Below are 456998 nucleotides of genomic sequence, written 5' to 3' on the forward strand. Positions count from 1 at the left end.
CCGCCGCTCAGGACATCGTCACCATTCCCGCCGTCGAGAATGTCGTTGCCGCGGCCACCGATCAGCACGTCGTCGCCGTTGCCGCCGGACAGGTAATCGTCGCCGTCCCCGCCATCCAGCGTGTCGTTGCCGTTGCCGCCATCGAGGACGTCGGCCCCGCTGCCGCCGCTCAGCAGATCGTCGCCGTTACCGCCGAACAGGGCGTCGCGGCCGTCGCCACCCAGGATGGTGTCGTGGCCGTTGCCACCCATCAGGATGTCGTCGCCCTTACCGCCGTCGATGAAGTCGTTGCCGTTGGTGCCGGTGATGACGTCGTCATAGTTGCCGCCAGGAAGGGTGGCCATGAATCATACTCCTTAACGATGGGATTCGGTGGGGTGGGGGATTTCCTACCCCGAAATGGCGAGGTACCACTAAGCCTTTACCCAAATACCGTTCGGCGTGGCTGTGACAAACATAAGGTCAAACCCAGGCAAATCTTGAGTTCATAGAGTCAAAACACAATAATCATCAACGTTCATTACGTCATTCCTGTCACCTTGGCTTCAAAGAACTTCGAAAATCTAAACATCTAATTTTGGACGCCGCGCCAGAGCGGTGGTTTTACGGGCTCCATCCAAGACGATGACTCATGGTTAATGGAAGATTTTGAATTGTTCGCCCATAATACTTTCAAAGTTTCCGGGAAGAGATTTTGTCGAATTTCGACGAAATGTCCTGAAATGGCCCGCGAGTCCTATGCGTTTGGCTTAGGATTATGCCGTTGATCATTGCCCATTGGTGGCGCCGCCCAATGCTGCAGCGCATTCAAAATCACGGCCTTTTCAAAATTTCGAGGGGTGGGCCAGGGATTTTAAAAGCTGGAATTTGAAAGCGGCGGCTGCGCCGTGGGGGCCGGCCAGGGCGGCGGGCATCCGGAAAACACGCCTGTGGACCGGCCCGCCGGGTGCTCCGGCGGGTCCGGAGCGCTCCGGCGGCCCGCCGCTGTCGGGCCAAAGGCCGCCGGATGGTCGTTACCGATGCCCTTGGGAGGGGCGAAAATTTTTGTCTTGCGTTGCTGCCCGGCGTCCGGGCCGGGTCAGATTTTTGGGCTGGTTCAGACTTTGCCCTCTTCCGCGGCGTCCAACGCGACCCGCGCCAACTGCATCAGCTTGTCGTCGACCGCCGCTTGGTCATAGCCGGGGCTGTCGGCCAGCGAATCGCGCAGACGCATGGCGATGAACTCGCCGGTGTGGTGTTTGTCGTAGAGGTGGACGTCGCCGATGGCGTCGGCGACGCGCTTCAGGGTGTTCCGGTCCCATTGGGTGGTCATGCTCGCACGCTCCCTTCCTGGCCTGTCGGCCCTCTGTCTTGCCTGCTGGGCAACGGGGGAGCGTGCGAAATGATCCGGTGCGGGGCCGCCGCGGTCAGTTCTCCCGGAAGGCGCGGTTCATGCCGTCGGTCAGCGGCGTCAGGAAATACTCGATGGCCTTGCGGGTGTGCCCGTGGATCATCACCTCGGTCGGCATGCCGGGGTGCAGGTCCACGTTGGGCAGGGCCTTCAGCGCCGCGGCGTCGAGGCTGATCCGGGCGAGGAAATAGGCCTGCCCGGTGCGCTCGTCCTCGAGCTGGTCGGCGGAGAGGGTCAGCACCTTCCCCTGGACCGGCGGCACCAGCCGCTGGCGGTAGCCGACCAGCCGCACCATGGAGCTGCCGCCCACGTCGATGTTCTGCACGTCCGCGGGGGCAACTCGGGCCTCGACGATCAGCCCGTCGTCCTGCGGAACGATGTCGAGGATGCCCTGGCCCGCCGGGATGACGCCGCCCGGCGTGTAGAAGCGCAGGTTGGTAACCCGGCCCGCCTGGGGGGCGACGAGTTCCTGGCGCTTCAGCACGTCGCCGGCGCTGCGCAGCCGCTCCGACAGGTCCGACACGGTGGCTTGGATGGTCTGAAGCTCGTTCCCGACCTCCGAGCGGCGGTTGTTGCCGAGGTTGATGATCTCCAGCTCCGCCGCGGCAATGCCCTGCTCGGCCTTCGACTTGTCGGCCTGGATCTCGCCCAGCCGGCCCTTGGTGTCGGCGACGTTGCGCTGAAGCTCCAGCATGCGCGGCTTGCGCTCGTAGCCCTTGGCGAGCAGCGTCTCGACGATCCGCAATTCGTCCTGGGTGTAGCGCAGCCGGTCGTTGGCGGCGACGCGCTGCGAATCGAGCGCCACCAGCTCGTCGCGGAGCTGGCCGATGCGCTTGCGCTGGATGGAGATCTGTCCCTCATAGGCGTCGCGCCGCGATTCGAACAGGCGCTGTTCGGCGGCGAGCGCCTCGGCGGCGACGGAGCTGGTCTTGGCGGCGGCCACCAGTTCATCGGCATAGACCGGAGCTTTCGCGTCGGTCTGCTCGGCACGCAGTCGGGCGAGACGGGCCAGCGAGGTCCAGTACTGCCCGTGAAGCTGGGCGACCACCGCGCCGCTCTGCGTGGTGTCGAGCCGCAGCAGGACCTGCCCGGCCGTGACCATGTCGCCGTCCTTGACCAGCAGTTCGCTGAGGATGCCGCCCTCCAGGTGGGAGACGGTCTTGCGGTGGCTTTCCACCATGATGGTGCCGGGCGCGATGGCCGCGCTGTCCAGGCTGGCGGTGAAGGCCCAGCCGAAGAAGCCGCCGAAGCCGATGGCGACGGCCAGCGCACCCGCCAGCGCGGTGCCGCGCAGCGTCGGTTCGTGCGGCGTCACGTCGATGACCGGCGACCAGGCGGCGGTGTGGGGGGATGGCGCGTTCGCGGGCTGGGAAAGCGTCGTGTCGGTCATGCGGATTCTCCCGTCCGGACCAGCCGGGCCACCTTCACGGCGCCGCCGGGCTGGACCATCTTCAGCACGTCGGTGCGTTCGCCGAAATGCTCGACCATGCCGTCCTTGAGGACGAGCAGCTTGTCGGCGACCGACACGATGGAGGGGCGGTGCGCGACCATCACAATGGTGGCGCCGTCGCGTCGCGCGTGGTTGATCGCGGTCAGCAGCGCCTGCTCGCCCTCGTGGTCGAGGTTGGAGTTCGGCTCGTCCAGCACGATCAGGCGCGGCTTGCCGAACAGCGCGCGGGCCAGCGCGATGCGCTGCCGCTGCCCGCCGGACAGGGCGAAGGCATTCTCGCCGACCGGCGTGTCGTAGCCGAAGGGCAGGCGGCCGATCATGTCGTGGACGCCGGCCAGCCGGGCGGCGCGCACGATCTCCGCCGGGTCGGCCTGGGCCATGCGGGCGATGTTCTCGCCGATGGTGCCGTCGAGCAGGGCGACCGACTGCGGCACATAGCCGACATACTGACCGAAGCTCTCGCGCTCCCACAGGAAGGTGCTGGTGCCGTCGAGGTAGATGCCGCCGGCGGTGGGCTCCCAGATGCCGACGAGCAGGCGGGCGAGGGTCGACTTGCCGGCCCCCGACGGGCCGATGATCCCCAGCACCTCCCCTGGCTCCAGCGCGAAGGAAACGCCGCGCAGCACGGGGCGCTGCAGGCCCTTCGGCACATGGCTGACGCGGTCGACGGTCAGGCGTCCGTCGGGGCGGGGCAGCGGCATGGTGCTGCGCCGCGCGCCCTCGCCGTTCAGAAGCTCGCGGATGCGCTTGTGGGCGGTCTGGGCGACGATCCACTGCCGCCAGTTCTCCACCAGATGCTCGAAGGGCTGGAGCAGGCGGGCCATGATGATGCCGGTGGCGATCATGCTGCCCGGCGAGGCCTCGTTCCGGATGACCAGCGCCGCGCCCGCGGAGATGGTGGCGATCTGCAGGATCAGCCGGAGCGAGCGGGAGGCCGAGGCCATGCCGCGCGACAGCACAACGCCGCGGTCGATCAGCGAGGCGGAGCCGATCTGCGCCATCTGCCAGCGCCGGGCCAGCGGCGGCAGCATGCCCATGGCCTCGATGGCCTCGGCGTGGCGGACGGTGCTGGCCACGTCGGCGAAGACCTTGGCCGACGCCTCGTTCGCCTCGGCGATGGGGCGGCGGGTCAGCGCGTCGGTGAGCGCGTTCATGGTCAGCAGCAGCAGCGCCGACCCCACCGCGATCCAGCCGTAGATCGGGTGCAGGATGAACAGGATGACCAGGAAGATCGGCGTCCACAGCAGGTCCAGCGGCACCACCACGGCGTTGCTGGTCATGAAGTTCCGCAGGTCGTTCAGGTCGCGCATCGTCTGGCCGGCGTTGCGCGTCCCGCCACCCAGCGCGTCCACGATGGATGCCTGCAGCGCCGGCACGTTGAAGCGGTGAGCGATCACCGCCCCGCAGACCAGGAAGGCGCGCGCCCGGATGAAGTCCAGCACGCCATACAGCACCAGCCCGCCCACGGAGATCACCGCGAGCATGGTCAACGTCTCCAGGCTGCGGCTGCTCATCACGCGGTCGTAAACCTGCATCGTGTAGAGCGGCACCACCAGCATCAGGATGTTGACGAAGAAGGTGAGGGCGCCGGCCAGCAGCAGGCCGCGCCCGATCTTCCGGTAGGCTTGGGTCAGCAGGGTCCGATCCATACCGCTCATGCCGATTCCTTTTCTTGCGTCCTGCGTTCCGGCCGCGTTCCGGAGTCCCGCGTTCTCAGGTTTTGGGGCGGGCCATGAAGCCGGTCATGCAAAGGGTTTCATGGTTAACGAAATGTTGAGATGCGGCCGCGTCGCATGAACTCCTTTTGAGACGAAGTCCGGACAAAGGCCGCCCATTGCGGGAAGACTGGTCCCGCGCCATTTCCGCTTACGTCCGACGCTGCGTTGCGGCGTGTGACAACTTTGAGCCCTTACCCCGTCCGACACTGATCGAAAGAGGTATTTGCAGCGCTGTAAAATGTTGTTCCAAAACATTTTTCCGATGACGCCCCGCGCCTTTCCCGGCGCCCATGTCTCTTTTTCGTCAACTGGCCTTCCGTCTGAATTGGCGGCATGGTGCATCGCGGAACTCTTGCACTTGCCACCGGGGGATGTACGATCCTTTGATGCCGGCGGGTGCCTGGACTGACGAATATTTCTCAAATCCAAGGAATATTTAGGATGAACACGCCCCAGACCGTACTCGTGACCGGCGGTGCCGGCTATGTCGGCAGTCACTGTGTGGCCGAACTGCTCGACCGCGGCTTCCGGGTCGTCGTGCTCGACAACCTGCGCCAGGGCCACCGCGCCGCCGTGCCGTCCGACGCCGCCTTCGTGGAGGCCGACCTTGCCGACATGGACGCGCTGACCCGCGTCTTCGCCGAATGGCGCTTCGACGCGGTGTTCCATTTCGCCGCCCTGTCGCTGGTCGGTGAATCGATGCGCGACCCGCACCTCTATCTGCACGGCAACACCGTCAACTCGCTGAACCTGATCCGCGCGGCGACCACGGCGGGCGTGCGCAAGATGGTCTTCTCCTCGACCGCCAACCTGTTCGGCACGCCGGAGCGCCAGCCGATCGATGAGGAGACCACCATCGACCCCGGCAGCCCCTACGGCGAATCCAAGTTCTTCATCGAGCGCGCCTTGCACTGGGCGGACCGCTGCCACGGCCTGCGCTCCGCCTGCCTGCGCTACTTCAACGCCGCCGGGGCGCACCCGAACGGGATCATCGGCGAGGATCATGACCCGGAAACCCACCTCATCCCGCTGGTGCTCGACGCGGCCAGCGGCCGGCGCTCGCACATCGAGATTTTCGGCGACGACTACCCGACCGCGGACGGCACTTGCGTGCGCGACTACATCCACGTCTGCGACCTCGCCGACGCGCATCTGCGGGTGCTGCCGGCACTGGAGACGCGCAGCGTCCGCTTCAACCTGGGCAACGGCAAGGGCTACAGCGTCCGCGAGGTGATCGAGGCGACGGAGCGCGTCACCGGCCTGACGGTCCCGGTGAAGGTCGGGCCGCGCCGCGCCGGCGATCCGGCGGTGCTGATCGCCTCGTCGGAGCGCATCCGGGGCGAGTTGGGCTGGTCGCCGCGCTTCCCCGATCTGGACAGCATCATCGGCAGCGCGTGGGAATGGCGCCGCCGCCATCCGGGCGGCTACCGCGGCCCGGCCGTGGCACAGGCCGCCGAGTGACGGAGAGACGAGGGATGAACACGCAGCGCCGGGCGGGTGCCGAATCCAAGCCGGCCGAAGCCAAACCGGCCCAAGACAAGCCCGATGCCATCGACGCGGCGGAACTGGCCGAGTATCACGGGCTCGCCCGGCTGATCGAGCGGATGCACCGCCGGTTCCTGGACGTGGTGCGGGCCGGCCTGTTGCGGCAGGGGATCGACGACATCGGGCCGGTTCAGGCGCTGATGGTCATGCTGATCGGCGACGACGAGCCGTCGGTCCGCGACCTGATGGAGCGTGGCTATTATCTGGGATCCAACGCCTCCTACAGCCTGAAGATCCTGGTCGAGGCCGGCTACATCGACCGCGGCGCCAGCCAGCGCGACCGCCGCACGGCCCGCCTGCGCCTGACCGACAAGGGCCGGACGCTGCGCGACGAGCTGTTCACGCTGGAGCAGGTGCAGGCCACGGCGCTGGTGCGCAACGAGGCGGAGGCGGCCGACCTGAAGGCCGCCTACCGCACGCTGCGCCGGCTCGACCGCATCTGGGGCGACATGGTCCGCTACGCCGGCCAGGGACTGGATTGAACCGCCTTATGCACCTCTCATCCGCAGGCATCCGCACATGACCAATTCATCCCTGTCCATCCGCGATGTCGAGCGCCTGCTCGAATCCTCGTCGGCGGAGGCCCGCATCGACACGATGCAGAAGCTGGCCGGCGATCTGGAGAAAGGCGGGCTGACCGACGCCGAACGGTCGCTGGCGCTGGAGGTCATGCACTGCTTCGCCGCCGACGCCCAAGTGGCGGTGCGCGAGGCCGTGGCCTGGCAGATCCGCAACAACGCCATGCTGACCGCGGAGTTGGCCGAGCGGCTGGTGAAGGATGTGGCCCGCGTGGCCTTCCCGATCCTGCGCGACGCCGGAAGCCTCAGCGACGAGCTGCTGCTCGACGTGCTGGCCGACCCCGACGCCGGCAAGCACATGGCCGTCGCCAACCGCCACACCGTGTCGGCGCGGGTGGCCGGGGCCGTCGTCGAGACCGGCAACGTCGCGGTGGTGACGGCGCTGCTGCGCAACCCCGGCGCGGAGCTGGCGGAGCCGGCGCTGCATCGGGCCTTGGACCGCTTCGGCCGCGTGCGCATGGTCAGCGAGGCTGCGGCGACCCGCCCCGGCCTGCCGCTGGCCGTGGTGGAGCGGCTGATCGCCTTCGTGTCCGACGCGATGCGCGCCACGTTGGCCCACAGCCATGGCCTGTCCAAGGATCTGGTGGACCGGCTGGCCAACCGCGGGCGCGAGTCGGCGACGATGCGGCTGCTGCGCCCGGCGCTCCGCGGCGACGAGGATGTGGAGGCGGTGGCCCGCTGGCTGCACGCCAACGGGCGCTTCACCGCGGCGCTGCTGTTCCGCGTGCTGTGCGCGGGCGACGTCGCGCTGTTCGCGGCGGGACTGGGGGCGAAGGCCGGCATCCCGGCGGACAACGCCCGCAAGCTGGCCTGGGACGACGGTGCGCTGGGGCTGCGGGCGGTGCTGAAGAAGGCGTCGGTCGCGCCGGTGCTGGTGCCGCCTTTCCAGGTGGCGATCGCCACCGCCAAGCGCATGGGCTACGAGGGCAGCGACAACCGCCGCGACGATTTCCAGGCGGAGGTCATGGCCGACCTGTTCGCCGCCCTGACCCCGACGAACGAGTGGGTGGTGGACGAGCTGCTGTTGCAGCTGTTCGACGGCGCGTCGGACGAGGTGATCGACCGTGCGCTGGATCAGGCGGGTTTGCCCTTCGCGCCAGTGCGCGGAACGGGGACGTGAGGGTGAGGTTGTTGCGACGCTTGCCCCCTCCCTGACCCTCCCCCGCTGGGCGGGGGAGGGGACCAAACCTCCCTCTCCTGCGAAGCTCTCGCGCAAACCTTCGGTTTGCGCTGACGCAGCAGGCGGACCTTTGGTCCGCCGAGAGCGGGGGAGGGAAGGAGCCCGCGGCGAAGCCGTGGGAAGGGTGGGGGCAACGCGCCTACACTCCCTCCGGAACCAGCACCTTCCCGCAAATATCCCGCGCCTTCTCGAAGCGGTCCGGCGCGGCGGAGCGGGCCAGCAGCCCCTCCCCAAAGATGAACGAGTAGAACAGATACGCCCGCGCGAAGGCGTCGTCGGGGTCCAGCCCCAGGCCGGCGAACAGGTCCGACACGCAGCGCAGGCGTTCGCGGTCGACCTCCGCCACGATCTCGGACGCACGAGGATCGCGGCGCGCCCAGTCGCGCATCGCCAGTTCGATGGCGATGCCGCGCGGGTTGCTGCTGCCGCCATACAGCGACAGCACGTAGCGCAGCCCCTCGGCCGGCGTGCGGCCGTCCAGCCGGGTCTGCGCCTTGATCGCCTCGATGCGGCCGGTCTTCCAGCCCTCCAGCATCGCTTCCACCAGTTCCATCCGGTCGCGGAAGTGCCAGTAGAAGCTGCCCTTGGTCACCTTCAGCCGCTTGGCCAGAAGCTCGACCCGCACCTGCTCGACGCCGCCCTCCGCCAGGGCGGAGAAGGCGGCGGACAGCCAGGATTCGCGGTTCAGCGTCTTCGCTTCCATCGGCAACACTCCGGAGACCATACGGCAGCGTATCGATTCGCCGTTGGCCTGTCCACAACCCGCCGGGCGGAACGAGCGCCGAACCTTATACGGATTTGACCGGAGAGGGAAAGCCGGGCGCGCCTCAGCGCGCCTTTGCCGCGGTGAACAGGTCCTTGTGGGCGTCGCGCAGCAGGTTCTTCTGCACCTTGCCCATGGCGTTGCGCGGCAGCTCGTCCATGAAGAAGACGCGCTTGGGCACCTTGAAGTTGGCGAGCTGCTCCTTGCAAACGGCGATCACCGCGGCCTCGTCCGGGGTGGCGCTGCCGGGCTTGCGCAGCACGACGGCGGTCACCGCCTCGCCGAAGTCGGGGTGCGGCACGCCGACCACCGCTGATTCGACCACGCCGTCGATGCCGTCGATGACCGTCTCGACCTCCTTCGGGTAGACGTTGAAGCCACCGGAGATGATGAGGTCCTTGGCGCGTCCGACGATGTGGACGTACCCGCGCCCGTCCACCTTACCGACGTCGCCGGTGATGAAGAAGCCGTCCGGCTTGATCTCCTGCTTCGTCTTCTCGGGCATCCGCCAGTAGCCGGAGAAGACGTTCGGCCCGGCCACCTCGATGATGCCGATCTCGTCGGTGCCGAGGCTCGCGCCGGTCTCCGGGTCGACGACGCGCACGGAGACCTTGGGTAGCGGGAAGCCGACCGTGCCGGGGATGCGGTCGCCGTCCAGCGGGTTGGAGGTCAGCATGCCGGTCTCGGTCATGCCGTAGCGCTCCAGGATCGCGTGGCCGGTGCGGGCGGAGAACTCCTTGTGCGTGTCGGCGAGCAGCGGCGCCGAGCCGGAGACGAACAACCGCATGTGCGCCGTCGCCTCGCGCGTCAGGCCGGGGTGGGCGAGCAGGCGGGTGTAGAAGGTCGGCACGCCCATCATCACCGTGGCGCGCGGCAGCAGCCCCATCACCTGCTCGGCGTCGAACTTCGGCAGGAACAGCATGGAGGAGCCGTTCAGCAGCACGCAGTTGGTCGCCACGAACAGGCCGTGCGTGTGGAAGATCGGCAGGGCGTGCAGCAGCACGTCGTCCGGCTGGAAGCCCCAGTATTTGTGCAGGGTCAGCGCGTTGGAGCCGAGGTTGCGGTGGCTCATCATCGCGCCCTTCGACCGCCCGGTGGTGCCGGAGGTGTAGAGGATCGCGGCGAGATCGTCGGCCTCGGCCGGGACGGTCGCGAAGTCCGTGCCCTTGCCGGCGGCCTGCTCCGGCAGGGTGCCCTCGCCGTGTGTGCCGAGAGTCAGCAGATGGGCGACCTTGGCCTTGTCGGCGACCTCGCGCAGCGCGTCCGCGGATTCGGGGCGCGCGACGAAGACGTGCGGTTCCGCGTCGGTCAGGAAATACTCAACTTCCGCCTTCGTGTAGGCCGGGTTCAGCGGCAGGAAGACGCCGCCCGCCCGTACGGTGGCGAGGTAGAGGATGATGTTCTCGACCGACTTCTCCACCTGCACGGCGACCCGGTCGCCCTTCTTCAGGCCGAGGTCGGCGAGCAGGTTGGCGTAACGGCCGGTCAGGGCTTCGAGGTCACCGTAGGTGACGGTGCGTGCGTTGTCCGTGCCGGGCTCGGTCTCGGCGAAGGGGCGGCTGCGGTCCGCCGGAAAGCGGGAACGGAACAGCTCGAACAGATTGCCACCCACGTCGGACATCGTGATCCCCTCCATGCACACCGGTAATCCGGTGTGCATGGTTTAGCACAGGCGCATGCCGTCAGCCACAGCTTTGTATACGGAAGTCCGGTCTATTGTATTTCGTTTCCGCCCATGATGGACACGAACTCGGTGAAGATATCGATCTGGATAGTCACATGCCGCCGCATGGCGGCGTAGGCAGCCTCCGGGTCGCCGGCCAGGATCGCCTCCACCACGTCGTCATGCTCCGTGAAGCTGTCCTTGACGCGGTTGGGATGGTTGAGCTGATAGCGGCGATAGGGGGCCAGTCGGGCAAACAGCCCGCGCGCGATCTCCTGCAGCGGCTCGTTGTGGCTGCCCGCCTGGACCGCCTCGTGGAAGGAACGGTTGACCGCATAGTAAGCGTCCAGTTCCCGCGCCTCCATATGCGCTTTCGAGGTGTCGTGCAGGTGTTTCAGGGCCTGCTTCTCCTCCTCCGACATGCGGCGGGCGGCGAAGCGGGCGCACAGCCCCTCGATTTCCGACATTACCTCGAACATCTGCACCATGCGGTGCAGCTTCAGAGGGGCGACCACCGCGCCCTGGCGCGGCTGCTTCTCCACCAGCCCGGCGTGGACGAGCTGGAGAATCGCCTCGCGGATCGGTGTGCGGGAGATGTTGAAGCGCTGGGCGAGGCTTTCCTCGTCCAGCCGCGTTCCGGGGCGCAGCCGGCCGAGGAAAATATCCTCCTCGATGGCGAGCCTCACCTCGTCGGCGCGGGTGGCACCCTTGTCCATGGTCTTGCTGGCGGCAATCCGGTCGCTCATCCCGAGCGTGTCCCCTTCCTCGTCCGCGGCCTTCCGCCGCTCCTGTCTGTGTATACAAGAGATGGACAGCGCGTATCCAGCATGATAGTCCTTCCACCCAACAATGAGAACCGGAGATCCGTCCTGGGCTCCGGGCCACTGCGGTTCTGGGGAGGATGCGCATGGATTTTGCGCTTTCGGAGGAGCAGCAGGCGTTCCGCGACACGGCGCGCGACTTCGCGCAGCAGGAAATGGCGCCGAACGCCGCGCACTGGGATGAGAACAGCGTCTTTCCCGTCAACACCCTGCGACAGGCCGCGGCACTCGGCTTCGCCGGTATCTATGTGGGGGAGGAGTTCGGCGGCTCCGGCCTCGGGCGGCTCGACGCGGCGGTGATCTTCGAGGAACTGTCGGCGGCCTGCCCGTCCACGGCGGCCTACATCTCCATCCACAACATGGCCTCCTGGATGATCGACCGCTTCGGCAACGCGGAGCAGCGTGAGCGCTTCCTGCCCAAGCTGACGACCATGGAGCATTTCGCCAGCTATTGCCTGACCGAGCCGGGGGCGGGGTCCGACGCGGCCTCGCTGCGCACGCGGGCGGAGCGGGACGGCGACCATTACGTTCTGAACGGCTCGAAGGCCTTCATCTCCGGCGGCGGCACGTCGGACGTCTATGTCTGCATGGTCCGCACCGGCGAGCCCGGCCCCAAGGGCATCTCCTGCGTCGTCGTGGAGAAGGGCACGCCCGGCCTGTCCTTCGGCAAGCAGGAGCACAAGCTGGGCTGGAAGAGCCAGCCGACGTCGGCGGTCATTTTCGAGAACTGCCGCGTCCCCGTCGCCAACCGCATCGGCGAGGAGGGGGAGGGCTTCCGCATCGCCATGAAGGGGTTGGACGGCGGGCGCCTGAACATCGCCGCCTGCTCGGTCGGCGGGGCGCGCTTCTGCCTGGAGCAGGCCGTCGCCTACACCACGGAGCGCAAGCAGTTCGGCAAGCCGCTGAACGCCTTCCAGGCCCTGCAGTTCAAGTTGGCCGACATGGCGACGGAACTGGACGCCGCCCGACTGATGCTGCACCGCGCCGCCGCCAGCCTCGACGCCGGATCGCCGGAGGCGACCGCCCATTGCGCCATGGCCAAGCGCTTCGCCACCGACGCCGGATTCCAGGTGGTGAACGAGGCGCTGCAGCTTCATGGCGGGTATGGCTACATCAAGGAGTACCCGATCGAGCGGATTTTCCGTGACCTGCGGGTTCACCAAATTCTCGAAGGCACAAACGAAATCATGCGCGTCATCATCGCCCGCCATTTGACCGGCGGCTGATAGCGTCATTATAAAGCGAGGGGGAAACGCTATGGCGACGATCGCCTTTATCGGTCTGGGCAACATGGGTGCGCCGATGATGCGCAACCTGCTGAAGGCCGGCCACACCGTCCTGGCCTTCGACCTGTCGGAGGCCGCATGCACCGCCGCGCGCGACGCCGGCGCCACCGTCGCCACCGGCCCCGGCGCCGCGGCGGGGGAGGCCGAGGTGGTCGTGACCATGCTGCCCGCCGGCAAGCATGTGCGCGAGGTCTACACGGCACCCGACGGCATCATCGCCAAGGCCAAGCCGGGCAGCCTGTTCATCGACAGCTCCACCGTGGACGTGGACAGCGCCCGCTTCGTCGCTGCGGCGGCGGAGGCGGCGGGCCACGCCATGGTCGACGCGCCGGTGTCCGGCGGCGTCGGCGGGGCCGAAGCGGCGACGCTGACCTTCATGGTCGGCGGCAGCGACACCGCCTTCCGCCGCGCGGAACCGATCCTGTCGGCGATGGGCAAGGCCATCGTGCACACCGGCGGGCCGGGCAACGGTCAGGCGGCGAAGATCTGCAACAACATGATCCTCGGCATCTCGATGCTCGGCGTGTCGGAGGCCTTCGCGCTCGCCGAGAAGCTGGGTCTGGAGTCGCAGAAGCTGTTCGACGTGGCGTCGAAGTCGTCGGGCCAGTGCTGGTCGCTGACCAGCTATTGCCCGGTGCCGGGTCCGGTCCCGACCTCGCCGGCCAACCGCGACTACCAGCCGGGCTTCGCCGCGGCGCTGATGCTGAAGGACCTGAAGCTGGCGGTCGAGGCCGGGCAGAGCACCGGCAGCCCGCTGCCGCTGGGCGGCGAGGCGGCGCAGATGTACGCGCTGTTCTGCAACGCCGGCTTCGGCGGCAAGGACTTCTCCGGCATCGTCAATCTGCTGCGCGGGAAGCCGTAAGCAGGCGCATGGTCACCGTCTGACGGCCCAAACGGATCACAATGTTGCGGTTTGACGAGTAAGAACCGCTTTCTGCTGAGTTCCGAGAAGGCCGTCAGACAGAACCTGCACGGGTATCGACAAGACGCTGCGGGACAGAGGCTCCGCCAAGCGTTACGGAGCAACCGAAACCACGAACAACACATCCTGTCCTGAGCACTATTCGGCCAAAGCTCTCCTTGGCATGATTCCTGATCACAGACACCATTTTCCCGTGTATTTAGGCTAGCGATTCCACCGTCCCTCCCATACACTTCTGATGCCGGCTCAGGAGTGACACGGAATGCTTATACTTAGATTTGTACTGGCCCTTGCCACGGCCTTATCTCTTAACGCCTGCCAAACCATCGACGATCAAAATTCCGATCTGTTTTCCATGACTGAAGATATATTGAAGAACGGTGGAAGAGAAAGCGTTGCTTATAGAACCCTCAATATTTTCGCTTACGACGAAACAGAAAACGGGAGAAGGGCTCGCAACATAATCAACAAATATCCATCGTTTAAGAAAAATTATCCATCTTATTTGCGGGCCGATGTGTTTAACGCGGATACTTCCGCCAGGATGGTGGATTTGCACCGCATTGTCAGAGAGGCATCTCTGAAAGATCTGATAAGCCAAAAAGATGAGCAGAACATACTAGAAGAAATCGATCGATTGGCCGCCGAGGCAAATATAAATAATAAAATAGATTTTTATTACTCAGATGACATTCGTCTTTTTCCCTCACTGAACGCACCCGAAGCACAATCGATCATTTTCAGGCGGTCTGTGGGGAAGCTGGCCACGAGCAACTCTCCAGATAATGCCCTCATCAAGGGCGTATTTGAGAAGGCGCGCGCCAGCGGCGCCAAATCGCAGGATGCGGCTATGGTCTTGGCGGTTCTCCCGTCAATGAAGCTCACTGCAGAGGATCTTCGAAAGTATGTGGCTCCCGTTTTTCCTGAACAGGCAAAGAGATTACTGGAAGAACGCGCTGTAGAGGTCCGCTTGATTATTGAACCGGAAGACCGTCTGCTCTATGAAGATGTGGCGACAAAATTGCGGACAATCTCGCCAAATCTAATCCTCATCACCTCAGGTGGCGCGGCAGTGACGGTCACTGTCAAGAAACTTCAATGGGAGGAACGGCGTGAGCCCGAGAGGAATCAATCCATTGTTTACTCGCAAGGAGATGTGAGCCTGTTGGCGGCCTCACTGCTGATGCCCCGCAACGCCAGTTACCAGTACGACCTGACAACAGGTGGCATCGAACTGGCCTATGCCTTTGAAATCAAGGCAAACGGAAAGGGCATGCCGCCTTACGACCATCTTTTACGCAATAAAATTATACGCTCTTGGCGTTCCTGCTCGAACGCTCGCATTCAGAACGTTTTCGGTGGCATACAGCGTGCGGACTTCGTTGCCAACGATCATATGCGACGGACCTGCAATGGCGATCTTCCGGTCAGTGTCGACCGCCTGCGCGATAATGTATTGGACGAAGTCGCACGCTCCATTGAGACGATTCCAGCGATCGCGCGTATCGCGCCCTTGCATTAGGCGAACGTCGACTGCTGTCCGACGTCCGTCATGAAACTCGATAAATAATGGCTCTCCACCCGCCCAACCGCGGCATGATGTGATTGACCGTCAGACAGGAGCTGACCCCACTTCCCGCCGGGGCGAGGAAAGTAGGAAAGGCACATTTGGTCTCTCAATCCGCCTGCTGCATGACGATGGCGTCGGACGCCCGGCCGCGGAAGTGGATGTTGCCGTCACCGTCCAGGAACGCCCAGTCGCCGGTGAGGTAGTAGCGGCGGCCGTGGCGGAAACGGGCGGCGGTGCGTCCCGGGTCGTTGGCGTAGGCGTCGAACCAGAAGAGCGGCGAGGACTCCACGTCGATGGCGATCTCGCCCGCACCGCCGACCGGCGCCTCGCGGCCCTGCGGGTCGAGGATGACCACGCGGAAACCCGGCAGGGGCCGCCCCAGCGAGGAATCGGCAGTGCGGTCGGCGTGGCCGGGGTCGTAGCGGTTCATCATGAAAATGCCGGTCTCGCGCTGCCCGTACTGGTCGAGCAGGGGGACGCTGACCACCCGGTTCGCCCAGCCGATCAGCTCCGGCGGCAGCGGCTCGCCGACCACCGACAGGATGCGCAGCGCCAGCTTGTGCGGGCCGCCCTCCGGGTCGGCGCTGTGCCAGGCGCGGATCTGGGACGGCGCGCAGGTCAGGTTGGTGACGCCGAACTTCGTCAGCATGCGGTAGCCCTGCCGCACGTCGTAGGGGCCGTCGCAGAAGATCGTGGTGCGCCCGAGCAGCAGCGGCCCGACCAGCCCGTAATAGGCGCCGTAGGCCCAGCCGGGGTCGGCCATGTTCCAATAGATGTCGTCGTCGCGCAGGTCGAGGCCGATGCGCATGTACTGCTCGATCCCGGCCAGAGCCATGACGGGCAGCGAGACGCCGAGCGGCTTTGGCTCCGCTTCGGAGGTGTACATCAGCGCGAAGGCGTCGCGGTCGGCGTAGCGCGCAATGTCGGGCAAGGGGGCTGATTCGTGAAGGGCCGACCAGAAGGGCACCGCGTCGGCGCCGGGACCGAAGGCCTCGTCCCCCTCCACCATCACCACCGGGCGGCTGTTGTCGCGCGGAATCTTGCGGCGCAGGAAGCCGGTGGTGACGATCGCCCGCGCCTCGCTGTCGGCCAGCCGGTAGGCGACCGCGGCGGCGGAGTAGGTGGTAAAGAGCGGCATGTAGACCCCGCCGAGCCGCCAGATCGCCAGCGCGGCGATCAGCAGCTCCGCCCCCTTGGGCAGCAGCACCGCCACCCGGTCGCCGCGCCCAACGCCGAGGCCGCGCAGCACCGCGGCGAAGCGCGCCGAATCGCGTGCCAGCCGGGCGAAGCTCAGCTCCGTCGTCTGGCCGGCCACGCTCTCGTGCAGCAGGGCGGCGCGGGCGCCGTCGGCGCGGGCGTGGCGGTCGCACAGCAGATCGGCGAGCGGAATCGCGTCACCTTGATAGTCCGGCCGCAGGAAGGCGGTCGGCTGAACGGTGGCCGGACCGGGCGCTGCCGCGTCGCCTCCAGGGCGGTGGCGGGCGGCGGCGATGCGACCCAGCGAATCCAGTTCCGGCCCCAGATGGTAGCGACGGCTGCGCGGGTCCTGGTCGATGAAGCGCTCCCGCGCCAGCGCGGTCAGCAGCCGGTGCGCGGTCGCCTTGGACAGGGCGGTGTCGCTCATCAGGTCGGCCAGACGCGCGCCGTCGGCCCCATGGGAGGCGACGGCGCGCAGCAGGGCCAGCGCGCGCTCCAGGCTTTGCGTGCCGCCGGACGCTCCGGTGGGGGCGGTTTCGGTGTCGGAATCGGGCCGGGTCATGATGGGGTCCATATTATGGACCTTCGGGCCGGATGTCGCTCCAAAAAACATGCATACACGGAATGTCCGTGTTGAAAACGGTGCGCATCACAGGCTATAGTTCGGACGTTGCACAAAGGACGGTCCACAATATGGACCAGTTCGCCACTCAAACAGTCAGGCGAACGATAAAAAAGGCAGTTCCACAGCAACGGAGGAGGAAATGTCAGGCGCGCCCGTCGCATCGCCACGCGGTTACGCCCATCCGGCCGACGCCACCCGCGCGGCCTCCCCATCGGACACCATCTTCGAAGCCCGGGGCGTGTCCTTGCGCTTTGGCGGCGTGCAGGCGCTGACCGACGTCGGTTTCAGCATCCGCAAGGGGGAGCTGTTCTCCATCATCGGCCCGAACGGTGCGGGCAAGACCTCCATGGTCAACTGCATCTCCGGCCGCTACCGGCCCACCGACGGAAAGGTCTATTTCAAGGGCAAGGACATCACGGGCATGACGCCCAACCACCGCGCCTCGCTCGGCATCGGGCGCACCTTCCAGAATCTGGCGCTGTTCGGCCACATGACGGTGCTCGACAACATCATGGTCGGGCGCCACCACCTGCTGAAGAACAACTTCTTCACCGGATCGCTCTACTGGCTGACCGGCGCCCGCAAGGAGGAGCTGGCCCACCGCCGCGAGGTCGAGGAGATCATCGACTTCCTGGAAATCCAGCATGTCCGCAAGGCCACCGCCGGCACGCTCTCCTACGGCCTGCGCAAGCGGGTGGAGCTGGCCCGCGCCATCGCGCTGAAGCCTGACCTGATCCTCCTGGACGAGCCCATGGCGGGCATGAACCTGGAAGAGAAGGAGGACATGGCCCGCTACATCGTCGACCTGAACGAGGAGTTCGGCATGACGGTGGTGATGATCGAGCACGACATGGGCGTCGTGATGGACATCTCCCACCGCGTGATCGTCCTGGAGTTCGGCAAGAAGATCGCCGAGGGCACGCCCGAGGAGGTGCTGAACGACCCGCGCGTCAAGCGCGCCTATCTCGGCGAGGACGACGAGGAGGACGAGGCCGTGGCCCCGCCGCCCAAGCAGGAGGTCGCGTGATGTCCCTTCCTGATATCAAAACCCACGACACGCTGCCGAAGCTGCTGACCCTGCACGCCCGCGAGCATGGCGGCGACGTCGCCATGCGCGAAAAGGATTTCGGCATCTGGCGGGAGTTCACCTGGGCGGACATGCACGCCCGCGTGCGCGCCTTCACGCTCGGCCTCATCAAGCTCGGCGTGGAGCGCGGCCATGTGGTGGCGCTGCTGGGCGACAACCGGCCCGACTGGGTGATGGGGGAAATCTCCGCCCACGCCATGGGCGCCATGAGCCTGGGCATCTACCGCGACGCCATGGACGAGGAGGTTGCCTACCTCATCACCTACGCCGACGTCCACGTCATCTTCGCGGAGGACGAGGAGCAGGTCGACAAGCTGCTGAACCTCGGCGAGCGCCTGCCGACGCTGAAGCACATCATCTATTCCGACCCCCGCGGCATGCGCAAATACAGCGATCCGCGCCTGATGGAAGCGTCGGAGCTGGTCAAGCTGGGCAACGCGCTGCACGCCGAGAAACCGAACCTCTACGAGGAGCTGGTCGGCGCGACGCGCGGCGACGACGTGGCGGTGCTCTGCACCACCTCGGGCACCACCTCGAACCCGAAGCTGGCGATGCTGCCGGCCGGGCGGCTGATCCGCCACGTCGCCAGCTACCTGTCGGTGGACCCCAAGGGGCCGACCGACGAGTATGTCTCGGTGCTGCCGCTGTCTTGGATCATGGAGCAGATCTACGCCGTCGGCATGGGCATGGTGTCGCGGATGCGCGTGAACTTCGTCGAGGAAGCCGAGACGATGATGAACGACTTCCGCGAGATCGGGCCGAGCTTCGTGCTGTTCGCCCCCCGCCTGTGGGAGCAGATCGCCGCCGACGTGCGCGCCCGCATGATGGACGCCTCTCCCTTCAAGCAGAAGATGTACGACTACGGCATGAAGCTGGGGCTGGAGGCGCTCGCCAACGGCACGCGGTCCGCCGTCGCCGACCGTATTCTCTTCGCAGCGCTGCGAGACCGCCTGGGCTTCACCAACCTGAAGTCGGCGGCGACCGGCGGCGCGGCGCTCGGCCCCGACACCTTCAAGTTCTTCCAGGCGCTGGGCGTGCCTCTGCGCCAGATCTACGGCCAGACGGAGACGATGGGCGCCTACACGGTGCACCGCTCGGACGACGTGGACTTCGACACGGTGGGCGTGCCCTTCGACGACGGCGTCAAGGTCAAGGTGATCGAGCCCGACCAGAACGGCATCGGCGAGATCGTCGTCAGCCATCCCAACATGTTTGCCGGCTACTACCGCAACGAGGCCTCGACCACGGCGGACCTCCGCGACGGCTGGATGCACACGGGCGACGCCGGCTTCTTCGACAAGAAGGGCCATCTGGTCATCATCGACCGCATCAAGGACATCGCCACCACCAGCAACAACGACCGCTTCAGCCCGCAATACATCGAGAACAAACTGAAATTCAGCCCCTACGTCGCCGAGGCGGTGATCCTGGGCAACAAGCGGCCCTACCTGTCGGCGATCATCTGCATCCGCTTCCCCATCGTGTCGAAGTGGGCGGAGAAAAACCGCATCGCCTTCACCACCTATTCCGATCTGGCGTCCAAGCCGGAGATCTACGAGCTGCTGCGCCAGGAGGTGGAGCGGGTGAACGCGACGCTGCCGGAGTTCCAGCGGATCACCAAGTTCCTGCTGCTCTACAAGGAACTGGACGCCGACGACGGCGAGCTGACCCGCACCCGCAAGGTGCGGCGCGGCGTGATCGCCGAGAAGTACGGCGAGATCATCGACTCCATCTACGCGGGCCAGCCGGCCATCGACGTGGACACCACCATCACCTTCCAGGACGGCACCAAGCAGCGCATCCGCACCGTGCTGAAGGTGGTCGATCTGCTGCCCACGCCGGCCAAGAAGCCGGCGCAGGCCGCGGCGTGAGGGGGGCGGTGATGACGCGCGTTAAACTCCCTCTCCCCTCCGGGGAGAGGGTTGGGGTGAGGGGGTTCGGCATTTGCCGAACTTTCCGGTCCCTCCTGAACCCCCTCACCCTACCCCTCTCCCCAGAGGGGAGAGGGAACAAAGACGAGGCCACGCCATGACCTTGCTCTTCCAGCTTCTCGTCAACGGACTGATCGTCGGCGCGCTGTACGGCGTCGTGGCGATGTCCTTCGTGCTGATCTACAAGGCCAGCCGCATCGTGAACTTCGCCCAGGGCGAATTCCTGCTGATCGGCGCCTGGACCTGCTGGTGGCTGCTGACCTCCTGGCAGCTGCCCTTCTGGATCGGCTTCCCGATCACGCTGGCCTTCATGCTGGTCTTCGGCATCGTGCTTCAGGTCGTCGTGCTGCGGCCGATGATCGGGGAACCGATCATCTCCGTCATCATGGTCACCATCGGCCTGTCGATCTTCTTCCAGGCGCTGATGAAGTGGATGTTCGGCGTCTTCGCCAAGCCGTTCCCGACCATCTTCGCCAGCCCGACCGTGAACATCCTCGGGCTCGACGTGCAGACCGTCTACGTGATGAGCCTGGTCATCTCGCTGCTGATCATGGCGGGCTTCGGCTGGTTCTTCAAATACTCGCGGATGGGTCTGGCGATGCGTGCGACCGCCTTCGACCAGCAGGTGGCACAATCGCTGGGCATCTCCGTCCGCCACATGTTTGCGATGAGCTGGGCCATCTCCGCCATGGTGTCGGCGGTGGCCGGCGTCACGGTCGGCGTCGTCAACGGCGTGTCCTCGGCGCTCTCCTTCTTCGGCATCAAGGTCTTCCCGGCAGTCATCCTCGGCGGGCTGGACAGCGTGGCCGGAGCGGTGCTGGGCGGGCTGATCGTCGGCGTGTTGGAGAATCTCGCGCACTACCTGGACAGCCAGTGGCTGAACTGGGGCAACATGTACGAGATCGCCCCCTTCTACGTCCTGATCGTCATCCTGATGATCAAGCCCTACGGCCTCTTCGGCACCAAGGACATCGAGCGCGTGTAAGGAGCGGCCGCAACCATGGCGAACATCAGTCTCATCCCCAGCGGCGACTTCAAGACCCGGTACGCCGCCGACACGACCATCTTCCCGACCAAGACCAGCCGCAACTTCGCGATCCTGGGCGTGGCGCTGCTTCTGCTCTGCCCGGCCTTCATGGACCGCTACTGGCTGAACCTGTGCATCCAGATCGGCTATCTCGGCATCGCGGCGCTGGGGCTGAACATCCTGGTCGGCTTCACCGGCCAGATCTCCATCGGGCACGCCGCCTTCTTCGGCTTCGGCGCCTTCTCCTCGGCGTGGCTGTCGAACAGCTTCGGCATCCCGGTGGCGCTCGCCATCCCGCTGGCCGGCGTGATGACCACCGCGGTCGGCATGCTGTTCGGCATCCCGGCGGCGCGGCTGAAGGGCCTGTACCTCGCCATCGCCACCCTGGCGGCGCAGTACATCCTCCAGGACTTCTTCTCGCGCGCCGATTGGTTCACCGGCGGCACCGCCGGCACGATCGCGGAGCCGTTCAGCCTGTTCGGATACGCCTTCGACACCGACGAGAGCTTCTTCTACGTCGTGCTGGTCTATGTGGTCGTCATGTACATCCTGGCGACCAACCTGATGCGGTCGCGCGACGGGCGGGCGCTGGTGGCGGTGCGTGACCATTATCTCTCCGCCGAGATCATGGGCATCAACCTAACCAAGTACCGCACGATGTCCTTCGGCATCTCGTCCTTCTACGCCGGCATCGGCGGCGCGCTCTACGCCCACTATCTGCAGTTCGTGTCGGTGGAGGGCTTCACGATCCTCTTCTCGATCCAGTTCCTCGGCATGATCATCATCGGGGGCCTGGGCTCGATCATGGGGTCGCTGATGGGCACCGCCTTCATGGTGCTGCTGCCGGAGGTGATGCAGGCCATCACCACGGCGCTGTCCGGCACCGCCATTGACGCCGCGCTGAACCTGAGGGAGGCCATCGCCTTCCTGCGCGAAATGGCCATCGGTCTGGTCATCATCCTGTTCCTGGTCTTCGAACCGGACGGGCTGGCCCACCGCTGGAAGCAGATCAAAGCCTACTGGAAGCTCTACCCGTTCTCGCACTAGGGCCTTTCTCGCCCTGGCATGCCTCTCGCACATCGGCTTCTGAAAAACATAACGACTGGGAGAAAACGCACCATGACCATGAAGACCGTCCTGCTGGCGTCCGCCGCCGTCGTCCTGCTCGGCACCGGGGCCGCCAACGCCCAGAAGATCCCGGTCGGCCATCTCGCCGACCAGTCCGGCGCCACGTCGGACGTGGGCGTGCCCTTCGGCCAGGGCGTCGCCGACGCGCTCGCCTACATCAACAAGAACGGCGGCATCGCCGGCACGACGATGGACGTCGAGACGGTGGACTACGGCTATCAGGCGCCGCGCGCCATCAGCCAGTACAAGAAGTGGTCGTCGGGCAGCGGCAAGGTCGCGGCGATCCAGGGCTGGGGCACCGCCGACACCGAGGCGCTGACCGGCTTCGTCGGCAAGGACGAGATCCCCTATTATTCCGGTTCCTACTCGGGCCACCTGACCGACCCGACCGGCAACGGCCCGCACGGCTCCAAGCCGGCCCCCTACAACTTCTTCTACGGCCCGTCCTACTCCGACGGCCTGCGCGCCATGCTGATGTGGGCGGCCGAGGACTGGAAGAAGAAGGGCGGCTCGGGCAAGCCCAAGTACGTCCACATGGGCGCCAACCACCCCTACCCGAACGCCCCGAAGGAAGCCGGTGAGCAGCTCGCCAAGGAGCTGGGCTTCGACGTCCTGCCGGCGGTGCAGTTCGCCCTGACGCCGGGCGACTACACCGCCCAGTGCCTGACGCTGAAGCAGGCCGGCGCCAACTACGCCTATCTCGGCAACACGGCGGGCTCCAACATCTCCGTCCTGAAGGCCTGCCAGACGGTCGGCGCGCAGGTGCAGTTCATGGGCAACGTCTGGGGCATGGACGAGAACGCGGCCAAGGCCGCCGGCTCGGCCGCCAACGGCGTGATCTTCCCGGTGCGCACCGCGGCGATCTGGGGCGGCGACGCGCCGGGCATGAAGATCGTCAAGGAGATCTCCAAGGTCTCCGACGCCGCCGGCACCGCCTACCGTCCGGTGCACTACGTGTCGGGCATCTGCTCCGCCTTCTACATGAAGGAGGCGATGGACTGGGCGAAGCAGAACGGCGGCGTGACCGGCCCGAACATCCGCAAGGGCATGTACCAGAAGAAGGATTGGGTGCCGGCGGGCCTGGAGGGGGTCTGCGTGCCGTCGACCTGGACCGAGACCGACCACCGCGGCATGGACAAGGTCAACCTGTACCGCGCCAACGTGTCCGGCGACACCGGCGGCTCGGTGGACGATCTGGTGAAGGCCGGCACGATCAAGCTGGAGAAGATCGCCACCGTCGACGTCCCGCGCAAGCCGGAGTGGCTGGGCTGGTAAGCCGGACCGCCTCCGTCGTCGCCGTGAAAGGGCGGCGACGGGGGCACCCGTCCCGTCTCACTGCATCAGGTGCCGCATCATGAACGCCGCCACCGCGACCGCCGCGGTCAATCCCGCCAGCGCTCCGGCGCCGGTTCCCGGCACGGCCAAGGCGCCGCTGCTGTCCGTCAACAACATCGAGGTCGTCTACAACGACGTCATCCTGGTGCTCCGCGGCCTCAGCCTGGAGGTGCCGGAGGGAGAGATCGTCGCCCTGCTGGGCGCCAACGGCGCCGGCAAATCGACGACGCTCAAGGCCATCTCCGGGCTGCTGAAGACCGAGGACGGCGAGGTCACGCGCGGCGACATCTCCTTCGGGGGTGAGCGCATCAACGGCATCGACCCCGACCAGATCGTCCGGCGCGGCATCTTCCAGGTGATGGAGGGCCGCCGCATCATCGGCGACATGACCTGCCAGGAGAATCTGCGCCTCGGCGCCTTCACCCGCCGCGACGGCGGCGTGAAGGACGACATCGAGATGGTCTATCACTACTTTCCCCGCCTGAAGGAGCGCACCGGCCTTGCCGGGTACCTGTCGGGCGGTGAGCAGCAGATGCTGGCCATCGGGCGCGCGATGATGGCCCGGCCGAAGCTGATCCTGATGGACGAGCCGTCCATGGGCCTGTCGCCGCTGATGGTGAAGGAGGTCTTCAGCATCATCCGGCAGATCAACAAGGACCTGGGCGTCACCATCCTGCTGGTCGAGCAGAACGCCCGCATGGCGCTCCAGGCCGCGACGCGCGGCTACATCATGGAGAACGGCAAGGTCGTTCTCGACGGCACCGCCGAAGAGCTGCGCAACAACGAGGACGTGAAGGAATTCTACCTCGGCGGCGGCAACGAAGAGCGCAAGAGCTTCAAGAATCTCAAGAGCTTCAAGCGCCGGAAGCGCTGGATTTGAGTTATGCCCTCTCCCGTCCCGGGAGAGGGAAGGGGCCCACGAAGTGGGAAGGGCGAGGGTCTAGCAGGAAGAAAGGCGCCGACCGTTGGCGGCACCCTCACCCGGCCCTTCGGGCCACCCTCTCCCGGGGCGGGAGAGGGGAGAAGAAGAAAAACAGCCGGGAGGCATCGGTGTCCGACACTTACGATCAACTCGAAACCCGCTCCCCCGACCGGCGCGAGGCGGAGCTGTTCGCGGCGCTGCCGGCGCAGATCGCCCACGCCAAGGCGAACGCACCCTACTTTACCCGCCTGCTGGGCGATGTGGACCCCGCCGCCGTCGGTGACCGCGCGTCGCTCGCCACCTTGCCGGTCACCCGCAAGTCGGACCTGATCGCGCTGCAGAAGGACGCGCCGCCCTTCGGCGGGATGACCACCGTCGCCATCGGGCGGCTGGCCCGCGTCTTCGCCTCGCCCGGCCCGATCCACGATCCGGAGGCGCACGGCACGGACCCCTGGCGCACCGCACGGGCGCTTTACGCCTCGGGCATCCGCGGCGGCGACCTCGTGCAGAACTGCTTCGCCTACCACCTGACGCCCGCCGGCTCGATGTTCGAGACGGGCGCGCACGCGCTGGGCTGCGCCGTCATCCCCGCCGGCGTCGGCAACACGGAGATGCAGGCCCAGGTGGCCGCCCATCTCAAGCCGCGGGCCTACATTGGCACGCCCGATTTCCTGAAGATCATCCTGGAGAAGGGCGATGAGCTGGGGCTGGACCTGTCCTCCATCGCGATCGGCCATCTGACCGGCGGTCCCTTCCTGCCAGACGCCCGCGCCTATTACGAGGGGCGCGGCATCGCCGCCTACCAGAGCTACGGCACCGCCGACCTCGGCCTCGTTGCCTATGAGAACTCCGGCCCGTGCCGGGCTGGTGGTGGAGGAAGGCGTGATCGTGGAGATCGTCCGCCCCGGCACCGGCGATCCCGTGCCGGCGGGCGAGGTGGGGGAGGTCGTCGTCACCACCTTCAACCAAGCCTATCCGCTGGTCCGCTTCGCCACCGGCGACCTGTCGGCCGTCCTGCCCGGCGAAAGCCCCTGCGGGCGCACCAACATGCGGCTGAAGGGCTGGATGGGCCGCGCCGACCAGACCACCAAGGTCAAGGGCATGTTCGTCCACCCGCAGCAGATCGCCGAGGTGCTGCGCCGCCACCCGCAGATCGGCAAGGCCCGCCTCGTCGTCGGGCGGCAGGACGCCAACGACACCATGACCCTGCGCTGCGAGTCGCCCGAGTCCGGCGAGGCTTTGGCGGCGTCGGTGCGTGAAACTCTGGCCGCCGTCACCAAATTGAAGGGTGTCGTGGAGTTCGCGGCCCCCGGCAGCCTGCCCAACGACGGCAAGGTCATCGAAGACGCCCGCGCCTGAGAACCAGTGATAGCCGACAACAACGATAACCGACCCGATACACACGAGGACCTTTTCGACATGAGCGTCAGCACCGACCTCCAGCTCGACCCCTTCGCGCTCGCCAGGGAGCTGTCGGGCAAGCATTTCTTCGGCGGCGAATTCCGCCCGGCCTCCTCCGGTAAGGGCTTCCCCGTCGTGAACCCGGCGACCGGCGAGACGGTGGCCGAGGCCGCCTTCGGCGAGGCAGCGGACGTGGACGCCGCGGTAGCCGCCGCGGTGGCCGCGCAGAAGGAATGGGCCAAGCGCCCGGTGCGCGAGCGCGGCAAGCTGGTCGCCGAATGCGGGCGCGTGCTCGATGCCCACAAGGAGGAAATCGCCAAGCTGATCGCGCTGGAGACCGGCAAGGCCCTGCGCACGGAATCGCGCGTCGAGGCCGGCGTCCTGTCCGACGCCTTCGTCTTCTTCGGCGGTCTGGCGCCGGAGCTGAAGGGCGAAACCATCCCCTTCAACCCGTCCATGCTGACCATGACCGTGCGCGAGCCGGTGGGCGTGGTCGGCGCGATCATCCCGTGGAACGTGCCGCTGCTGCTGATGGCGCTGAAGATCGCCCCGGCAATGGTTGCGGGCAACGCCGTGGTGGTGAAGTCGGCGGAGGAGGCGCCACTCGCCGTTCTGCGCGTCGTGCAGCTCATCAACACGGTGATTCCGGCGGGGGTGGTGAACATCCTCTCGGGCTACGGCCCGGAATGCGGCGCCCCGCTGGTGGCGCACAAGGATGTGAAGAAGGTGACCTTCACCGGCTCCGTCGAGACCGGCAAGATCGTCTACAAGACCGCCGCCGAAAAGCTGATCCCGGTGACGCTGGAGCTGGGCGGCAAGAGCCCGATGATCGTCTGCGGCGACGCCGACCTGGATCAGGCGATCGCGGGCGCCATCGCCGGCATGCGCTTCACCCGCCAGGGCCAGAGCTGCACCGCGTCGTCGCGCATCTTCGTCCATGACAGCATCCACGACGCCTTCGTCGAGAAGCTGAAGGAGAAGGTGAACGCGATGAAGATGGGCGACCCGCTGGACGAGTCGACCGACATCGGCACCATCGTCTCGCCGCAGCAGCTCGACCGGGTGCAGAGCTACATCGCCATCGGCAAGGAGGGCGGGGCGACGCCGCATGTCTGCTCCGCCATGCCGTCCGATCCGAAGCTGACCAAGGGCCTTTACGTGCAGCCGCACATCTTCACCGGCGTGAAGAACAGCGACCGCATCGCGCAGGAGGAAATCTTCGGCCCGGTCTGCTGCGTCATCCGCTGGACCGACTATGAAGAGGTCATCGCCCAGGCCAACGACACCGAATACGGTCTTGCCGCGACCATCTGGACGCGCGACCTGAAGGTGGCGATGGACGCGGTGCACCGGCTGGAGGCCGGATTCGTGCAAGTGAACCAGAATCTGGTCGTGCAGCCGAACCTGTCCTACGGCGGCGTGAAATCGTCCGGCCTCGGCAAGGAAGCCTCGCTGGAAGCGATGCTGGAACACTTCACCCACAAGAAGACGATCATCATCAACATGAAGTGATGACTTTCTGTCCCCTCTCCCCTCTGGGGAGAGGGTTAGGGTGAGGGGGTTGCGCTTTTGCCGGACGTACCGCCAAGCACATCCCCCTCACCGGCCCTTCGGGCCACCCTCTCCCCGGAGGGGAGAGGGCTAGAAGGCCTTGTCACGCCCGTTTCCATACGCTACCGTACGGCTCCATACGTCGCCGTATGGCGAGAGCGAAGAACAGACCTCCGGGGGGAGCGCCAACACCATGCTGTCGAACCAGTATCCGACCCTGAACTTCGACCTCGGCGAATCCGCGGACATGCTACGCGACACCGTGCGCAGCTTCGCCGCCGACGAGATCGCGCCCCGCGCCGCCGAGATCGACCGGACCAACGAGTTCCCGAACGAGCTGTGGCGGAAGTTCGGCGACCTCGGCGTGCTCGGCATCACGGCGGAGGAGGAATACGGCGGCGCCGGCATGGGCTATCTGGAGCATGTCGTGGCGATGGAGGAGATCTCCCGCGCCTCGGCCTCGGTCGGCCTCAGCTACGGCGCGCATTCCAACCTTTGCGTCAACCAGATCCGCAAGAACGGCACGGCGGAGCAGAAGAGCCGCTACCTGCCCAAGCTGATCTCCGGCGAGCACATCGGCGCGCTCGCCATGTCGGAGCCGAACGCCGGGTCCGACGTCGTGTCGATGAAGCTGCGCGCCGAGAAGAAGGGCGACCGCTACGTGCTGAACGGCACGAAGATGTGGATCACCAACGGGCCGGACGCCGACACGCTGGTGGTCTACGCCAAGACCGACGTCAACGCCGGCCCGCGCGGCATCACCGCCTTCCTGATCGAAAAGTCCTTCAAGGGCTTCTCCGTCGCGCAGAAGCTCGACAAGCTGGGCATGCGCGGCTCCAACACCGGCGAGCTGGTGTTCGAGGACTGCGAGGTGCCGGAGGAGAACATCCTGGGCGGCGTCGGGCGCGGCGTGAATGTGCTGATGTCCGGCCTCGACTACGAGCGCGCGGTGCTGGCTGGCGGGCCGCTCGGCATCATGCAGGCCTGCATGGACGTGGTGGTTCCCTACCTGCACGACCGCAAGCAGTTCGGCCAGCCGATCGGCGAGTTCCAGCTCATGCAGGGCAAGCTGGCCGACATGTACACGATCATGAACGCCGCCAAGGCCTACGTGTACGCCGTCGCCAAGGCGTGCGACCGCGGCGAGACGGCCCGCAAGGACGCCGCCGGGGCGATCCTCTTCGCCGCCGAAAAGGCGACCTGGATGGCGCTGGAGGCCATTCAGACTCTGGGCGGCAATGGCTACATCAACGAATACCCGACGGGCCGCCTGCTGCGCGACGCCAAGCTCTACGAAATCGGCGCCGGCACCAGCGAGATCCGCCGCATGCTGATCGGGCGCGAGCTGTTCAAGGAAACGGCCTAAGGAAAACGGCGCAAGGCCGGAGGGAAGGGAAAGAGCATGACCGATACCGTTGTGATCGCGGGCGCCGCCCGCACGCCGATGGGCGGCTTCCAGGGTGACTTGCAGGGGCTGACCGCGCCGCAGCTCGGTTCCGCCGCCATCAAGGCGGCGCTGGAGCGCGCCGGCGTGAAGCCGGACGCCGTGGACGAGGTGTTCATGGGCAACGTCCTGCCCGCCGGTCTGGGGCAGGCGCCGGCCCGTCAGGCGTCGATCAGCGCCGGCATTCCGGAAGCCGCGGGCTGCACCACCATCTCCAAGGTCTGCGGGTCGGGCATGAAGGCGGTGATGCTCGCCACCGACCTCATCAAGGCCGGCTCGGCCGAGATCATGGTGGCCGGCGGCATGGAGAGCATGTCCAACGCCCCCTACCTGCTGGACCGCGCGCGCGGCGGCTACCGCATGGGCCATGGCCGCGTGCTCGACCACATGTTCCTCGACGGGCTGGAGGACGCCTACGACCGCGGGCGCCTGATGGGCACCTTCGCGGAGGAATGCGCCACCCACTACCAGTTCACCCGCGAGGCGCAGGACAACTACGCCATCGAGAGCCTGAACCGCGCCCGCCGCGCCACCGAGGACGGCAGTTTCGTCAAGGAGATCACCGCGGTCACGGTGAAGGGCCGCAAGGGCGACACGGTGGTGGAGAAGGACGAGCAGCCGCTGAAGGCCGACCCGGCCAAAATCCCGACGCTGAAGCCCGCCTTCGCCAAGGACGGCACGGTGACGGCGGCCAACGCCTCTTCCATCTCCGACGGTGCGGCGGCGCTGGTGCTGACCACGCGGTCGAACGCGGAGAAGCTGGGCCTGCCGATTCTGGCCGAGATCAAGGCCCACGCCAACCACGCTCAGGCCCCGGCCTGGTTCACCACCGCTCCCGTCGGTGCGATCAACAAGGTGCTGGAGCGCGCCGGCTGGTCGGCCAAGGACGTGGACCTCTACGAGCTGAACGAGGCCTTCGCCGTGGTCGCCATGGCGGCGATGCGCGAACTCGACATCCCGCACGACAGGATCAACGTGCATGGCGGCGCCTGCGCGCTCGGCCATCCCATCGGCGCGTCGGGGGCGCGCATCCTCGTCACGCTGCTGGCGGCGCTGGAGAAGAACGGGCTGAAGCGCGGCGTCGCCTCGCTGTGCATCGGCGGCGGCGAGGCCACGGCTGTGGCGGTGGAGCTGGTGTAAGGCAAACCGTGCCCCCTCCCTAACCCTCCCCCGCTTCGCGGGAGAGGGGATCAAGCTCCCTCCACCGCGCAGCGGGGGAGGGGTGGGGAGGGGGCAGAAAGCGTGCGGGAGGGAAAGCAATGCGGCTGACGGAAGAGCAGCGGATGGTGCGCGACATGGCGCGGGATTTCGCGGCGGAGCGGCTGACGCCCACCGCCGCCGAGCGCGACCGCACCGGCGCCTTCCCCAAGGAGGAGCTGGCCGAGATGGGCCGGCTCGGCCTGATGGGCATGCTGGTGCCGGAGGAGTTCGACGGCGCCGGCACCGACCACATCGCCTACGCGCTCGCCATCGAGGAGATCGCGGCGGGCGACGGCGCCATCTCCACCATCATGAGCGTGCACAACTCCGTCGGCTGCATGCCGATCCTGAAGTTCGGCAGCGCCGAGCAGAAGGAGCGCTTCCTGAAGCCGATGGCCCGCGGCGAGCAGCTCGGCTGCTTCTGCTTGACGGAGCCGCAGGCAGGGTCCGACGCCGCCGCCATCAAGGCGCGCGCCCGCCGCGACGGCAACCACTGGGTTCTCAACGGCACCAAGCAGTTCATCACCTCAGGGAAAAACGCCGACGTCGCCATCGTCTTCGCGGTCAGCGACCCCGACGCCGGCAAGAAGGGCATCACCGCCTTCGTCGTGCCGACCGATACCCCCGGCTTCCAGGTCGCGCGGGTCGAGGAAAAGCTCGGCCAGAGCTGTTCCGACACCTGCCAGATCGTCCTGGAGGACTGCCGCATCCCCGCCGACCTGATGCTGGGCGCGGAGGGCGGCGGCTACCGGGTGGCGCTCGCCAACCTGGAGGGCGGGCGCATCGGCATCGCGTCGCAGTCGGTGGGCATGGCGCGTTCCGCGCTCGACCACGCCACCCGCTACGCCCAGGAGCGCCAGAGCATGGGCGTGCCGATCATCCAGCATCAGGCGGTGGCCTTCCGGCTGGCCGACATGGCGACGAAGGTGGAGGCCGCACGCCAGCTCGTCCTGCACGCCGCTTCCCTGCGCGACGCCGGCGAGCCCTGCCTGAAGGAAGCGGCCATGGCGAAGCTGTTCGCCTCGGAGATCGCCGAGCGCGTCTGCTCCGACGCCATCCAGATCCATGGCGGCTACGGCTACCTGAACGATTTCCCGGTGGAGCGCATTTATAGAGACGTGCGCGTCTGCCAGATTTACGAGGGCACGAGCGACATCCAGCGGCTGGTCATCAGCCGTGCCCTGATGCAGTAGAACAAGAAGAGACGGGAGGACGACGGCCATGACCGTCCTGAAGAGCGCCCTGAACCCGCGCTCCGCCGAGTTCCAGACGAACGCCGACGCCATGTCCGCCCTGGTCGCCGATCTGCGCGAGAAGGTGGGCGCGATCAAGCAGGGCGGCGGCGCCAAGGCCCGCGATAAGCACCTGTCCCGCGGCAAGCTGCTGCCGCGCGAGCGCATCCGCCAGCTCCTCGACGTGGGATCGCCCTTCCTGGAGCTGTCGCAGATGGCCGCCCACAAGGTCTATGACGACGACATCCCGGCGGCGGGCATCATCACCGGCATCGGCAGCGTGGCCGGGCAGGAATGCATGGTGGTCGTCAACGACGCCACGGTGAAGGGCGGCACCTACTTCCCCCTGACCGTCAAGAAGCACCTGCGCGCCCAGGAAGTGGCGCAACAGAACAACCTGCCCTGCATCTATCTGGTGGATTCGGGCGGCGCCAACCTGCCCAACCAGGACGAGGTGTTCCCCGACCGCGACCATTTCGGCCGCATCTTCTTCAATCAGGCCAACATGTCCGCGCAGGGCATCCCGCAGATCGCCGTGGTGATGGGAAGCTGCACGGCGGGCGGCGCCTATGTGCCCGCCATGTCGGACGAGGCGATCATCGTGCGCAACCAGGGCACCATCTTCCTCGGCGGCCCGCCGCTGGTGAAGGCGGCGACCGGCGAGGTGGTGTCGGCGGAGGACCTCGGCGGGGCGGACGTGCACTCCCGCACCTCCGGCGTGACCGACCATTACGCGATGAACGATGCCCACGCGCTCGCCATGGCGCGCAAGGTCGTGTCGAACCTGAATCGCAGCAAGCGCATCGACATGGACCTGCGCGAGCCGCAGGAGCCGGCCTACGACCCGCGCGAACTCTACGGCGTGATCCCCAGCGACCCGCGCAAGCCCTTCGACGTGCGCGAGGTCATCGCCCGCGTGGTCGATGGTTCCGTGCTGGACGAGTTCAAGCCGCTCTACGGCACGACGCTGGTCTGCGGCTTCGCCCACATCTTCGGCTATCCGGTGGGCATCATCGCCAACAACGGCATCCTGTTCAGCGAATCCGCCCTGAAGGGCGCGCATTTCGTCGAGCTGTGCTGTCAGCGCGGCATTCCGCTGGTCTTCCTCCAGAACATCACCGGCTTCATGGTCGGGCGGAAGTACGAGGCGGGCGGCATCGCCAAGGACGGCGCGAAGCTGGTCACCGCCGTCGCCTGCGCCAAGGTGCCGAAATTCACCGTCATCATCGGCGGCAGCTATGGCGCCGGCAACTACGGCATGTGCGGGCGCGCCTATTCCCCGCGCTTCCTGTGGATGTGGCCGAACTCGCGCATCTCCGTCATGGGCGGGGAGCAGGCGGCGGGCGTGCTCGCCCAGGTGCGGCGCGACGCCATGGAGTCCCAGGGCAAGAGCTGGGCGCCGGAGGAGGAGGAGGCCTTCAAGGCGCCGATCCGCCAGCAGTACGAACACCAGGGCCATCCCTACTACGCCTCCGCCCGGCTGTGGGACGACGGAATCATCGACCCGGCGGACACCCGCATGGTGCTCGGCCTCGGCCTGTCGGCGTCGCTGAACGCCCCGGTCGAGAAGACCACCTTCGGCGTGTTCCGGATGTGAGCGGGGGAACGACGAGCATGAGCGACATTCTGATCGACATCGCCGCCAGCGGCGTCGCCGCCGTCACGATGAACCGGGCGGAGGTGCACAACGCCTTCAACGAGCGGGTCATCGCCGATCTGACCGACGCCTTCCTCAGCCTGGGATCGAACCCGGACGTCCGCGCCATCCTGCTGCGCGGCGCGGGCAAGAGCTTCTCCGCCGGAGCCGACCTTGGCTGGATGAAAAAGATGGCGGGCTACAGCCATGGCGAGAACGTCGAGGACGCCATGGGCCTCGCCACCATGCTGCGCACGCTGGACGAATGCCCGAAGCCGACCATCGCCGTAGTGCAGGGTCCGGCCTTCGGCGGCGGGGTGGGGCTGGTCGCCTCCTGCGACATCGCCATAGCCGCCGAGACCGCCAGCTTCGCCCTGACCGAGGTGCGGCTGGGCCTGATCCCCGCGGTCATCAGCCCCTACGTCGTCGCCGCGATGGGCGAGCGCGCCTGCCGCCGCTACTTCCTGACGGCGGAGCGATTCTCCGCCGCCGAGGCCCTGCGGCTCGGCCTGCTGCACCAGACCGTGCAAGCGACGGAGCTGGACGCGGCGGTCGAGGTGATGGTGCGCAATCTCCTGCAATGCGGCCCGGCCTCCCAGACCGCGGCGAAGGAGCTGATCCGCGCCGTGGCGCGCCGTCCGCTGGACGACGCGCTGGTCCGCGACACGGCGGAGCGCATCGCCCGCCAGCGCGCGAGCGACGAGGGAAGGGAGGGCGTCGGCGCCTTCCTGGAGAAACGCGAACCGGCGTGGCGGAGCTGAGTCCCATGGTTGAGACAGGCATGTTCGACAAGATTCTGATCGCGAACCGTGGCGAGATCGCCTGCCGCGTCATCCGCACCGCCCGCCGCATGGGCATCCGCACCGTCGCCGTGTACTCGGAAGCCGACGCCCGCGCCATGCATGTGGAAATCGCCGACGAGGCCGTCTGCATCGGCCCGGCGCCGGTCGGCGAGAGTTACCTGCGCGGCGACGCGATCCTTGAGGTCGCCAAGCGCACCGGCGCCCAGGCCATCCATCCCGGCTACGGCTTCCTGTCGGAGAACGCCGGCTTCGCGGCGGCCTGCGCCGAGGCCGGCGTGGTCTTCATCGGCCCGCCGATCGAGGCCATCCGCGTCATGGGCTCCAAGGCGGAATCCAAGCGCGTGATGTCGCAGGCCGACGTGCCGCTGGTCCCCGGCTTCCACGGCGAGGCCCAGGACCTGGAGACGCTGGCCGCGGAGGCCGAGCGCATCGGTTATCCCGTGCTGGTCAAGGCGTCGGCGGGCGGCGGCGGCAAGGGCATGCGCGTGGTCCGCACTCCTGGCGAGTTCGCCGACGCGGTGGCCGGCGCCAAACGCGAGGCGAAGGCCGCCTTCGGCGACGACAGCGTGCTTCTGGAGAAGTATCTGGGCCGCCCGCGCCATGTGGAGATCCAGGTCTTCTGCGACACCCACGGCAACGGCGTCTATCTGTTCGAGCGCGACTGCTCGATCCAGCGCCGCCACCAGAAGGTGATCGAGGAGGCTCCGGCCCCGGCGCTGCCCGACGACCTGCGCCGCCGCATGGGCGAGGCCGCGGTGGCCGCCGCCAAGGCGGTGAACTACGTCGGCGCCGGCACGGTGGAATTCCTCTACGAGGACGGCGGCTTCTACTTCATCGAGATGAACACCCGCCTCCAGGTCGAGCATCCGGTGACCGAGAAGATCACCGGCCAGGACCTCGTCGAGTGGCAGCTGCGCGTCGCCGCCGGCGGCACGCTGCCGCTGATGCAGGACCAGCTCACCCGCCGCGGCCACGCCTTCGAGGCGCGCCTCTACGCGGAGGATCCGCAGCGCGAGTTCCTGCCGGCCATCGGCAAGCTGGTCCGCCTGCGCCCGCCCGCCGAGAACGACCATGTCCGGGTGGACACCGGCGTCCGCGAGGGCGACGAGGTCACCATGTTCTACGACCCGATGATCGCCAAGCTGATCGTCTGGGACGAGGACCGCGACGCAGCACTCCGCCGCCTGCGCGTGGCGCTCGCCGCCTACGAGGTGGTTGGCGTCACGACAAACGTGGCCTTCCTCGGCGCCATCGCCGGGCATCCGGCCTTCCGCGCGGTGGAGATCGACACCGGCTTCATCGAGCGGCACCGCGCCGACCTGCTGCCTCCGCCGGCCCCGGTGCCGGACCGCGGGCTGGCCATCGCGGCGCTCAGTGTCCTGCTCCGCCGCAACGCGGAGGCCCGCAAGGCCCGCCGCGCCGCGTCGGACCCCTGGTCGCCCTGGCTGTCGGCCAGTGGCTGGCGCCTCAACGACGACAACCACCACGACCTGCGCCTGCTCGACGGCGATACGCCGCGCGGCCTGACCCTTCATTTCCGCCCCGACGGCTACGAGATCGAGGTGGAGGGCCGCCCGGCCATCCGGGCGGAGCGGGTGACGCTCGACGGCGAGACGCTGACCGCCACCATCGACGCGGTGCGCACCCGCGCCACGGTGGTCTGCCAGGGTCTGGACCTGACCATCCTGTCGGACGGAGTGGTGTGGCGCCTGCATCTCGACGACCCGACCGCCCGCGCCGCGGAGCAGGAGGGCGGGTCCGGCCGCCTGACCGCGCCGATGCCGGGCACCGTCGTCCGCGTCCTGGTCGAGCCGGGCCAGACGGTGGAGGCGGGCGCGCCGCTGATGCTGCTGGAAGCGATGAAGATGGAGCACACCATCAAGGCCCCCGCCGCCGGCACGGTCAGCGCCGTCAACTTCGCGGCGGGCGATCAGGTGTCCGAAGGCGTGGACCTGCTGGTCCTCGACGTGGCGGAGGGATGAGCATGCGCCTGCCGAAAAGCGTCCGCATGGTGGAGGTCGGCCCGCGCGACGGCCTCCAGAACGAGAAGCAGATCGTCCCGACGGCGGTGAAGATCGGTCTGGTCGACCGGCTGACCGACGCCGGGCTGACCGCCATCGAGGCCGGCAGCTTCGTGTCGCCCAAATGGGTTCCGCAGATGGCCGACACGCCGGACGTCTTCGCCGGCATCCGGCGCAAGGAGGGGGTGCGCTACGTCGCGCTCACCCCGAACGCCAAGGGGCTGGAGGGTGCGCTCGCCGCCCGCGCCGACGAGGTGGCGGTCTTCGCCGCCGCGTCGGAGAGCTTCAGCCGGAAGAACATCAACTGCTCCATCGCCGAAAGCCTCGACCGCTTCGTTCCGGTGCTGGAGCAGGCGAAGGCGCAGGGGGTGCCGGTGCGCGGCTACGTCTCCTGCGTGCTCGGCTGCCCCTACGAGGGGGAGATCGCCCCGGCGGCGGTGGCCGAGGTGGCCGGCCGGCTGCTCGCCATGGGCTGTTACGAGGTTTCCCTCGGCGACACCATCGGCACCGGCACGCCGGCCAAGGCCCAGGCGATGATATCCGCGGTGGCGGAGCGCGTGCCGATGGACCGCATCGCCGTGCATTTCCACGACACCTACGGCCAAGCGCTCGCCAACATCCTGGCGACGCTGGAGATGGGCGTGGCGGTGGTGGACAGCTCGGTCGCCGGGCTCGGCGGCTGCCCCTACGCCAAGGGGGCGTCGGGCAACGTGGCGAGCGAGGACGTGCTCTACATGCTGAACGGGCTGGGCGTCGGGACGGGGGTGGACCTCGACCGGCTGGTGGTGGCTGGCGCTTATATCAGCGATGCCATCGCCCGCCCGACCGCCTCGAAGGTCGCCCGCGCGCGGGGATGTGCGTAAAACACGGGGAAAGAGGGAAGGGAAGGGCGCCATGAGCTTCACGAACCTGCTGGTGCATGTGGACGACAGCGACCGCTGCGGGGAGCGGCTGACCGTCGCCCTGACCCTGGCGCAGAAGCATGGCGCCACGCTGACCGGCCTGTTCGCGCAGAGCGACAGCTCCGGCGCCGGCATCGTCACGCGCAAGGCCGGCCCGGCGCTGACCCAGGCGGCGCAGCGGGCGCGGGAGCTGTTCGAGGAGAAGGCCCGCGAGGCCGGGGTGACCACCCGCTGGTGGCAGCTCAGCCACGGCGAGTACGGCCATGTCATCGCCGAGACGGTGATCTGCTCGCGCTACGTCGACCTCGCCGTCTTCGGCCAGCACGACCCGGAGGACAGCCGCGTTCCGGCGGACCTGCTCGAAGAGGTGGTGCTGAACGCCGGGCGCCCGATCCTGGTCGTGCCGCACAGCGGCAGCTACCCGCAGCTCGCCGACCGCCCGGTGATCGCCTGGAACGGCAGCCGCGAGGCCACCCGCGCCGTCAATGACGCGCTGCCGCTGCTGAAGCAGGCGAGTTCCGTGCTCCTGCTCGCCTTCCACACCCAGCCGCGGGCGGAGGGGGGCGGCAACGTCCCGCAAGTCGATATCCTGGAGCATCTGGCGAGCCACGGCGTGACGGCCATACAGGAACGCATGACCATCGCCAGCATGACCCCCATGGACGCCGTGCTGTCGCGCGCGTCCGACCATGGCGCCGATCTTCTGGTGATGGGCGGCTTCGGCGGCTATGGCGGCTCGCTGTTCCCGCTGTTCGGGCGGGGCAGCAACACCCGCCAAATCCTGCGCCAGATGACCCTTCCCGTTCTGTTGTCGCACTGAGTGTGTTCGCCCGAAACGTTGTTCGCACGAAACAAGGAAAGAAGAAGAAATGGCTGACGAGATGGCTCGCGACCCGCGCGAGGTGATGGAGTACGACGTCCTTGTCGTCGGAGCCGGCCCGTCGGGCCTGAGCGCGGCCATCCGCCTGAAACAGCTCGCCAACGAGGCGGGGCAGGTACTGTCGGTCTGCGTCGTCGAGAAGGGCTCGGAGGTCGGTGCCCACCTGCTCTCCGGCGCGGTGTTCGAGCCGCACGCCCTCGACGAGCTGATCCCGGACTGGAAGGAGAAGGGCGCGCCCCTGACCACCCCGGCCCGCGAGGACCGCTTCCTCTTCCTCACCGAGACCAAGGCGCTGAAGTCGCCCTTCGCCCCGCCGCAGATGCACAATCACGGCAACTACATCATCAGCCTCGGCAACCTCGCCCGCTGGATGGCCGGGCAGGCCGAGGAGTTGGGTGTGGAGATCTACCCCGGCTTCGCCGCGGCGGAGGTGCTCTACGACGACACGGGCGCCGTCAAGGGCGTGGCCACCGGCGACATGGGCATCGGCAAGGACGGCGAGAAGACCGCCAACTACACGCCGGGCATGGAGCTGCACGCCAAGCAGACCATCTTCGCCGAGGGCTGCCGCGGCTCGCTGACCAAGACGCTGTTCGAGCGCTTCGACCTGCGCCGCGACGCCGATCCCCAGACCTACGGCATCGGCATCAAGGAGCTGTGGGAGGTCGATCCCGCCAAGTCGCAGCCCGGCCTGATCGTCCACACCATCGGCTGGCCGATGGACCCCAAGACCTACGGCGGCTCCTGGCTCTACCACATGGAGGGCAACCTGGTGTCGGTCGGCTTCGTGGTCGGGCTGGACTACGAAAACCCGCACCTGTCGCCGTTCGAGGAGTTCCAGCGCTACAAGACCCACCCGGCGATCCGTCCGACCTTCGAGGGCGGGCGGCGCATCGCCTACGGCGCGCGGGCGCTCAGCGAGGGCGGCTTCCAGTCGATCCCCAAGCTGACCTTCCCCGGCGGTGTGATCGTCGGCGACGCGGCGGGCTTCCTCAACGTGCCCAAGATCAAGGGCAACCACACCGCGATGAAGTCGGGCATGCTGGCGGCCGAAGCGGTGCATGAGCTGCTCTCCGCCGAGGCTCCGGCGCGCGAGGCGGTGGCCTATCCGGAGAAGCTGAAGGCGTCCTGGGTGTGGTCGGAGTTGCACGCGGTGCGCAACATCCGCCCCGGCTTCCAGAAGGGTCTGTGGGCAGGTCTGGCCAACGCCGCCTACGAGACGGCGACCAAGGGCAAGTCGCCGTGGACGCTGCACCACCGGCACGGCGACCACGAGACGCTGAAGAAGGCGTCGGAGATGCCGAAGATCGCCTATCCCAAGCCGGACGGCGTGGTGTCGTTCGACCGTCTGTCCTCGGTGTACCTGTCGAACACCAACCACGAGGAGGACCAGCCGGCGCATCTGACGCTGAAGGACGCGTCGGTGCCGATCGCGGTCAATCTGGCGCTCTACGACGCGCCGGAGACGCGCTACTGCCCGGCGGGCGTGTACGAGATCGTGCGGGCGGAGGACGGCCGCGACCCGCGCCTGCAGATCAACGCGCAGAACTGCGTGCACTGCAAGACCTGCGACATCAAGGACCCCACCCAGAACATCAACTGGGTCGTCCCCGAGGGCGGCGGCGGCCCGAACTATCCGGGCGGGATGTGACGCCTCAACCCTCTCCCCTCTGGGGAGAGGGTGGCCCGGAGGGCCGGTGAGGGGGATGAGCGATTTGAAGCGTCCGGCATAAGCGCACCCCCCTCACCCTAACCCTCTCCCCAGAGGGGAGAGGGGACTTCAATAACGACATCAGGGAGAAAGCGCGATGCAGATCAACGGTCAGGCCGCCATCGTCACCGGTGGCGCCTCCGGCATGGGGGCGGAAACCGCGCGCCATCTGGCGAAGCTGGGCGCCAAGGTCACCGTGCTCGACATGAACGAGGCGGCGGTCAAGCAGGTGGCCGAGGAGATCGGCGGCCTGGGGCTGCTCTGCGACGTGTCGAGCGCGGAGTCTGCGGAGAAGGCCGTGGCCGAGGCCCGCGCGGCCCATGGCCCGGCCCGCATCGCGGTGAACTGCGCGGGCGTCGCCCCGGCCAAGCGGATCGTCGGGCGCGACGGTCCGATGGCGCTGGACGACTTCCGCAAGGTGATCGAGGTCAACCTGATCGGCACCTTCAACATGCTGCGCCTTGCCGCCGCGGACATGGGCACGCTCGACCCGCTGGAATTGGGGGAGCGCGGGGTGATCGTCAACACCGCTTCCGTCGCCGCCTATGAGGGCCAGATCGGGCAGGCCGCCTACGCCTCGTCGAAGGGCGGCATCGTCGCCCTGACGATCTGCGCCGCCCGTGATCTGGCGCGCAGCGGCGTGCGCGTCATGACCATCGCGCCCGGCCTGATCGGCACGCCGATGCTGCTGAACATGCCGCAGGAGGTGCAGGACAGCCTCGCCGCCACGGTGCCCTTCCCGAAGCGCTTCGGCCAGCCCTCCGAATACGCCCGCCTCGTGCAGCATATTCTTGAGAACGAAATGTTGAACGGCGAGGTGATCCGGCTGGACGGCGCCATCCGCATGGCGCCACAGTAAGGCCCTTACCGGCTCTTCTCCGCGCTGCGGAACAGCGTGGAGAAGAGCCGGGCGAGGCGGTCCTCCGGCTGCAGCCGGTCGCCGTTGGCGGTGAGGATGGCGCAGACCACCCGGCCATCGGCGGTGATGCCGGCGGCCGACAGGTTGAGCACGCCGACCTCCGAACCACCCTTGTAGCCGGTCCACCGCCAGCCCTCGACCGCCACCAGCGGCTCGGGAGAGCCGTTCAGCGCCGGATCGTCTCGCAGTTCCAGCAGCAGGCCGCACAGCTCCCGCGCGGTCAGATACCATTCGGCGTCCCACCACGTCGCCCTGGGCAGCAGGTCGGACGGGGAGGGCAGGGGAACTCCCGCCAATTCGTCGAGGATGGCGCGCCGCTCCTCCGGCGTGCCGGCGCCATAGGCGGTGCGCTTGGTCTCCGCCCCTTTGCGGCCAGCCGGAACAGGGCGCCGGTGGTCAGGAAGGGGCATGGCCTGACGCCGTCCCACCGCGTCCTTCGGTGCGATCGTCTGTGCCTGGGCGGGCAGAACGAGGAGGCCGGCACCGATCAGGATCGCCAGACAGGCGGGGAGGGCGCGCCATGAAAATCGACACCGGGACAGCGAAACCACCATCGCCCTTTCCCCTTTTCTCCGCACCGCGTCTGCAGATGCAGCGAAAAGGGGGAAAGGACAACCAATGGGCGATCAGCGCCGCTGTCCGTCCGGACCAGTTCCGCCTCAATCGTCCCAAATCGGCAGGGTGCCGAGCTGCGCGTTCGTCAGCGCGGTCGTCAGGGTCCGCCCGTCGTCGCGAAGCTGGTCCAGCCCGACGATCACCTCCTTGTCGCCGATCCCCACGCCATGCTCCACATCCACCACGACGGCGACCGGCTGCCCGGAGGCGTCCATCAGCACCTCCTCCACCTCGCCGATCTTCGTGCCGTCCGGTCCCAGCACATCCATGTCGTCCAGCTGCCCGACCGTCCGCTTGAGGGACGGCACCATGACGTTGTCGTCCTTCACCTCCCGATAGGCGTTGGCCGGGTTGGCGATGGCGGCGCTCTGCTGGGCGAGCGAGGGTCCGGCCGCGACCATGACGAGGGCGACCGCCGTTGCGGAAAGGAGCTTTCTCATCGCGTTTGCTCTCCTGCTGCTGACCGTGCAACAACATGGGGTCGCCGGCACGGTTCCATCCGACCCGCCGGTGCACATCGTCCGATTGCACAGGAACCGCCAATGCTCCGCTTTGCCACGACCATGCTGCTGGTGGCCTTGTCCGGCTTCGGCGTCCAACCCGCGCAGGCGCAAAGCGTGACGGCCGAAACCGTGAAGGAGGCCCGCAAGGTGGAGTCTTTTGACCTGCGCGCCGACCGGATGGGCCAGGATTACCGGGTCTTTCTCGTCCGCCCCGCGGAAGCGCCACCACCGGGCGGCTATCCGGTCATCTACCTCCTGGACGGCAACGCGACCGTGCCGATGATGGAAAAGGTCATCGGTCCGAATCCGCCGGAGCCCTACGGTTCTGCGGTGATCGTCGGAATCGGCTATCCGATCGACGGGCCGTTCGACATCCTCCGCCGCTACCGCGACCTGACCCCACCGACCCCGCCGGAGTTCATTCCACCGTCGCGGGACGGAACCTCCGTCATCGAAACCGGCGGGCGCGACGATTTCCTGACCTTCGTCGAGACGCAGGTGATTCCGGCGGTCGAAACGCGCCTGCCCATCGACCCGCAGCGCCGGACCCTGTTCGGCCATTCGCTGGGCGGGCTGTTCTCCCTCTACGTTCTCTACACCAAGGGGGACCTGTTCCAGACCTACGTCGCGGCCGACCCGGCGATCTGGTGGAGCGGGCAGGCCATCCTGAGAGAGCAGGCGGCGTTCCTTGAGCGGTCGAAGGGCAAGGGCGTGCCGCCCGGCACGGCGCTGCTGATCGAGACGTCCGGGAAGCTGGTGGAACGTCCGTTGCCGCCGGCGGACGCCGAGCGGCTGAAGCGCCTGCGCTCCGGGCAGACGGGGAGGGAGGTCGCGGCCACCCTGGCGACGGTTCCGGGTTTGCGACTCGCCTTCCATGACTTCGCCGAGGAAAGCCATGGCTCCATGCTGCCGCTGGCCGTGGCCGACACCCTGCGCTTCGCATTCGGGCGAAGCCCGGACTGATTTGGGAAGCGGCGCAGTCGCGCAGCCACCGGGCGATCTTCCGAATTGCCCTGCGCTCCCCACATGTGAACCCCACATGTGAACCGGCGTCCGCATGACGCGGGCAGTCAGACGAGGGGAGCGGATTCCTTGACCGTGCAGTCGATCTTCATGCCCGAGCCCATCTACCGGTACATGCTTGACGCTTCCCTGCGCGAGACCGCCATCCAGGCGAAGCTGCGCGCCGAGACGGCCACAATGACCGAGGCCCATTACCAGATCGCACCGGAGGAAGGGCAACTTCTGGCGTTCCTGGTGGAAATGATCGGCGCGCGCCGAACCTTGGACATCGGGACCTTCACCGGATACAGCGCGCTGGCGGTGGCGCTGGCCCTGCCGGAGGATTGCCGGGTCGTCAGCCTCGACATCAACGAGCAGTGGACGGCCCAGGCCCGCGCGATCTGGTCCGAGGCCAAGGTCGCGGGCAAGATCGACCTGCGCATCGGACCGGCGTTGGGCAGTCTCGACAAACTCATCGCGGAAGGCGCGGGCGATTCGTTCGACTTCGCCTTCATCGACGCCGACAAGGAAAACTACGACGCCTATTACGAGCGGAGCCTGCGCCTCGTGAGGCGCGGCGGCCTGATCGTGGTGGACAACACCTTGTGGCGCGGGCGAGTCGCCGACCCCGATGATCGCAAGCACAAGACCGAGGCCATTCGCGCCTTCAACGCGGCCCGTCTGAACGACGGGAGGGTTGCCCTGTGCATGCTGCCGGTGGGGGACGGCGTGACCCTCCTGCGGCGGCGCTGAGCGGTCGGCGGCCCAGCCGGGGCGGAAAGCGGATGCACGATGCCAAAGTCGGCGCGTCGCAACACGCCCTGCTCCCGCATGAGCGCATAAATTCCATAAGGTATGTTATGGAAAATAAGCCGAAGAAAGCCGTGACAACATCACTTCGACGACGATCCTTATGGAGACATCCTAAATTTTGCTCTATTCCATAAGAGGTATCGCCCACACCCGATCTCACCGCGGCGATGTTGATGGTCGATCGCACATGATGTCAGGTTCGGGCCTCTCTTCCGTCCATAGCTTCGCCCTCATACCGATGCGGAGGCGAAAGAGCTTCGGTTTTCTGACCGCCGGCCTGCTGGCGGCGATGGTCTGCGGCCCGTTCGCCGATCCGTCCCAGGCCGCGGACCAACCGCATCTCTCCACCGTCACCACGCTGCGCAAGGACGCGGACGGGCAAGCGGTCAAGATGCTGCAATTCGGCGTCTACCGGACGGAAGCCGACGCCTGGGTTGCCTGGAAAGCGATCGTCCGGCGCCAGCCGGACATGGTCGCCGATCTCGTTCCCCGAGTCTCCCAGCAACGGCCCGACCTTCCCGATTCCGGTTTCGTCCTGCGGGCCGCGCCCCTGCCTGACCTCGACCCCAACTTCGTCTGCCGCCGGATCGTCGGCGGCGGCGGCAGTTGCCTCGTGGTGGACGCCGCCGAACAACCGGCCGCCGCCCCCACCGCCGCACCGGAGGACAACGACCACAACGGCGTCGTCACCTACAGCCCGGACCAGAGCCGGGAAATGCAGGAGATCGAGCGGCAGGCGTCCCGTCTGTCGCGAATCGCCGCCATCGTCCCCGGCAACGAAGCGCGGGTCGACATTGGGGCGCTGAAGGCCAGCCGCTGGAACCTCTGCTCCCTGACCTTCGACGACGGGCCGCACCCGGCCGTGACCCCGCGCATCCTCGACATCCTGCGCGGCGAGGGAGTCCGGGCGACCTTCTTCCCGATCGGCAACGTCGCGGTCCGCCACCCACGGATCATCCAGCGAATCGTCCAGGAGGGACACGAGGTCGGCAACCACAGCCTGACCCACCCGAACATGCGCACCCTGAGCACCGAGGCCCAACGCGCGCAGATCGCGGAAACGAATCGCATCCTGGCCCAGGCCGGCGCCGACCCGGTGCTGTTCCGTCCGCCCGCCGGGCGCTGGAACAGCGACACGCTGACCGCCGTCGACCAGGAAAAGATGAGCCCCGCGCTGTGGAACGTCGACACGCGCGACTGGTTCACCCGCGACGCCGGCAAGATCATGGCGCAGCTTGAAGCCACCGGCACCATCGGCAGCGTCGTCCTGATGCACACCACCTACAACGCGACGGCGGAAGCCCTCCCCCGCGCCATCGGCCTGCTGCGCACGCGCGGCTGCCGCTTCGTCACCCTGTCGGAATGGATCACCAGCCTGAACAGCCTCGCCACGCCGCGCATCGCGCAGCGCTGAGGCCGGGGTAAACAGGGTGAAATGCACCCGCTGCCCCCCTCCCGGATGTCGGGAAAGGGGCGGTTCGGAACGGATGCGCGATCAGGCGACGTTCTTGGCGCGGCCGCGGCGGGCCGGCTTGGCCGGAGCGGCGGCCTTCTTGCCGAGACCGATCGACTTGGCGAAGGCGGAACGCTGCTCCGCATAGTTCGGGGCGGTCATCGGATAATCCGCGGGCAGGCCCCACTTGCGACGGTATTCGTCCGGAGTCATGCCATAGGCCGTGCGCAGATAGCGCTTCAGCATCTTCAGCTTCTTGCCGTCCTCAAGGCAAACGATGTAGTCCGGCATCACCGACTTCTTCACCGGTACGGCAGGACGCAGTTCCACCGCCTCCGGCTCCACCGGACGGCCCGTGCCCGACAGACTTTGATGGACGATCCGGATGAGGTTCGGAAGATCATTCACCGCGATCTGGTTCGAGCGGACATAAGACGCAACGATCTTACCCGTCATGGCGACCAGATCGGTGGCCGAATTCTCAGAACCGTCGGTGTCGCTGCTTTGCATGTCAGTTTCCTTCGAGAACGAATGATCCAGAACGGAGGATGGGCAAAGTGATGCGCAAAGCGCAAGCCTGTGCATCAGGTTTAACATGCAAATGTGTAATGTGTTTCATGCAGGACACGCGGACAGGCCGTCCAGTCGAACGGAAATAGTAGGCTCCGGTGATGAAATCGCTGCCCGTTCAGGCGGCGGAACGCGCGCGCTTTATCAGGTCGGCGTACCAGCGGGCGGAGGCTTTCGGCGTGCGTTTCTGCGATTCGAAGTCGACATGGACGATGCCGAAACGGTTGCCGTAACCGCTTCCCCACTCGAAATTATCGAGAAGCGACCAGACGAAGTAACCGCGCACATCCGCTCCGCCGCGAATCGCCTCGTGCATTGAGGCGTTATAGAGCCGCAGATAGTTGATTCGGTGCTGGTCGTCGATGACTCCCGATTCGTCCGGCGAATCGCTGCCGCCGCAGCCGTTTTCCGTAATGACGATGGGCATGCGGTAGCGGCGGGTGATCTCCATCAGTTCGTCACGAAACGCGTCGGGGAAAACCGCCCATCCGACGCCGTATGTCGGCGAATCGGGCGGTGCGTCTCCCCAGCCATAGCCCCAGGTGGTGTCGGGGTTTACGCGGGCGAAGATCGGGCCGTAATGGTTCAGCCCGAACCAGTCCATGGGCCGGCAGATCCGCGCCATATCGCCCGCCTGGAGATAAGGCTCGATGGCGCGGGCGACCCGCGGCGGGTAGTGGCCTAGGAACTGCGGGTCGCAGAAGGTCAGATTCCAATGCTCGTCCAGCAGGGCGGCGGCTTCCGCGTTCTCCGGCCGTCCGCCCTCCGGCAGCACCCGCTGGCGGTTGTGCACCGCCCCGATGGATGCGCCGGGAACCAGGGCGCGAATCGCGTCCACTCCGGCCCCATGGGCAAGATTGACATGGTGGATGGCACGCAGATGCTGGTCGCGGTCGGTGATGCCGGGGGCCGCCCAAGGAATGGCGTAACCGAACAGGGTGAAGACGGAGAACTCGTTGAAGGTGATCCAGCGTTTCACCCGGTCGCCGTAGCGCCGCGCCAGCAGCGTCGTGTAATCGGCGTACCAGCCGGCGCTGTCCCGGTCCGCCCAGCCGCCGCGGTCCTGCAGGGCTTGTGGCAGGTCCCAGTGATAGACGCACAGCCAGGGCTCGATTCCGGCCTCCAGCACCGTGTCGATCAGGCGGTCGTAGAAATCCAGACCCGGCTGGTTGACCGCTCCCCGTCCCCGCGGCAGCACCCTGGGCCACGCCACGGAGAACCGGTAGGCGCCGACTCCGATGTCCCGCATCAGCGCGACGTCCTCGGCGTAGCGGTGGTAATGGTCGCAGGCGACGTCGCCGCTGTCGCCGTTCACCACCCCGCCCGCCGTGCGGCAGCGCGTGTCCCAGATGCTGGGGCCTCGCCCGTCCACCGCCGCAGCGCCCTCGATCTGATAGGCGGAGGTGGAGACGCCCCAAACAAAATCCTTCGGCAGGCTCGTCATCGCCGTCTCCGTCCGCACCAATCACCCGTACCCATACTACCTTTGGCGGAATGGTCAAGAAACAGGCATAATGTCGAACGAACGGCTCGACGGAGCGGTCGCTTCTTGAAACCCAAAGCTGTGGAACGGCAAGCGATGCCTCCTCTCACCTCCGACTTTCCCAACGGCTTCCTGTGGGGAACCTCGACGTCGGCGTTCCAGGTCGAGGGAGCCGCGGCCGAGGACGGACGTGCGCCCAGCATCTGGGACAGCTTCTGCCGTCTGAAGGGCCGGGTGGACAACGGCGACACCGGCGACGTCGCCTGCGACCACTACCACCGCTACGCCGAGGACGTCGCGCTGATGCGGGACATCGGGGTCGGCGCCTACCGGTTCTCGATCTCCTGGCCGCGCGTCCTGCCGCGCGGGCGCGGGGTGCTGAACGAGGCCGGGCTGGACTTCTACGACCGCCTGATCGACCGGCTTCTGGAGGCCGGGATCGAGCCCTGGGCCTGCCTGTACCATTGGGACCTGCCGCAGGCCTTGCAGGACCGCGGCGGCTGGGCAAACCGGGACAGCGCCGGCTGGTACGCCGACTACGCCGTGCTCTGCGCCCGCCGCTTCGGCGACCGGGTGACGCGCTGGGCGACCTTCAACGAGTTCTCCGTCTTCACCCTGTTCGGCTACGCGCTGGGCTGGGGCGCGCCCAGCGTGTCCGACCGCGGGGAGCATCTGAAGGTCATCCATCACACGAACCTCGCCCACGGGGCCGGCGTGGACGTGCTGCGCGATCTGGTGCCGGACGCCTCCATCGGGGCGGTGCACAGCTTTCAGCCCTGCCGACCCGCCAACCCGTCGCCCGAGAACGTCGAGGCGGCGGCCCTGTTCGACGAGTTGTGGAACCTGTGCTTCCCCGATGCGCAGATCTTGGGTCGCTACCCGCCACGCATCGCCCGCGCCATCGAACCTTACGTCCAGGCGGGCGACATGGCGCGGATCTGCCGGCCGGTGGACTGGTTCGGCATGAACCACTACGCTCCCCTCTTCGCCCAGGCCGAGCCGGGCGCCGTTTGGGGTTGCGGCTTCGGCGCCCCGCCGGAGGGCATGCCGCGCACCGACATCGGCTGGCCGCTCCAGCCCAGCGCCTTCCACGAAGCCCTGATGCAGGCCACCGCGCGCTACCGCCTGCCGATCTACGTGACGGAGAACGGCTACGGCACCAAGGCGCCGGAGGCCCCGGACGCGCAGGGGATCGTGATGGACCGGGAGCGGCTGAACTATTTGCAGGCCTGCGTCGGCGAGATGGCCCGCGCGCTGAAGGACGGGGCCGACGTGCGCGGCTATTTCGTGTGGTCGCTGCTCGACAACTTCGAATGGGGTGGCGGCTACGGCACGCGGTTCGGCATCGTCCATGTGGACTTCGAAACGCAGACGCGCACGCCGAAGGAATCCGCCAAATGGTACGCGGCGCTGATCGGCGGGGCGCGGGCCGGTCAAACCGCCGCCGCGCCGGGGACGGGCAGGTTCGCCGGCCGCTCCTGAATCTCCTCGCCCGTGTAAACCGGACAATTCCGGCACACGCCGGGCAGGGCCGCCTCGTCGCCGGCCATCATGGCAAGCCTCACCGCCCGGTAGCGCTCACCGTTCCAGATGTCTTCGAGGGAGCCCTGCCTCAGGTTTCCCATGACCTCGATGCCGGAGATGTCGTAGCAGCAGAGCGTCACATCGCCGTTGGGACGGATCACCGATTCCGTGAAAGGCGCACCGCAGAATCCGCGGCGCCGTCCGGGATTGACGTCGACCGTCAGCGCCTCCTCCTCTCCCGTCTGCGTCCAGCCCGGCCATTTGTAGGCGTAGTTCGTGGCGATCGGCAGACCGGGAAAATCCTCGATCAGAAAGGCCGGAGTCGCAGCGGTCGGCGGATCCCCCGGGCGGCGCAGGACGTTGTTGGAGATGATCAACTGCACGCCGGCGGGTTCCAGGTATCGGCGCATCAGGGTCAGGTTCCGGCGCACCGTCGGATAGTGGGAACCCCGGCGGATGGCGTCGTTCTCCTCCGGCGAGCGGCCGTCGATCGACACGTAGATCTTTTCCACCCCGCAATCCGCCAGGGCGCGGCATCGCTCTTCGGTCGCCAGCATGGCGTTGGTGACGAAATGGATCTGATTGATCGACGTCTCGTCCCTCAGACGCCGGATCATGGATTCCAGTTGGGGATTCATCAGCGGCTCCCCTCCCAGATACATGACGCAACTGACCAGCGCCTCTATTCCCTTGAGATCCCGCAGGATGTGCTCGAACAGGTCCGCCTTCAGCAAACGGCGTTCGGTGCTGTGGTAGGCCACGCCGGTGGTGCAGTGACGGCAACGCAGGTTGCATGCGCTGGAGGACTCGAGGCGGACCCTCATCGGCAGCATGGCCGTTCCGTCGCTCCCCTGCCCGCTCCAGCCATTGAGGGCGACGGCGGCGGCTCGCCGGTAGTCATCGACATCGATGCAGCGCAGCACCAGCCGGTGCAGAGCCATTTTGGCTCCCAGCCTCACAGTCGCGTCCGCGGAATTGACCAGGGTGTGCAGGAGGGTGGTGGCCTCCTCGATGCGGCCGACCTCGGACAAGGCGAGGCCATGTTCGTAGACGAGGGGCTCCTGCCGGGGGTCCAGCCGGAGAGCGCGGCCATGGGTCCGTTCGGCGGCGACGGTTTCCCCCTGCCCCGCCTCGGCACGGCCGAGCGCCGTCAGCATGGCAGGGCGATGGGGTTCGAGAGCGACCGCGGCCCGCGCCTGGAGCGCGGCCCCCGAGGCGTCTCCGATGCGGTTGAGCACCCCCGCCAGATTGAGACGGCTGTTTGCCGCAAGCGGCTGCTGAACGACCGCCATCCGATAGGCCACCGCGGCCTCCAGCGACCGCTCCGCCTGGACCAGGGCGTTGCCGTGGTTGAAGTGGCACTCGGGAAAGACCGGCCGCAGCACCGTCGCGCGGCGATAGGAGTCGAGCGCCTTCTCAAGATCGCCCGCTTGCCGCAACGCACCGCCGAGGACATGCAGCGCCTCCGCCGATCCGGGATTGGCCGCGACCGCGCAGGACAGGCGCGCGCAGGCCGCCTCGGCGGCCCCCGACTGCAAAGCGACCAGCCCCCACAGCCGCAGCGTGTCCGCATGGTCCGGCACCGCGTGCAGCACGGTGCGGTAAGCCGTATCCGCTTCCGGCAGGCGTCCCTGCTGATGCAGCGCCACCGCCTGCCGGAAGCTCACGGAAAAATCCTGCATGACCCCAGCCCCCTGCACCTGCGTCCCCATCGAGTCGTCGCGGCTCAAGGAAGCGCTCCCACGACGGGAAATGCAATCCCATGGATCACGCTTCGGGGAGATGGTTGAGCACGATGGATTCCCTGGGATAGAAACATCCATCACCCCGACGAACCAGGGACGTTCTCCATGAGTGCGCCAGTTCCTTCCGATACGCTCCTGGCGAACGCGATGGCTCTGCACCGGACCGGCAACCTTGCCGGCGCCGAACCGCTGTACCGCACCCTCCTGGAACGGCATCCCGACCATCCCGATGCGCTGCATCTCCTCGGGGTGCTGCGGAGCCAGGCCGGCGATCCGGCGGAGGGAGCTTCCCTGATCGCCGGGGCCATCGCCCGCCGCGGCAACGTCGCCGCCTACCACGCCAACCTCGCGCTTGCACTGAAGGCGCTCGGGCGCTTCGACGAGGCGGAGGCGGCGCTGCGGAGCGCCATCGCCCTGGCTCCGGGAGTGGGGCCGCTCGTCGCGCTGGGGGGCGTGCGGCGGGCCGGCGGTCGTCATGCCGAGGCGCTGGCCGTCTATTGCGCCGCCCAGACCATTGATCCGGGTGACGGTGCCGCACAGGAGGGGATCGCCCATGCCGTCTCTGAGCTCGCCAGGATGGACTCCGGCAAGCCGGCCTCGGCCCTGACGGCCTACCGCCGGGCCTTCCGGCTCCGCCCCGCCGCGCCCTTCGCGGCTTACAATCTCGCCCTGACGCTTCAGAAGGCCGGGGAAACCGGGGCCGCCATTCCGGTTTTCCAGGCGGCGGCGGCCCTCGACCCGGCCGAGCCGGCGGTGCTGTCCGGGCTCGGGCTGGCCCTGCTCTCGGTGAGGTGCGGCGACCGGGCCGCCGCGATTCGCGCGCAGGCAATCCTCGCGCGGGTGGTCCGGCTGCGCCCCCGCGACGCGCAAGACCGCTTCCATCTGGCCGAGGCCGCCCAGGCGGCGGGGGATGCCGACCGCGCCGCGACGGCCTATAAGGACACGGCGGCCCTGCGCCCGACGGACTACACGGCGTGGGAGAACGCCGCCCTTCTCGACGCGCGCGGCGACCGTCTGGCCGCTCTCGCCGTCCATGCCGGCGGGCTGATGGCCGCGGCGCGGGCGAAGCATCTGTTCTGGAAGGCGCCCGTCTACATCGCCATGCATGTGGCGAACAACCGGATCGCGGCGGAACGCCCGGACGCCGCGAAGCAGGCGCTCGACCACTTCCGTCAGGCCGCGGCGGACGAGAACCGGGACCTGCTGCCCTGGATCGATTTCCTGCGCGGCTCGCTGCTCCTGCGCATGCCGGGGGACGAGGCGGCGGGGGACGAGGCGGCAGAGAACAAGGCGGCAGGCCGGGCCGTGCTGAAGACGCTGGTCCCCGCCCTGCCCTTTCTGCGCCACGTCACGTTCGGCGACGATTTCGACGCCCTCTGCCGGTCGGTTTCGCCAGAGGAACGCGCGGACCACCGGGCCGGCTTCCAGTCGGAACCAGCCGCCGAAGGTGCGGGACCGTTGCTGTTCGCAGCCTGTGACGACCGTTATCTGCGGCTGTTCGCGGCCCCTCTTCTGCTGACGGTGGACGCCTTCTGCGGCGAGGGGCAGCGGGTCCACCTCCACATCGCCGACCCCGGCCTGGACATCGCGGAAGTCGTCGCCGGCCTGCGGGCGCCGCTGCGGCGCTGCCGCCTCACCGTCAGCACCGAGCGGACGCCGCCGGATCTCGATCCGGCAAGCCGGTGCACCCTCTACACCTGCCTGCGCCTGATGAGGGCGCCGGACGTGCTGGCCCTCCACGGGCATCCGCCGCTGGTCATGATCGACATCGACGCCCTGCTGCCGATTGACCCGCGACGCCTCGTCGACGCCATGGCGCCGGAAGAGGAGGCGATGCTCATCCATCGCCCGGACAGTTTGGACTATCTCTACAACACCATCAGCAACGGCCTGATCGTGCTGCGCCCGAGCGATGCCATGCTGGAAGTCCTGGAGCGCACGGCCACCGTCCTCCTGCATTGGCAGCGGCAGCGCAGCATGGCCTATTTCCTCGACCAGATGGCGCTGATCCAGGGGTTCGCGGATGTCGAACGCCGGCGCGGCGCGGTCGGCATCCTGCCGATCGAGGAACTGGGCCGCCGCCTTGGCGTGTCCAACGTCTTCCTGCCCTTTTTCGACGAGAAGCACCGCGCCGGTTTCACCGAACAGATGTCCGCGCTGACGGCCCGCATCCATGAGGAAACGCGGACCGCGGGCCGCTCCGAGGAGGAGCGTCGCGCCGCCTTGACCGACTTGGTGCGCCGGCTTCAGGCCGCGACGCCCACGCCGCGGTAGAAGGTCCCCTACTCCGCCACCGCCGCAACTCTCCGGTCCCCGCAGGTCTCCTCGCGCATGCGGACGGTGTCGCCCACCCGTTCAAGCACCAGCTTGCGGCGGTGATGCGCCTCCAAGCCGGGGTGGCTGCCGATGGTGATCAGGGTGGCGTCGGGGAACTCGCTGTCGACCAGACGCAACATCGCCTCCTCGGTTCGCGGGTCCAGGCTGCCGGTGGCGTCTTCCAGGAAGATCCAGTCGGGGCGGCGGATCAGCAGGCGGGCGAAGCCCAGCAACTGCTGCTCCGGCACCGCCAGAACCTCGTCCCAGCTGTCCGGCTCGTCCAGCCGCGTCCGCAGATGGCCGAGGCCGACCCGCTCCAGCGCCTCCGCCGCCGTGGCATCGCCCACCGTCTCCGCCCCCAGGGGGTAGCTGAGAGCGGCGCGCAGCGTGTCGTGCGGCAGGTAGGGGCGTTCGGCCATGAAGAACACGCGGGTGAGCGACGGCAGGACGATGCGTCCCCCGCCCCAGGGCCAGACCCGCGCCACCGCCCGGAACAGCCGCACCGCCGCCGCCGGATCGCCGACGATCAGCAGCCGCTCGCCGGGGCGGATCTCCAGGTCGAACGGCTCCACCACCCGGCGCCCATCCGGTTCGGCGATGGACAGCCCGTGGAAGCTCAGGCAATGCTCGCCGTCGCTGCGCTCCACCGCAATGCGCTCGGTCCCTTCCCCGTCGATCTCGCGGTCCAGACGCTGGAGCGCCTCGTGCAGGCCCAGCACGCGCTCCACCGACGCCTTCCATTCCGCCGCGCGGGCGAGGTTGTCGATCGGCCAGGACAGGGCGCCCACCGTCTGCTGGAAGGCCTGCGCCGTCTGCATCAGCACGCCGAGCGAGATGGCCCCGGCGATGTAACTGGGCGAGGCGACGAGGATCGGAAAGACGGCGGACAGCACCGAATAGGCGGCGCTGAAGACCATCATGTTGGAGAGCGCGTGCGTCTGGCCGTTCCAGCCGCGCTGCACCCCGCCGAACAGCACGCCCAGGCGTTGACGCTCCCCCGACTCCCCGTGAAGAAGCGCCACGTCCTGCGCGTTCTCGCGCACGCGGGCAAGCCCGAAGCGGAAGGACGCCTCGTGCCCCTGCCGCCGGTTCACCGCCCTCACCAGCGGCTTTCCCATCAGCAGGGCGATGCTCGTGCCGACGGCCGCGTAGACCAGCGCGATGTAGAGCAGATAGCCCGGCACATGGACGGTGCTTCCGGCCAGCGTCACCTCCGGCGCGCCGGACAGCCGCCACAGAATGTTGGTGAAGCTGATCAGCAGCAGCGCGCAGTAGGACAGCGACAGGACGAGGTCGATCGCCGCCTCGGTCGCGATGCGGATGTCCTCGGCGATGCGGCCGTCCGGGTTATCGTGGTCGCCGGACAGGTAGGTCACCTGATGCTGCCGCCCGCGCGTCAGCCAGTCGCCCAGCAGTTTCTGCGTCAGCCATGTCCGCCAGCCCAGCTGCAAGCGGCGCTTCACCCGCAGATGCAGGATGGTGTTGACGATGTTGAACAGGATGATGCCGCCCGCCGCCGCGATCATCAGCACGAAGCGGTCCATGGAGCGCTGCTCCAGCGCGTCGAACAGATGCTGGCTCCACAGGTTCAGCAGGATGGGAACCACCACCTGCCCGACCGTCAGGAGCCCCAGCGCCCCGGCGAGAAGCCACACCGTCCAGGTCCGCCCGCCCGAGCGGGAAGCCCCTGACCAGAAGCCACCGGCAAGATGAAGGAAACGGCGGGTGAAGCCGGACCGGTCCGGCGTCCTGGACGCGATCGACATGGCCCTTCCACCCCCTGGGCTTGAAGCAAGACCTCCTTTACCCTAACGAACAGTTTATTACCAACAGCTTGCCCCGCAGCGCACCAAAGGATTGGTGCGCCGCCACAAAGTCATTGCCGGTCACGGCGTGGCGGCGACCCCGTCCATCACCGGCAGGGCGGGCGGGTTGGCCCAAGCGGTGCGGGAATCGATCTCCACTTCGAAATCGGAAAAGATGGTGCGTCCGTACAGGCCATGGCCGCGGTCCGGAATGTCGGTGAAAAGATGGAGCGCCATCGGACCCGACCAGGGCGCCGCCAGGGCCGCCAACAGGTCGAGCGGACGGCGCGGCTCCTCCAGCACCATCCAGCCGCTGGAGGCGAGGATGCCCTGCTCCCGTTCCGCCTCGTCCACCGTTAGCGACGACGGTGCCACTACCAGCTTGCAGGCGATGGCGGTGCGGCAGCGCGGGTCGTCGATCACCGCCCGTGCCCGCACCGCCACGGCACCCGGAACCTCGTCCAGCGGGATGTGGGCCGCCGTGACGACGCCATGGAGCGGGTGGAGCAGGACGCGCCCACCACGCAGCAGGCCGAACCAGGGGAAGGTCGCCTCGAACTCGCGGCCCTTGCGCAGTTGCGCCAGCACCGGCTGGGTGAGCGGCCAGACCATATGCTCCGGCGCGGGATGCAGCGCCAGATGCGCCGCCGCGCCATACTCCAGCCCCGGCAGCCCGCCCCACAGCCGCAGTGCCAGCATGGCTGGCTGCCCGACGGCACGGGCCGGCGGCGCGACGGCGTATTCGTCGAGCAGACCGGCCTGGGCCAGCGACAGGCGCGGCGCCTCCGTCACCACCCCGATGGCGCTGATCCGCAGGTCGAGAAGCCGATCCATCCGGGTGGAGGCGGCGGACAGGCGCAGCGACAGCCAGCCGGACCGCAGATCACCAAAGGACAACCTCCATTCCGCAAGGGACTCGCCGGATTCCACCCCGGTCAGGGCAACGGCGAGCACCCCGCTTCCCTTCGGCGCCTGGTCGAGATGCAGGTCGAGCCCCGCCAGCCCCCGCGCGCCCGACGGCAGGCGCTGGACGATTTCAGCCGCCCCCGCGGTGTTCCGGCCATGGCGCAGCGGCACTGGCAGCGCTCCGACCGGGCGCGGCGAGGCGAAGACCAGCCGCGGCGGGCTGAGGCGCAGGGCATCCAGAAGCTCCACCGCCTCCGGCGGCAGGCGGGCGGAGCGGCCCCACTCCTCTCGCAAGGTGGACAAGGTCTGCTGAAGCCCGGCGTTGCGGCGGTGCAGTCCGTCGATTTCCCCGAAAGCCTGCGCCAGCAGGCCACGCAGAAGCGTGGACGCATCGCCTGTCATCTGCGGTGGCGCGCTGTCCGGCCCGCCGGCCTCCTCCCACCAGCCGAGCAGCCGCTCAGCGTCCCGCCGCGCCGCCTCGTCGCCCGACCACAGCGCCCGGACGGCGGCGGGCGGGATCGCCAGCGCGCGCAACGCCTCGCCCTCCTCCGGCTCGGTGTCCCCGGACAGCAGCAGATAGCCGCCGTCGTGACGGACCAGCCGCAGCAGGCGAAGGGGAACGGTGCCCGCTTCCAAACTCGTGTCGGTGCCGACGGCGATGATTTTCGGCGTGCCGTCGTAGAGGGAGGCGAACTGGGCCGCAGGGGCGGAGAGCTTCATGACGATGACACCCTTCTCAGGCGGCCGCGGAGGTTTCGGGAAGACACGAGGACAGAGACGCGCAGGCGGTCCAATCGGGATCGGTATCCGGCTCCGCCGCATCCTCCCAGCGCCGCAGCTTGTCCGGTGGGAATCCCAGCGCTTGGCAGAGGCGGAAGGTCCGGGCGTCGAGGGGCACGACGGTCTGGTAGGCGTGCTCGAAGGCGGCGCAGCCGTTGACCGCGTCAGCCAGGAACGGCGCGTCCGGGACGGTGGACGCCCCCAGCAGCGCCCAGCCCGTCACGCCGAGCGCGCGCAGCCGGCCCATCAGCGGATGCGCGCCGCTGTGCCGCACGGTCACGACCAGATCGAAGACGGCCAACGTGCCGACCGCCAGATCCTCCTCCACCGCATCCCAGGGACGCAGCGGCGTGCCCAGATAGGCGTCGCGGTGGGCCAGCGGGCGTTCCGGCAGCACCAGCGGCGACGGGTGAGGGATGACGGACGCGAACGCCTCAACCAACGCTGCGGCCAGGGTCAGGTCCCTGTCCCCCAACGCCACCAGATGCGCGTCATAACCCTTCCCGGCCAGCCAGCGAGCCATACGGGCGGCGGTTTCCAGCGCCCCCACGTCGGCGGGATCGGCCACCAGCGCGGCCAAGCGCCGGTGTCCCGCGGGGGGAAGCAGCGGCAGCACCGAGGGCAGCCGATGCACCGTCTGGTAGACATCCTCCGGCGTGGCGACCCCGGCGCGGTAGCGGTCGATGGGCGCCGCCGCCCAGCCGCCGTTGGACGGCCGCGACCACGCCGCGGCCATCGCCTCGCGCAGCGTGGACAGGGCGGCATCGGCGCCGGCCGGCGGTTGCACCGCGCCGGGCAGCGCCAGGGTGAGGCTCAGCCGAGCCTCGGCGCAGGGCTTCCGGGGGTCCCGCTCCAGCAAAGGGGTGCCCGCCGGCTGGCGCCGAACGAGGTCGAGCAGGGCCGCGGTGGGCAGCATCGCCACCGCCGCCCCGCCGTCCGGCAAGGGGAACGGCGCGTCCGCCTGCAATCCTACGGGCGCGCCGGACCAGGACAGCGCGCAACCACTCTCCGCCGCCCGCGCCGTCACTTCGGCGCGCACCAGGGTCGCCTGGGCCGCCGCTCGTTCCAGAACCCACAGGGCGCCGCGCAGCAGGCGGGAACGCTTCAGCAATTCGTAAAGGCCCGAGTCCATCACCGCCAGCAGGCCGGGACACTCCCCATAACCGGGCCGCTCCGGCGCGCGCAGGACGCGGCGCACGAAATCGGCGAGCGGCACGTCCTCTTCGCCCAGCGCGGGGTCGGTGACGCAGCGGACGACGGCGCGGTCGGGCAGGTAAACGGCGTAGCGCCGGCCGACGGCGGCCTCCGCCCGCAGCACGGCCCGGACCGCGAACAGCGCGGGGTGGCGCTTCTGGATGTGGGTCAGGATGGGGCGGTAATCGCGCTCGGATTCGGTCAGCATGCTCTCGCCGCGGCGGCGGTAGCCGAAGCCGGTGCCCGGCACATGGACGCCGTGGAAGCCGCGCTCCAGCCCTTGCAGCCAGAACTCCCAGTCCTCGCTGCCCTGGCGCATCGCCTCGTCAAAGCGGGCGCCGCTGTCCAGCAGGCGGCGCGACGCCATGCTGCCCGCCTCGCTGACGTTGCGGAACAGATGCTCCAGCGGCGAATAGGCGCCGGACATGTCGCAGAACTCGAAGAAGCCGAACTTGTCGACGTCCGGATAGGCCCAGCCGACCTCCGGGCCCGCGGCCCGCAGCGCGTCCAGCATGCGTTGCAGCAGATGGGGCCGGATGCGGTTGTCGGAATCGAGGAAGTAGACCGCCTCCAGCGCCGGAAAGGCGTCCAACGCGAAGGCGATCCCACTGTTGCGCGCCGCGCTCAGCCCGGCGTTGCGCTTGTGCAGGTGATAGAGCCGCCCCGGATGGGCCGCCGCGAACTCCCGGCACACCCGCCCGGTCTCCGGGAAGGGGCAGCCGTCGTTGACCACGACCACGGCGTAGGCGAAGTCCGTGTCCTGGGCGAGCGCGGTGGACAGCGCCTCGACCAGCAGGCCCGAATGCTTGTAGGTCGGCACGACGATCGCCGCGCGGACGTCTTCGGCGTCACCGGACCCTGAAGCTGAAGCGGTGTGAGTTCCAACGGAATGCATGGGCGAACGCAGTGGTGACACGACACCGTCGATAGCACCGCTTCCGCTTGACTCCGATGTGACAATTCGGGGACAGGAATGTTTGGGCCGGCAGCCACCCTATGCTTGAACTCGGATGATATGAAAAAGCCAAATCTCAGTACATCGCAGGCTACTTGTTCGCGTTCCCCAAAGCCATTTGGGACGTCCCTTCCTCGGACAGATACTTCTGCGCAAAATCCTTGGACTGGCCCAAAAGCACCTTGTCAAAGGTCCCGGAGTGGAAACCCAGATCCTTTAATTTCTGTCCGGCCGCTTGCTCTTTCGACGTTGCGAAGAAACGTTCATCGCCCCCTTTGAGGGTGTAGGCTTTCATGGGCATGCCGATACCAGCCAGTTGATCCCAGGAATCCTGCATGTCCTTCAGGTCTGCACTCAGCTTACTCAGCGCAGCCAAGCGGTCTTGAGGGCTCATTCCAGGCCGATCCATGGCAGCGCGCCGGCTTTCCAACTCCGACTCCATGCGATCCGAGATGGCCTTCATGCTCTGCTGGCGCGCCGCTCCGTCAGGGGTGCGCCCGGCCTCGGCGTCCTCCCTCGCGGACTGCCAGAACGCCTTCTTGCGCTCCGATTTCAATGCGGACGACAGCGCGTCGTTAAGTTCGTCCGCCGACAGCGCCCCGCTGGAGACGAGCTTGCCCAGCGACGTCCGATCATCCGCCGACAAGTTCTTGAACAGGTCGAGTGCGTCGCCCTTGAGCGCCGACGCCAGATCGCTGAGATCGACCTTGTCGGTCTTGGAGGAGGCCGGTCCGGTCCCGTCCGTGGCGCCGGCCTTCGCAGCGGCGGGTTTCGCCTGCACGGAGGCCGCGGCGGTGGCCTGGAACAAGGATGCCGAAACGTCGGAAATTCCCATGGCTTCCTCCGGTGATCCTGAACGCAGGGCGTGCGATACCGGACCATCTGCAGCCAATATTGTGAAGAATAAATTAATACGAAATTCTTACTTTTCTAATGATTAGCTCTCGAACCATCAATGATCCGAAATCTTCGTTCCCCGTAAGAAGAACAGACTGACGGAGCATCGCTCCGCACAGCCCGCTCTCCTGTTCTTCACGCGAGATCAAGCCGCCCGCTCTTTGCCACCTCGCTCAGGAAGCGGTAGCTGTCCTTGGGCGTGCGGACCAGCGTGTCATAGTCGACGCGAACGATGCCGAACCGCTTCGACAGGCCGAAGGCCCATTCGAAATTGTCCAGCAAGCTCCAGCACAGATAGCCCTTCACGTTGCAGCCATCGGCCAGGGCGCGGCCGACCGACGCCACATGGTCGCGCAGGAAGGCCACGCGCTCCGCATCGTGCACCTGCCCGTCCGGCGTCACCACGTCGTCGTAGGCCGCACCATTCTCGGCGACGAAGACGGCGGGATTGCCGTAGTCGCGCCTGAACTCCATCAGCAGGTCGTAGAGCCCGTCGGGCTGGACCGGCCAAGCCATGGCGGTCCAGCGGTCGCAATGGGCGTCGCCCCACCACACGTCGAACGGATGCCCCGTCTCGTGCTTCATGGTCATGCGCGAGTAGTAGTTGATGCCCAGCAGGTCGATGGGGAAGCGGATCGCCTCCTCGTCACCGGGCAGCACGAAATCCTTCATCCGCTCGGCCATCAGGTCGGGGATCTTGCCGCGCATCACGCCGTCCAGGGCCACCCGGTTCCACACCGCGTCCCAGCGGGCCGCCGCCGCGACGTCCTCCGGCCGGTCGCTCTCGGCCCGGCAGGGCTGGAGGTTGATGACGGTGCCGAGCGTCAGGCCGGAATGCTCCGCCGACAGGGCGCGGAGCGCCGCCCCTTGCGCCAGATTCTGGTGGTGCAGCGCGCGAAGGATGCCCGTCTCGCCCAGTTTATGGCCGGGCGCGTGCTCGCCCGTGCCGTAGCCGTGGGTGGCGACCACGTTCGGCTCGTTCAGCATCATCCAATCCTTCACCCGGTCGGCGAGCCGGGCGGCGACGATGCGGGCGTAGTCGGCGAAGGGGCCGACGATCTCCCGGCCCTGCCAGCCCCCGCGGTCTTCCAGCGGCTGCGGCAGGTCCCAATGGTACAGACAGGCCATCGGCCGGATGCCGGCGGCCAACAACCCGTCCACCAGCCGGTCGTAGAAGTCGAGCCCCGCCGCGTTCACCGCCCCCGTCCCGCTCGGCAGGATGCGCGGCCAAGCGATGGAGAAGCGGTAGGCGTTGAAGCCCGCGTCCTTCAGCAGGGCGATGTCCTCCGCCCAGCGGTGGTAATGGTCGCAGGCGACGGCGGCGCTGCTGCCGTCCTGGATGCGCCCGGCCTCGGTGAAGGTGTCCCACACGCAGGGACCGCGCCCACCCTCGTGAATTGCCCCCTCGATCTGATACGCCGCCGTGGACGCCCCCCACAGGAAGTCCTTGGGAAAAGTGAAGAGTGCCATGACGGGGCCTCCCTTGAAGTGATTATGCTGCGGGCGCACTGTTGCGAGCGCGAAGGGCATGTTGCGCGAGCGAAGAGGCGACCACACTTATTCCGACCATCAGGTATAGTCTCTTCGTCTTAACAAGTGTATGCTTCGCCCAAGGCGGCTGCCCTGACAAATCAGCACAGCAGCATTCCCGCCGGCGGGAGGCGTCCCATGGTCATTACCACTCCCAAAACCACCAAGATCGTCTTTCTGGGCGCCGGCAGCGCGGCCTTCGGGCTGAGCATGTACCGCGACCTCTTCACCACGACGGAACTGGCGGGCAGCACGCTGACTCTGGTCGACACGAATCCGGCGGCGCTCGACCGCATGACGGCGCTCGCCCGTCTGCTGAACGCCAAGGGCGACGCCGGCCTGATCATCGAACAGACCACCGACCGCCGCGCCGCCCTGCAAGGGGCGGAATTCGTCGTCAACTCCGTCGCCATTGACCGCAACCGCTTGTGGAAGCTCGATTTCGAGGTGCCGAAAAAGCACGGCATCCGCCACACGCTGGGCGAGAACGGCGGACCCGGCGGCCTGTTCTTCACGCTGCGCACCCTGCCCCTGATCTTCGACTTCGCCCGCGACATCGAGGAGCTGTGCCCGGACGCCCGGTTCATCAACCTGTCAAATCCGGAAAGCCGCGTCGTCCTCGGCCTCGGCAAATACACCAAGGTCAAGACGCTGGGGCTGTGCCACGGCATCTTCCTGGCGCGCTGGTTCATCTGCCAGATCCTCGGCATGGCCGAAAAGGACGTGGAGGTCTGGGGGGCCGGGCTAAACCACTTCCAGTGGCTGATGCACATCCGCGACAAGGCGAGCGGGCGCGACCTCTACCCGCTGCTGCGCGAGCGGGAGAAGACCCACGACCCGGCCTTCACACCGCTGACCCGCCGCCTGTTCACCAGCTTCGGCCTGTGGCCGACCTGCAGCGACGATCATATGGGCGAATACCTTCCCTACGGCTGGGAAGGCGGGGAGCACGGATTCGACTTTGCGGAGGACGAGCGCGGGCGCGGCATCCTCAACGCGCTGATGGACGGAACGATCGCCGGAACGACGCCGGTGCCCGACGACTGGACGCAGCCATCCTGGGGCGAGCGGGCCGTGCAGGTCATCGCCGGGGTTCTGCACAACCAGAAGCGCTTCATTGAATCGGGGATCGTCTACAATCAGGGCGCCATCCCCAACCTGCCGCCCGATCTGGCGGTGGAGGTGCCGCTGCTGGCCGACGCGGCGGGCGTTCACCCGGTCTCGCTCGGCCCCCTGCCCGACCCGATCGCCAAACTGCTGCACGTCCAGGCAAGCGTGCAGCAACTGTCCGTCGAAGCGGCGGTCCACGCCTCGAAGGACTTGGCGCTCCAGGCTCTGCTGATCGACCCGGTGGTGAATTCCACCGACGCCGCCGTGAAGATCCTGGACGAGCTGTGGGAGGCGAACCGGCCCTACATCCGTCCCTGTGTGTAGGAACGCGCAGGGCCGGTGCGGGTCAATGGGCCGGTTCGGTGTCCGACGCGGCCGGCTTGCGGCGGCCGCGCGGAGCGACCGGTTTCACCGCTTCCGCCTTCACGGCTTCCGCTTTCACGGCCTTGGCGCGGGGCGGCTTCGCCACCTTCGGGGCCGCCGGAACCGGAACCGCGACCGGGGTTTCGGCTGAGGACTCGTTTGCTGCGGCCGGCTCGGCCTTGGTCTTGCGGGCGCGCGGCTTCTTGGGCGCGACGGCCTCCTCGACCACATCGACCACGGCGTTCAGGCCGACGCCCAGCAGTTCGGTCGCCGCCGTCTTGGTCCGGCGGACCGCCTTCTTCACGACGCCCGCGGCGGCGTCCTTGACGGCCGCGACCATGGCGACCGGTTCCGCCGTGGCGGCCGTCCGGTCCTCGGCTTCGATCTCGGCGCAGGCCTGCGCCCAATGCTCTTCCCCCCGTCCCTCCGGTCGTCCGGCGCGCTCCCAGATCTCATAGGCGCGGTGGCGGATGCGGTCCTCACGATCGCCTTGCATTCTTCCGTCTCCAAGTGGGCTTTGGTCCAAGTGGGCTTGGCCGCAGAAACATCGACGCTCGAGGAAAACGGCGTCCTGCGCCCGTGGGTTCCCGTTTTAGTGCCCGGTTTATGTGACGATAAACGTACACAAAGAAAGCGTGCCTTAGTTCATAGGAAATTCATAGGCCCATTGCTTGTCCGGCCTCGACACACAGCGGACGGTGATAGACCATGCGTTGGTCGCGCCCCACCCGCACCGGCGCCGGCCCGGCTTGCGGTCCGCATAGAACCCTTCGCCGGGTTGAAGCGGGCCGGCCGGCCCAATTAACTTTGGGTGAAACGTCTTGGCAGGGGGCCGTTTGCGGCCCAGAGCCGTCACGGAAGGCAACGAGTTCAGCGCATGTCCCTTGATCCCTTGCTTCAAGCCAACCGTATCCTGACCGAAGCCATCAGCAACTACCTCCAATCCTCGAACGAGCTTGCCGCAGCGGCGGAGCGGGCGACGGCGGCCAGCGCCGGACGCGACGCGACCACCCGGCGGCTGGCCTTCCAGGAATTGTCGGAGCGCGGGAATCAGGCGCGCTTCGCCAAGAAGCACCTGACCGACACGGTGCGCCGCCTGCGGTCCACCCTGCCCCCGGCCCAGATCGAGGCGGTTGCGGCGAAGCTCGACGGGCGCGAGAGCGCCGAGAGCGCGCTGACGCTGGTGCGCACGATCCTGACCGAGAAGGTCTGGTCGGCGGCCTGACAGCCCCGTCGCTTTTTGCCCTGCCCCTTTCGCCCTGCGGCGCTCCGGCCCGGGCGATTCCGCTTTACGACCGGTTGGACGGCCCCCGAATGCGGGAAGACCGTTCAACCGGTGTTGGTCGTTGGCCGCTATGCCCACCTAATCCGGACAACTCATTTGACATCGTAGGGTGCAGGGGCCAGTGTCTGACTGCTAAAGATTATCACAAGCGCGGGATCGGCGCCGCCGTTCCGCAGATTGGATCGCAAGGGTGCAGGACGTCTCCAAGGCGATGATCGCCCGCCTGGTCGGCTTCGACACGGTTTCGCGCCGTTCCAACATGGCGCTGATCGACTGGGTTCGGGACCATCTCGCCGGATACGGCGTGGAAAGCCGGCTGGTGCCCAGCCCGGACGGCGCCAAGGCGAACCTGTTCGCGACCATCGGCCCGATGACCGAAGGCGGCGTGGTGCTGTCGGCCCACACCGACGTCGTCCCGGTGGACGGACAACCCTGGGACACCGGTCCCTTCACCCTGGTCGAACGCGACGGGCGCCTCTATGGGCGCGGCACCGCCGACATGAAGAGCTTCCCCGCGGTGGCGCTGGCCCTGCTGCCGGACATTCTGGAGGCCGGGCTGAAACGGCCGCTGCATCTGGCGCTGTCGTACGACGAGGAGGTCGGCTGCATCGGCGCGCCGGCCATGATCGCCCGCATCGCCGATGAGTTGCCGCGCCCCAGCGCCGTCATCGTCGGCGAGCCGACCTCGATGGGGGTCGTTCTGGCCCACAAGGGCTGCTACGTGCTGCGCACCACGGTCACCGGGCACGAGGTCCATTCGTCCCAGATCGACCGCGGGGTCAGCGCCGTGATGACCGCGGCGCGGCTCGTCAATCTCGTGGGTGACATGGCGGCGGAGAACGCCGCCGCCGCGGAGCCCGCCTGCGGCTTCGACCCGCCCTTCACCACGCTGCAGGTCGGCACCATCGAAGGCGGCACGGCGGCCAACATCACCGCACGCCACTGTTCCTTCGTCTGGGACATCCGTCCGCTGCCCGGCGACGACTGGACGCGCTACCGCGACCGGTTCGAAGCGGAATGCGAGCGGCTGCGCGCCGTCATGCGGCGGATCAGCCTGGACTGCGACATCCGCACCGAGCAGCTTGCCGGCGTGCCGGGGCTGGCGCCGGAGCCGGACGGGCCGGCGGCCCAGCTCTGCCACGCCCTGACCGGACGCAACGACACCGGAATGGTCTCCTTCGCGGCGGAGGCCGGGCAGTTCCAGGAGGCCGGCTTGTCCACCGTGCTCTGCGGGCCGGGCTCCATCGATCAGGCGCACCAGCCCAACGAGTACATCGACGTCGCCCAGGTGACGGCCTGCGAAGGCTTCCTCCGGGATCTCGTCCGCCGGCTGGCGGCCTGACCTGCAAAGGGGTGCGGCGGAGCGTCGCGCCGGACCACAATACAGACGGCCTCTTTATTCGGACCGCGATCAATGGAAGGAACCAATTGTTGGATCGTCGGCGCCTTGTTGCTGAATTGCCTAGAGCACTCCCAATTTGGCCTATGCCGTTGTCGGGGGAGACTTTGACGGCATTCCTGTCGCACTGTGCCCGGGGGCGCCGGTGCACCGGCGTGTCCATGAAAACGGGAGCGTCGGTGCATGGTTGATCTGAGCGACCTCGAGCGCGACGCGCTGACCGAGCTGGTGAACATGGGCGTCGGCCGTGCCGCGACCAACCTCAGCCGCATGGTCGCCGATCAGGTCCTGCTGTCGGTTCCCTCGATCGAGATCGTCAGCCGCAACGACGCCGCCGGCCTTCTGGCCGCGCGCGAGAAAATGAGCCTCGTCGCGGTCGAGCAGCGTTTCGACGGGTCCTTTTCCGGCCGCGCCCTGTTGATCTTCCCCGAGACCAACAGCCTGGAGCTGGCCCGCGCCGTCCTTGGCAGCGAGCTGAGCCTGGAGGAAATCGTCGATCTGGAGCAGGACGCGCTTGCGGAGATCGGCAACATCATCCTCAATGGTTGCTTGGTCGTGATGGCCAACACGTTGAAGGACAATCTGGACATCTCGCTGCCCAGCGTGTTGCGCGGTGACAGCGACCGCATCTTCCAAAGCAACGGGCCCAACCCCGACGAGCTGGTGATGTTCCTCTACATCGACTTCCTGATCCGCAGCCGGAGCATTCGCGGCTACATCGCGTTGCTCATGGGACTGTCGTCTCTGGAGTCGCTGAAGGGACTGATCCATGGATTCATCGACCGCATCGCCTCCGGAACGCCCGATGGAACCGACCGAGTTTAAACGCATGCCCTGGCTGGACGGCCTTCTCGACGCGATGGACGCCGGCATCGTCGTGCTGGACCGCCATGGCCGCGTGCAGTTCTGGAACCGCTGGATGGAAAGGGCGTCGGGCACCCCCGAGCCCGACATCCACGGGCGAGAACTGGTGGAGGCCCTGCCGTCCCTGCGCGACACGCGGCTGCACAACGCGGTGCGCGACGTGCTGGAAACCGGGGCGCCCAGTGTCCTGTCCCACACGCTGAACCCGGTGCTGTTCCCGCTGCGCTGCGCCGACGGGCGGCGGATGGTCCACAACGTGCTGATCCGTCCCTTCACCGTCGCCAACGCCTCCTACTGCCTGATCCAGGTGACCGACGTCACCGCCGTGGTCAACCGGGAGCGGGTCCTGCGCGAGCAGCGCGACGCGCGCTACCGCGCCATCGTGGACACCGCCCCCGACGCCATCGTCACCACCGACACGCGCGGCGTCGTGCAATGGGCCAACGGCGCCGCGGCCCTGCAGTTCGGCTTCCAGTCCAACGAGCTGATGGGCCAACATGTCAGCCTGTTCCTCGCCGAAGGCTCCCCCGACTGGTCCGGCCTGCTGGAACGCGACCCGGCCGGGCGGCCGGCTCCCGTGGAACTGATCGGGCGCAAGCGCGACGGCACCCGCATCGACCTGGAGGTTTCGCTGGCCCGCTGGGAGTCGGAGGGGCGGAGCTTCATCACCGGCGTCCTGCGCGACATCACCGAGCGCCGCCGCACCCGCGAGGAGCTGAAGGCCAACGCGCTCGCCATGCGCCAACTCGCCGAGCAGACCAAGGCCACGCTCGACGCGCTGCCGGCGCACATCGCCGTTCTCGACCATGGCGGGCACATCATCTCGGTCAACAAGGCCTGGTCGGAAAGCGGGCCGCAGGCCGGCTTCCTCGGCGACGGCTCGGCGATCGGCGACGACTATCTGGAGGCCTGCGCCGCCACCCGCAGCGGGGCGGAGCATGCCGACGCGCTGATCGAGGGGCTGCGCGGCCTGCTGCGCGGCGGGTCGCCGGTGTCCATCGAATATCCGGGCCTGTCCGACGCCGGTCCGCGCTGGTACCGCTGCCTCTCCGCGCCGATGGCCGCCGGCCCCTTCGGCGGGGCGGTGCTGATGCACATCGACGTCACCGAGATCAAGTCGATGGAAGCGGCGCTGCGCAAGCTAGTGGGCCAGAAGTCCACCCTGCTGCGCGAAGTGAACCACCGGGTGAAGAACAGCCTCCAGCTCGTGTCCAGCCTGCTCACGCTCCAGACCATGAGCCTGCCGGGCGCCGCCGAGCGGGTCCATTTCCAGGACGCCCGCAGCCGCATCGACGCCATCGCGCGGGTGCACAGCCGGCTCTACCAGACCGAACAGTTCCAGACCATCGAGTTCGGCAGTTACCTGAACGAGCTGTGCGCCGACCTGTCCCGCGCGTCGGGCGGCGACACGCTGGGCTCCATCGAGGTGCGGGCCGAGCGCGTCGACCTGCCCATCGATCAGGCGGCACCGCTGGGGCTGATCGCCAACGAGCTGATCACCAACGCCATCAAGCACCGCGGGTCCACGCCCGCCAACGTCCTGGTGTCGCTCGACCGGGCCGGCGACTTGCTGGCTCTGACCGTGACCGATCAGGGACCCGGCCTTCCCGCCGGGTTCGACATGCGCCGGTCGCGCAGCCTCGGCATGCGCTTGATCACCAGCCTGACCGGTCAGGTCGGGGCGACGGTCGCGCTGATGCCGGTGGAACGGGGCACCTCCTTCCGCATCGCGCTGACCATGCCGGAAGTACGCGGCCCCATCCTGGAAGACAGCGCGGCGGAGTGGAACGGATGAAGATCCTACTCGTCGAGGACGAGGTCCTCATCGCCATGGAGCAGAGCTTCTATCTGGAATCCGCCGGGCACGAGGTGCACGGGCCGGCCTCCACCAGCGAAAAGGCGCTGATCCTGGCGCAGGAGGTCAAGCCGGACTTGGCCCTGGTGGACATTCATCTCGCCCAGGGCTCCAGCGGCATCGACGCGGCCCGCCGGATGACCGCGCTGGGCATCCCCTGCCTGTTCGTCACCTCCTACCGCGAGGAGGTGGAGCCGACGCGCGAATACGGGGTTGGCTGCCTGCCCAAGCCCTTCTCGCAGACCTCGCTGGTCTCCGCGGTCGAGGTGGTCAGCGCCATCCTGGCCGGGCGGACGCCCACCAAGGTCCCCGACACGATGGAGCTGTTCTCCTAAAGCGAACTTCCGTTCGCTTTAGACTCATATCGCCTCATTCGCCGGCGGGCTCCGGTCGCATGTGCGACCGGGACCGCCGCCGCGGTCCAAAGCGGATTGCAATCCGCTTTAAGCGCCGTCCGCCACCGGCGCGGGAGGCGAAAACGGTTCACGCGCTACCGCTTGCCCAGCACCGGCATCACCCAGCCCTTCAGGAAGGCGTCCTCCGGCGGCACCGCGACCGGCTTGCCTGCCGCTAGCAGCACCTGAAGCAAGGCGGTGTGCAGGGCGGTGCAGCCGCCGAGGTCCAGCCGGGGCTGTGACACGGCACACAGCCATTCGGCCAGCGGGATTGCCTCTTCCACCGTGCAGGCGCCCTCGAAACGGGCGGTGCGGTCTTCGAAACGAATGGGCATCACACCAGTTCCCGCAGGTTGAGGGCGAGCAGAAGGCGCCCGTCGCCGAGCACCGCAGTGCCGGCGTAGCCGCGCAACCGGGCGAGCAGCCCGGTCATCGGCTTCAGAACCACCTCGGCGCGCTCCCGGAAGGCATCCACGACCAGCGCCATCGGCTGCCCGCCGAGGTCCAGCAGAAGCACCGCCTCCCCGCTGCGTTCCCGCTCGTCCTCCGGCAGGTTGAGCAGGCGGCGCAGCCGCAGAAGCGGCACCACCGCGTCCTGGACGACGACGCTCTCCGCGTGCTTCATGCGGCGGATCGCGCCGTGGGGAACGCGCTGCATGCCGGTGACCAGCGTGACCGGAAAACCATAGAGCGCGCCGGCCGTCTCCACCGTCACCAGCCGGGTGACCATCATCGTCAGCGGCAGGATGAGGCGGAAGCGCGTCCCGACGCCGGGGGTCGAGGCGACGTCTACCCGTCCTCCCGCCTGTTCCACCGCGCTGCGCACGGCGTCCATCCCCACCCCGCGGCCCGACAGATCCGACACGGTGTCCGAGGTGCTGAGTCCCGGCAGGAGGATCAGGCGCAGCGCCTCGGCCTCGGTCAGGGCCGCCGCCTGCTCCGCGGTCAGGGTGCCCTGGGCCACCGCCTTGCGGCGCACCGCCGCGGCGTCGATGCCCGCCCCGTCGTCGGAGACCTCCACCACCACGCCGCCGCTGTCCTGAAAGGCCTGGACGCGGAGCGCCGCCACCTCCGGCTTGCCGGCGGCGCGGCGGCGATCCGGCGGCTCGACGCCATGGTCCAGGGCGTTGCGGACGAGGTGCAGCAACGGTTCGCCCAGGATGTCGAGAATGTCCTTGTCGGCCTCCGTCTCGCCGCCGGAGAGGTGCAGCTCGACCGGCTTGCCGAGCCGCCGCGCGGTGTCGCGGACCAGCCGGGGCAGCGGGTCGAAGACGCGCGACAGCGGCAGCAGCCGCAGCCGCAGCACCGCGTCCTGCAGGTCGCCGACGATGGAATCGATGCGGCCATGGGCTTCCTTGATGCCCTGGGCCAGCGCGTCGGCGCTCCGCCCCTCCTGCGCCTCGCGCGCGAGATAGGGCAGGCTTCCCTTGGCGACGACCAGTTCGCCGACCAGTGCCATCAGCCGGTCCATGCGCTCCGCGTCCACCCGCAGCGCCCGCCGCGCCGAGGCGGCCGGAGCGGCGGGCTCCGCCGGCGCCGCAGCCGGGCCGTCCGCCAAGGACGCGAGGCATCGGATGAGCGCGTCCGTCGGGCCTTCGGCGGCCCGCTCCAGCACCGCTCCTTCGGCATCCCGTCCCTCGGCGGTGAGGATGTTGCGCACCGCCCGCAGCACCGCCGCCCGGCGGGCCGCAGATTCCTCGTCGCTGCCGGGCAGGCCGAGGATGCGCGACTGCTCCCGCAGCATGGCCGTGGCGAGACTTACCGGAGCGGCGGGGACTGCCGGCTCGGCCGGCGCGGGTATCACGACCGTAGCAAGGGACACCTGATCGGGAACGCCACGGAACAGGCGCGTCACCTCGTCCTTCGGCGCCCCGCTCAGCGCGCGGAAGCGCAGGGTGCAGCGGTAGGGGTCGAGGTCCGTCAGCGGCGGCCACGCCCCGGCGGACTCGATGCGCAGCAGCAGCAGATCGGGAATGCGGCGGCACAGGTCGAGCGGGTCGTCCCCAGCGAAGAAACAGTCCTCCGCAGGGTCGTAGGCAATGGCGGTGACGGTGCGCCCGCTGGCCTTGGCCCGGTCGGACTCCGTCAGCTCGTCCACCCAGGCGAAGCCGGCGGGCGTACCGCCGCCCGCGGCGGCCGCCGGCCCGCCGAGGGCGGCGCGGAGCCCCGCCTCCTGCTCCTGCGCGCGGGCGTCGGCGCCGTCGGGAAGGGACTGGCTGAACTCCAGCCCATCGACCCACGCCGCGCCGATGTCCAGCAGTTCCAGAAGCCGGTCGGCCAGTTCGCCGCTCATGCTGGCGCGTCCGTCGCGCACGGCCATCAGCGCGTCCTCGCCGGCATGGACCATGCGGGTGAAGGGCGCCATGTCGAACAGCGCGGTGGCGCCCTTCAGCGTGTGCAGCGCGCGGAACAGGTCGTTGATCGCGGCCTTGTCGGTCGGGTCGCGCTCCAGCCGCAGCAGGGCGGCGCCCGCCGCCTCCAGCAACTCCCGCGATTCCAGGACGAACTGCTCGAACAACGCGCTCATGACCGCCCCTCTTCACCGGCTTGGCGCCGCCCGGTGAGCAGGCGGGCGGCGGCCGTCAGGTCGGCGGGACGCACCGGCTTCACGAAATACCAGTTGGCCCCGGCGAGCAGCGCCTTCTCGCGGTCGCTGTCCTTGGATTCGGTGCTGATCATGATCGCCGGCACGTCGCGCAGGGTCTGCTCCTGCCGCAGGCGGCGCAGCATGGTGTAGCCGTCCATCTTCTGCATGTTGATGTCGACGATCAATAGGTCCGGCGTGGACGCCAGCGCATGCTCCAGCCCGTCGATGCCGTTCACCGCCTCGTCGACCCGAAAGCCGTCGGTTTCCAGAACCTGCCGGGTGTAGGCCCGGACGGTCACGGCGTCGTCCACCACGAGGACTCGGGGTTGGGGGACGCCGGGTTGGGGATTGGGTCGGTCGGTCACCGCACGGCCTCCTTAACTCTGGGGCTTCTGATAGAGGATGGCGTCGGGGAACCGGCGCGGCACGAAGAGCGAGGACATCCGGCTCATGCTTTCCGAATGGCCGAGGCAGATGAACCCGTTGGGCGACAGCGCGTCGTAGAACATCGACGCCGCCTCGCGCCGCCCCAGATCGTCGAAATAGATCAGCAGATTGCGGCAGAAGATGACATCCATGCCACGGAAATTCGCCATTTGCCGCGGATCGGCGATGTTCACCAGCGAGAAGTCGATGGAATCCCGCAACTCCTCCATGATCTGCCAGCTCCGGTCGTCCAGCCGGGTGAAGTATTTGGCGATGAGATCGCGCGGCATCGCCTGAAGCGACCGCTCCTCGTAGATGCCCTCCCGCGCGCGGGCGAGCACCTGGCTGTCGATGTCGGAGGCGTAGAGTTCGATCTCGAACTCATCCACCCGGCTCCAACGCTCCAGCAGCGTGATGGCGATGGAATAGGGCTCCTCCCCGGTGGCGCAGCCGGCCGACCAGATGCGCACCCGGCTGCCCGGCGCGCGCCCGCGCACCACCTCGTCCAGCGCCTCGTTCACCAGGCAGTCGAGCTGGTAAAGTTCGCGGAAGAAATAGGTCTCGTTCACCGTCATCCGGTTGACGAGAAGCTGCAACTCCTCCCCCGACGCCTGGTACCGCAGCAGATTCAGGTACTGGCGGAAATGCTCCACGCCGACCGCCGCCATCCGCTCCGACACCCGGCGGTCGACGAAATAGCGTTTGGCCTCGGTGAAGGACAGGCCGGTGCGTTCCCGCAAGAACCGGCAGAAGGCGTCGTAATCCGCGGCGTTCAGGCCGGCGGTGTCCCCCTTGTCCGAAGGCCCCTTATCCGAAGGCCCCTTGTCCGAAGGCAGGCTCATTCAGGCTCCGGAAAACAGGCGGCGCGCCGCATCGACGGAAAAAGCGACGAAGGGATCGTCCGGAAAGCGCACGGACAGCCGCTCCACGACTGGCAGAGCCGCGGGATCGCCACTTTCCATCAACGCCTCCACCGCGGACAGGCAGACGTTGACATGCGGGTCGCGGTCGATCACCCCGGCCAGCAGGTCCAGCCGGTCCGGATGGGGCAGCTTGCCCACGAGCTGGGCCGCGAAGATGCGCAGGTCCGAATCCGCGGCGGTCAGCAGCGGCGCGACCTCCGGCATCACCACGGCGGCGGGCATCTGCTGGAGGCTCTCGATCACACCGTTGCGCAGCCCGACGTCCTCGCTCGCCAGATGGGGAAGCAGCGCCGCCGCCGCGGCCGCGGTGCCGGTGCGGACCAGGGCGGTGAGGAGGGTTTCGCGGACGCTCGGGTCCTCCTCGCGCGCCAGCCTCGCGGACAGGGCGGGAACGGCGTCGGGGCGCTCGCCGAGCGCGTGGGCGGCCTGACGCCGCCGGGCCGGGTCGGCGTCCTCCAGCCACGCCAGCGGATCGCCGCCCTCCGCGGCGCCCGCCGGCTTCGCTCCGTCGATCTTCCGGGCCTTCACCAGGGCCATGCCGCCTCCACCACGCCTGTCGCGTTCATTTCATCACCCACCAGCCATCATTGCTGGCCATCATTCGGCGGCCATCACCCACCGCGTCACCTGCTGGGCCACCCGGTCGGACGGCAGCACCATGTCGGCGCCGCCGCGGCGGATCAGCTCCTGCGGCATGCCGAACACGACGGCGCTGGACTCGGCCTCCGCGATGGTGCGCCCACCCTGGCGGCGCAGTTCCGCCATCGAGACCGCCCCGTCCGACCCCATGCCCGTCAAAAGAACGCCGATCAGCCGTGACGGTGCCACGGCGCGCAGGGCGCTCTCGACCAGCCGATCCACGTTGGGATGCCAGCTCCGCCGCTCGTCCGCCGGGACGGGCTGGGCGTAGAGCCGCCCGCCGCGCCGGACGATCTGCAGGTCGGCGCCGCCGCGCGCGATGCACGCCATCCCCGGCTGGAGCGCGGTGGCCGTCGCGGCCTCCACCACCGTCACGGCGGAGATGGTGTCGAGGCGGCGGGCCAGCGGCCCGGTGAAGCTGGCGGGCATGTGCTGGACCACCACCACCGGCCAGGGAAAATCCGCCGGCAAAAGCGGCAGGATGTCCTCCAGCGTGCGCGGCCCGCCGGTGGACACGCCGATCAGCACCAGCCCCTCACCCGGCCTGCCGCCGTCCTCGTCACCGTCGGCCACGGTCCGCGGCTTGGACAGGGGAGCGTCCGCCAGGAAGTCCTCCCCGACGATGCGCTCGCGCGCCCGGCGCAACCGCTCCCGCAGCCCCAGCACCCGACGCGGGCGCGATCCGGCGGCAGCCCGCACGGTGGCGACCAACTCCTCGGCGATGCCGGCGATGGCGCCGACCCCCGACGGCTTGCGCACAGCCTCCACCGCCCCCAGCCGCAGGGCCTCCAGCGTCACCTCCGCCCCGTCCGCGGTCAGGGCCGAGACCATCACCACCGGCTTGGGATGCTCGATCATGATGCGCTTCAGGCAGGCGAGGCCGTCCATGCCGGGCATCGTGACGTCCAGGGTCACCACATCCGGATCGAAGCCGGGCAGCCGTTCCAGCGCCTCCGCCCCGTCGGCGGCGGTCTCCACCACGAAGCCGGCGGACGAGAGGATGTCGCCGATGCGCCGCCGCATCAGCGCCGAATCATCGACGACCAGGACCTTCAGCATGACGGGACCACCTTCCGATCAGACGGTGGCCAGCAGGTCGGCGAGCTGGTCCATATCCAGCAATTCCGCCGGGTCCATCAGCAGGATCATCCGCCGTTCCGCGGCGCTCTCCAGCGCGCCGATTCGGCGGATCAGCCGGTGCTGGGCCTGCGACACGACGGGGGCCGGCCCGATGGCGCCGTCCGGGATTCGGACGATTCCGGCCATGCCGTCCACCAGCAGCCCGGCGCGGGCCGCCCCCGCGGCGATCACCACCACGCGGCCCCGATCGCCGCCGGCCTCCCGCTCCTCCGGCAGGCGCAGCAGGCGGCGCAGCGCGACCAGCGGTAGGACGCCCCCGCGCAGGGTCGTCACGCCGCTGACGAAGTCCGGCGCGTTGGGCAGCGGGGTCACGGCGTCGGGCTGACGCAGCACCTCCTGCACCGCCGCGACCGGCAGGCCGTATTCCGCCCCGGCCAGCCGGAACACCACGAAGGCCTCCGCCCGCTCCGCCTCCGCTTCCGTCGCCACAGCCGCCTCTCCTTCGCGCCCTTGGGCATGGATGCCCACCCCGGCGCCGTTGCCCGCGCCATGACGGAACAGCCGTTCCGCCGACAGGACCGGGATCAGCCGCGCGCCGCCGTCCAGCCGCGCGATGCCGTCCATATCCTCGAACTCCGCCTCCCGCGCCATCAGCGGCGGCACCGGGTCGATCCGTTCGCGGGGAACGCGCAGGATTTCCCGCACATCCTCCACCGCCACACCGACCAGCCCCTCCGCGGTGCGCAGGACGGCCACCTTGCCACGACCCCGATCAGCCGTGGCATCGAGCGCGGCGTCGAGCCCGAACAGCTCCCGCAGCCCGACCAGGGGAAGCAGCCCGTCGCGCAGCGTCATCATGCCCAGAAGATGAGGGCGGGCGCGGGGGACGCGGATCACCGTCTCGGGAACCGGAACGACCTCCCGCACCGCCGCCACGGGCAACGCGAACTCCTGTTCCGCAACGGTGAGGACGACGAGTTGTTCCTCGTCCTGGCTCACCGCGGCAACGGTCTTCGGCTGGGGCGCCGCGCTGAAATCGGCGCTTCCCGCCGGCCCCCGCCCAAGGTCGGCGAACTGGCGCTCGATCAGCGGGCCGGGGTTGAGGATCAGGGCACCGTCCCTCACGGCCCCGTCTCCGGCCAGGATGGCACCGGCCAAAAGATCGGCGTCGATGGACGGATCGGGCGCCGTCGCGGAGTTGGCGATGCGGTCCTCGTCCACGGCGGACAGGCCCGACACGCGGTCCACCAGCAGGCCGACCGGCTGGCCGTTGTGGCGGAGGATCAGCAGCCGCGCCGCCTTCGCCTCCCCGTCATCGGGTCCACCCTCCCCGGCCTTGGCAAGGCCCAGGACCCGGCGCAGCCCGATGACCGGCAGCACGGCGCCGCGCCGCCGGGCCAGTCCTTCCAGGCTGGGCGGCCCCAGCGGGATCGGCACCAGGGCGGGCGGGCGCAGGATTTCCAGCACGTTGTCCAGCGGCAGGGCCAACCCCATGCCGCCGACCGTGAAGAGGACGAAGGAACGCACGCCGTCGCGGCGGATGATCGCGGCCATGGGTCGTCTCCCCGCCGGCCGGTCAGCCGGCCCCTTGCAGTTCTTCGGCCATGGCCGCGATCTCCTCGATGGCGGCGGCCAGTTCCTCGGCTCCCTTGGCCTGCTCCCGCGCGGCCTTGGCCGCTTCGTTGGCCGAGCGGTTGGCCTGGTTGGCCGCGGCGGCGACCTGCTCCACGCCCTTCTGCGCCTCCGCCACGGCGCGCTGCACCTCACCGGCGTTCTCGACGATCTCGCGGCTGCCGGAGGTCACGGTGCGCAGGTCGGCGATGGAGGCGGCGAGGCTGCCGGCGAACTCCTGGTGGCGCAGGGACTGGCGCGCCGTCTCGCTCCCGATGTCCTCGATGTCGCGGCGGACTCGCCCGATCTGGTCCTGGATGGCGTGGACGATGTCCTTCACCCGCTCAACATTCTCCGAGCTGTCGCGGGCGAGGTTGCGGATGTCGTTGCTGACGACGGTGAAGCCGCGCCCGAACTCCCCGGCCCGCGCCGCTTCGATGGAACCGCTGACCGCCAGCATGCCGGTCTGGATAGCGATGATCGAGATGGCGTCGACCACCTTGTCGATGCGTCGACCGATCTGCTCCATGGCGCCGATGCGCTCCACAGTGCGGCGGCTGGCGGCCACCGCCTCGCCCACCCCGGCGGTCAGGGCGCCCACCATGTCCTGCGTCTCGGACAGCAGCGCCTCCAGGCCGACGCAGCGTTGCAGCGCCTCCTCGGCGCGGCTGTGGCCGAGCCGGGCGCTGGCCTCGATCTCCGCGATGGCGCTGCTCGACTGGTGGGTCGCCGCCCCCTGGGCCTGGGCGCCGCGGGAGATCTGGGTGATCGCCGCCATGATCTGGGCGGCGGCGCGGTTGATCTCCTCAATGGCGGCGGAGAGCTGCTCGGCGGCGGAGGCGAGATCACCGGCGGCGCGGTGGACGTCGGTGGTGCCGGTCAGCTCGTCGGCCAGATCGGACAACTGACCGGCGGCCTGCTCGCTCTGGGCCAGCGCCTTGGCCTGCTCGCCGACCGTCTTCAGCGCCTCCTCGCTCGCCGCCGCCTGCTCCTCCGCGGCGGAGGCCACGCTCTCGGCGCCGCGCTGCGCCTCCCGCCCGGCGGAATCGGCTTCCAGCGCGGCCTTGATGGTCTCCTGGGCGCCGCGGGCGATGTCCCCCATGCCGTCGCGCACCCGGTCGAGCTGGCCGGCGATCTGGCGGCCCCGCTCCACCTCCGCCTTGGACGCGTCCGCGCCGGCCACGATGCTCTCGGCGATGGCGCCCACCGCCTTCTGGATCTCCGCGACCATGCGGTTGATCTCGTTGGCGGAGCGTTCGGAGCGCTCGGCGAGGGCCTGCACCTCGTCGGCCACCACGGCGAAGCCGCGCCCGGCGTCGCCTGCGCGCGCGGCCTCGATGGCGGCGTTCAGGGCCAGGAGGTTGGTCTGGTCGGCCATGACCGCCACCCCCTCGACGATGGTGCCGATCTCCGCCGCCTGCCGCTCCAGATCGCGGACCAGGGCGACGGCGGCCTCCTGCCGCGTGGCGGCGCGGACCAGCCCATCGACGGAGGTGAGGATCTGCCCGCTGACCTCCTTCATCAGCGCCTGCAGCGCCTCGATCCGCGACAGCGAGGATTCGGCGTTGCCGCGCGCCCGCCCGATCAGGCTGGCGCTGCGGTCGATCATCCGCTGCGACTGCTGGGTGGCGCTGGCCGCCTCCTCCGCACCGGCGGCCACCTGCTCCATCGCCTTGCGCAGTTCCTCGGCGGCGGCGGCGGCCTGGGTCACGCCGCTGGCAAGCTCGTTCGCCGCCGCGGCGATTCCTTCCGCGGCCTTGCGCCGCCGGTTCCCGGCGCGGGCGCGCCGCCGCACCTCCGCCGCTCGACGGGTCGACAGGGCGTTGTCGGGCTGGCCGGGGAGTGCGGCGTCATCGGGAAGCGCCACCGTGTCCTCGCCGATGTCCGCGTTGCGGGAGGCGTTCGCCGTGTCGATCCGCTTCTTCTTGACCAAAGCCATGATTCAAAACCCCTTGCCCCGCGAGCCCGTGTTTCTCTGGCGGTGGCTCTTGTTGATTGGCTTGCGTTCGTTGCCGGCGGTTGCCCGCCCTCAGGCCAGCACCCGGCCGATGTAGCGCCCGATGGCCGCCTTCAGCTCCATCGCCGATCCGGCGTCGAGCGCCAGAACGACGGTTCCCTCGACGTCGTGGGGCGGCGTCCGGAAGGTGACGTGGAACAGGATGGCCTGCGCCTCCGCCGTCAGGGCGACGCCGCAGCGTTCCAGGAGATCATCCCCCACGCCGCGCAAGACCTGCGGCAGGGTGGTGCCGACCGCGACGCCCAGGAGATTCCCCATGGAGGACAGGCAGCTGTTCAGCACGATGTTGCCAACCTCGGCCAGCACCTCCTCCACCAGCTCCACCGCGTCTTCCTTGGGGACGCCGGGCGGCAGCGCGGCGGCGGCCAGAGGCAGGCCGCTGCGTTCCGGCATCAGCAGAATCGCCGAGCCGAGGAAGGTGCCGGACAGGCACTCCGTCACCGCGATCAGCGCCCCCGGCAGCGCCGACCGAAGCAGGCCGGAGACCCGGTCCCCGGGAACGAGGCTGACCATCGGCACGGAGAGTTCCACCGGCCCGCCGATCATCCGGCTGAGCGCCGTGGACGCCCGGCCGACGCCGATGTTTCCCAGCTCCGTCAGCGCATCATGTTCCAGATCGTCCAGCTCAAACCTCATGGGGATCGGGTCCATCGGCGCGCGCCGGCCGGACCGTTCCGGTCAACCGGCGCCTCCACCGGCGCCATCAGCGGGCGACGGCCGGCGCGGCAGGCTGGCGGCGGTGAGGAACCGGGCCATCTGCTCCTCCTCCAGCGGCTTGGGCATGAAGGCGGCACCCAGCGCGCGGATGCCGGACACCACCGAATCCTGGGCGTTGGCCGTGATGATGGCGACGCGGATGTCCGGCTTCGCCTGCAGCAGGCGGGCGGCGGCCTCCAGGCCGTTGTCGCCCGGCATGTTGAAGTCGATTATGGCGATATGGATATCACTTTCGTCGAGTTTTCCATAAAGTTCAGCGCTGTTCGCCGCTTCGATGACCGTCCAATCCGGCTTGTTCCGAAGTATTATGCCGCGGACATGCATGCGGGACAGCTTGCTGTCGTCCACGACGATTACGGTCTTGCTCAACGCCTGTGCTCCGGGAGGAGAGAAAATTTGAATTGTGAAGCGATTATAACCGTCGCCACGCTGCGCGCCAGCATGGATTGAGGTCCGCAATCAGCGTTTTTCGGCGCGCCTCCCCTTGGCCGCCCGTGGTGGCTTTGCTAACAGAAGGTGGGCCAACAGGGTCATGCCGTCCGGGGTTCCGTCCGTGGAAGATTTCATCAGCGCGCTCGTGGTGTTTCTCGTCGTGGTCGATCCGATCGGGCTGGTTCCGATCTATCTCGGCCTCACCCGCGGCTTCGACAGCCGGCGCAAGCGGACCATCGCCCTGCGCGGCCCGCTGATCAGCTTCGCCATCATCGTCTTCTTCGCCTATCTGGGCGAGTTGGTGCTGAGCGCCCTGTCCATCGGCATGCCGGCCTTCCGCATCGCCGGCGGCGCGCTGCTGTTCTGGATCGCCTTCGAAATGCTGTTCCAGCGCCGGGCCGAGCGCAAGGAGCGCACCGCCGACGACGCCCGGACGGAGGAGGAGGCTCACGACCTCGCCGTCTTCCCGCTGGCGATCCCGTTGATCGCCGGGCCGGGCGCCATCACCTCGACACTGCTGCTGATGGACCGCTACGGCGCGACGCTGGGCGGTCAGGGCATGGTTCTGGGAGCCGCCGCGGTCGCCGTGGGCAGCGTCATGGCGCTGCTGGTCGTCGCCGATCTGGTGAACAAGCTGCTTGGACGCACGGTGATCCACACGGTCAGCCGCGTTCTGGGCATCGTCCTGGCGGCGCTGGCCGCCCAGACGATCATCGAAGGCATCACCGCCGTTTATCCGCCCCACTGATCTCCGCAAAGGACGCAGCCCCATGGACCGGCACACGCTCAGCAACGGACGCCTCGGCGCCGCGATCAAGGCCGACGGGGCGGAGCTGTGCTCGCTGTCCCTCGACGGGCGGGAGCTGCTCTGGCAGGCCGGTCCGGAATGGCCGCGCCACGCGCCGGTGCTGTTCCCCATCGTCGGCCGGCTGAAGGACGACACGTTGCGCCACCAGGGACGGACCTACCGCATGACGCAGCACGGCTTCGCCCGCGACCGCCGCTTCGCCTGGGAGGAGCACGCGCCTACCCGCTGCCGCCTGTCGCTGTCCGACGATGCGCAGACCCGCGCGTTTTATCCCTTCGCCTTCCGTTTGGAGCTGATTTTCGAGCTGGACGCGGACGGGCTGACCATCCGCCACCGCATCACCAATCCAGGCGATGAGACGCTGCCCGCCTCGCTCGGCGTGCATCCGGCCTTCCTCTGGCCGTTGCAGGACGGCGTTCCGAAGGAGGCGCATGAGCTTCTGTTCGAAACCGACGAGCCCGCGGCGATCCGCCGCGTCGAGGGCGGCCTGCTGGCGCCGCGGCCCGAGCCGACGCCCATCGAGGGCCGCCGCTTGGCGCTGAACGAGGGGCTGTTCACGCGGGACGCGGTGATCCTCGACCGGCCGGCCAGCCGTTCCGTCCGCTACGGCGCGCCCGGCACCCCGGTCCTCACCGTCTCCTGGGACGGCTTCCGGGAACTGGGCATCTGGTCCAAGCCGACCGGCGCGCCCTTCCTGTGCATCGAGCCCTGGCACGGCCACGCCTCCCCGGCGGAGTTCGACGGGGAGTTCGCGGACAAGCCGGGGCTGCTGCACATCGCCCCCGGAGCGACGCGGGAGCTGAGCTACCGCATCGCCGTGGGGTAAGGGACCGGCGTTCCGTCAGCCGCGTTTGTTCAGCGGAACGAAGGGGCGGCCCGGATTGCCGGTGTAGAGCTGGCGGGGACGCCCGATCTTCTGCTGCGGGTCCTCGATCATCTCCTGCCACTGGGAAATCCAGCCGACGGTGCGGGCCAGCGCGAACAGCACGGTGAACATGCTGGTCGGGAAGCCCATCGCCTTCAGGATGATGCCGGAATAGAAGTCGACGTTCGGATACAGCTTCTTCTCGACGAAGTAGGGGTCCTCCAGTGCGATCTTCTCCAGCTCCATGGCGATGGCGAGGTGCGGCTCGTCCTTGATGCCCAGCACGTCCAGCACCTCGTAGCAGGTCTGGCGCATGATCTTGGCGCGCGGGTCGTAGTTCTTGTAGACCCGGTGGCCGAAGCCCATCAGGCGGAAGGGATCGTTCTTGTCCTTGGCGCGCTTGATGAATTCGGGGATGCGCTCAACCGAACCGATCTCCTCCAGCATCAGCAGCACGGCCTCGTTGGCGCCGCCGTGGGCCGGCCCCCACAGCGCCGCGATGCCCGAGGCGATGCAGGCGAAGGGGTTGGCGTGCGACGAGCCGGCCAGCCGCACCGTGGAGGTCGAGGCGTTCTGCTCGTGGTCGGCGTGCAGGATGAAGATCTTGTCCATGGCGCGGGCCAGGACCGGATCGACCTTCCAGGTCTCGCACGGCGTCCCGAAGGTCATGTAGAGGAAGTTTTCCGCGTAGCTGAGGTCGTTGCGCGGATACATGAAGGGCTGGCCGACCGAGTATTTGTAGGCCATGGCGGCCATCGTCGGCATCTTGGCGATCAGCCGGTGCGCGGCGATCATCCGCTGGCGCGGGTCGAGGATGTCCGTCGAGTCGTGGTAGAAGGCCGACAGGGCGCCGGTCACCCCGCACATCACCGCCATGGGGTGCGCGTCGCGGCGGAACCCGCTGTAGAAGCGGCTCAACTGCTCGTGCACCATGGTGTGGTAGGTGATGGTGCGCTCGAACTCCTCCTTCTGCTGCGGATTCGGCAGCTCGCCGCGCAGCAGCAGGTGGCAGACCTCCAGGTAATCGCAGTTCTCCGCCAGATCCTGGATGGCATAGCCGCGGTGCAGGAGGATGCCTTCGTCGCCGTCGATGTAGGTGATCGCCGACTCGCAGCTCGCCGTGGAGGTGAAGCCGGGGTCGAAGGTGAAATAGCCGGTTTCGGCGTAGAGCTTGCGCACGTCGATGGCGCGCGGGCCGGTTTCGCCTTCCAGCAGCGGCAGCTTGACAGTTTTTCCGGTCGTGTCGTCGGTGACCGTGATGGTCCCGACCTGCTTGACCTCGCCGCGCCAGACCGGCCGGCCCTTGCTGCTCTCCATCGGCCCCTCCTTATGCACGCGTCATCGGGCGTGACGCTGTTTCGTTGCACGTAGGAGACTGTATGAATGGGGGGTGCCGTCAATAGCACTCCCGATAGATGCCACCCCGCCGGGCATAGGCCGTCAGAAAATCCCCGCCTCCAGCCCGGCGGCCATCAGCAACCCAAGCTCTTCGCAAGAGGCGGCGAAATCGTCGCGGTACGGGCCGCGGCAGACCAGCGGTTCCTGCACCGGGCGCCAGCGCAGCCCCGTCGCGATGGAGGCGACGGCGCGGCAGGTCCCCGTCCCGTCATGGCCCGCCCGGACGAACAGCGCGTAGGGCATCCCCTGCGTGCGCTCCAGGCAGGGGTAATAGCTGCGGTCGAAGAAATCCTTGAGCGCCCCGCTCATATAGCCCAGATTCTCGGTCGTTCCGAGGATCACGCCCTGCGACTCCAGCACATCCTCCGGCCCGGCCTCCAGCGGCGGTTTCGCCACCACCTCCACCCCCTGCACCTCCGGCGAGCGCGCCCCGCGCAGCACGGCCTCCAGCAGCGCCCGCGTGTTGGGCGACGGGCAGTGGGCGACGACGAGGAGGCGTTTGTGCGGCATGATTCGTCCTTTCCACGGCGACTGTACCAACAACACAGGATGACGTCCCATGAGCGAAGACGCGCGCCGCATCGTCGTCGTCACGGGTGGCCCCGGCTCCGGGAAAAGCACCCTGATCGACGCGCTGGCCCGCGAAGGCCACGTCCACAGCGTGGAGGCGGGCCGCGCCATCATCCAGGACCAGACGGCCATCGGCGGTTCGGCGCTGCCCTGGATCGACCCGTCGGCCTTCGCGGAGCTGATGCTGTGCTGGGAACTGCGCTCCCTCCGCCTCGCGCGGGAGCAGGCGGGAACGGTCTTCTTCGACCGCGGCATCCCGGACATCCTCGGCTATCTGCGCCTGATGAAGCGCCCGGTTCCCGCGCATATGGAGACGGCGGCTCGCCGCTTCCGCTATCACCGGACCGTCTTCATCGCACCGCCTTGGCCGGAGATTTTCGCGCCGGACGCCGAGCGCCGGCAGACCCTGGTTGAGGCCGCGGCAACCCACGACGCCATGGTCGAGAGCTACGGCGGCCTGGGTTACGAGCTGGTCGAACTGCCCAAGGCTCCGGTGGCGGAGCGGCTGCGCTTCGTCCTGGATCGGCTTGCCGGGTCGGGGCCGCTCAGGCCATGAGTTGGCCGCCGTTCACCTCGATCACCTGCCCGGTGATGTAGCCGCTGAGCACCTCGGACGCCAGGAACAGATAGGCGCCGACGCAGTCCTCCGCCGTGCCCAGCCGGCCCAGCGGGATGCGCGCCGCAGTCGCCGCCAGCTTCTCCGGCGAGGAGTAGCGCTGGTGGAAATCGGTGTCGATGGTGCCGGGCGAGACGGCGTTGACGCGGATGCGGTCCGGCGCCAGCTCCGCCGCCAGGGAGCGGGTGAAGGTCGATACGAAGGCCTTCGACGCGCTGTAGATCGACGAGCCGGGGCTGCCCCCGGTGCGGGCGGAGATGGAGACGGTGTTGACGATGGTCCCGCCCCCAGCGGCCCGCAATGCCGGCAGGGCGCGCCGGCAGGCCACGACGACCGAGCGCAGGTTGAGGTCGATCACCTCGTCCAGGAAATCGTCGCCGACCCGCTCCAGCGGCACCCGCCCGACCATAGTGCCGGCGTTGTTGACGAGGATGTCCAGCCCCCCCAGCGCCTGCACCGCGGCGTCCACCGCCGACTCCACGGCGCGCGGGTCGCGGAAGTCGCCGGTGACAGCGTAGACCTCCGTCCCGCCCGCCGTCAGGGCGAGCGCCAGCCTCGCCGCGGCATCGTTGCCACCAGAACCGTGGAGCGCCACCCGCGCGCCCAGGCTGGCGAAAGCGGTGCCCACCGCCGCCCCGATGCCCCGGCTGCTGCCGGTCACCAGCACGCGCTTGCCGCGCAGGTCCTCGCCCAACAGAGTCATGGCTCGTGCCCCTCAGCGTTCGCGGCGCACGCGGCGCACCGCGTCCAGCCAGCCGTCGTACAGGCGACCCCGCTTGGCCGCATCCATTCGCGGCTCGAACCGGCGGTCGCAGCGCCAGGCGCCGGCCAACGCCGCCTGATCGCGGTAGACCCCGGCCTTCAACCCAGCGAGCCCGGCGGCACCCAGCGCGGTCGTCTCGATCACCGCCGGGCGTTCCACCGGCAGGTCCAGCACATCGGCCAGGAACTGGCACAGCCAGTCGTTCGCCGCCATGCCGCCGTCCACCCGCAGCGCGTCGGAGGTCGCCGTGTGCGCGGCCGACCAGTCGGAAACCATGGCGTCGCGCAGGTCGCGCGTCTGGAAGGCCACAGCCTCCAGCGCGGCGCGGGCGATGTGGGCCGGGCCGGCGTCCAGCGTCAGGCCGAAAATGGCGGCACGGGCCTCGGGGTCCCAGTGGGGGGCGCCCAGTCCAACGAAGGCCGGCACCAGATAGACGCCGTGGCTGTCCGGAACGCGGGTCGCCATGTCGTCGGTCTGCGAGGCGTGGGTGATGATCCCCAGCCCGTCGCGCAGCCACTTGATGGCCGCCCCGGCGATGAAGATGGAGCCCTCCAGCGCGTAGGTCGTCCGCCCGTCCAGCCGGTAAGCGACGGTGGTTAGCATGTTGGAGCGCGATTCCACCGGTTCGTTGCCAGTGTTCAGCAGGGCGAAGCAGCCGGTGCCGTAGGTGGACTTGACCATGCCCGGCTCGAAGCAGGCCTGCCCGAAGGTCGCCGCCTGCTGGTCGCCGGCGATGCCGGTGATGGGGATGGCGCGGCCCAGCAGGTCCGGCTCCGTCGCGCCGAACTCGGCGCTGCTGTCCAGCACCTCCGGCATCATGGTGCGGGGGATGCGGAACAGGGCGAGCAACTCGTCATCCCAGTCCTGGCGGTGGATGTCGAAGACCATGCTGCGCGAGGCGTTGGTCGCGTCGGTGGCGTGCACCCGCCCGCCGGTCAGCCGGTGCAGCAGGAAGCTGTCGATGGTGCCGAAGCACAGTTCGCCCCGCTCCGCCCGCTCCCGCGCGCCGGGAACATGGTCGAGAATCCAGGCGATCTTGGTGGCGGAGAAGTAGGAATCGATCAGCAGCCCGGTCTTGCGCCGGACCAGCGGCCCGCAGCCCTCCTCGACCAGCTTGCGGCAGAGGTCGGAGGTGCGGCGGTCCTGCCAGACGATGGCGCGGTGCACCGGCTCGCCGGTGCGGCGGTCCCAGACGACGGTGGTTTCGCGCTGGTTGGTGATGCCGATGGCGGCGATGTCCGCCGCGCCCAGCCCGGCCTCGTCCACGGCGCCCCGCATCACCGCCACGGTGTCGCGCCAGATGTCCTCCGGATCGTGCTCCACCCAGCCGTCGTTCGGATAATGCTGCGCGAACTCGCGCCGGGCCACCCCGGCGGGAACGCCCTGCCGGTCGAAGACGATGGCGCGGGTGGAGGTGGTGCCCTGATCGATGGCGAGAACGTGGCCGGCTTCAGACATGGTCTTTCCTATGGTCTTGGTCGTTCCCTCTCCCCTTTGGGGAGAGGGTTTAGGGTGAGGGGGTTGCGCTTTTGCCGGACGTGCCGCCATGCACATCCTCCTCACCCCCCTCTCCCCCACAGGGGAGAGGGTTATCTTAAGTTGTTTACAACATCACTGAACCATCGCGGCCTTCTTCGGCGGCGAGGCCGGCCAGGACTTGATGAGCTGGTCGTAGTCCACCGTCTCGCCCTTGGGCTTCTCGTTGGACAGCTTGCGCTGCGGCGCGGTGGTGCCGTCCTTCTCGGCCTTGGCGAACCAGAACTCCGCCGACTCCTTCTTGTTCAGCTTCGGCCCGCACTCGCCCTGCACGCCCGACCGCTCCAGACGCTCCATCACCGAGTCCTGGGCCGCGGCCAGCGCGTCCATCGCCGCCTGCGGCGTCTTGGCGCCCGACGAGGCATCGCCGATGTTCTGCCACCAGAGCTGCGCCAGCTTCGGGTAATCCGGCACGTTCACGCCGGTCGGCGTCCACTGCACGCGCGCGGGGGAGCGGTAGAACTCGACCAGCCCGCCCAGCTTCGGCGCGCGCTCGGTGAAGCTCTTGTCCCAGATGTCGCTTTCCCGGATGAAGGTCAGGCCGACATGGCTCTTCTTCAGGCTGACCGACTTGGACATGGTGAACTGGGCGTAGAGCCACGCCGCCTTGCGGCGGTCCACCGGGGTGGATTTCAGCAGCGTCCACGACCCGGCGTCCTGGTAGCCCAGCTTCATGCCGTCCTTCCAATAGGCGCCCTTGGGCGACGGGGCCATGCGCCATTTCGGCGTGCCGTCGGCGTTCACCACCGGCAGGCCGTCCTTCACCATGTCGGCGGTGAAGGCGGTGTACCAGAACATCTGCTGCGCGACGTTGCCCTGGGCCGGCACCGGGCCGGATTCGGAGAAGGTCATGCCCGCGGCCTGCGGCGGCGCGTATTTCTTCAGCCACTCCACGTATTTGGTGACGGAGTAGACGGCGGCCGGGCCGTTGGTGTCGCCGCCCCGCTCGACGGAGGAGCCGACCGGGCTACAGCCCTCCATGCGGATGCCCCACTCGTCCACCGGCTTGCCGTTGGGCAGACCCTTGTCGCCGTTGCCGGCCATCGACAGCCACGCGTCGGTGAAGCGCCAGCCCAGCGACGGGTCCTTCTTGCCGTAGTCCATGTGGCCGTAGACCTTGACGCCGTCGATCTCCTTCACGTCGTTGGTGAAGAACTCGGCGATGTCCTCATAGGCCGACCAATTGACCGGGACGCCCAGCTCGTAGCCGTACTTGGCCTTGAACTTGGCCTTGATGTCCGGGTTGGTGAACCAGTCGTAGCGGAACCAGTAAAGGTTGGCGAACTGCTGGTCGGGAAGCTGGTAGAGCTTGCCGTCCGGCGCGGTGGTGAAGGACGTGCCAATGAAGTCCTTCACGTCCAGCGTCGGCAGGGTCACGTCCTTGCCCTCCCCGTCCATCCAGTCGGTGAGGGGAACCACCTGCTTGTAGCGGAAATGGGTGCCGATCAGGTCGCTGTCGTTGATCCAGGCGTCGTAAATGTTCTTGCCGGACTGCATCTGCGTCTGGATCTTCTCGACCACGTCGCCTTCCTGGATCAGGTCGTGGCGCAGCTTGATGCCGGTGATCTCGCTGAAGGCCTTGGCGAGCGTCCGGGCCTCGTACTCATGGGTGGTGATGGTTTCCGAGACGACGTTGATCTCCATGCCGGCGAAGGGCTTGGCGGCGTCGATGAACCACTGCATTTCCTTCAGCTGCTCCTCCTTCGACAGGGTCGAAGGCTGGAACTCGCTGTCGATCCAGCGCTTGGCCGCCTCGATGTCGGCGAAGGCCGGGGCCGATGACAGAAGAAGCGCCGCCGCGGATGCGGAGGCGAGATACAGGGTACGCATCGTTTATTCCTCCCGTTTCCATTGTTATAGGCCCGTTCCGGCCGGCAACGGCCGGCCGTCACACCCAGCGGAAGACCGCCGCGGCGTAGAGAAGCGAAAGTGCTGTCGCGTACTGCACCTCCCCGCCCACCAGCCCCAGCCAGGCGAGGTGGATGAAGGCGCTGCCGAGCAGCGTGATGAACAGCCGGTCGCCGCGCGTCGTGGTGATGCCCAGCACGCCGGGGCGCGCAACCTCCGGCCGGTTGAGCGCGAGGACGGTCAGCAGGGTCAGCAGCCCGGCGATGACGGCGAAGAAGGCGCCGGTCTGCCAGGTCCAGGCCATCCAGGCGAGGTGTTCGGTGACATTGTCCATGGCGGCGTCCTCCCTCCCGTCAGACGCGGCCCAGGGCGAAGCCCTTGGCGATGTAGTTGCGCACGAACCAGATCACCAGCGCGCCGGGCAGGATGGTCAGCACCCCCGCCGCCGCCAGCAGCCCCCAGTCCATGCCGGAGGCCGAGACGGTGCGCGTCATCGTCGCAGCGATCGGCTTGGCGTCCACCGAGGTCAGGGTGCGCGCCAGCAGCAGCTCGACCCAGCTGAACATGAAGCAGAAGAAGGCGGTGACGCCGATCCCGCTGGCCACCAGCGGCATGAAGATCTTCACGAAGAAACGCGGAAAGCTGTAGCCGTCGAGATAGGCGGTCTCGTCGATCTCCCGCGGTACCCCTGACATGAAGCCTTCCAGAATCCACACCGCCAGCGGCACGTTGAACAGGCAGTGGGCCAGCGCCACGGCCAGCGGCGTGTCGAACAGCCCGATGGCCGAGTAGAGGTTGAAGAAGGGCAGCGCGAAGACCGCCGCCGGGGCCATGCGGTTGGACAGCAGCCAGAAGAACAGATGCTTGTCGCCGACGAAGCGGTAGCGCGAGAAGGCGTAGGCCGCGGGCAGGGCCAGCGCGATCGACAGCACCGTGTTCAGCGCCACATACTGCAGCGAGTTCAGGTAGCCCGAATACCAGGACGAATCGGTGAAGATGCGTCGGTAATTCTCGAAGGTCAGGGTGTGGGGCCACAGCGTCAGGCCGCTGACGATCTCGGTGTTCGTCTTCAGGCTCATGTTCACGAGCCAGTAGATCGGCAGCATCAGGAACAGGATGTAGAGCGTGAGGACGATCCGTGCGCGCAGCATGGCCCGTTTCCTTTGCTAGTTCCGTTGCACGTCCATGCGGGTCATGACGGTGTAGAAGACCCAGCAGACCGCCAGGATGATCAGATTGTAGACGATGGACAGCGCCGCCGCCTTGCCGAGGTCGAACTGCCCCAGCGCCAGCTTGACGAGGTCGATCGACACGAAGGTGGTCGAGTTGCCGGGACCGCCGCCGGTCACCACGAAGGGCTCGGTGTAGATCATGAAGCTGTCCATGAAGCGCAGCAGCACGGCGATCAGCAGCACCCGGTGCATCTTCGGCAATTGGATGTTGCGGAACACCGCCCAACGTGACGCTCCATCGATTCTTGCGGCTTGATAGAAGGCGTCGGGAATGGAACGCAGGCCGGCGTAGCAGAGCAGCGCCACCAGCGAGGTCCAATGCCAGACGTCCATCGTCACGATGGTCACCCAGGCCGACAGCGGGTCCGCCGTGTAGTTGTAGGGGACGCCAAGCCGGTTGACCGCCCAGCCCAGCAGGCCGATGTCCTCGCGGGCGAAGATCTGCCAGATGGTGCCGACGACGTTCCACGGAATCAGCAGCGGCAGCGCCAGCACCACCAGCGTCGCCGCCACCCGCCAGCCGTGGCGCGGCATGCTCAGAGCCACGGCGATGCCCAGCGGCACCTCGATCAGAAGGATCAGCAGCGAGAACAGCAGGTTGCGCCACAGCGCGTCGAAGAACCGCCCGCCGAGGTCGGTGGAGGGGTCGAGAAGCTCCTGGTACCAGCCGATGCCATTCCAGAAGAACTGGTTGTTCCCGAAGGTGTCCTGCACCGAGTAGTTGACCACCGTCATCAGCGGCAGGATGGCCGAGAAGGCGACGATCAGCAGAACCGGCAGGACCAGCAGCCAAGCTCCCTGATTGACGGGCTTATCCATCACGCCGCCTCCCCTTCCACGAGCGTTCCGTCCGCGTAGACATGCACCATGGCGGGGTCAAGCAGCAGCGACGCCTCGTCCCCCGCCAGCGTCAGATCCTCCGGGACCGTCGCGGCCATCGGCAGGCCCGACAGCTCCACCCGCGCGATGCGCGTGCGCCCCAGATCGTCCAGACGCCGCACCCGCACCGGCACGCCGCCGGCCCCGGCGGGCGCCAGCGTGGCGAACTCCGGCCGCACGCCGATCTCGATCTTCGCTCCGCCATTGAGGGCTGGATAGCCGCGGTGCAGCGCGATGACGTGACCACCGACCCGCGCGGCGCGGCCCGACACCTCGGCCGGCAGGACGTTCATGCCCGGCGACCCGATGAAATGGCCGACGAAGACGTGGGCCGGGCGCTCGAACAGCTCCTGCGGGCGCCCCACCTGCACGACGCGCCCGTCATGCATCACCACCACCTTGTCGGCGAAGGTCAGCGCCTCCGTCTGGTCGTGGGTCACGTAGATCATCGTCAGGTCGAGCGCGCGGTGCAGCGCCTTCAGCTTCGACCGCAGCTCCCATTTCAAATGGGGGTCGATGACGGTCAGCGGCTCGTCGAACAGGATGGCCGCCACGTCCGGGCGGACCAGCCCACGCCCCAGCGAAATCTTCTGCTTGGCGTCGGCGGTCAGGTTCCGCCCGCGCCGGTTCAGGTCCGCCGTCAGGTCGAGCAGCCCGGCGATCTCGCGCACCCGCGCGTCGAGCGGCGCCCCGCGCAGGCCGCGATTGCGCAGCGGAAAGGCGAGGTTCTCGTACACCGTCATGGTGTCGTAGACGACGGGGAACTGGAAGACCTGGGCGATGTTGCGCGCCTCGGTCGGCAGCGCCGTCACGTCCTTGCCGTCGAACAGCACCCGCCCCTCGCTGGGGGTCAGCAGGCCGGAGATGATGTTGAGAAGCGTTGTCTTGCCGCAGCCCGACGGCCCGAGCAGCGCGTAAGCCCCGCCCTGCTCCCACACATGGGTCATCGGCTTCAGCGCGTAGTCGTCGTCGCCTTTGGGATTGGATGTGTAGCTGTGGCCGAGGGATTGAAGGTCGATGCGCGCCATGCCGTCCGCCCTCCCGTCACGCCGCCATGACCAGCGGCGGCGCCGCGGCCAGCCGCCCGTCATGGCCGAACACGAACAGCCGCCGCGGGTCGATGAAGCACTCGATCCGCTCGCCCGGTTCGACCTCCAGCACGCCGCGCGTAACGGCGACCCAACGGTCGGTTCCGCCATCGGTGCGCGGCAGGTCGATATGGACGAAGCTCTCCGACCCGGTGATCTCGCTGACCGCCACCGCACCGCTCAGGGACATCGCGTCGGCGTGGGGCCGCGTCAGGTGCAGGTGGTCGGCACGGAAGCCGATGGTGTAGTCGTCGTCCGGCAGCTCCGCCAGGACGCCCCGCGCCGGCCCGTGCTCGCCCGTCGCCAGAACGATCTGCAGACCGCGCTTGTGCACCCGCATGGTGTTGAGCGGCGGGTCGGAGAAGACGCGCGCGCTGGTCAGGTTGGCCGGGCGGCGGTAGACGTCCGGGGTGCGCCCGAACTGCGCCAGACGCCCTTCCCACAGCGTCGCCGTGTTGCCGCGGAGCAGCAGCGCCTCCGCCGGCTCCGTCGTCGCGTAGACGAAGACGGCGCCGGTCGCGGCGAAGATCTTCGGCAACTCCTCCCGCAGTTCCTCGCGCAGCTTGTAGTCCAGGTTGGCCAACGGCTCGTCGAGCAGGACGAGCTGCGCCTCCTTCACCAGGGCGCGGGCGATGGCGGTGCGTTGCTGCTGGCCGCCGGAGAGCTGCTGCGGCGTGCGCTGCAGGTAGGGCTCCAGCTTCAGCAGGCGGGCGGCCTCCCGCACCTTGCGGTCGATCTCGTCCTTGGGCCGGCGGGCGACCCTCAGGGGAGAGGCGATGTTCTCGTAGACGGTCAGGGACGGGTAGTTGATGAACTGCTGGTAGACCATGGCGACGGAACGTTCGCGGACGTGCCGCCCCGTCACGTCCGCCCCGTCCACCAGCACGCGCCCGGCGCTGGGCACGTCCAGCCCGGCCATCAGCCGCATCAGCGACGTCTTGCCCGACAGGGTCGGCCCCAGCAGAACGTTCAGCGACCCGCGCTCCAGGCTCAGCGACACGTTCTCCAGGTGAACGTGGCCGCCGACATGCCTGCTGACCTTGTCCAGAACCAAGCCCACCGGCCTTCCTCCCCAATATTCATTTTTTCTTTATTGAGATGGTTTTTGTCGCCGTGTTTCCAGCCCACTATTCGGCAGCGTCGGATGCCCTCTCCCTTCGGCTGCGCTCCTCGGTCATGAAGGCGTCGAGCGCCTGCGCCTGGGCGGCGTCCAGCCGCAGCCCCAGCTTGGTCCGGCGCCACAGCACGTCCTCGGCGGTCTCCGCCCATTCCTCCGTCATCAGATAGCGGACCTCGGCCTCGGTCAGGGTGCCGCCGAAATCGCGGCCCAGATCCTCCGGCCGCGCGGCGCTGTCGAGAATCCGGCGGGCGCGGGTGCCGTAAGTGCGCGCCAGCCGCTCCAGATGCGGCTGCGTCAGGAAGGGCGCCCGCCCGCGCAGTTCGGCGACCAGCGCCGCAACGCCGTCCACCGGAAAATCGCCGCCCGGCAGAGTCCCGGCGCTGCTCCAGTCCGACGCTCCCGGAGCCAGCTTCGGCAGGAAGGGCGCCAGCTTGGCGATGGCTGCGTCGGCCAGACGGCGGTAGGTGGTGATCTTGCCGCCGAAGATGTTGAGCAGCGCCGCCTTCCCATCGCCCGGCGCGTCGAGCGCCAGCACATAGTCGCGGGTCGCCGCCTGCGCCGTCGAGGCGCCGTCGTCGTAGAGCGGGCGGACGCCGGAATAGGTCCACACCACGTCGGCCGGGGTCACCGGCTTGGCGAAATAATCCCCGGCGGCGGCGCAGAGATAGGCGATCTCCGCCTCCGACGCGCGGACGTTCGCGGGATCGCCCTGGTAGTCGTTGTCGGTGGTGCCGATCAGGGTGAAGTCGCGCTCGTAGGGGATGGCGAAGACGATGCGCTTGTCGGCGTTCTGGAAGATGTAGCAACGGTCGTGGTCGAACAGCTTCGGCACCACAATGTGCGAGCCCTGGACCAGACGGATGCGCGCGTCCACCGTGGAGCGCGCGCCCTGCCGCATCACCTCCGACACCCAGGGGCCGGCGGCGTTGACCAGCGCGCGGGCGCGGATGCTGCTGCGCTGGCCGCTGCGCGCATCCTCGACCGTCACCGTCCACAGCCCGTCCTCGCGGACGGCGCCCAGGAAGCGGGTGCGGGTGCGGATCGTCGCGCCCATGCGCGCGGCGTCCTGCGCGTTCAGGACCACCAGACGCGCGTCGTCGACCCAGCAATCCGAATATTCGAAAGCGCGACCGAAACCGGGCTTCAGCGGCTTTCCCGCCGGATCGCTGCGCAGATCGAGCCCGCGCGTGCCCGGCAGCTTCTCCCGCCCGCCGAGATGGTCGTAGAGGAACAGGCCCAGCCGCAGGAACCAGGAAGGCCGCAGGCCGGGCAGATGGGGCAGGACGAAGCGCAGCGGCCAGATGATGTGCGGCGCCATGCGCCACAGCACCTCGCGCTCGCGCAGCGCCTCGCGGACCAGCCGGAACTCGTAATATTCCAGGTAGCGCAGGCCGCCGTGGATCAGCTTGGTCGAGGCCGAGGACGTGCCCGACGCCAGATCCTTCTGTTCGCACAGATAGACGGAGCAGCCCCGCCCCGCGGCATCGCGTGCGATGCCACAGCCGTTGATGCCGCCGCCGACGATGGCAAGGTCGTAGACCCCGGCCATCCATCCCTCCTCTCCGCTGTGCGCCCGCCCTTTGCGGTCTGCGCCTTTGCTTTCGTTTCAAACGGTAGCCGAGGGTTCAGCGGGCCGCAATACGAAAAAAGTGAAAGTGATACGAAAGGACATGGCGCCATCCCCCCTCCCTCGTTGGGGGAGCCGGTGTCCGTTGCCACATAAGTTGGCGGATTGCCAAGTTAGTGGTCGGCGTTTGCCACGATTAGCGACATTTCCGACCGGCAGAACTGCCCTATAACAATGACTTAACGGACACGGCGCCCCGCCTTGGCTGCGGCTCCGCTCTGACGGCACATTTTTAAGGGTGCTGAGAGCTCCTTCGATCGCAACGCGGACAGGGTTGCGTTGAGCCACCGTCCTCGGTAGCTCAAGGATCGGCGCACCCCGAAACGGGTAAGCGCGACGGCCTATCGCTTGCCCGTACCTGATTGCCCTGGTATCGCTATACCGACAAGCCTTCCATGGAACCGATCAAGGATCTCCTACTTTCGTTTCTGGTCGCCTACGGGCGCGCCACATTTCGGTTCGATGCTCCTTGCACCGCCGCCCAGAAGATTGCGCACTGACCCAAACTCAATGGCCTCACGGCAAACTAATCCGAAAGTGAGATAAATTGGGAAATTCTCAAATTCATTTGTTGCGCAATGGCGTCCATGCCGTTCGTATTTGGTCTGGCAAAAAAGAGCTTTGGCTGGCCTTTTGCCCAAAGACGAAGCGGCGTCCGCGGTTTTACCCATCGCTCTCCCACATCCACAAGGCGATTCAATCTCTGGAAAATGACAATAAAAGGAAAGTCATAGAACTTTCCTGGGAAAGCAATATTATCATAGAAGTTGCAAACATATTAGAAAATAACATTGACATTATATCTGTTGAGTACCTTGGTATCAAAGTATTTTTTGTTAGACGCCGAGGGAGGATTATAACGCCAGCGATTAACTCTTTGGATGAAGCATATGCTAAAGCAGTCGACATCGCATCAAAATCAGGCATTGATCCTAGCGGCAGCCTCATCCGCGGGGTTGGATTATGACCGCATCTATGCCATAATGGTTTCATTTTCGAGTTGAGATTCTGACATCTGGCGATTGAACGGATGGTCCGGAACCAACATGGATTCTGGACCATGAATGGCCTCGTAAGCTTTTGCTTTTCTCAACCAACATTTTGCTGTGTTGATTATGGCGTGGTGTTCAGGCAACACGGTAGGACCGGCTTCCAGGTGGCGTAGCAGATAGGACGTGACCCTGACCGACCCACGTTGAATCGCGTGATCAAGGGTCCTAAGGTTTAAAGCAAGAGCTTCTTCTCTGCTAAGAAGATTTGTATTATATTTCATCACCACGCCCAATGTTGATGTTGGATATTTCAGGAATGAATTGCCAACGCTAGCAATGCTAATCACCGACGCCCCAGACCCCCTTCGGCGTCTCGCTCAGCTTCTCAAGTTCACCGCGAGCATCAAGGCTGTCCTCGGGCTGCATCTTCAGCAGCGCCTTGAAGCAGAGCGTTGCCTGGTCGGGCTGTCCGTGATCGGCCAGGGCTTGGCCGTAGGCCAGGATGGCCCGTATGAACGGCCGCGTGCCGGGTTCATCCCACCACTCGACACGCTGGTTGCCCTTCAGGGCCGGTGCCCAGACGCGGTTCCCGATGCGAACTGCCTCACGCAGCAGGGCGATGGACTCCGCCATGGATCCAGCATGCTCGGCCAGCACGAGATGAGCGTCGATGTTCTCGCGGTCGTAGGCGAGCACCATCCGAGCCGCCTTCACCTGTGCCGTCTTGCCTTCCGCATCGAACATGTCATCGACCAAGTCGGCTACGTGGTCCGTAAGATCGTTGGCGACGTGGGGGCCGCAGGCGCTGCCTGTGAGTCTGGCCTTCGCCAGGGGCGGATCGATCGGCAGCATCTCTTTCTCCTCGTGCCAGTGACGAAAACCAAGATGACCGATGTGATTGCAAGAGACGCCAGGGGAGACATTGGGCACTGGTTCACGGTCGGCTGCGCAGCGTAAACACCGCTTACCCCCACGTCCGAGTTACCTATAGCGCCCAATAGCGCGGTGGGTTCCCCGTCAGTATGTTCCTGTTATGTTCGGTAAAGAAATGCAGCATCTAGCCGAGGGCAGCACATGATGGTGGCGCATCTCATACGCAGCGGCATGGAAAACAGGATGTCCGCCATGTCCACCACGCTGCCGAGATCGTTCCATGCCGTCCAACCCACATCGGCGTGCTCCCCCCCGCTGCTTCTCCGCCAACGTTGAGTTCAACGGCCTGACGAAGCAGGCACGAATCCTTCCTGCCGAGCCGGTTTTCACACCCACGCCGATGACGATGTCCGCCTTGCGCGGAGTTGGACGTCAGAAGGGTGCCGCGAAGGAAAATCAGGAAACACAAGCCTCTGGCGTCGAACCTGAGCTCGTTGGTGGCGATCCGACCTCCGGGTTGGCCTCGCAGGACTTTGATGATGATGTTCAAGAGCCGCCAGCCCGGACAATGCCACGCGATGCGGGCGACGTCGCCGTAAAGCTCCTGCTTGATGAAGCCCGCTCCCAGCATCCTGGCGTGCTGGACGCTGTGTCGATGGAGCCCCTGGCGATCATCATCCAGGTGCCGGACGCATCTTACGTGGTGCCGCTGAAGCGCCAGCTTGATAGCGGGCGAGACTCGTCCTGGAACCAAACCGCTGGCACGAGGGCCAAGGGCGACATTCAGACCACTTCGGACCGCTATGTCCTCATTGCGCACGACGGGATCGGCAAGCCCCCTACGCAGGGTGAGGGCAATCATAAGGTCGCTGAGATCCTTGCTTCGGGGCGATCTGTCGTCGGCATCTCGCCCAATCCCGAACGCTACCTTCCGTCGGCACTCATCGAGGCCGCCGATCATCGCTTTACGCTGCCGCGGCTCACAGCCAAAGTCGTCAAGCAAATCATTACCACCATCACCGCACAGAACATCAGGTGCCAACTACCCGATGACACCTGCGCCCTGCTGGGTATTAACGATCTGCGGCTGAGTATCAGGCAACGCTCGACCGCGCGCGCCTGCGTCCTTCGTCTGGAGAAGGCAGCGGCCCGCCGCTCTGCTCATGCTCGGAAACCCGGACCGCGCCTTGAGGACTTTCATGGTGTGGCTGAAGCCAAAATCTGGGGGCTTGCCGTTGCCGAAGACTTGCGGCTTTACAGGTCTGGGCAAATCTCCTGGTCCGATGTGGATCGCGGCGCCCTCCTGGCAGGTCCACCTGGGACCGGCAAGACGACCTTTGCCCGGGCTTTGGCCACCACCTGCGAATGCCCGCTTGTCTCCGGCAGCCTTGCCGCTTGGCAGGCGACAGGTCACCTCGGCGATCTCCTGGGCGCGATGCGACGCACCTTTGACGAAGCGCGCAAGGCCGCGCCCTGCATCCTGCTGATCGACGAAGTGGATTCCTTTGGAGACCGCGCGACTTTCAAGCACGACAACCGCGACTACAGCACTCAGGTCGTGAACGGCTTCCTCGAGGAACTGGACGGTGTGCATGGGCGAGAGGGTGTGGTGGTGATCGGTGCTTGCAATGACCCTGGACGTCTTGACCCCGCCATCCGCCGTTCCGGCCGTCTCGATCGGATACTCTATATCGGCCTTCCCGATGTCGATGCACTGGAAAGGATTTTTCGACATCATATTGGCTGCGACATGCCGCTCGATGCCAACCTCAGCGTGGCCGCACTGGCTGCCCAGGGCGGAACCGGTGCGGATGTCGAACGCTGGGTTCGAGGTGCCCGCCGCCGTGCTCGGACGACCAGACGATCGATGACTGTTGATGATTTGTTGGATGAGATCCGTGATGGAGTGGCCCCGTTGCTTGGTGAGGACCTATGGCGCGCAGCGGTTCACGAGGCGGGCCATGCGGTGGCTGTGCTCCTTTTGGGTGGCATTGTTGAGCGTGTTTCCGTGTGTGGGAATGCTGTTGCTGGTGGGAAGACCGCGAGCATGCTGAGTGGTACACAGATGCCGACGCCGGATCTTGTTCGGCAGCGTCTTCTTGTTCTGCTTGCAGGCCGAGCGGCTGAGGAGATTATCCTGGGTACTCCTTCAACGGCGGCTGGCGGTGAGGCTTGCAGTGATCTCGCGAAGGCCACCATGTTGGCCGTACGGATCGAGGCGGCCCACGGATTGGGTGGTGCCCTGCTGTGGACCCCACCCCCGGCGGACGGCGATGTCACGGAGCTCTTTTCCAAGTACCCTGAGCTTCGAGGCCGTGTCACCAACCTGCTCGACCGCGCGCTCGCGGAGGCGCGCGCCTTGCTGTCCCTCAACCTGAGCGCACTCCGGCGCGTTGCCTTGGTGCTGATGGAGCGAAAATACCTTGATGCAGACGATCTTGGAGACATCCTCGCCGCCGATCGAACGGAGGATAGTCGACATGGAGCGCCACGGTGAAGGCCACGATGCCATTCCGCGATGGAGATGCTCCGTCAAATCTTTATACGGATGGATGTTTTCCTTCTCCGAATGCCGAGCAAGGATTCTGTGGGTTCGGGATTGGTCGACGTACAGCGTGGCACCGTGGTACTTGTTGGAATGGTCAAACGTCACTGTGGGCCTGAGATGACGCGCGCGCTGAGCTGCGGCGATAGGGTCAACATTGCTTTGGAGGCACACCTTCATGGACGTTGACTCTCCCTCATGGGAGATCGGGCTTCTGGGCGACATTGCAACCGACATGGTGGATGCTTGCCGCCATCGGGGTGCCCAAGTGCTCAGCAAGAGAGGGGAGCGGGTAGCCGTCGTAGTCTCCGTGGAGGACTGGGACGCAATCAGATCGCTTCTGAAAGATCGCTTGGCGGATGGATCACAAGTTGATGATCCTGCTCAGATCGCCCAACTCGGGCGGGTTCGTGTCCGAATGCCGGGGAGCAGCGAAGGAGAGTAAGGTGGCGTATCTTCTTGACACCTGCGTCGTCAGCGACATCGAGCGAGGCGACCGCCACCCGACCCTTCGCGCATGGTGGACAGCAACCGCAGTCGACGACATAGCGGTCCCGGTCATAGCCCTTGCCGAAATCCGAATCGGTGCCAACAAACAGCGCGCTCAGGGTCTCGTCGCCGATGCTGAGCGCATTGATCGCTGGCTCCGAGGTGTCTCGCTTGCGTTCCCTATAATCCCCTTCGATACCCGGGCGGCCCTGGTCTGGAGCGACATGACCGGCGTGCTGCCGCACGACGGCACACGCAGCTTCGAACGCGACATAATGATTGCGGCCACCGCAATAGCTAACGGACTTACCCTCGCGACGCGGAACATACGTCACTTCGGCCCCGTGGCCGACCGCTTCCCGGACTTGGTGGTCTTCGACCCATATCAAGAACGGTTTGCGGATGTGGTCACCGGCGCTGGGATGCCTTCGGCCGCCTGAGCGGTCAGCGCATCCAGTTTCCCGCGGCAGGTTCCAGGGGAGCTTCGTGATGCTGGTGAACGGTGAACGAGTGGGTACCTTTATCGTGCTGCGCGACATCACCGGGCGCAGACACGCCCTTCGTAGCAACGCAATCGTCGGGATTTCGGATTCAGACGACCTTCAAGACGAAACGGTGCTGACGATCCAAGGTGGCCGGACCCTGCTGGTGCGAGCCTCCATGGATGAGGTGCTGGCATGGTTCACCTGATCCCGTTCTCAGCGGAGGGAATATCCTTTGGCTGAGGATGTGGGGCATGCTGCAAAGACGTTGCCACACAGGATTGTCATACGTCCTGCCGCTGAACAGGTACCGACACCTGTTCGGCGAGGTTCCAACGTGCCGTTGGAAAGGAGGGCGCCGCGATGTCGTTGGGGGATGACATCGCCTCAACAAGCCTCTTATGCGACCGCTTCGTGGAGCCAGATGCATACTAGAGTATGTATCTGGCTAATTTTCTCATAGGTTGAGCTTGCTCTTTCGTTAGGGTAATTTCCAGGGAGACTGACGACTATCAGGTGCACTCGATGACCGAGGTTCTGCACACAATCCAAACGGTGCCTCCCCGGGAAGTCACGGGCGGCTGGACCTCAGAGCGTTACGAGTATCAGCGAAATTTCAGCATTCTCCTGCTCGTCGATCTCCACGAAGGGAAAACAGACTACAGGGTCCTGCTCGACTACTTCGATGATGTGGTCGTGCTCAACCACTCGGCAGCACCCACCGGAGCAAGATTTTACCAAGTCAAAACACGGGAAGACCGTCCCTGGCGGATAACGGACTTAGCAGCCTTGAAAGGTAGTCAAAAGCCACGATCGATTATCGGGAAGATGTATGAGAACTTGATGACGTTTGCGCCCAACGTCGATGCCATCGTGTTCGCCACCAACGCCGCTTTCAACTTTGGCCTTGCCGTTGGCGGGGAGTCTGGCACCCAGATCCTGCGTATTGCAGCCATCGAACTCGGTGGCATGGAGCACGGACGTATCACCGATGCCTTGGACCGCGACTTCCCGGTTAACCGGCCGGACCACAGGCCTCTGCTCGAGTTTCAGCGTTGCGATCTCAACGTGCTGGGCCAGCGCGATCAGGTCACTGGCAAGCTCACCGAGTTCTTCCACAACCGCGGTGGCGCGGAGTACGTCCCAATCCGCCAAGTCTACGATGCCTTGCTGTCGGAAGTGATCCGCAAAAGCGGCCCGTTTAGTGGGTTCGGCACCGACGGTATGGACGACTTCTACCGGGCGAAAACTATTGCTCGCACTCAGATCGCTGACCTGTTCTCGAAGGCCTCGACGGCCCGACGTCTGGAGAAGAACTGGAACGATATCGCCGATGAGCTCAAAGAGGCTGGGCATCACACGGTCGACCGCATCGACATCAAGGGGTTCGCCTACAGCTACGTTGGCGACCGCGCGGCCGGGAAACCTCTAGCCTCAAAGTTTGCCTCAATTGCCGCATGGGTAATTGCGGCAGCACAGCAGGACCTCCAGGCGGTGCGATCCATCTTGGGTCGCGTGCAGATGCTCGAATCGCAATGCATCGCCTATGAAGATTGTCCTTACACCGGCCTGCCTCTCCGGGCGGCGCTACTCGTCCATGTTCTGGAGGATGCGTGTGATCACGTCGAACACTCTGGGGCTGAGGCGGCTGCTTAACAGCCTCAAGGCGGACAACCATGCCCATCGTCAGGTTCTCGGATCTCTACCTCTTGTCCCAGCGCGAAAGGCGCGCATTGCGGGTGCCCTTCCGCCGTCCGGCGACGGTGATCCGCGCCGAGAACGGGATGGGAAAGTCCGCCGTCGTAAAGAGCCTCTATGAGACGTTTGGGGCGGTTCCGCATCAAGTGGACCAGCCCTGGCGAGGTGCTGGTGTGTCCGCCGCCATACGGTTCTCGGTGGATGACCGTCACTTCTCAATGGTCCGGGGTGTAGCCAGCTACGGCCTCTTCGACGCTGAAGGGCGACCGCTGCTGCGTACCGAGCGGGTCGAAGAGATCCTTGCCCCCCAGCTGGCAGACCTCTTCGACTTCCGCTTAATCATGGCCCGCGAGAACGGGGAGGCGGTCGTGCCGCCACCCGCGTACATGTTCGCGCCGTTCTACATCGATCAGGATGGGGGATGGTCGAGGGCTTGGAGATCCTTTGAGGGCATGTCTCTTCCCAAGACGGTTCGCACGCTCGCTGAATACCATTCGGGGCTGAAACCTAACGATTACTATATTGCGCTGGCCGAGCGAGACCGTTTGAGAAGCCAGTTTCAGGACGTCGTCAAGGAGCGGCAGTCTCTCGATCGCACCTACAAAACCTTCCGAGACGCTTTGGGACCCGCCGTGATTCACTACCGCCTAGACGATTTCCTTGAAGAAACTGAGGCTCTGGTTGCGGAGAGCGAGCAGCTGAGAGTAGACCAGGAAGCGTACCGCGTCGCCTTTTCGGCACTGTCCGAAGAGCGGGCAGCGTGGAAGAACCATCAGGCGGTGCTCAGCGCAGCCATGAAGGAGATGCGTAGCTCGTTTGAGTTGGCCGTTGAGACGCCGGACAGTGTGGAGTGTCCCATGTGCGGCGCTCACTACGATAATTCGCTCGTCGAACGGTTCGGCCTTATTGAACACGAGGATGGAATTGTGCATGCGATGCTGCACGCAAACACAAAGCTTCGACAGATTGAAGACGAGGTTGTGGCCCTCTCGACGAAGATTGACATGGTCGGCGCACAAATCAATAAAATTGAAAAAATACTTGCTCGCAGGAAGTCAGGCCTCACATTTCGCGACGTTGTCGTCGCCGAGAGCCGAAATGAGACGTCTCGTGTTTTCAAACAACGGCTCGACAGTTTAGCCGACGATGCCGACCGGATTAGTCGCCAAATTGACGTCCAGTCCGACGTTATGAACAGGGCAGCCAGTCCGCAACGCGCTCAGTCCATCCGGAACTTCTTTACAGACCGGCTTGCTGAGTTCGGCGCCGAACTGGACGTTCGGCCCAGCGAGATTGCGGCATTGAAAATGACCGGAAGCATCATCGGCCGCGGAAGCGCACATCCCCGAGCGTTTCTCACGTTCTTCTATGCGTTTCTCCACACGGCCCACCAGTTCTCGGCGACGGCCTTCTGCCCTATCGTAATCGACGCGCCGAACCAGCAAGGCCAGGATGACCAGCACATGGAGAAGATCATGCGGTTCATCGTCCATCGCCGCCCGCCGGGAACTCAGGTCATCGTCGCGACGGAGAAACTGCACGGCCTTACCCAGGATGACGCAGAGATCGTCGACATCGAAAACATGAAACATGGCGTTTTGCGCGACGAGATGTACGAAGAGGTCTCGGGCTTCATGCGCCCATTCCTCGGCAATCTTGTTTGAGTAAACAGCTGAGAGACGACCTGTTGTCTCCTACAACTTCAGCCAGCGCAGCCGAAGCGCGTTGCTAATGACGGACACCGAACTCAAGACGCATCGCTGCGACCACGATGATCAGGTGCAACGTCGAACCGAATAGCGGGCAGAAGATGCCCGGCGTGACCGGCAGCACGCCGAAACCTTGGGTTGATAATATCTTTAGTATTTTCGCTCTTGTGGCTGACTAGGTCGTCGAGAATGATAACTTCGCCCGTCCAGCGTGGACCATAGATCACTGAAAAGACGAAAAAAAGTGATGCGGCTTCACTCACTGAACGCACTCATGGATACCTTTTGACGGCAATGCGCGTCCGCCAACGGACTGTGCGGTTCCAAGTAGTGCGAGGTTCTTAACCGAGCGTTCGGTGCCCGAGTGACACCACAGTTCACGTCAGCCAAACCGAAAGCGGCACTATCAGGGGTATTCCAGGCCGCCATAACAAAATCCCGCAGTGGAAAGCCTACGAGAAATTCAGACCATTCCGGGCCGTGCATATCGCCTACGGCATGGCCAAACATGTGAAAAAATCGGGGCACTGCGCCATTTCCTGTGCGCCGTCACAAGAAACTTCAATTTATGGTCTGTTAAAATCGGAAGATTTCTACTAAATTTACTCACTGTCTACGTTACGTGACGTTGGAGGATGGTATGCCAGCGGGCGCCAGCGGGAGGATTGTTGTTGATATCGATCCCGTAACAAAGAGGCATATCTATTCCGCCCTGAAGAGCCGCGGTTTGACGATGCGGGAGTGGCTGCTCGCCATGAGCCGGGGCGATCTTGGTGTCCCGCTGGACAGCGCGGCTGGCAATGAAGCGCCGACGGCTTCCTTCGCGACGGTTTCTCATCCACAAGGAAAAGCCCGGTAATGGACGCCGTCTCCGAAGTGCTGGCACAGTTCGATCTTGGCCATCTGGTTATCGAGGCCGTCCTGCCTCTTTTTCAAGTTTTCCGAAACGAGACCGTCGCTCCGACCATCGCGACGGCAATGGTCTGCTCCGCTATACTCCTACTTGCCGTTTTCGCGGGCCAAATCGTGTGGACGACCATGCGACTGGAAAAGTGCATTTCGTTCCTAAAAAGGTGTGAGACGAAGGCGGATTTCGCCTCTCGCTTCGATGAATTCGACGGACTGATGCAGCGCTATGGCCTGCTGAAGCATGCTTGGCTTGAGTACACAGAAACCCTGCTTCCACGGCATCAAGATACTACGATTGTCGAAAGCACCGTCCGGCCGGGTGACTTCATCAATCTTGCGGAAGCCGAACACGCAGGCCTCCGGTTGAAATGGTTTCATGGCCTGTCGAACATTTTTGTGGGCTTGGGGCTTCTGTTCACCTTCATCGGGCTTGTCGCGGCCCTGTATTTCGCGGCGCAGGCCATCAACGCGGCGGGCGGAACGGGTAAGGTCGACCCTGCCGCCCAGACCCAGGTGATGCAGTCCGCGCTGGCGCAGCTGCTGAGCACCGCCACCTTCAAGTTCTGGACGTCGATCGCGGGCCTCGGAAGCTCGATCGTCCTTGCCAGCACCTACCGCGTGGCCTCCCGGTGGCTCGAAGCCCGGTTCGACAGGCTTTGCCGTCAGATCGAGCGCTGCACGTTGACGGTCACCCCCGAACTGCTCTCGCACCGTCAGTATGAGGAACTCCGTGAACAGTCGGCGCAGCTGAAGGAGTTCACGGGCCAGTTGGCCTTTAATCTCGGCAAGGCTCTCGAGGATGCCCTTCACGCCGCCATGCCCCCGATTATGACCAGTGCCATGCAGCCGGTGGCCGAGCAGATCGGCACCATGGCGAACAACATCTCGGGCATGAACGAGAACGCGCTCAAGACGATGACCGAGGAGTTCGGCTCGGTGGTCTCGGCGAACGCGGGAAGCGAAATGCGGGCTGTGACGGAAACGCTCAAGCAGATCCAGGCATCGCTCACCCGAACCTCCGAGACGGTGTCGGGCAGCGGCAGCGGCCTGTCGAGCCAGATCGCCGATGCGGCCGCCGAGCTGCGCGCCGCCGCCAGCGCCGTGACGGACGGCATCCGGGGTATGACCGAAGCCGCTCAAGGCGATGTCAGCCGCACGCGCCAGATGCTTGAGGATCAGCTGTTGGCGGCCTCGCAGGGCCTTACACGAGCCGCCGACGTCATCAAGGAAACCCTGGGCGATGTCGGCGCCAAGATGACGTCTACCACGCACGACGCCGGGACAGCGTTCGCCAACCAGATCGCCGACGCAGTCTCGCGGATCGAGGCCTCGTCGGCCCGCAACGCGGAAGCGATCGAACGGGTGGTCGGCCAGCTGAAAGCCGTGGCGACCGAAGCCGCGGGAACGTTGTCTTCGGAAACCGCAGCGGCGGTGCAGGCGATGCGCGACGCGGCTGAGCAGATGGCCAGCGCGGTGGCGACCGTCACCGACCAGCTGCGCAGGGGCTCCCAGGAGGGCGTCGCCGACCTGACCGGCCGATTCCTCTCGGCGGCCGACGCCATGCAGCAGGCGTCAAAGGAGAACGCCGACCGCATCTCGCAAGCCGTGGAGCGCATCGTTGCCGCCGGTGGCCAGGCTCAGCGGGGCGTGAACGAGGCCATGGAGCAGGTCGGCCAGACGCTGGACCAGCAAGGCAAGGCCGCCGCCGCGCGGGTGGTGTCCAGTGCCGAGAAGGTGCTCGGCGACTTTGGCGAGGGCGTCGACGGCCTCCTGGATGGTGTGGAGCAGCTGACCAAGGCCCTCGATGGCGTCGAGACCCGGATCAACGCCCACATCCAGGCGCTCGAGAGCGTGAACCGGTCGACCCGCGACACCGAAGGCGCCATCTCGGGGACCGCCCGGGCGCTCCGCGAGGCCGCGCAGCCGTTGACCCAGGCAGGCCAGGCGATGTCCCAGGCGATGGCGAGCGTCGCCCAGGCCGTCGACGGCAGCACCAGGGGCTTGGCCGAAACGCAGCGCCAGGGCACGCAGGTGTCCGCCGAGCTCCGGTCGACGTTCGAGGAGTTGCAGCGGGTCTGGAGCCGCCACGAGAGCCGCTTCGATCAGGCCGACGAGAAGCTCGCGGCGATCCTCGAGCAGGTCATCAACCTCATCAACGCCAACGCGGCCAGCCTCCAGGAAAACGTCGGCAAGATCGACGGCGCCCTGGCCGACACCGTCAGCATGCTGGCTGGCAACATCGAGGAACTCAGCGACGTGGCGAACGAGTTCGCGCGCATCACGAAGTCGCTCGAGCGGGTTCGGTGAAGGGGGGCTGAACCATCATGGCCATTCGGCGACGGGCGGTCCACGCGAGTGTCGAGGAGGAGAGCGTCTTCGTGTCGATGACCGACATGATGGTGGGGATGCTCTTCCTCTTCATCCTCATGCTCATGTTCTTCGCGCTCAAATTCAACGAAGCGGCCGTCCGCACCCAGACCACGGTCAAGCAGCTGCTCAGCGCCGAGGACACCCGCCGCATCATCCTGAGTGACGTCAAGAAAGCCATGCAGGACCAGGGCATCACGGTGGAGATCGACGTCGAGAACGGCATTCTCCGGCTGCCGGAAAACGTGCTGTTCGACCGCGGCCGTGCCGACCTGAGCGGGCGAGGCCGCGATGCCGTCGGGGCCCTGGCCCGGTCCCTCGGCGTCGTGATGCCCTGCTACACGACGGTGCTCGGCTTGCCGCGCCCGGCGACGTGTCCCGACACGCCCCACACCATCGAAGCCGTTTTCGTTGAAGGCCACACGGACAGCGACGGCAGCGACACGCTGAACTGGGACTTGAGCGTCAAACGGAGCCTGAGCACCTACCAAGCGATGACCGAGGCTCAGCCGGAACTCGCCACGCTCAAGAACACGCGCGACCAGACCGTGCTCAGCGTGTCCGGCTACGGGAAGTTCCGCCCGGTGCGTCCGAACGACGGCGACGACAACAAGCGCCAGAACCGACGGATTGACCTGCGTTTCATCATGACCTCGCCGAAAGCCAGCCAGATCGAGGACGTCGAACGGCGGGTCGAGGAACACTACCAATGAACCTCGACGGCCTCGTCGGCAAGCTGTCCCGGTCCTGGGCGCCCAAGAAGATCGTCTTCAAGCCGACGCCCAAAATGGCCCTCGCCAAGCTCGACGTCGAGAGACGGCTGCGGGCCGTTACGGCGCAGGCGACCCTCATCGACCTCAAGGCCCTGAGGGAACGCCTCGTGGCGGCCAACGCCTCCAACCAGTGGGACGGGATCGCCCCACGGGATTGGCGATACGCCTCCGAGTGTCTGGCAATGGGGCCGGACCCGCTCATTGCCGACGTCCGGTTCGTCGAGCGCTACATCAAGGAACTGCGGGAGCGACTGTCGCGGTCGGCCGCGTACCGGCTCGTCCGGTTCTATCTGCGCCACCACGACCCCTCGCTGGCCGGGCTGCGGCGCATCGCGGCGTTCCTCGAAGAGATCGTGCCGCAGTGGCGCTGGCTGTGGGCGGAGCAGCACCGGACGCTGGCTCTGTTCGACGTCGACGCGGCGCCGAAGAACTTGGCGGCCCACGTCTCCGCCCAGGCCGAGAAGCCGCCCCGGGAGGTGCTCGAGGCCGCTGGCTTTGAGGGCACGCTGGTGACCGCGCAGTTGGCGGCGCGGGCATTTCTCGAGGGCACGCAGGCGGCCAGGCGCACGCTCGAGCAAACGCCGAGCTTGCCGCTGCTGAAGCGGTTGGCCGCTTGGGCGGCCAAGGACGAAACCTTCGTCTACGGCTCCCTGCCTGGGGCGCGGGCCCGGATGGCGGAGGCCATGCTGCTGCCGTGGACGGACCGTCCGCCACCCGACGACATCCGGGAATTCACCGAGGGCTTTCTGCTTTCCCTGCTGCACGATCCGCGCATCGACATGGCGCGCTGGACGGACATCCACGAGGACGCCCGTCGCGTCATGCGGCGCTGGCTGACCAAGGCCAGCCTGGAGCAGTTCCTTGAGGTCGTCGACCGCACCGCGCAGACGCACATGTGGGCCGCACGGCGGACGTTCTGGGGCGCCTACTACGAAAACCGTTTCATGCTGGAAGCCTGGGTGGCCTTCGCCCGCGACGGCGCCGCGGTGGCAAAGCAACTGGCGGCCGACCGGGACAACGCCGCGATCGGCAACTTCGGGCATCTTCAGCATGGCGCCAATGTCCAGCGCGACCACGCGGTGCTGATCATGCAAATCGGTGAACTCACCGTCGCCGACTGGAGCCACAACGGCCGGTGCCACATCTGGCTTCCGGGCAACGGCAAGGCTCCGAAACTCTACGGGCAGACCTATACAAAATATGGGCTGGCCGACGGTTCGGACTTCTCGAAGGTCCACAATGGCCAGTGGCAATATGATGTGCATGAATACATAAGGCAGCAAACGGGCATTCGCATGCAGACCCGTGACTATATGTGACGGGACGAGGGGTTGGGTTTTTCTTGGTGAAAGCGGCAGGACAGTCCAAATGGCGCGTCTTCGGTTTTCGTGGGACAACGTTGGAGACGGCTTGCTTTTCAAGCTGATCGAGCGACGCCTCCTGGGGACGCGCAGCATCCCGGCGGAGGATTGGGTCAACGCCGTTGAACCCGACCGCCTGTTCGTGGTGGCTCACCTGCTCGGGCTGGCCGAGCAGGCGGATGAGCAGCCTCCGGTGCGGGTCGACGGCGAGCGGCTGTGGGTCGCCAACGAGGCGATCGCGGCGCTGCCCAGCAGCCACGCCCTGGCCTTGGACCTCCCGCCACCCACCCCCTTGATGCTGGGGCTCCAATCACGCGGCAACATCGCCCAGCCCACGTTCGAGGTGAGCGCCAGGTGGTTGGAGACCGGTGCTGTGCCCGCCAGCGGCGCATCCGTGGAAGGTTGCCTTTTGCGGTACCGGGGGCGGACTTACCGGATTCCCGAGCCGCTGTATTCGATCTGGTGGGGGGTGGCGCGCTTCCGGGAGAGCGACACGACCGCCGACGGGGAGCGTTTCCGCCATCTTGCCGCGCTCAAGGACGTGATCTCCGACAGCCCCGGCGGGTCGGTCGAAACCGACCCGTACATCCGGAACACCAAGATCGTCCACACGGCGGCCTTCTCTCTGCGGCTTCAGACCGGGGCACGCGGCTTCCAGGTGGAGCCCGTGCTGTTCGGCCGTCGCACGAAGGAGGTTTGGGCCGACAGCGACGGGGACGCGGCGGTCAGTGAGGCGGAAAGCCTGCTGCCCGCCGCGTTGCAGGAGGTCTTCGCCAAACAGCGCTTTCCGGAATGGGACGAGTGCCGCGACCGCTACGGCCTCGGGAACCACTATTACGTCTACGTCGAGCCCGAACTGCGGAAGGCCCTCAGCGTGGTCCGGAGGGTGCAGAAAGCTGACGTTGAAACGCGGCGGAAATTTGCGCGCAACCCTCAGGCTTACCTCAAGGAGGCGCTCGGCGACGATACTGTAGCCGAGGTTATCGACCACCTGTTCATCGCGACCGAGCAGTATTCGCAGCGTGTTCTGGACCTCGGGATCTGGCAGCCGACGGTGCTGCCATGGCTCAAGCGAGAGCCAAACACCTGGCTGCCGGAGAAGTTCGGCGTCCTGATCGGCGACACGCGGGTGGAGCTCTCGCCGACCGAGATCACGCTCGCACACGCGGCCGTGCAGGCAGCAATGGCCAACCAAGAGGAAACAGTTTCCATTGGAGGCCACAGTGTTCCCGCGACAGAGCAGACCTTGCAGGCACTGGCTCAATTGTTCGGGTTCGCTGCCCCCATGACCCAATCGAACGACGACGAACACGGTGACGAGGCCGAAGGAGAAGCCATCGGGTCGGAGCCGGAGCTCTCCGGCAAGGTATTCCTGGTCGTCGATGAGAACTACGAGCAGGTCTCGTACCACCGCGACCTGAAGCGCCGCGCCGCCGACAACGTCGGCGGCGTTCCCCAAGCCCTGCTTACCGGCCTGAAGGCGCACCAGGAAGAAGGGCTGGCGTGGCTCCAGTCGACGTGGCGCGTCGGATTCCCCGGGGTGCTCCTCGCCGACGACATGGGGCTGGGGAAGACGCTGTCGGCTCTTGCGTTCATGGCATGGCTGGCTGAAACCCGCGCCCGATTGGGAATGGAGCGGCAGCCGATGCTGGTCATCGCCCCCACGGGCCTGTTGGCGAACTGGGTTGCCGAGCACGAGCGCCACCTGGCGCCGCCAGGACTGGGGGAGCCTCTCCTCGCCTTCGGCCCCCATCTGAAGACGCTGCGGGACGGGCGCCGGGGTAAGGATGTCGATCTCGGCCAGCCGCTGCTCGACAGCACAAGGCTCCAGGAGGCGGTCTGGATTTTGACCACGTACGAAACGTTGCGTGATTACCATTTAAGCTTCGCCAAGGTGCGGTTGGCCGCCGCCGTCTACGACGAGGTGCAAAAGCTCAAGAACCCGACCTCGCAGCTGTCCCGCGCCGCCAAGACGGTGAACACCGACTACACGCTGGCGATGACGGGGACCCCGGTCGAGAACCGGCTGGAGGACCTGTGGGCGATCATGGACATCGCTTACCCAGGCTATCTCGGGGACTTGAAGAGCTTCTCGCAGAGCCACCCGCCCGAGGATATGGAGGCCCTGCGGCGTCTCCGCGCGCGGATGCTGGAAGAGTCCGTGCCGACCGGTGCACAGGGTGGCGGGGGCGAGAGACTTTCCGCCGTCATGCTGCGGCGCATGAAGGCCGACAGGCTTCTCGGTCTGCCTGAAAAGCGGGTCGTGCCGATCGAACGACGGATGCCCGGCAGGCAGGCTGAAGCCTACGCCGAAGCCATCACCAGGGGGCGTCAGGCCAGCGGTCGCCCGGGCGGCATGCTGGAAACTCTGCATGCCCTCCGAGGCATCTCGCTCCACCCTATAGATCCACAGCAGGCTCACGGCATCCGGCACGAGGACTACATCGTATGGTCCGCGCGCTTGGCTCCGACGTTCGAAATCCTCAGGAAGATCGCGGCCGACCGGGAAAAGGCCCTCATCTTCGTCGAGAGCTTGGACATGCAGGACGTCCTGGCCGCCATGTTGAAGCGGGAGTTCCGATTGCCGCGCCTGCCCATGCTCATCAACGGCGGCGTGGCGGGCGAAAAGCGTCAGCGGGCGGTGGACGACTTCCAGAGGTGCCGTAATGAGTTCGATGTCATGATCCTTTCGCCCAAGGCGGGCGGCGTCGGTTTGACGCTGACGGCGGCCAACCACGTCATTCACCTGTCGCGCTGGTGGAACCCCGCTGTGGAGGACCAATGCACCGACCGAATCTACCGCATTGGTCAGGGACGGACGGTGCATGTCTATTATCCGCTCGCCGTTCACCCGGAAATCGGCGAAAGCAGCTTCGACCTCAAGCTTAATGCTCTCCTTGAACGGAAGCGGGCGTTGAGTCGAGATCTTCTGGTTCCTCCGATCCTCCCTGGTGTCGATGAGGCCGCACTATTCCGAGAAACTGTCGGCTTGACATCAGATGCCTCGGAACATAGTGGTGCAGCAAAGGATACGCTTCTCGAAGAGCTCGACCTAATGACCCCAATTCAATTCGAGAATTGGGCCCTTCGCCGTCTTCAGGAGCAGGGGTTCCAGCCACAGCGGACACCGGCGTCGAAGGACGGGGGAGCCGATGGCGTCGCGGTCAACTCGTTGACTGGGCAGATGGTCATTATCCAGTGCAAGCATCGCCAGAGTCGGTATTGCGACGCTTCGCCCGTAGACGATCTACTCCGTGCGCGCAGCGCCTATGAGGCGCCGATGGCCCAGTTGATTGCTATCACAACCGCGGAAAGCTTCACGGCCGAAGCTCGCGAGCGTGCGAGCAGGCATGGAGTGATGTTGATCGCTCGAAACCGGCTCCCAGCTTGGCCAACCGGATTGCAAGATTTATGACTCAGGAAGCGTGGCACCAATTGCTGTTCAATTCCGACCACCATTGTTCTTGACCCTCAGTTATGGAACACTGACCGCAGCTCCTAAATCTGCCTGACGTACTTGGCCGATCCACTCTGCATGGACCGAATCCCAGCCCTCAATGTTCTGATGAAGCGGTATCCTGACACCATACCGGCGCCAAGGATTCTCATAATTTCCAAGGCTGTCCAGATCGCAATGCTCTGCGCGCGTAACCACGCAGCCCACAGCATATCTTCGCAGCAAACCTTTCACTGTGGTTCTTGCAGTCTCGAGCGGAAGGTCACGGAGTTCATCTTGTCGGCCAATCAACTGTCGCACTAGCTCAACTCGCGGGAATACATGCTCATGCTGTAATTGGCATCTCCCCCGAACCCGTTTTCCAAGCAAACGGGAGAACGCGAAGATAGATGGCCGAAGTCTATTGTGGCGCAATAGAAGTAAATTTTCCCATTCTTTAAAGAAAATATTCTTTGCAGCTGCGCTCCAATAAGGGCAACCAACGAGCTTTCCGTATCGTTCACTTGATTTCCAGGCGACTTCATCAATGAAGCCTTCAAGTGTTCCACAACGTTGACGCCAGATTCTTCCATGCGCAAGTTCGTTGGGAACATCACGCAAAAAAGCGGTGAGATTAAAACCTGCTTCTTCTGCATTGGGAACTCTTAGGCGGGCTGCGAGAAGCGTCGCCAGCGTTTGCAGGTCGGCTTCGGGGGAGCAGCGTCGCGAGCGTTCGTATATGAGCATTTAGATCGCTCCTCCCATCTACCCAGCAATCCCCAACTTCGCCAGCGTCGCGTTATCCATCACCCCCGTGACCGCCACCCCTTCGGCCCGCTGGAATGCCCGCAATGCCTCCTTAGTCGCCGGTCCCATTTTCCCGTCGATCTTCCCCTTATAGTAACCCAGCCTCATGAGCTCGACCTGTACCCGCATCGCCATGGCGATGGCGTCTTGCTGGCCTGCCCGAGGCGCCGTTGTCGTTGCAGACGAGTTTGAACCGGCCGCCGGTGCGGATGGCTGGGAAGGTGTCGTTGTCGACGACGGACTGGACCAGGACGGTGTCGTTGACGTCGAGGGCGCTCTGTAGACCGGCGCCGGGGGCGGAGGTGAGTAGACCGGAGGAGAGTAAGTCGGTGCGCTGTACCCGCCCGAGCTCGAGTAATGGGAGGTATGGCTCCGATGACTGCTGTGGCTGCGGTGGCTGGAATGGCTGCGGTGACCGATGTAGATCTCCGGGCCTTCCATCCGGTTGGGCATTACGAAGGTCATCGGCTGAAGCCGGGTGTTCGACGGGTGCACCTCGGGCAGCAGGACCGGCAGCGGCCCCGCCTGCGCAGGCGACCAGATGCTCGACAGGGTGGCAGCCGTCGGGGCCGTCCAGCCCAGCACCTTCTTCAGGTAGTCAGTCCAGCTCTTCTTCATTCCGCTGCCTCATCGAACCCGAATGCCTTGATGCCCCTGCTCCGCCATGCCGGGCCGTGGGACGCGAAGAACCCGCAGCAGCGCGGCCGCATCGAACAGCCGTCGCAGGCGGGGTCGTAAACGTTTTTCCAATCGGAAATGCTCTGGCGGGCCAGAGGCCAAGCGACCTCGGGCAGGACGCAGAGCGGGACGTTGTAGATCGACGTCGTGATGCCGCGGTCTTGGAGATGCCAAGCCGAATCGGCCAGCGCCGGGCCATAGTCCACCGGGTCAACCCAGAGCAGGTCCCGGTTCACCTTGGCTAAGCCCATCGGCTCCAGACCCATGAAGGCGACGTGATCGACGAAGGGCATGTTGCGCCAGATGAACTCGGCGAACCGTTGCATGCGCAGCAGGGTCTGCGCGTGCACGACGAAGCGGATCTCGATCGCGTGCCCGCGTTCGGCAAGGTTGTAGATGCCGTTGACTGTTGCCTCGAAGGCCCCCGCCACCTGGACGACATGGTCATGGCGAGACGGCACATCGGCGTAAAGCGGAATGGCCCAGGTTGCGTGCCCGGTCGCCTCATGGACTCCATCGGCCACCGTCGGGTCAGCAAAGTTGCGACCGTTCGTCAGGATGTGCAGGCCGGTCTGCGGCAGCGCCGCCTTACAGGCGCGGATGAGCTCTGGCAGCCCTGGGCCGAGCAGCGTCGGCTCGCCGCCGGTAAAGCCCAGCTGCGGCAAATTCCGATCGATGAGCGGGATAAGCTCCAGGACTTCTCCGACGCGCCAGAGGTCATCGTCGTCGCGCGGGGGTTGGCTGCACATCAGGCAGCGGCTGTTGCACTGCTCGGTCAAGAACAAGGAATTCGCGTTCGCCCCGCGCCGGTAGAGCACGCTCAGCTGTCCGCTGTCCGGCCGCACCCGGACCACGTCGCCGGGCTTCACGACCTCGGTATTGCTCAGCCCGCAGATAACCGGTAGGGCATCGTCTGGCAGCCTGTCGGTGGCACCCGGCCGCATTACGGCAGCGAAGCCCAGATCGCGCAGCGCGCCGGTGTCGACGTCGATGCCGTCATCCAGGTGAACGGCAACCCGCTCATGAGGCACATCGCCTCGTAGCGCCTCGCTGAGATCAAGGATTTTCATTAGCGGCCGGGACAGGTCGCCCGAGATCACCGCCCGTGTGTGCAGGGGCAGCATCAGGCAGCCTCCGCATTCGGCAGGCACTGAACCGGCCTCTGAGTCACCCAGGACGTGAAGGTCCTCATGACGTGCGGGTCCGCCTCTGCCAAGTAGCGGAACAGGATCTGGAACAGGCCGGTGTGCTTGGCGCAGTGTGCGTTCGTGGGCCGATGGCCGACGGGGTCCCCCTCGCGCGTCAGGTTAAACACCGGATCGGCGCCGCAGTACGGCAAAAACGCGCAGTCCGAGCAGCCAGGCAGCGCCTCGGCTATGCCGGTGGCGAGAAGTACCTGCATCGCTTCGGATGCCATCAGGTCAGCGTACCGGTCGTGGACGCAACCGAGCCGGAACGTCTGATCGCCCATCTCGGCGAGCATGCGGCTCTCGTCCGAGGCGTAGACCTGGCCATCATAATTGTAGACCAAGGCGCCCAGCCCGGAGCCGGTCGGCGACCGCAGGTCCGCGTAGCCCGTCGGGAACGGTGTCAGGATGTGCGTGAGGAGGATTGCCGTGTAGGCCTCCTGAAGACGGATCCCCTCACGGTTGAGTTCGAGGATGTAGGCCAGCGCCCGTTCATAGAAAGGCAGGAACTCCTCCATCCCATAGCCGATCCGTTGCGCAGCCTTGGCAGCGAAGCCGAACGGACTGAGGGGCCGCAGGAACACGGACGGGAATCCGAGGCGGACATATTCATCCACGATCGCCTCGGGGTGCTTCAGGCTCTCACGGGTGAGCGTCGTCAGGGCCGAGAGGCTGCGCTCGCCCAGGACTGCTCGGACGCGGCCAATTCCATCCAGCGTCCTCTGGTGGGAGTCACGACCGGGAAGAGGCCTGTTGACATCGTGCAGGGCCCCAGGACCGTCCAGCGAGGTGGAAAGCTGGAAATCGTGGTGCCGGAGGAACTCCAGCACCTCGCCGTCGGCCTGGTGCAGCGTCGACGTCATCGAGTAGGTGATGGAGCGCCCCTCGATCCGATTCCGCTCCTCAATCGCTTCCACGATCTGCCGGATGCGCGGAAACGCAAGAAGGGGTTCGCCACCCTGAAACTCGACCGTCAGGGATGGCGACGGTGTCTGGAACATCTGTTCAATGGCCGCAGCAGCCGTCTCGGCCGACATGTCGAAGCGTGCCTTGTCGGCCGTCTGCCGCGAAACCTGACAATAGCGGCAGCTGTGGTCGCACCGGAGCGTCACTACGAACACATGAAGGGCCGGTCCACCCTTCAGGAAGGACTTCCGGGTTCGGTACTTCGCGGTGACCATCCTGAGGGTGGTCGAGGGATCGCCCTCGACAAGGAAATGCTTCCCTTGGAGGTCCGCGTAGGCATCGGTGGCCGGACTCAGTGCCCCGGCTGCGAAGGTTCTGAAGTCAGCCTCGTCCAGGAACTCGAACTCGCCGACCTCGGACGTAACCAGCACCTTTCCATCGACGCCCGGAATGCGCACGAACCGGAAGGGCATCGGTTGGTAGCCCGGTTCCTTCGGATGAAAGTCAGTCAGCGGTGCAAAGGGGAGACGCCCTGCCAACCCGGCCCCCTACCGCTTCGCCGGTGCGGGTGCGCTGGCCTCGGTCAGGGCCGCGGAGACGATGGCTTCGCGGACGGCTCGTGTCTTCTCCTCAATGCTGGCACGCAGGCCGAAGTCGATCAGCGCCTTCCCGAACTCGCCCCTGATGGCATCCGGGTCAGCCGATGGGACCTTGAGCCTGAAGCCGACCAAGATGCGCGCGCCCTGCTCTGAACTCGAGCCAGCAGTGGCACTGGTCGGTGAAGGCGTAGCAGGTGCGGAGGACGACTTCTCTGGGGAAGATCGCCATGTCGACCGAGACCGTGAAATCGAACGGGAACACCACGCCCTGCGAGACATCCGATGGTTGGGTGACGACGGAGGCTGGCATGGCTGGGGACCGTAGCTGGTGCACTATCCATTAGAGGCAGCCCAGCCTGTCAAAGCACAGACCCAGTTTCAACCTATTTTGAGAGATTGTTCGCCTTCATATAACCTGAGCGTGCATACTTTGGTATGCGAGGAACCGGGCCGTCAGCTGGCTGGAGGGGCGCTTACCCCTGCCAGAAGCTCGTCGAAGAACTCGGCGTGCGGCTCCGGCAAGGAGCCCGCGACCCAGTAGGCGAAGGCATCGCAATACCACTCCTCGGCGATGGCATTGTGGTTGGACAGGAGCTTGCGCGATACCGGATCGGCGAGCCACCCGAGGTGGTTCATTCGGCGTAGAGAATCAGCATGCTTGGCTTTGATACGTTGGCGCGTAGTACTGGACCTAGCAGGCTGCGGAAAAAGGCCAAATTGGCATCCGAGCGCCCCATATATTGGGGCGCTCGGGGCGCATCAGCAACAACATGCGGAACCGGTTCCGCCAAATTCAGAGTTTTTCCGCAGCCTGCTAGCGGCGCGCGCTGATCAATGGATTATGTTCAATGTGACCGTGAACGGCCTCGATGCCTGGAACCTAGAAAGATTGCTCATCCCGTTGAGCATCGGTATTGTCACTCAACTATCCTGACATGGCTGGGGAGGGACTGGGTGTCGGTCTTTGAGCAGATTCCATTCTTTGGCCGCCACGTGCGTCGCGGTCGGAATCGTCGGTTTCGGACCGGTGCAGACGGTCGCCGAGTCCGCCACGGCCGACTTTTTGACCTCCCAACCTGTCGGTGACCAGAGACGCACCCATGGGCACAGCTTAACGCAGGGCATCGAGATGGTCCGCCAGTGCAAGGAGACCCACAAGGCGAACGGTCTTTCCTATCACCGGCCTTGGATCTCCCGTATCACCTTTGATGGCACGATCTAAGTAAAGAACCAATTAGAAACATCAAAATGGAAAGGTCATAAAGTGCAGTGTGCATTTAGCAACTTTGATGATACAAACGGAAGAGTTTCAATCGGCTCCAGCTCGAATCATCTTGCGGGGTGGAATCAATTTATAAAGCTCGCGCCTGAGACTTTTTACTTGAGCATCTGCCGAGATATTCCAGGCACCCCACAGCTACGTGTTCAAGTTGGAACAGGAGGGGGAGGCACGCTGCATTACACTGTGAATGCTGGAGGATCAACAATTATAGAAAGTGAAAGGTATTTTGATTTCCATAAACTCGAAGTCGATCACAACAAAATGAAGGTTGAAGATGGATGGCAAGGGAAAAGAATTGGTCGCATTTTGACCAGGAATTTTTTTGAGATTTACCGTTTGCTCGGATTAAGAACCGTCCACTTGATTGCTGGAGGAGAAGGAGGGGGCTACGCTTGGGCTCTTATGGGGTTCTACACCGATCAGCAGGGGTGGGACGACGTTCGAAGGGAGGCGTCCAACAGGCTGACGGCGGCTCAACAAAAGATTCGCCCAGACACGTTCGCAGCGGTTCGTCTCTACCTCCAAGATCCAGATCCAATGACATTGTGGGAGGTTGCCGACTTGGATTATGATGTTGATGGAACGTCCATGGGAGCCTACCTGTTGAGAGGTGTTGGCTGGGAGGGCTGGTTCGATCTCGAAGGCGCCAAAGCTGAGGAGTGCTGGGAGCGGATTTACGATTACTCTAGGAGGCAGAGATGAGAAGGCTTCTGATGGTCAACGATGTCTTGGATAGCGATGCAGCTGAAGAGCGCAATCGCAGCAAAGACTATCGCCGTGATTCCAAAGCAAAATCTGCCATCAAGGGCATTCGCAGAGGCCTAACTGTTGAGGAGGCGCAGCGCGCCTTTGGGGTCGAGCTATCAGAACAAGAAATTTCCGCCGCCCGCCCAGAGCCTTCACAATGGTTGGCGCTTCTAAAATAGATGAATGCAAGTTGAAGTACGCCGCCACAAAGATGGCTTTGGTTGAATGCCATGCCATTCTGATGGCTGTTGTGTCACTCTGAGCATCAGGCGTTTAGCTGAGGGGTATCCAGAACTTCCTGGATGCCGACATGCTGCCCCGTCACCGTCTCCACCGGCAGGGATGCCGTGGCCTCGCGTCCGAACCGGCTCGCCAAGATCTCCGTCCGCCGCAGATAAGCGCGCTCCCACCACGTGGCGATTCGGTCCCCAACCGCTTCGAGCAGGATGGCGGAGATCAGGCGATCGGCCTTCTCGTGCCGTTTCACCCGCGGATGCGATGGCATCGGGTTCCACAGGTCGGCGTTTGAACGGAAGGCAATGGTCGATGTCCAGGCCGTCCTGTCGGAGCCTGCGGCCGCTCCAAACGCAGTGGATCGGCTCTCCGTCATTGAGCATGGCCGCCGTCAGCCGCCTTGCCTCCAGACGGCGGCCAGCAGAATGAAGTCGAACGCCATGCCGCACCGATGGACGCGATCGAGCCCGGGCAAGCGGTCGTCCATCCACCGGATGCTGGCGGCCCCGCGCCGCCGCCTCCCGCATTCCGGCGGCCGGTTCGACCGCAACCACCTCATGACCACGCGCGCTCAACCAAGCCGCGTCGCGCCCGGAACCGGCGCCGACGTCCACGTCCAGTACGGCCGAGGGGGCCGAGGGCAGCACGTCCAAAACATCGGCGTAGAGGCCCTCGAAGGCGATCGACTCGTACTGGCCCGCGAGCTCCACAGCACGCCGGTGATAGGACTAGACGGCATCTTCTCGCAGTCCGGAGGCGAGCGGGCTGGTCTCTGAAAGATCCGGCGGCATGGTGCCGGGCGGGCGCTGCGATGGTTGGAGGTGGATGGGGTCAGGCGACCTTCTTGAAGCGTTCGAACCGGAGGGCGAGCCGATCGCGGTCAGGATACATCTGCTTCTCTCGTGGCAAGCGGATGACCTGCCCCTTCAGCCCCTTGATGCCGAGCTCGAGCATGGGGCCATCGTGCATATCGAGCAGGCGCTCGGAGATGTGGATGCGGTGATCGGGGTCGATGCCGATCAGGTCGGCGTCGTAGGCCGCGTGGTGCAATTTCGACATGCAGATGCCGTTGCGGATGTCGGGCTGGCCAAACTCTTCGTCGCGGTCCGGGATGATGTGGGCAGCGTCGACCAGCCGCACTTCCGGCAGGCCGCTCAAAGCGCAACGGCCACCGTACGCGGCAACGACGCGCTCGCGGAACGAGGATTGATGCAAGCGCTGCTTCACCTGGCGCAGGGCGTAGCGGCGCTCATCCGTGTTGGGCGGCATCCAGAGCGTCCCGATGTCGGCGATCGGCTTGGGCGCGAGGCTGACCGACAGGGACGCCGCATCCCAGTCCACCACGTAGATGGGGAAGATCGGCTCGTAAAAACCCGGGGCGACGCCGTAGAAGTAGATCAGCGGCAGCTGCCGCTCCATCGCGTCACGGAGCAACCGGTTCTGGGTATCGTCGGGGTTGCTCCCCTTGAAGGCATAAGCGAGGGTGTCGGTCGCCGTCCTCAGCTTCGCATCCGACTCCAACTGGTCATGGTACCAGACGCGACCACCAGGTTTCGGGACCACGGTCTTGACGCTCAAGACGCCCTTCATCTGAACAGGCTTGAAGATGCCCTGTGCCGCGCTGGCGAAGAGCACGCGCTCTCCGGCGCAGGCAAAGCCTTCCTGGATCGCACTCCAGGACAACGCGCTTCCATGCAGCCCCGCCAAGAGGCGTAAGCACTCGAAGGCCGCGAGCCGAAAGGAGGCATCAGGGTCGTTCATGAGGTCCCAAGCGTCCCGTTACCCTCGCCAGCCTACCATTTTCGAGCCAACGCGGACGGTATCCGACACCATGCCCCTGCGGCACGGCGCCGCAGGCGTTTTACCGGTGACGTGGTGTGGTGCATGTCCCGGCACAGACCAGCGCCATAACCATAAGAAGCATAAGTATTCTTGGCGTCATGAAAGAGGCGGATCATCGACACGGTATACCGCCATATGAGCGTGTTGTAAATGTGATATTCCCTCCTTACTGGTGCGTTTGCGGTGGAGTTTGTGGCATCATCAGGCCGCAAGATTCCCCGATTTCCATTCGAACGAAGCCGTCGACACCAACAACATGCAGGAAACATTCAGCAGGTTCATCGCCGGTTTGCAGACCAGCCGGGACATTGATTCCCTTCGCGCAGTGCTGGTCGACGCCGGGCGTGACCTGGGGCTGACCGCATTGGCCTATGTGGGATTCGACGAGCCAGGCCGGTCCGAACCGCTCTACATCTCCAACTATCCGGACCGATGGACCGACCGCTACATCGGGCGCCAGTACAGCCGTATCGACCCAGTGATCGAGCGCGCAGGTCAGGACTTTATGCCCTTCTACTGGACCTGTCCCGATGACATCGGCTCGGTCCCGCGCCCCCAGCGACAGCTCTTCGAGGAAGCCCGCGAGCACGACATCGCCTGCGGCTTCACCGTCCCGATTCACGACAGCGCCGGTCGGACCGCGTCGTTCAACGTCGCCGCGGCCACAACTCCCGCCGACTTCCAGGCCATCGTCGAAGCGAACCGGCCCATTCTTCACCTCATGGGCATCTACTTCCATGCCCATGCCAAGGAGAAGAGCTCGCCTGCCAACGATGTCCGGCGCGTAAAGCTGTCGCCGCGGGAGGTCGACTGCCTGGACTGGTCGGCCAAGGGCAAGTCCCACGCCGACATCGCAATCATCCTCGGTCTGGCGCGGCGTACGGTAAAATTCCACATTGAGAACGCCATGAGGAAGTTCGGCGTCACCACGACGCGGCAGGCGATCGTCCGCGCCACCATGCTGGGCCTCATCGCGCCCCCCTGACCTTCCCCTGTCCAGGTGGACAGCTTATCCAGAATACAAAGGTATTGTCTTCTGCCAGCAACACACCGGCAGGAGATTGCCATGATTACGGTCGTCAACCTCAGCGGCGTCGCTCAGCACGCCCAGTCCATTTTTGAAATGCACCAGCTTCGTCACCGGGTTTTCTTTGAGCGACTGGGTTGGGAGGTGACCACATCTGGCGGTCTGGAGGTGGACGAGTACGATGCCACGTCGCCAACCTACCTCCTCTATCAGGAACACGAGGGTGGTCCCGTCGAAGGCTGTGTTCGCCTGCTGCCGACGATCGGCCGCTACATGCTCGCCGACACGTTCCCGGTCCTCCTGGGCGACCGTCAGGCCCCCCGCAGCCCCTGGTCATGGGAAGCCAGCCGCTTCGCCCTCGAAGGCCGAGCTGGCCACCTCCAGGGGCGCCGGGTGGCGCGCGGAACAGCCGAGCTGGTCGCCGGGGTGCATGAGTTCGCGTTGGCGAACGGCTTGACCGAGATCGTGGCGGTGGTCGACGTCCGCATGGAGCGCATCCTGCGGCTGGCGGGATGGCCCCTCGAGCGGTACGGCGCCCCGGTCCAGGTCGGCGTCACCATGGCGTTGGCGGGACGCTTGCTGGTGTCCGAGGCGGGGCTGGCCCGGATCCACGGCATGAACGAAATCGAAGGTCCCCTTCTCGGCATCACCCCGGATTTCGGAATGGCGGCGTGAAGCCAGACCCATCGCGAAATGCCCAGGCGCCGTCCAGGCACCGCTTCGACGGCGCGTTTGCTCCCGGAGGCACGACATGCCGGTGACCGCCAATCCGCGTTCCGGCGGACACACCTCGTCGCGGTCAGCGCCGCGCGCCTACCCGGACATGATCGGCGTTCTGGGTGGCCGGGCCATGGAGGCCGTGCCGGACAACGTGCTGCTATCGGCCGTTCTGACCATGGCCGAGCCCGGGGTGGACGGCGATGCCCTTGCTGCCCGGCTCCTCTCCGGGCAGCGCACGCTCGAGGAGGCGGCGGTCGCGGTCGTCCAGAAGACCATCCGAGTCGACGAACTCGACGCTCAGGCGTCGGTCCGGTTGCAGGCGCTGGTCGAGTTGGCTGCCCGCTTGGTGCGGCCATCGCTGGCCAAGCACCCGGTGTTCCTCGAACACGCTGCGCTGGTCACCTACTGCCGCTTGCGTGCGGCGTGCGTCCCGGTGCAGCAAGTACGCACCATCTTCCTCGATGCCCGCAAGCACTTGATCGCCGACGAGGTGCACCAGACCGGGACGGTGAATGAGGTCAAGACCTACGTCAGGGAGATCATACGCCGGGCGCTGGAACTGGGGGCATGCGGGCTCGTCGTCGCCCAGAGCGCTCCCAGCGACGAGCCGCCAAAGCCGTGGGGCGCGGAATCCGTCTGCGCCGATCTCCAGCGCGCGGGGGCGGCGCTCGGCGTTGAGTTGCACGATTACCTGGTGATCGGCCGCCGGTCCTATCGGAGCCTTTCCCGACGCGACGCCGATGAGCGCGTTCGAAAGACCCGAGGCAACGGCCAAGGAGAACCACATTCCATGTCGCAGCCCGAAGTCCCCCATGGCCGGTGATTTGGCTGCCCTTCTCAACGCACCCGCGATCCGCCGGTGGCGCGCGGAATCCACGATGGACAAGTGGAGATCACCCACGGAACACGTTCCGCCGATGCCAGTCGATGCTCTTTTCGCTTGGACGAAGGGCTTGATCGACCGGCAGGGCGATGGGGGTATCGTCGAGTTCGAGTATCGCTCTGGCCGATGGTCCGCTCACGGACCGGCTGACCTGGATGGTCCACTTCGGCGTCAACGTCAGGACCCCGAGATCGAGCAACCGGTGGTGCAGGACGCAGAGCGCGATCCCGTTGAAGACGTCGCACGAGCCGCCGAAAGCGTGCCAGCGCAGGTGTGCCGCCTCCAGGCCGACCAGGCCATCGCCGCAGCGAAGCTGGAACCGGCAGACCGCGCATTCGCACAGGTAGGCCCGGAGCACCGCGTCGCGGAAGTGGGGATCTCGAACACCGCGTTCACCGCTCTCCAGATCGAGGCCGATTGCAGCCGCGATGTCGTCGTGGAGGCCGGGCGGGAAGTTTGCGTCCAGAAGCCGTCGCGCGGCCCTATCCACAAGGTCTGGTTCGCGCCGGAGCAGTTCGAGGACCGCGGGGGTAAACCCAGCTGCCGAATTGGCGGCAGCCATGGCCGCGGGCTTGCCTTGGCCGCTGGCGTCGAACAGGTCGGGTGTGGTGTCCAAGCGCCAGATGCCGTCCGTGCGCAAGCGGACGAACGGGTCGGCGACGCGCGCCTTGGTGCCCTGGGGTCCGTAGGTCCGAATCAGCGTCGGCAGGACGGCATCGGCTTGGCGGTAACCAATTTCGTCCTGACCCGCTTTGAACCGAGCCAGGGCGAACAGCAACACCAGCGGCTTATGCGGTGCCCGCACGCCGTTGGCGGAATGGCGCCGTAACCCGGCCAGCTTGTCGAGGAACTCCGTCGCGTCCACTGGTGATCCATGGCGTCGTGGTCGTGCCAACACCATACCCCGCCTGCACGCGCTTGGCAGCAGATCGGTCGGGACTTGCCGCATACCACTGACTGGTTCGCGGTCGAGATCCGGCGTCCGGTGCCTTCACCCCCGCTGAGCGGCACGCCCCGTTGTCAAACGCGCCGTCCCTGCGGGCATCATGCCAGACACCCGTTCCAACAACCGGGACAGCCGCTCGCAGAGCGGTCGGTTCAAGTGGGGAGCCCGCTGTCGGTCCCCTCTGCCATGCGATCCAAGTCCTCATCGTCCAGTGGCATCTGGACCTCGGCGGGGACGAACAGGAAGCGGCGCTTGGCGGCGGCTGGGTCGGTCAGCTTGGGAAAGAAAGCGATCATGCTGACCGGCGCCAGACCAAAGGGCGACTTGGCCTCGTACACCGCATGCAGCGCCGTGTAGCCGCGGCGCTCAATGTCGCGCACCTTGGCGAGTAGGTCGGTGTAGATCTCACGCTTGCGCACCGGACGGTCTGGGTTCGTTAGACCGCTGAGCAGGAAGGACCAGAGTTCCAGCCACTCGCGCAACGTGGCGACGTACGCCGCAGTCTCGGGATCGAACTGGCCCTCGGGAACCGTCATGAAGGCACAGTCCAGGATGGCTGCGGCCTCCGGCTGGGTCCGCAGTGGCCTGCACGGCACCATCATCATGCCCTCGAACATCTCCTCGACCTTCTCGGCAGCCTCCTCGGGCGGCAAGATGCGCCGCGGATCCGTGAAGGCGCCCTTCTGAAAGCCGAGAGCTTGCGCGACCCGGTCGAGGTTCTCCTCGGACACCCGCTCGGCGCGCTCGATTCGCTCGATCGTCGACAGCGAGACCTGCGCGAAGTCGGCCAGCGTCGCCTTCTTCCAGTTCCGGATCTGACGCCAGGTCCGAACATGGATGGCGATCATCTCGGGCGTCGGCACCATGGGTTCATCGGGATCCATGCGGTCGTGGGAATTTCCAGAGGTCTGATCGTAGGTGGCCACCATCTGCTCCATCGTGGTGCGTTGCCAGCGATGATGCCGCTGTCGACCGTTCCAAAGGAGACGGCAAAAACCTTCAGAGCGACACGAGATTGGCCCCGAAGGACGGCAAGCCGTCGGGTTCCCTGGCCCCCGTCCGGGGGGCCCGGCTCTGGTCGCCGATAGGTGCCCGGTCAAGCCAGTGCACGCACCACCGTCAGTACAAAAGCCGCAGCACCTGACGGACGTAGACAAGCATAACCATGAGTTCCACGAGGGCCTGCGTCACCACTGCCATGGGTACCAGCGCCCCGGCATTGGGAATGGCGAACGCCAGCGGCAGCGCGACCAGCGAGTTTTGGATGCTGCCGCTGAACACGACGGCCCTAGCCGCCTCCGTCTCCAGACCGAACAAGCGCGCAATGGCTCGTTTGGCGTAGACATCGCCAAGGCGAAGGCGATGTAGATCGGCACCACGAGGGCCACGGCGCGAGTCTCGGTGGTCACGTCCGCCACAACGGCGGCCACCAGAAACAGGACCATCGCCACGCCCCAGTCACAATGACGATCTCTTCGCACACACACTGTCAACTTACACGCGCCCAAACATCAAACCACAAACGCGGACGCTGAGATCTATACCACACCTTTGTCAATTTATTGTTCATGATGCAATTACGGCACCAAAAGGTTGACTACGTATCATTGCCTGCTCTACCGTTTCCTTGCGTGAGCAAAGGTGGTGCAAGGGATCGCTATCTTACGGAGCAGTGTAATGACCGTGCATTGAAGGTCAGTGAGCGGACAAGTCATGGATGTGTCTAGCGCTTGGCGAAGCAGGTGGGCAGAGAATGTGGGCTGACGTAGAAACTAATCTGGATTTTCTGAACTACTCGGAAGTTGCTGAACTCGTGGTGGACGTCGTGCGCGATCCATCCATGAGGCCGGTTTCAGTCGGAGTGTTCGGGACCTGGGGCACCGGGAAGTCCACCTTACTGAATCTCATCGAGGGCGGACTCAATCCTGCGGGAGCCGAACCTGAGTTCATTGTCGTCCGATTTGATGCGTGGCTCTACCAAGGATTCGACGATTCGCGTGCGGCGCTGATGGAAGTCATCGCCTCGACGTTGATCCAAGCGGCTGAGGGCAAGCCTGGCGTCATGGCGCAGGCCAAGAAGCTGCTCGGCCGCGTGAACAAGATGCGTGCCCTGGGGCTGCTCGTCGAGGGCGGCGCCTTGGCCATGGGCGTACCGACGTTCGGGTTCGCGAGCAAGGGGGTCCAAGCTCTCGGCGACTTCTTCTCCGGCAACGGAGACGAGGAGGATCTGGATGCGTTGAAGGAGGCCGGGGAGAAAGCATCCGAACGAGGAAAGGGACTGCTGGAACCTGAGAAGCAAAGGACCCCGCCCAAGGAAATTGCCGCGTTTCGGGCCGAATTCGAGGAGGTGCTCAACGGCCTGGGGAAGACCCTGGTCGTCTTCGTGGACAACCTCGACCGCTGCCTGCCCAAGCAGACCATCCACACGCTCGAGGCGCTCCGGTTGTTCTTGTTCATGGGGCACACCGCGTTCGTGGTGGCCGCCGACGAGGAAATGGTCAGGCACTCGGTCTCGGAGTTCTTCAAGGACCCTGGCGGTCGGCACGTGACCGACTACCTGGACAAGCTCATCCAGGTGCCGGTGCGTGTCCCCCGGTTGGGCGTCCAAGAAGTCCGGGCTTACCTGTTCCTCCTCTTCGCGTCGGCCGGTGGTGTCGTGCCTGCCGATAAGGTCGAGGCTTTGCGCGTCGGCCTGGAGGATAACCTACGCAAGGCGTGGAAAGAGGAGCCCATTACCACCGAAGCAGCGCTCGCGCTGCTCGGCCCGAACCCGCCCCCTGAGGTTGCCCTGGGCTTCGGCATCGCAGATCGGATGGCGCCGACATTGGCGAATTCCAAGGAGGTTCAGGGCAACCCCCGCATCGTGAAGCGCATGCTGAACGTCGTCCGGATGCGCGCCCGCATTGCCAAGCGCCGCGAGATGCCGGTCGATGAGGCGCTCGTCGCCAAGCTGGCTCTTTTCGAGCGCTGCACCGACGCCACCGCGGTCGCACACATGTACACGGAGATCAACGCGGCGGCGGGCGGCACCCCTGAAGTGCTGCGGACGCTGGAAGGGTTGCTGGAGGATCCGGCAAAGTTCAAGGATGCCTGCCCGGAGTCGTGGACTTCGAGAGCCGATTTTCTGCGGGAATGGCTTTCGCTGGAGCCGCCGCTGGCGGGCTTGGATCTGCGGCCGTTGGTCTATCTGAGCCGCGAGACCATGCCGTTGCGTGTTCTCAAAGGTGGGCTGTCGGCGCCCGCGGCGGAGGCTCTGGGCATTCTGCTCCGAACGACATCCAGTTCTTCCCCTTCCGGCCGCACCGCCCTCGCCGCGATCCCCCAGGGCGAGCACGCGGCCGTCATGTCGGCGATGATCACAACGTTCCGGCGCCACGCCGACTGGAGCGAAAAGCCCGATGGCTTTCATGGCGCGCTGATGCTCGCCGATCATGCAGGCGAGGCTGGCAAATTGCTGGCCGCCTTCATTCGGGCCGCCATGCCGAGCAAGCTGCGCCCATGGCTCAACGTGCTGGTCAAGGATAAACCCTGGTTTAAGGCAGGGGAGAGCCGTTGATGGGAACCTCGACGTCAAGCCGGGGGCCTGGCAACACCTCCCCGCTCGTGCCGCCATGGGCGGACACGGATGGCAAGGGCCCGGGGCCAGCGCCTGCACCGAAACGGTTTCAGGGCTTCCGGACGAGCCTGGGAAAGTTTGTTTCTGGGAACGACCAAGCCGATCTCCGTGCGGCTCTCGGTCGGTACGCGAAAACCGCCACCGGCGGCAAGGCCGTTGGCCCACGCCGGTTTGGGTCCATGGCTCGTGCCGGTGGGGCACTGTTCGACACCATGTCGGCGTTCCGCGACGGGCAGGGCGCGGCGGGCCTCGATCTCGCAACCCTGAACGGGCAAGACACCGACGTGGTCATCGAAGCGATCGTGCGGGCCCTGGTGCCCGCCGACGGAGATGCCGATCGCGTGCGGGTGGCGATGAACGAAGCGCTTTCCGAATGTCTGCAAGGGTATGACGAATTCGATTTCGCCCACATCAGCGACGAGATGATCGTCGACATGATGCTGGCCTATGTTGGCCACTGCATCTTCGAGCAGATAGTGCTCGATTCCCGCGACGCCTTTGCCAAGGCAGAGACACCCGACCAAGTCGAGCAGGCCGAGAAGGAATTGCGGCTGCTGATCGGCGCAGCCACCGACAAGCACATGGGCCCGCTGCTTTCCGGGAACGTCCGGACGCTCAGCGGGTCCCAGGTCGAGGCAGCTCAGTTGCAAGCCATCCGCGAGGTCTGGGGGGAATGGGAGGCGTACGAGCCATGACCGAAATTGTCTGTCATCACGACGTGTCGCGCCTCCCCAACGGCGGTCCGGGCGTGGTCCCGGTTCTGATGTACGGCCGCCGACCGCCCCGCGAAGGAACGGGGTCGGTGGGAGGGCCGGTGGCGGGTGCGGTCCGGCGGCTTGGCACGCCCGTCGATCCTCTCGCTTTCGATTTCCTGACCATCGCCTTGGCGGTCACGGTGGCGGATACGTTCGCCGTCCGTCACGACGCAGCCGATGGCTGGGCTCGAGACCTCCAGGTCAGAGTGCATCTTCAAGATCCTGGGCGCTGGACCGCTGTGGCTCCCCACCTGGAGCGATCCCTGAACTTCCTAAGCGGCGACCTTTGGTCCTTCGACTTTCGACCGGACGGGATGGAACCGCCGACGCCCCAATCCCGGGGCAGGCTCACACCCCTTCCAGGGCATGACTGCGTTAGCCTGTACTCCGGCGGCCTCGACAGCGCCATCGGCGTCCTGGACCTCCTCGCGGATGGCCGAAAGCCCGTGCTGGTCAGCCACGCCTACCCTGGAGACAAGAGGCGCCAGGAGGACATCCAGCGCCAGCTTCCCACGACGCTGTCGCGGTTCGCCGCGGTCGCGAATCCGCGCTCACTGCTGGACACCGACAACGATGTCCAAATGCGGACGCGCAGCTTCAATTTTCTGGCCTACGGGGCCTTGGTCGCGGCCACCATGTCCGCGCGTGGCATGGCGCCGGGTCCGGTTAACCTGTTTGTTCCGGAGAATGGCCTGATCGCTCTCAATCCTCCGCTCACTGCTCGGCGCATCGGCGCGCTGAGCACCCGTACCACACACCCGCATTTCCTCGACTCGGTGCAGCACGTCTTGAACGCGGTCGGCATGGCCGTCCTGATTTCCAACCCTTACGCCACGAAGACCAAAGGCGAGATGCTCTCTGGCTGCTCGGACACAGTGACGTTGGGCAAGGTGGCGCACCACACGGTGTCCTGCGGCAAGTGGAAAAGGAAGTGGGTTCAATGTGGCAAGTGTGTCCCTTGTCTCATCCGGCGGTCGTCCTTCCATGCCGCGGGGATCGTGGACAACACCCCCTACGCCCCGGAGGGTCAGAACCTGGTTGCCGTCATGGGACAGGAGAATGGAAAGGACGATCTGCTGGCGATGGTTCTGGCCGCCCGGCGGCTGCCGTCAATCGACATTGCCCGGTGGATCCCCCAGACAGGACCACTCCCACCCGACAGGGCCGAGCGCGACGCCTTGCTGGACGTCGCCCATAAGGGCATGGCAGAGGTAAGGTCGTATTTGGATCACCTCGGCTTGCTCAATTGACCGTTCCGCCCGTCGATCTTCATTGCCATCTCGACCTCTACCCAGACCCCGCCGCTGCCGCCCGGCAGTGCGGGGAAGCGGGCGCCTATGTCCTCTCGGTGACCACGACACCAAAGGCGTGGCGTGGGACAGTGCAGCTAAGCAAGAGTTATGACCGCATCCGGACTGCGCTAGGCCTGCACCCGCAGATCGCTCATGAGCGCATCGGGGAGTTGCCCTTGTTTGAAGCCCTGCTGCCCGAGACCCGTTACGTGGGGGAGGTCGGGCTGGACGGTAGCCCGGAGTGCAGGCCGTACTGGCGCGAGCAGGCCCACGTCTTCGACCATGTGCTGGTGTCCGCGGCTAGAGCGGGAGGACGCATCATGACCATTCACAGCCGCCGGGCTGTCACCGACGTCCTGGATGCGCTGACCCGGCATCCTGATGCCGGTGTTCCCATCCTGCACTGGTTCTCTGGGACCAAGACCGAGCTCTTCCGTGCGGTCGACATGGGCTGCTGGTTCTCGGTCGGCCCCGCCATGATGCTCGGCAAGCGCGGGCGCGATCTCGTCTCAGCCATGCCGCCAGAGCGCTTGCTGACCGAAACGGATGGCCCGTTCGCATCTGTCGGGGGGCGGCCGCTGGGTCCGGCTGAGGTCAGCCAGGCGCAGGATTTGTTGGCAGCTTGCTGGAATGTGGATGCCCTCGAGGCGTCCTACAGGGTTTTGGCGTCTTTTCGCAGCTTGGCGGCTTCCGCCGTTGGTGGACCGATCGCCAACGCATAACCCGGATGGTTCCAGGGCAACAAAACCAGAACCCGACGGCGATCATGTCAATCGCAGTCGGACGCCTACAATTTAGCCACCGTGACCGTGACTTCGGCGCGGGCGGTAGTCAGAGTGGTCACCGCCTCCGGGACGAGCTTGGCTGACTGCTGCGACAGGCGGGCGCCCTCAGCAATCAGGGACGCGACGCTATGCGTTAAACGGTGACTGCATGGACATGCACTGCCGTCGCACACAATGCCACTTGAATGCATCTTTTTCGCGATTGAGTTCTTCTGAATCTATCCCAACAGGCGGGCCGCGGCGGAAGCTGTTGGTTCGAGCGAGAAAATCAACATTGAGAGTCAAGGTTTTGGTGGATTAGGTCGGCATTTACCGGCATTCTTGCCGGTCATTTTCACTTTTTACAACCAAACCCGATGGCTCAAACAGCATTCCGTGACAACAATCTTCTCATTGCCGCCGACATCACCGGAGCCCGAGAATGGGAGCGTGTTCGCAAATGGAGCGCAGATGGCGAACTGGTAACAGTCTGCTGTCGATCTCGAGCGGTGGCTGTCGAGAACGAAAACGGATTTCGCTTCTTCCGTCATTACAGAGACCCAAAAAATTGTGAAGGAGGAAAGGAAAGCGTCGAGCACGATCGGCTAAAGGCAACCGCCTACATGGTTGCAAAGAGATGCGGCTACCTAGCTGAGATGGAAGCATCAGGGCCGGGATGGCGCGCCGACGTCCTTGTCACGCACCCAACAACGGGGAAGCAATCCGCAATAGAGATCCAAAAATCTGACCAGAAGAACCATGAGACACGAGATCGCGTTGGGAAGCATCATGCATCCGGCGTAAGGAGCATCTGGTTCTTTCTCAAGAAGAAGGACTACCATGAAGTTCCACCTGATTTGATGGCTAATGGGCTTCCAGCTTTTGTTCTCCGAAAAACGGATATTGAAGGTAAAATTGACGAACTTAGCGGCCTCCTAACGGCTCTTTTGAAGGGCACTATGATTTTTGACCGCGGTGTAGGATTGGATCAAGTTCCTTTTGGACTTGTCGGCTATAGCTATCCGTGCGGCAAATGCCAGCAGATTTGGTATCGAACCACTTTCTCCGTGGCGTATCCGAACCGTATTCGTGGCGGACTAGATCCAGTAGCGATTTACATGTCTACGTTGACTATGCCTGAGACACTCATGGCCGAGGTCGCACAACGCATCGGGACGCCTCTTGGACGACTGCGACGGCCGTCCGATGGTGGCACTGCCATATTGGTTTGTCCGCATTGTGGAACCATGCCGGATGCCGAGTTCTTAACGGAAGCTATCGTAGTCCAGTGCCCGCATTCCGAACTCGTGGGATCTCTTGATTTCCGTGCGCGGTCCAAGTTTAAGCCGGGCTGGCGGAAGCCCCCTGCCGCTCAGCCGGAGAGGGTTATGGATGCGCAAACCTGGGCCAGGATCATACAAGAAGGCATCGCAGATATCCAGGCGTATCGAGTACAAAGGGAACAAGAACGAGAAGCTCAACGACGCTTCCATGAAGACCAAGAACGTCTGCGCCAAGAAAGAATTAGGTCGAAACTTCGCAAACGTGAAACCGATACCATTCTTGCCAAGCTAAGTCCTTTGATGGCAGAGAAGCAGCTTCATGCTTGGTTTTATGAACCCAATCCCAGCCTGGGAGGCTCAAGTCCCTATGCAGTGATAGAAGCCCATGTAGAACGGCATTGGAACGACGCGGCCCCTGTCCAGAGCGAACCCGCTCGACAGCTTTCGGCCATAGAAGAGGGGGGGCGCCAAAACATCGACAACATGCTCGGGCTGACAGAGGTCCAACAGCTTTGCCTGCGGCGCAACTACCGGCACGAGCAACGTATTAGCCGCATTGAGGCCGCTGAAGGCATAGGCGGCAAGACGGTAGCCGTCCTTGCACTTCATTTAGGCGATATGATCGACAAAGTCCTATTGCGCCCGAAAGCAAAATAGTACCCATTACGGCCAATGGCAGGGTGAAGGCAACCGGCTTCCTACTGTGGTGCGAACAGCTGCTGTCTGCTTCGCCTTATATGTGGTGTTCTGAGCCATGAAGAAGCTCAGCCTCATCGCAATCGCTGTCACACCGCTTCCGACAGCCACAACGGAGGCGGTGTCCGTGGACATTCTCTTTAGAGTCAATGATTCTCCCGGAATTCGTCGGCTAAGCATTTGAATGGGATCGATACTCCTTGCGTCGACCATCCTGAGCCCCCTGCGCCTCACATCATTCCCGTTCGGATGCGATCGCCCCCGGGCCACGGGCTGGCGCTGGCCCGCCCGGTTTGCACCTACCGGCGCCGGAGGAATCCGCGCCGGGCTTCGTCGCGAATGCGTACCTGGTGCACCGTCTCGGCCAGCACGACCCCGCCCCGATGGATTTGGCACACCATGCTATGGTCGCCGCGGTACGCCGTGCTGGTCCAACGCTCGACACCGCCGTTGTCCTGCTGCCATACCATCTGACCGGCAGCCCGCGCCTCGTCGCCCTCGTTCTGGACGATCCAGCGAATGCTGTACGGCGGCGGCACGTTGATGTTGGCCACGGTGAACCGCAGGGCGACGCCTTTGGGCAGCACGCCGACGCCGCTGCGGTGCGTGCCGTACACCGGAGCGCCCTCTCGCTTGGCCAGCCCGCAAGTGATGTCCACCGTGAACGCCCGTGCCACCGCCCGGCTGGCCTCGGTCTTGGCGGACACCTGCTCCTGACCGGCGGCCCAGAAGTCGTGGTTGAAGAACCAACGCCACGCCGAGCGGGCCTGGGCTTCGGTGCAGTCCGCCCGCTGGAGCACCGCCAGCTTCTCGACCGCTTTCCCGAGCTTCTCCAGTAAGTTCTCGACCTGGAGGCGGCACTCGTCCTTGGCCGTGAGCTCACGGTCCGGGTAGATCGGGTTCATCGCCGTCGTGCTGAGCGTCAGCCGGTCGCGCAACGCCACGATGGTGTCGTACAGCGCTACGTCGTCGCGGAACCAGTTCGCCCGGTAGGTCTCGGCGACCAGGGCGCTCAAGATCATGCCGCCCGGCAGGCTCCAAGAGGAGCGCGACTTGGCGAACCACTTCATGTGGCGCACGATCCGCCGCAGCTGCTGCTCCTTGACGGTGACCAGGAAGCCCGACGGGCTCTTGACGGTCACCTGCTCCTTGAACCAAGACGTCACCTTGTCCGGGTCGCGCTCGACCCAGCCCTCGGCCCCGGCGTGCTCGTAGCGGGTGATGCCGAGCCAGTCGGTCCACCGGCGGTACACGGCGAAGTCGATGTGATAGCCCTCGGCGTACCAGACGGTGACCGCGTTCTTGCGCGCCTCCGGGTCCTTGATGAAGCCCTGGCACCGCTTCAGGAAGGCGTCGCGCACGCGCTCGCGGGCCGCCTTCGCGTCGGCCGGGAGGGCGTCCTTCTCGAAGAGCAGCGCGACGTCGATGTCGTAGTCGTTGTCCTTGTGCCGGTTCAGGGTGTGCATCGCGTAGCTGCCCTGGTTCCGCACCTCGACCGGCCCGGCGTACGTGACGCCGTGCTCCGCGCCCAGGTCCTTCAACCCGGCGCGCAGCCGCTCGAGGTTGGTGTCGCGATACCCGGCGAGCTTCCCGCGCTCGTCCTTCCCCAGGATCACCTCGCCCCAGTAGAAGCGCCCAAGCTCCTTCGACAGGTCGTACATGCTGCTCACTCCGCCGCTGCCGTGGACGCACCCTCGACCGCCACCGGGCGCTCGACCATCGCCTGCGGCAGCAAGTCGCCGCTTACGTCGAGGGACCAGGCGTACTTCGGCGTCGAACGGCCCTCGAAGTTGTGCACTCGGATTCGGTGGTGGATGGTGCGGGTGACGCGCCGCCCCAGGCTGAAGGCGAGGCTGACCGGCCCGGCGTAGAAGACGTGCACCCGGACATCTTTGGGCAGGGTATTGTGCAGTTCGTCGAGCACCCGGTCGAAGGCCTTGCAGACCGCCTCGATCTGGGCGGTCGTGTGGATAATGTCCCGCGCGGGCGCGGCGACCGTGATGAGCCGGTCGTGGAAGGGGCGGCCGAGCGCCTCGGCGATGTCCGCCTCGGGCACGGGGAAGCTGACGGCGATGCGGATGGCGACATCGCGGGCGGCCTCGCCGCCGTCCTGGGCGGCCGTGGTGACGCCGAGGTCCTCGCCCGCGGCCGCCGCATCGACCCAGCGACAGCGGCCCGAGCCCCGGTCCAGCTCGAACAGCTGGATGCGCGGCTTGGTCGACAGCTCGGCGCCCGCCAAGAACGCGAAGGGGATGTGCGCGATGCCGTAGTAGGCCACCTCGGCCCCGGGGTGGGCGGCAACCATGCCTTCGAGCTTGGACCGTAGCCGCTCCTGCACCCGGACGGCACCGGCGACGTCATGCACCCGGCCGTCCTGGTAGAAGGAGGATTGGTCCACGTCGAGCGGGAGGATGGCGGCGTTCGCCAAGCTGGTCGGAAGATCATCAGCCGACAGCTGGGACCCCAGCGCCTCCTGGGACTGGTGCCGGATGGCGATCAGCACCGCCGCGGGCTTCGCTGCTTGATTTGCGTACACGCGCGACAACAGCCACAGGCACAGGCCGACCAGCAGCAGCCCCAGCGGCACAGACAGCCACAGAGGCATGTCGGTAACGACGTCCGTGCGGCCCGTGGTCACCGTAACCAAGGCCTGCAAGGCCACCATGCGGATGTCCGGCACGAGGAGGCCGAGACCAGCCATCAGGCAAAGCAGCGCCGCCTTGGCGCGCGCGTCACCCTTCCGGATCCGGATGACATCAAGTAGAAAGTCAAACAGCGGCTTTAGAAAGTGCATCGCGCGGCGCCTTCCCGGTTGCTGGGGGCGCCGCCGCACAAGCGCGGGCTCCAGCCCGCCAAAGAATTTACCTCAAATGCGGATATTGTCAACATTTGGTGTGAATGGCCTGGACGTGCGTACTCGATATGGATGGGCGGCATCGCCGCGGCACGGCGTCGAGGACTTTTGGATGCCCTTCACGCTGTCAGAGGCGCCAAAGATGACTTCAGCAATCTTCGTGGCATAAATGGTCATTTACTTGAAAAGTATGCAGACTAACAAAAGAAATTTCAGGCAAATGAAATGCACAATTTCGTATATTTCAAGATTTTTGTTGGATATTGTGCCGGGCCTATAGTACATGGCGTCTGTTTGGCATCTGAATTTGCTTTGGCGTAGGAACGTCGCTATGGCGACGGCATGGCCGTTTCAGGTGGTCAAGAGACGTCTCGATATCGGGTAGCAATCAGCACGCCCCACCGCCCCGTGCGCTCTTTGCGCGGACGGTCGGGGAAGCGCCGGTGTTTCGGTGCAACCGGGGATGGGTCATGGAATTCCGTGTACCGCCCGAGAGTCCGGTCGCCGAGTACGAGCGCGCGGACGGCTTGGTGCGGGTCCAGGGCATTGCCGTTCTCCGCCACCCTCATGGCGACGTCGAGCAGCCGGTGGAGATCGTGATGCACCAAGGCGACGCGACCGCTATGGCGGCCAGCATCCTCGGCCGGGTGCGTGCACTTTGGTAGCTTATAGCTGGACGTCCGAGGCGTGTGTTCAGCTTTCCTGCTCGGCTGAGCGTCCCCGCCCTTGGCGGTCCTCGACCAAGACCTCGATCATCCGGACCGCGGGCCTGAGGTCGTCGACCTCCAGCGCCTCGGCCGCCGCGGTCAACCGCGACATCAAGGCCGTCCGCTCGACTGGTGACTCGGTCTGCCCTTCGAGGAGCAGGCTGTCGGTGGTGGCGCCCAGGACCGCGGCGATTTTCACCAGGGTTCCGAGATCGGGCTCATGCCGGTCTTGGATGTAATGCCCATACCGGCGTTCACCCAGCCCGGCACGCCGGGCCACCTCGGTGTCCGTCAGCCCCAAGGCTTGCGCCCGCGCCCGCAGTCGTTTTCCCAGCCCTTCCATGCACCCGGTGTGCCCGCGACACCGCGTCCCGGTCTACGTAGGCTTCCTACTTTCAACCGTAGAAACTCTGGGGTATACGTTCCGCGTGCAGTCACGCGCGCCAAGCGCTCTGGCGACATGCTTTTTTCACCCGCAAGCAGCAGAAGCAGGGGCCTGTATGATCACGACGATCACTGGAACGATTGCGGCCATCGGCTCGTCAAAAAGCATCAAGGATGGCACGGTTTACGACTACATTCGGATCGCCAAACCCAACGGTGAAGACGAACTGCTGAAATCCGTCAGCACTCGTTCTGTTGTGAATTCCTACCTCCGGCTGGGACTGTCCGGAACGTTCTTTCTGAAGAACAACGGAGTGTCTCTTCTCCTTGCTGCGGAAGTGGATGGCCGATATGCCAGTGACTACGAAGAATTCCATACCGAATATCGTGCGGCCAAAATCATCGTGAAGGGAGTGTTCTTGGCCGCCCCGATTCTGATCGCCATCGGGGCATTGCTTGGCCAGGGCGAAGGCGGTGGTGTGGCGCTGATGGGCGTTCTCCTCCTCATTCCTTCGTGGATCCTGGGGTTCGTTCGCGCCCTTCCCAACATGTTCCAGAGCCGGACGCCGTCGGCAGACGAACTCGAAGCAGCACGTTCAGCCGCCAAGAGGGCAGTGCCTGAACCGGTGCCAGCCTGAACCCGATCCGCGTTTTGCATGCAATGTCGCCCAGGCCCCAACGATGATCGAAATCATCGTTGGGACAATGCCCACTGGGCTGGCGGCCAATCCAGCAAGATTTCCCACGATGAACACCATACATCTTGCCTACATCATCGGCGCCCCTGTCATAACGGGGGTTTTCTGTGCGGCAGTGCCCAGGTGGAGCTTTCACGGCAGCGACGCGGGCACCGGACTATTGCTTGTATTTTTGAGCTTCTGCTGGCTTGCGGGCGGGGCCATCGGCTACTTCATTCCGCAATGGCTCGCCATGCAGTTCGGGGATGGCACACTTGATGCGCTCGGGCGCGTTGCCCAGATCATCGGTGTCCCCTGCGGCCTCATCATTGCGTTTCGGGGGACACTGTTGTTCGCAACCCTCGGCTTGCTGGCTGTCGGTGTTGCGGGCATCTACAGTCTCGGCGCCTGGGTTATCAATGGCTGAACAGCAGTTCGTCCTTATCCGCCGCCGGGTTGCGCAAAGAGAAACGGCGCGTGACACGGCTTGCGCCAACGGCCTGCGACACCGGTTTGTTCAGGTCGCGGCAGGCGCCCTGTTCTTGATCGCTCCGGCAGTTGCGCTTTCCGCCGACCATGCCGAGCGCGCCAGGGGCAAGGAGGTCTACGAGGTCGTGAAGGACAAGGGCGTGCTGGCCGCCGTGCACCGGATCATGCCCGTGAAGGACTTTGAGGTCTGGTCGACGTGGGCCACGACCGGCGTCAGCGCGCCGATGGAGGAGCGCATGCCCGGTTGGCCCTCGACCACCAGGGCGGCGTCTGGGCATCGCTCACCGAGGACGGTGAAAACACCCGCTACTACGGCGCCCCACCCGCCCATGTGAAGGGCTTGCTCACTCTCGGGAACTGACCTCGTACCGACTCGGCGACGTCGACAGGAGGATCACCTGCTGTTCGCCGCAAGCCAGACGATCTTCAGGAGGTGTTCCGGCTCACCGTGTGGCTTCGGCGTGCCCATCGCCGTTCGCGGCAGGGCGGACTACGGTTGGTCCGATCTGCGGGCCATTAAGCGGTCGATGTCGTAGCGCAGCCGTTGTCGCTGCGCGCGGATGGTCCTCAACAAGGCGATCGCGCAGGCAGCGTGCCGCACGTACCAGGCGAAGCCGATGCCGCCGACCACGAACAGCATGGCCGCGAGGGTGCGGACCAACTCAGCGCACATGGTTGAGGCGTAGCTCGTACAGGTTCTGAAGATTCATCCAGAAGACCGCAGGACGGCCGAGGACGCGCTCGAACTCGATGGCCGTCTCGGCCAGGATGGGCGCCTTGCCCCCGATGATCTCGCTGATCATCTTCGCCGAATGACCGCAGCGCTCGGCGAACTCGGCTTGGCCCATGCCCTTGGCCGCCAGTGTCTTCTCCAGGATACGGCCCGGCGGAACGGCGTAGTCCGGCGTAAATGCCAGCTTCTTAATCACGGTGGTCGTCTCCTACGAACACGATCTCAATCTTGGTGGCTCGCCCGACGTCCACCTCGCCGCTCTCTGTCAGCAGCAGCGGTTCGTTGGCGGTGATGAAGCAAACACGCACGCCACCAAACCCGTCCACAACCCACTGTCCCTTGTGCTTCCAGCCAAATGGCGAATGTAAAAGGTAAGATTTTTCCGAGAGAAGCAAGGCGGCTCCAGAGTTGCCCTGGCCGTCAGCCCAAGGTGTACACCATCAACTCGCGCCGAACAGCATCCACGTGCTGGGGCCAGTGTGCCGGGATCGGTCGCCAGTTCCAAATCTCTTCCGGTATCCAGTCGGAAAACTCTTCAGGCGCACCTCTTTCGAGTGAGAAGCCTCGTGTTCAGCCTGACAGTCGGAAGACGCGGAAAACCGCCATGTAGGCGAATCAAAAGGTATATTGCCGAGAGAACACATCTGGAACATTCCCCTGTCAACCGTTATTAGGCAGGGATGAATGGCCGTGAAAACACATGTTGTCCTAACACTCTATCGGCGCAACCCGGCCACCACGGGCAACACCCTGTGCCCTGGCAAGCGCCTCGTCTGAATCAGCAAGGAAGCCGCCTGGGCGCAGGCGGAACGCCTGGTGTCGCCGCCGACCAGAGCGCGGTACCGTCACGAACGGCATGCCATTGGCCGTCCTCGGCATAGATGCGGATTACCTCGGTGATCACCTTCTTCCACTCCATTGTTTTGGTGCTCCCGACAGACGCCTTGCCCGCGATTGACGAGGGGCCTAGGGGGCAGATTGCGGCTCCGGCGGCAGCGCCGGTGTCGGCGGCGCGTTCGCCTGGCTGGTGGCTACCCACGAGGCAAGGTAGGGTTGGACCAGCTTCACGGTGTCCGACCAGCCCAGCAGAATGGTCATCACGCTCGAGATCAGGCCGATGAAGGTGATGGCCGCCGACAGCCCGCGGAACAGGATGTTGCCCTGGACGGCCGCGACGACACCGGCGCCAATCAGCCCGAACCACCTCAGCATCAGCACCGGCACGGACAAGAGTTGCTCGACGCCGAGTCGGAACCAGATGAAGGGGTTCAGCAGGCGCCGCCGCGATCCATCAAGTGCATCGCCCAGAGCACCGACGTACCGGAGCAGCGCTTCATCAACCATACAGGCGTATTCGCCGACCAACCTATGGAAGAGGCGAAACTCGTCCTGCGCGAAAAGCCGCCGGATCTCCGGAACCATGTTCAGGATGATCGGGTAGTTCTTGATCGCGTAGTTGGCCGCGGGTGGCCGGAACGTAGCGACGATGCCGTGCCCGCCCATCTCGCTCTGCACCCGGTTGGAGTTGAGCATCAGCCAAGTGTAGGCATCGCCGTCCCGCCCCTCGCTGTTGCAGTAGCGGATGAACTGGTCCCGGAATTCATGCGCCAACACCAGACGCTGGGTCATCCGCCGATGAAGCCAATAGGCCCGCATCAGGCCGGTGCCGAGCACCCCGGCCAGAGCAACGTACGGGTAAAAATCTGCCACAGGTTCGCTCCTGGGCGCCCTACTTGGCCTTCTTGGTCACCGTCTGCTTGTAGGTGGTCGACGGCTTTTTCTGAATGTCCTTGTTAGACACGAACTTGCCGTCCTTCGCGCTCTTGTTCACCGTCGTGGTGACGGTCTTTCCACCCTTGGTCATATCTAAGAACTCCCAATATGTGCCGTAAAGGTGATTGCTCAGGCACAAGATGCTGAAGCAATCTTGACGAGGGATTAACGGGGCATGGGGGTGGGGCATGGGTTGCGCCACCAAGTTGGTTCGACCGCGGCCGAGCCTGCGATCGGCGTTGTTCAGTTCCCCTAACCAGGAAGGGATTTCCGTCTGCGCACAAGGCCTTCTGCAAATCATCCTGGCGGACCGGCATGGGCCTTGAGTTTGGCGCGCATCGGGCGATGGAGAGCGGGATGGACGTCCCTTGCAAAGCGACGCTGTACGCTCCAGTGATGTCGACCGGAGATTACCATGGCAATCGTGAGTCAACAGCGCCAGCACCCCGAAAATGAGACGCTTCCCCACAGCGGCCCGCCTGTCGATCAGGAAACGGCAGTTGTGCTGGCGTCCCGCGTGCTTGCGTTCACACCAGGTGTTGCCTGGTATCAAAGGTGTCCGGATGAACTCCCCGAAGCCGGGGCGCTGTGTCTCTTTGACGTCCAGCGGTCGCCGGAGAACGACCAGAGGATGCTGCTGGCCGTTGTCTCGGACGCGACACCAGAGGCGACGGCATTGATGGTTTCAACCTTGGACTCTGCGTTTCCATCTCAAAAGATCGAAGTGTTGGATATTGCCAAAATTTCTTCCGTAAAGTTATCCAACCTTTCATTGCTCGATCAGGCGCGAAGGCTGCGTGCGCCAACCGAAGCTCTGGATCAAGCATTTAAGCTACTCACCAGCGGAATGACTGTATACGAGCTTCAGGAGCTTATCAACGCAAGGGGGATTGATGGGTACTCATCCTATCAGTTGATTTGGCATCTTGTTGCCATTAGACAAATCGTTTGCGACGTCGACCGTCCGTTTTCGGACTCTACACCGCTCTGGCCGCTTTCCGATGAAGTCCCTTTACCTTGTCTGTAATGGCGACGGCATAGGCCGCAGCATTTCCAAGGCTGCTCATATGTTTTAAGCGATCGTGGAGATAAATAGCTGGGTCGAAGACCCCATTTTTCCAAACACCTTTCGCTTTGGCACAAAGCCCCAGGACGCGCGCCAGTTCTGCGACTGGCATATGCCCACCGTCGTTTCGGCGGAATACGGCAATGCAGTACCCCTTGCCCTCAAGGTCCTCAGGGTCGACCACATAATAATAGGCGCCCTGGTGGTTGATCTCGATGACGGCCGCCCTTCTTCCGTTTGGTCCTCCTTGGCGAGCCCACCGACGAGCCTCAACGCCCAGCGCCCGGTCTTGCGGGAAGAATGACACTAGATGCCTATTGTCCGGCCACGCACTCTCCGAGGTCACTACAGCCTGCGCATTCATCCCCTTGGAGCAGATGTGGCCGACAGCCCCAAAGAGTTCCTCAAAAGCCGGGGGAACGGCGCGTTCCCGCACGCTGTCATCGTCTACGACCATGGTTGCGCGTACGCCGGTTCCCTGCTCACCCACCACTTCCGTCGTACCCACGCTGACGGGGGTTGTTCCACGGTAGGTTGGCATTTTTCCCGGCACCGATCCGGATGGTGTCCGAGCCGTACGGGTGACGCTCACAGAGGCTAAGTTCGGGTAGACAAGGGACGGATCGGGCAAGAGGACCGCAAGACCAGCAAGTCCCCCATCCGGAAGCTGATCATCTTCGATGTCAAGATCTTCTGCCAAGCGTCGTCGAGACTTAATTTCAAGATCACCGGCATCCTCGTCCAGATGAATTCTTGGGTGTTCTGGCTGAGCCACCATGATGCGCTCGAACGGAAACGGCGTCACACAACTCAGCACGCGCTCGATAAGACCGACAAAAGTCTTCTTGCCACTTCCCGGTTTGAAACTCCAGCGCACGATGGCGTTCAGCTCCGAATCTCCCTGAAAGGGCACGGTTACGCTAGGATAAATTCGCATGTTTCCAGCACGCGCTTGCTTGATCGAGTCGCCAACGGCAATGGCACATGCGCGAGTGAGAGGATCATGAGCAATACGGGCAAGGAGAAGCGCTTCCAGATCAGTTGGAAAGAAGTTAGCGGTCAGTACGTAAGTGTTTTTGAGCTCCGGGTGCGGCAAACACTCGGAGAATTCAACGTAATTTCCAATAATACCCAGAGATGCTAGATGAATAAGTCTTGAGGTACCGCCAAACCAATACCGAATGAGTTCGACAGCTGGCAGGAGCAAGACTTCATCGCCTCCCTTCATACGGATGCACGGTGCGTTTTCTTCTGCCCCATGAGGGAGTGTTGATTTTTGTCCCCGCCAGACCCCAAGATTGCTGAGGACAGGAACTGGGCTATGGTGGTCTGGATCACCACAGAATCGTGTAAAGAGCTTGCTCCCGGCAGCCGGATGCACGGAAGCGAAGAGGCGACCGTCATACCAGATCGTGCTTGGCGCCATAAAGCTCAGCATAGTCACAGAAGCATTCGCAACGTGCTTCTTGCCAGTAAATCTATTCTCGTAGCTTTTTTCTCTATCAGATGGGTCGTGAATTTGCGCTAATACCACGTCCACTTTCGGATGCATTCCTTCTGCACTGACGCAGCCCAACCATCTCACTTCCCAGAATTTTCCATCGCGCGGGATTACGGCTTGACGGAGACGAATTGACGAAACCTTCTTTACGTTAACTGACATCACAAACCTCAATGCAATTCGTTCAAAATCAACGCGATTCACAATCATCCGCGCCGTGAAGGCGAAGATACGTTTACAACCCGTTCTTCTTCATCAGGCCCTCGACGCGGTTGAGGTGCGTCAGGATGTTGGTCTTCACCGGAGCGGCGTAGCCGACCTCGGTGTGGTGCGCCGGGTCCGAGAAGCCCACCGTGTCCTTGAGCCCGTCATGCTCCTGGGGCAGCGTGCCCGGGATGGTGCGGAACAGCTTCAGCAGATCGCTCGGCTGGGCGTTGTCATAGGTGGCCGGAGCCGGTGCGCCGAGATCCTTGGCGTAGAGCTCGCGGATGAACTGCTCGATCAGTACACGCAACCGGTCAACGGCGAGGAGCCGGTTGGTCTCGTTGCCGTCGGCCAGCCCCTTGATCTCGAAGATAAGCTTCCGGAGCTTCAACTGGGCGGCGATGATCGGCCCGGCGATGCCATAGGCGTCGAAGTTGTAGACCCGCAGCGAACGCGCTTTGTTGAGCTCGCGCAGACGGGTGACGACGCGCTCGACGTGGGACAGCACGATCACCTGCTTGCCATGGCCGTCGAGCAGCTGCGGGACGACCGAACCGATGAAGGCCTCGGTATGGTCGTCGTCCATGCTCTGGATCGGGTCGTCGAACACCACGAAGCCGAACGGCGACCCCGGCGTGGTGGCGCGCATCATCCACACCGCCAGCCCCAGGCAGTTCAGCTGACACTCGCTCAGGTTGGCGGCCGCCCCCATCCGCACGCCGAAGCTTCGGGCGTGCAGCTTCACGTGGTCGGTCCCCGGCTCCATCCCGTCATAGCCGACGTCGGCGCCGGGGTTCATCAGATCGTACCAAGCCCGTACCTCGTCACCGCGGGCGCCGAGCAGCTCAACCTGCTTTTGCTGGAGGTAGGCCTCGGTGTCCTGCATCAGCGCCTTGGACTGGTCGAGGACCGCGTCGTAGGCGGTGATGATGCGCATGTCCCGATCGGCCGACAGTGCCGAAACCAGCGCGTCCAACCGCTTCACCTCAGTGTTCGAGGAGACACGGGCACCAACGGCCTTGGCGAAGCCATCCCACCCGGTCTGGTAGCCGGATAGGGCCTCGGCGAGAGCAGTGAGCGCCGCCTCGAGTGCTACGGGCAGCGCATCCTGCTGCGCGACAACGTCAGGAGCTTGCAGGCCGTTGGCGAGCCGCGTCATCAAGGATCGGACATGCGCCACCACGGCGTCGTGCGCGTCGTCGTACTGGCGCCACGCGGATTCCACCGCGTCGAAGTGGCCCATGAATCCGTTCAGCACGTTGGGCTCGTCCGTGAGCAGGGCCTTCAGGAACCCGAGATCCTCCAAGCTCAGCGCCGGGCGCGGCAACATCCGGACGACTTGCGCGACCTGCTGGAGGTGCCGCTCGGCCACCGCAATGCTCGCCTGGAGCTCCTGGGTACGGGCCAGCAGGTGGGCGGCGGCCTCCAACCGCATCCTGAGAGCCAAGCGCCGATCAGGCGTCAACGTGGCCGCCTCGCACATGGGGCATTCGTCGCCCTCCGGCGCCTGAGCCAGTCCGGCCTGCCAGAAGGCCAGGCGCTCCTGCGCGTGCGCCGCGGCCACCACGGCGACTCGGGTACCCACCGCCTTGCCCAGCGCCGCCAGAGCCTCGGCGGCGCTGTCCCGCTCGCGCAGCAGACGCTCGATGCAGGCGGTCAGGTCCGAGGTCGGCGTCAACTTCGTCAGGTCGAAAACCGCGCGTTCGGCCTCCCCGCGGGCCGCCGTCAGCGCCGCGATCAGGGCGGCCGGGTCGTCCGACTTGGTGCCACCCAGGCGCCTCGCCGCCTTAACGAGGGCCGGGATGTCTTTGGCCGGGTCGATGTCGGCCGTTGGCTTCGCCCAGCGCGCCGCCATCTTCGCCGTCTCCGGCATGTCGGCCAGCACGGGCGTGAGCTGGCGCAGACGATTCCTGGCCTCGACCACGGGACGTGGCGGGGTTCCCTGGAATGAGCGCCGGGCCCCATCAATGGCGGTCTTGAACGCCGACATCTCGTCGAGTCCCAGCGCCGCGCTGACGGCGTCCCGGCGCTCCTTGGGGCGGGCATGGATGAAGGTTTGAAGGCCATGCTGGACGATGACCGGGTACACGGCATCGGGCACCAACAGGCCGAGCGTGGCGAAGTCGGCCGGTGCGCCGTCGATCAAGGTGATGGAGTCCTCGGACAGTGCTGGGTTGGACATCCGCCGGGTGAGCACGATCTCGCGGCCGTCGGCTAGGCGGACACGCGCGGAGACCTCGACCGGCTGTCCGCCGTGCGCGTTGGCGTAGGTTCCGCCATACTCGGTGGCGCTGAGCACTTCACCGCGCTTGCGCCGCCGGGTCGAGCCGTAGAACAGCCACTCCAGGGCTTCGGCGAAGCTGGTCTTGCCGAAGCCGTTTGGCCCGTAGAATAGGACTATGTCAGAGTCGAGGTTGACCGTGGTCGGCGTGGCGCCGTAGCCGCGGAAGTTGGAGGCGGTCAGATTGAGGAGCCTGGTCACTCCCCCATCTCCTTGGCGAAACATGCCTCGAGGATCTGCCGCAGGCGCTGCGCGTATTCCGCTGAGGTCACGTCAGGGCCACGGCAACACGTTGTAAACTCCTCAATGACCGCCATTGCCAGTGCACCTGTTTGGGTCTCCGCGAACCCCTTGAGGTGGTCGTGATACGACATTGCCTATACTCACCGCGATGCTCGACACCAACGGGTAGAGTGTTAACGTGATACAATTAAAAAATCCTTGTCGGGCGGAGTCGCGCACATCAAACATGCCCACATTCAACTGCAACCCTAAACCGGTGCTAGGGCAAGATGGCGCGGAAATTTACACGTCAGGAACTGTACGATCTTGTCTGGTCCCAAGCCATGCGGACGCTCGCCGCCGAGGTCGGGGTGTCCGACGTGGCCTTGGCAAAGGCGTGCCGCCACGCGAACATCCCCGTTCCTGAACGTGGCTACTGGGCCAAGAAGCAGGCAGGCAAACCGACCAGCAAGCGGCAGCTCCCACCCCGTTTCCCAGGCGCCTCCGACACCATCGAGGTCGGCAGCGGAACATACCGCGGCTACTATAGTTCGAGTGTCAGCCTAAATGCGCCCTTGCCTGCCCTGCCGACCTTCGAGGAAGACATGGGCGCGCTGACGGAGCGCGTCCGCAGGATGGTCGGGAAGGTGACCTGCCCCAAGCTCAACAACACCCCCCACCGGTTGATCGTTACCCTGTTGGAAAAGGATGAGGAACGCCGCCAAAAGTACATCCGCTCCCGCTTCAGCTTCGACGCCCCGCGCTACGACACGCCTATCGCAAAACGGCGACTTCGCATCCTGAACGCCATTTTCCTAGCTGCTACGCGAGCAGGCTGCAACGCCTCCATCGACACCACAAAGTGGCCGCAGAATCCGCACGACGCGGGCATTCACGTCGGTGGTCAGCACATCACCTTCACCCTTCAACCGGTCCCGTCGAAAGGAAAGCCCTCATCTTCTGCCCGCCAGCAGGAATGCCTGCTGCTGACGATCCACTCCCAGTCCCACAAAACGCCGGTGCTGAAATCCTGGCAGGATACCGACGAGACACCGCTCGAGGACCTGATCGGTACCATCGTTGTTGAGATAATCGTCGCCGCCGAAACCTTTCACCGGGAGAACGCCCTACACCATCACCAGTGGCTGGTGGAAAGGCAGGCTGAACTCGTGAAAGCCGAACGCCAAAGAAAGATTGAGGAAGAACGAAAGGCGCGCGAACAGCGGAAGAAGGAGGAAAGGGAACGGATCGAGCGCCTCGTCGGCCAAGCTACCGCCCTTCACCAAGCGGATACGATCCGCACTTACGTCCACGCCGTCCTCGCCCGCAAAGCGGAGTTGCCGGTACCGGTCAACAACCTGGACCGTTGGGCTGCATGGGCGATCAAGGAAGCGGACCGGATCGACCCTGTTAAGAACGGGACCATCATCGACGGCATCCAGACCCTGCCTTTCGACGTCGTCGACGTGTGCGTCACGTTAGACGCCAGTGGAGTCCACCAAGGAATGATGCCGTCGGCCTCCAAGGGCTGACGCCGTCCATCCTTGCCACTTTCCACATCGACTGCACCTCCCCGTGAGCCTTTCATGGAGAACGGACCGAAGGGGATCGCCCGTACGGGCAGACTGGGACAGCCGGAGCGATTTTAAATAAGCTCATTGGAGACACCACCATTCTCTACATCATCTCCTTCGTCTGAGCCGGGTATCGAAATTCAAGAAGTCGATTGACACAATTCACGTCGTGGCTTACATGTTACCCATGATCTGCGATCTCGCCCTTATCAACGCTGAGAACAACCGGCCTTCGCCGGTCGCAGGTTCTATCTCCACGTCGTCGATACGCTGAGCCGCTGAGGGCCAGCTACCCGTGTGGTCCACACGGGTTCATCGTCACGTCTGTGGAGATCCCACATGCCGCGTCTGACCTCGAACGCCGCCCAGGGTTCGCTGCCCATTGAGTCCCTGCTGAGGCCCCAGAGGCCCATCAGCTTCTCCACCGCGTCCGTTCGGATGCCCTTGATGGTCCGGCAGGAAGACGGCTCGGCCGCAGGTCCGTGGATGACGCTGGTCATTGACAATGTGTCACGCATGCCGGTCGCCGTGCACGTTCACCTCGAGGAACCGTCTAACAAGGTGCTGCGGCAGTGCTTGGAAAAGGCGGTACGGCGCACCGCTTGGCCCTCGCTCCACAACTGGAGCGAGCAGAATGGAAAGCGGCGCTGCAAGAGCACGACGCCTCTCACTCCCGCGCCGCCCAAGGTACCTCGCTCCACCTCCTGACGCATAGCCTTCCAGGGTTGGTATGGCCCGGCTTTCATGATGCCCATGGACTGAGGACCCAACACATGCCGCAGGTGAACATGCGCGGGCGCATCCTGTACCGGACGGCAATGCTCGGCATCGCAGCCGCCCAAATACCGTAGTCCCCGCCGCCTCCAACACACCGGGGCACCGCTCCCGGGGATTTCGATCGCCTTCCAGGAGACCTTAAAAATGAAGGGTCCTTCCGCGCGCAGGGGCGCCAGTGCCCGACCTGTGCCTGCACACAGCGCTTCAAGCGCTGTGTGCACCCAGCCCGTCCGCAAGGTAATCACCAGGCGGACGGCCCGGGTCATCGGCCTCTTCTCCAGCGTGAAGATGAAGAGCCACGTCCCCTGGGAATCTCAGCTGGAACTCGACTTCCTCCGCCTGATGGAGGTCGACAACTCCGTCACCGCGTTCTACGCCCAGCCAGAGATCTGCCACTATCAGCTCAAGGGCAAGGAGCATCGCTACTTCCCCGACCTGCGCGTCGAGCATGCCGACCGGTCAGTGCGCATGGTCGAAATCAAGTTCCAGGAGAAGGCGAACACTCCGGAGAACAAGGAGCGTTTCGCTCTCATCGAAGTGCTCTACGCCGAACGCGGAATCAGCTTCGAGGTCATCACCGAAACCGTCATCCGGCGGCAGCCTCGTTTAGCGAACGCCAAGCTCCTGCTGGAGGCGCGTGAATTCACCCCCAGCGAAAGGCTTTGCTTGCGGGTCGCTGAAGCATTCGCCGTTCGCCGCCCGTCCACGCTCGGAGATCTCGAAGCGGTTCTGGGCTTCTCGCCCGCACGCCGTGGCGAACTCTACGCGATGGCCATGTGCGGGTACTTCGACATCGACATCGAGAACGCTCCGCTGTCCGCCAACAGCCTCATCAAGGGAGCCGTCCTGCGCCCCAACAAAGGAGAACTGTGATGACTCCCATTAATTGGACGCTGGGCGAAACCATCGAAATCAACGGCGAACGGTACCGCATCCACAGCCGCGCGAAGTCGGGTGCTTTGAATCTGGAGCACATCCGCGATGGCCGCTTTGAAACGCGGCCTGACAGCGAGCTCGCCACCCTGTGGGGCGACGGGGAGTTGGTGCGCCTGCATGACACCAGCGGAGCCTTGTCGGAGCGGCGCCGGAACATGCTGGAGCGGTCTTATTCCGACCTTCCTCCGAAGGTGAAGGTGCACGCGGAACGGCGCCTGCCGTACATGAAGGCGTTTGTGGAGCGCAAGTTGCGGACGCGGTCGCGGAAGCGGCTCGACCCGCTCATCGCCGAAGTCGCCGTTGCCGTAGGAGATCTGACTCCCCCGAGCGCGCGCCAGCTTTCCCGCTGGCTGGCGAAGTGGTTTGCGATCGGTTCGCCGGACCTCCGCGATATCCGCTGCATCGCGCCCTGCTTCCATCTTCGGGGGAACAGCAAGAACCGCTTCGACCCGGAGGTCGACGAAATCGTCTGGGACACCATCGAAGACATGTGGCTCAAGCCGAATCGCGAATCGGCCGAGTCCATTCTCGAGGTAGCCAACGCGCACATCGACAACCTTAGCCTCGAAGGCAGGGAAAAACAGTACCTCGACGCCGATGGCAGGCTTCGGCGTCCGAGCCTGCGTACCGTCTATCGTCTCCTTCAGGAAATCCCGAAGGATGTTGTCGTTCGCGGTCAGCGAGGCAAGCTCGAGGCTGAACGCACCTGTGACCCCGTTGTCGGGGGTCCGCAGGGCAGCAAACCCCTTGAAGAGGTCGAAATCGACCACACGCTGCTGGACGTCATCGTCGTGGACACCGACCGCAACATTCCGCTCGGGCGCCCCTGGCTCACCGTTGCCCTGGACCGTCACACGCGCATGATTCTCGGCGCTTACATCGGGTTCCACCCGCCGGGCGCTTACACCGTCATGATGTGCCTGAGGAATGCGATCAAACCGAAGAAGGATCTGCTCGATCGCTACTCAAACATCCGGAATGATTGGCCTTGCTTCGGGAAGCCCCAGACAATCATCGTCGACAACGGCCCGGAATTCCACAGCCGCAGCTTCACCGAAGCCTGCCTCAGCCTGAACATTGATATCGTTTACTGCCCTGCGCGCAAGCCGCGCTACAAGGGCAAGGTCGAGCGCTGGTTTGGGCGCTTGGCGAAGCAGGTCATTCACAAGATCCCCGGAACGACGTTCTCGAACACCAAGCAAAGGGGGGACTACCAGGCCGAGAAGATGGCCGTGATGACGCTCGACGATGTCAGGGGCGCCGTCTTGAAGTGGATCGTCGACGATTATTCCAGGTCCCTTCACCGCGGCATCAACGACATCCCCATCAGGCGCTGGGAAGAGGGGGTTAACCGCCATCCGGTTCAGATGCCCGCGCGGGCCGACGAACTCGATGTGCTGCTGTCCCATGTCGAAGAACGCACCCTGACCCGCAAGGGAATTGAAATCTACGGCTTGCGCTACAGCGAGAAGTCGCTGGGCTTCCACACACTCATCAACCGCCCTGACAAGCCGGAGCGAGTCATGGTCAAGGTCGAGTTCGGCAATCTTGCCAGCATCCGCATTCAGGATTGGCGCACGGGGCGTTACATCGAGATCCCGTCGACGGACCCCGAATACACCAACGGTCTTTCTTTGGCTGAGCACAATATTCTTGTCGCTCGCGTCAAGGCGCGTCTCAAGAAGTATGAACGTGTGACGGTCAAGGGTCTGCTTGAATCCCGCCAGGAGTTCCGTGCGCTTATCCAGAAGCTCAAGCGCGACAAGAAGCTGACCAGCAAGCGCCTGATCGCCGCCGTTTGCGGCGATGACGAGTTCAGCGAGATTGTCGTGCCCACCCAGGACGCGCCCAAAGCTGACGCTGCCCCGTCGGAAAAGATGGGAAGCGAAGCCCAGCCGGTGCCCAAGTCGCCCCCTCAAAACCCGAAGAATGCCGCGCGCAAGTCGGACCCCATCATTCCGCCTGACGATGACAATGATGACCTCGCGGCTCTTCGGGCTCGTATCGCGGCCGCGGGAATCGTTGCGGAAACCATTCGGTAATTAGTTTTTGAGGAGGCGCTCCATGCACAATCAGCCCATTGGCGACAGCTTTGATGCTGTCGATGAGCGTATCAACTTCAACACCGACATTGACCGCATTGCGGAATGTATTCAGAAGGTCAGCGACCTGAAGAAGGTGTTTGTTTCTCACCCGGGCACTGACCGGGTAATGAAGTTCCTGAAGCTGCTTATCCATTACGGAAATCTTGGAGCGCAGGTCGGTAGCCCTGCCAGGTGCCTCCTGCTGACCGGGCTGTCGGGCAGCGGCAAGACCGCTCTGCTGCTCCGTTGGGTCGCGATGTTTCCCAAGTGCGAGGAGCCGCTGAAAACGAAGTGCCCGATCCTCTACATCGAGGTGCCGCCTAACTGCACACCGAAGGCGCTGGCAGAGCACATCTTGCGCGCGCTCGGCGTCCCTGAGGAACTCGTCTCAAAGGGCACAGAGGTGTCGCTCACCGAACGGGTGAAACATCACCTGCGCGAACAGGAGGTGCGCATGGTCATTCTCGACGAGTTTCATCACCTCATCGACTCAAAGAGCAACCGTGTCATCCACAAGGCTGCTGATTTCGTCAAGGGGCTGCTGAACGCCGCAATCTGCCCGTTCGTGCTTGCTGGAATGCCGAAAGCCGCGGCGGTTTACGAGGCGAATGTGCAGTTGAAGCGTCGCTCCTATGGGCGCCCCGTCCTCCATCCCTTCGACTGGAACGACCCTTCCCAGCAGGATTTTTTCCGCGGGGTTCTTGATCAATACGAGAAGAAGTTGCCGTTCAGTATGCCATCGAATCTCATCAACCCGTCGGTGGCCATGCGCATTCACTATTTCTCGGAGGGCCTCCTCGGTAGGGCTGTTGACCTGCTGGTCGCGGCCGCCATTACCGCCCTTGAGGCCAATGAGCCCTGCATCAGCTACAGCACCTTGCGTGAGACCGTGGAAAACTACCGGGACGACAACGATACGAATTGGTTCAATCCCTTCGATGAGCCCGAACTCAAGCCGCTTGAAACGGTGACGCTCGACGAAATGCCGCACCGCGTTACACGCCTTCGCAAGGGCGAGCGCCAGACCAAGCAGGCGGATCTCCTCCGTACCTGACAAGGAGGAATGCGCCGTGAGCACTTGTCCAGTTCCGGCGCGCCTTCCCCTTCGGGAAGTTCCGGAAGCGAATGAATCCCTACTCGGATTCCTGGCCCGCCTTGCCGAGCGCAATCACCTCGACACCCCCCTCTGGTTGGCGCGGTTGGTCAGGATCCCGTTCACCAAGTTCGACATGGCGGCATCGATCCCTTTCGATCTCCGCCCGTTCTCGGCAATAAGCGGAATTGAAGCGCCCGTCCTTGCTCGGATGGCATACTGGCCGGTTGGACAGGGACAGGTAAATTTCCTTGGTCATGCAATCAAAGCCGAGATGATCGCCGTTCGACACCGGCGCGCATGTCCACTCTGCTTGGCGGTGTCGCCGTACCACCAAGCGGACTGGGATCTCAGCTTCGCGACCGTCTGCCTGAAACACGCGGTGCGCCTCATCGACCAATGCCAAACGTGTGGTCGGGTGCTCGGCTGGAAGAGCAAAAGCCTCACTGCGTGCCCATGCGGTGCCGATCTGCGAAAAGCCGATGCGAAATCGGTTCCCCAGTATGATCTTTACGGACATGCCTACCTTCACCATCTGCTCGGGCTGCGTATAGAGATCGCTGGTGCGCATGGGCCATCCCGGGCGCCAGGGTTTCCCGCTGAACCGGAATGCACCCACGGACACCCCGATCATCTGCGGCTGAAGGGGATCAGAGCAGGCACGCCCACACAGCTTTGAACAAGGCTTCCCTCGTAAAGCAGGGATAGACCCCAACAACATCCCCGGCTGTCCATGGCTGTTCACCAGCAAGGACAGCATTTCTGGCGCGCTCCACCAAAAAGGACATCAATCGCGGCAGCATGACGCCGGTTGAGACGTTAATCATGTCAACATTTGCAATCCATCCACTATATGCGGCACAACGGCAACCGGATGGGGAAGGCCCTGTCATGGAGTGCTTCGATGCCGTTGGCGCCGAGGCGGGTTTGGCGCTATGGGACGATCTTGGACAGGAAACCGCTCGCCAAATTGCCGCTTCGCCGAGAACCGATCCTTGGCGAGAGCCTCAATGGCTTCATGGCCCGCTTAGCGGAGGCGAACCGCTTCAACCGCGTTGAGTGGGTGGCCAACGTAGCGCGCATCCGCTTCCCGCGGATCTGGTACCCGGACGAACAGGTGGAGGGTCTTGCCGCCGTTGCGGGCCTGGAGTTCGACGCACTCAAGGCGATCGCAGCCTCACCCCCGTGGCAGAAGGGCAGCACCGTCGTGTCGACGGTGCTTGGCCACGACATCTCTACGGATGCCTTCATGCGCAAAGGTCGACGGATTTGCCCCCAGTGCTTGGCAGAGGCGTCATACCATCGCATAGCGTGGGATATGCGCTTCGTACGATCGTGCATTCATCACTTGAACCGCTTGGTCGCGGACTGCCCAGCGTGCGGTAGGAAGCTGGACTGGCGCACATCGTCTGTTCGCCGGTGCTTCTGCGATTTCGATCTGACAACGGCGCCGACCGTGACCGTCGCGGCTGAGGTGCTGGCCGCGACGCGCCTCTTGCAGTCGATGCTCGTGGACCATGACCTGGAGCTTCCGGTCTTGCTGGCGGGCTTGGATCTCGATGAGGTGCTCTTTTTTCTTTCGAAGTTTGGGCACTTCCGTGGTGGTGGCATGGAATTCTTGATGGACGATACGCTCGATCTCTCCGTCGAGATATGGCTCACCAACGGGCTTGCGGTGCTCTCCCAGGATGTCGGCGATCTTGAGCGTATGCTCAACCTGGCCACCCAGCGCACGTCGGCTTTTCCGAACCGGAAGACCATGGCGCTCCTCGCCACGGTGCATGATCGGCTGGTAGAAATAGGGCCGCGTGCGACGCACCTGTATCAGGTCGTCGCACGGATCCTCAGCGATCATCCAAGCTGAGAGCACCGGAAGCCGGAAAGCCGGAAAGCCGGAAAGCCGGAAAGCCGGAAAGCCGGAAAGCCGGAAAGCCGGAAAGCGGCAGTCCAGAGCCTTGCGAAAGCCGATGTCAACATATGTGGCACGGCCAGCTTGGAAAGACAGGAATTGTGGCAAAGCTGACCACTTTTTCTGACGCACGCTGACGGAAAATCAATGGGTTAGCTGAATTTTCCAACCGAGTTATGTGTCAGCGCACAGCCGGTGAACTCCCGCGGCGCCGGAGGGTTATCCAGGCAACCGGAACCGGAGGACCGCGTGTTCGAGTGGATCACAAACTTGGTCGAAAGCGGCGGCTACGCCGGCATCGCGCTTCTGATGCTGCTGGAAAACGTCTTTCCGCCCATCCCATCGGAACTCATCATGCCGCTGGCCGGATTCGTTGCCGCCCGCGGGGATCTCAGCCTGCCGCTGGTGGTTCTGGCGGGCACCGCGGGTTCGGTGGCGGGCGCGCTGTTCTGGTATTACGCCGGGCGGTGGCTGGGCAGCGAGCGGCTGAAGCGGCTGGCCGCCCGGCATGGCCGCTGGCTGACGGTGGCGCCCGCGCAGGTTGACGAGGCGGCGGGCTGGTTCCGCCGGCACAGCGGGGCGTCGGTGCTGATCGGGCGCCTGATCCCGGCGGTGCGCACGCTGATCTCCGTTCCCGCCGGGATCGCCGGGATGGGGCTGGCCCGCTTCCTGGTCTATTCGACCATCGGGACGGCGCTGTGGTCGCTGGTCCTCGCCGGGGCGGGTTATCTGCTGGAGGGGCAGTACGACAAGGTGTCGGGGTGGATGGACCCGGTGGCCAAGCTGGTCATCGCCGCCATCGCCGTCTGGTACGCCTACCGCGTCGCCACCTTCCGCCCGCAGGAACAGAACTGACGGGGGACTCCCCCGTCAATTCCCCTACAACAGCCCGACATCAATTCTCCGCATCATCCTTCGAACCGCGGGTGGGCAGGTCCTTGCGCTTCGCGGACGCCATCTCCCGCAGTTCCTTCTCGCTCATCGACTTGGCCATTTCCTTCGATGCGCCGCGCAGGCTGGACTCCGGCTGTTCCCCGCGCTTGGCGGCCAGCGCCGCCCCCGCAGCCATCTGCTGCTTCTTGGACTCCGCCTTGCCCATCCGTCCCTCCACCTGTGATGTGAACGCTCGTTCCATCAACAGGGCGGGAGCGGATTCCGTTCTCGCACATCGCGCTCTGCAACTTTTGATGCCCCATCGCAACCGCTTCACCCCACGCAGGGCCGATACGGCGCCGATCGGCACGCCATAACCACACGTTGGTATGCCCTGGTCATTCCATATCCGTAATGTGGCTTTCTCTTTTTCTAAAATTTCTCCTAGTTGTATCACTCGTTGACAATCCTCCTTTAGGACGTATTCTCGGCGATCTAATCCCTTTTTGGGACGCATATGACGTTTCTGTAAAAACTTGTCGCAAATTGTCCCGTCGGATCATTGCAACGCCGAAGGAATTGTGGGGACTTCGATGCCCGACACCACGCCGCACCTCCCCACCGACCACCTTCATCTGTCCAACAGCTTCGGGCCGGTCAGACTTTGGCCCGATCTTCGTCTGCATGAGGGATTCGAACGGCTTGCGGACCGGCACCCCACCGCCGCGGCGGTTGTGACGGAGAACGGAACTCTGGATTACGCCGGGTTGGACGCGGCGGCCAACGCGCTGGCCCACGCGCTGCTGGCCTTCGGGTTGCATCGGGAAGAGCCGGTCGGCGTGCTGACAGAGCGGTCGGGCCATCTGCCGCAGGCGTTCCTCGGCATCCTCAAGGCGGGCGGTGTCTATGTGCCGATGGTCGCCGACCTGCCGCCGGAGCGGCTGGCGAACATGGCGCGGCAATCGGGAATGCGGCTGCTGATCGCGCTGGATGGGCTGACCCCGCCGGACGCGCTGGCCGATGCCCTGTCCGTCAACGGCGGGACGGAACGACCGCAGGCCGTCCTGCGCCCCGAATTCCTGGACGGGGACAGCCTCGCCAAGTCTGCGGAGCGCCCGAACCGGTCCGGCCCGGTGAACGGGCTGGCGGTCATCCTCTTCACCTCCGGGTCCACCGGCCAGCCGAAGGGCGTGCTGATCCAGCACGACGCCTGCGTGAATCTGGCGCTCGGCCACACGGAGGCGCAGGGCGTCGGGCCGGGCGACCGGGTGCTGCTGTCCACCTCGCCCGGCTTCATCCTGGGCTTCCGCGAACTGTGCCTGCCGCTGCTCTCCGGGGCCGCCTATGTCCCGGCCTCGCGCGCGCTGATCGACGATCCAGCGCGGCTGCTCGACCATATGGCCCGGCTGGGCGTGACCATCGCGCTGTTCACCCCCTCCTATCTGCGGCTTCTGCGCGGCGCGGTTCCGGCGGGGCTGCGCATGATCCTGACCGCCGGGGAGCGGCCCAACCCAGACGACGCGCGGCATTACGCCCGCCACCTCGACTATTGGAACATGCACGGCGCCACCGAGGTCTGCGGCACCATCTGCATGCACAAGGTGAATCCGGACGGCGACGGCCCGCTGCCCAGCGGGCGCCCCTTCACCAACAACGCCGTCCACCTGCTCGACCGCCATGGCAACGAGGTCCCGGACGGCGCGGTCGGCGAAATCCATGTCGTCGGGCGGGGCGTTTCGCGTGGCTACCTGAACCAGCCCGAGCTGTCGGCGGAAAATTTCGTCGAGACGCGCTTCGGGCGCGCCTACCGCACGCACGATCTGGGGCGCTGGAACGAAGACGGCGACCTGGAGACGCTGGGCCGTGCCGACGACATGGTGAAGGTGTCCGGCCAGTCGGTGTCGCTGGGCGAGATTGAGCGGACGCTGCTGCGCCACCCGCTGGTCAGCCGCGCCGCCGCCCTTCAGCATCAGGGCCGCCTGACCGCCATCGTCGAGAGCGCAGATCCGGAAGCGGCCCAGTCGGAAGACTGGCGCTCCTTCCTCGGCAGCAGCCTGCCCGCCTATATGGTGCCGGCGCGGGTGAAGGCCGTGGCGCGGATGCCGATCAGCTCCGCCGGCAAGACCGACCGCCGCGCCCTGCTGGCGCTCGCAGAAGAGGCATTGACCGCCGCGCGCGGCACGGGCGGAACGCCGCAAGGCGATCTGGAGCGCACCATCGCCGCGGTCTGGGAGGAGGTGCTGGACACCCGCCCGGTGATGCGGGACGACCCATTCTTCGCCATCGGCGGCACCAGCCTGCTCGCCATCGCGGTCGGCCAGCGCCTCCACGCGCTCTGCCATCCGGTGACGGTGCCGGTGATCCTGGCCTCCCAGACGGTGGAGGCGCTGGCCCGCCGCATCGCCGAGCAGACGGACGAGGACGCCACCCCTTCGGACCTGAGCGAAGGCTCCGTCACCGCCGGGCAGGAGGATTTCTGGGTCGCCGCCAAGCTCGGCCTCGCCGCCGCCGGGTCGCACGTCGTGCGGGTCCTGTCGGTGCGCGGCCCGGTTCCGGAGGTGGAGCGCTGGCGCGCCGCCTGGGCCGCCCTGCTGGAACGTCACCCCGCCCTGCGCACCGCCTTCCACACCGACGCCGAAGGACGGGTGCGCTGGCGCACGGTTCCCGCCACCGACCTGCCGCCCTCCGCCGGCTTTTCCATCGACCGCTGCCACGTTCCGGAGGAGGCGCGGGAGCTGATCGCCGGCTACGCCGAGACGCCCTTCGCCCTGACCGAGGCGCCGCTGGCCCGCGCCGGCCTGATGCTCGTCGAATCCGGCAACGAGACGCTGTTCTGGTTCGTGCTGCACCACGCCGTGGTGGACGGCCAGTCCGCCCGCACGGTGCAGGAGGACGTTCTCGCCCTGCTGCTGGGCCATCCCCTGCCGCCGGCGCCGCACGGCATCGCGCTGGCCGCGCGGGACGAGGCGCGCCACCTCGGCTCCGACGGGGCGGCGCAGGACCGCGCCTTCTGGAGCGCCAAGCTGGACGCCCTGCCGCCGGAGGCGTTCGAGGAGCTTCCGCTCGACCAGCCCCGCCCCACCACGCCCGGCGGGCGCTCCGCCCCACCCCTGGCGGAGCGGCTGGACGCCGCGACCACCGCGGCCCTCGCCGCGATTGCGAAGGCGCAGGGCGTTGGCCTGCACGGCCTGCTTCTGGCGATCCTGGCGGCAGAAACGCGGCGGCGCGGCGGCCGAACCGACCTGATCCTGGGCACCGGCGTTTCGCTGCGCCCGGCGGGAGCGGAAGACGCCATTGGGCATTTCGTCAATCTCGTGCCAGTCGTCCTGCCCGGCGCCCCGGCAGCGCTGAACGGGCAGGTCCGGGCCGCCCAGGACGCGCTGACCGAAGCGGTTGGACACGCCGGCCTGCCCGCCAACCTGATCCAGCGTGAATTCCGCCAGCGCCGGCCCAACGCGCTGCCTCCCGCCCGCCCCAACCTCTTCTCGGTGGCGTTGACGGCCAACCCGCCGCGGACCAGCGCCGATCCGGCCAGCGGCCTGTCGCTGTCCCCACGCCGGTTGCCCGACGCGCTCGCCCACCCCGCCGCCGGCCTCGACCTCGCCTTCAGCCACGAACCGGTGACGACGGAGGACGGCGAAGGGCTGGAACTGGCGCTGCTGTGGAACCCGGATGTTTACACGGAGACCACGGCGCGCTCCTGGCTGGGCGGCTTCGCCGCTTGGGCGCGCTGGCTTGCCGCCGACGCGACGCGACTGGACTCTCCGCTGCCCGCGCTGCTGCCGGAGGAGACGGCCCTTCTCGACCGCTGGGAGCACGGCGAGGAGCGCCCCCGCCCGGCCCGCCGCGCCCATGAACTGTTCGAGGAGATCGCCGCCCGCCAGCCGAACCGTCCCGCCGTGGTCAACCGCAACGGCGTGCGGACCTATGGCGACCTGAACCGGGACGCCGACCGCATCGCCGCCGCGCTGCTGGGCTGCGGTGTGGCGCGGCAGGAGGCCGTGGCGGTGTTGACCAACTGCTCGCCGGACCTGCCCGCGACGGTGCTCGGCGTGTGGAAGGCCGGGGCGGCCTATCTTCCGCTGGCCCTGGACCTGCCGCCGGAGCGCATGGCTTACATGGTTCGCGACACCGGCGTCCGGTTGCTGATCGCGCTGGACGGCCAGCCCATCCCGCCCGCCCTGGCTGAGGCCGTGCCGACGCTGATCCGCCCGGAGATTCTCGAAGGCTCCGCCGCACCGACCACCGTGGCCGGGGAGCCGGACGACCTCGCCTACATCATCTACACCTCCGGCACGACCGGGCATCCGAAGGGCGTGGCGGTCCGTCACGACGGCTTCCTCAACGCCGCGATGGCGACCGGGGAGACGGTCGGCCTGCGGGCGGACGACCGGATGGCGCTGGCGGCGACGCCGGGATTCGACGCCTCGCTGTGGGAGCTGGGGCTGGCGCTGCTGCACGGGATGGCGCTGGTTCCCGTGCCACCGGAGCTGCGCGACGACCCCTGGGCGCTGAAGGACGCCTACGCGGCGTTGGGCGTCACCGTGGCCTTCCATGCCCCCTCCTACCTGCGGGTCAGCCAGGAGACGCCGTTCCGCGGCCTGCGCGTCCTGCTGACCGGCGGGGAGGCGCCGAACGCCGACGACGCCCGCCACCATGCCGCCGACCTGGCCTTCTGGAACGCCTACGGCCCCACGGAGGCGAGCATCCTCGCGTCCATGGGCCGCATCCTGCCGGACAGCGGGCGCGGCGGGCCGGTGCCCGCCGGGCGCCCGCTGCCCAACAGCCGGGTCACGCTGCGCCGTCCGGACGGCACGCCGGTTCCGCCGGGCCTGCCGGGGGAAGTGTGGCTGGGCGGGGTGGGCCTCGCCCGCGGCTACCTCAACAACCCCGACCTGACCGCGCGCGCCTTCGTCGAGACGACGGAGGGCCGCTTCTACCGCACCGGCGACCTCGGGCGCTGGACGCCGGACGGCCAACTGGTCCTGTGCGGACGCATCGACCATCAGGTGAAGCTGCACGGCCAGCGCGTCGAGCTTGCCGAGATCGAGCAGGATTTGCTGGCCCACCCCGCCGCCGCCCAAGCCGTCGTCTTGGTGGACGCCGCGGCGGAGGGCACCAAGGCACTGCGCGCCTTCGTCCGTGCCAAGGACGGCGCCACCCTGCCCGACGAGGAGGCGTGGCGCGCCTTCCTGGCGGACCGCCTGCCCGCCTTCATGGTGCCGGCCAGCGTGACGGCGGTGGACAGGGTCCCCCTGACACCGGCGGGAAAGATCGACCGCGACGCCCTGCTCCGCCTCGCCCATACCGATGGCCACACCGCCACGACGGAGCGCCCGGCGCCACGGGATGGACTCGAACACCGCATTGCCACCCTGTGGAGCGATCTGCTGGGCGAGGAGGTCGCACGCACCGACAATTTCTTCGCGCTCGGCGGCAACAGCCTGCTGGCGGTGACCATCGCGCACCGGCTGTCGCAGGAGTTGGGTGTGGCCGTCCCTGCGCGCACCCTGTTCGCCGCCCCCACCCTGGCCGGCTTCGCCCGCAAGGTGGCGGAACTGCGCGACGCGAAAACGCCCCAGGCCGACGCAGACGAGTCCGACCTCGCCACCGAAGGGGAGCGCGAGTTCTGGGTGGCCGAAGCGGCGGGACTGGACACGCGGCCCTTCATCATTCCCCTGATCCGCGCCGTGGAGGGGAAGTTGCCGGACGCGGCTCGCTGGTCGGACGCCTGGACAGCGCTCGCCGAGCGGCACGAGGCGCTGCGCACGACCTTCGCTGAGGACGCCGAAGGGCGGTTGCGCCGCCACATCGCCCCCACCATCGACGTCATTCCGGAGCTGTCCAAGCAACCCGACCGCGCCGCGGCACTGGTCCACATCCGCGCCCGCCAAGGCCAACCATTCGCCATGGCGACCGCGCCGCTGTGGCGCGCCGGGCTGGTGACGCTGGCGGATGGCGGCGCGCCGCTGTTCTGGATGGCGATGCATCACTCCATCGGCGACGGGCATTCGGTCGGCATCCTGCTGGAGGAATTGACCGTGTTGCTGGCGGGCAAGACTCTGCCTCCTCGGCCCGCCCGCTACGCCACCATGGCCGCCCGGGAAAGGCGTTATCTGGACGGCCCGGACCGTGCGGTGGACGAGGCCCATTGGCGGGACCTGCTGTCCGCTCTGCCCGCCGAGGCGTTCGACGACTGGCCGCTCGACACGCCGCGCGCCGCCGGGGCCGCGCCGGGCAACCACCGCTTCGAGTTGCGGTTGGACCCAGCCACCGCCTCGGGGCTGAAGACGATCGCCCGCCGGAACGAGGCCAGCCTGCACGCCGTCCTGCTGACCTTGCTGGCGCGGGAGGTGCGGCGGCGCACCGGGCGCGGCGCCGTCACCATCGGCACGACCGGCGACATCCGGGAAACCGCCGAGGATGCGCGGGTCGTCGGTTACGGCGTGAACATGCTGCCGCTGGCCCTCCGTCCCGCTGCCAGTTTCCCCTTCGGGGCGGAGCTGCGCGCCACCCAGGCGGCCCTGGCCGACGCGCTCCAGCACGCCCGCCTGCCCTTCGCGCGGATCTGTCACGGCTTCTGGGCGGATCGCCCGCAGCGGCGCGACCCGGCCCGCTACCCGCTGTTCGACATCGCGGTGACGGAAAATCCGCAAAGCGCGCCCACCTTCGGCCCGCTGCGCCTCGTCCGCCCCGATGGCGACGGGCCGGCCTACGAACGCACCGGCCATTCGCCGGGCCAGGACATGGTGCTGATCCATGAAGGGCTGGCCGACGGCGGGCTGCTGCTGCAATGGCACGTCAACGCCGCGCTCTACGCCAGGGATACGGCGGAGCGCTGGTTCGAGGCGCTGGCCGGCTGGGCGCGCTGGCTGGGCAGCGACGCCGCCCGCGCCGACGTGTCACCGCCCGAACTGTTGCCGGAAGAGGAGATGACGCTCGCGGCGTGGGAGCACGGCCCGGCGGCGGAGCGCCCGGCGCTGCCCTTCCACGCGCTGTTCGAGCGGCTGATCGACCGGCCCGGCACCGGCCAGGGCGGACGCCCGGCGGTCATCGGCACCGACCGCGTTCTGACCTACCGCACCGTGGAAGCAGACGCCAACGCCATCGCCCACGCCCTGAAGGAGCATGGGGCGGAGCGCGGCAGCGTGGTCGGCGTGCTGACCGGCCGCTCCCCCAACCTGCCCGCCGCGCTTCTTGGCGTGTGGAAGGCCGGCGCGGTGTATCTGCCGCTCGCCGCCGACCTGCCGGCGGAACGGCTGGCCTTCATCGCCGGAGACGCCGGGGCGGCCCTGCTGCTGGCGCTGGACGGCGCTGCGGTGCCCGACGCGCTGTCGGCCCTGCCGCTTCTGCGTCCGGAGGACCTCTCCGCCGATTTCCGCACGGCGCACGCCCACCGTCCGCAAGCCCACCGTCCACAGGCCGCGACCGGACCGGAGGACATCGCCTACATCCTCTACACCTCCGGTTCCACCGGCCGGCCCAAGGGCACGCCGGTCAGCCACGGCGCCTACGTGAACATGGTCTTGGGCGCCGTCGAGACCTTCGGCCTGACCGCCGGGGACCGGACGCTGATGTTCGCCTCGCCCTCCTTCGACGTGTCGCTGTCGGACATCGGCGTGCCGCTGGCCGCCGGGGCGGCGCTCTGCGCCGTTCCCTACGAGGTGCTGAGCGCGCCGGCCCGCCTGATCGCCTTCCTGGCGGAGCAGCGGGTGACCGTCGCCGACCTCACCCCGACCTATCTGCGCCTGCTCGACGGGGCGGAGTTGCCGTCGCTGCGCATCCTGGTGACCGGGGGCGAGGCACCGCTGGCGGCCGACGTCCGGGCCTACGCCGGGCGGCTACGCTATTACAACGCCTACGGCCCGACCGAGAACACCATCACCAGCGCCATGGGGCTGCTGGGCGCGGAGGACCGGGGCTTCCTGCCCGTCGGCCGACCGCTGCCCAACACGTCGGTCCACATCCGCGACGCGGCGGGCCGCCCGGTGCCGCCGGGCGCGGTGGGGGAGATCTGGCTGGGCGGCGCCAACCTCGCCCGCGGCTACCTGAACCGGCCGGAGCAGGACGCGGCGGCCTTCGTCGGGACGGGCGCCGGACGGCTCTACCGCTCCGGCGACCTCGGGCGCTGGCGCGCCGAGGGCGAGCTGGAGGTGCTGGGCCGCATCGACGATCAGGTGAAGCTGAACGGCATCCGCATCGAACTCGGCGAGATCGAACAGGCGCTGGGCGCCCACCCGGACATCGCGCAGGCGGTGGCCCTGGTGCAGGGCAAGGCCGACGTCGCGCAGAGCCTGTGGGCCTTCGTCCGCCCCATCCCCGGCAAGCCGGTCCCGGCGGAAGAGTCCTGGCGCGGCTGGCTGGCCGAACGGCTGCCCGCGGTGATGATCCCGGCCGGGGTGATCGCGGTGGAGACGGTGCCGGTCACGGCGTCCGGCAAGGTGGACCGCGCGGCCTTGCAAGAGCAGATCGCCGGCCACGCCACGCAGGGCGCGCAGACGGCGCCGCAAGGCCGGCTTGAGGAGGCCGTCGCCCGCGTCTGGGCGGAGCGGCTGGGCCGCGGCCCGGTCTGGCGCGACGACAATTTCTTCGCGCTCGGCGGGCACAGCCTGCTCGCCATCGCCGTCGCCCACGCGCTGGAGACGGAACTGGGGCGGCCGGTCTCCGCCCGCGACCTGTTCACCGAGCCGACCCTACGCGGTTTTGCCGCCCGCCTCGCCGCCGCACCCACGAATATCCAATCCGACGCCGAATCCGACCGCGCGACCGAAGGCCAGCGGGAGTTCTGGGTGGCCGAGCAGGCCGGGCTGGACACCTGCGGCTTCACCATCCCCCTGACATTGGCGGTGGAGGGCGACACCCCGGCCGACGGCCGCTGGCAAGCCGCCTGGACCGCCCTGGCCGAGCGGCACGAGGCCCTGCGCACCGGCTTCCAAGAGGACGAAGGCGGCACGCTCCGCCGGACTGTCCATTCGACGACTGCCGGTCTGGAGATTTCGACGGCGCCCGACCGTCCCACCGCCCTGGAACGCATCCGGGCGCGCCAGACCGAACCCTTCACCATGGCCGCTCCGCCGCTGTGGCGGGCCGGGCTGGTGCGGGTGGCGGACGGAGGCGCCCTGTTCTGGCTGGCGCTGCACCATTCCATCGGCGACGGCCTGTCGCTCGGCCTTCTGGCGAACGACCTCGCAGAACTGCTGCGCGGGGTTCCCCTGCCCGACCGCGCGCCCGGCTTCGGCCGTTCCGCCGCACGGGAGGAGGCCTATCTCGCCGGCGAGGCCGCTCGCCAGGATACCGAGCATTGGCAAAGTCTGCTCGCCGGGATCGACCCAGTCGCCTTCGATGAGTGGCCGCTCGACAAACCCCGTCCGCCGGTGCGCAGCGCGGAGGCGGCCAAGGGAAGCCATTGCCACCGCCTCCGCCTCGCCCCCGGCGTGGCGGAGGCGTTGCGCGCCCTCGCCCGGCGCAACGGCGCCAGCCTGCACGCCCTGATGATGACGCTGATGGCGCACGAGGTGCGGCGCCGCACCGGTCGAGCGGCGTTTTTGATGGGAACCGCCTCCTCCACCCGTGAAACGGCGGAGGAGGCGGGCGTCGTCGGCTATTACGTCAACATGCTGCCGGTGCCTTTCCGCGTGGACAGCGGCGAACCGTTGGAACAGGCGGTCAAGGCCACGCAACGCCGTCTGGCGGAAGCGCTGCGCCATGGCCGCCAGCCCTTTGCCCGCATCCACCAAGCGTTCCGCCGCAGCCAGCCGCAGCCGCATCATCCGGCACGCTACCCGCTGTTCGATCTGGCGGTGACGGAAAATCCGGCGATGCCCGCCCTGCAAGGTGACGGGCTCCGCTTCGCGGCCATCGACACCCTCGACGACGGGGATATCCGCTACGAGCTGCGCCGCAACGCCCCCGCCCAGGACCTTGTCCTGGTGCATGAGGGGCAGGCGGACGGCGGGCTGGTCCTTCAGCTCTATGCCAACGCCGCCCTCTACGAGCGGGAGACCGCGCAGGCCTGGACCGCGGCGCTGGCCGGCTGGGCGCGGCGGCTGGCCGATCCGCAGCGGGCGCCGGGCGAACCGCTGCCCGCGCTGTTGCCGGACGAGGAAACGCTGCTCGCCGCGTGGGAGCACGGCCCGGCGATGCCACACCCGGTTCCCTGCTTCCACCACCAGTTCGCCGCGCTGGCGCGCTCGCAGCCGGATCGCCCGGCCCTCATCACCGACGACGGCGCGGTCAGCTACGCCGCGATGAACGCCCGCGCCAACGCGTTGGCCCACGCGCTGCTGGCGCAGGGCGTGCGGACCGGTGACGCGGTCGGTGTCCTGACGGAGCGCTCGCCCGCCCTGCCCGAAGCGGTGCTGGCGATCTGGAAAGCCGGGGCCGCCTATCTGCCGCTGACCCGCGACCTGCCGGCGGACCGGCTGGCCTTCATCGCCCACGACGCCGCCATCCGCACCGTCGTGGCGCTGGACGGCCATCCCCTGCCCGACGCGCTGGCGCAGGCCGGATACGCCGTCATCCGCCCGGAAGCCCTGACCGAAGACGTCCTCGCCGCCCATTCCCATGAGCCGGAAACGGGAGAACGCAGCGGTCCCGGCGATCCCGCCTACATCATCCACACCTCGGGATCGACCGGGGTGCCGAAGGGGGTCGTGCTGCATCATGGCGGTATGCTGAACCTCGGCCTGTCGATGGCGCGGATGATGGGCGTCCAGCCGGACGAACGGACGCTTCTCAGCTCCTCCCCCTCCTTCGACGCCTGGATCTCCGATTCCGTGATGACCTGGGCGACCGGTGGCGCGCTGGTTCCGATCCGCCGCGCCGAGATGGACGACACCGCCGGGCTGCGCGCCAAGATGGAGCGGCTGGGCGTCACCTCCGCCACCCTGCCGCCCTCCTACCTGCGGCTGTTCGAGCAGGCGGACCTGCCGACCCTGCGCATCCTGATGACGGTGGGCGAACCGCCCAACGCCGCCGACGCCCTGCACTACGCGGCCCGGCTGCGCTACATCAACGGCTATGGCCCGACCGAGAACACCGCCGCGGCCAGCATCGGCATCCTGTCCCCGGACTCGCCGTGGATGAGCGCCGGGCGCCCGCTGCCCAACACCGCCATCCACATCCTGGACGAGGACGGGGAGCCGGTGCCCCCCGGCGCCATCGGCCATGTCTGGCTGAGTGGCATGGGGCTGGCCATCGGCTATCTGAACCGGCCCGACCTGACCGCCGCCGCCTTCGTCGAGACGCCGAAGGGCCGCCGCTACCGCACCGGTGACCTCGGCCGCTGGCTGCCCAATGGCGAACTGCTGGTGCTCGGACGGTCCGACGGCCAGGTGAAGCTGCGCGGCCAGCGCGTCGAGCTGGGCGAGATCGAGCACCGGCTGGAATCCTACCCCGGCGTACAGCAGGCGGTGGCCCTGGTGGACACACCGCCGGGCGGCGCCCAGACGCTGTGGGCCTTCGTCAGCCTCGCGCCCGACGCCACGGAGCCGACGCAGGCCGCCTGGGCCACCCATGCGGCGGCGGCGCTGCCCGCCTACATGGTGCCGGCGGCGGTGATCATGGTGCCGGCGATTCCGGTGACCGTGGCCGGCAAGGTCGACCGCAAGGCGCTGCTGCAGGCGCTGGCCGACCACGCCCCATCCGACGGGGCCACTGCCGGCGCCTACACCCCGCCGCGCAACGCGGTGGAGCAGCGGGTGGCCGAGCTGTGGGCGGAGCAGCTTCAGCGGCCCGTTCCGGGGCGGGAGGCCGGCTTCTTCGAGCTGGGCGGCGACAGCCTGCGGGCGATCGCCGTGGTCAACCGCCTGCGCCGAGAGTTCGCCTGCAAGATCAACGACCTCTACGAAGCCCCGGTGCTGGCGGACTTCGCGCTGCGCCTGCGGCCCCAGCCGGACCATCTGCACCGCGTCATCGCCGCCGTCCGCTCCCATTGGCGGGACTATCAGGCGACCCTGCCCACCTTCGACGCCGCCCGCGACCGGGCGCTGGCCGAGCAGCAGCAAGCCTACGAGGCGCGGAACGCGGCCTACGACGCCTTCGACGGGACGGAGCGGAGCGACCATGCCGAGGTGCTGCTGACCGGCGCCACCGGTTATCTCGGCGCCTATCTGCTGCGGGAGCTGCTGTCCGACCCGGCGCGGAAGGTGACCGCCCTGGTCCGCGGAAGCGATGACCGGACCGCCCACGCCCGGCTGGGCCGCGTGCTGGCCGGCTATTTCGGGGCGGCGGGCGGGGCGGCGCTGATCGGCGATCTGCGCCTGACCGTGCGGGCCGGCGACCTGCGCCGCGACGGGCTGGGCCTTGCTCCCACGGTGCACGGCGCACTGGCGGAGGGGGTGCGGGCGGTCTTCCACTGCGCCGCCAACGTCAACCATTTCGGCCATTACGCGGAGTTCCACGCCGACAACGTGGAGGCGACGCGCCGGCTCCTCGACCTCGCCGCCGCGCGGCGCGGCGACCCGGCGGACTTCCACCTGATCTCCACCCTGTCGGTCACCGGCAAGGCGCCGGAGGACGGCTTCAAACTGGTCACCGAATACGACGCGGTGCCGGAGACGCTCGACGAGAACTACTACGTCCGCAGCAAGCAGGAGGCGGAACGGCTGGTCACGGCGGCGCGCGGCGACCTGCGCAACGCCAGCATCCACCGCGTCGGCAACGTCGTCTTCGCGGCGGAGGGCGGGCCGTTGCAGTTGAACCTGCGGGACAACGCCTTCTTCCGGCAGCTGGCCGCCTTCGTGCGGCTGGGGGTGGTGCCCGACGATTCGCACGTCTGGCTGTGCCACGTCGATCGTGTGGCCCGTGCGGTGGCTCTGCTGGCCGGTGCCGCCGGCCTCGCCAACGAGACGCACCATGTGGAGAACCACCGCCGCGACACGCTGGCCGATTTCGTCACCTCGGCGGCGGGCATGGCGGGCGCGGTGCGGGCGGTCGGTTTCGACGCGCTGCTCGACCGGCTGGAGCGCGCTATCGGCGAACCCGAGATGGACGGCGCGCTGGCCCAGACGCTGGAGGGCTTCGGGCTCTACAGCGGACGCTCCCCCCAGGCGCGCGGCCGGCGGCAGGAGCTGACCTCCGAGCGCACGCAAGGGCTTCTCGGCCGCATGGGCTTCGGCTGGCCGCCGGTTCCCCGCACCGGGCAGGCCGACATGCTGCGCGCCGCCGCGGACCTCTTCTCCCGATGAACGCCTTCGGAGCCATCATGCTCACCCATGTCCAGGATCTCGGCTTCCGCACCGGGGAATTCACCGCCGAGCCGCTGCCCGACGCGGAGACGGCGCGCGTACTGGCCGTTCTGGTCGCCCGCCACGGGGCGGAGACCGACGCCGCCGTCCTCGTCCCGGACGGTCGGGAGACCGACCTGCGCGGCGAACTGGCGGAGGCTGCACCCGGCCTGTCCGCCCTGGCCACGGCGATCCGCGACCGGCTGGAGACCAGCCACAGCGGCGTGCTGATCCGCCGCGCCCATCTCGGCCGCCACGATCTCGACACCCGGCGCCGCCTGCTCTACGCGCTGGCCGTCGGCATCGGCGCACCGACCGCGACCGACCGGATCGACCGCAAGGTGGTGTGGGACATCAAGCTCCGTCCCGAGATGGTCCGCAGCGGCGCCGCCTCCACCTTCTCCGAGCACGCCGACGAGGCCGACTTCCACACCGACACCCAGTATTTCCCAACCCCCGAACGCTACATGCTGCTCTATTTCGCCAAGGCGGCGGCCTGCGGTGGCGGGCGGTCCAGCCTGCGCGACGCCCGTTGCGTCCGCGCGGCCCTGGCCGGCAGCGACGAGGGGCGCTGGGCGCTGGACCTGCTGTCGCAAACGGCGCTGCCCTTCCGCATCCCCGCTACCTTCACCCGCACCGGATCGCGAGACGCAGTCGAAGTGACCTTCGCCACCGTCTTCGGCGACCGGCCGCTCATCCGTTTCCGCACCGACACGCTGCGCCGCGGGCTGGCCGCCCGACCGGAGCACGACACGCCGGAGGTCCGCCGCGCGCTCGCCATCCTCCAGGCGGAGCTGGACAACCCGGCCCGGCGGCTGGAGACCTTCGTGGAGTCCGACAGCCTGTTGGCGATGAACAACCACGAGGCGCTCCACGGCCGAGGCGCCTTCGCCGACCCGGAACGTCACGCGCTGCGCATCCGCATCGACGATGGAACTCCGCAGGATGGCGCCCCGCAGGATTCCGCGCCGCAGGATCCGGCACGATGAACCTCCTCCGCCTGCTGGGACGGCTGGGACCGGCGCCGCTGCGCCGACTGGTCCTCTACGCCCTGGGGTCTGCCCTCTTCTCCACGTTGGTGCTCGCCCTGGTCAACCGCGGGGCGGAAGAGATCGCCGCGGAAAAGGCCGACTTCGTCAACGTGCCTCTGGCCGCCGCCTTCGTCGTCAGCGTCATCCTCTACATGCTCCTGGAAGGGCGCATGGTCGCCCACCTGTCGGCGGACGCGGAGGAGGTGGTGGACAGCCTGCGCATGCGGCTGCTCGACCAGATCCGCCGCGCCGACCTGTGGAAGCTGGAGCGCTTCGGCCAGACCCCTCTGTTCGAAAGCGTGACGCAGAGCAGCCAGCTCATCTCGCAGAACTCGCAGTTCCTGGCGCTGACGGTGCGCTCGGTCCTGCTGACCGGGACGATCCTGCTCTACATCGCCACCATCTCGCCGGTCGCCTTCCTGCTGATCGGCGGACTGCTCGGCGCCGGGACATGGTTCTACATCCGGCTGGGCCGAGCGCTGGAGGAGCGGCAGCGCGCCATGATGGCCGAGGAGGCCGCCCTGTTCGAGGGCGTGTCGGACCTGTTCGACGGCTTCAAGGAACAGCGGCTGAACAGCGCCCGCAGCCGCGACCTGAACGCCGCCTTCGGCACCGTGTCCGGCCGCACCACCACGGCCCGCGGCGCGGTGCATCTGCACACCTGGCAGCAGTTCGTGTTCGGCGAATGCGCCTTCAACCTGATGCTGGGCGTGGTCATCTTCGTCGTGCCGTCCTACTCCAGCGCCATCTCGGCGGAGCTGGTGAAGATCACCGCCGCCATCTTCTTCATGTCGGCCCCGGTCTTCGGGCTGATGCAGTCGCTGGCGGTGATGAGCGCCGCGGAGGCCGCCGCCGGGCGCATGATGGCCCTGGAAGGCCAGCTTTCGGAGTTGGCGGAGGCCGGAAGCGACGGCCCCGCCCTGCCGGTGCCCGTCAATTTCGCCGAGGTGAGGATGGAGGGGGTGGAGTTTGCCTTCCCCGCCCCGCCGGGCGAGCCGCCCTTCGCGGTCGGCCCCTTCGACCTGACCATCCGGCGCGGCGAGGTGATCTTCATCACCGGCGGCAACGGATCGGGAAAATCGACCTTCATCAAGCTGCTGACCGGCCTCTACCACCCGCTGCGCGGGCGGATCACGGTGGACGGGGTGCCGGTCGGGCCGCAGCGCATCGCCGCCTACCGCGAGCTGATGGCGACCGTCTTCGCCGACTTCCACCTGTTCGCCCGCCTCTACGGCCAGGACGCCCTCAACCCTGTCGAGGCCGCCGAGCTGATGCGCTGGATGGAGATGGAGCGGGTCACCGCTCTGGACGGCGACCGCTTCGGGCGGCGCGACCTGTCCGCCGGGCAGCGCAAGCGGCTGGGTCTCGTCGCCGCGGTCCTGGAGAAGGCGCCGATCCTGATCCTCGACGAATGGGCCGCCGACCAGGACCCGCATTTCCGCTTCAAGTTCTACCGGGAGGTCGTGCCGGAGCTGAAGCGGCGCGGCCTGACCATCGTGGCGGTGACCCACGACGACCATTATTTCGACGTCGCCGACCGCCGCCTGCACATGGAGGAAGGACAACTGACCGAACTCGCCCATAGGGTGGAGGGCGTGGCATGAGGCTGGCCGCCATCGTCCTGCGCGAGCTTCCGGAGAATCTGCGCACGCTCGCCCTGATGAACGTCCTGTCGGCGATCGCCACCGCGGCGCTGCTGTGGCTGGTCGACGCCGCCGCCAAGGACGCCGCCAAGGACATCATCAGCCCGCGGCTTCTGGTGATGTACGCCGTCACGGTGACGCTGTTCGGGGTGACCCACAATTACGCGCTGGTCACCGCGTCCCAGGACGCCGAGCGGCTGATCCACAAGATACGCCTGCGCCTGTTCGATCTGGTGCGCCGCGCCGACCTCGTGACCGTGGACCGCATCGGGCGGGCGTCGCTGCACGGCGTGCTGACCCAGGACACCCAGACGCTGGCCCAGACCCTGCCGCTTCTGGCGATCGGTGGGCAGCAGGCGGTGATGCTGGTCTTCCTGGCGGTCTATCTGGCCTGGCTGTCGCCGCTGGCCTGCGTGATGGCCTTCGCCTTCGCCGGGATCGCCGTTGCCGTGAAGGTCGTGCGGGTGCAGCGCCTGCGCCGCAGCATGGTGGAGGCGGCGGCGGCCGAGACGCGCGTCTTCGATGGGCTGACCGACCTGCTGCGCGGCTTCAAGGAGGTGCGGATGAACCGCCGCCGCGGCGACGGGCTGATCCGCGACCTCGCCGACGCCTCGTCCCAAGCACGGACGGTGAACGTCGACATGAAGGAGCGGTGGGGCCGCAACTTCGCGCTGGTCGAGGCGATGTTCTACACGCTGATCGGCATGATGGTCTTCGTCGTGCCGCTGTTCACCACCGGCTATCACGCGGTGGTGGTGGCGGCGACCACGGCGGCACTGTTCATCGTCGGGCCGGTCAGCACCGTGTCCTTCGTCACCCCGCTGGTCGCTCAGACCGAAATGGCCCTGTCCAACATCGAGGCTATGGAGGAACGGCTGCGCGCCGCCGCCGGCAGCGCCCCGGACGAGGGGACGGAGCGGCTGCCCGGCCCGCCCACGCGCATCGCGCTGACCGACGCCACCTTCGCCTATCACGATGACGCGGGCGCGCCCGTCTTTGCCGTGGGGCCGCTGTCGGCGGAGTTCCGGGCGGGCGAGATCACCTTCGTCACCGGCGGCAACGGCTCCGGCAAATCCACGATGCTGCGCCTGCTGACCGGGCTGATGCCGCTGGACGGCGGCCAACTCCTCGCCGATGGGGAACTGGTGCCGGCGGAACGGATGCAGAGCTACCGCGACATGATCTCGGCCATCTTCTCCGACTATCACCTGTCGCGTCGCCTCTACGGCGTCGCCGACCCCGACCCGGTGCGCGTCCGCACTCTGCTGGCGCGTCTGGAGATGCAGGACAAGGTGACGGTCACGGACGGCAGCTTCAGCACCGTCGCCCTGTCCACCGGCCAGCGCAAACGCCTCGCCCTGGTGGTTGCCCAATTAGAGGACAAGCCGGTCATCGTGCTGGACGAATGGGCCGCCGACCAGGACCCGCATTTCCGCCGCGTCTTCTACGAAGAGCTGCTGCCCGAGTTGAAGGCCCTGGGCAAGATCGTCATCTGCGTGACCCACGACGAGCGCTGGTTCGGCCTCGCCGACCGCGTCTATCACATGAACGAGGGCCGCATCGAGGAAGGCCACGGCCACCCTCACCTGTTCGCGCTGGAGCCGGCGTGATGGCCCCGCCCCCATCCCCCTGGCTGCAAGGTTTCCGGCCGGTTTCGGCGCCGCGCCGCTCCTTGGTCTGCTTCCCCTACGCCGGGGCCGGCGCCGCCGTCTTCCGCGACTGGGCCTCGGCCGTCGGTTCGGACACTGAGCTGCTGGCCGTGCGCTTGCCTGGGCGGGAGAGCCGCATCGGCGAGTCGCCGCTGCATCGGATCGGGGACGCCGTGCCTGCCCTGCTGGCCGCGCTGGAACCGCTGGGGGACCGCCCGCTGATCCTGTTCGGCCACTCGCTGGGCGCCACGCTGGCCTACGCCACGGCCCGCGCTCTGGTGGCGCGGGGCCATCCACCCGCCCTGCTGGCCGTGTCAGGGCGCCGGCCACCGCACCTCGCGTCGCGGCGGCCACCCGTCCATGGCCTGGACGACGCGGCCTTCCGCGCCCGCCTCGCCACGCTGGGCGGCACCCCGCCCGAGGTGCTGGCCTGCGACGACCTGATGGAACTGATGCTGCCCATGCTGCGCGCCGACTTCGCCATGTCCGACGCCTTCCTCGAACCTGATCCACCACCGCTTCCGGTGCCGATCCTGGCCTTCGCCGGGGCGGAGGATACCGAGGCCACGGTGGAAGAGGTCGCCGGGTGGGAACGGCTGGCCGGGGCGGGTTTCAGCCTGCGCACGCTTCCCGGCGGCCATTTTTTCCTGCACGGGCAGCGCGCGGTGATTGTCAAATATCTGACGGTGGAAAATTTATGAAACCACTATCGAGCGTAGACCTTCTTTTTGATGGCAAATCCTTTGACGAAAACAACTGCATTCGTTAGCCCATATGACGGTGCCGCCGGCCACCACCGGCGGCGTTTTCGGAGCGGGCCGTTCCTGCGAGGTCGGGGCGTTCGCATTTGGTCTTTCCTAGCCCTCTCCCCTCTGGGGAGAGGGTGGCCCGAAGGGCCGGTGAGGGGGTTGCGCGCGGCGGTACGTCCGGCGAAATCGCATCCCCCTCACCCTAACCCTCTCCCCGGAGGGGAGAGGGGATTCCAAATGCGTTTGCCCGGCCTTTGGGGCCGACAGTCGCCGCGGGCCATCCGGTGCGCGGCGTTCATTGCTGATTTTCTCTCGACAACGTCCCTTTTTGGAGCACCACAGCATGGTCAGTGAGAAGGAAACCCCGGGCGGCAAGGCCAAGCCGGAAACGGCCGTCGCCCCGGCCCCCACCCCGGCTCCGGAGGCCGTGACGGCCGCCCTTGAAACCACCACCGCCAGCACCTCCGAAGCCGCTCCGGAAGCCACCCCGGCCGCTCCGGTGTCCACCGAGGCGCAGGCGGCGGAGATCATCCGCAAGCATGTGCTGCTGTCCGCCGCGGCGGGCGTCATCCCGCTGAACTTCGTGGACACCGCGGCGCTCGCCGTCGTCCAGCTCCGCCTGCTCAAGGAGCTGTCGGAACTGCACGGCGTCGACTTCCGCGGCGACATCGGCCGGTCCGCGGTCGGCACGCTGTTCGCGACGGTCGCCCCGACCGCCCTGGGCGGCAGCCTGCTCGGCTCCATGGCGTTCAACATGGCTCTGCGCTCGGTGCCGGTGATCGGCACGGTGACGCGGCTGGCCACCCAGCCGGCCTTCAACAGCGCCTTCACCTACGCGCTGGGCAAGGTCTTCCAGCAGCACTTCGCGTCGGGCGGCACCTTCCTGACCTTCCAACCGGAAAAGGTGAAGACCTATTTCCGCGAGAAGTTCGAGGAAGCCCGCCGCCGCAAGGGTGCGACGCCGGAGGCGGCCCCGGCCGCGGCCTGACCGCGAACCCGGACGCCGCTGCGGAGCGGGAGGACGGGCGGGGACGCTTCCGCGCATCCCCGCCCCCTCCGTCCGCCGTCACCCCTCCGCCCTGCTCCCATTCCAAGGCCGGACGCGCATGCCCCTCGTTCTCGTCATGCTCTATCTCCTCGCCTGTCTGGTGTGCGCCGTCATGGGCCGCAACACCACGATCGGCTTCATCGGCCATTTCCTGCTGGCCCTTTTCCTGACTCCGCCGGTGAACTTCGTGATCCAGGCGGTGGGCCGCCCCAGCACGCGGGAACGTGAGAAGATGCTGATGACGAGACCGCGATGACCACGCTCGACCAGTCCGCCGGGGACGGCCTCGCCCGTGCCCCCCTGGGGCAGCGCGCCGGCCTCTGGCTGAAACGGCGCAGCGTGTCGATCTACGCGGTGACGCTGACCCTGATCCTCGGTTTCCTCGCCATCGCCCCCGCCGTCTTCGTCGAGGTGCCCTCCGGCCATGTCGGCGTGCTGTGGCTGCGCTTCTTCGGCGGCACGGTCACCGACCGGATCTACAGCGAAGGCACCCACCTGATCTTCCCGTGGGACCGCGTGACGATGTACGACGTGCGCCTGCGCACCGACACCCGCACATACGAGGCGGTGGCGGCCAACGGCATGTCGATGACGGTGAACGTGGCGCTGCGCTACCGCGTCAACCCACCCGCCGCCGGTCTGGTCCACAAGCTGGCCGGGGACGATTACGCGGAAAAGCTGGTGCATCCGGAGATTGCCAGCCTCGTCTACGAATTCGTGTCGAAGCACAACCCGGAGAATTTCTACTCGATCAACCGCGCGGACATCCAAGGCTTCCTGCTGCGGGAGGCCCGCCAGCAGTTCCCCACGCCGCCGACCGATCTGCAGGCACTGAGACTGCCCCCCGGTACGGCGGCGGACGATTACAACTCCGTGATGATCCGGATCGAGGACGTGCTGGTGGCCGGGGTCAGCTTCCCGCCGCTGGTCCGCCAAGCCATCGACCGCAAGATCGAGCAGCAGCAGATCATGGAGGAATACGACTTCCGCATCGCCCGCGAGGCCAAGGAGCGCGACCGCAAGCGGATCGAGGCGGAGGGCGTGCGCGACTTCCAGGACATCGTCGCCCGCAACATCACGCCGGAATATCTGCGCCTGCGCGGCATCGAGGCGACGCGGGCCTTCGCCACGTCATCGAACGCCAAGACCATCATCATCGGTGGGCGGGACGGCCTGCCGGTCATCCTGAACACCGGCGACGATGCCAAGCCGAACACGGCGGCCAATTCCGTGACCGGCACCGCCGCCAAGGAACCGGACGGGCTCGCGGGCCGCCTGTCCACCCTGGACGAGCCGCCGTCGGAGAACAGCGCGCCGGAAACACCGCCGGACACCGCCGGGCGCTGAGGCCCGGCGGGACCGCAACCTCCGAAGAAACCGGCTACTCGGCGGCCTCCGCGAGGGTCCGGGCGAAATCGCGCTCCATCTCGTCGAGCAGCCGGACCACCTCCGCCGACGCCCGCTTCATTTCGGCGGCGTGGCGTTCGGCCTCCATGCGGTTGCCGGCCTGGAGGGCGAGCAGCGTCTCGCGGCCCGACTCATGGACCGTGCGGTGCGGGGTGGCCATGCCCTTGTAAGTGGGCAGGCGCATCGTCCGGGGATCGTTCACGCTGTCGTACCAGCGGCCGAGGCGGCAGGAGTGATGGGTGGACAGGTCCGCCGGCAGAAGCGTGCGCTGGCCGCCCACCGCCTCCATGATCCTGTCCACGAAGGCGAGATGGTCCTGTTTGGCGAGACGGACCAGCTCGCCCACCCCGTCGCGGCTCATCTGGTCGACCTCCTCCCGGCCGATCTTGCGCTCGTCGAAGCGGATGTGCAGCCGGTTGTCGTGCCGCGCCACCACCGAGCCGCGCAGGGACAGTTTGTAGCCGGGAAGCGACACGGTGACCTGCCCGCCGCTAGGCGCCGCCCCCTTCGTCTCGGCGTAGCAGCCGCATTCGGAGATGTCGCGGACCAGCGCCGGCGTCTGATCCACGCTGCCGTCCAGCAGGACCGGGCGGCGGCGCGTGTGCCGCCGGTTCGCCAGATCGGAGGAAGTGCGGATGGCCCGCGCCAGCAGGGACGGCAGGGTGTCCAGCGCCTCCTGCATGCGGTTGGCGCTTTCGCCGACCGTGTAGGCCACGGTGGTGGCGCGCTCGGTCTCGCCGCCGACCTCGGTCATCCGGCTGGCGATGCCGCGGAAGATTCCGGCGACCTCACCGATGTTGCGGGCGATCTCGCGCGAGGCGGAGGACTGCTCCTCCACCGCCGCGGCGATCGAGGAATTGATCTCCTGCATGGTGGTGATGGTGGTGGCCACCCCGTCCATGCCGGTGATGGCCTGCTCCGCCACCGCCTGGATGGCGCCGACCTTGGCGGCGATCTCGTCCGCCGCCTTGGCCGACTGCCCGGCGAGGTTCTTCACCTCCGTCGCCACCACGGCGAAGCCCTTGCCGGCCTCGCCGGCGCGGGCCGCCTCGATGGTGGCGTTCAGCGCCAGCAGGTTGGTCTGCCCGGCGATGGCGCGGATGATGTTCAGGATGCCGCCGATCTCCTGCGCCGCGGTGCTGAGCTGCGCCATGACCTGGCGGGCCTCGCCGCTCTTCTCCACCGCCTCGCTGGCGATCCGGGACGCGCCGCCGACCTGCACCGAGATTTCGCGGACCGCGGCCTGAAGCTGCTCCGCCCCGGCGGCGACGGTCTGGGCGGCGTCGAGCGCCTCCTCGGTGTCGGCGGACGTGCCGGCGATGCTGTCCTTCACGGACGCGCAGACGCTGTCCAGGTCACCGACCGTGCGGCGCAGGTCCGCTGTGTAGCTGGCGACGCTGTCCACCACGTCGTTGGCCTCGTGGTCGATGGAATCGACCATCGCGTCCACCGCCTGGAGCCGCTCGTCGATCAGCCGGTCCCAATAGACGGACAGGGCGGCGTCCAGATCCATCAGGACCGCCGACACCACGGCGCGCTGCATGGTCACGATGGAGCCGAGCCGGCAGCCGGTCAGCAGCGTCCCGCCCATGCTCTGCGCCAGGGCGGCCATGATCTCCCCCAGAATGAAGGCGTAGCCGCCGACGTACCAGCTCGGGCTCAGCCCGATGCGGTGATGGGCGATGCCGACCGCGCGCACGGATTCCTTGTAGCTGTCGTCGAAGCGGCCTTCGAACAGCCGGGTCCAATGCGCGATCTGTGCCCGCTTGGCCCCTTCGACCTGCGCCGGGTTGGCGAACAGGCCGGCCAGTTCGGGCTGGGCCATCGTGCGGGCGTAGAAGCGGTCCAGAATCCCCGGCAGAGCCCTGGCGATGATCGGCAACGCCTGCCGCAGGCTGCCGACCGCCTCCGGTCCCAGATCGAAATAGGCGGTCTTGGTGACATCCAGGGCGTGCAGCGAGTCCGGCATGGCGAATGTTTGTATTCTGTAATGAAGGAACGCCAACCGATAACATTTCCGCCAAACCAAAGGTATCGCTAACAGGAATTCGAGTGCGACATGCTGTCCCACTTCATGATTAACAGATGGTTTATTTTGTGATGCACACAACAGGAGTGCAATGAATAAGCCTTGAAACACAATCACTTTGCTCAAGACGGTCGGAAAAAGTCGCAACGGGGTCTTCACATTGCGTGATTCCGGGGCGTCCCGAGGTTGATAAAACCATTTGTTACAAATACGCGACAAAGTTACCAATGCGCCGCCGTTCCGGCGCCTCCGGAGCGACCCGACGATTTTTCAAGGAGTTCTCGGCCGATGAATCCCCTCCGCACGCTCAGCCTTGCGACGAAGCTGACCATTCTGTGCACGCTCGGCCTGATTGCCCTGTCCGGCGCTCTGACCTACGCGACGATCGTCAAGGTCACCGCCAGCATCAGCAAGGACGCGGCGGAGCGGAGGGAGCAGGCCATCACCAACTTCCGGATGCTGCTCGATCAGAGGGGATCGGAGTACCGGCTCAAGGACGGCGCGCTCTACATCGACGATGTCAAGCTGGACGGCGCGAACGACATCGTCGACACCGTCCGCAGCGTCACCGGCGGCGTGGCCACCATCTTCCGCGGCGACACTCGCGTGGCGACCAACATCCACAACCCGGACGGCAACAGGGCCGTCGGGACGAAGCTGGCCCGCGGTCCGGTCTATAGCGCCGTCATCGATGGCAAGGAGCCCTTCCGCGGCGAGGCCGATATCCTGGGCGAGGCCTATTTCACCGCCTACGACCCGATTATCGACCAGAACGGCGAGGTCATCGGCGTCCTGTTCGTCGGCCTCAAGAAGAGCGTCGCGCTGCGCGTTCTGGAGGAGGTGGTCCCCAACATCATCCAGGTGGCGGCGGTCATCACCGTCGGCATGGCCTTGGTGATGCTGCTGGTGGTGCGGCGCCAGTTCCGCACGCTGGACCAGATCCGCGGCACCATGTTCCAACTGGCCGACGAGCATTACGAAGTGGCGGTGCCCGGCCTGGACCGCCAGGACGAGATCGGCGCCATGGCCAAGACCGTCGAGGTCTTCCGCCTGAAGGGGATCGACAACCAGCGTCTGCGCGAGGCGCAGGAGCGCGAGCGTCGCGAGGCCGAGGCCGCCAAGATCGCCGCCCTGGAATCCATGGCCCGCACGGTGGAGCAGGAAACCCGCACCGCCGTGGACCGCGTCGCCGAGCGGTCGGTCTCGATGGACAGCAACGCCCAGGCGATGGCCAGTTCGGCCGAGACCGTCTCCGCCAACTCGCAGAGCGTGGCGGCGGCTGCGGAACAGGCGCTGGGCAACGCCCAGGCCGTGGCGGCGGCCACCGACCAGCTCACCGCCTCCATCGCCGAGATCACCGGTCAGGTTACCTTCGCCAGCCAGATTTCCCGCCGCGCCGTGGAAAGCGGTCGCAAGACCGAGGACGTGGTGCTCTCCCTGTCCGAGGCCATTGGCCACATCGGGGAGGTCGCCACCTTCATCCAGGACATCGCCAGCCAGACCAACCTGCTGGCGTTGAACGCGACGATCGAGGCGGCGCGCGCGGGCGAGGCCGGCAAGGGCTTCGCCGTGGTCGCCCAGGAGGTGAAGAACCTCGCCACCCAGACCTCCAAGTCGACGGAGGAGATTTCCCGCCAGATCACCGACCTGCAGAGCATGACCGCCGGGGCCGTCGACGCGGTGCAGGACATCGGGCGGACCATCACCGAGATCGACGGGGTCGCCAGCAGCATCGCCAGCGCCATGGACGAGCAGGGTGCCGCGACCAGCGAGATTTCCCGCAACGTCGGCCAGACCGCCGCCGCCGCGCAGGAGGTGTCGTCCCGCATCGCCCATGTGTCGGAGGAAGCGGCGGTGACCGGCAACCGTGCCGACGAGGTGCGCCGGGTGGCGTCCGACGTGGCGGGGAGCATCGACCATCTGCGCGAGATGCTGGTCCGCGCCGTGCGCACCGCCACGCCGGAGGTGGACCGCCGCCGCGCCCCGCGGTTCGAGGTCAACCTGCCCTGCACCATCTCCGGGGCCGTGGGGTCGCTGTCGGGCCACCTCACCAACCTGTCGGAAGGCGGCGCCACGATCCGCGGCCTGGACCGGTCGCAGGTCGGCAGCCGTGGCGTGCTGACCATTCCCGGCTGCACCGTCTCCATCCCCTTCGCGGTGCTGGGGGGCAAGGAGCAGGATCTGCATGTCCGGTTCGAACTGACGCCGGACGTCGCCGACCGCTTCGCCGCGGACGTCCAACGCCTCACCGTGGGCCTGCACCCGCTTCCGGCGGTCGCCTGAGGCGGATCATCGGGCCTAGCCCGCGGCCGATTCCGCGGGCTAGGCCGCAGAAGTCCGCCGCTACGGCAGTTGCGCCAGCGGATTGCCGAGCGCGCGCAGTTCGCGCGCGTGCATTTGCAGGCCGGGTAACCATTTGGCGGCGAAGGACCGGACGTCCGGGTCGGTGCCGCCCTGGGCCTGCGCGTTGAACAGGGCGATCGACACCTCGTGCTCGGCGATCTGCTGTTGCAGATACTGCCGGTCGAACGCGGTGCCCTGAAGCGAGGCCAACGCGTCGGCGACCGCCTGCCGGCCGGGGTCCGGGGCAGTGGGCGGCGTGACGCCCTTGGCCTGGGCCAGCCGGGCGAGTTCCTGGTTGGCTTGGGTGTGGTCGGCGGCAATGCGCCGGCCGAGGTCGCGCACGGTGGCGCTGGACGCCTGCCGCTGGGCCAGCGTGCCCATCGCCACCTCGCCGAAGCCGCCGTAGGCCGCCTGGGTCAGGAAGGACTGGTCCGCCACCGTCAGCGTCGACGAGGCGCCCGACCAGGCGCTTCCCATCTGGGACGTGGAAGCGCCGGAGCTGCCCATCGGTGGCACGAGGCCCGGCTCGCTCGAACAGGCGGCGAGCGCGAGGATGGACACGGCGGCAAGGGCCGCGGTTCGCAGCATGGGCATTCCGACCTCCCGATGTGCAATCTTGCGTTGGGACACACCGCTCCCCCAACAGCCTCCTGTTCTCCTTGTGCCTGGCGACGAGCGTTTTTACGGGTCCACTGCCCACAAGGGCAGGTTGACCGCTGCCATCCTCATAGGACGGACCGCTGGGAGGTGGGTGGCCCTGTCCGGACGGGCGTGCCCTTGCGGCCGGGCGCTGGTTGCGGGAGGGGCCGTCGCCCCTCCCGGTCACCCAGTGGGTGTCCTTGCGGACGCGTCAGCTGTTCTTCTTCAGGAAGGCGATCAGGTCCTTGCGAGCCTGCTCGTTCTTCACACCGGCGAAGGCCATCTTGTTGCCCGGGACGGTGCCCTTCGGATCGGTCAGGTACTTGTCGAGATTGGCCTCGTCCCAGGTCAGACCGGCGCCCTTCATGGCGTCGGAATATTTGAAGCTCTCGATGGAGCCCGACGGGCGGCCGACGACGCCGTGCAGGTTCGGGCCGACGCGGTTCGGGCCGCCGGCCTCGATGGTGTGGCAGGCCTTGCACTGGTTGAACACCTTCTCACCCGCATCGGCGTCCTGCGCCGAGGCGATGCCGGGAAGGGCGGCGAACAGGCCGAAGGCCAGAACGGCAACACTACGCTTCATTGCACTATCCTCGATTTCCAATGCCCAAAAGACAGGCACGGCTACCCAAGGCCCGCAGGGCATCCTGCGTTGTTCGCTTCGCCACGATCAATATTCGTCGCATCGGCGCGCGGCGTCCGCCGCTCCGTTACTTGGCCTCGATCATGACAAGCGGCTTGGGAAACCAGCCGCCACCTCGGCCGGCGTTGTAATCCCCGCATGCTGGTATGCACAATGCCGGGCATGGCTGGAGGCCAGCCCCTGCGACAAAATGCCCGACTCTTTTCGAAAATTTTTCGGGATTAAAATTTTCGGTCACTTCAACCGGCAATGGACCAGCGTCGTTCCGGTGGTGTTGGCCTTCTCAATGTCGGTGTCGCGCAGGTCGGCTCCCGACAGGTTGCAGTTGGTCAGGTCCGCTCCGGCCAGCCGCGCACCCCGCAGGTCGGCGCCACGAATGTCGCTGTCGGCCAGTTGGGCGTTGCGCAGGTTGGTCGGCCACAGGCGCCCGGTGGGCTGGCCGTCCGCCGCCAGAAGCTCGATGGCCCGCATCACCGCGTTGCGCATCATGGCGCGGGTCAGGTCGCAGCCCTCGAAGCTGGCCCCGGACAGTTCCGAATTCTCGAAACAGGCCTCCCGCATGCGGCAGCCGGGAAACTGGGCGATCTGCAGCTTGCTGTCGCGGAAGCTCGCCCGCGTGAAGTCGCAATTGCGGAAGATCGCCCCGCTCAGATCGCAGCCGTCGAAATCGGTCCCGACGAATGCCCCGTCCGACACGTCGAACCGCTTGCCCTGCTTTCCGTTGCTGTTGATCCAGCGGACATGGCCGTCCAGCCCCTCCCGGATTTCCGGCGGGAAGTCCGACTGGTTGCGATGGTAGATGGCGCCCATCATCCGCGCCTCCGCCCAATCGGCGGTGGCCATGGCGACGTTGCGCAGTTCGGCGTCGCGCAGGTCGGCGCCCTGGAAGGTGGCGCCGGCAACGACGGCGTTGTTCAGGATGGCGCCCTTCAGCTTCGCCATGCTGAAATCGGCGCCCCGCAGATCGGCACCGCTGAGGTTGGCGCCGAACAGGGCGGCGTTGCTGAAGTCCGCCCCTTCCAGGCTGGCGCGGGTCAGGTTGGCGCCGGTCAGATCGGCGTCGGTGAAGTTCGCGTTGACCAGCACGGCTTCCCGCAGCGCCGCCTCCCGCGCTTTGCGCCGGTCCTTCCACAGCACGAGTTGGCCGGGGCGGAGGTCGGCCCGTTCGAACAGGGTGTTGCGCAGGCAGGCCTTCGTGAAATTCGCCCCGCGCATGTCCGCCCCGACCAGCGAGGCCTCCCGCAGATCGGCGGAGACGAAGCTGGCGCCGAACAGATCCGCTCCGTCGAAGTTGCAGCGCTGGAGGACGCTGCGCCGGAAATTCGCTCCGGTCAAAATGGCGTCCGACAGGAGCAGCCCCGACAGGTCGAAACCGGTCAGGTCCGCCGCCTTCAATTGAAGGCGCAGTCCGTTCGGGCGCGCCGCCAGATAAAGCCGGTGGGCTCTGATGGCCTGCGCGAGATCCTCCAGGCTCAGGTCCGTCCCGTCACCCGGCCCGCTTGTCGGGGCACCGCTCATCCCGCTTCCCAGCACCCCTGCAATCGACTCCACGCCCGCCCCGCGGCGCAGTAGCAAGTTTACGCGCAAAATTACTTGCAAAATTGTTAAAAAGATCACACATCTCTACATGGCTGCCGCGCGTTTGCACCGCACATTTTAATCGAATCCAAGCAAAGACGGCCCAAACACGCCGGATTCGAACTATTCCATATTGAATTTAAGGAATATGCTTGCCCTCTTTTGGAGTGCGGTCACCCTACTGGGTATAACCTGTTGGGGGTATTTGACCTTTTCTCCCTTAATTGCCTCACCCCTCCGTGCTACTCGTCCCGGTCAGCTTCGCCGGTATCCGACGTCTCCGCTCGGGTTCCGGCGGCGGGCGGGATGGGCGCCTCATCGACGCCGTTCCGGCACCGCAGCCGGCAGAACGACAAGAGGGATAAGGGATGACCAACCCGATCAACAGGTCACCACGGGCCGGGGCGGACGGGACCGCGCCCGCCGAAACCACAACCCCCGTCCGGGTCCTGGTCGTCGAGGATGAGACGATCGTTGCCATGTATCTGACCGATATGTTGGAGGAGTTGTCTTACGAGGTGTGCGGCGTCGCCGCCAACGCCGCCGACGCGCTGAAGATCGCCGAGCGGGAACGCCCCGCTCTGGCCCTGGTGGACATCGGTCTCGCCGGTCCGCAGGACGGCATCGAGACCGCGCAGGCTCTGCGCGAGCGCTTCGCCGTTGGCAGCATCTTCATGTCCGGGGCCAGCGACCCCGTCCTGCTGGAGCGCGCCCGCGCCGCCGGCCCGCACGGCTTCATCCAGAAGCCCTACGACGAGCGCCAGCTGAAGACCCTGCTGCACAACGCCGCCCCCCAGCATTAGCCCCCGCCGCCTTCCGCTTGCCGTCCCATGGCTGCGCCGCTCCGGCGCGCGGCCAATCCGGCGTTCCGCCGGATGCGCCGTCGACCACGCGCAAGGGGACACCCGAGACACAGGCCTGGACTTCTTAGGGACCATCGCGTCATGACGATGACCGACGCTCACGACCGGCTCTCTCCCCAGCTTCTCCTGCGCGCGCTGCGCCAGTTCCGCAAGGGCGACTTCTCCGTGCGCCTGCCGCTCGACCTGGACGGGCTGGACGGCGAGATCGCCGCCGCCTTCAACGACGTGGTGGAGATGAACGAAGCCCTGGTGGAGGACGTCGGCCGGGTCAGCGTCGCCATCGGCAAGGAGGGTCGCATCGGCCAGCGCGTCCGCCTGCCCACCGCCTCGGGCGGCTGGGGCGACTGCGTGGACAGCGTCAACGCCATGGTCGCCGACCTGACCCAGCCGACCCAGGAGATGGCCCGCGTCATCGGCGCGGTCGCCAAGGGCGACCTGTCGCAGTCGATGCCGCTGGAGGTCGACGGGCGTCCGCTCCAGGGCGACTTCCTGCACACCGCCCGCACGGTCAACCGGATGGTCGAGCAGCTCGTCACCGTGACGGCGGAGCTGACGCGGGTGGCGCGCGAGGTCGGCATCGAGGGCAAGCTGGGCGAGCAGGCCCAGGTGAAGGACGTCGCCGGCACTTGGAAGGACCTCACCGACAACGTCAACCTGATGGCCGCCAACCTGACGGCCCAGGTCCGCAACATCGCCGACGTCACCACGGCGGTGGCGAAGGGCGACCTGTCGCGCAAGATCACCGTGGACGTGAAGGGCGAAATCCGCGAGTTGAAGGACACCATCAACACGATGGTCGACCAGCTCAACAGCTTTGCCAGCGAGGTCACCCGCGTCGCCCGCGAGGTCGGCAGCGAGGGCAAGCTCGGCGGACAGGCCCAGGTGAAGGGTGTGGCCGGCACCTGGAAGGACCTCACCGACAACGTCAACCTGCTGACCGGCAACCTGACCAATCAGGTCCGAAACATCGCCGACGTGACCACGGCCGTCGCCAACGGCGACCTGTCGCGCAAGATCACCGTGGACGTGAAGGGCGAAATCCGCGAGCTGAAGGACACCATCAACACGATGGTCGACCAGCTCAACAGCTTCGCCAGCGAGGTCACCCGCGTGGCGCGCGAGGTCGGCACCGAAGGCAAGCTCGGCGGACAGGCCCAGGTGAAGGGCGTCGCCGGCACCTGGAAGGACCTCACCGACAACGTCAACGCGATGGCGACCAACCTGACCAGTCAGGTCCGCAACATCGCGGAGGTCACCACCGCCGTGGCGAAGGGCGACCTGTCGCGCAAGATCACCGTGGACGTGAAGGGCGAAATCCGTGAGCTGAAGGACACCATCAACACGATGGTCGACCAGCTCAACAGCTTCGCCAGCGAGGTCACCCGCGTCGCCCGCGAGGTCGGCAGCGAGGGCAAGCTGGGCGGGCAGGCCCAGGTGAAGGGTGTGGCCGGCACCTGGAAGGACCTCACCGACAACGTCAACCTGCTGACCGGCAACCTGACCAATCAGGTCCGCAACATCGCCGACGTGACCACCGCCGTCGCCAACGGCGATCTGTCGCGCAAGATCACCGTCGACGTGAAGGGCGAAATCCTGGAGCTGAAGGACACCATCAACACGATGGTCGACCAGCTCAACAGCTTCGCCTCCGAAGTCACCCGCGTGGCCCGCGAGGTCGGCACCGAGGGCAAGCTCGGCGGACAGGCCCAGGTGAAGGGCGTCGCCGGCACTTGGAAAGACCTCACCGACAACGTCAACATGATGGCCGCCAACCTGACCGGTCAGGTGCGCGGCATCGCCGAGGTCGTGACGGCGGTTGCCGAGGGCAACCTGAAGCGCAAGCTGACCGTGGCGGCGCGCGGCGAGATCGCAGCGCTGGCCGACACCATCAACGGCGTGATCGAGACGCTGGCCATTTTCGCCGATCAGGTCACCAACGTGGCGCGCGAGGTCGGCATCGAAGGCAAGCTGGGCGGTCAGGCCAAGGTGCCCGGCGCCACCGGCGTCTGGGGCGACCTGACCGACAACGTGAACCAGCTCGCCGCCAACCTGACCACCCAGGTGCGCGCCATCGCCGAGGTGGCGACCGCGGTGACCAAGGGCGACCTCACCCGCTCCATCGCCGTCGAGGCGTCGGGCGAGGTGGCGTCGCTGAAGGACAACATCAACGAGATGATCCGCAACCTGCGCGACACGACGCAGAAGAACGCGGAACAGGACTGGCTGAAGACCAACATCGCCAAATTCACCCGGATGCTTCAGGGCGAGCGCGATCTGGTCACCGTCACCAACATGATCCTGTCGGAGATCGCGCCGCTGGTGAACGCCCAGCACGGCGTCCTCTACGTCACCAGCCGCGATGGCGACGAGCCAGTTCTCGATCTGGTCGCCAGCTACGCCCTGAAGGAGCGCGACGGGCTGGGCACCCGCTTCACGCTGAAGCAGGGTCTGGTCGGCCAGTGCGCCCACGAGAAGAAGCCGATCCTGCTGACCAACGTGCCGAAGGACTATGTGCGCATCAGCTCCGGCCTCGGCGAGGCGGCACCGCTGAACATCATCGTCCTGCCCGTGCTGTTCGAGAACGAGGTGAACGCCGTGCTGGAGCTGGCCTCCTTCGGCCATTTCAGCGAGACGCACCGCTCCTTCCTGGAGCAGCTGACGGAAAGCATCGGGATCGTCCTCAACACCATCGCCACCAACATGCGGACCGAGGGGCTGCTGAAGCAGTCGCAGCGCCTGACCGCCGAGCTGCAGAGCCAGCAGGAGGAGCTGAAGACCACCAACGAGCGGCTGGAGCATCAGGCCGCCTCGCTCCGCCAGTCGGAGGAGCTGCTGATGGCCCAGCAGGAAAAGCTGCGCCAGACCAACGAGGCGCTGGAGGAGAAGGCGGAGCAGCTCTCCCTGACCTCCAAATACAAGTCGCAGTTCCTGGCGAACATGAGCCATGAGCTGCGCACCCCGCTGAACAGCCTGCTCATCCTGTCCAAGCTGCTGTCGGACAACGGCGACCACAACCTGACCCCCCGGCAGGTGGAGTTCGCCCGCACGATCAACGCCGCCGGCTCCGACCTGCTGAACCTCATCAACGACATCCTCGACCTGTCGAAGATCGAATCCGGCACGGTCACGCTGGAGATCGGCGCGGTGGTGCTGGACGACCTGCGCGGCCATGTCGAGCGCACCTTCGCCCAGCTCGCCGAGGAGAAGGGGCTGCGCTTCGACATCGACATGACCCAGCCGCTGCCCGCGGCCATCCAGACCGACCAGAAGCGGCTGGAGCAGGTGCTGAACAACCTGCTGTCCAACGCCTTCAAATTCACCGAGACCGGCGGCGTCACCTTCCGGGTCGGGCTGGCCAGCGAGGGCTGGAGCGCGGCCCATCCCGTGCTGAACGCGGCGGAGGGGGTGCTGGCCTTCACCGTCGTCGACACCGGCATCGGCATTCCCGAGAACAAGCAGCGCATCATCTTCGAGGCGTTCCAGCAGGCCGACGGCACGACCAGCCGCAAATACGGCGGCACCGGTCTCGGCCTGTCGATCAGCCGCGAGATCGCCCGCCTGCTCGGCGGCGAGATCCGCGTGCAGAGCGAGTCCGGGGCGGGCAGCGCCTTCACGCTCTACGTGCCGATGGAGTTCGACATCGCCCGCTACGGCGACCCGGCGCCGAAGCTGGCCCCCTTCCCGACGCCGACGCGGCCCATCGTGGTGCCGGGGCCGGAGGAGCGGCTGGCACTGCCGCAGCACCACCCCGTCGCCGACGACCGCGAGCGCATCCGCCCCGGCGACCCGGTGGTCCTGATCGTCGAGGACGACGTGAAGTTCGCCTCGATCCTGGTCGATCTGGCGCGGGAGAAAGGCTTCAAGGCAATCCTCTCCCACGCCGGAAGCCCGGCCATGCCGATGGCCCGCAAATACCGGCCGGACGCGGTGATGCTGGACATCGGCCTGCCGGACATCGACGGCTGGGCGCTGCTCGACCTGCTGAAGCGCGACCCGCACACCCGCCACATTCCGGTGCACGTCATCTCCGCCAAGGAGGAGCGGCGCCGCGGCCTCGCCATGGGCGCCTTCGACTACACCGAGAAACCGGCCGACCGCGAGGCGATCTTCGCGGCGCTCGCCAAGGTCAAGGGCTTCGTGGAGCGCCACCAGCGCCGGCTGCTGATCGTCGAGAAGGTCCCCAACCCGGAGACCGGCGGCATCGCCGGCCTGATCGACCACGACAAGGGCGTCGGGGGCGGGGGCGGTGACGACATCGACATCAGCACCGTCACCTCCGCCGAGGCCGCCCGCGCGCTGCTGGCGCAGGAGCGGTTCGATTGCATGGTGCTCGACCTGACGATTCCCCAGCCCAGCGACTTCGAGCTGATCGACAGCCTGCGCACCCGCGACTCCACCGCCTGGATGCCGGTCGTTGCCTATGTCAGCGACGCCATCGCGCCGGAGGACGAGGCGCGGCTGCGCCGGCTGGCCGAGACGGTGGTGCTGCGCAGCGTCCATTCCGCGGACTCGCTGCTCGACGAGACGGCGCTGTTCCTGCACCGGGCGGTGGACCGGCTGCCCGACGACAAGCGCAACGCGCTCGACCAGATCCGCCAGCGCGACCCGGTGCTGGCGGGCCGCAAGGCGCTGATCGTGGACGACGATTTCCGCAACATCTTCTCGCTCGCCAGCGTCCTGGAGGCCCACGACATGACGGTGCTGCACGCCGAGAGCGGGCCGGAGGGGCTGGAGCTGCTGAAGGCGCACCCCGACCTCGACGTGGCTCTGGTCGACATCATGATGCCGCTGATGGACGGCTACCAGACCATCCGGGAAATCCGCGCGACCGCGTCCGGGCGCGGGCTGCCGGTGATCGCCGTCACCGCCAAGGCGATGAAGGGCGACCGCGAGAAGTGCATCGAGGCGGGGGCGACCGACTATCTCGCCAAGCCGGTGGACATCGATCACCTGCTGTCGCTGCTGCGGGTCTGGGCCGGACGTCGGCAGGACGACGACGCGGGGCACACCCATGCCGGACGGGAGTGAGGAGAAGCCCATGCCCCACCCCCACATGCCCGCCAGCTTCGCCGAAATCGAGGACGCCACACTGCCGCCGCCGGAGGTCCGCGTGCTCGTCGTCGACGACGATCCCCGGAACCTGCTGGCGATGCGGGAAACGCTGGCCGACCTCGACGCCACGGTGATCCTCGCCCGCTCCGGCGAGGAGGCGCTGAAGCGTATTCTCGACCAGGACTTCGCGGCGATCCTGATGGACGTCCATATGCCCGGCATGGACGGCTACGAGACGGCGGAGCTGATCCGCAACCGCCGCAAGTCGCGGCACATCCCCATCCTCTTCCTGACCGCCATCAACAAGGACGAGATGCACATCTTCCGCGGCTATTCCGCGGGGGCGGTCGATTACATGTTCAAGCCGGTGGACCCGGTCATCCTGCGCAGCAAGGTCACCGTCTTCGTCGAGCTGTACCGCAAGACCGAGGAGGTCAAGCGCCAAGCCGCCCTGCGCGAGCGGCTGATGGCCGAGAACTACCGCGTGCGCGCCGAGAAGCTGGAGGCCGAACAGGCGCTGCGCCGGTCGGAGGAGCGGCAGGCGATGATCGCCCGCTCCCTGCCGATCCTGCTCTACACCGCCGGGCCGGAGCGCGGCACGCCCTTCCGCTACGTCACCGAGAATGTCGAGGCGCTGTTCGGCTTCCCCGCCGAGCGCTTCCTGACGGACGGCGGTTTCTGGGAATCGCGCCTTCATCCGGACGACCGCGAGCGCGCCGCCGTCCAGTTCGACGCGATGCGGCAGGGCGGCGTGTCCACGGTGGAATACCGCTGGCGCGCCGCCGACGGGCAGTACCGCACGCTCCTGGAAAAGGCCATGCTGTTGCCGGGCGAGGGCGGCCGGCCGCCGGAACTCTGCGGCACGGTGCTGGACGTCACCGACACGCGGGAGCTTCAGCTCCAGCTCGCCCATGTCCAGAAGATGGAGACCATCGGCCAGTTGACCGGAGGCATCGCCCACGACTTCAACAACATGCTGACCGTGGTCATCGGCAGCCTGGAGCGGCTGGGCCGCATGGCCTTCGACGACCCCAAGGCGGCGCGTCGGGTGGAGATGGCCCTGCAGGCGTCGCTGCGCTGCTCCGACCTGACGCGGCGGCTGCTCGCCTTCGCACGGCGCCAGCAGCTCCATCCCGAGAGCGTGGACGTGGAGGCGCTGGTCCGCAACATGGGCGAGCTGATGGAGCGCACGCTGGGCTCGGCGATCACCGTCGAGATCGACAGCGCGCCGTCGCTCTGCCCGGCGCTGGTGGATCGCACCCAGGCGGAATCGGCCCTGCTGAACCTCGTCATCAACGCGCGCGACGCCATGCCGGCGGGCGGCACGCTGACCATCGCCACCGCGATGGTGGAGGCCGAGGAGGGGGACGCGGAACTGAGCCCCGGGCGCTATGTGCGGATGACCGTGAGCGACACCGGCTGCGGCATGCCGCCGGAGGTTCTGGCCCGCGCCTTCGAGCCCTTCTTCACCACCAAGGAGATCGGCAAGGGCACCGGTTTGGGGCTGAGCATGATCCACGGTTTCGTGAAGCAGTCGGGCGGGCTGATCCGGGTGGAGAGCGAGCCGGGGCGCGGCACCTCTTTCCACCTCCATCTGCCCTGCGCGCCCGCGGCCGTCCGTCAGGCGAAGGCGCCGGAGGACACCGAGGACAGCGGTCCGCTGCCCGGCCAGGGCGAGGTGATCCTGGTGGTGGACGACGACCGCGACGTGCGTCAGGTCGCCGTGCTGACCCTCCAGGATCTCGGCTACACCGTGGTCGAGGCGGAGAACGGGCCGGAGGCGTTGGCCGTTCTGGCCGGGGAGCCGCGGGTGGACCTGCTGTTCACCGACGTGGTGATGCCGGGCGGCATGAACGGGCTGGAACTGGCCCAGGAGGCGCAGCGCCGCCATCCCGCCTTGAAGGCGCTCTACGCCTCCGGCTACGCCCATGGTGTGGCCGGGGGCCTGAGCGGCGAGGGGCCGGGCGCGGAGTTCCTGATCAAGCCCTACCGCGACCGCGACCTCGCCCGCGCCGTCCGCAAGGCGTTGGGCGTCAGCGCGGCGGATGCCTTCCCGGAGTTGAAGAGCGCCTGACGATTGCCATTTCCGTCAAAGATCATTTCCGTCAAAGGCCGTCTCTGTTGAAGGCCATTGTCGCCCTTTTGCCTCAACCGTGAGCGGGGCCGTGGTGTTCAGATGACGGTCGCGTTGCAATAAAGGAGTAGCCGACGTGTCCGCTGTCCGCCTGTCCGGGATTCGCTTCGCCTCGGTCCTGTGCCTTGGCCTGTCCGTCGCCCTGCCCCTGACCTCCGTGCCCGCCACGGCGCAGGTGTTCACCCAGGGCGGTTACGGCGCGCCGACCCAGACCAATCCGCAAGGCGGCCCGCTGGGCAACGGCGGCAACAACACCACCTTCGGCATCGACAACGACCTGCTGGGCAAGCTGGGCGGGGCCGCCGTCGGGGCGCTCGCCGGGTCGCAGATCGGCAAGGGCAGCGGCAACCTGTTGGCCATCGGCGCCGGCGGTCTGCTCGGCTACTTCGCCGGCGGCTACCTGATGGAGCAGCTGAGCCCAGGCAGCCGCAACGCGGCGCAGAGCGCGGAGACCCGCGCGCTCGACGCGCCGGTCGGGCAGACCATCCGCTGGAACAGCCCGGACAGCACGAACACCAGCGGCACCATCACCCCGATCCGCGCCGGGCGCGATTCCGCCGGGCGGGAGTGCAAGGAGTTCCAGCACAAGGTGACCATCGACGGCCGCCAGGAGTCCGCCACCGGCACCGCCTGCCGCGGCGACGACGGCCAGTGGCGCCTAGCCGCCAACCCGTAACTCCGGTTACAAGCCGGCCTTCACGCCGACGGTGTGAACCAGCACCGTCATGGTGTCGGTCGGCACCTCCACCGTCACCGGGACGACGCGCCCGCTCTCCGGCGCGCGGGCGAACCACACGGTCGCCTTGCGCTCGACCCCTTCGGCGAAGAAGCGGTCCCGGTCGCGGTCGCCCTGGAAGCCGGCCACCGGGCGGACGGTGACCGCGCAGACCTCCGCCGTACCCGTGGCGATGCGGTAGCGCGACGACGGCAGGTCGCCCTTGCCCTGCGGCGTCATGATGATGTCGTAGCGGCGGCGCCCGTCATAGACGGGATAGCGTCCTCCGCAGCCGCCCGCCCGGCTGGCGGTCAGGATCACCGCCGCCCCGGCGCTCAACGGATCGATGCTGCCCCGGCGGCTGTCCGGCGGCACCCGCGCCGCCTTGTCGGGGCTGAGCGGCGGGTCGGCCGTCACGTCCACCCCGTCGGGGCCGAAGGACAGCGTCATGATGTCCTGTTTGCGGCGCAGCCGACGCTCGCCGCGGAAACGGTCCGGCTGGGCGGCGCCGGCCTCCAGCCGTCCCGCGGACTCGGCGTGGTAGCGGAAATTGGTGAAGAGGCCGAGCCAGGGCACCGCCTCCGCCTCCAAGGCCGCCCGGTAGCGGCTGGCGCCGCCCTCCGCCTCCTCGGTCAGCACGACGCTGCCGCGCGCCAGGGAGACGCCGCCGCCATAGGCGGCGAAGTCCAGCTCCAGCGTGGCGGCCCGGCCCGCCGCCGGCAGAAGAATCAGCAGCCCGGCGGCCAGGAGAATCCGCTTCACGGCGATCGCCTCACGTCGATGGTCCGCCCTCCGCGACGACCAGATCCTGGTACTCCGGGTGGCGCTGGATGTATTTGGCCACGAAGGGGCAGACCGGCACAACCTTCTGCCCGCTGGAGCGCGCATCCTCCAGCGCGCCGCGCGCCAGCGCGGAGCCGATGCCCTGCCCGGCCATGCTCTCCGGAACCTCCGTGTGGGTGAAGACGATGGCCCCGTCGCGCTTTTCGTACTCCACCACCGCGGTGGCGTCGCCCACGGACAGCTCGTACCGGTTCTTGGCCGCGTTGTTCTTCACGTCTCCGCTCATTCCCCACCCTTTCCCTTGTCGTCGAAACCGATCACCACCCCCTCGTCGGGCCGCAGGCGCAGGGCGCCGGACACCGGCTCCCCACCGCGGTCGAGATGGGTGGACAGCCGGATATGGGCAGCGTCCGGCATCGCGTCCACCGTCCGCTCCGCCGCCGACAGGTTCAGCAGGACGCGGAAGCGGCCGGTTCCGTGACGGCGCTCGTAGGACAGGACGTCGTTCTCCGCCGACACCGGCTCGTAGCGCCCGACCGACAAAGCCGGCTCCGCCCGCCGCAGGGCCAGCAGGGCGCGGTGGAGCGCCAGCATGGAGGACGGGTCGGCCGCCTGTGCCGCGACGTTCACCTGCTCGTGGTCGGGGCCGAGCGGCAGCCAGGGCTCGCCCGTCGTGAAGCCGCCTTGCGGACCGCCGTCCCAGGGGATCGGCGTGCGCACCGGATCGCGGCCCAGCCCCAGGCCGGGGATGTTCTTCTCCCACGGGTCCTGCACGCGGTCCGGCGGGATCGGCACGTCGGTCATCCCGATCTCGTCGCCCTGGTACAGCGTCGGCGTGCCGCGCAGGGTCAGCAGGAGCATGGCCGCCACCCGCGCCTGGCCCCGCCCCAGCCGGCTCGCCACGCGGGAGCGGTCGTGGTTGCCGAGCACCCAGTTCGGCCAGCCGCCGGGCGGCAGGGCGGCCTCGTAGGTCCGGATCAGCGCGGCCAGCGCCTTCGCCTCCCACGGGGTGGACAGCAGATGGAAGTTGAAGGGAAGCTGGAAGCCGGTCAGGTCGGCGCCGTAATAGGCCATGAGCTGGTCGATGGGCAGATAGGCCTCCCCGATCAGAAGCCGGTCGGGGTCGTAGCCGTCCGCCACGCGGCGCATCGCTGCGATGGCGTCATGAACCTCGGGCTGGTCGACTGTGTGCAGGCGGATCAGCCGGCGGACCGGCGACATGCCCTCCCGCCAGCCGGGGTTCGGCGGGTTGTCGCGGAACCGCGCGTCCTTGATCAGGTGGTGGATGGCATCCACCCGGAAGCCGTCCACCCCGCGGTCGAGCCAGACGCGCAACGCGTCGAGCATGGCCTCGCGCAGCGCCGGATTCCGCCAGTTGAGGTCCGGCTGCTCCTTCAGGTAGGCGTGGTAATAGTATTGGCCGGTCGCCGCGTGCCATTCCCAGGCGCCGCCGCCGAACTCCGACAGCCAGTTGTTGGGAGGGCCGCCATCCGGGGCCGGGTCGCGCCAGATGTACCAGTCCCGCTTGGGATCGCTGCGCGACGAACGGCTGGCCTGGAACCACGGGTGCCGGTCGGAGCTGTGGTTGGGTACGAAATCCAGGATCAGCTTCATGCCCCGGCGGTGCAGCTCCGCCAGCAGCCGGTCGAAATCCTCCATCGTCCCGAACAGCGGGTGGATGCCCGTGTAGTCCGACACGTCGTAGCCGAAATCAGCCATCGGCGACGGGTAAATCGGCGACACCCACAGCGCGTCCACCCCGAGCGCCTGGAGATGGTCGAGCCGGGCGAGTATCCCCGGCAGGTCCCCCACCCCGTCGCCGTTCGAATCCTGGAAGGAGCGCGGGTAGACCTGATAGATCACCCCGCTCTGCCACCACGCGAAGCCGTCCGCCATAAGCGCTTCCTCAGCCGATCAGCAACGACTCGGCGCCGTCGATCCAGACGGGCGTGCCGGTGATGTGCTTCGAGCGGTCCGACGCCAGGAACAGCGCCAGCTCCGCCACGTCGGCGCTGCTGCCCGGCTTGCCGCGGGTCAGCGGTATCTCGCCGTCGGGATATTCGGCGGCCTCCTCGGCCTCTGCGGTGTTGCGCGCCTGGGTGTTGTCCTGAATCTTGGTGTCGATCATCCCCGGACAGATGGCGTTGACGCGGATGCGGTGCTTGGCCAGCTCCAGCGCCAGCATCTGGACCATGGCGACCTGCGCCGCCTTGGTGCAGGAATAGGCGGTGGCCCCGGCGTTGCTGAACACCCGCGTGCCGTTGATCGAGGCGGTCACCAGCACCGACCCGCCGCCCGCCTTCTTCAGATACGGCACCGCGTGGTGCAGCGTCAGGTAGGTGCCGCGCAGGTTGATGTTGATGGTGCGGTCCCACTCCTCCGGAGTCAGCTCGTCGATCGGCGCCCAGACGCCGTTGATGCCGGCGTTGGCGAAGACGATGTCCAGCCGTCCATATTCCTGGACCAGCCGGTCCACCGCCCGCTTCACCGCCTCGCTGTCGGCGACGTCGGCGACGAGGGGGATGGCCTTGCCGCCCGCTGCGGTGATCTCCTCCGCCGTCTTGCGGATCTCGTCCTCGGTGCGGCTGAGCACGCCGACGCTCGCCCCGGCGCTGGCGAACAGGGTGGCGGACGCCTTGCCGATGCCCGACCCGGCCCCGGTGATGAGGGCGACTTTTCCGTTCAAATCCATGATGTAACCGGCTCCGCTGCTTGTGCTGGGACAGCAGAGCCAACCGATGGCGGCCGGGCCGGTTCCCGTCTTTCCGTGTCCTGTCTTTCTAGGCGCCCGCGGCGGGCGCGCGGCGGTTCACCAGCCAGATGCCGGCGCAGACCAGCAGCATCGCCGCGGCGAGGCTTACGCTGACCCGCTCGCCCAGCAGCAGGGCGCCGGACAGCACGCCGAACAGCGGCGTCAGGAAGGTGAAGGCCGACAGGCGGGCCGCCGGGTAGCGGGCCACCAGCCAGAACCAGGCGAGGTAGGAGGCGAAGGCAACCACCACGATCTGGAAGGCGAGGCAGGCCAGGGCCAGCGGGCCGGGCGCCGTCACCCCCGCCTCGCCCATGAGAAGCGAGGCCAGCGGCATCACCGCCCCGGAGACGGCGAGCTGGTAGAACAGCACCTTGGTCGAACTGGCGCGGACCAGCTTGCTGCCCTTGATGACCAGGGTGGTGGCCGCCCACAGCACCGCCGCCGCCAGCACCATCAGGTCGCCGATCATCTCGTGGTTCGTCGGCAGGCGCAGCCCGTCGGCGAAGGCGACGGCCACCCCGACGAAGGCGCAGACCAGCCCGGCCGCCTGGACGCCGCGCATCCGCTCCCCCGGCAGCAGCAGATGCGCGCCGACCGACACCAGGAAGGGGGCCGTGTAGAGGAACAGGATGCTGCGTGACACCGTGGTGTAGGACAGCCCGGCATAGACCAGCAGGAACTCCCCGGCGAACAGCAGCCCGGCCAACAGGCCCAGCCCCAGCGTGCCGTCCCGCTCGAACAGGCGCATGCCGCGCAGCGCCGCCCAGGCCCACAGCAGCGCCAGCGCGCCCAGCGAGCGCAACCCGCCCTGGAGCACCGGCGAGAATCCAGTCATGGCAACCTTGATGGCGACCTGCTGCAGGCCCCAGAGCAGGCAGAGCAGAACCAGCGTGGCGGAGGCGGCGCCGTCCAGCTCCGCGCGGCGTTCGGTCATGGCGATGGCGGTCATGATGATGGCTGCGGCGGCGCGGCGGTCCACCGCCATCCCCACCGCACGTCCTCCCGGTTTTTCTTCCTTCGACGTGCAGAATGGGACGGCGCCGGGAAGCCGGTCAACGAACGCCTGCGAAGGGCAGACCCGCGCGTGGGCTCGATGGCCCGGACGGACTTTTGTGCAATGCGGTATGCAGGCATGCCCATAATGCGCAGCTCACCGCCGCTCCGAGGTTCATATTGAACGGGCAATCGACGGCGCCGCCTTTGCGGCGCCCGCCCCTCCCACGGCAAATCAACACCCGAAAAGGAACGGACGTGATCCACAAGATCATGGACAAGATCGACCGCGTCATCGCCCAGAAACGCGAGAGCGGCGAGCTTGATGCTTGGCTTTCCAACGGCATGGCCCGCCGTTACTGCCAGGAACTGACGGCGTCACAGAGGCACTATTATCCTGCCCTGCTGCTCTATGTGGAACGGCACGCCGGGATTGGGTGAGGCGGTGTTCACTCCGCCGCTTTGACGACCGACCCCTCCAGCTCCGACCGGCGGGCGCGCAGGGTAGCAAGCTTCACTTCCAGCTTGTGGATTTTCTTGTCGAGCTTCTTCGCCCGCTTGCCGTCCCTCTTGGAGACGGTGCCGCCGCGCGCGGCGATGCGGGCGTTGATCGCCGCCTTCGTCTCGTCCGACAGGCGTTTCCAGTGCCTCACCTCAGCGCGGGTGCGGAAGCAGCCCATGCAGCGGTCCGCCGCATCGTAGCGGCAGAGCTTCGTGCAGGGATTGCGGGTGTCGTGCGTGCTCATAGCGCCATAGGATGGGTGCGGCAGGGCCGAAGGAAAAGCCCCGGCCGCCCCGTCCTGCGGACGATTCTCAAAAAAGCGGGTCTGCGATGATCAGGGCGTCACGCGCCCGGACAGGCAGGAGGCCCGCGCCCGCTCATCCACCGCCACCGCCGCGGCGCCGGCTCCCCCCTCCCCGCCATAGAGCGCGGCGGGAAGCGGCCGGCCGGTGGCCTCGCCCTCCTTGCGGTGCCAGGACAGGATGCAGGAGCACACCCGCACCGCCGCCTCGGTGGAGCTGGTGCTCTGCGCGGCGAAGGGGCTGGCCTCACAGGCCGCCAGGAACTCCCGGTTCGCGTCGGTCCGCCCACCGTCCGGCGGGTCGCCGCTGAAGACCAGCAGGGCCGCCAGCGACGCGAAGAAGAACACGAACAGCAGCGAACGCGGGTTGCGGAACACGGGCGGAACCCTTTCTTCAGGCCGAGCGGATCTGCCGCAGGAACGCACCGGCCTGCTCGCGCAGGGCCAGCGCCTGCCGGCCGAGATCGGCGGCGGCGGAGCGCACTTCCGACGCCATGGTGCCGGTCTCGTGCGCGGAGGCCGACACGTCGCGGACGCTGTGGGTCACCTCCGACGTGCGGTCGGCGGCGCGCTGGACGCTGCGGGCGATCTCACCGGTGGTGGCGTTCTGGCGGTCGGCGGACCCAGCGATGCGGCCGACCAGATCGTTCACCGCGACCACCGTGCGCCCGATGCCGCCGATGGCCGTCACCGCGCTGCCGGTCACCGCCTGGATCTCCGCGACCTGCTGGGCGATCTCGTCGGTCGCCCTGGCGGTCTGGTTGGCGAGCCCCTTCACCTCGTTGGCGACGACGGCAAAGCCCTTGCCGGCCTCGCCCGCCCGCGCCGCCTCGATGGTGGCGTTCAGCGCCAGCAGGTTGGTCTGCGCGGCGATGCTCTGGATCAGCGTCACCACCTCCCCGATCTTGCCGGCGGCGGCGGCAAGGCCCTCGACCGTGTGGTTGGTGCGCTCCACCTCCTCCACCGCTTTGCGGACCATGCGGGAGGACTCGTCGATCTGGCGGGACACCTCGACAATGGACGCCGTCAGCTCTTCGGTGGCGCCGGCCACGGTCCGCACGTCGTCGCTGGCCTCGCCCGCGGCGCCGCTGACCGCGACGGCCTGCCCGCTGCTGCTCTCGGCGATGCCATGCAGGCGCTGGGCGTTGGATTCGAGCTGGGCCGTGGTGGCGCTCAGCGTCTCGACGACGCTCAGCATCGTGCCTTCGAAGTTGCGGGCAACCGCCTCCAGCGCGTCGCGGCGGTCCCGCTCGGCGCGGGCGCGCTCCTCCGCCTGAGCGGCGTCGAGCCGGGCGACCCGCTGCGCGTTCTCCTTGAAGACGCTCAGCGCCCGGGCCATGCCGCCGATCTCGTCCTTGCGGCCCAGCGCCGGTATCTCGACCGACAGGTTCCCCGTCGCCAGCCGCTCCATGGCACCGCGCATGGCGGACAGAGGGCGGAAGATGCGCCGCGACAGCAGCAGGCTGCCGCCGGCCACCAGGAGCGTCACCACGGCGCCCAGCCCCCCGATCATCGTCTGGGTGTCGCGGATCGGGGCGAAGAACTCCGCCCTCGGCACGCCGACATAGAGCACGCCGACCACCTTGCCCGAGCGGTCCTTGATCGGGTCGTAGGCGGTGTAGAAGGGAACGCCCAGGATGTCGGCCTGCCCGCGGTACGGCTCGCCCCGGACCAGCACGGCGTCATAGACCGGCCCCTTGGCCAGCTTGGTGCCGACGGCGCGCCCGCCGTCCGGCTTCTGGACGTTGGTGGTCACCCGCGTGTCGCCCATGAACAGGGTGGCGGTGCCGCCGACCAGCGCCTTCACCCGGTCCACCGGCTCGAAGAAACCGTTCAGAGCCCGGTCGCCGGCGTACAGCGCGCCGTCGCGGACGCTGATGTCGCGCCCGTACTGGTTCAGCACGTCCCAGGCGACGCGCATGTTGGTTTCCTGCCGCTCGACCGCCATGCGCTCCGCATAGCGGCTCAGCAACGTCTCATTGACCGCAAAGGTGGCGCTCGTCAACACGACCAATCCACCGACACACAGCGACACCGTCTTGCCCGAAAGCGACAGCGAGCCGACCCCCGTCAGCAACCCCATGGCGAACCCCCGCGCCCAATGATGCCCAGTGAATCCGAGCGTTTCGTACCCCAACGAACCGCAGCGGCATAAAAGCGTCAGAGGCTCTTAACAAATCGTTCCGGGCCGCACCACGCCTTACCTACGGCGGGGCGCGGCGCATCCTTTTTAGAGCGATTCAAACATATATGAACAGCTGTTCATATAGATTGACACCCAGACTCTCCGGCGTTAGGGTCCGCCCCGTCATTGGGGAGTAGCCACCCTCCTGCGAGAGGGGCGTGCGCCAACAGACTCGGGACCATCCTGCCTCAGGCGGTCCCGTGGCGCACGCGGCAGCCGGACAAAGTCCGGCCGGTTCGGCAAGACCGATGGTGCGGACGCTCCCGAAGGCCAACCGGGGGTAGCCGTGCTGTCGTGTCCGTTTGGCCGGAGTTCGTTGCCATGCTCGGTGTGACCTCCCTCGTCCTCGCCGTCAGCCTTTCCATGGACAGCTTCGCCGCGGCGCTGGGCCGTGGCGCCGTTCAGAAGCGTCCCGGCCTGTCCGAGGCGTTGCGGGTCGGTTTCGCCTTTGGCCTCTGCCAGCTCTCGATGGCCTCCATCGGCTGGGCGGTGGGTTCGGCCTTCGCCGGCTTCGTCCAGGCGATCGACCATTGGATCGCCTTCGGCCTGCTGCTGCTGATCGGCGGATCGATGATCCGCAACGCGCTCGCCGGGGAAGGGGACGACGAGGCCGCCGCCGCCCGCTCGGGCTGGCTGGCCCTGCTGACCGTGGCGGTGGCGACCAGCATCGATGCCAGCGCGGTGGGGGTGGGCCTCGCCATGGCGGACGTCAACATCGCGGTGACCGCCAGCCTGATCGGCGTCGTCACCTTCCTGATGGGCTTCGGCGGCGTCCTGCTGGGCCGGGCCGCCGGCCCGCTGCTGGGGCGCCGGGCGGAGCTGATCGGCGGCCTCGGCCTGCTCGCCATCGGCACCAAGATCCTGGTCGAGCACACCCTTCTGTAACGCCCAACCGCCAACGGTCGCCCTCCTCAGGCGGCGACCGCGTGGATGGTGTGGCCGGCGGCGACGGCGGCCACCGTCTGGGCGAGCAGGCCCGGACGCTCCTGAACCCGGTCGCAGACCGCGCTGAAGTCGATGGACAGCGTCCGCTCTCCACGGTCGCTCAATGCGCCGCAACGGCGCCCGGCGTGCTCCAGGGTCGCCACGGCGGCCCGGATGACCCCGGCCCCGATCTTCAACCGGCTGGCCCGCGCGGCCTCGGCGATGCGCGGCTCGTTCTGAGCCAGCCAGTGGGACAGCCCCTGCGCGGCCAGCGCGAACTCCCGCTCCAGCGCCGCCGGGTCGCACAGCACGGCACCGTTGGGCAGATGCAGCCGGCCGTTGGCCGATGGGAGCGACAGCGCCGCCGCGATGATCGCGGAGGCCAGTTCCTGCCCGGAGAAGGGCGTCGTCACACAATCACTCATCATACAAGCGTTCATCGTTTCGCTCTCCAGCAGGACCAGACGCCGGGTCAGGACACGGACAATGTCAGGGCACGGACAATTGCGCGCGGGCCATGCCGCCGTGCAGCGTGTCGAAGCAGACCACGCACTCCGGCGAGTCGGCGATGTAGGCCAGAACATCCGCATAGGGGCCGTCGATGTGGATGAGTTCCGCCCCGCGATCCTCCGCCGCGCCGCGGCTGTGGGTGATCGTCAGCATGTCCATGCGCGGGCCGCGCCCGCCGGTGGTCGCCGCCAGCACCGTCGCCCGCTGCCGATGATCGGAATTGCGGTGATCGGGGCGCAGGGCGACCACGACGCCGGCGGGGGCGGCATCCTCGACACCGCGGACGGCGTTCGGGCGGCTTCCGGGACGGACGGCGGAAAGGGTCTTGACCATGGCTCACCTCAAGGGCTCGGGCTGGCGATACGGACGGACTGGCTTGGCAGAAGGGGCGGACAATCGCCCCGCCTCACTGTTGGTATACCGTATCCCAGAACAATCTTAGCTTCAAGGGCGATTTTGCGAAATTTTCATCCCGCTCCGCAGCAAGACATCCTTTGACCCCAGAGTCCGGGCGGCTTTTCCGCAGGGAGGAAAAGCGGAGGCTCCGCGCTGGACAGGCGGGCGCGGGCGTGTTCAGAGGATAGGGTCGGTCACTGTCACGGGAATCGGTCCATGGACCCGGTCGCCACTTCCGTCATCCTCGTCCACGGCGCCTTCGCGGACGGCTCCGCCTGGAGCCGCGTGATCCCCCTGCTCCAGGCCCAGGGGCTGGAGGCGATCGCCGTGCAGAATCCGCTGACCTCGCTGGACGAGGACGTCGCCCATGTCCAGCGCGCCATCGACCGTGCCAAGGGACCGGTGGTGCTGGTCGGCCATTCCTGGGGTGGGGCGGTGATCACCCAGATCGGGAATCAGGACAAGGTGAAGGCGCTGGTCTATGTGGCGGCTTTCGCGCCGGGGATCGGGCAGTCGCCGAACGACACGCTGAAGCCCTTCCCGCCCTCGCCCGGACTGTCCAGCGTGTCGATGGACCGTGCGGGCTATCTGCATCTGTCGGCGGAGAGCTTGGCGGCAAACTTCGCGCAGGATGTGCCGGCGGCGGAGGCAGCGCTGCTGGCCGCGACGCAGGGGCCGGTCCATGCCGGCTGTTTCCGCACGCGGGTGACCGCCGCGGCGTGGGAGCACAAGCCGTCCTGGTACATCGTCGCCAGCGAGGACCGGATGCTTCCCCCAGCCTTCCTGCGGGCGACCGCCGAGCGCATCGGCGCGCGGACGGTGGAGATCGGGGCCAGCCACATCCCGCACGCCTCCCAGCCCGACGCGGTGGCGGCGGTGATCATCGAGGCGGCGGGCGCCCGCTGACGGGCACCCGACCGCTCCCGGTCACAGTTTCAGGGTCACGGTTTCACGGCATCATCCGGCGGCGCAGCAGGAGGCGGGCTCCGGATCGGACTCGTCGTCGTTTGCGGCGACGCAGCCGTGGGCCGTGTCCAGCAGGCGGTGGAGATAGTCGTTCCACAGCGACCCGCAGGCCGGCGCCGGCGGCGGAACGAACGGTGTCGGCGACAGGTCCAGCGGAGACGGCTCCGCGTGCCGGTCGAAGGTCATGGGCGTCTCCTCCAAATGCCACCCGCCGACCGGCGGGCGTTGGCGCTTGCTGCGCTCTGATGCGCGCCACGATAGCGGAAGTCAGTGTTCTGCACAGCCTGTTCGAAAGCCACCCCACCTCTGGCATAGAGGCCGTCATAGAAGAGGGATCGGCTGGTCAGGCCCATCATTGGCACCGATAGCTGTGCCGTGACGCCAATCCCTTTCGTCTGTTGATGAGGCGCGAAGCTGCATCGACACGGACACCGATAAGGAGAGAGGCGCGTCATGGCGAATCTTCAGAACATCCTCGGCACCCTTCTGGCGACCGGTATGGGAGGGCACAGCCGCAGGAGCCCGCAGGATCTGGGAGCGATCCTGAACCGGTCAGGGATGGGCGCCGGGCCGGCGATGCACGCCCGCAGCGGCATGGGCGTCGGCCCCATGGCCGGGCTGGGCGCGCTGGCCTATCTCGCCTACCGCGCCTATCAGGAACGGCAGCAAAATATGCCTCCGTCGGGGCCGTCCTCCGGACAGCCCTCCTCCGGACAGGCGCCGGCCCGCTCCGGGCAGCCGGGGACCAGTCCGTGGGGGGCGCCGTCGTCCGGTTCGGGCAGCACGCCGGGGGGCATCCTGGGCGGCATCCTCGGCGGGGCCAGTGCTTCCGGCGGCGGATCGCTGGGCGAACGGCTGTCCCAGGTCTTCCAGCAGCGCACCGCTCCCCCGCCCGACGCCGCCCCGTCGGGAGCCGATGAGGGCGCCTTTCCCGAACTCGCCATGGAGGACCAGCACGCCCTGCTGCTGATCCGCGCCATGATCGCCGCCGCCAACGCCGACGGCGAGATTTCCCCGGCCGAGCGCCAGCGCGTCATGTCCGCCCTGGACGAGGCCGGCGGCGGGCCGGAGGAACGGCGGATCGTGGAGCAGGAACTGTCCCAGCCGCAGTCGCTCGACTCGCTGGTCCGCTCCGTCACCGATCCGGACATGGCGGAGCAGGTCTATCTGGCCTCGCTGATGGCGGTGGACCGCGAGCATGAGGCGGAACGCGCCTATCTCACCTACCTCGCCACCCGCCTGAAGATCGCCCCGCAACGCGCCGAACAGCTCAACCAGGCGGCGTGACCGCTCCAACCGCAAAGCCCCCTTCCGCCGCCTTGCGGGAGGGGGCTTTCCATTGACCGCAGCCTATTGACCGCACTCTCTTGACCCCACGGCCACAATCGGCGCAGGGTCTTGTCCCTATCTCCGCCACCGGGACCAACACCATGCTGCTGGATGACTCCGTCGACCGTGTGCTCCGCGATCTTGAGAGCTATGGGCGCGACAACGACGCGCGCGAGGGCGACCGCGCCCGCAAGATGCTGAATCTGGAGCGTGAGACGGCGGAACTTCTGCACATCCTGGTGCGCAGCGGGCGGCGCCGCCGGGTGCTGGAGATCGGCACATCCAACGGCGTCAGCACCCTGTGGCTCGCCGCGGCGTTGCAGGCCGTCGGCGCCACGGACCCACTGACCAGCATCGAGCGCGATCCGGGCAAGAGCGCGCAGGCCGCCACCAACCTGGAGCGCGCCGGGCTGGCCAGCCGCGTCAACCTGCTGGTCGGCGACGCGACGGAGACGGTGGCGGGGCTGGACGGCCCCTTCGACTGCGTGTTCTTCGACGCCGACCGCTGGAGCGCCCCGGAGCAGCTTCGCCTGCTGCTGCCGAAGCTGGAGCCGGATTGCCTGCTGCTGGCCGACAACGCCCTGTCGCACCCGCAGGAGATCGCCGGCTACATCGCGGCGGTGGACGCCCTGCCCGGCTTCGGCTCCACCATCTTCCCGGTGGGCAAGGGGCTGCACGTCGCCTGCCGCCCCTGACCTCACCACACGTCAGGCCGTTTCGCTCGCCAGCATTTCCGCGGCCAGCCGGCTGACGGCGGGGTAGTCGGTCTTGCCGGTGCCGAGCAGGGGGATCGTCTCCACCCGCAGCACGTCGCGGGGAATGGCGATCTCCGGCGCGCCCTTGGCCTTGGCCGCCGCCGCCAGGGCGTCGCGGGTCGGACCGGTGCCGGCGGTGACCAGCACGATCCGCTCGCCGCGCCGGGCGTCCGGCAGGGCAACCGCGGCATGGGTGGCGTCCGGCGCGGCCTGGAGCGCCAGTTCCTCGACCAGCCCCAGCGGGACCATCTCGCCGGCCACCTTGGCGAAGCGCTTGACGCGCCCGACGATGCGGATGAAGCCGTCGGCGTCGATGTCCACGATGTCGCCGGTGTCGTGCCAGCCGTCCTCCGGCGGTTCCACCACGCCGGGGTTGTCGGCGCGCATGTAGCCCTTCATCACGTTCGGCCCGCGCACCCGCAGCCGCCCACCGACCGGCACGCCGGGGACCGGCAGCAGCTCCGTCTCGATGCCGGGCAGGGCCTGCCCGACCGTGCCGGGGCGGAAGCGCGCCGGCGTGTTGACCGCGATCACCGGGGAGGTCTCGGTGGTGCCGTAGCCCTCCAGCAGATGCACGCGCAGCCGTTCCGTGTAGGTGCGGCGCGTCTCCTCCTGCAACCGCTCGGCCCCGGCGAAGACCAGCCGCAGCGAGCGGAAGTCGTAGGGGTCCGCCGCCCGCGCCCAGGCGTTCAGGAAGAAGTCCGTGCCGAACAGCACCGTGGCGTTGGTCTGGTAGACCAGTTCCGGGATCAGCCGGACATGGCGCGGGTTGGGGTAGAGCACCGTCTTCACCCCGTTCAGGATCGGCAGCAGCATCCCGCCGAGCAGCCCGAAGGAGTGGAAGACCGGCAGGCAGTTGAACACCACGTCCTGCCGCGTGAAGTCGACGACGGAGGCCACCTGCGCCATGTTGGCGAGCAGATTGTCGTGGGTCAGCGCCACGCCCTTGGGCGGCCCCTCCGACCCCGAGGTGAAGAGGATCGCCGCCACGTCGTCCGGCTCCCCTTGCTCCGGCAGGAAGCGTTCCGGCGCCACCGACGCGGCCAGCGCCCGCAGCTTGTCGCCGATGCCCAGCCCGCGCTTCACGTCCTCCAGATAGACGATGCTGTGCTCGGCGGCGAGCGCCTCGACCAGCGGGCCGAGCCGTCCCATCTCCACGAAGCGGGCCGACGTGACGATGCGGCGCAGCCCGGCGGCGCGGCAGGCGGCCTTGATGGCCTCCGCCCCGGCGGTGAAGTTCAGCATCGCCGCCGGCCGCCCATAGGCCGCCAACCCGAAGAACACCGCCGCGGTCGGCGAGGCGGTCGGCAGCAGCACGCCCACCGCCTCGCCCGGCTCCGTGCCGCGGGCCAGGATGCGGCCAAGCACCAGGGAACGCGCGGTCAGGGCGCGGTAGGACAGGGTCGTGAAGTCGCCGTCCTGCACCGCCGCCTTGCCCCAGCCGGTCTTCCGTCCGGCCTCCAGCAGGGCGAGCGCCAGCGTGTCGGGCCGCTGCCCGGCGGCGAAGACGGTTTCCGTCATGACGCGCGACAGCCAGGACTTCAGCGCTGCCCGCCGCTTCTTGCCGGCCAGACCCGTCACGTCCGGGGTGGCGACCGGCGGCATGACCGTGATGGTGATCCGCGGGAACAGGCCCAGCCGCAGCCGCCCGTGCATCCGCGACAGGATCGAGCGCTGCGCCCCCTCGATGCAGACCGGAACGATGGGGCAGCCCGCCTTGTCGGCCAGCATGCCGGGACCGCCGTTGATCTTCATCAGCGAGCCGGTGACGGTGATCCGCCCCTCCGGGAAGATGCAGATCTTGTGGCCCTCGGCCAGGCTGCGGGCGAGCAGGCGCGTGCCCATGGGCTTGGTCGGGTCGATGGTCACATGGTCGGCCAGCGCCAGGAAGGGCTTGGCCCAGGCCTGCTGCGCGATGAAGCTGTCCACGGCGAAGCGCATCCCCGGCAGGAAGGCGGCGAGCAGCGCGCCGTCGAGGAAGGACTGGTGGTTCGGCGTGACGACGGCCGCACCCTCCAACCGCTCCAGATGCTCGGCGCCGCGCAGCTCGACCCGGAAGGCCAGCCGGAAAAAGGCGCGGGCCAGCGCCCGCCCCAGTCCCACCGCGTCGATGGCGAGCGCCAGGACGACGGCGGCCAGCATGCTCGCCCCGCCCCAGGCGGCGACGGTCAGCGGTGTCACGCCCAGCGCCAGCATGGCCGCCGCGATGCCCGAGCCGACCACCATGAACAGCGCGTTGACCACGTTGGCCGCCGCGATCACCCGGGCGCGGGCCGAGGCCGCCGCGCGGTGCTGGATCAGCGCGTAGAGCGGCACGGCGAAGGCGCCGCCCGCTGCGGCGATCAGGAACAGGTCGGCCAGCAGCGGCATCGCCCAGGGCTGGGCCAGCAGGGCCAGCGCCGACAGCGGCTCCGCCGACGGCGCATCGGGCGTCAGGAAGGGCAGCGCCGCACCGGCCACGGCCGCGACGAGGCCCGCCAGGGCAGCGCGGCGCGCGTCGGCGCGCGAGGGCACCCGGTGCCCCAGCCCGGCGTAGACGGAACCGACCGCCACGCCCACGGCGAAGACCGCCAGAAGCAGGGTCGCCCCCTCGCTGTCGGTGCCCAGCGTCTCCCGCGCGATGGCCGGGAACTGCGCCATGACGACCGCGCCGACGCCCCAGAAGACGGAGATGCCGTAGATCGCCAGCATCGACACGCGGTCCTGCGCGGTGGCGCGCAGAACGCGCAGGGTGACCGACACCGGGTTCAGCCCGACGCGCACCGTCCGGTCGGCGTTGCCCGCCCGCGGGATCAGCAGCGACGCCGCCAGCCCGCCCAGCGCCGTCGCCCCGAGCAGCCCCGGAAGCGCCAGCGGGTGGGCCAGGGCGAGCGAGCCGCCGGCGATGGTGCCGAGCAGGATCGCCACGAAAGTGCCCGCCTCCACCAGCCCGTTGCCGGCGGTCAGTTCCTCCGGTTTCAGCAGGTCGGGGAGCAGGCCGTACTTGACCGGTCCGAAGACGGTGGAATGGGCGCCCATGCCGACCAGCGCGACGATCAGCACGCCGAGGTCGGCGCGCATGATGCCCCAGGCGGCGATCGCCATCAGGCCGATCTCCGCCACCTTCACGGCGCGGGCGATCAGCGTGCGGTCGAAGCGGTCGGCCAGCTGGCCGGCGGTCGCCGAGAACAGCAGGAAGGGCACAGTGAAGGCTGCCGCGGCGAGCGTCGAGATCAGCGCGCCGTCACCCGCCGTCCCCGCCATGCCATAGACCGCCAGCACCGCGATGGCGCCGCGCAGCACATTGTCGCCGAAGGCGCCGAGGAACTGCGTCACGAACAGCGGCAGGAAGCGCCGCGTGGCGAGAAGGCCGAGTTCGCCCATGGCTCAGGTTTCCTTTCCGGTGGACAGGCCGCGCAGCAGCGCGTCGGCGACCGTGTCGGCCAGCGTGCCGAGCGGGGCCGTCTGCCGTCCGTAAACGTGCGACTGGATGTTGAGGACGATGGCGCCGATCACGGTGTGGGCCAGCGCCTCGCGGTCGGCGTCGACGATGCTCCCCTCCGCGATGCCGTCGCCGACGATGGCGCAGACCGCGTCCACCGGCGTCTCCAAACCGTCATTCATCAGGGCGGGCACCAGCGGCAGCGCGTCGTGCTGCGACAGCAGGAGGAAGCGCGCGCGGTCCGGCGCCGCCTCGACCAGACCGAAGGCCCAGGCGACGACGCGGCGCAGCCGCTGCGGCGCCGGACCGCTTCCCGCCGCCGCGCGCAGGTCATGCGACAGGGCGGTGTATTCGGCTGCGAACAGGGCGGCGGCAAGCTCCTCCTTGCTCGCCCAATGGCGGTACAGCGCCCCCTCCGACACCCCGGCGGCGCGGGCGATGTCCTTGATGGTGGTGGCCTTCACCCCCTTCTGGGCGAACAGCGCGATGGCGGCGTCCCGGACCTTGTTGCGTGCGTCGCTGCGGGCATCTTTGGACATGGCGCTTCCGTTCGTGGCGTTCGTTATGAGTGAACGTTCACTCACATCCTGCACGGAACAGGTCCGCGCTGCAAGGGTGATGTGACGGCACCGCATCGTCGTGCGCTTTGCACGACGGGTGCTTTTTTGGGCAAGATCATTCGCACACACTCATGAAACACAGGGAACCAGGGACATGGTGAGGACGATCGACGGGACGGAGGCGCTGACGGCCGACATGACCGCGTGGCGGCGCGACCTGCACGCCCACCCGGAAACGGCCTTCGAGGAGGAGCGGACCAGCGATTTCGTGGCGGAGAAGCTGGCCTCCTTCGGGCTGGAGGTTCACCGCGGCCTCGCCAAGACCGGCGTGGTCGGCCTGCTGCGCAACGGCGAGGGGCCGGCGGTCGCCTTCCGCGCCGACATGGACGCCCTGCACATCCACGAGCAGACCAACCTGCCCCACGCCTCGCGCAATCCCGGGCGCATGCACGCCTGCGGGCATGACGGGCACACGGCGATGCTGCTGGGCGCGGCGCGCCACCTGTCGGCGCATCCGAACTTCCAGGGCACCATCGCCTTCGTCTTCCAGCCTGCGGAGGAGAACGAGGGCGGCGGGCGCGTGATGGTCGAGGACGGGCTGTTCGAGAAATTCCCCGTCGAACAGGTCTACGGCATGCACAACTGGCCGGGGTTGGAGGTCGGCAAGATCGCGTTGCGCCCCGGCCCGATCATGGCCGCCTACGACATCTTCGAGCTGACCCTGACCGGCAAGGGCACCCACGCCGCCATGCCCCATCTGGGCACCGACACGATCCTGGCCGGGACGCAGATCGTCAACGCCTGGCAGACCATCGCCAGCCGCAGCGTGCATCCGGTCGATTCCGCCGTGGTCAGCGTCACGCAGTTCCACGCGGGCGATACGTGGAATGTCCTTCCGGCCACCGCCGTCCTGCGTGGAACCACCCGCACCTTCCGCAAGGAGGTGCAGGACATGGTCGAGCGGCGCATGGGCGAGCTGGCCAAGGCCATCGCCAGCGGCTTCGGGGTCGAGGCGGAGATGCGCTACGAGCGCCGCTACCCCTCCACGGTGAACGAGGCCGGGGCGACCGAGCTGGCCCGCCGGGCCGCCGCCGGAGTCGTCGGCGAATCGGGGCTGGACCTGGACCCGATGCCCAGCATGGGGGCTGAGGACTTCGCCTTCATGCTGCAGCAGCGGCCGGGCTGCTACGTCTGGGTCGGCGCCGGGCCGTCGGACGGCGGGCGGAACCTGCACAGCCCGCATTATGACTTCAACGACGCGGTTCTGCCCATCGGCCTCAGCTATTGGGTGCGGCTGGCCGAAACGGTTCTGCCACAGGCGGCGTGATGGTCATTGCACCCGCTATCCCCTCTCCCGCCCCGGGAGAGGGAGGGGCCCGCCGCAGCGCGGCGGGAGGGTGAGGGTGCCAGCAAGACTCAGCGCCCTGATACTCGCGTGACCCTCACCCGCCCGCTACGCGGGCACCCTCTCCCGGGGCGGGAGAGGGATTACAGGCCACCGCCATCATTCCGGCAGCCTTGTACAAACCATTCCTATCTCCCTATGGTTTGTGTATGAAACAGGAAAATTACCGCGCCCCGTCCATGGTAATTGCCCGAGTATGCAATTTGTCCCATGATCGGGCCGATTTCACCCGACAGACGTGGGACAAGGCACGGTGAAGGCGATAGAGAACAAGACCGGTGTTCCTGGAACCGGCGGCATCTGGCAGCGGCCCGACTCCCTGTGGGAAGCCACGGCTCCGCCGCCGCCCGCCCTTCCGGTGCTTGAACACGCGGTGGCGGCCGACCTGCTGGTGATCGGCGGCGGCTTCACCGGCCTGTCGGCGGCCCTGCACGCCGCCGAATCGGGCAAGCGCGCCATCGTTTTGGAGGCGTCGGAGATCGGGCGCGGCGCGTCCGGGCGCAACAACGGGCAGGTCATCCCGACCCTGACCCGCCCCGACCCCGAGGACCTCGTCGCCAAATTCGGGCCGGAACGGGGCGAGCGCTTCGTCGCGCTGATCCGCGACAGCGCCGAGACCCTGTTCGCCCTGATTCGCCGTCTGGGCATCGACTGCGCGGCCGAGCAGACCGGCTGGGTGCAGCCCGTCCATTCGCCGGGCCGCATCGCCATCGCCGAACGGCGGGCGAAGCAGTGGGGCAGTCGCGGCGCTCCGGTGGAGCTTCTCGACCGCGCCGGCATTTCGGCCCTGCTGGGCACCGACGTCTATTACGGCGGCTGGATGAACCGCAGCGGCGGCCACATCAACCCGCTGGCCCTGGCCCGCGGGCTGGCCGGCAAGGCGGTGGAGGCCGGCGCGTCGGTCTTCATCAACTCTCCGGTCCTTTCGGTGGAGCGGCGCGGCGACCGCTGGGTCGCCCGGACGCCGGCCGGCACGGTGACCGCCCATGCCCTGGTGCTGGGCACCAACGGCTACACTGCCGCCGTCTTCCCGGAGATCCGCACGGAGGTCGTGCCGGTCCTGTCCTGGCAGATGGCCACCCAGCCGCTGGACGAGGCGCAGCGGCGCAGCATCCTGCCCGGCCGTCAGGCCATGTCGGACACCCACGGCGACCTGCGCTTCATGCGCTACACCGCCGACCACCGGCTGGTCAGCGGCGGCGCGCTGCTGGTCCCCGTCGACGGGGCCGACCGGCTGCGCCGCATCGTCGGGCTCCGGCTGGCCTCCATGTTCCCCACCCTGCGCGGCCTGCGCTTCGACCATGTGTGGAACGGGCGGATCGCCATGACCACCGACTACACCCCGCGGGTCCATCAGCTCGGCCCCAACGCCTTCACCTGGGCGGGCTGCAACGGGCGCGGCGTCGCCCTGTCCGTCTCGCTGGGGCGGGAGCTGGCCTACGCCGCGCTGGGCCGCGATCCGGCGGAGCTGGCGCTGCCGCTGACCGAGCCGCGCCCCCTGCCCTTCAACGACCTGCTGCAACGCATCGGGCCGTTCAAACTCCTGCAATACCGCTGGAACGACATCCGGGAAATCTGACGATGACTAAAGACACCAAGCCGCCGGCCTTTGCACCCGCCGCTGGCGCCGCCCCGGACCACGCCACGCAGCTGCGCAACGCCTACGCCATGCGGGCCGCGTCCTACGCCCACATGTTCGACGTGCTGCGCGAGCGCTACGGCACCGAGACGGCGCTGGACATCGGGCGCGAGGCGACCCGCCGCCTGGGCGAGGCGATGGGTGTGAAGTACGCGGCGCACGGCCCCGACGACCTCGCCGGCCTGTGCCACGCCTTCCTCGACGGCATCCCGAACCGCGATTCCATGTTCGCGCCGGAGATCAAGCGCTGCGACGGCGACGCGCTGGAAATCCATTTCCACCGCTGTCCCCTGAAGGAGGCGTGGCAGGCCCAGGGCAAGTCCGACGAGGATCTGGAACTGCTCTGCAACATGGCCGGCGCCATCGACGGCGGCCTGTTCGAGGCGGCCGGCTTCGTCTTCCGCGGCGAGACCTGGAAGCCCGGCGACGAAGGCTGTTGCCGCCTGAAGGTCCTGCCCGGCCCGAAGGCCGCCTGATCCGCCGAATAAGCCTCCCAATCGTACGACGCTGCCCAACACCGGCCTCGAAGCCGGCCTTCACAAGAAAGGTTCACACGCGATGACCGCCCTGAAGACCGCCTCCCTCGCCGCCCTCATGACAGCCGCGCTGGCTGGCACCGCCTTGGCCGCCGACACCGTGAAGATCGGCTACCAGCTGCCGCTGACCGGCGAGACCGCCCAGTACGGCCAGGACTTCCGCAAGGCCGCCGAGATCGCGCTGACCGAGTTCAACGCGTCCGGCAAGCCCTTCAAGGCGGAGATCGTCTTCGAGGACAGCCGCTCCGACGCCAAGGAGGGCACCAACATCGCCCGCAAGTTCGTGGACGACAAGGCGATCGTCGGCGTGCTGGGCGACTTCACCTCGGGCGTGTCGATGGCCTCGGCGCAGGTCTACAAGGACGCCGGGATGCCGCAGCTCTCGCAGACGGCCTCGCATCCCGACTACACGAAGATCTCCAAGTACCAGTTCCGCAACATCGCCACCCAGGCGCAGGAAGGCCCCTACAACGCCAAGTGGATGCTGTCCAAGGGCTACAAGAACATCGCCGTCATCGCCGAGCAGACCGACTGGGGCCAGTCCGTCGTCTCCGGCTTCACCGACGGCGTGAAGGCCAACGGCGGCACGGTGGTCTTCTCCGAGTTCTTCAACCGCGGCCTGAAGGACTACCGTTCGCTGATCAGCAAGCTGGAGCGCGCGAAGCCGGACGCCATCTACACCGGCTTCTTCTACGAGGACGGCGCGCAGTTCCTGCGTCAGGTGCAGCAGCTCGGCATCAAGACGCCGGTCTATTCGACCTCGGCCGCCTACAGCCCGAAGCTGATCGAGCTGGCCGGCGAAGCCGCGGAGGGCGTGCACCTGACCTCCAACTTCCTGCCGACCGACCCGGCCCCGCACATCCAGCATTTCGTGACGGAGTGGAAGGCCGCCTCCAACGGCGCGGTTCCGGGCCAGTTCCCGGCGCAGGCCTATGACGCCGTGCGCATCATGCTGGCCGCGGTCGAGAAGGCCTACCCAAACCCGACCCGCGAGAAGGTGCGCGACGCCCTGGCCGAAACCAAGGACTTCCCCGGCGTGACCGGCAAGACCAGCTTCAGCGCCGACCGCGAGGCCGAGAAGGAGCTGGTGAAGGTCGAGGTCAAGGGCGGCGCCTTCGTGCCGGTCGCCGACTGACCGGCGCGCCCCCTTCCGACCCGATAGCCTAACGATCTCCAGCGAACGGTCCGCATGATCGACCCATACTACCTCCAGCAGCTCGCGATCGGGCTGTCGCTGGGGATGACCTACGCGCTGATGGCGATCGGCTTCACGCTGATCTTCGGCGTGCTGAACGTCGTCAACTTCGCCCATGGCGAGGTCTACACGCTGGGCGCCTTCGCCGGGCTGGTGCTGATTTCCGCGACGGCCCCGCCGATCTTCGCGGTGATCTTCATCGCCCTGGCGATCGGCGCCATGGCCGGATTCTCGCTGGAGCGGATCGCCTTCAAACCCTTCCGCCGCTTCACCGACGAGGCGTCGCTGAAGTCGCGGGCGATGCGCGAATCCACCCTGCTCTCCTCGCTCGCCGTGTCCATCGTGGTGCGCGAGGCGCTGGAGATCGTGTTCGGGTCGCAGATGCGCTCCGTCCCGTTCGAGTATCTCATCAACACGCCGGTGCGCATCGGGCCAGTGATCCTGGTGACCGGCGACTTCATCATCTTCGGCGTGGCCGCGGCGATGCTAATCGGTCTCCAGTATCTGCTGACCCGCACCCGCATCGGCCTGTCGATCCGGGCGGTGTCGAACAACCCGCTGGGCGCCAAGTATGTCGGCATCGACACCGACCGCACCATCATCATGACCTTCGTCGTCGGCTCGATGATGGGGGCGGCGGCCGGCATCCTGACGGGGCTCTATTACGGGGCGATCTTCCCCGCGATGGGCTTCGTGCCCGGCATCAAGGCCTTCGTCGCCATGGTAATGGGCGGCCTGTCCTCGATCCCCGGTGCGGTGATCTGCGCCCTGATCCTGGGCATCTCGGAGAGCATGGCGACGACCTTCGTGTCGTCGGGCTGGTCGGACATGGTGGCCTACGGCTTCCTGATCCTGACCCTGATCTTCTTCCCCAACGGACTGTTTGGAGCGCGCCGTGAACGTGTCTGACCTGTCAGCGCCGCGGCGCGGGCAAGGCGCTCTGATTCCGCTCCTGCTCGCCCTGCTGGTCTTTGTCGGGCTGCCGGCCGTGCTGGCCGGCTTCGACCGCGGCTATTTCTACCAGATCGCCAATCTGGCGCTGATCTTCATCCTGCTGTCCGCCTCCATGCATCTGGTCACCGGGGTGGCCGGGCTGCTTCATCTCGGGCACGCGGCCTTCTACGGGGTGGGGGCCTACACCGCCGCCCTGCTCTCGACTAAGTTCGGGCTGGGCTTCACGGTGACGCTGCCGCTGTCTGGTCTGGTGGCGGCGCTGATCGCCTTCCTGGTGGCGCTGCCGACCATGCGGCTGGTCAGCATCTATTTCGCCGTGGCGACGCTGGCCATCGGGCAGATGCTCTATCTGGTCATGCTGAACTGGGTGGAGTTCACCAAGGGCCCCAACGGCATCATCGTCACCAAGGGGCTGGAGCTGTTCGGCTTCAGCCTGTCGGGCCGGCTCGCCACCTACTACACGGTGGCGACGGTGGTGGCGCTGTGCGTCCTGGCGATCGGCCGGCTCAGCCACTCCTATTACGGCAACGCCCTGCGCTCGATCCGCGAGGACGACCAGTGCGCCGACGCCATGGGCGTCAGCACGGCGCGCCTGAAGATGGAGGCCTTCACCCTGTCGGCCTTCTTCGCCGGGGTGGCGGGCAGCCTGTGGGCGCACATGACCGGCTACATCTCGCCGGGCGACTTCAAGTTCTCCGAATCCATCCTGATCCTGGCGATGGTGGTGGTGGGCGGCCTGGGCAGCCTGCCCGGCGCGGTGATCGGCGCGCTTCTGCTGATCCTGCTGCCGGAGGGGCTGCGCGCCTTCGGCGACTTCCGCAACATCATGGTCGGTCTGGTGATGTTCCTGTCGATCCTGCTGCTGCCGAAGGGCCTGCTGGGCGAGGTCTCCGCGCTCCAGCTCGCGCGGCGCCAGCTGGGGGCGGCGTGGCGCAACACCGTGAAGGGCGAAGGGATCGGCTGGCGATGACCCATCTTCTCGACATCCGCAACGTCAGCCGCCGCTTCGGCGGCGTGCTGGCGGTGAACGACGTGACCGGCCATGTGGACGAGGGCGAGCTGGTCGGGCTGATCGGTCCCAACGGCGCCGGCAAGACCACCCTGTTTAACCTGATCTCCGGCTTCACGCCGCTGTCGTCGGGCACCGTCGCCTTCGACGGCAGGACCATCAGCGGGCTGAAGACCAACCAGGTGGCCCGGCTGGGCATCAGCCGCACCTTCCAGAACCTGCGCGTCTTCCCGAACATGTCGGTCTTCGACAACGTGTCGGTGGGCGCGGTCGGCGCGCTGCCGCAGGGGGCGCTGGGCGCGCTGTTCGGCTCCCTCGCCGGGGGCGGCGCCCGCTCCGCCGAGATCAGCCGGCGCACCTGGGAAGCGCTGGAGGCCGTCGGCCTGACCCATGTGGCGGGTGAACTGGCGGCCAACCTGCCCTACGGCCAGCGCAAGTATCTGGAGATCGCCCGCGCGCTGGCGATGCAGCCGCGCTTCCTGATCCTCGACGAGCCCGCCGCCGGCCTGAACGACACCGAGACGCGCGCGCTGGCCGACTTCATCAAGCGGCTGCACGGCACCGGCCTGACCATCATGCTGGTGGAGCACGACATGACCCTGGTCATGAGCATCTGCCAGCGCATCCTGGTGCTCGCCTCCGGCCGCAAGATCGCCGACGGCCCGCCCGACGCCATCCGCCGCGACCAAGCGGTCCTGGAAGCCTATCTGGGGGTGGACGCATGAGCCAGCCGCACTCCGACGCGCCGATCCTCGCGATCGAGAACCTGCACGTCACCATGGGGCCGCAGGAGATCCTGCACGGCATCGACCTGACCGTGGCGCAGGGCGCCATCGTCGCCGTTCTGGGCTCCAACGGTGTCGGCAAGACGACGCTGATGCGGGCCATCTCCGGCGTCTACCGGGCCAGCCGGGGCAGCATCGCCTTTCGCGGCGAACCCATCGCCAACATGCCCGCCCACCGCATCGTCAAGCTCGGCCTGTCGCAGGCGCCGGAGGGCCGCCAGATCTTCTCCAACATGAGCGTACGGGAGAATCTGGTGCTCGGCGGTGGCGACATCGGGCTCGGCGAACTCGACCGGATGCTCGACATGTTTCCGGTCCTGCGCGAACGCCTGCGCCAGAACGCCGGGTCGCTGTCGGGCGGCGAGCAGCAGATGCTGTGCATCGCCCGCGCCCTGATGCGCCGCCCCGCCCTGCTTCTGCTCGACGAACCGTCGCTGGGGCTGGCCCCGATGGTGGTCGCCCAAATCTTCGATCTGGTGCAGCGCATCCGGGCGGAGGGCGTGTCGATCCTGCTGGTCGAGCAGAACGCCCGCGCCGCCCTGCGGGTCGCCGACCACGCGGCGGTGATGGAGGACGGGCGCATCGTGCTGGCCGGACCGGCCGCCCAGCTCCGCGACGATCCCCGCATCGCCGAAGCCTATCTCGGCGGGCATGCGCATTGACGGCTTCTTGAGACGGAGACACCGATGACCGAACCGACCGACACGCCCGCGGCCAAGCCCGCGATGGGCATGCTGGAGCGCCGCGGGATCGAGGCGGCGATCCTGAAGCCGGTCTATGAGGAGATGGCCGCCCGGCTGGGCGAGGCGGTGGCGCAGGACATCCTGGGCGCCGCCATCACCCGCGCCGCCGTGGAATCCGCCGCGGCCTTCGCCGCGACCGAGCCGAACGGCACCAGCCTGAAAAGCTTCGCCGACCTGCAGCCGCTGTGGACCAAGGACGACGCGCTGCGGCTGGAGGTGCTGCACCAGGACGAGACGCGGTTCGACTACAACGTCACCCGCTGCCGCTACGCCGAGATGTACCGGGAGATGGGGCTGGGTCACATCGGACACCTGCTGTCCTGCAACCGCGACGCCGCCTTCTGCACGGGCTACGACCCGTCGATCAAGATGGAGCGGACGCAGACCATCATGCAGGGCGCCAGCCATTGCGACTTCCGCTACCGCGTGGACAAGCCACAGGGCTGACGGGGGAAAGCCCGAAACGACGACGGCCCGGCGTTCCGCACGCCGGGCCGTCGCTTTTTCAGGACAGGCTGCAATTCGTCAGGCCGCCACCGGCTGAAGCCCGCGGGTGAGCTGGGTGAAGACGTCACGGAAGCGCGGCTGGGCCACGTCGCTTTCGGCGAAGCGGACATGGACCGCCGCCTTGTCGATGGCCCGCACCTCGAAGGCGACGGTCAGGCCGAAGCGGTCGAGCCGCAGGGTGCCGCGGTCGCCCACACCGAGACCGGCGATCCCGTTCAGCATCGCGCCGCCGTTCGACAGGTCGGTCAGGGTGCCGGGCTGGTCGCGCCCGTGCACCACGGCGATGCACGCCTCGTTGACCCGGTAGCGCGGGCTGCGGCGGCGGTCGGCGTCGGTCGTGGAGGTGCGGACGACGCGCACCAGCACCCGGCGCAACTCGTCGATGCTGGTCGCCACCTCGTCCGAACCGGCCCGCACGCCCGAGGCCTGGGAACCGGTCTGGTCGGCGTCGCTGGAGACGGCGGCGATGCGCACCGACACCTCCTGCGCGGCGTTGGAGGTCTCCACCACGTTGCGGCTGATTTCCTGGGTGGCGGCGGCCTGCTCCTCCATCGCCGCGGCGATGGCGCTGGAGATCTGGTCGATCTCGCCGATGGTGTCGCCAATCTCCGCCACCGCACCCACGGCGGTGCTGGTCACCCCCTGGATTTCCGCGATCAGGCGGGTGATCTCCTCGGTGGAGCGGGCGGTCTGGTTGGCGAGGTTCTTCACCTCCTGCGCCACCACCGCGAAGCCCTTGCCGGCCTCGCCCGCACGCGCCGCCTCGATGGTCGCGTTCAGCGCCAAAAGGTTGGTCTGGCTGGCGATGTCGGTGATCAGCTTGACCACCTCGTCGATGCGGCCGACCGCCTCGGACAGCGACTGGATGGTGCCCTGGGTGCGCTGGCCGTTCTCTACGGCGCGGCGGGTGACCGCGCTGGAATGGGCGATCTGGGCGGAGATTTCGCGGATCGAGGCCGCCAGCTCCTCCGTCGCCGCCGCCACGGTCTGGGCATTGGCCAGCGCCTCCTCCGCCGCCGCGGCGACGTTCTGGGCGTTGATGCTGACCCGCTCGGCGGAGGTCGCCATGGCATCGGCGTCCTGGGCCATGCCGCCGGTGCGCAGGGCGACCTGCTCCACCGCGTGGCTGGCCTCGCGCTCCACCGTCTCGGCCATGGCCTGGAGGGCGGTGATGCGCTCCTCCTCCGCTTGGCGCTGACGTTCCGCGCGCTCCTGGATGGAGTAGCTCAGCTTCGCCTTGACGGCGCGGATCTGCGACCGGATGCGGGCGAACTCCGCCACGCCGGAGCTGGGGACGTTGGTCATCAGGTCGCCGCGGGCGATGGCGTCGAGATGGGTTTCGACCAGCCCGAGCGGGCGCCGGACCGTGCCCAGAACGCTGAGCGTGCCGACGCCGGCCACCAGCAGGCCGAACAGCATCAGCCCGGCGAAGACCTCAACGCTGTCGCTGCCGGTCAGGCTCAGCCAGCCGAGGACCATGACGGTCAGCAGCAGCAGGCCGGTGGTCGCCACGATCCGTCCGGCAATGCTGGACGCCAGATTGCCCAGCCAGACCCCGAAGCCGCGGCGGACGATCTGGCCGTCCAGCAACCCGTACTGCTGGCCGCGCCCGGCGCGGATCTCGGCGTAGATGCGCTCGGCCTCCGCCACCGCCTCGCGGGTCGGCTTGGTGCGGATCGAGATGTACTCCGTCACCACGCCCTTCTCGGTGATCGGGGTGACGTTTGCCTTCACCCAGTAATGGTCACCGTTTTTGGAGCGGTTCTTGACCAGACCTTCCCACGGCCGGCCATCCTTGATGGTTTCCCACAGGTTGGCGAAGGCCGCCGGGGGCATGTCCGGATGACGGACAACGTTGTGGGGGGCGCCGATTAATTCCGTTTCTGAGAAACCGCTAATATCAACGAATGCTTTATTGACGAACGTAATTTTGCCGCGGGTGTCGGTTCGCGACACAAGCAGCATATCGTCGGTCATTTCGATTTCGCGGTTCGTAACCGGTCCATTATCGCGCATAAGCCAGCACCCCGTCGCGGAGAACACGCATAAAACACTACTTAAGTTTTATTTCTACTGTATTAAGGCCAGAAAATCACCCCCATATTGTCGCACCCTACCCGACCTAAGTCAGAGGCGTTCAGGGAGCCGTCCATCCGCTAGGTCACTGCTGGCGTTGAGAAAATCGGCGATTTGTCTTGTATTTTAAACGTTTTCGAGGCGCTTCGCCCCTATTGTGGATTCTACGGAGTCCGTCCCGATTCAAGATCGGCGCCGGCCATCGGTTCCTCCGGGTTGCGGAGCGATGGCGGGGGCGGCACCATCCTCCACGCGCACCGTTGGAACGGACATCCCTCTCAAACCGCAACAGGACAGCCACGATGACCGACACCGCCAAGCCCGTCCGCCTTCTCGGTCTTTCCGGCAGCATCCGCCGCCACTCCCACTGCACCGCGGTGCTGAACACGCTCGCCAACTCGCTGGGCAACAAGGCGGGCAACAAGGCGGAGATGACGCTGTTCGCGCTGAACGACATCCCGCCCTACGATCCCGACCTGGACGCGGAGAACACACCCGCCCCGGCCACCGCCCTGCGCGACGCCATCGCCGCGGCCGACGGGTTGGTCATCATCTCTCCGGAATACAATTACGGCATGTCGGGCGTGCTGAAGAACGCGCTGGACTGGGCGTCGCGCCCGGCCATGAAGTCGCCGGTGCGGGGCAAGCCGATCCTCATCATGACCGCCTCCCCCGCCTTCACCGGCGGCGTGCGTGCCCAGCACGAGATGCGCGAGACGCTGTCCGGCATGATGGGCCGGGTCATCGCCCGCCCGCAGGTGGTCATCGGCATGGTGCACGAGAAGATCAAGGACGGTCGCCTGACCGACCAAGCCGCGCTGGACTTCGCGCTGGCCGCCATCGACGACCTTCTGTCGGAAATCGCCCTGCTGCGCGGCGCCAAGGGCGCTTGAGCTTCCTGGAAGGCGGGCCAGGGGCGCGGGGCAGCCGCGCAAAGACCGATGGGGCTGGCCGAAGCGTGTCGATATTAGTATATCAGCACGCTTCTTCCACGGTCCCCTGTGTCGATCATGCCCCTGACCCTCCATCTCCTGCCGCTCGCCGCCACCGTCGCCCTGCTCGTGTCGCGGCGTGTCAGCATGCTGACCGCCGGGACCGCGGGCATGGCGCTGGCCGCCGGGGTGCTCATGGCGGCCCTGATGGTGGCGCAGCCGAGCGGCGCCACCGCTCCGGATTGGCTGGCCCAGCTGCCCGGCCTGCTCCCCGCCGTGGCGCTGAAGGCCGGCGAGGGGGCGTGGCTGGCGTGGCACGCCATGTCGATCATCGCGGCGGGCCTGCTGTTCCACCGCGCCTTCGAGGCCCGCGCCGTCAAGGCCGAGGCGCAGGTCGAGGCGAAGACCCCGGCCGAGCGCCGCCGCGCCGTCTTCGTCGCCTGCCTGCTCGCCGGTCCCTTCGCCGAATCGGTGACCGGGTTCGGCGTCGGGCTGGTGGTGGCGCTCGCCATGCTGCGCCCGCTGAACCTGCCGCCGGCCCACGCCGCGGCGCTGGGCCTGTTCAGCCAGATGCTCGCCCCCTGGGGTGCGCTGGGCGTCGGCACGCGGGTCGGGGCGGAGCTGATCGGCGTCTCCTTCACCGAGCTGGGGACGGCCAGCGCGGCGCTGATGGTGGTCGTGCTGCCCAGCTTGCTGCTGGTGTTCTGGCGGCTGATCCACGGCGCCGGGCTGACCTCCAGCCCGATCGACCGGGCTAGGGACGTAGCCCTGATGCTGGCGCTGGCCGGGCTGCTCTGGCTGACCAACCGCTTCGTGGCGCCGGAGTTGGGCGGCGGGCTGGCGACGGCGGTGCTTCTGCTGGCGGTCGAGGCGCGGCGGCTGCCGCGCGACGCCGCCGGACTGTCGCGGCTGCTGGCCCTGCTGTGGCCCTACGTGGTTCTAGTCGGCGGGCTGATGGCGACCCGGCTGGTGCCGCCGCTGTCGGGCTGGACGGCGAACTTGCTGGTGCTCGACCCCTTCGGCGGGCTGGCGCCGATGCCCCTGCTGCGCCACCCCTCGACATGGCTGGTCGCCATTGCCCTGGTCATGCTCGCAAGCCTGCCGCGCGGGCGCGCCCTGGTGGTGGCGGGACCCGCCCTGCGCGCGGCGCTGGTGCCGATGGCGGCGACCCTGGTCTTCGTGGAGCTGGCCGCCTTCATGGCCGCCTCCGGCGGGGCCGCGGCCTTCGGGCAGGCGTGGCAGGCGGTGGCGGGCTCCGCCGCCGTGCTGGCGGTGCCGGTGCTGGGGGCGGCGACGGGGATGCTGACCGGCTCCAACACCGCGTCGAACGCCCTGATGATGCACATCCAGGTCAATCTGGCGTCGGGCAGCGGCCTGCCGCTGATCGCCGCCGCCGCGATCCAGGTGGTGGCCGGCAGCGTCTGCACGCTGCTGACGCCGGGCCGGATCGTGCTGGCCTCCAGCCTGCTGGGGCTGACCAAAGCGGAATCCGCGATCTACCGGCTGGCGCTGCCCATCGGCGTCGCCTCCACGGCGTCGCTGCTCCTCGTCGTCACCGCCTGGGTCTGGCTGGTGTAAGGGTCAGTCCTGGGGTTCCGGCTCCGTCGCGCGGTCGGGAAACAGCTCCTCCACCCGCACGCCGGATTCCCGACAGATGCGGGCCAGCCGGTCGGAGGGCAGGACGTCGGTGACGAAGGTGTGGACCTGCGAGATGTGGCCGATGCGCACCGGGGCGGTGCGCTCCAGCTTGCTCCGGTCGGCGACCAGGATGACGTGGCGGGCGTTCGCCATGATCGCCTGCGACACCCGCACCTCGCGGTAGTCGAAGTCGAGCAGCGCCCCGCTCTCGTCGATGGCCGAGGCGCCGATTACCGCGAAGTCGGCCATGAACTGGTTGAAGAAGTCGATGGCGGCCTCGCCGACGATGCCGCCGTCCGACCGCCGAACCACACCGCCGGCCACGATCACCTCGATGTGCGGCTCGGGGCGCAGCAGGTTGGCGACGTTGATGTTGTTGGTGATGACCACCAGCCCGCTCCGCCCCTGAAGGGCGCGGGCCACCTCCTCCGTCGTCGTGCCGATGTTGATGAAGAGGGAGGAGCTGTCGGGCACCAGATCCGCCGCGCGGCGGCCGATGGCGCGCTTCTCGTCCTGGGCGATCAGCCGCCGCGCCTCGTAACCGAGATTCTCGACCCCCGATCCAGCGACGGCCCCCCCATGCACCCGCTGGAGCAGGCGACGGTCGCACAGCTCGTTCAGGTCCTTGCGGATCGTCTGGGGCGTGACGTTGAAGCGGGCGGCAAGATCGTCGACCAGCACGCGCCCCTGCGTGCGGGCGAGCGCCAGGATGTCGGTCTGCCGGGGAGTCATGATGTCCATGGCGGCATTCAAGCCGACCGCCGCTTCGCCGGCAAGTTCATTTGAAAGCAAAATAGCGCGATCCACCCCTACACTCAAAGCCTTTGCCCGTCGGACCCAAAGAGATGCGCGGTTTCACCCCGCAGGTTCAAGCGCAAGCGCTCCCCCGCCGCCACCGGCCGGTCGCCGTCGAGGCGGACCAGGAGCCTTTGCCCGTCCTCCAGCGCGGCGTGGCAATGCGTCTCGCCGCCCAGCCGCTCCACGGCCAGGATGGTGGCGAGCAGTCTGGCCCCGCCGTCGGCCAAGCCGACATGCTCCGGCCGCACTCCAAGGGTCAACGGCGTGCCCGCCGCCGGCGCGGCACCATCCACAGCAATGTCCAGAGGCACCCCGCCGGGCAGCCACACCCGCACCGACCCGTCCGTCCGCCCCTCCGAGACCACATCCAGGAAGTTCATGGCCGGCGAGCCGATGAAGCCGGCGACGAAGCGGTTACGCGGTCGGTGGTACAACTCCAGCGGCGTGCCGGCCTGCTCCACCCGCCCAGCGTTCAGCACGACGATGCGGTCGGCCAGCGTCATCGCCTCCACCTGATCGTGGGTTACGTAGATCATGGTGGCGCGCAGGTCGGCCTTCAGCTTGGCGATCTCCAGGCGCATCTGGACGCGCAGGCCGGCGTCGAGGTTGGACAGCGGCTCGTCGAACAAGAAGACCTGCGGCTCACGCACGATGGCCCGCCCAATGGCGACGCGCTGACGCTGCCCGCCGGACAGGTCGCGCGGCTTGCGGTCGAGCAGGTCCTCGATTTGCAGCAGACGCGCGGCGTCGTGCACCCGCTCCGCGATGGTCCCCTTGTCCGTCCGCGACAGGGTCAGGCCGAAGGCCATGTTGTCGTAGGCCGTCATGTGCGGGTAGAGCGCGTAGGACTGGAAGACCATGGCGATGCCGCGCGCCGCCGGCGGCCGGTCGTTCACCCGCTGGCCGCCGATGGACAGGTCCCCGCCGCTCGGCTCCTCCAGCCCGGCGATCAGGCGCAGCAGGGTGGACTTGCCGCAGCCGGACGGACCGACGAAGGCGACGAACTCGCCGTCCGCGACCTCCAGGTCGACGCCGTGGATGACCTCGATCCGCCCGAAACTCTTGCGCACCCCGCGCAGCGTGACGCCCGCCATCGCCCTACCCCTTCACAGCACCGGCGGTCAGGCCGGAGACGATCCGCCGCTGGAACAGCAGCACCAGCCCGATCAGCGGGACCGTCACCACCACCGACGCCGCCATGATCTGGCCCCAGGGCAGTTCGTACTGGCTGGCCCCCGACATCAGCGCGATCGCCACCGGCACGGTGCGCGCGTCGTCGGTCAGGGTGAAGGTCAGGGCGAACAGAAACTCGTTCCAGGCGGCGATGAAGGCGAGCAGACCGGTCGCCGCCAGCGCCGGCCCCATCAGCGGCAGGAACACCCGCGTCACGATCACGAAGGGGCCGGCGCCGTCCACCATGGCGGCCTCCTCCAGCTCCTTCGGCAGCTCGCGCATGAAGGTGGTCAGCACCCAGACGGTGAAGGGCAGCGTGAAGATCAGGTAGGACAGCACCAGCGAGCCGATCCGGTTGTAGAGGCCGAGCCAACGCACCAGCTCGAACAGACCCGACAGCACGGCCACTTGCGGGAACATCGACACGCCCAGCACCACGAACAGCAGCAGCCCCCGCCCGCGGAAGCGCACCCGCCCCAGCGCGTAGGCGGCCAGAACCGCCAACCCCAGCGACAGCGCGACCACCGCCGAAGCGGCCATCAGCGAATTCAGGATGTTCCGCCCAAACGGTTGCTCCTTGAAGATCGCCGCGTAGTTCGCCAGCGAGGGCTGCGATGGCCAAGCCTCCACCGTGAACAGCGCGCTGCCCGCCTTCAGCGAGGTGACGATGGCCCAGGCGAAGGGAAACACCGCCCAGGCGACAATCCCCAGAACCACAAGAGCAAAGGCGATCCGTCTCAGGCCCATCCCCCTCACCTCCCCGCATCGACGCGCACGCGGCCCAGCGTCACCGCCAGCACGGTCGCCACCGCCAGCACCAGAACCAGCAGAGTCGCCGCGGCAGAGCCGTAGCCCACGTCCTGGAAGTCGATCAGATATTGCCGGGCATAGACCGACATCGACATGGTCGACCGGCTGTTGCCGGTCAGCACATACATCAGGTCGAACACGCGCAGCGCGTCCAGCGTGCGGAACAGCACCGCCACCATCAGCGCCGGGCGGATCAACGGCAGGGTGATGCGGAAGAACACCTTCACGGGATGCACCCCGTCCACCCGCGCCGCCTCGTAAAGGTCGCGCGGCAGCATCTGGAGGGCGGCCAGGATCAGCAGCGCCATGAAGGGCGTGGACTTCCAGACATCGACCGCGATCACCACCGGCAGCGCCAGATCGGGATCGGCGGTCCAAGCCCGCGGTTCGGCGATCAGTCCGATCCCCATCAGGATCGCGTTCACCACGCCGTAGAGATCATGGAACATCCAGCCCCACATCTGGGCCGACACCACGGTTGGGATCGCCCAGGGGATCAGGACGGCGGCGCGCAGCAGACCGCGCCCCGGCAGATGCGCGTTCAGGATCAGCGCGATTCCCAGCCCCAAGGCCGTCTCGATCCCCACCGAGACGACGGTGAAGACCAGCGTGTTCCACACCGCCCGCCACCAGACAGGGTCGCGCATCAGCCACAGATAGTTGTCCAGCCCCACCCCCTGGAAGCCGTCCAGCGTGGCGAGCGTTGCGTCGGTGAAGGAGAAGAAGACGGTGCGGAACAACGGCCAGCCGGCCACACCCGCCAGAACGACCAGCATCGGCAGCAGGAACAGCCACGCCGCCCGGCGCCTCTGCCGCTCCAGGCTGGAATGCGGAAGACCGCTCACCAGCGCCCTCCCCGGCTGATGCGGACCAGAGCCTCCTTAAGGTCCGGCAGCATCGCCTTGGGGTCCTGCCGTCCGGTCAGCACCTCGTGGACGTTGGCGTAGAACTCCGCGGACACTTGGTTGTAGCGCATGCCCGTCGCCTGGGCCGGGCGGTTGACCGCGTTGGCGATGGACTCGGCCAGTTCCGTGAAGAAGGGGTTGGCGGCCACCACCTCCGCATCCTCATAGAGCGCCGGGATGGTCGGGTTGGACGCGCCGTGGATGGCCCGGCGCTTCTGCTCGGCCAAGCCGGTCAGGTACAGCGCCAAGTCCGCGGCCTCGTCGGGATGGGCGGAGAATTTGCTGACCGCCAGCAACTGCCCGCCCAGCGTGGAGGTGTGGCGCCCCTTCGATCCACCCTTGGGCAGCGGCACCACGGCGACCTTGCCGCCGACCGCGCTGTCCGCCGCGTTGACCAGCGGCCAGGCGTAGGGCCAGTTGCGCATGAAGACGGCGTTGCCGGACTGGAAGACTCCGCGCGCCTCCTCCTCCATGTAATTGAGGACTCCGGGCGGGCTGATCGAACCGACCCAGCCGCGGGCCATGGCCAGCGCCTCGGCGGCCTGCGGGTTGTCGATGGTGATGGCGCCGTCGGGGGCGACGATGGTGCCGCCGTTGCGGCTGGCGATCCATTCCAGGGCGTTGACGGTCAGCCCCTCATAGGCGCGGCCCTGCCAGACATAGCCCCACATCCGGTCACGCCCGGCAGCGCGCTCCGCCCGCTGGATTAGGGCGGCGGTGTCCTGAAGCTCCTCCCAGGTCTGCGGCACCGGGCGCCCGTGGGCCTCCAGCAGATCCTTGCGGGCATAGAGGACTCCGGCGTCGGCGAACCAGGGCATTGCGACCAGCCGGCCCTTGACCGTCGCGGCCTCGATCATCGCAGGAAGATGTTGGCGAACAACATCCGGCCCGGCGCGGTCCTTCAGATCGATGAAGTAGTTGCCGAGGATGCCCGGCCAGACCACGTCGATCTGGAAGACGTCGATGTCCGGCGAGCCGGCGGCGAGAAGCTGCTGGTAGAGCGCCAGCTGCTCGCTCGCCCCCTTGGGCGGGGAGACGAAGCGGACCTCGTTGCCGCTGCGCCGTGCCCATTCCTGGGCGCCGTCGCGGCACAGGTCGGAACTGATGCCGAGCCCGCTGCAGGCCAGCGTCACCGTCGCCCCGGCGGCGGGCGGCGCCGAGACGGCCGTCAGCGTCCCCGCCAAGAGCAACGCGCACCGCCGCGCCCATCGCCGCGCCATGGAGCCCCTTCCATTCCCGGTCGATCCGGGTCCGGAAGGGAAACTGCAATGGCCGCGGTCGAGTTCCCTGACGCTTATGCCCCGGCCCGTCAGGCGGGCGTGGCGGCTTCGCGGCGGCAGTGCAGGAGGCTGAACAGGCCGAAGGGCGGAACGGTCTGCAACTCCTCGACCTTCAGGCGGGAGCCGGACATCAGCGTGTCCAGGGTGAAGTCGGGCCGCCAGCCCAACTTCTTGGAGAAGGGCGCCATCCAGTTCTCCACCGAGCGGCGGATGCCCGGTTTGTCGGCGGCGAAATGGTTGACGATCAGGATGTCGCCACCGGGACGGCAGACGCGCTCCAGCTCGTTCATCGTGCCCTGTGGGTCGGGGACCACGGTCATCACATACATGGCGACCACGAGGTCGAAGCTGCCATCAGCGAAGGCGAGCTTGCCGGCGTCCATCTCCAGCAGGCCGTCCACATTCTCCAGCCGCTCGCGGTCCACCCGGTCCTGGGCGACGCGCAGCATCTCCGACGACAGGTCGATGCCGACCACCCGGTTGTCCTTGCGATAGTCGGACAGGGAGATGCCCGTGCCCACGCCCACCTCCAGAACGCGCAGGCCGCCCCGCCGGTTGATCCACTTCACGGCGGCGTGCCGGCCCGACGCCAGCAGATTCCCGAAGACGGGGTCGTAGAAGCGCGCGTAGCGCCGGTAGGCGGCGCGGATGGAGTCGGCGTCCATTGGGTCTCCCTCACGATTCCTGGCGCAGGATTTTCGGCCGCGACCATAGCGGCCTTTCGCACCACAGGAAAGCCGCAGCGCGCCCCCTTGTTCCATGCCGGGTTCCACGCCGGGGCGCACGCCCCCGTCCGTTTCGAAGCGTCATCACATGTGAAGCACGGCGGTTGACACCACCATCAACATGACTCATGGTGCCCGCGCGATCACCCCAAATAAGGGATGCCCCCGTGGCCCACGAGATGAGCGGCGAGGAGTTGCGCCGCTACCGCGAACAGCGCGGCATGAACCAGCAGGCTCTGGTCGGCTGGCTGAACGAACGGCTGAACCGGCGCTACGACCGCGCCAAGATCTCCCGCTGGGAAACCGGGGCGGAGCGGATTCCGCAGAACGTCGCGGGCGCCCTGAAGACCGCGACGGAGCCGGTGGGCATCCCCGCGGCGGCGGCGGTGCGGGCGGCCCCGGTGGTGTTCTGCGCCGCCAACCAGAAGGGCGGAGTCGCCAAGACGACCACCTGCGTCAACGTCGCGTGGCTGCTCGCCCAATCGGGGCGGCGCGTGCTGCTGATCGACTGCGACCCGCAGGCCAACGCCACCGTGCATCTGGGCGTCGATCCGCACGAGCGGGAACTGGCCAAGGCGACGTTGACCCACGCGCTGAAGGCCAGCCGGCCGATGCGGGAGTTCATGACTCCGGTCTGCGACGGCGCTTTCGATCTGCTGCCCTCCTCCATCTCGCTGGCGGCGACCGACCGCGAGCTGCTGCGCCAGCCCAACGGCACGCTGATCCTGCGCGCCAAGATTGCTCAGCTCGCCGGCCAGTACGACTTCGTGGTGCTCGACTGCCCACCGCATCTGGGCGAACTGACCGTCTCGGTGCTGAACGCCGCCGACCAGCTGCTGATTCCGACCCAGACGGAGATGCTGTCGATGATGGGCATCCCGCAGCTCTTCGAGACCATCGCCGGCGTGCGCGAGCTGGTGAATCCGCGCCTGCAGATCCTCGGCGTCCTACCGACCATGTACAGCCCGCGCCGCCTTCAGGACGAGACGGTGATGAAGGAGCTGCGCGAGCTTGCCGCAGCGGAGCAACTCCACCTCTTCTCTCCGGTCAAGCGCGCCGCCGACTATTCCAAGAGCGTGATGGCCGGGCGCCCCGGCCTTGCCTACAACCCGAACTCCGCGGGCGCGGAGAGTTACCGCGAGATCGCCGACGCCCTGCTGGCGCTCGCCGGGGAGGAGATGCGCCATGGCGCGTAAGCTCGACACCTCCAACGCCGGCCTGTTCAAGCGGGCGCTCAGCCGCACCGGCAGCGGCGGGGGCAGCAACGCCGCACTGTTCGGCCTGTCCGGCAAGATGCGCCACCGCGAGATCCCGCTGGAGCAGGTGGAGCCCAACCCCGACCAGCCGCGGCGCAACGCCCGCGGGGCCGACATCGCCGCACTGGCCGCCTCGATCGGCGAGCGGGGGCTGCTGCAGCCGATCAACGTGCGGGAGGTCGCCCCCGACCGCTTCCAGATCGTGGCCGGAGAACGGCGCTACTGGGCCTTCCGGACCCTGGAGCGGGAGACCATCCCAGCGCTGGTCATCGACACCGACGACGTGCAGGCGCTGGCCCTGATCGAGAACGCCCAGCGCGTCGACCTGCACCCCATCGACCTCGCTTTGACCCTCGCCCGGCTGATCGGCGACAAGGGGCTGACCCAGGAGCAGGCCGCCGTCCTGATCGGCAAGTCGCAGGAGTATGTGGCCCGCCTGCTGGGCATCCTGCGCCTGCCCGCCCGCATCCTGGAGGAGGCTCCGGACCGGCCCGCCGTCTCCGTGTCCCTTCTCATGGAACTGGCCGAACTGCCCGACGAGGCGATTCAGCTCACGCTCTGGAAACGGGCCGGCGACGGCCTGACCGTGAAGGACGTGCGCAACGCCAAGCAGGAGCGCAAGGCGGCCCTCCCGGCCACTCCGTCCGCGGCACCCGCTTTGCGGGCGTTGCGCAGCAATGTGGACAAAATTCACAGCCTCCGCGCGTCGGGCCATGCGCTGGCCGAGGACCAGCGGCAGGAGTTGCGCGCTCTGCGCGACGCCATCGACGCGCTTTTGCGCGAGTGAGATCCTGGAAAAAAACTACGAGAACTGGAATTTTTTTATCACGCCTCCTCGTCGGTAGCGGTCATTGGACAGAGTTCGACTCTTGCGCGATGCTTGGCGATGTTACACCATCCGTCCCCAGAAGGGTGCAGCCATGTCCGATACCGCCGTCGCCGACCCGACCGCTTCCACCAGCCAATTGCCGGCCGTTCAGGCGCCCGCAGCGCCGCCGCCGAGCGGCGCCGCCGTCATCCAGAACGAGCAGGGCAAGGCGAACTCCCTGCTGAACACCATCGCGGACAAGCTGGACCGGCTGGTCACGCTGACCGTGGTGACCGCGATCGCCGACATCGACGTGGTCCAGGACGATCCCAATCAGGTCGGCTTCACCTGCCGTCCGAAGTCCGGAACGACCATCGAGGCGTTCCAGACCCAGGTGAATCTGGTCACCGGCGACATCGAGAACCTGATCAGCCGCGATTTCGCGACCAACACCGCCTACCACAGCCTGACCGAGTTCCATCTCGCCCAGGTCACCAAGAGCAGCGACATCGTCAGCACCAACCTGAAGGCGATCCGCGATCTGGCCGTCCAGATCTCCGGCCGCCCGAGCTGACGCGCCTCCGGAACGGCGGGGAGTCTTTCCTCTCCCCGCCGCCTCCCCAACTCAGCGCCCCCACAACTCAGCGCCCCCAACCCAGCAAGGTGGCCGATGTCCCAGTTCGTCGATCTGGCGCGCAACCTTCTCGCGCTCGAAATCAACACCGTGTTGAAAACCGGCATCTCGGCGGAGAAGATGCCGATGGCGGGCGACGCGCTGATCGATCTGGCGCAAGAGTATTATGTCTTCCTGTGCGAGCCGCTGGAGGTCTTCGGCAGCCGCGAGACGGCGATCCTCGCCCCCTGGGCCGGACAGATATCGGAATCCTTCCATTGGGGGCTGGCGCCGTTCGTCCCGCCGTCCGACGCCGCCCGGCCCGACCGCTACGACCCGTTCTTCTTCAGCCGCGACCTGCCCGGCAACGACCCCGCCCGCGGCACCACGCTGAAGGTCTTCGACGACCTGCGCGAGGTGGCGAGCTGGCTGCGCGAGATGACCGACCGCACCCTGGACGCCGCCCGGCAACCCGGCGCCACCGCCGACGTGGTGTCCGCCGCAGCATTGATCGACCGCGACACGTTGCCGATCCTGATGCGCATCCAGCGCAACTCCGACCAGATCAACGACGTGCTGCGGCGGCGCGGGCTGGACACCGTCAGCTATCTGCGCGGTATGGACGAGGAGGTCCGCCGCATGCCGGCGCTGAAGACCGCGGATGTGGTGACCATCCGCAAGGCGTGGGACGTGGGGACCGAGCTGGTGGTCATGCAGTCGACCATCCAGATCGACGGCGACGTGGTCACCCGCCTGCTGAAGGGTCGGGACACCGCCGGCAACAGCGTCATGATCGGCGTCCACAAGGACGCGGTGGACGTCTCCTTCCGCTATTGGAGCTTTCTGATCGACGCGTTGGGGCGGTTTGCCGGAAAAGCCGTGAACACCCTGGTGGGAGACACGGGGTAGCCCGCTGCGCCGGCGCTTCCTCAGCGACCTGCCGCACGGCTTCACCTGGAGGCGCGACGCCCTGGCCGAGATGGTCGGGCGCTTGCGCCGCGGCAAGGCCGGCCTGCTTCCGCGGCGAGGGCACGGCATCGCCCTGGCGCTTCAGTTCTTCGCCCAGGGCGGGCGGACGATCAGCCTGCGCGTGCCGGTGGCCTCGCCGTCACCCGACAACAGCAGCGGCAGCGGCACCGGCCTGCGCACCGTTCCGGTCCGCGTGTCGATCCAGCCCGACGGCGACGTCCTGGTCGCCCTGCCCCGCGCCGCGGTCGAGGACGGCCGGTTCGACGCCGTGTCAGCGGCGCGCCTGACCGCGCGGCTGCGGCGGCTGGTGGCGCGGGTCACCATGGCGAACCCGCTGTGGGGGATCGACGCGGTCCAGGCGCTGGGGGAGGCGGTCACCGCCGTGGCCGGGCTGTGCAGCGGCGTCGTTCTGCTGTGGAACGGGTTCGAGCGGATGAGCGCCGGCCAATGGGCGCACAGCGGCGCGACGCTCGTCCTGTTGGCCGCGCCCGCCGCTCTGGCGAAGCTGCGGCCCTGGCTGCTGGGGGCGGTGGCGCCCAAGCTGTTTCCGCTCGCGCTCAAGGCCGGCGAACGAATCGTACGGATTTGAGCCGAATCCAACCGGTCGCACCACTTGGTGCGGTGCAGTAAGGCTCTGAAAATTCACTTCTTGTTGACATACCTGTGAAAAATCGCACTCGCATACATCTGCGATGTTGCAGCGCATTGGCCCGGAGCCGGACTTGTTCTATGTTATGCCTGCCGCCGCGGTTGATGGCTCCCCCATAAGGACCATCGGCACGACAGCATCCGTAACAAGAAGCAACCCCTTTGCTTCTGCGGTTCACCAGCGGGCTTGCCTCTCCAGGAGCTGGCCGTTTCTATTACTGGAGCGATTGTAATGTCTCAGAAGATCGCGCTCGTCACCGGTGCCATGGGCGGTCTCGGCACCGCCATCTGCCAGGCCCTGGCCAAGGACGGCTACATCGTGGCGGCGAACTGCCTGCCGAACTTCGAGCCGGCCGCCGCCTGGCTGGGCCAGCAGGAAGCCCTCGGCTTCAAGTTCTACGTGGCGGAAGGCGACGTTTCCGACTTCGAAAGCTGCAAGGCGATGGTCGCCAAGATCGAGGCCGACCTGGGTCCGGTGGACATCCTGGTGAACAACGCCGGCATCACCCGCGACAAGTTCTTCGCGAAGATGGAAAAGGCTCAGTGGGATGCGGTCATCGCCACCAACCTGAGCAGCCTGTTCAACGTCACCCAGCAGGTGTCGGCGAAGATGGCCGAGCGCGGCTGGGGCCGCATCATCAACATCTCCTCGGTGAACGGCGTGAAGGGCCAGGCCGGCCAGACCAACTACTCGGCCGCCAAGGCCGGCGTGATCGGCTTCACCAAGGCGCTGGCCGCCGAGCTGGCGACCAAGGGCGTCACCGTCAACGCCATCGCGCCGGGCTACATCGGCACCGACATGGTCATGGCGATCCGCGAGGACATCCGCCAGGCCATCACCGACAGCGTCCCGATGAAGCGTCTGGGCCGTCCGGACGAGATCGGCGGCGCGGTGTCCTACCTCGCGTCGGAAATCGCCGGCTACATCACCGGCTCGACCCTGAACATCAACGGCGGCCTGAACTACCAGTAAGCCACTGGCAGCAAACGGCTGGTTGAATCGCACGGCCCGTTCCCGGTTGCCAAGCCGGGAGCGGGCTGTGTGCCTTTCGCTCTTCGGAGCATCCCTTCAAAGTAAAACGCCCGGGATCGGGTGGACCGTTCGCGCCGCGCACCTCCCCTTTGTGCCATGGCTTCGGTAACGGCCGATCATCTGAACAGTATACTCCCGCAGATTTCCTGTTGAATCCGTTCGGGCGCCTGTACCCGCGCGTCCCAGCGAGTATGCTCCCCAGCAGCACGCAAGTTGCGTCCTGAGACCGCACCGCGCTCGTCTTCCGGAATCAACAGACGTCGAGAACCTGCACATGGGCACGTCCCATGCAGGAAGGGAGGAATCGTGCCTGAAACGCCGATAAAGCACACTCTGCCGGGGGGCGGGCCTGCCCGCCACAGGTCCGGGGCCGATTACGTCTACGGGATCGACATGGTGCGGTTCGCCGCGGCTTTGCTGGTCACCGGCTTTCACCTGACCTGGCGCGACCCGGCGGTCGCCGACGTCATGTGGTCGGGCTGGGCCGGAGTGCAGGTCTTCTTCGTGGTGTCGGGCTTCGTCATCGCCAATTCGGCCAACAACGCCACCCCGATCGCCTTCATCCGGTCGCGCCTGCTGCGCCTCTATCCGGCGGCCTGGGTCTGCTCCATCCTGTGCCTCGTCGCTCTCGTGCTCATGCCCGGTCCCGACCCGGATCTGGCGCGGCGCTTCATCGCCTCCTTCACGCTGGCGCCCGCCGGCCCCTACATCGCGTCGGCCTATTGGACGCTGCCGGTCGAGATCGCCTTCTACGGCGCGGTGTTCCTGCTGCTTTTCAGCGGGAATTTCCACCGGCTGCCGCTGTTCGCCCTGGCGCTGACCGCCGCCAGCTCGGCCTATCTCGGCGTCTACAGCCTGCACGTCTTCGGCGTCGTCAACATGCCGTTCCTGGAGTTCGAGTACGGCATGCTGAACATGACGCTGCTGCGCCACGGCGTGTTCTTCGCGCTGGGGATCTTCCTGTGGCTGTGGTCGCGCGGCAAGCTGACCCGGACGGGCATGGCCGCCGCCCTGCTGGCCCTGATCGCCGCGCCGCTGGAGATCACCGCCCGGTCGGTGGAGTTCGTGGAACGCTCGCCGGTTCCGTTGAATCTCGCCGATCTGTGGGTGAACCCGCTGCTGATCTGGGGCGCGTCGCTTCTCGCCATCGTCGCCTCGGCGCGCTGGCGGGCGGAGATCGCCACGCTGCCGCCATCCCTTCTGGCCCTGCTGCGCGTGATCGGGCTCGCCACTTATCCGCTCTACCTGCTGCACGAGGTGATCGGCGGCTCGGCCAAGGCGCTGGCGATGCAGGCCGGGGCCTCCTCGATGGCCGGTGCGGTGACGGGCGGTGCGCTGTCCATTGCCGTGGCCCTGCTGGTCGCCGCGGTCCTGGAACCGGCGGTGCGCGACCGGCTGCGCCGTCTGCTCGACATCCCGCAGGCTGCCTTCTCGGCCCGCCCCGCCTTCAGCACCTTCTACCGCTCCGGCGGAACCGTGTGACCAATCATCTGACCGTTACCAAACGCTTCCACAAAAAACGATCGCCGTGAATTCCAGGGGAGAATCCTGAATGTACACCGACGCGCTTGGTGGCGATGTCCTGTGCCCCGCGTCCTCCATCGAGATCGACCGGGTCGACCGCAGCGGCTGGTACGCCATTCTCGATGGCTTCGATGACGCCAACATCTTCCAGACCTGGGATTATGGCCGCATCGCCCACGCCGGGCGGGAGTTGAGCCACCTCGTCGTACGGCGCGACGGGCGCCCGGTGGCCGCGGTGCAGGTGCTGCTGCGCCGCGTGCCGGGCATCGGCGGCCTGGCGCTGGTCATGTGGGGGCCGATGTGGCACCCGCGCGGCCAGGGGCCGGACCACGCCGCCCTGATGACCGCTCTGCACGCGCTGAAGGCGGAGTACACAGATCGGCGCGGCCTGATGCTGCGCCTGCTGCCCCATGTCTCGCAGGCAGACGGGGAGGCGGTGACGGCGGCGCTGGCCTCGCTGGGGATGCGGTTCCGGGAGGAGAAGGCCCCCTACCGCACCTTCATCACCGACCTGAACGCCGACGAGGCCGGCCTGCGCTCCAACCTGTCGCACCACTGGCGGCGCGGGTTGAACAAGGCCGAGCGGATGGGAATCGAGGTCGTCGAAGGCTCCCACGCCGAATTGCTGGAGACCATCGACGACATCTTCGTCGAGACGCAGCGCCGCAAGGGCTTCAAGGCCTACGACAGCCGCACCTTCACCCGCATCAACGAGGCGCTGCCGACGCGGAGGAAGATGCGCGCCTTCCTCGCCATGCATGAGGGGCGGCCGGTGGCCGGGGTCGTCGTGTCGCTGTTCGGCACCACCGGGCAGATGCAGAATTCCGCGACGCTGGAGGCCGGGCTGCGGGTCAACGCCGCCTATCTGCTGCAATGGCGGGCGCTGCTGTGGATCAAGGCAAACGGCGGGCTGCGCTACGACCTGCACGGGGTAAACGCCCAGACCAACCCCGGCGTCTACCAGTTCAAACGCGGCCTCGCCGGCAAGCATCCGGTCGAGACGCTTCACATCGGCACCTTCGAGACGCCCGGCCCGCTGCCCAGCCGCCTGCTGGTCCAGAGTGGCGAATCGATGCGCATCCACGCCGACCGCTGGAAGACCCAGGCCGGCGCCATGGTGAACCGGCTGCGCAACTGGAAACCGCCCCAGGCCGAGCCCGCCCCGGCGGAGGAGATGGACGCCTCCGACGCCGCCGTGCTGGCGAAGGCGCCGACCGGCCCGGCGTGAGGTAAGCGGCACCGCTGTGTTATGATCGGCCTGGAACGGAGGCCGACCCATGACCAGCGCTCCCCTGATGATGCAGGAGGCCGCCACCGCCCCGGCGGCGGTGCGGCGCCTGCTCGATTCCGACGCCGAAGCGGTGGCGGCCCTCGCCAACCGGCTGCGGGCCGTGCCGCCGCCCTTCGCGATGACCATCGCGCGGGGCAGCAGCGACCACGCCGCCGGCTACGCCCGCTACCTGTTCGAGACGGCGCTGGGGCTGGTCACCGCCTCCGCGGCGCCGTCGGTGGTCACGGCCTACGGCGCCGGTCTGCGGGTCAAGGACGCCTTCGTCCTGGCCATTTCCCAATCGGGCCAGAGCCCCGACCTGCTGCGCGTCGCGGACGCGGCGCGGGCCGGCGGCGCCCTGACGGCGGCGTTGGTCAACGCGGAGGACTCGCCGCTGGCGGAGCGGGTCGCCCATCCCCTGCCCCTGCACGCCGGACCGGAACGCAGCGTCGCCGCGACCAAGAGCTTCGTCGCCAGCCTCGCCGCCATCGCCCGACTGGCCGCCGTCTGGACGGATAACCGGACGCTTCTCGACGCGCTTTCACGGCTGCCCCAAGAACTGGAACGGGCCGGTGCTGCGGACTGGTCGGCGGCGCAGCCGGTGCTGGAGTCTGTATCCAGCCTGCTGATCGTCGCGCGGGGCCGCAGCTATCCCATCGCCCAGGAAATGGCGCTGAAGTTCAAGGAAACCGCCGCCACCCACGCCGAACCCTTCAGCGCGGCGGAGGTGATGCACGGCCCCATGGCGCTGGTCGAGCCGGGCTTCCCCGTGCTGGTGGTGGCGGTGCGGGACGAGACGCTGGACGGCGTGCTGGACACTGCCCGCGCACTGAAGGAGGCCGGCGCCCATCTGCTGGTCGCCTCCGCCGAGGAGCGGGCGCTTGCCCTGGCCGACACGCCTTTGCTTCTTCCGCCGCCGCTGCACCGGGTGCTGGACCCCATCGCGGCGATCCAGGCCTTCTACCCCTTCATGGCGCGGTTGGCGGTGGCGCGCGGCTTCGATCCCGACCGGCCCCGCCATTTGCGCAAGGTCACCCGGACGATCTGAACGGCCGGAGAGTCCGAACGGCCGGACAGTCCGATTGAATTGCCTCGAATTCGCGGTGATCATTTCGGCGCCGCCGCCACCGTCCGTTGACGCGGCCCGACCGGTTCGCGCTAGGCTTGCCGAAACCACGGCTTGGCAGCGAAACGGGACAGCAGCATGACCATCGGCATCGGCGCGGACGACCTTCTGCGGTTTGAAAGTCTGGGCGACAACTGCGAATTCGGCTTCGTCCTGCGCCGGTTGTCCTGCGAGGCGGGGAGCCTGTTCCGCTGGGCCTCCATGAAGCCCGACCAGCTCCTGGCCAAGCTGCGCGCCAATTTCGAAGGCATGTACCGGTTCGAGAACCTGTCGCCGCTGCGCACCGGAATGGTGCTGGATTCCGCCTACGGCATCGGCTGGCACAGCGACATGAAGTCCGACGTCACCGGCGGGCGGCTGGTCTTCCGCGACGACGCGGCGACGCGGCGTGCGATGCACCGCCGGGAGACGCGCAAGATCCAGTATCTCCAGGCCAAGTTCACCGCACGGGCGGCGATGGGCGGGGTGATCTTCGTCGTGAAGTCGAATCCCGGCATCGCCTCCACCACCATCGACGGGCTGTACGAGGCCCTGGCCGCCCTGGCCGGCCACGACGACTTCGCCCTGCTGGAGGTTCAGGCGACGGACGATCCCACCCGCATCGGCCGCGTGGATTGGCACCGGCCCGGCCTGATGCGCGGCTACGTCACCCGCTTCGCCCCCTACCATCAGGCGGACGACATCGACGCGGCGGCGTGGTTCTCCATCGTCCAGGGCGCACTGCGCCTGTTCCCCTGCCACGATTGGACGCAGCGCCACGCCGCCTTGCGCATCGGCACGCCGGACGCGCTGGTCCAGCTCCGCTTCCCCTTCGGCCCCGATCAGGACATGAGCAAGCCCATCGCGGGCGACCTGCGCGCCGGGACAGTCCGTCTGCTGAACGGCAACAGCTGGTGCCGCCCTTATGAGGGCCTGTTCCGCCTGCACGGCCCCGATCCGGAGCGGCCCGGCACCACGTTGCGCTGGACCGGGGTGCGCGCGCCCGGCCCCTTCCATCTTGGCGCCACCCTGCGCTGCCCCCTGCGGGACTCCGTCCCGCTCCGTGTCGCGGTTTCCATCGCCGCGGAGGACGGCACGACGCTGGCCGAGGAACGGTTCGAGGTGCATCCCGGCCGGACCACCGACCTCGTGCTGGACGCCCCTGCCCCGAAGGGCTCGCTGACCGTCGCGTTGACCGTGAACGCCGTGCGCCCGCTGGCCGAGGGGGAGCGCGCCGTGCTGGACCTCTCGCCGCCCGCCCTGCATCCGGAGCAGGTCCCGGCCGTTGCCCTGCCGGCGAAGGCGGCGTGAGTCGGATCATCAAAGCGGGATGGGCTGGGATCGCCACACTGCTGGCGTTCCTGGCCGTCCCGGCGCACAGCGACACGACCATCGGACCGCGCACGCAGCCGCCCTATCCGGACTGGCTGGTCAAGCGCATGGAGACGCTGCGGCATCAGAACCCGAAGGCGATGCTGCTGGGCGATTCCCTGATCGCCGGTTGGCCGCCCGACCTTGCCCGCCGGCTGTTCGACGCGGAGCCGATGAATTTCGGGGCCGGGGGCGACACCGCGGGAAACCTGCTGTGGCGGGTGCGGCAATCCTTCGGGCCGGGCATGGGGCTGAGGTCCGCGCTGATCCTGGTCGGGACGAACGACCTGCCGAACCGCTCCGCCGCGGAGATCGCCGGCACCATCGGGACCATCACCACGGACATGAAGCGGTCCGCGCCCGGCGCCTGCATCACGCTGCTCACCCTGCTGCCGCGGCGCGACGGCAACGCCGCCTTCGCCGAACGCATCGCCGAGGTGAACCGGCGGCTGGCCGCCCTCGCCGCTCCCGGCCTGCGCGTGGTGGACGCCAACACCCCGCTGCGCGACGCCTGCCCGGCGGAGGGCGCCTGTCCGCTCTACAAGGACCCGGTGCATCTCACCCGCGCCGGCTACGAGCGTCTGACCGCCGCTGTCGGCAAGGCCGGTTGTGAATAAGAGGAGCGCCTCGCAATATCTGCTGGCCAGTCATTGCTGCCAATTAAGCCCTCTCCCCTCTGGGGAGAGGGTGGCCCGGAGGGCCGGTGAGGGGGATGCGCGTAACGGAATGTCCGGCAAAAGCGCAACCCCCTCACCCTAACCCTCTCCCCAGAGGGGAGAGGGGACTTCAAAAGCGATTGCCATGGCGGTATCTAGGGGCCATGACCAGCGACACCGCCGCCGCCGACCGTACCGGCACCGATTTCGAGATCTTCATCGTCACTGCGCCGGGCCTGGAATCCGTGCTCTGCGCGGAGGTGAAGGCCAAGGGCTTCCGCGATGCCACCGCCATCAAGGGCGGCGTCACCGTCCGCGGCGGCTGGCCGGAGGTTTGGCGGGCGAACCTGGAACTGCGCGGGGCGACCCGCGTGCTGGCCCGCGTCGCCTCCTTCCGCGCCTTCCACCTCGCCCAGCTCGACAAGCGGGCGCGCCGGGTGCCCTGGGCGGAGTTCCTGCACCCCGACGTGCCGGTCCGCGTCGAGGCGTCCTGCAAGGGCTCGCGCATCTACCACGCCGGGGCAACCGCCCAGCGCATCGAGCGCGCCATCACCGAAGAGTTGGGCGCCCCCATCTCCGCCGAGGCGGAGGTGTCCATCAAGGCCCGCATCGACGACGACCTCTGCACCATCAGCGTCGACGCGTCGGGCGAGTCCCTGCACAAGCGCGGCCACAAGGAAGAGATCCACAAGGCCCCGCTGCGCGAGACGCTGGCCGCCCTCTTCCTGCACCATTGCGGCTACGAGGGGACGGAGCCGGTGGTCGATCCCATGTGCGGGTCCGGCACCTTCGTCATCGAGGCGGCGGAGATCGCCGCCGGCCTGCACCCCGGACGCACGCGCCGCTTCGCCTTCGAGCAGCTCGCCTCCTTCGACGACGCGGCGTGGCAGGCGATGCGCTCCGCGGGCAGCGCGGGCACCGCGCCCGCCGTCCGCTTCTACGGCAGCGACCGCGACGGCGGGGCCATCGCCATGAGCCGCGCCAACGCCGAGCGGGCGGGCGTCGCCGCCCTGACGGACTTCCAGAAGCACGCGGTCAGCGACCTGATGCCGCCGGAGGGGCCGCCGGGCCTCGTCATCGTCAACCCGCCCTACGGCGCGCGGATCGGCGAGAAGAAGCCGCTGTTCGCCCTATACGGCGCGCTGGGCCAGACGTTGCTGTCGCGCTTTTCCGGCTGGCGGGTCGGCCTCGTCACCAACGAGGCGTCGCTGGCCCAGGCGACCGGCCTGCCCTTTCAGCCGTCCGGCCCGTCGGTGTCACACGGCGGCCTGCGCGTGACGCTGCACAGCACCGCTGCCCTTCCCTGACCCCTTCCAGCACCCATCTGTAGAACCATGTCCAACCGCACCGCTCCCCGCCTGCACGCCCCCCGCCTGCACGCTTCGGCCTGCCCGCACGATTGCCCGTCCACCTGCGCGCTGGAGGTCGAGGTGCTGGACGAGCGCCGCATCGGGCGCATCCGCGGGGCCGCCGACAACAGCTACACGGCGGGGGTGATCTGCGCGAAGGTCGCCCGCTACGCCGAGCGGGTGCACCACCCCGACCGGCTGACCCAGCCGCTGCGCCGCACCGGCCCCAAGGGCTCCGGCCAGTTCGCGCCGATCTCCTGGGACGAGGCGCTGGACATCGTCGCCGACCAGTTCCTGGAGGCCGAGCGCCGGCACGGGCCGGAGACGGTGTGGCCCTACTACTACGCGGGCACCATGGGGCTGGTGCAGCGCGACGGCATCAACCGGCTGCGCCACGCCCGGCGCTGGTCGGGCTTTTTCGCCACCATCTGCACCAACCCGGCCTGGGCCGGCTGGCTGGCCGGCGCCGGCAAGCTGGCCGGGGCCGACCCGCGCGAGATGGCCAAGTCCGACCTCGTGGTGATCTGGGGGACCAACGCCGTCTCCACCCAGGTCAACGTGATGACCCACGCCGTCCGCGCCCGCAAGGAACGCGGGGCCAAGATCGCCGTGGTCGACGTCTACCGCACCCCGACCATGGAACAGGCGGACATTCCCCTGCTGATCCGTCCGGGCAGCGACGGGGCGCTGGCCTGCGCGGTGATGCATGTGCTGTTCCGCGACGGGCTGGCCGACCGCGCCTATCTCGCCAGCCACGCCGACGACCCCGACGGACTGGAGGCGCATCTCGCCAGCCGCACCCCGGAATGGGCCGAGGCGATCACCGGCTTGCCGGCGGCGGAGATCGAGGCATTCGCCCGGCTGGTCGGGCGGACGCCGCGCAGCTATTTCCGGCTGGGCTACGGCTTCACCCGCTCGCGCAACGGGGCGGTGAACATGCACGCCGCCTCCTGCATCCCGGTGGTCAGCGGCGCTTGGCAGGTCGAGGGCGGCGGGGCCTTCCACTCCAACAGCGGCATCTACGGCTGGAACAAGACGCTGATCGAGGGGCTGGACCTGCGCGACCCGACCGTGCGCATGCTCGACCAGTCGCGCATCGGCCCGATCCTGGAGGGTGACCCGGAGACGCTGGCCGGCGGCCCGCCGGTGACGGCGCTGCTGATCCAGAACACCAACCCGGTCACCATCGCCCCCGATCAGGCGCGCGTGCGCCGCGGCTTCGCCCGTGACGACCTGTTCGTCTGCGTGCACGAGCAGTTCATGACCGAGACGGCCCGCATGGCCGACATCGTGCTGCCCGCCACCATGTTCCTGGAGCACGACGACCTCTATCAGGCGGGCGGCAACCAGCACATCCTGCTCGGGCCCAAGCTGGTCGATCCGCCCGGCGACTGCCGGCCCAACCACGCCGTCATCGGCGAGCTGGCGCGGCGGCTGGGCAGCGACTCTCACCCCGGCTTCGCCATGACCGAGCGGGAGCTGATCGACGCCACGCTGCGCGCGTCCGGCCACGGCACGCTGGAGGCGCTGGAATCCCAGCGCTTCCTCGACGTGCAGCCGGACTTCGAGGAGGCCCATTTCGTGAAGGGCTTCCGCTGGCCCGATGGCAAGTTCCGCCTGAAGCCGGATTGGCCCAAGGTGCCCTACGCCGCGCCGTCGACCTTCGGCCCGGTCGATGCCATGCCAACCTTCCCCGACCATTGGGCGGTGACGGAGGAGGCCGACGACGAGCATCCCTTCCGGCTGGTCACCGCGCCAGCCCGCAACTTCCTGAACAGCAGCTTCACCGAAACCCCGACGTCGGCGGGGCGGGAGCGCCGCCCCAGCCTGATGCTGCACCCCGACGACGCGGCGGCGCTGGGCATCGCCGAGGGCGACCGGGTGGAGGCCGCCAACGGGCGCGGCGCGGTGCTTCTGCACGCCCGGCTGTTCGACGGGGTGCGGCGCGGCGTGGTCATCGCCGAATCCATCTGGCCCAACGCCGCGCACGAGGGCGGGCGCGGCATCAACAGCCTGACCGGCGCCGACCCGGTGGCGCCCTTCGGCGGCGCCGCTTTCCACGACAGCCATGTGCGGGTGCGGAAGGCGGCGGAACCCGCTTAATCAGCCCATTTGGGCGGCGGCAGGGAGCGGAAGGCCTCGCGGAGCGCCTGGGACCAGCCGTCGCTGATCTCCTTGAAGCAGGGATCGTCCTCACCGATCCGCCGCCGCGTCTCCAGCTTCAGCGAATCGCGGCGGTAGGCGATCAGGTCGAGCGGGAGACCGACCGTCAGGTTGGAGCGCAGCGTGCTGTCCATGGAGATCAGCACCAGCTTCATCCCCTCCTCCAGCGGCGTGTTGTGGTTCAACGCGCGGTCGAGGATCGGCTTGCCGTATTTGTGCTCCCCGATCTGGAAGAAGGCGTTGTCGGCGGTCGCCTCGATGAAGTTGCCGGCGGCGTAGACGTGGAACAGCCGCACCCGGTCGCCGCGGATCTGGCCGCCCAGGATGATGGACAGGTCGAAATCCACCCGCTGCTCCTTCAGCGCGTGGCCGTCCCGCTTCCACACCTGACGGACGGCGGCGCCGACGAGCTGGGCCGCCTGGAACATGCCGTTCACGCTGGAGATGGTCCGGATTTCGCCGTCCAGCTCCACCCCTTCCTGAATCAGCGCGATCACCGACTGGGTGAGCGACAGGTTGCCGGCGGTCATCAGGGCGATCATGCGGTCACCCGGCTCTTCGAAGACGTGCATCTTGCTGAAGATGGAGATGTGATCCACCCCCGCGTTGGTGCGCGTGTCCGACAGCATCACCAAGCCGTCCTTCAGATACAGGGCGACGCAGTAGGTCATGGTCCGTCCTCTCTCCTCCCAGCGGAAGCCGGACCGCCCACGCGAAAAGGGGCGGCCGGCTGGCCGCCCCAGTGTATGCCGAAAAAACCAGCATGCCGCAAACCCATCGCGGGACACGGGACATCATGTCCCGTCCCTGCGACGTCCCTTGCGGCCTCCGCTCAGCGCTGCTGCCCGCCCTTCTCGTCCTGGTCGCGGTCCATGCCCTGCTGCTGCCGGTTCGCCTGGTCCTGCCCCTGCTGCCGGTTCTTCGGGTTGTCCTGGGTCTGCTGCCCCTGCTTCCGCTCGTCCTGGCTGCCCATCTGGTTCGGGTTCCGCTCGTCGGCCATGGTGCTTCCTCCGCATTGTCGGTTCCGATGCCCGGCGGGCATGACGTGAACCAAGAGGGCGATGGTACGCGCTGCGCTCGGCCCGATCCTATCTTGGCAGGCGGTCATGTCCCGATTCGCTTGGAACCCTCGGGTTGCGGCGCAAGGTCATAGGCTAAAAAACATACTCCCCCGGCCGCTGTGCCCATTGACATCATGCGGGTACGTATGGTCTATCTTTCGTAGCGCTGCGAACAGCGTCAGGCCGGAGTTTAGGGAGGACTCGGTAGTCCGTGAAAGCAGGGGCGCGCCGCATAAAAACAAAGGCGCGCACACAATGCGACACGCTGCATGCCTCAAGCCCCCGCACCCCCGCAGGGCTTTGACGGCGGCAGCGTGTTTCACTTTCAGGGCCTTGCTTTCCACCAGACATTGTCGATTTTCCGCTGCGGCGCACAAGAACAGAGGCCGCGCGGCGCGCAAAGAAAAAGGCCGCCAGGATTGCTCCGGCGGCCTGAGTTTAGGGAGGAAACGCCCGAAAAGGCGTCAGTGAAACTAATATATTCCGCAGCGCAGCATAATTCAAGCCTTAATCGAACGAATCATTCCACGTCCATCGGCGTGGGATCGGTGGCCGCCCTTTCCTCCTGAGCCGCCGCAGGGCGCAACGCCTGGATGACCGCCACCGCGGTGCGGCGGCTGTGGTCGGCCAGCAGGGCACCGGCCTCCTCGGCATCGCGGCGGCGGAAAGCCGTCATGAAGCCCTCATGCTCGTCCACCGACTCCTGCCAGCGGCCCGTGTCGTAATTGGCGAGGGAGCGGGCGCGCAGGATCTTGGCGGCGAAGCCGGCGTAGGTCGCCTCCAGCGCCGGGTTGCGGGCCATGGCGACGATCTGGGTGTGGATCTGCCGGTTGGTCAGGAAGTAGGCGGCGCGCTCCCCCGCCTCGTGCTGGGCGACCAGCTGGTCGTGCATCCGGTCGAGCTTCGTGAACTCCGCGTCCGAGCCATTGCGGCAGGCGAGCGTCCCGGCCAGCCGTTCCAGCGCGTCCATCACCTCGAAGATCGCGCCGATCTCGCCGGGGTCCACGGGCGCGACGATGGCGCCGCGGTGCGGGCGAAGCTCCACCAGCCCTTCCGACGACAGGACCCGCAGCGCCTCGCGCAGCGGCGTGCGGGAGATTCCCAACTGCTCGCACAACTGCACCTCCGGCACGCGGACGCCCGGCGGCAGCTCGCCGTCGAGGATCATCGCCCGCAGTTCCTCCACCGCGGAATGGTGCAGCGTCGCGCGGCGGATCGGCCGGGCCGGCGCCTTCATGGTCTTGATCCTGTCCATCCTGACCCACCACCCCCGAAAGTGCTGCATACTTGGGCATGCATGCCGAAATGATGCGTCATGCCCAAAATTCAGGCAAGGCCGCTCTCGCGCGGCCAGCTTCCTCCAATATGCTCTAAACGGCTGAAAACAGCCAACAAATTGGCGATCATAATATTGTATACAATTTGGCACGCGCCTTGCGAAAGGAGGAGGGACGCAACCGCATCGGGAGCACTCCTTTCATGACGTTCCGGTCCCTCACCCTGACGACCGTCACCGCCGCCTTCCTCGCCCTCTCCGCCGCTGCCACCGCACAGGCGGCCGACGCGGAAAAGCTGAAGCTGGGCTTCGCCAAATGCGCCCATTGCCTGCCGATGGCACTGACCCCGGAACTCGCCAAGGGCGTGGAGATCGAAGCGATCAACTTCAACTCCGGCAACGACGTGCTGACCGCGCTGGTGTCGAAGAGCATCGACATGGCCCAGGTCACCTACCTGCACTACATCACGGCGCTCGATAAGGGCTTCGACGTGGTGGCCGTGTCCGGTCAGGTGAACGGTGGGTCGGAGATCGTCGTCGGCAAGGGCATCACCCTGAAGGCCGATGATTGGGACGGGCTGAAGAAGCTGATCGCCGAGCGCAAGGAGAAGGGCGAGCCGCTGCGCGTCGCGGCGTCGCGCGGCAACGCGCAGGATATCCACATGCGCGGCGCCCTTCAGAAGCACGGCATCAACGTCAACAAGGACGTGCAGTTCATCAACATCCCGAACCCGTCCGACCACGCCGCCGCCCTCCAGCGCGGCGAGGTGGACGTGATCTGCACGGTGGAGCCCTTCGCCTCGCAGATCCGCCAGACCGGCGTCGGCACGCATTTCGCCCTGCCCTATGATCAGGCCGCCGGCAACCTGACCAACCTGATCGTCACCCGCTCCGACGTCATCAAGGACCATCCGAAGGCGGTCGAGGCCACCGTCGGCTCGGTCGTCGCCCTGGTCGACAAGCTGAAGTCCGACCAGACCGTGTGGGTGGACGTCATCAACAAATACACCGGCATGGACAAGGCCGTCGCCACCGAGGCGCTGAAGAACGCCTCCCCGGATTACGCCATCCACAAGGACAGCACGCTGGCCATCGCCACGATGATGCGCGAGCTGAAATACATCTCCAACGACGTCACCGCCGCCGCGGAGAAGAACCTGGATTACACGTTCCTCGAAGCCGTCACCAAGAAGCCGAAGAGCGAACTGGGCTTCTAAGAGCAACCGCTCAATTCCCTCTCCCCTCCGGGGAGAGGGTCAGGGTGAGGGGGTTGCACTTATGCCGGACGTTCCGCCATGCGCACCCCCCTCACCGGCCCTACGGGCCACCCTCTCCCCGGAGGGGAGAGGGCTATGAACATGACGGGACAGGGAAAACCGGGCCATGACGGCATTGTCGAAATCCTGGGAGCGCGCCGTCGTTCCCCTCTTCATCCTTGCCGCCTGGGAGGTGTTCTCCCGGTCCGGCTTCCTGCCGGCGGCGCTGCTGCCGGCTCCGTCGGTGGTTCTGCACACCTGGGGCGACTGGATCTTCGGCTTCGACGAGACTTCGCAGGGCAACACCGGGCGATGGCTGGCCGACGCCCTGTCCAGCGCCACCCGCGTCGCCGCCGGCTACGGCATCGCGGTGGTCAGCGGCGTGCTGCTGGGCATCGCCATCGGCTGGTGGCGCTGGGTCGAGCGGACGGTGGAGCCGACGCTCCAGATGCTCCGTCCGGTGCCGCCGGTGTCGTGGATCCCGCTGGCGATCATCTGGTTCGGCATCGCCAACAAGCCGGCCATCTTCCTGGTCTTCCTCGGCGCTTTCTTCCCGATCCTGATGAACACCATCCACGGGGTGAAGACCGCCGACCGCAACCTGATCCGCGCCGCCTCGATGATGGGCGCCACGGAACAGCAGCTGCTGCGCCACGTCGTGTTCCCGGCGGCCCTGCCCAGCATCTTCGCCGGCCTGCGCATCGGCATCGGCGCCGCCTGGATGCTGACCGTGACGGCGGAGATGGTCGCGGTGAAGAGCGGCCTCGGCTACGTGCTGTGGGACAGCTACTACTTCCTGCGCTACGACCTCGTGCTCGCCGCCATGGCCAGCATCGGCCTGCTCGGCTACGCGACCGACGCGCTCATCAAAGTCCTGATGTCCGCCGCGCTGCACTGGCAGCACGGCTCCACGCTCCAGAGCCGGGAGGGCTGAGCGATGGCTTCCATCGACCTTCAGAACATCACCAAGATCTTCCGCGACGCCAAGCGCAAGCGCGACCTGCTGGCCATCGACAACGTCAGCCTGTCGGTTGAGAAGAACGAGTTCCTCTGCCTGCTCGGCTCGTCGGGCTGCGGCAAGTCCACGCTGCTGAACATGATCGCCGGTTTCGAGAAGCCGACCGAGGGCACCGTGACGGTCGGCGGCAAGCCGGTGGATGGGCCGGGCGCCGACCGCGGCATGGTCTTCCAGCAGGCCAACCTGATGCCCTGGCTGCCGGTGTGGGAGAACGTCGCCTTCCACCTGCGCCTGAAGGGCTGGCGCAAGGCCGACCGGCGCGACGCCGCCCAGGAATACATCGACATGGTCGGCCTGCGCGGCTTCGAGAACCATTTCCCGGCGGAGCTGTCGGGCGGCATGAGCCAGCGCGTCGGCATCGCCCGCGCCCTGCTGCTGAACCCGCAGGTCATCCTGATGGACGAGCCCTTCGCGGCGCTCGACGCCCAGACCAAGATGGACATGCAGGAGGAACTGGTCGCCATCTGGCAAAAGCAGCGCTGCACCGTCGTCTTCGTCACCCACAGCGTGGACGAGGCGCTGGTGCTTGGCACCCGCGTCGCCGTGATGACCAGCCGTCCGGGCCGCATCCGCGAGCTGATCGCGCTCGACCTGCCGCGCCCGCGCGACACCACCGGCCCGCGCTTCAACGACCACAAGCGCCACATCCTCAACCTGATCCGCGAGGAGGGCCTGCAGCAACGGCAGGCCGCCGTCGCGTGACCGGCCGGCTCGACCTGCTGCTGACCGGCGTCACCGCCCTGACCGGGGAGGCCGTCGGCAGCGTCGTCGACGATGCCGCCATCGGCATCCGTGACGGGCGCATCGCCCATCTCGCCCCGGAAGCGGAGGGGCTTCCCGCCGCAGCCGAGGTCCGCCACCTGCCGGGGCGGGTGGTCACGCCGGGCTTCGTCAACGCGCACCTGCACGCCGTCCTGGTGATGGTGCGCGGCGTGGCCGCCGATCTCGGCTTCGCCCCCTCCTACACGCCGGGCGTGCCCAAGGGCACCGACGCCACGCCGGAGGAGGCCCGCGCGCTGGCCCGGCTGGGCGCGGTGGAGGCCCTGTTGTCCGGCTCCACGCTGATTTGCGACCATTTCGTCCACGCCGACGCGACGCTCGACGCCATCGCCGACCTCGGCCTGCGAGTCCATGCGAGCTGGCGCGTCCACGACGTGGATTTCGCCCGCGTGGCCCAGGGCGAATGGCGCTTCGACGCGGCCATCGGAAGCGACCTGCTGCGGCGGACGCTGGACCTGCACGACCGCTGGAACGGCGCCAACGGCGGGCGCATCCGCGTGCAGATGGCCGCCCACGCGCCGGACACCTGCTCCCCCGCCTTCCTGCGCACCCTCGCCGACGAGGCCGCAAAGCGCTCCATGCGCGTCAACACCCATCTGGCGCAGAGCCGGGTGGAGGTGGAGCGGGTGAAGGCCTCCACCGGCCTGACCCCGGCGGAGTTGCTGGACGAGTGCGGGCTGATGAACGACCGGCTGCTCGCCACCCACTGCCTCTATGTCGAGGACGCCGACATCGCGCGCCTCGCCCGCGCCGGGGCGCACGCGGTCCATGTGCCGAAATGCAACGCCGCCTCGGGTCGGCTGGCGCCGACGCCGAAGCTGAAGGAGGCGGGCGTCAATCTGGCGCTGTGCACCGACACCCAGCACGGCGACATGGTCGAGGCGATGCGCTGGGCGCTCGCCACCGCGCGCATCCAGCAGGGCGGCGTCACCGCCGCCTGGCAGCCCGCCGACGTCTTCCGCATGGCGACCTTGGGCGGCGCGCGGGCGGTCGGCATGGCCGACGAGATCGGCACGCTGGCCCTGGGCAAGAAGGCCGACCTCGTCGTCTTCGACACCCGCCGCCCGCATCTGCGCCCGCTGATCAACCCGCTCGGCACGCTCGTCCACACCGCGCAGGGGCGCGACGTGGAGATGGTGCTGGTCGACGGCGAAACGCTGGTCGAGGACGGGCGCCCCGTCCGCGCCGACCTGAACGAGATCTGCACCGAGGCCGACAAGGCCGCCCGCGCGCTGTGGGCGCGCGCCTGACCGAAAGAACCATGGATATGAGCAACCGCGTCCTTCTGGGCATGCTGACCCCCTCCTCCAACACGGTGCTGGAGCCCGTCACCTCCGCGATGCTGAGCGGCCTGCCGGAGGTGACCGCCCATTTCGGGCGCTTCACGGTGAAGGAGATTTCGCTGCGCGCCGCGGCGCTCGACCAGTTCACCGACGCGCCCTTCCTGGACGCCGCCCGGCTGCTGGCCGACGCCCGGCTGAACGTGATCGGCTGGAACGGCACCTCGGCCGGCTGGCTGGGCTTCGCGGCGGACGAGGCGCTGTGCGCCTCCATCGAAGCGGAGACGGGCATTCCCGCCTGCACCTCCATGCTCGCGCTGAACGAGATTCTGGAGACGACCGGGCGCAAGCGCTTCGCCATCGTCAGCCCCTATCTGGACGAGATCCAGGACAAGATGGTCGCCAACTACAACGCCGCCGGCTTCGAGGTGGTGGCGGAACGCCACCTGAACGACCGCGGCAATTTCTCCTTCTCCGAGGTCACCGAGGAGACCATCGAGCGGATGTGCATGGAGGTCGCGGAGTCCAAGCCGGAGGCCATTGCCATCATCTGCACCAACATGCGCGGTGCCCCGGTGGCCGAGCGCATGGAGAAGGCGCTGGGCATCCCCGTCTACGACACGGTGTCCACGGTGGTGTGGAAGGCGCTGCGCATGACCGGCGTGGACACCCGCCGCGTCGAAGGCTGGGGCAGCCTGTTCCGCGAGTTGCATGGCTGAGGGGAGTATTGCCCCCACCCCGGCCCTCCCCCGCTTCGCGGGAGAGGGTGCCTTCTGCGAAGCGGCGGCAGTTCCCTCCCCTGCGACAGCGGGGGAGGGTTAGGGAGGGGGCCGGTACGTCACGCGGGGCAAATGCGTCACGATGGGAGAAACGACGATGAACTTCGATCTGGTCATCCGCAACGGCACGGTCGCCACCGCGTCGGACGTGTTCAAGGCCGACGTCGGCGTGCGCGGCGGGCGGATCGCCGCGCTGGGCGAGGGGCTGGCCGCCGGGCGGGAGGAGATCGACGCCGCCGGTCTGCTCGTCCTGCCGGGCGGGGTGGACGGGCACGTCCATTTCGACCAGCCGACCGGCGACGAGTCCGTCATGGCCGACGATTTCCTGACCGGCACCCGCTCCGCGGCCTTCGGCGGCACCACGACGGTGCTGCCCTTCGCCTGCCAGGAGAAGGGCAAGACGCTGCGCGCCGCGGTGGACGACTATCACCGCCGCGCCGCCGGGAAGCCGCTGATCGACTACGCCTTCCACCTCATCGTCACCGACCCTACCGAGCAGGTGCTGGGGCAGGAGCTGCCGGCGCTGATCCGCGAGGGTTACACGTCCTTCAAGATCTACATGACCTACGACGCGCTGAAGCTGAACGACCGCCAGATCCTGGAGGTGCTGGACATCGCCCGGTCCGAGGGCGCCATGGTCATGATGCACGCGGAGAACGCCGACTGCATCGCCTGGCTGACCGAGAAGCTGGAGCGCGCCGGCCAGACCGCCCCCTATTTCCACGGCGTCTCCCGCCCCCGCGTGGCCGAACGCGAGGCCACCCACCGGGCCATCTCCCTGGCGGAGCTGGTGGACGTGCCGATCCTGATCGTTCATGTCTCCGGGGCCGACGCGGTGGAGCAGATCCGCTGGGCGCAGGGCCGCGGCCTGCGCATCTACGCCGAGACCTGCCCGCAGTACCTGTTCCTGACCGCCGACGACCTCGGTGGTGAGGGGTTCGAGGGCGCCAAGTGCGTCTGCTCACCGCCGCCGCGCGACGCCGCGAACCAGAAGGTGATCTGGGACGGGCTGACCGGCGGCGCCTTCCAGGTCTTCTCCTCCGACCACGCGCCCTTCCGCTTCAACGGGCCAGGCGGCAAGAAGGTGCATGGCGAGCAGGCGCCCTTCCGCTGCGTCCCCAACGGCATCCCCGGCGTCGAGACCCGCCTGCCGCTGCTCTTCTCCGAAGGCGTGATGAAGGGCCGGATGGAGCTGACCAAGTTCGTCGAGCTGACCGCCGCCAACCCCGCCCGCATGTACGGCCTGCACCCGCGCAAGGGCACCATCGCCGTGGGGGCGGACGCCGACATCGCCTTGTGGGACCCGTCCCGCAAGGTCACCATCACCAACGGCATCCTGCACCACAATGTGGACTACACGCCCTACGAGGGGATCGAGGTCACCGGCTGGCCGGTCGTCACGCTGTCCCGTGGCGAGGTGATCTGCCGCGACGGTGCCTTGCTGGCCGAGCCGGGGCGCGGCGAATTCCTGCCCTGCGGCCTGCCCGCCCCGGCGCGACCCAAGGGCTCGCCGGCCCCGGTCCTGCCGTTCTAAACTCGGCCCCCCGCAACCGGAGACCCTGCCCGTGAGCACACCCGACCTGTTCCGCCTCAGCGCCGCCGAGATGGCGGAGGGCGTGCGCAACCGCCGCTTCCGGGCGCGCGACCTCGTGGCGGCGAGCCTGGAACGCATCGCGGCCCTGGACGGCGGGCTGAAATCCTTCATCACCGTGGCGCCCGACGCCGCGTTGGCTGCCGCCGAGATGGCCGACCGGCAAGTCGAGGCGGGGTCGCCTCTCGGCCCGCTGCACGGCGTGCCGGTGGGCGTCAAGGATCTGACGCTGACGGCGGGGCTGCGCACCACCTACGGTTCTACCCTCTACGCCGACCTGATCCCCGACACCGACGACCTCAGCGTCGCCCGGCTGAAGGCGGCGGGCGCCATCATCGTGGGCAAGACCAACACGCCAGAGTTCGGCTTCGGCGCCATCACCGGCAACGAGCTGTGCGGGCCGACCGCCAACCCCTACGACCTCGACAAGACCAGCGGCGGGTCGAGCGGGGGGAGCGCCGCGGCGGTGGCCGCCGGGCTGGTGCCGCTGGCCCAGGGCACCGACTTCGGCGGCTCGGTGCGCACGCCGGCCAGCTTCTGCGGGGTGGTCGGGCTGCGCCCGACGCCGGGACGCATCCCCAGCCCGGGCCGCGCGCTGGCCTGGGACGGGCTGGCGACGCAGGGCTTCCTCGCCCGCAACGTGGCCGACGCCGCGCTGGCTCTGGCCGCGGTCAGCGGACCGGACCCCCGCGACCCGACCTCGCTGCCCGTGCCCGCTTGGACGGTACCGGACCTCGACGCGCTCGACCCGATGTCACTACGGGTGGCCTGGAGCACCGACCTCGGCTCCGCCCTGATCGACCTCGGGCTGGCCGAGCGGTTCGAGGCGGTGATGCGCGGGCTGGATGGCCGCTTCGGGCACTTCGTGGAGGCCACGCCCGACTGCCGGGAGGCCAGCGCCGCCTTCGGCACGCTGCGCGCCGCGCACATCTTCCACACCTACGGCCGGACGCTGGAGCAGGACGGCGACCGGCTGAGCCCGTCGGTCGCCTGGAACATCGCGCGGGGCAAGGGGCTGACCGCCGCCGACTATCTGCGGGCGGAGGCCCAGCGCAGCGCCCTCTACCGCCGCTTCGCCGTCTTCTTCCGCGACCACGACATCCTGATGACGCTGAGCGCCAGCGTGCCGCCCTTCCCCAACGCCCAGGGCGACGTGACGGAGATCAACGGCTTCCGCCTGTCCACCATCATCGACTATCTGGCGATCACCTACACGGTGTCGCTGATCGGCTTCCCCTGCCTGTCGATCCCCTGCGGCTGGACCGCCGACGGCCTGCCCATCGGCCTGCAACTGATCGCCCGCCCCTACGAGGAGGACCGGCTGCTGCGCTGCGCCCGTTTCCTGGAACGGGAGATGGGGTTCCGCCACCGCTGGCCGGAGGGGCTGTAAAGGCCGCGGCCCCCACCCCGGCCCTCACGGACGCGCGGTCACCGTCCCCGCGGTCCGCAAACTGAAAGCGTCGTGCAGCGAGGCCGCCAGCGTGCGGGCGACGCAGTCATAGCCGAAGTCGTTCTGGTGGATGCCGTCCGGCCCGACCAGATCGCCCATGGCGGCCTGCCGCGTTTCCACCCACTGGCGCATCACCGCGTAGCGGTGGAACAGGCCCACCCCCTCCTCCGCCGCGACGCGGGCGATGCGTTCCTCCATCTCCTCGTGCCGGGGCTTCGCCAGCATGGCCGGGGCGTATTGCAGGTCCATCAGCACGACGTCCAGCCCGGCATCCTTCAGCGTCCGCACGCCGCTGCGGATCACCTGTTCCGCCGCGTCGGGATCGTCGCCGCGCAGGACGGTGTTGGCCGCCACCTGCCAGATCACCAGATCGGGCGCCTCGTCCAGCACGTCGCGCCGGAACCGCTTCAGCATGTCGGGACCGGTCTCCCCGTTGGCGCCCTTGTTGAGGACGGTCAAAGCGAGGCCGGGGTAACGCGCGCCCAGATGCTCGGCCAGCCGCGCGGGATAGCTGTGCTCCGCTTTGCTGGCCCCCGCCCCGGCGGTGGAGGAGGAACCGATGGCGACGATGCGCAGCGGCCCGCCGGTGGTCAGCGCCCGCGCGCTGCGCGGCAGCGGCACGGCGAGGTCGGCGGTCTGCACGGACACGGCGCAGGCCGCCGCCTTGACCGGATCGGGCGTGGCGGTCAGGCCGGCGAGGAAAGGGACGAGGGACAGCAGGGCGGCGGAGAGGACGGCGGAAAGGACGGGGGCCCTCCGGCCACGGGTCCGGGGGGCGGGCGTGCCTGTCACGGAGCGGGTCTCCCGGCGCGGTCGATCATGGTGGACACGGTGTCGGCCAGAATGCGGCCGAGGCAGCGGTGGACGAACTGATAGGCCTGCAGCTTTTCCTCCTTGGAGTCGGGGGCGAAGCCGACGCGGCCCTCTTCGAACCAATGCCGCATCATCTCGAAACGGGGGAAATGGACCACGTCGCTGTCCTGCGACACCCACTCCATATAGTCCAGGTAGGGCTGGAAGGTGATGAGCTGGGAGGTCTGCGGGCTGTACTGCATATCCATCAGGATCACGTCGGCGCCGCGCCCCTGGGCCGCCGCGATGCCGCGGCCCAGCGCCTCCCCGAAGCTGTCGGGCCCAATGTTCCGCATGGCGTCCGCCGTCCCCACCTGCCAGACCAGCAGAGAAGCCGCGGAGGCGGCCAGTTCCCGGTTCAGGATCGGCAGCATCTCCTGCGCGGTCGCCCCCGGCGCGTTGCGGACGGTCACGCTGACCTTGCGGTCGGGCAGCCGCGCCGCCAGCTCCTTCTCCAGCAGCGCCGGATAGGCGGTGTCGGGGCGCGAACTGGCCGAGTTCAGCACCAGGATGGGCAGCGCGCCGCCGCGCTTCAGCCGCTCCCAGGCGCGCGGCAGGGCGCCGTCGACGGTGTAGACGGATTCCGGAACGGCGCAGGGATCGCCGGGCGTCTGCGAAGCCGCCTGCGCGACGCCCATGGCGGTGGATGCGGTCAGTCCCGCAAGGACGGCCAGGGTCAAGACGGTCGCGCGCTTCATGCGCTCGGGTCCTTGGCTGGGGCTTTGGCGGCAGGGGCCAGTGGAGCGGCGGGGGCCGCGGGCGGGGCGGACGCCGATGGACGCGGCGGCCGTCCCACGGACTGATACCAGGTCAGCACCCGTGCGGCCGCCACCATCACGGCGATGCCGGCGAGTGTGACCGAAAACTGGGCAAAAAGCGAGGCGGACCAGTGGTTCAGAACGGTCTGGCCGGCGAAGGACAGGAAGATGCCCAGGCAGAAGACCTGAAGCGACTGCCGTCCGCACAGGATCACCGGCGCCAGCGCCGGCCAGCGCAGCCACGCGCTGTCGAACCGCGCGATCTGCAGGACGACGTAGGCCAGCGCGCAAAAATGCGCGAGCCGCAGCAGATCGAGGTCGGTCTTGCTGATCGGGTAGAGGATTTCCGCCAGCCACACCGGCATCAGCGCGGCCATCGGCGCGACCTGCCAGGAGATCACCAGCAGCAGCGCGGCGAACAGATAGCCGCCCGCCAACCACAGCAGCGCCGTCCGCCGCGTCGTCAGCGCCGCCGCCACTTTGGGCAGCCGCTGCATGGTCGCCCCCAGCACGAACAGGAGCTGCCAGGCGAAGGGGTTGAAGAACCAGACGCCGCCGTCCGGATAGGTCGGCAGGTTCCAGTCCAGGAGGCGCGCCGCCGCGTAGAGGGTCACCGACCCGGCCAGCAGGGCCAGCGGCCAGCGCCGCAGCACCGGCAGCAGCACCGGCAGGGACAGCAGCAGCACGATGTAGAGCGGCAGGATGTCCAGGTTGGCCGGACGGAACTTCAGCGCCAGCGCCTGGACCAGCGACACCGCGGGATCGGCGAAGAAGCCGGCGATGCCCATTTCCTCAGTGAACAGCGGGTTGTCGAAGACCCGCGCGGTGTAGGCGACCTGCGCCGTGAAGGCAATGAACAGGAAGAGATAGGCGATGTAGAGCGTCCAGCAGCGGTCGAGCACCTTGGCCGCGGCGAACCGCCAGCCGTGCTGCTCCAGTATCCGCGAATAAACCAGCGACGAGGTGTAGCCGGAAATGAACACGAACACCTCGGTCGCGTCGCTGAGACCGAAGTTGCGCATCGTCACCCAGGCGATCTGGTTGCCCGGAATGTGGTCCACGAAGATGAACCACAGGGCCAGCCCGCGGAAAAAGTCCAACCGAAGATCGCGCATCCCGCCCGACGCCACCGCCCGACCCCGCCCTTGTTTCGCATGCGCCGCAACGTGGCATGGGCGGTCCGCTTTTGGCAATCGGCACGGCGGCCGTCGGAAGACCCCCGGGCGAACGCCCCATGCGCAACACCGCATGTTGTGCTATCACCGCGCGCAGCCGGTTCCGTCCCACCGCACCAGTCCGCTGCCGGTCAAGCGAAGGACCCAGAATGGCGACCATCGAAGAAGCGCTCGACATCGCGGTCGATCACCATGCGTCCGGTCGCCTCGCCGAAGCCGAGATCATCTACAGCCGCATCCTGGAGGTCGACCCGCGGTGCGCGGCGGCCTTGCATCTGGCGGGGGTGCTCGCCTGCCAGACGAACCGTCTCGACACCGCGCTCGACCGGTTGCACCGCGCGGTCCGGGAGGCTCCCGGCACCGCGGCCTACCGCATCGACCATGCCAAGGCGCTGATCGCGGCGAAGCAGTGGGTCACGGTCGGGGCGATCCTGCGTCCGGCCCTGGCCCTGGCGCCCGACGCCGCCGACCCCTGGTACTTCCTTTCCATGGCCAGGCATCACACCGGCGATACGGACGCCGCCATCGCGGCCCTGCGGCACGCCTGCGCCCTGGCCCCGGAGCGGGATGACCTGACCGGGCGGCTCGCCCTGCTCCATCAGCAGCGCGGGCAGGACCATCTGCGGCAGTTCCGGCAAAGTCTCGCCCTCGCCGATTTCCAGAGCGCCGTCGCTCTGAGCCCGGCGGAGTCCGAACCGGCCTTCCTGCTCGCCACCGCGCTTCTGGATTCCAACCGCTTCGAGGCGGCGGCCGACATGTACCGCCGGGCGCTGAGCCTCGCCCCGGCGGAGGGGTTCGCCCTGCACAATCTGGGCATCACCCTGAGCCGCAGCGGCCGCACGGACGAGGCGCTGACCGTTCTCCGCCGCGGCGCCCGTCTGGACCCCGCTCATGTCACGGTCCGCGACGCCCTCGTCCAGGTGTTGGAGCGACGCGATCCGACGGAGGCCGCCCTGTGGTCCATGGAGGCTCTGGCCCTCAAGCTGGCGAGGGCCGCCGCCGAGGTCCCGGCGCCCGACACCCCGCCCGGCCCCGACGGCGCCCGGACCCGCAACATCGTCGCCTTCAGCCTGTGGGGGACGCGGGAGATTTACACGCAGGGTGCGCTCGCCAACGCCAGGGCGGTGCCGGCGGTCTTTCCCGGCTGGACCTGCCGCTTCTACCACGACGATTCGGTTCCCCGCCCGGTTCTGGCCGAACTGGCGCGGCTCGGCGCCGAGACGGTCGAAATGCCGGCGGGCAGCGGCCCGTCGCACGGGCTGTTCTGGCGCTTCCTCGTCGCCGACGACCCGACGGTGGCGCGTTTCCTCTGCCGCGACTGCGATTCCCGCCCGACCGCGCGGGAGAAGGCCGCCGTGGACGCCTGGATCGCGTCCGGCCTGCCCTTTCACGTCATGCGCGACCATGTGCTGCACACCGACCTGATCCTGGCCGGGATGTGGGGCGGCATGGCCGGCCGGCTGCCGCCGCTGGCGCCGGCCATCGACGCCGCCGCCGACCGGAAGGCCGACCGCTGGCAGGACCAGCGCTTTCTGGCGGGCTGGGTGTGGCCGCGCATCCGCGGGCGCGTGCTGGCCCATGACAGCGTCCATCCGGGGGTGGGTCAGCCTTTCCCGCCGGCCCCGGACGATCCCGTGTCGTCGCACGTCGGGGCGAAGGTGCTGCAGTTGCAGCCCGGCGACGGTGCCCATGTGGCCGCGGAACGGCCGGACTTTCCGCCGGAGGTCGTCATCCTGCCGGCCCAGCCCGGGCGGCCTATGCTCGCCGAGCGGCCCGGACGGCACGGGATGATGCGCTTCTTCGCGAAGGACACCTACATCGGGCGCTCCCTGGCGCTCTACGGCGAATATTCGGACGCCGAGCCTCGCCTCGCCGCGATGCTGGTGGGGCCCGGCGACGTGGTGGTCGAGGCGGGGTCGAACATCGGCGCGCACACCGTCCCGCTGGCCCGGACGGTCGGCCCCACCGGATGCGTCCACGCCTTCGAGCCGCAGCGCGTGGTGCATGAGCTGCTGGCGCACAACCTCGCCGCCAACGGTCTCCACAACGTCGTCCTCCACCGGGCGGCGGTCGGCAACGCGCCCGGCCGGATCACCGTTCCGATCCCCGACTATGGCCGGTCCGGCAACTTCGGCGCCGTCAGCCTGGGCGCCCTCAGCGGCGAGCCGGTGCCGGTCGAGACGATCGATGGCCTCGGCCTCGACCGGCTGGCCCTGCTGAAGGCCGATGTGGAGGGCATGGAGGCTCTGGTGGTCGAGGGTGCGGCCCGAAGCATCGCCCGCTTCCGCCCGGCGCTCTATCTGGAGAACGACTGGGAGGAGCATTCCGCCGATCTGATCGTCCTGCTTCAGGGCCTCGGCTACCGGCTGTGGTGGCACCTCGTGCCGATCTACGACCCGGACAACCATGCGGGCAATCCGTTCAACGCCTTTCCCCGCGTGGTGTCCCTGAATCTGCTCGGTCTGCCGGAGGGGCGCCCCTGCCCGTTGCCGGACCTGCCGCCGGTCACCGGGCCCGGCCAGTCCTGGCGCGAGGTCGCCCGACTCGTCTGATCCCGGCGGCGCACCCTTTGCCCAGACATCGGGCACCATGGTCAAGACCAAGGCTCCGCTGAAATTTTAGGCATATTCAGCGGGCAGTCTGCCCAGCTTTGCGCCGTGCCCGAGCGGCCCTTTCCGGGCGAACACCAGGGTATGCGGGGGTTCGGGTCTGGCTCACCCTCGAATCGGCCGAAATGGCACGTGGGTTGCTCTCCTTGTCTCCTGCGCTGCGCCACCGGGGGGTCCCCGCCGGTGCGCCCCACCAGGATACGCCCCATGGCCGCACTCCAATCCGCCCGTTCGCACCACCAACCGCCCCCGCAGCCCGCCACGGAGGCCACCGCGAAGCCCGCGGGCGTCGCGGTGACGCTGGACGGCATCACCCACCGCTTCGGCGCCTCGACCGCCGTGGACAACGTGACGCTGGAGATCAAGGCGGGCGAGCTGGTGGCCCTGCTGGGGCCGTCCGGCTGCGGGAAGACCACGCTGCTGCGCATCCTCGCCGGTTTCCAGGCGCAGACGCTGGGCCGCGTCGTCATCGGCGACCGGGTGGTCGACAGCCTGCCGCCCGCCGGGCGCGGCGTCGGCATCGTCTTCCAGAACTACGCCCTTTTCCCGCACATGACGGTGGCGCAGAACGTCGCCTACGGGCTGGAGGCGCGGGGGGCCGCCCGCGACGCGGTGCGGGCGCGGGTGGAGGCGATGCTCAGTCTGGTGAAGCTGGACGCCATGCGCGACCGCTTCCCCAAGCAGCTGTCCGGCGGGCAGCAACAGCGCGTGGCGCTGGCCCGCGCCCTGGCGATCCAGCCGAGCATCCTGCTGCTCGACGAGCCCTTCGCCGCGCTCGACAAGAACCTGCGGCTGGACATGCAGATCGAGATCAAGCAGCTCCAGCGCCGCTTCGGCATCACCACCATCATGGTCACCCACGACCAGGAGGAGGCGCTGAGCATGGCCGACCGCATCGCCGTGCTGAGCCGGGGCAAGCTGGAACAGTTCGGCACGCCGGAAGACGTCTACGACCGCCCCGGCACGCTGTTCGTCAACGGTTTCGTCGGCAGCGCCAACCAGTTGCGGGGCCGCGTCGTCCGCGCCTCCGGCAGTGTTGCCGAGGTGGCGCTGGAGGCCGGCACCGTTCTGACCGCCGTCACGCCCGACGCCGCGCTGGCCGCCGGCGACCCCGCCATCCTCTGCGTGCGCCCGGAGAACCTGCGCCTCGCCGCCGAGGCGGCGCCCCAGCAGATCGCCGGCACCGTGGATCTCGCCCTGCCGCTCGGCCCCGTGGTCGTCTACGAGGTGCGCACGGCCGACGGCGGGCAGGTGAAGGTGACCGAGCCGCGCGTGGCCGGCGCCGCGCTGCGCGCGCCCGGCACGCCGGTCCGGCTGCAGCCCGTCTCCCCCCAGACCTGCCGCGCCTTCGCCGTTCCCGCGGGCGCCTGATCCACTCCCTTCCCCTTCTCTCCTCCTCCCCCTGGAGTGCCTGCCGATGACCCTCGACCGCCGCCAGATCCTCGCCGCCGGCCTCACGCTCGGCGCCATGTCCCTGTTCCCCGGCATGAGCTGGGCGCAGGCGCGCAAGCTGGTGTTCGCCACCTTCACCGGAAGCTGGGAGGAAGCCCATCGCGACGTCATCGTCCCGCATTTCCGCAAGGCCACGGGCAACGCCGACATCGCGCTGGACCCGATGCTGTCGGTGGACATGATCGCCAAGGTCTCCGCCGCCAAGGCGAACCCGCCCATCGACGTGATGCTGATGGACCCCGGCCCGCGCCTGTCGGTGATCGGCCAGGATCTGGCCGCCCCCTTCCCCGTCGCGGACAGCAAGAACTACCAGGACCTGCTGCCGGTGGCCCAGTTGCCCGAAGGGCCAGGCATCTTCTTCCAGGCGGTCGGCATCACCTACAACCCGGAGAAGGTCAAGACCCCGCCGACGAGCTGGGACGACCTGTGGAAGCCGGAGTACAAGGGCCGCGTCGGCATCACCAACATGAACTCGACGCTCGGCACCGCCTTCATGGTCGAGCTGGCGAAGACCCGCGGCGGCGGCGAGAACGACATCGAGCCGGCCTTCGCCGCGCTGAAAGAGCTTCAGCCCAACCTCGGCGCCGTGGCGCCCAACCCCGGCGCGCTCGCCACCCTGTTCCAGCAGGGCCAGATCGACATCTCGCCGGGCAACTTCAACGCCATCCAGATCCTGCGCGCCCGCGGCGTGCCGGTGGAGTTCGCCAAGCCGAAGACCGGCACCATCGCCTTCCTGACCACCGCCCATATCACCAAGAACTCGCCCAACGCCAAGCTGGCGGCGGCGTTGATCGAATCGGCCATGGCGCCGGAGGTCCAGACCAAGCTGATGCAGGCGCCCTTCTACGTCATCCCGACGAATTCCAAGGTGCAGATGGACGGCGACATCGCCCGCATGATCGCCAAGGACCAGGAGGAGCTGAAGGCGTCCTTCGTGTTCCACGACTGGTCGGTGATCAACCAGAACCGCGCCGGCTGGATCGAGCGGTTCAACAAGGAGATCAAGGTGTAAGTGCGGGAAACGGGCCCCCTCCCGGCCTCCCCCTTGCTGACCATCTTAGCCCTCTCCCCTCTGGGGAGAGGGGACTAAGACTGCAGTTGCCCCCACAGGACTTCACCCCATGACCGCCATCACCGCCCCCGGCCTTGCCGGACCCGCGACCGCCGCACGGCCCCGCATCGGGCGGGAATGGACGCTGGCGCTGCCGCTGGCCGCCTTCTTCGCGGTGTTCTTCGTAACGCCGCTGCTCCTGCTGGTCGCCGTCAGCCTCTACGCCGACGCGGAGATGACGCGGTTCGGGCTGGACCAGTACATCCGCTTCTTCGGCGATGCCTTCAATCTGGCCGTGCTCGGCAGCACGCTGCTGCTCGGGGTGAAGGTCACCGCACTGACGCTGCTGTTCGGCTATCCGCTGGCCTGGCTCTACACGCGCAGCGGGCCGCGGATGCAGTCGGCGCTGATCCTCGTCATCATCCTGCCGCTGCTGACCTCGGTCGTTGTCCGCACCTTCGCCTGGATCGTCATTCTGGGGCGCGACGGAATCGTCAACAACCTGCTGCTGTCGCTGGGTCTGGCGGAGACGCCGCTGCGCCTGCTCTACACCGAAGGCGGTCTGGTCGCCGCGCTGGTGCAGGTGCAGATGCCGCTGATGGTGCTACCGCTCATCACCACCCTGTCGCGGCTCGACCCCAACCTGCTCGACGCCTCAGCGGCGCTGGGCGCCGGGCCGTGGCGGGGCTTCCTCAAGGTAACGCTGCCGCTGAGTCTGCCGGGGATCGTCGCAGGGTGCCTGCTGACCTACGCCGCCGCGGTCACCGCCTTCATCACCCAGTCGCTGGTCGGCGGCGGGCAGATGCTGTTCATGCCGCAATACATCTATCAGCAGACCATCACGCTCCACAACTGGCCCTTCGCCGCCGCCATCTCCATCGTCTTCATGGTGTCGGTGATGGGCGTGGTGATGCTGTTCAACCTGCTGGGCCGCGCCAGCAAGGGGTACGTCCATGCCTGACATGCAGCGCCCGACCCTGGGAAGCGCCTCCTTTGGCCTCGTCATGGGCACGCTCGCCGGTGCGGCCTTGCTGCTGCTGGCGGCGCCGACGCTGGTGGTGCTCGTCACCTCCTTCACCGACGGCTATTCGCTGAAGTTCCCGCCGCCGTCCTACAGCCTGCGCTGGTACGCCTCGCTGATCGACGCGTGGCAGCTCCAGGACGCCGCCCTGGTCAGCCTGAAGCTGGGCGCCGTGGTGACCGCCGTGTCGGTGGTGCTGGGCACCGCCGCCGCACTCGCCATCGGACGCAGCCGCCGCGCCTGGGCGCGCGGGCTGGACGCCCTGTTCATGTCGCCGCTGGTCCTGCCGGCTTTGGCCTTCGGCCTCGCCTCGCTGGTGTTCTTCAGCACGGCGGGGGTGGAGCTGTCCTTCCTGACGCTGGCGATCGGCCACATCGTGGTCAGCGTGCCCTACGTCCTGCGCACCACGCTGGCGAGCCTCGCCCAGCTCGACCCCGCGCTCCTGGAAAGCTCCGAGAGCCTGGGGGCCGGGCGCTTCTACACCTTCCGCCGGGTGACCCTGCCGACCATCCGCAACGGCATCGGCGCCGGGGCCTTCATCGCCTTCATGTCGAGCTTCGACAACATCCCGGTGTCGCTGTTCATGGCCGACGCCCGCAACGAGGTGCTGCCCATCCGCATGTGGCAGATCCTGGAGAACAGCCTGGACGTCCGCGCCGCGGCGGTGTCCGGCGTGCTGATCGCCGTCACCGTCCTGGCGATGGTGGTGATGGAGCGCGTCGCCGGCCTGTCGCGCCAGCTCCGCTGAACCCAAGTCCCAAAACTCACGCTCCCCGGAACAGGGAATAGCCCCAGGGGGTGAACTTCAGCGGCAGATGGTAGTGCTGCGCCACGTCGGTGACGGTGAAGCGGAACGGCGCCTCCTCCAGAAAGGCCGGTTCCGCCGCCCCCACGCCTTGCGCGCGCAGCCAGGGGCCGACGTGGAACACCGCCTCGTAGACGCCGGCCGTCACGCCGTCGCCGCCGACCACCGGATGGTCAAGCGCACCATTGGCACACAAACGGCTTTCCGCTAGCCTGTTCCGCTGTCCGTCCCGCAAAGCATAGAGTTCCACCCGCATCCCCTCGGCGGGCACCCCGCGCGCCACATCCACCGCATGCAACGAAATCCCGCCGGCCATCGGCCCGTCCCTTTCCCTGTGGAGTCCCCATGAACGTCTGGTTGCTGCCTCTGATCGCCATGGCGGCGGTTCAGGCGTTCGTCGGGCTGTGTCTCTTCGCCATCCCGGTGATCGCGCCGCAGGCGGCGTCCGACCTTGGGGTCGATCCGGGGCTTCTCGGCCTTTATACCGCGGTCGTCTTCACCGCCGCCATCCCCGCGTCGCTGGGGGCGGGTGGGCTGATCGCGCGCTGGGGAGCGATCCGCACCTGCCAGGCCTGCCTGCTCGCCGCCGCCGGAGCCGCGCTTCTGTCGGCCAGCGCCCTTCCCATCGCCTTCCTGCTGGGAGCGCTGGCGCTGGGCTTCGCCTTCGGGCCGGAGACGCCGGCCAGCACGCAGCTGCTGTCCCGGCTGACCCCGCCGGAGAAACGCCCGCTGGTCTTCTCGCTGCGCCAGACCGGCAACCAGTTCGGCGGCATGGCCGCGGGATTCGCCGTGCCGCTGCTGGTCCTGTCCGTCGGCTGGCAAGCCAGCCTGCTGGTCGTGGCGGGGGCCACCGCCGTCCTGGCGCTCGTCCTGGAGCCGCTGGCCCGCCGCCACGACGGCGACGACCGCGCCGCTCCCCGCCCCGCCGGCCGCGGCACGCTGAAGCGCGCGCTCGATCTGGTCGCCGGGGAGCCGGCGCTGCGCCGGCTGGCCATGGCCGTCTGCGCCTTCTCCGCCATGCAGCTCTGCCTGAACGGCTTCCTGGTCAGCTTCGCGGTGACCGGCTTGGGCTGGAGCCTGCCGCTGGCCGGGACGGCGCTGGCGGTGGCGCAGGGCGCCGGCCTGATCGGGCGCGTCGGCTGGGGCCTCGTGGCGACGCGCTGGGGCCCGCCCCGCGTCATCCTCGCCGGGCTGGGCGTCGCCATGAGCGTGGCCGCCGCCCTCGTCGCCATCGCCGCCCCCGGCTGGCCGGTGCCCGCCTTCCTGGCCGTCTGCGCGGCCTTCGGCCTGTCGGCGAGCGGCTGGAACGGCCTGTTCGTCTCGGAGGTCGCCCGTCTCGCCCCGCCGGGCCGGGCGGGCGAGGCGACGGGCGGCATGCTCGCCATCGCCTACGCCGGGCTGGTCGCCGGGCCGGCGCTGTTCAGCCTGCTGGTCGCCGGGGGGTTCGGCTATTCCGCCGGCTATCTGGCCGCCGCCGCCGCCGCACTGGCCGGCGTCGCGGCGCTGGTCATTCCCCTGCCGCCGGCTCCCACCCCGGGCCTTTCCACCGCTGCCGAGGACACCCCATGCGCATGATGAGCGCCCGCCGGACCGCCGAACAGGTCGCCGCCCGAGCGGTCAGCGCCGTCGCCCTCTACGACGATCTGCTGGAGCGGATCGCGGCGGAGAATCCGCGGCTGAACGCCATCGTTCATCTCGCCCCGGAGGCCGGACGGGCGGAGGCGCTTGCCGCCGACGAACGCGCCGCGCGGGGCGAGGCGCTGCCCCTGCTCGGCGTGCCCTTCACGGTGAAGGACAACATCTGGGTGCGCGGCCAGCCGGTCCGCCAGGGATCGCGGCTGTTCGAGAACTTCGTGGCACCCGAAGACGCGGTGGCGGTGGCCCGGCTGCGCGCCGCGGGCGCCGTCTTCGCGGGAATCACCAACTGCTCCGAGTTCGCCTGCAAGGGGGTGACGACAAATCTGCTGCACGGCCCGACCCGCAATCCCTGGGACGTGGCGCTGACGCCCGGCGGCTCCTCCGGCGGGGCGGCCAGCGCGGTGGCAGCGGGCTTGGCACCCCTGGCGCTGTGCACCGACGGCGGCGGTTCCACCCGCCGACCGGCGGCCCATGTCGGGGTGGTCGGCATGAAGCCGTCGGCCGGAGTCGTCCCCCACCCCATCGGCTTCGCCGAGCCGGTGTTCGGCAACTCGGTGATCGGCCAGATGGCCCGCTCCGTCGCCGACGTGGCGCTGATGCTCGACGCTCTGTCCGGATCGGACCCGCGCGACCCGCAATCGGTGGTCCTTTCCGGCTCCTTCGCCCGCGCTGCTGCCGATCCTGACCCGGCGGGCCTGCGCATCGCCTACAGCCGGCGGCTGGGGCTGGACGCCCCGGTCGATCCGGAGGTCGCCGCCTGCGTCGAGCGCGCCGTCCACCGCCTCGCCGACGCCGGGGCCATCGTCGAGGAGGCCGACCCGGTCTGGCCGGCGGGGGCTGGGGAAAGCGGCCTGATGCCCCTCCAGTTCGCCGGCCTCGCCGCGCTCTACGGAGAGCGCTTCCGCGCGACTCCGGACCTGTTCGACCGGGACATCGGGCAGCAGATCGACGCCGGCCTGCGCACCAGCGGCGCGGAGGTCGCCCGCGCCCTGCATCTGCGGGAGGAGGCATACCGCGCGCTGGCCGCCCTGTTCGCGCGGTACGACCTGCTGGTCTGCCCGACGACTCCGGTCACCGCATGGCCGTTCGACCGGCTCGGCCCCGCCACCATCGACGGGCGCCCGGTGACGCCGCGGGGCCACGCCGTCTTCACGCCGCTGTTCAACCACTGCTACGCGCCGGCCTGCTCCGTCCCCTGCGGGCTGACGGAGAGCGGCGGGCTTCCGGTGGGGCTCCAGATCGCCGGCCCGCGCCTGTCCGACGCGGCGGTGCTGCGGCTGGCCGCCGCGGTGGAGGCCACCTGCGGTTACACGCCACCCATGCTGTAACAGCCTTTTTCAAGAAAAAGAGAACTGGGCATCGGGATAGAACGGACAGCCTGTTTCAATTACCATCGTATTCTGGCAGTCTTTCCCCGCAGAAGGGTGGAGTAGGGAGATACGGGTGAAGACCAGCGAGCCGGACCAGCGGCCTGGATGGTCGGCGCGTCGGTTGTCGATTCTTTTCCTTGTGGTTGCATTACCGCTGATCGCCTTTGAAGTGCACAACATCCTGGAATTGCGCAAGTCCCGGGAAGCGGAAATCCGCACGGAGTCGATGCAGCTTCTGGATCAGGTCGAATCCGAGCAGCAGCGCATCGCCGACGACATCGAACACGTTTTGGTTGCTCTTACAGAGATGGGGATAGGGCAACTGTCTCCAGCGGCCTGCCAGGACACACTTCTTCGGATCAAGGCGAAGTTTCCCCCGTATCTGGCGGTGAGCGTCAGCAACCGGTCCGGGACCATCTGGTGTTCCACCGAACCGCAGGCGCGCGGCTTCTCGGTCGCCGACCGCAGCTATTGGCAGGAGGCACTGGCCACGGGGGAGCAGACCAACGGAGCCACCCTGACTTCGCGCACCACGGGACGCCCCTCCATCCCCTTCGCGCTGGCCTACAAGGGCGAGAACGGCGTTCCGGCGGGGGTGGTCGCGGTGCTCCTCGACACCACTTGGCTGAACCTGTTCCTTCGCGAGAAGAGCCTGCCGGAGGATTCGGAGGTGGTGATCGCCGACCGCTCCGGCATCGTCCTGGCGCACCAGCCCGAAATGCCGGACACCATCGGCCGACCGCTGCACACGCCTTACCAAGCCCTGCTGGACCGGGGCGAGCGGCGTGTGGTCGAAGAACCCGGCCCGGATGGCCGGACGCGGATCACGGCGGTGTCCCCGCTGGCCGCCGGCGTCCCCAACCTCTACGTCCATGTCAGCCTGGACAAGGACGAATCCATGCGGCCGGTGAACGCGGCGGCACGGCGCACCCTCGTCATCTTCGCCGGGCTGTTCCTGTTTGCCGGACTGACCGCGGGCTGGAGCCTGTGGCGCTTCCTGCGCGCGCATGAGCTGGCGCGCAGCAACGCGCTGCGCATGGCGGCGGTGCTTGGCAGCACGGTGGATGGCGTGATCGAGCTGGATCGTGACTGGCGTTTCACCTACCTGAACGACAAGGCGGTTTCCCTGGTCGCCCAGGGCCGCGACCTGCGCGGCCAGTCGCTGTGGGACGCCTTTCCGGAACTGGTGGACACGCCGCTGTGGCATCAGGCCCATCAGGCGATGGCTGAGCAGATGCCCACCGACGCCGAGTTCCAGGGTGCGCGCACCGGACGCTGGTTCTGGATGCGGGCCTTTCCCAACGCGGACGGCATTTCGGTCTATCTTCTCGACATCACGCGGCGGCGCCAGGCCGAAGACGATCTGCGCAAGAGCAAGGATCGGCTGAGCCTCGCCCTGGAATCGGCCATGGCGGGCTCCTTCGACTGGAATCTGACGACCGGCCGGGGCCACTGGTCGGAGGAAACCTTCCGCATCTTCGGTCTGGACCCGGCCGTGCACGAGGCGACCAGCGCCGTTTGGCGGTCTGTGGTCCATCCCAACGATTTCGACATCGCCACGCTGAGGGCCCAGACGGAAATGCTCGCCGAGCGGCGTGCCTACATCCGGCTTGAATACCGCATCATTCAGCCCGGCGGCGCCGTCCGCTGGGTCTCGTCGATCGGGCGCGTCAGCTATGGCCCGGACGGCGTGCCGCTGCATTTCAGCGGCCTGAACCTCGACATCACCGAACGCAAGGCGCTGGAAGAGGCGCTGCGCCGCAGCGAGGAGCGGCTGACCATCGCGCTGGCCGCGTCGGAGGCCGGCATCTGGGATTTCGACCTGCGTGACCGCACGCTGGCCTGGTCGGACGGCATGTACCGGCTGTACGGCGTCACTCCGGACAACTTCAGGCCCGGCGAGGACAGCTTCTTCGAACTGGTCCACCCGGCCGACCGGGACTTGGTGCGCCGGTTCACGGAGGACGTGCTGGAATCCCGGCGCTCCGACTACCGGGGGGAGTTCCGCATCCTCCATCCGCGCGGCGGGGTTCGTTGGATCATGGCGATCGGGCGCCCCGTCTACGAAGGTGGCCGTCTGGTCCGGCTCAGCGGATTGAACATCGACATCACCGGGCGCAAGGCGATGGAGGAGGCCCTGCGCGACGCCAAGGCCAAGGCCGACGAAGCCAACGTCTCAAAATCGAAGTTCCTGGCCGCGGCCAGCCACGACCTGCGCCAGCCACTGCAATCCGCCCTGCTGTTCGCCGGTGTCCTGCAACGCCACGTCGATCCCGACAAGGGCCGCAGCCCGCTGGCCTCGCTGGAACGCGCGCTGGAGACGTTGAAGAACCTTCTCGACAGCCTGCTGGACGTGTCGCGCCTGGATGCCGGTGTCATCACCCCGCAGATCGTCACACTGCCCCTGCGCCCGATGCTGGAGGAGATCGAGGCGGCCTACGCCCCCATCGCCTCCAGCAAAGGGCTGGAATTCGCCGTCGTCCACCCTGCCCCGGAGCTGGCGGTGCGCAGCGACCGGCTGCTGCTCGGCCGGATGCTCCGCAATCTGGTGGAGAACGCCATCCGCTACACCGAGACGGGCTATGTCCGCGTGTCCTGCCAGGCGTCGAACGGCAGCGTCCGCATCACCGTGCAGGACAGCGGCATCGGCATCTCCGCGGAGCAGCAGACCAAGGTCTTCGAGGAGTTCCATCAGGTCGCCAACCCGGAACGCGACCGCAGCCAGGGGCTCGGGCTCGGGCTGGCCATCGTGCAACGGCTCTCACGGCTGCTGAACCATCCGGTGTCGGTCCGCTCCGAACCGGCCCATGGCTCGGTCTTCACCATCGAGGCGCCGCGCGCCGCCGCCCCGGCCGTCTCCCTTCCCGTTCCCGAAGCCGAGGCCGCCCCGTCCGGTGATGGACGTCTGGCCGTTCTGGTCGAGGACGACGTGATCGTCCTGATGGGATTGCGGACCATCTTCCAGGAATGGGGGTACGAGGTCGTGGTGGCCGGCTCCGCGGAGCAGGCGTTGGAACGGCTGCGCGGGCTGGACCGCCGGCCCGATCTGATCATCGCCGATTACCGGCTGCGCAACGGCCGGATCGGAACGGACGCCATCGTGCAGATCCGTGGGCTGGTCGGATCGCCCGTCCCCGCCATCATCCTGACCGGCGAGATCGGCACCGACTGCGACCGCGACGCGGCGGCGCTCGGGCTCGCCGTGGTGCGCAAGCCGATCACGCCGCGGCAGCTGCAAAGCGCCATCCAGGACCTTCTGAACCACGATCCGCTGAGCCAGACCGGGGACTGAGCGCCTGCGGAGACCGGGGGACGGTGGACAAAAAGCGGACCAGCCTTGACGGGGCAGTGGCCCTGCCCCATATTGTGCACTGCAACATAACGATAAGCCCTTTCCCGAGGGGGAGACGCCTTCTCAATCCTTTGAGGAGGTCCCTTATGAACACGCCTTCGACTTTCGCGTCCGCCCTTCCCTCCGAACGCGACCTGCAGCTCATCCGCCGCAAGGCCGCACAAATGCGCGCCGACCATCTCCGGTCCCTGCTGGGCCGGTTGGCCGCGTTTCTGAAGGGGCGGACGGCTGACCTCGATCCCCACCGCCTGGACGGTGGCCGCGCCGCCGGCTGACGACGGACGGCCTTCGTTTTTCCCTGACACAGCGGCAGCAACGCCCCGCCGCCCCCGGCAGACCGTCTGCGGGGATGCGGCAGCGGGGCTCGCCCGGCGGCGGTCCGCGACAGCGGCGCCGTGCGGGCCGATTGTTCTTTGGTTGGAGTTTTATAACATGCGGAAACAAGCGGTCGCCCTGGGCGGCTTCGGTGGGTTCAACCTGCACGGCGCGGGCGTGCTGGCGGCGCTCGACCGCCTGGAGCGGATGCCCGACCTGTTTACGGTGACCTCCGGACAGATCGTCGTGCTGGCCGCCTGGCTGCGCGGCGAGGACGTGCGCCGCCTGCTTCTCGAACACCGGGGGGCGTCCGGCGGGCTGCTCCAGGCCTGGCAGACCGCCCTGTTCGGGCACAAGGGCGTGTTCCGCCCGGTGCTGGGCGAGAACGCGCGGCGCTGGCTGGATGTCCCGCTGTCGCCCTCGGCGGTGCTGGAGCGGCTGATGCCGGCCCGCCAATACGCCCCGGTGCGCGACCGCGACACCGTGGCCGAGATCGCCCGCACCCTGAACGAGGCCGAGGTCGGCGTCGTCTTCAACACCTACGACTTCCGCTCGGGCAACGGGCTGCTGCACGGCAACGCCGCCGCCCGCCGCCTGATGGCCGGGGAGGTCGGGCTTGAGGATATCACCGCGGACGCGGTGGAAAGCGCCCTCTGGCTCTATCTCTACGGCTTCGAGGAGGCCCCCGGCGGGCTGATCGACGGCGCCTATCACCGCAGCATCATCCTGTCGGAACTGCACGGCTTCGACGAGGTGACGGTGGCCGCACCCTTCCCGGTTTCCTGGATCGGGCCGGTGCCGCGCAACCAGCTGGAGGTGGAGAACTGGAAGATCCGCCAGTGGTTCGCCAACTCCTATAAGGCGGAGGTCGCGCGGCTGCGCCGGGTGATCGAGCTGATGGAGCGCGGCACGCTCAACGACCCGGCCTACCGCATCCGCTCGCTGACCGAGCTGCCGCTGCGCCGCCATTACGGCTACTTCGACTATTTCACGGAGAAGGCGGAGGTGTTCGACGACGCGCTTGCCCAGGCCCTCGACCATTTCGGCAGCGGCCCGGCCCATAAGCAGGCCCACACGCAGCGGCGCGCCGGCTGACCGACTGATCTGTTGACCGGGTGACGGACGGCCCGCCGATTCAGGCCGCGCGGGCCTCCACCAGCTTCACGCAATCGCCCATCACGAAGCGGCTGTCCACCGCCCCCAGGCCGGCCTGCGGCAGATGACCCTCGTAGCCGGCGGTGTAGCGGGCCGCGAAGGCAAAGCTCAGCCAGGGCGACACCACGCGCATCCACAGCCGGCCCGCCGAGCGCTCCGACTGGGTGTAGTCGAGGATGCGCAGCGTTCCCTCCGGCTTCAGGATGCGCCGCATCTCGCGCAGCACCGGCAGCTGAAGCTCCTCCGGCAGGACGCAGAAGACGAAGGTCGCCACCACATGGTCGAAATGGCCGTCGGGGAAGCCGGTGGCGGCCAGATCCAGCACCTGGAAATCCACCGCCCGTCCCAGCTTCTCTGCCCGCTTGGCGGCGCGGGCCAGCATGGCTTGGCTGGCGTCCACCGCGGTCACGCGGACGCCGGCGGGGTAGAAGGGGATGTTGCAGCCGGTGCCCGCCCCGGCGTCGAGGATGCGCCCGGACAGGCCGTGAAAGGTGCCCCGGCGCAGCCGCCGCTTCCACATCACCTCGTAACCGAGATCCAGCGCGTCGTAGAGCGGGGCGATGCGTTCGTAGGTGCGCACATAGCCGGTCTGCACGGTTGGGCCGGTCTGCATGGTTGGGCCGGTCTGCATGGTTCGAGACTCCCCCGAAGCGGCCCGCAAGCGCCATGAGCGCCGATGGCCGGAAGCGCGTTTCGCCTGTTCTTCCTTTCATAGCAGGCGAATGTGACGGATCATCGCGCCTGGGGTTCGAAGCCCATAGACGGCCCGACAAACGGAATGGAGATGGCATGGATGCGCTGAACCCGGCGGCGGAGGCCCGCCGTCAGGCCGGACTGGAAATCCAGGCGCTGGCCGAGGATTTCGAACAGAGCGACGAGGCCGCCTTCCTGCGGATGCGCATCATCGGCGGGGTGGTGGCGGGGGTGGTGACGCTGGTCCTGCTGGTCCTGCTGACCGCCGGGGCGGACTGGCGCTATCTGTTCGGCTTCTGGGTGGTGATCGTCGGCTTCATCGGGATCGGCTACGCCGTGTCCGTCCACCGCCAGCGGCAGCAGACCGCGCGGCTGCGCGCCCTGGCGACCCGCTGGCTGACCGGCGGAACCGTCCCGCCGACCTGAGGAAAGAGCCCGTCTGAGAAAAGGGTGGCGTCAGGAGGCGCGCGATCCGCGGCGCTTGCGGCGGCGCTGGAAACTCTGGATGCGTTCGATCACCTCGCCCATGTCCGCCGCCTCCTCCACCTCGCCGAGATGCAGGAGGACGCGGATGTAGGTGTCGATCAGGCCGAGGACGGCCTCCTCGTCGGTCACGCCGTAGGCCGCTTGGCCCAGGGCATCGACGATCAGGGTCCCGCTGTCGGCCAGCGCCTCGGCCACCTCGTTGATGGCGCGGTCGAGGGCGGTGTCGTCCCCCTCCGGCGCTTCCAGCACCGGGTCGAGGATGTCGGGAAAGGAAAGCCGGTCGGCGGGATAGCCAGCCATGGGCAACTCTCCAAGAAAAAACAGGGCCGTGAACCGGCCCCTGGTGCGCGCGAACGGAGGGCGGATATCCCCCTTCTGGTGATTCGTGGCCCGATGAATGGTGGCGGTGAGGAAGGATGGCCGCGTCAGGCGGCCATCGATTCCACGGCTTCGGTCAGAGCGTCCGCATCCTCCGCGACGGGCAGGCCCGTCCAGGGGATCAGTTCCCGCCCGGTGTTGGCGAGGCGCTTGGCCTCCATATGGCCGATCACCGCAGTGCCTTCCCGCGCGATCCGCAGGATGTCGCCGTCCTCCGGAACCAGCGCCCGTTCCACGCCGCAGGCGCGGGCGAGGCGGGCGTGGGCCTCCAGATGCTCGATGGTGCCGTGCACCGGCACGGAGAAGCGCGGGCGGATCAGGTCGTACATGCGGATCAGGTCGTCCCGCTTCGGGTGGCCCGACACATGCACCGGCGCGTCGGCGGGGGTCACCACCGTCACGCCCTTGGCCTTCAGATGGTCCTGCACGTCGGCCAGCACCACCTCGTTGCCGGGGATGGCGCGGGCGGAGAAGATCACCGTGTCGCCGCTCTCCAGCCACAGGTCGCGGTGGCCGTCGCGGGCGAGCCGGCTGAGCGCCGCCCGTTCTTCGCCCTGGCTGCCGGTGCACAGGAAGACGAGGTTCCGGCGCGGCGTCCAGGAGGCTTCCATGATGGAGATGAACTCCGGAGCCTTCTCCAGATAGCCGCTGGCGCGGGCCGCCTTCTCCATGCGCAGCATCGACCGGCCGACCAGCACCACCTTGCGGTCGTGGGCCGCCGCAGCCTCCGCCACCGCCTGCATGCGGGCGACGTTGGACGCGAAGCCGGTCACCGCGATGGCGCCCTTGCGCCCGGCGAAGGCCTCGATCAGGCCGGCGCGGGCGTCCGCCTCCGACCCCGTGGTGCCGTCGACGTTGGCGTTGGTGCTGTCGCACATCATCGCCAGCACGCCGCGATCGCCCAGCCGCTTCAGCGCGTCCAGGTCCATGGTCGGGCCGACCAGCGGGTGCGGGTCGAACTTCCAGTCGCCGGTGTGCAGGACCGTGCCGGCCTTGGTGTGGATCGCCACCGACACCGGCTCAGGGATCGAGTGGGTGACGGTGATGGTCTCGATGCCGAAAGGACCGATCTCGAAGGAGGCGCCCGGCTCGAACACCCGGATGCGGGCGTGGCGCAGGCCGCCGGACTCCTTCAGCCGTTCACGGATGACGTGGGCGGCGAAGGGGGTCGCGTAGATCGGGCATTCCAGCCCCGGCCACAGATGGTGGATGGCGCCGATGTGGTCTTCGTGGGCGTGGGTGACGACCAGCCCGACCACCTCGTCCATCCGCTCCTCGATGAAGGAGGGATCGGCCATCAGGCTGTCGACGCCCGGCGCCTCGTCGCCCATGAAGGCGACGCCGGCGTCCACGATCAGCCACTTCCCGGCATGGCCGTAGAGCGCCATGTTCATGCCGATGCGCGAGCAGCCGCCGAGCGGGATGAACAGAATTTCATCATGGCCCGGCACCGGACCGGGGACCGGCGCGCCCGGCGGACGGGTCGCCTTGGGGCGCTCGTAGGGCTTGGGGTTCTGGTTCTTCTGGAAACGCGGGCCGCCGGACTTGCCGCTGCGCACATCGCCAACAATCGTGTTCGGGCGGTTGCCGCCAAAATTCGAGTTCGGGCGGTTGCCGCCCTTGGGCGCCGCGCGGCGGCGCTTGTTATCAAACGTCATACGTCCTTCTTGCTTCACAACATCTCAGCCGGCATTCAACGCTGCCGGACGGGCGTGCATCGCGTGTCGATGCGGATCTCGGGGGTCTCCCCGGCCATCGGCGGCGCCAGGACCGTGGGGACGGGTCGAGGCAGCCGGCCGAACCGGCCAGGGAGAGCGGTGTTCGAGCCAGTAATCCAGATGACGACGCTGGTCAACCGCTGAATCATGACCCGGAAGGGGGTTCGCCGGTCGGTCACCCGAAGGTTACGGCCAACCGCCGGCGGTGTTGCACATATGTTTCCTTCGCCGCGGCGTTCAAGGGGGCGCCCGATGACGCCCCGGTTGGCTGGCCTGTGCGGGGCGCATGGCAAAAGGCATCGCCAAAGACATGGCAAAGCCACCGCCGGCCCGCGATCCTTCGCCGCCTTCCCTGTTGTTTGCGGACGCCCGGCGAACGGGCACTGTCCAAATGGGGAGCATCCCATGTCCGACTATGAATCCAGGTGGAGGAACGACCAGGGCGCCCGCCGCGACGACGACCGGTGGGAGCGCGACCGCCAACGCGGCGAAAGCCGCGAGTGGGGCGCCGGTTCGTATCAGAACCGTGGCCAGAACCGTGACCGTGACGAGTTCGGTCCGTCGAATTGGGGCCAGTCCGGCTCGAGCCAATTCGGATCCGGTCAGTCCGGCCGCTCCGGCATGATGGGCGGCGGTGGCCGCCAACCCGGCTACGGCTACGAGGGTCAGGGCCGCGAAGGCTATGACTATGGCCGTGACTATTGGCGCCAACAGGAAGGCAGGGGCGATTACGGTCAAGGCTCCTATGGTCAGAACTACGGCCAAGGCTCCGGCAGCCGCGACTACGGCCGCTCCGATTACGGCCGCTCCGATTACGGCCGCGATTACGGCCGCGATTACGGGTCCCGCGGCTCCTTCGGTCAGGGACAGCGCGACTGGCGCTCCCGCGATGATCGCCAGAATTATGAGGACCGTGGCGACTACGGCCAGGACTTCGGCTACCGCGGCGGCTTCGGCCGCTCCGATTACGGCAGCGGAGCTTACGGCGGCCGGGACTATGGCAGCCGCGACTACGGCGGCATGGAGTACGGGTCCGGGTCCCGCGGCTATGGAAACCGGGACTACAGCAGCCGTGACTACGGCAACCGCGACTACGGCCGGATGGGCTATGGCGGCGGCAGCGGCTCCGGCCGCAACGAGGAGCGCGGCTTCTTCGAACGGGCGGGTGACGAGATGGCCTCCTGGTTCGGCGACGAGGACGCCGAACGCCGCCGCCGCATGGACGCCCGCAACGACGATCCCGGCGCCCAGCACCATCGGGGCCGCGGGCCGCGCGGCTACACCCGCTCCGACGACCGCATCCGCGAGGATGTGAACGACCGGCTGACCGACGATCCCTACATCGACGCGTCGGAGATCGACGTGACCGTCAGCAACAGCGAGGTCACGCTGAGCGGAACGGTGGGCGACCGCCGGACCAAGCGCCGCGCCGAGGACATGGCCGAGACCATCTCCGGCGTCCGCCACGTTCAGAACAACCTGCGCGTCCGTGAGCGGACATTCGGCGGCACCGGCACCACCGCCGGGGCGTCGGCGATGGCCGGGCTCGGCGGCACCGGGTCTTCCGGCACCGGCATGAGCGGCTCGGGGATGGGCAGCACCGGCATGAGCGGGTCCACGACGGGCACGTCCGGAACCTCCAGCACCTCCGGGACCGGCATGAGCGGAACCTCCGGAACCACGGACAGCACCAGCCGTACCAGCACCTCCGGCAGCACCACGGGCAGCACCACCCGCTGACCGTGACCAACGCGCCCCTCCCGCCCTCACCGGCGGGAGGGGTTTTTCTTTGTTCCGTCAGTCCCCGTCCCGCCGCTGCTCCGCCGGCTTCTCCACGCGGGTCAGGTTGAAGGCGGTGTTGATCAGCGCGATGTGCGAGAAGGCCTGCGGGAAGTTGCCGACCAGCCGCTTCGCCGTCGTGTCGTACTCTTCCGACAGCAGGCCCAGATCGTTGCGCAGGGCGAGCAGCCTGTTGAACAGCGCCTCGGCCTCCGCTTGTCGCCCCTGGAGCACATAGACGTCGGCCAGCCAGAAGGAGCAGGCGAGGAACACCCCCTCCCCGTCGGGAAGCCCGTCGTCGGTCCTCTCCGTCCGGTAGCGCATGACGAGCCCGTCCTGAAGCAGTTCCCGCTCGATGGCGGCGACGGTGCCCTGGATGCGGGGATCGTCCACCGGCAGGAAGCCGAGCATCGGCAGCATCAGCAGAGCCGCGTCGACGTGGCTGGCGCCGTAATGCTGGACGAAGCTGTTCCGCTCCTTCGAATAGCCCTTGGCGCAGACATCGTCGAAAATGGCCTGGCGCAACGCTTTCCAGCGGCCCAAAGGCGCGTCCAGGCCGAACTTCTCCGCGCTCTTCACCATGCGGTCCACGGCGACCCAGGCCATCACCTTGGAATGGGTGAAGTGCTTTGCGCCGCCGCGCACCTCCCAGATGCCTTCGTCGGGCTGGTCCCACACCGATTCCATGTGATCGAGCAGGGCGCACTGGACCTGCCAACCTTCCGGCTTGATCTCGATGCCGCGCATCCGCGCCTGATGCGCCGCGTCCATCATTTCGCCATAGACGTCGAGCTGGAGCTGGGGGGCCGCGGCGTTGCCGACCCGGACCGGGCTCGCCCCCTCGTAGCCCGGCAGCCAGGGCACCTCCCATTCCAGCATACGGCGCTCCCCGGCGATGCCGTACATGATCTGGATCTGTTGGGGGCTGCCGGCGATGGTGCGCAGGCCCCAGTCGCGCCAGTCCCGCGCCTCCTGCAGATAGCCGGCGTTCATCAGCGCCAGCAGGGTCAGGGTGGCGTCGCGCAGCCAGCAGTAGCGGTAGTCCCAGTTCCGCACCCCGCCGAGCTGTTCGGGAAGCGAGGTGGTCGGCGCCGCGACGATGCCGCCGGTCGGACGGTAGGTCAGCGCCTTCAGGGTGACCAGCGAGCGCATCACCGCGTCCCGCCAGAGACCGCTGTAGGTGCAGCGCCCGCTCCATTCCGCCCAGAAGCGCTCGGTCTCGGCCAGCGCCTGCTCGGCATCGACCGGCTCCGGCAGCGGCAGGTGGGAGGGGGAATAAATCATCACGAAGCTGACGCTCTCGCCCTCCGCCACGGTGAAGTCGGCGACGGTGCTCATGTCCTCGCCGTGGATCGGGGCGCTGGTGTGCAGGACGACCATGTCCGGCCCGGCAATGGCGCGCAGCGTGTTCGGGCCGATCCGCGTCACCCATGGCACGACGTGCCCGTAGCCGAAGCGCAGCGTCAGGTCCATCCGCATGGCGACGCGCCCGCGCCGCCCGCGCAGGATGCGCACGATGTCCGACGCCTCCCCGCGCGGCGGCATGAAGTCGATCATGGTGACGGCACCCTCCGCCGTCTCGAACTCCGTCTCCAGGATCAGGCTGTCGCCGCGGTAGCGCCGGGTCGTGCGGGCGTCGGGGTCGCTCGGGCGCAGCAGCCAGCGCCCGTTCTCGGGCGTGCCCAGGAGTGCCGCGAAGCAGGCGTCGGAATCGAAGCGCGGCCAGCACAGCCAGTCGATGGAACCTTCGACGGACAACAGGGCTGCGGTCTCGCAGTCTCCCAGAAGGGCGTAATCCTCGATGCGGGAGGCCATGGCACGCTCTCGAACGATTGGGGGTGCCCTTTGGCAACGGCCTGCGCCCGCTCCGGTTCCCTCCGTCCGCGTCGCCGAGCCGACGAAGGTCGATCGTCCGGTTTGACGATTCTGGCCGCCGGACCAGCGTGGTAGCGTTTCCGTCCGCCGCCGCAGCCCGCCGCCGCAACCCCCTGCCGCAGGACGACGCATCGAGGCCATCATGGACACAGGACGCGCCACGCCCCGGCGGCATGCCCCCCGCCCCGCCCGCCTCGCGGCGATTCTCCTGACCTGCCTTCCGATGACGGCAACGGGGGCAGAGCCTCCCACCGTCTCCCTGCGGCCGGGCGCCGACATCCAGGCGGCGGTGGAGCGCCATCCTCCCGGCACGCGCTTCCGGCTGGAGGCCGGCATCCATCGTTTGCAGTCCATCGTTCCGAAGAACGACAACCGGTTTGAGGGCGCCCCCGGCGCCGTGCTGAGCGGAGCGCGGCGGCTCACCGCCTTCGTCCACCGCGGCCCCGTCTGGATCGCCCGCGGGCAGACCCAGAAGGGCCGGGTCAACGCGGCGGAGTTCTGCCGCTCCGGCTTTCCCCGTTGCGCCCATCCGGAGGATCTGTTCATCGACGACGCGCCGATGCTGCATGTGGGCAGCCGGTCCGCCGTCGGGCCGGGGCGCTGGTTCTTCGATTACGACGCCGACGAGATCGTGATCGGCGACGATCCCACCGGGCGCATCGTCGAGACCAGCGTCACCCCCCGCGCCTTCGGCGGCACGGCGTCCGGCGTCGTCATCCAGGCGCTGACCATCGAGAAATACGCCGCGCCCGTCCAGGCCGCCGCTGTGGACGCGGAGTTCGGCCCCGGCTGGACTGTCCGCAACAGCGTCCTGCGCCTGAACCACGGTGTCGGCGTCAACGCCGGCAACGGCAGCCGCATCCTCGACAACCGCCTCCTCGACAATGGACATGCCGGCTTTTCCGGGTCCGGGACGAACTTTCTGATCGCCGGCAACGAGATCGCCCGCAACGGCTATGCCGGCGTCGATTTCTATTGGGAGGGCGGCGGCGGCAAGATCACCGAATCCGGCGGCGGCGGACTGATCCGCGGCAATTGCGTCCACGACAATATCGGCGCCGGGATCTGGGCCGACATCGACGTGCACCGGCTGGTGATCGAGGACAATCTGGTCTTCGGCAACGCCGACAACGGCATCACCTACGAAATCAGCTACGACGGGGTGATCCGCAACAACCGGGTCGCCGACAACGGGCAGCGCGGCCAGGGCTGGTTCTGGGGTGCGCAGATCCTGATTTCCAGCGCGCGGGGCGTGAAGGTCTATGGCAACGACATCGACGTGCCGGGCGGATACGGCAACGCGGTGACGGTGGTGTCCCAGGACCGCGCGCCCTACACCCCCGCCGTCGGCAACGAGATCTTCGACAACCGCATCGTCATCCGCAACACCAACGCGCGCATCGGCGCCGTCACCGACGTGAACGCCGACAACGCCGTGGTCGCCGCCGGCAACCGGCTCTACGGCAACCGCTACCATCTGGCGGAACTGGGGGAGCGCGTCTGGTTCTGGAACGACGCGGAGGCCGACTGGAACGCCATCCGCGCCCAAGGCCAGGAAGTGGGCGGTGTCGTCAACGCCGGCATTCCACAGAAGACGCCGCTGAGCTGCCCTTCCATGGCTCCTATGGACAATGCTCGATGATCTTTCCTTCCGCCAATTCTTCCATAAAGAGAAAGAGGCAATCAAGCCATCACGCACAGGTTTCTCATCACTGTTACAGTTTTGAAAAAGTTACTAATTTGGAGGTACTTTGCGGATATCCGCGCACAGTATTATGATCTTGTTTGCGATTGACCGTCAAAACAGGCTGCGATGTTATAGGCTCGAAGCGGTCGTACAGACCTCTTGCAGCATCGCCTTCCCACTTGATCCGGTTCACTTGATCGAATAGGGCCAAGGTCTCCGCATCCGGCGAGGCCCGCGGCGGCCTTTGCGACGATCCTGGGCGGTTCGACGGGACGGCGTGTCCATGGCGTATGGCTGAGGGAGATTTGTATGTTGCCGTGCAAAGACGGAACGCGCCTGCCTAACGCCTTCCGCCGCGCTCCATCGGTCACATCCTACGCCTCCAATCACCTTCTGGCCGCCAATCCCTTGACCGCTGCCCCGATGAACGATCCTGGCTCGTTCGGGTCCTATTACCGGATGTCCGGAGGCGCGCGGCCCCTGGGTGAGGATCCGGTCGTTACCGCCATCCTGCACGACGAAACGCCGCTGACACGGGAAAGCCTGTCCACCAGCCTGAACCTGTGCGGACGGGGGGTGCGGGTGCTGACGGCGGCGTCCGTCGCCGACCTGGAAAGTGTGGTGCGGCAGGATGGGGCACCGGACGTGGCGCTGGCCAATTTCAGCGGACGGCTCGCCTCCGATCCGGAATTCCGGCCGAGGCTGGCCGAACTTCTGGATGTGCTGGACGGCATTCCGCTCATCATGCTGTCGGATTCCGACGAGACGGTGACCGCTTTGGAAGCCATCCGCCAGGGCGCCCAAGGCTACATCTCGACCACCGTCGGCCTGACCATGGCGCTGGAGGCGATCCGTATGGTCGCGGCGGGAGGCATCTTCGTTCCGGCACCCATCCTGCACCGGTTGATCATCGAGCAGACCGGGGTGCCGGACCCGGCGCTCCACGCCGCCTTTTCCGTCCCGGCGCCGGAGGTCAACGGCAAGCCTCACTTGACCCAACTGACCCCGCGCCAGATTGCCGTTCTGGAGTGCCTCCAGGAGGGCAAGCCGAACAAGGTCATCGCCCACGAGCTGGGAATGCGGGAAAGCACCGTCAAAGTGCATGTCCGGAACATCCTGCGGCGGCTCGGCGCCACCAACCGGACGGAAGCGGTGTGCCGCGTCATGCGCGAGGACAACTGAGCCCAACGCAAAAGAACGGCGCGCAAAAGAACGGCGCGCAAAAGAACGGCGCGGCTGGTTCCCGCACCGCTCCATCACGGAATCAACCGGTCAGGGCTGGTTCGATTCCAGGGCCGCGCCGCGGGACAGATGGGCGTGCGCCATGAAGGCGGCCTCCGTCCGGTTGGTGGCGCCCAGCTTCTTCAGAACGTTGCGCACATGGGCCTTGGCGGTGTTCTCGCACATGCCCAGCATGTAGGCGATGAGCTTGTTCGACTTGCCCTCGCGCATGCAGGTCAGCACGGCCATTTCCCGCGGCGTCAGCCCGCCGATCCGGTCGGTCACCGGCATGGAAGCGCCTGGCGGCGTCTGCGGAACGGCGATGCCGCCCGGGACCGGCGCGATCAGCGATTGCAGGGAGGTGGCGGGCACGAAGGTCCCTCCGGCGGCGACCAGCCGGATCGCCTCCAGCATGACCCCCAGCCCGAGGCTGGGCACGATGTAGCCGCGCACCCCGAGGCGCAGGCTTTCCAGGATCATCCCGCCGTCGTCGCGGTCCGAGATGATCACCAGTGGCACCGGCAGACAGGCCGAAACGGCGTCGCGGATGGACGCGCACATCACGTCGTTCAAACCCGCCTGCGCACCGATGTTGCACAACACGACCTCGGTCCGCCCGTCCCGCGCCAGCACGCCGGCGGCGTCCCTCAGCGAAGCCACCGACCGCACGGTCATGTCCTGGCACAGCGTGCCGAGGCCAAGCGAGAAACAGTCCCGCGTCAGGCTGTTCGGGTCCGCCAGGACCACGGCAATGCCTGTGGCAATCCCTGGAGCAACGCCCCGCTCAGCAATCTCAGATTGCCGTTTGATGTCCGTCGTCATCCGCTTTCCCCTTTTCGGTCAAACGTCCATTCTTCTCATCTCTTCAAACCGGGACTGCGGATCGCAATCCGTCATCGCCGATGAGAGGAAGTTCAATTTTCGGGTGAGCGCGTCCACTCGCGGATACTCGGGAAGATTTCACTTTTTTCATTTTCAGCGCCTTTCCCTGCCGACCACATGGATTGTTTGTGTTGGAAGATCATCAGGAATGCTTGCGCAGTTTGCATTTGATGTTTTCAACGTTACCAGAACAGTCGGCCCGGTAAATACGCACTTCGATGCAAGGTTGCGGCGGGTCGGCGTTTTATTCCGTACCCATTCCGGCGCCCGTAACGCCCTGCTTCGCAGGTTTCGTACGCCTTTGTGAGGATGGGGGCGGAGTAGAGCGCATGTTTCACCTCGTCCCGCCGCCACGCCGGGTACGATCGCCAGCGCCCCGCCCTCTCCTTTGCACCGAAAGAACAGGCCCGAATGGCGCAAGTCGGAACGCGGCACGCTCTGACCAATGGGAAGTCCATCGAAGCAAGACAGTGCGCTTCCGGATGTCCGCCGCCGTCCCCTCTCCCGAATACACGGAAACCGAAAGGAAACATGTCAAATAGGAGGTAAAAGGGCAGGCCGACGTGGTTACTTGAGCACGGGATTGACGTTGACGCCATCAAGGGTGCAGTGCAGCATCAGACTTGGAAAACGGGTCGGGAGACAGGCTTCATGGCATCGAACGGGCAGGCGGCTCCATCGTCCTGTGGCGCTGCATACGCTCCCGGTCCGGCAAGCAACGGGCACCGGGGCATCGCGGCCCTGTTGCTGGATGAAACACCTCTGACCCGTGAAAGCCTGTCCGCCGGCCTCAGGCTGCGCGACCCGTCCCTATGCGTGCGAACCGCGGCGTCCTTGAACGAGGCCAAGGCGGTGCTCGCCGAAGATTCCGCACCCGCCGTCGTGCTGTGCAACGTCGCCAGCCTGACCCCGCCCGGGGGCAGCGTCCTGACGACGCTGCGCGGCCTCGCCGGCGCCTTCGGCGGCACGCCGCTGCTCGTCCTATCCGACGGGGAGGATGCGGACCTGCCGCTGGAAGCCAGCCGGCTGGGCGTCCGGGGGTGTCTGCCGACCAGCGTCGGCCTCGCCGTCGCCCGGGAAGCGCTGCGCCTGGTCGCGGGTGGCGGCACCTTCTTCCCCTCCCCTTTCCTGCACCGCCTGCTTCAGAATCGCGAGGCCACGGAGGACGATCCGCCCACGCCATCCGGCGGCGCGGCGCTGACCGCGCGTCAGCGCGGGGTGCTGCAACGGCTTCGCGAAGGGAAATCGAACCGCGTCATCGCGCAGGAGCTGGGGATCAGCGAGAACACCGCGAAGGTCCATGTGCGCGGCATCCTGCGGGCCCTTGGCGCCTCCAACCGCGCCGAGGCCGTGCGCAAGGCCTGGCGGCTGGCCGACCCCACCGTTCCGCAAGCGCTCAGCCGGGATTGCGGCCGGGATCGGGACTGACCGTACCGCCGCTGTGGATCAGCCGCAGGGCGGCGATCACCTCGGCCAGCGGCATCCGTCCGCTCAGCACCCCGCGCAGCCCGAGACGCGCCGCGGTGTCGGCCACCGCCGCACCGGGCCGGTCGGCAAGGATCGCGACGGGAGGATGGGAACCGCCCCCCGCCAGCGCTCCGAGAAGCTGGCCGATGCCGCCCTTGGCCGGATCGGCGCGTCCAATGCTCACCAGCACCACGTCGGCGCCGCGCAAGACGGCGGGAAGATCGGCCAGGGCCGCGGCGCTGCGCTGATGGCTGACCGCCACGTCCGGCGCGAAGGCGTTGATGGCGGCGGCGAGGCTTTCGCCGAACAGGGAGCGGTCGTCGATCAGCAACACCGTGATCGGCGCCCGCCCGCCGGTCCGCACATCCGGACGGGGAGAACGGGAGCCGCCCCGTGCGCCGGGGGGCACACGGGGCATGACGTCTCGTCGGTTGTCGGCCAGCGCGTCCAAGCCAATCATGGCTGCGTCTTTCGGAATCGGGAGATCCCAACCGGCATCCCGTGCCGGACCGCCGCCGGGGTGGAGACGGTCCGTTCAAGGCACCGGTGCGTGGCCGGAGTTGGCGGGCGTCGCGCCCGCGTCAATCCGCGAGGTCGGATGCGGCTGCCGCAAGCTGTCCGGAGAAGGGCAGGACACAGGCGTCGCCCGCGAAACCGTTGCTGAGCAGCATGGCCTCCGCCGCCTTGCGCCGCTTCGACGCATCGGGACGCACGTCGCGCCGCCCGACGGAGCAGTAATGGAACCCTGCCGCCGCCATGGCCGCCGGGGCATAGACGTTGCGCAGATCGACCATCACCGGACGGTGCATCAGGCTGCGCACGCGGCCCAGATCCAGCGCGCGGAACTCGTTCCATTCCGTCAGGATGGCGACGCAGTCCGCCTCCGCGAGGGGGCCATAGGCATCATCGTGCCAGACCACGTCCGGCAGCAGATGGCGCCCCTCCTCCATGCCGGCGGGGTCGTAGGCATGGACCGTGGCGCCGGCCTCCTGAAGCAGCGGGATGATCTCCAGGCTCGCCGCCTCGCGCATGTCGTTGGTGTCGGGCTTGAAGGTGATGCCCAGCACGGCAATCCGCTTTCCCGCCGCGTCCGGCCCGCAGGCCTGGAGAATCCGTCCGGCCATCAGCCGCTTGCGCGCCCGGTTCACGTCCACCACCGTTTCGATCAGCCGGACCGGCGCGCCGTGCTGCCGCCCGGTGCGCACCAGCGCCTCCGTGTCCTTGGGGAAGCAGGAGCCGCCGAAGCCCGGCCCGGCGTTCAGGAACGGGCGCCCGATGCGTCCGTCCATCCCCATGCCCGCCGCCACGTCCTGGACGTCGGCCCCCACCCGCTCGCACAGGTCGGCCACCTCGTTGATGAAGGTGATCTTGAAGGCCAGGAAGGCGTTGGCCGAGTACTTCGTCAGCTCCGCCGTCTCGATGCCGGTGCGCACGAAGGGCGTCCCGGCGCGGATCAGCGGCTGGTAGAGGGCATCCATCACCGCCCGCGCCCGGTCGGACTCGGCGCCGATCACCACGCGGTCGGGCTGCATGAAGTCCCCGATGGCCGAGCCTTCGCGCAGGAATTCCGGATTGGACACCACGTCGAACTCGGCGCGCGGGTTGATGTCCCGCACGATGGCGGCGATCTGGCGCCCGGTGCCGACCGGCACGGTCGATTTGGTCACGATGACGGTGTAGCGGGACATGGTCCGCGCGATCTCCGCCGCCGCCGCGTGGACGTAGGTCAGGTCGGCCCCGCCGTCGCCGGGACGGGAGGGGGTGCCGACCGCGATCAGCACCACGTCCGCCCCCTCCATGGCGACCGCGAGGTCGGAGGTGAAGGACAGACGGTCCGCCGCTATGTTGCGCGCCACAAGGACGTCGAGGCCGGGTTCGTAGATGGGGATTTCGCCGCCCCTCAGGCGCTGGATTTTCGTTTCGTCCTTGTCCACACAGCACACATCGATGCCGAATTCGGCAAAGCAGGCGCCGGACACGAGGCCGACATAGCCGGTCCCCACAACCGCGATCCGCATTGTTCCGCTCCTGTTTCTCAATGGCGTTGCCGAAGCCATCCCTGTCAATGGCGTTGCCGAAGCCATCCCTGGCCGGCTCGAAAATGGCCGACTTGAAAATCGGCCGTCAGGCCACGGCACGCTCCGCCACGCCGTTACCCGGTCCGCTTTCCAGCCCGTCCTCACGGCCGTTCTCGCGCAGCGCCCAGCGCACGGTCTCGGCCAGCCCCTGCTCCAGCCGGGTGCGCGGCGCCCAGCCGAGCACCGACCCGGCGTAGGTCACGTCCGCCTGCACGCTGCGCTGCTCGCCCGGACGCTCGGGGTGGTGGAGCACGGGATGGTCCGCCCGCGTCCGGCCGAGCGCCCCCAGCGCGAGGTCGGCCAGCTCGCTGATGCTGGTCTGCCGCCCGCTGCCGAGGTTGAAGATCTTCCCGTGGCTGGCCGGGTTGTCGAGCGCGCCGACCCAGGCGTCCACCACGTCGTCGATGAAGACGAAATCGCGGGTCTGCTTGCCGTCGCCGTAGATGTGGATCGGCTCGCCGCGGATGATGTTGCCCAGGAAGATGCCCAGCACCCCCTGGTAGGGGTTGTCCACCGCCTGCCGCGGCCCGTAGACGTTGTACATGCGGAACGACGTGACGGCCAGACCGCCCGGCAGGTCGTTCCGCGCCGCCGTCAGATGCACGTAGCGCTCGCCCGCGTATTTCGTCACCCCGTAGTAGGACACCGGGGAGCAGGGCGTGTCCTCCGGCGTCGGGACCACCTCGGCGTTGCCGTAGGCGCTCATCGAGCTGGCGTAGAGAAGGCGCTTCACCCCGCGCTCCACGCACTGCTGGAGGACGTTCACCGTCCCCTCCACGTTGGTGCGCAGGTCGCCGACCGGGTTGCTGAAGGCGCGGATGATCGACACCTGCCCGGCGATGTGGATCACCGCGTCGGGCACCTCCTCGAACGCCTTGTCGAGGTCGGCGGGGTTGGTGACGTCGCCGCGGATGTAGCGCACCTCCGCCGGCACGTTCGAGCGCAGCCCGGTGGACTCGTTGTCGATCACCGTCACCCGGTGGCCGAGCGACACGAGGCGGTGCGTGATGTGGGAGCCGATGAAGCCGGCCCCGCCCGTTACAAGAACGTTCATTGGTTCCTCCACCGCACAGGGATCGGGTTACGCGCTGAGGGCGATGCGGCCCGGTTCCACCTGGCTCTGGTCCGTGGGCAGGCCATTCTGCGCGAGATAGCGCTCCGCCCAGTCCCACAGGCGGCGGATGCCGGTGTCGCGGTCCACCTGCGGGCGCCAGCCGAGGACCTGCTCCGCCTTGCGGATGTCGCTGACATAGCAGGGCTGGTCGCCGGGCCGCCAGTCGGAGAAGTCGGCCTCCACCGGTTCGCCGCGCAGGGTGGACAGCATCTCCCCGAATTCGCGCCAGACCGAGATGGTGTTCTCCGGCCCGCCGCCGATGTTGAAGACCTGCCCACGGCTGACCTCGATCTTCTCGGTGGCGAGGCGGAAGGCGCGCACGAGGTCTTCCACGAACAGCACGTCGCGCACCTGCATGCCATCGCCGTAGATGTGGATGGGCCGCCCGGCCAGCGCCGAGATGATGAAATGCGCGACCCAGCCCTGGTCCTCGTTGCCGAACTGGCGCGGGCCATAGATGCAGCTCATCCGGAAGACGACGGTCGGCAGGTCGTAGATGCGGGCGTAGTCGCGCACATACTGGTCCGCCGCCCCCTTGGAGCAGCCGTAGGGCGAGTGGAAGTCCAGCGGTTCCGCCTCCGAAACGCCGAGCGGGCGGTCGACGAAGCGGTAGCGGCTGCCGGTCTGCTCCACCGCCACATGCTCCAGCCCGCCGTAGACCTTGTTGGTCGAGGTGAAGACCACCTTTGGCGGGGTCTTCATGCGGCGCGCCGCCTCCAGCACGTTGAAGGTGCCGAGCGCGTTGATGTCGAAGTCGGTGCGCGGATCGTCCAGCGAGGAGGTCACCGCCACCTGCCCGGCGAGGTGGTAGACCTCCTCCACCCCGGCCATGCAGGATTTGACGGCGGCGAAGTCGCGCACATCGGCCTTCATGAAGGTCAGGCGGGACCCGGCGTTGAGGGTTTGCAGCCACGCCGCGTTCCGCTCGCTGCCCGGCCGCAGCAGGGCGTCCAGGACGACGACGTCGCGACCGTCCTCCAGCAGGTTCTTGACCAGATTGCAGCCGACGAAGCCGGCCCCGCCGGTCACGAGCGTTTTGCCTTCCATAGGTGTCTTCTCCATTGCTGCGGCTTTTACCGGTTGGGCAGGGGGTGTTGGGCAAAGGGCGTTGGACAAAGGGCGTTGGACAGGGGATCAGGCGGCCTTGAGGACGGCGGCGCCCGCCGGGCGGCGGACCACCGCCTCGTAGAGCCGGTGGGTGTCGGCGGCGGCGGCGGACCAGTCGAAGCGCTGGGTGGCGCGCAGGCGGCCGTGGCGGCCCATCCGTGCCCGCCGCTCGGGATCGGCGGCCAATTCCTCGACGGCGGCGCGCAGGGCCTGCGGATCGCCCGGCTCGACGATCACCGCGCAGCCGTCATCGACCTGATGGGGGATGCCGCCGACCCGGGTCGTCACCACCGGGACGCCGAAGGCCATCGCCTCCAGGATCACGTTGGGGAAGGTGTCGGCCAGGGTCGGGAAGACGAACAGGTCGGAGCGGCGGAACATGGCGGCGACCTCCGCCTCGGCCAGATTGCCGGTGAGGTGGATGGTCTGGCCCGGGCCGCAGCGGCGCTGGTACGCCTCATAATCGACGAAGTCCCGCTTCTCGCCGCCGACGATCAGGCGGAACGGCATCGACAGCCCCACGAAGGCGTCGAGCAGCACGGCCAGCCCCTTGTTAGCCGTGTGGTTGGCCAGGAAGAAGGCGGTGACGGGGCCGCCGTCCTCCTCCCGCTCCGGGATGCCGAATTTGCTGTGGATGTCCTGGTCCGCCGCGGTCGGCGTGCCCCAGTCGTTCGGGCGGTCCACGCCGTAGGGAATGACGGCGATGTCGTCCCCGGTGAAGCCGAAGCCGCGGACGATGGGCAGATCGACGGGCGAGATCGCGCAGATCGCCGCGGCGTTGCGCACCACGTAGCGCACCGGGCGGTCGATCAGCAGGTCCCAGGCCAGCCGCCGCGCCGCGTCCATGCGCCGGAAGGCCGCCGGGTTGCCGATCTCCACGAAGCCGTGGGTGGACACCACGTAGGGCACGCCCTTCGCCACGCAGGCGCGGGCCACCCGCATCATCTCCAGCGCCGGGATCGGGTTGTGGATGTGCACCAGATCGTAGGAGCCGTGGCGGATCAGCGCCGGGATGCTCGACTGGTAGAACAAGGTCTTCGCGCGGTTGGGCAGGACGGAATCGAGCCCGGCGAAGGGGCTGGAGGTCCGCACCTCGATCCGCTCGCCCGGCTTGCTCAGGTCCATCGGGACCCGGCTCGCCATGCCCATGTTCGCGATGTCGATGCGGTCGTGCGCCTGCAGCGCGACGCTCAGCTTCTCCGCCGCCTTGCTGGCGCCGCTGACCGCCAGATGCGGCGGCACGACGATCGCCGACAGGATCTTCAGGCTCATCGCAGGAATCCTCGACTGTCATGGAAGCGCGGGCCGCATCGGTCGCGGTTCACGGCGCTGTTCCGAGGTCGTTCAGGAAAATCCGCCGACGCAAGGCCGTTTCATTTTAAAAACGGCGCCACACAATCACAGCATCGGAAGAAGTTTCATTTTTAATAACGGCTCTTTTATTTGGCAGCCACCAAACAACCATCACCGTCTAGCCAAATCGAAGCTCTCCTTTCGGACGGCGCGCCTGGCCGCTGCGGACCAGCGGCATCTGCACCGCCTGGCAGGCCAGCAGGAACAGGAAGGCCGGATTCAGCATGACGTAGCGCCGCCACAGCCGCCGTGGCTCGGTGGACAGCCGGAACAGCCATTCCAGGCCGTTATTCTGCATCCACATCGGCGCCTGCGGCTGTTTCCCGGCGATGAAGTCGAAGGCGGCGCCGACCGCGATCAGCGGCATCGACAGCGCCGCCTTGTGCTCGTAGACCCAGGTCTCCTGGCGCGGGCAGCCCAGCCCGACGAAGACGATGCGGGCGCCGGAGTCGATGATCTCGCGGTCCACCGCCGCGCGCTCCTCGGCGCTCAGCGTGCGGAAGGCGGACGGGCGGGCGCCGGCGATGATCAGACCGGGGAAGCGCTCCGTCAGCGCCGTGGTCAGCGTGTCGAGCAGCCCCGCCGTGGCGCCGTAGAGGTAGATGGGAAGGCCCTTCGCCGCCGCCGCCGCGCAGGTGCGCAGCATCAGGTTCGGGCCGTAGACGCGGTCCGGCAGGGCGGCGCCGTGCAGCCGGTTCAGCGCCCAGCGCACCGGCTGGCCGTCCGGCGTCACGAGGTCGATGGCGTTCAGGCGGTAGCGGTGCTCCGGATCGAGCGCCCCCGTCATCACCCCATGAACGGCGAGCGCGCTGACCGCGAAGGGCTTTTGCTGTTCCGCCGCGTCGATGATGGCGCGCACGCCGGCCTCGTAATCGACGGCGTTGACGTAGACGCCGAGCACTTCCTTTTTCCCATGGTCGATCATGCCACGGCCTCCACGCGCCAGCGGCGCCGATTGCTGTCATGAATGTCGGTGAGGATGTTGCGCACGTCGTGCCGGATGTCCCAGGACGGGTAATGGGAGCGGAACCGGTCGAGCGAACTGACCCACCAGATGTGGTCGCCGATGCGGTTGGCCTCCTTGAAGGCCAGATCCATCGGGCGCCCGGTGATCTCCTCGCACAGCGCCACCGCTTCCAGGATGGAGCAGTTGCTCGCCCGTCCGCCGCCGATGTTGTAGACCTCGGCGCTGCGCGGCGCGTCGTAGAACGCCTGGAAGGCGGCGATCAGGTCGTTGCTGTGGATGTTGTCGCGCACCTGCTTGCCCTTGTAGCCGATCACGTCGTAGCGGGTTCCGGTGACGGCGCAGCGCATCAGATAGGCCAGGAAGCCGTGAAGCTGCGTCGGTGAATGGTTCGGCCCGGTCAGGCAACCGCCGCGGAAGCACACCGTCTTCATCCCGAAATAGCGGCCAAACTCCTGGACCAGCACGTCGGCGGCCACCTTGGAGGCGCCGAACAGGCTGTGCAGGGTGGCGTCGATCGACATGTCCTCGGCGATGCCGCCGGCGTAGCGGTGCGCCGGGTCGATCTCGTAGCGCGTCTCCGTCTCGATCAGCGGCAGGCGGTTCGGCGTGTCGCCGTAGACCTTGTTGGTCGAGGTGAAGATGAACACCGCGTCCGGGCAATGGCGCCGCGCAGCCTCCAGCATGTTCAGCGTGCCGTTGGCGTTCACCGAGAAATCCATCTGCGGGTCGCGCGCCGCCCAATCGTGCGAGGGCTGGGCCGCCGTGTGGATGATCAGGGAGATGGCCGAACCGTGCCGCTCGAACAGCGCATCGATGGCCGCGGCGTCGCGGATGTCGATGGCGTGGTGGCGGTAGCGCTGGCGCAGCGTCTGCTCCAGGGTCTGGCGCTGCCACGCGGTCGAGGCCTCGTCGCCGAAGAAGGTGCGCCGCATGTCGTTGTCGATGCCGACGACGTCCATTCCCAGCGCACCGAAATGCAGGCAACTCTCCGACCCGATCAATCCGCAGGAACCGGTGACAAGGGCGACGGACATGACGTCAAACTCCTTCGCGGTTTGTTTGTTGGTTCAGCAGGGAGGTTCGTCAGTAGGCGTTGCGGTCCCAGAAAAGGAGGAGGGCGGTGCGCACCATGATCTCGGCGTCCAGCCCCAGGGACCAGTTGTCGACGTAGTAGAGGTCGTGTTCGACGCGGCGGGCGGCGGTGTGGAGGTTGTCGATCTCGCCACGCAGCCCGTTCACCTGCGCCCATCCGGTGATTCCGGGACGGACGCGGTGGCGGCAGGCGTAGTTCTCCACCGCCTCGTGGTACAGCACGTCCCCGGCCTTCATAGCGACGGGATGGGGCCGCGGCCCGACGATGGACATGTCGCCGCGCAGCACGTTGAAGAGCTGCGGAAGCTCGTCGATGCTGGTGCGGCGCAGGAAGCGCCCGACGCGCGTCACCCGCGGATCGTTGCGCACCGTCCGCTGCGCGCCCGACTGGTCGCCGCGGTCGGTGTGCATCGTGCGGAACTTCCAGATCTCGAATTCCTCGTTGTTGAAGCCGAAGCGCTTCTGGCGGAACAGCACCGGGCCGGGGCTTTCCAGCTTGATCGCCGCCGCGGCCAGCAGAAGCACCGGCGCCAGCGCGGCCAGCGCCGCGCCGCCGATCAGCAGGTCCTCCGACCGCTTCAGCACGCCGCGCCAGCCGGCCAGCGGGTGATGGATGACGCCCAGCAGCGGTATGCCCGCCGTCGCATCAACCGACAGGCCGGCGGTGCGGGCGATCAGCCGGTGCGGCAGCAGACGGACGTCCACCGCGAGGACGCGCAGCCGTTCCAGGATGTCAGTGATCTCGGCCTCGGCGCTCCAGGGCAGGGCCACCACCACGAGGTCGATGCGGTTCTTGCGCACCTGCTCGACCAGCCCACCCACGCTTCCCAGCACCGGCACCCCGGCCAGCCGGGTGGTGGCCAGGGGCGGAGCGTTCACGGATGACGGCCGGTCCGCCGCGGTGGACACCGCGCCGATCACCTGATAGCCCGCCCCCTCCGCGCGCTGGAGCCGGTCCAGCCACTCGAAGGCCAGATCGTTGGTGCCGACCAGCAGGGTCCGTTGCCGCAAGCCGCCGGCCAGATTCCAGTCGCGCGCCATGCGGAGGAGCAGGCTGCGCAGCGCGGTCAGCCCGAACAGGCCGAGCCCGTACCACAGCCACAGCGTCCCCGCCGCCGCCGTGTCCAGCCGCCGCAGATCCCCCGTCACGCCGAGCATCAGGACGAGCACCAGGAAGGCCGCCGTCCAGGCCCCGAACAGCGGCCCGGCGTGCGAACCGATGGTCCGCCGCATCGCCTTGGGACGCAGGCTGCGGTAGCAGCCCGCGCTGTAGAAGCACATCAGCGACAGCACCGCCAATGGACCGACCGCGGCGTTGAAGACGCCCGCGGAAGCATGAACCGCGTCTGCGAACAGCGCCGGATCGGCCGGGGCGGCCCGCAACAGACGGGCGGCGATGCTCTCCGCCGCCAGCCCCGTCCCGACGACCATCAGCGCGTCCGCGGCCACCAGCCCGCACAGCAGGGCGGGGGCGGAGGCCGCCGCGGCGACCGGCGAGGCGGATTCCGGGCGCGGGCCTTGGAAGGCCATCCCCACGCGCGTGCCGTAATCCGGCTTCGCCGAGCTGTCTCGTGAAGGGAGTTCGAACATCCGCCGTTCCCTGTTGGCCCATTCCCTGCCGCCGCACCCCAGCGATGCGGCGGCGCTGCCGGCTGCGTCGCCGCGCTCAGAAATAGGTCTTGGCGAAATAGGCGATGGTGCGCTCCAGCCCCTCTTCGAGCGGCACGTGCGGCATCCATTTCAGGTAGGCGTGGGCTTTGGTGATGTCCGGCTTGCGCTGCCGCGGATCGTCCTGGGGCAGCGGGTGCCGCTCGATCCGCGAGCGCGATCCGGTCATCCGGATGACGGTCTCCGCCAGCTCCAGGATGGTGAATTCGCCGGGATTGCCGAGGTTGATCGGGCCGGTCACCGTCCCGTCCGTTTCCATCAGCCGGTGCAGACCCTCGACCAGATCGTCGACGTAGCAGAAGGACCGCGTCTGCGACCCGTCGCCGTAGATGGTGATCGGATCGCCCTTGAGCGCCTGGACGATGAAGTTCGACACCACGCGCCCGTCGTTCGGATTCATCCGCGGCCCGTAGGTGTTGAAGATGCGCGCGACCTTGATGGCGACCTTGTGCTGCCGGTTGTAGTCGAAGAACAGCGTCTCGGCGCAGCGCTTGCCCTCGTCGTAGCAGGCGCGCGGGCCGATGGGATTCACGTTGCCCCAATAATCCTCGCGCTGCGGGTGGACGAAGGGGTCGCCGTAGACCTCGCTGGTCGAGGCCTGCAGGATCGTCGCCTTCACCCGCTTGGCCAGCCCCAGCATATTGATGGCGCCGTGCACGCTGGTCTTGGTGGTCTGCACCGGGTCGAACTGGTAATGCACCGGCGAAGCCGGGCAGGCGAGGTTGTAGATCTCGTCCACCTCGACATAGAGGGGGAAGGTGATGTCGTGGCGCGCCGCCTCGAACCTCGGGTTGTCCAGCAGATGCGCAATATTCGAACGCGCACCCGTGAAATAGTTGTCGACGCACAGGACCTCTTTCCCGGCGGCCAGAAGACGCTCGCACAGGTGCGATCCGATGAACCCGGCGCCACCTGTCACAAGAACGCGCTCAGTCGTAGACGTCATTGAGCCTCTCCATGGAGTTGACCGGGGAATTCGCCCAGACGGCGGCGGCACGCGGAGATAGCGCGCCGATCCGCTTCCGCGAATATTTTAAAATCCAGAGACGAAGCGCCGCATATCGCCATGAAAAGCGGATGGACACTCCGGCTTTAAGCGGAAATGGACGATCATGTCTGGAAATGCGCGGCGTTTTTGAAGCCTGAGCCGGCTCCGCTGCACCCGGCAAACTGTGACCGGCGCGGAGTTGACCGTCAAACACGCGGACGGGGTACAGGGCATGATTATTTATGACGGTCGCCGTCGTAAGCACAGAGACGGATGGGCCTTCTTTTTTTCAATTGTTGCGCGGCGCCATTCACGGTACTCGAAGTCTGTCCGACAACGGTCGCAGCAGCGGAACATCACGGCCCATTCGGCCCTGGTCTTTAAAAGACAGCCGGATTCTCGGTTATCTCCAAAGAAAACAAAAGGCCGCAGCGCGTCCTTTTGCAGCCATCCGCCACGCCCATCCCGGGCCGGACCGCCAGCCAGCAAGACGAAAGGGGCGACGACGTGAATTCTTCGATCGGCAAAGGCGGGACGCTTCCAGGCCACGAAGCGCACGCCAGCGTCCTTCCGGACAGTCTTCTGCAATCGGGCGCGGCAGAGTCCTCCGACGTCCGCAGCCGGCAGGAGGCGACCGTCTTCGCCTCGCTGGCCGTGCTGTGGCGGCGCAAGCTGCTGCTGCTCACCATCATCCTGCTGGGGACGGCGACCATCACCTACGTCATGCAGTCGCTGAAGCCGATGTACCGGGCCACGGCGATGGTGCAGCTCGATTCCCGGCGGGTCGAGCTGGCGGAGTTCAAGTCGGTGGTGTCCAACCTGACGCCCGAGGCGCCGGCGGTGCGCAGCGAGGTGTCCATCGTCGGCTCGCGCGCCCTGGCGGAGCGGGTGGTGGAGAAGCTCCGCCTGATCAACGACCCCGAATTCAACCCGACGCTCAAGGCGGCGGACGGCGCGGACGACCACTGGCTGAAGCGGGTCACCAAGGCCGGCGTCGGCGCGCTGCCGCCGGAGGGCAACGACGTGCTGCGCCAGATCGTGCAGCAGGCGACCGCCCTGTTCCGCGCCGAGGAAAGCCCCAACGCCGGCGACCCGAACCAAGCCCGCCTGCTGACCATCGACACGCTGCTGCGCCGGATCGAGGCGCGCAACGACGACCGGTCCTTCACCATCATCATCGAGGCGTCGTCGGTCGATCCCGCCAAGGCCGCCGCCATCGCCAACGCCTTCGGCCAAGCCTATCTGGACTACCGGACGGAGATGAACCGCGACCTGACCGAGCGGGTCAACCAGTGGCTCGGCGGGCGGCTCATCGAGGCGCGCGAGGCGGTGCGCGGCGCGGAGGAGGCCATCCGCAGCTTCCGCAAGGAGAACAGCCTGCTGGAACTGCCGCCGGACGGCCGCAACATGGTCCAGCAGCAGATGAACGAACTCGCCACCCAGCTGACCGCCGCGCAGGCGCAGAAGGCGGCGGCCGAGGCCCGCGTGCGCCAGGCCCGCGAGCAGACCGCCGCCAACAACGCCGCGGCGATCCCGGAGGTGCTGGCCTCCCCGCTGATCCAGAAGCTGCGCGAGGCCGAGGCGATGCTGGAGCGCCGGCTGGCCGAACTCCAGCAGGTCTATGGTGACAAGCATCAGGACATCGTGAATCTCCGCCGCGGCATCGGCGAGCTGAAGGCGCGCATCCGCGACGAGGTGGGCAAGATCCAGAAGGGCCTGGACGCCGATCTGGAGGTGGCGCGCATCCGCGAGGCCACGCTGCTCAAGAGCATCGCCGACCTGCAGGAGCAGCAGAAGGGCATCGAGGCGACCGGCATCCAGCTCCGCGACCTGGAGCGCGCCGCCGACGCCCACCGCACGCTCTACCGCAGCCTCGCCGAACGCTACGAGCAGACGATGGCGCTGAAGAACACTGGCGCGCTGGACGCGCATCTCAGCGCTCCGGCCCTGCCGCCGATCCGCCCGGCCTTCCCGCAGTTCCGCATGTCGCTGGGCGTCGGGCTGGTCGGCTCCACGGCGCTGGCGGTGGCGCTGGTGCTGCTGCTGGAGCGGCTCAGTTCCGGCCTGCGCACGCCCTCCCAGGTGGAGCGGGCGACCGGCGTGCCCTGCCTCGGCATGGTCCCGTCGCTTCCCCGCAACGAGGCGACGTGGAACCTGCCGCTTCACCCCGACAGCCGCCGTGCCCGCGAGATCGGGGCCTTCCGCGAGGCGATCCAGACCGTGCGCACCATGGCCTGCATGCCGCGCAAGCGGGGAACGCCGCCCAAGGTGCTGCTCGTCACCTCCTCCATTCCCAAGGAAGGCAAGTCGGTGCTGGCGGCCAATCTGGCGCGGTCGCTGGCCGGGCTGGGGCTCAACACGCTGCTGATCGACGCGGACTTCCGCCGCCCCTCCATCGCGAAGCTGCTGGGCTACCAGCCGCAAGGCAGCGTCGCCGACCTGCTGGACGGCCGCGTCGGCATCGACGACCTGATCCATCAGGAGACCACCAACCTCGGCGTCCTGGGCAACGCCGTCGGCACCCCCGACGCGCACGACCGCATCAGCTCCCAGGCGATGAGCGACCTGATCCAATGGGCGCGCCACAACTACGACGTGGTGGTGATCGACTCAGCCCCGGTGATGCTGTTCTCCGACGCGCTGGCCCTGTCCTTCCTGGCCGACAGCGTGATCTACGTCGTCCGCTGGCAGCACACCCCGCTCGACACCGTGACGGCCGGCTTCAACAAGCTGAAGTCGGTCGACAGCGCGGTCGGCGGCGTCGTGCTGTCGCGGGTTGTGGCGTCCAAGCACGTCAAGTACGGCCACAAGGACGACACCTACTACTACGCCCTGCACGCGCCCGCGCGGCATTCCTAGCCCTCCATTTCAGCCCGCTCCCCTCCGGGGCGAGGGTGGCCCGATGGGCCGGTGAGGGGGGTGCGCCGCTGCTGAACGCTCCGACACGCGCATCCTCCTCACCCTGACCCTCTCCCCGGAGGGGAGAGGGGATGTCAGCCAAAAGCGAGGATTCCATGACCAACGCCGAGTTCCCGCGGCTTGCCATCATCGGCTGCGGCAGCATCGTGAGCCATCACCTGTTGCCGGCGCTGCTCCGCCTGGGCTGGCGGCCAAGCGTGCTCGTCGATCCCACGCCGGGGCGGCTGGAGGCGGTGCAGGCCATGCTCGGCCGCAGCCGCGCCCCCGTCGCCGTGGCCGACTGGCGGGAGGCGGCGGACCAGTTCGACGCGGCGCTGGTGGCGGCCCCGCCGATGGTCCACGCGCCGGTCGGCCAGAGCCTGCTGGAGGCCGGGAAGCACGTCTTCATGGAAAAGCCGCTGGCCGTCACGCTGGCCGACGCCGAGCGCATGGTGCAAACCGCGGAGGAGCGCCGGCGCGTGCTCGCGGTCGGGCTGATGCGCCGCTACGTCAACGGCGTCCGCTGGCTGAAGGCGCTGATCGACACCGGCCAGCTCGGCCGCGTCCTGCGCTTCGAGGCGCGGGAGGGCTTCGTCTACAACTGGGGCATCAGCTCGCCGGCCATGCTGCGCCGCGACGGGGCGGGCGGCGGCGTGCTGCTCGACACCGGGTCGCACACGCTGGACCTGCTGCTGTGGTGGTTCGGGGAGGCGGCGGAGGTCGATTACAGCGACGACAGCCACGGCGGGCTGGAATCCGACTGCCGGCTGTCCCTGACCATGGCGTCCGGCGCCACCGGAACGCTGGAGCTGAGCCGCACCCGCGCCCTGCGCAACACCATCCGCGTCCACGGCACCAAGGGCAGCGTCGAGGTCCATCTCTACGAGAACCAGATCGCCTCGGACGTGCCGCAGATCCTCGATTTCGTCCATGACGGCTTCTCGGCCAACCACATCCCGCCGCAGATCTTCGGCGACCTGTTCCAGGCGGAGCTGAAGGATTTCGCCGACGCCATCCGCGACGGGCGCCCGGCCGCCGTCGGCGGGCGCGACGCCCTGCCCTCCACCGCCTTGATCGAGCGCTGCTACGCCAGTCGCAAGCCGCTGGCCTTGCCCTGGGTGGACGGTCCGGCGCCCGCCACCGCTACCCGCACCGATGGTCCCCGCACCGATGGCCCGACCGTGGTGGTGACGGGCGCCGCCGGCTTCATCGGCGGGCGGCTGGTCGAGCGGCTGTCCCTGGAGCATGGCGCCAAGGTCCGCTGCATCGTCCGCGACATCGCGCAGGCGGTGCGTCTGGCCCGCTTCCCGGTGGAGATCGTCCGCGCCGACCTGCTGGACCGCGAGGCCATCGGCAAGGCGGTGGCCGGCGCCGACTGGGTCTTCCACTGCGCCTACGACGTGCGGTCGCGCCGCCAGAACATCGACGGGATGAACGCGCTGATCGACGCCAGCCTCGCCAACGGGGTGGAGAGCTTCGTCCATCTCAGCACCTTCTCGGTCTACGAACCGCTGCCGGACGGCCCGCTGTCGGAGGAGACGCGCGACGGCGACCGGGCCTGGAGCTATGTCCAGAACAAGCTCGACCTGGAGAAGATGGTGCTCGACGCGGCGCACAAGCGCGGCCTGCCGGGGGTGGTGCTCCAGCCCTCCATCGTCTATGGCCCCTTCTGCAAGCCCTGGACGAACGCCCCCGCCGAGATGCTGCTCAGCGGCACGGTGGTGCTGCCGCAGGAAGGCGGGCTGTGCAACGCCGTCTACATCGACGATCTGGTGGACGCGATGATCGCGGCGACCCGCAGCCCCCAGGCCATCGGGGAGCGCTTCGTGATCTCCGGCCCCGACGCCCCGCCCTGGGCCGCCGTCTTCGGACGCTTCCAGGAGGCGCTGGGCGTGGACAGCCTGCGCTTCCAACCCGCCGCGGTCATCCGCAAGGAGATGAAGAGCCTGCGGCGCGACATCGCGATGGTGCTTCAGGACCCCAAGAAGATCATCCAGATCATCGTGCGTTGGCGCCCGGCCCGCCGGGTGCTTCAGGGCGGGTTCGACAGCCTGCCGCCGCGGCTGCGCCATCTCGTGATGGTCCACTACTTCCTGAAGAAGAAGGCCAGCCGCAACCAGCTCTGGCTGCCCGACGCGCAGAAGCTGGCGCTCTATCAGGCCAAGGCGCTCATCGACCTGACCAAGGCGCGGCGCCTGCTCGGTTACGAGCCCCGTTTCACCTTCGAGGACGGCATGGCGCTGACCGCGGACTATCTGCGCTGGGCCTACCGCGACGTGCCGCGCACCGCCCCAGCCGCACCAGCCGCCGCACGGCCCGCCAATGAAGACCGTCAGCCCGCTCCCCTGCCCGCCCCCACCGAGACGACACGGGTCGGCAGCGCATGAGGATGATCCCGGCGTCACTCGTCCGCAGCTTCTGGACCCTCGCCGACCAGGGCGTGGTCAGCCTGGGCATGTTCGCCATCAACATCCAGCTCGCCCGGACCTTCCCGTCGCAGGAATACGGGACCTTCGTCTTCTTCCTGTCGGTCCTGCTGGCGCTCCAGGTCGTCAACGTCAGCCTGATCCAATACCCGCTCTCGGTGGACGGCACCGTGCTGGACCCGACCAAACGCCGGACCCTGGCGGGAAGCGCCGTGCTGCTCACCGCCGGATCGCTGCTGCCCCTGTCCGGGCTGCTGGCCCTGGTCGGCTATGGGCTCGGCATGCCGGAGATGATCGGCCCGACCGTGCTCTATTTCATCGTCTGGCAGGTGCAGGAGATCGGGCGGCGCGGGCTGATGGCCGGGCTGAAGCACGATCAGGCGTTGTGGGGCGACAGCCTGACCTATCTGGGCCAGGTGGTGGTGCTGAACCTGATGGCGCTCGGCGGCCATCTGACGCTGGAGCGCGTGTTCGTCGCCATGACGGGACCGGCGCTGGCCGGGGCGGTCGTGCATTTCTCCATACTGCGCCCCGGCTTCGGCGGCCTCTCGGATCTGCCCGCGGTGTGCCGCCGTTTCTGGTCCATCGGGCATTGGGCGCTCGCCAACAACCTGTTCCTGATGCTGCGGGTGCAGAGCCTCGTCTGGCTGATGGCGGCGATGGACGGCATGGCCTCCACCGCCGCGTTCCAGGCGGTGGTCAATCTGGTGAACATCGCCAACCCGATCATCATCGGCATGGGCAACCTCGTCCCGCAGGTTGCCGCACGGGGGCGAGGCGCCATGCCGGACGACGGCGGCGCCCCTCATCCGGACGAGAAGGCGTGGCTGGCGATCCGCGGCTACGTCGTCATCGGCGCGGCACCGCTGCTGGTCTATTACAGCCTCGCCCTGCTGATCCCCGATCAGGTGCTGCACATCGTCTATGGCACGGCCTCGCCTTACGCAAACCAGGAGCTGCCGCTGCGCCTGCTCTCCATCGGTGCGCTGACCGGTTATCTGGCGGAGATGGTCTGCTCCTACTTCTACGGCGTGCAGCGCAGCCAGTTCGCGCTCGTGGTGAACGTCGTCGGGACGCTGGCCGTGTTCGCGGCGGTCGGGCCGCTGGCGGCGATGTACGGCGTCGCCGGGGTGTGCATGGCCCTGCTCTTCTCCAGCGTGCTGCGCGTCGGCGCGGCCCAATACTACCTCTCCAAGACGAGGACCGCCCATGTCGCCCGCTGACGGCAGCGCCGGACTGGCCTTCGAGGATACCGGACTGCGCCCGCTCGACCTCCGGCACGTCGTGATCCAGCCGGCCATCGCCCACCCCTCCTCGGCGAACGGGCTGCACAACGTGGTGCGCTGCCTGATCGCGGAGCAGCGCGCCATGGGCGACGACGCCCGGCTGTTCCTGTTCTCCGACGATCCGGACGCCCTGACCGGCATTCCGGCGGACTGTCCGGCGCAGCGCTTCCCCCTCGGCGGACCGCGGCTGTCCGGACGGTCGCTGACCATCGCGGGGGCGACGCTGGACCGCCTGCTGGACGGCGCCGGGCCGGACACGGTGGTGCACATCCACGGCGCCGTGAAGCCGCTGTTCGCGGCGCTCGCCCGCGGACTCCACCGGCGCGGCGTCGCCTATGGCGTGACGCTGCACGGCCAGTGCTCCCACGTCTATGACGGCGCGGGCCGGGTGCGGCGGCGCCTGCCCGCCGCGTGGCTGCGCGTCGTCGACGGCCCCGCCCTCGCCCGCGCCCGCTTCGTCCACGCCATCACGGAGGACGAGGCGGCCATCGTCCGCCGGGTGGCCCCCGGCGCCGCCGTCCGCCTCCTGCCCAACACCGCCTGGTCGGCGCGGCGCGGCGGCCTTCCCGCCGCCGTTCCGCGCGCCGCCCCGGACGGGAACCGGCTGACCTTCGGCTATTGCGCGCGCTACGAGATCGACCACAAGGGCGTGGACCTGCTGATCGACGGCTTCGCCGCCTACCGCCGGGCCGGCGGGCGCGGGGTGCTGGAGCTGGCAGGGTCCGGCCCAGCCCGCGCCGAGCTGGAGCGGCGCGCACAGGCCCACGGCCTCGGCACCGACATCCGCATCCACGGGCCGGTCTTCGGGCCGGAGAAGGCGGCGATGATGGCGGGCTGGCACTACTTCGTCCTGACCTCGCGCTACGACGTGATGCCCACCGGCTGCCTGGAGGCTGCCCTGTCCGGCCTGCCGCTGATCGTGACGCGGGAAACCGGTCTCGTCCCCTATGTGGACGGTCACCGCGCCGGTTTCGGCATCCCGGACCTGACGGCCGGGGCGGTGGCCGACGCGCTGACGCAGGCCGAGCGGGCCGGCCCCGGCATCTGGCTGGACATGGCGGCCAACGCGCACCGCATGGTCGTGGCGATCGGCGACTGGGGGCGGATCGCCGCCCGGCTGCGCGCCGCCGGCTATGGACGCCCGTCATGAGCGCCGTCCTCTCCACCCCCAAGCGCAGCCGGACACGGGCGGCGGACCTCTATCTGGGCTTCCTGATGGTGGTCCTTCTCGGCTACACCCTGGCCGGGCGCGGATTCGCCTACATCGGGATGCCGCCCCTCTTCATCGGAGAGATCCTTCTGCTGACCGGCCTGCTGGTCATGCTGCGGACCGGCGGCATCGTCGCAACGCTGTCCAGCCTGCCGGGAACGCTGCTGGCGATCCTGATCGTCTGGGTCCTGGCGCGCACCATCCCGTTCCTCGGCCTCTACAGCTTCGACGCCCTGCGCGACAGCGTGATCGTCATGTACGGCCTGTTCGCCTTCATCATCGTCGTGGTGCTGTACGACGAGCCGGAGCGTTTGCGCCGCCTCGTGCTGGCCTATGGCAGCTTCGCGGTGCTGTTCGTGTCGATCATGCCGATCGTCTATCCGGGCTACCAGCTGCTCCAGTCGCAGATTCCCATCTGGCCGCGCTACAACGTCCCGCTGATCAGCCTGCGTCCGGGCGAAGTCGGCGTGCATTTCGCCGGGATCGCGCTGTTCGTCCTGCTCGGATTCCGCCGCCTCGGCCCGGTGCAGCTGGCGTTGCTGGTGGTCGGGATCGCGATGGTCGCCGCGCACAGCCGTGGCGGGACGCTCGCCATCGTCGTGCCGCTGTGCATCGCCCTGGCCATGGTGCCGCGCAGCCGCCAGCTCGCCCCGCTGCTGATGATCGCCGCGGCCATCGTGACCATCGCGGCCCTGCTGAATGTGGAAATCGAGGTGTCGTCGCGGAAATTGTCGGTCGACCAGATCGCCACCAACCTGATGAGCATCGCGGGCTCCGCCGAGACCGCCGGTCTGGACGGCACCAAGCAATGGCGCATCATGTGGTGGGACAAGATCGTCAACTACACCGTCCACGGCGATTATTTCTGGAACGGCAAGGGGTTCGGCATCAATCTGGCCGACGATGACGGCTTCCAGGTCATCGACGAGGAGGAGGCGCAGGTGCTGCGCAGCCCGCACAACGCGCACATGACGATTCTCGCACGGTCCGGCGTTCCCGGCTTCCTGCTGTGGGTGGCCATGCTGGGAAGCTGGGTGGCCTTCATGGTCCGCGCGTTTCTGCTGGCCCGCCGGCACGGCGACCGCGCCTGGGCACGGCTGTTCGTCTTCCTGCTCTGCTACTGGCTGTCCATCGTCATCAACGCGTCCTTCGACGTGGCGCTGGAAGGCCCGATGCTGGGCATCTGGTTCTGGGTCCTGTTCGGGACGGGCATCGCCGCCGGTTTGATCCACCGCACGGAAATCGAAGGCCGGACGGGCGGACGGGCGCCGCCATGACTCTCCTGAGCGTGAAAAGGGCGGGAGCCTGCGGCCCCCGCCCCTTCCCATCCGTCCCTGGGATCAGATCAGCGCCTTACGCCGCGTGCAGCAGCGACGGGTCGGCGTGGTCGAGCAGCGGGTCGTAGCCGGCATCGGCCAGGGCGACGCCGTACAGGCTGTTCGCGGCGACCGGCATGTCGGCCACGGCCGCCGGAGCGGTGGCCGCCGCCTGCTGGGCCGCGACGTGGCTCCACACGCTGTCCATTCCCGCGTCGAGCGCCAGGGGCGCGGCCTCGCCGACCGGGGTGGCCGAGGGGAAGAAGCTCTTGTCGGCGTCCACCACCAGCGTGCCGCCCCACCACATGGACGACTGGCCCTTGACCACGTCCTTGCCATCCAAGGCGCCCTTGTCGTAGGTGACGATGCCGTCGGTGGGCAGGACCGCCTTGCCGTTGATGGTGACCTTGTTGACGAACAGGCTGCGGTCCTGCCCGTTCACCACGGCATCGTTGTCATACTGAATCTGCACCTTGTGCGCCTGGTCGGCGGACAGGCTGGTGATGAAGCTGTAGTCCTTCGCCGCGGTGCCGGCCACGCCCTCGCCGACCTTCTGGCCATCGACCAGCAGGTTGAAGTGGGCGTTCACCCCGCCGGCCGCCGCACCGGAGGCGTTGACGGTGATCGTCGTCGTGCTGGGACCGCTCTGCGCCAGCGTGCCGCCCGCGGGGAACTCCTTGGCGGGGGCATCGACCACCAGCGTGCCGCCCCACCACATGGACGACTGGCCCTTGACCACGTCCTTGCCGTCCAAGGCGCCCTTGTCGTAGGTGACGATGCCGTCGGTCGGGTTGTGGGCGGTGCCGTTGATGGTGATCTTGTTGACGAACAGGTTGCGGTCCTGGCCGTTCACGAAGCCGTCGTTGTCGTACTGGATCTGCACCTTGTGCGGCTGCCCGGCGGTCAGGTTGGTGGTGAAGCTGTAATCCTTCGCCGCCGTTCCGACCGTGGCGTCACCGATGGCCTTGCCGTCCACCAGCAGCTTGAAATGCGCGTTCACCCCGCCCGCGGCGGAGCCGGAGGCGTTGACCTTGATCGTCGTGACACTGGCCGTGGGCGTCGTCGGGACGGTGGGCGTGGTCGTCGTGGTGTCCACCGCGAAGCCGGCGGAGGCGCCCGCCTTGCCCGCGTTGCCGGCGAGGTCGGTGTAGCTGCCGGCCTTCACCGCCACGTTGGCGTCGGTGATCTTCGTGTCCGAGGACGGGGTGAAGACGGCGGTGTAGGTGGAGGTGTCCACCGTCTTGAAGCCGCTCAGCGTGCCGCCCTTCACCGTGGTGTCGGCCAGCGCGAAATCCTTCACCGCCTCGCTGAAGGCGAAGGTGACGAGCGGCACCTCACCCTTGGTCACGCTGGTGTCGGCGATGGTCACCTTGACCGTGGGCGGCGTGGTGTCGGCTGCGGCAGGGGGCGGCGTCGGAGCCGGCGGATTGGTCGGGCTGGTGGGCGTGACGGTCGTCCAGCCGGCGGTGGAGGGGTAGGCCTGGGACAGGGTCGAATGCTCGTCCTGCGTGGTCGCGTTCATGTAGGCGGACCAGTTGTCGCCTTCCGGGAAGTCGCCCCAGCGCCAGCGGTCGCCGTCCGGCATGTAGTAGGTGTTGTTGTCCCACACGTTGCCGCCATTGAGCATGCCGGCTTCGTTGTGGTCCGCCACGCCGCCCGACTGGCCGTTGCCGTCCTTGGAAACGGTGATGTTGTCGTGGATCTTGTTGTTCGTGGTGGTGTAGGTGCCGAATTCCCCGGCGCCGCGATCCTGCTGGATCATCACGATGCCGTTGGCGCCCTTGACCCCGGTGATGTCGATCTTGTTGCCGTAGGCCTCGACCTTCTGGGAATTCTGGATCTGGATCGAGCCCCCCCACAGCCAGCCCTCGGCCTGCGGCTTGAATCCGTTCCCGACCAGAACGTTGTTGCGGATGACGGCGTCGTAGCTGATCTCGTGCGTGATGCCGCCGCCGCTGTTTCCGACCACGACGTTGTTTTCATAGAGCGCGCCGACGTTGTCGATGTCGGTCCACAGACCGAAGCCCGTGTTGTCGTGCGAATAGTTGCCGCGGACCACGAGGTCGGTGGTGTAGGCGAACTTGGTGCCGCCACCCTCCCAGAACACGTCGATGCCGGACCAGGCGCCGTTGCGCGCGACCTCGTTGCCTTCGACCAGGATCTTGGCCCCGGCGCCGCCCAGGCCCATCTCGCCGTTGTCGTGGACGTAGTTGCCGATGAACTTGCTGCCGTCCTGCGCCGTGGCGCCGACCGCGTAGTTCAGCCGCAGCTCGTTGTCTTGGATGGTCCAGCCCACGTCGCCCTGGATGGCGCCGTGCTGCACCGGCGGAGCGTATTTCTCGATGACGAGGTTCTTGATCGTCACGTTGTCGGCGGTGCCGCTGAAGGCATGGGCCGTCACTCCGGCCTCGACCTTGTGCCCCGCCGGGTTGTCGCCGATGTAGATCTTGTCGGCGTTGTAATCGAAGTAGAAGGTTCCCGCCTTCAGCTTCGACAACGCGTCAACGGGGGTCAGCGGCTTGTCGTCGACATAGACGGTGTCCGGGTAGCCGCCACGCATCGCATCGGGGCTGGCCTTGTCCGTTTCACGGCGCTCGCCCTGCTGCGTCTGCCCACCGATGACCCAGCGTCCGGCACTCTCCTGGGTGAAGCCGGTCAGCAGCTTCGACCCGTTCAGCACGGCGCCCTCGGCCCCGATGAAGGTCTGGTTGTCCTTGGGGGTGATCGACTGGAGACGGTACTCGCCCGGCTGCAACCAGAAGGTCGCGCCAGCGGGAGCACCATTGACGATGGACTGGATGTTGGCGCCGGGTGCTATGACGATCGCACCAGCGGGGGCCGTCAGCGTCTTCGGTCCGTACAGGTTGGCCATATGTCAATGCTCTCTTGAGGTGTTATCTGCTGATATGAGTTTTTTGGCGGTTTCGCCCTTTGGCATATGCACCTACTACCAATTCGAGGAATGTTCCTGGCGGGGCATTTTTGTGAGATTCCCGGCATCTTTTTGCGAAGACTCCAGGAAGTCTCTGTTTTTCAAAAAGGAATCTTCCGTTTATCGAAGAGCGGAGAAGACAATGGGAATTTTTGCTTGCGACCGCTTGCAAGCGCGCAAGCGCCGCGTTATCCGCTGGATGATGGCGCAAGCCCCTGGGAATATCAAAAACGCGGAAGGATCAGTCGCCGCCGAACTGGTGGTCGACCCATTCGCTCACCGCCACCGGATCGAAACGCAGGTCGAGCGGGATGGCGGCGACGGCGGCGCGGCAATGCTCGATGAAGGCGCGCTCCGCCCGGTTCATCTTGGCGGCGGGGTTCCACAGCAGATGGATGTCCACCGGCGCCACCCCCTCCTCCGGCGGCAGGGGCCAGAGCAGGCCGTCGCGCACGTCGCGCTCCGCCACATGGCGGGGCAGCGGCCCGATGCCCAGCCCGACGGAGATCATGCGCCGCACCTCGTCCAGATTGACCGAGGCACCGACGATCCGGCTCTCGATCCCCTCCTGCGCGCGGAAGACGGCCAGCGGCGACAGCACCCCGCCGATCTGGTCGGAGGTGAAGGAGACGAATCCCTCGCTGCGCAGATCGCCCAGCGTCAGGCCGGTGCGGCCGAACAGATGGTGCCGCGGCCCGCAATAGAGGCGGTAGATCTGGCGGGCGAACAGCGCGTGCTCGACCAGCGGGGGCGGCTCCCGCATCAGGCAGAGGCCGAGCGAGCCGGTCTTTTGCTGGATCGCCATGTGGACGTCGGCGCTCGCCATCACGTCCAGCCGGAAGGTCACCTGCGGGTGGGTGGCGTGGAAGCGCTCCAGCAGGGCGTCGAACAGCAGCGACTGGATCCGGCTGGCCAGCAGGATTCGGATGTGGCCGGAAATCTCCTCGCGGATGTCGCGCATCAGGACGGCGAAGCGCGAGATGTTGCCGTAGATCTCCAGCACCTCGGCGTAGATGATCTCGCCGGCCTCGGTCACCCGGAAGCGTCCCTGCCCGCGCTCGATCAGGGAGCGGCCCATCTGGTCCTCCAGCCGCTTGAGGGCCTGGGACACCGCCGGCTGGGTCAGCCCCAGGCGCTGCGCCGCGCGGGTCAACCCCTGCTCCTGCACGATCACCATGAAGGTGCGCAGCAGGTTCCAGTCCAGCTGGTGGCCCAGCCGTTCCAGATCGCGCGCCGTCATCGGGGGAAAACCCATCGCCATAAATCCTGCTTATGTCGGCAATGAGGATTATCGATTTGGCGGAGGATGAGAAGCTGAATTGTAATACGCCGGTCGTCAGCGGTCGATCCCCGGCTTCGCCCAACCGGGCAAAACCAGGGTCATAGTCCGAAAGTCGAAATCACCCCGGTTTCTTCCCGGTGATTTGCCGACCCACACGGACGACTGCGCGGCGGAGTGGTAAGAACGGAGTCGTCATGCCCGCATCCCACGAGGGTGGGCGGAGCATTGCAGCCGTGGACCGGGATGCGATCCTGGGCGCGGTGGCGAAGCTGCGCGAGGACGGAGTGAGCCTGCTGTCCGATCTGGTCCGGAGCCCCAGCCTGCTGGGGCAGGAAGGCCCGGCGCAGGATCTGATGGAACGGATCTTCCGGGACATGGGCCTGGAGGTGGACCGCTTCGCCATCGACGAGGAGGCGCTGAAGGCCCAGCCCGGCTGGTCCCCCTCGCTGATCTCCTACGAAGGCCGCGAGAACGTCGTCGGCGTCCACAAGCCCCGGCGGGCGACCGGCAAGTCGCTGATCCTGAACGGCCACATCGACGTGGTGCCGACCGGGCCGGAGGAGCTGTGGTCTGCCCCGCCCTTCGAGCCGGTGGTCCGCGACGGCCGCCTCTACGGGCGCGGCGCCGGCGACATGAAGGCGGGCATCGCCGCCTACGTCATGGCCTTCAAGGCGCTGCAAAGCCTGGGCGTCCAGCCCGCCGCCCCGGTCTATCTCCAGTCGGTGGTCGAGGAGGAATGCACCGGCAACGGCGCGCTCGCCTGCGTCGCCCGCGGCTACAAGGCCGACGCCGCGGTGATCCCAGAGCCCTTCAACCACACGCTCCAGATCGCCCAGGTCGGAGTCATCCGGTGCGAGCTGGAGGTGACCGGCCGCCCCGCCCATGTGCTGGACACCGGCGCCGGTCTGAACGCCATCGAGGCGGCCTTCCGCGTGCTGAAGCATCTGAAGGCGCTGGAGTCGGCCTGGAACCACCCGGACGGGCGGCATCCCGCCTACGCGCACCATCACCACCCCTACAACCTGAACGTCGGGCACGTCGAGGGCGGCGAATGGGCGTCCTCCGTCCCCACCCGCTGCCGGATGGAGCTGCGCTTCGGCTTCCCGCCCGGCCGCGCCGCCGCCGAGGTCAGCGCCGAGATCGAGCGCGCGGTGGCCGAGGCCTGCCGCGGCGACTCCGACCTCAAAGGGATCGACGCGCACGTCATCTTCCGCGGCTTCCAGGCCGAGGGCTGCACGCTGGACCCCGATCACCCGATGCTGGAGGCACTGGACACCGCCCACCGGTCGATCTTCGGGACCCCGGCGCCGAAGCTGGCCCAGACCTGCACCACCGACGTCCGCAACTTCCTGCTCTACGGCGACACGCCGGCCACCTGCTACGGCCCGGAGGCGGAGCGCATCCACGGCATCGACGAGTCCGTCTCGCTCGACAGCGTGGCGAAGGTGACCGCCGTGCTCGCCCTGTTCATGGCCGACTGGTGCGGCCTCGAATCCATCGATCCATAACGGTCGCGTGCCGAGAATCAACAATAAGGGGGCTTCAGACATGAGCAATCGTTTGCGTCACTTTCGTCAAACCCTGACCGCCGCGGCGCTGGCCGCCGCCTTGGCGGCGCCGCTGGCGCTGACCGTGCCCGGCGTCGCCGCGGCGCAGGAGCGCGGCGGCACGATGAACATCATCGTCCAGCCGGAACCGCCGATCCTGGTGCTGGGCCTCAACCAGCAGGGTCCGACGCAGACGGTCGCCGGCAAGATCTACCAGGGCCTGCTGACCTTCAGCTTCGACCTGAAGCCGCAGCCGGAACTGGCGGAAAGCTGGGAAGTCTCGCCCGACGGCAAGGTCTACACCTTCAAGCTGGTGAAGAACGCCAAGTGGCACGACGGCAAGCCCTTCACCGCCCACGACGTGGTCTTCTCCACCTCCAAGTTCCTGATGGAGACCCACCCGCGCGCCCGCGCCACCTTCTCCAAGTGCGAGAAGATCGAGGTGCTGGACGACTACACCGTCCAGTTCACGCTGAAGGAGCCGTTCGGCCCGTTCCTTCAGGGCTTCGAGGTGTCGTCGGCCCCGATGATGCCGAAGCACATCTATGAAGGCACCGACTTCAAGGCCAACCCGGCCAACGCCGCCCCGATCGGCACCGGCCCCTTCAAGTTCAAGGAATGGGTCAAGGGCTCCTACATCCATCTCGTCCGCAACGACGAGTATTGGAAGGCCGGCAAGCCCTATCTGGACGACATCTATTTCCGCGTGATCCCCGACGCCGCCTCGCGCGCCGTCGCGCTGGAGCAGGGCACCGTCCAGCAGACCCAGTTCAACGACATCGAGAGCTTCGACGTCCCGCGCCTGAAGGGCCTGCCCAACGTCGAGATGACGACCAAGGGCTACGAGTTCTTCGCGCCGCTGTCCTGGATCGAGATCAACACGCGCAACAAGCCGCTGGACGACAAGCGCTTCCGGCAGGCGATGATGCACGCCATCGACCGCAAGTTCATCCGCGACAAGATCTGGTTCGGCCTCGGCCGCCCGGCCACCGGCCCGGTGAACTCGGTCACCCGCTTCCACGAGGCCAACGTCAAGAAGTACGACTTCGACCCGAAGAAGGCCGAGGCGCTGCTTGAGGAGGCCGGCTACAAGAAGGGCGCCGACGGCACGCGCGCCAAGGTCCGCCTGCTCGTCATGCCCTACGGCGAGACCTGGACCCGCCTCGGCGAGTACGTGAAGCAGGCGATGAAGCGCGTCGGCGTCGACGTGACGCTGGAGACCACCGACGTCGCCGGCTGGAACGACCGCGTGTCCAACTGGAACTACGATCTGACCTTCAACTTCGTCTACCAGTACGGCGACCCGGCGCTCGGCGTGTCGCGCACCTACATCTCGGACAACATCCGCAAGGGCGTGATGTTCTCCAACACCATGGGCTACTCCAACCCCGAGGTGGACAAGCTGTTCGCCCAGGCCGCCCAGACCAACAAGGACGAGGAGCGCCAGCAGCTCTACTCCGCCGTCCAGAAGATCCTGGTCGAGGACGTGCCGGTGGCCTGGCTGCTGGAGATGGAGTTCCCGACCTTTGTGGACAAGCGCTTTAAGAACGCCGTCACGACCGCCATCGGCGTGAACGAGAGCTACGACAGCGTCTACATGGTCAAGAAGTAACGTCCCTCAGTCCCCTCTCCCCTCTGGGGAGAGGGTTAGGGTGAGGGGGTCGTGGGGACACAGGAGAGTTCGGCAATTGCCGAACCCCCTCACCCCGACCCTCTCCCCGGAGGGGAGAGGGAGATTTAGAGTATGCCCCGCATCGCCCTATTCATCTCACAGAGGCTGGTGAAGGCGGTCTTCGTCATTCTGGCGATCGCCGTGTTCAACTTCTTCCTGGTCCACGCAGCGCCCGGCGATCCCGCCGCGGTGATGGCGGGCGAGGCCGGGGCCGCCGATGCCAAGTTCGTCGAACAGCTCCGCCAGCAGTTCGGCCTCGACCGCCCCCTGTACGAGCAGCTCGGCACCTACATGTCCAAGGTGGTGCAAGCGGACCTCGGCTATTCCTACCGCCAGCAGCGCCCCGTCTTCGACCTGCTGATGGACCGCCTGCCCGTCACCCTGTCGCTGACGCTGACCGCCTTCGTGCTGGCCCTGCTGGGCGGCGTAGCGCTCGGCACGCTGGCGGCGATGCGCGCCGGCACCTGGTCGGACACCGCCATCACCGTGGTCGGGCTGACCGCCTACGCGACGCCGATCTTCTGGATCGGCCTGATGCTGATCCTCCTCTTCTCGGTCAATCTCGGCTGGCTGCCCGCCTTCGGCACGGAGAGCATCGGCGCCGGCTACACCGGCTGGGACGCCTTCCTCGACCGGGCGAAGCACCTCGTGCTGCCGGTGACCACGCTCGGCCTCTTCTACATGGCCGTCTACACCCGGCTGACCCGCGCCTCGATCCTGGAGGTGCGCGACATGGACTTCGTCAAGACGGCGCGGGCCAAGGGCCTGCCGGAATGGCGCATCGTGTCGGTGCACATCCTGCGCAACGCTATCCTGCCCGTCATCACGGTGGCAGGGTTCCAGGCAGGGCACCTGATCGGCGGCTCCATCCTGATCGAGACCGTCTTTGCGCTCCCCGGCATCGGGCGCCTCGCCTTCGAGGCCGTGTTGCAGCGCGACTATCAGGTCCTGCTCGGCATCTTCCTTCTGACCTCGGTGGTGGTGGTGGTGTTCAACCTGTTGACCGACCTGATCTATTCCCTGGTCGATCCGCGCATCGAGGTGGCGCCATGACCGCCGCGGCCATCACCCCCGCCCGCAAGGGGTCCGGCTTCTGGAGCGCCTTCGCCCGCAACAAGGGCGCGGTGATCGGGCTGGCCTTCCTGACCCTGATCGTCCTCATGGCGGCCTTCGCCGACGTGCTGTACCCGGACAGCCCATGGGACATGACCGCGATGCCCTTCCAGCCGCCGCTGTCGGAGGACGCGCTGCTCGGCTCCGACACGCTGGGCCGCGACATCGCGGCGGGCATCGCCCACGGGGCGCGGGTGTCGCTGCTGATCGGGCTGACCTCGACCGCTGTCGCCGTGCTGATCGGTGTGTTCCTGGGGGCCGTTTCCGGCTTCTACGGCGGACGCGTGGACGATCTGGTGATGCGCTTCACCGAGCTGTTCCAGACCATCCCGAACTTCGTGCTGGCCGTCGTGCTGGTGGCGATCTTCACGCCGTCGCTGACCTCCATCGTGCTGGCCATCGCCATCGTGTCCTGGCCGCCGCTGGCCCGGCTGGCGCGCGGCGAGTTCATGAGCCTGCGCTCGCGCGAGTTCGTGCACGCCGCGGTGACCACCGGCCAGTCGAACATGACGATCATCTGGCGCCAGATCCTGCCCAACAGCCTGTCCCCGATCATCGTGTCGGCGTCGCTGATGGTGGCGACGGCGATCCTGCTGGAAAGCTCCCTCTCCTTCCTCGGGCTTGGCGATCCGAACCTGATGAGCTGGGGCTACATGGTGGGTGCGGCCCGTACCGTGATCCGTCAGGCCTGGTGGATGAGCTTCTTCCCCGGCATCGCGATCCTTCTGACAGTGCTTGCCCTCAACCTGGTGGGTGAGGGGCTGAACGACGCGCTAAATCCCAAGCTGGCGCGAAAGGGCCGTTCCTGATGACCGAGACGCCTCTCCTCGACGTCCGCAACCTGACCATCGACCTGCCGCGCGGCGCCGACCGACCGCACGCGGTCCAGGACCTGACCTTCACGCTGGAGCCCGGGGAAATCCTCTGCGTGGTCGGCGAGTCCGGGTCGGGCAAGTCGATGACCGCGCACGCCGTGCTGGGCCTGCTGCCCAAGGCGGTAAAAGTCTCCTCCGGCGAGATCCGTCACCAGGGCACCAACGTGTTCAGCCTGCCGGAGCGCGACCAGCGGAGCTTGCGCGGCGGCCGCATCGCCATGATCTTCCAGGAGCCGATGACGGCGCTGAATCCGCTGATGCGGGTCGGCGACCAGATCGACGAGGTCCTGCGCTACCACACCACGCTCGACCGCGCCGCCCGCCGGGCGCGCGTGGTGGAGCTTCTCGCCTCGGTCGGCCTGCCGGAGCCGGACCATCTGCGCCGCAGCTACCCGTTCCGCCTGTCGGGCGGCCAGCGCCAGCGCGTGATGATCGCCATGGCGCTGGCGGTGGAGCCGGACATCCTGATCGCCGACGAGCCGACGACTGCGCTCGACGTCACCACCCAGAAGCAGATCCTGGAGCTGATCCAGGACATCCAGGCCAAGCGCCGCATGGGCGTGATGTTCATCACCCACGACTTCGGCGTGGTGGCGGAGATCGCCCACCGCGTGGCGGTGATGCAGCGCGGCCAGATCGTCGAGATCGGCACCGCCGAGGAGGTCCTGAACCACCCGCGGCACCCCTACACCCGCCAGCTCATCGCCGCCGTCCCGCACCTGATCGAGCACCGCGAGGACTTCACCCACGCGCGCCAGCCCGTGCTGACGGCGGAGAAGGTGTGCAAGACCTTCCACCTCGGTGGCGGCTTCTTCACGCCGGGGCGCAAGGTGGTGGCGGGCGACGACCTGTCGCTGACCATCCACCAGGGCGAGACGGTCGGGCTGGTCGGCGAATCCGGCTCCGGCAAGTCGAACTCTGGGCCGCTCCATCGTCGGCCTCATCAAGCCGGATTCGGGCAGGATCCTGTTCGAAGGGGTCGACCTGCTGTCGCTATCGCGCCCGGCCTTCCGGCCCTACCGGCGGCATGTGCAGATGGTCTTCCAGGACCCCTACGCCTCGCTGAACCCGCGCCACACTGTGGGCGACATCATCACCCAGGGGCCGGTGGCCTTCGGCGAGGACCGCCACAAGGCGCTTGAGAAGGCGAAGGCGCTGCTCAAACTCGTCGGGCTCGACGCCTCGGCGGCGGAACGCTTCCCGCATGAGTTCTCCGGCGGGCAGCGCCAGCGCATCTCCATCGCCCGCGCCCTGGCGCTGGAGCCGAAGCTGCTGATCGCCGACGAGCCGGTGTCGGCGCTCGACGTGTCGGTGCAGGCGCAGGTGCTCGACCTGCTGGAGGATCTGCGGCACCGGCTGAACCTGTCGATGCTGTTCATCACCCACGACCTGCGCATCGCCGCCCAGATCTGCGACACCATCGCGGTCATGCAGAAAGGCCGCATCGTCGAGATCGGCCCGGCGAAGGAGGTGTTCGGCAACCCGCAGCACAGCTACACCCGCACCCTGCTGGACGCCATTCCCGGCAAGGGCTGGACCATCCCGGAGGACGTGGTCCCGGTGACGCGGCGGTCGGCCGCCCTGCGCACCAGCGCCTGACGGGGCGGGCATGAAGGTCGCCGTCATCGGGGCCGGGGCGGTCGGCGGTCTGATCGCCGCGCGGCTGACCGCCGCCGGGCTGCCGGCCGCGCTGGTCGCCCGGCGGCGGACGCTCGACACGCTGCGGCGCGACGGGCTGACCGTCGAAGGCCCCTCCGGCCGTCCAGTGACGGTGCGGCCCGAGGTGACCGACGACACGCTGGCCCTCGGCCCGCAGGACGTCGTGGTGCTTGCGGTGCCCGCGCCGCTGCTGACCGACGTTCTGGACCTGCTTCTTCCCCTGCTGGGACCCAAGACGCGGCTGGTGCCGGTGGTCGGCGGCATTCCCTGGTGGTACCCGGCGGACGAGGCCATTGCCGGCCCCCTGAAGGCGGTCGATCCGAAGGGGTTGCTGTCGGACGCCATCCCGGCGGACCGCATCGTCGGCGCCGTCGCCCGCGTGGCGGTGGAGCGGCGGACCCCCGGCTATCTGCGGCATCTCGGCGGGCTGCGGCTCGCCCTCGGACCGGCAACGGGGAACGAAGGAGTCCGTGATCTGGCGGCTCTGTTCGGGGCGGGCGGCTTCAACGCGCTGGCCGTGCCGGACATCCGGGCGGAGGTGTGGACGGCGCTGCTGGCGCCCTTCGCCTTCGGCCTGCTCGGCCTCGCCACTGGGAAGACGGCGCAGGAGATCGCCCACGACGACGCCCTTCAGCCCGGCTTCGCGGCGGTGGTGGAGGAAGTGCTGGCCTTGTCGGCGGCGCTCGGCCACCCGGCGACGGCGAAGGTCGAGGATGTGTGGACCATGGCCCAGCATCCGGGCCGCATCCGTCCGGCGCTGCGCGCCGACGTGGCGGCGGGCCGGCGGGCGGAGATCGAAGCGGTGCTGGACGCACCGCTGGAATTGGCAAACAGGGCGGGGTTGAGCCTGCCCACGGTGACCGGGCTGCTGACCGCGGTTCGCGCTGAGACTCAACAATAATTCGGAATTGGGATCGGGATAGGGACCATGTCTGACCTGCGCATCGACGGCGACCGCCTGTGGCGGACCCTGATGGACTTGGCGAAGATCGGCGCGACGCCGAAGGGCGGTCTGTGCCGTCTGGCGCTGACCGACCTCGACAAGGAAGGGCGCGACCTCTTCGTGCGCTGGTGCGAGGAGGCCGGCTGCACCGTGACGGTGGACGAGGTGGGCAACATCTTCGCCCGCCGTCCGGGCCGCAACCCCGACCGTCCCGCCGTCTGCATGGGCAGTCATCTGGACACCCAGCCGACCGGCGGCCGCTTCGACGGCATCTACGGCGTGCTGGCCGGGCTGGAGGTCATCCGCAGCTTCAACGACCAGGGCATCGAAACGGACGCCCCCATCGACCTGATCGTCTGGACCAACGAGGAGGGCGCGCGCTTCTCCCCGCCGATGCTGGGGTCGGGCGTGGCGATGGGCGTCTTCACGCTCGACCATGTGCTGGACATCCGCGACACCGACGGCGTCCGCCTGGGCGACGAGTTGGCGCGCATCGGCTACAAGGGCGAGGTCCCGGTCACCGGCCACGCCATGGGCGCCTATTTCGAGGCGCACATCGAGCAGGGCCCGGTGCTGGAGGCCGAGGACGTCGAGATCGGGGTAGTGACCGGCGCGCAGGGCCAGCGCTGGTACGAGGCGACGGTGACGGGCCGCGAATCCCACGCCGGGCCGACGCCGATGCGCCTGCGCCGCGACGCGCTGGCCGGCGCCGCCGTGATGATGGAGGCGGTGGAGGCCATCGCGCTGGAGGTTGGCGGCGACGCCTGCTCGACCATCGGGCGCGTCCAGGTCCACCCGGACTCCCGCAACGTCATTCCCGGCCGCGTCTGGTTCACCATCGACCTGCGCAACCCGGACCCCGACGCGCTGGCCCGTATGGACGCCATGCTGCGCGAGCGGCTGGCCGCCATCGCAGACAAGCGCGGCCTGACTCTGGAACTGACCGACTTCTGGGCCTTCCCGACCACGCCCTTCGCGCCGGAGCTGGTCGGCCACGTCCGCCGCTCGGTGGAGCGGCGCGGCCTCAGCCACCGCGACATCGTGTCCGGGGCCGGCCATGACGCGGTCTATGTCGCGCGCAAGGTGCCGACGGCGATGATCTTCATCCCCTGCGAGAATGGCCTCAGCCACAATGAGGCGGAGAACATCAAGCCCGAACACGCCGCGTCCGGCTGCGCGGTGCTGGCCGACGCGGTTCTGGCGACAGCTGGGTAACATCTGTCTTTTCCCCCTCTCCCCTCTGGGGAGAGGGCCGGGGTGAGGGAGTTGCGCTTTTGCCGAACGGTCCGACACGCACATCCCCCTCACCCTAACCCTCTCCCCAGAGGGGAGAGGGGATCAATTCACTCCGGGAGCCTGTCCATGCGCTACGTCTTTGCCGAGGCCCAGTTGCGCCATCGTCCGCCGACCTTCCTGGTGCGCGGCCAGCCGAAGCCCTCGCCGGAGAAGGCGGAACGGGCGGAGGCGCTCGTCGGCTCCCTACGCGCGCGCGGCGCGACGGTGGAGGAGCCGCCGTCCTACGGCGCCGGCCCGCGCGCGGCGGTCCATTCCGCCGATTACCTGCGCTTCCTGGAAACCGCCCACGCCCGCTGGTCGGCCCTCCCCGACGCGTCGGAGGTCATCGTTCCCAACGTCCACCGCAACACCGACATGGCCGAGTATCCCACGGGCATCGTCGGTCAGGCGGGCTGGCACATGGCGGACACCGCCTGCCCGATCGGCGCCGGCACTTGGGAAGCGGTCTGCGGCGGCGCCGACACGGCGGTCCACGCGGCGCTGATGGTGGCGAGCGGTCGGGAGCGCGCGGCCTACGCCCTGTGCCGTCCACCGGGGCACCATGCCTCGCGCGACATGGCCGGGGGCTTCTGCTACATCAACAACGCCGCCGTCGCCGCCCAGGCGATGCTGCCGGTGCTGGCCCAGCAGGGCCGCGCGCCGCGCGTCGCCGTCTTCGACGTGGACGTCCATCACGGCAACGGCACGCAGGCCATCTTCTACGAGCGCGACGACGTGCTGGTCGTGTCGATCCACGGCGATCCCAACAACTTCTACCCCTGGTTCGCCGGCTACGCGCACGAGCGCGGCAAGGGCCGCGGGCTGGGCAGCAACCTGAACATCCCCCTGCCCATGGGCACCGAAGAGTCCACCTTCCTCGACGCGGTGGACGGAGCGCTGACCCACATCGCCGCCTTCGGGCCGGAGGCGCTGGTGCTGTCGCTGGGCTTCGACACCTACGTCGGCGACCCGCTGGCCTTCTTCAAAGTGACGACGCCGGGCTTCGCCACGCTGGGCCGCAAGATCGCCGGCGCCGGCCTGCCGACCGTGGTTGTGCAGGAAGGCGGTTACGATTGCGACGCGCTGGCGGTGAATCTCGCCAGCTTCCTGGACGGTTTCGAAGGCGGGCTCACGGAGGCGGCACGATGACCGGCGTAAAAATCCCAGGCGCGAAAATCCCGGGCGCGGAAATTCTGGTCCGGACGCTGATGGCGAACGGCGTCGACACCTGCTTCGCCAACCCCGGCACGTCGGAGCTGCACGCGCTGGCCGCCTTCGACAGCATGCCCGGCGCGCGCTGCGTCCCGACCTTGTTCGAAGGCGTGGCGACGGGCGCGGCGGACGGCTACGCCCGCATGACTGACCGCCCGGCGGCGACGCTGCTGCATCTCGGGCCGGGTCTGGCGAACGGTCTCGCCAACCTGCACAACGCCCGGCGCGCCCGCGTGCCGATGGTCAACATCGTCGGCGACCACGCGACGTGGCACCGCGGCGTCGACGCGCCGCTGACCTCCGACGTGGAGGGCTTGGCGAAGCCCATGTCGGCCTGGGTGCGCACGGTGCCGGACGCGGCCTCGGTCGCCGCGGACACGGCGGAGGCCATCCGCGCCGCGCTGACCCCGCCGGGTGGCGTGTCCACCCTGATCCTGCCGTCGGACTCCTCCTGGGACGACACGGCGGCGGTGGACCCGATCATCGTGAAGCTGCCCGCCCCCGCCGCCCCGGACGCCGACGCCCTGCGCGCCGCCGCCGACGCCCTGCGCGGCGGGGAGCGGGTGGTCGTTCTGCTGAACGGCCGCGCCACGCGGGCGGAGGGGCTCGCCCTGGCTGGGCAGATCGCCACCGCGACCGGCGCCAAACTCTACGCCCACACCGGCGCCACCCGCATCGAGCGGGGGGCAGGCCGCGTGACGGTGGAGCGCTTCCCCTACCCCATCGACCTCGGCATCGCCGCGCTGGCCGAGGCGAAGCACGTCGTCCTGATCGGCTCGGGCGAGCCGGTCGGCTTCTTCGGCTACCCGGACAAGCCCAGCCGTCTGGCGCCGGAGGATTGCCGCATCCACACCGTCGCCCCGCCGGGCGCCGACGCCCTGGCCGCCCTGCGCTGGCTGGTCGAGGCGGTGGGCGCCGCCGGGGAGCCGGTTCCGGCGCAGCTGCTCGCCCCGCCCGAACCGGCGACCGGCGCCCTCACCGCCGACAGCGTCGGGCAGTCCCTGGCGGCCCTGCTGCCGGAAGGCGCCATCGTGGTGGACGAGGGCATTTCCTCCAGCCCGATGGTCTACACGGCCTGCGCCGGGGCGCGCCCGCACGACTGGCTGACCATCACCGGCGGGGCCATCGGCATCGGCATGCCGCTGGCGCTCGGTGCCGCCATCGCCTGCCCCGACCGCAAGGTGGTGACGGTCCAGGCGGACGGCAGCGGCATGTACACGCTCCAGGCCCTGTGGAGCCAGGCGCGCGAGCGGGCCGACGTGGTGACCATCATCTTCGCCAACCGCCGCTACGGCATCCTGCAATGGGAGCTGGGCAACCTCGGCTTCCGCGACATGGGGCCGAACGCCCGCAACTGCACGGAGCTGGGCCGCCCGGACCTCGACTGGGTGGCGCTCGCCCGCGGCATGGGGGTGGAGGGTGGACAGGCCGCCGACGCGGAGAGCTTCAACCGCCTGCTGACGACCGCCTTCGCCCGCAAAGGCCCTTTCCTGATCGAAGCGGTGATCTGACGAACAACAACACTTCCCTCGCTCCCTCAAGGGGCGAGGGAGATAAGGGAGGACAGCATGACGACGCCCAAGAAGAGCGCGCGCAAAGTCATTATCACCTGCGCGGTGACCGGCTCCATCCACACGCCCAGCATGTCGCCGCACCTGCCGGTGACTCCGGACCAGATCGCGGCGGAGGCCATCGCCGCGGTGGAGGCTGGAGCGGCCATCGTCCATCTCCACGCCCGCGACCCGGACACCGGCCGTCCCACCCAGGACCCGGATCTGTTCCAGCGCTTCCTGCCGCGCATCAAGCAGGCGACGAAGGCCGTGGTGAACATCACCACGGGCGGCAGCGCCGCCATGACGGTGGAGGACCGACTGCGCCCCGCCGCGCAGTTCCAGCCGGAGGTCGCGTCGCTCAACATGGGCTCGATGAATTTCGGCCTGTTCCCCATGCTGAACCGCTTCAGCGAATTCCAGCACGACTGGGAGCGCACCTATCTGGAGAACAGCCGCGACCTCGTCTTCAAGAACACCTTCAAGGACATCGAGCACATCCTGAAGACCTGCTCCGGCAACGGGACGCGCTTCGAGTTCGAGTGCTACGACATCTCCCACCTCTACACGCTGGCCCATTTCCTGGACCGCAAGCTGGTGACGCCGCCGCTGTTCGTGCAGTCGGTGTTCGGCATCCTGGGCGGCATCGGCGCGCATCCGGAGGACGTGATGCACATGAAGCGCACCGCCGACCGGCTGTTTGGCGACCAGTTCGTGTGGTCCGTGCTCGGCGCCGGGCGCAACCAGATGCCCATCGCCACGCAGTCGCTGGCCCTGGGCGGCAACGTGCGCGTCGGGCTGGAGGACAATCTGTGGGCCGGACCGGGCCGCCTCGCCACCTCCAACGCCGAGCAGGTCGCCATGGTCCGCAAGCTGATCGAGGGGCTGGCGCATGAGGTCGCCACGCCGAACGAGGCCCGCGCCATGCTGTCGCTGAAGGGTGGCGACGCGGTGACGTTCTGACCAGGGTTTTCACATCCGCCCCTTTTAACCCTCTCCCCTCCGGGGAGAGGGCGGCCCGCAGGGCCGGTGAGGGGGTTGCGCTTTTGCCGGACGTTCCGCCACGCGCATCCCCCTCACCCTAACCCTCTCCCCAGAGGGGAGAGGGAATTTCAATCGTGAAAGTCGTGCATCCACACCACACCCGGAATCCCATGCCATGATAAGCCGCGCTCGGGCGCTGGATCTGTCGCTGGTGGGCCTCATCAGCGTCTGCTGGGGCCTGAACTGGCCCGCCGTCAAGATCATCCTCACCCAGATCCAGCCCTGGACGCTGCGCAGCCTGGGCTTCGCCGTCGGGGCGGCGGTGCTGTTCGCCTACGCGCGGTCGCGCGGGGAATCGCTGGCCGTGCCGCGCGGGCAGCGCTGGCCGCTGGTCGCCGTCGCCCTGCTGAACATGGCGGGCTTCAACATCTGCTCCGCCTTCGGGCAGATGAACATGGCGACCTCGGGCGCCGCCATCATCGCCTACACCATGCCGGCGTGGGCGACGCTGCTGGCCATCCCCATCCTGGGCGAGCGTCCGGGGCCGCGCCAGTGGATGGGGCTGGCCTGCGGGCTGACGGGCCTGGCCGTTCTGCTCGGCCCCGACCTGCTGCGGCTGGGCGCCCTGCCGCTCGGCCCCGCCTTCATGCTGACCGGCGCGCTGAGCTGGGCGCTGGGCAACGTCCTCATCAAGCGGACGGCCTGGACCATGGGGCCGAACGCCATCACCGGCTGGCAGTTCGCCATCTCCCTGCCGGTGGTGCTGCCCTTCGCGCTGGCGCTCGACCCCGCCCCGACGCTGGCGCTGGAGCCCCGCGTGCTGGTGGCGCTGGTCTTCCACATCCTGGTGGCGATGGTCGGCGGCTATCTGCTGTGGTTCGCCATCGTGCGGCGGCTGAGCGTCGCGCAGGCCTCGGTCAGCTCGCTGATCGTGCCGGTGATCGGCGTGACCGGCGCCATCGTCGTGCTGGGCGAGACGCCGCCGCTGCGCACCTACGCCGCGCTGGCGCTGATCCTCTGCGCCGTCCTGCTGGTCGTCATGGTGCGCGACAAGCGGCCCGTGCCCACCCCGGCGCCGGTCACGGCGGAGCCGCGGGGGGCAGGTTCTCCCTGAAGATGACCTCGATGCGCGGCGGCTCCACGCCGTGCATCGCCTCCCGCCCCGCGCGCAGGTTGGCGAAGACGGCGGCGCAGCTCATCAGGGCGCTGCGCGGGTCCTGGGTGATCACCGCCTCCATCGTGCCGTCGATCAGCAGTGAACGCGTTTCCGGCGTGAAGCCGTGGCCGATGAAGACGACCTCGCGCTCCCGCCGCGCCTCCTTCAGCGCGCGGGCCACGCCCTCCGCCCCGCCGCCGATGGTGTAGATGCCGGCAAGGTCGGGGTGGTGGCTGAGCAGCGTCCGCGTCTGCCGGTAGCTCTTGGCCTCGTCGTCGTGGGCCTCGCGCAGCCCCACCACCTCGATGGCGGGAGCCATCTCCTTCAAAACGTTCAGGAATCCCAGCTCGCGGTCCTCGTGCGCGCGGTAGCTGAGGCTGCCGGCGATCATCGCGACCTTGCCCGCCCGCCCGCCGAGGAAGCGCGCGAACAGATAGCCCGCCGTCCGTCCCGCCGCCCGGTTGTCGAGCCCGACATAGGCGGCCCGCCGGCAGTTCTGCACGTCGGAGATCAGCGTCACGGTCGGCACGTTGCGCGCCGCCAGCTCGTTCACCGCCTCGCGCACCGCCGGATGCTCCAGCGCCATGAAGGCCACCCCGTCGACCTTGCGCCAGTGCTGAAGCAGGCTGCGCGCCAGCAGGTCGGGGTTGAAGCTCTTGATGAATTCCACCTGCGCGCGGATGCCCAGCGGGGCCAGCGCCGCCTCCGACTGGCGGATGAGCTGCCCGAGCCGCGTCAGGTAGCGGTTCGTCCCGTCCGGCAGCAGGAAGGCCAGCCGCACCGGCTTCGGTCCCAGCGCCGCGCCGAGATCCGATTCCGGGATGTAATCCAGCTCCGCGGCCGCCTTCATCACGCGCTGCACGGTCGCCGGGCGCACGCCGGGGCGATGGTTCAGCACGCGGTCCACGGTGGCCGTGGAGACGCCGGACAGCCGGGCGATGTCGGCGATCCGCGGCAGCCCGCGGGAGTTTTCGGGGGGCGCGGCGACGGCGTCCGCATCATCCTGCATCACGGTTCAAAACCCTCCGATCCCATCAAATCACATCATCATTCGCGTTTGACACCGGCCATCCGCGCACATACCGTCCAACCAACAATCACCGTCAAACATCAAACTACATCAACGTTTCCTGGGAGGAAAGCATGAACCCGCTCTCGCGCCGCACGATGCTCAAGGGGTTGGCCGCCACTCCGGCGATCGGAATGGCTGCCGGATTGGCCGCGGGGGCCGGTACCGCCACCCTGATCGGCGCGCCGCGCATTGCCCGCGCCGCCGAGTTCGACTTCAAATACGGCAACAACCTGCCGCTGACCCATCCGCTGAACGTCCGCTCGCACGAGGCGGCGGAGCGCATCCGCCGCGAGACGAACGGCCGCGTCGACATCCAGATCTTCCCGAACAACCAGCTCGGCGGCGACACCGACATGCTGTCGCAGGTGCGCAGCGGCGGCATCACCTTCTTCACGCCCTCGGCGCTGGTCATCGCCACGCTGGTCCCGGTGGCCGCCATCAACGCCGTCGGCTTCGCCTTCGCCGATTACGGGCAGGTCTGGTCCGCCATGGACGGCAAGCTGGGCGAGCATGTGCGCGGCGCCATCTCCAAGGTCGGCCTGCACGCCTTCGAGAAGATGTGGGACAACGGCTTCCGCCAGATGACCAGCGGGGCCAAGCCGATCCAGACCGCCGCCGACATGGACGGGCTGAAGATCCGCGTCCCGGTCAGCCCGCTCAGCATCGCCATGTTCAAGTCGCTGTCCGCCGCACCGGCCAGCCTGCAGTTCTCGGAGGTCTATTCCTCGCTCCAGACGCGCATCGTCGACGCGCAGGAGAACCCGCTGCCGATCATCCAGGTCGCCAAGCTGTACGAGGTGCAGAAGTACTGCGCCCTGTCCAACCACATCTGGGACGGCTTCTGGTTCATCGCCAACGGGCGCGCTTGGCGCGGCCTGCCGCCGGACCTGCAGAAGATCGTCTCCACCGCGATCAACGAGGCCGGCGTCCAGCAGCGCGAGGACATTAAGGCGCTGAACCAGTCGGTGCAGGCCGACCTCCAGTCCAAGGGACTCGCCTTCAACCAGCCGTCGCCCGACAGCTTCCGCGCCAAGCTCCGCGACAGCGGCTTCTACGGCGAATGGAAGGGCCGCTTCGGCGACGAGGCCTGGGCGCTGCTGGAAGGCGCCGTCGGCAAGCTCGCCTAAAGAACGGCCTGAAGAACGGCTGTGGACAACACGGGAAGGGAGGGTGCGGCTTTGTCTCACCACGCGACGGCGCTCGACGAGAGCGGCGCCATGCCAGGGGCCGCGTCCGGCGGTTCCTGGACCGATCGGCTGGACCGCGGCCTCGCCGCGACGGTGGAGGGCGTCGCCGCCCTGATCGTTCTGGCCGAGATCGCCATCCTGCTGGCCGGGGTGACGGCGCGCTACGTCTTCCATGCGCCGCTGGTGTGGTCGGACGAGCTGGCCTCCATCCTCTTCCTGTGGCTGTCCATGCTGGGCGCCGTGGTGGCGCTGCGCCGCGGCGAGCACATGCGGATGACCGGTCTGGTCAGCCGCGTCGGCCCGACGCCGCGCGCCCTGCTGGAAACGCTGGCGATCACGGCGCCCATCGCCTTCCTGGCGATGATCCTGCACCCCGCCCTGGACTACGCCGTGGAGGAGCAGTTCATCGTCACTCCGGCGCTGGAGATCAGCAACGCCTGGCGCGCGGCGGCCCTGCCGACCGGGCTGGGGCTGATGGCCGTGGTGGCGCTGATCCGGCTGATGCGGATGCGCAATCTCCGGATCACGCTCGCGGCGGTCGCGCTGACCGCGGCGGTGACCGTGGCCTTCTGGCTGGCCGGGCCGGTGCTGAAGCCGCTGGGGCAGGCCAACCTCGTCATCTTCTTCGTCGGCGTGGTCGCCGCCTGCGTGTTCGGCGGCGTTCCCATCGCCTTCTCCTTCGCGCTGGCCACCTTCGGCTATCTGGCGCTGACCACCTCGACGCCGCTGCTCGTCATGGTCGGGCGGCTGGACGAGGGCATGTCGCACCTGATCCTGCTGGCGGTGCCGCTGTTCGTCTTCCTCGGCCTGCTGATCGAGATGACCGGCATGGCCCGCGCCATGATCCAATTCCTCGCCAGCCTGCTCGGCCATGTGCGCGGCGGCCTGTCCTACGTGCTGATCGGGGCGATGTATCTGGTGTCGGGCATCTCCGGCTCGAAGATCGCCGACATGGCGGCCATCGCGCCGGTGCTGTTCCCGGAGATGAAGAAGCGCGGCGCCCCTCCGGGCGACCTCGTGGCCCTTCTGTCGGCGACCGGCGCGCAGACCGAGACCATCCCGCCCTCCATCGTCCTCATCACCATCGGCTCGGTCACCGGCGTGTCCATCGCGGCGCTGTTCGCGGGCGGCCTGCTGCCGGCGGTGGTTCTGGGTGCGGCGCTCTGCGCCGTCGTCTGGTGGCGCTACCGCCATGAGGATCTGAGCCACATCCGCCGCCCGCCGGCGTCCGAGATCGCCCGTCTGGCCGTAGCCGCCCTGCCGGCCATCCTGCTGCCCTTCGTCATCCGCGCCGCGGTGGTGGAAGGTGTGGCGACGGCGACCGAAGTGTCGACCATCGGCATCGCCTACTCCACCCTCATGGGCCTGCTGGTCTACCGCCAGTTCGACTGGGCGCGGTTGAAGCCGATGCTGATCGAGACGGCGTCGCTGACCGGGGCGATCATCTTCATCGTCGGCTGCGCCACCGCCATGGCCTGGGGCCTGACGCAGTCCGGCTTCTCCCGCGCGCTGGCCCTGTGGATGGCCGACATCCCCGGCGGCGGTTACGGCTTCCTCGCCATCTCCATCGTCGCCTTCATCATCCTGGGCAGCGTGCTGGAGGGCATCCCCGCCATCGTCCTGTTCGGCCCGCTGCTGTTCCCCATCGCCCGCGACGCCGGGGTGCACGAAGTGCATTACGCGATGGTCGTGATCTTCGCCATGGGCATCGGCCTGTTCGCCCCGCCCTTCGGCGTCGGCTACTACGGCGCCTGCGCCATCAGCAAGGTCAGCCCGGACGAAGGCCTGAAACACATCTGGGGCTACGTCGCCGCCCTTCTCGTGGGCCTGATCGTGGTCGCCGCCATTCCGTGGATTTCCACCGGCTTCCTTCCCTACTGAAGTCTTGCCGGTCCCCCCATAACGATAAAATCAGGAGTTCCTTCATGAGCCGATTCTTCGGCCAGATCCGGCAGGCTGGCTACGTCGTTGACGACATCGAAGCCGCCATGGACTACTGGAGCCGCACCCTGGGCATCGGCCCGTGGTTCTACAACGAGCGGGTTCCGATCCGGAACTACACCTACCGCGGGGAGCGGTACGAGGTTCACAACTCGGTCGCGCTCGCCAACTCCGGCCCGCTCCAGATGGAGCTGATCCAGACCCGCAACGACGCGCCGTCGATGTACCGCGACTTCCTGAAGGCGGGCCGCACCGGCCTCCAGCACGTCGCCTACTGGACCGAAGACTACGACGCCGACCTGGAGCGGCTGACCGGCCAGGGCTTCAAGCCGGTGATGAGCGGCGAGGTCGGCGAGAAGGGCCGCTTCGTCTATTTCGACACCGAGTACCACCCCGGCACGGTGATCGAGCTGTCGGAGGTCGCCGGGCCGAAGGGCAAGATGTTCGACCTGATCCGCAACGCCTCCCTCGACTGGGACGGCCGCGATCCGGTCCGGCCCTTCCCCGATCTCAGCCGCCTGTGAGTCTCGCCATGCGCTCCGACCGCTTCGAGGCGACCTATCTGATCGAGACCCCGCTGGACCCCGCCAAGGTGGCGGAGGTCATGGCGGGGGAGCAGTCCTGCGGCACCTTCACCCGCGTCCACGGCGAGACGGACGACCTGCGCGCCCGCGCCCGCGCCGTGGTGGAGCGGGTGGAGGAGTTGGAACCCGTCGCCTCCCCCAGCCTGCCGAACACGTGGCTGGAACGGCAGAAGCGGCCGGGACCATGGCGGCGCGCCCACGTCACCATCAGCTTCCCCACCGGCAACGTCGGCGCCAACCTGCCGACTCTGGCCGCAACGGTGGCCGGCAACCTGTTCGACCTCGGCGAGGTCACCGGCCTGCGGCTCGACTCCGTCCGCCTCCCCGCCGCGTACCGCAATCGCTTCGACGCGCCGCGGCACGGCGTGGCCGGCACGCGGCGGCTGACCGGGGTGGAGCGCGGGGCGCTGGTCGGCTCCATCATCAAGCCGAACCTCGGCCTGTCGGCGGAGGAGACCGGAGAGCTGGTCGGCACGCTCTGCGCCGCCGGGCTGGACTTCATCAAGGACGACGAGATCTGCGCCGATCCGATCCACGCCCCGCTGGCCCAGCGCGTGCCGGCGGTGATGGACCGGGTACGCCGCCACCAGGACCGCACCGGCAAGCACGTCATGGTCGCCTTCAACATCAGCGACGAGACGGACGCCATGCGCCGCCACGCCGATCTGGTGGAGCGCGAAGGTGGAAGCTGCGTGATGGTCAGCCTGAACTGGTGCGGCTTCTCCGCCGTGCAGACGCTGCGTCGCCACAGCGGGCTGGTGCTGCACGGGCACCGCAACGGCTTCGGCGCCCTGTCGCGCCACCCCAGCCTGGGCATCGGCTTCGACGCCTACCAGACGCTGTGGCGGTTGGCCGGGGTGGACCACATGCACGTCCACGGCCTTCAGGGCAAGTTCGCCCAGCCCGACGCGGAGGTCATCGACGGCGCCAAGTCCTGCCTCGCCCCGCTGGCCGAAGGCTGCGACGATACGGTGATGCCGGCCTTCTCCTCCGGCCAGTGGGCGGGAACCGTTCCCGTCACCTGGGACGCGGTGGGGACGGACGACCTGCTGTTCATGTCCGGCGGCGGCATCATGGCTCATCCGGACGGCCCCGCCGCCGGCGTGACGAGCATCCGTCATGCCTGGGCGGCGGTGCGCGAGGGCGTCACCCTGCCCGACGCCGCCGCGACCCGGCCGGAGTTGAAGCGTGCCCTGGAGTTCTTCGGAGCGGGCAAGTGACGGCGGCGCACCCGCCGCCCCGGCTGGGCTGGTACGGGGACGACTTCACCGGGGCCACCGACACGCTGGCCACGCTGGCGAAGGCCGGGCAGCGGGCGCTGCTGCTTCTGGAGATCCCCGACGCGGAGCGGCTGGCCGGGCTCGGCCCGCTGGACGCGCTGGGCATCGCCGGGGCATCGCGCACCATGGACCCGGAGGCCCTGCGGGCGGAGCTGGAGCCGGTGGGGCGCTTCTTCGCCGGGCTCGGCGTTCCGGTGATGCACTACAAATGCTGCTCGACCTTTGACAGCTCGCCGCGGGTCGGCAGCATCGGAGCGGCGGTGGCGGCCCTGCGGCCCTTCTTCCCCAACCGTTTCCTGCCGGTGGTCGGCGGCCAGCCGAACATCGGGCGCTACTGCCTGTTCAGCACGCTGTTCGCCGCGGCGGGCACCGGCGGGACGGTCCACCGCATCGACCGCCACCCAACCATGAAGGCCCATCCGGTGACGCCGATGACGGAGGCCGACCTGCGCCTCCACCTCGCCGCGCAGGGGCTGGAGGGAATGGGCGCCCTGCACTATCCGGATTACGGGCTGGACGCCGGGGCGCTCGACGAAAAGCTGGACCGGATGGTGGCGGGCGGCGCACCCGCCGTCCTGCTGGACATCGCACAGCCGGCGGATCTGGCGCCCGCCGGGCGGCGGATCTGGGAGCGGGCGCGGCGTTCGCCCCTGCTGGCGGTCGGGCCGAGCGGCGTGGTCCAGGCGCTGGCCACCCAATGGCAGCGCGACGAGACGGTCGGCGACGCGCCCCTGGCCCCGGCGGAGGGGCCGGTCTTCGTGCTGGCCGGCAGCCTGTCGCCGGTCACGCGCAAGCAGATCGCCGCGGCCTCCTCCTTCCACCGGATGCCGGCGGACGCGGGCGCCCTGTGCCACGACGACGCCTACCGCGAGCGGCTGCGGAGCGAGATCGCTGGCCTGCTGGGCCAGGGGCGGAACGTGCTGGTGTGGACCGCCCCGGCGGAGGGCGAGGCGCCCGACACCGCCCAGTCCGCCGCCATCGCCGACGCGACCGCGGACTTCGTGGCTTCGGTCGCCCGCGCGGTGCCGCTGCGCCGTATGGGCATCGCCGGGGGCGACACCTCCAGCAAGGCGGTGAAGGCGCTGGGCCTGTGGGGCCTGTCCTACCGGACGGCGCTCAGCCCCGGCGTGACGGTCAGCCTGACCCACAGCGCTCACCCGCCCACCGACGGCGTCGAGCTGATGCTCAAGGGCGGGCAGATGGGATCGGAGGACCTGTTCGAACGGCTGGTCCACGGGGGGTGAGCATCCCCGCTCCCCCTCCGCCCCCATGCGTCCACCGAGGCGTCCGCAATGCCCCCTAGGTAGTCTTACGTACGCAAAGCCCCTTAGGTACAAGACCGAACTGCACAGGGTACCCCGCAGCGCATAACTTCGGCTCATCGAGCGGTTGCCCCACGGGGACGGGCCGCTTCCACGAACGCCGAGGGGCCCGACATGCACGCTCACACCGCCATCGCCGCCCAGCCGACGCGTGTTCCGCACGGCCATCAGGCCGCCGTGATGGCGATGCCGCGTGTCGCCCCCTCCCGTCCCGCCGCCGGCTTCGCCGCCAACGACATCGACCCGCTGGCCGCCATCGCCCAGTTCCGGGTGTTCGACCGCGAGCAGTCCATCTTCGCCGAGGGCGAGGCCGCCGACGCCGTCTTCCGGGTGGTCGACGGCATGATCCGCCTCTACAAGCTGCTGCCGGACGGGCGCCGCCAGATCATCGGCTTCCTCCAGGCCGGCGACATGGTCGGGCTGGCCTTCGCCGACCGCTATCTCTATTCCGCCGAGGCGATCACCGCCTCCACCGTCCAGCGCATCCCGCGCTGCCAGCTCGACACCCTGCTGGACTCCCAGCCCGCCCTGGCCCGCCGGCTGCTGTCGGTCACCACCTCCGAGCTGGTGGCGGCGCAGGACCAGATGCTGCTGCTGGGCCGCAAGTCGGCGCTGGAGAAGCTGGCCAGCTTCCTGCTGGCGCTGAGCCGCCGGGCCGGTGCCGGCCGGGCCATCGCCCTGCCGATGAGCCGCTGCGACATCGCTGACCATCTCGGCCTGACCACGGAAACGGTGTCCCGCGGCTTCACCAAGCTGAAGACCTCGCGCCTGATCCGCATCCTGGATGGCGGCCGGGTCGAGCTGCTGGACGCCGAGGCCCTGGCCGAATTGGCCGAGTGCGCCTGAAACCAAGCAACCTGATCACCCTGCGCATTCAAGGGAAATCCATTCGGCCGGCCGCAACGTACCCCTTACTCCCTTTGCGTTGCACTGTCAGGCCGAACCATGGAGTCCGTTCCCCACATCCTCGTCGCCGAGGATGAGCGCCTCGAAGCCCTGGCCCTTGCCGACACGCTGGAAGGCCAGGGGCTGCGCGTCACGCTGACCCACAACGGGTTGGAAGCCATCACCGCCCTGGAAAGCTGCCCGGCGTCGCTGCTGATGACCGACCTGCGCATGCCGGTGATGGATGGCAACGAACTGATTCGCCGGACGCGGGCGCGGCGGCCCGCCCTGCCGGTGATCGTCATGACCGCCGACAGCGGCGCCCTCTGGCACCCGGAGTCGGGCCGCCTGCGCGTCCTGCACAAGCCCTTCAGCTTCCAGGCGGCGATCGGCGCTGTCCGCGCCATGCTCGACCAGGTCGGGACGACCGGGTAGGACCGGGCGTCAGCCCTATTCGCCGACGTCGTCCTTGGGGGCGGCGTTGCGGGGCGGCGGCTCGATCACCGGGCCGACCTTCACGCTGCGGGCGGACAGCGGCACGATGTCGCCGATCGGCATGTAGGAGCCATCGGCCAGTTGCTGCGCCGGCTCCCACCGTCCTTCGACCTTGATCCAGCGATAGACGTTGTTGCTGCTCATGTCGTCACCAAGAAATTTGGAAAGACGAAAGGGGCGGCGTTGCCGCCGCCCCTTCATCCGATACAAGGATCGTCCTTGCGGAAGGCTTACTCGGCCTTGCCGTTGACGGCGTCCTTGAGGGCCTTGCCGGCGGAGAACTTCGGCGCCTTGGAGGCGGCGATCTTGATCTCCGCACCGGTCTGCGGGTTGCGGCCCGTGCGCTCGCCGCGCTCGGCGATCTCGAACTGGCCGAAGCCCGGCAGCTTGACCGTCTCCCCCTTGACCAGCGCGTCCTGCAGGCTTTCCAGAACCGCGTCCAGCGCCTTGCCGGCGTCGGCCTTGGTGCCGCCCAGCTTGCCGGCGATCGCGTCGATGAGATCGGCCTTCGTCATTCCCTACTCCCCTTGTTCATGGAGGAACCCCAGCATTCTCCAGGGCTCCAGGCGCTTCTGACCTACTCCGCCCTGCGTCCGCGCGCAAGCCAATCCCGTGGCGATTTTTTCCCCCGGAGCGGATTAAGCCACGGCATGATCCGTATGCCGAGTGTGAAGAACCAATCCGGGACGGTGATGAAAGACGAGTTGGGACAGCATCTGGACGTTCTGAGGCGCTACGCCCTGGTCCTGATGCGCGACCCCGATCAGGCCGAGGACCTCGTCCAGGAGGCGCTCGTCAAGGCCATCGAGGGGGCGTCGTCCTTCACGGACGGGCGCGACCTGCGCAAGTGGCTGCTCGCCATCGTCCACAACACCTTCGTGGACCGCTGGCGGCGCCAGCAGGCCGAACGCCAGGCGACCGGCGAGCTCAGCTCGATGGCGGAGGAAGGCTCCCCGCCCGCGCAGTTGAGCCACGTTCATCTGGGCCAGACCATCGCGGCCCTGATGACCCTGCCGGTCGAACAGCGGGAGGCCCTGGTGCTCGTGGCGCTCGACGGCATGTCCTACCGGGACGCCGCGGAGTGCCTGGGCATCCCCGTGGGCACCCTGATGTCCCGCCTGGGCCGTGCGCGCGACGCGCTGCGGGCCAAGACGGGCGGCGGGCGCCAGCCAGCGTCAGACCAGTCCGACCGCAACCCATCAGACCGGGTCCAGCGCCCCCCGTTGCGCGTGGTGAAATGACGATGAACGAACCGATCAGCGACATCGACCTGAACGCCTATGTGGACGGCGAACTCGACGCGCAGCGCCGCATCGAGGTCGAAGCCTACCTGGAGGCCAATCCGGACGAGGCCGCCCGCGTCATGCACGACATGCGGGTGCGCGACGAAATCCGCCTGTTCATAGCCGGCCCGGCCGTTGAGAAAGCGGAGCCGGAGATGGCCGCGCCCGAACCGGTTGCTTCCCCGGCTCCCGCCGCGGCCCAGCCGGCGGTCGGCGCCGGCGCGCCGCTGCCGCGGCGCAAGCAGTGGGGCGCGCTGTGGCGCCGCCCGGCGGCGGAGCTGATGAACCGGGCGCGGGCGCGGGCCGCCAACGGCTCGGGCCGCGGACGGCGGGCCGTCGCGGCGCTCTGCCTCGTCGGGCTCGGCTGGACGGCGCACAGCGCGGTGTCGTCCCTGTCGGTCAACCCCGTCGCCACGGCGCACGCGGCCACCCACTACATCACCATCGCGGCGCAGACCCACCAGCAGGCGCTGCACAGCGGGATCGACTTCAAGCCCTTCGCCGACGCCGCCCAATCCCTGGTCAACCGTCTGGCCCCCGCCAACCCGGAGGTCGCGGTGCCGATCCCGCAGCTCGATATCGGGCAGGCGCCGGACGGGCTGCGCACGGTGGCCTGGGACGGCGGGGTCGCGGTGCAGGCGGCCTACCGCCACGGCGGGTCGCAGTTGATCACGCTGTTCGCCAGCGAGGTCGACCGCTTCGCCGTCACCGAACCCCAGGCGGAGCGGATCGGCAACGTCTCGGTCGCCTACTGGCAGGTCGGGACGACGGTCTACGCGCTGTGCGGCGAGCAGCCGGAAAAGGAAATCCTGGCCCATGCCCGCGACGCCCGCATGGCCTGGTTCTGAAGCAGACGCACTGAACGACAAGCATCCGAACGATAAGCATCCGAAGGACATGGTGAGACAATGAGCGGACCCTTCTACGGCAACCAATTCGGCAGCGCGGCGCCGGCTTACGGCGCGGCGTTCGACGAGGGCCTGCGCAAGCACATGCTGCGGGTCTACAACTTCATGATGCTCGGCCTTGGCGTGACGGGGCTTGTGGCGCTGTTCGTGGCGAGCACGCCGGCGCTGTACGTTCCGATCTTCACGACCCCGCTGAAGTGGGTGGTGATGCTGGCGCCGCTGGCCTTCATCATGGTGCTGTCCTTCCGCTTCCACGCGATGTCGGCGACCGCGCTGCAGGGGCTGTTCTGGGCCTTCTGCGCGGTGATGGGCGTGTCGATGGCGTCGATCTTCCTGGTCTTCACCGGGGCCAGCGTGGCGCGGGTGTTCTTCATCACCGCGGCGATGTTCGCGGCGATGAGCCTGTGGGGCTACACCACCAAGGCCGACCTGTCGAAGATGGGTTCGTTCCTGATGATGGGCCTGATCGGCATCGTCATCGCCAGCCTGGTCAACATCTTCGTCGGCTCCAGCGCCCTGCAGTTCGCGATCTCGGTGATCGGCGTGGTCATCTTCACCGGCCTGACCGCCTACGACACCCAGCGCATCAAGGAGGAGTACGCCGAGGGCCACGGCCACGAGGGCAACACCAAGCTCGCCGTCATGGGCGCCCTCTCGCTCTACCTCAACTTCATCAACCTCTTCCAGATGCTCCTCCAGCTCATGGGCAACCGCGAGGAGTAAGGCGGCGCTTCCATCCGGCGCACCGCCTGCCAGAAAGGGCCGGCCGCTTCCCGCGGCCGGCCCTTTCTTTTTTACGGCTTGCCCGTTGCCGGCGCGGCGTCCGGCTTGGGCGGATACTCCACCGACACGATGTGCAGGGAGTTGTTCGGGAAGGAGCAGGCCGCGTCCGGCGCCACCTGGGACGCCGGGTCGAAGGCGTAGGGACGGGGGGAGCGGCCGGCGGACGTTCCCCCCGTCCCAGCCCCGGCCCCGGCCGCCGCCGTCTGCACGCCCGGCCCGGTCACCCGCGACGTCCAGGGCGCACCGGTGAAGACGCCCGGCGTCGATTCCTCCGCCCACAGCCACAGCACGCGGGTGCCCACCGGCTGCGGCTGCGTGAAGGAGTGCAGCACCCGCTCGCAGGTCTCCCGGTCCATGTTGTGGATCGCCCGTTCGACCACCGTGTTCTCCGTCCGGGGCGTCCAACGCGACAGCAGCAGCGAGCCGAGGGCCACGCTGACCGCCACCCCGCCCAGCGAGCAGGCGACCACCAGCCGGAAACTGCCGTCGTCCTTTGCCATTCCTTGCCCCCGCCGTCGATTGTCCATGCCCCCTCCATCGACACGCCTCACGTTTGTGTTCCGCTCCGCAAGGCCGGCCCGAAACGCCGAAAAGGGGACCACGCGCGTGGTCCCCTTCCGGTCGATCCGCTGAAGCGGAGGTTACGGGCTGGCCGCCGCCGTGACCGGACCCCTGCCCTGCTGGGCGGCGAGTTCGGCGTTGCGGGCGTGGTGCTTGCGCAACATGGGCCGCAGGACCGCGAGGGCGCAGAAGGCCGCGATGAGGTCCATGGTGGCGCAGATGTAGAGCACGGTCGCCCAGGTGCCGGTGGCTTCCATCAGCAGGTTGCCCAGCGGGACCAGCAGGGCCGCGACGCCCTTGGCGCAGTACAGCACGCCGTAGATCTTCGCCGCATGCTTGGTGCCGAAGGTGTCCGCCGAGGTGGCGCTGAACAGGCTGTACACTTCGCCCCAGGCCAGGAACACCATGCCCGACAGGATCAGGAACATGATCGGGTCGTGGCCGAAGCGGCTGAGCATCAGGATGCCAATGCCTTCGAAGGTGAAGGCGATGAACATGGTCGCTTCACGGCCGATGTGGTCGGAGATGAAGCCGAACAGCGGACGGGAGATGCCGTTCATCACGCGGTCGAGCATCAGCGCGAAGGGCAGAGCCGCCATGGTGATGCCGAACAGGCTGATCGGGGCTTCCTTCACGCCCAGATCGTGGGCGATCACGCCGAGCTGGGCCACCGCCATCAGACCGCCCGAGACGGTGCAGATGAACATGACCATCATGACCCAGAAGACCGGCGTCTGCAGCGCTTCCTTGAGCGTATAGTCGCGGCGGGACTGCAGGACCTTGGTCGAGGCCTTCACCTGATCCTTCTGCGGGGCGCGCAGGAAGAAGGCGGCGATGAGGATGATCGTGCCCTGCAGCAGGCCGAACCAGAAGAAGGCAGCCTGATAGCCCGAGGAGTGGATCATGTTGGCGATCGGCAGGATCGTCAGGGCCGAACCGGCGCCGTAGCCGCCCGCGGTCAGGCCGACGGCGAGGCCGCGCTTGTCCGGGAACCACTTGATGGCGCTGTTGACGCAGGTGGCGTAGACGCAGCCGACGCCGATGCCGCCGATGGCCGAACCGACATAGAGCATGCCGAGCGAGCCGGCGTAGCTGTCGATGATCCAGGAGAGGCCGGTCATCACGCCGCCGAAGGCGACGATGACGCGGGGGCCGTAGCGGTCGATGAAGTAGCCTTCGATGGGGGTCAGCCAGGTCTGGACGACGACGAAGACGGTGAAGGCGGTCTGGATCGAAGCGCGGGTCCAGCCATGGGTGGCCTGGATTTCCGGCACGAAGAGCGTCCAGGCGTACTGAATGTTGGCCGCGGCGACCATACAGACGATGCCGACGACGATCTGCATCCAGCGCGCGCCTTCGGAAATGGGCGCCTGCGAGCCGCCAGGCGGTGCAGCGATGGACTGACTCATTACTCTTCCTCCCCAATGCGGTGATCGAACACTCAACTCAGCCGGGCGGGGCCGATGGTTGTTGTCGCATTGCCTTTCTTTGGGGCTTGCGTGCCCTTCGCATCTTGGCAGGAGCACCACCGCCACCGTTGGGAGAGGCTTGGTGTTCCGCATTTCGTACTTGGTATACCACACAATCAGCGGAACACAACATCCGTTTCAGGAATCACAGCACAATTAATCCTCGCTGTTGCAACTATCGTTGCAGGTATGCCCTGCGAAGAACCAGTATCCCCAGGGCCGATCTTTCGTACTATGACTTTGAAAAAGCAAAAAAAAGGCCGCGCCAAAGCAGGCGCGGCCTCTGAATGAGTTCGCTTCACTTACGATCACAACAGTGGAGAAGCCGTTACACCAAGAACGGCTGTTCCAATCTTACAGAACTTCAGATCATCAGCAACCTCGTAGTCGATCCAATCTGTATGCCCTGTACGAATCGGAAATAAACAATCCGGAGAGCCAAATCACACCAAGGCCGTCCGACCTCCTTATCCCCTCTTCACTCAGTTTACGATCCCGCGCCCCGCTTAATCCCGGGCCCCCTCAAAAAAATGTTCGCATCGCGAATCATCCGCCCGCGACGCCATGTCGAAGCCATGGCCGCGGCACGCCGGGGCGGTGCCCATCGCACGCTCCGCCGCATGGAACAGAAGCGACGCTCAACCTGTTGTTGGGGTATCCGACCGCCTCCCCGGCTGTCGGCAACGCCCTCGCCCGCCAAAAACGGGAGCCACCATGAGCCGCCGCCATTCTCCGGACCCTTCACCGGACCCAGCCCGCTTCCCCTCGCGCGCCGCTGCCAGCCCGCCCCTGCCCGATCCCGGCGCGAAGCGGCGGGAAATCGCCATGTTCCTTGTTCTGGCGGTGGTGATCTGGCCGATCCTGTCGGTCACCGTCGTGGGCGGCTACGGCTTCCTGGTCTGGATGTCGCAACTCATCATGGGTCCGCCCGGTCCGCCCCCGGTCTGAGGGGGACGGCGCCATGGCCGATGAATCGGTCGACTTAGGGAGACGAGGCTTCCTTCGCGGACGGCGACGCGTTGAGCCGGTGCCGTTGCGCCCGCCCTGGGCCCGGACGGAACGCTTCACCGACCTGTGCACACGCTGCGGCGCCTGCGCTGACGCCTGCCCCGAGGGGATCATCCGCCGGGGGGACGGCGGTTTTCCCGAGGTCGACTTCCGGCGGGGCGAGTGCAGCTTCTGCGCGGCCTGTGCCGAGCCCTGCCCCGAACCGGTCTTTGATCGTGCCGCCGCCAGCCCTTGGACGCTGGCCGTGCGCATCGGGCCGTCCTGCCTCGCCATAAACCGCGTCGTCTGCCGAAGCTGCCGCGACGCCTGCCCGGAATCGGCCATCCGCTTCGCCCTGGCGCCCGGCGGCGTGGCGGTCCCCGTGGTCGAAAACGACGCCTGCACCGGCTGCGGCGCCTGCCTGGCCGCCTGCCCCGCCGACGCCGTCACGTTGCAACCCGGACCGGAGACCGCCCATGCACCCTGAAGCCCGAGACCGGCCGGCCGAAGCACCGGTGGAATGGCACATCGCCTCCATCCTCGTCCATCTGCGGCCGGAGCGAAGCCCCGACGTGCGGGCCGCCGTCGCCGCGCTGGGCGACGTGGAGGTCCATGCGGAGGAGCGGGGCCGGATGGTGGTGACCGTGGAAGGCCCCCACGAGGGCCGCATCGCCGACCGCATGACCGCGATCCACCTGATGCCCGGCGTGATGTCGGCGGTCATGGTCTTCCACCACGCCGAGCCGATGGCGGCCCGGACCGCGGAGGAGGTCGCTACGGCGCGGCGTTGACGCGCCAGATTTCACATTCGTCAAGAAAAAGGGGGGAGGAACCCATGCTTGACCGGCGGGATTTCATCAAGGCGCAGGCGGTCGCGGCCGCCGCGACGGCGGGGGGCATCAGCCTGCCCGCCATGGCCCAGCAATCCATGGTGGCGGGCGAGGACGCCCAGCTTACCTGGTCGAAAGCGCCCTGCCGCTTCTGCGGCACCGGATGCAGCGTCATGGTCGCCACCAAGGACAACCGCGTCGTCGCCACCCATGGCGATATGCAGGCGGAGGTCAACCGCGGCCTGAACTGCGTGAAGGGCTATTTCCTGTCCAAGATCATGTACGGGCAGGACCGGCTGACCCAGCCGCTGCTGCGCATGCGCGACGGCAAGTACCACAAGGACGGGGAGTTCCGCCCGGTCTCCTGGGACGAAGCCTTCGACGAGATGGCCCGCCAATGGAAGCGGGTGCTGAAGGAGAAGGGGCCGGACGCCGTCGGCATGTTCGGGTCCGGCCAATGGACGATCTGGGAGGGCTACGCCGCGTCCAAGCTGATGCGCGCCGGCTTCCGCACCAACAACCTCGACCCCAACGCCCGCCACTGCATGGCGTCGGCCGCGGTGGCCTTCATCCGCACCTTCGGCATGGACGAGCCGATGGGCTGCTACGACGATTTCGAGCACGCCGACGCCTTCGTGCTCTGGGGCTCCAACATGGCGGAGATGCACCCCATCCTGTGGACGCGCATCACTGACCGGCGGCTTGCTCACAACCATGTGAAGGTGGCCGTCCTCTCGACCTTCGAGCACCGCAGCTTCGAACTGGCCGACATCCCGATGATCTTCGAACCGGGGACCGATCTGGCCATCCTGAACTACATCGCCAACCACATCATCCAGACCGGACGGGTGAACAAGGAGTTCGTCGAGAAGCATTGCAGCTTCCGCCTGGGGCAGAAGGACATCGGCTATGGGTTGCGACCCGAAAGCGTGCTGGAGGTGCGCGCCGCGAACGCCAAGGACCCGACCGATTCCAAGCCCATGAGCTTCGACGAGTTCGCCGCCTTCGTCAGCGACTACACGCTGGACAAGGTGGCGGAACTGAGCAAGGTGCCGAAGGAACGGCTGCTGGCGCTCGCCGAGATGTACGCCGACCCGAAGATCAAGGTCATGTCGCTCTGGACCATGGGCTTCAACCAGCACGTCCGCGGCGTGTGGGTGAACCACATGGTCTACAACATCCACCTTCTCACCGGCAAAATTTCGGAGCCGGGGAACAGCCCCTTCTCGCTGACCGGCCAGCCCTCGGCCTGCGGCACGGCGCGCGAGGTCGGCACCTTCGCCCACCGGCTGCCCGCCGACATGCAGGTGACCAACCCCACCCACCGCTCCCACGTCGAAGAGGGCTGGAAGATCCCCAAGGGCCTGCTGCCCGGCAAGATCGGCTATCACGCCGTCCTACAGGACCGGATGCTGAAGGACGGCAAGCTCAACGCCTACTGGATCATGGTCAACAACAACCTCCAGGCGGCGCCGAACAGCGACAACGAGACCTACCCCGGCTACCGCAACCCGGAGAATTTCATCGTCGTGTCGGACGCCTATCCGACGGTGACCGCCGCCGCCGCCGACCTGATCCTGCCCGCCGCCATGTGGGTGGAGAAGGAGGGCGCCTACGGCAACGCGGAACGGCGGACCCATTTCTGGCACCAGCTCGTCAACGCGCCGGGCGAGGCGCGCTCCGACCTCTGGCAGCTCATGGAATTCTCCAAGCGCTTCACCACCGACGAGGTGTGGCCGAAGGAAATTCTCGACGCCAACCCCGACTTCCGCGGCAAGAGCCTGTTCGACGTGCTGTTCCGCAACGGCAACGTCGACCGCTTCCCCGTGTCGGAACTGGACCCCGCCTACGAGAACCGGGAGTCGAAGGAGTTCGGCTTCTACGTGCAGAAGGGGCTGTTCGAGGAATACGCCGCCTTCGGGCGCGGCCACGGCCACGATCTGGCGCCCTTCGACACCTATCACGAGGTGCGCGGGCTGCGCTGGCCGGTGGTCGAGGGCAAGGAAACGAAGTGGCGTTACCGGGAGGGGCTCGACCCCTACGTCCCGAAGGGCGAGGGGGTGCGCTTCTACGGAAACCCGGACGGCAAGGCCAACCTGTTCGCCTTCCCCTACGAACCCCCGGCGGAATCGCCCGACAAGGACTTCGACCTGTGGCTGGTCACGGGGCGCGTGCTGGAGCACTGGCACTCCGGCTCCATGACCATGCGGGTGCCCGAACTCTACAAGGCCATGCCCATGGCGCTGGTCTACATGCACCCGGACGACGCGCAGGCGCGCGGCCTGCGCCGCGGCTCGGAGGTCAAGGTGATGTCGCGGCGCGGCGAGATGCGCACGCGGGTCGAGACGCGCGGGCGCAACCGGCCGCCGCGCGGGGTCGTCTTCGTGCCCTGGTTCGATTCGGCGCGCCTCATCAACAAATGCACGCTCGATGCCACCGACCCGATCAGCAAGCAGACGGACTTCAAGAAGTGCGCCGTCAAGATCGTGGCCGTCTGAGGGAGGACCGCAACCATGCGCCGCCATCTCATGCTCGCGCTGGCCGCGGCTTTGCCCTGCCTCGTGCCGGCACTGCTCGCCGCCCAGGGAACCGGACAGGTCCGGGAGCCCTTCCGTCCGCCGATCCAGTTCACCGACGAGGACCCGGCCCCGCCGATTCCCGCCGACGTCACCGACGACCGGCGGGTCGCCCGCAACTATCCGGAGCAGCCGCCGGTCATCCCGCACAACATCCGCGATTATCAGATCAGCCTGAACAACAACCAGTGCCTGACCTGCCACAGCCGGCAGTTCACCGGGGCCACCCAGGCGCCGATGATCAGCATCACCCATTATGTGGACCGCGAGGGCCAGACCCTGGGCGCGGTGGCGCCGCGCCGCTATTTCTGCACGCAGTGCCACGTCCCCCAGACCGTGGCCCAGCCCATCGTCCCGAACACCTTCAAAGACATGGACAGCCTCATCAGCCGCCCGTCGGACGGGGGTGACCGGCGATGAACCTGCCCGATTTCCTGCTGCGGCCCTGGCGGATCATCGCGGGGCCGAGCCGTTACCTCAGCCTCGGCTTCCTGACGCTGGGCGGTTTCCTGGCCGGCGTGATGTTCTGGGGCGGCTTCAACACCGCGTTGGAGGTCACCAACACCGAGAAGTTCTGCACGAGCTGCCACGAGATGCGGGACAACGTGTTCGAGGAGCTGAAGACCACCATCCACTTCACCAACCGCTCCGGCGTGCGGGCGACCTGTCCGGACTGCCACGTCCCGCACAACTGGACCGACAAAATCGCCCGCAAGATGCAGGCGTCAAAGGAGGTGTGGGGCAAGATCTTCGGCACCATCGACACGCGCGACAAGTTCGTGGAAAAGCGGCGTGAGCTGGCCGAGCATGAATGGGCGCGGCTGAAGGCCAACAATTCCCTGGAATGCCGCAACTGCCACAGCGCGGAATCGATGGACATCACCAAGCAGGGGGCGCGGGCGGCGCGCATTCATCAGCAATATCTGTTCAGCGGGCAGCGCACCTGCATCGACTGCCATAAGGGCATCGCCCACCGCCTTCCGAACATGGACGGCGTCCCGCCGGGCTGGAGCGAGGCGTCAAACGATACGGGCAGCGAAACGGACGACCCGCTCGGCCGCTGGCTGGCCGACGCCACACCGGGACCGGCGAACCCGCATTGAGCGGGTGATGAAACACCCTCTCCCGTCCCGGGGGAGGGTATCCGTGCAACGGGGCCCCTCCCTCTCCCAGGGCGGGAGAGGGAGGAACGTCGCTTTACTCGGCCTTGCCGTTGACGGCGTCCTTGAGGGCCTTGCCGGCGGAGAACTTCGGCGCCTTGGAGGCGGCGATCTTGATCTCCGCACCGGTCTGCGGGTTGCGGCCCGTGCGCTCGCCGCGCTCGGCGATCTCGAACTGGCCGAAGCCCGGCAGCTTGACCGTCTCCCCCTTGACCAGCGCGTCCTGCAGGCTTTCCAGAACCGCGTCCAGCGCCTTGCCGGCGTCGGCCTTCGTGCCGCCCAGCTTGCCGGCGATCGCGTCGATGAGATCGGCCTTCGTCATTCCCAAATTCCCCTTGTTCGTGGCGGAACCCCAGCATGTTCCAGGGCTCCAGGCGCCTCTGACGTACCCTGACGGACGGCGGCGCGCAAGATGCTCCCGATCGGAATCGACCGGGCGCGACGCTGTGACCCGCAAAAAGTCGGCGATTCCCGCCAATCCGGCGGATTCGTCTATGCCGAACAGGCGAGCCCTTCCCCAACAGACGTCAATTGACCAGGGCGGCCTTGACCAGCACGGCGGCGCTTTCCGTGGTGTCGCGCTTATCCAGCTTCTTGGCGACCTCCTCGATCTCGGCGACCGGCATGACCCGGCGGGCCTGCTTGGCCGCGGTGATGAGGCGGCGCTGCGCGAGACGGACCTGATCGCCCAGCTCGGTCAGCGTCTGGTAAGCCTTGCGGCGAGCCTGGGTGTCGATGCTGCCGCTCGTCTCGGTCGCGCGTTCGGTCGCAGCAGCCAGATCCTTGCACGACTGGAGGTACGTGGAGATGGCGTCCGTCAGAAGACGGCGGGCCTCGGTCCGCGGATCGGAGGGGCTGCTGCTCGACGTGGAAAGAGACACTTCACACTGCTCCTTGCTGCTGCGTATGACACACGACTGTAACAGGCCGTGAAAAATGGGCGGACTGGCCGCCATTGTCCAGCGGCCATGCGCATCCTTTGACCGACTGGACAGGGGAAAGCCGGTTCAGGGCACCTGTTTCTTCTCCAGCTTGCGGGCCAGGGTGCGCCGGTGCATGCCCAGGCGGCGGGCGGTTTCGGAAATGTTGAAGCCGGTTTCCGCCAGGGTTTCGTGGATGCGCTCCCACTCCAGCGTCTTCAGCGAGGTCGCCCGCGCCCCCAGCGCGATGGAGGGATCGCCCTCCGTGCGCTCGAAGGCCGCCTCGATGTCGTCGGTGTTGGACGGCTTGGCGAGGTAATGGCAGGCACCCAGTTTGATCGCCTCGACCGCCGTGGCGATGCTGGCGAAGCCGGTCAGGACGACGATCCGCGTCTCCGGGTCGTTGGCGTGCAGCTCCCGAACGCATTCCAGGCCGGAGCCGTTGCCCAGCTTCAGGTCCACCACCGCGTAGGCGAAGGGCACCGTCTCCAGCAGCGCCCGCAGCCCGTCCAAGGTGTCGCACCAGTATACCTGATAGCCCCGGCGCTCGAAGGAGCGGCGCAGGACCTTGGCGAAGGCGGCGTCGTCCTCCACCAGCACGAGGGAACGCTCAGTCTCCATGGCTCTCTCCCGCGGACAGGGCGGCGAGCGGCAGGGTCATGGTGACGGAGGCGCCGCCGCCGGGGCGGTTGCGCGCGGCGACCGAGCCGCCCAGCTTGCGCACCACGTTGACCACCAGGAAGAGGCCAAGCCCGCCGCCGGGCCGCCCCTTGCTCGACCGGTAGGGTTTGCCGAATTCCGCCAGCATCCGCTCCTCGAAGCCGGGGCCGGCGTCGTTGACGGTCAGGACGAGGCTGTCCCCCTGCCGCCCGGCGGCGATGCCGACCCAGCCGGGGGACACCTCCAGCGCGTTGTCCAGGACGTTGAAGATCACCTGCTTCAGCGCGAGGTCGGAGATGATCCCCTCCCGCGAGCGAACGCTGTTGTCGTAATCGACGCAGGCCGGGGAGCGGCTGTCCTTCCACTCCGCCACCAGATCGTCCAGGAAGGCGGTCACGGTGGTGCGCAGCGTGCCCTCCCCCCGCGCCTCGCCGGAGGACAGCAGGATGCCCGACACGATGGCCTTGCAGCGGTCGATCTGGTTCTGCATCTCGGCGATGTCCTCGGCCATGTCGGGATCGCCCTTGACCACCGGCATCCGCCGCCAGTCGTTCACGATCACCGACAGGGTGGCGAGCGGCGTCCCCAGTTCATGCGCGGCGCCGGAGGCGAGCAGGCCGAGGCGCACGATGTGGTCCTCCTCCATGGAGCGCTGGCGCAGGTCGGCCAGATGGGCATCGCGGGCGCGCAGGTTGCGGGTGATCTGGGTGATGAAGGGAACGATCAGGCTGGCCGTCAGCACGAAGCACAGGAACATGCCCTGGATGTGCAGCCCTAGCAGAAGCCCATCCAACCCCGGCGGCAGGGCCAGCGGGCGGTAGGCGCCGATCAGGAAGGTGAAGCAGGCCGTGGCGACCAGCACCAGCGCCCAGGCCGACCACGCCTCCAGCAGCACCGCCCCCAGGGTGATCTGCAGCAGGTAGAGCGAGATGAAGGGGTTGGACGCGCCGCCGCTGAGGTAGAGCTGGACCGTGAGCGCCGACACGTCGATCAGCAGCTCCAGGAAAAGCTGGGTGTTCGACACCGAGGTCTGGCGGCGCAGATGCAGGACGCTGGCGATGTTCAGCGCGACCAGGAACAGGATCACCGCGCCCATTTGGTCGAGCGGCAGGGTGATGCCCATCTGGTAGTGCACGATCAGGATCGTCACCACCTGCCCGGCGACGGCAAGCCAGCGCAACTGCACCAGCAGGAACAGATTCTTCTTGTCGGTGGTGTCGCGCACGGAAAACGTCTGGCCCTTCGCCGGCTTCCTTCGGTCCCTGTTATATGGGCACGATACTCCGGCTTGGCAGCCTTGCCACGGATTCCGGACGGGCTTAATAGCACAAAAAAGCGTGGTGGAAGAGTCCATGAGGGGACTTTTCTCACCCGGCGAAAGACCATGAGGAAAAAGAGATTACTTCTTCAACCCCGGCGGCGTCGTTCACTGCGCGCGACATAGAGCGATGCAGCGATCAGCATGAGCGCCAGGGCGAACCACGTCAGCGCATACACGAGGTGGTTGTTCCTGAACTTCAACACGGTCAGTCCGCCAACCGGAGACCCGCCCGGCGGGCTGGCCTCGGCGTCGATGAAGTAGGGGGCCGCATCCGTCACGCTTCGGGCCGCCGCGATGGCCGCCACGTCGCGCGAGTACCAGCGATCCTGTGCGGGATCGTTGGAGCGCAGGAAACCGCCCCCCGGCTCGGTCACCCGCAGCAGGCCGGTGACGGTGGTGTCCGTATCGATCAACCCGTCGGGGCGGCTGTCGGTGCTGCGCCGCTCCGGCGGCACGAAGCCCCGGTTGACCAGGACGGTGAAGCCGCGGTCGGTGCGCAGCGGGGTGAGCACCCAGAAGCCGCCGCCCCGCTCGGTCACCGCCTGGACCAGGGTTTCCTTGTCGTTCAGGAAGCGCCCGGTGACGCCGACCCGCCGGTATTCCTGGCTGGCCGCCGTCACGGCGGGCCAGTCCTCCGGGCCGGGGGCGGGAACGGGCGCGGCCTGCGCCCGCTCCTCCACCCGCTGGATCAGGTCCAGCTTCCAGAACAGCCGCTCGACCTGCCAGACGCCGAGCGACGTGAAGACGGCGACTCCCGCCAGCGCCAGGACGCCGAGAAGGATCAGCCCCCGGCGCGGACGGTGGGTCGCCGTACCGGTCACGGCAGTTGGCTCGGGTCGTGGATCGGCATCATGTTGGTGTTCAGGTGGTACATCACCCACAGCGAACCGGCCAGCATGATGACCACGACGATGATCGTGAAGATCAGCGACAGCATGGTCCACCCGCCTTCCGCACGTCCGTTCATGTGCAGGAAGAAGATCATGTGGACGACGACCTGGACGGCGGCGAGCGCCATGATCGCCATCGCGGTCATGTTCTTGTCCAGGATCGTCCCGTCCATGACCAGCCAGAAGGGAATGACCGTCAGGATCACCGAAAGGATGAAGCCGATCAGGTAGCTGCCGAGCGTCCCGTGGGCGCCCTCATGCTCCCCGTGACCATGGTGATCGCCACCATGATGGCCGGCCCCATGATGCCCGGAATGATGTTCGGCGTGAGAACTCATCGCAGCATTCCCATCAGATAGACGAAGGTGAAGACGCCGATCCAGATGACGTCCAGGAAGTGCCAGAACAGGCTGAGGCACATCAGGCGCCGGCGGTTGGCCGGGATCAGGCCGCGCTTGTTGACCTGGACCATCAGCGTCACCAGCCAGACGAGGCCGAAGGTGACGTGCAGGCCGTGGGTGCCGACCAGCGTGAAGAAGGACGACAGGAAGGCGCTGCGCTGCGGGGTCGCCCCGATGTGGATCAGGTGGGCGAACTCGTAGAGTTCGATCGCCAGGAAGGCGGCGCCGAACAGGCCGGTCACCGCCAGCCACAGCTGGGTCTGCGATACCCGCCCCTTCTCCATCGCCAGCATGGCGAAGCCATAGGTGATGGAGGAGAACAGCAGCATGGCGGTGTTCAGCGCCACCAGCGGCAGGTCGAACAGGTCCTTGGGCGACGGCCCGGCGGCATAGTTGCCGCCGAGCACGCCATAGGTCGCGAACAGCACCGCGAAGATGAGGCAGTCGCTCATCAGGTAGATCCAGAAGCCCAGCATGGTGCTGGAGCCTTCGGGGTGCGCGTGCTCCTCCACCACGTGGAAGACCGGAGCCTGGCTGCGGCTCCGCTCGGCTGTCAGGGTCGTGCTCATGCTTTACACCTGCCCGGAGAGGAGACGGGTCCGCTCGTTCTCGGTCCGCACCACCACGTCCGCGGGGATGTGGAAGTCGCGGTGATAGTTGAAGGTGTGGTGGATGGCGGTCGCCAGCAGCGCGACGAAGCTCACCGCGGCAAGCCACCAGATGTACCAGATCAGGGCGAAGCCGAGGACCACGCTGATCCCGGCCAGGATCACGCCGGTGCCGCTGTTGCTGGGCATGTGGATCGCCTTGTAGCCGCCCAGCGGACGCTTGTAGCCGCGCTTCTTCATGTCCCACCACGCGTCGTTGTCGTGGATCATCGGCGTGAAGGCGAAGTTGTAGTCCGGCGGCGGCGAGGAGGTCGCCCATTCCAGGGTGCGGCCGTCCCACGGATCGCCCGTGCGGTCGACCAGTTCACGGCGCTTCCAGACGCTGACGGCGATCTGGAGGAGGAAGGCCCCGATGCCAGCCGCGATCAGGACGGCGCCGACGGCGGCGATCTGGAACCAGATCTGCAGCGACGGGTCCTCGAACACGCGCAGGCGGCGGGTGACGCCCATCAGGCCGAGGACGTAGAGCGGCATGAAGGCGACCCAGAAGCCGATCACCCAGCACCAGAAGGACACCTTGCCCCAGAAGGGATCGAGGCGGAAGCCGAAGGCCTTGGGCCACCAGTAGTAGATGCCGGCGAACAGGCCGAACAGCACGCCGCCGATGATGACGTTGTGGAAGTGGGCGATCAGGAACAGGCTGTTGTGAAGGACGAAGTCCGCCGGCGGAACGGCCAGCAGCACGCCCGTCATGCCGCCGACCACGAAGGTCAGCATGAAGGCGACGGTCCACATCATCGGCAGCTCGAACCGGATGCGGCCGCGGTACATGGTGAACAGCCAGTTGAAGATCTTCGCACCCGTCGGGATCGAGATGATCATCGTCGTGATGCCGAAGAACGAGTTCACGCTGGCGCCCGACCCCATGGTGAAGAAGTGGTGCAGCCACACCAGATAGGACAGGATCGTGATGACCACCGTCGCGTAGACCATGGAGGTGTAGCCGAACAGCTTCTTGCCCGAGAAGGTCGAGGTGACTTCCGAGAAGATGCCGAAGACCGGCAGGATCAGGATGTAGACTTCCGGGTGGCCCCAGATCCAGATCAGGTTCACGTACATCATCGGGCTGCCGCCGAGATCGTTCGTGAAGAAGTTCGTGCCGACATAGCGGTCCAGCGACAGCAGGACCAGCGTGGCGGTCAGGATCGGGAAGGAGGCGACGATCAGCACGTTGGTGCAGAGCGACGTCCAGGTGAAGACCGGCATCTTCATCATGGTCATGCCGGGGGCGCGCATCTTGACGATCGTGCAGATCAGGTTGATGCCGGACAATGTTGTTCCGACACCGGCGATCTGCAACGCCCAGATGTAATAGTCGACACCCGTCTCAGGGCTGTAGGCGATGTTGGACAGCGGCGGGTAGGCCAGCCAGCCGGTGCGCGCGAACTCGCCGACGAACAGCGAGACCATGATCAGCACCGCGCCGCCCACCGTCATCCAGAAGCTGAAGTTGTTCAGGAACGGGAAGGACACGTCGCGGGCGCCGATCTGCAGCGGCACCACGTAGTTCATCAGACCCGTGACGAAGGGCATCGCCACGAAGAAGATCATGATGACGCCGTGGGCGGTGAAGATCTGGTCGTAATGGTGCGCGTTGAGGTAGCCCTCACTGCCGCCGAAGGCCATGGCCTGCTGGAGGCGCATCATGATGGCGTCGGCGAAACCGCGCAGAAGCATGACCAGGCCCAGCACCATGTACATGATGCCGATGCGCTTGTGGTCGACGGTGGTGAACCACTCCTTCCAGAGATAGTCCCACAACCGGAAATAGCTCAGCGCCGCGACGAGCGCGATGCCGCCCAGCACGACCGCGACGAAGGTCGCGACCACGATGGGCTCGTGATAGGGGAAGGACTCCAGGGTCAGACGCCCGAAGAGCGGATGGGTGGCGACGGTCGATGTGTCGATCATGGCGGTAGGCCGCTCAGGGATTGGCCGTCAGCCGCGGCCCGAACGCAGAGGCGGGCGCGGAGATCGGCGTGATGGAAGAGCGCGGCAGACCCGCGCCGGAAATCGGGGACTCGTCGGCGGGAGCGTTCAGCACGCCCAGCGACGACTCGACGGCGCGGCCGGTCAGTTCCTCGGTCGAGCAGATGCCCGCCACATAGACCGGCGCCGGGCCGAGAACCGCGGTGCCGCGGCGGGACAGCTTGTCGTGCATCAGCGGCATCACGTTGTCGATGCCGGCGAGGCCGAGGCCGCCTTTGGCGTCGATGGCCATCATGTCGTGCATGCACATCTTGCCCGGCTCGACGCACATCCCGACGATGGCCCTGAACAGGCCCGAGTTCGACGGCGCCGTAGCGGCGCACCGGCTCGTTCTCGCTGGGGCGCTCAAGCTGGAGGTAGCCGTCGCGGTCGAGCTTGCCGCCGCCCGCCTTGATGTCCGCCACCCACTTGTCGAAGCCGTCGGCGGCCAGACCGTGGAAGGTGAAGCGCATGTGCGAGAAGCCGGCGCCGCTGTAGTTGGCGGAGAAGCCCTTGTAGCTGCCCGGCTCGTTGATGACGGCGTGCAGCTTCGTCTCCATGCCGGCCATGGCGTAGATCTGCCCGGCAAGCGCCGGGATGTAGAAGGAGTTCATCACCGTGGAGGAGGTGATGTTGAAGCGGATCGGGCGGTCCACCGGGGCGGCCACCTCGTTCACCGTGGCGATGCCGTATTCCGGGTAGATGAACAGCCACTTCCAGTCGAGCGCCACGACGTTGACGTCGAGCATCTTGGTATCGGCCGGAACCGGGCGCCCGGCGGCGATGCGGTCGAGCGGGCGGTAGGGATCGAGCAGGTGGGTCGCCATCCAGGTGAGGGCGCCCAGGCAGATGATGATGAGCAGCGGGGCCGCCCAGATCACCAGCTCCAGCTGCGTCGAATGGTCCCAATCCGGGTCGTACTGGGCCGTGCTATTCGACTGGCGGTAGCGCCACGCGAACAGCACCGTCAGCACCATCACCGGAATGATGATGAGAAGCATCAGGAGGGTGGAAATGGTGATGAGGTTGGCCTGTTGGCTCGCCACGTCGCCGGACGGGCTCATCACCACAAGGTTGCAGCCGCTCAAAACCGCCATCAGCGGCAGGAGGGCCAAGGCGCGGAAACGGGTCAAGGCAGGACCTGTCAGCAGGGGTTCGCTTTGGATTTGGGCGAAGAGCTAACCCCCACGGGCCGGGTAGGACATTGGACAATTTGTCCAATGCGCCGCGATTCCGCGCAGCCATTGACGCACATCAAAGCAATGCGCCCATGGGCGTGGCAGAATGCCGTTGCGGTGCCTATTTAATTCCCTCTGACGCAATTGCCAGACGGTGGGGGGACCATGGGATCATCGACCACGGCGACCGAACGGGACGCAAGACTGGTCAATGCCCGCGACCACAGGGTGAATCCCGGTGAAATCGCGATTGGCGTCATCATCGGACGGACGTCCGAATTCTTCGATTTTTTCGTTTATGCCATCGCTTCGGTGATCGTCTTCCCGAAGCTGGTCTTTCCCTATCTTGACCCGCTGACAGGAACGCTGTGGTCCTTCGCGATTTTCGCGCTGGCCTTCGTCGCCCGCCCGGTGGGCAGCATGCTGTTCATGGCCATCGACCGTGCCCACGGGCGTGGCGCCAAGCTCACCCTCTCCCTGTTCCTGCTGGGCACCTCGACGGTCGCCATCGCCTTCCTGCCGAGTTACGAGCAGATCGGCGCGGCGGCGATCTGGCTGCTGGCGGCGGCCCGCATCGGCCAGGGGCTGGCGCTGGGCGGCGCCTGGGACGGCCTCGCCTCGCTGCTGGCGCTGAACGCGCCGGAGAACCGCCGCGGCTGGTATGCGATGATTCCGCAGCTCGGCGCCCCCATCGGGCTGATCGTGGCGAGCGCTCTCTTCGCCTATTTCGCCGGCAACCTGTCGGCCGAGGATTTCTTCAGCTGGGGCTGGCGCTATCCGTTCTTTGTGGCCTTCGCCATCAACGTCGTGGCGCTGTTCGCGCGGCTGCGCATCGTGGTGACGCCGGAATACACCCACCTGTTCGAAAGCCGTGAGCTTCAGCCGGTCCCGGTGACCGAAATGCTGCGCAACGAGGGCATGCGCGTCGTGCTGGGTGCCTTCGCCCCGCTGGCCAGCTTCGCGCTGTTCCACATGGTCACCGTCTTCCCGCTGTCCTGGATCTTCCTCTACACCCAGGACACGCCGGCGGACTTCCTGCTCATCGAGGTGGTCGGGGCCTTTTTCGGCCTGGGGGCCATCATCGCCTCCGGCTGGATCGCCGACCGCATCGGCCGCCGCACCCTGCTGGGAAGCTGCGCCGCCGCCATCGCCGTGTTCAGCGGCGTGGCGCCCCTACTGCTGAACGGCGGGCCGCTGGGCGAGCTGGTCTTCATGATCGTCGGCTTCGTCATCTTGGGCCTGTCCTTCGGCCAGTCGTCGGGCGTGGTCACGTCGGGCTTTACCCAGCGCTACCGCTACACCGGTGCGGCGATCACGTCGGACCTCGCCTGGCTGTTCGGGGCGGGCTTCGCGCCGCTGGTGGCGCTGGTGCTGTCCGCCCACTACGGCCTGTTCTCGGCCGGCGCCTACCTGCTGTCGGGCGCGGTCTGCACGTTGCTGGCCCTGTGGCTCAACAAGACGCTGGCCAAGTGACCTGAGCGAGCGTCGGGAACCGGACCGGCCTCATCCTTGCGGGATGCGGCCGGTCCGGTTCCATCTTTTCATGCAGAAGGCGCAGGACGACGACAGCCGGCGCTTCGCAGCGCTCATGATGCGGCAGCAAATTGTCGGTCAATCGTCAATGTCGTTCAGGATGTCGGCAATGGGGCGGTCGTCCAGGCGGCCGTTTTTGCAGTCGTCGACGCCCATCAGGATGGCGCGCCGAAGCTTTCCCAGCTCTTCACGTTCGAACGCCTTTTCCCGATGAAGCCGACGAAGCGCCTCGGGCGGGCCGCTGTTCATGCTTGGCATGGACCACGTCTTTCTTCCGAAGGACATCTCGGGACGATTGGCAATCTTTGTCAAGACGCCAGGAACTTTCCGAAATTGCCCACTCGAACGCGCTTCTCTACCCGGCGGCGGTACGCCGGAATCCCGCGCAGCGGCTACCCCCGACTTTAATCGTCGTTAAGAGATCGGCGTGCATCCTGCCCTTACACACAGATCGGCAGGTCATCATGTCCCAGTACAATCCCGCTGTCGGCACCACCGAAACCGTTTCCTTCCCGCTCCCCCTCGCCGCTCCGGCCCCGGCCAAGAAGCTGCGCGGCCTGCCGCTGGTCGCCCTGTGGGGCGGGCTGATCGCCGCTCCCTGGGTCGTCCTCTACCAGGCCGCCAAGCTGGTGTTCTGAGCACCTGACGCGGACAGGCAAGATGGACATCGGCGAGGTGTGACCGCATCGATGCCGCAGACTTTCCAATTGACACTGTGCCGCGGCTCAACGCTCCGAAGGTGGAGCCGGAAGTCATCCCATCCCGCACAAGGTCATCAAAGCGCCGATCCTGATGGAGAGGGTCGAAGCTAGAACGTCGTGGCGTGGCGGATGGGCGGCGCCGCACCGGGTGCGGAGCGCCGCTTCGCTACGACCAATCCTGGTCGTAGGGTATGCCAAGCCGAATGGCCAGGGCCTGCCGAGATACCATCAGCTCTTTTGCCAAGTCAGCCAGATCGTTGACGCCGGCAGTCGTGAGCCTGTTTATCAAGGTCCACGGCATGAGTATTTCGGCAGCCAATTCGTTCGCCTCGCGCTCCAACGGCCCGGGCAGAAAACGATAAAACTGGTCGTCTCTTATTTCGCCGTCTTGTCGCCCACAGTGGAGCACAAAGTGAGCGAGCTCATGCGCGATCGTAAACCGCTGCCGGTTTGGCGGATGATCTTTATTAACAAGAATGACATAACCAGACGAGCCGCCCATCGGATCGCGACGGATCAATCCGGACAGATTCGGCCCAAGTTCCGCGGTAAAAACGTTGATCCCGAACTCGCGCGCGATGCCCATCAGGTCCACAGGATGGCGCTGCTGGTACACGGAGATCACAGCATCAGCATAGGGACGGTCAACAGCCCCTCTCGGCGCCAGGGTAGGCGGGTATGTCGTTGCCGCTGCTGACATTCTCCTTCTCCCCCTCCGCTCGTTGCGCACTGTCGCTCTGAATTGACTGAACCGATTGCTCGGCTTGCACCTTCGCGATCAATTCGCGGAGTTGCCGCTCAAACGCCTCACCATTTAGATGATAGTCTATCTTAATGCCAGCAACCTCGCTAGCCTTTTTATCTGCAGCATCCTTAGTATTTTTCGATATTGTTTGATATCCCCAGATAGCCAAAACGGCTACCCCAACACCCAGTGAAGCTACTATCACAGCAATCGCTGTCAGGAGTATGGCAACAAAATCAGCATAACTCATTGAATGCTGTGATCCGTTGACGGAAATGAACAAAACGAAGGTCAAGTTCATTAAAAATAGCGTTAGCAGCGCAGCCCCAGCAAGAAATATACTTGGACGCACGTTCTGTCTCCGGAGAATCCCATCGAGGCCGCCTAAATATGGATGAAATGTTAACAATAAGTTACCATTGGTAGCATGGCCGCATGCTTCCGCCTACCTCCATGCATCGAAGCGGTGCAGGCCAATGCGGCACATCCTGTTGTTCAGGCATCCTACACCGACAGTTCGGCCATGATCTCCGGCACCTGGGCCAGCAGCTCGCGGGCCAGGAAGCCCAGCGGGCCGCGGCGGGCCAGACGGTTGCCGGCCTCGCCATGCAGATGGACACCCCAGATCGCCGCCTGGGCCGGGTCGGCGCCCCGCGCGGCCAGCCCGGCGATGACGCCCGCCAGCGTGTCGCCCGACCCCGAGGTGGCAAGCCCAACATTGCCGCCGTCATAGGCCCACATGTGCCCGTCCGGCGTGGCGATGTGGGTGCAGGCCCCTTTCAGCACGACGATCACTTTGTGAAGGTCCGCAACGCGGCGCGCGGCGGCGGGCGGGTCGGCCTCCACCTCCTCCCGGCTGACTCCGGACAGGCCGGCCATCTCACCGGCGTGCGGCGTGATGATCGTCCGGCCGCCGCGGCGGCACAGCGCTTCGTTGGCGTTGTCCAAGCCCATCAGCGCTTCGGCGTCGATGACCAGAACAGGGCCGCCCTCCCCGTCCAGCCCGGCGATCAGCGCGCCGGTCAGGTCGGCGACCGCAAGCTTGTCCATCATGCCGGGACCGATCAGCACCGCGGTGGAGCGGGCCGCCCGTTCGCACAACATGTCCACGCAGTCGGGGGCGATGCCGCCCTCCGCCGTCTCCTGCAGACCGAGCACCAGCGCCTCCGGCACGGCGAGCCCGAGATGCGGGGCCACGCTGCGGCAGGTCGCCATCTGAAGCTTGCCCGCCCCGGCGCGCAGCGCCGCCGTCCCAGCCAGCAGCACGGCGCCCGGCACCTCCACGCTGCCGCCGATGACCAGCACCCGGCCCCGTCCGTCCTTGTCGGCACTGTCACCGGGGTGCGGAAGCGGCATGGACCGCAGCAAGTCGCGGGTGACCGGGATCGAGTCGTTCATCGGAAAATCGTTCATCGGAAAATCGTTCATCGGATGGCGCTCATCGGACGGCCGTATTGGCGTCGGGTTCGGCGGTCAACGGCGCTCCGGCCACCTCCAGCGGGGCGACGAAGTTGTAACGGCGAAGCTGCATTCGCCCACTGTGCCCCTGGGCGGGATCGAAGGCGTATTCGGTGACCCCGCAATTCGCCACGTCGCCCTCGCGGTCGATGGCGAGGATCTGCTCCTCCGTCATGCCCTCCAGCAGGTAGCGCAGGCACAGCACGACGACCTGATGGCTGACCACCAGCACGCGCTGCCCACCATGGTGCAGGCTGATGGTGTCGAGCGCGCTGCGCAGCCGCAGGATCACGTCGCACCAGCTCTCGCCAGCCGGCGGGCGGAAGTAGAATTTGCCGAGGATGCGGCGGAACTCCGCCTGCTCGGGGTGCTCCTGCGCGATGCCCAGCGCGGTCAGCCGGTCGAGGATGCCGAACTCCTTCTCGCGCAGCCGTTCGTCCACCACGAATTCCGTGGGTTCGACCGGCAGGCCACCCCCGGCGTGGATGATCTCCGCCGTCCTCCGGGCCCGCCGATAGGGGGAGGTCAGCACCACGTCGGGCCGCTCGCCCGGCGGCAGCGCGGCGAACCAGCGCGCCAGCGCTTCGGACTGCTGCTCCCCCTGGCGGCTGAGCGGCACATCGACGTCACGCTCGGCGATGTCGATCCGCCCGACCCCGGCGGCGTAGGCGGCGTCGCGCGCGACGTTGCCGGCGCTTTCCCCGTGACGGACGATCCACAACCTTTGCGGCCAGCGCTGCTGCATGGTGAACGCCCCCTTCCCGCCTCAACCAAGGCTTTCAACGGGAAAAAGGCCGTTCCGTCACGCAGCGGCGCGTCTTTGTGCGATCAGGCCACGATCAGGCCGTCCGGCGCTCGAAGATGCGTTCGGCGGTGGACTTGCCGGGGCGCCAGGGCACGATGCTGATGGGGGCCGTCGGGTCGAGGCTGCCGTTCGCCCGCAGACAGTCGATGGCGGCCAGCGGCTCGTCCCCATGGGGCAGGCCGGGCTGTTCGAGCAGATACCGGCGGTGGTTGTCGGTCACCGCCCAACCCGGCGGACGACCCAGCGGGCTGGTGGCGACCACGCCGATGGGTTCGGAAACGAGCCACGCCTCGTCCGTGACGCTCCAGCCGACGAGGCGGCGTTCGCCGGGACCTGTCCCGGCACTGCCCATACCGACACCGATGTCGAGCCAGGCCCACTGGCGCAGGCGGGTGGTGCGGTCACCATCGACGCATACGAACATGATCCCATCCTCTCCCGTCAAGAACCGGTCAGGTGGGTATTGTTCTTCTTTTGTTCTGACTTCGCAAGCGGATTCCGCACCCGGTCAGTCCGGATTCCTGCGGGGAATGTCCTTGTAAAAGATGTGGGTGCCGCGGCCCGCCTGCTTGGCCCGGTACATCGCGCCGTCCGCGGCCACCAGCAGACTGCGGGCGTCCGACCCGTCGGCGGGGGACAGGGCGATGCCGACGCTGGCGCCGATCACGGCGGTGTCTGCCTGGAGCGGGCCCTGCACCGGAATGGGCAGCGCCACCGCCTCCACGATTTTCGCCGCCACGCCCCCGGCGTCCGCGGCGGAGGTCACATCCTCCAGCACGATGGTGAACTCGTCGCCACCGACGCGGGCCACCGTGTCGCTGCGGCGCAGGCAGCCGGCAATTCGCGCGGCGGCGATGCGCAGCACCTCGTCCCCGCAATCGTGTCCCATGCGGTCGTTGACCGCCTTGAAGCCGTCCAGGTCGATGAACAGCAGGGCCAAGGATCGTCCGGAGCGCCGCGACCGGGCCAGCGCCACGTCCAGCCGGTCGAAGAGAAGCCGGCGGTTGGGCAGGCCGGTCAGGGCGTCGTGGTTGGCGAGGTGGTCCTTCTCCGCCTCGCTCCGCCGCAGATCCTCCTCGGCGGCCTTGCGGAGCGTGATGTCGCGCCCGACGCCGACCAGCCCGAGAAGCTCGTTGCCGGCGTCGCGGATCGGCGCCTTCAGGATTTCGACCCAGATCCGCCCGCCGTCGGGCAGCGGGATGCTCTCCTCGTTGCGCCGCGGCTGGTCCTCGGCATAGACCGAGGCGTCGCCCGCGCGGATGCCGTCGGCCATGTCCGAAGGCCATATCTCTTGGCTGTCCAGCCCGATCAGCTGCTCCAGGGGGCGCCCGGTCCAGGAGGCGAAGGCGCGGTTGGCCTTGCGCAGCACGCCGTCCCGGTCCTTGAAGAAGACGGCGTCGGGGATGGTGTCGATGATCCCCTGCAACAGGGCGTGCTGCCGCAGAAGCTGCTTCTCCGTCTGGCGCCGCTCGGTGATGTCGCGGGCGATGCCGACGACGCCCAGCATCTTGCCGCTGCGGTCGAGGCAGACGGCCTTCGCGGTCTCCATCAGCACGCGGCGGCCGTCGGGATGGACGAACCATTCCTCGCTGCGCGAGAAGCCCTTCTGCATGGCGATCTGGTCAGTCCGCCGCCGCCGCACCGCAGTCTCCGCGTCGAACAGCCGGTGGTCGGTCAGCCCCAGCGGCGGCCGCCCCGCATAGTCGAGCATCGCCCGATTGACCTTGAGGTAGGTGCCGTTCACGTCCTTGAAGAAGACGATGTCCGGCATCGAGTTCGATCAGGCTTTGCAGCATGGCGCGCTCGCGGTCGAGCGCCTCGGTGTCGGTGCCGCCATGGTCCGGATCGGCCAAGGGAGCGGCGAGCTGCGCCTCGTGCAGGATGCCCAGGCTCCCGTCCGGCAGCGCCATGCCGCTGCGCCGCACCCAGGCGCTCACCGGACGCCCCTTGGGGTAGAAGGTCCAGCGCCCCGCCACCGATTCCCCTTCGGCCCGGGGCGCCCCCTCCGGCTGGCTGCCAAACTCGCGGCCCTGGAAGTCGGCGAGCGACGCGGCGTTCCACAGCTCCAGGGCGGCGCGGTTGCCCCAGACCATCCGCCCGCGGCCGCTGTCATGCAGCCAGACCGGCGCCCACAGCGCGTCGAGCAGGGGAAGGTCGGCAACGGTCATTGGGGCGGTCATTGGGGCTGTCACCGGGCGGTCCGCCGACGCGCACGCCTCCCCGCCGGGAACGCCGACCCCGGACTGGTTCTGATCCGCCTGATGACCCATGGTGGTCGCCGCCGCCTCGGCACGAAGAAAGCACCGGACGGCTTTCTAGCATAATTCGAGGCAATCTTCTCCTGCTACCGCGAGAGGCCGCGCGCTTTCACCAGCCCCGCCATTTTCCATACTCCTGCACGAAGTCGCGGACGATTGCTTCCCGCCCGGCGAGCGCCGGCAACAATTGTTTGTGCAGGCCGCCACGCAGGATCACCTCGACGCGCATCTGCCACCGTTCGTCAGCCTCCTTCAGATCGGTAAAGACGAAGGTCAGCGGGTGGTAGGCCCGCGCGCGGATGTCGTAGCTGAACTCCTCCTCCCCGTCGCGCAGGACGGCCAGCCCGGCGTTGAAGGGGCCGACCTCGATGACCGCCCGGCGGCCCAGCCGTTCCAACTCCGTCGCGATGTCGCGGAAGGCCGGCTCGACCGTGTCGGCGATGAAGCGGGCGACCTCGCGCCGCGCCACGGCGGCACCGGGCGGAGCCGCCGCCGCGATGGCCCCCTTGCGCCCGATCACGGCGGCCAGTTGCTGGCGCCAGTCGCCGTCGCCCACCGGCTGCACCGGGGCGCCGCCCTCCGACGCGGTGGGCACCCGCGCCACCCGCCGGCCCGGCCCGGCCCGGCGCTCCGCCCGCAGGCTGGTCACCAGCCCGACGCACATCAGCACCATGACCACCGCGAAGGGCAGCGCCGTCGTCACCGCCGCCGTCTGAAGCGCCTGCAACCCGCCGACCAGAAGCAGCACCGCCGCCACCACGCCCGACAGCACCGCCCAGAAGATGCGCGTGGCGATGGGCGGGTCCTGGTTGCCGCCGGACCCGATGATGTCGATCACCAAGGCGCCGGAGTCGGCGGAGGTGACGAAGAAGGTGACGACGATCAGCGTCGCCAGGGCCGAGGTGATCACGCTGAGCGGCAGGCGGTCCAGCATGACGAACAGGGCCGTCGGCACGTTCTCCTGCACCGCCGCCGCCATGCCGCCGCCTTCGAACATCTCCATATGGATCGCCGTCTCGCCGAACACGGTGAACCAGACGAAGGTCAGCGCCACCGGAGCGAACAGCACGCCGCCAATGAATTCACGGATGGTGCGGCCACGCGACACCCGCGCGATGAACATCCCGACGAAGGGCGCCCAGGAAATCCACCAGCCCCAGTAGAACATCGTCCAGCTCGCCTGCCACTCCGCCCCGGTGTAGGGCAGCGTGCGGAAGCTGGTGTAGGGCAAGGTCCACAGGTAACGCCCGATGCTTTCCACCAGCGTGGACAGCAGGAACACCGACGGGCCGAGCAGGAAGACGAACAGCAGGAGCAGCAACCCCGCCAGCATGTTCAGCTCGCTGAGCCGGCGGATGCCCCGCCCGACCCCACTGACCGCCGAGGCGGTGGCGATCGCCGTGATGACGGCGATCAGCACCATCTGCTGCATCGTCCCGATGCTGACCAGCCCGAGGTAATCGAGCCCGGCGTTGATCTGCATGACCCCCAGCCCAAGCGAGGTGGCGATGCCGAACAGCGTGCCGACGATCGCCACGATGTCCACCAGATGGCCGGGCCAGCCGCTCAGCCGGTCGCCCAACAGCGGGTAGAGCGCCGACCGGATGGTCAGGGGCAGGTCGTGCCGGTAGGCAAAATAGCCCAGCGACAGGCCGACCGTGATGTAGATGCCCCAGGCGTGCAGCCCCCAATGCAGGAAGGCCAGATTCATCGCCTCCCGCGCCGCATCGGGGGTTCCCGCCTCGCCGACGCGCGGGTTGGCGAAATGCAGCACCGGCTCCGCCACGCCGTAGAACAGCAGGCCGATCCCCATGCCGGCGCTGAACAGCATGGCGAACCACGTCAGGTAGCTGAATTCCGGCTCGTCATCGTCCTTGCCGAGCTTGATCGACCCGTAGGGACTGAAAAACAACCAAAGAGCGAATAAGAGGAATCCCGCCACGGACAGTATGTAGAACCAGCCGAAGTTGCCGACGATGGCCGACTGAAGAGCGGAAATGCGCGCCCCGAATGGTTCGGTGAAGACGCTGGCGAGAAGGACGAACAGGAGAATCAGCCCTGCTGCGGTGAAGGAGACGGTTTTGTTGATCCCGTGCATGGTTTTTCTCCGGGTCCGGGCAGCGCACCCGAATCCGAGGCGCGGCGTCTTGGCCCCCACAACGGATCAACCCGGCCGGAGTTTCCAAAAAATGCCGCGCTCATGCTTCCGACGCTCGGCGGCCGCACCGGCTATTCCGGGCGGGCGCCGCCTTTGCGTTCCGACCGCAGGCGCCGCCGCAGGACCAGCGCGTACCAAGCCAGCAGGACCGTGGTGAACAGCGACAAGGTGAAGGACACACCATCCGGCCGCAGGTCGTAGCCCGTGGCGCCGCCGAACAGCGTCACCGAGCTGTCCCAGAGATAGGCGAGCAGCAGGATCAGCGTGTTGGTCCCCGACAGGCCGGTGGCGAGATAAAGCACAAGATGCATCCGTTGCCTCCCGAAGAGCCCTGACCGGCCATGCGCTTTTTCGTTGCGCGGTGTTGTTCTTGTCCGAAGCCCCGTCATCCTAGGCGCCTGGAGCGATCCTGTCAGCCATGGCCCACACCGAAAGCCCCCCGACCTGGACCCAGCGGCTCCTGCGCTACGGCACGGGGGTGCTCATCCTGGCCCTGCTGGCCGGGGCGCTGGTCATCCTGAACCGCTGGCTGGAGCAGTACAGCGTCGCCGACATCCGGCAGGCGCTGAACCGCATCACGGGCGTGCAGCTTCTCGCCGCCTCAGCGGCGGCGGCGGTCAGCTACTGGCTGCTGACGCTCTACGACCTGCTGGCCCTGCGCCACCTGCGGCGGCCCCTTCCCTACCGCTGGGTGGCCTTCACCGCCTTCACCAGCTACGCCTTCAGCCACAGCCTGGGCTTCGCCAGCATCATCGGGGCGACCGTGCGCTACCGCCTCTACGCGCCGCATGGGCTGGGCGGGGTGGAGGTGGCGCAGGTGACGCTGTTCGTCGTCACCACCTTTATGCTCGGGCTGGCGACGGTGATGCCGGTGGTCATGCTGATCGATCCCACGGCGCTGAAGGCGCTGCACGTCCCGCCGGGAAGCGCCTTCCTGCTGGGGCTGGCGGCGCTGGCGATCCTGGTGGCCTACGCGGTGGGCGGCTTCTGGCTGCGCCGGCCGCTGCGGGTGTTCGGGCACGCCATCGCCTTCCCCCGCCCGTCCATCGCGGTTCGGCAGCTCCTGCTCGGGCTGTGCGACCTGTCGCTGGCCGCGCTGGTCCTCTATCTCTGCCTGCCGCCGAGCGACGCGGTGAGCTACGCCGACGTGCTGGTCGCCTTCGGGCTGGCGCTGGTCGCCGGCATCATCAGCCATGTGCCGGGGGGGCTGGGCGTGTTCGACGCCATCGTCCTGGTCAGCCTGACCCCGGCCATGCCCGGCAACGACGTTATGGCGGGGCTTCTGGTCTTCCGCCTGATCTATTATCTGGCGCCGCTGGTGATCGCCGGGCTGATGTTCGGCGGGGTGGAGGCCTTTCAGGCCCGGCGCCGCATCGGCGGGCTGTCGCGGGGCATCTCCGCCGCCATCAGCCCGGCGGTGCCGCTGGTGCTGGCCGCCTGCATCTTCATCACCGGGGCCTTCCTGCTGTTCTCGCGCGCCACGCCGGAGGAGACGCTGCCCGCCCCCTTCGACGCTACGGCGCTGCCGCTGGTAGAGATGTCGCACTTCACCGGCAGCGTCGCCGGGGTGCTGCTGATCCTGCTGGCCCACGCGGTGCAGCGGCGGCTGCACGCCGCCTGGGTGCTGTCGCTGGTGCTGCTGGCCACCGGCTGCGCCTCCGCCCTGCTGAAGGGCGGCGACTGGCCGGAGGCCATCGTGCCGGGGCTGATCTTCCTGGCCCTGTTGCCGGCCCGCAAGGAGTTCCACCGCCGCGGCAACATCCTGCGCAACCCCCTGACGCCGAGCTGGTTCATCGCGACCGGCGTGGCGCTGGCCAGCGCCTTCTGGCTCGGCCTGTTCTCCTACAAGCACATCGCCTTCAGCGACGAGCTGTGGTGGCATTTCACCCTGCACGGCGACGCCTCCCGCTTCCTGCGGGCGTCGGTGGCGGTCGGGGTGATCGCGCTCGGCGCTGCGCTCGTCCATCTGGTGTCGGCAGCCAGCCGCGACCCGCAGGAACGGGAGCAGGAGGAGAAGCCCCCCGGCCCCCTCACCGCCGCCAGAAGGACGGACTGAGCACGACCAGGATGGTGAAGAACTCCAGCCGCCCCAGCAGCATGCCGGCGGCCAGCGCCCATTTGGCGCCATCCGGCATGGTGGCGTAGTTGCCGACCGGCCCGATGGTCGGGCCGAGGCCGGGGCCGACGTTGCTGACCGCCGTCGCCGCCCCCGACAGGGCGGACACCACGTCCACCCCGAGGAAGGCCAGGACGAAGGCCAGCACGAACACCGACATCAGGTAGACGAAGCCGAAGCTCATCACCGAGATCATCACGTCGGCGCTGACCGGCTTGCCGTTGTAGTTGAGCGGGATCACCAGATTGGGGCTGTAGAGGCGGCGCTGGAGCGCTCGCAGCACGATGAACAGGATCTCGAACCGGAAGATCTTCAGCCCGCCCGAGGTCGATCCGGTGCAGCCGCCGACGAAGGTCAGGATGAAGAAGACCACCGACGCCAACGGCCCCCACCGCTCATAGTCGATGGAGGCGTAGCCGGTGGTGGTGACCACCGAGACGACGCTGAAGGTGGTCACGCGGATGGCGTCGTCCCACGGCACGCCCCGCGTCAGCGTCAGCCAGACCGACATTCCGAAGGACACCGCCGCGAGGAAACCGAGATACCAGCGGATCTGCGTGTCCGCCCAGAAGCTGGCCGCCCGCCCCTGGGCAAGGCTGATGAAGCGGACGAAGGGCATGCCGCCCAGCACCATGAAGATCACCAGCACCCACTCGATGGCCGGGCTGTTCCAGCTGGCGATGGACGCGTCGCGGGTGGAGAAGCCGCCGGTGGACACCGCGGTCATCGCGTGGTTGACGGCGTCGAACCAGGACATCCCGGCATAGGCGAGCATCACCGTGCAGACCGCGGTCAGGCACAGGTAGATCCAGCCCACCGCGATGGCGAGGTCGCTGGCCCGCGGGGTCACCTTGTCCGACCGGTCGGAGGATTCCGAGCGGAAGAGCTGCATGCCGCCGACCTGGAGGAAGGGCAGGATGGCGATGGCCATGCCGATGATGCCGATGCCGCCCAGCCATTGCAGCAGCGACCGCCACAGCAGCAGCCCCGGCGCCAGCCCGTCCAGCCCGGAGATCACCGTGGCCCCGGTGGCGGTCAGCGACGACATCGCCTCGAAATAGGCGTCGGCCGCCGACAGGTCGATCTGCGACACCATGAAAGGCACGGCGGCGAAGGCGCAGATGACCACCCAGGACAGGGCGGTCAGCAGGAAGGCCTGCCGGAGGTTCAGCGCGATCCGGTCCATGCGGTTGGCCAGCATGAACTGGACGCCGAAGAACAGGGTCAGGGCGAAGGCGATGGCGAAGACCATCCAGTCGGGGTTGCCGGCAGCCAGATCGACGGACATCGGAAGCAGCATCGCAACGGCCAGGACGCTGAGAAGCGCGCCGATGATGAAGAAGACGGGGCGGGTGTCGAAACCAGTCATGCACGGGCCATAGCCGATCGGAATTGCGGCCTAAGTTGTCACGATTGCGACGCTTCGGCATGCCCGAAGCACGCCGCAGGGCGATTTTCCCAATGAATTACCCCATATGGCCTGTTTGGGCCAGGGAAGGACCGCCGACCAGCCCAGTGAGTGCCCTTCTACCCCGAAAGATGTCTGGAATCGGGCCGGATGCGCCCCCGCAAAGAGGGGCGTGGGGCTGGACGGCGGCGGGCATCCTGTGCACACTCCGCCCCGACGTACGGCTCAAATCGTCGAGCCTTCCCGGATGACCGGGACCCGCGGGGAACTGGAACAGACAATGGACTGGCGGCGTGCTTTCGGACGATGCCCTGATCTTTCTTCAGCATTCGATCAAGACGGTGTGGACTCTGGAGATTCTGCTGATTTTACGGCGTGATCCGGGTCAGGCATGGAATTCGGACGAACTCATTCGCGAATCGCGCAGCAGCACGCTCATCCTCCAGGAAGTCTTGGCGAATCTTGAACAGGCTGGATTGATCGATACGGCCAGAGAGCATCGCATCCGCTACCGCAGCGCGACCCCGGCGCTGGAGCGCCTCGTGGCGGAAATCGCCGTCGCACAGGCGCGGCGCCCGGCGGCGGTCACGAAGGCGCTGCTCTCAGTGTCGTCGGACAAGGTACAGAACTTCGCCGGCGCCTTCCGCGTCGGAAAAAGGACATGACAATCCGGCCATAATTCACCCCCGGAACCGGGTTGGATTTTGCTAAACTGTCGTTCGAAGCAACCGCATTTGGCCGGTCGCCTCATCCGGATAAGGGGCGAACGGCTGTATTTGCCTTGATCCGCCGACCGAATGGCTTCGATGTCCTGTGGAGTTTCCATTATGCCGTTTCACCAACCGGCCCTGGGGCTGTCCCTTGCCGCCCTTGCCCTGGCCGGAGCCCTCTCAGGCGCGGCCCAGGCCGCAACCACCGATCGCAACCCCGCTCCCGTCGCCCAGACCGCCCCGGCCACAACGCCCAACGCCGCGCCCAACGCCGCACCCGAGGCGGCCCCAGCCGCCAAGGTTACGGGTTTCCGCTCCGCGCGCTTCGGCATGACCGGTGACGAGGTCACGAAGGCCATCACCAAGGACTTCAAGATCGAGGGCAAGGACGTCCGCCGCGAGATCAACGCGACGGAGCGGACTACCAGCCTGATCGTGAAGGTCGACGACCTGCAGACCGGTGCCGGCCCGGCGGTCGTCGCCTACATCCTCGGCCATTCGACGCAGAAGCTGTTCCAGGTGAACATCCTGTGGGGCGGCGCGGTGAATCCGAAGGTCGATCCCAACGCCCTGGTCGGTGCCGCCAACGCCCTGCGCAACTATTTCGTGGGACAGGGTTACCGGCAGGAGGGCATGCTGCTCAACGCGCCGGTCGGCGACGGATCGCAGGTGGTGGTCTTCCGCGGCACCGACAGCCAGGGGCGCATGAGCCTGCTGACCCTCGCGGTCCCGCCGAAGCCCTCCGATGACACCCCCGCCCTGCCGCCGTCGCTTCAGCTCTCCTACATCGAGAAGCCGAACGAGCCGGACGTCTTCAAGATCGAAAAGGGTTTCTGATCGCCGCCCCTCCGCCGGTCCAGAACGAAAAAGGGCGGCGCCGTCGTGGCGCCGCCCTTCCCGTTTCCGCCAAGCGGGACCGGATCAGCCCCGGAGGGCGAGGCGGTCGACCAGCCCCGACCAGCTGCTGACCGAGATCAGGTGGGCGTAGACAAGCCCCAGCCAGCCGCGGTCGCGCCACTCCACCAGCGTCTCGGCGGGAAGCCGGTTGAAGGCTGCCTCGTCGATCACGTTGAAGCCGGCGAGGCTCAGCCGTTCGCCGTTGTTCAGGGTGATGTCGGCGCGCTTCTCCGACATCAGGCCGGCGGCGACCACCGCCTCGACGAACTGGGTGGTGAACAGGTTCTGGGCCTGGACTTCCTTGACGAACTCCAGGGCGTTGTTGGTCAGGGCGGAAGGCTGCCCGTCCACGAAGAAGGGGTTGTCCCGGCCCGGAACGACGGAGTCCGCCGCCTCGTCGACGCACAGGGTGAGCTGAGCCCCGTCCTCGCTCTCCAGGAAGATGAACGGATAGCGGCGGACGTAGGCGGGAATGTAGGTCCCCTCCTCCCACGCGCCGTTCGCGTCGACGAACAGATTCTCCCCGCTGCGCAGGCCGAGCAGAGCCACCGGCTGAGCCGTCGGGCCTTCCGAGAACAGGATCGGGAACTGCTTGCAGGCCGCGGGGAACTCCGCCGCCATCAGCGGCACCGAGTTGGTGGTGGCCGCGAAGGCGAAGTTCGGCTCGGTCCGCAGCGACAGATCGGCGTCGCGGGCGGCCACCAGCGGGCGGGGGCTCTTGTAGAACAGGGGCAGGGTCGGTTCGGTCATCGTTCGCTATCCAAAGGGTAAAGGTCTGCCGGGGGAAGGCGCGCCTCAGCGCGCCTCCTCCTCCTCCGTTTGCTGGTTGCCGGTGGCGGACGGCGCGGGGCCGGTGGTCAGGACCTCCGGCTGCGCGCCGGCGCGGGTGGTGGACGGGTTGGTTCCGGCGCCCGTGGACAGAACCTCCGGCTGCGCCCCCACACCGGTCAGCGACGGGGTCGTGCCGGCCAGGGTGAGAACCTGCGGCGCGGCGTAGGCGGCCAGAGCGTTCGGCGTAAGGCCGGCGCGGGTCATCGTGCCGGTGAACAGGCTGGCGACGCCGGGGGTGCTGGGAACCGGGACCACCACCACCACGGTGGCGGCGACCCGGCTGACCTGCTGCGTCGGACCCCAGGGGGTGTTGTTGATGAAGTACGGGGCGGCCCGCAGCGGGCTGTCGATCGCGCTGGCGGCCAACGCATCCGTCCTGCCGGCCACGGTGCCGAACATCCGGGCGGAACCGGCCTTGGGAACGGTGAGGCTCAGCACGTCGATCTTCTGCAAGGCGGTCCCGGTCTCCTGTCCGATAAGCAGCGCCCCGCCGTCGGACGCCATGGTCAGCATGGTGGCCTTGCCCTGGAGCCCCGCCATGGTGATGGGGCCGCCCGCCGCGATGGACGCCTGGCCGTCCGGCAAGGACGCCACGGCACCCAGCGAGATCGGGCCGGTCTTGGCCGTAATGCTGGTGGGCAGAACAATGCCCGATCCACCGGATTGGGTAAAGCCTCCCTCCGTGACAACCGTGGCATCGCGACCAAAGGTCACCATGCCGGCCCCGTCCGTCGTGACCAAGGCCAGCGAGCCGGCGCTGTTCACCGCCGCGCCGAAGGTGAAGCCGGCGCCGGTCAGGCGGAGGCCGTCCATTCCGGTCGCGGTCAGCGTCTTGGCGAAGCGGCTCTCGCCGCCGGCCGTCTGGGTCAGCGAGCGCACGGTCACCGCGCCGTCGTAGAAGACGCCGCCCGAGGTCCGGACCGTGACGTCGCCCATCAGGCCCGACGCGCCGATGTCCCCCGCCGCCCGGATGGACGCGCCGTTCAGCGACAGCGCGGAACGGTTGGCGCTGTCGACGGCCCCGCCGAACACGAGGTCGCCGCCGGTGCTGGTCAGCGCGCTGGCGCCGGCCACCGTCAGGGCGCCGCCGAAGCGCTGCACCCCGGTGGTGGTGACGGACGCGCCGTCCAGGCGGGTGCCGCCGCTGACGGCGATCTGCCGCAGGGCGCCGGTTTCGCCGAAGACCCCGGCCAGGACGGCGTCGCCGTCGACCGTCAGCCCTTGCACCCCGGCGTTGGCGGCGCTGCCGCCGTTCAGCAGGGAGACGGTCCCGCCCGTCAGGACGGTGTCGACCCCCAGCGTCACCGCGCCGCCGAAGCTCTGCTCCGCCACGGTGGTCACCGCGCCGCCGTTCAGGGCGGCGGTGCCGGTCACCGACAGGCGGCTCAGCGCCTGCGTGCCGCCGACCAGGCTGTTGACGATGGCGTCGCCGGCGATGGTCAGCCCCTGGCCGCCGCGGGTGGCGGCGTCCAACCCGCCGACCAGCACGACGGTGCGGCCGGTCAGGAGGGTGTCGGTCCCCAGCACCACCCGTTCCCCGTAGGTCTGGGTCCCGGTGGTGTCGACGGAACCGCCGTTCAGGGCCAGCGTGCCCGCCGCGTCGGTGACGACCGAGGCCGCGCGAACCGACTGGGCGAAGCGGGTCTGGCCGGCGCTGTAGACCGTCAGATCGCCCAGCCGCTCCGTTCCGCCGACCGTGCCGGCGAAGACGGCGTCGCCGGTGCCGCTTGTGACGGTCAGGGCCTGCCCGCCGTCCAGCGCCCCGGCGAAGGTGACGCCGGTGCCGGCCAGGGCCGACGGGGAGCCCGCCAGACGGACGGCGCCGCCGTAGGTCTGCGCCCCGCTGGTGACCGCCGTGGCGCCGGTCAGCAGCGTCTCGCCACCGACCGTCAGCGCGGCCAGCGCCTGCCGGGTGCCGAGGGTGCCGGCAAGCGCGGCGTTGCCGGCGATGGTCAGGCTCTGACGGCCCGCCTCCGCTGCGTCGATGCCGCCCGACAGCGCCACCTGGGTGCCGGTCAGGACCGTGTCGGTCCCCAGCGTCACCGCGTCGGCGTAGCTCTGCGCCCCGGTGGTGTCGACGCTGCCGCCGTTCAGGATGGTGATCCCGGTGGCGTCGGTGACCAGCGAGGCCGCCTTGACCGTGTCGGCGATGGTGGTGGTGCCGCCGCCGTTGATCGTCAGCGCCCCCAGACGGCTGCTGCCGCCGACGGCACCGCCGAGCAGGATGTCGCCGCTGCCGCTGGTCAGCGTCAGCGCCCGCCCGCCGTCGAGGGTGGAAGCGAGGACGATCCCGCCGGTGCCGGTGATCCGGCTGTCGCCGCCCAGCGTCACCGCCTTCGCCGCCGTGAAGACCGTGCCGGCCAGATAGGCGCCGTCCAGGGTCACCGCGTCGTTGTAGGTCTGGGCGCCACTGGTCGTCACCGACGTGAGGCTGGTGGTGCCGTCGGCATCGGTGGTCAGGCTGGCGAGCGCCGTCGCGCCGCCCACCGCCGCGTTGAACTGGGTGGCGCCGCTGCTGTTGACGGTCAGCGCCTGGGCGCCGTTCACCGTGCCGTTGAAGGTCACCGCGCCGCTGCCGGCGTCGACTGTGGTGGTCCCCGCCAGCGTCACCGGGCCGGCGACGGTGAAGGCGCCGTTGCCGGTGGCGTAGGTGCCCATCAGGCTGGTTTCGCCGCCGTAGCTCTGGTCCCCCGCCGTGGTCACGTTGACCAGGCTGGTGTAGCCCGTGCCGGTGGTCAGGCTGGCGAGCGCCGTCGTGCCGCCCACTGCCGCGTTGAACACCATCGCCCCGGTCGAGGTCGCCGTCAGCGCCTGGGCGCCGTTGACCGTCCCGTTGAAGGTGATCGTGCCGTAGCCCGCGTTCACCGCCGTGGTCCCCGCCAGCGTCGTCGCACCGTTGAAGGTGATCGCGCTGTCGGTCGAGCTGTAGGCACCGTTGAGCGTGGTGGCGTCGTTGTAGGTCTGGGCACCGCTGGTGGTCACCGACGTGAGGCTGGTGATGCCGTCGGCGTCGGTGGTCAGGCTGGCGAGGGCCGTGGTGTTGCCGACCGCCGCGTTGAACTGCGTGGCGCCGCTGCTGTTGACGGTCAGCGCCTGCGCCCCGTTCACCGTGCCGTTGAAGGTCACCGCGCCGCTGCCGGCGTCGACCGTGGTGGTCCCCGCCAGCGTCACCGGGCCGGCGACGGTGAAGGCGCCGTTGCCGGTGGCGTAGGTGCCCATCAGGCTGGTTTCACCGCCGTAGCTCTGGTTCCCCGCCGTGGTCACGTTGACCAGGCTGGTGTAGCCCGTGCCGGTGGTCAGGCTGGCGAGCGCCGTCGTGCCGCCCACCGCCGCGTTGAACACCATCGCCCCGGTCGAGGTCGCCGTCAGCGCCTGGGCGCCGTTCACCGTCCCGTTGAAGGTGATCGTGCCGTAGCCCGCATTCACCGCCGTGGTCCCCGCCAGCGTCGTCGCACCGTTGAAGGTGATTGCGCTGTCGGTCGAGCTGTAAGTGCCGCTCAGCGTCGTGGCTGCGTTGTGGGTCTGAGTGCCGCTGGTGGTGACGTTCAGGAAGCTGACCGTGGCACCGGCGTTGGTGGTCAGGCTGGCCAGAGCCGTCGTGCCGCCCACCGCCGCGTTGAACTGCGCCGTGCCCGTCCCGGCGATGGTCAGCGCCTGGGCGCCGTTCACCGTGCCGTTGAAGGTCGCCGTCCCGGCGTTCACCGTCGTCGCCCCGCCCAACGTGGCCGCCGCGTTGGCGGTGACCGTGCTGCCCGTGTAGGTGCCGTCCAGGGTCACCGCGTCGTTGTAGGTTTGCGCCCCCGTGGTGGTGACGTTGCGCAGGCTGCTGGTACCGGTGGCGTCCGTGGTCAGGCTGGCCAGAGCCGTCGTGCCGCCCACCGTGCCGGTGAACTGCGTCGTGCTCTTGTTGTTGACCGCCAGCGCGTAGGCGCCGTCCACCGTGCCGGCGAACAGCACGCTCGACCCGCCGTTCACCGTCGTGTCGCCGGCCAGCGTCGTCGCACCGTTGGCGCTGAAGGCCCCGGTGGTGGTCGTGTAGATACCGTTCAGGGTCACCGCGTCGTTGTAGGTCTGCGCCCCGGTGGTGGTGACGTTGCGCAGGCTGCTGGTACCGGTGGCGTCCGTGGTCAGGCTGGCCAGAGCCGTCGTGCCGCCCACCGTACCGGTGAACTGCGTGGCGCCCTTGTTGTTGACCGCCAAGGCGTAGGCACCGTCCACCGTGCCGGCGAACAGCACGCTCGACCCGCCGTTCACCATCGTGTCGCCGGCCAGCGTCGCCGCACCGTTGGCGGTGAAGGCACCGGTGGTGGTCGTGTAGATGCCGTTCAGCGTGACCGCATCGTTGTAGGTCTGGGCGCCGCTGGTGGTGACGTTGCGCAGGCTGCTGGTGCCCCCGGCATCCGTCGTCAGGCTCGCCAGAGCCGTCGTGCCGCCCACCGCCGCGTTGAACTGCGTCGCGGCGGCGCTGTTGATGACCAGGGCCTGGGCACCGTCCACCGTGCCGGCGAACAGCACGCTCGACCCGCCATTCACCGTTGTCGCACCGGCCAGCGTCGTCGCACCGTTGGCGGTGAAGGCGCCGGTGGTGGTCGTGTAGATGCCGTTCAGCGTGACCGCGTCGTTGTAGGTCTGGGCACCCGTGGTGGTGACGTTGCGCAGGCTGCTGGTGCCCCCGGCATCCGTCGTCAGGCTGGCCAGAGCCGTCGTGCCGCCCACCGTGCCGGTGAACTGCGTGGCGCCCTTGTTGTTGACCGCCAAGGCGTAGGCACCGTCCACCGTGCCGGCGAACAGCACGCTCGACCCGCCGTTGACCATCGTGTCGCCGGCCAGCGTCACCGCACCGTTGGCGGTGAAGGCACCGGTGGTGGTCGTGTAGGTGCCGTTCAGCGTCGTGGCGGCGTTGTGGGTCTGGGCGCCGGTGGTGGTGACGTTCAGGAAGCTGGCCGTGGCACCCGCGTTGGTGGTCAGGCTGGCCAGAGCCGTCGTGCCGCCCACCGCCGCGTTGAACTGCGCCGTGCCCGTCCCGGCGATGGTCAGCGCCTGGGCGCCGTTCACCGTGCCGTTGAAGGTCGCCGTCCCGGCGTTCACCGTCGTCGCCCCGCCCAACGTGGCCGCCGCGTTGGCGGTGACCGTGCTGCCCGTGTAGGTGCCGTCCAGGGTGACCGTGTCGTTGTAGGTCTGCGCCCCCGTCGTCGTCACCGACTTCAGGCTGCTAGTACCGTCGGCGTCGGTGGTCAGGCTGGCGAGCGCCGTCGTGCCGCCCACCGTGCCGGTGAACTGCGTGGCGCCCTTGTTGTTGACCGCCAAGGCGTAGGCGCCGTCCACCGTGCCGGCGAACAGCACGCTCGACCCGCCATTCACCGTCGTGTCGCCGGCCAGCGTCGTCGCACCGTTGGCGCTGAAGGCCCCGGTGGTGGTCGTGTAGATGCCGTCGAGCGTCACCGCGTCGTTGTAGGTCTGCGCCCCGGTGGTGGTGACGCTGCGCAGGCTGCTGGTGCCGCCGGCATCCGTCGTCAGGCTGGCCAGAGCCGTCGTGCCGCCCACCGTACCGGTGAACTGCGTGGCGGCCTTGCTGTTGACGGCCAGGGCGTAGCCGCCGTCCACCGCACCGGCGAACAGCACCGCCCCGCCGTTCACCGTCGTCGCACCGGCCAGCGTGGTCGCCGCGTTGGCGGTGAAGGACCCACTGCCGGTGTTGTAGGTGCCGTCGAGCGTCACCGCGTCGTTGTAGGTCTGTGCGCCGGTGGTCGTCACCGATTTCACGCTGCTGGTGCCGCCGGCGTTGGTGGTCAGGCTGGCGAGCGCCGTCGTGCCGCCCACAGCGCCGTTGAACTGCGCCATGCCCTGGTTGTTGACCGCCAGGGCATAAGCGCCGTCCACCGTGTTCATGAACACAACGCTCGACGTGCCGTCCACCGTCGTGTTGCCGGCCAACGTCACCGCGCCGATGGCCGAGAAGACCGCGCCGGTGGTGTAGGTACCATCCAGCGTCACCGTGCCGCTGTAGGTCTGGGCGCCCGTGGTCGTCACCGACTTCACGCTGGCCGTCCCGCCGGCGTCGATGGTCAGGGTCGTCAGCGCCGTCGTGCCACCCACGGCGCTGCTGAACTGCGTCGCGCCGCTGCTGGTGATCACGAGTGAGTTGGCCCCGTTCACCGTGCCGCTGAACAGCACGTTTCCGCTGCCGGAGTTCACCGTGGTGCCGCCCGCCAGCGTCGTCGCGCCGGTCACCGTGAAGGCGCCGTTTCCGGTGGCGTAGGCGCCCTGGAGGCTGGTCGCGCCGGTGTAGGTCTGCGCACCCGTCGTCGTCACGGCGCGCAGGCCGATGGTCCCCGCGGTGACCGTCAGATAGGCCAGGTTGCTGGCCGCCCCGCCCAGCGTCACGCCGCCCTGCGCCGCGTTCAGGGTCGCCCCGTACCCACCGCCGTTCAGCGTGCCGGTCACCGACAGGTCGCCGCCGGTCGCGCTCACCATGCGGTTGGCGCCGGACAGGGTCAGGTTCCCGGTGACGGTCACCGACTTGCCGGACAGCGTGCCGTTCAAGGTGGTGTTGCCGGTGTAGGTCTGCGTGCCTGTGGTGGTGACGTTGCCCAGGGCGATGCTGGTGCCCTGCACCGTCACGCTGGCCCGGGTGGCGTCCGAACCGACGCTGTACACCGCCTTGGTCAAGGACACCGCACCCCCCGTGGAGATCAGGGAGATGGTGCCGCTGCCACCGGCGTTGATTCCGGTGGTGGCGTTGCTGTCGCTGATGGCGCCGCTGGCGGTGACGGCGATGTCGCCGTCGGTGGTGGCGAGATTGCCCAGGTTGAAGCTGGTGCCGGCCAGATAGATTCCGCCCGTTCCGGTCACCATCGCCGAGATGTTGGCGATGGTGCTGGTGAAGGCGGCGCTGCTGGTCCCGATCCCGGTGTTGGAGGTCAGGTTCAGCGTGCCGCCGGTCAGGCTGGTGCCGTTGCCGGTCAGCAGGCTGCCGCCCGCCGCCGACAGGTTGATGGTCCCGGTCGGACCGGCGTTGACCGTGCCGACCGTCAGGTCGCCCGTCGTCGCGGTCAGGCTGACCGTGCCGACCCCGGTCACCGAGGTCGCCGTCATGCCGGTGCTGCTGGTGGCGGTGACGGTGCCGTTGGCGCCAAAGGTCGCCGCCGTCAGCGTGCCGGTGTTGTTGACGGTCAGGTTCTTGCCGGAGCCGGTCAGGCTGGCGTCGATGGTGCCGACCGTGGTGTTGAGGGTGGTGTCGCCGCCGTTGGAGCCACTGGCGAAGGTCAGCGAGCCCGCGGTGATCGACAGCGACCGCGGCGAGGCCCCCGCGGCCACCACGTCGGTGGTGCCCTTCAAGGTCAGCGCACCCATGCCGAGGTTGATCGCCGCGGTCGGCAGGGTCAACACCCCGCCGGACTGCAGCAGCAGGTTGCCGCTGGTCATCGACAGGCCGGCGCTGGCGTCCAGGTTGCCGGCCGTGCGGATGTAGGCGGACCCGCCGGCGCCGAGGGTGACGAGGTTGCTGGTCAGCGTCAGGGCGGCGCTGTTGATGTTGTCGACCGAAATGACCGGCGTGGTGCCGGTGGCGGTCAGGCCGGTCAGGCTCGACACGTTCATCTTGATCGGCGTGCCGGCGCCGGTGGCGGCGTCGGTGACAGTGCCGATGCTGCCGCCGTTGGCGGTCAGGCTGGCCGAATGGCCGGTCACATGAGTGCCGTTGCCGCTGCCCAGGATGGAGCCGGTGGCGGTCAGCGCGACCGTTCCATTGGTGGTGTTGGCCGACACCGACTGGACCGTCATCGTGCCGGCGGACTCGATGGTGACCGAGCCGCTGGAGGCGGTGGCCGAGGCGACGGTGACGCCGCCGGTGGAGGCGTCGGTCAGGTAGACGCTGCCGGTGGCGCTCGCCAGGGTCAGGCTGCCGGTGGTGGTCTGGACCGACCGGCTGGAGGTGCCGACGCCCTTGCTGCCGGTCAGCGAGGCCGAACCGCCGACGATCCGCGTCTCGGCAAGGCCGTCGTCATAGACGCCGCCGCCGCTGGAGCTGAGGGTGACCGCCCCGGTGCCGGCGTTGATGCTGCCGGCGATGATGTCGGCGTCCACCGCGGTGGAGGAGATCGTGATCGCCCCACCGCCGGTGCTGGCGCTGACCACCTGGAGGCGGTCGCCGGCCTGCACGTCGATCTTGCCGCCGGTCGTCGCGGCGTAGGCCAGCGCGGTGGCGCCGGTCGTGCTCAGATAGATGTCGCCCGAACCGCCGTTCACCTGCACCTGGGCCCCGCCCACGCCAACGCGGGCGGAGGAGGTGCCGATGCCGCCGGCGCCGTTCAGCGCGACGGTCTTGCCGGTGACCGCGGACCCGCCGTTGGCGGCCAGGATCTTGCCGCCGTTGCCGGTGGCGCTCAGCGTGACCGAGCCGTCGTTGGCGCCCGCCGTCACCGTCCCGGCGGTGATGGACCCGCCGGTCGAGGTCACGGTGATGCTGTTGCCCGCCGCGTCGGTGGCGATGGCGACGTTGGTCAGCGTGATGTTGCCGCTGCCCGACACCACCACCGGGCCGTTGCTGACCGCGGCCGTCAGCCCGCCCGTCAGCGATCCGGCGATGTCGAGATAGAGGCCGCCCGTGCCCGTGACGTTGGTGGTCAGCGCCCCGGTGCTGGACGTCGTGACCTTGAACGCCGAGTCCGCCGTGCCGATGCCGGCCCCCGCCGTCAGCGTGGCGCTGCCGGTGCCGAGGCTCAGGCTGGAGCCGCCGTTGAGGATCCGGCCGGCCGTCGCCGTCAGGGTCAGCGCCTTGCTGCTGTCGTAGGAGAGGTTGGAGACGGTCAGGTCGCCGGCCGCCGCAATCACCGTCAGGGCGCCGCCGGTGGTGATGGAGCTGAGGTTCAGCCCCGCCGCGTTCTTCACGAACAGGCCGCCGGTGCCACTGCTGGCGGTCAGGCTGGACACGTTCATGCCCAGCGCCGTGGCGTTGCTGCCGATGGCGCTGCTGTTGCCCTGTTCGTTGGTCTTCTTCTGGGCGTCGAGCTTCAGGGAGCCCGCGGTGATGGTGGAGCTGTTGTTCACCGCCGTGATGTTGCCGGCGGTCGCGCTGTTGCCCGTCGCCGTCAGGCTGACCGTGCTGGAAGCGCCCGTGTTCACCGTGCCGATGGCGATGGCCCCCGGCGCCTTGAAGGTAAAGTCCAGGCCGGTGCTGTCGGTCAGCGTGGTGAAGGTGGTGGTGCCGCCGCTGTCCGTGACGTTCCAGCTCAGGTTGGCCGCCGTCAGGCTCATCGTGCCGGAGGTCGACGCCCCCGTCGTGCCCGGCGTGCGGTCGATGGTCAGCTTGGCGAGGTCGAGCGTGTCGGCGACCTTGAAGGTGCCGGGCGTCTTGATCGTCAGATCGGTCGTCGCGACGTTGAGCGTGGAGCCCGTGGCGGCGATGCCGCCATTGATCGCGGACAGCTCGACGCTGCCGCCGGACACCAGATTGCCGTTGCTGGCGTCGATGCTGCCATCGCCGCTGGTCAGCGACACCGACCCGGTCGTGGTGATGGTGCCGGCGGTCAGGAGGCCGGCCCCCGAGGAGCCGGTCGACAGCTTGATCGCACCGCCACCGGTGCTCACCACCGACTGGGCGATCAGGCTCTTGCTCTCCGACACCGCGATGCTGCCGGCGGCGCTCGCGGTCAGCGTGGTGCTGGTGGAGTTGGCCTGCGTCGAGATGGCGGAGACGTTGCCGATGGACCCGGTCGCCGTCAGGTTCACCAGATTGCTGCCGCTGATCGTGCCGCTGAGGATCGAGCCGCCCTGGTTGTTGATGACCGCGTTGGCGCCGTACATCGAGATCGAGCCGAGCGCGATGTCGCCGGTGGAATTGTTCAGGGTCAGCGCACCGGCCAAGCTCATGGAGTCGATGACCGTCGGGCCGTGCAGGTTGATCACGGCGCCGTTGTTGGCGTTCACCGTCAGGTTGCCGGTGGTGATGCTGATGAATTCACCCCCGTTCGCACCGACCACGTTGGAGGAGGACGTCAGGCTCGCGACGCCGGCGTTGATCTTGAGGACCGAATGGCCGTTCCCGACGATGCCGGCGTCGGCGATCAGGGCGATCGTGCCGGTCTTGCCGACGTCAAGGCCGCCGACGACCAGCTTGCGGTGGCTGTCGAAGGTGAAGCGCACGCCGCTGCGGTCAGTCAGCGCGGCCAGCACCGCCTGGGTGCTGCTCTCGGCACCAGTCAGCGCGATGGCCGAGCCGGACGTATCGACCGAGGTCAGGCTGTAATTGCGGTCGTTGATGCTGGACGAGGTGCTCTTGATCTTGAGCGTGCCGATGCGGGTGTCGGATTCGACATAGAGATCGCCCTTCACGTTGAAGGTCGCGGACGACGCCGACAGATGGATCTTGTTGCTGGAGGAGCCGATGCCGCCGCCGCTGCTCAGGGTCGCGGTGCCCGCGGTGATGCGGTTGGCCGGGTTGCCCGCGTTCGCCGAGGCGGCGCCCGTGATGGCGCCTGCGCTGGTCAGGTCGACGGTGCCCCAGTTCTGCGCGTTGAGCGTGCCGATGGACAACGCGTGCTGGGTGTCCAGCTTGAAGGCGAGACCGGTGGTGTCGGTCAGCTCGCTCAGCGTGGTGGTGACGCCGTCGTCCGTCATGGTGAAGACGAGCTGCGGCGCGGTGATCTGATAGGTGCCGGCGCCGGTCGTCCGCGAGCTGGTCAGCGACAGCGCGGTCAGGTCCTTGCCGTTGTCCACGAAGGCGTCGGTCGCCGTCGTCAGCACCAACGTGTCGGCCATCGTCGCGATGTGGTTGGCGGACGATCCCGCCTGACCGATGCCGCCGGTCGCGGTGAGGGTGACCGTGCCGGCGGTCACCATCGAGCTGCCGTTGCTGAAGATGTCCTTGCCGGTGCCGGTGGTCTCGATGGTCACCTTGCGGGCGAGTCCGCCGTTGATCGTCCCCAGGGCGACGCTGTTGTCGCTCTTGAACGAGAAGTCGAGGCCGCTTGCGTCCACGACGCTGCCGAGCGTGTACTGGCTGCCGGTGTTGCTGTCGGTCAGCGCGAAGGTCAGCCCTTCCGACCGGATGTCGTAGGCGTTCTGCGCGCCGGTCGAGGCGTGCCTGACATCCAGGCTGAGGGCGTGCAGGTCGGCGCCGTTCGTCAGATAGACGTTGCGCCCGGCGATCACCTCCAGGGTCCGCGTCTCGGTCAGCAGCGGCGTGCCGGACGCCCCGATGGAGCCCCCTTCGACCGTCAGCGTCACCTTGTCCGCGCTCAGCGGCTTGGTTCCGGACTGCAGCAGCGACCCGTTGTTGGTCACCTTGATGTCCGCCGAGGAACCGGCCTTCACATCCTTCAGCGTCAGGGTGCCGGTGTTGCTGAGCGTCAGCGATCCCGTCAGATTGGCCGACAGCGTGCCGACCTGGGTGGTGAAGTAGGAGCCGCTGTTGGTGTGGCCGACGCTGGTCCCCTTCAGCGTCAGGCTGCCCGCAGTGACCGCGGTGCCGCTGCTGTTCGTGGCGCTGATGCTGGAGCTGCCGGAATTGGCGGTCAGATCGACGGTGCCGCTGTTCCCGACGTCGATCTTGGCGATCCGCAGAGCCTTGTCGTTGCTGATGTTCAGCTTCAGACCGCTCTGGGTGACGTTCGTCACCGTCAGGCCTTCCTGCAACGACGAATCGCTGAAGCTGGCGGTCAGGCCGGTCGAGCTGATGGAGTAGCTGTTGCTCCCGCCGCCGGACTTGTTGTGCCGGAAGTCCAGCGTCAGATCGGTCAGGGTTGTGTTGTTGCTGACCGTCACGTTGCCGCCCGACGCGATGGACAGCTTCTGGGTGCTGGTCTGCACCTGGTTGGTGCCGCCGACGTTGCCGTTGCCGCCGGTCGCGGTCAGGGAGACCGAGCCCGCCGTGATCGTGCCCGACCCGTTGATCGACGGACCGCCGGACGCGCCCGAAGCCGCCCCGGTGGAGGTCAGCGCCACCGAGCCGGTGGAGCTGGTGCCGGCGTCGATCGTGCCGGCCACGATGCCGCGATCCACGCTGTAGCGCAGGTCCATGCTGCCGTTGCTCGGCGTGGACAGGGCCAGCGTCTGGATGCCGCTGGCCTCCGTCACCGTGAAGCTGCGGTTGGAGCCGAGGGCGTTGAACTGATAGGTCCCCGTGGCGGTGGACGTCTTGTGCGTGACGGTGACGTCCAGCGCGGTCAGCGCGGTGTTGCTGTTGTTGATGTAGAGGTCACCGTTGCTCACCAGGGTCAGCGACGCGGCGGAGGTCTTCACCGCCCGCGTGCTGGTGCCGATGGAACCGCCGTTGGTGCCGGAGCCGTTGGCAGACAGGGTGACGGAGGACGCCGTAATGGTTCCGCTTCCCGCCATGGTAATCGTCGAGTTCTCCCCGCCGCCCGCCGTGGTCAGGCTGACGGCACCGCCGGCGGCGGTGATCTGGTTGATCTCGATGTTCTTCTTACCGGTGAAGCTGAAGTTGCTGTTCTGGGCGCTGGCGACGTCGATTGCGACCTTGGTGCCGCTGTCAACCAACGTGTAGATCTGGGCACCGGTGCTGCCGATGGAAAAGGTGCTCTTGGTCGCGGTGGCCGTGGTGGCGTTCGTGCTGGTGATCGCCAGGCTGTTGAAGGCGCGTCCGTTGTTGTCGACGTAGATGTCGCGCCCCGATGTCACGGACAGGTCGCCGGTGTCGAGGTTGATGGCCCCGTAGAGGGTCGAATCACCGATGGAGGAGGAGGCCCCCGCCTCAAGCGACACCTTGCCGGCGGTGATCTTGCTGCCGTTGCCGGTGTTGGTGACGCCGTTGGACGAGACGATGGCGACGCTGCCGCCCGTTCCGACGTTGACGGTGCCGACCTTGACCGCGCGCGACGAATTGAAGGCGAAGTTCAGCGCCGTGCTGCTGGTGACGGTCTGGATCGTGGACTGCGACGAGCTGTCCGACAGGGTGAACACCTGTCCGTTGACCGTGGTGATCCCGATGGTGCCGCCGGAGTAGGAGCCGCGCGTCAACGTCAGGTCGGTCAGCGCCATCGTGTTGGTGATGCCCACGGACCCGCCCGTCGTGATCGACAGGTTCGCCGTCGCCAGATTCAGCGCGTTGGTGCCGCCGACGCTTCCATTGGCGCTCAGGATCACCTTGCCGGCGGCGATGAGCGTCGTGCTGTCCGAATCGTCCTGGATGCTGCCGCTGGTGTTCGTCAGCGTGACCGTTCCGGTGCCGTTGTTGGCGCTGACCGACCCGACGGTCATGACGCCGTTGGACTTCGTGACGGTGATGTCACCGCCGGCCGTCAGGCTGTCCAGCCCGGTCGGGCCGGTGCCCAGGCCGAGCCACATCGAACCGCCGGCGGTGGCCACGACCGTGCCGGCCTCCACGTTCAGCGCCTTTCCGGACGTGCCGATGTTCTTCCCGGCGGTGAGGGTCACCGTACCGGCGGAACTCGTGCGCAACGTGGCGTTGTTCGGGTTCAGAATCGAGCCGTTGGTCGCCGTGACCGTGATATCGCTGCTGGCGCTGGACGAGAAGTTGGAGCCGAAGGCGATGTCCCCCCAGGTCGCCGTCACCACGATGGGGTTGTTGGCGGCGCTGAAGAAGCGGCTGCCCAGCGTGATGAGGTTCTTCTGGTTGTTGACACCCGTCGAGGTCGGCAGGGTGATGTAGATGCCGCCGTCCGCCGCGCTGGCGTTGAGAACCGGGGTGACGATGTCCAGATACTCGGTGCCCGAGCCGCTGCCGATCGCCTTGCTGGCCTTCAGGTTGACCGACCCGGCCAGCACCACCGTGGTCTTCGACCCGTCGTCCAGGATGGAGCCGTTCGTCGTCTCGGCGTTGAAGATGCTGTAGGTTTCGCTGGGCGAGGGCGTCCCGTTGTCGGGGAGGACGCCGTTCTTGTAAGTCAGATCGACCCGGCCGAGCCGGATGTCGCGGTCGCCCTTGAAGGAGAAGATCTGACCGGTGGTGTCGACCAGCGTGCGAAGCAGATAGCCGTTGGTGGCGTCGTCGGTCAGGTCGAAGGCGAAGTTCGGCGCGGTGATCGAGTAGCTGTTCACCACCGTCGTGTCCGCATGCGTGCTGGTGACGGTCAGTTCCGCCATGTCGGACAGGTTGGTGACGTGCAGGTCGCCGCCGGTGGTCAGCGTCAGCTTCGTGGCGTTGAGCGCCAGCGGAGCGTTGGCGTCGCCCACGCTGCCCGCCACGGCGCTCAGCGTCACGGTGTCGGCGTTGATCCGCGTGTTCAGGCTGCCATCGTCGCGGATGCTGCCGGTGGTGGAGGTCAGCTTGACTGTGCCGCCCGTCCCCACCGTGGCCAGATCGCCGACGATCAGGTCGATGTCGCTGTCGAAGGTGAGGGTGGACAGCTTCGGGCTGCCGACCGCCTCCAGAATGGTCGCGGTGCCGTTGTCGCCGACCACGAAGTTGAAGTATTCGGACGTGAGTTCCAGCGCGTTGGCGGCCCCGCCAACGTGCCGGTTCGTGATCGACAGGCCGGTCAGGATCACGCCACTGTTGTCGAGATACAGATCCCCGACGTTGCTCAGCGTCAGCGACCCCGTGGAGGTGCGCAGATGGGTGCCGAAGCTCCCGATGGCGCCGTCCGTGCTCAGGCTGATGGCGTTGGCGGACAACCGGTTGTTGGCGTCCTTGCCCAGGATCGCCCCGCCGGTCGCCGTCACGGAGATCGCGCCGGCGGTCGTCTTGATCGTCCCCAGCGTGGCGGCGCCGCCGTTCACGGTGAGCGAGATCGACGAGCCGGTGGAGGTGATGTTGTCCACGGTCACGGCACCGGTCTGCATGACCGTGACGTTGCCCGCGTTGTTGGTGACCGTCAGCCGCTTCGCCGCGGTGTTCACCATCACGGTGGAGGTGCTGCCCCCGGCGGTGAGGGTGACGTTGTCGCCGGTGATCGTGCCGGACAGGGCGGAGATGCTGCCGTTGGCGGTCGTCAGGGTGACGTTGCCGGCGGCCCCGGCATCGACCGTGGTCGCGGTGATGTCGGACACCGTGCCGTTCGCCGTGACGGCGATGCTGCTGGTCCCGTTGGCGCTGGTGATCGTCCCGATGGTGGTCGTGCCGCCGGTGGTGATCGCGACGTCGCCGTTGGTCGAGACGATGGAGCCCAGCACCGCCGAGCCCGACGTCGTCAGGAAGACGCCGCCCGCGCCGGAGGTGGCGTCGATGTTGTAGGAGCCGGCGGTCAGGGCCGTGCCGCTGGTGCCGATGCTGCCGGCGGCGTTCAGGACCAAGCTGTAGGAGCTGATGGTGGTCGAGGCGTCGGCATCGTTCAGGATGCTGCCGCCGCTGCTGGTCAGGGTCAGCGTGTTGCTGCCGATGGCCACCGCGCCGACCGTCAGGTTGCCGGTGGCCGCGATGGTGGTAAAGCCGCCGCTGGTCAGGTTGGCCAGGGTCAGCGCACCGGTGTTCGACAGGTTGATGCCGCCGCTGCCGGCCGTGGCGGTCAGGCTGCCGCCGGCGGTGTTCAGCACCTGCGAGGATGTGCCGATGGCGCCGTTGCTGCCCGAGGAGCCACGGGCGGTCAGCGTCAGCGCGCCGCCGGTCAGCAGGCTCGCGCCCGTGCCGGTGATGTTGCCGGCGGTGCTGGTCAGCGCGACGGACCCCGCTCCGGCGTTGACCGTGCCGACCTGGATGTTGCGGTCGCTGCGGAAGGCGAAGCTGTTCAGGCCGCCGACCTGGCTGATCGTGTCGAGCGCGGTGCTGCCGGCCGAATCGGTGACGGTGAAGATCAGGCCCGTGGAGGCCAGGAAGAAGTGGCTGTCGACCCCGACCGTCCGGTGCGTGCTGGTGACGGAGAGGTCGGTCACCGTCTGGTCGTTGGTGACGAACAGGTTGCCGCCGGTGACCAGGGAGAGCTGGGTGCTGCTGGTCGACACCGCCGCACCGCTGGCGCCGATGGAGCCGCCGGCGGTCAGGGTGACCGGGCCGCCGACGATCCGGCCGGCGTCCAACGCGGTCAGCGACCCGCTCTCGGCCTTGACGGAGACCGCCCCGGCGCTTCCCGAGACCGGCGTGGTGTCGATCAGGTTGCCGAGCTGGACATTGTCGGTGGCCGTCAGCCGCACCGCGCCGCCACGGGTCGTCAGCTTGCCGATGTTGGTCAGGCTGCTGGCCATGCCGTTGGCTTCCAGCACGATGTCGCCGCCGTTGGTGCGGATCTCGTAGCTGGCGTCGGTGAAGGCGATGCCGCTGGAGGTCAGCGACCGCAGGGTGAAGCTGTGGCCCGCCGTGGTCTGGAGATCGAGGCTGGTCTCCACCGTGATGAGGCCCGACGCCTCCAGCACGATGTTGGCGTTGCTGGCGATGCTCTCCAGCACCTGCTTCGATACCGTGTTGACGGCGTCGCCGCTGCCCAGGTTGGGGTCGTTGACGCCGATCGTGCCGTCCGCCGCGGCGCCGTCCTGGCTGCCTCCGGCGGAGCTGACGATGCGCAGGCTTTCCGGATCGAGCAGGAAGGTGCCCGCCGCGCCCTTCGGCGCGGTCAGGTCGACGCTGCCGGTCAGCGTGATGTCCTTGTGGCTGGACACCTCGGCGAAGCCACCGTCGCCGCCCTCGGCACCGCCGCGGGCGGAGATTTTACCGGCGTGTTTCGTGCTTTTCTGCGACAGCACCGTCACGCTGCCGCCCTTGCCGGACTTCACCGCGTCGGCGGACAGGGTGGCGCCGGCCTCGACCGTCACCTTGTCCGACCAAATGCCGGAGCGGCCCGTCTTGCTGCCGATGGCGACCTCGCCGCCGCCCTTGCTGCCGGAGGCGTCGACGCGGGCGTTCTTCTTCACGGCGATCTCGGCGCCGGTGGCGACGACGGTGCCGCCGGTCTGCCCCTCCCCGCGCCCGCTGGCATCGACGGTGCCGCCGATGTTGACCTTGCCGTTGTCGCCGCCCGACAGGACGATCTTGCCGTTGGCGCTGCCAACCGAGGTGGCCTTGATGACGCCGTCGGTGTTGATGACGTTGTCGATCACGCCCTTCACGGCGCGCGCCGACAGGGTGACGCTGCCGCCCTCGGCGGCGATCTCGCCGGAATTGACGACCAGAGCCGCGACCGGCTTGCCGTCCGCGTCCTTCGCCACCGTCTTGACGGCGGAGCTGGCGTCGAAGCTGATCAGCCCGTCGCCGTGGAAGTCGAGCGTGAAGGTCTCGGCACCGCCCAGCGCGACCTTGCCCAGCTTCGCGCGGATGACGCCGGAATTGCGGACGTGCGGGGCCACCAGGGCGGCCAAACCGCTGTCCTTGACGGTGATGTCGCCCTCGTTCACCACCATGGCGTTCGGCTTGGTGGAGGCCTGATCGAACTGGTACTTGCCCGCCATGAAGTTGGCGTCGGAGATGTTGGCGGTGGTCGCCACCAACCCGCCGACATCCACCTTCGCCCCGGCGCCGATCACCACGCCGTTCGGGTTGACCAGCATGACCGTGCCGTTGGCCGACAGGCTGCCCATGATCTTGGACGGGTCGTTGCCGGTGACCCGGTTCAGCGTGACGCTGGCGGCCGAGGGCTGCTGGAAGGTGACCTTCTCACCGGCGTCGATGCTGAAGGACTTCCAGTTGATAATGGCCTTGTCGGTGGACTGCAGGATCTCCATCGACTTCGGGGTCGCCGACTGGATGGTCACCGCGCCCGCGGTGACGGTGCCTTCCAGCGGGTTGGCGTAGGCCGCGCCGGCGAACAGGGTGGATAGCGCCACACCGATCACGCTGCGCAGCGCCAGCCGCGCAAAGTCGATGCCTCCCCGGGCCTTTGCCGCGCGGCGCTGGTGCCGGGTGCCGCCACCACGCTGGGGCGCCTCCGTCGCGGACGACAGCAGCAGCCGCTGGCGCAGCGTCTGGCGGTGGCGGCGCGCGCCGGGAAGCTCGGTGAAGCCGGAGGTGGTGGTGACGTTGCCCTTGCCCATGTCCTGTATCCCCCGGCCCTATCAGTATTGCGCAGTGATGTTGAAGAAGACCCGCATGTCCTTGTCGCCCTCGGTCGCGACGCGGCGGGTCAGCGGCTTGTCGATCTCAAGCGTCGCGAAAAGCCGTTCCACGAGGCTGGCGCGCACGCCGCCGCCCACGGAGACCAGCGAATTCCGGCTGTTCTGCTCCAGGCTGGAGCGGTTCCACACCTCGCCGCCATCGACGAAGCCGTAGACCTGGACCGCCTGCGCGAAGCTGTTGTCCGGCAGCACCGGCGTGTAGCGCAGTTCCAGCGACCCGGCCCAGCCGTTGTCGCCGGAGATCTCGCCCTCGTCGAAGGCGCGTCCGTAGCTCGGGCCGCCCAGCGCGATCTGCTCGCTGGCCAGCAGCGGCGTGCCCGCGGCCTGCATGGTGGCCGTCGCCAGGATGCTGAAGTTGGCCGGCAACTGCTGCACGCGGGTGATGTCGGCGGTGAGCTTGGTGAAGTCGCTGCGCCCGCGCTCGCGCGACGCGTAGGCCGAGCCGAGCTTCGTCGCGTCGAGGATGTCCAGACCCTGGTGCACGAGGCCGCGCACCGCGGTGATGCCGTCCCAGCCGTCCGTCCGGTCATAGCTGAAACCGCCGCGCAGGATGCGCAGGCGGTCGCGGTTGAAGCGGTCGCCGGAAATGTCGGTGTTCACGTCGCGGTATTCGAATTCGCCGACGGCGCGCAGGTTTTCCAGGCGCGAGCGGATCACCGGGTAGCTGAGCGTTCCCACGCCCGCGGCCACCCAGCTTTCCACGTCCAGCGGGTCCAGCGTCAGGCCCGGGCGCGACTTGGAGTAGGAGCCGGTGGCGGAGAAGGTCAGCCCATCGCCGGTCACCAGCGCTTGGTAGCCGGCGCCGACCGACCAGGCCCGCGATGCCGGGGAGGACACGCGCCCGCTGAGGTTCACCGTGTCGGCGTTCGGCCCGAAGGAGTTCAGCGCCGCCGTCGCGGTCGTCTGGGCGGTGCCGAGATAGGGCGTGTTGCGGTTGCTGAACGACACCAGGGCGTCCACCGCCTTGCGGTCCGTCTTCACCACCACCACCGAGGCGCCGAGCGTGTCCGGCGACGGCTCCAGGCTGGCGCGCACGGTCAGGCCGGCGAGGTCGTTCGCCAGGAGAAGACGGCGCTCGACCTCGGCGACGTTGATCGGCTTGACGCCGCGCAGCGGCTCCACCAGCCGCTTCACCGCGGCGAGCGCCGGGCCGATGTCGTCGGGATAGGTGATGTCGGACACGAAGCCCTCGACCACCTGGAGGCGGAAGGTGCCGTCCTCGATCGTCTGGGCGGGGACGATGACCCGGCTGGTGATGAAGCCGTCGTTGCGGTAGCGGAACTCGATGTCGTTGGCGATCTTGAACAGGTCCGCCACCGACACCTCGCGGCCCAGCATGTCCTGGTAGGCGGCCTTGAGGCTGTCCTGGCCGTAGGCGGTGGCGCCTTCAATGGTGACCTCCCGCAACGTCAGGCGGTAGTTCTCGGCCCCCGCCGGGGCCTCCGCCGCGGGCGCCTTCGGCACCGTCACCGCCCCGCCGGGCACGGAGGGCAGCGGCATCACCGGCCGCGGCGCCTCCGGACGCGGTTCCGCGCCCGAGGGAAGTTGAGCCGGCAGCTGCTGCGCGAGCGCAGGGGCCGTCACACCCGCAAGAATAGCGCCGGCCGCGAAACAAGCCCACCGCGACGCCTTTCTCTTTTCCACATCTTCTTTAGGGACGTGAATGGAAGAAGCGGCTTTGGTGGATGAGTTCATGGGACCGATACCTTCGCGCGATGGTCGTTGCTAACCTTTGATTAACGAAGACCCCGTCGGATCTCCATCTGAGGTAGCTATTTCTATCTTACGATTTCGGGGTGGGTGCTAGTCCTAGTTTGTCGGAATTTGTAACATTCGCATCCTCGTCATAGACGATGCGGGGAAGGTGAACCGTGAGGACGCAGGAATCTTTGCGCAAGCCCGCGCCTTGATGCGCGGCGCAAGCCGGTCGTCGTGGACGCCATGAGAGGCAGGAACAGGCGCATGCCTTGAGACGCCGGACACGGGACGGCAGCCGCGTCACGGCAAACGCCCCGCCACCCTTCCACATCCATTCGTTGCTCGATGCATAGGAAGACGGCGCCTGGGCACTCGGGTGCCGAAAGGGACGTTCATGGAAGGGAGCGTCGAGCGGTCGGCCGGGCGACGACCATCGGGTCCTTCGCCGGCAATCGACTTCAGCACCGGACCAGCCTCCGGCACGCCCGGGGTCGATGACCGCCGTGCCGCCTTCAGGCGGCCGTCGCCAGCTCGGGAGCGAGGCGGCGCGCGTCGGCGATCAGCGCCGCGGTCAGTGGCGGCTGCGGGTCGCGCCGGGACACCACGAGACCGATCAGGGTCGACAGTTCCGGAGCCACGATGGGAATGGCGCGGATGGTCTGGGGAAGCAGCAGCGAGTCCGCCATGATCCGCGGCATGATCGTCGACCACATGCCGGTGCAGAGGTGGTTGGTCAGCACGACGATGGAGTTGGATTCGAGCATAGGTTCGGCATGAACCCCCGCTTCGGCGAAGGCGCGGTCGATGATCCGCCGGTTCTGCATGGTGGTGTTCAGAAGGCAGAGCGGCAAGGTCGCCGCCTCTTCCCAGGTGACGCTGTCACGACCACCGAACGGGCCGTCGGCCGCCGTGATCAGGTGGTAGCGTTCATGGTAGAGCGGCACCTCGTCCACGTTGCCGAGCGGTTCGTTGTCGAGATAGGTGATCCCGGCCTCCGCCTCCAGATTCTCCAGCTTGGACAGGATTTCGGTGGAGCTGTGGGAAGCGATGGTGATCTTGATGCCGGGATGCATCGACCAGACGGTGGCGGTCAGCCGCTGGACCATCGGCAGCGCCGTCGGCACCACCACCAGCCGCAGCGTGCCGGTCAGCCCCTGTTTCATCGTTTCGACATCGGCGCGCATCGCCTTGTAGTCGCCGACGATGCGCCGCGCCCAGTCCAGCACCCGCTCCCCTTCGGCGGTGAAGCCGATGAAGCGGGCGCCGCGATCGACCAGCGGCACACCCAGGGTCGTTTCCAATTGCTTGATCGCGGCGGACAGATTCGGCTGCGATACCCCACAGACCTGCGCCGCACGGCCGAAATGCTTCTCCGTGGCCAGCGCGATCAGAAATTCCAGCTTTTCCTGCATGCCGGGGTTCCTCTCACCACGTCCTGCGCAGCGCACAACCGGTGACCGCCATGGGGCGCATCGCACGTGGGACCTTATGGTTCACAACCCAGGCACCGTCATTGATCCGGGTCAGCCGTTGCTGCCGCGGCGCCGCCTGCCGCAGCGGCAAAGGGACGCATCGTTGGCCCACATATCGTCTTTCAGGCATTCTTTCAGCGCGACCGTCTCTCAAGACACCTCCATCTCGACGAGCCGGAACGCCTCACCCGGCGGCCGGTCGATCCGCAGATCGGCGCCCTCCAGGAAGGTATCGCGGCTGAGCAGGTCGAAGGCGTGGCGCAGGGCGTCGGGCTGCACCCGGCTTTGCCGACCGACCGACAGGCTGACGCGGACCACCCGGCCGAAGGGAGCGGCCTCCCGCGCCTTCATCGCCTGTTCGAGCAGGGATTGGCAAAGAGCGATCTCATGCATGGGCTGGCTCCCGTAAAAGCCGGGGAGCGCCCCGCCCGTCCCCGAAGGGAAAGGCGGGGCGGTCGGTCCCCCGCGGTCAGGCGTAGGCCGGGGCCTTCTTCGCAGCACGGGTCACCGCGTTGCTGAGGCCGCCCTTCAGCTTCGCGTATTCCTGCTGGACGTGGTTCTCGGCCCAGACCTGATCGGCGATGGCCTCCACCCGGACGGCGGCGTACTTGTATTCCGGCGTCTTGGCGATGGGATCGACGGCGTGGATGGTCAGCTCGTTGCAGGCGCCGATCCACCACTGGTAGGTCATGTAGACGGCCCCCTTGTTGGTGCGGTCGGTGACGCTGGCCCGGCTGATCACCTTGCCGCGGCGCGACGACACCCAGACCAGCTCCTGGTCGCGGATGCCCAGGGCCTTGGCGTCCTTCGGGTTCATGGTGACGTAGCCCGGCTCGTCGGCCAGCGTCTGCAGGGCGGCGCAGTTGCCGGTCATCGAGCGGCAGGAGTAATGGCCGACCTCGCGCACCGTGCAGAGGATCAGCGGGAACTCCTCGGTCAGCTGGTCCTGCGGCGGACGCCACTCGGTGGCGAAGAGCAGACCCTTGCCGCCCGGCCGCTGGAAGACGTTGCCCTCGTAGAGATACTTGGAGCCTGCTGAGTCGAGGTCGCGGCACGGCCACGGCACGGCGCCCAGCCCCTCCATCTTCTCGTAGGTCACGCCGTAGAAGATCGGGCACAGCTCGCGCAACTCGTCCCAGATCTCCTTGGTGTTGTTGTAGTGCATGGGATAGCCCATCGCCGTGGCGAGCAGGCTGATGATCTCCCAGTCGTGCTTGACGTCGCCCTTGGCGTCCACCGCCTTGGTGAAGCGCTGGAAGCTGCGGTCTGCGGCGCTGAACACGCCCTCATGCTCGCCCCAGGAGGTCGCCGGCAGGATCAGGTCGGCGAACATCGCCGTTTTCGTCATGAAGATGTCCTGGACGATGACGAACTCCATCGCCTCGAACCCCTTGCGCACCAGCGCCAGGTCCGGCTCGGTCTGGGCGGGGTCCTCGCCCATCACATACATGGCCTTCAGCTTGCCGGTCTCCGCCAGATGCGGCACGTCGGTCAGGCGGTGGCCGATCTGGTCGGGCAGCGACTCCACCCCCCAGGCCTTGGCGAACTTCGCCCGCACCTCCGGGTCGGTGACCTTCTGATAGCCGGGGAATTCGGTCGGCAGCACGCCCATGTCGCAGCTGCCCTGCACGTTGTTCTGGCCGCGCACCGGGCCGACGCCGACGTTCGGCCGGCCGAGGTTGCCGGTCAGCAGCGCCAGACCCGACAGCCCCTTCACCACGTCGACGCCCTGGCCCCACTGGGTGACGCCCATGCCCCACAGGATGGTGGCGGAGGGGGCGGCGGCGTAGATGCGCATCGCCTCGCGGATGTCGGCGGCGGGCAGGCCGGTGATCGCCTCGGCGTATTCGGGGGTGTATGTGTCGACAATCGCCTTGTACTCGTCGAAGCCCTCGGTGTGGTTGGCGACATACTCCTTGTTGTAGAGCCCTTCGTTGATCAGGACGTTGGCGAAGGCGTTGACCAGCGCCATGTTGGACCCGTTGTTCAGCGGCAGCCACAGATCGGCCAGACGCGCCGTCTCGATCTTGCGCGGGTCGCAGACGATGATCTTGGCGCCGCGCTCCTTGGCCTTGATGATGCGCTTGGCGATCACCGGGTGGCTGTCGGCGACGTTGTAGCCGAAGACCAGGACGCATTTGGTGTGCTCGATCTCGGGGATCGAGTTGCTCATGGCGCCGTTGCCCAGCGTCACCTGCAGCCCGGCGACCGACGGGCCGTGGCAGACGCGCGCGCAGTTGTCGACGTTGTTGGTGCCGAGAACCGCGCGGGTGAATTTCTGCATCACATAGTTGGTCTCGTTGCCGGTGCCGCGCGACGAGCCGGTGGTCATGATCGAGTTCGGGGCCGTACTTGGCCTTGATCGCGCTGAGCTTCGTCGCGGCGTGTTGGATCGCCTCGTCCCACGACACCGCCTCGAAGGCCGCGTCGCGGCTGCGGCGCAGCATCGGGTTGCGCAGGCGCGGCGTCAGGATCTTGGTGTCGTTGATGAAGTCGTAGCCGAAATAGCCCTTGAGGCAGAGTTCTCCCTCGTTGGTGACGCCGTTCAAGGGTTCGGCACCGACGACCTTCCCGCCCTCGACCAGCAGATTCAGTTTGCAGCCCGTACCGCAGTAGGGGCAGACCGCCATATGCTTTTCCATCTCGACCTCGGTGTTCGCTCGATTGTGCCGGCTGTGATCCGGCCACGGTGATGGGTGGTGACGTGGTGGATCAGGCCGCGACTTCGGCGGCCTCCTGGGCGGCGCGCTCGCGCCGGCGGCGCAGGGTCTCGTCCATCGCCTCCCGGTCCATCAGGGTCAGGGCGCTGGTGGGGCAGACCGACACGCAGGCCGGGCCGGCGTCGCGGCCGACGCACAGGTCGCATTTGTGCGCCTGCGCCTTGACGCCCAGGCTCAGCGCCATGCCGGCGAACTGCCGGACCGCCGGCACCGTCACCACGTCCATGACACCGAACGGGCAGGCCAGCACGCAGTTCTTGCAGCCCAGGCAGCGCTCCTGCTCCACCTGCACGCTGTGCTGGCGGTAGACGATGGCGTTGTTCGGGCAGGCGTTGACGCAGGGCGCGTCCTCGCAATGGTGGCACATCACCGCGGTGCTGACGTCGGCCGTCCTCACCATGCGGATGCGCGGCTTGAAGGTGTCCGGCGCCAGCCCTTCGACGCCGGCACCATCGGAATGGGCAAGCGCACAGGCGACCTCGCATGTGCGGCAACCGATGCACTTGCTCGGGTTGGCAGTGACGAATCTGTTCATTCCCGTCGTCCTTGTTGGCAGCCGGAAGGGGGTCGTCGAACGGCCCCGCCCCGGCATTGCTTCACTGTTCCCTGACGTTGCGCGCCGGTTGGCCGAATCCGGTGCCGGTGGCTTCGCGACTGATTGAAATCGCTTATCGCCCGATCTTTAAAAGTAATCGACGCCGATAAGCCGATCCTATCGAGTATCTTTTCTCGTTTATCGGAATTAATGGGAGGCCATTCGACAATCAAAACGCCTTAGAACTTCCCGTCTTTGTGTCGCACACCTTATACCCACTTTTTTTGTGTGTCCAGTTGACATCGCGCCGCCCAGGGGAATAGCGTATTGAAGTCAACGATGGCGATTACGAATCGCCGTTGCTCTGACAAAGATTCGCAACAGATGGCTCTCCTTCTGCCACACCGTCCGTGACAACAGGCGGCTGCTGGGGCGTGCGCGAGCCAATACTGTCTTCTTATTGGTCGATCAGGTTTTCTTATCAGGACTTTCAAAACAGATCCTGATTGGCCGATTCGACGCACCCGCCCGGGAAGCCGGAGGTCTGGACATGAATCGCTTCGTTATCGCGGAACCGAGAAAGTGCATCGGGTGCAACACCTGCATGGCGGCCTGCACCGAGTCCCATAAAAAGCAGGGGCTGCAGGCGCATCCCCGGCTGGCCGTCATGCGCACCGGCGACGACACCGGGCCCGTCCTCTGCCACCAGTGCGAGGACGCGCCCTGCGCCCGCGTCTGTCCGGTCGACGCCATCACCCATGGCGCCGACGCCATCCTGCTGGATGAGCAGGCCTGCATCGGCTGCAAGATGTGCGCGCTGGCCTGCCCCTTCGGCGCCATCACGCCCAGCGGCACCGGCATCGCCGGGGTCGCCGGCATCGCCGCCGCCACGCCACGCCACTCGGCAGCGCTCGATCCGCTGCTGGCCTGGGAGATCGGCGTCCGCAGCGTGGCGGTGAAATGCGATCTCTGCGCCTTTTCCGGCGACGGGCCGGCCTGCGTGCGCGTGTGCCCGACCGCCGCCCTTTACGCGGCAGACGCCGATGCCACCCGCCAAGCGGCCGCCGTCAAGCGCACGCTGGCTGCGGCGGCACCGGTCAGTCTTGAAACGCCGCTCGCCTCGCTGGAGGGGCTGGACCCATGATTCCACTCTCCCTGCTCATCATGTCGCTGCTGCTGTCCTGCGGCGGCGGCATCCTCTGCCTCCTCCTGAAGCGTCGGGAGGGGGACATCCGTCTTGGCGGCAGCGGCGTCGGCATCGCCGCGGCACTCGCCGGGCTCGGCGCCGGGCTGACGGCCATCGCGGCCGGCCAGCCGACCGTGCTCGACGCCGCCGGCCCCTACCCCTTCGCCCATTTCGTTCTGCGGCTCGACCCGCTGGCCGGCCTGATGATCGCGGTCATCTCGCTGCTGTCGCTGGTCGCCTGGATCTACGGCTTCGCCTATGTGCGCGAATACGCCGGGCGCGGCGTCGGGGCGATGGGCTTCTTCATGAACGCCTTTATCGCCTCGATGATGCTGGTGGTGGCGGCCGACAACGCCTTCTGGTTCCTCATCTTCTTCGAGATGATGTCGCTGGCCTCCTACTTCCTGGTCATCTTCGACCAGGACGACGAGGCGGTCGGCGCCGGCTTCCTCTACTTCCTGGTCGCCCATGGCGGCTCGGTGCTGATCATGGCCGCCTTCTTCCTGATGGCGAACCAAGCTGGCAGCTTCGATTTCGCCGCCTTCCGCGCCCATCCGCTGCCGGCCCCGCTGGACAGCGTCGCCTTCCTGCTGGCCTTCGCCGGCTTCGGCGCCAAAGCCGGCATGATCCCGCTGCACATCTGGCTGCCGCGCGCTCATCCGGCTGCGCCGTCGCACGCCTCGGCGCTGATGTCGGGCGTGATGATCAAGATCGGCGTCTTCGGCATCGTCAAGGTCGGCATCGACCTGCTGGCCGCCAGCGCCGGTCCGGCGATGCTCGGCTGGGGCCTGCTGGTGCTGGCCTTCGGGGCGGTGTCGTCGGTGCTGGGCGTCGTCTATGCCCTGGCCGAGCACGACATCAAGAAGCTGCTGGCCTACCACTCGGTCGAGAACATCGGGATCATCCTGCTCGGCGTCGGCACCGGCATGATCGGCATGGCGCTGCACCAGCCGGTGCTGGCGGTGCTCGGCCTGATGGCCGGCCTCTACCACCTGCTGAACCACGCGGTGTTCAAAGGGCTGCTGTTCCTGGGCGCCGGCTCGGTCATCTTCCGCATGCACAGCAAGGACATGGAGGAGATGGGCGGGCTGGCCCGCAACATGCCCTGGACCGCCCTGTCCTTCCTGGTCGGCGCGCTGGCCATCTCGGCGATCCCACCGCTGAACGGCTTCGTGTCGGAATGGTACACCTACCAGGCGCTGTTCGCCGCGGCGCTGGACGGCACACCCCTGGTGAAGTTCGCCGCCCCCATCGCCGCCGTCATGCTGGCGCTGACCGGCGCGCTGGCAGTGATGTGCTTCGTCAAGGCCTACGGCATCATGTTCGCCGGCGCGCCGCGCAGCCGCAAGGCCGAGGAGGCCCGCGAGGCGCCGGCCGCGATGGTCGCCGGCATGGCGGTGCTGGCCGTCGCCTGCGTGGCGCTCGGCCTGCTCGCCCCGCTGGTGGCGCCGGTGATGGGCCGCATCGCGGCGGCGACCATCGGCGCGGCTCCGGTCACGCTGGCCGTCGGCGCCACCCTGCTGCCGGGCGACGCGCAGCAGGCGACGCTCTCCACCCCGCTGATCGCCATTCTGCTGATCGCCATGGCCGTCCTGCCGATCGGCCTGAAGGCGGCCTTCGCCGCCGAGTGCGGCGGCGACCGCAAGGTGGCGGCCCCCTGGGCGGCCGGCTATCTGCCGGACCATCACATGCCCGCCACCGCCGGCAGCTTCGCCCAGCCGATCCGCATGTTCTTCGCGCCGCTCTACACCCTGCGCCGCTCGATCGCCGGGCGCTGGACCGGCATCGCGCTCGGCTTCGAGCGGGTGGTCACGCTGGCGCGCCGCACCGAACCGCTGGCCGACCGGAGCGTCATCGCCCCGATCGCCGGCGCGGTCGATGCGGGCGGCAAGCGGCTGCAGGTCATCCAGGGCGGCGATTTCCGGATCTACTGCCTCTACATCGTCGCGGCGCTGATCGCGCTGCTGGCGCTGGCCGTCTGACGGGAGGACGCCATGCTGACCTTCTCACACTTCATCCTGGGGCTGTTCCAGGCGCTCCTCCTGCTGGCGGCGGCACCGCTGGTCTCCGGCCTGTCGCGCATGGTCCGGGCGAAGCTGCACACCCGCCACGGGCCGGGACTGCTGCAGGACTACCGCGACATCGCCAAGCTGCTGACCCGCCAGGACCTGACCCCGCCGAACAGCGGCTTCGCCTTCCGCGCGATGCCGGCGGTAATGCTGACGACGGTGCTGGTCATCGCCATGGGCATCCCGATGCTGACCCGCTTCACGCCGGTGGCGCCCATCGGCGACCTGATCACGGTGATCTACCTGTTCGCGCTGGCCCGCTTCTTCTTCTCGCTGTCCGGCATCGACAGCGGCAGCTCCTTCTCCGGCATCGGCGGCAGCCGCGAGCTGACCATGGGCGTGCTGGTGGAGCCGGTGATGCTGCTGTCGCTGTTCGTGGCGGCGCTGCTGGCCGGCTCGACCAACCTCGGCGCCATCGGCAGCGCCATCGCCGACGGCCATGTGCACTCGGCGACCGCGACGGTGATCGCCGCCCTGTCCTTCGCCTATGCCATCTACATCGAGCTGGGCAAGCTGCCCTACGACATGGCCGAGGCGGAGCAGGAGCTTCAGGAAGGCCCGCTGACCGAATATTCCGGCCCGTCCCTGGCGCTGATCAAATGGGCGATGGCGCTCAAGCAGACGGTCGTCGTCGCCTGGTTCGTCGGCGTCTTCCTGCCCTTCGGCAGCGCGCCCGAGATGTCCTTCTTCGGGCTGCTGTTCGGGCTGGTCGCCTTCGCCATCAAGCTGGTCCTGATCTTCGCCGCAGTCGGCGTGGTCGAGAACAGCGTCGCGCGCGTCCGCTTCCGCCTGACCCCCCAGCACAGCTGGATCGGGGTCGGCGCCGCCTCGCTCGCCTTCGTCTTCTATCTGGTCGGCCTGTGAGCCGGCGAGGGGCAGCATCATGATAACACTCCCCACGGAACCGCTCGGGCTGTTGGCGCTGGCCGCCATCCTCGTCCCCTTCGGCGGTGCGGCGGTGATCGCCGCATCGAAACGGGCCTCGGCCAAATGGCTGTGCCAGGGCTTCGCCGCCGCCACCGTCGCGGTGATCGCCATCCTCGCGATGTCGCTGCTCGGCGACGGCAAGATCGGCGGCACCTACGAACTGATCTCCTTCGGATCGGTCTCGATCCTCGGGCTGGTGGTGGACAGCGTCAGCGTTCTGATCGCGTTGGCGGTGATCGCCATCGGCCTGCTGGTGGCGGTCTATTCCGCCGCCTACCTGAACGCCGGCAACCGCGAGCATCCCGACATCGGCCGGCGGCGCTTCTACGCCTTCCTGCTGGTGTTCATCGGCGCGATGACCGGGCTGGTCTTCAGCTCCACCATCGTCGGCCAGCTCGCCTTCTTCGAGCTGACGGGCGCCTGCTCCTGGGCGCTGATCGGCTATTATGAATCGCCGAAGGCGCTGCGCTCGGCGGCCAAGGCGCTGCTGGTCACCCACGTCGCCTCGCTCGGCCTCTACGTCGCAGCGGCGCTGCTGTTCCTGTCGACCGGCACCTTCGCGCTCTCCGCCATCGCCGATCTGGCGCCGGGGATGAAGGCGGTGGTCCTGCTGGCGATCCTGGTCGCCGCCTGGGGCAAATCCGCCCAGCTGCCCTTCCACATGTGGCTGCCCGACGCCATGGAGGCCCCGACTCCGGTCAGCGCCTACCTGCACGCAGCCTCCATGGTGAAGGTCGGCGTCTACATCTTCGCCCGCGGGCTGATGTCGGCGGGCGGCGCGCCGGAGATCGTCGGCTGGGTCGGCTCGATCATGGCGGTGCTGACGCTGGTCTACGGCTTCTTCATGTATCTGCCGCAGGTCGACCTGAAGCGCCTGCTCGCCTACTCGACCATCACGCAGCTCGCCTACATCCTGCTGGCGCTGTCGCTGTCGGTCTTCGGTTCCGACCTCGCCTTCAAGGGCGCCATCGCGCACATCTTCAACCACGCCTTCGCCAAGACGCTGTTCTTCCTGGTCGCCGGCGCGCTCAGCTACACCGCCGGAACGCGCCTGCTGCCGTCGCTGCGCGGCATCGTCACCAAGTCGCCGCTGCTCGGCGTCGCCTTCGTCTGCGCCGCCCTGGCGATCACCGGCGTGCCGCCCTTCAACGGCTTCTTCAGCAAGTTCGCCATCTTCGCCGGCGGCTTCGAGGTCGGGGCGCAGCACTGGGCGCTGATGCTTCTGGTCGTCATCGCGCTGGCGGAATCGGTCGGCTCCTTCGCCTGGTTCCTGAAATGGCTGGGCCATTCGGTGCCCGGCAAGCCGTCCACCACCATGGCCGCGGCGGCCCCGCTGCCGGCCGGCATGAAGTTCGTGCTGGTCGCCCTGGTGGTGATGACGGTGGTCTCAAGCTCCATCGCCGCCTCGTGGCTCGGTTGAGGGAGGGAACGGTCATGAATGGATTTCTCATCGTCAACGGCCTGTCGGGCCTGCTGATCGTCAGCTCCCTTCTGGTCACGCTCGCCGGCAATCCGGCCAACTCCGCCCGCTTCTACGCGCTGCAGAGCTTCATTCTGGTGATGCTGTTCGTGGCGCTGGCGGGGGCCACCGGGTCGGGCGAGCTGTATCTCTGGTCCTTCACCGCGCTGCTGACCAAGGTGATCCTGGTCCCGGCGATCATGTATCGGGCCTTCCGCCGGCTCAGCGATCCGGCCATCGGGTCGGGGGCGGTGATGCCGACGGCGCTGTCCATCGTCGGCGCCGCGGTCGCCGTCATCCTGTGCTTCGGCGTCGCGTCCAAGGTGACGCTGCCGGCGGCCGACGCCATCAAGCCGGCGCTGGCGGTGTCGCTCGCCCTCTTCTTCATCGGGCTCGGCTGCATCGTGGCGCAGCGGAACATCCTGAAGCAGGTGTTCGGCTATTGCCTGATGGAGAACGGGTCGCACCTGACCCTGGCCCTGCTGGCCCCCAACGCGCCGGAGCTGGTGGAGATCGGCATCGCCACCGACGCCATCTTCGCGGTGGTGGTGATGGCGGCGCTGGGGTCGCGGATCTTCGACACGCTGCACACGCTCGACGCGCGCCAGCTCACGAGCCTGAAGGGATGACCGCCATGGTACCCTCGATCCTTCCCCCACTTCTCCTGATCGGTCCGCTGGCGGTGGCGGTGTTCCTGCTGACCCTGCCCTGGTTCCGGGAGTCGCTGCCCGAGGCTCTGGCGACCGACCATGGCAGCGTGGCGCTGCTGGAGCGCATCCATCTGGGCTCCATCGGCTACGTCTTCCTGCTGAGCACCGCCGCGCTGGTCCAGGTGCTGTCGAACGGCGCCATCGCCGCCTTCGGCGACTGGCTGTTCGTCGACGCGCTCGGCGCCGTCTTCATGATGCTGATCGGCGTGGTCGGCCTGCTGACCGGCCTCTATTCGATCGCCTACATCCGGCACGACCTGGAGGCCGGCCTCATCGACGCCGGCAAGGTCCGGGTCTACTACGGCTTCTTCAGCCTGTTCCTGTTCACCATGCTGCTGGCGGTGACCGCCAACAACATCATCATGATGTGGGCGGCGATCGAGGCGACGACTCTCGGCTCCGCCTTCCTGGTCGGGCTGTACGGGCAGAAATCCTCGCTGGAGGCCGCCTGGAAATACGTCGTCATCTGCACGGTCGGCGTCGCCTTCGGCCTCTACGGCACCGTGCTGGTCTTCTCCAACGCCGCCGACGTGCTGGCCGACCCGCACCAGGCGGTGCTGTGGACGGCGCTGATCGGCCACGCCGCCGAGCTGGACCCGATGCTGGTCAAGCTGGCCTTCGTCTTCGCCCTGATCGGCTTCGGCACCAAGGCCGGCATCTTCCCGATGCACGCCTGGCTGCCCGACGCCCATTCCGAGGCGCCGAGCCCGGTGTCCGGCCTGCTGTCGGGTGTGCTTCTGAAATGCGCCCTGCTGATCGTCATCCGCTTCTACGTCATCACCGTCGGCACGGTGGGCGTCGGCTTCCCGCAGATGTTGCTGCTGACGCTGGGCGTGCTGTCGGTCGGCGTGTCGTCGCTGCTGTTCTTCGTCCAGCAGGACCTGAAGCGCAAGCTGGCCTATTCCAGCATCGAGAATGTCGGGCTGATCGTCGTGGCGCTCGGCGTCGGCGGGCCGCTCGGCATCGCCGCGGCGTTGCTGCACGCCATCAACCACAGCGTCACCAAGGCCCTGTTCTTCTGCACCGCCGGCAACGTGCTGATGACGTACGGCACCCGCGACCTGCGGGCGGTGAAGGGCGTGCTGCGCGCGGCCCCGGCCACCGGCCTGCTGATGATGGCCTGCGCCCTGGCGCTGGCCGGCTTCCCACCCTTCAACATCTTCGTCAGCGAATTCATGGTCTTCATGGCTGGGCTGAACGAGGGCTACGGCTGGATCATGGCGCTGGTCGCGCTCTTCCTGTGCATCACCATCGCCGGGCTGGTGAAGATCGTCGCCGACAGCGTGCTGGGCAAGAGCCCGGAGACGATGGCCAAGGGTGACGTCGGCTGGAGGGCGCTGGCCCCGCTGGGCGTCCTGGCGGTGCTGGTGCTGGTGCTGGGCTTCGCCGTGCCGCAGCCGCTGTCCAATCTGGTCCAGCAGGCGACCGCGGTGGTGATGAACGGCGACAGCCGCCCGGTGGTCGCGGCCCCCTGGCAACAATACGACACGGTGCGCGCCGGTGGTCTTCTGGTGACCGGCAGCCTCTCGCAGACGGAGATTTCCAAATGAACCTCATCACTCCGGAACGGGTCGGGAGCGGCTACATCGCCTCCCTGCGCGAGAGCCTGCCCCACGCCATCCTCGACGAATCCTGGCAGACCGGCGCCCAGGTGACCATCACGGTCAAGCCGGTGTCGCTGCCCGACGTCGTCGCCAGCCTCTACTACGACCACAACGGCTGGCTGTCGGTGGTCGTCGGCAACGACGAGCGGCCGCTGAACGGCGCCTACGCCGTCTACTATGTCCTGTCCATGGAGGGCGTCGACCGGTGCCATGTGGTGGTGTGCTGCGAGGTGCCCGCCGACACGCTGGAATTCCCCTCCGTCACCCCGCGGGTGCCCGCCTGCGTGTGGGGCGAGCGCGAGGTGCGCGACATGTTCGGCCTGCGCCCGGTCGGGCTGCCCGACGAACGCCGCCTCGTCCTGCCCGACGATTGGCCGGACGAGCTGTACCCGCTGCGCAAGGATTCGATGGACTACCGGCTGCGGCCGGCGCCGACCAGCGACGACGAGACCTACCAATTCATCAACGAGGCCAAGCAGGAGACCCGCGTCGTCCCGCTGGGGCCGCTGCACATCACCTCCGACGAGCCCGGCCATTTCCGCCTGTTCGTCGACGGCGAGGACATCATCGACGCCGACTACCGCATGTTCTACGTCCATCGCGGCATGGAGAAGGTGGCCGAGACGCGGATGGGCTACAACGACGTGACCTTCCTCGCCGACCGCGTCTGCGGCATCTGCGGCTACGCCCACAGCGTCGCCTACGCCAGTTCGGTGGAGAACGCACTGGGCATCGCCGTACCGCCGCGGGCGCAGGCCATCCGCGCCATCCTGCTGGAGACCGAGCGGATGCACAGCCATCTGCTGAACCTCGGCCTCGTCTGCCATTTCATCGGCTTCGACACCGGCTTCATGCAGTTCTTCCGCGTGCGCGAGAAGGCGATGACGCTGGCGGAGTTGCTGACCGGCGCCCGCAAGACCTACGCGCTGAACCTAATCGGCGGCGTGCGCCGCGACATCCTGGGCGACCAGCAGGCCAGGACGCGCGAGCTGGTCGCCGAGCTGCGCGACGACGTGACCCGGCTGGTCGAGGTGCTGCTGTCCACCGCCAACGTCAGCGGCCGCGTCAAGGGCGTCGGCCGGCTCGACCCGCAGATCGCCCGCGACTACAGCCCGGTCGGGCCGGTGGTGCGCGGCAGCGGCCACCGCCGCGACACCCGCGCCGACCACGCCTTCGCCGGCTACAAGCTGCTCGACATGCCGGTCCATGTGGAGCAGGGCTGCGACGTGCTGGCCCGCACGCTGGTGCGGGTGGCGGAGTTCTTCGACAGCCTGTGGATCATCGAGACGCTGCTCGACAAGGCGCCCGCCGGCCCGGTGCTGACCGAGGATTTCACCTATGTCCCGCACAAGTTCGCGCTCGGCTTCACCGAGGCGCCGCGCGGCGAGGACATCCACTGGTCGATGACCGGTGACAACCAGAAGCTCTACCGCTGGCGCTGCCGCGCCTCGACCTACAACAACTGGCCGGTGCTGCGCTACATGCTGCGCGGCAATACGGTGTCGGACGCCCCGCTGATCGTGGGCAGCATCGACCCCTGCTATTCCTGCACCGACCGCGTGACCGTGGTGGACGTCCGCAAGAAGCGCTCCAAGACCATCGCCTACAAGGAGATGGAGCGCTACTGCCGCGAACGCACGGACTCACCGCTGAAGTGACGGGGGCGACCAATGCTCAAGCTACTCAAGGAAATCCTCCGCACGGGCGAGGCGACGGTCAAGTACCCCTTCGCCCCGATGGAGGTCTGCAAGGACTTCCGCGGCAAGCCGGAACACCGGGCGGAGGACTGCATCGCCTGCGCGGCCTGCACCGTCGCCTGCCCGGCCAACGCCATCCAGATGGAAACCGACACCGCCGCCGGCAGCCGCACCTGGTCGATCAACTACGGGCGTTGCGTCTTCTGCGGCCGCTGCGAGGAATCCTGCCCGACCGGCGCCATCCGCCTGTCCGCCGATTTCGAGCTGGCGGTGGGCAGCAAGGCTGACCTGACGCGCAAGGCCGTCTTCACGCTGGCCGGCTGCGCCTGCTGCGGCAAGCCCTTCGCCCCGGCCAAGGAGGTCGACTACGTCGCCCGCCTGCTGGGCCAGACGGCCCGCAGCGAGGAGGAGGCGGAGCGGCTGCGCCTGACCGTCGCGACCTGCCCGGCCTGCAAGCGCGCCCAGGACGTCCACCAGATCGCCACCATGGGGATCGCCCGGCAAATGGACGCCCGGCACTCGGAGGCCGGGCATTCGGTCAAGGAATTGGAGACCACGCCATGAACGCACCACTCGCCCCCAACGCCCTGGTGGCGGAGATGTCGCCGGTCTCCACCAGCGACCAGATCGCCACAATGAAGACGGCACTGCTGAAGAACATCCAGCGCTCCGCCTACGTCTACCGCGTCGATTGCGGCGGCTGCAACGGCTGCGAGATCGAGATCTTCTCGTCCATCACCCCGGTGTTCGACGCGGAGCGCTTCGGCATCAAGGTGGTGGCCTCGCCCCGCCACGCCGACATCCTGCTGTTCACCGGGGCGGTGACCCGCTCCATGCGGATGCCGGCGCTGCGCGCCTACGAGGCGGCGCCCGATCCGAAGATCGTCGTCTCCTACGGCGCCTGCGGCTGCACCGGCGGCATCTTCCACGACCTCTACTGTGTCTGGGGCGGCACCGACAACATCGTGCCGGTGGACGTCTACATCCCCGGCTGCCCGCCGACGCCGGCCGCGACCATCCACGGCTTCGCCGTGGCGCTCGGCCTGCTGGAGCAGAAGCTGAAGGCCGAAACCCATGTCGAGGCCGCGGGCGAGGCCGCCGCCCTGCCCCATCCCGACATCCCCTACGCGCTGCGGGTCCGGCTGGAGCGCGAGGCGCGGCGCATGGCCGGCTACCGCCAGGGCCGCGCCATCGTGGAGGAGTTCATGGCCCTGCTGGAAGGGTATGCGAGCGCCCCCGGCGTCCTGACCCTGCCCGACCGCATGACGGCAGCCATCACCGCGGAGCGCGACCCGCGCCGCGCCGAGATCATCGGGCGGCTGGCCGAGGTCGTGCAGCGGACCATCCGGGGAGAGGCGCCATGAGCACCCTCGCGCACGCCGACCCCGGCTCCATCCCCGGCCTGCGCAGCGGCCGCGGCCGGGAGCCGGAGGTGGTGTTCTACCAGTTGAACGCCAAGGTGCTGGAGCGCAAGGAAGACATCCCGGAGGACGCGAAGCAGGTGGTCTATTATTCGCTGGCCATCGGGCATCACATCGGGGTCTTCGACTGCTTCAAACCGGCCTTCCGCTGCCCCACCGCGCTGTTCGACCGCGTCCTGGACGCGCTGCGGGACCACGAGGAGGCGCACCGCAAGCTGTCCGGCCTGCTCCGCTTCGGCGAGATCACGGTGGACGGCACCCACACCCGGCCGCTGCTGGCGGCCATCGCGGCGGCGCGGCCGACCGCCCCGCCCGATGTGGCGGCGTGGCTGGACGGGCTGGCCACGGCGCTGGAGGCCATCCGGCGCGAACCGGCGATCTATCTGATGGGGAGACGGCTGTCATGACCGATGTCGTGTTCACGGTTGGAAACGTCCTGCGCGGCGACGACGGCGCCGGTCCGCTGCTGGCCCAGCTCCTCGACGAGGAGCCCGCCCCCGGCTGGACGGTGGTGGACGGCGAGGATGTCCCGGAGAACCACACCCACCACGTCCGCTCGCTGGCGCCGCGCCGGGTGCTGATCGTCGATGCCGCCGACATGCAGCTTCCGCCGGGCGCGGTCCGCCTGATCGAGCAGGACAGCGTCGCCGAGCAGTTCATGGTCACCACCCACGCCATCCCGCTGAACTTCCTGATCGACAGCCTGCGCGAGACCGTGCCGGAGATCCTGTTCCTGGGCATCCAGCCGGAGGACACCAGCTTCTTCGCGCCGGTCACCAGCACCGTCCGCCACTCCGTGGAGGCCGTTCACGACCGGCTGGTCCGCGGCGAAGGGTTCGAGGCCTACGAGACAGTGGGCTGATCCGGTGTTCGGGGCAACTCAAGACATGGGAAGGAGTTTCGCCATGGGGGACTCTGCGTCGAAAGACACGCCGGTTCTTGGCATGGACGCCTATGCGCCCGCCGAGATCCAGGACAAGGTCGAAAAGCTGGGGGTGAAGAAGGCGACGATGCCATTCCTGCCCAGCTTCATGCTGGCGGTGGTCGCCGGCGGCGGCATCGGGTTGGGCGGCATGTTCTTCGTCATCGTGCTGGCCGATCCCGCCCTCAGCTTCGCGGTCCAGCGGCTGCTCGGCGGGCTGGTCTTCTCGCTCGGCCTGTCGCTGGTCATGGTCGGCGGGGCGGAGCTGTTCACCGGCAACTGCCTGATCGTGATGGCGCGGGCCAACGGCCAGATCAGCACGGCGCAGGTTCTGCGCAACTGGGCGACAATCTGGATCGGCAACGCCGTCGGGGCGATCGGCCTCGTCATCCTGATCTACCTGTCGCACCACACCGAGATGAACAATGGCGCGGTCGGCGCGGCGGTGCTCAAGCTCGCCATCGGCAAGATCGCCCCGGACGCCGTGACGATCTTCTTCAAGGGCATCCTGTGCAACCTGCTGGTCTGCCTGGCGGTGTGGCTCGCCTACGCCGGCCGGACGGTGACCGACAAGATCGTCGCGCTGACCCTGCCGGTCGCCGCCTTCGTCGCCGCCGGCTTCGAACACTGCATCGCCAACCTGTATTTCCTGCCGCTGGCCTACCTGCTCAAGGTGACGGGCCATGTGCCGGCCGGGCTGGACGTGTCGATGATCACGGCGGGGGGCATCCTGCACAACCTGCTGTTCGCCACGCTGGGCAACATCGTCGGCGGCTCGGTGTTTGTCGGCGGCATCTATTGGCTGATCTACCGCAAGGGCCTCGGCGGCCTGACCCCGCTGCCGCCACGCAAGCCGCTGCCGTCGATCGGGCAACCGGCGGCGACCCACTGACCGCAAAAAACCGCGGGCTGGCGATGAACCAGCCCGCGGTTCTTTTTGACTCCGGCGCGGTTCACGCGGACATCGCGACCCGCGACGGGACGGCGTAGACCGTGAGGCGGCGTTCGCGCACGAAGGCGACGACCCCGACCCCCACCGTTGCGGCGAAACCCAGGCACAGCGAGGTCGGGGCGGAGATGGCCGCGATCAGCGGGATGCCGGCGGCGGCCGTCTTGTGGACCAACTCGAAGGAGCAGCGGCTCGACACCACGACGAAGCCGCCGGTGGGGTCGATGCGGGCGAGGGCCAGCGCCCCGATCAGCTTGTCGAGCGCGTTGTGCCGGCCGACGTCCTCGCGCACCGCCACCAGCTCGCCGTCGGGCCGGGCAAACCCGGCGGCATGGACCGCCCCGGTCTCCCGGTTCAGGCTCTGCCCCGACGGCAAGGCCGCCATCGCACGATGGATCGCGTCCGGCGCGAAGCAGGCGGTGGACCGGACCGGATCGAGCGGCCTCAGGGTTTCCGCGAAACTGTCGGTGCCGCAACGGCCGCAGCCGGAACCGCCCATCAGGTTGCGCTTGCGGCGCAGCAGGGCGGCAAGCCGCTCCACCGGCAACTGCATGCGGATGCGGACTCCGTCCGTCAGCTCGTCGATGGCGGTGACGGCCAGTTCATCGGCGCTGCCGACGATCCCTTCGCTGAGGGAAAAGCCGGTGGCGAAATCCTCCAGGTCGGTGGGCGTCGCCAACATGACGGCGAAGAGATCGTCGGCATAAAGCAGCCCGACCGGCACCTCGTCGACGATCTTCTCCTCCCGCCGGTCGATGCCCGATCCGGTGTAGACGGTCGCCGGCACCAGCCGGAATCCGTGATGGGACAGCGGGTGAGCCAGGGACAGCGGAGCGGGGAGCGGGGCCGCGCAGGCGGTTGCATGTTCCATGATGTGGCCGAAACCCAGGCTGTGGCGACAGGTGCGGGCGGTGAGGTTCCGGCGTCCGCTGTCCAACTCTGCACCCAACCGTCACGCAGCGACATGCGACATTCCGGCTCACCATAAATAATCACCGATGAATTCAGAATAAGACCTGCTTATTGCGCCATAGAAATGGCTTATCAACCCTCTTTCATTGATCAAATCCATCCCTATTTTTTTGATTTTATGTTTGCAATACTCATCGTTCAGTGGTAATTTTTGAGAACAATCTCAACAAGCCGCCTGTTGGGTGGCCTACCATCGATCCGCCATCTCCGTTTTTCCAGCGATGACGCGCCAGGGCATGGTCGATCCGCCACGGAGTTTCCCAATCAGGTCCCGCAGCCGCCGGCTCTCACAGCGGAGAAGGATGATGCATGAGCTGTCACTGTGCGAACGGTTGCTGGAGTTGCTGGAGGAGCAGTCGCGGCGCCACGCCTTTCATCGCGTCACGCGGATCAAGCTGGCGGTGGGCCAGTTCGCCTGCGTCGATCCGGACGCCCTTCGCTTCGCCTTCGACGTGATCAGACGCGACACACTGGCCGACGGTGCGACGGTCGACATCCACCAGCCGCCCGGCCTCGTCTGGTGCGAGGACTGCGCCCGCGAGAGGGAGGTCCCGACACGGATCGCCCCCTGCCCGGCCTGCGGCGGCCTGCGCCTGACCCCGCGCGGCGGCGACGATCTGACGCTGGTCGAACTGGAAGTGGCGTGACCGCCGCGACAAGGAGCCCTGCCATGTGCCTTGGAGTTCCGGCCAGGATCATCGCCATCGCCGACGCCGCGCGGATGCTTGCCGTCGCCGACATCCTGGGCGAACGGCGGGAGGTCAACCTTTCCTGCATCGTCGAACCGGGCGAAGCCCTGTCCGATCAGGTCGGGCAGTGGGTCCTGGTCCATCTGGGCTTCGCTCTTTCCCGCGTCGAGGAAGCCGACGCACGGATCACCCTCGACCTGCTTCGCCAAGTCGACGAGGCGGAAGCCGGACGAGGGCATCTGAAGGCCTCCCTGCTCGCCTGACCGGGGCGAAGCGGCCGGTCGAACCCCACAGGAGATCGTTCCGATGAACAGGTTGCTTTCCGCCGGCACCGCCGGCCTTCTCGCGGCGACGCTGGCCCTGCCGGCGGCCGCCCACACCGGCCATGCCGGCGACGCGATGTTCGTTCAGGGGCTTCTCCACCCGCTGAGCGGCATCGACCATCTGCTGACCATGCTGGCGGTCGGCGTTTGGGCGGCGCAGAATGGCGGCCGCGCGATCTGGCTGCTGCCGACGGCCTTCATCGCCATGCTGTCCAGCGGTGCCGTGCTCGGCATGGCCGGAATCGAGCTTCCGGCGGTCGAAGCCGGAATCGCTGCCTCGGTGGCGGTGCTCGGGCTGCTGGTGCTGCTGAACAAGCGCGTGCCGGCCGCCGCCGCCGCGATCCTGGTCGGAGCCTTCGCGGTGCTGCACGGCCATGCCCATGGCACCGAGATGCCGCAAACCGCAGACCCCTTCCTCTACGGCCTGGGCTTCGTGCTTTCCACCGCGATGCTGCACGGCACCGGCATCGCCATCGGCTTGGCCCGCCATCTCCCACGCCGGCTGCTCGCAACCCGCGCGTTGCGGCGACCGGAGTCGAGAGCACGGTAAATCATGCCTCCGGACGGCCGCGCCCGCCGTTCGAGGACACGCGTGGAGCCTGATGTGTCAGGCTCTACGCTGATGGTATGAAGCGGTGCCGTCATAGCATTCGGCCTGATGCAGGCATGCGTCGCAGACCGTCGACCTTGAAACCGGACGCCCTTCAGCCCACAGGCATTCATAAAAGAAGCGTTTCCAGCGCAGTTTCCGCGTGTTGGCCTCGGCCAAGGACGGGAAATGGCGGGCAAGGAGCGCCGCCAAATGGGGACGATCCGCCAAACCCAGGCTGCGCCAAAGATGGTCGTTCTCAAGACAGGCCCGGGCGATGACATCGGCAAGCGGCAGCGCCGACGCATCGTTCTCCAGGCGATGGCGCATCAACAGATCGCGAAAGTCCCGTTCCTCGCGCAGGAGCCAATCGTCCGTGCTGTTGCCCTCCTCACGCGATACGGCCGCCGTCACCCCGGCACACCCGCATCGGACCCCGCCCAAGCGCTTGACGTGATCGGAAAAGCAGGTGCCCGGCGTCCAACCCACGGCGGCGGCCGGGAAATGCACGTCGATCAGCGCGGCCAGCGCGCCCGCCTCCAGCCCGAGCCCATGGACGTAGGAAGCCTGCCGGCCGCTGCAACGATGGAGCAGAATGCGGGCCAGATCCCGGGTGTCGGGAGCATGCGGGGTCCGCGACCACGCCATCAGCCGATCCTGAGCACTCATTCTGTCCATCTGCACTGCGTCCCGAGTTCCTCCGGCGGATTGCCTCACAGTAACACGTGGCAGCGGTCCCCAAAGATCGGATGGTCCGGACCTCGATCGATGCCGGCGAAGACCGGGTGGAGAGGAGCCCCTGGGCTTGTTCGCACGCTGCATCCGGTGCCCGCTCTGCCAAGCGGTCATGGAATGCCACGGCCTCACCGCCTCATGACGCCGCGCCCGTCATCGATGGCCTGGTTTCCCCGGGCGGCCAGGGCCGCTGCCCCATTATCTTTTAAAATTGACATCTGTATTTTCAAAAAAGGATGAATTCTGCTGCCGGGAAGCGGTCATTATTCATTTTTTGTCATAATGAAACGTTTCTTGGTGAATTTTTTCTTTCCCCGTTGCGCGCGCTGCGGCCGACGGCGCTCGCGTCCGTCCGTTTCACCGCCAAGTTCCTTGTCGCTGCGGTGAAAGCGCGTTTCAAACACGACCGTCGCATTTTTCTTCTGGTGCACGGCCCGGAAATCGCCTACAAGCGGCTTCCCGCTGCAAGGCGGCGACAGGAGTGTAGCTCAATTGGTAGAGCACCGGTCTCCAAAACCGGGGGTTGGGGGTTCGAGCCCCTCCACTCCTGCCATTCGACGCAAGATTCGAATGGCCCCGCGCACGGCAGCGCAAACGTCCTGAAATGTAGAATTTTGGAAACACTCTTCGGCACCGGGGCCGAGGAATTTGTTTTCTTGGTTAATAAATCGTCATCCTCATTCTTCTGAACGGCCTGTTGCCGCGCGGCGTTACTAGCCGCTTCGCCATCCTCCGATACCAACCGACAGAACCGATGCGCCTGCATGCGCGCGTATAGCCATGGCTTGATTATCAAGACATAGTGCGGTTGCGTTTTGATAGGCCATTTTTTAGATAAGATCGTACGAAATACATAGGTATTTCGAAAAAAAGTATATCCATTTCGTTCACGCATAGAACTTGGCGAGCGTCCCTTGAGCAAAACGCGCAAGGGACGTCATATGCAGCAAAGAATGCAACCTCTGGGGGGCACCCCCACCGGATCGGCGTTGGACCGGCAGCGGGAACCGAAACGCTCCTGGCCTTCTCTGTCCATGGCTGGATCACCCCGGCTTCACTCCCATACGGGTGAAAATCTCCACGAGCTGGACGATTCCGGCCTTCTGGAGCGCATCGCGACCCGCGATCAGACGGCCTTCTGGGTCTTCTGGTGCCGCCACTACACCGATCTGTTTTGGACATATCACAGGTTGTGCAAAGGAAACAGGCAGGAAATTCACGACTGCCTGAGCGGGCTCTGCATCAATCTGTCGGAAGCCCTTCCCCTCTACGCGCGGTCCATCATCAAGACGCGCACCTGGCTGCGCCGCACCGCCATCAACCATTTCATCGACCGGCACCGCGCCCACCAGCGCTATCCCGTCCTGGTCGGCTCCCTCGTCGAGATCGCCTCCATCGCCGACGGGACCAGCGGCCGGGACGCCATGGACCCGGAACGCACCAACGCCGACCGCGCCCTGCTCGCCAAGGTTCTGGAGTTGCTCGACGGCATCCGGGACGAGCGGATGCGCCAAGCCGCCCGCATGCGCTTCATCGAGGAACAGCCCTACGCGGACATCGCCGCGGAGCTGTCCATCTCCGAAGAACTGGCGCGCAAATGGATTCAGCAGATCCGCAGCTACCTGCGCAGCGCGGTTCCCGACCATCGCGACCTGCTGGCGAAGCCGCCCCCCGACACGCCGCAGTCGCGGCGCGCGACCAAGCACGGCGTGCTGACCAGAACGCGTCCGCCCAAGCTCCCCTCCACTCCCCCCACCAAGACGATGAAGCCGGCGCTCTGACCCGCACCGCCGCCCGAGCGCGCTCATTCCCACCCCACCGACCTCCAACCCAAGACGTCAACGACCGGAGCCATCCATGCCGCCCGACCAGACCATGCCCACCCACGCCGTCCAGCCCGCCAACCGGAAGAGCGCCAAGCCGATCAACCTCGCGCTCCAGGGGGGCGGTGCCCACGGCTCCTTCACCTGGGGCGTGCTCGATCGCATCCTGGAAGACGGGCGCCTGACCATCGACGGCATCGTCGGAACCAGCGCTGGCGCCATGAACTGCGCCGTCACCGCCTACGGCCTGACCATCGGCGGCCCCGAGGGGGCGCGGAGCAAGCTGCGCGAATTCTGGCGCCGCATTTCCGACGAGGCGAAGAAGGGGCCGCTCCAGCCGACCCCGCTGGACAAGATGTTCAGCAAGGGGAACATGGATTTCTCCCCGCTCTGGCAGATGTTCGACGCGCTGTCGCGCATGATGTCGCCGTACGAGCTGAACCCGATGAACATGAACCCGCTGCGCGACGTGCTGTCGGACGTGGTGGACTTCAAGCGGCTGCGCAAGGCGCCGGCCTGCAAGACCTTCATCGCGGCGACCGACGTCTGCGCCGGCCGGCTGAAGGTGTTCGGCCCGAAGGACATCTCGGTGGACGCGGTGCTCGCCTCGGCCTGCCTGCCCTTCCTGTTCCAGGCGGTGCAGGTCGGCAACGCCTTCTACTGGGATGGCGGCTATTCCGGAAACCCGCCGCTGTTCCCGCTGATCGACCAGTGCGACAGCCGCGACATCCTGATCGTCCAGATCAACCCGGTCCGCGTGCCGGTGCCGCCGCGCACCGCCCGCGAGATCATGGACCGCGTCAACACGCTCAGCTTCAACTCCAGCATGATGCGTGAGCTGCGCGTTGTCGACTTCGTCTCCAAGCTGATCGACTCCGGCGAACTCAGCCCGGAGAAGCACAAGAAGATGCACATCCACACCGTCGACGCCGAAGAGGTCGTGGAGAAGCTGGGCGTCACCAGCAAGCTGAACGCCGACTGGGACTTCCTGACCTACATGTTCGAAACGGGCCGCCACAAGGCCGAAGAATTCCTGGATCAGCATTTCGACAAGATCGGCAGGGAATCCTCGACCGACATCAGCGCGAAGTTCCTTGCATGACGGGAACGCGGACGGGCCGGCGGGGCAGCACCACCGCCTGGGCGGACATCGATCTGCACGCCCTCGGCCGGAACCTGGATCAGCTGCGCCGTGGCCTTCCCCCTGGTCAGGCCGTCTTCGGCGTGGTCAAGGCGGACGCCTACGGCCACGGCGGCGGACCGGTCGGGCGGGCGCTCCAGCGGTTCGGGATCGACGGGCTGGTGGTCGCCGACATGGGCGAGGGCATCACCCTGCGGCGAGCCGGAATCACGGCTCCCATCCTGGTGATCGACCCGCCGTTGCCCAGCCAGCTGCGGCTGCCCGCCCTGCACCGGCTGGGCGCAACCGTCACCAGCGCGGCGGAGGCGCGGGCCCTCGCCACCGCCGCCAACCGCGCCGGCCGGACGGTCGATGTGCATGTCCGGGTGAACACCGGCTTTGCCGGCTTCGGGGCGCCGCGGGCGGACCTGACCGACGTGCTGGCCGCGGTTGCCGGCGCGCCGGCGCTGCGGCTGGAAGGGCTCTACACCCACCTGTCCGGCGCCTACGGCCATTACGAGGACGGCGGCTTGGCGGAGCTGGAGCGGTTCGGCGAGGCGGTCGACACGGCGCGGGCCGCCGGGCTGCTGCCGCCGCTGGTCCACGCGCTCAGCAGCGTGGCGCTCGGCCGGCCCCTGCTGACCGGGGCCGCGGCGCGCATCGGCTGCACGGCGGTGCGCTGCGGCGCCGCCCTGTTCGGCATCCGCATGGCCGACGGGGACACGCCCCTCCCCCTGGCCCCGGTGATGAGCGTGAAGGCCCGCGTCACCCGCGTGACGGCGCTGGAGCCGGGCGACGTCGCCGATTACGCCGCCGCCAGCGCGGCGCCCCGGCGCACGCCGGTGGCGGTCCTGCCCTTCGGCTTCTCCGACGGTCACCACCTGCACCGGCTGGCCGGCGGGGTCCTGCTGATCCGGGGGCGCCCGGCGCCGGTCCTGGGACGCCCCTTCATGAGCAGTTTGCTGGCCGACGTGACCGACATCACCGGCGTCCAGCCGGGCGACGAGGCCGTCCTGATCGGACGGCAGGGCGAGCACCGGATCACGGCGGAGGACATCGCGGCACGGTCCGGGCTGCGCCCCAGCGCGGTCCCGCTTCTCGGGCCGCGGGTCGTCCGCCGCTACCGGTCGAGCGCAAGGGAGGACCAGACGGAATGAGCCCAGCCGCCCCACCGTCCCACCGTCGAGCCCTTGCGGACACAGCCGGAGCCGCGGCGATCACCCGCCGCGGCTGGATGGCCGGGGCTGCCGCCACCGGCCTCGGCGCCCTCTGCCCGCCGGCCGCGGTGCTGGCCGCCCCCCGACCGCTCCCATCGGTCCGTGACGTGCCGCGGCGCTGGCGCATCGGCTACGCCGAATCCATGCCCTACGGCAACTACGCCGCGACGCTCGCCGCCATCCTCGGCGAGTTTGAGCGGATGGGCTGGATCGGCGCGCTGACCGGCATGCCCTACCACCCGGGGCAGACCGACACCGCCGGCCTGTGGTCCTGGCTGACCGCCCGCGCCGGCAGCCCGGTCCTGGACTTTGTCCCCGACGCCCACGCCACCAACCTGACCCCCGAGGGGGCCGCGGCGCTGGTGAGGCGTCTGCAGGATCCGGGCGAATTCGACCTGATGATCGTCATGGGGACGGTCGCCGGCGTCGCCCTGGCGACCGACGCCCACCGGGTGCCGGTCCTCGCCTTCTCCTGCACCAACCCGGTTGCCGCCGGGATCGTCGCGTCGGAAACCGACACCGGGCGCGATCATGTGTGGGCGCATCTCGACCCGCAGCGGTTCCAGCGCCAGCTGTCCATCTTCCACAAAACCTTCCAGTTCCGGCGGCTGGGCATCGCCTACGACGACAGCCCGACGGGCCGGGCCATCGCCTCGCTGCCCGACATCGAGGCGACGGCCGAGCGGATCGGGTTCGAACTGGTGGAGCGGCACGTCCGCGCGCCGATCGACCACCTCGACCAATACCGCTACGAGGTCGATCTGACCGCGGCCTGGGAAGCGCTGTCGCGCGAGGCGGATGCCGTCTACATCACCTACGGGCGCTGGCCGCTGGACCGCTTCACCTCGCTGGCTCGGCCCTTCCTGAAACAGCGCATCCCGACCTTCTCGCAGCTCGGCCCCGAGGAGGTGGAGCGCGGCGCGCTGATGAGCATCGCCCGTGCCGACATGGCGGGCATCGGCCATTTCGGCGCTGCCACCCTCGCCCGCGTCATGGCCGGCGAGCCGCTGCGCCACTTGCCGCAGGTCTATTTCGACACGCCGTCCATCGCCTGGAACGCGGCGACCGCGGCGGCCATCGGCTACCGCATCCCCTTCCCGGCGTTGCTGGCGGCGGATTCACTGCACGGAGTGCTCTAGCCATGGCCTCATCCGGCGCCCCGTCCGGCCGCTCCAGCCCCCTCCGCGCCTTTCTGGTGTCCGTGCTTCTGGTCGGGGTGACGCTGGCCTTCAGCCTAAGCATCAATCTCGGCTCCTTCCGCCAGAATTACGCGGGTACGCTGATGGCCGCCTTCGCGGTGGTCGGCGGCAAGACCGTGGAGAACGTCCAGGACGCGCTGGGCTACGGCAAGCCGTTGGACGACTTCTACGGGCTGGAGGCGATCCTCAACCAGCTCGCCGCCAATCTGCCCTGGGCGCGGGGGATCGGGGTGGCGGTGGCGGACGGACGCATCGTCGCCACCGCCAGAGGACGGCCGGTGGAACCGATGCCTGAGGCCACCCTGCGCCGCGCCCGCGCCGAGCTGGAGCGGCGCCCCCACTGGTTCCGGCACGATGCCGACAACGGCACCTACGCCCTCTATCTGCCGATCCGCCCCCCCGGCGAGGCGGAGCCGGCCGGCCGGCCGGTCGACGCTCCCGCCGGCTTTCTCATCATCCAGTCCGACAGCGCCAGGGTGGACGACCGCGTCGAGGAGTTCCGCGACCGCACCCTGCCGCAGCTCCTGTGGACGGGGCTGGGGACGGTCGGCTTCCTCGGCCTGACCGGTCTGGTGATGGCCTTCGGCCTGCGCCGCGCGTCGGAAGGCCGCCGGGTCCGGCTGGAGCGCCTGCGCCGGCTGCTGGCGCTCGGCGCGATGCTCGCCGCCCAGACCGCGGCGGCGGCGGAATGCTACACGCTGATCTCCACCGCCCATCTGGAGGCCGCCGAACAGGCGACCCAGATCGTCGCCCGGATGATCCGCAACGACGTCGAATCGGTGGTCCGCCGCGGGCTGGACTATGGGTCGCTGGCCGGGGTGGATGATTATTTCGAGCGCATCCGCGCCAGCATGCCCACCCTGCGCTCCATCGAGCTGGCCCCGCCCGGCGCGACCCCGCCGACCCAGGAGGCACGCCATGCGTTTGGCGGCATTCCCTTCCTGTCGGATATGCCGGACGTGACGCTGCGCTGGCCGCTCGCCCAGGACCGCGGCGGCGAGGCGCGCGAGCTGGTGGCCGTGGTGGACGGAGACCGGGTTGATGCGCAGCTGACCGAATTCGGGCTGGACATGGCGACCATCCTCGTCACCTCGCTGCTGTTCATGTTCGAGATGGACCGCGTGCTGGGCGGGCGCACGCGGATGGCCCGCCGCTTGGGCGACGGGCGGGCCGAACCCGTCGGGCCCGCGCCGGACGCGAGCGGCGATTTCGCCGGCTCCATCCGCTTCTCGGCCTTTCTGATGTATTTCGGCGCCTTTCTGCCGGTGTCCTTCGTCCCGCTGCTGATGACCAGCTTCGGCGGGAACCCCTTCCCCCTGCTGTCGCCGTCCCAGGTCGCCGCGGCGCCCCTGACGGCGGAAATGCTGTTCGGGGTCGCGGCGGCGCTGGCCGCCGGACGGCTGACCGGACGGTTCGGCTGGCGCGTGGTCTCGCTGGCCGGCTTCGCGGCGGCGGCGGCGGGAATGGCGCTGGCCGCCGTGGCGGCGGGGGCCGCCGACCCGCTGCTGTTCGTCCTGGCCCGCGGGCTGAGCGGGGCGGGCGGCATGGCCGGGCTGATCGCCGCGAACGCCCTGATCGGGCGGCTGCGCGGGGTTTCCGACACCTCGGCCTTGCAATCCGGCCTGTTCGCCGGCATGTACGCCGGGGTGAATTGCGGGGCCGTGTCGGGCGCCCTGCTCTCCACCACCTACGGAGCGGTGACGGTGTTCGCCGCGGGCGCCCTGATCCCGTTGGCGGGGCTGCTCTACACCGCGTTCGGCGTTCCCCGCCTGCCCGGAACCGCCCCGCCGGACGCGCACTGCGACGCTGCGGCCGTTCCCTCGCCCGGCAGCGCGACGGTCCGCCCACGGCACCGGCGCATCAAGGTGCCGCTGTTCCTGGCGCTGATCTCCCTGCCCACCGCGGTGGCGGCGATGTTCCTGCCCTTCTATCTGCCGCTGTTCATCGCGGACCTCGGCCTGTCGTCGGCGACGGTGGGCCGCGCCTACCTGCTGCACGGCCTGTGCGTCGTTCTGGCCGGGCCGCTGCTGACCCGGATGGCGGCGCGGCGCCTGCCGATTCCGGGGGTGACGCTGCTGTCGGCGGCGATGATCGCCGGGGCGCTGGCCCTGTTCGGTCTCCAGGCGTCGCTGTGGACGGCCTTCGCGACGGTGTTCCTGATCGGCCTTGCGGAGAGCTTCGGCCTGTCCGCCCAGATCCGCCACGTCGAACTGTTGGCGGCGCGCGAGGCGCGGCGACGCGATTCCGTGCTCGCCCTGCACGTCAACACCCGCAAGCTGGGGCAGGCCGCCGGACCGATCCTGTTCGGCACGCTGGCCGCCGCCGTCCCGCTGGGCGCCGGCCCGGAGGGGGTGGGCCTGATCGGCGGGCTTTTGGCCGGCAGCCTGCTGCTTTTCGCCTTGTTGACGTGGCGGCGGGCCATCCCGTCCCACACGCGGCCCTCGCGGATGGAGGGCGGACGATGACCGGCCTGCGCTTCGTTCCTCTCACCCCGGACTCGCTGGGCGCCGTCCTGGCGCTGCAACGGGAGGCCTGCGGCCCGCTGATGCACCCGCTCGGCGAGGCCGAGCTGTCGGACATGCTGGCCGGGCCGGCGGGAGGGCATGGCGTGGTGCTCGGCGCGCTGACCGACCATGGCCTCACCGCCTTCCTCGCCGTGCAGTTTCCCGGTCGGACCGACCACAATCTGGGCCGCGACTACGGCCTTCCGGACGGAGACCTCGACCGGGCGCTGCACTTCACCGGCATTCTCGTGCATCCGCACCGGCGCGGGCAGGGCCTGCACCGGCGCCTGATCGAAACCGCCGCCCAGGGGGTGCTGCCGCCGGACCGGCACCGCTACTGGTTCGCCACCGTGCGGCCCGAGAACACGGCCAGCGTGCGCGGGATGCTGTCGGTCGGCATGAGCGTGTTCGCGCGCAAGCCCAAGCACGACGGGCACGACCGCCTCCTCTTCGTCCGCGACCTGTCCGCCCCGGCCGGCGGCTGAGGCGCCCCTTGTCACCGCTCCTTTGGCCCTCCGGAGACCGCCCGATGTCCCAAACGCCGTACCGGATACGCCTGCGCGTGGGAATCGCGCTGGCCTTCCTGCTGACGACGGTGCCGCTGATCGCGGTGATGCTCAGCTACCTCTATCATGAGAACTCCCGCACCGCGCTGGAGGTGGCGTCCCAGTCCATCGCGCGCACCACCCAGACCGTCACCAACGACCTGAACGGTCTGGTCAGCCCGGTGGCCCGCGTCGCCGAGGCGATGGCCGGCTTCGGGCGGATCGACCGCAACGGGCTGCGCCGCATCGAATCGCTGCGCTACTTCTCCGACGCCCTGGCCACCCTGCCGCAGCTCGCCTCGCTCTATGTCGGCTTCGCCGGGGACGGCGCCTTCTTCCAGATGGCGCGGCTGGCCCCCGACGGCGGGCGTTTCGGCCCCGCCGCGCCGCCGCCGGGCAGCGCGCTCGCCCTGCGCATGCAGGATTCCAGTTCGGGCCGGTTCGCCGACTCCTATTTCTACCTGCGCTCCTGGGGGCAGGTCACCGGCGTGGAGCGGTCGGAGGCGACGGAGGACCCGCGCACCGCCCCCTGGTACGTGGCGGCGCAGAAGGCCGGGATGGCGGTGATGTCCGACGCCTTCGTCCTGCCGGCGACCCGCCGGCCGGTGGTCACCGTCTCCTACCGGATGGCCACTGACGACGGGGTGCCCATCGGCACCATCGGGGCCGACGTCTCGCTGGACCGGCTGGCGGCCCGGCTGGACGCCCTGCGCATCGGCCCCTCCGGGGCGGTGTTCGTGATCGACGGCACCGGGCGGGTGATCTGCCACAACCGGGCCGACCTGCTGGTCGGCGGCGACGGCGCTGCGGCGTCGCTCCACACCACCGCGTCCTTCCCCGATCCGGTGCTGGCCGAGGCGGTGGAGCGCCGCAACAGCGGGGCCGGCGACCGCTTCATCGCCCCGCTGGGGCCGCAGAGCCGCGATTACATCGTCGAGTTCGCGACCCTGGCCGACGGGATCGGCAGTGGCTGGACCGTCGGCGTGGCGGTGGAGGTGGACGAGTTCGTCGGTTCGCTGCGCCGCGCCACCTACCGCATCGTGGTGATCGGCGCCGGGCTGCTGGCGGTGTCGGTCCTGCTGCTGCTCTGGCTGTCGCACCGGCTGACCCGCCCGATGCAGGACATCGTGTCGGAGACCAAGCGGATCCGCCATTTCGACCTGACCGGCCGCTTCGCCGTCCGCACCCGCGTGCAGGAGGTCGCGGAACTGGCCGGCGCCGTCGAGGCCATGAAAGGCGGGCTGCGCCGCTTCGGCGCCTATGTGCCGAAGGCGCTGGTGCGCGACATCATCGTCACCGGCGACGGCGGCGAGCTGGGCGGCGAGACGCGCCCCCTCAGCATCCTGTTCAGCGACATCGCCGGCTTCACCGCGACCAGCGAGTCCATGCCGCCGCAGCAGGTGCTGGACCGGCTGACCACCTATTTCGAGCGGATGACCGCCTGCATCCACGGCCATGGCGGCACGGTGGACAAGTTCATCGGCGACGCCATCATGGCCTTCTGGAACGCGCCGCGCCCCGACCCGGACCATGCGGAGCATGCCTGCCTCGCCGCTCTCGGCTGCTTGTCGGTCAACCGCGCCATCAACGACGCCTGCCTCGCCGCCGGCATGCCGCCGATGCCGACCCGCTTCGGCCTGCATCTGGGGGAGGTGGTGGTGGGCAACGTCGGCTCCTCCGACCGCATGCAGTACACGGCGCTGGGCTCCCACGTGAACCTCGCCTCGCGCATCGAGGGGCTGAACAAGGTCTACGGCACCAGCATCCTGGTCACCGGAGCGGTGGAGCACGCGGTGCGCGGGCGCTTCCTGTTCCGACCCGTCGATCTCGCCGTGCCTTCGGGCCTGTCGGCGCCGATCGAGCTGTTCGAACTTGTCGGCGCGCTCGACCCGCATTCGGCCTTCGCCCGCCCGCCGGAAACCCACGACCTGTGCCGCCAGTGGCACGTCGCCGTCTCGCTCTACCGCGGCCGGCGCTGGTCGGCCGCGCTCGACCTGCTGCGGCCGCTGGCCGACGAGCCGGAGGTGGCGGCGTTGGCCCGGCTCTACATCGCGCGCTGCGAGCGGCTGATCGCCGACCCGCCCGGCGACGGCTGGGACCCCGCCGAGCATTTCAAGACCAAGTAGCCAGAAGAGGACGCGATGAAAAGCAGATGGACGGCGCGGCTGTTGGCCGCCTGCACGGTATTGGCGCTGGCGCTCGCCGCCGCCGGGGTGTCCGCCGAGACGGTCATCAAGCTGGCCCACCCCAACCGCAACGACGCCTTCGACAACACCGCCGGGGCCATGGCGATCGTCTTCAAGAATCATGTCGAGGTGGCGACCGAGAAGCGCGTGCGGGTGGAGATCTTTCCCGAAGGCCAGATGGGCCGCGACGGCGACGCGGTGAAGCTGGTCCGCCAGGGGACCATCCAGTCGGCCATCTCCTCGGTCGGTGGGGTGGCGCCGCTCTACCCGATGCTGGCGGTCATCGACCTGCCCTTTGCCTATTCCTCGGTCGCCAACGCCTACGACGTCTTCGACGGCCCCTTCGGCCACCGGCTGGCCGAGGAGGTCCGGCGCAAGGCCGGCCTCGCCGTGCTGGGCTTCGGCGATCCCGGCGGGCTGTTCACCATCACCAACTCCAAGCGCCCGATCCGCCAGCCCGAGGACATGAAGGGGCTGAAGATCCGCACCATGGATCTGGAGACGCACCGCACCATGATCGGCAGCCTCGGCGGCACGCCGGTCAACGTCGCCTGGTCGGACCTCTACAACGCGCTGGGCACCGGCGCGGTGGACGGCCAGATGAACCCGGTGCCGATCGTCCGCTTCGCACGCTTCGACGAGGTGCAGCGTCACCTGACGCTGAGCAACCACCTGTTCCTCCCCTATGTCTGGGTGATGAACGCCAAGTTCCTGGACGACCTCGCCCCCAGCGACCGCGCGGCCGTGACGAACGCCGCCCGGCTGGGCGTCGTCGCCAGCCGCGGCCTCAGCCGCCTGATCGAATCCTCGGACCGCGGTCTGCCGCCACTGGCGCAGCGCATGGAGGTCCACACGCTGACCCCGCGCGAGGCGGAGGCGTTCCGCAAAGTGACCCAGCCCGCGGTGCGGCAGGCCATCGAGCGGCGGTTCGGCGCCGAGGGGGTGGAGATGCTGGCCGCCTTCGAACGGGCGATCCGCGAGGAGCGGACGCCGTAAGCGGCACAGCCGGGCGGTCAGCTCATCCCATCCGCCGGACCGCTCCCCTGGCCAGCGCGCGCAGCCGGCCGGCGCGGCCGTGGCCCGTCCCCCCGCCCGCCCCGTCTCCGGACGCGCTTCCCGCCACCGCGATCACCGACAGCCGCCGCGCCAGCGCCCATTCCGGCGCGCAGGCCTCCTCGCACAGCGCCCGCATCTCCGCGATGGACGGGCGCCATTTCTGCGTGCGGCGCCAGGTCCGCGCCGCCGCGTCGACCGCCCAGGCCGGAAACTCGCCGAGGTCCTCCGCCCAGTCGAGCGCGACCAGATGCTCCACCTCCGGCGTGGTGCCCTTGGCCGGATAGTGGCTGAGCAGGGCCAGGATGCGGGCCAGCAGATGGTCCGGCGTCGCCGGGGCGAGGATGGAGCCGGTCAACTCGTCGAGCGCGCGCCGCGCCATCAGCGCGTGCTGGGCGGTCACCCCGTCGGGCGGGCTCCAGTCCTCCGTCACCCCGTCGAAACCGCGATCGCCGAATCGCGGCCGACGCTCCACCCGCCCGGAGGCGAGGACGGTCCTGAGCGGCACCGGCAACGCCGAGGCCAGCGCCAGACCGCGCTCATGGGCGGGGGCGGCGGGATCGAAGGGAAGCGGCGGACGGGACGGCAGGTGTGTCACGACCGATGGGTTGGAAGCTCCGGGTGGAGCGGATCGTGGCTGTGCGGTCATGGCCTGTCCTTCAACTCCAGACATTCGGGTGGGCTTGCGGGGTGATGCCGACGCCGTGGCTTGCGTTGAGCTTCGCCGCGGCGGCCATCCAGGCGCCGAGCTTCTGTTCGGGAACCGGCGCGGCGGGCGCCGGCCTTGTGGTGGCGGCGCGGCCGGTCGAGCGGAGCAGCGGCGCCTTGCCGGCGGCGGCGTCCTGCGTCAGCCAGGCTTTCCAGGCGGCTCCGGTGTCACGGTAGCGGTAGCCGTGGGCTTGGCAGCGCAGGCGGAATCCTTCGGCGTGGCGGTCGAGATCGACCCCGGCAAAGCGGCTTTCGGCCCAGGCGCGGTCTTCGGCATCCGGCATCCAACCGTCCGGCACCGTCTGGGCTGGCCCGCGCGAAGCGTGCGAGTCCGGAGTCTGTTCGGATTCCGGCTGTTTCTGTAGCACCGGCGCACACGGGGAGTCGGTGAGAGCGACATCCTTGGCCGGCGGCTGCACAGGGGGCGTTCCGGTCCGGGCCTCCGCGACAGGCGCGGTTTTCGGTTCGTCGTCGGGAACCATCCGCAGCCGGTACAGGCAGGACAGACGCCCGCCCGAGGCGGAGCGGCGGGACTCCCGCGCGATCACCCCGGATTCGGCAAGATGGCCGAGGATGCGGTTCACCGTGCTGCGGCTGCGCTTCAGCGCGGTGGCGAGCGTCGCCTGGGACGGCCAGCACTCGCCGCGGGCGTTGGCGTAGGTCGCCAACGCTGCCAGGACGGCCAGACCATCGGCGTCGATGGCGGGGTGGCCGAGCCACCAGGCCGGAATCCGGCCCCACCGCCCGGTGTCGGCGGGCGGGCCGGATTCTCGTGGGGCGTCACCCGGTGGGATGCCCATGGGTGTGTCGTCGCGGGGTGTCATGATGCGGTCTCCGCAAGGCTGTCGGGGCCGGCTCCGCACGGACTGCGGGCCGGTGGCTTTGCGGATCAGGATTCCCAGTGGCGCGCGGCTCTTCAAACCGCGGGCTGTCGCTCCATAGCCGGGCATGGAGCGGTAGCCCGCGCCGTTGAAGCCCTGGCCCGCGCTCCTGGAGCCATTGCCCGCCGCCATGGAGCGACAGCCCGCGCTTCATCGCCGAATCGGAATCCTGGAGCGGGAACCCGCGGTCCTGGAGCGGTAGCCCGCGCCTCCGGATTCGGACGTATGGAGCGATGGCCCGCGGCTGGCACGCTGGATCATGGAGCAACAGCCCGCGTTTGGGCGGCGCTCCGCCCGCGCACCATGGAGCGATAGCCCGCGGGTATGGAGCGATAGCCCGCGCCCTGCCGTCTCCCCGTGCCTCGGGCCGTCATCCGGTGGCGAGCACGGGATGGAGCTTTTGCTCGCGCTTCGCCGGTCCGGCCCATGGAGTTCCGACTCGCGGGGAGACTTCGCGGTCATGGAGCGATAGCCCGCGCCTTGGTCCGCGCCTTGACCCTCGCCGGTGTGGAGCGATTCGCCGCGGGCGGCGGAGTCGCCGACAGAGTCGAAGGATCTCAACGCTGTGCCGGAAAAGCGCGGGCTGTTGCTCCATACCCGCGGGCTATCGCTCCATGGGTGCGGGCAAAGGCTCCATACCGAAGGAGGTCGCCCATCACGAAGCGGTTGTCAGCGCGCGCCCGCCGCCGCATGGTCATAGCCGGGCAAGGAGGGATTGGATGAGCAAGATCGCGACACCCGGCGCGCTGCAACTGGTTCTGTTCGAGCTGGAGGACCGCTCCCAGTCGCACCTGATCGCGCTGTACGATCTGGCGCCGCGCTACGTCTTCGCCTCGCGCGACGGCGGACGGTCCGCGGAGACCGCGCCGGCGAAGGGCAATTTTGTCGCGTCGATCAAGCGCGAGTTCACCTATCACGGCAGCACCTTCCACCTGACCATCCAGCCCGCTCGTCTGACCAAGATGGTCAACCGCGACATGGTTAACCGCGACGACGGGACCGCCCAGGCCGACGGCCAGACCGAGATCGAGTACGAGGTCTTCCCCGCCGAGCGTGAGCAGGTGGTGGAGCATGTGGTGCGCCGCCTCGCCATGGACCGCTCGCGCCTGTCGCTGGGCGGCGAGAACCGCGACAAGGTCCAGATGCGCTTCACCCTCTACGAGATTCAGCGCGAGCTGAAGGCGGTCGGCCATACGCTGTCGATCCGCGACATCCGCGAATCGCTGACCATCCTGGCGCGCTCGCGCATCATCATCGGCAAGCCGGCGGAGGGGGTGAAGAAGGGCCGCGGGGCCAACCTGCTGGAATCCACGGCCTTCCCGGTGCTGGCCATCCGCTCCCGCCCCGACCTGATCGGCGACGAGGGGGGCGACGAGGAAACCCACCTGCAGTTCAACCCGCTGGTCTCCTCGGCCATCCGGAACCTGGAGTTCAAGCCGGTCAGCTACCAATGGCTGATGCGGCTGAAGAGCCCGGTGTCCCGCTGGCTCTACAACCGTCTCAGCGCCGAGTACGACTATTCGGGGGCGGAGGCGCCGGGCGATCTGGGTGCCAGGGCGATGACCCTGTCGGCGGACGAGATCATCAAGAACAGCGGCATGAACGTGTGGAGCCGCCGCCGCGACACGCTGCGCGCGGTGACTTCCGCGGTGGACGCCCTGGTCGAGGAGGGAATCCTGACCAGCGCGGAGAAGCTCTACGACAAGGTGGGCGCCCGCATCGAGGGGATCACCTACGTGATGCTGCCCAGCGCCAAGTTCCTGGCCCAGGTGCGCAAGGCGCAGGCGGTGGAAAACGCCAATGTGGCGGCTATGCGGGCGATCACCGGCGACGACCGCCGGCCCACCGATTTCGTGCCGGTCACGCCCGCCGCGACGGTGGAGACCCGCGCCCGCCGCGCCAAGCGGCTGACCGAGGAGCCGCCGCGTCTGCCGATGGCCGAGGCCGGCTGACGAGGCCGGGTTCAATCCCGGTCGGCGGCGGCGTTCAGCGAGTTGCGCAAGCTCAGGAGCGCGTCGCGCAAACCGGCGAGGTCGGGAAGCGGGCAGTTCGCCGCCGCCGCGATGTGCTCCGGCAGCGCCGTCGCCCGCTCCCGCAGCGCGGTGCCCTGCGGCGTCAGGTGGATGCGCACCAGCCGCTCGTCCGCCGGGTCGCGACCGCGGGTGAGCAGCCCCTGCCCTTCCAGCCGCTTCAGCAGCGGGGTCAGCGTGCCGCTGTCGAGCAGCAGCCGCTCCCCCAGCGCCTTCATGGTCTGGCCGTCCTGTTCCCAGAGGAGGAGCATGACCAGATACTGTGGGTAGGTCAGCTCCAGCGCCTCCAGCAGCGGGCGGTACACCCGCGCCATCGCCAGATTCGCCGAATAGAGGGCGAAGCAGGCTTGGTTGGCCAGCAGCAGCGGGTTGTCGTTCTCGGTGCTCATCGTTCGGGGGTTCCCAGCCAGGGACGCGTCGCGGGCCTGTTGCGCGCGACCCCATAGCGCATGGGGGTATGGCACGCAACACGCCCGCGAGCATGAAACCCTGTTATGCGCCCAGTGACGCGCCCTCTTACGCGATGGCCGTGCTCACCGCAATGTTGCCCTTGGTCGCGTGGCTGTAGGGGCAGACCTTGTGGGCGCGGGCCACCAGATCCTCGGCCGCCGCCTTGTCCAGGCCGGGCAGGGACACGGTGAGGTCCACCGCGATGCCGAAGCCCTCGCCGTCGTCGCGCGGGCCGATGCCGACCTGGGCGGTCACCGTCACGTCCGCCGGAACGGCGATCTTGTCGCGGTTGCCGACGAACTTCATGGCGCCGAGGAAGCAGGCCGAATAGCCGGCGGCGAACAGCTGCTCGGGGTTGGTGGCGCCACCCTTGCCGCCCAGCTCCTTCGGGGCGGCCAGCGCCACCGACAGCAGGCCGTCGTCGGTCTCCGCCTTGCCGTCACGCCCGCCGGTGGCCGTCGCCTTGGTCGTATAGAGGATCTTCATTGTTTGCACTCCTTCGAACAGATGGATCGTTTCGATCGGGGAAGCGGGTTGCCGCTTGTTGTCGAGGGAAACCATCACGCAAAATCGAATTGCGCGCAATGTATTTTGTCATGCGCTATTGAATTGCGCGCAATGCATCGTCGGAATGGCGTCGGGGCATGCGCTTCGCAAGGCGGCGCGGATCAGGAAACGCGCCGGTAGGTCCAGATGAAGCTGCCGTTGTGGCCGCACCAGTAGCCGCTGGCGGCGCGGTTGGGCTCCAGATCGGGGATGGCGATCCCGCCGCCCTCCTCCGCAACCAGGATCAGGCCACCGCCCTCCGCGTCGGGGGTGCCGACCGTCAGCCGTCCCTGGTCGTCCAGCCGCCCGATGCCGGAAAAGTTGCACACCCAGCGCCCCGCCGTGGGCTCGGCGCCGCTGACGCTGACGGCGACCGTCCCGTTGCGCAGGGCGAGGGCGGCGATGCCGATGAACCCCTCATGGTCGAAGCGGCCAACGTAGCGCCCGACGGGCGGCGGCGGTGTGGCGGGATCGCTGCGGAAGGACAGGATCGCCATGCGCCCGTCATAGGCGCGGCGCAGGCAGGCCGCGTCGACGCCGCAGGAGTCGCGCTCGCGCAGCCACGCCCGCTGGTCGGCCTTCACGGCGGCCCCGGCGGCGCCCTCCTCCGGGCTGGCGCCCGACAGGCGCTCCAGGGCGGCGCGGTAGGTCGCGGCCAGCCGCTCATCCAGAGCGGAGAGCGCCGGATCGGCGCAGATCGCCTTTTCCGTTGGGGTGGTGGCCTTGGAGCAGGGAAAACCCGCCGCCGCTGCGGCGGTCGGCAGCGCCAGGAGGCCAAAGGCGAGCAGCGCTGGGCGGAGCATGCGGATTCCCCTTCGGCGGATTCCCCTTCCTTCGAGGGGCGGCCTCGACTCTGCCGCGGCGGCGGAGTGCGGTCAACCCGTCCTCGGCGATCATCCGGTCCGGTGTGTTCCTCTCCGGCCGGGAAGGCAGGAAATCCGCGCTTCGCAGCGCTGCGGAAGTTTCCATCATCACAGCGCTGCGACAAAGTCTTTTAACAGCGCTGCGAAGACTTGCGTTCTTGAGTGATGATGCTCCCTTTTATTTTTGGTTGTGCGCTGCATCATAGTAATGGAAGCCATGCGTTATCGGCGCGTCGTCTTCCGGGGTGGTGGTGTCAATATATCCAGGCAGGCAGCACCGCCCCTCCGCCGGAATCGCGCAGGCCCCTTCCACGGCCAGCCGTCGACTCCGGCGCCCGAGCGGCACAGCCAGAGACATTCCCATCGAACCGCGGCCTTCGAGGCCGCCATGAGGACAGCCATGAACGCCGACAACTTCGCGAACCCTCTGTCGTCCACGGAACTGCGCAACATCCGCCGTCAGGCGGAAGCCCTGCGGGCCGCTTATCTGCGCAGCCTGTTCCGCCGTCTGGCCGCGGCCTTCAGCCGCCCGAGCGTTGCGACCAACGGTGGTCTGACCGCCGCCCGCTGAGGCGCACCCGATACCACAAGTCACCTGCACGCGGCCGGACGGTCCGGCCGCGACTTTTTCGCCCGCATATGACCAATTTTAGCAAGATTCGTTAAGATTTTGCTGGCTATCATTTTCTAATGATACCCAAAATGGTGGTCTGGGTCGGGCGCAAAAATGCAGGTTGTAATCGTCGATGACGATCCCTCAACGCTGTTCATCACCAGCGCGGTCATCCGGCGGATCGACGACGCGGAGCCCATCGGCATGGGCAGTCCGCTGGAGGCTCTGGACTGGTTGGCCGTCAACACGCCCGACCTGATTCTGATCGACCATGTCATGCCGGACCTCGACGGCATGGACGTGCTGGAGCGCATCCGCGCCCAGCGGCATCTCGCCGACGTTCCGGTGGTGATGATCACCGCCGACACGTCGGTGAAGCTGCGGGTGGCCGCCCTCGAAAGCGGCTGCACCGATTTCCTGACCAAACCCATCATCGTGCCGGAGCTGCTCGCCCGTGCGCAGAACCTTCTGCGCCTGCGGCTCGGCCAGCGGATGATGCGCGATCAGGCCGCCGTCCTGCGCAGCCGGGTGGAGGAGGCGACCGCCCAGCTCCGCCAGCAGGCGCAGGAGCTGGTGGCCCGCCTCGCCCGTGCCGCGGAGTATCGTGACCCGGAAACCGGCCTGCACATCGAACGGATGGCAAGCTACTCGCGTGTCATCGCCGAAGGTTTCGGGATGGACCCCGACGACTGCGCCCGGCTGGCCGAGGCCGCGCCGATGCACGACATCGGCAAGATCGGCATCCCCGACGCCATCCTGCTGAAGCCCGGCCGGCTGACCGAAAGCGAGATGCGGGTGATGCGCGAGCATCCGGCGATCGGCCACGCCATGCTGCAGGGAAGCGAGCACCCCCTCATCTGCGAGGCCGCGGAGATCGCGCTGGGCCATCATGAGAAGTACGACGGCACCGGCTACCCCAAGGGCCTGCGGGGGGAGGAAATCCCGCTGGCCTGCCGCATCGTCGCCATCGCCGACGTCTTCGACGCGCTGACCGCCGCCCGCCCTTACAAGACGCCCTGGCCGCTCGACACCGCGAAGGCCTACATCGTCGAGCACAGCGGCACCCATTTCGACCCGACCTGCGTCGACGCCTTCCTGCGCGCCTGGACGCCCATCCTGGCTATTCACAACGCCCATCCCGACCCGGATTTCACCGGGACGGATGGCGCCGCGTTCCGTTAGACAGGAGGGCGCGATGCCGGACACCCCCGTTTCCCTTCCCCTGCCCGAGCACGCCACCGCGCCTACGCGTTCCGGTCCAGGGCGCTGGTTTCCGGGGTGTGGATGGCCACGCTCCTGCTGACCGCGGCGGCCTGGACCGCGGCTCTCTACCTGACGGAGCGCGACCAGCGCGACGCGCTCCAGCGGGCCGAGCGCGACACCGGCAACCTGGCGCACATCATCGCGGAACAGACCACACGGACCATCGCCGGGACCGACCGCATCCTGTCCTTCATCGGTTACGATCTGTATCGGCTGGGCAGCCAGAGCCCGCTGCTGCGCGACGTGATGCGGAACGCGACGCTGGATTCGGACCTTCTGCTCCAGCTCGCCTACGCGGACGGCAAGGGCGACCTGATCCAGAGCAGCGTGGACAACGCCCCGGCCCGGGTGAATCTGGCCGACCGCGAGCATTTCCGCGTGCACAAGGAAGGAACGGTCCAGGGACTGTTCATCAGCCGCCCCGTCTTCGGGCGGTTGTCGGGCAAATGGTCGATCCAGCTCAGCCGCAAGGTCGACGCCCCGGATGGCGGGTTCGGCGGGATGATCGTCGCCTCGCTCGACCCCCTCTACTTCGGGCGCACCTTCGACAACCTGAATGTGGGCCATGACGGCGTCATCTCCATCATCGGCCGCGACGGCATCCTGCGCGCGCGCAGCGTCATGGACGACCGCATCATTGGATTGCACCTCGGCAGATCGCCGATCCTGCAGGAGGCGGAGGAGAAAACACAAGGCTTCCTGCGCTCGGTCAGTCCCGTCGACGGGGTGGCCCGCCTGACCAGCTTCCGGAGCCTTCAGAACTACCCGCTGATCGTCAGCGCGGGCTTCGGCGAGGCGGAGTTCATGGCCGAAACCTGGGCGCGGCAGCGCGCCTACACCGTCGGGGCGGGCCTGACCACCGCCCTGCTGTTCGTCCTGGCCTCGCTGGTGACGCTGCAAAGCCGTGCCCAGGAGCGCGCCCATGCCACGCTGGACGAGGCGGCGCGGCATCTGCGCGCCAGCAAGACGAAGCTGCGCGACATCGCGGAAACGGCGTCCGACTGGTTCTGGGAAATGGACGCCGACCTGTGCTTCGCCGGCGTGTCCGGAGCCTATGCCGGATCGATCCGCGACCCGGAGCTGTACCGGGGCCGGCGTTGCGAGGACATCGCCCTGCGCGAAGCCGGCGATGGCGCTCATTGGGAGGAGCAGCGCCGCATCCTGGAAGACCGGCAACCCTTCCGCGATTTCGAATTCGCGGTCCACGGACCGGACGGCGACACCCGGATCTGGTCGCTCAGCGGCAAGCCGGTCTTCGACGATCAGGGCGCCTTCGCCGGCTACCGCGGCTCCGGCTCCGACGTGACGGAGCGGCGGCGGGCGGAACGGTCGCTGACCGACAGCGAGCGGCGCTACCGCGCGATGTTTGCCGCGGTCGGCCAGCCCATCGTCGTCACCGACCAGAACGCCGTGATCACCGGCTTCAACCCGGCGGCGAAGGCTCTCTTCGGCTACCATGAGGCGGAGATGATCGGGCGGAACGTCACGGCCCTGATGCCGGACGGGCACGCCGGCAATCATGACCGCCTGTTCCGGGACTACCAGTCGAGCGGCCGCGGCAGCCCGAGCGGCATGATCCGCGAGGTGCCGGTCCAGCGCGCCGATGGCAGGCTTGTCCCCACCGAGATCGCCCTGTCGAGCTGGAGGGCCGGCGGGCGGGAGCATTTCATCGGTGTCTTCCACGATCTGTCCAAGGCCAAGCAGATCAAGGCCGACCTGCACCGCGCCCGCGACAGCGCCGAGCACGCCAACCGGATGAAGAGCGAATTCCTGGCAACGATCAGCCACGAGATCCGCACGCCGATGAACGGCGTTCTGGGCACGCTGACGCTGCTGGACGGCGAGGGGCTGGATGCGGAGGAACGGCGTCTGGCCGGCGTCGCCCGCCGTTCGGCGGAAAGCCTGCTGCGGCGGCTGGACGACATCCTGAACTTCTCCAAGCTGGAAGCCGGGCGGATCGTCATCGAGGAGGAGGTCTGCGCGCCCGCCGACCTCGCGGAGGCGGTGATGGCGGTGTTCCAGCCCTCGGCCGCGGACAAGGGGCTGTCGCTGTCCTGTCACATGCTGCCCACCGTGCCGGAGGCGGTGGTCACCGACCCGGCCCGCTTGCGGCAGATCCTGTTCAATCTGGTCGGCAACGCGGTGAAGTTCACCAGCGCCGGCCATGTGGCCGTGCGCGCCCGCCGCGGCGCCGATCTGCCGGACGGGCGTTTCCTTCTGGAGTTCGAGGTGGAGGACAGCGGTATCGGCATCGCCGCGGAGTCCATCCCGTCGCTGTTCGACCGCTTCACCCAGGCCGACAGCTCGATCACCCGCCGTTACGGCGGGACTGGTCTGGGGCTAGCGATCTGCAAGGAGCTGTGCGGGCTGCTCGGCGGAACGATTTCCGTCACCAGCGCGCCGGGCAAGGGAAGCCTGTTCCAATTCTCGGTTGCCTGCGCGCCGGGTGATCCGGCGGCGCTGCACCACGCCGTGGAGGCGCCGCCGGCCGCCCCCCTGCCCCCTTGCGGGTCCTGGCGGTGGACGACAACGCGGTGAACCGGGACATCGTGCGCGGCCTGCTGGTGCGCGGCGGGCACAGCGTGGTCACCGCCGTCGATGGGGACGAGGCGGTGCGGACCGTGGAGCGGTCGGAGGAGCCCTTCGACGTGGTGCTGATGGACATCCAGATGCCGGGAATGGACGGGCTGACCGCCATCCGCCTGATCCGCGCCCTGCCGGCGCCGCGCAACGGGGTTCCGGTGATCGCGCTGACCGCGCACGCCTCGGGCAGTTCGCTTCCGGAATGCATGGCGGTGGGCATGAACGGGTTCGTTCCCAAGCCCTTGCGTCCGGCGGCGCTCGACGCGGCGATCCGCGCGGTCGTCGGCAGCCCCGCTTCCAAGGCGGTGCCCACGGTGTTTGCCGAGGCGGCTCCGGAAAGCGTTCCGGTGGCCGACCTGCTGGACCGCGAACAGGTGGACAGCGTGGCCGAGGCTCTCGGTCCGGAGAGCTGGTCCGAGGCCGTGCAGGGCTTCTCGCGCACCGCGCGGGAACAGGTGGCGCGGATCAGCAGCGCCCTGGCCAGCGGCGAGGAGCACCGCCGCGCCGCCCACACGCTCAAGGGATTGTCCTGGAACGTGGGGGCGAAGCGGCTGGGCGACCTCGCGCTGGCGCTGGAAAAGGCGCCGCCGGACGAGGCGCTGGCCCTGGCAGGAAGCCTTGAGGGCGTGCTGAAGGACAGTGTGGAGGCCCTGTCCGAACCCCAATGACGAGGCCGTGAGGTGCAGACAGGGCCTCGGGCTGGTTAGGAGGCTGGCATCTCGCCGGTCACCCAATAGTCCACGCGCTGCTTGTTGTTGGCGATGTAGGTGTCGATCGCCTTGTCGTAGGAGGTGGCGTCGGCCTCCAGCATGATCTTCTCCAGATCATCCAGCGGCAGATACATCCGGGTCAGGAACTCGGCGACCTTGGGGTGCTCCTGGTAGAAGTTCTTGCGGGCCATGACGTGGACGCGCTCCAGCCCGCCCAGCGAGCCCTTCGGGTCCTCCAGATAGCGCAGCTTCCACTTGGCGAACATCCAGTGCGGGCTCCAGGCGGTGACGGCGATCCAGTCCTCGCGCCGGTCGGCGCGGCCGAGCGCGGCGGTCATCGCCGCGCCGCTGGCCGACACCAGCTCGTAGCCGTCGAGGCCGTAGTCCTTCAGCGCCTTCTCGGACGCCTGCATCAGGCCCGAACCGGGGTCGATGCCCTGGATCTTGCCCTTCAGCTTCTCGCGGATTTCCGGCTTGGCGAGGTCGGCGATGGTCTTCACCTGATCCTCCGGCACATAGTCCGGCACGGCCCAGCCCAGGCGGGCGCGGGTGTAGAGCATGCCCAGCGGCACGATGTCCTTGCCCACCTTGTCCAGGTAGGAGGCGTGGGTGGTCGGCAGCCAGGACATCATCATGAAGTCGAGGTCGCCCTTGGCGAGCCCCTGATACTGCAGGCCGATGTCGGCAAGCACCAGCTCGACCGGCTGATCCAGCCGTTCCTGGATGAGGCGTTGGGCGAGCTTGGTCACCGCCTCGGCGTCGGACCAAGCGGTCCAGCCGATGCGGACCGGCTTCTTGTCCTCGGCGGCAATGCTGGCGGAGGACAGGGCGGTGCTGCCGATCACGGCGGCGATGCCGAGGGCCATCATCTTCAGAAACGTGCGTCTCATGCAAAAAATCCTTTGTTTTGTATGGTTTTGGGGATGGCGGTTCATCCCGCTTCGGTGACTCCGTGCGTGGGAGACAGGTGCGCGTCGTCCTTCGGCTGCGCCGCGCGGCGGCGGCTCAGCAGGGAGCGCAAGGCGGACCGGGGGGAGCGTCCCCCCGCGTCCGGGGTTCCGAAACTCTGGGTGATGCGGTCGAGCAGGATCGCCAGGATCACCACGGCCAGCCCGCCCTCGACGCCGAGGCCGATGTCCAGCCGCTGGATGCCGCGCAGCACCTCGTTGCCGACGCCGCCCGCCCCGATCATCGAGGCGATGACGACCATCGACAGCGACAGCATGATGGTCTGGTTGATGCCCGCCATGATCGACGGCAGCGCGGTCGGCATCTGCACCTTGAAGAGGAGCTGGCGCGGCGTGCAGCCGAAGGCGAGGCCGGCCTCGACCAGCTCGTGCGGGACCTGCCGGATGCCCAGGCTGGTCAGGCGGACGACCGGCGGCATGGCGAAGATGATCGTCGCAATGATTCCCGGCACGCGGCCCAGACCGAACAGCATGGCCGCCGGGATCAGATAGACGAAGGCCGGCATGGTCTGCATCAGGTCGAGCGCGGGGCGCACCACCGTTTCCACCCGGTCGTTGCGCGCGGCGACGATGCCCAGCGGAACGCCGATGGTCAGGGCGATGGCGGTCGCCGTCAGCACCAGGGCCAGCGTGTCCACCGTCTGGTGCCACATGCCCAGCCCGGCGACGACCAGCAGCGAGGCCGCGGCGAACAGCGCGAAGCGCCAGCCGTTCCGCCACAGCCCGATCAACACCACGATGGCGGCCAGCGCCACGCCGGGCAGCGAGGTCAGGGCGGCCTGGACGCCGTCGGCGACCGCGCCGACCACGAGGTCGATGCCGTCGAACAGCCATTGCGCGTGGTCCAGGAGAAACATCACGGCGGCGTCGGCCCAATCGCCGATGGGAAGCTTGAAGTCCATGGTCAGCGCGTCCGTCCAAGGGTTTCCAGATAGGCGGTCTTGGAGATCGCCCCGACATAGGCGCCCTGCCCATCCACCACCGGCAGCGGGCACGGGGCCGACGCGATGCGCGGCAGCACCTCGTCCATCGGCAGGTCGACGGGCAACGGCTCGATGCCCGGAAGCAGCGCCTCGTCCAGCGTGGCGGAGCCGTTGTGCCGCTCGATGGCGGTGACCAGCGTTTCCACCGACACCACGCCGTGGAAGCGGCGGCGGCCATCCTGGACGTAACCGAACTCGCGGTCGCGCTCGCGCAGCTGGCGGACGGCGGCGCGCGGGCCTTCGCCGGTGTGGCGGATCAGAGTCACCTGATCGCGCCGGGCGATGTCGCCCGCCGTCAGGATCTTGGTGACGTCGATGTTGCGGAAGAAGGAGCGGACGTAGTCGTTGGCCGGCTGCTTGAGGATCTCGTCCGGGCGCCCAACCTGGATGATCTGGCCGCCTTCCATGATGGCCAGACGGTCGCCAATGCGGATCGCCTCGTCCAGATCGTGGCTGATGAAGACGATGGTGCGCTGCCGTTCGGCCTGAAGGCGCAGCAGCTCGTCCTGCATCTCCGTGCGGATCAACGGATCGAGGGCCGAGAAGGCCTCGTCCATCAGCAGGACGGACGGCTCGTTGGCGAGCGCGCGGGCCAGACCGACGCGCTGTTGCATGCCGCCCGACAGCTCCCGCGGGAAGCTTTCCGCGTAGGCGCCGAGGCCGACCGCGTCCAGCGCCTGCTGCGCCTTGTCGCGCCGCGCCTTCAGGCTTTCCCCGGCGATCTCCAGCCCGAAGGCGGCGTTCTCCCACACCCGCAGGTGCGGCAGCAGGGCGAAGGACTGGAACACCATGCCCAGGTCGCGCCGCCGCAGCTCGGTCAGCTCGGCGCGCGACAGCTTGGTGATGTCCCGCCCGTCGATCCGGATCTCGCCCGCGGTCGGGTCGATCAGCCGGTTGAGCATGCGGACCAGCGTCGATTTGCCGGAGCCCGACAGGCCCATGATGACGAAGATTTCACCGGCCTCGACCTCGAATGTGGCGTCGAGGACGCCCACGGTCTGGCCGGTTCTTTTAAAGATCTCTTCCTTGGAAAGACCCGCCTTCAGCAGGTCGAGCGCCTGACGTGGGTGGCGCCCGAAAATCCGGGTGACGCCGTTTACGGCAATTTTCGCGGTCATCCGCTGATGCCTCCGCTCTTGGCAAAATGCGTGTGGTTCCGGAGCCCGAACGGGACCGGTCCGTCTTGCAGCCTTCATTGGAAGCAGGGGGAAGCAGGGGCGTGCCGGGGTGGAGAGGCACGCGAGGCAAGGACTTTCGTCCGCACGCCAGCAATTTTGACAGCCGCGTCGCGACCGCCTCCCGCCAACCACAGGGAAAGTAAAGCTACATGAGAAAACGCAAAAACAGCGAAGACTCATGAAATTGAAGGCTATATGAACAAGAAAACAGATTTATCTATGCATGCATACCGATGTCACCTCTGAAACAGACTGGGGTTGTAGGGAAATGCGCACACGGAATGGCGCTCCTGAAGCGCGTTCAAGAGGACAATTCCTGGCCGCCACTGACAAGAGGCTAACAAACTTTAGGAGAGATTTGAAGCCTTTTTATGTCTCGGTTGGATACGGCACCGGATCAATGTCGTTCAAGCATAGGTTTGAAGGCTTATTATCCTAGAATGACACTGTCATTCCCTCCTTTTTCGCCGCTCTGGGATGCGCCCTGTGGCGACCGGTGTGTTGTGGCGGCGGACCGGTTGCGGCATCATGTCCTTGCATGTCTTCCGTTTCCGGTCAGCAAGGGGCCTTGATGAGCAACCCGTTCTTCGAAACCTGGACCACGCCCTTCGGCCTGCCGCCCTTCGACCGCATCCAGGCCGAGCATTTTCCGCCCGCCTTCGACCATGGCATGGCGGAAAACATCGCGGAGATCGCGGCGATCACCGGAAACCCCGACGCCCCGACCTTCGCCAACACCATCGAGGCGATGGAGCGCGGCGGGCGCTTCCTGAACCGGGTCGGCGGCGTGTTCTGGAACCTGAACTCCAGCAACACCACCGACGCGCTGGAGACCATTGCCCGCGACTACGCGCCGAAATTCGCCCAGCATTCCATGCGCATTGCGCTGGACCCGGCGCTGTTCGCCCGCGTCGCGGACCTCTACGAGCGGCGCGACACGCTGGACCTCGCCCCCGACCAGCTGCGCCTGCTGGAGCGCCAGCATCTGGGATTCGTGCGCAGCGGCGCGCTGCTGCCGCCGGACGCCAAGGCGCGGATGACCGCGATCACCGAGCGGCTGGCCACCCTGCACACGCTGTTCGGCCAGAATGTGCTGCACGACGAGAAGGACTGGCAGCTCGTGCTGGAGGAGAGCGACCTCGCCGGCCTGCCGGACTTCACGCGCAACGCCGCCGCCCAGGCCGCCAAGGAGCGCGGGCAGGAGGGCAAGTACGTCATCACGCTGGCCCGCTCCTCGGTGGAGCCTTTCCTGACCTTCTCGGCCCGCCGCGACCTGCGGCAGGTGGCCTACGAGGCCTGGATCCGCCGCGGCGAGCATGAGGGCGAGCACGACAACCGCCCGCTGATCCGGGAGATCGTCGCGCTGCGCACCGAGCAGGCGAAGCTGATGGGCTACGCCAGCTACGCCGACTTCAAGCTGGACGACAGCATGGCGAAGGACACCTCCGCCGTCGAACGGCTGCTGCTGCAGGTCTGGGGACCGGCCAAGGAGAAGGCGGCCGCCGAGCGCGCGGAGCTTCAGGACTGCGCCCGGGCGGAGGGCATGAACGAGCCGATCGCCCCCTGGGACTGGCGCTATTACGCGGAGAAGGTCCGGCAGGCCAAGTACGACATCGACGAGGCGGAGGTGAAGCCCTACTTCGTGCTGGAGAACATGGTGCGCGCGGCCTTCGACACCGCCGGGCGCCTGTTCGGGCTGACCTTCACCGAGCGGCCCGACCTGCCGGTCTACCACCCGGACGTCCGTGTCTACGAGGTGACGGAAAAGGACGGGCGTCATGTCGGCATTTTCCTGCACGACAATTTCGCCCGGTCGTCCAAGCGGTCCGGCGCCTGGATGAGCAGCTACCGCGACCAGGAGAATTTTGACGGGGCGGTGTCGCCGATCATCGTCAACAACAACAACTTCTCGAAGGGCGAACCGACGCTCCTCAGCTTCGACGACGCCGAGACGCTGTTCCACGAGTTCGGCCATTTCCTGCACGGCTGCCTCAGCAACGTGCGCTACCCGAGCCAGTCCGGCACCTCGGTCCGCCGTGACTTCGTGGAACTGCCCTCGCAGATCTACGAGCACTGGCTGGCGGTTCCGGAAACGCTGTCCACCTACGCCCGCCATCACCAGACCGGGGAGCCGATCCCGCAGAACCTGCTGCGCCGCCTGCTCGCCGCCCGCAACTTCAACCAGGGCTTCGGCACGGTGGAATACACCGCGGCGGCGCTGCTCGACCTGGAGTTCCACACCCGCAGCGACGCCGCCGACACGGATGTCGTCGCCTTCGAGCGGTCGGTGCTGGACAAGATCGGCATGCCGGCGGAGATCGCCGTGCGCCACCGCCCGACCCATTTCCAGCATCTGTTCGCCGGCAGCGGCTACGCCGCGGGCTATTACGCCTATCTGTGGGCGGAGGTGCTCGACGCCGACGGGTTCGAGGCGTTCCTGGAAACCGGCAACCCCTTCGATCCCGACCTTGCGGCGAAGCTGAAGACGATCTATTCGTCGGGCGACACCCGCGACCCGATGGAGCTGTACACCGCCTTCCGCGGACGCGAGCCGCGCATCGAGGCGCTTCTCAAGCACCGGGGCCTGACCCAATCGCTCGGGGACGCCTGACTCGCCGCCCATCGGCGCCGCAGACACGCACACGAGGACAAGGGACAGGGGATGGGCCGGACGCCCTCCCCCGTCCCGCGAGGATTTTGATGGCTGTTTCTCTTCTCGACCCCGCCCGCTACCGCCGCATGCCCTGGAAGAACGGCGGCGGGACGACCACCGAAATCGCCCTCCAGGAGCTGCCCGGCGCCGCCGGCCGCTTCCTGTGGCGGATCAGCATCGCCGACGTGGCGGAGGCCGGCCCCTTCTCCGCCTTCACCGGCTGCGAGCGGCTGATCGCCGTGGTCGAGGGGGCCGGCATGCGGCTGACCGTGGACGGCGTCCCGGCGACCGTCACCAACCGCGCCGCGCCATTCCGCTTCTCCGGCGACGCCGCGGTGGATTGCGCCCTGCTGGACGGGCCGATCCGCGACTTTAACCTGATCTTCGACCGCGAGCGGGCCGACGCCCGGCTCGACATCCTGCCGGCCGACACGGCGGCGGACATCCCGGCCGGTGGCATGGCGCTGGTCCACGCGCTGGACGGAGAGGTGATCCTGCGCACCGGCGACAGCGTGGCGCGGGTGTCGCCGGGCTGGACCGCCCGTCTGGACGACACCGCCGCGACGCTGGAGACCGGGCCGGGAGCCTGCGCCATCCTCGCCCGCGTCGCGGCGCGCGGGTAGAGGGCCCCGGCGTGAGGGCTTACGGCGCCTTCCGGCAGGTCATCTCCGGAGCGCCGTAGCCCCAGGTCACCCGCGCTTCGCCCTGATGCTCCCAAAAGCTCTCGTTGCGGCCCTGGTAGCGGGCGCCGGACGCCGCCGGCTGTCCGACCATCAACGACACGGCGTCGCCGCGCTCGGCGATCATCGTCGGTGGGTCGGTTTCGAAGAAGGTGGCGGTCAGTTCGTTGCCCGCTTGGCCGTCGCAGGCGAAGCGGACGGGGCCGATGGAGGGCACCAGTCGGTACTTGGCCTGAAGCTCGGCGATGCGCAGGCGGTATTGCTCTTCCACGCAGGCGCGGCGGTCGTCGGCCTTCCAGCAGTCGCTCCGGCCCTTGATCCAGCCGCGCTGCTCCGCCTTCAGTGTCGGGGGGTGTTCGTTCGCCGCCTTGGCCGTGGCTTCGCCATAAACGCCGGCCAGCTTGCGGTCGAGCGCCGACAGGCCGGCGTCGGTGCAGACCGTCTGCTCGATGCTGCCCGCCTCCACTTTGGCGCAGGAGAAGGAGGGGGCGGCAGCTTTGGCGGCCAGGGCGGCGCCTCCCCATGCGACCGTCGCCACAAGAGCGATCCGCAGGGCGTTGCGATGCGCACGCATAGGGCTTCTCCCGTGCAATCTTCCGACTCGGTCAGAATGCCGCGTTCTACCTCCCGGGAAAAGACATCCCCTCTCCCCTCTGGGGAGAGGGTTAGGGTGAGGGGGTTGCGCGTGGCAGAACGTCCGGCAAAAGCGCATCCCCCTCCCCCTCCCCACGCCTACGGCGCGGGTCCCCTCCCTCTCCCCAGAGGGGCGAGGGTCAATTGGGCAGTTGCCGCTCAACCGCGCGGCAGGTAGCCGAGCTGGTGCGAGATCGTGTCGGCCGTCTCCACCACCTTGGTCCGCAGATGGTCGAGCGTGGCGGGCTGGTCCATCACGGCGCTGGGGCCGGAGAGGTTGATGGCGGCGATGACCTCGCCCCGGTGGTCGCGGATGGCCGCCGCGATGGCGACGATCCCCGACACGAAGGAGGAGCGGTTCATCGTCCAGCCGCGCTTGCGGTCCTCCGCCACCTCCTGGATCAGCGAGGTCAGCGTGACCGCCGTGGTGTCGCTGTAACGGTCCAGCCGCACGCCGGTGTAGAGCTGCGCGATGGCCTCGTCGCTGAGGCCGCTCAGCAGCATCCGCCCCATCGCGGTGGCGTGGGCCGGCAGGCGGTAGCCGACCGCGATGTTGCTCGACAGCGTCATGTGCGAGTGCGCGCGGTAGACGTAGACGATCTCCGTCCCGTCGCGCACCGCCATGTGGGCGGAGATCTGCGTGCTGTCGCGCAGCCCGTCGATGTAGGGGATCGCCACCTCGATCCCGTCCAGCCCCGACAGGTAATGGTAGCCGAGCTGCATCGACCGCGGCGCCAAGCGGTAGGACTTGCCGTCCCCCACCCGCCCGATGTAGCCGAGATGCTCCAGCGTGAAGACCAGCCGGTAGGCCGAGGCCCGCCCGATCCCCAGCGCCTTGGCGATGTCGGTCAGGGACAGGGTCCGGCGCTGCGGCGTGAACAGCTCCAGAATGGCCAGCCCGCGCTGCAGCGCCGGGGCGATGTAGGTGTTCGGATCCGTTTCGCTCATGTATCCCGGCGCAACCCCTTGATGGCGCGCCGGTAGGCGGCCCGGATGGCGTCCTCCCGGACGTGGCGGCCTTCGCGCACCACGGTCCGCCCCGCAGCGACCACGTCGCGCACGGCGTGCCCGTCGCTGGCGAAGACATAGGCGTCCAGAAGGCTGTCGTCGGTGCGAGAAAGCAGTTTCGGGTTGTCGGCGTCAAGCACGACGAGGTCGGCGGGCTGACCCACCTGAAGACCGCCGCCGGCGACCGGCTGGCCCAGCGCCTGCGCGCCGCCGGCCACCGCCGCCCGGTAGAGGCCGCCGCCGATGGACGGGCAATCCCCGATGCGCAGCACGTTGCGCCGCCTCTGCACCAGCCGCTGGCCGTATTCCAGCAGGCGCAGCTCCTCCGCCGCGGACACGCTGATGTGGCTGTCCGACCCGACGCCGAACCGCCCGCCCTGCGCCAGGAAGGGGATGGCGGGGAACAGCCCATCGCCCAGATTGGCCTCGGTCGTCAGGCAGAGGCCGGCCACGGCCCCGCTCGCCGCCATGCCGTCCACCTCCGCCAGGGTCACATGCGTGGCGTGGACGAGGCACCAGCGCGGCCCCACCGGAGCGTTCTCCAGAAGCCACTCCACCGGGCGCTTGCCGCTCCAGGCGACGCAGTCGTCCACCTCCGCCGTCTGCTCGGCGATGTGGATGTGGATGGGCGCGCCGGGGTCGAGCGCGTCGAGGCCGGCCAGCGCGTCGCGCATCTCCTCCGGCGTCACCGCGCGCAGCGAATGCAGGGCGAGACCGGCGCGGCGGCCCGCCCGCTCCGCGCCCATGGCCTTCTGCATGGCGGAGACGATGGACAGCAGCCCGTCCACGTCGTTGATGAAGCGCTTCTGCCCGTCGGACGGCGGCTTGCCGCCGAAGCCGCTGTGGGCGTAGAGCACCGGCAGGTGGGTCAGGCCGATCCCCGCCGTGTCGGCGGCGGCCAGGATGCGACGCGACATCTCCGCCCGGTCGGCGTAAGGGCGCCCATCGGTGCCGTGGTGGAGGTAGTGGAACTCCGCGACCGCCGTGTAGCCCTGTTTCGCCATCTCCATGTAGAGCAGCGACGCGACGGCCTCCGCCGCCTCCGGCGTCATGCGGCGGACGAAGCCGTACATGGCGTCGCGCCACGTCCAGAAGCTGTCCTCCGACGCGCCGGCGTATTCGGTCAGCCCGGCCATGGCGCGCTGGAAGGCGTGGCTGTGCAGGTTGGGCATGCCGGGGATCACCGGCCCGGCGGCCTGCGGGAGGCCCTCCGCGGAGGCGTCCCGCTCCACCGCCGTCAGCGTGCCCCGCGCGTCGAAGCGCAGCGCCACGTTCGAGGCCCAGCCGTCGGGCAGCAGCGCCCGTCCGCAGAAAAGCCCGTTCATGCCGTCCATCGCCGCCTCCATCACGCCCGTTCCTCAGCCCAATCAGCCATCGCTCCGATGAAGCGCCGGAGATGCGGGCGAATCCGCTCGGCGCGCGCCTCGTCGAAGGCGAAGGGCGCATCCTCCTCCATGTAGGTCACCTGCGCCATCTCGAGCTGCACGGCGTGCCAGCCCTCGGCCGGGCGCCCGAAATGGCGGGTGATGTGGCCGCCCTTGAAGCGCCCGTTGAGGACATGGGTGAAGCCGTCGGCCCCGGCATCCGCGCCGACCGCGACCAGCCGCTCGCTCAGCACGGGATCGGCGCTGCGCCCGTCGTTGGTGCCGATGTTCAGGTCGGGCAGCCGCCCCTCGAACAGCCGCGGCACGACGGAGCGGATGGAATGGGCGTCGAACAGGACCGCCCGCCCGAACTGGTCGCGCAGCCGGGTCATCTCCGCGGTGATGGCGTCGTGGTAGGGCGCCCAGTAGCGGGTGACCCGCTCCGCCACCTCCGCTGCGTTCGGTTCGGCGCCCGGCTGGTACAGCGGCGCCCCGTCGAACAGGGTCGTCGGGCAAAGGCCCGTGGTGGCGCCGCTGTAGAGCGGCGTGTCGTTGCTGGGGCGGTTCAGATCGACGACGTAGCGCGAGAAGCGCGCCTGGATCACCCCGACTCCAAGATCCTCCAGGAAGTCGTAGAGCCGCGGCAGGTGCCAGTCCGTGTCGGGCAGGCCCTGCGCCTCCGGCACCAACCTGCCGATGAATCCGTCCGGCAGCGCCGTGCCGACATGGGGCAGGCTGACCAGCACCGGACGGCGCGCGGCGCGAAACCCGAAAACGTCCATATCCTCTCTCCCGTGCGACAAGTGTTTTGTCAGCAAAACTTTCTGCGTCCCTGTTCGGTCGCCCCCGGCTTCCGCGACGTTCGCGTTACGTGGCCGCAACACCAGCGTTGCCATAGGGCGTCCGACATGCTCCAGTATGACAAACGGCGTTGACGCGACTGTTTTCCCTGGGCAACATATGTTTTATAGGCAAAACATGGCGCTGCCAAGCCGCTCGCTGCGCAAGGGGGTTCCCCGGCGTCCGAAACTGGCAACGCAGGCGCAACGAACAGGGAAATTCCGACCCATGAAGTCCTTTGGTAAGTTTCTCGCCGCCGCCTCCTTCGCCGCCGCCGCGGTCGTCACGATGGTCGGCGCCGGGTCCGTCCCGGCCCGCGCCGAGGACGCGGTAATCGCTTCGATCAAGCAGAACGGCACCTTCCGCGTTGGCGTGGACGCCACCTTCGCGCCCTTCGAATTCTCGCAGGACGGCAAGAAGACCGGCTTCGACATCGAGCTGGTCGAGGCCATCGCCAAGGAGCTGGGCGCCACCAAGGGCGTCGAGTGGGTGGACATCGACTTCAAGGGCCTGATCCCCGGCCTGATGGCCAACCGCTTCGACATGATCGCCTCGGCCATGTACATCACCGAGGAGCGCCGCAAGGTCGTCGCCTTCTCCGACACCTACTATCCGGGTGGCCTCGTCATCATGGTCAAGGCGAACAACACCGCCGTGAAGGGCCCGGCCGACCTCGAAGGCAAGACCGCCGCCGTGCAGATCGGCACCAAGTCGGTCGTCCATCTGAAGGAGCATTTCCCGAAGACGAAGATCGTCGAGGTCGAGACCAACGCCGAGATGTTCGGGCAGGTCGAGACCGGCCGCACCGACGTCGCGGTGACCGGCAAGCCCGCCGCCAAGCTCTACGCCCAGACGCATCCGACCGTGAAGGTGCTGGACGACCAGCTCACCACCGAGGATTACGGCTTCGCCATGCGCAAGGACAACACCGAACTGGTGACCAAGGTGAACGCCGCCATCACCAAGCTGAAGGCCGACGGCACCTACCAGAAGCTCATCGACAAGTGGTTCGAAGCCAAGAAGTGATCGATATCCTTGTGAACGGAGGACCCCTCCCGTGACGCTCGACTTCGCCCCCGTCTGGGGAGGGTTGCCGGAGCTGCTGAAGGGCACCGTGGTCACCATCGAGGTGACCGCGGCGGCCTTCCTGCTCAGCGCCGTGCTTGGCCTGCTCGTCGGCATCATCCGCCTCAACCCGGCGCGGCGCGTGCTGTACGGCATCGCGTCGGCCTATGTCGCCTTCATCCGCGGCACGCCGCTTCTGGTGCAGCTCTTCCTGCTGTTCTTCGGCCTGCCGCAGTTCGGCATCCTGCTGCCGGCGATGCTGTGCGGCGTGATCGGGCTTGGCATCTACAGCGGCTCCTACGTGTCGGAGGTGGTGCGCGGCGCCATCCAGTCGATCGACCGCGGCCAGATGGAGGCCGCCCGCTCGCTCGGCATGTCCTACCGCGAGGCGATGTGGGAGGTGGTCCTGCCCCAGGCCTTCCGCCGCATGCTGCCGCCGCTGGGCAACGAGACCATCGCGCTGATCAAGAATTCGGCGCTGGTGTCGCTGCTGACCATCGACGACGTGATGCGCGAGGGACAGCGGATCATCTCCACCAGCTTCCGCGCGCTGGAGGTCTACATCGCGGTGGCGCTGATCTATTTCGTGCTGACCAACGCGGCCACCTGGATCCTGCGCCAGATCGAAAAGCGCATGACCGTGGAAAGAGGGTAAGCCGGTGATCGAGATCCGCAACGTCTACAAGAGCTTCGGCAGCACCGAGGTGCTGAAGGACGTCAGCCTGACCGTGCCGCCGTCGCGCACCACCGTGGTCATCGGCCCGTCCGGTTCGGGCAAGAGCACGCTGCTGCGCTGCTGCAACTGCCTGGAGACCGCCGACCGCGGCGAGATCCGCATCAACCACCGCACCATCATCGCCGACGGCAAGCCGCTGCCCGACAAGGAGCTGAACGCGCTGCGCGCCGAGACCGGCATGGTCTTCCAGTCCTTCAACCTGTTCCCGCACATGACCACGGTGGAGAACGTCATGCGCGCCCCCGTCGTGGTGCGCGGCATGGCCAAGGCCGAGGCGCGGGAGCTGGCGATGGAGCTGCTGCGCAAGGTCGGTCTGGGCGACAAGGCCGACGTCTATCCGTCCACCCTGTCGGGCGGGCAGAAGCAGCGCGCCGCCATCGCCCGCGCGCTTGCCATGAAGCCGAAGGTGATGCTGTTCGACGAGCCGACCTCCGCCCTCGACCCCGAGCTGGTCGGCGAGGTGTTGCAGGTCATGAAGACGCTGGCCGAGGAAGGCATGACCATGATGGTGGTGACCCACGAGATGGGCTTCGCCCGCGAGGTCGCCGACACCGTGGTCGTCATGGCCGATGGGCGCATCGTCGAGTCCGGTTCGCCGGAGCAGATCTTCACCAACCCGACCCAGGAGCGCACCCGCGGCTTCCTGCGCGCGCTGGTGGACGGCCATCTCGCCGGCGCCCGCCCGCAACCGGCGGCCGACGACCCGCTGGACGCCCTGCCCGGCAACCACTGACCCTCCGCCCATCTTGCCCCACACCCAACGGGCGCCCGCCTCGCCGATGACGGTGCTGGCCGCGCTGATCCTCGGCGTCTGCGTCATCCAGGTCGCCAACGGCATCTTGCAGATCCTGCTGCCGCTCCGCCTCGCCGAGGCGGCGGCCCCGCCGATGGTGGTCGGGGCGGTGGCGTCGGCCTATTCGGTCGGCTTCGTGCTGGGCTGCTGGGCGGCCCCCTGGATGATCCGCCGGGTGGGCGGGGTGTGGTCCTTCGCCGCCTTCGGGCTGCTCGCCGCCGCTGCCACGCTTTTGCTGAACCTGCTGCCCGACGCCCAGGCCTGGGTCGGGCTGCGGCTGCTGATGGGGGTGTCCTATGTCGGGATGCTCACCGTCGCGGAAAGCGGTCTGGCCACCCTGTCGCCGCCGGGATCGCGGGGCAGCGTCTTCTCCCTCTACATGATCGCCTGCAAGGTGGCGGTGATCGGCGGCCAGATGCTGCTCGCCAGCCCAAACCTGTCGGCCCTGTGGCTGACCGTCCTGGCGGCGGGCTGCTACGGCCTGTCGCTGGTGCCGGTGGCGGTGATCCGCCCGCCGGCCAGCGCCGCGCCGAAGGGGCCGGCGCCCTCGCCCTGGCAGTATGTGCGGCGGGCGCCGGTGGCCTTCGCCGGCTGCCTGATGGTCGGGCTGTGCAACACCGCGGTCACCGGCATCGGCCCGGCCTGGCTCGCCGGGCTGGCCCTCCCCGCCGCCGGGGTCGCGCTGATCATGTCGGGCATCCAGGTGGGCAGCGTGGTGCTGCAATGGCCGATCGGCCGCGTCTCCGACCGACACGACCGGCGGCTGGTGATCTTCGCGGTGTCCGCCGTGGCGACCGTCGCCGCCTTCCTGATTGCCGCCTTCGCCAACCCGCCCGGCGGGGCGGCGCCGCAGACCGTCCTGCTCGGCCTGTTCACCCTGTGGGGCAGCGCCGCCCTGTCGCTCTACGCGATCTGCGTGGCCCACGCCAACGACCATGTGACGGTGGAGGAGACGGTGCCGCTGGCCAGCGCGCTGCTGCTCGCCTGGGCGTTGGGGGCCGCCCTCGGCCCGCTGCTGGCGACGGCGGCCATGGAATGGTTCGGGCATGACGCGCTGTTCGTCTATGTCGGGGTGGTGTCGGGCGGGCTGACCCTGTTCGCCGGCCTGCGCCGTCTCATCAGCGGCCCTTTCCGCCCCGAGCCGTAAAGGGGCCGTAAGGCTTGGCCGAGGGCGGCCGGGCGGGCTACTGTGTCCCGCCCAGCAGCCCCCCTCCCCGCGTTCCATGCCCAGCACCACCGACACACCGACCGACGAGCAGTTCCGGGCGATCCAGGCCATCGACGCTTGGTACGCCGACCCCGCGGCCCCCCAGATGTTCTGGCTGGCCGGCGAGGCCGGGACCGGCAAGACCAAGACCACCGTCTTCGCGCTGGACCATCTCCAGGACCGCCGCAACCTGGAGAATTTCGTGGTCGGCGCGCCCACCGGCAAGGCCGCGCAGGTGCTGCGCCGCAAGGGCATCGACCGGGCGGCGACGCTGCATTCGCTGATCTACGCGCCCCGGCAGGACGACGACACCGGCGAGCTGTTCTTCGCCCGCAAGTCGGAGGGCAAGTTCGCCGAGGCCGACCTGATCGTCTGCGACGAGGGCTCGATGGTCGGGGACGATGTGGCGGGCGACTTGCTGCGCTCCGGCAAGAAGATCCTGATGATCGCCGACGACTACCAGCTCCCTCCGGTGACCGGCCAGGGCACGCTGACCAAGGGCGAGCCGGATTTCCGGCTGGTCGAGCCGCACCGCACGGCGCGGGAGAGCCCGGTGATCCGGCTCGCCCATCTGCTGCGCCGGCAGGAGCTGCCGCGTCGCTTCGGCACCGCCGGGAACGCCCATGTCCTGCCGCTGAACCGGGTGACCGAGCCGCTGGCCCTGCGGGTGGACACCCAGACCATCTGCGGCACCCACCGTGTGCGCACCGACTTCACCCGGCGCATCCGTGCGCGTCACGGCTTCGACACGGTGATGCCCCAGGCGGGCGAGCGGGTGATCTGCCGCCGCAACGACCGCGAGGAGGGGCTGTTCAACGGCATGATCGGCACGCTGACCCGCCCGGCCGCCGAGGGGCGGGGCCGCCAGGACGGGCTGTGGTCGCTCGGCGTCCATATGGAGGACGAGGTGAAGCCCCGCAGCAAGCTGATGGTCCATCCCTGGATGTTCCAGGCCCACTACAGCGGCGAGACCAAGGCGCCGCGGGTGGAGCGCGACGTGCAGCAGTTCGATTGGGCCTGGATGATCACCTGCCATTCCGCCCAGGGGTCGGAGTTCCCTTCGGTCACCGTGCTCGACGATTCCGCCGCCTTCCGCGAGCACAAGTGGCGCTGGCTCTACACCGCCGTCACCCGCTCGCAGGATGAGCTGTTCCTGCTGCTGCGCAACGCCGATCTCGGTGGGAACTGGCGGATGCCGGACCTCGACGCGTGACGGAGTAAAGTAAACCCTCTCCCCTCCGGGGAGAGGTTGGCCCGCAGGGCCGGTGAGGGGGTTGCGCTACTGCCGGACGTACCGCCAAGCGCAACCCCCTCACCCTGACCCTCTCCCCGGAGGGGAGAGGGGATTTCAAAGGGGATCCATGACTCACGCCGCTGCGGCCACCCGCTCCAGCTTGGCGGGGAGGCCCTGGCGCACCGCCGTTCCGGCGATGGGATCGACCCAGACCGAGGCGCCCGGACGTGTCGGGTCGTGCAGGCCCAGGTCGTTGATGTTCACCCCGGCCCCGATCTCCGGCGCCACCGGCTGGCTGTGGCCGCCGATGACGTGCGGCCGCGCGCCGAACTCCTTGTGGCCGAAGCCGTGCTCGACGGCCAGCACGCCGGGCATCACGCCGTGCCGGACGATGGCGGTCGCCAGCTCCGATCCGCCGGGCGTGGCGATGCGGATGCGGTCGCCGGTGGCGATGCCCAGCCGCCGCGCGTCTTCCGCGTTGATGCCCACTGGGTTCTCCGGGTGCAGATGGCGCAGGCGGCTCGCCGCGATGGTGTAGGCGCTGACCAGCACCGATTTCGAGCTGATGAGCTGGAAGGGCCAGTCCTCCGCCGTGTGGACCTGCCGCATCGGCGTACCATCCGCGAAGGCCGGGGGCGTCCAAGCGGCGGTGCCGGTCCAGCGCCTGCCGGTGACGCTGCTCTTGGCCGCGCCGACCGCCTCGTTGTAGACCAGCAGCCCGTCCTTGAAGCGGTGGGTGGCCCTGTCGCCCTCGAAGCCCTCCGCCTGGTTCTGATAGCGCCCGCCGCGCGCCAGGATGAAGGCGACCTTGCGCCACTCCTCCTCCTTCAACACCGATTGGAGCGCCGGCAGGACGCGGGCGACGCCGGACAGGGCGATGTCCTCGTCGGTGGCGTCGGGCACCGGCTGCTTGCCCAGCCACGCGATGTTGGCGCCGCCGCGCAGGTACCAATCCTCGGGCCGTTCCAGCGGGTGGGTGTTGCCGTCCATGTCGGCGATGGCGTCCGGGCCGAAGCCGGGCAGACCCAGCCGCTTCGCCAGGGCGATCAGGAAAGTCTCCATCTGGACGTGCCGGCCCTCCGCCAGCGGTTCGGTGCGCGGCGTCACCACCGGCCAGCGCGCCGTCGAGGTCTTGGTCGGCACGCCTGCCCAGGGCGCCGCCCAGCCCCAGGTCTCGTACAGCACCGTGTCGGGAATGATGTAGTCGGCGAAGGCCGTGGATTCGTTGATGAAGGGGTCGATGGCGACGATCAGCGGCAGCGCCTTCGGGTCGCGCAGCTTCGCCTCCACCTGGGCGCGGACGCCGGGGATGCCGTAGACCGGGTTGCTGTTCCACAGGAACAGGGCCTTCAGCGGGTACGGGTAGCCGTCCACCAAGCCGCTGGTCAGATACTCGGTGGTGAGCTGCGGGGCGTTGGGGTACCAGGGCGCCTTGGCCGGATAGGGCTTGCCGGCCTCCTTCTTCGCCTTGAACTCGCTGGATTTCTCGTAGGGGATGGGGCGGCTGATGGCGGTGCCGGAGGGTTTCACCTGTCCGGGGAAGCTCGCCAGCCTGTAGCGCGGGCCGTCCTGCTCGTCCGGGAAACGCCCGCCGCCGAAGATGGTGCCGCCCTTCCAGTTCAGGTTGCCGATCAGCGTGTTCAGCGTGACCACGCCGAAGGCGTTGTAGAAGCCGTTGCCGGCCATCATGCCGCCGTGGGTGTTGGCGGCCGCCTTCTTGCCGTGGCTGGTGAACTCCCGCGCCAGACCGGCGATGACGTCGGCGGGGATGCCGCAGGCGTCGGCGTAGCCGGCGAGGTCGAGCCGCATCGCCTGCTCGCGCAGCAGGGTCAGGCTGGTCTTCACCGCGACGTCGCCCGCCGGGGTCGCCACCGTCCCGCCATGGAACAGCATGGCCGGTCCCATCAGCGCGTCGTGGGCCACCGGCGTGCCGGCGGGGTCGAGCACGACGAAGGCGTCCTTGGCGCCGTAGCGCTCCTTCTCGTCCAGCGTTACCCAGCCGAGGTCGGAGGCGCGCAGCATCCGCCCGTCGCGCGGGTGGCCCGCCTGCTGGATCACCAGATGGGTGGCGTTGCACCAGCCGGCCTCGCCCGCCGCCTCCGCCGCCTTGCCGTTGGGCTGGGAGAGATAGTTGGCGTCGATGCGCCCGTTCTCGAACATCCAGCGCATCATGCCCATGACCAGGGCGCCGTCGGTGCCCGGCCGGATGGGAATCCAGTTGGACCGCTCCGCCGCCGCGCGGTTGTCGGCGTTGGTCAGCACCGGATCGACGACGACGTAGTTCAGAACGCCGTCCGTCCGCCCCTTGGCGAGCAGCATGGCCTGCCGCTTGAACGGGTTGCCGGCGTTCGACGGGGCGGTGCCGATGAACAGCACGAACTCGGCGTTCTGCAGGTCCGGCTTGGCGTGCGGCATTTTCTTGGCGTCGCCGAACACCGCCCCGGAGCCGGAGCGGTAGGCGCCGCCGCAGTAGGAGCCGTGGCCGACGAAATTGATCGTCCCCAGCGCTTGGTTGAAAAAGCGCCGCACGAAGGGCTCCCGCCCGTCGTTGACCGACGACAGCAGGGCCACTTGGTTGACCTTCGGCCCCAGCTCGGGTGCGGCCGGATCGATGGGCGTTTTCAGGTCGCGCAGCGCCCTCAGGCCGGGGACCGGGCCTTCGCCGAACAGGTCGCCGCCCTCGGCGATCTCCTCGACCAGCCGGTCGAACGCGATGGGCTCCCAGCGGCCGGAGCCGCGCGGGCCGACCCGCTTCATCGGCGTGGCGACGCGGAAGGGCGAGGTCAGCATCTCCAGCGCCGCGTTGCCCCGGCCGCAGGCGGTCGAGCGGCCCTTCAGTCCCTTCTCGTCCAGCCGCGACAGCGACTTGAAGCTGTCCCTGATCGGCGTGCCATAGGGCAGGAAGGGATCGGTGGACAGCGGGCTGTAGGGGTTGCCGGCGACGCGCAGCACCTTGTTCTTCTCCACGTCCACCCGGACGCGGACGCCGCACAGGGTGGTGCAGCCGAGGCAGGCGACGTTGGCGACGATCTGGCCCGGCGTCGGGGTGAGGTCGCCGGTCGCCGGATCGACGCGGAATTCCGGGGCCGGGGCGTTGCCGGAGATGGCGTGGTCGGGCTTGTCCCCGGCCCAGGCGCCCTTCACGAGCTTGCGCCCGGTGTCGGAGAAGCCACCCGCGAAGGCGGCGAGCGCGCCGCCCGCGGCGCTGGTCTTCAGGAGAAGGCGACGGGAAATCGACATGATGGTTGCTCCGTTCACTCGGCGGCGGCCACGGTTCCGGCGGGCGCATGGGGGGCGCGGGCCGGAGCGGGCGCCGGGCGGCGCGGGGAAGGCAGGATGGCGGTGAGGACGATCAGCAGGAACAGCCAGAGTCCCGCCGTGCCGACGATCCCCAGCAGCCCCTCCGGACCGGCGGGCAGCGCGTAGTCGTAGAATCCGGCGCCGGTCTTCGGCACGGTCTGGCCGCCGATGAACACGGTCCAGCGGAACATCCAGGCGCCGTGCAGGGCGATCAGTCCGGTCAGCAGCCCCGTCCCGGCCGGCTTGGCGACGGCGATGGCGAAGGGCAGCGCGGTGGCGGCGACGGCCCAGACGGCGGTGACGCGCCACGCCTCCGACCCGGCGACGCTGCCCAGCGCCTCAGCGTGGGTGGCGTCCAGCCCGAACAGGCCCAGCGCCAGCCACAGCCCGCCGACCAGCATGACCCCGCCCAGGAAGCCGGCGAGCAGCCGGTTCGCCCGCACCTCCACCGCGCGGTCGTTGCCGGCGGCGAAGCGGTTCAGCAGCAGCACCAGACCGGTGGCACCGGCCAGCGCGGTCAGCAGGAATTGCACGGGCAGGAACGGCGTGTGCCACAGCGGCCGCGCCTTGACCACCGCGACCTCCGCCCCGGTGTAGAGGGCGACCAGCAGCGCGCCCGCCAGGGCGAACAGGCCGGCGGCGCGGATCAGCGCGTCGTTGCGCCCGCCGCCCAGCGACGCCAGCCGGTAGAGCGCGGCAAGGCGGCTGTCCACCCGGCCGTGCGCCTGCAACTCCTCGCGGAAGCAGGCCCAGCCGTAGACCAGCAGGCCGGTGACGTAGAGGGGGATGAAGATCGACCCCCACCACATCCAGGAGGTCGGACGCAGCACGACGTAGAAGTGCCAGAAGCGGCCAGGCTGGTGGAGGTCCGACAGCAGCGCCACCGGAGCGGCCAGCCCGCAGGTCAGCGCCACCAGCAGGGCGGTGCGGCCAAGCGCGCGCCAGTCCTCCCGGGCGAAGGCGTAGCCGGGCAGGCTCAGCAGCAGGCCGCCGACCGACAGGCCGATCAGGAAGAAATACTGAACGGCCCAGGGAAGCCACGCGACCTCGCGGGTCACGTTGATGACCTCGACGATGTGGTTGTCCATCACGCGTGCTCCTTTTGGGCGTGGGTCTCGCGGCTGGGCCGCCAGAGCGTCGGCGTGCCGTCGACCTTCCCTTGGAATCGGGGATCGAGGCCGAGGTAGAAGACGCGCGGCTGGGTCCCCTGCTCCGGCTTCAGCACCTTGGGGCTCTCCTCGCGGACCAGGGTGGCGACGGCGCTGTCCGGATCGTTCAGGTCACCGAAGATGCGGGCGCCGCCGACGCAGGTCTCCACGCAGGCGGGCAGCAGCCCGGCCTCCACGCGGTGGACGCAGAAGGTGCATTTGTCGGCGGTCTGGGTCTCGTGGTTGATGAAGCGCGCGTCGTAGGGGCAGGCCTGGACGCAGTAGGCGCAGCCGACGCAGACGGTGTTGTCCACCACGACGATGCCGTCCCGGCGCTGGAAGGTTGCGCCGGTTGGGCAGACGGGGATGCAGGGTGGGTCCTCGCAGTGGTTGCACAGGCGCGGCAGCATGTAGCTGCCGGCCTTGCCCTGCTCGGTCACCTCGTAGGTGGAGACGATGGTGCGGAAGCTGTTTTCCGGAACGTCGTTCTCCATGATGCAGGCGACTGTGCAGGCTTGGCAGCCCACGCATTTGCGCACGTCCACCACCATCGCCCAGCGGTGCGCCGGATCACCGTCGCGGCGGAGCGGTGCAGCGCCGGGGGCTGCGGCGGCGGGCATCGCGGCCACCGTCGCGGCGCCGATGGTCGCGGCGCCGGCGCCGAGGCAGAAGTTGCGCCTTGATCGGTCCATGGCTGGCCTCTTCGCACCTGATTCCTTCGGCCGCGACGAACCGCGGCCCTATGGTGCGAAGGGTACCGGCGCCCTGCCCCCACTCCCATTGGGGGCATCCCTATACTTCTTAGGGTAAACCCCAGTGACAACATGCCGCACGGGGCGGACCACAGTGTCCGGCGTGGATCAGCCCTTGAGCGCGTCGGCCACTGCCCGCGCCACGCCGGCGTGGATGGCGTCCCGCTCCTTGAAGCTGTCGGCCGTCTCGGTCAGGTAGCTGGTGATCAGCAGCGGCGCCCTCCCCTCCGGCCAGACGATGCCGATGTCGTTGGCCGTCCCGCGCACGCCCGTGCCGGTCTTGTCTCCGACGCGCCAGCCCTTCGGCAGGCCGGCGCGCAGGCGCTTGTCGCCGGTCCGGTTGGCGACCATCCAGGCGATGAGCTGTTCGCGCGACGCCGGGCTCAGCGCGTCGCCCAGCATCAGCCGCTCCATGCTGTGGACCATCGCCGCGGGCGTGGTGGTGTCGCGCGGGTCGCCGGGGATGGCGCTGTTCAGCGACGGCTCGTTGCGGTCCAGCCGGGTTTTCCGGTCGCCCAATGTGCGCAGGAAGGCGGTCAGCCCGGCGGGGTCGCCCACCGCCGGCAGCAGCAGGTTCGCCGCCACGTTGTCGCTGAGCGTCATCGTCGCCTCGCACAGTTCGGCCACCGTGGGGGGCGGGCCGCCGAGGCGGGTTTCGGCGAAGGGGGCGTAGGGGACCATGTCCGCCTTGGTCACCGGGATCGTCCGATCCAGCCGCTCGCGTCCCTCATCCACCCGCTTCAGGATGGCGCCAGCCAAAAGAAATTTGAAGGTGCTGCACATCGGGAAGCGCTCGTCCGCGCGATGCCCGAAGCGCTGCCCGGTGCCGGTGTCGAGCACCGCCACGCCGAGCCGCCCTCCGCTGCGCCTTTCCAGCGCGGCGATGGCGTCCGCCAGCCGCTTGTCCCCGAATTTCCTGGGTTTCTCCGCCTTCACGCCGGTCGCCGCCAGCAGCGTCACGCCGCCCGCCGCGGCCAGGAAAGCCCGCCGTCCGATCATCGTGTCCTCGTCTCATGCCGTGTCGATGGGCGGACGATAAAAAGCTCCTGGCGCTCGAACAAACGATGATAGTTTTCACAAGCCACAAGAAAAACTAATGGCTCTTCATGACCCGCCCCCAGCTTCCGCTCAACGCGCTGCGCGCCTTCGAGGCGTCGGCCCGCCATCTCAGCTTCACCCGCGCCGGGCTGGAGCTGTGCGTCAGCCAGGCGGCGGTCAGCCAGCAGATCCGCACGCTGGAGGCGCGGCTCGGCGTCACCCTGTTCCGCCGCCTGCCGCGCGGCCTTGCCCTGACCGACGAGGGGGCGGCGCTGGTGCCAGTGCTGATGGACGCCTTCGAGCGCATCGGCGCGACGCTCGACCGCTTCGCCGACGGGCGTTACCACGAGGTGCTGACGGTCGGGGTGGTGGGGACCTTCGCCACGGGCTGGCTGCTGCCGCGCCTGCCGGCCTTCACCGCGGCGAACCCGGCGGTCGACCTGCGCATCCTGACCAACAACAACCGGGTCGATCTGGCCGGTGAGGGGCTGGACTTCGCCATCCGTTTCGGCGACGGCTCCTGGCACGGCGTGGAGGCGGTGCCGCTGCTCGACGCCCCGCTGACCCCGCTCTGCGCTCCGGCGCTGGCGCAACGGTTGTCTGCCCCGGCGGACCTCGCGCGGGAGGTGCTGCTGCGCTCATACCGGGTCGAGGAATGGCAGCGCTGGTTCGCGCTGGCCGGGGTGCCCTGCCCGGCCATCCGCGGTCCGGTCTTCGACTCCTCCCCCACCATCGCCGCCGCCGCGGCGATGGGCGCCGGGGTGGCGCTGCTGCCGGCGCGGCTGTTCGGGCACGATCTCGTCACCGACCGGCTGGTCCGCCCCTTCGCCATTGAGGTGCAGGCGGGCCGCTACTGGCTGACCCGCCTGCACTCCCGTCCCGAGACGGCGGCGATGCAGAGCTTCCGCCACTGGATCGCCGCCGCCGTCCGCATGGACGATTAGGCCGGCGCCTCAGGCGGGAGTCGGGGCCTGCTCCGGCAGGACGCCCGCCTGCTTCAGCTCCCGCCAGAAGTCCGCCGGGATCGGCTGCTTCATCAGGGCCATGTTCTCCTGGACGCGCGGCGGGTTCTTGGTGCCCGGAATGACCGACGCGACGACCGGGTGCGCCGCGCAGAACTGCAGCGCCGCCGCCCGCAGGTCCACGCCGTGCCGTTTGGCGATCTCGGCCAGACGGTCGCGCGCCGCCACCTTGTCCGGCGGAGCCTCCTGGTACTCGAAGTTCTTGCCCCCGGCGATCAGACCGGAGTTGTAGGGGCCGCCGACCACGACATGGACGCCGCGTTCCTGGCAGCGCGGGAACAGCGTGTCCAGCGCCGGCTGGTTCAGCAGGCTGTAGCGCCCGGCCAGCAGGAAGACGTCGGGATCGGCGCGCTCCAGCGCCATCACGCAGGGCTCCACCCGGTTGACGCCCAGCCCCCAGCCGCGGATCACGCCCTCTTCGCGGAGCTGGGTCAGCGCCACGGCGGCGCCCTTCATGGCGGTGTCGAACACCTCCAGCCAGCGGTCGCCGTGGGCGTCCTCCGCGCAGTCGTGGATGTAGGCGATGTCGATGCGCGCCATGCCCAGCCGCTGCAGACTGTCCTCGATGGAACGGCGGACCCCGTCGGCGGTGTAGTCGTAGTCCACCCGGAAGGGCAGCCCCTTCACGAAGGGGCCGTGCTGGCCGCCCTTGCTGGCGTCGGCGCGCAGCAGGCGCCCGACCTTGGTGGACAGGACGAACTCGTCGCGCGGACGGTTGCGCAGGACATGGCCGAACCGGTGCTCCGAGATGCCGGGGCCGTATTCCGGCGCCGTGTCGAAATAGCGGATGCCGGCGTCCCAGGCGGCGGCCAGCGTGGCCTCCGCGACGTCGTCCGGCACCTCCTCGAACATGTTGCCGAGCGGAGCGCCACCAAACCCGATGGGTCCGGGCGGAGCGAAATGCTTGCTGTCCGGCATGACCGACCTCTCGTTGTTCCGTGCGTGTGCGGGATTCCAGTCTGCGCTCTGGCGGCGCTTCCCTCAACATGGGGCCTCAACATCGGCCCTCAACATCGGGACGGTTCCGGCGTTCCGATTCGCAGCTTGCCGGCGCGGGCGTGGCGATTTGCGACGCGGATGGGAGCGCGTTGGCAAATTGCAACGGTTGGGAAGGAACAACCGCGCAGCCCGCTCGGGATTTTTGCTGGGTGGAACAGCAATTGCGCGGGGATTGGGAGTTGGTACGGAATTTGAGAATGATTTGATCCGGTGCGGGCAACCGACGCCGAACAAAAAATACCCCAGGCAGGAAATCCCATCATGACCACCTCCCTTCGTGCTTTCGCCAACTTGCGCACCGCAACCAAGGTCTACACCGGCTTCGGGGTCACGCTGGCCCTGCTGGTCACGCTGGGGGCGGTTTCCTGGAGCGGCCTTCGGTCCAACGATACGGCGCTGCGCAGCTACGCGGCGCAATCCGACGTCACGGTGACGCTGGGAGAGGCCGATACCGCGCTGTCCGACGCGCTGGGGGCGGCAGCGGAGTTTCTCGTTTCCGGCACGGACGGTGCTGCCAATCGCTTCCGCGCGACAGCCGGGGACTTCCGCCGGCAGTTGGACAAGGCGGCCCCCGGCATCCGCGACGGCGCCGACCGTCAAGCGGTGGAGGAGATCCGCGGGCTGGAACGGGACTTCCTGACCGGCTTCGACCGGCTGGTCGCCCTGCGCACCGAACGGGACGGCATCGTCGCGGAGGTCGTGAACAAGCTGGGGGCCGACATCCGTCGGACGTTGAGCGATCTGGTGACGGCCGAACGGCAGACCGGCAATCTGGACCGCACCGTTCAGGCCGCGGGTGTCAGCGAGCAGTATCTGCTGGTGCGCGTTCTGGTCGCCCGCTTCGTGACCGAGACGAAGCCCGAGGATCTGGTCCGCATCCGCCAGGATCTGGCGGCGGTGGCCGCCGACGTCGAAGACGAAGCCAAGGGCTGGGCCGATTCCCCGGGTGCTGCCAAGCGCTCCGAGCTGCTTGCCAAGCTGCCGCGCTACACCGCCGGCATCGAGCGCATCGCCGCCATCGCCGAGGAGATGACGCGCGTCAACGCCGACACGCTGACCCGCGCCGGCGCCCAGATCAATGGGAAGATCGGGTCGATCCGCCAGCACTCCACTGAGGTCCTGAAGGGGCTGGAGGTCAGCGCCGCCGCCGCGGTGACCGCCGCCGAGCGGCAAGGCGCCGCGGTGACCGCCGCCGCGATGGCGCTGGGCCTGCTGCTGGCCTGGATGATCTCGCGGACGATCACCCGTCCGCTCGGCGCCATCACCGGGGCGATGGGCCGGCTGGCCGAGGGCGACCGTACGGTGCAAGTGGACGAGGGGTGGCGAAAGGACGAGATCGGGGCGCTGGCCCGTGCGCTCCAGGTCTTCAAGGCGAACGCCGAGGAGATGGAGCGCATGCGCAAGGCCCAGGAGGAGGCCGAACGCCAAGCCGCCGAGCAGCGCCGCGCCACCATGATCCGCATGGCCGACACCTTCGAGGCGACCGTCCAGGGCATCGTCGAGGCGGTGGCGAGCGCCGCCGGCGGCATGAACAACGCCGCCAGCACCCTGTCCGGCACCGCGGCGGACGCCAGCGAGCGCTCGCTGCTGGTTGCCTCCGCCTCCGAGGAGGCCTCGGCCAACGTGCAGACCGTCGCCAGCGCGACGGAGGAGCTGTCGGCCTCGATCGCCGAGATCGGTCAGCAGGTGGAGATCTCCACCCGCATCGCCGGTCAGGCGGTGACGGATGCGGAGGGGGCCGACCGCACCATGCGCGCCCTGGTCACCGCCGCCGAGCAGATCGGGCAGGTGGTGGAGATCATCAGCGGCATCGCCGCCCAGACGAATCTGCTGGCGCTGAACGCGACCATCGAGGCGGCGCGTGCCGGCGAGGCCGGCAAGGGCTTCGCCGTGGTGGCGGGCGAGGTGAAGGCGCTGGCCAACCAGACCGCCAAGGCGACCGACGAGATCCAGTCGAAGGTGCAGGAGATCCAGCAGACGACCGGCGGCGCGCAGAAGGCCATCGGCAGCATCGGACAGACCATCGGCCGGATGAGCGAGATCGCCACCACCATCGCCGCCGCCATCGAGGAGCAGGCCGCCGCCACCCGCGAGATCGCCAGCAGCGTGTCCCAGGCCGCCCAGGGGACGGAGGAGGTGTCGCGCAACATCGCCGGCGTCAGCACGGCGGTGTCGGAGACCGGCAGTGCCGCCAGCCATGTCCATGGCACGTCGGAGGAGCTGGCCGCCGAGGCCGAGCGCCTGCGCAGCGAGGTGCGCAGTTTCATCGCCACCGTCCGGGCCGCCTGATCCGGCGGGATGAGGGGATCACCGCTTGTTCCGGTTCCCCTCCGCCGGAAGGGTGGTAGGCTGAGCCGAGGCGCCTGAGAGTCGGGCGTCTCGGTTGGATGCTTCGATTGAGCGGCCGGGATGGTCGGTCATGGCGAAACGGATCTTCCCAAGGACCGCCTCCGGCTTCGTCCGGCGCTTTGTCGGACTGGCCGGAGGCTACTGGTCGGGGCGGGAGCGCTGGTCGGTGTGGCTGCTGGCGGTGGCCCTGCTGGCCCTGACGGTGGCGCAGGTGTCCGTCCCGGTCATGATGAATTTGTGGAGCCAGCGCCTGTTCGACGCGCTGGAGCAGCGGGCGCTGGAGCGTTTGCCGGTGATGGCCGCGGCGGCCGGCGGCATCCTGCTTTACAACATCGCCGTCACCGTGGCGCATTTGTGGGTGAAGCGGCGCCTCCAGTTCGGCTGGCGGGCGTGGCTGACCCGGCGGCTGGTCGGCGAATGGGTGTCGGACGGGCGGGAACAGGCTCTCCCCTCCCGTCCCGGCGATCACGACAATCCGGACGGGCGCATCGCCGAGGACGTCCGCATCGTCACCGAACTCGCCGTCGATCTCGGCCATTCGCTGACCTATTGCCTGCTGCTTTTGGTGAGTTTCGCCAGCATCCTGTGGCAACTTTCCGGGGTGGTGCCTGTCGCGTTCGGCGGCGTGAGCCTTGCGGTGCCCGGCCATTTGCTTGTCCTCGCCTTGGCTTTTGCCGCCGCCGGGACCGCCGCGGCCGTCGCCGTCGCCCGGCCGCTGGTCCGCGCGGCGGAGCGCCGGCAGGGGCTGGAAGCGGATTTCCGTTTCGGGCTGGCGCGGGTTCGCGAGAACGCTTCGGTCATCGCCCGGCAGCGCGGCGAGGCCGTGGAGCGCGGCCGCATATCCCTGCTGTTCGACGGGGTGCGCCGCGGCTGGGAGCGGCAGACCGGCGCGCTGGTCCGCGTGATGGCCTTCGGCGCGTCCTATTCGGTGCTGTCCGCGGTCTTTCCCATTCTGGTGGTGGCGCCCCGCTACGCCGCGGGAGTCATCACGCTGGGGGTGATGATGCAGACCGCGCAGGCTTTCCAGCAAGCCGTCGCGGCGTTGTCCTGGCCCATCGACAATCTGGCGACCGTCGCCCAGTGGACGGCGTCGGTCGAGCGCGTGCTGGGGCTGAAAGAGGCGTTGGACGGGATCGCCCCCTTGCCCCCGGTCAAGGCGCCCGCTCCCGGCTTCCGGTCCGATGGCGGCAGCACCGCGCGGAAACGGTGAGGCGATCCGGCACTTTCCGTTTGACCTCAACTTAGCTTGAGGTTCTATCCTGCCGCCGCACGCCGAAACCTTGGGAGGGACCGGGCCGAATGCACCGCGAGATACGGCTCCTGCTGCGCCGCTGGAAAATCACTCTGCTGAAGAAACGCGAAAACCGCCGCCGCCTTGCCCTGTTCAGGCCCATCTTGCCCGGTGCGAACTTGAAGGACCGGCTGATCGCCTGCTGCGGCGCCATGCTCGGCCTCGCCGCGACCGGCCTGCTGTGCCACAACCTGCTGACCCACATCACCAGCGCGCCGGCCTTGGTGGCGCCGATGGGGGCATCGGCGGTCCTGCTGTTCGCGGTGCCGGCCAGCCCGCTGGCCCAGCCCTGGTCGATCATTGGCGGCAACACCCTGTCGGCGCTGGTCGGGGTGATGGTGGCGGCGCTGATCCCCGATCCGATGCTGGCCGGTGGCGTGGCGGTGGCGCTGGCGATCGCGACCATGTCGATGACGCGCTGCCTGCACCCGCCGGGCGGCGCCGCCGCGCTGACCGCGGTGATCGGCGGCCCGGCGATCGCGGCGTCGGGGATGCAGTTCGTGTTCTATCCGGTGGCCGTCAACTCCATCCTGCTGGTGCTGGCGGGCTGGACGTTCCATCGCTTCTCCGGCCATTCCTACCCGCACCGGGCGCCGCCCAAGCCGGCCAACAGCCACGGCACCGCCGATCCCCCCGCCCAAACGCGCGCCGGCCTGACCGCCGACGACCTGGACGAGGCGATCCGCGAACTGGGGGAGGCGCTGGACGTCAACCGCGACGATCTGAGCGCCCTTCTGGAGAAGGCGGAGCTTCACGCCATGGAGCGGATGCACGGCGGGATCACCTGCGGCGACATCATGTCCCGCGACGTGGTGACGGTGAGCGCGGAGGCCCATCCCGAGGTGGCCCGCGCCCTCCTGATCGAGCACAGCTTCCGCACCCTGCCGGTGGTGGACCGGCGCAACGTGGTGGTCGGTCTGGTCGGATATCAGCATCTGGTCGGGAACGCCGCGACGGTGGCCGCCGTGATGGCCCCGCCGGTGACCGCCGGGTCGGAAACCCCGGCCTTCCGCCTGCTCGGCCCGCTGTCGGACGGGCGCACGCACGAGGTCGCCATCGTGGATGGAAGCGGCGGGCTGCTGGGCGTGGTGACCCAGACGGACCTGCTGCTGGTGATGGCCCGTACGAACCTGCTGCAATCGTTGGAGAGCGCCCGGCCCCCGGCCGCGCCGGTGGCCTTGGCGAGCCGCTGAACCGTATTGGACGTCCCGGCTCCGCGAGAAAATTTTCTCGCGGAGCCGGTTCTTCTCACTCCCCTCCCCTGCCCTTCCCGGCAATCGGACCGGCGTTCAGGATCGCGTCGATATCATCGCGGATCGCGCGGAGCGTCTCGCGGTCGATGTCCGCCAAGGCCAAGCCCTGCTCACGGACGCTGGCGACGGTCTGGCGCGCCCCGAACACCGCCTTGGCCAGCGGCTTCGGCAGGGCGCTGCCGGTCGGCACCGCGTTTCCGCGGGGCTTCGCCGCCGTGGCCGCCGGAGCCTCCTCGTCGGCGGAGCGCCGGGCCATCTCATTGACCAGTGCGTCCCAGCCGCGCAGTTGGTCCCCCTCCCCTTTCAGCCGCGCGATCTCTACCAGCCGGTAGCGCGCCGGGCGGTGCAGCGGATACTCGTCGCGGATGCGTTGCGGCAGGCGGCTGATAAGGAGCGCGCGGGAAATGTCCACCCGGTCCTTGCCGACGATCCGCCCGACATCCTCCTGCCGGTAGCCGTGGCGCTCCATCAGCCGGGCGTAGGCGTCACCCTCCTCGAAGGGCGACAGGTCGGCGCGCACGACGTTCTCGATCAGCGCCAACTCGTCCGACGCGCCGGTGACGGTGACAGCGTAGATGGTCGGGTGGCCGAGCGCCCGAACGGCGCGGAAGCGCCGCTCCCCGAAGACGAGCTGGAAGCGGCCGTCGCTCAACTGCTGCACGCCGACCGGTTGGGCCAGCCCATGCTGCGCGATGGAGGATTTCAGCGCCTCCATGTCCGTCTCGTCGAAATGGCGGCGCGGCTGGTCGGGGTTGGTGACGATGCGGCCGACGTCGATCTCCACGACGACCGGGCCGCGGCGGTTGAAGCCCTGCCCGTCCTCGCGGGCTTGGCGCTCCGCCGCCGCGGTGGTCAGCACGCCGGTGTTCGTCCGGGCCAGTTTACGCGACATGGGCCATCACCTCCGGCATACGGGCACGTTCCTGGATCAGCGCGTCGGCGACGGCCTGATAGACTTCGTAGCCCGGCGCGTCCGGCACCGCCTCCAGCGCGGCGCGCCCGGCGGCCACCGCCTGGGCGTAGACGGTCGCCCGCGGGATCGGGCCGAAGACGCGCAGCTTCGTGCCGAACAGGTTGCGGATGTCGTCGAGCGACGCCTGGTCCTGGGTCAGCCTTGCGTTGAACATCGTCGGCAGGATGCCGAGAACGCTGACCCCCGGGTTGGCCCGGCGGCGGATCATGTCCAGGTTCTCCAGCAGGAATTCCACACCCGCGACGCTCAGCATCTCGGTCTGGCAGGGGATGGCGACGGTGTTGGCGGCGGTCAACGCGTTGCGCGCCAGCATGCCGAAATGCGGCGGGGTGTCGACGAAGATGAAATCGTAGCTCTGCCGTGCCCCGCCATCCAGGCATTCACGAAGCGCGCAGTCCCCGGAGGACTGGCTTTGCAACTCCGCCTCCGCGTCGCCCAGCCGCATGCCGCTGGGGATCACGTCCAGCCCGCTGTCGGTGGTGACGATGTAGTCGCCGAGGTCGAAGTGTTTCCCCCGCGATTTCAGCGCCTCCACGGACGCCTTCAGCGCGTAGTAGAGGGTTTTCTCCTCCCGCTCGCGCTCGATGGAGTTGATGCCGAGATGGATGGTGGCGTTGGCCTGCGGGTCCGCGTCGATCAGCAGGACCTTGAAGTGCCGGGCGAGCAGGGTGGCGGTGTTGACGGTGAAGGCCGTCTTGCCCACACCGCCCTTGCGGTTGGCCGCCGCACAGATCAGCGCCGGACCATGCTGCGTCACCGTTCCGATCTTCTCCTGCAGCAGCAGGGAAATGACCGGGGCCGGGATCTTCTCGCTGCCGTTCTCCCAACGCGAGATCTTCGCCTTGTCGTATTTCCGGCCGAGCTTTTCGTTCAGCCAAGCCGCGAAATCCGGCTGGTTCAGCGTTCGGCCTTCCCGGAACGCCTTGATGTCCTCGCCGCGCATGGTTCATTCCCCTGCCTTGCCCCGACGCCACTTTTGCGCGGCGCCGGAGTCCGGTCAAGCCGGAATGTTGACTCCGGGGCAGGGGAGGGGAGTCAACATTCGGCGAGAAAATTTTCTCGCGGGACAGGCCCTGGCGGGCGGCGCGACCGCAGCGCCACCCGCCGCTCCGGTCAGCTCGGCTTGTAGGCCGCCTTGGCCTCGGGCATCAGCTTTTGCAGCGCGGCGATGCGGTCCGCCGTGCCGGGGTGGGTGGACATGAAGGTGGGCTGCTCGGCCCCGGCCTGCTTCATGTTCTGCCACAGCTCGATGGCCGCCTGCGGGTCGTAGCCGGCGCGGGCCATCATCAGCAGGCCGGCGCGGTCGGCCGCCAGCTCCTGGTTGCGGGAATAGGGCAGCAGCAGGCCGTACTGCGCGCCGGTGCCCAGCGCCGCGGCGATCATCTCGCTGCCGCCGACCCCGCTCGCCCCGGCAACAGCCCCCAGGATGCTCGTGCCGGCGTCGGTGGCCATCTGGGTGCTCACCCGCTCGGCGGCGTGGCCTTCCAGATTGTGGGCGATCTCGTGGCCGATGACGGCGGCGAGCTGCGCGTCGGTCTTGGCGTATTGGAACAGGCCCTCATAGACGCCGATCTTCTGGCCGGGCAGGGCGAAGGCGTTGGCTTCCTTGCCCTGGAACACGCGGACCTCCCATCCCGCGGGGTCGAGCGAGGCGGCGCGCAGCAGGCGGGCCGAAATCTGCTCGGCGCGGCGCTGGTAGCTGGCGTTGGTGGTGGCCGGGGTCGACTGGATCAGGCGCTGCCAATCCTGCTGGCCGAGTTCGACGAGCTGTTCCTGCGAGACGAGGTTCAGCCCGAGCCCCGTCGAATTTCCGGCGCATCCGGCCAGCGCCAGGGACCCGGCCAGCGCCGCGGCAAGGCACAGGGGTCGGACGGTCATGGTCGGCATTGCTCTTCCTCCGTTGTGGTTCTGTCCACCGCATCCTATCCGATGGCGGATGGGCTGTGCCGGGGCAATTCGGTGGTCATGTTTTCGGTGGCCGTGTTCTGAAAGCCGCAACGTTTGGCAAGGCGTGATGTTGCTTGCCGTCACCGCCGTCTGCTACTGGGTGGGGGAGGCGATGCAGAAGACCGATTTCCAGGATTTGGACAGGGTGCCGGACGCGGTGGTCTCCACCTCGGCCATGGCCGCGCGAAACGCCGCCCACCTCGCGCGCTTTCTGAAGGAGAAACAGTATCCCGGCGAATGACGGCGACTGGTGATTAGACGTCTAATAGCGTCGCATCGCCTCCTCCTCCCGCCCGTGCCATTCCGTGGATATCCGGGAAAGAGGCTTCTCAACCGCCCGCGTGATTCCATGTATAGTCGGTCTTGTAGGCCGGCGATGCGATGGCGTCGCCGCGGGTGGATGGTGGCAGGAGGAACGGGTGGCGACGCTCAAGGAATTCGAAGAAGCCTTGAAGACGGCGGGCAACACGGAGGCCCTGGAGATCCTGGGCAAGCTGCGTGAGCGCGACAAGGCCCAGCGGTCGATCCGCCCGGCGCGTCGTGTCGTCGGCAAGAAGATGACCCCGGAACTTGCCGCGCAGATTCTGGAGCTTCATCGCACCACCGACATGACGCAGCAGGAAATCGCGTTCCAGCTCAGCGTCAACCAGGGCCGCGTGAACGAGGTCATCAAGCGCGGCAAATGGCTGAACGACGACCCGAACGCTCCGGAGGCCGTCGCCCGTGACAAGGCCAAGGCCCGTGTCAAGGACGGGGTGGGCATCGAACCGCGCCCGTCCCGTCCGAAGAAGAAAAAGGCGGCCAAGCCGGCCGAGGAACCGGCGGTCGAGGAACCGGTGGTCGAGCCGGTTCAGGAGGTCGTGGCGGAGGACGTGCCTGCTGCCGCAGCGCCGGTTCCGGAAGAACCGGCCCACGCGCCCGAGCCGGTCGAGGCGGCCCCGGAAGCGCCCGTGCCCGAACCGGCTCCCCTGGAGCGGGTTGAGATGGTCCTGAACCCGGACGCCCAGGATGCGGTGGCCGAGGAGAAGGCGGCGGAGGACAAACCGGCTGCGGAGAAGGCGCCCAAGGAGAAGAAGAAAAAGCGCAAGGCCGAGCCGCCGGCGCAGCTTCTCTTCGACGGGCTGTAGGCGTCCGCTCAGCCGCGGCGGGGTTGCCACCAGCGGGCCAGGAAGCCCAGCCCGGCGAAGCGCACCACATGGTGCGTGCCGACGAAGGCGGTGTCGAGGCCGAGCACGAAGGCCACGATGGTCATCGCCTCCACCCCGCCCGGCGCGTAGGCGAGCCAGAGCTGGCCGAAGGGCAGCCCGAGCAGCCAGCCTCCCGCCCAGGCGAAGATGGAGGACAGGACGAGCGCCAGCGCCACGCTTTCCAGCGATGGGCGCAGCGCCGCCCGCAGGGAGGCCAGCGTGACCCCGGCGAAGCGCGACCCGATCAGCGCCCCCGTCACCACGAAGCCCGCGTTCAGCAGCCAGTTCGGCAGGCGGTGGTCGACGAGGCCGCTGCCGTGCAGCAGCGCGCTTCCCAGCATGGCGCCGAGCAGCACGCCACCGGGCACGCGCAGCTTCTGGAACAGCAGCCCGGCCAGGGCGCTGGCCCCGATCAGCAACGCCAGTTCGGGCAGGGCGTCCGCCGGGTCGGAGAGGGCAGGGCGGGGCGGCTGGCCGGGGGTGGAGGCAATCAGATCAAGCAACCAGGGCATGGCGGCGACCAGGACGAACAGCCGCAGGCTCTGCGCCAGCGCCACCCGCGGCAGATCGGCCCGGCTCTCCGCCGCCAGCACCAGCACCGCGCCCAGCGCGCCGGGAACGGCAGCGTAGCGCGCGGTTGCCGGGTCCCAGCGGTGCACCCGCTCCAGCCACGCCGAGCAGGCGTACAGGCAGGCCATCACCGATCCGGCAAGCAGCGCCATGCTGAGCGGCCAGGAGGCCATCTGGTGCAGCGTGTCCGGCGTCACACCGGCACCCATGGAGATGCCCAGCAACACGAAGGCGGCAGTGCCGAGCGGGGAGGGCAGGCGGAGCGTCAACCCGCCGAGCGCCCCGCCGGCCACCGCGGTCATCGCCCCCATCAGCCACGCCGCGGGTAGCCCCGCCAAGGCGAACAGCCCGCCACCCAGGGTGGCCAGAAGGAGGGTCAGGGCGGTGGAGGCGAGTCGCTTCATCATCCGTCGGGTCCGGCTGCGGCAAGGGCCGTGCACTGTGCGTGTCACCCGCAATGCCGCGCAACCGGTATGGGCGGTCACCTGACAAGCGTGTGCGGCATAGGCCGGCGATTGTCCGGACCGTCCGCCTGCTGCATTGTCGGAGCAACCGGCCGCCACGGCGGCCCAGACGACGCGGGAGGGGACCATGCCGATAAGAACCAGGGGATGGACGCCATGAGGTTCGCCGCCAACCTGTCCATGATGTTCACCGAGCGGCCCTTCCTGGAGCGGTTCGGCGCCGCGGCGGCGGCCGGCTTCGATGCGGTGGAGTTCCTGTTCCCCTACGACGTGCCGGCGGAGCGGATCAAGGCGGCGCTGGACGCCCATGGGCTGACCCAGGCGCTGTTCAACCTGCCCCCCGGCGACTGGGCGGCGGGGGAGCGCGGCATCGCCAGCCTGCCCGGCCGCGAGGCGGAGTTCCGCGAGGGCGTGGCGACCGCCATCGCCTACGCTAAGGTGCTGGGCAACCGGCTGCTGCACTGCATGGCCGGCATCCCGCCGGAGGGGCACGATGCAGCTCTGGCGCTCTACACGGACAACCTCCGCCATGCC

General features: G+C 67.9%; 383 protein-coding genes, 1 tRNA gene, 4 pseudogenes and 1 riboswitch (2 of these 389 running past the window's edge). Of the genes and pseudogenes, 219 read left to right on the forward strand and 169 right to left on the reverse strand.

Annotation, left to right across the window (positions count from 1 at the left end; genetic code table 11):
* From ACWPN7_RS30825 to ACWPN7_RS30840, 4 genes are all read right to left on the reverse strand, one after another.
* A protein-coding gene (locus tag ACWPN7_RS30825; protein WP_040136458.1) for a calcium-binding protein crosses the window boundary here: on the reverse strand, positions 1-344 show its 5' portion. It extends 478 nt beyond the left edge of the window; 344 of the gene's 822 nt are visible here — the first part of the coding sequence; it begins with the start codon at positions 342-344; its stop codon lies beyond the left edge, outside the window.
* 752 nt (positions 345-1096) lie between these two features.
* Positions 1097-1312, reverse strand: a complete 216-nt coding sequence (locus ACWPN7_RS30830) for a hypothetical protein (RefSeq protein ID WP_040136456.1) — start codon at positions 1310-1312, stop codon at positions 1097-1099.
* A 94-nt stretch (positions 1313-1406) separates the two neighbouring features.
* Complete coding sequence (locus tag ACWPN7_RS30835; RefSeq protein ID WP_459197100.1) at positions 1407-2780, reverse strand: HlyD family type I secretion periplasmic adaptor subunit; 1374 nt, start codon at positions 2778-2780, stop codon at positions 1407-1409.
* Entirely contained in the window at positions 2777-4498 is a 1722-nt protein-coding gene (locus ACWPN7_RS30840; protein WP_103040342.1) for a type I secretion system permease/ATPase, read from the reverse strand. Before ACWPN7_RS30840 ends, ACWPN7_RS30835 begins: the two co-directional genes overlap by 4 nt.
* 501 nt (positions 4499-4999) lie before the next feature.
* On the opposite strand from ACWPN7_RS30840, the gene galE reads away from it, so the two are divergent.
* Genes galE through ACWPN7_RS30855 form a run of 3 tightly spaced genes read left to right on the forward strand, consistent with a single transcriptional unit; the run spans position 5000 to position 7801 of the window.
* Complete coding sequence (gene galE / locus ACWPN7_RS30845) at positions 5000-6019, forward strand: UDP-glucose 4-epimerase GalE (RefSeq protein ID WP_040136449.1); 1020 nt, start codon at positions 5000-5002, stop codon at positions 6017-6019.
* A gap of 14 nt (positions 6020-6033) precedes the next feature.
* On the forward strand, positions 6034-6585 hold the full coding sequence (locus ACWPN7_RS30850; protein ID WP_051658479.1) for a MarR family winged helix-turn-helix transcriptional regulator: 552 nt from the start codon (positions 6034-6036) through the stop codon (positions 6583-6585).
* Between the two features lie 37 nt (positions 6586-6622).
* A complete protein-coding gene (locus ACWPN7_RS30855) occupies positions 6623-7801 on the forward strand; it encodes a DUF2336 domain-containing protein (protein ID WP_492273658.1) in 1179 nt (392 codons plus the stop codon).
* A gap of 199 nt (positions 7802-8000) precedes the next feature.
* On the opposite strand, the gene ACWPN7_RS30860 is transcribed toward ACWPN7_RS30855, so the two are convergent.
* From ACWPN7_RS30860 to ACWPN7_RS30870, 3 genes are all read right to left on the reverse strand, one after another.
* Entirely contained in the window at positions 8001-8564 is a 564-nt protein-coding gene (locus tag ACWPN7_RS30860; protein ID WP_040136445.1) for a TetR/AcrR family transcriptional regulator, read from the reverse strand.
* Positions 8565-8688: 124 nt separating this feature from the next.
* Entirely contained in the window at positions 8689-10245 is a 1557-nt protein-coding gene (locus ACWPN7_RS30865) for a malonate--CoA ligase (protein WP_200775763.1), read from the reverse strand.
* Between the two features lie 92 nt (positions 10246-10337).
* The gene (locus tag ACWPN7_RS30870) at positions 10338-11033 is read right to left on the reverse strand and encodes a GntR family transcriptional regulator (protein ID WP_459197099.1); all 696 of its coding nucleotides are present in this window, start codon (positions 11031-11033) and stop codon (positions 10338-10340) included.
* A 161-nt stretch (positions 11034-11194) separates the two neighbouring features.
* Here ACWPN7_RS30870 and ACWPN7_RS30875 point away from each other — a divergent pair, with 161 nt between their 5' ends.
* The 3 genes from ACWPN7_RS30875 (at position 11195) to ACWPN7_RS30885 (ending at position 14838) form a co-directional block, all read left to right on the forward strand.
* Positions 11195-12334 (forward strand): isobutyryl-CoA dehydrogenase, encoded by a 1140-nt coding sequence (locus tag ACWPN7_RS30875; protein ID WP_459197098.1) that lies wholly within the window; start codon positions 11195-11197, stop codon positions 12332-12334.
* A gap of 31 nt (positions 12335-12365) precedes the next feature.
* Positions 12366-13256: a 3-hydroxyisobutyrate dehydrogenase gene (gene mmsB / locus ACWPN7_RS30880; RefSeq protein WP_040136439.1), complete on the forward strand. Its 891-nt coding sequence runs from the start codon at positions 12366-12368 to the stop codon at positions 13254-13256.
* A 322-nt stretch (positions 13257-13578) separates the two neighbouring features.
* Complete coding sequence (locus ACWPN7_RS30885) at positions 13579-14838, forward strand: hypothetical protein (protein ID WP_459197097.1); 1260 nt, start codon at positions 13579-13581, stop codon at positions 14836-14838.
* 154 nt (positions 14839-14992) lie between these two features.
* Here the strand turns inward: ACWPN7_RS30885 and ACWPN7_RS30890 are convergent, their stop codons facing one another.
* Complete coding sequence (locus ACWPN7_RS30890) at positions 14993-16645, reverse strand: AMP-binding protein (protein ID WP_040137208.1); 1653 nt, start codon at positions 16643-16645, stop codon at positions 14993-14995.
* A 202-nt stretch (positions 16646-16847) separates the two neighbouring features.
* Here ACWPN7_RS30890 and ACWPN7_RS30895 point away from each other — a divergent pair, with 202 nt between their 5' ends.
* From ACWPN7_RS30895 to ACWPN7_RS30980, 18 genes and pseudogenes are all read left to right on the forward strand, one after another.
* Positions 16848-17735, forward strand: a complete 888-nt coding sequence (locus ACWPN7_RS30895) for an ABC transporter ATP-binding protein (RefSeq protein WP_247874749.1) — start codon at positions 16848-16850, stop codon at positions 17733-17735.
* A complete protein-coding gene (locus tag ACWPN7_RS30900) occupies positions 17735-19666 on the forward strand; it encodes a long-chain fatty acid--CoA ligase (RefSeq protein ID WP_040136437.1) in 1932 nt (643 codons plus the stop codon). Before ACWPN7_RS30895 ends, ACWPN7_RS30900 begins: the two co-directional genes overlap by 1 nt.
* 157 nt (positions 19667-19823) lie before the next feature.
* Positions 19824-20711, forward strand: coding sequence for a branched-chain amino acid ABC transporter permease (locus ACWPN7_RS30905; RefSeq protein ID WP_040136435.1), 888 nt, complete (start codon positions 19824-19826; stop codon positions 20709-20711).
* Between the two features lie 15 nt (positions 20712-20726).
* Positions 20727-21800 carry a branched-chain amino acid ABC transporter permease gene (locus tag ACWPN7_RS30910; protein WP_174441528.1) on the forward strand — a complete coding sequence of 358 codons (1074 nt, stop codon included), beginning with the start codon at positions 20727-20729 and terminating at the stop codon, positions 21798-21800.
* 72 nt (positions 21801-21872) lie between these two features.
* A complete protein-coding gene (locus tag ACWPN7_RS30915; protein ID WP_459197096.1) occupies positions 21873-23156 on the forward strand; it encodes an ABC transporter substrate-binding protein in 1284 nt (427 codons plus the stop codon).
* Between the two features lie 79 nt (positions 23157-23235).
* Complete coding sequence (locus tag ACWPN7_RS30920) at positions 23236-24096, forward strand: ABC transporter ATP-binding protein (protein WP_040136428.1); 861 nt, start codon at positions 23236-23238, stop codon at positions 24094-24096.
* A 170-nt stretch (positions 24097-24266) separates the two neighbouring features.
* Positions 24267-25497, forward strand: a pseudogene (locus tag ACWPN7_RS30925) (phenylacetate--CoA ligase family protein).
* Between the two features lie 60 nt (positions 25498-25557).
* Positions 25558-27051 carry an aldehyde dehydrogenase family protein gene (locus tag ACWPN7_RS30930; protein WP_145687651.1) on the forward strand — a complete coding sequence of 498 codons (1494 nt, stop codon included), beginning with the start codon at positions 25558-25560 and terminating at the stop codon, positions 27049-27051.
* Positions 27052-27283: 232 nt separating this feature from the next.
* Complete coding sequence (locus tag ACWPN7_RS30935; protein WP_040136421.1) at positions 27284-28456, forward strand: isovaleryl-CoA dehydrogenase; 1173 nt, start codon at positions 27284-27286, stop codon at positions 28454-28456.
* Positions 28457-28492: 36 nt separating this feature from the next.
* Positions 28493-29674, forward strand: a complete 1182-nt coding sequence (locus tag ACWPN7_RS30940) for an acetyl-CoA C-acyltransferase (protein ID WP_459197094.1) — start codon at positions 28493-28495, stop codon at positions 29672-29674.
* A gap of 119 nt (positions 29675-29793) precedes the next feature.
* Positions 29794-30927 (forward strand): acyl-CoA dehydrogenase family protein, encoded by a 1134-nt coding sequence (locus tag ACWPN7_RS30945; protein ID WP_459197093.1) that lies wholly within the window; start codon positions 29794-29796, stop codon positions 30925-30927.
* 28 nt (positions 30928-30955) lie between these two features.
* On the forward strand, positions 30956-32563 hold the full coding sequence (locus tag ACWPN7_RS30950) for a carboxyl transferase domain-containing protein (RefSeq protein ID WP_349620048.1): 1608 nt from the start codon (positions 30956-30958) through the stop codon (positions 32561-32563).
* A 17-nt stretch (positions 32564-32580) separates the two neighbouring features.
* A complete protein-coding gene (locus tag ACWPN7_RS30955; RefSeq protein ID WP_040136414.1) occupies positions 32581-33363 on the forward strand; it encodes an enoyl-CoA hydratase/isomerase family protein in 783 nt (260 codons plus the stop codon).
* A 20-nt stretch (positions 33364-33383) separates the two neighbouring features.
* Positions 33384-35387: an acetyl/propionyl/methylcrotonyl-CoA carboxylase subunit alpha gene (locus ACWPN7_RS30960; RefSeq protein ID WP_459197092.1), complete on the forward strand. Its 2004-nt coding sequence runs from the start codon at positions 33384-33386 to the stop codon at positions 35385-35387.
* Between the two features lie 2 nt (positions 35388-35389).
* Positions 35390-36289 carry a hydroxymethylglutaryl-CoA lyase gene (locus ACWPN7_RS30965; protein ID WP_459197091.1) on the forward strand — a complete coding sequence of 300 codons (900 nt, stop codon included), beginning with the start codon at positions 35390-35392 and terminating at the stop codon, positions 36287-36289.
* Between the two features lie 31 nt (positions 36290-36320).
* Positions 36321-37148 (forward strand): universal stress protein, encoded by an 828-nt coding sequence (locus tag ACWPN7_RS30970; protein WP_040136410.1) that lies wholly within the window; start codon positions 36321-36323, stop codon positions 37146-37148.
* Between the two features lie 61 nt (positions 37149-37209).
* Positions 37210-38859, forward strand: coding sequence for an electron transfer flavoprotein-ubiquinone oxidoreductase (locus ACWPN7_RS30975; protein WP_459197134.1), 1650 nt, complete (start codon positions 37210-37212; stop codon positions 38857-38859).
* 157 nt (positions 38860-39016) lie between these two features.
* Entirely contained in the window at positions 39017-39778 is a 762-nt protein-coding gene (locus ACWPN7_RS30980; protein WP_492273659.1) for an SDR family NAD(P)-dependent oxidoreductase, read from the forward strand.
* A 5-nt stretch (positions 39779-39783) separates the two neighbouring features.
* Here the strand turns inward: ACWPN7_RS30980 and ACWPN7_RS30985 are convergent, their stop codons facing one another.
* A complete protein-coding gene (locus tag ACWPN7_RS30985) occupies positions 39784-40248 on the reverse strand; it encodes a hypothetical protein (protein ID WP_492273660.1) in 465 nt (154 codons plus the stop codon).
* Between the two features lie 249 nt (positions 40249-40497).
* Positions 40498-40893, reverse strand: coding sequence for a PRC-barrel domain-containing protein (locus tag ACWPN7_RS30990; RefSeq protein ID WP_051658477.1), 396 nt, complete (start codon positions 40891-40893; stop codon positions 40498-40500).
* Between the two features lie 102 nt (positions 40894-40995).
* Here ACWPN7_RS30990 and ACWPN7_RS30995 point away from each other — a divergent pair, with 102 nt between their 5' ends.
* The 3 genes from ACWPN7_RS30995 (at position 40996) to ACWPN7_RS31005 (ending at position 44185) form a co-directional block, all read left to right on the forward strand.
* Positions 40996-41919 carry an alpha/beta hydrolase gene (locus ACWPN7_RS30995; protein WP_459197089.1) on the forward strand — a complete coding sequence of 308 codons (924 nt, stop codon included), beginning with the start codon at positions 40996-40998 and terminating at the stop codon, positions 41917-41919.
* Positions 41920-42054: 135 nt separating this feature from the next.
* Complete coding sequence (locus ACWPN7_RS31000) at positions 42055-42711, forward strand: class I SAM-dependent methyltransferase (protein WP_459197133.1); 657 nt, start codon at positions 42055-42057, stop codon at positions 42709-42711.
* Between the two features lie 298 nt (positions 42712-43009).
* Positions 43010-44185 (forward strand): polysaccharide deacetylase family protein, encoded by a 1176-nt coding sequence (locus ACWPN7_RS31005; protein WP_051658476.1) that lies wholly within the window; start codon positions 43010-43012, stop codon positions 44183-44185.
* 81 nt (positions 44186-44266) lie between these two features.
* On the opposite strand, the gene ACWPN7_RS31010 is transcribed toward ACWPN7_RS31005, so the two are convergent.
* Both ACWPN7_RS31010 and ACWPN7_RS31015 read right to left on the reverse strand, forming a co-directional pair.
* Complete coding sequence (locus tag ACWPN7_RS31010; protein WP_051658475.1) at positions 44267-44734, reverse strand: Ros/MucR family transcriptional regulator; 468 nt, start codon at positions 44732-44734, stop codon at positions 44267-44269.
* Positions 44735-44912: 178 nt separating this feature from the next.
* Positions 44913-46238, reverse strand: coding sequence for a GH1 family beta-glucosidase (locus ACWPN7_RS31015; RefSeq protein WP_459197088.1), 1326 nt, complete (start codon positions 46236-46238; stop codon positions 44913-44915).
* Positions 46239-46373: 135 nt separating this feature from the next.
* Here ACWPN7_RS31015 and ACWPN7_RS31020 point away from each other — a divergent pair, with 135 nt between their 5' ends.
* Entirely contained in the window at positions 46374-47759 is a 1386-nt protein-coding gene (locus ACWPN7_RS31020) for a GH1 family beta-glucosidase (protein ID WP_459197087.1), read from the forward strand.
* Here ACWPN7_RS31020 and ACWPN7_RS31025 read toward each other — a convergent pair.
* Entirely contained in the window at positions 47711-49531 is a 1821-nt protein-coding gene (locus ACWPN7_RS31025) for a radical SAM protein (protein ID WP_459197086.1), read from the reverse strand. The genes ACWPN7_RS31020 and ACWPN7_RS31025 overlap by 49 nt on opposite strands.
* Positions 49532-49693: 162 nt before the next feature.
* Here ACWPN7_RS31025 and ACWPN7_RS31030 point away from each other — a divergent pair, with 162 nt between their 5' ends.
* Positions 49694-51820, forward strand: coding sequence for a tetratricopeptide repeat protein (locus tag ACWPN7_RS31030; protein WP_459197085.1), 2127 nt, complete (start codon positions 49694-49696; stop codon positions 51818-51820).
* Positions 51821-51828: 8 nt separating this feature from the next.
* Here the strand turns inward: ACWPN7_RS31030 and ACWPN7_RS31035 are convergent, their stop codons facing one another.
* The 5 genes from ACWPN7_RS31035 to ACWPN7_RS31055 form a co-directional block, all read right to left on the reverse strand.
* On the reverse strand, positions 51829-53628 hold the full coding sequence (locus ACWPN7_RS31035; RefSeq protein WP_407824573.1) for an ABC transporter ATP-binding protein/permease: 1800 nt from the start codon (positions 53626-53628) through the stop codon (positions 51829-51831).
* Between the two features lie 120 nt (positions 53629-53748).
* Positions 53749-55293, reverse strand: a complete 1545-nt coding sequence (locus ACWPN7_RS31040; protein ID WP_459197084.1) for a DUF6212 domain-containing protein — start codon at positions 55291-55293, stop codon at positions 53749-53751.
* A gap of 16 nt (positions 55294-55309) precedes the next feature.
* Positions 55310-57367 (reverse strand): glycosyltransferase family 2 protein, encoded by a 2058-nt coding sequence (locus ACWPN7_RS31045; protein ID WP_459197083.1) that lies wholly within the window; start codon positions 57365-57367, stop codon positions 55310-55312.
* A gap of 226 nt (positions 57368-57593) precedes the next feature.
* Complete coding sequence (locus ACWPN7_RS31050; protein ID WP_459197082.1) at positions 57594-58337, reverse strand: hypothetical protein; 744 nt, start codon at positions 58335-58337, stop codon at positions 57594-57596.
* 197 nt (positions 58338-58534) lie between these two features.
* On the reverse strand, positions 58535-59869 hold the full coding sequence (locus ACWPN7_RS31055; RefSeq protein ID WP_459197081.1) for a GH1 family beta-glucosidase: 1335 nt from the start codon (positions 59867-59869) through the stop codon (positions 58535-58537).
* Positions 59870-60067: 198 nt separating this feature from the next.
* On the opposite strand from ACWPN7_RS31055, the gene ACWPN7_RS31060 reads away from it, so the two are divergent.
* Positions 60068-61363 (forward strand): family 4 glycosyl hydrolase, encoded by a 1296-nt coding sequence (locus ACWPN7_RS31060; RefSeq protein ID WP_456529493.1) that lies wholly within the window; start codon positions 60068-60070, stop codon positions 61361-61363.
* A 22-nt stretch (positions 61364-61385) separates the two neighbouring features.
* Here the strand turns inward: ACWPN7_RS31060 and ACWPN7_RS31065 are convergent, their stop codons facing one another.
* A complete protein-coding gene (locus ACWPN7_RS31065; protein WP_201042698.1) occupies positions 61386-61898 on the reverse strand; it encodes a DUF2934 domain-containing protein in 513 nt (170 codons plus the stop codon).
* Positions 61899-62279: 381 nt separating this feature from the next.
* Here ACWPN7_RS31065 and ACWPN7_RS31070 point away from each other — a divergent pair, with 381 nt between their 5' ends.
* The 5 genes from ACWPN7_RS31070 (at position 62280) to ACWPN7_RS31090 (ending at position 67140) form a co-directional block, all read left to right on the forward strand.
* On the forward strand, positions 62280-62627 hold the full coding sequence (locus ACWPN7_RS31070) for a hypothetical protein (protein ID WP_014242552.1): 348 nt from the start codon (positions 62280-62282) through the stop codon (positions 62625-62627).
* 250 nt (positions 62628-62877) lie between these two features.
* On the forward strand, positions 62878-64029 hold the full coding sequence (gene argE / locus ACWPN7_RS31075) for an acetylornithine deacetylase (protein ID WP_459197080.1): 1152 nt from the start codon (positions 62878-62880) through the stop codon (positions 64027-64029).
* Positions 64030-64269: 240 nt separating this feature from the next.
* Positions 64270-64911, forward strand: a complete 642-nt coding sequence (locus ACWPN7_RS31080) for a chemotaxis protein CheC (RefSeq protein WP_014242550.1) — start codon at positions 64270-64272, stop codon at positions 64909-64911.
* On the forward strand, positions 64892-66745 hold the full coding sequence (locus ACWPN7_RS31085) for a sensor histidine kinase (RefSeq protein ID WP_051658472.1): 1854 nt from the start codon (positions 64892-64894) through the stop codon (positions 66743-66745). Before ACWPN7_RS31080 ends, ACWPN7_RS31085 begins: the two co-directional genes overlap by 20 nt.
* On the forward strand, positions 66742-67140 hold the full coding sequence (locus ACWPN7_RS31090; RefSeq protein WP_040136384.1) for a response regulator: 399 nt from the start codon (positions 66742-66744) through the stop codon (positions 67138-67140). Before ACWPN7_RS31085 ends, ACWPN7_RS31090 begins: the two co-directional genes overlap by 4 nt.
* Before the next feature lie 155 nt (positions 67141-67295).
* Here ACWPN7_RS31090 and ACWPN7_RS31095 read toward each other — a convergent pair whose 3' ends face one another.
* The 10 genes from ACWPN7_RS31095 to ACWPN7_RS31140 form a co-directional block, all read right to left on the reverse strand.
* Positions 67296-67535, reverse strand: a complete 240-nt coding sequence (locus ACWPN7_RS31095) for a hypothetical protein (protein ID WP_040136382.1) — start codon at positions 67533-67535, stop codon at positions 67296-67298.
* Complete coding sequence (locus ACWPN7_RS31100) at positions 67535-69727, reverse strand: chemotaxis protein CheA (protein ID WP_459197079.1); 2193 nt, start codon at positions 69725-69727, stop codon at positions 67535-67537. The genes ACWPN7_RS31095 and ACWPN7_RS31100 overlap by 1 nt, the downstream gene beginning before the upstream one ends.
* Entirely contained in the window at positions 69724-70152 is a 429-nt protein-coding gene (locus ACWPN7_RS31105; protein ID WP_149649056.1) for a response regulator, read from the reverse strand. The genes ACWPN7_RS31100 and ACWPN7_RS31105 overlap by 4 nt, the downstream gene beginning before the upstream one ends.
* 12 nt (positions 70153-70164) lie before the next feature.
* A complete protein-coding gene (locus ACWPN7_RS31110) occupies positions 70165-71055 on the reverse strand; it encodes a CheR family methyltransferase (RefSeq protein ID WP_459197078.1) in 891 nt (296 codons plus the stop codon).
* On the reverse strand, positions 71056-71673 hold the full coding sequence (locus ACWPN7_RS31115) for a HEAT repeat domain-containing protein (RefSeq protein ID WP_051658469.1): 618 nt from the start codon (positions 71671-71673) through the stop codon (positions 71056-71058).
* Between the two features lie 60 nt (positions 71674-71733).
* Positions 71734-72834 (reverse strand): chemotaxis-specific protein-glutamate methyltransferase CheB, encoded by a 1101-nt coding sequence (gene cheB, locus ACWPN7_RS31120; RefSeq protein WP_459197077.1) that lies wholly within the window; start codon positions 72832-72834, stop codon positions 71734-71736.
* Between the two features lie 18 nt (positions 72835-72852).
* Positions 72853-74409 (reverse strand): chemotaxis protein CheW, encoded by a 1557-nt coding sequence (locus ACWPN7_RS31125; RefSeq protein ID WP_459197076.1) that lies wholly within the window; start codon positions 74407-74409, stop codon positions 72853-72855.
* Between the two features lie 22 nt (positions 74410-74431).
* Positions 74432-76405 carry a methyl-accepting chemotaxis protein gene (locus ACWPN7_RS31130; RefSeq protein ID WP_040136371.1) on the reverse strand — a complete coding sequence of 658 codons (1974 nt, stop codon included), beginning with the start codon at positions 76403-76405 and terminating at the stop codon, positions 74432-74434.
* 90 nt (positions 76406-76495) lie between these two features.
* A complete protein-coding gene (locus ACWPN7_RS31135; RefSeq protein WP_198129061.1) occupies positions 76496-77119 on the reverse strand; it encodes a chemotaxis protein CheC in 624 nt (207 codons plus the stop codon).
* 42 nt (positions 77120-77161) lie between these two features.
* Complete coding sequence (locus ACWPN7_RS31140) at positions 77162-77659, reverse strand: response regulator transcription factor (protein WP_247897158.1); 498 nt, start codon at positions 77657-77659, stop codon at positions 77162-77164.
* Between the two features lie 94 nt (positions 77660-77753).
* Between ACWPN7_RS31140 and ACWPN7_RS31145 the strand changes: the two genes are divergently transcribed.
* Together ACWPN7_RS31145 and ACWPN7_RS31150 are read left to right on the forward strand one after the other, a co-directional pair.
* On the forward strand, positions 77754-78380 hold the full coding sequence (locus tag ACWPN7_RS31145) for a MarC family protein (protein ID WP_237907691.1): 627 nt from the start codon (positions 77754-77756) through the stop codon (positions 78378-78380).
* 22 nt (positions 78381-78402) lie between these two features.
* Positions 78403-79266: an aldose 1-epimerase family protein gene (locus tag ACWPN7_RS31150; protein ID WP_459197075.1), complete on the forward strand. Its 864-nt coding sequence runs from the start codon at positions 78403-78405 to the stop codon at positions 79264-79266.
* 15 nt (positions 79267-79281) lie between these two features.
* Here the strand turns inward: ACWPN7_RS31150 and gltA are convergent, their stop codons facing one another.
* Positions 79282-80622, reverse strand: a complete 1341-nt coding sequence (gltA, locus tag ACWPN7_RS31155; protein ID WP_051658467.1) for a citrate synthase — start codon at positions 80620-80622, stop codon at positions 79282-79284.
* Positions 80623-80745: 123 nt separating this feature from the next.
* The gene (locus ACWPN7_RS31160) at positions 80746-81213 is read right to left on the reverse strand and encodes a flavodoxin family protein (RefSeq protein WP_349619684.1); all 468 of its coding nucleotides are present in this window, start codon (positions 81211-81213) and stop codon (positions 80746-80748) included.
* Positions 81214-81262: 49 nt separating this feature from the next.
* Between ACWPN7_RS31160 and ACWPN7_RS31165 the strand changes: the two genes are divergently transcribed.
* Positions 81263-81829, forward strand: a complete 567-nt coding sequence (locus ACWPN7_RS31165; protein ID WP_492273661.1) for an AAA family ATPase — start codon at positions 81263-81265, stop codon at positions 81827-81829.
* Here the strand turns inward: ACWPN7_RS31165 and ACWPN7_RS31170 are convergent.
* From ACWPN7_RS31170 to glpD, 9 genes are all read right to left on the reverse strand, one after another.
* Complete coding sequence (locus tag ACWPN7_RS31170) at positions 81819-82592, reverse strand: SDR family NAD(P)-dependent oxidoreductase (protein ID WP_040136358.1); 774 nt, start codon at positions 82590-82592, stop codon at positions 81819-81821. The genes ACWPN7_RS31165 and ACWPN7_RS31170 overlap by 11 nt on opposite strands.
* 12 nt (positions 82593-82604) lie before the next feature.
* Positions 82605-84110: a glycerol kinase GlpK gene (gene glpK / locus ACWPN7_RS31175; RefSeq protein WP_459197073.1), complete on the reverse strand. Its 1506-nt coding sequence runs from the start codon at positions 84108-84110 to the stop codon at positions 82605-82607.
* A gap of 153 nt (positions 84111-84263) precedes the next feature.
* Positions 84264-86018: an ABC transporter substrate-binding protein gene (locus ACWPN7_RS31180; protein ID WP_459197072.1), complete on the reverse strand. Its 1755-nt coding sequence runs from the start codon at positions 86016-86018 to the stop codon at positions 84264-84266.
* Positions 86019-86076: 58 nt separating this feature from the next.
* A complete protein-coding gene (locus ACWPN7_RS31185) occupies positions 86077-86370 on the reverse strand; it encodes a DUF2160 domain-containing protein (RefSeq protein WP_459197071.1) in 294 nt (97 codons plus the stop codon).
* Positions 86371-86389: 19 nt separating this feature from the next.
* Positions 86390-87187, reverse strand: coding sequence for a carbohydrate ABC transporter permease (locus ACWPN7_RS31190; protein WP_014242527.1), 798 nt, complete (start codon positions 87185-87187; stop codon positions 86390-86392).
* A gap of 15 nt (positions 87188-87202) precedes the next feature.
* Positions 87203-88087, reverse strand: a complete 885-nt coding sequence (locus ACWPN7_RS31195; protein ID WP_492273662.1) for a carbohydrate ABC transporter permease — start codon at positions 88085-88087, stop codon at positions 87203-87205.
* Positions 88087-89175, reverse strand: a complete 1089-nt coding sequence (locus ACWPN7_RS31200; RefSeq protein WP_456524699.1) for an ABC transporter ATP-binding protein — start codon at positions 89173-89175, stop codon at positions 88087-88089. The genes ACWPN7_RS31195 and ACWPN7_RS31200 overlap by 1 nt, the downstream gene beginning before the upstream one ends.
* Before the next feature lie 16 nt (positions 89176-89191).
* Positions 89192-90295, reverse strand: coding sequence for an ABC transporter ATP-binding protein (locus ACWPN7_RS31205; RefSeq protein ID WP_459197069.1), 1104 nt, complete (start codon positions 90293-90295; stop codon positions 89192-89194).
* Positions 90296-90362: 67 nt separating this feature from the next.
* On the reverse strand, positions 90363-91904 hold the full coding sequence (gene glpD / locus ACWPN7_RS31210) for a glycerol-3-phosphate dehydrogenase (RefSeq protein ID WP_459197068.1): 1542 nt from the start codon (positions 91902-91904) through the stop codon (positions 90363-90365).
* 625 nt (positions 91905-92529) lie between these two features.
* On the opposite strand from glpD, the gene ACWPN7_RS31215 reads away from it, so the two are divergent.
* Entirely contained in the window at positions 92530-92949 is a 420-nt protein-coding gene (locus tag ACWPN7_RS31215; RefSeq protein WP_492273663.1) for a hypothetical protein, read from the forward strand.
* Between the two features lie 364 nt (positions 92950-93313).
* Here the strand turns inward: ACWPN7_RS31215 and ACWPN7_RS31220 are convergent, their stop codons facing one another.
* Positions 93314-93826 (reverse strand): hypothetical protein, encoded by a 513-nt coding sequence (locus ACWPN7_RS31220; protein ID WP_492273664.1) that lies wholly within the window; start codon positions 93824-93826, stop codon positions 93314-93316.
* 301 nt (positions 93827-94127) lie between these two features.
* On the opposite strand from ACWPN7_RS31220, the gene ACWPN7_RS31225 reads away from it, so the two are divergent.
* The 6 genes from ACWPN7_RS31225 to ACWPN7_RS31250 all read left to right on the forward strand — a co-directional run bounded on the left by ACWPN7_RS31225 (position 94128) and on the right by ACWPN7_RS31250 (position 100725).
* Positions 94128-96344, forward strand: coding sequence for an AAA family ATPase (locus ACWPN7_RS31225; protein WP_492273665.1), 2217 nt, complete (start codon positions 94128-94130; stop codon positions 96342-96344).
* 283 nt (positions 96345-96627) lie between these two features.
* Positions 96628-96837 (forward strand): type II toxin-antitoxin system prevent-host-death family antitoxin, encoded by a 210-nt coding sequence (locus ACWPN7_RS31230; protein ID WP_492273744.1) that lies wholly within the window; start codon positions 96628-96630, stop codon positions 96835-96837.
* Positions 96767-97321 (forward strand): PIN domain-containing protein, encoded by a 555-nt coding sequence (locus ACWPN7_RS31235; RefSeq protein WP_492273666.1) that lies wholly within the window; start codon positions 96767-96769, stop codon positions 97319-97321. The genes ACWPN7_RS31230 and ACWPN7_RS31235 overlap by 71 nt, the downstream gene beginning before the upstream one ends.
* Positions 97322-97370: 49 nt before the next feature.
* Positions 97371-97571, forward strand: a complete 201-nt coding sequence (locus ACWPN7_RS31240; RefSeq protein ID WP_492273667.1) for a hypothetical protein — start codon at positions 97371-97373, stop codon at positions 97569-97571.
* 317 nt (positions 97572-97888) lie between these two features.
* Positions 97889-99019: a dsDNA nuclease domain-containing protein gene (locus ACWPN7_RS31245; RefSeq protein ID WP_492273668.1), complete on the forward strand. Its 1131-nt coding sequence runs from the start codon at positions 97889-97891 to the stop codon at positions 99017-99019.
* Between the two features lie 20 nt (positions 99020-99039).
* Positions 99040-100725, forward strand: coding sequence for a hypothetical protein (locus ACWPN7_RS31250; protein WP_492273669.1), 1686 nt, complete (start codon positions 99040-99042; stop codon positions 100723-100725).
* A gap of 83 nt (positions 100726-100808) precedes the next feature.
* On the opposite strand, the gene ACWPN7_RS31255 is transcribed toward ACWPN7_RS31250, so the two are convergent.
* The gene (locus ACWPN7_RS31255) at positions 100809-101033 is read right to left on the reverse strand and encodes a hypothetical protein (protein ID WP_492273670.1); all 225 of its coding nucleotides are present in this window, start codon (positions 101031-101033) and stop codon (positions 100809-100811) included.
* Between the two features lie 377 nt (positions 101034-101410).
* Between ACWPN7_RS31255 and ACWPN7_RS31260 the strand changes: the two genes are divergently transcribed.
* The 5 genes from ACWPN7_RS31260 (at position 101411) to ACWPN7_RS31280 (ending at position 109595) form a co-directional block, all read left to right on the forward strand.
* On the forward strand, positions 101411-101629 hold the full coding sequence (locus ACWPN7_RS31260; RefSeq protein ID WP_492273671.1) for a hypothetical protein: 219 nt from the start codon (positions 101411-101413) through the stop codon (positions 101627-101629).
* Positions 101629-103986, forward strand: a complete 2358-nt coding sequence (gene zorA / locus ACWPN7_RS31265; RefSeq protein ID WP_492273672.1) for an anti-phage ZorAB system protein ZorA — start codon at positions 101629-101631, stop codon at positions 103984-103986. The genes ACWPN7_RS31260 and zorA overlap by 1 nt, the downstream gene beginning before the upstream one ends.
* A 77-nt stretch (positions 103987-104063) precedes the next feature.
* The gene (locus tag ACWPN7_RS31270) at positions 104064-104759 is read left to right on the forward strand and encodes an OmpA/MotB family protein (protein WP_492273745.1); all 696 of its coding nucleotides are present in this window, start codon (positions 104064-104066) and stop codon (positions 104757-104759) included.
* Entirely contained in the window at positions 104756-106138 is a 1383-nt protein-coding gene (locus tag ACWPN7_RS31275) for an EH signature domain-containing protein (protein WP_492273673.1), read from the forward strand. Before ACWPN7_RS31270 ends, ACWPN7_RS31275 begins: the two co-directional genes overlap by 4 nt.
* 49 nt (positions 106139-106187) lie before the next feature.
* Entirely contained in the window at positions 106188-109595 is a 3408-nt protein-coding gene (locus tag ACWPN7_RS31280; protein ID WP_492273674.1) for an SNF2-related protein, read from the forward strand.
* Between the two features lie 60 nt (positions 109596-109655).
* On the opposite strand, the gene ACWPN7_RS31285 is transcribed toward ACWPN7_RS31280, so the two are convergent.
* From ACWPN7_RS31285 to ACWPN7_RS31310, 6 genes are all read right to left on the reverse strand, one after another.
* A complete protein-coding gene (locus tag ACWPN7_RS31285; RefSeq protein WP_492273675.1) occupies positions 109656-110363 on the reverse strand; it encodes a hypothetical protein in 708 nt (235 codons plus the stop codon).
* A gap of 18 nt (positions 110364-110381) precedes the next feature.
* The gene (gene hxsA / locus ACWPN7_RS31290; protein ID WP_492273676.1) at positions 110382-111041 is read right to left on the reverse strand and encodes a His-Xaa-Ser repeat protein HxsA; all 660 of its coding nucleotides are present in this window, start codon (positions 111039-111041) and stop codon (positions 110382-110384) included.
* Entirely contained in the window at positions 111038-112225 is a 1188-nt protein-coding gene (gene hxsC, locus ACWPN7_RS31295) for a His-Xaa-Ser system radical SAM maturase HxsC (protein WP_492273677.1), read from the reverse strand. Before hxsC ends, hxsA begins: the two co-directional genes overlap by 4 nt.
* Positions 112225-113667 (reverse strand): His-Xaa-Ser system radical SAM maturase HxsB, encoded by a 1443-nt coding sequence (gene hxsB, locus ACWPN7_RS31300; protein ID WP_492273678.1) that lies wholly within the window; start codon positions 113665-113667, stop codon positions 112225-112227. The genes hxsC and hxsB overlap by 1 nt, the downstream gene beginning before the upstream one ends.
* Before the next feature lie 75 nt (positions 113668-113742).
* Positions 113743-114072 (reverse strand): hypothetical protein, encoded by a 330-nt coding sequence (locus ACWPN7_RS31305; RefSeq protein ID WP_492273679.1) that lies wholly within the window; start codon positions 114070-114072, stop codon positions 113743-113745.
* Between the two features lie 174 nt (positions 114073-114246).
* A complete protein-coding gene (locus ACWPN7_RS31310; protein WP_492273680.1) occupies positions 114247-114429 on the reverse strand; it encodes a hypothetical protein in 183 nt (60 codons plus the stop codon).
* A 628-nt stretch (positions 114430-115057) separates the two neighbouring features.
* Here ACWPN7_RS31310 and ACWPN7_RS31315 point away from each other — a divergent pair.
* Together ACWPN7_RS31315 and ACWPN7_RS31320 are read left to right on the forward strand one after the other, a co-directional pair.
* Complete coding sequence (locus ACWPN7_RS31315) at positions 115058-115777, forward strand: hypothetical protein (protein ID WP_492273681.1); 720 nt, start codon at positions 115058-115060, stop codon at positions 115775-115777.
* Positions 115774-116001 (forward strand): hypothetical protein, encoded by a 228-nt coding sequence (locus ACWPN7_RS31320; protein ID WP_492273682.1) that lies wholly within the window; start codon positions 115774-115776, stop codon positions 115999-116001. The genes ACWPN7_RS31315 and ACWPN7_RS31320 overlap by 4 nt, the downstream gene beginning before the upstream one ends.
* An 86-nt stretch (positions 116002-116087) precedes the next feature.
* On the opposite strand, the gene ACWPN7_RS31325 is transcribed toward ACWPN7_RS31320, so the two are convergent.
* The 3 genes and pseudogenes from ACWPN7_RS31325 to ACWPN7_RS31335 all read right to left on the reverse strand — a co-directional run bounded on the left by ACWPN7_RS31325 (position 116088) and on the right by ACWPN7_RS31335 (position 117817).
* The gene (locus ACWPN7_RS31325; protein ID WP_492273749.1) at positions 116088-116432 is read right to left on the reverse strand and encodes a hypothetical protein; all 345 of its coding nucleotides are present in this window, start codon (positions 116430-116432) and stop codon (positions 116088-116090) included.
* 142 nt (positions 116433-116574) lie between these two features.
* Positions 116575-116766: pseudogene (locus ACWPN7_RS31330) on the reverse strand (class I SAM-dependent methyltransferase); the annotation flags it as partial.
* 121 nt (positions 116767-116887) lie between these two features.
* On the reverse strand, positions 116888-117817 hold the full coding sequence (locus ACWPN7_RS31335) for an HNH endonuclease (RefSeq protein ID WP_492273683.1): 930 nt from the start codon (positions 117815-117817) through the stop codon (positions 116888-116890).
* Between the two features lie 337 nt (positions 117818-118154).
* Between ACWPN7_RS31335 and ACWPN7_RS31340 the strand changes: the two genes are divergently transcribed.
* From ACWPN7_RS31340 to ACWPN7_RS31350, 3 genes are all read left to right on the forward strand, one after another.
* Positions 118155-118883: a helix-turn-helix transcriptional regulator gene (locus ACWPN7_RS31340; RefSeq protein WP_492273684.1), complete on the forward strand. Its 729-nt coding sequence runs from the start codon at positions 118155-118157 to the stop codon at positions 118881-118883.
* A gap of 81 nt (positions 118884-118964) precedes the next feature.
* Positions 118965-119600 (forward strand): acyl-homoserine-lactone synthase, encoded by a 636-nt coding sequence (locus ACWPN7_RS31345; RefSeq protein ID WP_492273685.1) that lies wholly within the window; start codon positions 118965-118967, stop codon positions 119598-119600.
* Between the two features lie 76 nt (positions 119601-119676).
* Positions 119677-120468, forward strand: a complete 792-nt coding sequence (locus ACWPN7_RS31350) for a JAB domain-containing protein (protein WP_492273686.1) — start codon at positions 119677-119679, stop codon at positions 120466-120468.
* 70 nt (positions 120469-120538) lie between these two features.
* Here the strand turns inward: ACWPN7_RS31350 and ACWPN7_RS31355 are convergent, their stop codons facing one another.
* From ACWPN7_RS31355 to ACWPN7_RS31365, 3 genes are all read right to left on the reverse strand, one after another.
* Positions 120539-121393, reverse strand: a complete 855-nt coding sequence (locus tag ACWPN7_RS31355; RefSeq protein WP_492273687.1) for a phosphorothioated DNA-binding restriction endonuclease — start codon at positions 121391-121393, stop codon at positions 120539-120541.
* A gap of 233 nt (positions 121394-121626) precedes the next feature.
* Positions 121627-122403: a helix-turn-helix domain-containing protein gene (locus ACWPN7_RS31360; protein ID WP_492273688.1), complete on the reverse strand. Its 777-nt coding sequence runs from the start codon at positions 122401-122403 to the stop codon at positions 121627-121629.
* Between the two features lie 190 nt (positions 122404-122593).
* Positions 122594-122791, reverse strand: coding sequence for a hypothetical protein (locus tag ACWPN7_RS31365; RefSeq protein WP_492273689.1), 198 nt, complete (start codon positions 122789-122791; stop codon positions 122594-122596).
* 436 nt (positions 122792-123227) lie between these two features.
* Between ACWPN7_RS31365 and ACWPN7_RS31370 the strand changes: the two genes are divergently transcribed.
* The 5 genes from ACWPN7_RS31370 to ACWPN7_RS31390 all read left to right on the forward strand — a co-directional run bounded on the left by ACWPN7_RS31370 (position 123228) and on the right by ACWPN7_RS31390 (position 129841).
* Entirely contained in the window at positions 123228-125030 is a 1803-nt protein-coding gene (locus ACWPN7_RS31370; RefSeq protein WP_492273690.1) for a KAP family P-loop NTPase fold protein, read from the forward strand.
* The gene (locus ACWPN7_RS31375; protein WP_492273691.1) at positions 125030-125785 is read left to right on the forward strand and encodes a Qat anti-phage system associated protein QatB; all 756 of its coding nucleotides are present in this window, start codon (positions 125030-125032) and stop codon (positions 125783-125785) included. Before ACWPN7_RS31370 ends, ACWPN7_RS31375 begins: the two co-directional genes overlap by 1 nt.
* Complete coding sequence (gene qatC / locus ACWPN7_RS31380) at positions 125782-127095, forward strand: Qat anti-phage system QueC-like protein QatC (RefSeq protein WP_492273692.1); 1314 nt, start codon at positions 125782-125784, stop codon at positions 127093-127095. Before ACWPN7_RS31375 ends, qatC begins: the two co-directional genes overlap by 4 nt.
* Positions 127092-127859 carry a Qat anti-phage system TatD family nuclease QatD gene (qatD, locus tag ACWPN7_RS31385; protein ID WP_492273693.1) on the forward strand — a complete coding sequence of 256 codons (768 nt, stop codon included), beginning with the start codon at positions 127092-127094 and terminating at the stop codon, positions 127857-127859. The genes qatC and qatD overlap by 4 nt, the downstream gene beginning before the upstream one ends.
* A gap of 419 nt (positions 127860-128278) precedes the next feature.
* Positions 128279-129841 carry a competence protein CoiA family protein gene (locus ACWPN7_RS31390; protein ID WP_492273694.1) on the forward strand — a complete coding sequence of 521 codons (1563 nt, stop codon included), beginning with the start codon at positions 128279-128281 and terminating at the stop codon, positions 129839-129841.
* Positions 129842-130179: 338 nt separating this feature from the next.
* Here ACWPN7_RS31390 and ACWPN7_RS31395 read toward each other — a convergent pair whose 3' ends face one another.
* Positions 130180-131541 (reverse strand): nucleotide-binding domain-containing protein, encoded by a 1362-nt coding sequence (locus tag ACWPN7_RS31395; protein ID WP_492273695.1) that lies wholly within the window; start codon positions 131539-131541, stop codon positions 130180-130182.
* Positions 131542-131546: 5 nt separating this feature from the next.
* Positions 131547-132674 (reverse strand): SAVED domain-containing protein, encoded by a 1128-nt coding sequence (locus ACWPN7_RS31400; RefSeq protein ID WP_492273696.1) that lies wholly within the window; start codon positions 132672-132674, stop codon positions 131547-131549.
* A 530-nt stretch (positions 132675-133204) separates the two neighbouring features.
* Between ACWPN7_RS31400 and ACWPN7_RS31405 the strand changes: the two genes are divergently transcribed.
* Positions 133205-133399 carry a hypothetical protein gene (locus tag ACWPN7_RS31405; protein ID WP_492273697.1) on the forward strand — a complete coding sequence of 65 codons (195 nt, stop codon included), beginning with the start codon at positions 133205-133207 and terminating at the stop codon, positions 133397-133399.
* 28 nt (positions 133400-133427) lie between these two features.
* Here ACWPN7_RS31405 and ACWPN7_RS31410 read toward each other — a convergent pair whose 3' ends face one another.
* Entirely contained in the window at positions 133428-133784 is a 357-nt protein-coding gene (locus ACWPN7_RS31410; RefSeq protein ID WP_492273698.1) for a helix-turn-helix domain-containing protein, read from the reverse strand.
* Between the two features lie 157 nt (positions 133785-133941).
* Between ACWPN7_RS31410 and ACWPN7_RS31415 the strand changes: the two genes are divergently transcribed.
* The 3 genes from ACWPN7_RS31415 to ACWPN7_RS31425 are packed head-to-tail and all read left to right on the forward strand — an operon-like array spanning position 133942 to position 135326.
* Positions 133942-134463, forward strand: a complete 522-nt coding sequence (locus tag ACWPN7_RS31415) for a hypothetical protein (protein ID WP_492273699.1) — start codon at positions 133942-133944, stop codon at positions 134461-134463.
* Between the two features lie 43 nt (positions 134464-134506).
* Positions 134507-134929, forward strand: coding sequence for a hypothetical protein (locus tag ACWPN7_RS31420; RefSeq protein ID WP_492273700.1), 423 nt, complete (start codon positions 134507-134509; stop codon positions 134927-134929).
* The gene (locus ACWPN7_RS31425; protein WP_492273701.1) at positions 134922-135326 is read left to right on the forward strand and encodes a hypothetical protein; all 405 of its coding nucleotides are present in this window, start codon (positions 134922-134924) and stop codon (positions 135324-135326) included. The genes ACWPN7_RS31420 and ACWPN7_RS31425 overlap by 8 nt, the downstream gene beginning before the upstream one ends.
* 155 nt (positions 135327-135481) lie before the next feature.
* On the opposite strand, the gene ACWPN7_RS31430 is transcribed toward ACWPN7_RS31425, so the two are convergent.
* The 5 genes from ACWPN7_RS31430 to ACWPN7_RS31450 all read right to left on the reverse strand — a co-directional run bounded on the left by ACWPN7_RS31430 (position 135482) and on the right by ACWPN7_RS31450 (position 137588).
* Positions 135482-135631 (reverse strand): hypothetical protein, encoded by a 150-nt coding sequence (locus ACWPN7_RS31430; protein ID WP_492273702.1) that lies wholly within the window; start codon positions 135629-135631, stop codon positions 135482-135484.
* Positions 135632-135653: 22 nt separating this feature from the next.
* Positions 135654-135920, reverse strand: a complete 267-nt coding sequence (locus ACWPN7_RS31435) for a HigA family addiction module antitoxin (protein WP_492273703.1) — start codon at positions 135918-135920, stop codon at positions 135654-135656.
* Positions 135913-136119 (reverse strand): hypothetical protein, encoded by a 207-nt coding sequence (locus ACWPN7_RS31440; RefSeq protein WP_492273704.1) that lies wholly within the window; start codon positions 136117-136119, stop codon positions 135913-135915. Before ACWPN7_RS31440 ends, ACWPN7_RS31435 begins: the two co-directional genes overlap by 8 nt.
* A 571-nt stretch (positions 136120-136690) precedes the next feature.
* Entirely contained in the window at positions 136691-137434 is a 744-nt protein-coding gene (locus tag ACWPN7_RS31445) for a hypothetical protein (protein WP_492273705.1), read from the reverse strand.
* A gap of 19 nt (positions 137435-137453) precedes the next feature.
* On the reverse strand, positions 137454-137588 hold the full coding sequence (locus ACWPN7_RS31450) for a hypothetical protein (RefSeq protein WP_492273706.1): 135 nt from the start codon (positions 137586-137588) through the stop codon (positions 137454-137456).
* A 324-nt stretch (positions 137589-137912) separates the two neighbouring features.
* On the opposite strand from ACWPN7_RS31450, the gene ACWPN7_RS31455 reads away from it, so the two are divergent.
* Positions 137913-138524 (forward strand): hypothetical protein, encoded by a 612-nt coding sequence (locus ACWPN7_RS31455; RefSeq protein ID WP_492273707.1) that lies wholly within the window; start codon positions 137913-137915, stop codon positions 138522-138524.
* Here the strand turns inward: ACWPN7_RS31455 and ACWPN7_RS31460 are convergent.
* A complete protein-coding gene (locus tag ACWPN7_RS31460; protein ID WP_492273708.1) occupies positions 138475-140274 on the reverse strand; it encodes a hypothetical protein in 1800 nt (599 codons plus the stop codon). The genes ACWPN7_RS31455 and ACWPN7_RS31460 overlap by 50 nt on opposite strands.
* Before the next feature lie 25 nt (positions 140275-140299).
* Entirely contained in the window at positions 140300-142750 is a 2451-nt protein-coding gene (locus tag ACWPN7_RS31465; protein ID WP_492273709.1) for an AAA family ATPase, read from the reverse strand.
* A gap of 365 nt (positions 142751-143115) precedes the next feature.
* On the opposite strand from ACWPN7_RS31465, the gene ACWPN7_RS31470 reads away from it, so the two are divergent.
* The 8 genes from ACWPN7_RS31470 to ACWPN7_RS31505 all read left to right on the forward strand — a co-directional run bounded on the left by ACWPN7_RS31470 (position 143116) and on the right by ACWPN7_RS31505 (position 151999).
* Positions 143116-144303, forward strand: coding sequence for a hypothetical protein (locus tag ACWPN7_RS31470; protein ID WP_492273710.1), 1188 nt, complete (start codon positions 143116-143118; stop codon positions 144301-144303).
* A gap of 381 nt (positions 144304-144684) precedes the next feature.
* Positions 144685-145053 (forward strand): hypothetical protein, encoded by a 369-nt coding sequence (locus ACWPN7_RS31475; protein ID WP_492273711.1) that lies wholly within the window; start codon positions 144685-144687, stop codon positions 145051-145053.
* Positions 145054-145266: 213 nt separating this feature from the next.
* The gene (locus ACWPN7_RS31480) at positions 145267-145995 is read left to right on the forward strand and encodes a TnsA endonuclease N-terminal domain-containing protein (RefSeq protein ID WP_492273712.1); all 729 of its coding nucleotides are present in this window, start codon (positions 145267-145269) and stop codon (positions 145993-145995) included.
* A complete protein-coding gene (locus tag ACWPN7_RS31485) occupies positions 145995-148100 on the forward strand; it encodes a TnsB C-terminal domain-containing protein (RefSeq protein ID WP_492273713.1) in 2106 nt (701 codons plus the stop codon). Before ACWPN7_RS31480 ends, ACWPN7_RS31485 begins: the two co-directional genes overlap by 1 nt.
* A 22-nt stretch (positions 148101-148122) precedes the next feature.
* A complete protein-coding gene (locus ACWPN7_RS31490; RefSeq protein ID WP_492273714.1) occupies positions 148123-149196 on the forward strand; it encodes a TniB family NTP-binding protein in 1074 nt (357 codons plus the stop codon).
* Between the two features lie 16 nt (positions 149197-149212).
* Positions 149213-149914 carry a TniQ family protein gene (locus ACWPN7_RS31495; protein WP_492273715.1) on the forward strand — a complete coding sequence of 234 codons (702 nt, stop codon included), beginning with the start codon at positions 149213-149215 and terminating at the stop codon, positions 149912-149914.
* Between the two features lie 225 nt (positions 149915-150139).
* Positions 150140-151099, forward strand: a complete 960-nt coding sequence (locus ACWPN7_RS31500) for a TniQ family protein (RefSeq protein ID WP_492273716.1) — start codon at positions 150140-150142, stop codon at positions 151097-151099.
* Between the two features lie 294 nt (positions 151100-151393).
* The gene (locus tag ACWPN7_RS31505) at positions 151394-151999 is read left to right on the forward strand and encodes a DedA family protein (protein ID WP_459197067.1); all 606 of its coding nucleotides are present in this window, start codon (positions 151394-151396) and stop codon (positions 151997-151999) included.
* Between the two features lie 40 nt (positions 152000-152039).
* Here the strand turns inward: ACWPN7_RS31505 and ACWPN7_RS31510 are convergent, their stop codons facing one another.
* Positions 152040-152243, reverse strand: coding sequence for a DUF3008 family protein (locus tag ACWPN7_RS31510; protein ID WP_040136338.1), 204 nt, complete (start codon positions 152241-152243; stop codon positions 152040-152042).
* 367 nt (positions 152244-152610) lie between these two features.
* Here ACWPN7_RS31510 and ACWPN7_RS31515 point away from each other — a divergent pair, with 367 nt between their 5' ends.
* The 8 genes from ACWPN7_RS31515 (at position 152611) to ACWPN7_RS31550 (ending at position 172710) form a co-directional block, all read left to right on the forward strand.
* The gene (locus ACWPN7_RS31515) at positions 152611-165204 is read left to right on the forward strand and encodes an amino acid adenylation domain-containing protein (protein WP_492273717.1); all 12594 of its coding nucleotides are present in this window, start codon (positions 152611-152613) and stop codon (positions 165202-165204) included.
* Positions 165201-166232 carry a TauD/TfdA family dioxygenase gene (locus ACWPN7_RS31520; RefSeq protein WP_459197065.1) on the forward strand — a complete coding sequence of 344 codons (1032 nt, stop codon included), beginning with the start codon at positions 165201-165203 and terminating at the stop codon, positions 166230-166232. The genes ACWPN7_RS31515 and ACWPN7_RS31520 overlap by 4 nt, the downstream gene beginning before the upstream one ends.
* Positions 166229-167878 (forward strand): ATP-binding cassette domain-containing protein, encoded by a 1650-nt coding sequence (locus ACWPN7_RS31525; protein ID WP_459197064.1) that lies wholly within the window; start codon positions 166229-166231, stop codon positions 167876-167878. The genes ACWPN7_RS31520 and ACWPN7_RS31525 overlap by 4 nt, the downstream gene beginning before the upstream one ends.
* Complete coding sequence (locus ACWPN7_RS31530) at positions 167875-169527, forward strand: cyclic peptide export ABC transporter (protein ID WP_459197063.1); 1653 nt, start codon at positions 167875-167877, stop codon at positions 169525-169527. The genes ACWPN7_RS31525 and ACWPN7_RS31530 overlap by 4 nt, the downstream gene beginning before the upstream one ends.
* The gene (locus ACWPN7_RS31535; protein ID WP_459197062.1) at positions 169527-170267 is read left to right on the forward strand and encodes a thioesterase II family protein; all 741 of its coding nucleotides are present in this window, start codon (positions 169527-169529) and stop codon (positions 170265-170267) included. Before ACWPN7_RS31530 ends, ACWPN7_RS31535 begins: the two co-directional genes overlap by 1 nt.
* 391 nt (positions 170268-170658) lie before the next feature.
* Positions 170659-171303, forward strand: a complete 645-nt coding sequence (locus ACWPN7_RS31540) for a YcjF family protein (RefSeq protein WP_459197061.1) — start codon at positions 170659-170661, stop codon at positions 171301-171303.
* 118 nt (positions 171304-171421) lie between these two features.
* Complete coding sequence (locus ACWPN7_RS31545; RefSeq protein ID WP_451995648.1) at positions 171422-171619, forward strand: hypothetical protein; 198 nt, start codon at positions 171422-171424, stop codon at positions 171617-171619.
* Positions 171616-172710 carry a prohibitin family protein gene (locus tag ACWPN7_RS31550; protein WP_459197060.1) on the forward strand — a complete coding sequence of 365 codons (1095 nt, stop codon included), beginning with the start codon at positions 171616-171618 and terminating at the stop codon, positions 172708-172710. The genes ACWPN7_RS31545 and ACWPN7_RS31550 overlap by 4 nt, the downstream gene beginning before the upstream one ends.
* 34 nt (positions 172711-172744) lie before the next feature.
* Here the strand turns inward: ACWPN7_RS31550 and ACWPN7_RS31555 are convergent, their stop codons facing one another.
* Positions 172745-174739: a methyl-accepting chemotaxis protein gene (locus ACWPN7_RS31555; protein WP_459197059.1), complete on the reverse strand. Its 1995-nt coding sequence runs from the start codon at positions 174737-174739 to the stop codon at positions 172745-172747.
* Between the two features lie 348 nt (positions 174740-175087).
* On the opposite strand from ACWPN7_RS31555, the gene ACWPN7_RS31560 reads away from it, so the two are divergent.
* A complete protein-coding gene (locus ACWPN7_RS31560) occupies positions 175088-177082 on the forward strand; it encodes a methyl-accepting chemotaxis protein (protein WP_492273718.1) in 1995 nt (664 codons plus the stop codon).
* A gap of 60 nt (positions 177083-177142) precedes the next feature.
* Here the strand turns inward: ACWPN7_RS31560 and ACWPN7_RS31565 are convergent, their stop codons facing one another.
* From ACWPN7_RS31565 to ACWPN7_RS31575, 3 genes are all read right to left on the reverse strand, one after another.
* On the reverse strand, positions 177143-177736 hold the full coding sequence (locus ACWPN7_RS31565; protein WP_451995656.1) for a DUF4142 domain-containing protein: 594 nt from the start codon (positions 177734-177736) through the stop codon (positions 177143-177145).
* Positions 177737-177992: 256 nt separating this feature from the next.
* Positions 177993-178364 (reverse strand): c-type cytochrome, encoded by a 372-nt coding sequence (locus tag ACWPN7_RS31570; protein ID WP_040136324.1) that lies wholly within the window; start codon positions 178362-178364, stop codon positions 177993-177995.
* Positions 178365-178658: 294 nt separating this feature from the next.
* Positions 178659-179942, reverse strand: coding sequence for a pentapeptide repeat-containing protein (locus ACWPN7_RS31575; protein ID WP_040136320.1), 1284 nt, complete (start codon positions 179940-179942; stop codon positions 178659-178661).
* A gap of 428 nt (positions 179943-180370) precedes the next feature.
* On the opposite strand from ACWPN7_RS31575, the gene ACWPN7_RS31580 reads away from it, so the two are divergent.
* From ACWPN7_RS31580 to ACWPN7_RS31595, 4 genes are all read left to right on the forward strand, one after another.
* Positions 180371-180805 carry a response regulator gene (locus ACWPN7_RS31580; protein ID WP_051658460.1) on the forward strand — a complete coding sequence of 145 codons (435 nt, stop codon included), beginning with the start codon at positions 180371-180373 and terminating at the stop codon, positions 180803-180805.
* A 141-nt stretch (positions 180806-180946) separates the two neighbouring features.
* On the forward strand, positions 180947-185893 hold the full coding sequence (locus ACWPN7_RS31585) for a HAMP domain-containing protein (protein WP_349619700.1): 4947 nt from the start codon (positions 180947-180949) through the stop codon (positions 185891-185893).
* Between the two features lie 10 nt (positions 185894-185903).
* A complete protein-coding gene (locus tag ACWPN7_RS31590; RefSeq protein ID WP_456522019.1) occupies positions 185904-187991 on the forward strand; it encodes a response regulator in 2088 nt (695 codons plus the stop codon).
* A 136-nt stretch (positions 187992-188127) separates the two neighbouring features.
* Positions 188128-188727, forward strand: a complete 600-nt coding sequence (locus tag ACWPN7_RS31595; RefSeq protein WP_051658458.1) for an RT0821/Lpp0805 family surface protein — start codon at positions 188128-188130, stop codon at positions 188725-188727.
* A gap of 6 nt (positions 188728-188733) precedes the next feature.
* Here the strand turns inward: ACWPN7_RS31595 and ACWPN7_RS31600 are convergent, their stop codons facing one another.
* From ACWPN7_RS31600 to ACWPN7_RS31620, 5 genes are all read right to left on the reverse strand, one after another.
* Positions 188734-189528, reverse strand: a complete 795-nt coding sequence (locus ACWPN7_RS31600; protein WP_040136318.1) for a DUF3108 domain-containing protein — start codon at positions 189526-189528, stop codon at positions 188734-188736.
* A gap of 10 nt (positions 189529-189538) precedes the next feature.
* Entirely contained in the window at positions 189539-189835 is a 297-nt protein-coding gene (locus ACWPN7_RS31605; protein WP_459197057.1) for a GNAT family N-acetyltransferase, read from the reverse strand.
* Positions 189832-191445, reverse strand: a complete 1614-nt coding sequence (locus tag ACWPN7_RS31610; protein ID WP_459197056.1) for an alpha-amylase family glycosyl hydrolase — start codon at positions 191443-191445, stop codon at positions 189832-189834. The genes ACWPN7_RS31605 and ACWPN7_RS31610 overlap by 4 nt, the downstream gene beginning before the upstream one ends.
* Positions 191446-191455: 10 nt before the next feature.
* Positions 191456-192241 carry an SDR family oxidoreductase gene (locus ACWPN7_RS31615; RefSeq protein ID WP_014242490.1) on the reverse strand — a complete coding sequence of 262 codons (786 nt, stop codon included), beginning with the start codon at positions 192239-192241 and terminating at the stop codon, positions 191456-191458.
* Between the two features lie 88 nt (positions 192242-192329).
* Positions 192330-193286: a DMT family transporter gene (locus ACWPN7_RS31620; protein WP_459197055.1), complete on the reverse strand. Its 957-nt coding sequence runs from the start codon at positions 193284-193286 to the stop codon at positions 192330-192332.
* Between the two features lie 266 nt (positions 193287-193552).
* Between ACWPN7_RS31620 and ACWPN7_RS31625 the strand changes: the two genes are divergently transcribed.
* Positions 193553-193735 carry a hypothetical protein gene (locus ACWPN7_RS31625; protein ID WP_040136312.1) on the forward strand — a complete coding sequence of 61 codons (183 nt, stop codon included), beginning with the start codon at positions 193553-193555 and terminating at the stop codon, positions 193733-193735.
* Between the two features lie 8 nt (positions 193736-193743).
* Here the strand turns inward: ACWPN7_RS31625 and ACWPN7_RS31630 are convergent, their stop codons facing one another.
* The 3 genes from ACWPN7_RS31630 to ACWPN7_RS31640 form a co-directional block, all read right to left on the reverse strand.
* Positions 193744-194040 (reverse strand): DUF1289 domain-containing protein, encoded by a 297-nt coding sequence (locus tag ACWPN7_RS31630; RefSeq protein WP_459197054.1) that lies wholly within the window; start codon positions 194038-194040, stop codon positions 193744-193746.
* A 90-nt stretch (positions 194041-194130) separates the two neighbouring features.
* A complete protein-coding gene (locus tag ACWPN7_RS31635) occupies positions 194131-194475 on the reverse strand; it encodes a hypothetical protein (RefSeq protein WP_200475344.1) in 345 nt (114 codons plus the stop codon).
* Between the two features lie 16 nt (positions 194476-194491).
* Positions 194492-196180, reverse strand: a complete 1689-nt coding sequence (locus ACWPN7_RS31640) for a methyl-accepting chemotaxis protein (protein ID WP_459197053.1) — start codon at positions 196178-196180, stop codon at positions 194492-194494.
* A 218-nt stretch (positions 196181-196398) separates the two neighbouring features.
* A riboswitch (yybP-ykoY riboswitch) is annotated at positions 196399-196520 on the forward strand.
* An 83-nt stretch (positions 196521-196603) separates the two neighbouring features.
* Between ACWPN7_RS31640 and ACWPN7_RS31645 the strand changes: the two genes are divergently transcribed.
* The gene (locus ACWPN7_RS31645) at positions 196604-197167 is read left to right on the forward strand and encodes a manganese efflux pump MntP (RefSeq protein WP_040136303.1); all 564 of its coding nucleotides are present in this window, start codon (positions 196604-196606) and stop codon (positions 197165-197167) included.
* 26 nt (positions 197168-197193) lie between these two features.
* Here ACWPN7_RS31645 and ACWPN7_RS31650 read toward each other — a convergent pair whose 3' ends face one another.
* Together ACWPN7_RS31650 and ACWPN7_RS31655 are read right to left on the reverse strand one after the other, a co-directional pair.
* Positions 197194-197619, reverse strand: a complete 426-nt coding sequence (locus ACWPN7_RS31650) for a hypothetical protein (RefSeq protein WP_040136301.1) — start codon at positions 197617-197619, stop codon at positions 197194-197196.
* Between the two features lie 76 nt (positions 197620-197695).
* A complete protein-coding gene (locus ACWPN7_RS31655; RefSeq protein WP_014242482.1) occupies positions 197696-198049 on the reverse strand; it encodes a hypothetical protein in 354 nt (117 codons plus the stop codon).
* A gap of 279 nt (positions 198050-198328) precedes the next feature.
* Here ACWPN7_RS31655 and ACWPN7_RS31660 point away from each other — a divergent pair, with 279 nt between their 5' ends.
* Complete coding sequence (locus ACWPN7_RS31660) at positions 198329-199018, forward strand: alpha/beta fold hydrolase (RefSeq protein ID WP_040136298.1); 690 nt, start codon at positions 198329-198331, stop codon at positions 199016-199018.
* 51 nt (positions 199019-199069) lie between these two features.
* On the opposite strand, the gene ACWPN7_RS31665 is transcribed toward ACWPN7_RS31660, so the two are convergent.
* Positions 199070-199264, reverse strand: a complete 195-nt coding sequence (locus ACWPN7_RS31665) for a hypothetical protein (protein ID WP_040136296.1) — start codon at positions 199262-199264, stop codon at positions 199070-199072.
* A 267-nt stretch (positions 199265-199531) separates the two neighbouring features.
* Here ACWPN7_RS31665 and ACWPN7_RS31670 point away from each other — a divergent pair, with 267 nt between their 5' ends.
* Positions 199532-200365: a tellurite resistance TerB family protein gene (locus ACWPN7_RS31670; RefSeq protein WP_040136293.1), complete on the forward strand. Its 834-nt coding sequence runs from the start codon at positions 199532-199534 to the stop codon at positions 200363-200365.
* A gap of 143 nt (positions 200366-200508) precedes the next feature.
* On the forward strand, positions 200509-201102 hold the full coding sequence (locus ACWPN7_RS31675; protein WP_040136291.1) for an O-methyltransferase: 594 nt from the start codon (positions 200509-200511) through the stop codon (positions 201100-201102).
* Positions 201103-201114: 12 nt separating this feature from the next.
* On the opposite strand, the gene ACWPN7_RS31680 is transcribed toward ACWPN7_RS31675, so the two are convergent.
* A complete protein-coding gene (locus ACWPN7_RS31680) occupies positions 201115-204525 on the reverse strand; it encodes an acyl-[ACP]--phospholipid O-acyltransferase (protein ID WP_459197052.1) in 3411 nt (1136 codons plus the stop codon).
* A 3-nt stretch (positions 204526-204528) separates the two neighbouring features.
* Positions 204529-205122, reverse strand: coding sequence for a TetR/AcrR family transcriptional regulator (locus ACWPN7_RS31685; RefSeq protein ID WP_459197051.1), 594 nt, complete (start codon positions 205120-205122; stop codon positions 204529-204531).
* 175 nt (positions 205123-205297) lie between these two features.
* On the opposite strand from ACWPN7_RS31685, the gene ACWPN7_RS31690 reads away from it, so the two are divergent.
* The 9 genes from ACWPN7_RS31690 (at position 205298) to ACWPN7_RS31730 (ending at position 213856) form a co-directional block, all read left to right on the forward strand.
* Positions 205298-206470 (forward strand): M20 aminoacylase family protein, encoded by a 1173-nt coding sequence (locus ACWPN7_RS31690; protein ID WP_459197050.1) that lies wholly within the window; start codon positions 205298-205300, stop codon positions 206468-206470.
* A gap of 331 nt (positions 206471-206801) precedes the next feature.
* The gene (locus ACWPN7_RS31695; protein WP_492273719.1) at positions 206802-208127 is read left to right on the forward strand and encodes an NAD(P)/FAD-dependent oxidoreductase; all 1326 of its coding nucleotides are present in this window, start codon (positions 206802-206804) and stop codon (positions 208125-208127) included.
* A gap of 2 nt (positions 208128-208129) precedes the next feature.
* A complete protein-coding gene (locus ACWPN7_RS31700) occupies positions 208130-208663 on the forward strand; it encodes an L-2-amino-thiazoline-4-carboxylic acid hydrolase (RefSeq protein ID WP_459197048.1) in 534 nt (177 codons plus the stop codon).
* Positions 208664-208745: 82 nt separating this feature from the next.
* On the forward strand, positions 208746-209858 hold the full coding sequence (locus tag ACWPN7_RS31705; RefSeq protein ID WP_119507275.1) for an ABC transporter substrate-binding protein: 1113 nt from the start codon (positions 208746-208748) through the stop codon (positions 209856-209858).
* Positions 209859-209912: 54 nt separating this feature from the next.
* Positions 209913-210827 (forward strand): branched-chain amino acid ABC transporter permease, encoded by a 915-nt coding sequence (locus tag ACWPN7_RS31710; RefSeq protein WP_040136279.1) that lies wholly within the window; start codon positions 209913-209915, stop codon positions 210825-210827.
* Positions 210814-211842, forward strand: coding sequence for a branched-chain amino acid ABC transporter permease (locus tag ACWPN7_RS31715; protein WP_199228224.1), 1029 nt, complete (start codon positions 210814-210816; stop codon positions 211840-211842). The genes ACWPN7_RS31710 and ACWPN7_RS31715 overlap by 14 nt, the downstream gene beginning before the upstream one ends.
* The gene (locus tag ACWPN7_RS31720; protein WP_059399535.1) at positions 211839-212606 is read left to right on the forward strand and encodes an ABC transporter ATP-binding protein; all 768 of its coding nucleotides are present in this window, start codon (positions 211839-211841) and stop codon (positions 212604-212606) included. Before ACWPN7_RS31715 ends, ACWPN7_RS31720 begins: the two co-directional genes overlap by 4 nt.
* Complete coding sequence (locus ACWPN7_RS31725) at positions 212603-213328, forward strand: ABC transporter ATP-binding protein (RefSeq protein WP_459197047.1); 726 nt, start codon at positions 212603-212605, stop codon at positions 213326-213328. The genes ACWPN7_RS31720 and ACWPN7_RS31725 overlap by 4 nt, the downstream gene beginning before the upstream one ends.
* Positions 213329-213352: 24 nt before the next feature.
* Positions 213353-213856 (forward strand): L-2-amino-thiazoline-4-carboxylic acid hydrolase, encoded by a 504-nt coding sequence (locus tag ACWPN7_RS31730; protein ID WP_014242467.1) that lies wholly within the window; start codon positions 213353-213355, stop codon positions 213854-213856.
* A gap of 78 nt (positions 213857-213934) precedes the next feature.
* Here ACWPN7_RS31730 and ACWPN7_RS31735 read toward each other — a convergent pair whose 3' ends face one another.
* Entirely contained in the window at positions 213935-215932 is a 1998-nt protein-coding gene (locus ACWPN7_RS31735) for a methyl-accepting chemotaxis protein (RefSeq protein WP_211103659.1), read from the reverse strand.
* Positions 215933-216294: 362 nt separating this feature from the next.
* On the opposite strand from ACWPN7_RS31735, the gene ACWPN7_RS31740 reads away from it, so the two are divergent.
* Positions 216295-216885, forward strand: a complete 591-nt coding sequence (locus ACWPN7_RS31740; protein WP_492273720.1) for an NADPH-dependent FMN reductase — start codon at positions 216295-216297, stop codon at positions 216883-216885.
* A 117-nt stretch (positions 216886-217002) separates the two neighbouring features.
* A complete protein-coding gene (locus ACWPN7_RS31745) occupies positions 217003-218502 on the forward strand; it encodes an L-lactate permease (protein ID WP_407825217.1) in 1500 nt (499 codons plus the stop codon).
* A gap of 3 nt (positions 218503-218505) precedes the next feature.
* Here ACWPN7_RS31745 and ACWPN7_RS31750 read toward each other — a convergent pair whose 3' ends face one another.
* The 6 genes from ACWPN7_RS31750 to ACWPN7_RS31775 all read right to left on the reverse strand — a co-directional run bounded on the left by ACWPN7_RS31750 (position 218506) and on the right by ACWPN7_RS31775 (position 224193).
* The gene (locus tag ACWPN7_RS31750) at positions 218506-219303 is read right to left on the reverse strand and encodes a DeoR/GlpR family DNA-binding transcription regulator (protein WP_459197046.1); all 798 of its coding nucleotides are present in this window, start codon (positions 219301-219303) and stop codon (positions 218506-218508) included.
* 74 nt (positions 219304-219377) lie between these two features.
* Positions 219378-220454 (reverse strand): ABC transporter ATP-binding protein, encoded by a 1077-nt coding sequence (locus ACWPN7_RS31755; protein ID WP_459197045.1) that lies wholly within the window; start codon positions 220452-220454, stop codon positions 219378-219380.
* A gap of 4 nt (positions 220455-220458) precedes the next feature.
* Complete coding sequence (locus tag ACWPN7_RS31760; protein WP_407825220.1) at positions 220459-221280, reverse strand: carbohydrate ABC transporter permease; 822 nt, start codon at positions 221278-221280, stop codon at positions 220459-220461.
* A gap of 5 nt (positions 221281-221285) precedes the next feature.
* Positions 221286-222188: a carbohydrate ABC transporter permease gene (locus ACWPN7_RS31765; RefSeq protein ID WP_459197044.1), complete on the reverse strand. Its 903-nt coding sequence runs from the start codon at positions 222186-222188 to the stop codon at positions 221286-221288.
* A complete protein-coding gene (locus ACWPN7_RS31770; RefSeq protein ID WP_456522009.1) occupies positions 222185-223468 on the reverse strand; it encodes an ABC transporter substrate-binding protein in 1284 nt (427 codons plus the stop codon). Before ACWPN7_RS31770 ends, ACWPN7_RS31765 begins: the two co-directional genes overlap by 4 nt.
* 89 nt (positions 223469-223557) lie before the next feature.
* Positions 223558-224193 carry a class I SAM-dependent methyltransferase gene (locus ACWPN7_RS31775; RefSeq protein ID WP_103039471.1) on the reverse strand — a complete coding sequence of 212 codons (636 nt, stop codon included), beginning with the start codon at positions 224191-224193 and terminating at the stop codon, positions 223558-223560.
* Between the two features lie 227 nt (positions 224194-224420).
* Here ACWPN7_RS31775 and ACWPN7_RS31780 point away from each other — a divergent pair, with 227 nt between their 5' ends.
* The 13 genes from ACWPN7_RS31780 (at position 224421) to ACWPN7_RS31840 (ending at position 238958) form a co-directional block, all read left to right on the forward strand.
* Positions 224421-225449 carry an AAA family ATPase gene (locus tag ACWPN7_RS31780; RefSeq protein ID WP_051658456.1) on the forward strand — a complete coding sequence of 343 codons (1029 nt, stop codon included), beginning with the start codon at positions 224421-224423 and terminating at the stop codon, positions 225447-225449.
* Positions 225439-226296 (forward strand): ParB/RepB/Spo0J family partition protein, encoded by an 858-nt coding sequence (locus ACWPN7_RS31785; protein WP_051658455.1) that lies wholly within the window; start codon positions 225439-225441, stop codon positions 226294-226296. The genes ACWPN7_RS31780 and ACWPN7_RS31785 overlap by 11 nt, the downstream gene beginning before the upstream one ends.
* Before the next feature lie 133 nt (positions 226297-226429).
* Positions 226430-226891: a hypothetical protein gene (locus tag ACWPN7_RS31790; protein WP_040136259.1), complete on the forward strand. Its 462-nt coding sequence runs from the start codon at positions 226430-226432 to the stop codon at positions 226889-226891.
* Positions 226892-226987: 96 nt separating this feature from the next.
* On the forward strand, positions 226988-227839 hold the full coding sequence (locus ACWPN7_RS31795) for a DUF8581 family protein (protein ID WP_200476159.1): 852 nt from the start codon (positions 226988-226990) through the stop codon (positions 227837-227839).
* A 70-nt stretch (positions 227840-227909) separates the two neighbouring features.
* Positions 227910-228488 carry a hypothetical protein gene (locus tag ACWPN7_RS31800; protein ID WP_459197043.1) on the forward strand — a complete coding sequence of 193 codons (579 nt, stop codon included), beginning with the start codon at positions 227910-227912 and terminating at the stop codon, positions 228486-228488.
* 291 nt (positions 228489-228779) lie between these two features.
* Positions 228780-229520: a beta-ketoacyl-ACP reductase gene (locus ACWPN7_RS31805; RefSeq protein WP_040136250.1), complete on the forward strand. Its 741-nt coding sequence runs from the start codon at positions 228780-228782 to the stop codon at positions 229518-229520.
* Between the two features lie 366 nt (positions 229521-229886).
* Positions 229887-231062: an acyltransferase family protein gene (locus tag ACWPN7_RS31810; RefSeq protein WP_459197042.1), complete on the forward strand. Its 1176-nt coding sequence runs from the start codon at positions 229887-229889 to the stop codon at positions 231060-231062.
* A 70-nt stretch (positions 231063-231132) separates the two neighbouring features.
* On the forward strand, positions 231133-232332 hold the full coding sequence (locus ACWPN7_RS31815; protein WP_040136246.1) for a lipid II:glycine glycyltransferase FemX: 1200 nt from the start codon (positions 231133-231135) through the stop codon (positions 232330-232332).
* 49 nt (positions 232333-232381) lie between these two features.
* On the forward strand, positions 232382-233422 hold the full coding sequence (locus ACWPN7_RS31820) for an SIS domain-containing protein (RefSeq protein WP_459197041.1): 1041 nt from the start codon (positions 232382-232384) through the stop codon (positions 233420-233422).
* A gap of 156 nt (positions 233423-233578) precedes the next feature.
* A complete protein-coding gene (locus ACWPN7_RS31825) occupies positions 233579-234790 on the forward strand; it encodes a hypothetical protein (protein ID WP_459197040.1) in 1212 nt (403 codons plus the stop codon).
* A complete protein-coding gene (locus ACWPN7_RS31830; protein ID WP_459197039.1) occupies positions 234787-235467 on the forward strand; it encodes a GDSL-type esterase/lipase family protein in 681 nt (226 codons plus the stop codon). Before ACWPN7_RS31825 ends, ACWPN7_RS31830 begins: the two co-directional genes overlap by 4 nt.
* Positions 235468-235670: 203 nt before the next feature.
* Complete coding sequence (locus ACWPN7_RS31835) at positions 235671-236813, forward strand: THUMP domain-containing class I SAM-dependent RNA methyltransferase (protein ID WP_459197038.1); 1143 nt, start codon at positions 235671-235673, stop codon at positions 236811-236813.
* Positions 236814-236840: 27 nt separating this feature from the next.
* On the forward strand, positions 236841-238958 hold the full coding sequence (locus ACWPN7_RS31840; protein WP_459197037.1) for a molybdopterin-containing oxidoreductase family protein: 2118 nt from the start codon (positions 236841-236843) through the stop codon (positions 238956-238958).
* Here the strand turns inward: ACWPN7_RS31840 and ACWPN7_RS31845 are convergent.
* From ACWPN7_RS31845 to ACWPN7_RS31855, 3 genes are all read right to left on the reverse strand, one after another.
* Complete coding sequence (locus tag ACWPN7_RS31845; RefSeq protein ID WP_040136233.1) at positions 238955-239689, reverse strand: proteasome-type protease; 735 nt, start codon at positions 239687-239689, stop codon at positions 238955-238957. The two genes, ACWPN7_RS31840 and ACWPN7_RS31845, sit on opposite strands and share 4 nt — an antisense overlap.
* 161 nt (positions 239690-239850) lie before the next feature.
* Positions 239851-240018, reverse strand: a complete 168-nt coding sequence (locus tag ACWPN7_RS31850; protein ID WP_175428837.1) for a hypothetical protein — start codon at positions 240016-240018, stop codon at positions 239851-239853.
* A gap of 581 nt (positions 240019-240599) precedes the next feature.
* Positions 240600-241334 (reverse strand): GntR family transcriptional regulator, encoded by a 735-nt coding sequence (locus ACWPN7_RS31855; RefSeq protein WP_451995708.1) that lies wholly within the window; start codon positions 241332-241334, stop codon positions 240600-240602.
* A 224-nt stretch (positions 241335-241558) separates the two neighbouring features.
* Between ACWPN7_RS31855 and ACWPN7_RS31860 the strand changes: the two genes are divergently transcribed.
* The 7 genes from ACWPN7_RS31860 (at position 241559) to ACWPN7_RS31890 (ending at position 249449) form a co-directional block, all read left to right on the forward strand.
* The gene (locus ACWPN7_RS31860) at positions 241559-242572 is read left to right on the forward strand and encodes an ABC transporter substrate-binding protein (RefSeq protein WP_149649004.1); all 1014 of its coding nucleotides are present in this window, start codon (positions 241559-241561) and stop codon (positions 242570-242572) included.
* 166 nt (positions 242573-242738) lie between these two features.
* Positions 242739-243545, forward strand: coding sequence for an ABC transporter permease (locus tag ACWPN7_RS31865; RefSeq protein WP_119507235.1), 807 nt, complete (start codon positions 242739-242741; stop codon positions 243543-243545).
* Positions 243546-243548: 3 nt separating this feature from the next.
* A complete protein-coding gene (locus tag ACWPN7_RS31870; protein WP_200476166.1) occupies positions 243549-244331 on the forward strand; it encodes an ABC transporter ATP-binding protein in 783 nt (260 codons plus the stop codon).
* Positions 244328-245659, forward strand: a complete 1332-nt coding sequence (locus ACWPN7_RS31875) for an amidohydrolase family protein (protein ID WP_459197036.1) — start codon at positions 244328-244330, stop codon at positions 245657-245659. Before ACWPN7_RS31870 ends, ACWPN7_RS31875 begins: the two co-directional genes overlap by 4 nt.
* A gap of 17 nt (positions 245660-245676) precedes the next feature.
* Positions 245677-246408: a maleate cis-trans isomerase family protein gene (locus ACWPN7_RS31880; RefSeq protein WP_459197035.1), complete on the forward strand. Its 732-nt coding sequence runs from the start codon at positions 245677-245679 to the stop codon at positions 246406-246408.
* Positions 246409-246565: 157 nt separating this feature from the next.
* Positions 246566-248002: a dihydropyrimidinase gene (hydA, locus tag ACWPN7_RS31885; protein WP_459197034.1), complete on the forward strand. Its 1437-nt coding sequence runs from the start codon at positions 246566-246568 to the stop codon at positions 248000-248002.
* A gap of 31 nt (positions 248003-248033) precedes the next feature.
* A complete protein-coding gene (locus ACWPN7_RS31890; RefSeq protein WP_459197033.1) occupies positions 248034-249449 on the forward strand; it encodes an amidase in 1416 nt (471 codons plus the stop codon).
* A gap of 24 nt (positions 249450-249473) precedes the next feature.
* On the opposite strand, the gene ACWPN7_RS31895 is transcribed toward ACWPN7_RS31890, so the two are convergent.
* Genes ACWPN7_RS31895 through ACWPN7_RS31905 form a run of 3 tightly spaced genes read right to left on the reverse strand, consistent with a single transcriptional unit; the run spans position 249474 to position 252234 of the window.
* Positions 249474-250301, reverse strand: a complete 828-nt coding sequence (locus tag ACWPN7_RS31895; RefSeq protein ID WP_456522002.1) for an SGNH/GDSL hydrolase family protein — start codon at positions 250299-250301, stop codon at positions 249474-249476.
* Complete coding sequence (locus ACWPN7_RS31900) at positions 250298-251059, reverse strand: SGNH/GDSL hydrolase family protein (protein ID WP_200476170.1); 762 nt, start codon at positions 251057-251059, stop codon at positions 250298-250300. The genes ACWPN7_RS31895 and ACWPN7_RS31900 overlap by 4 nt, the downstream gene beginning before the upstream one ends.
* Positions 251056-252234, reverse strand: a complete 1179-nt coding sequence (locus tag ACWPN7_RS31905; RefSeq protein ID WP_247887620.1) for an OpgC family protein — start codon at positions 252232-252234, stop codon at positions 251056-251058. Before ACWPN7_RS31905 ends, ACWPN7_RS31900 begins: the two co-directional genes overlap by 4 nt.
* Before the next feature lie 209 nt (positions 252235-252443).
* On the opposite strand from ACWPN7_RS31905, the gene ACWPN7_RS31910 reads away from it, so the two are divergent.
* The 5 genes from ACWPN7_RS31910 to ACWPN7_RS31930 all read left to right on the forward strand — a co-directional run bounded on the left by ACWPN7_RS31910 (position 252444) and on the right by ACWPN7_RS31930 (position 259175).
* The gene (locus ACWPN7_RS31910) at positions 252444-254846 is read left to right on the forward strand and encodes an FkbM family methyltransferase (protein ID WP_459197032.1); all 2403 of its coding nucleotides are present in this window, start codon (positions 252444-252446) and stop codon (positions 254844-254846) included.
* Positions 254847-255110: 264 nt separating this feature from the next.
* Complete coding sequence (locus ACWPN7_RS31915) at positions 255111-256274, forward strand: ABC transporter ATP-binding protein (protein WP_459197031.1); 1164 nt, start codon at positions 255111-255113, stop codon at positions 256272-256274.
* A 46-nt stretch (positions 256275-256320) separates the two neighbouring features.
* Positions 256321-257367 carry an ABC transporter substrate-binding protein gene (locus tag ACWPN7_RS31920; protein WP_035679667.1) on the forward strand — a complete coding sequence of 349 codons (1047 nt, stop codon included), beginning with the start codon at positions 256321-256323 and terminating at the stop codon, positions 257365-257367.
* 109 nt (positions 257368-257476) lie between these two features.
* Positions 257477-258367, forward strand: a complete 891-nt coding sequence (locus tag ACWPN7_RS31925) for an ABC transporter permease (RefSeq protein ID WP_459197030.1) — start codon at positions 257477-257479, stop codon at positions 258365-258367.
* Positions 258360-259175, forward strand: coding sequence for an ABC transporter permease (locus tag ACWPN7_RS31930; RefSeq protein WP_459197029.1), 816 nt, complete (start codon positions 258360-258362; stop codon positions 259173-259175). Before ACWPN7_RS31925 ends, ACWPN7_RS31930 begins: the two co-directional genes overlap by 8 nt.
* Before the next feature lie 16 nt (positions 259176-259191).
* Here the strand turns inward: ACWPN7_RS31930 and ACWPN7_RS31935 are convergent, their stop codons facing one another.
* Positions 259192-259548, reverse strand: a complete 357-nt coding sequence (locus ACWPN7_RS31935) for a hydroxyisourate hydrolase (protein ID WP_459197028.1) — start codon at positions 259546-259548, stop codon at positions 259192-259194.
* Positions 259549-259577: 29 nt separating this feature from the next.
* Here ACWPN7_RS31935 and ACWPN7_RS31940 point away from each other — a divergent pair, with 29 nt between their 5' ends.
* Together ACWPN7_RS31940 and ACWPN7_RS31945 are read left to right on the forward strand one after the other, a co-directional pair.
* Positions 259578-260807: an MFS transporter gene (locus ACWPN7_RS31940; RefSeq protein WP_459197027.1), complete on the forward strand. Its 1230-nt coding sequence runs from the start codon at positions 259578-259580 to the stop codon at positions 260805-260807.
* Positions 260798-262198, forward strand: coding sequence for an amidase (locus ACWPN7_RS31945; protein ID WP_459197026.1), 1401 nt, complete (start codon positions 260798-260800; stop codon positions 262196-262198). The genes ACWPN7_RS31940 and ACWPN7_RS31945 overlap by 10 nt, the downstream gene beginning before the upstream one ends.
* Before the next feature lie 190 nt (positions 262199-262388).
* Here ACWPN7_RS31945 and ACWPN7_RS31950 read toward each other — a convergent pair whose 3' ends face one another.
* Entirely contained in the window at positions 262389-262526 is a 138-nt protein-coding gene (locus ACWPN7_RS31950; RefSeq protein WP_160174856.1) for a hypothetical protein, read from the reverse strand.
* Between ACWPN7_RS31950 and ACWPN7_RS31955 the strand changes: the two genes are divergently transcribed.
* The 3 genes from ACWPN7_RS31955 (at position 262467) to ACWPN7_RS31965 (ending at position 267002) form a co-directional block, all read left to right on the forward strand.
* On the forward strand, positions 262467-265532 hold the full coding sequence (locus tag ACWPN7_RS31955) for a PAS domain-containing protein (RefSeq protein ID WP_492273746.1): 3066 nt from the start codon (positions 262467-262469) through the stop codon (positions 265530-265532). The genes ACWPN7_RS31950 and ACWPN7_RS31955 overlap by 60 nt on opposite strands.
* A gap of 146 nt (positions 265533-265678) precedes the next feature.
* Entirely contained in the window at positions 265679-265867 is a 189-nt protein-coding gene (locus tag ACWPN7_RS31960; RefSeq protein ID WP_040136190.1) for a hypothetical protein, read from the forward strand.
* Between the two features lie 157 nt (positions 265868-266024).
* Positions 266025-267002 (forward strand): hypothetical protein, encoded by a 978-nt coding sequence (locus ACWPN7_RS31965; RefSeq protein WP_459197024.1) that lies wholly within the window; start codon positions 266025-266027, stop codon positions 267000-267002.
* 40 nt (positions 267003-267042) lie between these two features.
* On the opposite strand, the gene ACWPN7_RS31970 is transcribed toward ACWPN7_RS31965, so the two are convergent.
* On the reverse strand, positions 267043-267693 hold the full coding sequence (locus tag ACWPN7_RS31970; protein ID WP_459197023.1) for a class I SAM-dependent methyltransferase: 651 nt from the start codon (positions 267691-267693) through the stop codon (positions 267043-267045).
* Positions 267694-267851: 158 nt separating this feature from the next.
* Here ACWPN7_RS31970 and ACWPN7_RS31975 point away from each other — a divergent pair, with 158 nt between their 5' ends.
* Positions 267852-268181 carry a hypothetical protein gene (locus tag ACWPN7_RS31975; protein ID WP_459197022.1) on the forward strand — a complete coding sequence of 110 codons (330 nt, stop codon included), beginning with the start codon at positions 267852-267854 and terminating at the stop codon, positions 268179-268181.
* 30 nt (positions 268182-268211) lie between these two features.
* Here the strand turns inward: ACWPN7_RS31975 and ACWPN7_RS31980 are convergent, their stop codons facing one another.
* Together ACWPN7_RS31980 and ACWPN7_RS31985 are read right to left on the reverse strand one after the other, a co-directional pair.
* A complete protein-coding gene (locus ACWPN7_RS31980; protein ID WP_040136188.1) occupies positions 268212-268541 on the reverse strand; it encodes a hypothetical protein in 330 nt (109 codons plus the stop codon).
* A 125-nt stretch (positions 268542-268666) separates the two neighbouring features.
* Positions 268667-270277 (reverse strand): ribonuclease J, encoded by a 1611-nt coding sequence (locus tag ACWPN7_RS31985; RefSeq protein ID WP_247891437.1) that lies wholly within the window; start codon positions 270275-270277, stop codon positions 268667-268669.
* A 465-nt stretch (positions 270278-270742) separates the two neighbouring features.
* Here ACWPN7_RS31985 and ACWPN7_RS31990 point away from each other — a divergent pair, with 465 nt between their 5' ends.
* Positions 270743-272077, forward strand: coding sequence for a BON domain-containing protein (locus tag ACWPN7_RS31990; RefSeq protein WP_459197021.1), 1335 nt, complete (start codon positions 270743-270745; stop codon positions 272075-272077).
* 57 nt (positions 272078-272134) lie between these two features.
* On the opposite strand, the gene ACWPN7_RS31995 is transcribed toward ACWPN7_RS31990, so the two are convergent.
* Complete coding sequence (locus ACWPN7_RS31995; RefSeq protein ID WP_459197020.1) at positions 272135-273931, reverse strand: glycoside hydrolase family 15 protein; 1797 nt, start codon at positions 273929-273931, stop codon at positions 272135-272137.
* A gap of 202 nt (positions 273932-274133) precedes the next feature.
* On the opposite strand from ACWPN7_RS31995, the gene ACWPN7_RS32000 reads away from it, so the two are divergent.
* Both ACWPN7_RS32000 and ACWPN7_RS32005 read left to right on the forward strand, forming a co-directional pair.
* Positions 274134-275633: a right-handed parallel beta-helix repeat-containing protein gene (locus ACWPN7_RS32000; RefSeq protein WP_459197019.1), complete on the forward strand. Its 1500-nt coding sequence runs from the start codon at positions 274134-274136 to the stop codon at positions 275631-275633.
* A 468-nt stretch (positions 275634-276101) separates the two neighbouring features.
* Positions 276102-276860, forward strand: a complete 759-nt coding sequence (locus tag ACWPN7_RS32005; protein WP_051658445.1) for a response regulator transcription factor — start codon at positions 276102-276104, stop codon at positions 276858-276860.
* A gap of 90 nt (positions 276861-276950) precedes the next feature.
* Here the strand turns inward: ACWPN7_RS32005 and ACWPN7_RS32010 are convergent, their stop codons facing one another.
* The gene (locus ACWPN7_RS32010; RefSeq protein ID WP_051658444.1) at positions 276951-277646 is read right to left on the reverse strand and encodes a response regulator transcription factor; all 696 of its coding nucleotides are present in this window, start codon (positions 277644-277646) and stop codon (positions 276951-276953) included.
* A gap of 61 nt (positions 277647-277707) precedes the next feature.
* On the opposite strand from ACWPN7_RS32010, the gene ACWPN7_RS32015 reads away from it, so the two are divergent.
* Positions 277708-278088, forward strand: coding sequence for a hypothetical protein (locus tag ACWPN7_RS32015; protein ID WP_349619743.1), 381 nt, complete (start codon positions 277708-277710; stop codon positions 278086-278088).
* Positions 278089-278633: 545 nt separating this feature from the next.
* On the forward strand, positions 278634-279209 hold the full coding sequence (locus ACWPN7_RS32020) for a response regulator transcription factor (protein ID WP_247881755.1): 576 nt from the start codon (positions 278634-278636) through the stop codon (positions 279207-279209).
* On the opposite strand, the gene ACWPN7_RS32025 is transcribed toward ACWPN7_RS32020, so the two are convergent.
* The 9 genes from ACWPN7_RS32025 to ACWPN7_RS32065 form a co-directional block, all read right to left on the reverse strand.
* Positions 279178-279708 (reverse strand): helix-turn-helix domain-containing protein, encoded by a 531-nt coding sequence (locus ACWPN7_RS32025; RefSeq protein ID WP_081863280.1) that lies wholly within the window; start codon positions 279706-279708, stop codon positions 279178-279180. The genes ACWPN7_RS32020 and ACWPN7_RS32025 overlap by 32 nt on opposite strands.
* A 121-nt stretch (positions 279709-279829) precedes the next feature.
* On the reverse strand, positions 279830-281266 hold the full coding sequence (locus ACWPN7_RS32030; RefSeq protein WP_459197018.1) for a UDP-glucose dehydrogenase family protein: 1437 nt from the start codon (positions 281264-281266) through the stop codon (positions 279830-279832).
* A 106-nt stretch (positions 281267-281372) separates the two neighbouring features.
* A complete protein-coding gene (locus ACWPN7_RS32035; RefSeq protein ID WP_051658442.1) occupies positions 281373-282380 on the reverse strand; it encodes an SDR family NAD(P)-dependent oxidoreductase in 1008 nt (335 codons plus the stop codon).
* Positions 282381-282407: 27 nt separating this feature from the next.
* Positions 282408-283487: a GDP-mannose 4,6-dehydratase gene (locus ACWPN7_RS32040; RefSeq protein WP_149648986.1), complete on the reverse strand. Its 1080-nt coding sequence runs from the start codon at positions 283485-283487 to the stop codon at positions 282408-282410.
* An 87-nt stretch (positions 283488-283574) separates the two neighbouring features.
* Positions 283575-284819, reverse strand: a complete 1245-nt coding sequence (locus ACWPN7_RS32045) for a glycosyltransferase family 4 protein (RefSeq protein ID WP_459197017.1) — start codon at positions 284817-284819, stop codon at positions 283575-283577.
* Between the two features lie 199 nt (positions 284820-285018).
* Positions 285019-285825, reverse strand: a complete 807-nt coding sequence (locus ACWPN7_RS32050; RefSeq protein ID WP_040136180.1) for a WecB/TagA/CpsF family glycosyltransferase — start codon at positions 285823-285825, stop codon at positions 285019-285021.
* Complete coding sequence (locus ACWPN7_RS32055) at positions 285822-286901, reverse strand: NAD-dependent epimerase/dehydratase family protein (RefSeq protein ID WP_201042251.1); 1080 nt, start codon at positions 286899-286901, stop codon at positions 285822-285824. Before ACWPN7_RS32055 ends, ACWPN7_RS32050 begins: the two co-directional genes overlap by 4 nt.
* Before the next feature lie 49 nt (positions 286902-286950).
* Positions 286951-288549, reverse strand: a complete 1599-nt coding sequence (locus ACWPN7_RS32060) for an undecaprenyl-phosphate glucose phosphotransferase (protein ID WP_149648983.1) — start codon at positions 288547-288549, stop codon at positions 286951-286953.
* A gap of 76 nt (positions 288550-288625) precedes the next feature.
* Positions 288626-289573 (reverse strand): UDP-glucuronic acid decarboxylase family protein, encoded by a 948-nt coding sequence (locus tag ACWPN7_RS32065; RefSeq protein WP_040136176.1) that lies wholly within the window; start codon positions 289571-289573, stop codon positions 288626-288628.
* Between the two features lie 11 nt (positions 289574-289584).
* On the opposite strand from ACWPN7_RS32065, the gene ACWPN7_RS32070 reads away from it, so the two are divergent.
* The 6 genes from ACWPN7_RS32070 (at position 289585) to ACWPN7_RS32095 (ending at position 298712) form a co-directional block, all read left to right on the forward strand.
* On the forward strand, positions 289585-289773 hold the full coding sequence (locus tag ACWPN7_RS32070; protein ID WP_349619750.1) for a hypothetical protein: 189 nt from the start codon (positions 289585-289587) through the stop codon (positions 289771-289773).
* A gap of 349 nt (positions 289774-290122) precedes the next feature.
* On the forward strand, positions 290123-292474 hold the full coding sequence (locus ACWPN7_RS32075; protein WP_040136174.1) for a GumC family protein: 2352 nt from the start codon (positions 290123-290125) through the stop codon (positions 292472-292474).
* A 131-nt stretch (positions 292475-292605) separates the two neighbouring features.
* Positions 292606-294900 carry an NAD-dependent epimerase/dehydratase family protein gene (locus tag ACWPN7_RS32080; protein ID WP_459197016.1) on the forward strand — a complete coding sequence of 765 codons (2295 nt, stop codon included), beginning with the start codon at positions 292606-292608 and terminating at the stop codon, positions 294898-294900.
* A complete protein-coding gene (locus ACWPN7_RS32085) occupies positions 294897-296162 on the forward strand; it encodes a lipopolysaccharide biosynthesis protein (RefSeq protein ID WP_492273721.1) in 1266 nt (421 codons plus the stop codon). Before ACWPN7_RS32080 ends, ACWPN7_RS32085 begins: the two co-directional genes overlap by 4 nt.
* Positions 296149-297375: a glycosyltransferase family 4 protein gene (locus tag ACWPN7_RS32090; RefSeq protein ID WP_456529437.1), complete on the forward strand. Its 1227-nt coding sequence runs from the start codon at positions 296149-296151 to the stop codon at positions 297373-297375. Before ACWPN7_RS32085 ends, ACWPN7_RS32090 begins: the two co-directional genes overlap by 14 nt.
* Positions 297372-298712, forward strand: a complete 1341-nt coding sequence (locus tag ACWPN7_RS32095) for an O-antigen ligase family protein (RefSeq protein ID WP_051658437.1) — start codon at positions 297372-297374, stop codon at positions 298710-298712. The genes ACWPN7_RS32090 and ACWPN7_RS32095 overlap by 4 nt, the downstream gene beginning before the upstream one ends.
* Positions 298713-298788: 76 nt before the next feature.
* Here the strand turns inward: ACWPN7_RS32095 and ACWPN7_RS32100 are convergent, their stop codons facing one another.
* Both ACWPN7_RS32100 and ACWPN7_RS32105 read right to left on the reverse strand, forming a co-directional pair.
* Positions 298789-301623, reverse strand: a complete 2835-nt coding sequence (locus tag ACWPN7_RS32100) for a carbohydrate-binding domain-containing protein (RefSeq protein WP_459197015.1) — start codon at positions 301621-301623, stop codon at positions 298789-298791.
* Between the two features lie 301 nt (positions 301624-301924).
* Positions 301925-302938 carry a LysR family transcriptional regulator gene (locus ACWPN7_RS32105; RefSeq protein WP_459197014.1) on the reverse strand — a complete coding sequence of 338 codons (1014 nt, stop codon included), beginning with the start codon at positions 302936-302938 and terminating at the stop codon, positions 301925-301927.
* Between the two features lie 260 nt (positions 302939-303198).
* On the opposite strand from ACWPN7_RS32105, the gene ACWPN7_RS32110 reads away from it, so the two are divergent.
* From ACWPN7_RS32110 to ACWPN7_RS32160, 11 genes and pseudogenes are all read left to right on the forward strand, one after another.
* Positions 303199-304473, forward strand: coding sequence for a M20 family metallopeptidase (locus ACWPN7_RS32110; RefSeq protein WP_459197013.1), 1275 nt, complete (start codon positions 303199-303201; stop codon positions 304471-304473).
* A 40-nt stretch (positions 304474-304513) separates the two neighbouring features.
* On the forward strand, positions 304514-306124 hold the full coding sequence (locus tag ACWPN7_RS32115; protein ID WP_459197012.1) for an ABC transporter substrate-binding protein: 1611 nt from the start codon (positions 304514-304516) through the stop codon (positions 306122-306124).
* Positions 306125-306256: 132 nt separating this feature from the next.
* Positions 306257-307237 carry an ABC transporter permease gene (locus tag ACWPN7_RS32120; RefSeq protein WP_014241864.1) on the forward strand — a complete coding sequence of 327 codons (981 nt, stop codon included), beginning with the start codon at positions 306257-306259 and terminating at the stop codon, positions 307235-307237.
* Complete coding sequence (locus ACWPN7_RS32125; protein WP_051658434.1) at positions 307234-308106, forward strand: ABC transporter permease; 873 nt, start codon at positions 307234-307236, stop codon at positions 308104-308106. The genes ACWPN7_RS32120 and ACWPN7_RS32125 overlap by 4 nt, the downstream gene beginning before the upstream one ends.
* A pseudogene (locus tag ACWPN7_RS32130) lies at positions 308106-309771 on the forward strand (ABC transporter ATP-binding protein). Before ACWPN7_RS32125 ends, ACWPN7_RS32130 begins: the two are co-directional and overlap by 1 nt.
* Positions 309772-309781: 10 nt before the next feature.
* The gene (locus ACWPN7_RS32135; RefSeq protein WP_459197010.1) at positions 309782-310732 is read left to right on the forward strand and encodes a ketopantoate reductase family protein; all 951 of its coding nucleotides are present in this window, start codon (positions 309782-309784) and stop codon (positions 310730-310732) included.
* A 27-nt stretch (positions 310733-310759) separates the two neighbouring features.
* Complete coding sequence (locus ACWPN7_RS32140) at positions 310760-311989, forward strand: Zn-dependent hydrolase (protein WP_040136161.1); 1230 nt, start codon at positions 310760-310762, stop codon at positions 311987-311989.
* Between the two features lie 147 nt (positions 311990-312136).
* On the forward strand, positions 312137-313198 hold the full coding sequence (locus ACWPN7_RS32145; protein ID WP_040136159.1) for a histone deacetylase family protein: 1062 nt from the start codon (positions 312137-312139) through the stop codon (positions 313196-313198).
* Entirely contained in the window at positions 313195-314772 is a 1578-nt protein-coding gene (locus ACWPN7_RS32150; protein WP_459197009.1) for an acetolactate synthase large subunit, read from the forward strand. The genes ACWPN7_RS32145 and ACWPN7_RS32150 overlap by 4 nt, the downstream gene beginning before the upstream one ends.
* Before the next feature lie 57 nt (positions 314773-314829).
* The gene (gene kce, locus ACWPN7_RS32155; protein WP_459197008.1) at positions 314830-315774 is read left to right on the forward strand and encodes a 3,5-dioxohexanoate:acetyl-CoA acetone transferase; all 945 of its coding nucleotides are present in this window, start codon (positions 314830-314832) and stop codon (positions 315772-315774) included.
* 196 nt (positions 315775-315970) lie between these two features.
* Positions 315971-316909: a DMT family transporter gene (locus tag ACWPN7_RS32160; RefSeq protein ID WP_137142135.1), complete on the forward strand. Its 939-nt coding sequence runs from the start codon at positions 315971-315973 to the stop codon at positions 316907-316909.
* On the opposite strand, the gene ACWPN7_RS32165 is transcribed toward ACWPN7_RS32160, so the two are convergent.
* A complete protein-coding gene (locus tag ACWPN7_RS32165; protein ID WP_456529626.1) occupies positions 316875-317960 on the reverse strand; it encodes a LacI family DNA-binding transcriptional regulator in 1086 nt (361 codons plus the stop codon). The genes ACWPN7_RS32160 and ACWPN7_RS32165 overlap by 35 nt on opposite strands.
* A 134-nt stretch (positions 317961-318094) precedes the next feature.
* Here ACWPN7_RS32165 and ACWPN7_RS32170 point away from each other — a divergent pair, with 134 nt between their 5' ends.
* From ACWPN7_RS32170 to ACWPN7_RS32200, 7 genes are all read left to right on the forward strand, one after another.
* On the forward strand, positions 318095-319150 hold the full coding sequence (locus ACWPN7_RS32170; protein WP_459197007.1) for a TRAP transporter substrate-binding protein: 1056 nt from the start codon (positions 318095-318097) through the stop codon (positions 319148-319150).
* 51 nt (positions 319151-319201) lie between these two features.
* Positions 319202-321091, forward strand: a complete 1890-nt coding sequence (locus ACWPN7_RS32175) for a TRAP transporter large permease (RefSeq protein ID WP_456510892.1) — start codon at positions 319202-319204, stop codon at positions 321089-321091.
* Positions 321092-321135: 44 nt separating this feature from the next.
* Positions 321136-321675, forward strand: coding sequence for a VOC family protein (locus ACWPN7_RS32180; RefSeq protein ID WP_109071561.1), 540 nt, complete (start codon positions 321136-321138; stop codon positions 321673-321675).
* Positions 321676-321683: 8 nt separating this feature from the next.
* Positions 321684-322955 (forward strand): ribulose-bisphosphate carboxylase large subunit family protein, encoded by a 1272-nt coding sequence (locus ACWPN7_RS32185; RefSeq protein WP_459197006.1) that lies wholly within the window; start codon positions 321684-321686, stop codon positions 322953-322955.
* On the forward strand, positions 322952-324259 hold the full coding sequence (locus ACWPN7_RS32190) for a four-carbon acid sugar kinase family protein (RefSeq protein ID WP_459197005.1): 1308 nt from the start codon (positions 322952-322954) through the stop codon (positions 324257-324259). Before ACWPN7_RS32185 ends, ACWPN7_RS32190 begins: the two co-directional genes overlap by 4 nt.
* 192 nt (positions 324260-324451) lie before the next feature.
* Entirely contained in the window at positions 324452-325183 is a 732-nt protein-coding gene (locus tag ACWPN7_RS32195) for a helix-turn-helix domain-containing protein (RefSeq protein ID WP_149648969.1), read from the forward strand.
* A gap of 99 nt (positions 325184-325282) precedes the next feature.
* Entirely contained in the window at positions 325283-325657 is a 375-nt protein-coding gene (locus tag ACWPN7_RS32200) for a response regulator (RefSeq protein WP_459197004.1), read from the forward strand.
* 15 nt (positions 325658-325672) lie between these two features.
* On the opposite strand, the gene ACWPN7_RS32205 is transcribed toward ACWPN7_RS32200, so the two are convergent.
* The gene (locus ACWPN7_RS32205; RefSeq protein ID WP_103039432.1) at positions 325673-325861 is read right to left on the reverse strand and encodes a hypothetical protein; all 189 of its coding nucleotides are present in this window, start codon (positions 325859-325861) and stop codon (positions 325673-325675) included.
* Between the two features lie 86 nt (positions 325862-325947).
* Positions 325948-326232, reverse strand: coding sequence for an HU family DNA-binding protein (locus ACWPN7_RS32210; RefSeq protein ID WP_014241890.1), 285 nt, complete (start codon positions 326230-326232; stop codon positions 325948-325950).
* A gap of 177 nt (positions 326233-326409) precedes the next feature.
* Here ACWPN7_RS32210 and ACWPN7_RS32215 point away from each other — a divergent pair, with 177 nt between their 5' ends.
* The 3 genes from ACWPN7_RS32215 to ACWPN7_RS32225 are packed head-to-tail and all read left to right on the forward strand — an operon-like array spanning position 326410 to position 328631.
* Positions 326410-326958 carry a sigma-70 family RNA polymerase sigma factor gene (locus tag ACWPN7_RS32215; protein WP_040137136.1) on the forward strand — a complete coding sequence of 183 codons (549 nt, stop codon included), beginning with the start codon at positions 326410-326412 and terminating at the stop codon, positions 326956-326958.
* Between the two features lie 2 nt (positions 326959-326960).
* Entirely contained in the window at positions 326961-327848 is an 888-nt protein-coding gene (locus ACWPN7_RS32220; protein WP_103039431.1) for an anti-sigma factor family protein, read from the forward strand.
* 60 nt (positions 327849-327908) lie between these two features.
* Positions 327909-328631, forward strand: coding sequence for a Bax inhibitor-1/YccA family protein (locus ACWPN7_RS32225; RefSeq protein ID WP_109139186.1), 723 nt, complete (start codon positions 327909-327911; stop codon positions 328629-328631).
* Positions 328632-328702: 71 nt separating this feature from the next.
* Here ACWPN7_RS32225 and ACWPN7_RS32230 read toward each other — a convergent pair whose 3' ends face one another.
* Positions 328703-329191, reverse strand: a complete 489-nt coding sequence (locus ACWPN7_RS32230; protein ID WP_459197519.1) for a hypothetical protein — start codon at positions 329189-329191, stop codon at positions 328703-328705.
* 141 nt (positions 329192-329332) lie between these two features.
* Entirely contained in the window at positions 329333-330661 is a 1329-nt protein-coding gene (oxlT, locus tag ACWPN7_RS32235) for an oxalate/formate MFS antiporter (RefSeq protein ID WP_014241882.1), read from the reverse strand.
* Positions 330662-331435: 774 nt separating this feature from the next.
* On the opposite strand from oxlT, the gene napE reads away from it, so the two are divergent.
* Genes napE through ACWPN7_RS32265 form a run of 6 tightly spaced genes read left to right on the forward strand, consistent with a single transcriptional unit; the run spans position 331436 to position 336217 of the window.
* Positions 331436-331669 (forward strand): periplasmic nitrate reductase, NapE protein, encoded by a 234-nt coding sequence (napE, locus tag ACWPN7_RS32240; RefSeq protein WP_459197518.1) that lies wholly within the window; start codon positions 331436-331438, stop codon positions 331667-331669.
* A 13-nt stretch (positions 331670-331682) separates the two neighbouring features.
* Complete coding sequence (gene napF / locus ACWPN7_RS32245; RefSeq protein WP_459197517.1) at positions 331683-332195, forward strand: ferredoxin-type protein NapF; 513 nt, start codon at positions 331683-331685, stop codon at positions 332193-332195.
* Positions 332185-332499 carry a chaperone NapD gene (locus tag ACWPN7_RS32250; RefSeq protein ID WP_040136132.1) on the forward strand — a complete coding sequence of 105 codons (315 nt, stop codon included), beginning with the start codon at positions 332185-332187 and terminating at the stop codon, positions 332497-332499. Before napF ends, ACWPN7_RS32250 begins: the two co-directional genes overlap by 11 nt.
* A 44-nt stretch (positions 332500-332543) precedes the next feature.
* Positions 332544-335036: a periplasmic nitrate reductase subunit alpha gene (napA, locus tag ACWPN7_RS32255; RefSeq protein ID WP_459197516.1), complete on the forward strand. Its 2493-nt coding sequence runs from the start codon at positions 332544-332546 to the stop codon at positions 335034-335036.
* Positions 335037-335051: 15 nt separating this feature from the next.
* Positions 335052-335534: a nitrate reductase cytochrome c-type subunit gene (locus tag ACWPN7_RS32260; protein ID WP_014241888.1), complete on the forward strand. Its 483-nt coding sequence runs from the start codon at positions 335052-335054 to the stop codon at positions 335532-335534.
* The gene (locus tag ACWPN7_RS32265) at positions 335531-336217 is read left to right on the forward strand and encodes a cytochrome c3 family protein (protein ID WP_459197515.1); all 687 of its coding nucleotides are present in this window, start codon (positions 335531-335533) and stop codon (positions 336215-336217) included. The genes ACWPN7_RS32260 and ACWPN7_RS32265 overlap by 4 nt, the downstream gene beginning before the upstream one ends.
* A gap of 94 nt (positions 336218-336311) precedes the next feature.
* Here the strand turns inward: ACWPN7_RS32265 and ACWPN7_RS32270 are convergent, their stop codons facing one another.
* From ACWPN7_RS32270 to cyoA, 9 genes are all read right to left on the reverse strand, one after another.
* Positions 336312-336596 (reverse strand): HU family DNA-binding protein, encoded by a 285-nt coding sequence (locus tag ACWPN7_RS32270; RefSeq protein ID WP_014241890.1) that lies wholly within the window; start codon positions 336594-336596, stop codon positions 336312-336314.
* Positions 336597-336801: 205 nt separating this feature from the next.
* Positions 336802-337155: a hypothetical protein gene (locus ACWPN7_RS32275; protein ID WP_459197514.1), complete on the reverse strand. Its 354-nt coding sequence runs from the start codon at positions 337153-337155 to the stop codon at positions 336802-336804.
* Between the two features lie 126 nt (positions 337156-337281).
* Positions 337282-337815 carry a response regulator transcription factor gene (locus ACWPN7_RS32280; protein WP_459197513.1) on the reverse strand — a complete coding sequence of 178 codons (534 nt, stop codon included), beginning with the start codon at positions 337813-337815 and terminating at the stop codon, positions 337282-337284.
* On the reverse strand, positions 337805-339079 hold the full coding sequence (locus ACWPN7_RS32285) for an ATP-binding protein (protein ID WP_040136124.1): 1275 nt from the start codon (positions 339077-339079) through the stop codon (positions 337805-337807). Before ACWPN7_RS32285 ends, ACWPN7_RS32280 begins: the two co-directional genes overlap by 11 nt.
* Before the next feature lie 182 nt (positions 339080-339261).
* Positions 339262-339996 (reverse strand): SURF1 family protein, encoded by a 735-nt coding sequence (locus ACWPN7_RS32290; protein WP_200474785.1) that lies wholly within the window; start codon positions 339994-339996, stop codon positions 339262-339264.
* Complete coding sequence (gene cyoD, locus ACWPN7_RS32295; RefSeq protein WP_014241895.1) at positions 339993-340403, reverse strand: cytochrome o ubiquinol oxidase subunit IV; 411 nt, start codon at positions 340401-340403, stop codon at positions 339993-339995. Before cyoD ends, ACWPN7_RS32290 begins: the two co-directional genes overlap by 4 nt.
* Positions 340400-341035: a cytochrome o ubiquinol oxidase subunit III gene (cyoC, locus tag ACWPN7_RS32300; RefSeq protein WP_040136122.1), complete on the reverse strand. Its 636-nt coding sequence runs from the start codon at positions 341033-341035 to the stop codon at positions 340400-340402. The genes cyoD and cyoC overlap by 4 nt, the downstream gene beginning before the upstream one ends.
* Before the next feature lie 3 nt (positions 341036-341038).
* On the reverse strand, positions 341039-343045 hold the full coding sequence (cyoB, locus tag ACWPN7_RS32305) for a cytochrome o ubiquinol oxidase subunit I (protein WP_459197512.1): 2007 nt from the start codon (positions 343043-343045) through the stop codon (positions 341039-341041).
* Positions 343042-344235 carry a ubiquinol oxidase subunit II gene (cyoA, locus tag ACWPN7_RS32310; protein WP_492273722.1) on the reverse strand — a complete coding sequence of 398 codons (1194 nt, stop codon included), beginning with the start codon at positions 344233-344235 and terminating at the stop codon, positions 343042-343044. Before cyoA ends, cyoB begins: the two co-directional genes overlap by 4 nt.
* Before the next feature lie 210 nt (positions 344236-344445).
* On the opposite strand from cyoA, the gene ACWPN7_RS32315 reads away from it, so the two are divergent.
* Positions 344446-345753 (forward strand): MFS transporter, encoded by a 1308-nt coding sequence (locus ACWPN7_RS32315; protein WP_456530509.1) that lies wholly within the window; start codon positions 344446-344448, stop codon positions 345751-345753.
* 138 nt (positions 345754-345891) lie between these two features.
* On the opposite strand, the gene ACWPN7_RS32320 is transcribed toward ACWPN7_RS32315, so the two are convergent.
* Entirely contained in the window at positions 345892-346071 is a 180-nt protein-coding gene (locus ACWPN7_RS32320; protein ID WP_456530508.1) for a hypothetical protein, read from the reverse strand.
* Between the two features lie 206 nt (positions 346072-346277).
* Between ACWPN7_RS32320 and ACWPN7_RS32325 the strand changes: the two genes are divergently transcribed.
* Positions 346278-346451, forward strand: coding sequence for a hypothetical protein (locus ACWPN7_RS32325; RefSeq protein ID WP_456530507.1), 174 nt, complete (start codon positions 346278-346280; stop codon positions 346449-346451).
* Between the two features lie 229 nt (positions 346452-346680).
* Here the strand turns inward: ACWPN7_RS32325 and ACWPN7_RS32330 are convergent, their stop codons facing one another.
* The 8 genes from ACWPN7_RS32330 to ACWPN7_RS32365 form a co-directional block, all read right to left on the reverse strand.
* Positions 346681-347130 (reverse strand): ImmA/IrrE family metallo-endopeptidase, encoded by a 450-nt coding sequence (locus ACWPN7_RS32330; protein WP_456530506.1) that lies wholly within the window; start codon positions 347128-347130, stop codon positions 346681-346683.
* A gap of 28 nt (positions 347131-347158) precedes the next feature.
* Complete coding sequence (locus ACWPN7_RS32335; protein ID WP_456530505.1) at positions 347159-347560, reverse strand: hypothetical protein; 402 nt, start codon at positions 347558-347560, stop codon at positions 347159-347161.
* Positions 347561-347763: 203 nt separating this feature from the next.
* On the reverse strand, positions 347764-348687 hold the full coding sequence (locus tag ACWPN7_RS32340) for an NAD(P)H-hydrate dehydratase (RefSeq protein WP_492273723.1): 924 nt from the start codon (positions 348685-348687) through the stop codon (positions 347764-347766).
* Between the two features lie 10 nt (positions 348688-348697).
* Positions 348698-349462: a histidine phosphatase family protein gene (locus ACWPN7_RS32345; protein WP_459197510.1), complete on the reverse strand. Its 765-nt coding sequence runs from the start codon at positions 349460-349462 to the stop codon at positions 348698-348700.
* Between the two features lie 94 nt (positions 349463-349556).
* Positions 349557-349946, reverse strand: a complete 390-nt coding sequence (locus ACWPN7_RS32350; RefSeq protein ID WP_014241905.1) for a hypothetical protein — start codon at positions 349944-349946, stop codon at positions 349557-349559.
* An 84-nt stretch (positions 349947-350030) separates the two neighbouring features.
* On the reverse strand, positions 350031-351293 hold the full coding sequence (locus tag ACWPN7_RS32355) for a diguanylate cyclase domain-containing protein (protein WP_492273724.1): 1263 nt from the start codon (positions 351291-351293) through the stop codon (positions 350031-350033).
* 596 nt (positions 351294-351889) lie between these two features.
* Positions 351890-353878 carry a BCCT family transporter gene (locus ACWPN7_RS32360; protein WP_459197508.1) on the reverse strand — a complete coding sequence of 663 codons (1989 nt, stop codon included), beginning with the start codon at positions 353876-353878 and terminating at the stop codon, positions 351890-351892.
* A 131-nt stretch (positions 353879-354009) separates the two neighbouring features.
* The gene (locus ACWPN7_RS32365; RefSeq protein WP_040136107.1) at positions 354010-354249 is read right to left on the reverse strand and encodes a hypothetical protein; all 240 of its coding nucleotides are present in this window, start codon (positions 354247-354249) and stop codon (positions 354010-354012) included.
* A gap of 107 nt (positions 354250-354356) precedes the next feature.
* Between ACWPN7_RS32365 and ACWPN7_RS32370 the strand changes: the two genes are divergently transcribed.
* Positions 354357-355994: a lysylphosphatidylglycerol synthase domain-containing protein gene (locus tag ACWPN7_RS32370; protein WP_103040479.1), complete on the forward strand. Its 1638-nt coding sequence runs from the start codon at positions 354357-354359 to the stop codon at positions 355992-355994.
* Here the strand turns inward: ACWPN7_RS32370 and ACWPN7_RS32375 are convergent.
* The gene (locus ACWPN7_RS32375) at positions 355969-357423 is read right to left on the reverse strand and encodes a TrkH family potassium uptake protein (protein WP_040136105.1); all 1455 of its coding nucleotides are present in this window, start codon (positions 357421-357423) and stop codon (positions 355969-355971) included. The genes ACWPN7_RS32370 and ACWPN7_RS32375 overlap by 26 nt on opposite strands.
* Positions 357424-357755: 332 nt before the next feature.
* On the opposite strand from ACWPN7_RS32375, the gene ACWPN7_RS32380 reads away from it, so the two are divergent.
* A complete protein-coding gene (locus ACWPN7_RS32380; protein WP_103040478.1) occupies positions 357756-358127 on the forward strand; it encodes an Rrf2 family transcriptional regulator in 372 nt (123 codons plus the stop codon).
* Between the two features lie 162 nt (positions 358128-358289).
* Positions 358290-359009: a hypothetical protein gene (locus ACWPN7_RS32385; protein WP_459197507.1), complete on the forward strand. Its 720-nt coding sequence runs from the start codon at positions 358290-358292 to the stop codon at positions 359007-359009.
* A gap of 84 nt (positions 359010-359093) precedes the next feature.
* On the opposite strand, the gene ACWPN7_RS32390 is transcribed toward ACWPN7_RS32385, so the two are convergent.
* The 8 genes and pseudogenes from ACWPN7_RS32390 to ACWPN7_RS32425 all read right to left on the reverse strand — a co-directional run bounded on the left by ACWPN7_RS32390 (position 359094) and on the right by ACWPN7_RS32425 (position 384283).
* Complete coding sequence (locus ACWPN7_RS32390) at positions 359094-359819, reverse strand: SapC family protein (protein ID WP_040136102.1); 726 nt, start codon at positions 359817-359819, stop codon at positions 359094-359096.
* Positions 359820-359864: 45 nt separating this feature from the next.
* Positions 359865-377777, reverse strand: coding sequence for a filamentous hemagglutinin N-terminal domain-containing protein (locus ACWPN7_RS32395; RefSeq protein ID WP_459197506.1), 17913 nt, complete (start codon positions 377775-377777; stop codon positions 359865-359867).
* Between the two features lie 21 nt (positions 377778-377798).
* On the reverse strand, positions 377799-379358 hold the full coding sequence (locus ACWPN7_RS32400; protein ID WP_459197505.1) for a ShlB/FhaC/HecB family hemolysin secretion/activation protein: 1560 nt from the start codon (positions 379356-379358) through the stop codon (positions 377799-377801).
* A gap of 710 nt (positions 379359-380068) precedes the next feature.
* Positions 380069-380968 carry a LysR family transcriptional regulator gene (locus ACWPN7_RS32405; protein ID WP_459197504.1) on the reverse strand — a complete coding sequence of 300 codons (900 nt, stop codon included), beginning with the start codon at positions 380966-380968 and terminating at the stop codon, positions 380069-380071.
* 210 nt (positions 380969-381178) lie between these two features.
* On the reverse strand, positions 381179-381421 hold the full coding sequence (locus tag ACWPN7_RS32410; protein ID WP_051658428.1) for a hydrogenase maturation nickel metallochaperone HypA/HybF: 243 nt from the start codon (positions 381419-381421) through the stop codon (positions 381179-381181).
* Between the two features lie 76 nt (positions 381422-381497).
* On the reverse strand, positions 381498-383360 hold the full coding sequence (gene fdhF / locus ACWPN7_RS32415) for a formate dehydrogenase subunit alpha (RefSeq protein ID WP_492273725.1): 1863 nt from the start codon (positions 383358-383360) through the stop codon (positions 381498-381500).
* Between the two features lie 64 nt (positions 383361-383424).
* Positions 383425-383670, reverse strand: a pseudogene (locus ACWPN7_RS32420) (formate dehydrogenase subunit alpha); the annotation flags it as partial.
* Between the two features lie 70 nt (positions 383671-383740).
* Positions 383741-384283, reverse strand: coding sequence for a 4Fe-4S dicluster domain-containing protein (locus ACWPN7_RS32425; RefSeq protein WP_040136092.1), 543 nt, complete (start codon positions 384281-384283; stop codon positions 383741-383743).
* Between the two features lie 550 nt (positions 384284-384833).
* On the opposite strand from ACWPN7_RS32425, the gene ACWPN7_RS32430 reads away from it, so the two are divergent.
* Genes ACWPN7_RS32430 through ACWPN7_RS32485 form a run of 12 tightly spaced genes read left to right on the forward strand, consistent with a single transcriptional unit; the run spans position 384834 to position 397170 of the window.
* Complete coding sequence (locus ACWPN7_RS32430; RefSeq protein WP_040136089.1) at positions 384834-385427, forward strand: 4Fe-4S dicluster domain-containing protein; 594 nt, start codon at positions 384834-384836, stop codon at positions 385425-385427.
* Positions 385424-387451 (forward strand): hydrogenase 4 subunit B, encoded by a 2028-nt coding sequence (gene hyfB / locus ACWPN7_RS32435; protein WP_459197503.1) that lies wholly within the window; start codon positions 385424-385426, stop codon positions 387449-387451. Before ACWPN7_RS32430 ends, hyfB begins: the two co-directional genes overlap by 4 nt.
* 12 nt (positions 387452-387463) lie before the next feature.
* Positions 387464-388402: a respiratory chain complex I subunit 1 family protein gene (locus tag ACWPN7_RS32440; RefSeq protein WP_200474771.1), complete on the forward strand. Its 939-nt coding sequence runs from the start codon at positions 387464-387466 to the stop codon at positions 388400-388402.
* A 19-nt stretch (positions 388403-388421) separates the two neighbouring features.
* Positions 388422-389885: a hydrogenase 4 subunit D gene (locus ACWPN7_RS32445; protein WP_200474770.1), complete on the forward strand. Its 1464-nt coding sequence runs from the start codon at positions 388422-388424 to the stop codon at positions 389883-389885.
* Between the two features lie 14 nt (positions 389886-389899).
* Positions 389900-390553: a hydrogenase 4 membrane subunit gene (gene hyfE / locus ACWPN7_RS32450; protein WP_200474769.1), complete on the forward strand. Its 654-nt coding sequence runs from the start codon at positions 389900-389902 to the stop codon at positions 390551-390553.
* Positions 390554-390558: 5 nt separating this feature from the next.
* Positions 390559-392184 carry a hydrogenase 4 subunit F gene (locus ACWPN7_RS32455; protein WP_247891421.1) on the forward strand — a complete coding sequence of 542 codons (1626 nt, stop codon included), beginning with the start codon at positions 390559-390561 and terminating at the stop codon, positions 392182-392184.
* Positions 392181-393896, forward strand: coding sequence for a hydrogenase large subunit (locus ACWPN7_RS32460; RefSeq protein WP_451995810.1), 1716 nt, complete (start codon positions 392181-392183; stop codon positions 393894-393896). Before ACWPN7_RS32455 ends, ACWPN7_RS32460 begins: the two co-directional genes overlap by 4 nt.
* Before the next feature lie 12 nt (positions 393897-393908).
* Positions 393909-394499, forward strand: a complete 591-nt coding sequence (locus ACWPN7_RS32465; RefSeq protein ID WP_149648946.1) for a formate hydrogenlyase complex iron-sulfur subunit — start codon at positions 393909-393911, stop codon at positions 394497-394499.
* Positions 394496-395299, forward strand: coding sequence for an NADH-quinone oxidoreductase subunit B family protein (locus ACWPN7_RS32470; protein ID WP_459197502.1), 804 nt, complete (start codon positions 394496-394498; stop codon positions 395297-395299). Before ACWPN7_RS32465 ends, ACWPN7_RS32470 begins: the two co-directional genes overlap by 4 nt.
* Entirely contained in the window at positions 395296-395763 is a 468-nt protein-coding gene (locus ACWPN7_RS32475) for a formate hydrogenlyase maturation HycH family protein (RefSeq protein WP_149648944.1), read from the forward strand. Before ACWPN7_RS32470 ends, ACWPN7_RS32475 begins: the two co-directional genes overlap by 4 nt.
* Positions 395760-396218, forward strand: a complete 459-nt coding sequence (gene hycI / locus ACWPN7_RS32480; protein ID WP_040136076.1) for a hydrogenase maturation peptidase HycI — start codon at positions 395760-395762, stop codon at positions 396216-396218. The genes ACWPN7_RS32475 and hycI overlap by 4 nt, the downstream gene beginning before the upstream one ends.
* 43 nt (positions 396219-396261) lie before the next feature.
* On the forward strand, positions 396262-397170 hold the full coding sequence (locus tag ACWPN7_RS32485) for a formate/nitrite transporter family protein (RefSeq protein ID WP_040136073.1): 909 nt from the start codon (positions 396262-396264) through the stop codon (positions 397168-397170).
* A 61-nt stretch (positions 397171-397231) separates the two neighbouring features.
* On the opposite strand, the gene fdhD is transcribed toward ACWPN7_RS32485, so the two are convergent.
* Positions 397232-398098, reverse strand: a complete 867-nt coding sequence (gene fdhD / locus ACWPN7_RS32490; RefSeq protein WP_451995813.1) for a formate dehydrogenase accessory sulfurtransferase FdhD — start codon at positions 398096-398098, stop codon at positions 397232-397234.
* Between the two features lie 406 nt (positions 398099-398504).
* Here fdhD and hypA point away from each other — a divergent pair, with 406 nt between their 5' ends.
* Genes hypA through ACWPN7_RS32505 form a run of 3 tightly spaced genes read left to right on the forward strand, consistent with a single transcriptional unit; the run spans position 398505 to position 399761 of the window.
* On the forward strand, positions 398505-398846 hold the full coding sequence (hypA, locus tag ACWPN7_RS32495) for a hydrogenase maturation nickel metallochaperone HypA (RefSeq protein ID WP_040137113.1): 342 nt from the start codon (positions 398505-398507) through the stop codon (positions 398844-398846).
* Between the two features lie 23 nt (positions 398847-398869).
* Positions 398870-399151 carry a HypC/HybG/HupF family hydrogenase formation chaperone gene (locus ACWPN7_RS32500; RefSeq protein WP_040136071.1) on the forward strand — a complete coding sequence of 94 codons (282 nt, stop codon included), beginning with the start codon at positions 398870-398872 and terminating at the stop codon, positions 399149-399151.
* A gap of 43 nt (positions 399152-399194) precedes the next feature.
* Complete coding sequence (locus ACWPN7_RS32505; RefSeq protein WP_040136069.1) at positions 399195-399761, forward strand: HupE/UreJ family protein; 567 nt, start codon at positions 399195-399197, stop codon at positions 399759-399761.
* A 57-nt stretch (positions 399762-399818) separates the two neighbouring features.
* Here ACWPN7_RS32505 and ACWPN7_RS32510 read toward each other — a convergent pair whose 3' ends face one another.
* Both ACWPN7_RS32510 and ACWPN7_RS32515 read right to left on the reverse strand, forming a co-directional pair.
* On the reverse strand, positions 399819-400469 hold the full coding sequence (locus ACWPN7_RS32510; protein ID WP_451995816.1) for a nitrogen fixation protein NifQ: 651 nt from the start codon (positions 400467-400469) through the stop codon (positions 399819-399821).
* 329 nt (positions 400470-400798) lie between these two features.
* Positions 400799-400966 (reverse strand): hypothetical protein, encoded by a 168-nt coding sequence (locus tag ACWPN7_RS32515; RefSeq protein WP_160174853.1) that lies wholly within the window; start codon positions 400964-400966, stop codon positions 400799-400801.
* Positions 400967-401012: 46 nt separating this feature from the next.
* On the opposite strand from ACWPN7_RS32515, the gene ACWPN7_RS32520 reads away from it, so the two are divergent.
* The 9 genes from ACWPN7_RS32520 (at position 401013) to ACWPN7_RS32560 (ending at position 412125) form a co-directional block, all read left to right on the forward strand.
* A tRNA-Trp gene (locus ACWPN7_RS32520) sits at positions 401013-401088 on the forward strand.
* Between the two features lie 481 nt (positions 401089-401569).
* A complete protein-coding gene (locus ACWPN7_RS32525; protein ID WP_492273726.1) occupies positions 401570-402316 on the forward strand; it encodes an RNA polymerase sigma factor in 747 nt (248 codons plus the stop codon).
* Positions 402317-402392: 76 nt separating this feature from the next.
* Positions 402393-403460 carry a patatin-like phospholipase family protein gene (locus tag ACWPN7_RS32530; protein ID WP_407823762.1) on the forward strand — a complete coding sequence of 356 codons (1068 nt, stop codon included), beginning with the start codon at positions 402393-402395 and terminating at the stop codon, positions 403458-403460.
* Positions 403457-404635, forward strand: coding sequence for an alanine racemase (gene alr / locus ACWPN7_RS32535; RefSeq protein WP_459197501.1), 1179 nt, complete (start codon positions 403457-403459; stop codon positions 404633-404635). The genes ACWPN7_RS32530 and alr overlap by 4 nt, the downstream gene beginning before the upstream one ends.
* Positions 404632-405834 carry an ABC transporter substrate binding protein gene (locus tag ACWPN7_RS32540; RefSeq protein WP_459197500.1) on the forward strand — a complete coding sequence of 401 codons (1203 nt, stop codon included), beginning with the start codon at positions 404632-404634 and terminating at the stop codon, positions 405832-405834. Before alr ends, ACWPN7_RS32540 begins: the two co-directional genes overlap by 4 nt.
* Positions 405835-405836: 2 nt before the next feature.
* Complete coding sequence (locus tag ACWPN7_RS32545) at positions 405837-408359, forward strand: MFS transporter (RefSeq protein WP_459197499.1); 2523 nt, start codon at positions 405837-405839, stop codon at positions 408357-408359.
* Positions 408356-408883 carry an N-acetyltransferase gene (locus ACWPN7_RS32550; RefSeq protein WP_459197498.1) on the forward strand — a complete coding sequence of 176 codons (528 nt, stop codon included), beginning with the start codon at positions 408356-408358 and terminating at the stop codon, positions 408881-408883. Before ACWPN7_RS32545 ends, ACWPN7_RS32550 begins: the two co-directional genes overlap by 4 nt.
* Positions 408884-408927: 44 nt before the next feature.
* Positions 408928-411069, forward strand: coding sequence for an adenylate/guanylate cyclase domain-containing protein (locus ACWPN7_RS32555; protein ID WP_459197497.1), 2142 nt, complete (start codon positions 408928-408930; stop codon positions 411067-411069).
* A gap of 15 nt (positions 411070-411084) precedes the next feature.
* Positions 411085-412125 (forward strand): TRAP transporter substrate-binding protein, encoded by a 1041-nt coding sequence (locus ACWPN7_RS32560; protein ID WP_407823758.1) that lies wholly within the window; start codon positions 411085-411087, stop codon positions 412123-412125.
* Between the two features lie 22 nt (positions 412126-412147).
* On the opposite strand, the gene ACWPN7_RS32565 is transcribed toward ACWPN7_RS32560, so the two are convergent.
* Positions 412148-412780 (reverse strand): hypothetical protein, encoded by a 633-nt coding sequence (locus ACWPN7_RS32565; protein WP_459197496.1) that lies wholly within the window; start codon positions 412778-412780, stop codon positions 412148-412150.
* A gap of 61 nt (positions 412781-412841) precedes the next feature.
* Entirely contained in the window at positions 412842-413714 is an 873-nt protein-coding gene (locus tag ACWPN7_RS32570) for a helix-turn-helix domain-containing protein (RefSeq protein ID WP_459197495.1), read from the reverse strand.
* A 776-nt stretch (positions 413715-414490) separates the two neighbouring features.
* Between ACWPN7_RS32570 and ACWPN7_RS32575 the strand changes: the two genes are divergently transcribed.
* On the forward strand, positions 414491-415723 hold the full coding sequence (locus tag ACWPN7_RS32575) for a hypothetical protein (RefSeq protein ID WP_040136051.1): 1233 nt from the start codon (positions 414491-414493) through the stop codon (positions 415721-415723).
* 11 nt (positions 415724-415734) lie between these two features.
* Here ACWPN7_RS32575 and ACWPN7_RS32580 read toward each other — a convergent pair whose 3' ends face one another.
* The 3 genes from ACWPN7_RS32580 to ACWPN7_RS32590 all read right to left on the reverse strand — a co-directional run bounded on the left by ACWPN7_RS32580 (position 415735) and on the right by ACWPN7_RS32590 (position 417600).
* The gene (locus ACWPN7_RS32580; protein WP_492273727.1) at positions 415735-416190 is read right to left on the reverse strand and encodes a MarR family winged helix-turn-helix transcriptional regulator; all 456 of its coding nucleotides are present in this window, start codon (positions 416188-416190) and stop codon (positions 415735-415737) included.
* Positions 416191-416317: 127 nt separating this feature from the next.
* Complete coding sequence (locus tag ACWPN7_RS32585; RefSeq protein ID WP_040137104.1) at positions 416318-416737, reverse strand: organic hydroperoxide resistance protein; 420 nt, start codon at positions 416735-416737, stop codon at positions 416318-416320.
* A gap of 182 nt (positions 416738-416919) precedes the next feature.
* On the reverse strand, positions 416920-417600 hold the full coding sequence (locus ACWPN7_RS32590; protein ID WP_200475443.1) for a lysozyme inhibitor LprI family protein: 681 nt from the start codon (positions 417598-417600) through the stop codon (positions 416920-416922).
* A 460-nt stretch (positions 417601-418060) separates the two neighbouring features.
* Between ACWPN7_RS32590 and ACWPN7_RS32595 the strand changes: the two genes are divergently transcribed.
* The 4 genes from ACWPN7_RS32595 (at position 418061) to ACWPN7_RS32610 (ending at position 422787) form a co-directional block, all read left to right on the forward strand.
* Positions 418061-418231 (forward strand): RSP_7527 family protein, encoded by a 171-nt coding sequence (locus tag ACWPN7_RS32595; RefSeq protein ID WP_459197494.1) that lies wholly within the window; start codon positions 418061-418063, stop codon positions 418229-418231.
* A gap of 156 nt (positions 418232-418387) precedes the next feature.
* A complete protein-coding gene (locus ACWPN7_RS32600) occupies positions 418388-419455 on the forward strand; it encodes an HD domain-containing phosphohydrolase (protein WP_459197493.1) in 1068 nt (355 codons plus the stop codon).
* 102 nt (positions 419456-419557) lie between these two features.
* Complete coding sequence (locus ACWPN7_RS32605; protein WP_459197492.1) at positions 419558-422074, forward strand: PAS domain S-box protein; 2517 nt, start codon at positions 419558-419560, stop codon at positions 422072-422074.
* A complete protein-coding gene (locus tag ACWPN7_RS32610; RefSeq protein WP_459197491.1) occupies positions 422056-422787 on the forward strand; it encodes a response regulator in 732 nt (243 codons plus the stop codon). The genes ACWPN7_RS32605 and ACWPN7_RS32610 overlap by 19 nt, the downstream gene beginning before the upstream one ends.
* A 35-nt stretch (positions 422788-422822) precedes the next feature.
* Here the strand turns inward: ACWPN7_RS32610 and ACWPN7_RS32615 are convergent, their stop codons facing one another.
* The 3 genes from ACWPN7_RS32615 to proV are packed head-to-tail and all read right to left on the reverse strand — an operon-like array spanning position 422823 to position 425898.
* Positions 422823-423719: a glycine betaine ABC transporter substrate-binding protein gene (locus ACWPN7_RS32615; protein WP_459197490.1), complete on the reverse strand. Its 897-nt coding sequence runs from the start codon at positions 423717-423719 to the stop codon at positions 422823-422825.
* Positions 423720-423760: 41 nt separating this feature from the next.
* On the reverse strand, positions 423761-424699 hold the full coding sequence (locus ACWPN7_RS32620; protein WP_149648933.1) for an ABC transporter permease: 939 nt from the start codon (positions 424697-424699) through the stop codon (positions 423761-423763).
* Between the two features lie 2 nt (positions 424700-424701).
* Positions 424702-425898 (reverse strand): glycine betaine/L-proline ABC transporter ATP-binding protein ProV, encoded by a 1197-nt coding sequence (gene proV, locus ACWPN7_RS32625; RefSeq protein WP_103040458.1) that lies wholly within the window; start codon positions 425896-425898, stop codon positions 424702-424704.
* A 631-nt stretch (positions 425899-426529) separates the two neighbouring features.
* On the opposite strand from proV, the gene ACWPN7_RS32630 reads away from it, so the two are divergent.
* Both ACWPN7_RS32630 and ACWPN7_RS32635 read left to right on the forward strand, forming a co-directional pair.
* Entirely contained in the window at positions 426530-428569 is a 2040-nt protein-coding gene (locus ACWPN7_RS32630; RefSeq protein WP_459197489.1) for a M3 family metallopeptidase, read from the forward strand.
* A gap of 89 nt (positions 428570-428658) precedes the next feature.
* Positions 428659-429234 carry a HutD/Ves family protein gene (locus ACWPN7_RS32635; RefSeq protein ID WP_459197488.1) on the forward strand — a complete coding sequence of 192 codons (576 nt, stop codon included), beginning with the start codon at positions 428659-428661 and terminating at the stop codon, positions 429232-429234.
* Positions 429235-429253: 19 nt separating this feature from the next.
* On the opposite strand, the gene ACWPN7_RS32640 is transcribed toward ACWPN7_RS32635, so the two are convergent.
* The 4 genes from ACWPN7_RS32640 to hutG form a co-directional block, all read right to left on the reverse strand.
* On the reverse strand, positions 429254-429865 hold the full coding sequence (locus ACWPN7_RS32640) for an MliC family protein (protein ID WP_407823752.1): 612 nt from the start codon (positions 429863-429865) through the stop codon (positions 429254-429256).
* A gap of 218 nt (positions 429866-430083) precedes the next feature.
* Positions 430084-430872 carry an IclR family transcriptional regulator gene (locus tag ACWPN7_RS32645; RefSeq protein WP_040136031.1) on the reverse strand — a complete coding sequence of 263 codons (789 nt, stop codon included), beginning with the start codon at positions 430870-430872 and terminating at the stop codon, positions 430084-430086.
* Positions 430869-432266: a formimidoylglutamate deiminase gene (locus tag ACWPN7_RS32650; protein WP_459197487.1), complete on the reverse strand. Its 1398-nt coding sequence runs from the start codon at positions 432264-432266 to the stop codon at positions 430869-430871. The genes ACWPN7_RS32645 and ACWPN7_RS32650 overlap by 4 nt, the downstream gene beginning before the upstream one ends.
* Before the next feature lie 11 nt (positions 432267-432277).
* Entirely contained in the window at positions 432278-433078 is an 801-nt protein-coding gene (gene hutG, locus ACWPN7_RS32655) for an N-formylglutamate deformylase (RefSeq protein ID WP_149648930.1), read from the reverse strand.
* Positions 433079-433364: 286 nt separating this feature from the next.
* Here hutG and ACWPN7_RS32660 point away from each other — a divergent pair, with 286 nt between their 5' ends.
* The 5 genes from ACWPN7_RS32660 (at position 433365) to ACWPN7_RS32680 (ending at position 438150) form a co-directional block, all read left to right on the forward strand.
* Positions 433365-434162, forward strand: a complete 798-nt coding sequence (locus ACWPN7_RS32660; protein ID WP_145682111.1) for a glutamine ABC transporter substrate-binding protein — start codon at positions 433365-433367, stop codon at positions 434160-434162.
* A 31-nt stretch (positions 434163-434193) separates the two neighbouring features.
* Positions 434194-434856: an amino acid ABC transporter permease gene (locus tag ACWPN7_RS32665; RefSeq protein WP_014241975.1), complete on the forward strand. Its 663-nt coding sequence runs from the start codon at positions 434194-434196 to the stop codon at positions 434854-434856.
* A 4-nt stretch (positions 434857-434860) separates the two neighbouring features.
* On the forward strand, positions 434861-435670 hold the full coding sequence (locus tag ACWPN7_RS32670; RefSeq protein ID WP_137105833.1) for an amino acid ABC transporter ATP-binding protein: 810 nt from the start codon (positions 434861-434863) through the stop codon (positions 435668-435670).
* 13 nt (positions 435671-435683) lie between these two features.
* Positions 435684-436877, forward strand: a complete 1194-nt coding sequence (locus ACWPN7_RS32675; protein ID WP_459197486.1) for an MFS transporter — start codon at positions 435684-435686, stop codon at positions 436875-436877.
* A 76-nt stretch (positions 436878-436953) separates the two neighbouring features.
* Positions 436954-438150 (forward strand): ATP-dependent DNA helicase, encoded by a 1197-nt coding sequence (locus ACWPN7_RS32680; protein WP_200475435.1) that lies wholly within the window; start codon positions 436954-436956, stop codon positions 438148-438150.
* Between the two features lie 153 nt (positions 438151-438303).
* Here ACWPN7_RS32680 and ACWPN7_RS32685 read toward each other — a convergent pair whose 3' ends face one another.
* The 4 genes from ACWPN7_RS32685 to bla all read right to left on the reverse strand — a co-directional run bounded on the left by ACWPN7_RS32685 (position 438304) and on the right by bla (position 444370).
* A complete protein-coding gene (locus tag ACWPN7_RS32685; protein ID WP_459197485.1) occupies positions 438304-441411 on the reverse strand; it encodes a molybdopterin dinucleotide binding domain-containing protein in 3108 nt (1035 codons plus the stop codon).
* A 14-nt stretch (positions 441412-441425) separates the two neighbouring features.
* The gene (nrfD, locus tag ACWPN7_RS32690) at positions 441426-442559 is read right to left on the reverse strand and encodes an NrfD/PsrC family molybdoenzyme membrane anchor subunit (protein ID WP_459197484.1); all 1134 of its coding nucleotides are present in this window, start codon (positions 442557-442559) and stop codon (positions 441426-441428) included.
* On the reverse strand, positions 442559-443311 hold the full coding sequence (gene dsrO / locus ACWPN7_RS32695) for a sulfate reduction electron transfer complex DsrMKJOP subunit DsrO (protein WP_200475432.1): 753 nt from the start codon (positions 443309-443311) through the stop codon (positions 442559-442561). The genes nrfD and dsrO overlap by 1 nt, the downstream gene beginning before the upstream one ends.
* A 168-nt stretch (positions 443312-443479) precedes the next feature.
* On the reverse strand, positions 443480-444370 hold the full coding sequence (bla, locus tag ACWPN7_RS32700; RefSeq protein ID WP_459197483.1) for a class A beta-lactamase: 891 nt from the start codon (positions 444368-444370) through the stop codon (positions 443480-443482).
* 107 nt (positions 444371-444477) lie between these two features.
* Between bla and ACWPN7_RS32705 the strand changes: the two genes are divergently transcribed.
* A complete protein-coding gene (locus ACWPN7_RS32705) occupies positions 444478-445353 on the forward strand; it encodes a LysR family transcriptional regulator (protein WP_456530476.1) in 876 nt (291 codons plus the stop codon).
* 9 nt (positions 445354-445362) lie between these two features.
* On the opposite strand, the gene ACWPN7_RS32710 is transcribed toward ACWPN7_RS32705, so the two are convergent.
* Entirely contained in the window at positions 445363-446349 is a 987-nt protein-coding gene (locus ACWPN7_RS32710; RefSeq protein WP_451994993.1) for an aldo/keto reductase, read from the reverse strand.
* Positions 446350-446691: 342 nt separating this feature from the next.
* Between ACWPN7_RS32710 and ACWPN7_RS32715 the strand changes: the two genes are divergently transcribed.
* From ACWPN7_RS32715 to ACWPN7_RS32725, 3 genes are all read left to right on the forward strand, one after another.
* Entirely contained in the window at positions 446692-448719 is a 2028-nt protein-coding gene (locus tag ACWPN7_RS32715; protein ID WP_459197482.1) for a methyl-accepting chemotaxis protein, read from the forward strand.
* Positions 448720-448849: 130 nt separating this feature from the next.
* On the forward strand, positions 448850-449989 hold the full coding sequence (locus ACWPN7_RS32720; protein ID WP_103040453.1) for an SbmA/BacA-like family transporter: 1140 nt from the start codon (positions 448850-448852) through the stop codon (positions 449987-449989).
* Positions 449990-450078: 89 nt separating this feature from the next.
* The gene (locus tag ACWPN7_RS32725; protein ID WP_459197481.1) at positions 450079-451263 is read left to right on the forward strand and encodes an HPP family protein; all 1185 of its coding nucleotides are present in this window, start codon (positions 450079-450081) and stop codon (positions 451261-451263) included.
* Positions 451264-451318: 55 nt separating this feature from the next.
* Here the strand turns inward: ACWPN7_RS32725 and ACWPN7_RS32730 are convergent, their stop codons facing one another.
* From ACWPN7_RS32730 to ACWPN7_RS32740, 3 genes are all read right to left on the reverse strand, one after another.
* Entirely contained in the window at positions 451319-452215 is an 897-nt protein-coding gene (locus ACWPN7_RS32730) for a ParB/RepB/Spo0J family partition protein (protein WP_459197480.1), read from the reverse strand.
* Complete coding sequence (locus tag ACWPN7_RS32735) at positions 452205-453239, reverse strand: AAA family ATPase (protein ID WP_040136000.1); 1035 nt, start codon at positions 453237-453239, stop codon at positions 452205-452207. The genes ACWPN7_RS32730 and ACWPN7_RS32735 overlap by 11 nt, the downstream gene beginning before the upstream one ends.
* Before the next feature lie 170 nt (positions 453240-453409).
* Positions 453410-454174, reverse strand: coding sequence for a M48 family metallopeptidase (locus ACWPN7_RS32740; protein WP_040137346.1), 765 nt, complete (start codon positions 454172-454174; stop codon positions 453410-453412).
* Positions 454175-454310: 136 nt separating this feature from the next.
* On the opposite strand from ACWPN7_RS32740, the gene ACWPN7_RS32745 reads away from it, so the two are divergent.
* Positions 454311-454484 carry a hypothetical protein gene (locus ACWPN7_RS32745; RefSeq protein WP_456530471.1) on the forward strand — a complete coding sequence of 58 codons (174 nt, stop codon included), beginning with the start codon at positions 454311-454313 and terminating at the stop codon, positions 454482-454484.
* Positions 454485-454662: 178 nt separating this feature from the next.
* Positions 454663-455370: a hypothetical protein gene (locus tag ACWPN7_RS32750; protein ID WP_451994998.1), complete on the forward strand. Its 708-nt coding sequence runs from the start codon at positions 454663-454665 to the stop codon at positions 455368-455370.
* Positions 455371-455378: 8 nt separating this feature from the next.
* Here ACWPN7_RS32750 and ACWPN7_RS32755 read toward each other — a convergent pair whose 3' ends face one another.
* Positions 455379-456407: an AbrB family transcriptional regulator gene (locus tag ACWPN7_RS32755; RefSeq protein WP_459197479.1), complete on the reverse strand. Its 1029-nt coding sequence runs from the start codon at positions 456405-456407 to the stop codon at positions 455379-455381.
* Positions 456408-456620: 213 nt separating this feature from the next.
* On the opposite strand from ACWPN7_RS32755, the gene otnI reads away from it, so the two are divergent.
* A protein-coding gene (otnI, locus tag ACWPN7_RS32760; protein WP_459197478.1) for a 2-oxo-tetronate isomerase crosses the window boundary here: on the forward strand, positions 456621-456998 show its 5' end (the start). The gene runs 405 nt beyond the window's last position; the window shows 378 of its 783 coding nt (coding positions 1-378); the start codon lies at positions 456621-456623; the stop codon falls past the right edge of the window.

The organism is Azospirillum sp. UENF 312511 (assembly GCF_058780635.1).

What these genes read in the sequence shown, in the direction of transcription:
- ACWPN7_RS30830 (WP_040136456.1), bottom strand. Translation starts at nt 1,312, where the DNA reads ATGACCACCCAATGGGACCGGAACACCCTGAAGCGCGTCGCCGACGCC.
- ACWPN7_RS30835 (WP_459197100.1), bottom strand. Translation starts at nt 2,780, where the DNA reads ATGACCGACACGACGCTTTCCCAGCCCGCGAACGCGCCATCCCCCCAC.
- ACWPN7_RS30840 (WP_103040342.1), bottom strand. Translation starts at nt 4,498, where the DNA reads ATGAGCGGTATGGATCGGACCCTGCTGACCCAAGCCTACCGGAAGATC.
- galE (WP_040136449.1), top strand. Translation starts at nt 5,000, where the DNA reads ATGAACACGCCCCAGACCGTACTCGTGACCGGCGGTGCCGGCTATGTC.
- ACWPN7_RS30850 (WP_051658479.1), top strand. Translation starts at nt 6,034, where the DNA reads ATGAACACGCAGCGCCGGGCGGGTGCCGAATCCAAGCCGGCCGAAGCC.
- ACWPN7_RS30855 (WP_492273658.1), top strand. Translation starts at nt 6,623, where the DNA reads ATGACCAATTCATCCCTGTCCATCCGCGATGTCGAGCGCCTGCTCGAA.
- ACWPN7_RS30860 (WP_040136445.1), bottom strand. Translation starts at nt 8,564, where the DNA reads ATGGAAGCGAAGACGCTGAACCGCGAATCCTGGCTGTCCGCCGCCTTC.
- ACWPN7_RS30865 (WP_200775763.1), bottom strand. Translation starts at nt 10,245, where the DNA reads ATGTCCGACGTGGGTGGCAATCTGTTCGAGCTGTTCCGTTCCCGCTTT.
- ACWPN7_RS30870 (WP_459197099.1), bottom strand. Translation starts at nt 11,033, where the DNA reads ATGAGCGACCGGATTGCCGCCAGCAAGACCATGGACAAGGGTGCCACC.
- ACWPN7_RS30875 (WP_459197098.1), top strand. Translation starts at nt 11,195, where the DNA reads ATGGATTTTGCGCTTTCGGAGGAGCAGCAGGCGTTCCGCGACACGGCG.
- mmsB (WP_040136439.1), top strand. Translation starts at nt 12,366, where the DNA reads ATGGCGACGATCGCCTTTATCGGTCTGGGCAACATGGGTGCGCCGATG.
- ACWPN7_RS30885 (WP_459197097.1), top strand. Translation starts at nt 13,579, where the DNA reads ATGCTTATACTTAGATTTGTACTGGCCCTTGCCACGGCCTTATCTCTT.
- ACWPN7_RS30890 (WP_040137208.1), bottom strand. Translation starts at nt 16,645, where the DNA reads ATGACCCGGCCCGATTCCGACACCGAAACCGCCCCCACCGGAGCGTCC.
- ACWPN7_RS30895 (WP_247874749.1), top strand. Translation starts at nt 16,848, where the DNA reads ATGTCAGGCGCGCCCGTCGCATCGCCACGCGGTTACGCCCATCCGGCC.
- ACWPN7_RS30900 (WP_040136437.1), top strand. Translation starts at nt 17,735, where the DNA reads ATGTCCCTTCCTGATATCAAAACCCACGACACGCTGCCGAAGCTGCTG.
- ACWPN7_RS30905 (WP_040136435.1), top strand. Translation starts at nt 19,824, where the DNA reads ATGACCTTGCTCTTCCAGCTTCTCGTCAACGGACTGATCGTCGGCGCG.
- ACWPN7_RS30910 (WP_174441528.1), top strand. Translation starts at nt 20,727, where the DNA reads ATGGCGAACATCAGTCTCATCCCCAGCGGCGACTTCAAGACCCGGTAC.
- ACWPN7_RS30915 (WP_459197096.1), top strand. Translation starts at nt 21,873, where the DNA reads ATGACCATGAAGACCGTCCTGCTGGCGTCCGCCGCCGTCGTCCTGCTC.
- ACWPN7_RS30920 (WP_040136428.1), top strand. Translation starts at nt 23,236, where the DNA reads ATGAACGCCGCCACCGCGACCGCCGCGGTCAATCCCGCCAGCGCTCCG.
- ACWPN7_RS30930 (WP_145687651.1), top strand. Translation starts at nt 25,558, where the DNA reads ATGAGCGTCAGCACCGACCTCCAGCTCGACCCCTTCGCGCTCGCCAGG.
- ACWPN7_RS30935 (WP_040136421.1), top strand. Translation starts at nt 27,284, where the DNA reads ATGCTGTCGAACCAGTATCCGACCCTGAACTTCGACCTCGGCGAATCC.
- ACWPN7_RS30940 (WP_459197094.1), top strand. Translation starts at nt 28,493, where the DNA reads ATGACCGATACCGTTGTGATCGCGGGCGCCGCCCGCACGCCGATGGGC.
- ACWPN7_RS30945 (WP_459197093.1), top strand. Translation starts at nt 29,794, where the DNA reads ATGCGGCTGACGGAAGAGCAGCGGATGGTGCGCGACATGGCGCGGGAT.
- ACWPN7_RS30950 (WP_349620048.1), top strand. Translation starts at nt 30,956, where the DNA reads ATGACCGTCCTGAAGAGCGCCCTGAACCCGCGCTCCGCCGAGTTCCAG.
- ACWPN7_RS30955 (WP_040136414.1), top strand. Translation starts at nt 32,581, where the DNA reads ATGAGCGACATTCTGATCGACATCGCCGCCAGCGGCGTCGCCGCCGTC.
- ACWPN7_RS30960 (WP_459197092.1), top strand. Translation starts at nt 33,384, where the DNA reads ATGTTCGACAAGATTCTGATCGCGAACCGTGGCGAGATCGCCTGCCGC.
- ACWPN7_RS30965 (WP_459197091.1), top strand. Translation starts at nt 35,390, where the DNA reads ATGCGCCTGCCGAAAAGCGTCCGCATGGTGGAGGTCGGCCCGCGCGAC.
- ACWPN7_RS30970 (WP_040136410.1), top strand. Translation starts at nt 36,321, where the DNA reads ATGAGCTTCACGAACCTGCTGGTGCATGTGGACGACAGCGACCGCTGC.
- ACWPN7_RS30975 (WP_459197134.1), top strand. Translation starts at nt 37,210, where the DNA reads ATGGCTCGCGACCCGCGCGAGGTGATGGAGTACGACGTCCTTGTCGTC.
- ACWPN7_RS30980 (WP_492273659.1), top strand. Translation starts at nt 39,017, where the DNA reads ATGCAGATCAACGGTCAGGCCGCCATCGTCACCGGTGGCGCCTCCGGC.
- ACWPN7_RS30985 (WP_492273660.1), bottom strand. Translation starts at nt 40,248, where the DNA reads ATGCCCCTTCCTGACCACCGGCGCCCTGTTCCGGCTGGCCGCAAAGGG.
- ACWPN7_RS30990 (WP_051658477.1), bottom strand. Translation starts at nt 40,893, where the DNA reads ATGAGAAAGCTCCTTTCCGCAACGGCGGTCGCCCTCGTCATGGTCGCG.
- ACWPN7_RS30995 (WP_459197089.1), top strand. Translation starts at nt 40,996, where the DNA reads ATGCTCCGCTTTGCCACGACCATGCTGCTGGTGGCCTTGTCCGGCTTC.
- ACWPN7_RS31005 (WP_051658476.1), top strand. Translation starts at nt 43,010, where the DNA reads ATGCGGAGGCGAAAGAGCTTCGGTTTTCTGACCGCCGGCCTGCTGGCG.
- ACWPN7_RS31010 (WP_051658475.1), bottom strand. Translation starts at nt 44,734, where the DNA reads ATGCAAAGCAGCGACACCGACGGTTCTGAGAATTCGGCCACCGATCTG.
- ACWPN7_RS31015 (WP_459197088.1), bottom strand. Translation starts at nt 46,238, where the DNA reads ATGACGAGCCTGCCGAAGGATTTTGTTTGGGGCGTCTCCACCTCCGCC.
- ACWPN7_RS31020 (WP_459197087.1), top strand. Translation starts at nt 46,374, where the DNA reads ATGCCTCCTCTCACCTCCGACTTTCCCAACGGCTTCCTGTGGGGAACC.
- ACWPN7_RS31030 (WP_459197085.1), top strand. Translation starts at nt 49,694, where the DNA reads ATGGCTCTGCACCGGACCGGCAACCTTGCCGGCGCCGAACCGCTGTAC.
- ACWPN7_RS31035 (WP_407824573.1), bottom strand. Translation starts at nt 53,628, where the DNA reads ATGTCGATCGCGTCCAGGACGCCGGACCGGTCCGGCTTCACCCGCCGT.
- ACWPN7_RS31040 (WP_459197084.1), bottom strand. Translation starts at nt 55,293, where the DNA reads ATGAAGCTCTCCGCCCCTGCGGCCCAGTTCGCCTCCCTCTACGACGGC.
- ACWPN7_RS31050 (WP_459197082.1), bottom strand. Translation starts at nt 58,337, where the DNA reads ATGGGAATTTCCGACGTTTCGGCATCCTTGTTCCAGGCCACCGCCGCG.
- ACWPN7_RS31055 (WP_459197081.1), bottom strand. Translation starts at nt 59,869, where the DNA reads ATGGCACTCTTCACTTTTCCCAAGGACTTCCTGTGGGGGGCGTCCACG.
- ACWPN7_RS31060 (WP_456529493.1), top strand. Translation starts at nt 60,068, where the DNA reads ATGGTCATTACCACTCCCAAAACCACCAAGATCGTCTTTCTGGGCGCC.
- ACWPN7_RS31065 (WP_201042698.1), bottom strand. Translation starts at nt 61,898, where the DNA reads ATGCAAGGCGATCGTGAGGACCGCATCCGCCACCGCGCCTATGAGATC.
- ACWPN7_RS31070 (WP_014242552.1), top strand. Translation starts at nt 62,280, where the DNA reads ATGTCCCTTGATCCCTTGCTTCAAGCCAACCGTATCCTGACCGAAGCC.
- ACWPN7_RS31080 (WP_014242550.1), top strand. Translation starts at nt 64,270, where the DNA reads ATGGTTGATCTGAGCGACCTCGAGCGCGACGCGCTGACCGAGCTGGTG.
- ACWPN7_RS31085 (WP_051658472.1), top strand. Translation starts at nt 64,892, where the DNA reads ATGGAACCGACCGAGTTTAAACGCATGCCCTGGCTGGACGGCCTTCTC.
- ACWPN7_RS31090 (WP_040136384.1), top strand. Translation starts at nt 66,742, where the DNA reads ATGAAGATCCTACTCGTCGAGGACGAGGTCCTCATCGCCATGGAGCAG.
- ACWPN7_RS31095 (WP_040136382.1), bottom strand. Translation starts at nt 67,535, where the DNA reads ATGCCCATTCGTTTCGAAGACCGCACCGCCCGTTTCGAGGGCGCCTGC.
- ACWPN7_RS31100 (WP_459197079.1), bottom strand. Translation starts at nt 69,727, where the DNA reads ATGAGCGCGTTGTTCGAGCAGTTCGTCCTGGAATCGCGGGAGTTGCTG.
- ACWPN7_RS31110 (WP_459197078.1), bottom strand. Translation starts at nt 71,055, where the DNA reads ATGAGCCTGCCTTCGGACAAGGGGCCTTCGGATAAGGGGCCTTCGGAC.
- ACWPN7_RS31115 (WP_051658469.1), bottom strand. Translation starts at nt 71,673, where the DNA reads ATGGCCCTGGTGAAGGCCCGGAAGATCGACGGAGCGAAGCCGGCGGGC.
- cheB (WP_459197077.1), bottom strand. Translation starts at nt 72,834, where the DNA reads ATGCTGAAGGTCCTGGTCGTCGATGATTCGGCGCTGATGCGGCGGCGC.
- ACWPN7_RS31125 (WP_459197076.1), bottom strand. Translation starts at nt 74,409, where the DNA reads ATGGCCGCGATCATCCGCCGCGACGGCGTGCGTTCCTTCGTCCTCTTC.
- ACWPN7_RS31130 (WP_040136371.1), bottom strand. Translation starts at nt 76,405, where the DNA reads ATGGCTTTGGTCAAGAAGAAGCGGATCGACACGGCGAACGCCTCCCGC.
- ACWPN7_RS31135 (WP_198129061.1), bottom strand. Translation starts at nt 77,119, where the DNA reads ATGAGGTTTGAGCTGGACGATCTGGAACATGATGCGCTGACGGAGCTG.
- ACWPN7_RS31150 (WP_459197075.1), top strand. Translation starts at nt 78,403, where the DNA reads ATGGACCGGCACACGCTCAGCAACGGACGCCTCGGCGCCGCGATCAAG.
- gltA (WP_051658467.1), bottom strand. Translation starts at nt 80,622, where the DNA reads ATGGAGAGCAGCAAGGGCCGGCCGGTCTGGCGCGGCGAGGTCAAGCAG.
- ACWPN7_RS31160 (WP_349619684.1), bottom strand. Translation starts at nt 81,213, where the DNA reads ATGCCGCACAAACGCCTCCTCGTCGTCGCCCACTGCCCGTCGCCCAAC.
- ACWPN7_RS31165 (WP_492273661.1), top strand. Translation starts at nt 81,263, where the DNA reads ATGAGCGAAGACGCGCGCCGCATCGTCGTCGTCACGGGTGGCCCCGGC.
- ACWPN7_RS31170 (WP_040136358.1), bottom strand. Translation starts at nt 82,592, where the DNA reads ATGACTCTGTTGGGCGAGGACCTGCGCGGCAAGCGCGTGCTGGTGACC.
- glpK (WP_459197073.1), bottom strand. Translation starts at nt 84,110, where the DNA reads ATGTCTGAAGCCGGCCACGTTCTCGCCATCGATCAGGGCACCACCTCC.
- ACWPN7_RS31180 (WP_459197072.1), bottom strand. Translation starts at nt 86,018, where the DNA reads ATGCGTACCCTGTATCTCGCCTCCGCATCCGCGGCGGCGCTTCTTCTG.
- ACWPN7_RS31185 (WP_459197071.1), bottom strand. Translation starts at nt 86,370, where the DNA reads ATGGACAATGTCACCGAACACCTCGCCTGGATGGCCTGGACCTGGCAG.
- ACWPN7_RS31190 (WP_014242527.1), bottom strand. Translation starts at nt 87,187, where the DNA reads ATGCTGCGCGCACGGATCGTCCTCACGCTCTACATCCTGTTCCTGATG.
- ACWPN7_RS31195 (WP_492273662.1), bottom strand. Translation starts at nt 88,087, where the DNA reads ATGGATAAGCCCGTCAATCAGGGAGCTTGGCTGCTGGTCCTGCCGGTT.
- ACWPN7_RS31200 (WP_456524699.1), bottom strand. Translation starts at nt 89,175, where the DNA reads ATGGCGCGCATCGACCTTCAATCCCTCGGCCACAGCTACACATCCAAT.
- glpD (WP_459197068.1), bottom strand. Translation starts at nt 91,904, where the DNA reads ATGGCCGGGGTCTACGACCTTGCCATCGTCGGCGGCGGCATCAACGGC.
- ACWPN7_RS31220 (WP_492273664.1), bottom strand. Translation starts at nt 93,826, where the DNA reads ATGCTGCCGATCGATCCGCCCCTGGCGAAGGCCAGACTCACAGGCAGC.
- ACWPN7_RS31225 (WP_492273665.1), top strand. Translation starts at nt 94,128, where the DNA reads ATGCCGTCCAACCCACATCGGCGTGCTCCCCCCCGCTGCTTCTCCGCC.
- ACWPN7_RS31230 (WP_492273744.1), top strand. Translation starts at nt 96,628, where the DNA reads ATGGTGGATGCTTGCCGCCATCGGGGTGCCCAAGTGCTCAGCAAGAGA.
- ACWPN7_RS31235 (WP_492273666.1), top strand. Translation starts at nt 96,767, where the DNA reads ATGATCCTGCTCAGATCGCCCAACTCGGGCGGGTTCGTGTCCGAATGC.
- ACWPN7_RS31240 (WP_492273667.1), top strand. Translation starts at nt 97,371, where the DNA reads ATGCTGGTGAACGGTGAACGAGTGGGTACCTTTATCGTGCTGCGCGAC.
- ACWPN7_RS31245 (WP_492273668.1), top strand. Translation starts at nt 97,889, where the DNA reads ATGACCGAGGTTCTGCACACAATCCAAACGGTGCCTCCCCGGGAAGTC.
- ACWPN7_RS31250 (WP_492273669.1), top strand. Translation starts at nt 99,040, where the DNA reads ATGCCCATCGTCAGGTTCTCGGATCTCTACCTCTTGTCCCAGCGCGAA.
- ACWPN7_RS31260 (WP_492273671.1), top strand. Translation starts at nt 101,411, where the DNA reads ATGCCAGCGGGCGCCAGCGGGAGGATTGTTGTTGATATCGATCCCGTA.
- zorA (WP_492273672.1), top strand. Translation starts at nt 101,629, where the DNA reads ATGGACGCCGTCTCCGAAGTGCTGGCACAGTTCGATCTTGGCCATCTG.
- ACWPN7_RS31270 (WP_492273745.1), top strand. Translation starts at nt 104,064, where the DNA reads ATGACCGACATGATGGTGGGGATGCTCTTCCTCTTCATCCTCATGCTC.
- ACWPN7_RS31275 (WP_492273673.1), top strand. Translation starts at nt 104,756, where the DNA reads ATGAACCTCGACGGCCTCGTCGGCAAGCTGTCCCGGTCCTGGGCGCCC.
- ACWPN7_RS31280 (WP_492273674.1), top strand. Translation starts at nt 106,188, where the DNA reads ATGGCGCGTCTTCGGTTTTCGTGGGACAACGTTGGAGACGGCTTGCTT.
- ACWPN7_RS31285 (WP_492273675.1), bottom strand. Translation starts at nt 110,363, where the DNA reads ATGCTCATATACGAACGCTCGCGACGCTGCTCCCCCGAAGCCGACCTG.
- hxsA (WP_492273676.1), bottom strand. Translation starts at nt 111,041, where the DNA reads ATGAAGAAGAGCTGGACTGACTACCTGAAGAAGGTGCTGGGCTGGACG.
- hxsC (WP_492273677.1), bottom strand. Translation starts at nt 112,225, where the DNA reads ATGCTGCCCCTGCACACACGGGCGGTGATCTCGGGCGACCTGTCCCGG.
- hxsB (WP_492273678.1), bottom strand. Translation starts at nt 113,667, where the DNA reads ATGCCCTTCCGGTTCGTGCGCATTCCGGGCGTCGATGGAAAGGTGCTG.
- ACWPN7_RS31305 (WP_492273679.1), bottom strand. Translation starts at nt 114,072, where the DNA reads ATGTCTCGCAGGGCGTGGTGTTCCCGTTCGATTTCACGGTCTCGGTCG.
- ACWPN7_RS31310 (WP_492273680.1), bottom strand. Translation starts at nt 114,429, where the DNA reads ATGAACCACCTCGGGTGGCTCGCCGATCCGGTATCGCGCAAGCTCCTG.
- ACWPN7_RS31320 (WP_492273682.1), top strand. Translation starts at nt 115,774, where the DNA reads ATGAGAAGGCTTCTGATGGTCAACGATGTCTTGGATAGCGATGCAGCT.
- ACWPN7_RS31325 (WP_492273749.1), bottom strand. Translation starts at nt 116,432, where the DNA reads ATGACGGAGAGCCGATCCACTGCGTTTGGAGCGGCCGCAGGCTCCGAC.
- ACWPN7_RS31335 (WP_492273683.1), bottom strand. Translation starts at nt 117,817, where the DNA reads ATGAACGACCCTGATGCCTCCTTTCGGCTCGCGGCCTTCGAGTGCTTA.
- ACWPN7_RS31340 (WP_492273684.1), top strand. Translation starts at nt 118,155, where the DNA reads ATGCAGGAAACATTCAGCAGGTTCATCGCCGGTTTGCAGACCAGCCGG.
- ACWPN7_RS31345 (WP_492273685.1), top strand. Translation starts at nt 118,965, where the DNA reads ATGATTACGGTCGTCAACCTCAGCGGCGTCGCTCAGCACGCCCAGTCC.
- ACWPN7_RS31350 (WP_492273686.1), top strand. Translation starts at nt 119,677, where the DNA reads ATGCCGGTGACCGCCAATCCGCGTTCCGGCGGACACACCTCGTCGCGG.
- ACWPN7_RS31360 (WP_492273688.1), bottom strand. Translation starts at nt 122,403, where the DNA reads ATGGTGGCCACCTACGATCAGACCTCTGGAAATTCCCACGACCGCATG.
- ACWPN7_RS31370 (WP_492273690.1), top strand. Translation starts at nt 123,228, where the DNA reads ATGTGGGCTGACGTAGAAACTAATCTGGATTTTCTGAACTACTCGGAA.
- ACWPN7_RS31375 (WP_492273691.1), top strand. Translation starts at nt 125,030, where the DNA reads ATGGGAACCTCGACGTCAAGCCGGGGGCCTGGCAACACCTCCCCGCTC.
- qatC (WP_492273692.1), top strand. Translation starts at nt 125,782, where the DNA reads ATGACCGAAATTGTCTGTCATCACGACGTGTCGCGCCTCCCCAACGGC.
- ACWPN7_RS31390 (WP_492273694.1), top strand. Translation starts at nt 128,279, where the DNA reads ATGGCTCAAACAGCATTCCGTGACAACAATCTTCTCATTGCCGCCGAC.
- ACWPN7_RS31395 (WP_492273695.1), bottom strand. Translation starts at nt 131,541, where the DNA reads ATGTACGACCTGTCGAAGGAGCTTGGGCGCTTCTACTGGGGCGAGGTG.
- ACWPN7_RS31400 (WP_492273696.1), bottom strand. Translation starts at nt 132,674, where the DNA reads ATGCACTTTCTAAAGCCGCTGTTTGACTTTCTACTTGATGTCATCCGG.
- ACWPN7_RS31405 (WP_492273697.1), top strand. Translation starts at nt 133,205, where the DNA reads ATGGAATTCCGTGTACCGCCCGAGAGTCCGGTCGCCGAGTACGAGCGC.
- ACWPN7_RS31410 (WP_492273698.1), bottom strand. Translation starts at nt 133,784, where the DNA reads ATGGAAGGGCTGGGAAAACGACTGCGGGCGCGGGCGCAAGCCTTGGGG.
- ACWPN7_RS31415 (WP_492273699.1), top strand. Translation starts at nt 133,942, where the DNA reads ATGATCACGACGATCACTGGAACGATTGCGGCCATCGGCTCGTCAAAA.
- ACWPN7_RS31420 (WP_492273700.1), top strand. Translation starts at nt 134,507, where the DNA reads ATGATCGAAATCATCGTTGGGACAATGCCCACTGGGCTGGCGGCCAAT.
- ACWPN7_RS31425 (WP_492273701.1), top strand. Translation starts at nt 134,922, where the DNA reads ATGGCTGAACAGCAGTTCGTCCTTATCCGCCGCCGGGTTGCGCAAAGA.
- ACWPN7_RS31430 (WP_492273702.1), bottom strand. Translation starts at nt 135,631, where the DNA reads ATGCTGTTCGTGGTCGGCGGCATCGGCTTCGCCTGGTACGTGCGGCAC.
- ACWPN7_RS31450 (WP_492273706.1), bottom strand. Translation starts at nt 137,588, where the DNA reads ATGACCAAGGGTGGAAAGACCGTCACCACGACGGTGAACAAGAGCGCG.
- ACWPN7_RS31455 (WP_492273707.1), top strand. Translation starts at nt 137,913, where the DNA reads ATGGCAATCGTGAGTCAACAGCGCCAGCACCCCGAAAATGAGACGCTT.
- ACWPN7_RS31460 (WP_492273708.1), bottom strand. Translation starts at nt 140,274, where the DNA reads ATGATTGTGAATCGCGTTGATTTTGAACGAATTGCATTGAGGTTTGTG.
- ACWPN7_RS31470 (WP_492273710.1), top strand. Translation starts at nt 143,116, where the DNA reads ATGCGGACGCTCGCCGCCGAGGTCGGGGTGTCCGACGTGGCCTTGGCA.
- ACWPN7_RS31475 (WP_492273711.1), top strand. Translation starts at nt 144,685, where the DNA reads ATGCCGCGTCTGACCTCGAACGCCGCCCAGGGTTCGCTGCCCATTGAG.
- ACWPN7_RS31480 (WP_492273712.1), top strand. Translation starts at nt 145,267, where the DNA reads ATGAAGGGTCCTTCCGCGCGCAGGGGCGCCAGTGCCCGACCTGTGCCT.
- ACWPN7_RS31485 (WP_492273713.1), top strand. Translation starts at nt 145,995, where the DNA reads ATGACTCCCATTAATTGGACGCTGGGCGAAACCATCGAAATCAACGGC.
- ACWPN7_RS31490 (WP_492273714.1), top strand. Translation starts at nt 148,123, where the DNA reads ATGCACAATCAGCCCATTGGCGACAGCTTTGATGCTGTCGATGAGCGT.
- ACWPN7_RS31500 (WP_492273716.1), top strand. Translation starts at nt 150,140, where the DNA reads ATGCCGTTGGCGCCGAGGCGGGTTTGGCGCTATGGGACGATCTTGGAC.
- ACWPN7_RS31510 (WP_040136338.1), bottom strand. Translation starts at nt 152,243, where the DNA reads ATGGGCAAGGCGGAGTCCAAGAAGCAGCAGATGGCTGCGGGGGCGGCG.
- ACWPN7_RS31515 (WP_492273717.1), top strand. Translation starts at nt 152,611, where the DNA reads ATGCCCGACACCACGCCGCACCTCCCCACCGACCACCTTCATCTGTCC.
- ACWPN7_RS31520 (WP_459197065.1), top strand. Translation starts at nt 165,201, where the DNA reads ATGAACGCCTTCGGAGCCATCATGCTCACCCATGTCCAGGATCTCGGC.
- ACWPN7_RS31525 (WP_459197064.1), top strand. Translation starts at nt 166,229, where the DNA reads ATGAACCTCCTCCGCCTGCTGGGACGGCTGGGACCGGCGCCGCTGCGC.
- ACWPN7_RS31530 (WP_459197063.1), top strand. Translation starts at nt 167,875, where the DNA reads ATGAGGCTGGCCGCCATCGTCCTGCGCGAGCTTCCGGAGAATCTGCGC.
- ACWPN7_RS31535 (WP_459197062.1), top strand. Translation starts at nt 169,527, where the DNA reads ATGGCCCCGCCCCCATCCCCCTGGCTGCAAGGTTTCCGGCCGGTTTCG.
- ACWPN7_RS31540 (WP_459197061.1), top strand. Translation starts at nt 170,659, where the DNA reads ATGGTCAGTGAGAAGGAAACCCCGGGCGGCAAGGCCAAGCCGGAAACG.
- ACWPN7_RS31545 (WP_451995648.1), top strand. Translation starts at nt 171,422, where the DNA reads ATGCCCCTCGTTCTCGTCATGCTCTATCTCCTCGCCTGTCTGGTGTGC.
- ACWPN7_RS31550 (WP_459197060.1), top strand. Translation starts at nt 171,616, where the DNA reads ATGACCACGCTCGACCAGTCCGCCGGGGACGGCCTCGCCCGTGCCCCC.
- ACWPN7_RS31555 (WP_459197059.1), bottom strand. Translation starts at nt 174,739, where the DNA reads ATGCCGGACTCGCTGCACGCCCTGGATGTCACCAAGACCGCCTATTTC.
- ACWPN7_RS31560 (WP_492273718.1), top strand. Translation starts at nt 175,088, where the DNA reads ATGAATCCCCTCCGCACGCTCAGCCTTGCGACGAAGCTGACCATTCTG.
- ACWPN7_RS31565 (WP_451995656.1), bottom strand. Translation starts at nt 177,736, where the DNA reads ATGCCCATGCTGCGAACCGCGGCCCTTGCCGCCGTGTCCATCCTCGCG.
- ACWPN7_RS31570 (WP_040136324.1), bottom strand. Translation starts at nt 178,364, where the DNA reads ATGAAGCGTAGTGTTGCCGTTCTGGCCTTCGGCCTGTTCGCCGCCCTT.
- ACWPN7_RS31575 (WP_040136320.1), bottom strand. Translation starts at nt 179,942, where the DNA reads ATGAGCGGTGCCCCGACAAGCGGGCCGGGTGACGGGACGGACCTGAGC.
- ACWPN7_RS31580 (WP_051658460.1), top strand. Translation starts at nt 180,371, where the DNA reads ATGACCAACCCGATCAACAGGTCACCACGGGCCGGGGCGGACGGGACC.
- ACWPN7_RS31585 (WP_349619700.1), top strand. Translation starts at nt 180,947, where the DNA reads ATGACGATGACCGACGCTCACGACCGGCTCTCTCCCCAGCTTCTCCTG.
- ACWPN7_RS31590 (WP_456522019.1), top strand. Translation starts at nt 185,904, where the DNA reads ATGCCCCACCCCCACATGCCCGCCAGCTTCGCCGAAATCGAGGACGCC.
- ACWPN7_RS31605 (WP_459197057.1), bottom strand. Translation starts at nt 189,835, where the DNA reads ATGAGCGGAGACGTGAAGAACAACGCGGCCAAGAACCGGTACGAGCTG.
- ACWPN7_RS31610 (WP_459197056.1), bottom strand. Translation starts at nt 191,445, where the DNA reads ATGGCGGACGGCTTCGCGTGGTGGCAGAGCGGGGTGATCTATCAGGTC.
- ACWPN7_RS31615 (WP_014242490.1), bottom strand. Translation starts at nt 192,241, where the DNA reads ATGGATTTGAACGGAAAAGTCGCCCTCATCACCGGGGCCGGGTCGGGC.
- ACWPN7_RS31620 (WP_459197055.1), bottom strand. Translation starts at nt 193,286, where the DNA reads ATGGCGGTGGACCGCCGCGCCGCCGCAGCCATCATCATGACCGCCATC.
- ACWPN7_RS31630 (WP_459197054.1), bottom strand. Translation starts at nt 194,040, where the DNA reads ATGAGCACGCACGACACCCGCAATCCCTGCACGAAGCTCTGCCGCTAC.
- ACWPN7_RS31640 (WP_459197053.1), bottom strand. Translation starts at nt 196,180, where the DNA reads ATGGGGTTGCTGACGGGGGTCGGCTCGCTGTCGCTTTCGGGCAAGACG.
- ACWPN7_RS31645 (WP_040136303.1), top strand. Translation starts at nt 196,604, where the DNA reads ATGCTCGGTGTGACCTCCCTCGTCCTCGCCGTCAGCCTTTCCATGGAC.
- ACWPN7_RS31655 (WP_014242482.1), bottom strand. Translation starts at nt 198,049, where the DNA reads ATGGTCAAGACCCTTTCCGCCGTCCGTCCCGGAAGCCGCCCGAACGCC.
- ACWPN7_RS31660 (WP_040136298.1), top strand. Translation starts at nt 198,329, where the DNA reads ATGGACCCGGTCGCCACTTCCGTCATCCTCGTCCACGGCGCCTTCGCG.
- ACWPN7_RS31665 (WP_040136296.1), bottom strand. Translation starts at nt 199,264, where the DNA reads ATGACCTTCGACCGGCACGCGGAGCCGTCTCCGCTGGACCTGTCGCCG.
- ACWPN7_RS31670 (WP_040136293.1), top strand. Translation starts at nt 199,532, where the DNA reads ATGGCGAATCTTCAGAACATCCTCGGCACCCTTCTGGCGACCGGTATG.
- ACWPN7_RS31675 (WP_040136291.1), top strand. Translation starts at nt 200,509, where the DNA reads ATGCTGCTGGATGACTCCGTCGACCGTGTGCTCCGCGATCTTGAGAGC.
- ACWPN7_RS31680 (WP_459197052.1), bottom strand. Translation starts at nt 204,525, where the DNA reads ATGGGCGAACTCGGCCTTCTCGCCACGCGGCGCTTCCTGCCGCTGTTC.
- ACWPN7_RS31685 (WP_459197051.1), bottom strand. Translation starts at nt 205,122, where the DNA reads ATGTCCAAAGATGCCCGCAGCGACGCACGCAACAAGGTCCGGGACGCC.
- ACWPN7_RS31690 (WP_459197050.1), top strand. Translation starts at nt 205,298, where the DNA reads ATGGTGAGGACGATCGACGGGACGGAGGCGCTGACGGCCGACATGACC.
- ACWPN7_RS31700 (WP_459197048.1), top strand. Translation starts at nt 208,130, where the DNA reads ATGACTAAAGACACCAAGCCGCCGGCCTTTGCACCCGCCGCTGGCGCC.
- ACWPN7_RS31705 (WP_119507275.1), top strand. Translation starts at nt 208,746, where the DNA reads ATGACCGCCCTGAAGACCGCCTCCCTCGCCGCCCTCATGACAGCCGCG.
- ACWPN7_RS31710 (WP_040136279.1), top strand. Translation starts at nt 209,913, where the DNA reads ATGATCGACCCATACTACCTCCAGCAGCTCGCGATCGGGCTGTCGCTG.
- ACWPN7_RS31720 (WP_059399535.1), top strand. Translation starts at nt 211,839, where the DNA reads ATGACCCATCTTCTCGACATCCGCAACGTCAGCCGCCGCTTCGGCGGC.
- ACWPN7_RS31725 (WP_459197047.1), top strand. Translation starts at nt 212,603, where the DNA reads ATGAGCCAGCCGCACTCCGACGCGCCGATCCTCGCGATCGAGAACCTG.
- ACWPN7_RS31730 (WP_014242467.1), top strand. Translation starts at nt 213,353, where the DNA reads ATGACCGAACCGACCGACACGCCCGCGGCCAAGCCCGCGATGGGCATG.
- ACWPN7_RS31735 (WP_211103659.1), bottom strand. Translation starts at nt 215,932, where the DNA reads ATGCGCGATAATGGACCGGTTACGAACCGCGAAATCGAAATGACCGAC.
- ACWPN7_RS31740 (WP_492273720.1), top strand. Translation starts at nt 216,295, where the DNA reads ATGACCGACACCGCCAAGCCCGTCCGCCTTCTCGGTCTTTCCGGCAGC.
- ACWPN7_RS31745 (WP_407825217.1), top strand. Translation starts at nt 217,003, where the DNA reads ATGCCCCTGACCCTCCATCTCCTGCCGCTCGCCGCCACCGTCGCCCTG.
- ACWPN7_RS31750 (WP_459197046.1), bottom strand. Translation starts at nt 219,303, where the DNA reads ATGGACATCATGACTCCCCGGCAGACCGACATCCTGGCGCTCGCCCGC.
- ACWPN7_RS31755 (WP_459197045.1), bottom strand. Translation starts at nt 220,454, where the DNA reads ATGGCGGGCGTCACGCTGCGCGGGGTGCGCAAGAGTTTCGGGCGGATC.
- ACWPN7_RS31760 (WP_407825220.1), bottom strand. Translation starts at nt 221,280, where the DNA reads ATGGGCCTGAGACGGATCGCCTTTGCTCTTGTGGTTCTGGGGATTGTC.
- ACWPN7_RS31770 (WP_456522009.1), bottom strand. Translation starts at nt 223,468, where the DNA reads ATGGCGCGGCGATGGGCGCGGCGGTGCGCGTTGCTCTTGGCGGGGACG.
- ACWPN7_RS31775 (WP_103039471.1), bottom strand. Translation starts at nt 224,193, where the DNA reads ATGGACGCCGACTCCATCCGCGCCGCCTACCGGCGCTACGCGCGCTTC.
- ACWPN7_RS31785 (WP_051658455.1), top strand. Translation starts at nt 225,439, where the DNA reads ATGGCGCGTAAGCTCGACACCTCCAACGCCGGCCTGTTCAAGCGGGCG.
- ACWPN7_RS31790 (WP_040136259.1), top strand. Translation starts at nt 226,430, where the DNA reads ATGTCCGATACCGCCGTCGCCGACCCGACCGCTTCCACCAGCCAATTG.
- ACWPN7_RS31795 (WP_200476159.1), top strand. Translation starts at nt 226,988, where the DNA reads ATGTCCCAGTTCGTCGATCTGGCGCGCAACCTTCTCGCGCTCGAAATC.
- ACWPN7_RS31800 (WP_459197043.1), top strand. Translation starts at nt 227,910, where the DNA reads ATGGTCGGGCGCTTGCGCCGCGGCAAGGCCGGCCTGCTTCCGCGGCGA.
- ACWPN7_RS31805 (WP_040136250.1), top strand. Translation starts at nt 228,780, where the DNA reads ATGTCTCAGAAGATCGCGCTCGTCACCGGTGCCATGGGCGGTCTCGGC.
- ACWPN7_RS31815 (WP_040136246.1), top strand. Translation starts at nt 231,133, where the DNA reads ATGTACACCGACGCGCTTGGTGGCGATGTCCTGTGCCCCGCGTCCTCC.
- ACWPN7_RS31820 (WP_459197041.1), top strand. Translation starts at nt 232,382, where the DNA reads ATGACCAGCGCTCCCCTGATGATGCAGGAGGCCGCCACCGCCCCGGCG.
- ACWPN7_RS31825 (WP_459197040.1), top strand. Translation starts at nt 233,579, where the DNA reads ATGACCATCGGCATCGGCGCGGACGACCTTCTGCGGTTTGAAAGTCTG.
- ACWPN7_RS31835 (WP_459197038.1), top strand. Translation starts at nt 235,671, where the DNA reads ATGACCAGCGACACCGCCGCCGCCGACCGTACCGGCACCGATTTCGAG.
- ACWPN7_RS31840 (WP_459197037.1), top strand. Translation starts at nt 236,841, where the DNA reads ATGTCCAACCGCACCGCTCCCCGCCTGCACGCCCCCCGCCTGCACGCT.
- ACWPN7_RS31845 (WP_040136233.1), bottom strand. Translation starts at nt 239,689, where the DNA reads ATGACCTACTGCGTCGCCCTGTATCTGAAGGACGGCTTGGTGATGCTG.
- ACWPN7_RS31850 (WP_175428837.1), bottom strand. Translation starts at nt 240,018, where the DNA reads ATGGCCGACGAGCGGAACCCGAACCAGATGGGCAGCCAGGACGAGCGG.
- ACWPN7_RS31855 (WP_451995708.1), bottom strand. Translation starts at nt 241,334, where the DNA reads ATGGACAGGATCAAGACCATGAAGGCGCCGGCCCGGCCGATCCGCCGC.
- ACWPN7_RS31860 (WP_149649004.1), top strand. Translation starts at nt 241,559, where the DNA reads ATGACGTTCCGGTCCCTCACCCTGACGACCGTCACCGCCGCCTTCCTC.
- ACWPN7_RS31865 (WP_119507235.1), top strand. Translation starts at nt 242,739, where the DNA reads ATGACGGCATTGTCGAAATCCTGGGAGCGCGCCGTCGTTCCCCTCTTC.
- ACWPN7_RS31870 (WP_200476166.1), top strand. Translation starts at nt 243,549, where the DNA reads ATGGCTTCCATCGACCTTCAGAACATCACCAAGATCTTCCGCGACGCC.
- ACWPN7_RS31880 (WP_459197035.1), top strand. Translation starts at nt 245,677, where the DNA reads ATGAGCAACCGCGTCCTTCTGGGCATGCTGACCCCCTCCTCCAACACG.
- hydA (WP_459197034.1), top strand. Translation starts at nt 246,566, where the DNA reads ATGAACTTCGATCTGGTCATCCGCAACGGCACGGTCGCCACCGCGTCG.
- ACWPN7_RS31900 (WP_200476170.1), bottom strand. Translation starts at nt 251,059, where the DNA reads ATGAAGCGCGCGACCGTCTTGACCCTGGCCGTCCTTGCGGGACTGACC.
- ACWPN7_RS31905 (WP_247887620.1), bottom strand. Translation starts at nt 252,234, where the DNA reads ATGCGCGATCTTCGGTTGGACTTTTTCCGCGGGCTGGCCCTGTGGTTC.
- ACWPN7_RS31910 (WP_459197032.1), top strand. Translation starts at nt 252,444, where the DNA reads ATGGCGACCATCGAAGAAGCGCTCGACATCGCGGTCGATCACCATGCG.
- ACWPN7_RS31915 (WP_459197031.1), top strand. Translation starts at nt 255,111, where the DNA reads ATGGCCGCACTCCAATCCGCCCGTTCGCACCACCAACCGCCCCCGCAG.
- ACWPN7_RS31920 (WP_035679667.1), top strand. Translation starts at nt 256,321, where the DNA reads ATGACCCTCGACCGCCGCCAGATCCTCGCCGCCGGCCTCACGCTCGGC.
- ACWPN7_RS31925 (WP_459197030.1), top strand. Translation starts at nt 257,477, where the DNA reads ATGACCGCCATCACCGCCCCCGGCCTTGCCGGACCCGCGACCGCCGCA.
- ACWPN7_RS31930 (WP_459197029.1), top strand. Translation starts at nt 258,360, where the DNA reads ATGCCTGACATGCAGCGCCCGACCCTGGGAAGCGCCTCCTTTGGCCTC.
- ACWPN7_RS31935 (WP_459197028.1), bottom strand. Translation starts at nt 259,548, where the DNA reads ATGGCCGGCGGGATTTCGTTGCATGCGGTGGATGTGGCGCGCGGGGTG.
- ACWPN7_RS31940 (WP_459197027.1), top strand. Translation starts at nt 259,578, where the DNA reads ATGAACGTCTGGTTGCTGCCTCTGATCGCCATGGCGGCGGTTCAGGCG.
- ACWPN7_RS31945 (WP_459197026.1), top strand. Translation starts at nt 260,798, where the DNA reads ATGCGCATGATGAGCGCCCGCCGGACCGCCGAACAGGTCGCCGCCCGA.
- ACWPN7_RS31955 (WP_492273746.1), top strand. Translation starts at nt 262,467, where the DNA reads ATGCAGCTTCTGGATCAGGTCGAATCCGAGCAGCAGCGCATCGCCGAC.
- ACWPN7_RS31960 (WP_040136190.1), top strand. Translation starts at nt 265,679, where the DNA reads ATGAACACGCCTTCGACTTTCGCGTCCGCCCTTCCCTCCGAACGCGAC.
- ACWPN7_RS31965 (WP_459197024.1), top strand. Translation starts at nt 266,025, where the DNA reads ATGCGGAAACAAGCGGTCGCCCTGGGCGGCTTCGGTGGGTTCAACCTG.
- ACWPN7_RS31970 (WP_459197023.1), bottom strand. Translation starts at nt 267,693, where the DNA reads ATGCAGACCGGCCCAACCATGCAGACCGGCCCAACCGTGCAGACCGGC.
- ACWPN7_RS31975 (WP_459197022.1), top strand. Translation starts at nt 267,852, where the DNA reads ATGGATGCGCTGAACCCGGCGGCGGAGGCCCGCCGTCAGGCCGGACTG.
- ACWPN7_RS31980 (WP_040136188.1), bottom strand. Translation starts at nt 268,541, where the DNA reads ATGGCTGGCTATCCCGCCGACCGGCTTTCCTTTCCCGACATCCTCGAC.
- ACWPN7_RS31985 (WP_247891437.1), bottom strand. Translation starts at nt 270,277, where the DNA reads ATGACGTTTGATAACAAGCGCCGCCGCGCGGCGCCCAAGGGCGGCAAC.
- ACWPN7_RS31990 (WP_459197021.1), top strand. Translation starts at nt 270,743, where the DNA reads ATGTCCGACTATGAATCCAGGTGGAGGAACGACCAGGGCGCCCGCCGC.
- ACWPN7_RS31995 (WP_459197020.1), bottom strand. Translation starts at nt 273,931, where the DNA reads ATGGCCTCCCGCATCGAGGATTACGCCCTTCTGGGAGACTGCGAGACC.
- ACWPN7_RS32000 (WP_459197019.1), top strand. Translation starts at nt 274,134, where the DNA reads ATGGACACAGGACGCGCCACGCCCCGGCGGCATGCCCCCCGCCCCGCC.
- ACWPN7_RS32005 (WP_051658445.1), top strand. Translation starts at nt 276,102, where the DNA reads ATGAACGATCCTGGCTCGTTCGGGTCCTATTACCGGATGTCCGGAGGC.
- ACWPN7_RS32015 (WP_349619743.1), top strand. Translation starts at nt 277,708, where the DNA reads ATGTCCGTCGTCATCCGCTTTCCCCTTTTCGGTCAAACGTCCATTCTT.
- ACWPN7_RS32025 (WP_081863280.1), bottom strand. Translation starts at nt 279,708, where the DNA reads ATGATTGGCTTGGACGCGCTGGCCGACAACCGACGAGACGTCATGCCC.
- ACWPN7_RS32030 (WP_459197018.1), bottom strand. Translation starts at nt 281,266, where the DNA reads ATGCGGATCGCGGTTGTGGGGACCGGCTATGTCGGCCTCGTGTCCGGC.
- ACWPN7_RS32035 (WP_051658442.1), bottom strand. Translation starts at nt 282,380, where the DNA reads ATGAACGTTCTTGTAACGGGCGGGGCCGGCTTCATCGGCTCCCACATC.
- ACWPN7_RS32040 (WP_149648986.1), bottom strand. Translation starts at nt 283,487, where the DNA reads ATGGAAGGCAAAACGCTCGTGACCGGCGGGGCCGGCTTCGTCGGCTGC.
- ACWPN7_RS32045 (WP_459197017.1), bottom strand. Translation starts at nt 284,819, where the DNA reads ATGAGCCTGAAGATCCTGTCGGCGATCGTCGTGCCGCCGCATCTGGCG.
- ACWPN7_RS32050 (WP_040136180.1), bottom strand. Translation starts at nt 285,825, where the DNA reads ATGATCGACCATGGGAAAAAGGAAGTGCTCGGCGTCTACGTCAACGCC.
- ACWPN7_RS32055 (WP_201042251.1), bottom strand. Translation starts at nt 286,901, where the DNA reads ATGTCCGTCGCCCTTGTCACCGGTTCCTGCGGATTGATCGGGTCGGAG.
- ACWPN7_RS32060 (WP_149648983.1), bottom strand. Translation starts at nt 288,549, where the DNA reads ATGTTCGAACTCCCTTCACGAGACAGCTCGGCGAAGCCGGATTACGGC.
- ACWPN7_RS32065 (WP_040136176.1), bottom strand. Translation starts at nt 289,573, where the DNA reads ATGACGTCTACGACTGAGCGCGTTCTTGTGACAGGTGGCGCCGGGTTC.
- ACWPN7_RS32070 (WP_349619750.1), top strand. Translation starts at nt 289,585, where the DNA reads ATGGAGTTGACCGGGGAATTCGCCCAGACGGCGGCGGCACGCGGAGAT.
- ACWPN7_RS32080 (WP_459197016.1), top strand. Translation starts at nt 292,606, where the DNA reads ATGTCAGCCAAAAGCGAGGATTCCATGACCAACGCCGAGTTCCCGCGG.
- ACWPN7_RS32085 (WP_492273721.1), top strand. Translation starts at nt 294,897, where the DNA reads ATGAGGATGATCCCGGCGTCACTCGTCCGCAGCTTCTGGACCCTCGCC.
- ACWPN7_RS32090 (WP_456529437.1), top strand. Translation starts at nt 296,149, where the DNA reads ATGTCGCCCGCTGACGGCAGCGCCGGACTGGCCTTCGAGGATACCGGA.
- ACWPN7_RS32095 (WP_051658437.1), top strand. Translation starts at nt 297,372, where the DNA reads ATGAGCGCCGTCCTCTCCACCCCCAAGCGCAGCCGGACACGGGCGGCG.
- ACWPN7_RS32100 (WP_459197015.1), bottom strand. Translation starts at nt 301,623, where the DNA reads ATGGCCAACCTGTACGGACCGAAGACGCTGACGGCCCCCGCTGGTGCG.
- ACWPN7_RS32105 (WP_459197014.1), bottom strand. Translation starts at nt 302,938, where the DNA reads ATGGGTTTTCCCCCGATGACGGCGCGCGATCTGGAACGGCTGGGCCAC.
- ACWPN7_RS32115 (WP_459197012.1), top strand. Translation starts at nt 304,514, where the DNA reads ATGAGCAATCGTTTGCGTCACTTTCGTCAAACCCTGACCGCCGCGGCG.
- ACWPN7_RS32120 (WP_014241864.1), top strand. Translation starts at nt 306,257, where the DNA reads ATGCCCCGCATCGCCCTATTCATCTCACAGAGGCTGGTGAAGGCGGTC.
- ACWPN7_RS32125 (WP_051658434.1), top strand. Translation starts at nt 307,234, where the DNA reads ATGACCGCCGCGGCCATCACCCCCGCCCGCAAGGGGTCCGGCTTCTGG.
- ACWPN7_RS32135 (WP_459197010.1), top strand. Translation starts at nt 309,782, where the DNA reads ATGAAGGTCGCCGTCATCGGGGCCGGGGCGGTCGGCGGTCTGATCGCC.
- ACWPN7_RS32140 (WP_040136161.1), top strand. Translation starts at nt 310,760, where the DNA reads ATGTCTGACCTGCGCATCGACGGCGACCGCCTGTGGCGGACCCTGATG.
- ACWPN7_RS32145 (WP_040136159.1), top strand. Translation starts at nt 312,137, where the DNA reads ATGCGCTACGTCTTTGCCGAGGCCCAGTTGCGCCATCGTCCGCCGACC.
- ACWPN7_RS32150 (WP_459197009.1), top strand. Translation starts at nt 313,195, where the DNA reads ATGACCGGCGTAAAAATCCCAGGCGCGAAAATCCCGGGCGCGGAAATT.
- kce (WP_459197008.1), top strand. Translation starts at nt 314,830, where the DNA reads ATGACGACGCCCAAGAAGAGCGCGCGCAAAGTCATTATCACCTGCGCG.
- ACWPN7_RS32160 (WP_137142135.1), top strand. Translation starts at nt 315,971, where the DNA reads ATGATAAGCCGCGCTCGGGCGCTGGATCTGTCGCTGGTGGGCCTCATC.
- ACWPN7_RS32165 (WP_456529626.1), bottom strand. Translation starts at nt 317,960, where the DNA reads ATGCAGGATGATGCGGACGCCGTCGCCGCGCCCCCCGAAAACTCCCGC.
- ACWPN7_RS32170 (WP_459197007.1), top strand. Translation starts at nt 318,095, where the DNA reads ATGAACCCGCTCTCGCGCCGCACGATGCTCAAGGGGTTGGCCGCCACT.
- ACWPN7_RS32180 (WP_109071561.1), top strand. Translation starts at nt 321,136, where the DNA reads ATGAGCCGATTCTTCGGCCAGATCCGGCAGGCTGGCTACGTCGTTGAC.
- ACWPN7_RS32185 (WP_459197006.1), top strand. Translation starts at nt 321,684, where the DNA reads ATGCGCTCCGACCGCTTCGAGGCGACCTATCTGATCGAGACCCCGCTG.
- ACWPN7_RS32195 (WP_149648969.1), top strand. Translation starts at nt 324,452, where the DNA reads ATGCACGCTCACACCGCCATCGCCGCCCAGCCGACGCGTGTTCCGCAC.
- ACWPN7_RS32200 (WP_459197004.1), top strand. Translation starts at nt 325,283, where the DNA reads ATGGAGTCCGTTCCCCACATCCTCGTCGCCGAGGATGAGCGCCTCGAA.
- ACWPN7_RS32205 (WP_103039432.1), bottom strand. Translation starts at nt 325,861, where the DNA reads ATGAGCAGCAACAACGTCTATCGCTGGATCAAGGTCGAAGGACGGTGG.
- ACWPN7_RS32210 (WP_014241890.1), bottom strand. Translation starts at nt 326,232, where the DNA reads ATGACGAAGGCCGATCTCATCGACGCGATCGCCGGCAAGCTGGGCGGC.
- ACWPN7_RS32215 (WP_040137136.1), top strand. Translation starts at nt 326,410, where the DNA reads ATGAAAGACGAGTTGGGACAGCATCTGGACGTTCTGAGGCGCTACGCC.
- ACWPN7_RS32220 (WP_103039431.1), top strand. Translation starts at nt 326,961, where the DNA reads ATGAACGAACCGATCAGCGACATCGACCTGAACGCCTATGTGGACGGC.
- ACWPN7_RS32225 (WP_109139186.1), top strand. Translation starts at nt 327,909, where the DNA reads ATGAGCGGACCCTTCTACGGCAACCAATTCGGCAGCGCGGCGCCGGCT.
- ACWPN7_RS32230 (WP_459197519.1), bottom strand. Translation starts at nt 329,191, where the DNA reads ATGGCAAAGGACGACGGCAGTTTCCGGCTGGTGGTCGCCTGCTCGCTG.
- oxlT (WP_014241882.1), bottom strand. Translation starts at nt 330,661, where the DNA reads ATGAGTCAGTCCATCGCTGCACCGCCTGGCGGCTCGCAGGCGCCCATT.
- napE (WP_459197518.1), top strand. Translation starts at nt 331,436, where the DNA reads ATGAGCCGCCGCCATTCTCCGGACCCTTCACCGGACCCAGCCCGCTTC.
- napF (WP_459197517.1), top strand. Translation starts at nt 331,683, where the DNA reads ATGGCCGATGAATCGGTCGACTTAGGGAGACGAGGCTTCCTTCGCGGA.
- ACWPN7_RS32250 (WP_040136132.1), top strand. Translation starts at nt 332,185, where the DNA reads ATGCACCCTGAAGCCCGAGACCGGCCGGCCGAAGCACCGGTGGAATGG.
- napA (WP_459197516.1), top strand. Translation starts at nt 332,544, where the DNA reads ATGCTTGACCGGCGGGATTTCATCAAGGCGCAGGCGGTCGCGGCCGCC.
- ACWPN7_RS32260 (WP_014241888.1), top strand. Translation starts at nt 335,052, where the DNA reads ATGCGCCGCCATCTCATGCTCGCGCTGGCCGCGGCTTTGCCCTGCCTC.
- ACWPN7_RS32265 (WP_459197515.1), top strand. Translation starts at nt 335,531, where the DNA reads ATGAACCTGCCCGATTTCCTGCTGCGGCCCTGGCGGATCATCGCGGGG.
- ACWPN7_RS32270 (WP_014241890.1), bottom strand. Translation starts at nt 336,596, where the DNA reads ATGACGAAGGCCGATCTCATCGACGCGATCGCCGGCAAGCTGGGCGGC.
- ACWPN7_RS32280 (WP_459197513.1), bottom strand. Translation starts at nt 337,815, where the DNA reads ATGGAGACTGAGCGTTCCCTCGTGCTGGTGGAGGACGACGCCGCCTTC.
- cyoD (WP_014241895.1), bottom strand. Translation starts at nt 340,403, where the DNA reads ATGAGTTCTCACGCCGAACATCATTCCGGGCATCATGGGGCCGGCCAT.
- cyoC (WP_040136122.1), bottom strand. Translation starts at nt 341,035, where the DNA reads ATGAGCACGACCCTGACAGCCGAGCGGAGCCGCAGCCAGGCTCCGGTC.
- cyoB (WP_459197512.1), bottom strand. Translation starts at nt 343,045, where the DNA reads ATGATCGACACATCGACCGTCGCCACCCATCCGCTCTTCGGGCGTCTG.
- ACWPN7_RS32315 (WP_456530509.1), top strand. Translation starts at nt 344,446, where the DNA reads ATGGGATCATCGACCACGGCGACCGAACGGGACGCAAGACTGGTCAAT.
- ACWPN7_RS32320 (WP_456530508.1), bottom strand. Translation starts at nt 346,071, where the DNA reads ATGCCAAGCATGAACAGCGGCCCGCCCGAGGCGCTTCGTCGGCTTCAT.
- ACWPN7_RS32325 (WP_456530507.1), top strand. Translation starts at nt 346,278, where the DNA reads ATGTCCCAGTACAATCCCGCTGTCGGCACCACCGAAACCGTTTCCTTC.
- ACWPN7_RS32335 (WP_456530505.1), bottom strand. Translation starts at nt 347,560, where the DNA reads ATGAACTTGACCTTCGTTTTGTTCATTTCCGTCAACGGATCACAGCAT.
- ACWPN7_RS32340 (WP_492273723.1), bottom strand. Translation starts at nt 348,687, where the DNA reads ATGAACGATTTTCCGATGAACGATTTTCCGATGAACGACTCGATCCCG.
- ACWPN7_RS32345 (WP_459197510.1), bottom strand. Translation starts at nt 349,462, where the DNA reads ATGCAGCAGCGCTGGCCGCAAAGGTTGTGGATCGTCCGTCACGGGGAA.
- ACWPN7_RS32350 (WP_014241905.1), bottom strand. Translation starts at nt 349,946, where the DNA reads ATGTTCGTATGCGTCGATGGTGACCGCACCACCCGCCTGCGCCAGTGG.
- ACWPN7_RS32355 (WP_492273724.1), bottom strand. Translation starts at nt 351,293, where the DNA reads ATGCCGGACATCGTCTTCTTCAAGGACGTGAACGGCACCTACCTCAAG.
- ACWPN7_RS32360 (WP_459197508.1), bottom strand. Translation starts at nt 353,878, where the DNA reads ATGCACGGGATCAACAAAACCGTCTCCTTCACCGCAGCAGGGCTGATT.
- ACWPN7_RS32365 (WP_040136107.1), bottom strand. Translation starts at nt 354,249, where the DNA reads ATGCATCTTGTGCTTTATCTCGCCACCGGCCTGTCGGGGACCAACACG.
- ACWPN7_RS32370 (WP_103040479.1), top strand. Translation starts at nt 354,357, where the DNA reads ATGGCCCACACCGAAAGCCCCCCGACCTGGACCCAGCGGCTCCTGCGC.
- ACWPN7_RS32375 (WP_040136105.1), bottom strand. Translation starts at nt 357,423, where the DNA reads ATGACTGGTTTCGACACCCGCCCCGTCTTCTTCATCATCGGCGCGCTT.
- ACWPN7_RS32385 (WP_459197507.1), top strand. Translation starts at nt 358,290, where the DNA reads ATGCCGTTTCACCAACCGGCCCTGGGGCTGTCCCTTGCCGCCCTTGCC.
- ACWPN7_RS32390 (WP_040136102.1), bottom strand. Translation starts at nt 359,819, where the DNA reads ATGACCGAACCGACCCTGCCCCTGTTCTACAAGAGCCCCCGCCCGCTG.
- ACWPN7_RS32395 (WP_459197506.1), bottom strand. Translation starts at nt 377,777, where the DNA reads ATGGGCAAGGGCAACGTCACCACCACCTCCGGCTTCACCGAGCTTCCC.
- ACWPN7_RS32400 (WP_459197505.1), bottom strand. Translation starts at nt 379,358, where the DNA reads ATGCCGCTGCCCTCCGTGCCCGGCGGGGCGGTGACGGTGCCGAAGGCG.
- ACWPN7_RS32405 (WP_459197504.1), bottom strand. Translation starts at nt 380,968, where the DNA reads ATGCAGGAAAAGCTGGAATTTCTGATCGCGCTGGCCACGGAGAAGCAT.
- ACWPN7_RS32410 (WP_051658428.1), bottom strand. Translation starts at nt 381,421, where the DNA reads ATGCATGAGATCGCTCTTTGCCAATCCCTGCTCGAACAGGCGATGAAG.
- fdhF (WP_492273725.1), bottom strand. Translation starts at nt 383,360, where the DNA reads ATGACCACCGGCTCGTCGCGCGGCACCGGCAACGAGACCAACTATGTG.
- ACWPN7_RS32425 (WP_040136092.1), bottom strand. Translation starts at nt 384,283, where the DNA reads ATGAACAGATTCGTCACTGCCAACCCGAGCAAGTGCATCGGTTGCCGC.
- ACWPN7_RS32430 (WP_040136089.1), top strand. Translation starts at nt 384,834, where the DNA reads ATGAATCGCTTCGTTATCGCGGAACCGAGAAAGTGCATCGGGTGCAAC.
- hyfB (WP_459197503.1), top strand. Translation starts at nt 385,424, where the DNA reads ATGATTCCACTCTCCCTGCTCATCATGTCGCTGCTGCTGTCCTGCGGC.
- ACWPN7_RS32440 (WP_200474771.1), top strand. Translation starts at nt 387,464, where the DNA reads ATGCTGACCTTCTCACACTTCATCCTGGGGCTGTTCCAGGCGCTCCTC.
- ACWPN7_RS32445 (WP_200474770.1), top strand. Translation starts at nt 388,422, where the DNA reads ATGATAACACTCCCCACGGAACCGCTCGGGCTGTTGGCGCTGGCCGCC.
- hyfE (WP_200474769.1), top strand. Translation starts at nt 389,900, where the DNA reads ATGAATGGATTTCTCATCGTCAACGGCCTGTCGGGCCTGCTGATCGTC.
- ACWPN7_RS32455 (WP_247891421.1), top strand. Translation starts at nt 390,559, where the DNA reads ATGGTACCCTCGATCCTTCCCCCACTTCTCCTGATCGGTCCGCTGGCG.
- ACWPN7_RS32460 (WP_451995810.1), top strand. Translation starts at nt 392,181, where the DNA reads ATGAACCTCATCACTCCGGAACGGGTCGGGAGCGGCTACATCGCCTCC.
- ACWPN7_RS32465 (WP_149648946.1), top strand. Translation starts at nt 393,909, where the DNA reads ATGCTCAAGCTACTCAAGGAAATCCTCCGCACGGGCGAGGCGACGGTC.
- ACWPN7_RS32470 (WP_459197502.1), top strand. Translation starts at nt 394,496, where the DNA reads ATGAACGCACCACTCGCCCCCAACGCCCTGGTGGCGGAGATGTCGCCG.
- ACWPN7_RS32475 (WP_149648944.1), top strand. Translation starts at nt 395,296, where the DNA reads ATGAGCACCCTCGCGCACGCCGACCCCGGCTCCATCCCCGGCCTGCGC.
- hycI (WP_040136076.1), top strand. Translation starts at nt 395,760, where the DNA reads ATGACCGATGTCGTGTTCACGGTTGGAAACGTCCTGCGCGGCGACGAC.
- ACWPN7_RS32485 (WP_040136073.1), top strand. Translation starts at nt 396,262, where the DNA reads ATGGGGGACTCTGCGTCGAAAGACACGCCGGTTCTTGGCATGGACGCC.
- fdhD (WP_451995813.1), bottom strand. Translation starts at nt 398,098, where the DNA reads ATGGAACATGCAACCGCCTGCGCGGCCCCGCTCCCCGCTCCGCTGTCC.
- hypA (WP_040137113.1), top strand. Translation starts at nt 398,505, where the DNA reads ATGCATGAGCTGTCACTGTGCGAACGGTTGCTGGAGTTGCTGGAGGAG.
- ACWPN7_RS32500 (WP_040136071.1), top strand. Translation starts at nt 398,870, where the DNA reads ATGTGCCTTGGAGTTCCGGCCAGGATCATCGCCATCGCCGACGCCGCG.
- ACWPN7_RS32505 (WP_040136069.1), top strand. Translation starts at nt 399,195, where the DNA reads ATGAACAGGTTGCTTTCCGCCGGCACCGCCGGCCTTCTCGCGGCGACG.
- ACWPN7_RS32510 (WP_451995816.1), bottom strand. Translation starts at nt 400,469, where the DNA reads ATGAGTGCTCAGGATCGGCTGATGGCGTGGTCGCGGACCCCGCATGCT.
- ACWPN7_RS32525 (WP_492273726.1), top strand. Translation starts at nt 401,570, where the DNA reads ATGGCTGGATCACCCCGGCTTCACTCCCATACGGGTGAAAATCTCCAC.
- ACWPN7_RS32530 (WP_407823762.1), top strand. Translation starts at nt 402,393, where the DNA reads ATGCCGCCCGACCAGACCATGCCCACCCACGCCGTCCAGCCCGCCAAC.
- alr (WP_459197501.1), top strand. Translation starts at nt 403,457, where the DNA reads ATGACGGGAACGCGGACGGGCCGGCGGGGCAGCACCACCGCCTGGGCG.
- ACWPN7_RS32540 (WP_459197500.1), top strand. Translation starts at nt 404,632, where the DNA reads ATGAGCCCAGCCGCCCCACCGTCCCACCGTCGAGCCCTTGCGGACACA.
- ACWPN7_RS32545 (WP_459197499.1), top strand. Translation starts at nt 405,837, where the DNA reads ATGGCCTCATCCGGCGCCCCGTCCGGCCGCTCCAGCCCCCTCCGCGCC.
- ACWPN7_RS32550 (WP_459197498.1), top strand. Translation starts at nt 408,356, where the DNA reads ATGACCGGCCTGCGCTTCGTTCCTCTCACCCCGGACTCGCTGGGCGCC.
- ACWPN7_RS32555 (WP_459197497.1), top strand. Translation starts at nt 408,928, where the DNA reads ATGTCCCAAACGCCGTACCGGATACGCCTGCGCGTGGGAATCGCGCTG.
- ACWPN7_RS32560 (WP_407823758.1), top strand. Translation starts at nt 411,085, where the DNA reads ATGAAAAGCAGATGGACGGCGCGGCTGTTGGCCGCCTGCACGGTATTG.
- ACWPN7_RS32570 (WP_459197495.1), bottom strand. Translation starts at nt 413,714, where the DNA reads ATGACACCCCGCGACGACACACCCATGGGCATCCCACCGGGTGACGCC.
- ACWPN7_RS32575 (WP_040136051.1), top strand. Translation starts at nt 414,491, where the DNA reads ATGAGCAAGATCGCGACACCCGGCGCGCTGCAACTGGTTCTGTTCGAG.
- ACWPN7_RS32580 (WP_492273727.1), bottom strand. Translation starts at nt 416,190, where the DNA reads ATGAGCACCGAGAACGACAACCCGCTGCTGCTGGCCAACCAAGCCTGC.
- ACWPN7_RS32585 (WP_040137104.1), bottom strand. Translation starts at nt 416,737, where the DNA reads ATGAAGATCCTCTATACGACCAAGGCGACGGCCACCGGCGGGCGTGAC.
- ACWPN7_RS32590 (WP_200475443.1), bottom strand. Translation starts at nt 417,600, where the DNA reads ATGCTCCGCCCAGCGCTGCTCGCCTTTGGCCTCCTGGCGCTGCCGACC.
- ACWPN7_RS32595 (WP_459197494.1), top strand. Translation starts at nt 418,061, where the DNA reads ATGAACGCCGACAACTTCGCGAACCCTCTGTCGTCCACGGAACTGCGC.
- ACWPN7_RS32600 (WP_459197493.1), top strand. Translation starts at nt 418,388, where the DNA reads ATGCAGGTTGTAATCGTCGATGACGATCCCTCAACGCTGTTCATCACC.
- ACWPN7_RS32605 (WP_459197492.1), top strand. Translation starts at nt 419,558, where the DNA reads ATGGCCACGCTCCTGCTGACCGCGGCGGCCTGGACCGCGGCTCTCTAC.
- ACWPN7_RS32615 (WP_459197490.1), bottom strand. Translation starts at nt 423,719, where the DNA reads ATGAGACGCACGTTTCTGAAGATGATGGCCCTCGGCATCGCCGCCGTG.
- ACWPN7_RS32620 (WP_149648933.1), bottom strand. Translation starts at nt 424,699, where the DNA reads ATGGACTTCAAGCTTCCCATCGGCGATTGGGCCGACGCCGCCGTGATG.
- proV (WP_103040458.1), bottom strand. Translation starts at nt 425,898, where the DNA reads ATGACCGCGAAAATTGCCGTAAACGGCGTCACCCGGATTTTCGGGCGC.
- ACWPN7_RS32630 (WP_459197489.1), top strand. Translation starts at nt 426,530, where the DNA reads ATGAGCAACCCGTTCTTCGAAACCTGGACCACGCCCTTCGGCCTGCCG.
- ACWPN7_RS32635 (WP_459197488.1), top strand. Translation starts at nt 428,659, where the DNA reads ATGGCTGTTTCTCTTCTCGACCCCGCCCGCTACCGCCGCATGCCCTGG.
- ACWPN7_RS32640 (WP_407823752.1), bottom strand. Translation starts at nt 429,865, where the DNA reads ATGCGTGCGCATCGCAACGCCCTGCGGATCGCTCTTGTGGCGACGGTC.
- ACWPN7_RS32645 (WP_040136031.1), bottom strand. Translation starts at nt 430,872, where the DNA reads ATGAGCGAAACGGATCCGAACACCTACATCGCCCCGGCGCTGCAGCGC.
- ACWPN7_RS32650 (WP_459197487.1), bottom strand. Translation starts at nt 432,266, where the DNA reads ATGGACGGCATGAACGGGCTTTTCTGCGGACGGGCGCTGCTGCCCGAC.
- hutG (WP_149648930.1), bottom strand. Translation starts at nt 433,078, where the DNA reads ATGGACGTTTTCGGGTTTCGCGCCGCGCGCCGTCCGGTGCTGGTCAGC.
- ACWPN7_RS32660 (WP_145682111.1), top strand. Translation starts at nt 433,365, where the DNA reads ATGAAGTCCTTTGGTAAGTTTCTCGCCGCCGCCTCCTTCGCCGCCGCC.
- ACWPN7_RS32680 (WP_200475435.1), top strand. Translation starts at nt 436,954, where the DNA reads ATGCCCAGCACCACCGACACACCGACCGACGAGCAGTTCCGGGCGATC.
- ACWPN7_RS32685 (WP_459197485.1), bottom strand. Translation starts at nt 441,411, where the DNA reads ATGTCGATTTCCCGTCGCCTTCTCCTGAAGACCAGCGCCGCGGGCGGC.
- nrfD (WP_459197484.1), bottom strand. Translation starts at nt 442,559, where the DNA reads ATGGACAACCACATCGTCGAGGTCATCAACGTGACCCGCGAGGTCGCG.
- dsrO (WP_200475432.1), bottom strand. Translation starts at nt 443,311, where the DNA reads ATGGACCGATCAAGGCGCAACTTCTGCCTCGGCGCCGGCGCCGCGACC.
- bla (WP_459197483.1), bottom strand. Translation starts at nt 444,370, where the DNA reads ATGATCGGACGGCGGGCTTTCCTGGCCGCGGCGGGCGGCGTGACGCTG.
- ACWPN7_RS32705 (WP_456530476.1), top strand. Translation starts at nt 444,478, where the DNA reads ATGACCCGCCCCCAGCTTCCGCTCAACGCGCTGCGCGCCTTCGAGGCG.
- ACWPN7_RS32710 (WP_451994993.1), bottom strand. Translation starts at nt 446,349, where the DNA reads ATGCCGGACAGCAAGCATTTCGCTCCGCCCGGACCCATCGGGTTTGGT.
- ACWPN7_RS32715 (WP_459197482.1), top strand. Translation starts at nt 446,692, where the DNA reads ATGACCACCTCCCTTCGTGCTTTCGCCAACTTGCGCACCGCAACCAAG.
- ACWPN7_RS32720 (WP_103040453.1), top strand. Translation starts at nt 448,850, where the DNA reads ATGGCGAAACGGATCTTCCCAAGGACCGCCTCCGGCTTCGTCCGGCGC.
- ACWPN7_RS32725 (WP_459197481.1), top strand. Translation starts at nt 450,079, where the DNA reads ATGCACCGCGAGATACGGCTCCTGCTGCGCCGCTGGAAAATCACTCTG.
- ACWPN7_RS32730 (WP_459197480.1), bottom strand. Translation starts at nt 452,215, where the DNA reads ATGTCGCGTAAACTGGCCCGGACGAACACCGGCGTGCTGACCACCGCG.
- ACWPN7_RS32735 (WP_040136000.1), bottom strand. Translation starts at nt 453,239, where the DNA reads ATGCGCGGCGAGGACATCAAGGCGTTCCGGGAAGGCCGAACGCTGAAC.
- ACWPN7_RS32740 (WP_040137346.1), bottom strand. Translation starts at nt 454,174, where the DNA reads ATGACCGTCCGACCCCTGTGCCTTGCCGCGGCGCTGGCCGGGTCCCTG.
- ACWPN7_RS32745 (WP_456530471.1), top strand. Translation starts at nt 454,311, where the DNA reads ATGTTGCTTGCCGTCACCGCCGTCTGCTACTGGGTGGGGGAGGCGATG.
- ACWPN7_RS32755 (WP_459197479.1), bottom strand. Translation starts at nt 456,407, where the DNA reads ATGATGAAGCGACTCGCCTCCACCGCCCTGACCCTCCTTCTGGCCACC.